Source organism: Pseudomonas sp. Y24-6 (genome assembly GCF_020295325.1).
Classification (GTDB): Bacteria; Pseudomonadota; Gammaproteobacteria; order Pseudomonadales; family Pseudomonadaceae; genus Aquipseudomonas; species Aquipseudomonas gregormendelii.
Map to the genome: position 1 here is coordinate 54,130 of NZ_JACBXG010000005.1, position 410,548 is coordinate 464,677.

The window sequence follows — 410,548 nt, forward strand, 5'->3', positions numbered from 1 at the left end:
AGCCTGGCCAGCGGGGCCGCGTATGTCAGCCGTGCGGTGGAGGCGGACGATAATCCGGAAGCCTATACCAAGAAGATTTTCGGCAGCGCCATCGCCTCCCTGGACAGCGCCCTGCAGGCCCTGGACCCGAACCTGATCAGCCGCGCTGTCGACCTGTTGATCCAGGCCCGGCAAATCCACTTCTTCGGCCTCGGCGCTTCAGCCCCGGTCGCGCTGGACGCGCAGCACAAGTTCTTTCGTTTCAACCTGGCCGTCACCGCCCATGCCGACGTACTGATGCAGCGCATGATTGCGTCGGTGGCACATACTGGCGAACTGTTCGTGATCATTTCCTACACCGGCCGCACCCGCGAGCTGGTGGAAGTGGCGCGCATTGCCCGGGAAAACGGCGCCTCGGTGCTGGGCTTGACCGCTGAAGGCTCGCCCCTGGCCAAGGCCAGCACCCTGAGCCTGAATATTCCACTGCCGGAAGACACCGACATCTACATGCCGATGACCTCGCGGATCATTCAGCTGACCGTGCTCGATGTGTTGGCCACCGGCATGACCCTGCGCCGGGGGGTGGACTTCCAACCGCATTTGCGCAAGATCAAAGAGAGCCTGAATGCGAGCCGGTATCCGGTGGGGGATGAGTTTAACTAAGCCCAACATCGGTGTTGCCTGGTCGGGCCTCATCGCGGGCAAGCCCGCTCCCACAGAGATCTTCAGTGAGCATGGATTCGTGTGCTTCGCAGATCCCTGTGGGAGCGGGCTTGCCCGCGATGAGGCCAGCCGCAACACCACCCATTCCGAGCTAAGCACCCACCCGCGCCTGCAAACTCAAATTCGCCTGCTCTCCCGGCGCCAGTCCCCGCCCACCGCCACTCGCCGCCTCGACACAGACGAATTCAGACATTTCGTTCCAGCTCACTCCCAGCAACGGCCGCGTCCCCGGGTGCCAGACCACGGTGTTTGCGTCATCCCCGGTATCGATGCACAACTGCCGCTGCCAGACAGGGTCCTTGAGCTGTAATTCGCCCTCGTGCTGGAACACGCGCTGGCAGCCACCATCCACCCGCAGTTCGCCTTCCTGCTGGCATGCCTGGCGGTTCAACTGGTCGTAACCTTGCACCCCATCGAGCCCAGACAGCGCTACCTCACCCACGTCGCCAATACGCCAGTAGGCATGCAAAGCCTGACTCAACTGACACGGCAGGCTGTCCTGGTGCTCAGTCGCCAGGCGCAGGTCCAGGCGCTCGCCAAGGTGCGCATGCAGGTCCACTTGCCAGTCGCACAGCTGCAGCTGCCAGTGCAGGCGCACGCCGTCGTCGTCCGTGCTGCTGTCGAGTAACTTCCAGTCGAGCAGACGCGCCCAGCCATGGGACGGCCAGGCGTTTTCGCTCGGATGGCGGCCATACCACGGCCAGCACACCGGCACCCCGCCTCGAATCGCGCCGACATGCGGCCACTTCGCCGCGCACCACAGCCAGGGTTTCTGGCCTTTGGGCTGGAAGTGCAGCAACTGCGCACCCTGGCGGCTGAACACCGCCTGGCAGAGCGGATGATCGATCACCAGCACGTCGCGCAGCTGATAGCGCTCCCACGCGAACACAGGACGCTCGCGCAAGGATTTGAAGAAGCGTTGTAGCGGATGCTCATGCATGTGCCGCAGTCCTGAAAATCATCTGTTACCGGGAAGTGCTCGCCCCAAAAAAAAGCGGACAGCCTTGGCCGTCCGCAAAAATGCGCACATGGAGAGAAGCTTATCGCAACAGCGTTAGAACACCGACTGAATTTTCAGGCCGGCCACAATCGCGTCGTCCACCTGATCCACACCACCGGGGTGCTTCACGTACTGCAGGTTGGGACGCACGGTCAGCCAGTTGGTAACGTGGAAACCGTAGTTGATTTCAGCGTTGTACTCAGTGTCCTGGATAGGCAGGAAGGCCGGGTTGTCGTAGTCGTCGATGCCATTGACGCCGTTGATCAGCTTGCGGTTTTTCTGCGCGTCTTCGTTGACGTGGATACGGGCGATGCCGATGCCCACATCATCTTTGGGGCGCGCGTTGAACGGGCCTTTGTAGACCAGCATCAGGTTCTGATAGTTGTCCACGACGTTGGTGTCCTTGTCATGGAAGGTGGCGTTGGCCGCGATGCTCAGGCCACGGCTCTTGTCGCCATTGTGGTCGGTGAGCTGTTGCTGGGCCACGAACCAGTAGCCGGACTTGCTGCTGTGGCTGCGGTACGCATCACCGCTGACGGCCGCGTCGTTGCCGTTGGCGTCTTCACGAACGTCGTCGGCCTTGGCGGTGCTTTTGTAGTAACCGACGCGGTACTCGCCCGGCAGGCTGTTGACGTTTGGCGACCACACCAACTCGACTGGAATGATGGTGCCCTTGGTGCCGCTGCCGCTGAGCTTGAAGCCGTTGCCGGTTTCCAGTTGCGACGGGTTCTGGTTGTACGCGCCGATCTGCGCGTAGAGCTCGTCGTTGATGTTGTACTTCACCCGGATCGCCGCCTGGCTGACCGGCCAGTTGTACCAGATGCCGCCCACCCAGTTACCCACTTGCGAGCCGCAGAACGCCAGGTTCTGGAAGTCGCACGGGAAGCTGTTGAAGTCTTCGCCTTCGCCGAAGTAACCAGCCTTGACGTCCAGGGCGCCATCGAAATACTTCTGCTTGACCCACAATTGCGTCAGGCGCCAGGTCTGACCCCGGCCCCAGACTTCCTGGGAAGAACTGAAGGTGCCAGCCCGTGGATCGCCGATGCGATCGTTGGAGATGTTCTTGCCGCTACGCTCGGTGATCGCCAGTTTGAACTCGGCGTCTTTCCAGCCGAAGATCTTTTCCAGGTCCAGTTGCGCCCCCAGGGCAAACTGGTCGCTGTAGCGCGCCGTGGTGTCATCGTTGTAACCGCCCTTGAGGTTGGAGCCGACTTCGCCCACGTACTCCAGCGTGAAATCGTAGCCCGCCTCGATCAGCTTGGTCCGCTCACCACCCCAGTCGCCCGTCATCCACTTCGACTCGGGGCTGAACGCTTCAGCGGCGTGCACGGTGCCAGCCAGGCTCATCGCCGCAATCGCTGACAATTGGCAGATCAGCTGAGCGTTGTTCTTCTTCTTCATCCCTACATCCTCGTTTTATTGTTATTAACTGTTTTTATCTAACGCGGTTTACACATCCTCGTTCCTGCATCAGCGACCCTTGAACTGGGCGACGTTGGCGCTGTGGGCTTCGGCTTTTGGTTGGCCGGCGACGCCCAGGCGCTCGCCGGTCTTGGCGTCGAATAACAAAACCTTCGACGGATCAAATTGCAGGGTCAGGGTCTCGCCGACATTCGGCGCGACGTCCGGCGCCAGGCGGCAGCACACCTTGGTGTCGTTGAGGTTGACGAACACCAGGGTGTCGGGGCCGGTCGGTTCGGTCACCTGGACCTCCGCGCGAATGGTCGGCAGCCCGTTCGGCTCGTTGCCCGCCAGCACGATCTGCTCCGGACGCAAGCCCAGAATCACTTCACGATCTTCCAGACCGGCGTCCTGCATGCCCAATGGCAACTCGCAACGGGCCTGGCCGCTGTCGAGCAATGCCAACAGGCGACCGTCCTTGCGCTGCAAACGCAGGGGAATGAAGTTCATGGGCGGCGAACCGATGAAGCTCGCCACGAACAGGTTGGCCGGGTTGTTGTAGATGTCTTTCGGCGTACCGAACTGCTGGATGATCCCGTCTTTCATCACCGCCACTTTGTCGCCCAGGGTCATCGCTTCGATCTGGTCGTGGGTCACGTACACCGTGGTGGTTTTCAGACGCTGGTGCATCAGTTTCATTTCGGTGCGCATCTCGACCCGCAGCTTGGCGTCGAGGTTGGACAGCGGCTCATCGAACAGGTAAATCTTCGGCCGCCGCGCCAGTGCCCGGCCCATGGCCACACGCTGTTGCTGGCCGCCAGAGAGTTGGCCCGGTTTGCGGCTGAGCAGGTGTTCGATCTGCAGCAGCTTGGCGACGCGCGCAACTTCTGCGTCGATTTCGGCCGCCGGCATTTTGCGAATCTTCAAGCCGAAAGCGATGTTGTCGCGCACGCTCATGGTCGGGTACAGCGCGTAGGACTGGAACACCATGGCGATGTCGCGATCCTTGGGGCTCATGCCGCTGATGTCGGCGTCGTCCACCAGGATCGCCCCGCCGCTGATGTTTTCCAGGCCGGCGATGCAGTTCATCAGCGTGGATTTACCGCAGCCGGATGGACCGACCAGAATCAGGAACTCACCGTCATTGATCTTCAGTTCGATGTTCTTCAGGGTATCCGGCAAGCCGGCACCGTAAGTCTTGTTGACGTTGCGTAATTCGAGAGTTGCCATGTTCTACCCCTTGACCGCGCCGGACGTCAGCCCACGCAGGAAATACTTGCCAGCGAATATGTAGACCAGCAGTGTCGGCAACCCGGCGATCATCGCGGCGGCCATATCAACGTTGTATTCCTTGGCCCCGGTGCTGGTGTTGACCAGGTTGTTCAGGGCCACGGTGATCGGTTGTGCGTCGCCGCTGGCGAACACCACGCCGAACAGGAAATCATTCCAGATCTGCGTGAACTGCCAGATCAGGCAGACCATGACGATCGGGATCGACATCGGCAGCAGGATCTTCCAGAAGATCGTGAAGAAGCCCGCGCCATCCAGGCGTGCCGCCTTGACCAGCGCATCCGGAATGCTCACGTAGTAGTTGCGAAAGAACAGCGTGGTGAACGCCAGGCCGTAAACCACGTGCACCAGCACCAGGCCGGTGGTGGTGTTGGCCAGGCCGAATTTGCCGAGGGTGAACGAGGCTGGCAGCAGCACGGTCTGGAACGGCAGGAAGCAGCCGAACAGCAACAGGCCGAAGAACAGTTGCGAGCCACGGAAGCGCCACATCGACAGGACGTAGCCGTTCATGGCCCCGATAAACGTAGAGATCAGTACCGCCGGCACGGTGATCTTCACCGAGTTCCAGAAGTAGCCGCCCACGGTGTCCCAGGCCTTGATCCAGCCGATGCCGTCAATCACGGTGGGCCAGCTCAGCAGGTTGCCGGTGCGAATGTCTTCCGGGGATTTGAAACTGGTCAGCAGCATCACCACCAGCGGGATCAGGTAGACCGCGGCGGCCAGCAACAGCGTGGCGTAAATGGCGATACGGCTGAAGCTGAGCGCCGGTTTGCCCAGTTGATTACTCATGGCGTTTGCCTCGCAGTTCCGAGTACAGGTAAGGCACCAGGATCGCCAGGATCGCGCCGAGCATCATCATGGCGCTGGCCGAACCAATGCCCATCTGGCCACGGCTGAAGGTGAAGGAATACATGAACATCGCTGGCAGGTCGGACGAGTAGCCCGGGCCGCCTGCGGTCATTGCAGCCACCAGGTCGAAGCTCTTGATCGCGATGTGCGCGAGGATCATGAAGGCGCTGAAAAATACCGGGCGCAGGCTCGGCAACACGATCTTCAGGTAGATGGTCGGCAAGCTCGCACCGTCGACTTGCGCGGCACGGATGATCGATTGATCGACACCGCGCAAGCCGGCCAGGAACATCGCCATGACAAACCCGGAGGCTTGCCATACGGCAGCGATCACCAGGCAATAGACGACGCGATCCTGATCCACCAGCCAGTCGAGCCGAAAGCCTTCCCAGCCCCAGTCACGCAGCATCTTGTCCAGGCCCAGGCCCGGATTGAGCAGCCATTTCCAGGCGGTACCGGTGACGATCATCGACAGCGCCATCGGGTACAGGTAGACGGTGCGAATGAAGCCTTCCTTGCGAATGCGCTGGTCCAGCAGCACCGCCAGGAACACCCCCAGCACCAGGCTGATGCCGATGAACATGCCGCCAAACAGGGCGAGGTTCTTGCTCGCGACCCACCAGCGGTCGTTGTCCAGCAACCGGGTGTATTGCTGCAGGCCGACCCATTTGTAGCTCGGCATGAAGCTGGAGTTGGTGAAGGACAGGACGAATGTCCAGATGATGTAACCGTAGAAACCAACCAACACGATGAGCATGCTCGGCGCGAGTACCAACTTGGGTAACCAGCGTTGCAGCGCATCGAACGGTGAGGCTTTGCTGAAAACCGCCACAGAGCTCATCGGGATAATCCAGGTTTAGATTTAAGGATCGGAGTGTGATCCCTCGTAGGAGCTGCCGCAGGCTACGATCTTTTGATTTTGTTTTTTACAATCAAGATCAAAAGATCGCAGCCTGCGGCACTCCTACCAGGGGCTCACTCGCTGTCGGGGATTACTGGGCCGCTTTGACAGCCGATGCCAGTTGGGCGCTGGCCTTGGCCGGATCAGCGTCCTTGTCGTTCATGAAGTTGGTGACCACGTCGAAGATCGCGCCCTGCACGGCCAGGGAGGTGGCCATGTTGTGCGCCATGCTCGGTTGCAGGCCGCCGGACTTCTCGTCAGCCAGGAAGTCCTTGGCTGCGGTCTGGGCGCAGGAATCGAAGCCCAGGGCGCTCATGTCGTTGAGCATGTCGGTGCGCACCGGGATCGAGCCTTTGTTCATGCTGAAGACTTTCTGGAAATCGGTACCCAGGGCGACCTTGGCCAGGTCTTGCTGAGCGGCGATGTCGCCTTTGCGATCGGCCTTGAGCTTGAACACGGCCAGGGAATCGATGTTGTAGGTGAAGGCTTTTTCGGTGCCCGGGAACGGCACGCACTGGTAGTCCTTGCCGGCGACTTTCTTCGCCGCCGTCCATTCGCTTTTCGCCCAGTCGCCCATCATCTGCATGCCGGCCTTGCCGTTGATGACATCGGCGGCAGCGATGTTCCAGTCACGACCGGCGCGGTTCTGGTCCATGTAGCCGGTGAGCTTTTTCAGCTCGGTAAAAGCCTTGGTCATTTCAGCGCCAGACAGGGTTTTCTGGTCCAGGTCTACCAGGGCTTTCTTGTAGCCGTCGGCGCCCATGGTCGAGAGCACCACGTCTTCGAATACCGTGCTGTCCTGCCAAGGCTGACCGCCGTGGGCCAGGGCGATGAAGCCGGCGGCCTTGAGCTTGTCGCCGGCGGCGTAGAATTCTTCGAGGGTGGTGGGAGCCTTGTCGATCCCGGCTTTCTTGAAGACTTCCGGGTTGATCCACAGCCAGTTGACGCGGTGGATGTTCACCGGCACGGCAACGTAGTCACCTTCGTACTTGACGGTGTCGGAGACCTTCTTCGACAGCAGGCCGTCCCAGTTTTCCGCCTTTGCGACGTCGGTCAGGGTGTCGGTGCTGAGCAAGCCGGTGCTGCCCCACTCCTGGATGTCGGGGCCCTTGATCTGGGCAACGCCAGGCGGGTTCCCGGCGACGGCGCGGCTTTTCAACACGGTCATGGCCGTGGATCCGCCACCCCCGGCAACGGCGCCGTCTTTCCAGGTGAAGCCGTCTTTTTCAACTTGAGCCTTGAGCACATCGACCGCTGCTTTTTCACCACCCGACGTCCACCAGTGAACCACTTCCACCGAACCTTTGGCATCGGCAGCAAGAGCACTGAGAGGGAGCGCAGACAGGGAGGCAAGAGAAATGAGCGTAGCGAGGCGAGAAATCGCATTCATCTGGAAGTACCTTTCTTGTTGTTATGCATGCAAGTCTGGTGCTTGCGCTGCATGGATTTTAAACAGGAGTCAGCCCCTCGCAGGTAACGAAGGGACGCTGGAATGTCACCACATGGTTACACAGGAACGCCCTGGGACACCCACCCCAGAGCGGTGGCCAGGCTCGGAGCCAGGGGCAGGCCGGGAATGAGGACGGCCTGCCAGGCGTGATACAGATCGGGTTTGCCGGGCCAGATATCGGCACTGGGAACGTTTTGCGGGTCCAGTTCGTGATGCCAGCTGCCCGCTTCGCGATCGATGAAGTGACGGTCACAGAATTCCCAGAACAGCCGGTACCAGGCTTCGTACTGGCTGTCGCCGGTGCGCTTGAGCAATGCGCTGGCGGCGGCGCTGGCCTCGCAATGGGTCCAGTGCAGACGGTGCCGCACCACCGGGCGATTGCCCCAGTCGAGGGTGTAGACAAGGCCAGGAGCGCCATCGACCTCCCAGCCGTGATGGCAGTTGTGCTCGAAGAGTTTTTGCGCGTCGGTGAGCAGCCAGCCCGGCGTGAGCATCCCGGCCTGGACCCGTGCCGCTTCGAGGTGCAGCAACAGCCGCGCCCACTCGAACCCGTGGCCTGGCGTGGTGCCGTAGGGGCGAAAACCGTCGGCCGGGTTGTCGTGGTTGTACTCGCGCAGGGGCTGCCAGTCGCGGTCAAAGTGTTCGACCACCAGGTAGTCGTTGGCGGCGGCATGACCATGGATCACCCGCTCGACAATGCGCTGGGCGCGGCACAGCCAGCGTTTGTCCGTGGTGACATCGGCCAGGGCGAGGAAGGCTTCGGTGGCGTGCATGTTGCTGTTGGCGCCGCGGTAGCGCTCCTCTTCACTCCAGTCCCGATTGAAGGATTCGCGCATGGCGCCCTCCTCTTCACTCCAGAAACGCGTGTCGATGATGTTGATCGCGTCAGCGAGCAAGGCGTGCGCGCCAGGCCGTTGCGCGACGACAGCGGAGCTGGCAGCCAAAGCGACGAAAGCGTGCAGGTAGGCGGCCTTGCCGGTGTTTGCGTCCTGATGATCGGCAACGGCGAACCAGCCACCATGCTCGGCATCGCGCATTGGGCCGCTGAGGGCCTTGACGCCATGGTCTACCAGCTCGGCAAAGCCCGGCAGGCCCTGGATGTGAGCCATGGCAAAGCTGTGGGTCATGCGTGCGGTGTTCATGGTTTCGGCGCGGGCATTAACCGGCAGGCGGCCCTTTTCATCAAGGTTGCCGAAGCCCTCAGGCAGTCTGGAGGCTTTAGCGAACGCCAGCAGACGCAAGCCTTCGGCGGCCAGCCATTGCTGATGCGCGTGGGCGTTCAGCCAGCTGCTGAAGGCGGGTTGGAAGGTGTGCATGGTGTGCCTTTTTTGTTGTTATGACTGGGGGCAGTCTAAACAACGGGGAGTGGCGGGCTTGTAACGAAGGGGGTGGGTTATGTCACCACTTTGTGACATTTGATCTGGGTATAGGTGGGATCGACTGACGCCTTCGCGGGCAAGCCCGCTCCCACGGGGTTATGCACACAATTTGAGAATGCAGGTAATCCTGTGGGAGCGGGCTCGCCCGCGAAGAACGATTACGCGGTGTACCTAATCAACACTACGCGGCAACTGTAACGTCACCCGCAAACCACCTTCACGCAGGTTCTGCAGGCTGACTTCGCCGCCATGACTGTGGGCGATGTTGCGCGCAATGCCCAACCCCAACCCATACCCCTGCTGCTGCCCGGCCAACCGGAAGTGCGGCTCGAACACCTGCTCCAAACGCTGCTCCGGCACACCCGGGCCTTCATCATCGACATGCAGGATGAACGCGCTTTCATCGTCATCGATATGCAGGTGCGCGTTCTGCCCGTACTTCAAGGCATTGTCGATCAGGTTGCCAATGCACCGCTTCAGTGCCAGCGGCTTGCCGGGGTAGGCCGCCAGTGCCCGGCCCTGCTGGGTTACGCGACCGTTGCCGTTGGGCGCCAGGTACGGCTCCACCAGGCAATCGAGCACGTGATTGAGGTCCACTGCCTCGATGTTCTCGTGGATGTCGGTGTCTTTCACGCATTGCAGCGCACCTTTGACCAGCAATTCCAGCTCATCCAGATCGCGGCCGAACTTGGCTTGCAACTGTTCGTCCTCGAGCAATTCCACGCGCAGGCGCAACCGGGTAATCGGCGTGCGCAGGTCGTGGGATATGGCGCTGAACAACTGGCTGCGCTCGGTCAGGTAGCGGCTGATGCGTTCACGCATGGCGTTGAAAGCGCGGCCCACTTCGACCACTTCACTGCCACCGCCTTCAGCCACTGGTTCTACCTCGGCGCCCAGGGACATGTCTCGCGCGGCTCGCGCCAGGCGCTTGAGCGGCCGGCTTTGCCAGTGCACCAGCAAGCCGATGAACAACAGCAAAAAGCCGCTGGTGAGCACGATGAACCACACTTGCTGCGCAGGCAGGCCCTGCTCTTCCAGGCTGGTGTAGGGCTCGGGCAGGAGCGAGGCGATGTACAACCATTCGCCGGGCGCCATCTGGATCTGCGTGACCAGCACCGGTGGATTCACCGGTTCCAGGGTCAGCGCGTAATGCGCCCAGGAGCGTGGCAACTCGTCGAGTTTCAGGCCGCCGTTGAAAATTCGCAGGTCCTCGGGGCTGACGAAGGTCACGGAGATGTCCGCGTCCTGTCCCAGGGACTGGCGCAACACTTCGTCCACCGCCTTGAGCACCGCCGCTTTACGCGGGGTAATCGGCCGCACTTCCATGCCCAGGGGTTTGTCGTTGAGCGTCACGACAAAACGGGTGCCGCCCATGCTGCGCAACTGATCGAGGACCAGCGGCCTGAAGGCGACGGGCAGGGATCGAAAGTAACTGACGCTGGCGGTCATTGAGTGGGCGAGGCTGCGGGCACTGGTGACCAGGCCTTCAAGCTGGGTAGCACGCAGCTGCGACACCCAGATCACGCTCGACAATGTCTGCGCAAACAACACCGCCAACAGTGTCAGCAGCAACATCCGCCCCAGCAGCGAACGCGGCACCGGCACCCTGGCCGCCAGTTTGCGCAGGAACTCAGTGACCATTGCTGGCAACCACATTGGCTGCCAGCTGATAGCCGCTGCCGCGCACGGTGCGGATCAGCCGTGGCGGTTTTTCCGTGTCGCGCAGGCGTTGGCGCAGGCGGCTGACCGCCATGTCGACGATACGATCCAGGGGCATCAGGTCGCGGCCACGGGTGGCGTTGCCGATGGTGTCGCGGTCGAGGATTTCCTGGGGATGATCGAGAAACAACTTGAGCAAGGCGAAATCGGCGCCGGAGAGAATGACTTCCTCGCCGTCCGTGTGGAACAGTCGATGGCTGACCATGTCGAGGCGCCAGTCATCGAAGGCCAGCACTTCACCGCCGGAGCGTTCCTGGGCAAATTGTGCTCGCCGCAGCAGCGCCTTGATCCGCGCCTGCAGTTCCCGGGGACTGAAGGGTTTGCCGAGGTAGTCGTCGGCCCCGAGCTCCAGGCCGATGACGCGGTCGGCTTCATCGGAGCTGGCGGTGAGCATGATGATGGGCACCTGGGCCTGCCGCGGGTGCTGGCGGATCCAGCGGCACAGGCTGAAACCGTCTTCGTCCGGCAGCATCACGTCGAGGATCACCAGATCGCTCGGCGCCTCGTTCATGGCCTGCCGGAAGCCGGCCCCGTCCGGTGTGGTACGCACCTGGAAACCCGCGCGGGTCAGGTAGGTATCCAGCAACTCGCGTATTTCCTGATCGTCATCGACCAACAAAATCGACTTGTTGACTGAGCTCACGGGGCGGCGTCCTTGTTGTTTGGGTTGGGGCGGATTATGCCTGATGAACCTTGGAAATTTATTGCCTGTTCGGGGCCCATCGCGGGCAAGTCCCACACAAGGTAATGCGCACATTTTCAGATGCAGGTAATCCTGTGGGAGCGTGGCTTGCCCGCGATGGAGGCGACGCGGTTTCAGGCCTGGTCCAGCGCCACACCCGCCCCCATCAACCCGGAATACGGCGCCGTCACCAGCCACACCGGGATGCCCTTGAAGTAATCGCTCATGCACCCCTTGTCGGCAAAACACCGGGCAAAACCGCTTTCAATGAAGAAATCGGCAAAGCGCGGAATCACCCCGCCGACGATGTACACGCCGCCCCGTGCGCCAGTGGTGAGCACGTTGTTGCCCGCCACACGGCCGAGCCAGCAGCAGAACTGCTCCAGCACTTCCAGCGCAATCGGGTCGCCGGCCAGGCCGGCGGCGGTGATCGACTCCGGGGTGTCGAGCACCGCTTCGTGCCCGTCCACCGCACAAATCGCCCGGTACACTCGCGGCAAGCCACCGCCGCTCAACGCCGTCTCGGCGCTGACATGCCCGATCTCATTAAAAATATGCTGCCACAGCTGGGTTTCCCGCAGGCTGCTCAGGGGCAGATCGACGTGACCACCCTCCCCGGGCAAGGCGGCAAAACGCCCGGCGCCCAAGTCAAGCAAGGTGCCGACCCCCAGGCCGGTGCCCGGACCGATGACCACTGCCGGCCGCAACGGCTCCGGCGTGCCTGGACAAACGACCCGAAACTCGTCCGGCTGCAACCGGGTCATGCCCAGCGCCATGGCTGAGAAATCATTGACCAGCAGCAGCTCATCCACCTGCAGGATCTGGCAGAACGCCTTGCGACTGAGTCGCCAGTGATTGTTGGTGAACTTGAATTCGTCGCCGCTCACCGGGCCAGCCACCGACAGGCACACCGAGCCGATGGAGCCCGGCGCCAGGTCGAGCCCGCTCAGGTAGAGGGCAATGGCCTCCTCCGGACTGGCGTGATCGGCCGTCGCCAGCACCTGGATGGCCTCCAGTTGCTGGTCTTTCCACAACGCAAACCGTGCGTTGGTACCACCGATGTCACCGACCAAAGCCAGTTTCAATTAAGCGTCTCCAGGGCAGAAGTGAAGGCGCTGGCGCCCTGCTCCGCCGAGCTGAAGGCCATGCGCATGAAACCAAACAGTTCGCGACCGCTGCCGATGTTATTGCCCAACAGGCCCTTGGCAGGTTCGCGCGCTGCAAATTCGTCGGCGTCCACCTTAAGCTCCAGGGTGCCTTTGACGCCATCGACGCGGATGATATCGCCCTCTTGCACCCGGGCCAAAGCGCCGCCGACATAAGCTTCAGGGCTGACGTGAATCGCCGCCGGGATTTTCCCCGAAGCGCCGGACATGCGCCCGTCGGTCACCAGCGCCACTTTGAAGCCACGGTCCTGCAACACGCCAAGGAACGGCGTCATCTTGTGCAGTTCCGGCATGCCATTGGAACGCGGGCCCTGGAAGCGCATCACGGCGACGAAATCCTTCTCCAGCAGACCGGCCTTGAACGCATCGGCCAGGTCCTGCTGGTCCTGGAATACCATCGCTGGCGCCTCGACTATCTGGTTCTCCAACGCCACTGCCGAGACTTTCATCACGCCGCGCCCGAGGTTGCCCTCCATCACGCGCAGGCCGCCCTCGGGGGAAAACGCCCGGGCCACCGGACGCAGGATGCTCTCGTCGAGACTGTCGGTCGGGCCTTCGCGCCACACCAGCTCGCCGTTATCCAGGAAAGGCTCCAGGGTGTAGCGGCTCAGACCATGACCCAGCACGGTGTTGACGTTTTCATGGAGCAACCCGGCCGCCAACAGTTCGCGGATCAGGAACGACATGCCGCCCGCCGCCTGGAAGTGGTTGATGTCGGCTTTGCCATTGGGGTACACGTGGCTCAGGGTTGGCACCACCTCGGAAAGGTCGGCCATGTCCTGCCAGGTCAGCTGGATACCGGCCGCCATCGCGATGGCTGGCATGTGCAGGGTGTGGTTGGTCGAGCCGCCGGTGGCATGCAGCGCCACGATCGAGTTGACCAGCGAACGCTCGTCGACGATTTCGCCGATGGGCATGAAGTCGCCATTCTGCTTGGTCAGGCGGGTCACCTGATGGGCCGCTTCGCGGGTCAAGGCTTCGCGCAACGGCGTATTCGGGTTGACGAAGGAAGCACCCGGCAAGTGCAGGCCCATCACTTCCATCAACAACTGGTTGGTGTTGGCGGTGCCGTAGAAGGTGCACGTACCCGGGCTGTGGTAGGACTTCATTTCCGATTCCAGCAGCTCTTCGCGGCTGGCCTTGCCTTCGGCATAGCGCTGGCGCACATCGGCTTTCTGCTTGTTGGAAATACCCGAGACCATCGGCCCGCCGGGGACAAAGATGGTCGGCAGATGACCGAAGCGCAGTGCCCCCATCATCAGGCCCGGCACGATCTTGTCGCAGATGCCCAACATCAATGCGCCGTCGAACATGTTGTGGGACAGGGCCACGGCGGTCGATAGCGCGATCACTTCGCGGCTCGGCAGGCTCAGCTCCATGCCGGGCTCGCCCTGGGTCACGCCATCGCACATGGCCGGGGTACCGCCGGCGAACTGGCCGACCGACCCGATCTCGCGCAGTGCCTTCTTGATCTGCTCAGGGAAGACTTCGTACGGCTGATGCGCCGAGAGCATGTCGTTATATGACGAAACAATTGCGATGTTGGCGGAGTTCATCATCCGCAGGCTGTGCTTGTCTTCAGTGCCGCAACCCGCCACGCCATGGGCGAAGTTGGCGCACTGCAGCTTGCCGCGCATCGGACCGTCGCTGGCAGCACCGCGAATGAGCGCAAGGTAAGCCTCGCGGGTTGCGCGGCTGCGGGCGATAAGCCGTTCGGTGACCTCAAGGACGCGGGGATGCATGTGTAGAACTCCAGGCTAACGGATGTGGCGACCTGATTGTCTATGCTGAACAAGCACCGCTGTGATTGAGATGACAGACGGCTTTCTTGATCGGTCGGACCAGTTGATTCAGGTCACTCGTTGTAGATTGAACAAAATATTGCCACTAAAAAGGCTTGTTTTCTATTTTTATGCGAATAATCTTGTAATTCCAACAACAAAACGACGGCGGCCCAGTTAAATGACTCTTCGAATTGCAATAAATGGTTTTGGCCGTATCGGCCGCAACGTCCTGCGCGCACTGTATACCCAAGGCTATCGCCAGGACCTGCAGATCGTTGCCATCAATGACCTGGGTGACAGCTCGATCAATGCTCATCTGCTCAAATACGACACCGTTCACGGCACGTTCGACGCCGATGTGCAGCACGATCAGGAAAGCTTGACCGTCAACGGCGACCGCATTGCGGTCAGCGCGATTCGCAATCCGGCAGAACTGCCTTGGGCTGCGGAAAAAATCGACGTGGTGTTCGAATGCACCGGGCTGTTCACCGACCGGGCCAAGGCCGCCGCGCATATTACTGCCGGTGCGCGCAAAGTCATCATCTCGGCCCCGGCCAAGGGCGCCGATGCCACCGTGGTGTATGGCGTCAACCACGACATTCTGCGCCAGTCGCACCAGATCATTTCCAACGCTTCGTGCACCACCAACTGCCTGGCCCCTGTTGCGCAGGTGCTGCACCGTGAGCTGGGTATCGAAAGTGGCCTGATGACCACCATTCACGCCTACACCAACGACCAGAACCTGACTGACGTCTACCACACCGACCCTTACCGCGCGCGCTCGGCGACCCAGAACATGATCCCGAGCAAGACCGGTGCGGCTGAAGCAGTCGGGCTGGTGTTGCCGGAACTGGCGGGCAAGCTGACGGGCATGGCGGTACGGGTGCCGGTGATCAATGTGTCGCTGGTGGACCTGACCGTGCAGTTGAAACGCGAAGCCTCGGCTGATGAAGTGAACGCGCTGCTCAAGGAAGCCAGCCAGCATTCGAAGATCCTCGGCTACAACACCCTGCCGCTGGTCTCCAGTGACTTCAATCACAACCCGCTGTCGTCGATCTTTGACGCCAACCACACCAAATCCAGCGGCAAGCTGCTGAAGGTGCTGGCCTGGTACGACAACGAATGGGGCTTCTCCAACCGCATGCTGGATAACTGCCTGGCGCTGTGTAACGCCGAATAAATCGGCAGCTCACCACGAATTTCCGTAGGCGCTCCCGCAGGCTGCGATCTTTTGACAGCCAAATCAAAAGATTGCAGCCTGCGGCAGCGCCTGCACAGATTTTCACGATTAAGCGCTTGACCATGACAGTAGATGATAAGCATTATCATTCGCTCGAAATGGATCAGGTCCTCCCGTGAGTCAATCGCGCTTCAACCACGTCTTCATCGCCCAGCGGGTTTCCCTGCTGCGCACGCTGGAGCGGATGGTCAACAATCACAGCACCGCCGAAGACCTCCTGCAGGAAACCTACCTGCGAGTGACGCGCGCGCTCAGTGAACGGGCCATCGATCACCTTGAACCCTTTGTATTCCAGACCGCCCGCAACCTCGCGCTGGACCACCTGCGCGCGCGGCGCATCCAGTCGCGCACTCTGGTCGATGACGTGCCACCGGACGTGGTTGAAAGTGTCGCCGCGCCGGTCAGCAGCGCCGAGGATGCCGCACATGCCGAACAATTGCTGGAGCGCCTGAACGTGAGCCTCAATCAACTCAGCTCGCGCCAACAGAAGATTTTCATCCTCAGTCGTCTGCACGGCCACAGTTACCTTGAAATTGCCGAGCAACTGGACGTATCGATGAGCACCGTGCAAAAGGAACTGAAGCTGATCATGGCGATCTGCATCGGGGTTGCCGAACGCCTGAACGGCGCCTGAGTTCGCGAGGCTTTGCTACCCTTGCGTCTTTTCACGCTCCACTAAAAAAACAGCAGTGCACAGACACTGCCGAGGAAAACCCGTGACGCACACCCGCCGCTCGCCTCCGCCCTCCCCGGCGCAGGACCGCGCCAACGCGATGGACCAGGCCCTGGACTGGCTCATCGTGCTGGGCAGTCCGAGCGAGGAACAGTCTCAGGCATTTCAGGCCTGGCTCGCCGCCGACCCGATGAATGCCCAGGTGTTTGCCGAGGCGCAGGCGATATGGGATGGCCCGCAAGTGATGCTGAGTGCGCAGACACTGGCGGCCCGGCCGCCAAAGGTATCGGTACTGTCGCGCCTGCGTCCGCACTGGAAACCCCTGGCAACCGCCGCCGTGCTGATCCTCGGCCTGTTCAGCTTCAGCAATCTGCCCATACGCCTGCAGGCCGATCATCTGACCGTCGTCGGGGAGCGCCAGCGCCTGCAACTGGAGGACGGTTCAAAAGTCCTGCTCAATACCAACTCGGCGTTTTCCAGCACCATCAATGATCGGCAGCGCATTGCCCGCCTGTATCAGGGCGAAGCGTTTTTTGAAGTGGCCGGCAATCGTGGCCAGCCGCTGGAAATCGATGCCGGCCCGGTGAAGGCGAGCGTGCGCGATACCGCTTTTGCCGTGCGTTACCTGGATGGCGTGGCGCAGGTTCAGGTGCAGCGCGGGGATGTCGACCTGCGCGCCACACGCGACGATGCAAGGGTGCGCCTGTCGGCTGGGGAAAGTATTCGCATCGGCCCCAACGGTTTTGACCGCCCGGCCAAACTCGACGCCGCCACAGAACTGGCGTGGGTCCAGGGCCGCCTGGTGTTCGAGAATTGCCCGATGAGCCAGGTGCTGGCCGAACTGCGTCGCTATTATCCTGGCTGGATCATCAACAACAACGAGCAATTGGCGCAGATCAACGTGACCGGCAATTATCGCCTCGACCAGCCGCTGGACGTGGTGCGCTCCCTGGCCCACATCACCTCGGCGCAACTCAGGGAATTCCCGGCGCTGGTGATTTTGAACTAAATGAGAATTATTTTTACTCGATAGCTGGCGCTCGTTCGTCTCGTTATAGCCAATGCAATTGATTCGCATCCACAAATGCCAATCAGCACCTATAAAGATTCGTGCGACACGGAGCGCTATCGATGTCCTCTCGCCTTACCCGCCAGTCCCCTACCCCTTCGCGCGTGCTGTCGCTGCTGACCGCCGCCATTCTGATGGCCGGCAGCGCGCCATTGCTGGCCGCCACCGCCGACGGCCAACAGACCCGCAACATCGGTGACTACGCCTTCGCCATTCCCCAGCAATCCCTGGTGTCGGCGCTGAATGCGTTTACCGCTGTGACGGGCTGGCAGGTCGGGTTTTCCGCCGAGCTGGCGCAGGGGGTGGCCTCGCCCGGCGTGCGCGGCTCCCTGCCGCCGGAAACCGCCCTCGATCGCCTGTTGGTGGGGACCAACCTGAGCTATCGCAAACTGGGCAACAACAACATCGTCCTGGAGTTGCGCAACAACACCGGCGCGCTGAACCTGCAGCAGGTAACCATCAGCGCAACCCGCCAGGAACAGGACGTGAGCAGCGTACCGAGCACCGTCACGGTGCACACCCGTGAAGAACTTGACCGCAACAACGTCAATTCCATCAAGGACCTGGTGCGCTATGAGCCAGGCGTATCCGTAGGTGGTACAGGGCAGCGCTCAGGCATCACCGGCTACAACATCCGTGGCATCGATGGCGACCGGGTGCTGACCCAGGTCGACGGTGTACAAGTGCCTGACGGTTTCTTTAACGGCCCCTACGCCCAGACCAATCGCAACTACGTCGACCCGGAAATCGTCAAGCGCGTAGAGATCCTCCGCGGCCCGGCCTCGGTGCTGTATGGCAGCAACGCCATCGGTGGCGCAGTCAGCTACTACACCCTCGACCCGAACGACATCATCAAACCCGGCCAGGATGTCGGCGCTCGCTTGAAGACCGGCTACAGCTCGGCCGACGAAAGCTGGCTGACCTCCGGCACCGTCGCCGGGCGCACTGGCGACTTCGATGGCTTGCTGCACCTGAGCCAGCGCAACGGGCATGAAACCGAGTCCTATGGCGAGACCGGCGGCACCGGGCTCAATCGCACCGAAGCCAACCCGGAAGACGTGCGTACTACCAACATCCTCGCCAAGCTGGGCTGGGACTATGCCGAGAACGGGCGATTCGGTCTGACTTACGAGCACTACAAGGACGACCGTGACACCAACCAGCTGAGTGCAGTGGGCGGACCGTTTAACGCCGGGCGCGGTTTTGGTTTTTATAAAGCGCGCAGCGGCAACGAAACCATTACCCGCGAGCGCTTTGGCCTTGAGCACCGCTTCGGCCTCGACAGCGCGCTGGCGGACAACATCAAGTGGACCCTGAACTACCAGATCGCCAAGACCGATCAGAGCACCCAGGAAATCTACGCGCCGTCGCGCACCGTGCTGCGTAATCGCAACACCACCTACAAGGATCGCCAGTGGGTGTTCGATGCCCAGGCCGACAAGGCGTTTGCCGTCGCCGCAACCGATCACCTCGTCACCTACGGCACCACCTTCAAACAGGACAAAGTCACCGGCCTGCGCACCGGCGACGGCACCTGTCTGAGCGTGGGCGGGGCCTGCCGGGTGATCGGAGCGCCGAGCGCCGCCGACACCCTGACCCCGGCCAGCGATTTCCCGGACCCGACCATCAATACCTACAGCCTGTTTGCCCAGGATCAGATCAGCTGGAACAACTGGACCTTCGTACCCGGCCTGCGTTACGACTACACCCAGCTCAAGCCGCAGCTGACCGAGCGATTCCTGGCCACCGCCGACCAGAGCGGCAATGGCGAGGTGAATGACAGCACCAAGACCTGGCATCGCCTGTCGCCGAAGTTTGGCACCACTTACCAGTTCAACGACCACTACACCTGGTACGGCCAGTACGCCGAAGGCTTCCGCACACCGAGTGCCAAGGCCCTGTACGGCCGCTTCGAAAATACCTCCGGCGGTTATCAGGTCGCACCCAACCCCAACCTCGAACCGGAAAAGAGCAAGAGCTACGAAACCGGCCTGCGTGGCCAGTTTGAAGCCGGCAACTTCGACGTCGCGGTGTTCTATAACAAGTACCGCGACTTCATCAACGAGAACGCCATTACCCCGGGTTACGACGAACTCACCTTCCAGAGCAACAACATCAAGCATGCCACCATCAAGGGTGTGGAGCTCAAGGGTCGCCTGAACCTGGACACATTCGGCGCGCCCGATGGCCTCTACACCCAGGGTTCGTTGTCTTACCTGTACGGTCGCAACGATGACAGCGGCGAACCGCTGAACAGCATCAACCCGCTGACCGGCGTATTCGGTCTCGGTTATGACCAGGACAAGTACGGCGCACTGCTCAGTTGGACCCTGGTCAAACGCAAGGACCGGGTCGACAGCACCAACTTCAATACCCCTGATGGCACCAGCACCCAGTTCAAGACCCCGGGTTATGGCGTGCTCGACCTCGCCGGTTTCTACAAGGTGACCGACGATGTGACCGTCAACGCCGGCCTGTACAACCTGACCAACAAGAAGTACTGGCAGTGGGATGACGTGCGCGGCTACGACAGCGTGGGCGAAGCCTCCGTGACCCAGCCTGCCAACCTCGACCGCCTGACCCAGCCGGGGCGTAACTTTTCGGTCAATCTGGTGTGGGATATCTGAACCACTGAAGCTCACTGTGCTGTTTGAAGAAAGGCGCAGTGAGATTTTTTACTCGACCGTGACTGCTGGTTCGTCTAGTTCATAACGAAATGACCAGTACTGATTTCTCAAGGAAAGAACGACATGTCTGCACAAACTTCGACTTCCGAGGCCAGCCCGGTGATGATTCCACGCTCCCAGCGAGTCCGGGAACTGACTCACGACCTGCACAAGAGCCTGGAAAACACAGTCGCCGAATTTGCCCCCACCGATACGCATGCCGGCTTCGCCCGGTTCGTCCAGATGCAATATTTGTTTCAATCGGAAATTCAGGGGTTGTACCAGGACCCGGAGCTGATCAAGCTCTTTCCCGACTTGCCGGAACGCTGCCGGGTAAAAGCGGCAGAGGCAGACCTGGCCGACCTGGGTTCGAGTATTCCTGAAGCAGTCCCGGGTGCGCTGCAGTCCCCTGCGTTTGCGGAGGCCCTGGCCTGGGTCCGGGTGTCCGAAGGCTCGAAACTGGGTGCCGCCATACTGTTCAAGCAAGCTGTCGGCCTGGGCTACAGTGAGACCCGGGGTGCGCGGCACCTGGCGGAGCCAGCAGGCGGCCGCGCGCGGGGCTGGAAAGCATTCAATGCCATCTTCGACAGTTTACAGTTGAGCGCCGAAGAAGAAGCTCAGGTGGATAAGGCATCCAGAGATGCCTTCGCTCGTCTGGAGTTGCTGCTCCGGACAGTAGGAAAAAGTCAGGTGAAGGCTCAGACCGTTTAAGCTGCCCCCTGTTGACGGCAAAAAACCGGTCGTTGAAGCGGCCGGACCTCTTACCTGATATTGGTCATGACTCAACCTCCAGCCTCTACTTCAAAACTGTCCCGCATCCTGTTTGGCATGCTCGCCTATATCAGCCTCGGAATCGGCCTGATTGCGATTGTGGTGCCCGGCCTGCCCACCACCGAATTCATCCTGCTCGCTGCCTGGGCCGCTACCCGAAGCTCTCCACGCCTTAGCGCCTGGCTGGAGAACCACCGCCTGTTCGGCCCGATGCTCCGCAACTGGCGCAACGGCAAAATCATCACCCGTCGCGCCAAAGTCAGCGCCACCCTGAGCATGTTGCTGTGTGCCGGGTTGATGCTGGTGATGCTCGATCACGGCTGGCCGATCTACCTTGCCATCGCCGGGATGAGCCTGGGGAATCTGTGGATCTGGTCGAGGCCCGAGTCCCTGGCACAACCTTCCTGAAAGACCGAGTCGTGCCCATCGCCAGCAGGCTGGCTCCCACAGGTGTCCGCCACAGTGACCTGGTTCAACGTGGGAGCGAGGCTGCTCGTGATAGCGAGCTTCCAGACACCCCGTAAACCCTCGCAAACGCTTGCGCTGACCGTTCATCGGCTTTTGCTCATGCAAAGCTTTCCTACGCCGATGCCTCTCCCATGGCGCTGAATGGACTTGGCGAACCGGATCGATCCCGACCCACAGCCAAAACCTCATCCATTCGCGAGTTCGCCTTATGTTCGACTCTCTCTCCATCCGCCTGAAAATCGTGCTGCTGTCCGGCCTTTGCCTGCTGGGCGTGATTGCCTTGATCGTGGGCATGAATATCTACCAGACCAATCAGAACGACGAACTGGTCAGCGCCTCCAGCAGCAAAATGCTCACCGACAGCGTGCAGAATCTGCTGCAAGCCAAAGCCGCCGAGCAAGCGGTGCGGGTGCAGAAGACCTTCGGCGAGAGCCTGACGGTGGTTACGGCATTGGCGGACCAGATCAAGGACCTGCGCAACATGGCGGCCAAACGGTCCCTGGACGCGGGGGCTGTGCGTGAGGAATTGAACCAGAGCCTGCGAACCGCCTTTGAGCGCAACGGTAAAGTGCTGGGGTTCTGGCTGGCATTCGAACCCAACGGCCTGGACGGCAAGGACAGCGAATTTGCCAACGACGCAGCGCGCCAGTCCAACGAGGCCGGGCGATTTGCCAGTTACTGGAGCCGTGCCGGTGGTGCCGGGCTCAACACGATCATGGTCGAAGACGACATGACCAAGACCACCCTCAACATCAACGGCACGCCCTATAACAGCTGGTACACCTGCCCTCGCGACAGCAAGCGCACCTGCCTGCTGGACCCGTATGCCGATACCGTCAACGGCAAGGAAATGCTGATGACCACCATTTCCGTGCCGCTGCTGGTGGATGGCAAAACCATTGGCGTGGTCGGTGTGGATATCGCCCTCGATGCCCTGCAAGCCGCCGCTGTCGAATCCCAGCGCGACCTGTTCAACAGCGCCGGGCACATGCTGATCGTCTCCGGCAGCGGCGTGCTCGCGGGTTACAGTGTTGACGCCAGCAAAGTCGGCAAAAGCATCGCCGACACCTTGGGCACCGATGGCAAGGAAGTGCTGCAGTTGCTCAGCGCTGGCACAGCGAAAATCCTCGAGCAGGGCGAACTGATTCGCGCCGTGTATCCGGTCAGCCCGATTGCCGATTCCAAGCCCTGGGGCGTGGTGATCGACCTGCCGAAAAGCGTACTGCTGGCCGATTCGGTAAAGCTGCAAGCGGTACTCGATGAGGCCCAGCAAAGCGGCACCATCAAAGCCGTGCTGGTGGCTGTGGCGGCAGGCCTGGTCGGCCTGTTGCTGATATGGCTCACCGCCTCGGGCGTGAGCCGGCCGATCAACAGCGTTGCCCAGATGCTCAAGGCGATTGCCAGCGGCGACGGCGACCTGACCCAGCGTCTGCAGTACAGCAAGAAAGACGAACTGGGCGAATTGGTCAGCTGGTTCAACCGTTTCCTCGACAAGCTGCAGCCGACCATTGCGCAGATCAAACAGAGCATTACCGATGCGCGCGGCACGGCCGACCAGTCTTCGGAAATTGCCCGCCAGACCAGCGAAGGCATGCAGGTGCAGTTCCGCGAGATCGATCAGGTTGCCACCGCGTCCAATGAAATGAGCGCCACCGCCCACGACGTCGCCAACAGTGCCTCCAATGCGGCCAACGCCGCCAAAGGCGCCGACCAATCGGCCCGCGATGGCATGCAGATCATTGAGCGCAGCACCCGCGACATCAATCAACTGGCCGACGAAGTCAGCAAGGCGGTCACCGAAGTCGAAGCGTTGGCGGTCAACAGCGAGCAGATCGGTTCAGTGCTGGAAGTGATCCGCAGCATCGCCGAACAAACCAACCTGCTGGCCCTCAACGCCGCCATCGAAGCCGCCCGCGCCGGCGAGAGTGGCCGTGGTTTTGCGGTGGTGGCTGATGAAGTGCGCAACCTGGCCAAACGTACCCAGGACTCGGTGGAAGAAATTCGCAGCGTGATCGAACGTATTCAGACCGGCACCCGCGGCGTGGTTGCCACCATGCACTCGAGCCAGACCCAGGCCCACAGCAACGCTGGCCAGATCCAGCAAGCGGTCCAGGCCTTGAGCAAGATCAGCGACGCGGTCACCGTGATCAGCGACATGAACTTGCAAATCGCCAGCGCCGCCGAGCAGCAAAGCGCCGTGGCCGAAGAGGTCAACCGCAATGTCTCGGCCATCCGCACCGTGACCGAAACCCTGACCGGGCAAGCGACCGAATCGGCACAGATCAGCAGCCATCTCAATTCGCTGACGACCCATCAGATGAAGCTGATGGATCAGTTCCGCGTCTGACCGGCCCCTGTGGGGGTGAGCCTGGAAATACTCGAACGAGCTCGCTTTACTGGAAATATCGCGCTGTTCGGTCCACTCTCGGACAGCGAAACGATTATCCAGGCCCCTGCCGGCGCTCCCGCCTGCGCGGCAACACCTGGCATTACCAACTGATACGGAGAGATGCCAATGGCTACGTTCGAGCCCGGTCACCTGCATATCGAGCGCACGGCGCTGAACAAGGATGACTACAGCTACGCGCTGAGCATCGACTATGAAGTGACCCAGGACCCCAAGGAAGGTGAAGGCATGCTGTTCAAGATGCATGGCTCGGTGCAGGGCAAGGAACTGCAGGAAGAGTTTTTCCTGCCCAAGGACCAGGCGTTCGATTTCGCCCGCCATGCCACTCGCCTGGCGCAAAAGCATGGCCTGCCCAAGGACGCCGGCATTGGTACGGTGCACAAGGCGTACGACCTGATGTTTGAAGACGTCCGGGCACAGCTCGACGTCAAATCCGGCGACCCGGTCAAACCCGAACACCTCGAATAACCGGCACAGCCCTGCAGGAGTAAAGCTGTAAGGGAGGCCTGTGGGAACAAAGCAAGCTTTGCTCCCACAGGCCAGTGCACACCAGGCAACCTTTGCTTCTGACGGGCCGCGATATCAGTCCAGGATTTCACCTGCAGCCCTGCCCAAGGCATACTTGCCACCCTCCGCACGCCAGAACCCCATCGCCCCATGCGCATTCACGTCAGCTTCATCGACCGAGTCGGCATCACCCAGGAAGTTCTGGCGTTGCTCGGTGGGCGCAACCTCAACCTGGATGCGGTCGAAATGGTGCCGCCCAACGTCTACATCGACGCTCCGACCTTGAGCCCGGAAGTACTTGAAGAGCTGCGCGATGCGCTGTTCAGCGTGCGCGGCGTGCAGGCCGTGACGGTGGTGGACATCCTGCCTGGCCAGCGTCGGCACCTGCAGCTCGATGCCTTGCTGGCCGCCATGACCGACCCGGTGCTGGCGCTCGACAGTGCGGGCAATGTATTGCTGGCTAACCCGGCACTGATTGCCCTGTATGGTCGCGAACCGGCCGGGGAAAGCGTGGCGGAGCTGTTTGCCGACCCGGCGCTGCTCGACGCGTTGCTGGAGCACGGCTTTCGCCTGCCGCTGCGCGAGATCACCGTCAACGGCCAGACCTTGCTGCTCGACGCCACGCCCATTACCGACGCCGGTGCGTTGCTGACCCTGTATCAACCCAACCGCATCGGCGAGCGCCTCTCAGCGCTGCACCACGACCATGCCGAAGGCTTTGATGCGCTGCTCGGCGAATCTCCCGCCATCCGCACCCTCAAGGCCCGTGCCCAGCGCGTGGCGGCCCTGGATGCGCCCCTGCTGATCCAGGGCGAAACGGGCACCGGCAAGGAACTGGTCGCACGCGCCTGCCACGCCATCAGCGCCCGTTACAGTTCGCCTTTCCTGGCGCTTAACTGCGCGGCATTGCCGGAGAACCTCGCCGAAAGCGAACTGTTCGGCTACGCCCCCGGCGCATTCACCGGAGCGCAACGAGGCGGTAAACCGGGACTGATGGAACTGGCCAACCAGGGTACGGTGTTTCTCGACGAGATCGGCGAGATGTCTCCCTACCTGCAGGCGAAACTGTTGCGCTTTCTGAATGACGGCAGCTTTCGGCGAGTCGGTGGTGACCGCGAAGTGAAGGTCAATGTGCGCATCCTCAGCGCAACCCACCGCGACCTGGAAAAAATGGTCAGCGAAGGCTCGTTCCGCGAAGACCTCTTCTATCGCCTGAATGTCCTGAATGTCGAAGTCCCGCCGCTGCGTGAGCGGGGCCAGGACATCCTCCTGCTGGCCCGTTACTTCATGCAGCAGGCCTGTGCACAGATTCAGCGTCCGGTGTGTCGCCTGGCGCCCGGGACTTATCCGGCGCTGCTGGGCAACCGCTGGCCAGGCAACGTACGGCAGTTGCAGAACGTGATTTTCCGCGCCGCTGCCATTTGCGAGAGCAGCCTGGTGGACATCGGCGACCTCGACATCGCCGGCACCTCGGTGGCGCGCCAGAACGACACCGAAGTCGACAGCCTGGAGCAGGCCATGGACGAGTTCGAGAAAACCCTGCTGGAAAAACTCTACGTCAGTTACCCCTCGACCCGGCAGCTCGCCAGCCGCCTGCAAACCTCCCACACGGCGATCGCGCATCGACTGCGCAAGTACGGCATCCCCACCAGGCAGTAGCAGTCGCTGAATGCTCCGGCCTGGCCCCCATCCCGTAGGAGCTGCTGAAGGCTGCGATCTTTTGACGTTGATACTGTGTTGCCTGCGACAAGATCGCAGCCTTCGGCAGCTCCTACGGGACGAATTCCATTCGGAAGGCTTCTAACCTGCCTGGAAACGACCTCCAGCCGTACTGAAAGCGCTACAGCGGAACGATATCGCTACAACCGTCCCCAGCCACCGTTGTGCAAGGCTTTGATACAGATAGCCTTTTTTCCACGCCCCAAGCTGTAGCGATTTCGCTACACTCAAATCATTCCCCGCTGTCATAAAATCGCGCAACTAACTGTTTTATATAGCTTTTAAAACATTGGCCGCGATTTTGCTTATGACCCCTGCATAAATCAGGGCTAACGCCCAAGCATTCAATCGCGTCCACCAGACGAGTCTGGCCCCCTTAGGAGTTTCCATGAGCGAGTTGCGTTTTACTGAAGATCACGAATGGCTGCGCACCGAAGCTGACGGCAGCGTCACAGTCGGCATCACCGCCTTCGCGCAGAACGCCCTGGGCGACGTGGTTTTCGTACAACTGCCAGAGCTGCAGTCCTACGAAAAGGGCGCGGAAGCGGCCACCGTGGAGTCGGTAAAAGCGGCCAGCGGCGTGTACATGCCCCTGGACGGTGAAGTGCTGCAAGTCAACCCGGCGCTCGACAGCAGCCCTGAACTGGTCAACGAAGATCCAATGGGTGAAGGCTGGTTCTTCCGCTTTCAGCCAACCGACGCCTCTGCCGTCGCCAAACTGCTGGATCAGGACGCTTACGACCGTCTGATCAAAGCCAACGCCGAAGCCTGAGGAGCGCCGACATGACTCAAGTAAACCCTGCCGTTGTAACCACAAGCACCGCCAACGAATTCATCGCGCGCCACATCGGCCCGCGCGCCGGCGATGAGCAAGCCATGCTCAACAGCCTCGGTTTCGACTCCCTGGAAGCCTTGAGCGCCAGCGTGATCCCGGAAAGCATCAAGGGCACCAGCGTGCTCGGCATGGACGACGGCCTGAGTGAAGCCGACGCCCTGGCCATGATCAAAAGCATCGCCGGCAAGAACCAGCTGTTCAAGACCTTCATCGGCCAGGGCTACTACGGCACCCACACGCCGTCGCCTATCCTGCGCAACCTGTTGGAAAACCCGGCCTGGTACACCGCCTACACCCCGTATCAGCCAGAGATCTCCCAGGGTCGCCTCGAAGCATTGCTCAACTTCCAGACGCTGATCAGCGACCTGACGGGCCTGCCGATCGCCAACGCTTCGCTGCTCGATGAGGCCACCGCTGCAGCCGAAGCCATGACTTTCTGCAAACGCCTGAGCAAGAACAAAGGCAGCCACGCGTTCTTTGCATCGGTTCACTGCCACCCGCAGACCCTCGATGTGCTGCGCACCCGCGCCGAGCCTCTGGGCATCGACGTGGTCGTCGGCGACGAGCTTGAGCTGACTGACGTGACGCCGTTCTTCGGCGCACTGCTGCAATACCCGGCAAGCAACGGTGATGTCTTTGACTACCGCGCACTGACCGAACGCTTCCACGCCGCCAACGCTCTGGTGGCGGTTGCCGCTGATCTGCTGGCCCTGACTGTGCTGACCCCGCCAGGCGAATTCGGCGCCGACGTGGCCATCGGCAGCGCCCAGCGTTTCGGCGTGCCGCTGGGCTTCGGTGGCCCGCACGCAGCGTACTTCTCTACCAAAGATGCATTCAAGCGTGACATGCCGGGCCGCCTGGTCGGCGTTTCCGTCGACCGTTTCGGCAAACCGGCCCTGCGCCTGGCCATGCAGACTCGCGAGCAACACATCCGCCGCGAGAAGGCCACCTCGAACATCTGCACTGCGCAGGTTCTGTTGGCCAACATTGCCAGCATGTACGCCGTGTATCACGGTCCAAAAGGCCTGACGCAGATCGCCAAGCGCATTCATCACCTGACTGCGATCCTCGCCAAAGGCTTGAGCGCGCTGGGGCTGAACGTCGAGCAAGAAAACTTCTTCGACACCCTGACCCTTAACACTGGCGCCAACACCGCCAAGCTGCACGACCAGGCGCATGCGCAGCAGATCAACCTGCGCGTCGTCGATGGCGAGCGTCTGGGCCTGTCCCTTGACGAAACCACGTCGCAAGCTGATGTCGAAACCCTGTGGGCACTGTTCGCCGACGGCCAGGCGCTGCCGGACTTCGCCGCCCTCGCTGCTGCAGTGGTCAGCACCATCCCGGCTGCGCTGGTTCGTCAATCGCCGATCCTGAGCCACCCGGTATTCAACCGTTATCACTCGGAAACCGAGCTGATGCGCTACCTGCGCAAGCTCGCCGACAAGGACCTGGCCCTGGATCGCACCATGATCCCGCTGGGTTCTTGCACCATGAAACTCAACGCTGCCAGCGAAATGATCCCGGTGACCTGGGCTGAATTCGGCGCCCTGCACCCGTTCGCCCCGGCCGAGCAAAGTGCCGGCTACCAGCAACTGACCGACGAACTGGAAGCAATGCTCTGCGCCGCGACCGGCTACGACTCCATTTCCTTGCAGCCGAACGCCGGTTCTCAAGGTGAATATGCCGGGCTGCTGGCTATTCGCGCTTACCACCAGAGCCGTGGCGAAGACCGTCGCGACATCTGCCTGATCCCGTCGTCTGCCCACGGCACCAACCCGGCGACGGCCAACATGGCCGGCATGCGCGTGGTCGTGACCGCCTGCGATGCCCGCGGCAACGTCGACATCGAAGACCTGCGCGCCAAGGCCATCGAGCATCGCGAACACCTTGCGGCGCTGATGATCACCTACCCGTCGACCCACGGCGTTTTCGAAGAAGGCATCCGCGAAATCTGCGGGATCATTCATGACAACGGCGGCCAGGTGTACATCGACGGCGCCAACATGAACGCAATGGTCGGCCTCTGCGCACCGGGCAAGTTCGGTGGCGACGTCTCGCACCTGAACCTGCACAAGACGTTCTGCATCCCTCACGGTGGTGGCGGTCCGGGCGTTGGCCCGATCGGCGTCAAATCGCACCTGACCCCGTTCCTGCCGGGTCACGGCACCATGGAGCGTAAAGAAGGTGCGGTCTGCGCGGCACCGTTCGGCAGCGCGAGCATCTTGCCGATCACCTGGATGTACATTCGGATGATGGGCGGCGCGGGCCTCAAGCGTGCTTCGCAGCTGGCGATCCTGAATGCGAACTACATTTCCCGTCGCCTCGAAGAGCACTATCCAGTGCTTTACACCGGCAGCAATGGCCTGGTAGCCCACGAGTGCATCCTGGACCTGCGCCCACTCAAAGACAGCAGCGGCATCAGCGTCGATGACGTGGCCAAGCGCCTGATCGATTTCGGCTTCCATGCACCGACCATGTCGTTCCCGGTCGCTGGCACCCTGATGATCGAACCGACCGAAAGCGAATCCAGGGAAGAACTGGACCGCTTCTGCGACGCCATGATCCGCATCCGCGAAGAAATCCGCGCAGTGGAAAACGGCACGCTGGACAAGGACGACAACCCGCTGAAGAACGCTCCGCACACTGCGGCGGAACTGGTCGGCGAGTGGACTCACCCGTACAGCCGTGAGCAGGCGGTCTACCCTGTAGCGTCGCTGATCGAAGGCAAATACTGGCCACCGGTCGGTCGCGTCGACAACGTGTTCGGTGATCGCAACCTGGTGTGCGCCTGCCCGTCGATCGAAAGCTACGCTTAAACCAATGAGGGGCGGGTGCGCCTGCCCCTCTTCTCAAGAACACCACAAAACCTGTGGGAGCTGGCTTGCCTGCGATGGCGGCCTGTCAGACAGCGTCGATGGCGACTCAACCAACGCCATCGCAGGCAAGCCAGCTCCCACAGGACCGTGTCCCGTTAAAAATTCCGCCAATTCCCATAACAAGAAACCGGAGAACAACCATGGCTTTAAGCGTGTTCGACCTGTTCAAGATTGGCATCGGTCCCTCCAGTTCCCACACCGTCGGCCCAATGCGCGCTGCCGCGCGTTTCGCCGAAGGCTTGCGCCGTGAAGGGCTGCTGGCTGCAACCGCCTGCGTCAAGGTCGAGCTCTACGGCTCACTCGGCGCCACCGGCAAAGGCCACGGCAGCGACAAGGCCGTATTGCTCGGGCTGGAAGGCGAACACCCGGACACCGTGAACACCGAAACCGTCGCTGCTCGCCTGCAAGAGATTCGCGGCAACGGTCGCTTGAACGTGCTGGGTGAACACAGCATCGCGTTCAACGAGAAAGAACACCTGGCGATGATTCGCAAACCGCTGCCGTATCACCCCAACGGCATGATTTTTCGTGCATTCGATGCGGCCGGTTTGCAAACCCGCAGCCGCGAGTACTACTCGGTAGGCGGTGGGTTTGTGGTCGATGAGGATGCAGCCGGTGCCGACCGCATTGTCGAAGATGCCACCAAACTGACGTTCCCGTTCAAGAGCGCCAAGGACCTGCTGGGGCATTGCGCAACCTACGGCCTGTCGATCAGCCAGGTGATGCTGACCAATGAAAGTGCCTGGCGACCTGAAGCCGAAACCCGCGCCGGCCTGCTGAATATCTGGCAAGTGATGCAGGATTGCGTGGCCGCTGGTTGTCGCAACGAAGGCATCCTGCCCGGTGGTTTGAAGGTCAAGCGTCGCGCTGCGGCGCTGCATCGGCAATTGTGCAAAAACCCCGAATCGTCCTTGCGCGATCCGCTCTCGGTACTGGACTGGGTCAATCTGTATGCCCTGGCGGTCAACGAAGAAAACGCCAACGGCGGACGAGTCGTGACGGCGCCCACCAACGGCGCGGCGGGGATTATCCCGGCGGTGCTGCATTACTACATGCGCTTCATTCCTGGCGCGAACGATGACGGCGTGGTGCGCTTCCTGCTCACCGCAGCGGCCATTGGCATTCTGTACAAGGAAAACGCCTCGATCTCCGGTGCCGAAGTCGGTTGCCAGGGCGAAGTTGGAGTGGCCTGCTCAATGGCGGCCGGAGCCTTGTGCGAAGTCCTCGGCGGCAGCGTGCAGCAAGTGGAAAACGCGGCGGAAATCGGCATGGAACACAACCTCGGCCTGACCTGCGACCCCATCGGCGGCCTGGTGCAAGTGCCTTGCATCGAGCGCAATGCGATGGGCTCGGTCAAGGCCATCAATGCGGTCCGCATGGCCCTGCGCGGTGACGGGCAGCACTTCGTCTCTCTCGACAAGGTTATCCGCACCATGCGCCAGACCGGCGCCGACATGAAAAGCAAATACAAGGAGACCGCCCGCGGCGGTCTGGCGGTCAACATTATCGAGTGCTGATGCGCGCGCATTGGCCTCTGCACATTTTTTCAGGAGCAAAACATGTCCACCGAACAATTGCTGACTACCCCCCTGCACGCCCTGCACATCGAACTCGGCGCACGCATGGTGCCGTTCGCCGGCTACGACATGCCGGTGCAATACCCGCTGGGCGTGATGAAAGAACACCAGCACACCCGCGACCAGGCCGGGTTGTTCGATGTCTCGCACATGGGCCAGATTCGCCTGACCGGCGCCAAGGCAGCCGAGGCCCTGGAAACCCTGGTACCGGTAGACATCATCGACTTGCCGGTGGGCATGCAGCGCTATGCGATGTTCACCAACGAGGCCGGTGGCATTCTCGACGACCTGATGGTCGCCAACCTGGGTAACGACGAATTGTTCCTGGTGGTCAACGCCGCCTGCAAGGACCAGGACCTGGCGCACCTGCGCAAGCACATCAGCGAGCAGTGCACCATCGAGCCGTTGTTCGAAGAGCGTGCGCTGCTGGCCTTGCAAGGCCCCGCCGCCGTGACCGTCCTGGCGCGACTGGCGCCTGAAGTGGCCAAGATGACCTTCATGCAGTTCACGCGCGTCCAGCTGCTGGGCGTGGAATGTTTCGTCAGCCGCTCGGGCTACACCGGCGAAGACGGTTTCGAGATCTCCGTGCCGGCCGCGAATGCCGAAGCCTTGGCCCGCGCCCTGTTGGCCGAGCCGGAAGTGGCCGCGATCGGTCTGGGGGCTCGCGACTCCCTGCGCCTGGAAGCCGGCCTGTGCCTCTATGGCCACGACATGAACACCGAGACCACCCCGATCGAGGCGAGCCTGCTGTGGGCCATCTCCAAGTCGCGCCGTGCCGATGGCGCACGGGCCGGCGGTTTCCCGGGCGCCGAAAACATCTTCGCGCAACAACAGGGCGGCGTCAGCCGCAAACGCGTAGGCCTGCTGCCGCAAGAGCGCACGCCGGTGCGCGAAGGCGCGGAAATCGTCAACGACGCGGGCGAGATCATCGGCAGCGTCTGCAGTGGCGGTTTTGGACCGACCCTGGGCGCCCCTCTTGCCATGGGTTACCTCGACTCGGCGTACGTCGCGCTCGATACGCCGGTCTGGGCGATCGTGCGTGGGAAAAAGGTGCCTTTGCTTGTAAGCAAAATGCCATTTGTTCCACAACGCTACTATCGCGGCTGATTGACTGTTTCTATAAGCAACGTGGCTGCGCTAACACTGCACTAATCTGTAACGCAGCCGCCATAAAACAGTGCAACCGTTCGATAATGAACAGTGCTTATAACAGTCGAAAACAATTGAACAGCGCTATCGTATAAGCCTGCACTAACACCTTCACTAACAGCTTCAGAGCCAAGCAAACCGGGCCCCTCACAGGGGCTTGTTTTTTATTGGCCAGTTGGCGTAGAGTTTGTTCACTGTGTTTGCATGGGTCGCTTGGAATCGTGACCTGGGCAGTAGCCTACAAGTTAGCTACATCCCGTTCGACGTCTTCTTACTCTCCTGCAACCAGCCCCAGTACTCTTTCATGAGAAAGAGGCTGTCATTAATTTTTGCGTCAAAGGAAATAAGAAATGTCCCAACGTCAGAGCGGTACCGTCAAGTGGTTTAACGACGAGAAAGGTTTTGGTTTTATCACGCCAGAAAGCGGTCCGGATCTGTTCGTGCACTTCCGCGCTATTCAGGGCAACGGCTTCAAGAGCCTGAAAGAAGGCCAGAAAGTGACCTTCGTTGCTGTGCAGGGCCAAAAAGGCATGCAGGCTGACGAAGTTCAGGCCGAAGCTTAATCTTCTGTAACGAAAAAGCCCCTGATGCTGACATCAGGGGCTTTTTTGTGCGCGCAAATCCGTAAAATGAGTTCTTTTCCCGCCGAGACCCCTGCCATGTCGAAACACCTGCTGAAGCCCCAGGGCGATTTTCCCGCCGCTGGCCTGGGTCGTCGTCTGGCAGCGATGTTCTATGACTTCCTGCTATGCACCGCGTTGCTGATTGTCACCAGCGGAATCTACAAGATGATCCAGATGGCAATCATCGGCGAGGAGCGGATGCGCACGCTGACTGAAGCGGGAGCACTGGACGGTGATCCGCTGCTTTCAACCCTGCTGCTGTTCGTGCTGTTCGGGTTTTTTGCCAAGTTCTGGACCTGGTCGGGTCAGACCCTGGGCATGCAGGTGTGGGGTATTCGGGTGCAGAACGCCGACGGCTCATCCATCAGCCTGTGGCAGGCGCTGCTGCGCTTTGTGGTCTCCATCGCCTCGCTGCTGTGCGTGGGTCTGGGTTTCATCTGGTCGCTGTTCGACAAGCAGAAGCGCAGCTGGCATGACATGTATTCCGAGACGCAGCTGGTGCGAATCCCGAAGAAGCAGAGGTAAGCGCATAAAAAAGATCGCAGCCGTCGGCAGCTCCTACAAGGTTTGTGAGCACCTGTAGGAGCTGCCGAATGCTGCGATCTCTTGGTCTTGCTTTAAGCGTTACCAGCCAACTTCATCCGCGCCGCCTGGGTGAAATCGAGCATGCGCTTCAACGGCCGAATCGCCTGCGGAATCAACGCCGGATCAACAAAGATCTCATTCGTCCCTTCTTTAAGGCTCTTGAGCGTGCGCTCAAGCGTATTCATCGCCATCCACGGACAATGCGCGCAACTGCGGCACGCCGCGCCGTTACCCGCCGTAGGGGCTTCGATGAACACCTTGTCCGGGCACAGCTGCTGCATCTTGTAGAAGATGCCGCGGTCGGTAGCAACGATCAGGGTCTTGTTCGGCAGGCTCTGCGCTGCAGCAATCAGCTGGCTGGTGGAGCCTACGGCGTCCGCCAGTTCGATGACCGAAGTCGGCGACTCGGGGTGCACCAGAATGGCGGCATCGGGGTACAGGGCCTTCATGTCCTCGAGCTGCTTGGACTTGAACTCCTCGTGAACGATGCAGGCACCGTCCCACAGCAGCATGTCGGCGCCGGTCTTGCGCTGGATATAGGTGCCCAGGTGCTTGTCCGGCCCCCAGATGATGGTTTCGCCGTTGTCCATAAGGCTCTCGACGATTTCCAGCGCGCAGCTTGAAGTCACCACCCAGTCAGCCCGGGCTTTGACTGCTGCCGAGGTATTGGCATACACCACCACGGTGCGCTCAGGATGCTGGTCACAGAACGCCGAGAACTCGTCCACGGGGCAACCCAGGTCCAGCGAGCAGGTCGCCTCCAGGGTCGGCATCAATACGCGTTTTTCGGGGTTGAGGATCTTCGCGGTTTCGCCCATGAACTTCACGCCGGCGACCACCACGGTCTTGGCCGGGTGGGCGTTGCCAAAGCGCGCCATTTCAAGGGAGTCGGAGACACAGCCACCGGTTTCTTCGGCCAGGGCCTGAATCACCGGATCGCAATAGAAGTGGGCAACCAGCACCGCGTCCTGAGCTTTGAGCTCGGCAGCAATGGCAGCTCGGTAAAAAGCCTCTTCTTCGACTGTCAGCGGCTTGGGCTGCTTGGCGTCGAGGTGAGCTTGAACCAGTAGGCGTTCGGAAATTTGCGTCATGATCGCAAGACCTGCGGGCGCTTTCGCGCGAAAGTCGAGTATACACCCGGCTCCGGACCCTATTGGGTACCGCCGGGAGAGTGAGTAGTCATCAGGCACAGCGTTGAAGCTGGGCAAGGCTACAGAATATCCCGTGGATGCAAAAGATGAATCTGACCTGCGCCATGCGTTGCAGCCTCGAACGTGAGCCCGCTGAAATCGAAGACAAAAAATCCGCAAGTCCTCACGCTCGTGAGCCTTGCGGATTTTCAACTGTTGAAACAGTCCAGGGTCACTTCGATCGGTTACTGATCGACTTCCAGGGTGCTCGCTCTGCAAGGCTGGAAATGGCGACGCGAAATGGCATAGACCCGATCTCAGATGAGCGAAAAAGGGTAGGAGCAATCATTCAATTCAATTCAATATTTTGCTGAGGCGTGGCTAAGATGGAAAAAATGAAAGAACCCAGTACAAATATTCATCCGCTCGACCAGGATCGTGACCCGATCAGCACAGCCCTTGTTTGGAGCTTGGCCGCTAAGGTGGCGGCTCACCATGGTGGCGAACTCGCGCGAATGCAGCGAGCCAATGGGTACTCGAACGCTACGTGGGTCGGTAACGGCATCGCCGTGCGTATCGCGCATACACCCGTCGATATGGCACGCGAGGTTGCGCTCGTTCAGGCTCTTGCGCGAGAGGTCGGGCACCCAGAGATCCTTGGAGAGGGTACTACCGAGGGCCACGGCTGGATCGTGAGCGCGCAGATTCGCGGCCAGAACCTCCAGGAGGCGTGGCCGACGCTGACGCCTGCGGAGCGGGAAGCTGCGGTCCGCCAGATTTGGGCTCGGGCCCAGATCGTGCACGACGCGACCCCGTCTCTGAGGACGCTTGTCGCATCTCACGGGGGGTTCGTACCGGCTTCGCTCGAAGCTGCCACCGCGGCGGCTAACCGCGCCAAAGTCAAGCTGGGACTGTCCAGCGCACAGCAGTCGCGGCTCCATGGAATCATCGAGGGTTACTTCCGGGCTGCACCCTTGGTTGCACAGACCGTCAACCATGGCGACCTCGCGCTGATGAATGCTTTATGGGACGGAGAGGTCGTCGCCCTGCTGGACTTTGAGTTCGCCGTGCTCGGTCCGGTCGAGATCGACCTGTGCCGGTTGGTATGCGAGGCCCGCGTATCCGAAGAAGGCCATCGTATTGATTCGGAGGCAGGCAACGCTGCGGTTGAGATCGCCGCTCGACATATGGATCCGATTCATGGTCGTGCGCTTATCCAAGGCGCCGCGATTCTCGACCAGCTCCGTGACCTTGACATCTGGACGGCTACTGAGCGTGTCGAGGACTGGCGACCGTGCCGCCTGCTCGCTGACCTGCTCGACGTCGACGGCGGCTATCTCGCCCCCCTGCTCAAGTAACCAGCGCTATCACGATACGATGAACGTCATCGATTTGATCGTGGTGCGCCAAGTCCAGTACCTCAACACCATCATCGAACAGGACCATCTCGCCATCGAGCTGGTAACAAGCCGATGTTCAACTCAAAGCGTTCCGGTCGGCCGGCTCCGTGCCAAGCGGTGCAATGACCAAATTCCAGGCAAAAAAAAACCCGGAAATCCTCACTTTCGTGGGCCTTCCGGATTTTCTAAACTGCTACAAAAATGGTGGGTCGTGTGGGATTCGAACCTACGACCAATTGGTTAAAAGCCAACTGCTCTACCAACTGAGCTAACGACCCGCTGTGTGGTGGCGCGTATAATACTGATTTTTAAGGACTATTCAACACCTAATTTGAAATAAATCAAAAATAAGGCGTTGGGTCACTGATTCCGGCCGCCGCGAAGCCTTCTGCACGGAGTCGGCAGCTGTCGCATTTGCCGCACGCCCGGCCGTGATCGTCGGCCTGGTAGCAGGAAACCGTCAGGCCGTAATCGACACCCAGCTTGACGCCAGCCTGGACGATCTGCGCCTTGCTCAGATTCTGCAGGGGCGCCTGAATGCGGAAGCCGTTACCTTCCACGCCTGCCTTGGTGGCGAGGTTGGCCATGCGCTCGAAGGATTCGATGAACTCGGGACGGCAATCCGGGTAACCGGAGTAATCGACGGCATTGACGCCAATGAAGATGTCACGCGCTCCGAGCACTTCGGCCCAGCCCAACGCGAGGGACAGGAACACGGTATTGCGTGCAGGAACGTAGGTGACCGGAATGCCTTCACCGGCCTCCTCCGGAATATCGATACTGCTGTCGGTCAATGCCGAGCCACCCATGCCGTTGAGGTTCAACCCGATGACCTTATGCTCAACCACGCCAAGATCACGGGCGACGCGTGCGGCAGCGTGCAGCTCGGCATGGGAGCGCTGGCCGTAGTCGAAGCTCATGGTGTAGCAGCTGTAGCCATCGGCTCGTGCCATGGCCACGACAGTGGCCGAGTCCAGGCCACCAGACAGGAGGATGACCGCACGTTTTTCTGCAGCGTTCAGTTGTTCAGTCATTTCAGCGCCCCGGCTCGTCATTCCATAGATATTTATGCAGCTGCAGTTGCAGGCGCACTGGCAGGTTGTCCGCCACGACCCAATCCGCCAGGTCCCGAGCGTTCAGGTCATGGTGGCTGGGAGAAAACAGGACCTCACCGGCGCGGCGATCCAGACCGTACTGGATCAACTTGGACACGGCCCAGTCGTAATCTTCCCGGGAACAGATGACAAACTTCACCTGATCGTTGCGCGTCAGCAGCTCGATGTTTTCGTAGCGATTGCGATGCGCTTCCTTCGAACCCGGAGTTTTCAGGTCGACGACGCGACTAACCCGCGAATCGACTGCCGAGATGTCCAGAGCTCCACTGGTTTCCAGTGACACTTCGTAACCGGCATCACACAGGCGCTTGAGCAATGGGATGGCGTTGGGCTGGGCGAGGGGCTCGCCGCCGGTGACACACACATAACGCGGACGAAAGCCGGCCACTTGTTCGATGATGTCATCCAGCGGGCGAACCGTGCCGCCTGTGAAGGCGTAGGCGCTGTCACAGTACTGGCAACGCAATGGACAACCGGTCAGGCGCACAAAAACAGTGGGCAGCCCGGCCGTCCGCGTTTCACCCTGCAACGAGTAAAATACTTCGGTAATTCTCAATGTGTCTTGCATAGTCGCCACGGGCGTAACAGCTAAACAGGCTGTCCGCCTCCGTCAGGCACTTTAAGGAACCCCGCCATCGCGCGAATCCCAAAAAGCGGTGTTTCAGAAAAAGGGCGTGAATTCTAACGAAAAAACCCGCAGCAAGTGCGGGTTTCTTTAAAACGGTTCAGGCAAGCTTACATTTTCTGCAAGTCGCGCTGGGCCAACTGCGCGGCGGACGTGCCCGGATATTGGGACACGACCTGCTGCAGAATCCCTTTAACCTTGTCGGGATGACCAAGGCGGCGCTCTACATCTGCCAGCTTGTACAGCGAGTCAGGCACTTTGTTGTGCTTGGGGTACAGCTGGGACACCTTGGCAAACGCCTGACCGGCACCTTGCAGGTCGCCTTTGGCCAGGTTCACTTCGCCCAACCAATATTGGGCATTGCCCGCGTACTGGCTGTTGGGGTACTTGCGCAGGAAAGCGGCAAAAGCCTGGCTGGCCTTGTCGAAATCCTTGGCTTTGATCAGGTCGAAGGCTGCATCGTAATACAGTTTTTCCTTCGCCGGGTCAGCCGGCTCGGTACCCGCGGCCGGTGCCTGAGCGGCAGCCGCTCCAGCACCTGCTGCTGCACCGGGGGCGTTCAAATCGCCACCGGTGGAAGAATTCTCAGGAGTTGCGGCTGGTGCAACGCCGGTTCCAATGCGCCGATCAAGATCCTGGTATCGCTCCAGGCTTTCCTGCTTCATGCGCGCTACATCATTTTGCAGAACTTCGATGATGCCTTGTTGGCGCGAGATCTGCTCCTGCATGGATTGCAGTTGGTTGAACAGCTCGCCCTGTGCCGAGACAGGGGCCGAAACCCCTCCCCCGGCATAGGCGCCGTTCGTACCGTAACCCGCGGGCGGATAACTACTTCCACTATTGCCGGAGTTGTTGTTATCGACCACAGGAACCGCAGCCCACACCGCAAGCGGTGCGAGGCTGAGAGCCAGAATAGTTACAGCACGACGGCACGTTCGCATGACGAATTACTTACGCAGTTCGACGCGACGGTTTTGAGCCCAGGACTGCTCGTCGTTGCCGGTAGCAACTGGACGCTCTTCGCCGTAGGAAACCAGTTCCAGCTGAGCTGGGGAAACGCCTTGCAGTACCAGGTAGCGCTGAACGGCTTTCGCACGACGCTCGCCCAGTGCCATGTTGTACTCACGAGTACCACGTTCGTCGGTGTTACCTTCCAGAACAACGCGAGCGCCGTTAGCTTTCAGGTCCTTGGCGTGAACGTCCAGAGCGCGCATGGCTTCTGGCTTCAGGTCCGAACTGTCGTATTCGAAGTAGAAAGTGGTGATCGCGCGCAGAGCAGCTTCTTCGCTCAGGGAGCCGTCAACTGCACCAGTGTTAGCGCCGTAACCAGCGTTTGGATCAACAGCAGCGCCTTCACCGGCATTGTCGCCGCCTTTGGACGAGCAACCTACAGCTACAGCCATGGCCAGAGCCAGCGCAGCAAATTTACCAAACTTCAGCATTTCCATCGTGAAACTCCTAATGAACCCCAGTGTGTTAAGTAAAACGTAAAGCGCCGCGTCAGTTCAGGTAAGGGGACCAGGAAGGTTCTCTGACTTCGCCTTGTGCGGTAGGAAGCGGGAGCCTTACGCGTCCATTAATGGACACGAGCATCAAGACTCCCCGGCCCTGCTGGCGGGTGGCGTAGATTACCATGGTGCCGTTGGGCGCAACAGTAGGCGACTCGTCCAGAGTGCTATCAGTGAGGATCTTTACACTACCGCGTTGCAAATCCTGGGCCGCCACCTTGAAATTGGTGAAGCCTTCCTGGCGATGAATCATGACCAGGGTCTTTTCGTCAGCCGACAACTTAGGGTTGGCGTTGTAGTTACCGATGAAGGTCACACGCTCTGCACCGCCGCCGCCTGCGCTGGTTTTGTAGATCTGCGGCTTGCCGCCACGGTCGGAGGTGAAGTAGATGGTCGAACCATCTTTACCCCAGAACGGTTCGGTGTTGATGCCGGGACCATTGGTGACGCGGGTGATCTGGCGCGAGCCCAGGTTCATCACATAGATGTCCGGGTTGCCGTCCTTGGACAGCACGAACGCCAGGCGATTGCCGTCCGGCGACCAGGCTGGTGCACCATTGAGGCCTTCGAAGTTGGTGATTTGCTCACGGCGACCGGTGTCGATGTTCTGCATGAAGATGCGCGGACGCTTCTGCTCGAACGAGACATAAGCGATGCGCTTGCCATCCGGTGCGAAACGCGGCGACAGGATCGGCTCGCGCGATTGCAGCAGGGTAACGGCACGCGCACCGTCGTAGTCCGAACGTTGCAGGGTGTAGCGAGTGTTTTTCTCGGAAAAGCGCTCGGCAGTCACGTACAGCAGGCGAGTCGAGAATGCACCTTTGATACCGGTGAGTTTTTCAAACGACTGGTCAGCAATGTAGTGCGACATGTCACGCAGCTGGTCAACGCTGCCCGACACGCTGCCGGTCAGCACTTGCTGCTCGGTGGCGACGTTGAACAAGGCGTATTGCACCTGCAGGCGACCGCCCGCCGGAGCGATGCTGCCGACCATGACGTACTGGGCACCCAGCGCCTTGAAGTCACGGTAGATGATTTCGCTGGCCTGGCTTGGCTGGCTGATCATGTTCTGTTTCGGGATCGGCGAGTAGTAACCCGAGTTGCGCAGGTCATTACCGATGATCTCGGCCATATCGTCCGGCAGCACGCTGCCGCCCTGGTTGGCGAACGGAACGACGGCAATCGGGGTAGCCCGATCGCTGCCGCTGGTTACCAGAATGTTTTTCTCATCGGCTACCGCCATCCCTGCCAGGCAGCAGATGGCGACAAGCATTCCTCGAAGAAGGTTTCTCACAAGGCTAGATCCTCAGGTGTGAATGTCATCTTGAATGAACGATACGGAGCAAAATCGCTCGGCTTCATTCCCTGCATTTCTGTCAAACGTCCAATATTCTTGACCGCCGCCACTGCCGAAGCATCGAACGGACCATCTCCGCTTGATCTGCCGACGGTAACCGAGGTCACTGTTCCATCCGGCAACATGCCGATTTGCAGCACGACCGTCATGCCTTTGCGTGCCGAAGGGGGACGAGCCCAGCCTTCTGCTGCACGTGCACGAATCAGGTCATCGAAACTGCCAGCGACTTCGTCACCCTGCTCGTCCGCCAAGGCCTGCTGACGTTGCGGCGTGTCGGAAAGCAGATCTGCCAAGGCCTGGGCCTTTTTGTCTTCGGCGGATTTACGTGCCGCTTCCTGCGATTTCTTCTTCGCAGCATCGGCAGCAGCTTTCTTCTTCGCGTCTTCGGCGACTTTCTTTTTCGCCTCCTCAGCGTCAGATTTCTTCTTGGCGTCTTCTGCGGCTTTCTTCTTCGCGTCTTCGACGATCTTTTTCTTGGCTTCTTCAGCGGCGGCTTTCTTGGCCTCTTCTTCAGCTGCCTTCTTGGCTTCTTCTTCAGATTTCTTCTTGGCTATATCAGCCAATTGTTTCTCTTCAGCCTTTTTGGCTTCCGCGGTCTTTTTGGCTTCGTCGGCTTTCTTGGCTTCATCCGCCTTTTTCGCCTCTTCCGCTTTCTTGGTCTCGTCGGCCTTCTTGGATTCTTCGGCTTTTTGAGCCGTATCTTCCTTCTTTTGTTCCGCAGCCTTGATGGCTTCCTGCTCGATCTTCTTCTGCTCCATCTGCTCGACTTCGGTCTGGCGCGCGGCGGATTTCTTCGCCTCACCCGCAATCTTCTGATTGGTCTGGGTGGTCGCCTGACTTTTCGATTTCAGCTGGTACAGGGTCGCCTGGACGATCGGCCTGGCCGGCGGCAGCTCCGGGGTCATGGCAAAACTGACAAACAACATGCCGAACACCAGCACGTGCAAGCCAATTGCCCAGACGCTAGGCCAGAAGTAGCTTTCCGAGGCTGTCGGCTCTCGTTGTTGCTGCATCAGGGCGCCTCGGTAATCAAGCCAACATTACCGACCCCGGCTTTCTGGAGACCGCCCATGGCACCCATGACCGATCCATAATCGACGGTCTTGTCGCCTCGAATGAAGACCTGGGTCTGCTTGCCGCCTTCGGTGCCGGCGCGAATGATCTTGGTCACCGCGTCGGTCATCTGCGGCAAGGTCATGGCCTTGTCCTGCTGTTTCTGGGTATCGACTTCGCTGCCAAGGTTCCAGTAGTAGGTCTTGTCAGCCTTGATCGAAATGGTCAGGACCTGCGTATTGTTGTCCTGCGGCAAGGCTTCGCTGGAAACCTTGGGCAGATCAACTTTCACGCCCTGATTGAGCATCGGCGCGGTCACCATGAAGATGACCAGCAGCACCAGCATCACGTCGATGTAGGGCACTACGTTCATCTCGGCGACCGGCTTGCGCTTTTTGCGAGCTCGAGCGATTAAAGCCATTGGAAATTACCTGCTTATTCTTCGCTGGTGTGCACTTTGCGGTGCAGGATCGCCTGGAATTCATCGGCGAAGGTGTAGTAGCGGCTGATCAGCGTTTCGCTGCGGGCAGCAAACCGGTTGTAGGCGATGACAGCTGGAATCGCGGCGAACAGGCCGATCGCGGTGGCGATCAGGGCTTCGGCGATACCCGGAGCCACGGTGGCCAGGGTTGCTTGCTGCGCAGTGGCCAGGCCACGGAAGGAGTTCATGATGCCCCAGACCGTACCGAACAGGCCGATATACGGGCTCACGGAACCTACGGTCGCGAGGAACGGCAGGCTCTGCTCGAGCTTTTCTTCTTCGCGGGAAATAGCGACGCGCATGGCCCGGGCCACACCTTCCATGACCGCTTCAGGATCAACCCCTGGCTGCTGGCGCAGACGGGAAAACTCCTTGAAGCCGGCGCGGAAGATTTGCTCGACGCCCGAATCCGGATCAGGGTTGCTGCCGGCCTGACGATAGAGTTTGGACAGGTCGATACCCGACCAGAAGCGCTCCTCGAAGCTCTCCAGGGCACGTCGACCGGCGCGCAGCAGATTGCTGCGCTGAAAGATCATGATCCATGAGGTGACCGATGCGGCTACCAGGATCAGCATTACCAGTTGCACCACAATACTGGCATTGCTGACCAGGCTCCACATGGAGGAATGGTCGACGACGTTAGCTTCCACGCTTTATCTCCTGCTTTGAGTGAGTACCCGCGCCGCTCACGTCGGCAAAGGCCGCACGTAGAGCTTCGGGAATGGCCCGGGGTTTTAAACTTTCAGTGCGCACACAGGCCACCAGAAACTGCCCTTCGCAGAGCAGCGCATTATCCGTTGCCCGCCTGACCTGCTGCTTGAAACGCAGGCTGGCACGGTTCAATTCGCTTACTTCAGCGCTTACCAGCAGTTCGTCATCCAGTCGCGCCGGCGCGTGGTAACGCGCTTCGCTGGAATGCACGACGAATAACAGGTCCTCCCCTGCCAGCTGGGATTGGGCAAAGCCCAGCTCCCGGAGCCGCTCGGTTCGAGCCCGTTCCATAAACTTGAGGTAATTAACGTAATACACGATGCCACCCGCATCGGTGTCTTCGTAATAAACGCGACAACGATGTGCGAAAGGCCCAAGCCCGTTTTGCGCGCGCATACTCTAGTGCTTACTCCTCAGGTTGCCAATCCGGCCAGGCAACTGTTTTTCATTGTTCTGCGGCTTTATCGCGAAAGCACCGTCCTCAGACAGCACAAACCCGGAATTGATCAGCCCGCAACGTGATTAATCGTCAACTGCATCGAGGGATTCGTCTACCACGGGCATCTCACCCAATCGTGACGGGATGTTTAAACCGAAGTGCAGGTAGGCATGCCGGGTCACCACCCGCCCCCGGGGTGTGCGCATGATGTAGCCCTGCTGGATCAGGTACGGCTCCAGGACATCCTCGATGGTATGCCGCTCTTCACTGATAGCTGCAGCCAGGCTGTCGACACCCACCGGGCCGCCGTCGAACTTCTCGATCATGGTCAGCAGCAGGCGCCGGTCTTGATGGTCGAAGCCACGCTCGTCGACATCCAGCAGGTTCAAGGCCAGGTCGGCGATTGGCTTGGTGATGTGCCCCTTGGCGCGAACTTCGGCAAAGTCGCGCACCCGCCGCAACAGGCGGTTGGCGATCCGCGGCGTACCCCGGGCACGGCGGGCGATTTCGAAGGCGCCTTCCGGGTCGAGCGGCAGGCCGAGGATGTTCGCCGAACGACCGACAATCGTTGCCAGGTCCGCCGTGTTGTAGAACTCCAGGCGCTGCACGATACCAAAGCGGTCACGCAACGGATTGGTCAGCATGCCGGCTCGCGTCGTGGCGCCCACCAGGGTAAATGGCGGCAGGTCGAGCTTGATCGAGCGCGCGGCCGGGCCTTCGCCAATCATGATGTCCAGCTGGAAATCTTCCATGGCGGGGTACAGCACTTCTTCGACAATCGGCGACAGGCGATGGATTTCGTCGATGAACAGCACATCGTGGGGCTCAAGATTGGTCAACAGCGCGGCCAGGTCGCCCGGACGCTCGAGCACGGGGCCCGACGTGCTCTTGATCGAAACCCCCATTTCCTGGGCGATGATGTTGGCCAGGGTGGTTTTACCCAGACCCGGAGGACCAAAAATCAACGTGTGGTCCAGGGATTCATTGCGTCCGCGAGCGGCCTGGATGAACAGCTCCATCTGCTCGCGGACGGTCGGCTGGCCAATGTAATCGGCCAGGCTGACCGGACGGATAGCCCGGTCCTGGACCTCTTCACGGTCCCGTGGGCCGGGTGCAGCTGTAATCAGACGATCCGCTTCAATCACTTAGATCATTCCCTTAAGGGCACGACGTATCAGGTCTTCACTGCTCAAACCTTTCTCCTTGATCGCAGAAATCGCCTTGCTGGCCTCCTGAGGTTTATAGCCCAGGGAAATCAGCGCGCTCACCGCGTCAGTTTCGGCACTGGCCACCGGAGCCACATCCGGGCCACCTGGCTGGTTCGGTACCAGGGCAAACATCGCCGGCACCGTTTCCCAAGCCTTGAAGCGATCCTTGAGCTCAACCAGCAGGCGCTCGGCAGTCTTCTTGCCCACGCCCGGCACCTTGGTCAACGCCGAGGTGTCCTGGGACTGCACGCAGCGCACCAGTTCGTCGACTTCCAGGCTCGACATCAAGGCCAGCGCCAGTTTTGGCCCCACACCATTGAGACGGATCAACTCACGAAAAAAGTCTCGCTCACGCTTGCCGGCGAAGCCATAGAGTAACTGCGCGTCTTCACGTACGACCAAATGGGTGTGCAGCGTCAGCGGTTCGCCGACCGACGGCAGGCGATACAACGTGGTCATGGGTACTTCCAACTCATACCCCAGTCCATTTACATCCAGAATCAGGTGCGGCGGCTGTTTCTCAGCCAGTGTGCCGCGCAAGCGTCCAATCACGTTTCAGATCCTTGAGCGTTGGCCAGTACAGGGCTGGCGACTGACAGGCCGAGGGCTTCACGCCGGCAACACAGGCGCAGGACCCCTGGTCCTGGAAAAGATGTGCTGATGCTATCAGAGACGCAGGCGCCCGCCACGACTGCGTGCCGTTCCCAGACCATGGGGCAGCAGGCTGGAGCGGGTGTGAGCATGGCAAATTGCAATGGCCAGGGCATCCGACGCATCGATTTGCGGCTTGCTGGTCAGTTTGAGCATGTGCATCACCATCATTTGCACCTGTTCCTTGTTTGCCGCGCCAGTACCGGTGACGGCCTGCTTGACCTGGGTCGCGGTGTATTCGGCGATCTCCAGGTTTTCCTCGGCACCGGCAACGATCGCTGCACCGCGGGCCTGACCCAGCTTCAAGGCTGAGTCGGCGTTACGTGCCATGAACACTTTTTCGATGCCCATGGTGATCGGGCCGTACGTCTGGATGACTTCGCGCACGCCGCGATAGACGATTTGCAGGCGCTCGTGCAATTCACCGGAGCCGGTGCGAATGCAGCCCGAGGCCACGTAGACGCAGCCGCGCCCGGTATCAGATACCACGCCGTACCCGGTAATGCGCGAACCGGGGTCGATACCAAGAATTAGAGTCATAACGCCTGCGCAAGGAGATCGCGGTACCTCAGGATATCCCCGTAGGAGCGGCCGAAGGCTGCGATCTTTTGATTTTCGATCTTAAAGTCAAAAGATCGCAGCCTTCGGCAGCTCCTACAGGTTTAGCGTAGGGCTTTGCAAAGACAGCGATCTTTTGTATGGACATCAACCCAGCTGTGCGGCAACCGATTCCGGGATGTCCGCGTTGGAATAGACGTTCTGCACGTCATCCAGGTCTTCCAGCATGTCGAGCAGCTTGAGCACCTTCTCGGCACCCTCCAGGTCCAGCTCGGCACTGGTGGTTGGCAACATCACGATTTCTGCGTCATCACCTTTGAAGCCGGCCGCTTCCAGCGCGTTGCGTACGGAGTAGAACCCTGCGAACGAGGTGAACACGTCAATTGAACCGTCTTCGTTGGTGACCACGTCATCAGCGTCGGCTTCCATCGCCGCTTCGATCAACGAGTCTTCATCGACGCCCGGCGCAAAGGAGATCTGGCCCTTGCGCTCGAACAGGTAGGCCACCGAGCCATCGGTGCCCAGGTTGCCCCCGCACTTGCTGAACGCATGGCGAACAGCGGCGGCGGTGCGATTGCGGTTGTCGGTCATGCACTCGACCATCACTGCCACGCCACCTGGGCCATAACCTTCGTAGGTCAGTTCGACCATGTCGTCGGTATCGGCAGCACCCGCGCCGCGCGCTACGGCGCGATCGATGATGTCGCGACTCATGTTCGCGCCCAGGGCCTTGTCCAGCGCCAGGCGCAAGCGCGGGTTGGAACCCGGGTCAGCGCCGCCCTGGCGGGCAGCAACCGTCAGCTCACGGATCCACTTGGTGAAGATCTTGCCTTTCTTGGCATCCTGACGTTCTTTGCGGTGCTTGATGTTCGCCCACTTGGAATGACCCGCCATAACTCGCTCCGAATTCACTTTGAAACGTTGCCCGCCACGCGAACGGCGCCAGCCAGCAACCAAAAATCTCGACCTAAAGAAAAGGCGCACCCCATAAGGATGCGCCTTGACGACCCGCTTTACTCGGCTTTTGGCGTTTCGCGCAGACGAATGTGCAATTCGCGCAAGGCCTTGGCATCGACTGCACCCGGAGCCTGAGTCATGACATCGGCCGCGCTCTGGGTTTTCGGGAATGCAATCACTTCACGGATCGACTGGGCGCCGGTCATCAGCATGACCAGGCGGTCCAGGCCGAAGGCCAGGCCACCGTGGGGCGGTGCGCCGTACTTCAGGGCGTCAAGCAGGAAGCCGAATTTCTCTTCCTGTTCCGCTTCGTCGATGCCGAGCAGGCGGAAGACCGTCTGCTGCATTTCCTTGCGGTGGATACGGATCGAACCGCCACCCAGTTCGGTGCCGTTGAGGACCATGTCGTAGGCGCGGGACAGAGCGGTCGCCGGGCTGGCTTCGAGCTCTTGTGGCGTGCACTTGGGCGCGGTGAACGGGTGATGCAAGGCACTGAAGCTGCCGTCGTCGTTCTCTTCGAACATCGGGAAGTCGACGACCCACATCGGCGCCCACTCGCAGGTCAGCAGGTTCAGGTCGTTGCCGACCTTGATCCGCAGCGCGCCCAGGGCTTCGCTGACGATCTTGGCTTTGTCGGCACCGAAGAACACGATGTCGCCGTCGACCGCGCCAACGCGATCGAGGATCACATTGAGGTTGGCCTCAGGGATGTTCTTGACGATAGGCGACTGCAGGCCTTCGACGCCTTTGGCGCGCTCGTTGACCTTGATGTACGCCAGGCCCTTGGCACCGTAGATGCCGACGAACTTGGTGTAGTCGTCGATCTTGCTGCGCGGCATGCTCGCCCCGCCCGGTACGCGCAAAGCGGCGATACGGCTTTTCGGGTCATTGGCCGGGCCGCTGAACACCTTGAAGTCGACTTCCTTGAGCTGGTCGGCAACGTCAACCAGTTCCAGCGGGTTACGCAGGTCCGGCTTGTCGGAACCGTAACGACGCATGGCCTCTTCGAAGGTCATGTGCGGGAAGTCGCCGAACTCCAGATCCAGCACTTCCTTGAACAGGTTGCGGATCATCTGCTCGGTGATGCCCATGATCTCTTTTTCATCGAGGAAGCTGGTCTCGATGTCGATCTGGGTGAATTCCGGCTGGCGGTCAGCCCGCAGGTCTTCGTCACGGAAGCATTTGGCGATCTGGTAGTAACGGTCGAAGCCGGCAACCATCAGCAATTGCTTGAACAGCTGTGGCGATTGCGGCAAGGCGAAGAACGAACCGGCGTGGGTGCGGCTCGGCACCAGGTAGTCTCGCGCACCTTCAGGCGTGGCGCGGGTCAGAATCGGCGTCTCGACGTCGAGGAAGCCGTTCTCGTCCAGGAAGCGACGGATGCTGGTGGTCATGCGCGAACGCAGACGCAGCTTCTCGAGCATTTCCGGGCGACGCAGGTCGAGGAAGCGATAACGCAGGCGGGTTTCTTCGCCAACGTCGGAGAACTCGTTCAGCGGGAACGGCGGAGTTTCCGACTCGTTCAGCACTTCAAGTTCGTAGCCCAGCACTTCGATCATGCCCGACGCCATGTTGGCGTTGGTGGCACCGGCCGGACGCAGGCGCACCTTGCCGGTGACCTTGACCACATATTCGCTGCGCACACGGTCGGCGACGGCGAAGGTTTCAGCGCGGTCCGGGTCGAACACCACTTGGGCCAGACCGTCACGATCACGGATATCGAGGAAAATCACCCCACCGTGGTCACGGCGACGGTGGACCCATCCGCAAAGGGTAATTTCCTGGCCGTCCAGGCTTTCGTTCAGTTGGCCGCAATAATGGCTGCGCATCATGGTAATGGTTTCACTTCTCGTAATTCGAAATTCGGTAGGAGGTCTTGCCCATCTCAGGAGCTGGATGATGCAGGAGCTCGCACGTGTCGTTCAACTCGGACCTGGAATCTAGTCAGCTTTGTCGCCGCCGGCCAGGTTCTTCTTGGAGCCGGTCTTGAAATCGGTTTCGTACCAGCCGGTGCCGCTGAGGCGGAAGCCCGGCATGGACAGCATCTTCTTCAGCTCTGGTGCCTGGCACGCAGGGCAGTCGACCAGCGCCGCAGCGCTGATCTTTTGAATGGCTTCCAACTGATGACCACAGGAAGCACATTGATAGTCGTACATCGGCATGGGGGTTGTCTCGGCGATCAGATTGCTACCGCAGACCCGGGGTTTTGCGGCAAAGAGCGGGATTATATCCATTAAATGCAGCCAGTGCAGCCGTAAGACTGCACAGACCGACACTCTGCAACTTTCGCCCTGCCGCCCCGGTCAACGGGGCGCTCGACGAGCAAGCCCGTGCCTGTGCAAGCGCAGGAAAAACGGGATATCCAGATGGCTTTTTAACCACCCTCGCAGGATTTTGCTGCAACTGCAGGGAGATCATGGATGACGGTCCTGCTCTGGACGGTTTCCTGCAACGCCCGGTGCAAAATCGTTCGAGGTGAAGGGTGCCGGACTACGCACGGGTGACACCCAAGGATGCCAGCCGTGCGCATGCGCCTTATTGATCCAGCAAGGAACGCAGCATCCACGCGGTTTTTTCGTGAACCTGCATGCGCTGGGTCAGCAGGTCGGCAGTCGGTTCGTCACTGACCTTGTCGAGCAGTGGGAAGATACCGCGCGCGGTGCGGGTGACGGCTTCCTGACCGGCAACCAGTTGGCGGATCATGTCCTCGGCATTCGGCACACCCTCTTCTTCCTTTATGGAAGACAGGCGCGCATAGATGGAATAGGCACCCGGTGCCGGAAACCCGAGGGCGCGAATGCGCTCGGCGATCGAATCCACGGCCAGGGCCAACTCGTTGTATTGCTCTTCGAACATCAGGTGCAGGGTCCGAAACATCGGCCCCGTGACGTTCCAATGGAAGTTGTGGGTTTTCAGATAAAGCACATAAGTGTCCGACAGCAGGCGCGACAGTCCGTCAACGATGGACTTGCGGTCTTCTTCACTGATACCAATATCAATTGCCATGCGGTTCCCCTAAAGGTGATTGATTCCATCCAACAGGTGCAGGGACCACTCTAGCAAGGCTGTCGCCACACCGCAGCACTGGATGGCCAGTCCCTGTGCGACAAATTGCCCGCATGACGCCGCTGGACTCCCTGATTTGAGTAGCCACAAGCTTTGCTGTTAAATAGGCAGTGTGTCGCCAGCGTCTATTTTTCCGGACGCTGCGCATAGGCTGACTTCGGGTACGTGCCCAACGCCTCTTATTGTTCTGAAGCGAACCGTGCTCCGTCAGCTCTTCCTTGTGATCCGTCTTAACGTGAGTTAATCAAAATGTTGAAAATCGTCCACCTGCTAATGGGCGCAGCAGCCTTGCTGCTGTCCTTCATCCCTAGCCTGCGATCCGAAGCTGTTCCTTACCTGCAACAACCCGATGCACTGTACCTGGCCTTTTTCGGCCTGCTCAACCTTACCCTCGCGCCTGTCATTCCCTACTGGAACAAAGGCCCGCGTCATCAACTGCAGAACCTGGTCAGCGCCTTGCTGGTCCTGGCTGTCGTATTGCAGACGCTGACGCTTCTTGCGGAGATTGCGTTTGTCTCCGGTCAACCCAACGTGCTGTTCAGCCTGGCTGCTGCCGTCATTGCCGTCCTCCTGCACCTGGCGATCAGCTTCTACAAATCTTCACCGGCCGCCGCTTCGCCCAGCTACGATATGACCAACCGCGATACCGGCACCGTCAAGTGGTTCAACACTTCCAAGGGTTTTGGCTTTATTTCCCGTGACTCCGGCGATGATATCTTTGTGCATTTCCGGGCCATTCGTGGCGAAGGTCACCGCGTCCTGGTCGAAGGCCAGCGCGTGGAGTTCTCCGTGATGAATCGCGACAAGGGCCTGCAGGCCGAAGACGTGATCGCGGCTCTGCCGCGCCGCTGATTCCCGGCTGAAAAAAAACCGCGAACAGCCCGGCTGTTCGCGGTTTTTTTATGCCCACCCTTTAGTAATGGGGCGGCGGGGCTTCTTCTTCGGAAGACTCGAACTGCCCGACCATTTCCTCCTGACGTCGAATCAGGGCCGCCATCTGCAGCTGCAGCCGCTCGACGACGGCCTGCTGCGCCACCAGCACATCGTTGAGTGTATTAATGGTGTCATCCTGAAATGCCAGGCGGCTTTCCAGGTCATTGATGCGTTCCTCAAGACTCATGATTCAACCCTCCAGAAACGTGAAGCCTTCAGTTAACACCCGCTGCAGCCGTTCGCGGATAGCTGCCACCTGCTCGGCACTGTACGGCATTGCCGGATGTTTGCCCCAGACCGGGGCCGGCCAGGCAGCGTCATCGCGTTTGCGCACGATGACATGCATGTGCAACTGGCTGACCACATTACCCAGCGCTGCAATGTTCAGCTTGTCGGCATCGAACGAGTCCTTCAGCGTCTGCGCCAACGTTGTAGTCTCCTGCCACAGCTGCAGCTGATCAGCGACATCCAACTGAAATATCTCGCTGATATCCTCGCGGCGTGGCACCAGGATGAACCAGGGGTAATTCGAATCGTTGGACAAGAGCAGTCGACAGAGCGGGAAATCCCCTATCGGCAGGGTGTCTTGTTGAAGTCGTGAATCCAAGGCAAACACAGTGCGCACTCCAGCAGATGATCATTTACAACCTGGCCACATCTTCAACGACGCTTCACCAGGCGACAGATGAGCAGCATACCTGCGAACGTCGCTCGCTTCACGACCATCGACGACGGCAGGCAGCACGCTCCGAGATGGGCCTTTTCTGTGCAAGATGCACCATTTCAGCACCAACCAGGAGGGCGAAAGCGCTGAAGTGACTGATTATCAAGGCGAGGTTCCAAACCGCATCATGGCCGCGCTGTGTGAATTGAGCACAGTGCTGCAAATTTTTTGCACCAAAACCGCACACTGCGTCTACGCTGATGGGTCGGGGATCCGCCTTTTACTCACTTGCGGGGTGAACCGGTAACATTTTGACTTGTCGCGCTGACAGCCAGAAAGGTGAAACACGATGCCGATCCTGGCGTCAAGCTCCAACCTCGGGGCACGAACCCCCCGGTTTTATGAGGCCTTTACGGCTTTTGGCGATATTGCAGAAAAAAAACAGACAGTTTTCCGTTTTGAGCACACTTGTTGCATTCACACCCACATCGCCTTTTGCGCCTCCGCTGGAAGTGGAAGCCACCAGGCCAATAAAAACAGTGGCAAGGTAGCCCGATGGAGATTCACTCGTTTCACCAGGGACTCTTTTTACCGATGCTCAGGCCCTGGAAAACAACGAACAAGTTGTCAGTCCTCTTGCATTGGGGCTGTAAATTTGCGACATCTACCCAGCTGTTTGCGACAGGGTCGTAAAGATGCTGAAAGGTTAGATGCGCAAGTATCGCCAACATGGTCGGCGTGATATAAGTTTGCGCCGACACAAAAAGAAAGAGCCGCCCAGATAATAAAACAGGTGGGACGGCAGTACTCTTCTAAAACCAAAGGAGCAAATCACGATGCGCGTGATGAAGTGGAGCATGATCGCACTGGCAGTTGCAGCAGCAGCCAGCACTCAAATGGCTACGGCCGCACCTTTCGTAGGCGACCAGGCCGAAGCCAAAGGTTTTGTTGAAGACAGCACTTTCAACGTGCTGCTCCGCAACTACTACTTCAACCGTAACAAGAAAGACGGCGCAGTCGATGACAAAGACTGGACCCAGGGTTTCCACGGTGTATTCAACTCTGGCTACACCCAGGGCACCGTGGGTGTTGGTATTGACGCTTTCGGTTACCTCGCCATCAAACTGGACGGTTCCGACAAGTACTCGGGTTCGGGTAACCTGAGCACCAACGCTGCTGGCGAAAACAATGACAGCCAGGGCAAAGCAGGCGCTGCACTTAAAGTTCGCATCTCCAAGACCGAACTGAAAGCGGGCGACATGCAGCCTAGCACCGCACCAGTATTTGCTGTTGGCGGTTCCCGTATCCTTCCGCAAACTGCCAGCGGTTTCCAACTGCAAAGCAGCGAGATCAAAGACCTTGACCTCGAAGCCGGTCACTTCTACTCGGCGACCAGCCAGGACAAAAACGGCCGTGACGGCGGTCTGTGGGCCAACTACGCTGGCGTCGAAGCTGACACCATCAACTACGGTGGTGCCAAATACGGCATCAACGAAAACTTCAGCGTATCGCTGTACGGCGCTCAGCTCGAAGACATCTGGAACCAGTACTACGCCAACGCCAACTACACCATCCCTATGGGTGGCGATCAGTCGGTGAACCTGGACGGTAACATCTACCGCACAGACGATTCCGGTAGCGCTGAAGCAGGCGACATCAGCAACACCGCGTTCTCCCTGGCAGCTGCTTTCTCGTTCTTGAAAGCGCACACCCTGACCGTTGGCTTCCAGAAAATCAACGGCGACACCCCGTTCGACTACGTCGGCGTGGGTAAAAACAACCGTGGCGGCGACTCGATCTTCCTCGCCAACTCCATCCAGTACTCTGACTTCAACGGTCCTGGCGAGAAGTCGGCCCAAGTACGCTACGACCTGAAAATGGCCGAGTACGGCGTTCCTGGTCTGAGCTTCATGACCCGTTACGTGAAAGGTTGGGACATCGACGGCTCCAACGCTCCGGTGAATGGCGCTTACGCTGGCCTGTACGGCGAAGATGGCAAACACCACGAAACCAACGTTGAAGCCAAGTACGTAGTACAAAACGGCCCGGCTAAAGACCTGTCGTTCCGCATTCGTCAAGCATGGCACCGCGCCAACGCTGACCAAGGCGAAGGCAGCATCGACGAGTTCCGCCTGATCGTTGACTACCCGCTGTCGATCTTGTAATCGAAAGCTGTTAGTTAGCTCTAAATAAAAAAAGGCCCATCTTCGGATGGGCCTTTTTTATTGTTTGCAGCTTATGCCTGTTACTGCACGGCCCCTTCCTGAACCACTCGAATCACCCGTTGCGGAAACGGAATATCGATACCAGCGGTTTTAAGACGATCCCGGGATTGCTCGTTGAACATGAACATCACGTCCCAGTAATCAGCAGTCTTGACCCAAACGCGCAGGGAAACAGTAATCGAACTGTCGCCCAGGGTGGAAATGACCGCTTGTGGCGCCGGCTCCGCCAATACGCGTTCGTCCTTGGCCAGGTCGAGCAACACTTCACGGGCTTTTTGCAAGTCCGCTTCGTAATCCACGCCCACATCGAACACAACTTTGCGGGTTGGCTGACGGTTGGTGTTGGTAATGATGCCGTTGGACAAGTTGCCATTGGGCACGATGATGGTCTTGTTATCACCGGTACGCAGCACAGTATGGAAAATCTGGATACTGTCCACGGTACCCGAAACACCCTGCGCTTCAATCCAGTCACCGATCCGGAACGGACGGAACAGCAAAATCAACACCCCGCCGGCAAAGTTCGCCAGGCTGCCCTGCAATGCCAGGCCGATGGCCAGGCCTGCCGCACCGATCGCCGCGACAAAGGAGGTGGTTTCCACGCCAATCATCGACGCGACGCTGACGATCAGCAACACTTTCAGGATGATGTTCGCCAGGCTGCTGATGAAGCCCTGCAACGCCAGGTCGGCGTTACGCAGTGCCAGCAGGCCGCCGAGTTTCTGCGTGACCTTGTTGATCAGCCACCAGCCGATGGCCAGGGTAATGATGGCGAGCAGCACGCGGCTGCCGTATTCCATGATCATTGGAATCCAGGCTTGGGACGCCCTGACCAGGTTGTCCACTTCAGCATTCAAATCCATTGTTGCTCTCCTTCGAAATCAATCGCGGAAGTTGTTGAACTGCAGCGGCATGTCGAAGGTTTTGGCGCGTAGTGCGGCGATGGCCTCCTGCAGATCGTCGCGCTTTTTGCCGGTAATGCGCACTTGCTCACCCTGAATGGCGGCCTGCACCTTGAGCTTGGCATCCTTGACGTGGGCGACGATCTTCTTCGCCAGCTCCTTGTCGATGCCTTCCTTCAGTACGGCTTCCTGCTTCATCAGCTTGCCCGATGCATAGGCGTCCTTGACCTCAAGGCACTGCACATCGATTTTGCGCTTGACCAGTGCCAGCTTGAGGATCTCAATCATGGCTTCAAGCTGAAAATCGGCTTCTGCGGTCAGGTTGACGGTCAGGTCTTTTTCCTTGAATTCGAAGGTGCCCTTGCCTTTCAGGTCATAGCGGCGATCGAGTTCCTTGACGGCGTTTTCGACCGCGTTGGTGACTTCGTGTTTGTCCAGTTCGGATACCACGTCGAACGACGGCATGTAATCTCTCCAGTAAAAGGGGTGCCCATGGAGCACGCCTGGCTTGCGGTTAAAATCCGCGCTGATTATAACGGGTCTTTCCGATCATTCACTGCGAGCCTCCGATGCGCGTCATAAACAGAGCAAAAAGCTGATGTCGACCACCTGGCACATCCTCGGTGCGGGCAGCCTCGGCACCCTATGGGCCACTCGTCTGGCTCGGGCCGGGGTGCCGGTCACGCTGATTGTGCGAGATCAGGCGCGACTGCAGGCCTACGAGGCGCAAGGCGCGCTGACCCTGGTCGAACATGGCGAGGCGCGCAGCTACCCGATCCCGGCGCAGACACCGGACAGCGCCGAGCCAATCAGGCGCCTGCTGGTCGCCTGCAAGGCCTATGACGCCGAGAGCGCCGTGGCCCAACTGGCGCCGCGCCTGGCACCCGACGCCGAGTTGATCCTGCTGCAAAATGGGTTGGGCAGCCAGGACGCCGTTGCCGCACGGGTTCCCCACGCTCGCTGCCTATACGCTTCAAGCACCGAAGGGGCGTTTCGCGACGGCGACTGGCGAGTGGTCTTCGCCGGCCACGGCTATACCTGGCTGGGGGACGCCAGCCACCCGGTGCCGCCGATCTGGCTGGATGATCTGACGGCCGCCGGCATTCCCCATGAATGGAGCACCGACATCCTGACCCGGCTGTGGCGCAAACTGGCGCTCAACTGTGCGATCAATCCGCTCACCGTCCTGTACCAGTGCCGCAATGGCGGGCTTGAAGCGCATCATTGCGAAGTCGCCACACTCTGCGGTGAACTGAGCGAGCTGCTCCAACGCTGCGGCCAGCCGGCTGCGGCCGAGGATTTGCAGCAGGAAGTAGAGCGCGTGATCCACGCCACTGCGGCGAATTACTCGTCCATGTACCAGGATGTCGACAGCCAGCGGCGCACCGAGATCAGCTACCTGCTGGGTTACGCCTGTAAAGCCGCGCGCCGGCACTCGCTGCACCTGCCACACCTGGAGCAGCTCGAGTCGCGCCTGATCGCCCATCTGCACAGCCTTGGATTGCCCAGCGACTAAGCAGCGGCTACGCTGGCCACTTGTTCCTTTGCAGCGACGAACCTGATGCCATTGCGCCAGCGCCTTGAAAACCTACCGGTCGGTCAGAAATTGCTGGCCGCCCTGTTGGTGCTGTTGACCACTGTTCTGCTGGTCGCCAACCTGACCTTTATCAGCGCCGCTTATTATATTTCCCAGGAAAGCATGGCGCCCCAGGCCTTGCAGACCATTGGCCGCCTGGTGTCCAACCCCAGCCTCATCTCCGACGCCTTGCAGTCACCACAAAGCGCCGAACGCCTGCTCAACGAGCTCAACAGCTATTCGCCTCTGCGGGCAGCCGCCCTCTACGATGGCAAAGGCCAGCGCCTGGCACAGTTGCAACAGGGGGAAAAGCTCAAGTTGCCAGAGCACTACCGGCACATCGAGTCCTGGCAAGCCACCGAATTTCGCAGCAACCAGGTGATCACCCTGCCCCGCCCCGGCACGGCGCCCGGTCACTTGCTGCTGGTTGCCAGCAGCGAGCTGCCGATGGCGTTCTACACCGGTACGCTGACGGCAAGCCTGGGGATCCTGATCTTCAGCATCCTGTTGTGGCTGGTGATCGCCCGGCAGATCAAGCGCCTGATTACCCGGCCGATCCATCAGCTGGAAGAGTTGTCCCGGCAAGTCACAAGGGAAGAGAACTACGCCCTGCGCGCCTCTCGCGGCAACCATGACGAAATCGGCAGCCTTGCCGAGGCGTTCAATACCATGCTGTCGCGGATCGAGGCACGGGAACAGCAGCTCAAGCGCGCCCGGGACGACTCCCAGGCCGCCTACGACCAGGCTCAGGGGCTGGCGGAAGAAACCCGCCATACCAATCGCAAGCTGGAGCTGGAAGTGCAGGTGCGCAGCAAGATCGAGAAAAAGCTCACGGGTTTCCAGAATTACCTCAACAGCATCATCGACTCGATGCCCTCGGCGTTGATTGCCCTGGATGAACAGCTCTACGTCACCCAATGGAATCAGGAGGCCAGCGCGCTGTCCGGGACTCGCCTGGACGAGGCCCTGAACCAGCCGATCTTCCTCGCCTTCGAACCGCTAAAGCCGTATTTGCCGCAGCTCAAGCAAACGGTCGAACAGCACACGGTGGCCAAGATCGAGCGGGTAACCTGGGTCAAGGATGATGAAGCCAGGCACTACGCCCTGACGTTTTATCCACTGATGGGCGGCGCGGGTCGTGGCGTGGTCATCCGTATCGACGACATCACCCAGCGTCTCTCGCTGGAAGAAATGATGGTGCAGTCAGAGAAAATGCTCTCAGTCGGCGGCCTCGCGGCGGGTATGGCGCATGAGATCAACAACCCCTTGGGCGCCATCCTGCACAACGTGCAAAACATCCGCCGGCGCCTGTCCCCGGAGTTGCCGAAGAACCTTGAACAGGCCGAGCACATCGGCATCGAACTGGAAACCGTGAACCAGTACCTGGTGGCCCGTGAAGTGCCGCAGCTGCTCGACGGTATCCAGCAGGCTGGCGCCCGCGCGGCGAAGATCGTGACGCACATGCTCAGTTTCAGCCGGCGCAGCACCCGGCAAATGGCGCCCTGCGACCTGCCGGCGCTGATCGATCAGGCGGTGGAAATCGCAGGCAACGACTTCGACCTGGCGATCGGTTTCGACTTCAAGGGGCAGGCGATCATTCGTCAGTTCGACCCTCAACTCGGCCCGGTCCCCGGCACCGCCAACGAGCTGGAGCAGGTGCTGCTCAACCTGCTGAAAAATGCCGCCCAGGCCATTCATCAGCGCGAGGATGACCGTGAACCGGGGCGGATCATCTTGCGCACCCGCCTGAACCCGCCCTGGGCGGAGATCCAGGTCGAGGACAACGGCATCGGCATGAGCGAGAGCGTGCGCAAGCGTACTTTCGAACCGTTCTTCACCACCAAGGAAATCGGCCAGGGGACCGGGCTCGGTTTATCGGTGTCGTACTTCATCATCACCAACAACCACAAGGGCCAGATGGAAGTGCAATCGACCCTCGGCCAGGGCACCTGCTTCACCCTGCGCCTGCCCTTGGCAAGCACTGCGCTGGTCTCTCAGGAACTCAATCAGCTATAGAGGTAACCCATGGGCTTTCGCTTGTCGAAAATCTACACCCGCACTGGCGACAAAGGCGAAACAGGCCTTGGCGATGGCCGCCGAGTGCCCAAGGACCATCCACGAATTGAAGCAATTGGTGAGGTTGACACGCTAAACAGTCAGGTTGGTGTGCTGCTGGCGGGATTGGCGCAGGAAAGTGCTGCGTATCCTGGGCTTAATGAAGTGGTCGAGGTGTTAGCGCCTTGCCAGCACCGCTTGTTCGACCTCGGCGGCGAGCTGGCAATGCCTGAGTATCAGGCTCTGAACGTGGCAGAGATCGAGCGCCTGGAGGCGGCGATCGATGTATGGAACGAAGAACTGGGGCCGTTGGAGAATTTCATTTTGCCTGGCGGTTCGGCGCTGATTGCCCAGGCGCACGTGTGCCGCAGCCTGGCGCGCAGTGCGGAGCGGCGCTGTCAGCATTTGAATGCGACTGAGCCGCTGGCCGGGGTCGGGTTGGCTTACATCAATCGGTTGTCGGATTTGCTGTTTGTGATGGCAAGGGTGATTGCCAGGCGCCAGGGGGTTGCGGAAATCTTGTGGCAGCCGGCGGTGAAGCCCACAGAAGTGTAGCGCCTGTTCGGGCGCCATCGCTGGCAAGCCAGCTCCCACAAGTTTCGTCGTGCACACAACATGTGTGAACGACACCAAACCCTGTGGGAGCTGGCTTGCCAGCGATGAGGCCAGCAGCCTCAATACACACAGGTTTCGTCGTGTGCACAACATGTGTGAACGACACCAAACCCTGTGGGAGCTGGCTTGCCAGCGATGAGGCCAGCAGCCTCAATACACGATCAAGCCTCAGGCCAGAACGCGCGGATCCCCGCCACCCCCTGCGCCCCAGCTTCCCAAGCCTGCTGCCGCTCAGCCGGGCCCACGCCACCCAGCAGGAACACCGGTTTGCTGAAGCCTTCGATCAAGCTTGCCGCCTGCTGCCAACCCAGCGGCTGGGCATCCGGGTGGGTCTGGGTCGGCTGCACCGGAGACAGGGTGACAAAGTCCACGCCCATCTGCTCGGCCAACGCCAGCTCCTCTGCGTTATGGCAGGACGCCGCCAGCCAGCGCGACGCCGGCAGCGGTCGACCCGCTGCCGCGTATTTGCGCAGTTGGGCGGCCGTGATATGCCACCCGGCCGAGGGGAAATCACCCAGCCATTCGAACGGCCCCTTGATCATCAACTGCGCCTTGCCCGCACACAGTCCCGCCGCATCCACCGCCAGATCCCGGTATTTGGGGTCGTATCCGTTTGGTGCGCGCAGCTGGATAAGCTTGATGCCGCCTGCGATGGCTTTCTGGATACCGCGCAATAGTGCCGGGGTCTCCAGATCTCCAGGGGTGATCAGGTATTCGGCCGGCAAGCGCGCCGCCGCGACGATCGGCTGGTTGGCCGCCGGAAACTCGTAGTCCTGCAGGTCCCGCGGAGCCACCCAGGCCAGCGGCTGGCCTTCGGCCCCATGCGGCTCGCCGGTAAACGCCGAGACTTCCCAGACATCCAGCAATACTTGCTTGTCAGGATAATCGTGGCGGACCTTGATCAGCGGGCGCGCTGCGCCGACCACAATTCCCAGCTCTTCATGAAGCTCGCGAGCCAAGGCGGTTTCGACGGACTCGTCAGCCTCGACCTTGCCACCCGGGAATTCCCACAGACCGCCCTGGTGCTGGGTATCGGCGCGCCGGGCGATCAGTATCTTGCCACTGCTGTCACGAATAACCGCAGCCGCTACATGTACGCGTTTCACTGCCCAACCTCCTTCAGACCTGCTTTCTGCCAGGCCTTGAAAGCTGGCCATTGGTAGATCGTATCGATGTAGGCCTCATCCTCGGCCGGTACTTTCACCTGATAGGTGCGCAGTCGCACAGCAATCGGGGCGAAGAAAGCATCGGCCAGGCTAACCTTGCCAAACAGGAACGGACCGGCGTCGGACGCAGCGGCCCGGCACTGCGCCCATAACGCCAGCACTCGTTCGATGTCCTCCTGGACTTCAGTCGGAGCCGACACCAGTGGCGCGTCGCGGCTGAGGTCAAACGGCATGTTGGCCCGCAAGGCGAAGAACCCGGCGTGCATTTGTGCGCAGGCCGAGCGGGCCTGGGCCCGGGCCGCCACATCGCTGGGCCAGAGGCCAGCATCCGGGAACTGTTCGGCCAGGTACTCGGCAATCGCCATGGAATCGGCGATGGTGCCATGCCTGGTTTTCAGCAGCGGGACTTTGCCGGTCGGCGAGTGTTTGAGCAATCGTTCACGGGTGTCAGGCTGGTTCAGCTTGATCAGTTCTTCGCTGTAGGGGGCTTTAGCCAGGTCAAGCGCCAGCGCGCCGCGCAAGGACCAGGAGGAATACAATTTGTCGCCGATGATCAGGTGGAGGCTCATGTTCGGGACCCTTGGATAAGAGGTATGGGCCAGATTTTTCAGCGTCTGGTCGACCGTCATCGCGGGCAAGCCCACTCCCACAGGTTCAGCGCAAATCCTGTGGGAGCGGGCTTGCCCGCGATGGGCCGGGGTCGCGCTCGACCGACCCGGTCTGACTTAGGTACGGTACTCAGCGTTGATCTTTACATACTCATGAGACAGATCTGTGGTCCAGATCGTCTCGCTGCACGCGCCGCGACCCAGTTCGATCCGGATAGTGATTTCTTCCTGCTGCATCACCGCCGCACCCTGGGCTTCGGTGTAGCTGGCCGCACGGGCGCCGTGGCTGGCGATGCACACCTCCCCGAGGAACACGTCGATCTTGCTCACATCCAGATCGGGCACACCCGCGCGACCAACGGCGGCCAGGATACGGCCCCAGTTCGGATCGGAAGCAAACAGTGCAGTCTTGATCAGGGGCGAGTGAGCCACGGTGTAACCGACGTCCAGGCACTCCTGGTAGTTGCCGCCGCCATTGACCTGGACGGTGACGAACTTGGTCGCGCCTTCGCCATCACGAACGATGGCCTGGGCGACATCCATGCACACTTCGAACACGGCCTGTTTCAGCTTGGCAAACAGCTCGCCTTCGGCCCGGGTGATTTCCGGCAGCGCCGCCTGGCCAGTGGCGATCAGCATGCAGCAGTCGTTGGTCGAGGTGTCGCCGTCGATGGTGATGCGGTTGAACGACTTGTTGGCGCCGTCCAGCAGCAGGTTTTGCAATACATCACGGGACACTTTGGCGTCAGTGGCGATGTAGCCCAGCATGGTCGCCATGTTCGGCCGAATCATGCCCGCACCCTTGCTGATGCCGGTGACGGTGATGGTCACGCCGTCATGGTCGAACTGGCGGCTCGCCCCCTTGGGCAAGGTGTCGGTGGTCATGATGCCGGTGGCGGCAGCTTCCCAGTTGTTGACCGACAGGTCGTCGAGCGCTGCCTGCAAGGCGCCTTCGATCTTCTCGACCGGCAGCGGTTCGCCGATCACCCCGGTGGAGTACGGCAGCACCAGGCGGGCATCGACGCCGGTCAGCTCTGCCAGCTTCGCGCAGGTGCGCTCGGCGGCGGCCAGGCCAGGCTCGCCGGTGCCGGCGTTGGCGTTGCCGGTGTTGGTCAGCAGGTAGCGCACCGGACCTTGCACTCGCTGCTTGGCGAGAATCACCGGTGCGGCGCAAAAGGCGTTCAGGGTGAACACGCCAGCGACCGTCGAGCCTTCGGCACAGCGCATGACCACGACATCCTTGCGCCCCGGGCGCTTGATGCCGGCCGAAGCAATACCGAGTTCAAAACCGGCAACCGGGTGCAACGTTGGCAAAGGACCAAGACCAACAGCCATGAATGCGCTCCTTAAAATAGTCATCGCCGACGCAGGTGATCGGCGGTATCAAATGGCAAAACGCCGCGACGGCTGATGCCGGTCGCGGCGCGGGTATTTCAGCTTGCTGAACGGGTTTTACTGGATCTGCCCGTGGCAATGCTTGAATTTCTTGCCCGAACCGCAATAGCACAGTTCGTTACGGCCCAGCTTCTGTTCGTTACGCACCGGCGCGGTGGCGAGGGCAACATCGACCTCTTCACCCAGCAGTTCCGGCTGCTCCAGACCTGGCGGCTCGTCGTGCTGGAATTGCATGCGTGCGGCCAGAGCTTCGGCTTCCTGGCGCAGGCGTTGCTCTTCTTCGATCGGATCTTCGCGACGAACCTGTACGTGAGACAGCACGCGAATCGAATCGCGCTTGATCGAATCCAGCAGCTCCGAGAACAGCGTGAACGACTCGCGCTTGTACTCTTGCTTCGGGTTCTTCTGGGCGTAGCCACGCAGATGGATACCATGACGCAGGTGATCCATGGTCGACAGGTGGTCTTTCCACAGGTCATCCAGTACGCGGAGCACGATCTGCTTCTCGAAGGTTCGCAGCGCTTCGGCGCCCGCCTGGTCTTCTTTCTCGTGATACGCGGCGATCAGCTCGTTCATAAGCTTCTCGCGCAGGGTCTCTTCGTACAGGTGATCGTCTTCGTCGAGCCACTGCTGGATCGGCAAGGCAACACCGAAATCACTCTGCAATGCAGCCTCAAGACCGGCCACGTCCCACTGCTCTGGCAGCGACTGTGGCGGAATGTGCGCGCTGACGGTCGCGTTGAGCACGTCCTGACGGAAGTCAGCGATGGTCTCGCCGATGTTGTCAGCGGCCAGCAACGTGTTACGCATGTGATAGATCACTTTACGCTGTTCGTTGTTGACGTCGTCAAACTCGAGCAGTTGCTTACGAATATCGAAGTTGCGGCCTTCTACCTTGCGCTGGGCCTTTTCGATGGCGTTGGTCACCATGCGGTGCTCAATCGCTTCGCCAGGCTGCATGCCCAGGGCTTTCATGAAGTTCTTCACCCGATCAGAGGCGAAGATACGCATCAGGCTGTCTTCCAGCGACAGGTAGAAGCGGCTCGAACCGGCATCACCCTGACGGCCGGCACGACCACGCAACTGGTTGTCGATACGGCGCGATTCGTGACGCTCGGAAGCGATGACCTGCAGGCCACCGGACTCCAGCACTTGCTGGTGGCGCTTTTGCCAGTCGGCCTTGATCTGGGCGATCTGCTCAGGGGTCGGATTCTCCAGCGAAGCCACTTCCACTTCCCAGTTGCCGCCCAACAGGATGTCGGTACCACGACCGGCCATGTTGGTGGCGATGGTCAGTGCGCCTGGGCGACCGGCCTGGGCGATGATCTCGGCTTCCTTCTCGTGGAACTTGGCGTTCAGGACCTTATGCTCGATGCCTTCCTTGTTGAGCAGATTGGACATGTGCTCGGAAGTTTCGATGGTTGCAGTACCCACCAGCACCGGACGGCCCTGGGTCATGCATTCCTTGATGTCGTTGATGATCGCCGCGTATTTCTCATCGGCGGTCAGGAATACCAGGTCGTTGTAGTCCTTACGTGCCAGCGGACGGTTTGGCGGAATCACCATGACCGACAGGCCGTAGATCTGGTGGAACTCGAACGCTTCGGTGTCTGCCGTACCGGTCATGCCGGACAGCTTGTTGTACAGGCGGAAGTAGTTCTGGAACGTGGTCGATGCCAGGGTCTGGCTTTCGGCCTGGATGTTCAGCTCTTCCTTGGCTTCGATGGCCTGGTGCAGGCCTTCGGACAGACGACGACCCGGCATGGTACGACCGGTGTGTTCGTCGACCAGCACAACCTGCCCGTCCTGCACGATGTATTCGATGTTGCGATGGAACAGCTTGTGCGCACGCAGACCGGCATAGACGTGGGTCAGCAGGCCCAGGTTATGTGCCGAATACAGGCTTTCGCCTTCGGCCAGCAGACCGACGCGGGTGAGCATGTCTTCAATGAACTGGTGACCGGCTTCGTTGAGCTCGACCTGACGCGTCTTCTCGTCGACGGTGTAGTGGCCAGCCTTGGTGACTTCGCCTTCTACTTCCTCGACGTGCAACTCCAGTTGCGGGATCAGTCGGTTGATCTCGACGTACATCTTGGAGCTGTCCTCGGCCTGACCGGAAATGATCAGCGGGGTACGGGCTTCGTCGATGAGGATGGAGTCGACTTCGTCGATCACGGCAAAATTGAGTTCGCGCTGGAATTTTTCTTCCATGCTGAACGCCATGTTGTCGCGCAGGTAGTCGAAACCGAATTCGTTGTTGGTGCCGTAGGTGATGTCGGCGGCGTAAGCCAGGCGCTTCTCTTCCGGCGGCTGGAACGGCGTGACAACGCCGACCGTCAGGCCGAGGAATTCGTAGAGCGGACGCATCCAGTTGGCGTCGCGACGGGCCAGGTAGTCGTTCACGGTCACAACGTGCACGCCCTTGCCGGACAGCGCGTTCAGGTAAACGCCCAGTGTTGCCACCAGGGTCTTGCCTTCACCGGTACGCATTTCCGCGATCATGCCTTCATGCAAGGTCATGCCGCCGATCAGCTGGACATCGAAGTGGCGCATACCCATGACGCGCTTGCCGGCTTCGCGGGCGACCGCAAAGGCTTCAGGCAGCAGCTTGTCGAGGGTTTCCCCTTTGGCGATGCGGGCCTTGAACTCGTCTGTCTTGGCACGCAACTGATCGTCCGAAAGGGCCACCATTTGCTCTTCGAAGGCATTGACGAGTTGCACCGTCTTGAGCATGCGTTTGACTTCACGCTCGTTCTTGCTTCCAAAAAGTTTCTTTAACAAAGGCGCAAACATATCGGCAGGATCTTCCACACTAAAGGGATGGAGGGCGGCCCCGTGAGTCGCCCGAGCAGCCCTCATGGCCGCATGCGAACGAGCATTCTACCCGGAAACGGTGGTGAGGAAAGTGGCGTTATTCCACGATGCTGGCACAGCGCTGTGACGGGGCTCACTTACAATAAGGCCTTTTCTGCCAGTTTCAACCCGGACAAGTACGAAGTTAATCATTGATTTAATGGATAAAGCGTCACCAGGACGATGGATGGGGGGCGGGCAGGCCTTTCTGCTAAGATGGCTGCTCTGTTACTTCAGGTGTCTGATCATGGCATTTCGCCCTCTCACGGCCAGAGCACCCGCCGTTCTGCTTCGCGAAGCCAAACCGCTCAAAGCCATCTTTGGCCACGCTCAACGCCTGGGTCATTTGCAGCGCCTGCTGGAAAGCCAGCTGCAGCCTGCCGCCCGGGAACACTGCCATGTGGCCTCCTGGCGCGAAGGCAGTTTGCTGCTGATCGTGACCGATGGTCATTGGGCGACCCGGCTACGCTATCAGCAGAAGCGTTTGCAACGTCAGTTACAAATGTTTGACGAGTTTGCCAGCCTGACGCGAATTCTGTTCAAGGTACAGCCGCCCACCGTTCAGCAAGGTGCTGCGGGGCATACCATCAGTTTGTCGACGGATGCCGGGGCGACGATCCAGGCTACGGCCGACGGGATCAGTGATCCGAATCTTCGGGCAGCGCTGGAACGGCTGGCGGCTCACGCCAAACCAAAGGTTTAACGGCAAGATCAAAAGATCGCAGCCTTCGGCAGCTCCTACGTAGGAGCTGCCGAAGGCTGCGATCTTTTGCTTTCAGCGGCGTTTGTTGCCTCCGAGCAACGACCCCATCAACCCCCGCACCAACTGCCGCCCCAGTTGATTGGCCGCCTGACGCATCGCCGACTTGAGCGCCTGACCCGCCGCCGTGCCAAGGAATTCCCCGGCCTTGTCGGTGAAGCTTGGCTCTTCAGCGCCTGCCTTGCCCGGTGTGGCTTCAGGCTCCGGCGCCAAGCCCTTGCGCCCCATCAGCACTTCATAGGCTGACTCGCGATCGATCGGCTTGTCGTAACGGCCTTTGAACGGCGAGCCGGCGATCAGCATCGTGCGCTCGGTCTCGGTCAGCGGTCCGATCCGCGACTGCGGCGGCGCTACCAGCACCCGTTGCACCATCGCGGGAGTGCCTTTGTCCTGCAAGGTGCCCACCAGCGCCTCGCCGATACCCAATTCGGTCAGCACCGACAAGGCATCGAACGCCGGGTTGGGACGAAAGCCCTCGGCGACCGCACGCAGGGATTTCTGCTCCTTGGCGGTGAACGCGCGAAGCCCATGTTGCACACGCAAGCCCAACTGGGCCAGCACGTCATCCGGCAGGTCACCCGGCGACTGGGTCACAAAATACACCCCCACGCCTTTGGAGCGGATCAACCGCACCACTTGCTCCAGGCGATCACGCAGGGCCTGGGGGGTACCGGCGAACAGCAGGTGCGCCTCATCAAAAAACAGCGCCAGCAGCGGTTTGTCTGCATCCCCGCGCTCGGGCAATTGCTCGAACAGTTCAGCCAGCAACCACAACAGGAACGTGGCGTAGACCTTCGGCGCTTCATGCACCAGGCGGCTGGCGTCGAGCAGGTGAATGCGCCCGCGGCCCTCGGCGGTCGGTTGCAGGATGTCTTCGAGCTGCAACGCGGGCTCACCGAACAGCGCTTCGGCCCCCTGCTGTTCAAGCGTTGCCAGGCGGCGCAACAACGCCTGGCTGGAACCGGTGGTCATCAGCGCGGCGTCGTCTCCCAGCAACTGCGGATGATCGCGCAGGTGATTGAGCAGCGCCTTCAGGTCTTTGAGGTCCAGCAGTAGCAGGCCTTCCCGATCCGCGACCTTGAACGCGGCATACAGCGCCGACTGCTGGCTGTCGGTCAGTTCCAGCAGGCTGCCCAGCAGCAACGGGCCCATTTCACTGAGGGTGGTGCGCAAAGGGTGACCGGATTTGCCGTGGATATCCCACAAGGTCACCGGATACGTCTGGGGCTGGTGATTCAGCCAGGGCATGCCGGCGATGCGCTCGGCGATCTTGCCCTGGGGATTACCGGCAGCCCCGAGCCCGCACAGGTCGCCCTTGATATCGGCGGCGAACACCGCCACCCCGGCGTCGCTGAAGGCTTCGGCCAGGCGTTGCAAGGTGACCGTCTTGCCGGTCCCGGTCGCCCCGGCGACCAGGCCATGACGATTGGCCAGGCGCATCGCCTGGGCGATAGGGCTACCAGCGAGATCAGCACCAATAACAAGTTGCGAGGAGTCAGGCATTTCGTCACCCATGGTTAATCTTTGATTCCTGATGGCCGATACAGGGGATTGAAGAGCGTCGGTAATTTCCTACAGAAAAAACGGAGCTGTGCGCTTGTGCTCGTCACCACCCACTTTCGCGTTCTCTTATAAAAGCACGCCCTGGCCATTAAGACCTTAGCGGAACCTCAAGCCATGAACAAAAACCTGCATTTCAGCCATAAAATCCTGCTTGCCGCCGCGCTAATCGTCATTGCCGCCTTCGCCTCGTTTACGCTGTACAACGACTACCTGCAACGTAACGCCATCCGCGAAGACCTGGACAACTACCTCAACGAGATGGGCGACGTTACCGCCAGCAATATCCAGACGTGGTTGAGCGGGCGCATCCTGCTGATCGACAACCTGGCCCAGAACATCGCCATCAACCCCGAGCCGGGCACTGTGGCCAGCCTGCTTGAGCAGAAAGCGTTGACGTCGACCTTCATGGCCTCCTACCTGGGCGACGCGACCGGCAGTTTCACCATTCGCCCGGACGCCAAAATGCCTGCCGGCTTCGATCCGCGAGTGCGCCCCTGGTACAAAGGTGCCGAAAGCAGCAGCACCGCCACCCTGACCGAACCTTACATCGATGCGGCCACCGGGCAGACCATCATATCCATTGCCACTGCCTCGAAAAAAGCCGGCCAGAGCGTCGGCGTGGTGGGCGGCGACCTGAGCCTGCAAACCCTAATCGATACCCTCAGCGCCCGGGATTTTGACGGCATGGGTTACGCGTTCCTGGTCAGTGCCGATGGCAAGATCCTGGTTCACCCGGACAAAACGCTGGTCATGAAGACGCTGAGCGAGGCCTTTCCCCAGGGAGCGCCGCGTTTGAGCAGTGACTTCAGCGAAGTGGAAGTCGATGGCAAGACCCGCATCGTCAACTTCACCCCGGTCAAGGGCCTGCCTTCGGTCAACTGGTACATCGGCCTGTCGGTCGACAAAGACAAAGCCTTCTCAATGCTCAGCGAGTTCCGTGCATCGGCGGTTGTGGCGACGCTGATCGCCGTGGCAATCATCATCGCCCTGCTGGGCATGCTGATCCGCCTGCTTATCCAGCCATTGCACGTGATGACCCGGGCCATGGAAGACATCGCCGACGGTGAGGGAGACCTGACCAAGCGCCTGACCATCCAGAACAACGATGAATTCGGCATCCTGGGCACGGCGTTCAACCGTTTCGTCGAGCGCATCCACGGCTCGATCCGCGAAGTGTCGTCGGCCACCGGCCAGGTCAATGAAGTGGCGTTGCGCGTCGTCGCCGCGTCCAATTCGTCGATGTTCAATTCCGATCAGCAAGCCTCGCGCACCAGCAGCGTGGCTGCCGCGATCAATCAACTGGGCGCCGCAGCCCAGGAAATCGCCCGCAACGCCGCCCAGGCCTCAAGCCAGGCCAGCGACGCGCGCAATCTGGCCGAAGACGGCCAGCAAGTGGTGGATCGCAGCATTGCCGCGATGAATCAACTGTCGAGCATGCTCAGCGCCTCGAGCACCAATATCGAATCGCTCAACAGCAAGACCGTGAATATCGGGCAGATCCTCGAAGTCATCACCAGCATTTCCCAGCAAACCAACTTGCTGGCACTGAACGCGGCGATCGAGGCGGCACGCGCCGGCGAAGCGGGACGTGGCTTCGCGGTGGTCGCCGATGAAGTGCGCAACCTGGCGCATCGCACCCAGGAATCGGCACAGCAGGTGCAGACCATGATCGAGGAACTGCAGGTCGGTGCACGGGAATCGGTGAGCAACATGAGTGACAGCCAGCGTCACAGCCAGGACAGCGTGGACATCGCCAACCTTGCTGGCGAACGCCTGAACAGCGTGACCCTGCGCATCGGCGAGATCGACGGGATGAACCAATCGGTAGCCACGGCGACCGAGGAGCAGACGGCGGTGGTGGAATCGATCAACGTCGACATTACCGAGATCAACACGCTGAACCAGGAAGGGGTGGAGAACCTGCAGTCGACGTTGCGGGCGTGTTCAGACCTGGAGCAGCAGGCGGCGCGGCTGAAGCAGTTGGTGGGTAGCTTCCGTATCTGACATCAGAACCTACGCCATCGCGAGCAGGCTCGCTCCCACAGGTTAACGTCCAGACTTGTGGGAGCGATCCTGCTCGCGATGGCGCTCTCAAATCAAACACAACGCCAACTGCGCAGCCACCCGGCAAACCCCAACCGAACATCTATCCTTCAAAAAGGTCAACCAAGGGAGAACAACGGACCGGAGGGATGCTCATCGTGCATATCGCTGACATAACCATGTTCTACGCCCCTGCCAGCGGTGGCGTGCGCACGTATCTGGATGCCAAACACCGACGCCTGGGCATCAAGCCCGGCATTCGCCACAGCCTGCTGATTCCCGGCGCCCACCTGGGTGAACAGGACGGCGTATACACTGTTCCCGCCCCCGCCCTGCCCTTCGGCAAAGGCTATCGTTTTCCCGTTCGCCTCGCCCCCTGGCGAAATGTCCTGCAGGATCTGCAGCCCGACCTGATTGAAGTCGGCGACCCTTACCTCACGGCCTGGGCAGCCCTGGACGCGCGACGTCAGCTGGATGTTCCGGTGATTGGCTTTTATCACTCGGATTTGCCGCTGCTGTGCAGCAATCGCATGGGCAACTGGGTGACACCCAATGTCGAAGCCTATGTCAGGAAGCTGTATGGCAACTTCGATCGGGTACTCGCGCCCAGCCAGGTCATGGCCGACAAGCTGATTGGCCTGGGGGTGAAAAATGTCTATGTGCAGCCTTTGGGCGTCGACCTGCAAACCTTCCACCCTGGTGCTCGCGACACGGGGCTGCGGGCGGAACTGGGCATTGCCGAAGACAGCCGCCTGCTGATCTTTGCCGGTCGCGGTTCCAAGGAAAAAAACCTGCCCGTGCTGCTCGATTGCATGAAGCGACTGGGCCCGCGCTTTCACCTGCTGCTGGTGGGTTCATCGATGCCCGCACTCGTGCCGGATAACGTCACGGTGATCGATGAGTTCTGCCCGGCGCCGCAAGTGGCTCGCCTGATGGCCAGTTCCGATGCACTACTGCACGCCGGCGATCAGGAAACCTTCGGCCTGGTGATTCTCGAAGCCATGGCCAGCGGTATCCCGGTAATCGCTGTAGCGGCCGGGGCCTTTCAGGAAATCGTCACCGACCAGTGCGGCCTGCTCTGCGCACCCAACAGTCCGGCGGCAATGGCCAGTGCCGTCCACGCGTTATTCAGTTCGGGCAGTACGGCCCTGGGTCAACAGGCTCGCCGTCATGTGGAACAGCATTACGCCTGGGATACGGTGGTCGACAGCCTGCTGGGGCATTATCATGCTGTGCTGGGCACGCAATGGCCGCTGATCGCCAATGGTTGAATCCGCGAATCCTCCCTGCCTGCTGCTGGTGCTGCACGATGTCGCACCGCAGACCTGGCCCGACTATCAGCCTTTCGTCGAAGCTGTCGATGCCCTGGGCGCGGTGCCGATGACCTGGCTGGTGGTACCGGACTTCCACAAACACAATGACCTGCAAGCGCACCCGGACTTTCGCCGACTACTGTCCCACCGTCTGGCCCGGGGTGACGAACTGGCGCTGCACGGCTATTTTCATTGCGACGAAGGTTCACCGCCGAGCACCCCACGAGACTGGTTCATGCGCCGTATCTACACCCACGAAGGTGAGTTTTATCACCTGACCGAGCAGCAAGCGCTGTCCCGCCTGCAGGCTGGCATCGAGATGTTCCGGCGCTACGACTGGCCCCTGGAAGGGTTCGTCGCGCCGGCCTGGTTGATGAGTGCCGGAACACGGCAAGCCCTGCGCCAGTTGCCGCTGAGCTACACCAGTGATCCACAGCACCTCTACCGCCTGCCCGACTTCAGCGTTGTGGACGCGCCGGGACTGGTGTGGAGCGCCCGCAGTGCCTGGCGTCGCGGCCTGTCGAAGTGGCTCAGCGACCGCCGGGAGCAACGCTGGCAGCAAGCGCCGGTGATTCGCCTCGGCCTGCATCCAGTGGACATGCGCCACCGGTTTTCCCGGGATTACTGGCTGCAAACCGTCAAGCGTCTGCTGGATCAGGGGCGTAGGCCGCTGACCAAGGCCGACTGGTTGCGACTGCCAGACGCAGCTGTCGGTCGCCGCGCATGAGCCGCGTCATTCTTCTGCTCGTCGCGCTGTTGGTGGCGGTGCTGATCCCGTCCCTGCTGGGCGGAAATGAAACCTGGTATCGGTTGCGGCATTTCCCCCTGCACTGGCTGCTGATCATGTTCGGCATGATTCTGTCGTGCTGGGTCCTGAACACCCTGCGCCTGCGGCTGTTATTGGGCGATCAGTGTCACAAGGTCGGCCGGCTGAAAAGTCTTGGGGTGGTGATGGCCGCCGAGTTTGCCTATTGCGCTACGCCTGGAGGCAGCGGCGGACCTCTGACGATCATGGCCTTGCTCTCGCGCCAGGGCGTTCGCCCGGCCAGGGGCAGCGCGGTGTTTGCGATGGATCAGCTCAGTGACCTGGTGTTCTTCCTGTGCGCGCTGAGCGGGATCCTGATCTACGCACTGTTCCAGCACCTGAGCCAGCGAATGGAATGGCTGTTGATGGTCAGCGCCATTTCAATGTTTGGCGGCCTGGTCAGTTGCGTCGCGGTGGCGCGCTACCACCGACTGCTGATCCGCCTGAGCGGCCGCCTGCTGGCGCGTCTCAATGTCAAAGCCTCAACGCGCCTGCGCTGGGCACGCAAACTCCTGCACTTTCTCGCCGCATTCACCGACACCCTGAAACTTCCCCGTCAGACGCTGATCAAGGTATTTGCACTGACCTGCCTGCATTGGGGTTTGCGTTACAGCGTGTTGTACCTGGCCGTGCGTGGCCTGGGGGCGGACTTGCAGTGGGCCTGGACGTTCCTGATCCAGATGCTGTCACTCAGCGCCGGGCAGTTCAGCCTGTTGCCCGGCGGCGCCGGAGCGGCAGAACTGACCTCGGCCGCGTTGCTGGCGCCGATGGTGGGCAAGTCGACGGCGGCGGCGGCCATCCTGATCTGGCGGGCCGTGACTTATTACTTCTATCTGGTGGTGGGAGGACCGGTGTTCTTTTTGCTGCTGGGGCGGCCGCTGCTGAGGAAGTTGATGAGGTTCAAGCAGGCTTAGGGGTGGTTTGCCCCGAAGTTTCCACGGGGCCCAAATCCTCGTCCTCTGGATGCAACGTCTCCCACAACTCCCGCGCGCCTGGAAACTCCGTGCCATCCTCGGCACTCAAGTCATCGGGATCGTAACGACTCAAACAGCCCTCCCCCAACGTCGCGGGAGGCGTGGAAGTCGCCTTGTCGAGTGGATCAGCCATTAACAAATCCTCACTGCATAAACAACAAAGGGCCTGCCGCGATTGAACGCCCAGGCCCTTCGAAATTCAACAAGGTGGTGCGGCTATCAGAACACCACAGTCTTGTTGCCGTGGACCAACACCCGATCTTCGAGGTGATAACGCAGGCCACGGGCCAACACCATCTTCTCTACATCCCGGCCAAATCGCACCATGTCTTCAATGCTGTCGCTATGGCTGACACGCACCACGTCCTGTTCGATGATCGGACCGGCGTCCAGCTCTTCGGTCACGTAGTGGCAAGTGGCACCGATCAACTTCACGCCACGCAGCGAAGCCTGGTGATACGGCTTGGCACCAACGAACGAAGGCAGGAAGCTGTGGTGAATGTTGATCACCTTGTGCGCGTACTCGCTGCACAACTCCGGCGGCAGGATCTGCATGTATCGGGCAAGTACCACCACCTCGGCATCGTGCTGTTTGACCAGACGCGAGACTTCCTTGAATGCCGGTTCCTTATCCTGCGGGTTCACCGGAACGTGGTAGTAAGGAATACCATGCCACTCGACCATGCTGCGCAAGTCATCGTGGTTGGAAATCACGCAGGAGATTTCGCAATCGAGCTCATCGCTGTGCCAGCGGTGCAGCAGGTCAGCCAGGCAGTGGGATTCACGGCTGGCCATCAATACAACACGTTTCTTCTGTGCGGTATCGGTAATGCGCCAGTTCATCGAGAACTCTTCGGCAATAGGTGCGAAGGCCTCGCGAAAAGCTTCAATACCAAAAGGCAGCGAGTCGGCACGGATTTCGTGACGCATGAAGAACCAGCCACTGAGGTTGTCCGAGTGATGGCTCGCTTCAGTGATCCAGCCATTATGTGACGCCAGAAAGTTACTGACTTTAGCAACGATACCGACGCGGTCCGGGCAAGCAATCACCAGCCGAAAAGTGCGCATGAGGGGGAAACTCCAGAACTTCGCAAAGGCCGCCATTCTAGCGATTACGCAGCAAAACTGCAGTACTGATGATGGCGGGTGTTGCGCCTGGCCCGGGGAAACAGCTCCGGCAACGGTTCCGCTGCGCGCGATGGTGCTCTGACAGCCGATATTCAAGCGACAATTGTGAAGATGGGCGAAGACCGGTTCAGAGTGTTTAATTGCCCGCACAATTTATCGCCTACTCATCGTAAGTGAATTAAATAAACTTCGGTTAAATGTTTACTTGATGAAACACCCTGACTATTATTGGCGCACTGTCACCTGCTATCCAGCGTCCATCATAAGGTAGTCCTCATGTCCTTGATCAACGAATATCGCGCCACCGAAGAAGCTATTAAAGAGCTGCAAGCCCGGTTGAAGAATCTGTCCCAAGACGACAAACTGCAAACCGAGCTGGAATTCGAAGGCAAACTGCGCACCTTGATGGGCGAGTACTCCAAGTCCCTGCGCGACATCATTGCGCTGTTGGATCCGGAATCCAAAACCAAGGCTCCACGCGGTGGCGCAGTAAAAACTACTGGCACCAAGCGTGCTCGCAAAGTTAAACAATACAAAAACCCGCACAACGGTGAAGTCATCGAAACCAAAGGTGGCAACCACAAGACTCTGAAAGAGTGGAAAGCCAAGTGGGGCGGTGACGTGGTTGAAGGCTGGGCGACTCTGCTGGGCTAAGCCACAGAGCGTGGCGCAGACTGATCCGCGCCAAAAAAAACGCCAGCTAAATGCTGGCGTTTTTTTATGCCCGGCATTCAACACCGGGCATGTTCGTTTTCAAAGGTTCAAACGAACCCGTAATACCTGGACATATTTTTGCCAGTCATCCAGCACTGCACACTGCTCCGGCGTGGCAGTAAGCATCAGTTGAGCTGCGGCCTCTGCAAAAGAGTTGAGGGTATTGGGCGCGCCCCACTCAGGTGCAGACAAACGCTGCCGACAGAATATCTGCCAGCGTTCCTGTTCTTCGAAACTCAGGGTGTCAGGGAAGTTGCGCGCGCGATATCGAAACAATAATTCTGGGAGGCGTTCATCATCGAACGGCCACTTCTGTTGTGCCAGTTGCGCGGGATCTGCCGACCGGACTTGTTCACACAAACGCCGATCCCGATCGCCGATAAAACCATCGTATAACTGTTGTTCCGGGTCATCACTGGCAGGAAAACCTTCGCGGGCATAGATCGCCTGAACTTTATCTTTCCAAACTTGCTGTGCGTCACTTAGCCGCAGCGCACGCGCCTGATAAAGCGTCATGTCCAGCCCAAGGCGGTGCTGATCCTGCTCACGCAGTACCGACAAGGGCGCTACGACCGGGCACTTGTTGATGTGAATAAGTTTCAACGGCACCGGCAATTCGCCCTCGGCCAGATCATCGCTGCGGGTATACAGGCGCTCGCGAAGCGCTTCGGCATCCAGATCGAGCAAGCATTGGGGATCGAGGTGCAAGTCACAGACAATCAGGGCGTTCTTGTTTTTCGGGTGCCACGCCAGGGGCAAGACCACCCCGACATAGTTGCGCGCCGCCGAGAAGCGCCCGGAGATGTGCACCATGGGTTGCAGCAGACGGATCTGATCCAGCACCTTCTGCTTGCCGCGCAACTGAAAGAGCCAGTCGTAAAGTTTTGGCTGCTTTTGCCGGATCAGCCGCGCCAGGGCGATAGTGGCGCGCACGTCCGACAGCGCTTCGTGGGCGTTGCCGTGGTCGATGCCGTTGGCTGCCGTCAGGCGTTCGAGCTTGAGTGTCACTCTACCCTGTTCGTCCGTCGGCCACGCCAGGCCATCGGGGCGCAGGGCGTAGGCGGCGCGCACCACGTCGATCAGGTCCCAGCGGCTGTTACCGCCCTGCCACTCGCGGGCGTAAGGGTCGAAGAAATTCCGGTACAGGCTGTAACGGGTCATTTCATCGTCGAAGCGCAACGTGTTGTAGCCGGCGCCGCAGGTGCCCGGTGCGGCGAGTTGGGCGTGCACCCGGGTCATGAAATCGGCTTCGCTCAAACCTCGCTCGGCCAGGCACCCGGGCGTGATGCCGGTGATCGCACAGGCGGCAGGATGCGGCAGGATATCTTCGCTGGGCTGGCAGTACAGGTTGACCGGCTCGTCAATTTCATTCAGCGCGAAGTCGGTGCGGATGCCGGCAACTTGCAGCGGGCGATCGCAGCGCGGATTGATGCCGGTGGTTTCATAGTCGTACCAGAAGATGGAAGTCACGGGCTGTTCCTGAACTGAAGATCGGCAAAGTCTAGGCGTTCAAGCAAGGCTGCGGCCAGTGCTGATGTGATTCCGGCAGCGCAAGTTGCATACGGGGTATTACATTGTGATGTCGTTTCCCCCCGCGAGGCTGTTAGCATCCAGTCGATCGAATCCCGAACAGGCTACATCAAGGTTGCCCATGCTCGAGACCCCGGCACTGCCAAGGAAAGCGACGCTGTCACCGCCACTGGACACGCGGCATCAGGTCGAGACGCCAGAGGGCATCGACCTGCCACTGCGTCCGGCCGGGCTGGTGGTACGTGTACTGGCTTTCTCCATCGACCTGGCCTTGCGCGGCTTGATCCTCGGCTTGCTGTTCATCGTGCTGTCTTTTCTGGGCAAGCTCGGCGCTGGCCTGGGTTCGATCCTGCTGTTCGTCGTGAGCTGGTGGTACATGGTGCTGTTTGAAGTGCTCAACCAGGGCCGTTCGCCGGGCAAGCAGTGGATGGGGTTGCGCGTCGTACAGGACGATGGCACCCCGGTCGGCTGGTCCGCCTCGCTGTTGCGCAACCTGCTGCGGTTCGTTGACATGCTGCCCTTCGGCTATGCCCTGGGCGCGATCAGTTGCCTGCAACACCCTACCTTCAAACGCCTGGGCGACCTCGCCGCCGGCACGCTGGTGATCTACCGCGAACAACCGCCCAAGCGCCCGGCGCTGCCTGACGTCGAACCCCGTCGTCCCGTGGTGACCCTTACCCTGGCCGAGCAGCGGGCCATCCTCGGATTTGCCGAACGTCAGGGTGACCTTTCTGCAGCACGGGCCGGCGAGCTGGCCGCCATCGTCGCCCAACCCTTGCAACTCCACGAACCGAAGGCCGTCGCCGAACTCGGCGGGATTGCCCGCGGCTTGATGGGGCCGGCATGAAGCAGAGTCTGTTCGAGAACCGCCACAAGGTTGAATGGGAGCGATTTTCCCTGACGCTCGACGGCCTGGAACGGGGTAAAAAAACCTCCGGCGCGAGCAGTTTCCCTGCGGACTACCGTCGCCTGTGCCATCAACTGGCGCTGGCCCGTGAGCGTGGCTACAGCAGCTTCCTGGTTGACTCATTGCAGCAACTGGCCCTGCGTGGTCATCAGCAACTGTACCGCCAACGCGGCCAGCTGGGAGCCAAGACCTTGGCGTTTATCCTGGCCGACTTTCCGCGACTGGTGCGCGAGCAGTGGCACTTCGTCCTCGCGGCAGGCCTGTTGTTCTTCGCCAGCCTGATCGGTTTTGCGCTGCTGGTTTACTGGTTTCCGGAGCTGATCTACAACCTGATTCCGGCGGAGCAGGTCAGGCAAATGCAGGAAATGTATAACCCCGAATCCGGTCAGCTGGGGCGCACGCCGGAACGGGCCGCCAGCGAGGATTGGGTGATGTTCGGCTACTACATCATGCACAACATCGGCATCGCCTTTCAGACCTTCGCCAGCGGGTTGCTGTTTGGCCTTGGCAGCGCGTTTTTCCTGGTCTTCAACGGCTTGATGATCGGCGCGGTGGCCGGCCACCTGACCCATATCGGCTTCGGGCAAACCTTCTGGTCGTTCGTGATCGGGCACGGCGCCTTTGAACTCACGGCCATCGTGCTGGCGGGTGCTGCGGGCCTGCAACTGGGCTGGGCGTTGATCGCGCCGGGACGGCTGAGGCGCGCCGAGGCCTTGCGAACGGCGGCCAGGACAAGCGTGGGGCTGATCTGTGGGGTGATGCTGTTTCTGGTAATTGCCGCGTTTATCGAAGCGTACTGGTCATCGATGACCGGGCCGGCACCCGCCATCAAGTACCTGGTCGGCGCCGTGCTCTGGTCATTGGTCAGCGCGTATCTACTGTTTGCCGGACGGACGCGCCATGCGCCTGAGTGATGCAACGGTCGTGATTCGCCCCCGCCGAACCTGGGAAGCCATGGACCTGGGTGTGCTGCTATGCCAGCGTCATCGCCGCTTGCTGATGACCAGTTGGGCCATCGTGACCCTGCCCGTTTTTGCGCTGCTTAGTGTGCTGCTATGGGATTCACCCACCCTGGCCGTGTTCATCTTCTGGTGGTTGAAACCGGCATTCGAGCGCCTGCCATTGTTCATCCTGTCGACAGCACTGTTCGGTGAAACACCGACATTAAAACAGGCGCTGCGCCAATGGCCGCGGCTGCTAAAGCCTCAGTTAATCGCCAGCCTGACCTGGCGCCGCCTGAGCCTGAGCCGCAGTTTCCTGATGCCTGTCATGCAACTCGAAGGCCTCGATGGCCAGGCAAGGGAACAGCGCCTGCAGGTCCTGATGCAGCGCGACGCCAATGCGGCGCGCTGGCTGACGGTCATCGGCGTGCACCTGGAGAGCACATTGTGGATTGGCCTGATGGTGCTGTTCTATCTGCTGCTGCCGCAACAGATTGAAGTCGACTGGGGCTGGCAAGCCTTGATTTCCGCCAGTCAGCAGGACTGGGGGTGGCTCGAACACCTGAGCAATCTCTTTTACGTGCTGGTGTTGATCGTGTGGGAACCGATCTATGTAGCCTGTGGTTTCAGCCTGTACCTGAACCGGCGCACGGTGCTGGAGGCCTGGGACCTCGAACTGGTGTTTCGCCGACTGCGCCAGCGCCTGAGCACTGCCGCCATTGTACTGCTGGCGAGTTTTTTAATGATGCCCACGATGCAAGATTCCTGGGCCGCAGTGCCGGCCGTTTCCCCTGATAGCCCGCGCCTTCTGGAACAACCCCTGACCAGCCAGGCCTCCCGGGACAGCATCAAGGCAATCCTTGATAACCCGCCGTTCAAGAATAAAGAAACCGTGACCCGCTATCGCTTCGGCGAAGAGCAAGCGGGCCCTGGAAACGCTGATGATGACCCCACCCCTGGCTGGCTCAAGGCATTACTCGAACTGCTCAACGCACAGCGTTTCGGCGCAGTGGCGACGCTGCTCGAAGCGTTGCTGTGGGGCGCAGTGATCGGGGCGGCGGGCTTGTTGATCTGGCATTACCGCGACTGGCTGCAGGCCTTCGTCAGCCGTCGTCCGCCAACAAACCGAAAAACACTGCAGGCGCCGCCCCGGCAGGCATTCGGCCTCGACCTTGGCCGCGAAACCTTGCCCGCCGACATTGCCGCCAGTGCCGAACGGCTGTGGCAGACCCAACCCCGAGAAGCCTTGGGCTTGCTCTATCGTGCCCTGCTAAGCCACTTGCTGCACGACTTCAACATGCCGCTGAAACCGGCCGACACCGAAGGCGAGGTGCTGCAGCGTATCGAACAATTGAACCAGCCGGCATTGGTCGCCTTCAGTAAAAGCCTTACCGGTCACTGGCAGAACATGGCCTACGGGCATTGCGTGCCTCCCACACTGGCACAACAGCAATTGTGTGACGGCTGGCGTGCCTTGTTCGGCCCGGGAGCCTCGCGTTGAAACGCGGTTACGGCCTGGTGCTCGGCACGATCATCGCGGTGCTGGTGGCGTGCCTGGCTATCTACCTGTATCTGAAGGCCACGCCTTATCAGGAGCAGATCGATCACGGTCCCGCGCCCGAAGCCCTGGCCAACCCTTATCTGGCAGCCGAACAATTCCTGCGCAAACAGAGCCTGAGCGTCGGCCACGCCAATGGCCTCGACATCCTGCCCTCGCTCGATCCGCGCCAGCACAGCCTGTTGCTGTTCGGCGATCGGTACAACATGACGCCCAGGCAGGTCGACCAGATCATGAACTGGACCCGTGCAGGCGGGCGCCTGGTGTTCGTCGCTGAGTCCCTGTGGGATGACAGGACCGGGCAAAGCAACGACCTGCTGCTCGACCGCGTACAGCTGCATCAATCCCTGAGCAAGGACCTGAAAGATCCGCCGACAGCGCCCGGTGATAACCCCTACCCCAAACTCACCAAGCTTTACCTGGAAGATGACGCAGGGCCGGCCTACGCCGGTTTCGACACCGCCTTTCATCTCGAAGACCCGCACAACCTGGCGCAGGCCTGGGCCAACAGCGCCAAGGCCACGCACATGATGCAACTCAATCACGGATTGGGCTCGATCGTGGTGGTTACCGACGCCGACCTGTGGAAAAACCCGGCCATCGACCAGTACGACAATGCCTGGCTGCTCTGGTACCTCACCGCCGATACGCAGGTGACGTTGGTGTTCAATACCGATCACGACAACCTGGTGACCCTGCTGCTGCGCTATTTCCCCCAGGCACTGGTGGCGTTGATCGCGCTGATCGGCCTGGGCTGCTGGCACGCCGGCGTACGCCATGGCCCGTTGCAGGAACCCCCTGCGCCAGCGCGCCGCCAACTGCTGGAACACTTGCGCGCCAGCGCTGCTTTCATGCTGCGCCGCAATGGCCAGCAGAGCCTGCTGCAAGCCTTGCGACAGGACATCCTGCGGCGCGTGCGACGCCGTCACCAGGGGTTTGATCAACTCGGCGTCGCCGAACAATGGCTGGTGCTGTCACGCCTGACCGGCCACCCCACACGCGCTATTAGCCAGGCCATGAGCCCGCGACCGAAGCAGCGGCTCAACAGCGCCGACTTCAGCCGCCAGGTGGCCCACCTGCAATCCTTGAGGAACGCCTTATGATGAGTGAACAGCCAGAACCTGGAACGCCAAGCCACGCTGCCCAGCAACGCCTGCGCGCCAGCCAGCTGGCCCAGGCGGTCAGGGCTGAGTTGCAGAAGGCACTGATCGGCCAGGATTCAGTGATCGATGACGTGCTGACCGCCCTGATCGCGGGCGGACATGTCCTGCTCGAAGGGGTGCCGGGACTGGGCAAGACCCTGCTGGTGCGCGCCCTGGCCCGATGCTTCGGCGGTGAATTTGCGCGCATCCAGTTCACCCCGGACCTGATGCCCAGCGACGTCACCGGGCACGCGGTCTACGACCTGCAGACCGAACAGTTCAAGTTGCGCAAGGGTCCGCTGTTCACCAACCTGCTGCTGGCCGATGAGATCAACCGCGCCCCGGCCAAGACGCAGGCGGCGCTGCTGGAAGCCATGCAGGAACGCCAAGTCACCCTCGAAGGCCGCGCCCTGCCCATCGCGCAACCGTTCATGGTGCTCGCCACGCAAAACCCGATCGAACAGGAAGGCACCTACCCTCTGCCCGAAGCTGAACTGGACCGCTTCATGCTCAAGGTGCGCATGGATTATCCCGACGCCAGCCAGGAATTGGACATGGTGCGTCAGGTCACCCGCTCGACCCGCGCCGACATGCTCGACGTACAGCCTTTGCGCACGGTGCTACAGGCCAAGGACGTACTGGCCCTGCAGCGCATTGCCAGCGACCTGGCACTGGATGACCAGGTGCTCGACTACGCCGTTCGCCTGGCGCGCACCACCCGCAGCTGGCCGGGCCTGACCCTTGGCGCCGGGCCACGGGCATCCATCGCGCTGGTGCGCTGTGCCCGGGCGCGGGCGTTGTTGCGCGGCGGCGAGTTCGTGATCCCCGATGACATCAAAGGCTGCGCCCTTGCGGTACTGCGCCATCGGGTGCGCATTACCCCGGAGCTGGATATCGAAGGCCTGGACGTTGACCAGGTGCTCAGGCAGTTGCTCGATCAAGTGCCGGCACCGCGGCTGTGAAACCCTCGCGCCTGCTGCTGATCTGGCTGGCATTGCTGCTGGCCATCGGTATCGCGCTCGGAGCGTTACGCGCGCTCGGCGTCGCGCTGCCCGCCAGTCTGGCGTCGATCAGTTGGGGATTGCTCCTGGCGCTGCTGATGCTGGCGATCCTCGACGCCGTGCGTGCCAGCCGCCAAGCCTCGCCGCGGATCACCCGGCATATGCCCACAAGCCTGGCTCTGGGGCGCTGGAGTGACGTGCGACTGGAGGTCGAACATGACTCAGCACACTCACGAATCCTTGAACTGCATGACCACGCTCCCGATGGCCTGAGCGTCGAGAACCTGCCACTGTCGGTCGAACTTCAACCGGGACATCGCAGCCAGCTCAGTTATCGTCTGCGCCCACTCAAGCGCGGCCACTTCAGTTTCGAACATTGCGAAATCAATCTGGCGAGTCCACTGGGCCTGTGGACCCGCAAGCGCCTGTTACCCGTGATCGACAGCACCCGCGTCTATCCCGACTTCGCCCACCTCTACGGCGGCCAGCTACTGGCAGTAGACAACTGGCTCAGCCAGCTCGGGGTGCGCCAGCGGCAACGCCGGGGCCTGGGTCTGGAGTTTCATCAGCTGCGCGAATTTCGCGAGGGTGACAGCCTGCGACAGATCGACTGGAAAGCCACCGCACGCCAGCGCACGCCGATTGCCCGGGAATACCAGGATGAACGCGACCAGCAGATCATTTTCATGCTCGACTGCGGTCGGCGCATGCGCAGCCAGGACGGCGAGCTGGCGCACTTCGATCACGCCCTCAACGCCTGCCTGCTGTTGAGCTATATCGCCTTGCGCCAGGGCGACGCCGTGGGCCTGTGCACTTTTGCCAGCGACCAGCCGCGCTATCTGGCGCCGGTCAAAGGCAGCGGCCAGCTCAACGTGTTGCTCAATGCAGTTTATGACCTGGACACCACCCAGCGCCCTGCGGATTACCAGGCAGCCGCCAGCCAGCTACTGGCCCGGCAGAAACGCCGCGCCCTGGTGGTGCTGATCACCAATCTGCGGGACGAGGACGATGAAGGCTTGCTCAGCGCCGTCCAACGCTTGGGCAAACAACACAGGGTGCTGCTGGCAAGCTTGCGCGAAGAGGTGCTCGACCGCGTGCTGCAGACTCCGGTGCAGACCCTCGAGGAATCACTCACCTACTGCGGCACGGTGGACTACATGAACTCACGGGCGCAGCTCCACGAGGGACTGAGCGCCCATGGCGTACCGGTGGTGGATGTGCGCCCGGGGGAACTGGGGGCAGCGCTGGTGACGCACTATTTAAGCCTGAAGCGCAGTGGCAGCACCTGAAGCTTGCGCTTGCTGTCAGGCCGAGGCCGGCAACGGCTGGAAACTGAAGTACTGCCTCAGGGCGCTGACCAGATACCCATATTCCGCAGGCGTTCGCTGCAGGCTGAAACCGGCATCGTAATGATGCGGCGTCGCGTCTTCGTGGCACCAAAGACAACATCCCCGCACATCGATGATCTGTTGGCTGCCATCAGTGGCCGGGATTTTGAGGCGCAAATCAAAATCGGCGCCGACCATCATCGGCAACTGGCTGATCAACATCAGCCCGTCCTCGGACACATTACCCAGGAACCCGATGGGTTTGTCTGTCACGCTGTTAAACACTCTCAGAAAATACGGCAGCTGATGCCGTTCGATCCGGCGGTTGGTGAACATGCTGAATTCGCTTTGCCAGGCCCTTAAGCAGGGCCGCACTAATGCTTCGGAACGGACCCGCCTGCGTGGGCAATGGGTACGCTCTCCCCGATCCTGGTTCGACAGTCCGTTGAACCGCTGCCGCTTACTTGGGCCGATCACAGGTGTGGCGCCTGTCTGGAGACAGGGCCCCAGACCCGGGCCCTTGGACTATAGCTCACCGCACGCGGTGAGCCAGGCTTGGTATGACAACTGTAATCAGAAACGCGTCGCCCGCACGGCGCTGGTGCTGGTGCTGCGCAGCGGGTAATGGCCCAGTGACTGCAGGGTCTCCAGGCGAGCACGGGCGCGGAACGCGTATTCGCTTTGCGGGTACGATGCGAGGATGAATTGATAGGTTTGCGCGGCATCGACAAACAGTTTCTGCCGTTCCAGGCACAATCCGCGCAACATCGACACTTCCGGCCATACATAAGGCCGCGCGCGGCTGGCGCGTTCGACTTTCGACAGTTCGAGCGTCACTTGCTCGCAATTGCCGCGGTCGTAAGCACTGTAGGCGTTATTTAAATGATGGTTCATCGACCAACGGGTGCAGCCCGTGATACTGAGGGCCAGGGCGGCTATGAGCACGAATCGCATGAGGGTTCTCCTGTCTTGAGCTCTGTATCGACCCGTCGGCGAAAATCTTCAGCAATGTTCGTTTCAACAGACAAACGAATAAGTAGTGCACGGGAACAATGACTACAACCCAAGAGCATAGTAGCCTCACTCAGCGCTTGAACTCAGGAGTCTTTGCATGTCCGTCCGTCGTACCAAAATCGTCGCTACCCTTGGCCCGGCCAGTAACTCGCCGGAAGTTCTAGAACAGCTGATTCTGGCTGGCCTGGACGTCGCCCGCCTGAACTTTTCCCACGGCACCCCCGACGAGCACAAGGCTCGCGCGAAGCTGGTGCGGGACCTTGCTGCCAAGCACGGCCGCTTCGTCGCCCTGCTGGGTGACCTGCAAGGCCCGAAAATTCGTATCGCCAAATTCGCCAACAAGAAGATCGAGCTGAAGATCGGTGATCAATTCACCTTCTCCACCAGCCATCCATTGACCGAAGGCAACCAGCAGATCGTCGGCATCGACTATCCGGACCTGGTCAAGGACTGCGGCGTGGGCGACGAGTTGTTGCTCGACGACGGTCGCGTGGTGATGCGCGTCGACACCGCGACCGCCACCGAACTGAACTGCACCGTGATCATTGGCGGTCCGCTGTCGGACCACAAAGGTATCAACCGTCGCGGCGGCGGCCTGACTGCACCGGCCCTGACCGAGAAAGACAAAGCCGACATCAAGCTGGCTGCTGAAATGGAGGTTGATTACCTCGCCGTGTCCTTCCCGCGTGACGCCGCAGACATGGAATACGCGCGCCAACTGCGCGACGAAGCTGGCGGTACCGCCTGGCTGGTGGCGAAGATCGAACGCGCCGAAGCCGTGGCCGACGATGAAACCCTCGACGGCCTGATCAAGGCTTCCGACGCGGTGATGGTTGCCCGTGGCGACCTCGGAGTGGAAATCGGCGACGCCGAGCTGGTGGGTATCCAGAAGAAAATCATCCTGCACGCTCGCCGCCACAACAAAGCCGTGATCGTGGCGACCCAGATGATGGAGTCGATGATCCAGAACCCGATGCCAACCCGTGCCGAAGTGTCCGACGTAGCCAACGCCGTGCTCGACTACACCGACGCCGTGATGCTGTCTGCCGAAAGTGCTGCCGGTCTCTACCCGCTGGAAGCCGTACAGGCCATGGCGCGCATCTGCATCGGCGCTGAAAAGCACCCAACCAGCAAGACCTCCAGCCACCGCATCGGCAAGGTTTTCGAAAGCTGCGACCAGAGCATCGCGCTGGCAGCCATGTACACCGCTAACCACTTCCCGGGCGTGAAGGCGATCATCGCCCTGACCGAAAGTGGCTACACGCCGCTGATCATGTCGCGCATCCGCTCCTCGGTACCGATTTACGCGTTCTCACCGCACCGTGAAACCCAGGCGCGCGCGGCCATGTTCCGTGGCGTCTACACCGTACCGTTCGACCCGGCATCATTGCCGCCTGAGCAAGTCAGCCAGGCTGCAATCGACGAGTTGCTCAAGCGCGGCGTCGTGGAGAAAGGCGACTGGGTGATTCTGACCAAAGGCGATAGCTACCACACCATTGGCGGCACTAACGGCATGAAGATCCTGCACGTTGGCGACCCGATGGTCTGAGACTTCAGCCAGTAAAAAGGAGGCCCCCCAGTTCGCGCTGGGGGGCCTTTTTTTGGGGTATCTGATGGGCCCCCGCCAGCCAACAGCACTCAACCGCGGGGCAGGAAGGCGTCGGCCAATAGTTGATTGCGCGGCAGTCCCGCCAGGTACAGGCGCCGGGCAAAGGCATCAACGCTGTCGGGGCCGCCGCATAGCAAGGCCTGGGTCTGCCGGGAAACCAGGCGCAGTTGTGCCAGTGTCGTGGGCAGATCCGCCGGGGTCCACAGCTCGATGCTGAGGTTCGGGCGGGTGGCGGCCATGGCCTGTAGCGGCTTGGCCAGGTAGTGCTCGCTGGGGTCGTGGGCCAGGTGAATCACGCGGATGGACCCTTGGTGATCCTGCAGCAATGCCTCGCGCAGGATGCCGAACAACGGCCCCAGCCCAGTGCCCGCCGCCAACAGCCATAGCGGGCGGTCGTGCCAGTCCGCATCATAGTGCAGTGCCCCGCCGCGCAACTCGCCAAGACGGATCGAATCGCCGATCTGCATCAGCCGGGCGGCATCGCTGAACGCGCCCGGTTGCCGGCAATCGATGTGAAACTCCAGGAACCGGTCTTCCTGAGGCAGGCTGGCAAGCGAGTAGGGTCGTGCGACTTGTCCCGCCCACAGCACCAGATGCTGCCCGGCGCTATAACGCAAAGGGCGTTGTGGCACCAGGCGCAGGCGCAACACATGGGCGCTGAGCCAATCGATCGCACTCACCTCGGCGGGGCGACCATCGTGCTGTGGATCGAAGGCATGCACCTGCAGATCCTCCACCACCTGGCACTGACAGGCCAGCCGCCAACCCTGCTGGCGCTGCTCGGGACTGAGGGCGTCGGGCCGGGTGTCGCTGGGCAGCCCTTGCAGGCACTGCACCAGGCACGCGTGACAGCTGCCGGCGCGGCAGCTATATGGCACGGCCTCGCCGTTGCTGTTCAACGCGTCGAGCAGGTTGCTGCCCGGCGCGACCGACCACCGCCGCTCGCCCACGCGCAACTCAGGCATCGGCGTTCTCCCACGCCGCCGCGCAGCGATTGCGCCCGTCGCGTTTGGCGCGATAAAGCGCCTGGTCGGCGCGGTGCAAGGCATCGTCCAGATCGTCACCCAACTCCAGCAATGTCATGCCCGCCGACAGGCTGAGGTGGCTGACGCTGATGCCGATCAGCTCGACGTCGGTAAAGGCGATGCGCAAACGCTCGCAACATGAAGTCAGGCGCTCGGCATTGCAGTCGGGCAGCAGCACCACGAACTCTTCGCCGCCATAGCGGGCGAGTACGTCACCTTCGCGCAGACAGGCGCTGGCGACCGCCGCAAACGCCTGCAGCACCTGATCGCCGGCAGCATGGCCGTGGACATCATTGATTCGCTTGAAGTGATCCAGGTCGATCAGTGCCAGGCCGTGCACGACATCAGCATCCATCGCGTTCAACTCGCGGGTCGCCAGGCGCAGGAAGTGCCGGCGGTTGAACAGGCCGGTCAGCTCATCGGTGGCCACCAGGTCTTCGAGCTGGCGCATCATTCCGCGCAGGGTGTCCTGGTGCGCCTGCAAGGCAAAACGGCGCTGGCGCATGCGCTGTCGCGAGGCCTGGACATAACGGGCGTAAAACACCAGCCAGACCAGCACGATAAACAGCAGGCAAACCTGCAGGATGGCCAGAGCCGGGTCAGCCAGCTGAAAATGGTAACCGTCCCACAGTGTGATAGCGCTGAAACTGAAGAACACCAGCAGCGCGCAACGAATGAACGCATGGCGCGACAGATGGAACAGGCCAAACAGCAGGATCAATACATAAAAGACCAGGAACGCGCCGCGGGCATCGTCCAGGTGGGCAATCAACCAGGTTTGCCAGGCCAGGCCCAGCAGCACCTGTGCTTCGGTCAGACTGGGGTCGGCAAGGCGCAGGTTGCGGCCACTGTAGAAATACCCGAACAGTGCCACCTGAGTGATGACCACCAGCACACTGCCAATGACCACACTGGCAAGGGGCGCATCGTAATGGCCGGTAAAAAAAGCCAGCCACAGTAGCAGCAAGGCCAGGGCATAGGTACCGGCGGCGAGGGCGAAGCGTTTGAGTAAAAGTCGTTGGATGGCGTTATGGGTCAATCGTTGACTCACCGTGCGAAAAAAACGCTGTTTGAGTGTCCTACTCTACAGTCCGGATGCCACTTTAGTGGCGAGCCTGATAAATGACCAATCAATTCTAAGATCGAAAAAATGGCGTCAAAACCATGACTCGACTTGCTGGTCAATCCTGCCTTCGATGACGCCTGAACCCTATGCGACCAACGAATGACCTCTGGCGGGTGTTTACCAAACCGAGGCGCGCTATACTGCCGCGCCTTTTTAGCGTCGCGCCAGCAGCCCCGGCGTGCCTTGAAAGGTGCTTGCAACCGACCGATGCACCCAAGCTGCAAGCACCTTATTGAATGTTCCCGTCTTTAAGAGGAGCGCGACTCATGACCGTGATCAAGCAAGACGACCTGATTCAGAGCGTTGCTGACGCCCTGCAGTTCATTTCCTATTACCACCCCGTGGATTTCATCCAGGCGATGCACGAAGCCTACCTGCGCGAAGAATCGCCAGCGGCCCGTGATTCGATGGCACAGATCCTGATCAACTCGCGCATGTGCGCCACCGGCCACCGCCCGATCTGCCAGGACACCGGCATCGTCACCGTGTTCGTCCGCGTGGGCATGGACGTACGTTGGGATGGCGCCACGATGGGCCTGGACGACATGATCAACGAGGGCGTACGTCGCGCCTACAACCTGCCGGAAAACGTCCTGCGCGCTTCGATCCTCGCCGACCCGGCAGGCGCTCGCAAGAACACCAAAGACAACACCCCGGCAGTTATCCACTACTCCATCGTTCCGGGTAACACCGTTGAAGTGGACGTGGCGGCCAAGGGCGGCGGCTCCGAGAACAAGTCGAAGATGGCCATGCTCAACCCGTCCGACTCGATCGTCGACTGGGTCTTGAAAACCGTGCCAACCATGGGTGCCGGCTGGTGCCCACCGGGCATGCTCGGCATCGGCATTGGCGGCACCGCCGAGAAAGCTGCGGTGATGGCCAAGGAAGTGTTGATGGAATCCATCGACATTCACGAGCTGAAGAAGCGCGGCCCGTCCAACCGTATCGAAGAGATGCGCCTGGAGCTGTTCGAGAAGGTCAACCAGCTGGGCATCGGTGCCCAGGGCCTCGGAGGCCTGACCACCGTGCTCGACGTGAAGATCATGGACTACCCGACCCACGCCGCTTCGTTGCCGGTGTGCATGATCCCCAACTGCGCCGCTACTCGTCACGCGCACTTCGTGCTCGACGGTTCCGGCCCGGCCTCGCTGGAGGCGCCACCGCTGGACGCCTACCCGGAAATCGTCTGGGAAGCCGGCCCGTCGGCTCGTCGCGTCAACCTCGACACCCTGACCCCGGAAGAAGTGCAGAGCTGGAAGCCGGGCGAAACGGTCCTGCTCAACGGCAAGATGCTCACCGGCCGCGATGCTGCGCACAAGCGCATGGTCGAGATGCTGAACAAGGGCGAAACCCTGCCGGTGGACCTCAAGGGTCGCTTCATCTATTACGTCGGCCCGGTTGATCCGGTGCGCGAAGAAGTGGTTGGCCCTGCCGGCCCGACCACTGCAACGCGGATGGACAAGTTCACCCGCCAGATCCTCGAGCAAACCGGCCTGCTGGGCATGATCGGCAAATCCGAGCGCGGCCCGACCGCCATCGAAGCGATCAAGGACCACAAAGCCGTTTACCTGATGGCAGTGGGCGGCGCGGCTTACCTGGTGGCGCAAGCCATCAAGAAATCCCGCGTGGTGGCTTTCGCCGAATTGGGCATGGAAGCGATCTACGAGTTCGACGTGAAAGACATGCCGGTAACCGTTGCAGTGGATAGCAAGGGTGAATCGGTACACATCACCGGTCCTGCCATCTGGCAGAAAAAGATCAGTGAAAGCCTGGCGGTAGAAGTGCAGTAAGCCTTTCAGACACGTCTGGCAAAGGCGACAGGGGTCATGCTCCTGTCGCCTTTTTTATGGCTCATGCTATGGTGCGCGCCCACCGTCCCGTTGTGTAACGCCCAGCATGTTCGAGTCCTCTCGCCCCTTGCGCCTGACGCTCTACTCCCTCGTCATCGTTGCCGGCGCCGTCATCGCCGCCACCCTGGCCATGCGCCATGCCGAGCGCCAGGCATTGGTGGAGGACGCTGCCCGGGCCAACCAGCAGCTGGGTTTGTACGCGACCTCGCTGCACACCTTGATCGAACGCTACCGCGCCCTGCCCGCTGTGCTGGCCCTGGACCCTGAGTTGCGTTCGGCACTCGATGGACCATTGACGGCCCAACAGCAGGACCTGCTCAACCGCAAGCTGGAAAAGATCAACGGCGCCGCCGAGTCTTCGACCCTGGAACTGCTCGATGAAACCGGTCTCGCCGTGGCCGCGAGCAACTGGCGCCTGCCCAGCAGTTACGTCGGCCACAACTATGGCTTTCGTCCCTACTTCAGCCAGACCCGCACCCTGGGGTCCGGACGCTTCTATGCAGTGGGGGTGACCAGCGGGATTCCCGGTTATTTCCTGTCCAGTGCGGTGACTGCCGACGATGGGCGCTTCCTCGGTGCCATGGTGGTCAAGCTCGAGTTTCCCGAGCTGGAGCGTGAATGGCGCCAGGGCAGCGATACTTTGCTGGTCAGCGATGCCCGCGGCGTGATCTTCATTGCCAATCAGCCAGGCTGGCGTTATCGCTTGCTCAAACCACTGAATGACAGCGATCACGCCGAACTCAAGGCCACCCGCCAGTACGACAAGCAGCCCCTGAAACAGCTGGACTATCAGCCCCTGCAGAGTTTCGACGACAACAGTCACCTGGCGCGGGTCGATGGCCCGGATGGCAAAGTTGACTACCTGTGGGAATCCCTGCCCCTGGCCGCCGAAGGCTGGACCCTGCATCTGCTGCGTCGCCCGCAGGTGCCCTTTGAAGACAGCCGCACTGCTGCACTGGCTGCAGCCGGGTCGTGGCTGGCGCTGGTTTTCCTTCTGCTATTTCTCAATCAGCGTTGGCGTCTGGCCAGGATCCGCCAGCGCAGTCGCGAAGAGCTCGAGCGCCTGGTCGAAGAACGCACCCGCGACCTGCGCACCGCTCAGGATGGCCTGGTGCAGTCGGCCAAACTCGCCGCCCTGGGCCAGATGTCCGCCGCCCTGGCCCATGAAATCAACCAGCCGCTGACCGCCCAGCGCATGCAACTGGCCACCCTGCGCCTGTTGCTCGACCACGGCCGGGTAGATGACGCCTACAAGGCACTCAAACCGGTGGATGACATGCTGACGCGCATGGCTGCCCTGACCGGCCACCTCAAGACGTTTGCCCGCAAGAGCCCCAGCGGCCTGCGCGAACGCCTGGACCTGGCGACTGTGGTGGACCAGGCGCTGCAACTGCTCGAAACCCGACTGCGCGAGGAACAGGTCAGCACGGTGCTGCACCTGACGCGCCCGGCCTGGGTGCGTGGTGATTCGATTCGCCTGGAGCAGGTGCTGATCAATCTATTGCGCAACGCCCTGGACGCGATGCACGACAAGCCCTGCAAGCGCCTGGAAATCCGGTTGGAAGAAGATGAAAAGCTGTGGCGCCTGACCGTGTCCGATAATGGTGGCGGCATTGCCGAGGAACACCTGGCAAAAGTCTTCGATCCGTTTTTCACCACCAAACCCGTGGGCGATGGCCTGGGCATCGGGCTGGCCGTATCCTTTGCCATCGCTCACGAATCCGGCGGCCGCCTGAGCGCGACCAACCAGGGTAACGGCGCCGCTTTCACCCTCACCCTGCCGATCGACCAGGAGGCCCAGGGCCCATGCTCAACTCAGTGATCGTCGTCGACGACGAAAGCAGCATTCGTAGCGCCGTCGAACAATGGTTGAGCCTGTCAGGCTTCGAAGTGCAGTTGTTCAGTCGCGCCGAAGAGTGCCTGGCGCAGTTGCCCCGGCACTTTCCTGGCGTGATCCTCAGCGACGTGCGCATGCCCGGTATGACCGGCCTGGAGCTGTTGGCCGAGGTCCAGCGGCGCGATGCCGATTTGCCGGTGATCCTGCTGACCGGCCACGGCGATGTGCCGATGGCCGTGGACGCGATGCGCGACGGCGCCTACGACTTCCTCGAAAAGCCCTTCAGCCCCGAGACGTTACTCGGCAGCCTGCGACGCGCGCTAGACAAACGCCGGCTGGTGCTGGAAAACCGCGCCCTGCATGAACAGGCCGACAACCGCGCCAAGCTCGACGCCACACTGCTGGGAATATCCCGAGGACTGCAGACGTTACGCCGGCAAGTGCTGGAACTGGCGGCATTGCCGGTCAATGTGTTGATCCGCGGTGAAACCGGCAGTGGCAAGGAGCTGGTTGCTCGCTGCCTGCACGACTTCGGGACACGGGCCGCCAAGCCCTTTGTGGCGCTCAATTGCGCAGCGATCCCCGAGCAATTGTTTGAGGCCGAACTGTTCGGCCATGAAAGTGGCGCATTCACCGGCGCCCAGGGCAAGCGCATCGGCAAGCTCGAATACGCCGACGGCGGCACGCTGTTTCTCGATGAAATCGAAAGTATGCCACTGGCCCAGCAAGTGAAATTGCTGCGAGTGCTACAGGAACAGAAACTCGAGCGCCTGGGTTCGAACCAGAGCATTCGCGTGGACCTGCGAATCATCGCCGCAACCAAGCCCGACCTGCTGGACGAAGCCCGGGCCGGACGCTTCCGTGAAGACCTGGCCTATCGCCTGAACGTCGCCGAACTGCGCCTGCCGCCGCTACGAGACCGGCGCGAGGACATCCCGCTGCTGTTCGAAACCTTCGCCCAGAGCGCCGCCGATCGCCTGGGCCGCACATTTCCACCACTGACCGGCGCGCAGTTAAGCCACTTGCTCAGCCATGACTGGCCCGGCAACGTCCGTGAACTGGCCAACGTAGCCGAGCGCCAGGTGCTGGGGCTCGATGAGCCGGCACCGGTGGGCAGCGAACCGGGGCAGTCACTGGCGGCTCGTCAGGAGGCTTTCGAAGAACACTGCCTGCGGGCGGCCTTGACCCGGCATAAAGGCGATGTGAAAGCGGTGCTCGAAGAGTTGCAACTGCCGCGCCGCACCTTCAATGAAAAGATGCAGCGCCATGGGCTGACTCGCGAGATGTTTTTGTAGCGCCTGGATCGGCCTCTTCGCGGGCAAGCCCGCTCCCACAGGTTTTGTGGCCGAGCACATATCCGTGTTCCACCTTGATCCCTTTGAGAGCCGGCTTGCCCGCGAAGAGGCCGTTGCTGCCAATACACATCTGCAAGCTGATAAGCGAATTTCCGCTCACCCCCATTTTCCAATAAGCGGAAATCCGCTTACGCACCCGTCCAAACCCCTCTAAACCGGCCCTCCCCCCGTTGGCACAGCTCCTGCTATAGCCCCCGCAGGCTGCGTTTCAATGCGCTCCAATACAACAATTAGATTAAGGATCCTTCAATGGATAACTCCAACACCCTGCCCGCAGGATCGGCTGCCGTGCCGGCCAAGACCAGAACCACCTCCAGTCGCATCAGATCGATCTTCAGCGGTTCGGTCGGCAACATGGTCGAGTGGTACGACTGGTACGTCTACGCCGCGTTCTCGCTGTACTTCGCCAAAGCCTTTTTCCCTAAAGGCGATACCACCGCACAGCTGCTCAATACCGCCGCGATTTTCGCCGTAGGCTTCCTGATGCGTCCGATCGGGGGCTGGCTGATGGGCCTGTACGCCGACAAGGTTGGTCGTAAAAAAGCATTGATGGCCTCGGTTTACCTGATGTGCTTCGGTTCGCTGCTGATCGCCCTGAGCCCGGGCTATGAAACCATCGGCATCGGCGCGCCGATCCTGCTGATTTTCGCCCGTTTGCTGCAAGGCCTGTCGGTCGGTGGCGAGTACGGCACCTCGGCCACTTACCTCAGCGAGATGGCGACCAAGGACCGTCGCGGTTTCTTCTCGAGCTTCCAGTACGTGACCCTGATCTCCGGCCAGCTCATCGCGCTGGGTGTACTGATCGTCCTGCAGAACGTCCTCACCACCGAGGAACTGTATGCCTGGGGCTGGCGCATCCCGTTCGCCATCGGTGCGCTGTGTGCCGTGGTTGCGCTCTACCTGCGTCGCGGCATGGAAGAGACCGAGTCCTTCACCAAGAAAGAAAAGGCCAAGGAAAGCGCCATGCGCACCTTGATGCGCCACCCCAAGGAACTGCTCACCGTGGTCGGCCTGACCATGGGCGGCACCCTGGCGTTCTACACCTACACCACCTACATGCAGAAGTACTTGGTGAACACGGTCGGTATGAGCATCTCCGACTCCACCACGATTTCGGCAGCCACGCTGTTCCTGTTCATGTGCCTGCAACCGCTGGTAGGCGGGCTCTCGGATAAAGTCGGTCGCCGACCGATCCTGATCGCCTTCGGCGTCCTTGGCACGCTGTTCACCGTGCCGATCCTGACCGCCCTGCACACCGTGCAGAGCTGGTGGGGCGCGTTCTTCCTGATCATGGCGGCGCTGATCATCGTCAGCGGATACACCTCGATCAACGCGGTTGTGAAAGCCGAACTGTTCCCGACCGAAATCCGTGCACTGGGTGTTGGCTTGCCTTACGCGCTGACCGTTTCGATCTTCGGCGGTACTGCTGAATACATCGCGCTGTGGTTCAAGAGCAGCGGCATGGAAACCGGCTACTACTGGTACGTGACCGGGTGTATCGCAGTGTCTTTGCTGGTGTATATCACCATGAAAGACACTCGCAAGCACTCGCGCATCACCACGGACTAAGTCCGCTGGCGTCATCAAAGGGGCAGTCCTTCGCGGGCCTGCCCCTTTTTCATTGTGGTGTCCACTGTAGGAGCGAGCTTGCTCGCGATGGACGACAACGATAACGTGGGCCGCCTGGAGGAACGCGTTTCCCGCACGTTCTTCGCGAGCAAGCTCGCTCCTGCAGAAGCCACCCGAAACGATCCCCAGGAACCCGTTCATGCCCGACGACATCCACTTCTACGAACCTGCCAACGGCCATGGCCTGCCCCACGATCCGTTCAACGCCATCGTCGGGCCGCGGCCCATCGGCTGGATTTCGTCCCAGGATGCCAACGGCCGCCTCAACCTGGCGCCCTACAGCTTTTTCAACGCCTTCAACTACATTCCGCCGATCATCGGGTTCTCCAGCGTCGGGCGCAAAGACAGCTTGAACAATATCGAGCAGACCGGCGAATTCGCCTGGAACCTGGCCACTCGTCCATTGGCCGAGCAGATGAATCAGAGCTGCGCGATGGTCGGGCCTGAGGTCAACGAATTCGAGTTGTCCGGGCTGACACCCGTTGCCTCGAAAGTGATCCAGGTGCCACGGGTTGCTGAAAGCCCGGTGTCCTTTGAATGCAAGGTTACGCAAATCATTCAGCTGCAACGGGCTGACGGCAATGTGGTGCCCAGCTGGCTGATACTCGGCGAAGTGGTGGCCGTGCACATTGCCAAATGGCTACTCAAGGATGGGGTGTACGACACCGCCGCGGCAGAACCGATTCTGCGCGGCGGCGGGCCGGCGGATTACTTCCAGCTGGGGCCGGAGGCACTGTTCAAGATGTTCCGCCCGGGGGCGACCCGGTAGCTACTGTTCAGATGACTACCAGATCAGTTCGCCGTCTTCGCCGACGCCCTTGAGGTGCGTCAGTTGCATGGCGGCAGCCTCGTCCGCCTCCTTGGCGGTCTTGAAGGTCTGTTCTTCCAGCAGCTTGTTGAAGCGCGGTGCGCCCGAGCTACCGATGGCTTTGGTGGCAATCGCCGCGTAGTAACCGCCCTCGCGGGGGACAACGGCCGATACGGCTTCGAAGGTTTCAAAGGCTTTACGTGCCATGTCGGGCATCCTGGCTGATTGAGAATGCCGTCATTAAACCCTCAACCCGCCATTTTGTGTACCCAGGACCGGGTCTGTCCGAGCGCCTGGGCGGCTGATACTTGCTCGAAGGTATGAAAATCCAGGCTGTTGACCACCAGGTCCTCCACCAACTCGGCAAAAATCTGCATGGCCGGGGTGCTGAAGTAGGCGGTCATGGCCTGTTGATCGAGCCAGAAACCGGACACCAGCCACAACTCCGGATCGCATTGTGAATGTTGCAAGGCGAAGCTCAGGCAGCCCGGTGCAGTACGCGACGGTTCTATCAGGGCACTGAGACGCGCGCCCAGTTCCGCCGAACGCCCGGCACGAGCACGAACAAAGGCCATATGGCTGACGGGGATTTGCGTAGACATGTTAAACCCTCCCAGGTACTCAAGTGGCAGCCGTGGGACGGGCTGCGACAGGATCAAAGGTTAAGCGCGCCCGGGAGAACGCGGTTAGTCGATTCCTGCCGGCTTGTTGCACGATCCTGCCACGCTTCTCCGGGAACCTGTAACAACCTGTAAATCCTGTCACAGCGTTGAAATATGACTTTCAAGCAAGTTTGCCCGGCTAGCGCCCGCCGCCAACGTGAAACACTTGAGCGCGTTGCAGAATCAGGCAAGCATTTCGCAGGATGTGTCTACCGTTGTTCCTTGCACAAATTTAAGCTCTGCTCATCCCACCACTTCGCCGAGGATGCCGTGCATGTCGTCGCTCGATCACTTTGAAGCCCCGCTGGACGCCGACATGGAGAAACAGCGGGCGGAGCTGGCCGCGATCATTCGCCGCAACACGCTGGATGATGGCACCTATGCCACGGCCGTCGGCTCGCTGTTCATGTCGCGCCACAGCAAGTCCCACGATTTTGCCCCGGTGCTCGCGCAACCGGCTCTGTGCATCATGGCCCAGGGGCGAAAAGAGGTGCGCCTGGCCGATGAGTTTTTCAATTACGACCCGCTGAATTACCTGGTGGTGTCGGTCTCGATGCCGCTGAGTGGGCGGGTGCTGAATGTCACTTGCGAAGAACCGATACTGGCCGTGCGCCTGGACATCGACCCGGCGGAAATTACCGCGCTGATTGCCGACGCCGGCCCCCTTGGCGTGCCGACCCGCCCCGCGGGACGCGGCCTGTACGTGGAGCAGATCGATACCGCGATGCTCGACGCCGTGCTGCGCCTGGCCCGCCTGCTCAATTCACCCAAGGACATCGGCATGCTTGCGCCGCTGATTCGCCGCGAGATTCTCTACCGCCTGCTGCGCAGCCCGCAGGGGCATCGCCTGTATGAGATTGCCATTGCCAACAGCCAGAGCCATCGCATCAGCCAGGCGATCAAATGGCTCAATGGCAATTACGAGCAACCGTTGCGCATCGATGACCTGGCCAAGGAAGTAAACCTTAGTGTGTCGACGCTGCATCACCGGTTCAAGGCAATGACCGCGATGAGTCCGCTGCAGTATCAGAAGCAGCTGCGTTTGCAGGAGGCGCGGCGGTTGATGCTGGCCGAAGGGCTGGATGCGTCGGCGGCGGGGTATCGAGTGGGGTATGAGAGCCCGTCGCAGTTCAGCCGGGAGTACAGCCGGCTGTTCGGTGCGCCGCCGTTAAGGGATTTGGCGCGGTTGCGGTTGTCGGTGTAATCCAAATAGTGTCGGGTGGCAACTGGCCTCATCGCGGGCAAGCCCGCTCCCACAGTAATCTGTAGCGTTCACAGAACCTGTGGGAGCGGGCTTGCCCGCGATGAGGCCGCAAAGGCCGCCATCGAATCTGGATCAGGCGCCGAGCACCCGGCACGCCTCGGCCGGCAGGGTCACCGATACCGGGTTGCCGATGCTCAGGCCGAAGCCCTGGCAAGGCGTACTCAAGGCAGTAAACGACACCCCCGAACACTCCACCGTGGTTTCAATCGTCGCGCCGATGTCGCGCACGAACGTCACCCTGCCGAGCAGACGGTTTCCCGCCGTGGCCTGGGGCTGCGACAGCTGGAGGTCCTCGGGACGAATCAGCATCTTGACCTTCGCCCCCGCCACTATGCTGCTGCAGATCGGCACTTGCAGGGCGTCCCCCCCGGGCAAACCGACCTTGCCATTGCCTAGCGCCGTAGCCGGGAATATGTTGCCCGAGCCGATGAAGTCGGCAACGAACTCGTTGGCCGGATGCCGGTAAATCTCGATGGGCGTCCCGACCTGCTGTACCCGATGTTCGCCCAACACGACGACGATATCGGCCATGGTCATGGCCTCACGCTGGTCGTGGGTGACCATGATGGTGGTGATGTTCAGGCGCTGTTGCAGTTGGCGGATTTCTACCTGCATCGATTCCCGCAGCTTGGCGTCCAGCGCCGACAGCGGTTCATCCAGCAACAGGATTTTCGGGTGTGAGGCAATTGCCCGGGCGATCGCCACGCGCTGGCGTTGCCCGCCGGACAACTTGGACACCGGGCGATCAATCATCTCCTGCAACTGAATCAGCTGCAGCAACTCCACCACCCGCGCCTGTTGATCAGCCTTGCTGACCCCACGCAGCTTCAAAGGGTAAGCGATGTTCTCCCCCACGGTCATGTGCGGAAACAGCGCCAGGGATTGGAACACCATGCCGAAATTGCGCAGATGCGCCGGGGTGTGGCCGATGTCTTCACCGTCCAGGCGGATCTCCCCGCCCGAGAGGGTTTCGAGCCCGGCGATCATGCGCAGCAGGGTGGTTTTCCCGCAGCCCGAGGGGCCGAGAAAACACACCAGCTTGCCCTCGGGCAAATGCAGGTTCACATCCTTGACCGCGCAGGCCGAGCCGTAGTGTTTTTCGACGTTTTCCAGAATCAGACCAGTCATGTTGCACCTCAAATCAAAAGGAAACGCCGCCCTCGCCCACCAGCTTCTCCAACGCCCAGATCAGGACGAAGTCGATCAGCACGATCAGCACGGCAAAGGAAAAGACAGTCGGGTCAAGCGATGACACGGTGCGGCTGTACATCCAGATCGGCACGGTCATGACATCAATGGTGTAGAGGAAGTAGGTCACGGTGAACTCGTTGAACGAGACGATGAACGCCAACAGCATCCCCGCCAGGATTCCCGACTTCATCAACGGCACCACCACGTCAACGATCGCCCGGGTGGGCGACGCGCCGAGCATCTGCGCAGCCTCTTCGACCTCACTGCCGATGGACAGCATCGCTGCGGTGCAATTCTTCACCACGAAGGGTAATGCCAGGATCACGTGCGCAATCACCAGGCGCGAGGTGGTCATCTGGAACGGCAGGCTGTCGAAAACCAGCAGCAAGGCCAGGCCCAGTACCACCATGGGAAACACCAGCGGCAACGACATCAGTTGCAGCGCCACGCCCTTGCCGCGGAACTCGCAACGGGTCAGCGCATAGGCCGCAGGCACCGCGATGATCGTGGCGAAGACCATGGTCAGGCAAGCCACCATCAGGCTGGTGGTCATGGCTTTGCCCAGGCTCAGCACATCGCTGGAGTCGGGCGAGACAAAGCTGTTCCAGGCGGCCTTGTACCACTGCAGACTGTAGCTGCTGGGTGGGAAGTCGAGGTTTGAGGCGCCGCTGAATGACATGACGATCATCGTCAGGATCGGCAGCACCGCCAGCAGCAGGATAAAGCCCGACAGCACGCAGGCAAACTTGCCGGTATCGCCCGGCAGTAACGTATGACGCTTGTTGATCACAGTGCTCATTGCGAAGCCTCCATCCTGCGCCGACGCCGGCCAGTGAAATATTCCGACAGGGTCATGATCAGCAGCGTGGTGACAATCAGAACCACCCCGGCTGCGGAGGCGGCGGGCCAGTTCATCAGCGGGGCGATCTGGTCATGGACCATCACCGCCAACATCGGCACGCGCCGACCACCCAGCAACAAGGGCACTACGAAGCTGCTGGCGTTATAGGCGAACACCAGCGTCGCGCCGGTGATGATGCCCGGCAGACTCATCGGCAGTACCACCTGGCGGAATACCTGCAAGCGACTGGCGCCGAGGGTGGCCGCCGCCTCTTCGTAGGTGCGGGCGACTCCGCGCATGGCGCTGGCGATTGGCAGTACGGCCAGCGGGAAGGCGGTTTGCACCAGCCCCATCAGCACGCCGTTCTGGTTGTAGAGCAACATGATCGGACGCTTGATCAGACCCAGGCCCATCAAGGCCTGATTGAGCATTCCGCCAGGCCCGAGGATCACCAGCCAGCCATAACTTTGCAGCAGCAGGTTGACCAGCAAGGGCAGCAACACTGCTGCAAGGAAAATTCGCCGCACCAAGGGTGAGGTCAGGCGTGACATGGTGTAGGCCACCGGGATCGCCAGCACCACGGCAATCGCCGCGCTGATCAACGCCAGGCGCAGGGTCAGCAACAAGGATTTGAGGTAGTAAGGTTCCAGCAACTGCGCGTAGCTGGCCAGGCTGAAGCCGGTCCATTCCGCGCCTTTGGTGCCCACGCTCATGCGCAGTACCAGCAGGCTGGCGGCAATCAGCACGCCGAGGAACAGCATCGATGGCGTGAGAAAAAGCCAGGCGCGGGCGGTGGCTGACACGCCGCGTTTTGGCGGTGATGCCGCGATGTTGCCGGGGTGGGTCAGGGGTTGGTGTTCCATGGCTAGGGTCTCGTCAATTGCACAGGACGATCTGGTGCACCACCCCGGCAGGAGCTGCCGCTGGCTGAGATCTCTTGATCCTGAAAATCAAAGTCAAAAGATCGCAGCCTGCGGCAGCGCCTACAGGGGATCGTGCCTTGCAGGTCGTATGGCAGATCAGGAAGAAAAGATTTCCGTGTAGCGACGAATCCATTGGTCATGCACAGAGGCCAGGAAGGCGTTGTCGTGCATGATCGCCTTCTCGGCAATTTGCTCCGGCGTGAGGATGTACGGGCTCTTGCGGGCCTCGGCGGAGATGATCGCCTTGGCGTTGACCGGGCCGTTGTAGATGTCCTCGGCCATCTTGCCCTGCACCAGCGGGTCCAGGGAGTGGTTGATGAAGGCGTAGGCCAGGTCGGTATCGCCGGGGCGATTTTTCGGCATTACCGAGAGCATCAGGTCGGTGTAGAAGCCTTCTTTCATACCAAAGGTAGCACCCAGGCCGTAGGCCGGATCGCGGATCTGCTTGGGGAAAAAAGCCGGCGCATACAGGCCACCCATGTCCAGGGAACCGGTGCGGAACAGCTCGGCGATCTGGTTCGGGTTCTCGCCCAGCGTCACCACGCGGTCCTTGAGCTCTGCGAGCTTCCTGAAGCCCGGCTCGATGTTGTGCTCGTCACCACCGGCCAGCTTGGCGGCGATGATGATCAGGTCCATGGCCTCGGTCCAGTTCGGCGGAGGCAGGAAAATGTTCGGCGACAGGTCGGCGTCCCACAGGGCGGCGTAGCTGTCCGGTGCTTGCTGGATGGTGCGGGTGCTGTAGACCAGGCTGTTGCACCAGAGCAGGTAGCCAATCCCGTGGCCATTGGCACCGGTGCGGTATTTCTCCGGCACATCGACCAGGTTGGGAATGCGGTTGAGGTCGGGTTTTTCCAGGAGGTTGGCCGCCGCCAGGCCCTCGGCACCAACGCCAGCCAGGGTGATGATGTCGTACTGCGCACGATCGCCGCCGGCCTTGAGTTTGGCGACCATTTCCGAGGTGCTGCCGGTTCGGTCAGCGATGACCTTGCAGCCGTACTTGTCTTCAAAGGTCGCGGCGATGTTGCGCAGCGCGGCCAGGCCGGTGTCGTCGGACCAGGTCAGCAGGCGCAGGGTTTTACCCTGGAAGCGGGTGTCGCTGGCGTTGGCCTTGATGAACGGCATGCTCATGGCCGCCGCAGCTACCGAGGCTACGCCCACGGTCTTGATGAATTGACGTCTGTTCAGATCATGCTCGCCCATTACGGACTCCCTTTGTTTTTGTAGGTATAAGGCAGGTCGAAACTGTTGCATCCGCGTCCGGATCAGCGTTATCCCTCGTATTTTCGGGGGTTGGCCGAACCAGCGAGTTCATCCTGAGGTCGTGCAAAACACCTGACTATCGATAAAAACTCATCGAAGCCATGACATCAGCACATGCCTCGACAAGAGGCACGCACTCACCATTTTCGAGCGATCAGATGGCTCGAATGACGTGTTTTATTTCCTGGAAAGCCTGCAAGCCCCACGGCCCCAATTCGCGGCCAATGCTGCTCTGCTTGTAACCACCCCAGGCGGTCTGCGCAAAGATCACCTGTGGCGCGTTGATCCACACGAGCCCCGCCTGCAAGGCGTTCGCGACGCGATCCGCCGCTTCGGCATTGCGCGTGACGACACTGGCCACCAGACCGAACTGGCTATCGTTGGCCAGGGCAATCGCCTCGCTTTCGGAGGCGAAACTGCGCACGCAAATGACCGGACCGAAAATCTCTTCACACCAAAGCGCACTGCCCTGGGGCACGTCGGTGAAGATCGTCGGTTGCAAAAAATAGCCTCGTGGAAGGTCCGCCGGGCGATTGCCGCCGCATATCAGCTTCGCGCCAGCGCTCAAGCCACGGTCGATGTGGCCGAGTACCCGCTGGTATTGCGCCTGATTGACCAGCGCGCCCATTTCCACGTCTGGTTCGAACGGGTCCGCCACACGAATGGCTTCGGCGCGAGCCTTCAGGCGCAGGAGGAATTCGTCCGCCAGTTCATCGGCCACCAGCACTCGGCTGGTCGCCGAACACATTTGCCCGGCATTAAAAAATCCGCCGCCACAGGCCACTTCCACCGCCAGTTCAAGGTCGGCATCAGCCAGCACCAGCAACGAGGATTTACCCCCCAGTTCCAGGCTCACGCCCTTGACGGTTTCGGCCGCGCGCTGCATCACCTGCACCCCTACCGCGTTGCTGCCGGTGAAGGAGATCTTGGCGATGCGCGGGTCCGCCGACAGCGGTGCGCCGACGGCCAGGCCGGTGCCGCAGACCAGGTTGAAAACACCCTGGGGCAGACCCGAGCGGGCAATGATCGCCGCCAGCTCCAGCTCTGGCAGTGGCGTCACTTCGGACGGCTTGAGTACTACACAGCAACCGGCAGCCAGGGCCGGGGCCAGCTTCCAGGCGGTAGTGACCATGGGAAAATTCCACGGCACGATCAGGCCGACCACACCGCAAGGTTCGCGACGCAAACGGGCGCTGAAATCGTCTGTGGGTAACTCGACCGGGCTGTCCTGCTTTGCGTCCAGGCCTTCGGCGAGGCCGGCATAATATTCAAACGTGGCGACGACGTCATCGACATCGATGGCCGCTTCGAACAGCGGCTTGCCGTTGTTGCTCGACTGCAGGTACATCAATTGTTCACGAGCACCCTGCACCCCTGCGGCGATCTTGCGCAGGATTGCGCCACGCTCGGCACCGGTGGTCTGCGACCAGTGCTTGAACGCAGCGGTCGCGGCCGTGACGGCTTGATCGACGGCACCCGCGTCGCCGCCGTTGACCGTGGTCAGCAGGGCTTCGGTCGACGGATTGATCACCCGCAGATGCTCCGGCCCAGCAGACCATTGGCCATTGATAAACAGGCCGTGCAACGTCGTCGGCAGGCTCATTTCGACACCGCCTGCAGCCACTGGCTCTGGTCGATCTCAATCAGGCTCGGGCCCTGCCGATCAGCGGCGACGCGCAGCGCCGTGCGCAATTGCTCCACGCTGTTCACCGCTTCCGCTGCACAGCCAAGGGCTTTGGCGACGCCGATAAAGTCCGGTGTATAGATGTCCACGCCCACCGGCTCGATGGCGCGGTTGACCATGTATTTCTTGATCTCTTCGTAGCCCTGGTTATTCCATAACAGGACGATCACCGGAGTCCGGGCTTCCACGGCGCTGGCCAGTTCCGGCAAGGTGAATTGCAGGCCGCCGTCACCGATCAGGCACACCACCGCAGGGCGCGCGCCGCCCTCGATGCTGCCACCGAGCCAGGCACCAATCGCCGCCGGCAAGGCGTAGCCGAGGGTGCCGTAGCCGGTGGAGGAATTGAACCAGCGGCGCGGGCGCTCGGGGTTGAACGTGAGGTTGCCGGTATACACCGGCTGGGTCGAATCGCCGACAAACACCGCATTCGGCAACTCGTGCAGCACGGTTTCCAGGAAGCGGGTTTGTGCAAGGGTCGGCGCGTCCCAGGTCGCTGCCAGGTCGTCGCGCAGACGCGCAGCACGCACCTGGCCCCAATCGGCACGGCGCTCGGCCAGGGATTTGTGCGAGAGCGCGCTCAACAGTGCCTGCGCGGCGTTGCGTGCATCGGACACCAGTGCGACCTGTGGCGGATAGTTGCGCACGGTCTGGTCGGGGTCGATGTCCACCCGCAACAGTGCACCGGGAATCTCGAAACCACCGGCGAACGTCACGTCGTAATCGGTCTCGGCCAGCTCGGTGCCGATGGCCAGTACGACGTCGGCCTCGGCGACCAAAGCACGCGTGGCCACCAGGCTCTGGGTCGAGCCAATCAGCAACGGATGCGTGGATTCCAGCATGCCCTTGGCATTGATGGTCAGGGCCACGGGCGCATCGAGCAACTCGGCCAATTCAGTCAGCTCGGCTGCGGCATCAATGGCTCCGCCACCGGCAAGAATCAATGGGCGTTTCGCGCCGGCCAGCAGCGCGGTCATGCGGCTGATCGCGCTCGGCGAAGCACCCGCACGATCAATATTGACCGGCACGCTGGCGAGCAGGTCATCCGCTTCCTCGACCAGCACATCCAGCGGAATTTCGATATGCACCGGGCGCGGACGACCCGCCTGGAACAACGCGAAGGCGCGGGCCAACACGCCCGGAAGCTCGGCCGCCGACATCAGCGTATGGGAAAACGCCGCCACCCCGGCCACCAGCGCGCTCTGGTTTGGCAGCTCGTGAAGCTTGCCCCGGCCACCGCCCAACTGGCTGCGCGATTGCACGCTGGAGATCACCAGCATCGGGATCGAATCGGCGTAGGCCTGCCCCATGGCAGTGGTGATGTTGGTCATGCCAGGGCCGGTGATGATGAAGCACACACCGGGCTTGCCGCTGGTGCGCGCATAGCCGTCAGCCATGAAACCGGCGCCCTGCTCATGACGCGGAGTGACATGGTTGATGCTCGAACGGGCCAGCCCGCGGTACAACTCCACGGTGTGAACCCCGGGAATGCCGAACACCTGCTCGACCCCGTAACCTTCGAGTAACTTGACCAATACTTCGCCACACGTCGCCATGTCATTGCCCTTCCTGTTCGTTTGAGACGCCGGACCTGCGCAGTGTTTATGATGCGTGGGCAGGTCCAGGGATGGCCTCATTGGAACGGGCGACACGTCGCCTCAACAATGGATAAAAAGTCATACTAGCCATGTCCTTACGTCATACCTTGGATCCCCATGAAACGATTGCCTCCCCTGCCGGCGCTGCACACTTTTCTGATCACCGCGCAGTGCTGCAACTTCACCCGTGCCGCCGAACAGTTGCACATCACCCAGGGCGCGGTGAGCCGGCAAGTCGCCGGGCTGGAGGATCACCTGGGTTATGAACTGTTCATTCGCCAGGCCCGGGGGCTGGAGTTGACGACCGAGGGGCGCGAATGGCTGCCGCGGGTGCAGAAGATTTTCCGCTTGATCGACGAAGCCGTGGACCAGATCGGCGAGAAGCGCGAGACCCTGCAGTTGAAGGCGCCGACCTGCGTCATGCGCTGGTTGCTGCCACGGCTGTTGCAGTGGCAACGGGAGCGTCCGGACGTGCCGGTAGAGTTGACCACCACGGTGAAACACGGAGTGGATTTTCATCGCGAACAGTTCGACGCCGCAGTGATGTACGGAGCGCCACCGGACAATGCGCTGGCCTCCCTGCACCTGTTCGACGAACAACTGACCCCGGTCTGTTCCAGGCCGCTGCTCGAAGGCCCGGTACCGTTGCAGTCCCCGGACGACCTGCAACAGCATCTGCTGTTGCACCCCACCCAGGACGAACGCGACTGGAAAGCCTGGCTGGCCAGCGCCGGGATACGCTTGAACAACGTGGGCAAGGGCCAGCATTTCGAAACCCTGGACCTGGCCATGTCGATGGCGTCCCAAGGGACGGGTGTGGCGATTGGAGACTGGTCGCTGATCGGGGATGACCTGAGCGCGGGCAGACTGGTGATGCCCTTCGCGCTGAAGGTTAAAACCGGTCTGGCCTACTACCTGGTGTTCCCGCAGAAACCCGAGCCGTCGCCCAAGCTGCGCGAGCTGATGGGGTGGTTGGTGGAGCAGGCTCAGTCGCGGTAACGCAAAAGCTGGCAGGAGCTGCGTAGGAGCTGCGTAGGAGCTGTCGAGTGAAACGAGGCTGCGATCTTTTGGCGTCTAAAATCAAGATCAAGATCAAGATCAAAATCAAAATCAAAAGATCGCAGCCTCGTTTCTCTCGGCAGCTCCCACAGGTGCCAGGGTTAGCGTATTACCACTGCATCTCACCCTTGGCGACCTTGGCACTGAGCTCCAGCGAACTCTCTTCGCCCAGGGTCGGGTACCGTTTTTTCATGGCCGCGATCAGCGCAACCGAGTCCTTGGCCTTGGCGGTTTCTTCGTCGAAGGCCCGGATGTAGTCGGCGGTAAACTGCACGGCCGCCAGCGACCGGGTGCTCTCGCCCAGGTAATGGCCGGGCACCAAAGTCTGCGGCTTGAGCGTCTCGATGGACTGCAGCGTCGCCAGCCAATCGGCATGGGACTGTGGGGTTTGGGTGTCGGCCATCCACACATGGATGTTCTGCGCCACCACCACGCCGCCCACCACCGCCTTGATAGACGGGATCCACACGAAGCTGCGATCCGGTTGCTTGCCCTGGAGGCCGATCACCTGCAGTTTCTGCCCCTCAAGCATCAGGCTGTCGCCCTCGAGCACCTGCGGCACGATGGTTTTGGCCGGCACATCTGCTCCCATTTTCGGCCCCCAGAAGGCCAGCTTTGCGTCGACCGTCTGCGTGATGTGATCGACAGTCGGCTGCGACGCCAGCACCCGGGCTTTTGGAAACGCGGCGGTGAGGGTGTCGAGGCCAAAGTAGTAATCGGGATCACCGTGGCTGATGTAGATCGTGGTCAGTTGCTTGCCGCTGGCGCGAATTTTCTGCACCACTTGTTCGGCCTGGGATTTGCCGAATTGCGCGTCCACCAAAACCGCGTCTTTCTCGCCGCTGACGAGCACCGAACTGACCGGAAAAATAGCCTCGGTACCCGGGTTGTAGACGTCCAGCGTAAGGGGCGCCGCGAGGGCGTGGGCTGTCAGGCCGAACGTGACGCTGGCCAGCAGAATTCGTTTGAGGGAAGTGAAACCGATCATGTAGAGCTCCGATGCCGATTGCCGTATTGGGCGAGGCGACAGAGCTTAGTTGCCTGCACTGATACAAAAAATGCGATGCTGCGACACAGTTTGTTTCTAAAATCGGGCAAATCATGGATCGACTTCAAGCAATGCGGGTGTTCGTCTCGGTGGTCGACCTCGGCAGCCAGTCGGCTGCAGCCGATCACCTGGACCTTTCGCGACCGGTGGTCTCGCGTTACCTGGCGGAACTGGAGGATTGGGTCGGCGCGCGGCTGATGCACCGCACCACGCGCAAACTGAGCCTGACGGCGGCGGGCAGCGAGATACTGCCGCGCTGTCGGCAAATGCTCGAGCTGTCCAGCGACATGCAGGCGGCGGTCACCGAGCCTGACGAGGCGCCGCGCGGCTTGCTGCGCATCAGCGTCAGCACCTCGTTCGGCCAGGCGCAGCTGGCGGACGCCATGGCGGCGTTCGTCAGGCGCTACCCCGGCGTCAGCATCGACCTGCAGATGCTCGATCGCACGGTCAACCTGGTGGACGAGCGCATCGACCTGGCCATCCGCACCAGCAACGACCTGGACCCGAACCTGATCGCGCGGCGGCTGACAGTGTGCCGTTCAGTCATCTGCGCCTCCCCGGCGTATCTGCACGAGCACCCGGCGCCAAAACGGGTCGAGGACTTGAGCGAACACAATTGCCTGACCCACTCCTACTTCGGCAAAAGCCTCTGGCACTTCGAGCAGGACGGCGAGCCGCAGTCGGTGACGGTGCAGGGCAACATCAGCGCCAACGAGACAAGCACCCTGCTGCGCGCCACCCTGGCCGGCGCCGGGGTGGCGATGTTGCCGAGCTACCAGGCGGGCGTGCACATTGTCAGTGGCGATTTGATCCGCTTGCTACCCCAAGCCGAACCGCGGCAGATGAACATCTACGCGGTGTACGCGTCCCGCAAGCACATGCCGACGACGTTGCGCTGCATGCTGGATTTCCTGGTGCTGCGGTTTCCGCAAGAGCCGGTGTGGGATGTCGAGCTGGATCGACTGTAGGGGCTGGCGGGGGCTTGGGGGCGGTTGGCGGGTTTTTGATCGGAGGATCTTTTGATTTTCAGCTGTGGGTGGCGCTCTTTGGAAGATCAATAGCAAATACAAGATCAAAAGATCGCAGCCTTCGGCAGCGCCTACTATGCTCAACGTAGTACCCCCGGGTATTCGTTCAGAGGTGAGCGCCATGAACATCAAAACAAGAAGATACCTCGCCATTTTCGTCACCTGCGCAGCAACGCTGGCACTTTATGGCACCGCTGCGTGGCGGGTCGAACAGCTGCGGCAACTGCCCCGCGATTTTGCGAGCTGCAACTTCGAGCGCTGCATTCCCCACAACGCCACCCTCAACGCCCTTCGCTGACGAAAGGCGTCAGGTTTCGTTGTCCTGATCGGCCTTTAAACGGTCGCGAAACGCCTTGGGCGAAATACCCACCCGGCGTCGAAACAGCCGGGTGAAATTGGTTGGATCGGAAAACCCCAACACGTCGGACATCTCGTAGATCGTCATGCTGGTATAGGTCAACAGGCGCTTGGCTTCGAGCAGTTGGCGCTCGTGCATGATCTGCAGCGCCGGTTGCCCCGCCAGCTCCCGGCAGGTGCCGTTGAGGTGGGAAACAGAGATGCCCAGCCGATGCGCCAGGTCTTCAACCTTGACATGCTGGCGATAGGTTTCTTCCACCAGCTGAATGAAGCCGTTGAGGTACTCGCGCGCCCGCTGCGGACGCTGACTGGCAGACCGTCGCTGCAGAGCCTGGCGGCTGGCCCACACCATGATCACGCTGACCAGCGAATGCATAAGCATTTCCCGCGCCGGTTGATGACCGGTGTACTCGTCCTGCAGCGCGGTAAACAGGCTGTTTAGATATTCACTGTCCTTGCCCGCCGGGTAACTCTCGGCCTGGCCCAGGGCATTCATCGAACTGCCCAGCTGCGCCTGCAGGTGCGCGACCAGCGGCGCAGCCAGCGTGACGATAAACCCTTCGACGTCTTCCGAAAAACGGAAGCCGTGCACGGATAAAGGCGGCAGGATCTGGATCGCCGACTCGGTGAGCAGTGTGCGTTGCCCTTCGATCTCAAGCTCTGCCTGACCTTTGAAGACGAAGAGCAACTGGCACAGATCGGCGTGGCGATGGGGCTTGATTTCCCACTGATGCTCACGGCTGCGTTTGGATATGGTTTCACAATGCAACAGGTCCGGGGTGGGCCAGTCCAGGCTTTCTCCGTAAAGCTTGAACACCGGAATGGAAGGCAGGGCAGGCTTGTTCATAACTTCAATCAGGCCTCGGAGATAGTAGCGGGCGATAATCGCACCGATTGGCAGAATGTACAGGTATCGGCTCAGTTTTCACCTTCAATTGACAGACTCGCAAGTGAAAAATGCAAGCACTCGATCCATAACAATCGTCCACCGGCCCTGGCCGAGTGCAGCTTGCGAGCCATAAAAACAATGAAAACGCTAAAAACCCAAGTCGCCATCATTGGTGCAGGCCCATCCGGATTGCTCCTCGGCCAGCTGCTGCACAACGCTGGAATCGACACCCTCATTCTGGAACGCCAGACCCCGGACTACGTCCTCGGGCGCATCCGTGCCGGGGTGCTTGAACAGGGCATGGTAGAGCTGCTGCGCAAGGCCGGTGCGGGACAACGCATGGATGCCGAAGGACTGATCCACAACGGCTTTGAATTGTCGCTCGACGGTCGCCAGGTGCACATCGATCTGCACGCCCTTACCGGCGGAAAAACCGTGATGATCTACGGCCAGACCGAAGTCACTCGCGACCTGATGGCCGCTCGTCAGATTGCAGGCGCCACGACCCTCTACGGCGTCGAGAACGTCGTTCCCCAGGCAATGAAGACCGCTGAACCCTTCGTCACGTTTGAAAAAGACGGCGAGAGCTATCGACTCGACTGCGACTACATCGCCGGCTGCGACGGCTTCCATGGCGTGGCACGGCAATCGATCCCGGCCGACAGCCTGAAGATTTTCGAACGGGTTTATCCGTTCGGCTGGCTGGGCATCCTTGCCGACACCCCGCCGGTGCACGAAGAACTGGTCTATGCCCGCCATCCACGCGGGTTTGCCCTGTGCAGCATGCGTTCGTCAACCCGCACCCGTTATTACCTGCAGGTGCCCACCGGGGAGACGGTGGAGCAATGGTCCGATCAGCGATTCTGGGAGGAGCTCAAATCCCGTCTGCCAGCGGAATTGGCCGAAACGCTGGTCACCGGGCCGTCCATTGAGAAAAGCATCGCGCCACTGCGCAGTTTTGTGGTCGAGCCGATGCAGTACGGGCGACTGTTCCTGGTCGGCGACGCCGCGCACATCGTCCCACCCACAGGAGCCAAAGGCCTGAACCTGGCGGCCAGCGATGTCAGTACGCTGTTTGATATTCTGCTGAAGGTGTACCGCGAAGACCGCCTCGATCTGTTGGAGAAGTACTCGCAAATTTGCCTGCGACGGGTCTGGAAGGCCGAGCGTTTTTCCTGGTGGATGACGTCGATGCTGCACCGCTTCGACGACCACGACGGTTTCAGCCAGCGCATCGCCGAATCAGAGCTGGCGTACTTCGTCGACTCCGAAGCCGGTCGCAAGACCATTGCAGAAAATTACGTCGGCCTTCCCTACGAGCCTATCGAATAGCCAGCTATCGACTTACACTGGCGAGCATTGCCGCTCGCCTCTTGCCTGCGGATCATCCATTGCCGCAGGTTTTACCGTGACCCACCTCACCCAGCCCGACGCGCCGAAACCGGCGATTCGCAGCGTGCTGATTGCCCTGATGCTGGCGATCTTCCTTGGCGCGCTGGACCAGACCATCGTGGCAGTCTCGATGCCGGCCATCTCCGCACAATTCAAGGATGTCAGCCTGCTGGCCTGGGTGATTTCCGGGTACATGGTGGCCATGACGGTGGCCGTACCGATCTACGGCAAGCTCGGCGACCTGTACGGGCGCCGCAAGTTGATGCTGTTCGGCATGGGGCTGTTTACGCTGGCTTCGCTGTTCTGCGGGATGGCCCAGAGCATGGAGCAGTTGGTCCTGGCGCGAATTCTCCAGGGCATTGGTGCCGGGGGTATGATTTCGGTCAGCCAGGCGATCATCGGCGACATCGTGCCGCCGCGCGAACGCGGTCGCTACCAGGGGTATTTCAGCAGCATGTACGCGGTGGCGAGTGTCGCCGGACCGGTGCTGGGTGGCTACATGACCGAGTACCTGTCGTGGCGCTGGGTGTTCCTGATCAATCTGCCACTGGGAGTGGGCGCCCTGGTGGTCGCCCATCGCACCCTGGTCGGTCTGCCGGTGCCGCAGCGCAAACCGGTGATCGATTACGTCGGCACCGTGCTGATGATTATCGGCCTGACGGCCTTGCTGCTCGGCATTACCGAAGTCGGCCAGGGCCATGCCTGGAACAGCCTCGAAGTCATGGGGCTGCTCACGTGTGCGGTCGTGATACTGGGGCTGTTCGTCTGGCACGAACGCCGGGCGCGGGAACCGTTGCTGCCGATGCACCTGTTTGCCAACCGCAATGCCCTGCTCTGCTGGTGCACGATTTTCTTCACCAGCTTCCAGGCGATCTCGCTGATCGTCCTGATGCCCCTGCGCTTTCAGAGCGTCACCGGTGCAGGCGCCGACAGTGCCGCCCTGCACCTGTTACCGCTGGCCATGGGGCTGCCGATAGGCGCGTATTTTGCCGGTCGTCGCACCTCGGTGACCGGGCGCTACAAACCGATGATCCTGACCGGCGCGGCGCTGATGCCGATATCAATTCTCGGCATGGCGTTCAGCCCTCCCCAGGCGATGATCTGGAGCAGCCTGTTCATGTTGCTCAGTGGTATTGCGGGCGGCATGCAATTCCCGACCTCGCTGGTGGGGACGCAAAATTCGGTAGAACAGAGGGACATCGGCGTGGCCACCAGCACGACTAATTTGTTCCGCTCCCTGGGTGGCGCGGTGGGGGTAGCCTTGATGTCGGCATTGCTGCTGGCGCTGTTGCAGGATTCAAGCTTCGCCCACTTGGGCAGCTCGACGCTGATTGGCGAAGGCGGTTCGGGAAATGTCCTGCTGGACGGTTTGAACGCCGCGCCGGGGGATGCGCAAACTGCCTTGCGGGCAGAGTTGCTGCTGACGTTTCGGCACTTGCTGACGGTCAGTGCGGCGGTGTCACTGCTGGGGTTGGCGGCGGCGATTGCAATGCCGAACATGATGTTGCGGGGCCGCGAGGACAAGGTTCGTTAACGCAAAGATCGCAGCTTGCGCAGGAGCTGCCGAAGGCTGCGATCTTTTGATCTTTTGATTTTATGGGCTGTAATAACCCACAGCCACCAGGAAATGCCCGACCTTTTTCAGGTACGCATGCTTGGCCTCAACCTTGCCAGTCACCGGGTTCTTCCAGCGATATTCGTATTCGCCATAATCCTGTTTGGCAATCAACGCCAGGATCGGCTCGCCCACCGGCTTGCCTTCGGGATCCTTGATCTTGCTGAAGTCGGTGTTGATCAAGCGCAGGTTGGTGCCATGGGCAACGTAACGACCGGTGTCCAGGTCCACCACGAATACATACAGGTCATCCTGCAGGTACCCGCCCTTGAGCGAATTGATCGCGGTCAGGGTGCCTTTCTCATCCTTGGCCAGATCGCCGGCCGCCTTGTTCAGCAACGCCATGGCCTGCTCCGCTGACGCGCGAGGCAGGTAATAGCCCACTGCCAAAATGCGCTGGCCGACACGCTGGTAGAACACGTGCTTGCGCTCGACCTTGCCGTCGGACCAGTTCTGCCAGCGATATTCGGCCTGCTGAATGCCGTTGCCCTCAGGCACTTTCAACGCATCCTTGAAGGCTTTCTGCAAATCCGGCCCGAGCACATCCGACACATCCCGCCCGATCAACGCCGAAGAAGGCCCGCCGCTGGCGAGCATGACGCCCTTGGTGTCGACCACGAACACATAACGGTCCTTGTCGACAAACTCACCCTGGCGACTGAATGCGGCAAACGCCTTGTCGCCATTCTCATGGTAGTAGGCCAAGGCCTTTTCCAGCAGAGCCTTGGCGGCCTGGCTGTCGTCTTTTTCCGTGCCGGCCGCCTGTGCCTGGCCAAGGCCTAACAACAGCAGCCCCCCCAGTAACATCAATTTATGCCAAACCCCCATTGCGCGTTCCTCATTCCTGTTGGTGTTCAAGCAGCGTAGACGAGCACAGCCGCCAAGGAGCGCACGGCGTCCTCAGGGTCGGGCGTTGAGTTGCTTTTGCAGATTCTGGATCTGCGCCTGCAGAGTGTTGATGTTGCGGCTGACCTGAGTGCGGAACGCATCGAATTCGGCAGTATTGCCACTGGCGCTGGCGGGTGGACGATTATCCTGCTGGGCCTTGAGCACGATCATGTCCTGTTCCAGGCGGTCGATGGCCGCGCCTGGATTGCCCTGCTTCTTCAATGCAGCGATATCGGCACCGAGGCTCTTGAGCTGGGCGTCAACCTTGCTGGTATCGGCTGGGGCGCTTTTCAGTGCTGCCAGTTCGCTGCTCAGGGCTTTGACCTGGGCCTGCAACTGAGTGTTGGCGCTCTGCTGTTCAGTGGTTTGCGCGCTCGCCTCGGCCAGGCGTTTGTCGAGCTCGGCGGTTTGCGCCGTCATCTGCGCCAGGCGCTTGTCCAGTTCGGTGGTCTGGCCAACAACGCCCTGCTGCTGCTTGCCTTGATCCAGGAGTTTGCTTTCCAGCTGCCTGATCTGCAGCTTCAACGCTTCGCTGTCACTGGAAACGTTGGTCTGGCTGGCGACCACCTTGCCGGAAATATCCTGCAGGCGCCCTGCCGCTTCCTCGCTGATGCGAGCAAAGCTTTCCTGGGTCGCCACCAGCTGTTGCTCCATCAGCGAAATCTGCTGGAAGCTCCACCAGGCAAGGCCGCCAAAGGCGATGCACAATGCACCGACCAGTGCCCACAGAGGACCGGTGCTCGGGCCTTTGACCTTGACCACCGGGGGCGTGCGCGAGTGCCCGGAATGACGCGCGGCAGGCACAAAATCATCGTCGTCGAGGCTGTCGGCACGCAGGCTCGGTACATCGAAGTCGTCGTTGGCATCGTTACGCATGGACATTGAGTCAACCTTTGTGAACGCGGTGATGGCTTGATGCGGCGCAGTATACCCCCCCACAACCGCATCGATTGACCTTGAACCCCCAACTCGGTTCAGTGACGGGCCCGTCAGCGGATGTCCTGGGCCTTCCACCAGCTGCAGAACTCGTCCAGGGCGGTCCAGAGACTGACCTTTGGATCGTAATCCAGATAATGCCGCGCGCGGCTGATGTCCAGGGTGAAATCCCGGGTCATCACCTGCATTCCCAGGCGCGACAGGGTTGGCTCGGGGCGGCCCGGCCAGAGTTTGCATACGCCTTCATTCAAGGCGGCGGCGCTGTAGGCCAGCCCATAGGAACGGTAGCGGGTGACCTGCGGGACTTCCATCCTGCGCATCACGTAATTGACCACATCCCACAGCGGAACCGGGGTCCCATTGCTGATGTTGTAGGCCTTGCCCAACGCCGAGCCCGTGGCCAGCAAGCTGCTGAGCAAGGCTTCGTTGAGGTTTTGCACGCTGGTGAAATCCACCTTGTTCAAACCGTTGCCGATGATCGACAACCGCCCCTTGCGCTGCATTTTCAGCAGGCGCGGGAAAATACTCATGTCACCGGCGCCGGTCACGAATCGCGGACGCAGGGCGATGGTCTCCAGACCAAATTCCTGGGCGCCAAATACTTTTTGCTCGGCCAGGTACTTGGTCGCGGCGTAGGGGTGCTTGAAGCGCTTGGGCACCTGCTCTTCGGTCAGACCAAAGTGATCGCGGCCGTCAAAATAGATCGAGGGCGAAGACAGGTGCACCAGGCGCCGCACCCGCTGCTTCAGGCAGGCTTCGACCACGTTCTCGGTGACCTGGACATTACCCTGGTGGAAATCTTGATAACGGCCCCACAACCCCACGGCACCGGCGCAATGGACCACAGCGTCGACATCCACGCACAGGTCGCGGGCCAGCAGCGGGTCGCCGAGATCACCCTGGATAAACTCGGCGCCACGGCGCACCAGGTGTTCGACGCTTTCGGCCCGGCGACCATTGACCCGTACGTCCAGGCCCTGCTCCAGGGCGAAACGCGCAAAGCGCCCGCCAATGAAGCCGCTTGCGCCGGTGACCAGAATCTTCATGTAGTGCTCCGATGTGTTTCATTTTGCGTAATGCGTAAGCCTTGACGCTGCCCGTCAGTCCAACGGCACCAGCCATTGCCTGGATGAACGCACCAATTGTTCGGTCAGTAACCCCAGCAACTGCCCGCCATTGCGCCAATGATGCCAGTACAGCGGCACATCGATGGGCTTATCTGGCAACAGCTCGAGCAACACACCGCGTTCCAGCTGCTCGCGCACCTGCAGTTCAGGCACCAGGCCCCAGCCAAGTCCGGCTTCGGTCAGGCGGATAAAACCTTCGGAGGACGGGCACAAATGGTGTTCGAAACCGCCATCGACACCCAGGGAAGCCAGGTAGCGATGCTGCAGGAAATCGTCCGGCCCAAACACCAGCGCCGGGGTCTTCGCCAACTGATCAGCGCGCACCCCGTGCGGGAAATGCCGAGCAATGAACGCGGGACTGGCCAAGGCCCGATAGCGCATCGCCCCCAACAACACGCTGCGCGCGCCCGCCACCGGGCGCTCACTGGCGCAGATACACGCGGCCACTTCGCCGGCGCGCATGCGCTTGAGGCCAACCGTCTGGTCTTCAACCACCAGGTCCAGCAGCAGGTGTTGCTCGGCGCAGAAATCGCTGACGGCGGCGGCCCACCAGGTGGCCAGGCTGTCGGCATTGAGGGCGATGCGCAGACGCTCCGGCAGGCCTTCTTCGTCCAGCGCCGGCACCAGGGTCTGCAAGTCGCGCTCCAGCAGCCGCACCTGCTGCACATGGTTCAGCAGGCGCCGTCCGATCTCGGTAGGTGCCGGCGGCGTGACCCGCACCAGAACCGGCTGGCCGACCCGGGCTTCGAGCAATTTGATGCGCTGGGAAATCGCCGATTGCGACAGACCCAGCACCTGTGCGGCGCGTTCGAAGCCGGCCTGCTCAACCACGGCTGCCAAGGCGGACAGTAATTTATAGTCGAACATCAGTTTTCCTAATGAGCGATCAGCAAGATTGGTTTTTCTTATACCGCTTCCACGGGGAGAATGGCCAGCAAGAACTCTTCGACAAGGATCACCCACATGGCTGGCGAAACTTCATTGGTAACCCTGCTGCGCAGCATGAGCCCGCAACTCAACGCCGGCGAATACGTCTTCTGTACCCTTCACGACAGCCAGCTGCCGGCAGGTCTCGAGTTGATCGGCAGCTTTCGCGAGCAAGAAGGGCTGACGGTGATCCTGGAGCGTCGCCACGCCGAAAAAGCCGGCCTGCACTTTGACTACGTCGCCGCCTGGATCACTCTGAACGTGCATTCGGCGCTGCAGGCCGTCGGCCTGACAGCGGCCTTCGCAACCGCACTGGGGCAGGCCGGAATCAGTTGCAATGTGATCGCAGGTTACTACCACGACCATCTATTCGTCGGCCAGGCCGATGCAGAGCGCGCCATGGCCGTGTTGCGGGACCTGGCAGCTAATGCGGAGTAACCCTCAATGTGGCAAAGCTATGTCAACGGCCTGTTAGTGGCCGCAGGGCTGATCATGGCGATCGGCACCCAGAATGCGTTTGTGCTGGCCCAGAGCCTGCGGCGTGAACACCACCTGCCGGTCGCTGCATTGTGCGTGGTGTGTGATGCATTGCTGGTCGCCGCCGGAGTGTTTGGCCTGGCGACTGTATTGGCGCACAACCCGACCTTGCTCGCGGTAGCCCGTTGGGGTGGCGCAATATTCCTGCTTTGGTATGGCAGCCTGGCGCTGCGCCGGGCCTGTTCAAAACAGAGCCTGCAACAGGGCGAGGGCCAGACCGTGCGTTCGCTGCGGGCGGTCATGCTCAGCGCGTTGGCCGTGACCTTGCTCAACCCGCATGTCTACCTGGACACCGTCCTGCTGATCGGCTCGCTCGGCGCGCAGCAGACCGAACCGGGCGCTTACGTAGTGGGCGCAGCGAGCGCGTCATTGCTGTGGTTTTTCACTCTGGCACTGGGCGCCGCATGGCTGGCGCCGTGGCTGGCCCGGCCGAGTACCTGGCGGATCCTCGACCTGCTGGTGGCGGTGATGATGTTCACGGTAGCGGTGCAACTCATCACCAGCGCCTGATTTATTCCAAAAGGCTCTGGAACCTCTATTCCACACAGTTGTTGCGTGGTTATGCCGCACCCCCGGTGCTATGATCCGGTCCGATGCGCCGCAAAGAGTACAAACTCCCCGGCGCTTGTCTGGCCGCCCGTGATCGGCCTTGCGCTCACCGCAACTGACCTGATTAGGAGAATCATCATGGCTTTCGAATTGCCGCCGCTGCCTTACGCACACGATGCCCTGCAGCCGCACATTTCCAAGGAAACACTGGAATACCACCACGACAAGCACCACAACACCTACGTCGTGAACCTGAACAACCTGGTGCCAGGCACCGAGTTCGAAGGCAAGACCCTGGAGGAAATCGTCAAGTCTTCCTCGGGCGGTATCTTCAACAACGCCGCTCAGGTCTGGAACCACACTTTCTACTGGAACTGCCTGGCGCCAAACGCCGGCGGTCAACCAACCGGCGCCCTGGCTGAAGCCATCAACGCTTCGTTCGGTTCGTTCGACAAGTTCAAGGAAGAGTTCAGCAAGACGTCCATCGGCACCTTCGGTTCCGGTTGGGGCTGGCTGGTGAAAAAGGCTGACGGTTCCCTGGCCCTGGCCAGCACCATCGGTGCCGGCAACCCACTGACCAATGGCGATACCCCGCTGCTGACCTGCGACGTCTGGGAACATGCTTACTACATCGACTACCGCAACGTTCGTCCGAAATACGTCGAAGCGTTCTGGAACCTGGTCAACTGGAAATTCGTGGCTGAGCAGTTCGAAGGCAAAACCTTCACCGCTTAAGATCGACACCCCATAAAAAACCCGGCTTCGGCCGGGTTTTTTTATGGGGGCGCAAAGACCGGTCTAACATCAACCCGAGGAAAAAATCATCCAGCCGCCCTCAAGTTCCAGGGCCCGCCTGACGACACAGTGCTGATCAGCAGAAAACCTCAGGCAACTGTATTTTCGCCAGGCAGCAGGCAAAATCTCCCGCGGATGAATGTCCCTTTGACTGCCATCACGGGATTGCCAATACTCATGGCAACTTGATGCTACCCGCACGGAACAAGGAATAGCCTTTTGAAGCTGGAACTCAAGAACAGCTTGTCGGTGAAGTTGCTCCGGGTCGTGCTCCTGTCGGCATTGATCGTCGGCGTGGTCTTGAGCTGCGCGCAGATCGTCTTCGATGCCTATAAGACACGCCAGGCCGTGGCCAACGATGCCGAGCGCATCCTCGACATGTTTCGTGACCCCTCCACCCAGGCCGTCTACAGCCTGGACCGCGAGATGGGCATGCAGGTCATCGAAGGTCTTTTTCAGGACGACGCCGTGCGCCAGGCCTCCATCGGCCATCCCAACGAGGCGATGCTCGCGCAGAAATCCCGCGACCTGCAGCATTCCGAGAGCCGTTGGCTGACTGACCTGATTCTTGGCAAGGAACGCACCTTCACCACGCAACTGGTGGGACGCGGCCCGTACAGCGAATATTACGGCGACCTGAGTATCACCCTCGACACCGCCACCTATGGCCAGGGGTTTATCGTCAGCTCGGTGATCATCTTCATCTCCGGGGTCCTACGGGCACTGGCCATGGGCCTGGTGTTGTATCTGGTGTATCACTGGCTGCTGACCAAACCACTGTCGCGGATCATCGAGCACCTGACTGAAATCAACCCGGACCGACCCAGCGAACACAAGATTCCCCAGCTCAAGGGGCACGAGAAGAACGAACTGGGTATCTGGATCAACACCGCCAACCAGTTGCTGGAGTCCATCGAGCGCAACACGCATCTGCGCCACGAAGCGGAAAACAGCCTGCTGCGCATGTCGCAGTACGATTTCCTGACCGGCCTGCCAAACCGCCAGCAGCTGCAGCATCAATTGGACAAGATCCTGGTGGACGCCGGCAAGTTGCAGCGCCGGGTGGCGGTGCTGTGCGTGGGCCTCGATGACTTCAAGGGTATCAACGAACAGTTCAGCTACCAGACCGGCGACCAACTGTTGCTGGCCCTTGCCGATCGCCTGCGGGCCCACAGCGGACGCCTTGGCGCACTGGCCCGTCTCGGCGGTGACCAGTTCGCCCTGGTCCAGGCCGACATCGAACAGCCCTATGAAGCGGCGGAACTGGCCCAGAGCATTCTCGACGATCTCGAAGCCGCGTTTGCTCTTGATCATCAGGAAATTCGCCTGCGCGCGACCATCGGCATCACCCTGTTTCCCGAGGATGGCGACAGCACTGAAAAGCTGCTGCAGAAAGCCGAGCAGACCATGACCCTGGCCAAGACCCGCTCGCGCAACCGCTACCAGTTTTACATCGCCAGCGTCGACACCGAGATGCGCCGCCGTCGCGAGTTGGAAAAAGACCTGCGCGATGCCCTGGCCCGCGACCAGTTCTATCTGGTTTACCAACCCCAGATCAGCTACCGGGAAAACCGCGTGGTGGGTGTCGAGGCGTTGATTCGCTGGCAGCATCCCGAGCACGGGCTGGTCCCGCCAGACCTGTTCATCCCGCTGGCAGAGCAGAACGGCACCATTATCGCCATCGGCGAGTGGGTACTGGATCAAGCCTGCAAGCAACTACGCGACTGGCATGACCAAGGCTTCATCGACCTGCGCATGGCGGTCAACCTGTCCACCGTGCAACTGCACCACGCCGAACTGCCAAGGGTGGTCAACAACCTGCTGCAGATGTATCGCCTGCCACCGCGCAGCCTGGAACTGGAAGTCACGGAAACCGGCCTGATGGAAGACATCAGCACCGCCGCCCAGCACCTGCTGAGCCTGCGTCGCTCCGGCGCCTTGATTGCGATCGATGACTTCGGTACCGGGTACTCGTCGCTCAGTTACCTCAAGAGCCTGCCGCTGGACAAGATCAAGATCGACAAGAGCTTCGTCCAGGACCTGCTGGACGATGACGACGATGCCACGATCGTCCGGGCGATCATCCAGCTGGGCAAAAGCCTGGGCATGCAGGTGATTGCCGAGGGCGTGGAAACGGCAGAGCAGGAGGCCTACATCATCTCCGAGGGTTGCCACGAGGGGCAGGGCTATTTCTACAGCAAGCCATTGCCGGCGCGAGAGTTGAGCGCCTACCTCAAGCAGGCGCAGCGCAGCAATGCTGTGATCCTATAGGTGGGTGAACAAGAAATATTTACAGCCACAACCCTTTACAGATAATGCGAAAGATTTGCATTATGTCGCAGTTTTGCGCGCTTGCTGCGCCATTCCACCCCCTTCTCGAAGCAGGATGTTCGCCATGATTCGTATGCCTCTGGCTACCGCCAGTCTGTTGGCCATCGCTATTTCCCTCGCCGGTTGTGGCGAAGGCAAAGACAAAGCTGCCGCTCCAGCGCCGACTCCAGCCGCCACTACCACAGCCCCGGCCGCTGCGCCGGCGCCTGCTGCTGCCGGCAAGGTCGACGAAGCCGCCGCCAAAGCCGTTGTCGCGCATTACGCCGACATCGTCTTCGCCGTCTACAGCGATGCCGAATCCACCGCGAAAACCCTGCAGAGCGCTGTCGACGCCTTCCTCGCCAAGCCGAACGCCGACACCCTGAAAGCGGCCAAAGCTGCCTGGGTTGCTGCTCGCGTACCTTACCTGCAGAGCGAAGTATTCCGCTTCGGCAACACCATCATCGACGACTGGGAAGGTCAGGTGAACGCCTGGCCACTCGACGAAGGCCTGATCGACTATGTCGACAAGTCCTACGAGCACGCACTGGGCAACCCGGGCGCGACGGCCAACATCATTGCCAACACTGAAGTTCAGGTCGGCGAAGACAAGATCGACGTCAAGGACATCACCCCGGAAAAACTCGCCAGCCTCAATGAGCTGGGCGGTTCCGAGGCCAACGTCGCCACTGGCTACCACGCCATCGAATTCCTGTTGTGGGGCCAGGACCTGAACGGCACCGGCCCTGGCGCTGGCAACCGTCCGGCTTCCGACTACCTCGAAGGCACTGGCGCCACCGGTGGTCACAACGATCGTCGTCGCGCCTACCTCAAGTCCGTGACCCAACTGCTGGTCAGCGACCTGGAAGAAATGGTCGGCAACTGGAAGCCGAACGTGGCCGACAACTACCGCGCGACGCTGGAAGCCGAGCCTGGTGAAACCGGCCTGCGCAAAATGCTGTTCGGCATGGGTTCCCTGTCCCTGGGCGAACTGGCGGGCGAGCGCATGAAGGTTTCCCTGGAAGCCAACTCCCCTGAAGACGAGCACGATTGCTTCAGCGATAACACCCACAACTCGCAGTTCTACGACGCCAAAGGCATCCGTAACGTATACCTGGGCGAATACACCCGCGTCGACGGTACCAAGATGACCGGCGCGAGCCTGTCGTCCCTGGTGGCCAAGGCTGATCCGGCTGCCGACAGCGCGTTGAAAGCTGACCTGGAAGCCACTGAAGCCAAGATGCAGGTCATTGTCGACCACGCCAACAAGGGTGAGCACTACGACCAGTTGATCGCGGCCGGCAACACCGCCGGCAACCAGATCGTTCGCGACGCCATTGCTTCGCTGGTCAAGCAGACCGGTTCGATCGAAGCCGCTGCTGGCAAGCTGGGCATCAGCGACCTGAACCCGGACAACGCTGATCACGAGTTCTGATCAACGCTGGCTGGATCAAAAGGCGACCTTTAGGGTCGCCTTTTTTGTTTTCGCTTCATGTTGTGCGCCAGTCCATAAAAGATCGCAGCCTTCGGCAGCTCCTGCATGGATCGGCGTACACCCGCAGGAGCTGCCGAAGGCTGCGATCTTTTCCTGCGTCACATCAACCAAACGATAATTCCTCTTATTCAATCTTCACCGCCCTGTTAGACTTTGCGCCCGTGTTTTGCTCGTTCTGCAGGATGTCTGATGCTCTCGCTGCCTCTTCGCTTATCCGCACTGTTTCTGGCCCTGTGCCTGAGTGCCTGCGATGACGCCCCGCGTTTTACCAAGGCCGAACCCGGTGAAGCCCGTTCCGGTGGCAGCGCGACTGTGCGCAAGACAGATCAGAATGCCTTTTCCCTGCCCTCCGCCAACCTTGCGCCCTCACGGCGCGTGGACTTCAGCGTCGGCAACAGCTTCTTCCGCAACCCCTGGGTGATCGCCCCTTCGACCACCACCGCACGCGACGGCTTGGGGCCTCTGTTCAACACTAACGCCTGCCAGAACTGCCACATCAAGGACGGTCGCGGCCACCCGCCCACGCCGGGTGCGGCCAACGCCGTGTCAATGTTGGTGCGCCTGTCGATCCCGGATGCGCCGGCTTATGCCAAGGTCATTGAGCAGCTCGGCGTGGTCCCGGAGCCCGTCTACGGCGGTCAATTGCAGGACATGTCAGTACCGGGCGTGGTTCCTGAAGGCAAGGTGCGAGTCGATTACACCCCAGTGCCTGTGCGTTTCAAGGACGGCACTGAAATCGAGCTGCGCAAACCCAGCTTGCAGATCAGCCAGCTCGGCTACGGCCCGATGCACCCCGACACGCGTTTCTCGGCACGGGTCGCTCCGCCGATGATCGGCTTGGGTCTGCTCGAAGCCATCCCTGAAGCCGCCATCCTGGCCAACGCCCAAGCGCAGGCCAAGGAGAACCGGGGCATCAGCGGACAGCCCAATTGGGTCTGGGACGACGTGCAGCAAAAAGCCGTTCTGGGTCGATTTGGCTGGAAAGCCGGGCAACCGAATCTGAATCAGCAGAACGTCCACGCGTTTTCCGGTGACATGGGCCTCACAACCAGCCTAAGGCCCATCGATGACTGCACCGACGCGCAAACCGCGTGCAGGCAGGCGCCCAACGGTAATGGCCCCGATGGCGAGCCGGAAGTCAGCGACAACATCCTGCGCCTGGTGCTGTTCTACAGCCGCAACCTGGCTGTCCCAGCCCGTCGCGATGTCAGCGCGCCGGAGGTGCTGGCGGGCAAGAGCCTGTTTTTCCAGGCCGGGTGCCAGTCCTGCCACACCCCCAAATACACCACCGCAGCGACGGCCGCAGAACCTGAACTGGCCAATCAGGTGATCCGCCCCTACAGCGACCTGCTGCTACATGACATGGGCGAAGGCCTTGCCGACAACCGTACCGAATTCCAGGCCAGTGGCCGCCAATGGCGCACCCCGCCGTTGTGGGGCATCGGCCTCACGCAGGCGGTCAGTGGCCATACCCAGTTTTTGCATGACGGCCGCGCCCGCAGTCTGCTCGAAGCCGTGCTCTGGCATGGCGGCGAAGCCAAGGCGGCGCAGCAACAGGTGTTGTCTTTCAACGCCGAGCAGCGCGCTGCGTTGCTGGCGTTCCTGAATTCCCTTTAATAAGCGTTCACTCAGCGGGAGCCTTACATGTTCCGTCCCAAATTATTGTTCACCAGCCTTGCCGCCCTCGCCCTCGGCGCCTGCTCCCCGCAGGACCCACAGGCCGTCACGTCGGCGGCAATCGCCAAATCGGTGATCCTGCCTACGTATACCCGCTGGGTGGAAGCCGATCGCCAATTGGCTGTCAGTGCCCTCGCCTACTGCGAAGGCAAGGAAAATCTCGACACGGCACGCAAGGACTTCCTGCATGCGCAAAAGGCCTGGGCCGAGTTGCAACCGCTGCTGATCGGCCCCCTGGCCGAGGGCAATCGTGCCTGGTCCGTGCAGTTCTGGCCGGACAAGAAAAACCTGGTCGGTCGTCAGGTCGAGCAACTGGTCACCGCGCAGCCGCAGATCGACGCTGCTACCCTCGCCAAATCGAGTGTTGTGGTGCAAGGACTGTCGGCCTACGAATACATCCTGTTCGACAGCAAGCCTGACGTTGCCAACGATGCGCAGAAAGCCAAATACTGCCCATTGCTCAAGGCGATCGGCGAACATCAGAAACTGCTGGCCGAAGACATTCTCAAAAGCTGGAACAACACCGACGGCATGCTCGCGCAGATGAGCAAGTTCCCCAACCAGCGCTACGCCGACTCCCATGAGGCCATCGCCGATCTGCTGCGAGTACAGGTGACCGCCCTCGACAGCCTGAAGAAAAAACTCGGCACGCCGATGGGCCGCCAGAGCAAGGGCGTGCCACAACCGTTCCAGGCCGATGCATGGCGCAGCCATTCCTCCCTGAGCGGCCTGGAAGCCAGCCTTGCCGCCGCCAAGACCGTTTGGGAAGGTGTCGACAACAAAGGCCTGCGCGGCCTGTTGCCGAGCGAGCAGAAGCCCCTGGCCGACAAGATCGACGCCGCTTACGCTGCATCCCTGAAACTGTTCGCCAGCAATCAGCGCACGTTGGCCGAAATGCTCGGTGACGACGCCGGTCGCCAGCAACTCAACGATATCTATGACAGCCTCAACGTTGTCCATCGCCTGCACGAAGGCGAGCTGGCCAAGGCGCTGGGCATCCAACTGGGCTTCAACGCCAACGACGGTGACTGATGAGGGCGACTGCGATGCTGCGACGTCAGGCTCTGACTTTAGGTAGCTTGCTGCTGGGAGCAGTGACACTGGGCGGCTGGACGCTGTTCAAGCAAAAGGACAAGAGCCCTCTGCTGCTCTCGGCGCGGGACGACACCGATGGCAAGCACTATGCGGTCGGGTATCGTCTGGACGGCACTCAGGTGTTCGCCACGCAGGTTGGCCAGCGTTGCCATGACATCATCAATCATCCAACAGAGCCGATGGCCTTGTTCGTGGCCCGTCGCCCAGGTACCGAGAGTTACCTGATCGACCTGCGCGACGGCACTGTGCTGCAAACCGTGACCTCGCTGCCCAACCGGCACTTCTACGGCCACGCAGTGATCCACAGCAGCGGCGAATGGCTGTACGCCACCGAAAACGATACCTCCGATCCCGGTCGAGGCCTGCTCGGGGTGTACCGTTTCGAGGGCCGGCGTCTGGTCCACAGCGGCGAGATCTCCACCCACGGTATCGGTCCGCACCAAGTGTCATGGATGCCCGATGGCGAGACCCTGGTGGTGGCCAACGGCGGCATTCGTACCGAGGCCGAGAGCCGGGTCGAAATGAATCTGAACGCCATGGAGCCGAGCCTGGTGCTGATGAAACGCGACGGGACCCTGCTGAGCAAGGAAACCCTCGCCCAGCAGATGAACAGTGTGCGACACCTGGGCATCGCCAACGACGGCACCATCGTCGCCGGCCAGCAATTCATGGGGCCGTCCCACGAATCCTCGGAGTTGTTGGCGATCAAGCGGCCCGGCCAGCCATTCGTGGCGTTCCCTGTGCCTGAACACCAGTTGCAGGCGATGGGTCATTACACCGCAAGCGTGGCGGTTCACAGTGACTTGCGCCTGGTGGCGCTGACTGCGCCACGGGGCAACCGCTTTTTCATCTGGGACCTGGACAGCGGCGAAGTGCGCCTGGATGCGCCGCTTCCCGATTGCGCCGGGGTCGGTGCGGTGGCTGATGGTTTTGTCGTGACCTCGGGCCAGGGCCGCTGCCGGTACTACGATTGCCGCCAGGCGGACCTGCTGGCAAAACCCCTGGAACTGCCTGCAGGGCTCTGGGATAACCATCTGCACCTGATGACGTAATAGCGCCAAAAGATCGCAGCCTTCGGCACCCCTGCACTGGAATGCGCTCAACCTGCAGGGGCTGCCGAAGGCTGCGATCTTTTCAGGCCAACGCCCGTCGAAAGCCGTCCCCCTGTAAGTTCTATCAGTTGGAATCCCCCCGCCACTCGGAGTAATGTGCCGGTCTGTATGCCCTGATTTTCTCCAAGGAAGTGGAAATATGCTGCGCCGTCGCATGCTGATCATGTTGGGTGTTGTGCTGTTGATCGTGTTGGTCCTGGCCGCCTACAAGGCCTTCTCCATCTACACGATGATCCAAGGCTTCTCTGCGCCAAAGCCGCCGACCAGCGTCGCCGTGGCCACCGCCACCGAGCAGCCCTGGCAAGCCCGCCTGCCTACCGTTGGCACCCTCAAGGCGCTGCAGGGCGTAGACCTGAGCCTGGAAATCGCCGGCACCGTCACCGAGGTGCAGTTTGAGTCTGGACAGAAGGTCAAGGCCGGCCAGCCGATTGTGCAACTCGACAGCGCCGTCGAAAGCGCACTGCTGGAAACCGCCCAGGCTGACCTCGGGCTGGCCCAGGTCGACTACAACCGCGGCAGCCAGCTGGTGGGCAGCCAGGCCATCTCCAAAGGCGAGTTCGACAGGCTCTCTGCCGTGTTCAAGAAGAACAAGGCCACGGTCAATCAGCTCAAGGCTTCACTGGCAAAGAAGCGCATTCTTGCGCCCTTCAGCGGCACCATCGGCATCCGCCAGGTGGACGTTGGCGACTATGTGGCCAGCGGCACGGTGATCGCCACGTTGCAGGATCTCACCAGCCTGTACGTCGATTTTTTCCTGCCTGAGCAATCGGTACCGAAAATCGCGGTGGGCCAGGCGGTGCAGATCGTGGTTTCCGCCTACCCGGCCCAGACGTTCCCCGGCACCATCAGCGCGATCAACCCGAAAGTCGAGAACACCACCCGTAACGTGCAAGTGCGCGCCACCCTGGCCAACCCCGAGGGCAAGCTGCTGCCAGGCATGTTCGCCAGCCTGCAGGTCCTGCTGCCGGATCCGCAGCTGCGCATCGTCGTGCCGGAGAGTGCTATCACCTATACCCTCTACGGCAACTCGCTGTACGTGGTGGCGCAGAAAAAAGCCGAAGACGGCACAGTCGAGAAAGACGACAAGGATCAGCCGATCCTCATCGCCGAACGGCGTTTCATCGAAACCGGCGAGCGCCGCGATGGGCTGGTGATGATTAACAAAGGTGTGCAAAAGGGTGAAAAAGTGGTCACCGCCGGCCAGATCAAACTGGACAACGGCGCACCCATCGCAATCAGCGACGACAAGACTTTAGCCGAGCAGAACAGCCCGCCGCGCGCGGACTGATCAAGGAATCCCCATGGCTTTTACCGACCCGTTCATCCGCCGCCCGGTGCTCGCCACCGTGGTCAGCCTGTTGATTGTGCTGCTGGGCTTCCAGGCCTGGAGCAAACTGCCCCTGCGCCAGTACCCGCAGATGGAAAACGCACTGATCACGGTGACCACCGCCTACCCCGGGGCGAACGCCGAAACTATCCAGGGCTACATCACCCAGCCGATGCAACAAAGCCTGGCCAGCGCCGAAGGCATTGACTACATGACCTCGGTCAGTCGCCAGAACTTCTCGGTCATCTCGATTTATGCGCGCATCGGCGCCAACAGCGACCGCCTGTTCACCGAACTGCTGGCCAAGGCCAACGAGGTCAAGAACCAGCTGCCCCAGGACGCTGAAGACCCGGTGCTGAGCAAGGAGGCCGCCGACGCTTCGGCCTTGATGTACATCAGCTTCTTCAGCACGGAACTGAACAACCCGCAGATCACCGACTACCTGTCGCGGGTGATCCAGCCGAAGCTGGCCACCCTGCCCGGCATGGCCGAAGCCGAGATTCTCGGCAACCAGGTGTTCGCCATGCGCCTGTGGCTGGACCCGGTGAAGCTGGCCGGCTTTGGCCTGACCGCCAGCGACGTGACCAACGCGGTTCGGCAATACAACTTTCTCTCCGCCGCCGGTGAAGTGAAAGGCGAGTATGTAGTCACCAGCATCAACGCCAACACCGAGCTCAAGTCTGCTGAAGCCTTCGCCGCGATTCCGTTGAAGATCGACGGCGACAGCCGCGTGCTGCTCAGCGATGTCGCCCGGGTGGAGATGGGCGCGGAGAACTACGACACCATCAGTTCCTTCGGGGGCACCCCGTCGGTGTACATCGGCATCAAGGCCACGCCGGGCGCCAACCCGCTGGACGTGATCAAGGAAGTACGCAAGATCATGCCGGACCTGGAGGCCCAACTGCCGCCGAACCTCAAGGGTGAGATCGCCTATGATGCGACCTTGTTCATCCAGGCCTCGATTGATGAGGTGGTCAAGACGCTCTTCGAAGCCGTACTCATCGTCATCGTCGTCGTATTCCTGTTCCTGGGTGCGCTGCGCTCGGTGGTGATCCCGGTGGTGACCATCCCGCTGTCGATGATTGGCGTAATGTTCTTCATGCAGATGATGGGTTACTCGATCAACCTGCTGACCCTGCTGGCCATGGTCCTGGCGATCGGCCTGGTGGTGGACGATGCCATCGTGGTGGTGGAAAACATCCACCGATATATCGAGGAAGGCAAGACGCCCATGGATGCCGCCCTTGAGGGCGCCAGGGAAATCGCCATGCCGGTGGTTTCCATGACCATCACCCTGGCGGCGGTCTATGCGCCCATCGGCTTCCTCACCGGACTGACCGGGGCGTTGTTCAAGGAGTTTGCCCTCACACTGGCCGGCGCGGTAGTTATCTCGGGTATCGTCGCGCTGACCCTATCGCCGATGATGTGCGCTTTTTTGCTGCGTCACGATGAAAATCCCAGTGGATTTGCCCGTCGCCTGGACCGGGCTTTCGAAACCATCAAGCGCCGTTATCAGAAAATGTTGCACGGCACCCTGAACACCCGGCCTGTGGTGCTGGTGTTCGCGGTCATCGTGTTGTGCCTGATTCCGGTATTGCTCAAGTTCACCAAGTCCGAGCTGGCCCCCGACGAAGACCAGGGCATTATTTTCATGCTGGCCAACGCGCCGCAGCCGACCAACCTCAATTACCTCAACGCCTACACCGACGAGTTCATCCAGATCTTCAAGGAGTTCCCGGAATACTACTCCTCGTTCCAGATCAATGGTTTCAGCGGCGTGCAATCGGGGATTGGCGGTTTCCTGCTAAAGCCATGGAATGAGCGCAGCCGCACCCAGATGGAAATCCTGCCGGAGGTCCAGGCCAGGCTGGGGAATATTTCCGGCTTGCAGGTGTTCGGCTTCAACCTGCCCTCCCTGCCGGGTACGGGAGAGGGCCTGCCCTTCCAGTTCGTGATCAACTCTGCCAACGACTATGAGTCACTGCTGCAAGTCATGGACAGGGTGAAGAAGCGAGCCATGGAGTCAGGCAAGTTTGCTTTCGTCGACGTCGACCTGGCGTTCGACAAACCTGAAGTGGTGGTGGATATCGATCGGGCAAAAGCGGCGCAGATGGGCGTGTCGATGCAGGACCTGGGTGGCACGCTGGCGACCATGCTCGGCGAAGCGGAGATCAACCGCTTCACCATCGAAGGCCGCAGCTACAAGGTGATCGCCCAGGTCGAGCGTCCCTTCCGCGACAACCCCGACTGGCTGAACAACTACTACGTCAGGAACACCAAGGGTGAGCTCCTGGCCCTGTCGACCCTGATCACCATCACTGACCGCGCGCGTCCGCGGCAACTCAACCAGTTCCAGCAACTCAACTCGGCGATCCTGTCCGGGGTGCCATTGGTGAGCATGGGTGAAGCCCTCGACACCGTGCGCCAGATCGCCTTGGAGGAAGCGCCGGCAGGGTTCTCCGTGGATTACGCCGGCGCCTCAAGGCAATTCATCCAGGAAGGCAGCGCGCTGTGGGTAACCTTTGCCCTGGCCCTGGCGATTATCTTCCTGGTGCTGGCCGCCCAGTTCGAGAGTTTCCGCGATCCGCTGGTGATTCTGGTGACGGTGCCGCTGTCGATTTGCGGGGCGTTGATCCCGCTGTTCCTGGGTTGGTCGAGCATGAACATCTATACCCAGGTGGGGTTGGTGACGCTCATCGGGCTGATCAGCAAGCACGGGATCCTGATCGTCGAATTTGCCAACCAGCTGCGCAAGGAAAAGGGCCTGTCGCCTCGCGAGGCGGTGGAAGAAGCGGCGGCGATTCGCTTGCGACCGGTGCTGATGACCACGGCGGCGATGGTGTTCGGCATGGTGCCGCTGATCATTGCCACGGGCGCGGGCGCGGTGAGCCGGTTCGATATCGGTACGGTGATTGCCACAGGGATGTCGATCGGGACGTTGTTTACGTTGTTTGTGTTGCCATGCGTGTACACATTGCTGGCCAAACCCGACAAAGCCTAAAGTCAAAAGATCGTCCGATCGCGGCCAAAGCCTCCGGCAGCTCCGACAGGTTTACGCGGTCCCCATGTAGGAGCTGCCAAAGGCTGCGATCTTTTGAACGTGCTTACAAAACAAAAGGCCCCGCATACGCGAGGCCTTTTATTTTGGCTTCAATCCAGTCAACTTTGCGGCCTCATTCCCTGTGATAGTCCGAACATGAACAGCAACAAGTCATGGTCAGGCTGGGAGGCCACGCTTGCCTTGGCAACCCGTGGCATTGGACAGTGAGCGTCGCCGCCCACTGAACTGAGGACCTGCGAGCGGGGCTGCTCCCAAGCCGCCACCGCGATTGAAGCAACTGCCAAGGCTCCTATGAGAAACAAACCTCGTGCAATTTCGAGTTTCATCGCTATAAACCCTTGATAGCGCTGCCAAACGCCGTCTCATAAAAATAGACGAGTTTCTGCCAGTCCGCCGAGCTGAACGACGAATGGCGACGCAGTTGCTTCATGTCATGGGCGCCAGCCTGACGAGCGGTCAGGCGCTGCCGGCATTTCTCCAGATCGATCAATGCAATCTCGACCGTAGCCGCCTCGCCTTCTCCGCTGACACGCACGAAAACATGCTTGATGTAGATGCAGCTGTGCTGCCAGCGTCCTTTGTGCATGCGCGCCAGGTTGTCCGCCAGATCCTTCAGGACCCGGTCGTGAACGACCTCGCCATGGCGCTCACGGCCACCGCCGGCATACCAGTGTTCGATTTCCTCAAAGCCATCCAGGGATTTGGTGACCAGCAATGCACGCCACTTGTGAACGGGGTCGCGTTGAGCGCCGCAGAACACCACCTGCGGTACCCGCACGCCGATCTTGTGCAGACCGGTCAGCGCATCCAGCTCGCGCAATACAGTCGGCCGACCGAAGGGGTGCAGCCAGCTGCGGTAGATGTGCCCGGTCTGCCGCTTGGCATACAACAGTTGCCCGTCGCTGCCCCTGACCCGCTGCACGCCGCTTTCACCACCGCGCCGCACATTGGGTTCTTCTACCCATTCACCGCGCTGATTCCAGAAATAGTCGAACCGCTCATCGGCATCGACATCCGCTTCTGGTGCACATTGCACTGCCATCCTGTTACCTCTTGCGTAATACGTAAACTCGCCACATGGCATAGAGCGGTAAAAAATCCAGCCGTTCCTGAATGCGGAAACCGGCTTGCTCAAATTCTTTTTCGACCGTAACAACCGGTAACACAAAACGGTTCTGGTAACCTTCCTGTCCGCGAGTGCTCTCCGAGCGCTTGCGTTTCCAGGCCTTGAAATTGCCGTCCACCCACAGAGAAATAATCACGCTGTCACGGGTGACTCGCTCGAATTCACGCAAAATGGCCAATCGATGCTCGGCCTCACCGATGTGGTGCAGCAGACGCATGCAAAAAATACTGTCGACGGCGTTATCGGGTAAGGCAATGTCGAATGCAGACGTCTGCAAGGGTTGTACCCTTTTCACCACGTCGGCAGGTTGCGCCTGCATAGCGACGTTGAGCATCGATTCGGAGTTGTCGGCTCCGATAATGGCTCGATTGCTCTTCTCAGCCAGCAAGGACCAGAAACGTCCGGCACCACAGGGTAAATCAAGGACCAGTCCGGGCTCGCCCGCCAGCGTCAGCGCTTTACGCGCCAGCTGAATATCCCGCCAATGAGACAGGCGGCGGCCCAAACCGTTCTTATGTTTCTGAAGGTATCTTAAAGCATGTTGATCGTCATACTTTTTGGAAAAATCGAGTTTGATCGGATTGTCCATAGCCAAGTTTCCTAAATGCTGATGAAGACCACCATAGGTAGGGCCGTGTCAGCGTCAGGTCATGACTTTGTGAAAGATTTGTTATGTAAAACCCTGAAGTATTTCAGGGTTTTACATGGCGCGCATAATCTCTATGGGCCAGTGTTGCAGGAAGGGATCAGTCAGCTCACATCCACCGGACGCAGCTCTACCTTAAATCGGCAGCCGTTGGGCTCCATCGTGGTCAGGCTGACGCTCCAGCCCTGGTTCTCGCAGATCCTTTGCACCAGCGAAAGCCCCAGGCCCAGGCCTTCGCCGCGTTTCTCGGCACCCCGCACGAACGGCTCGAACATCGCCTCGCGTTTTTCTTCGGGAATACCGACCCCACTGTCTTCTACAAGGAACCCCGTCGGCGTCAGGGTCAGGCGAATGAACCCCTGTTCGGTGTAATGCAGTGCATTGCGCAACAGGTTGCCCATCACCGCATGCAGGAGGGTGGCGTTGTAGCGGGTGCCGGCCGGATCGCCCGGCACAAACTGCAACTCCAGCCCTTTGTTCTCGATCGGCTCGCGCCAGAGGTTGAGCAAACCGTCGGCCACTTCGCTGAGATTTTGTTGAGGTGCCATGCTGACATCCTCGCGTTGCGCGCGGGCCAATACGAGGAAAGTTTGCACCAGCTCGCGCATTTCTGCGCAGGCGCGGGCGATGCGCTCGACCTGCGCGCGCCCACGCTGGTCGATAGCAGGATTCTCCAGCAACAGTTCGCAGGAACTGGCCAGCACCATCAATGGCGTGCGCAGCTCGTGACTGACGTCACTGGTGAACAACCGCTCCCGAGTCAACGCCTGGCGCAGGCGCCCGAGCGTGGCGTCGAAGGCCACGGCCAGTTCGCCCACTTCATCAGCGGCGTAGTCTGGTGCAAGCGGTGGCGCCATACCCAGCAGCTGGTCGCGATGGCGCACTTGCCGGGCCAGGCGCACTACCGGCGCCATGACCTTGCGCGCCAGCACCCAGCCGAGAAATACCGCCAGCGCCAGGCTCAGGACAAAGCCCACCAGCACCACGGCAAACAGCACCCGCTCGCGTTCTTCGAAATCGCTCTGGTCCTGCAGCAACACGTAGCGCCGGCCGTCGACGACCTCGACCATCGCGTGATACGACAGCTGCTCACGAAACACTTCGTGGAATCCCGGGTCCAGGTGGCGCAGGTCCTTGGGTACATCGAAATCACCCGGGCCGCCGCTGAAATAGAACAGCTGGTCCGGCTCCGGTCGATGGCTCCAATCCGCCACACTGTCCATCAACAGCAGACGCTGCAGGTCACCGCCCAGTCCCGCGGAAATCAGTTTTTCCTCGACCAGGTGCACAGTCGCGACGATGCCCATGGCAAAGGCGCCCGCCACCAGCGCGCTCATCAACGCAAAGGCGATGATGATCCGTTGAGCGAGGCTCTGTCTAAACTCCATCTCGACCCTCGGCCAGGCGATAACCGACACCGTGCACTGTTTGCAACAAGGGTTTGGCGAACGGTTTGTCGATCACCTGGCGCAACTGGTGGACATGACTGCGCAGGCTGTCGCTGTCCGGGCAATCATCACCCCACAGCGCTTCTTCGAGAATTTCGCGGCGCAGCACGTGTGGACTTTTTTGCATCAGCACCGCGAGCAATTTCAGGCCCACCGGGTTGAGTTTGAGCAGGCGCCCTTCACGAGTGACCTCCAGGGTATCGAGGTCATACTGCAAGTCACCGACCTGCAGGGTTCGGCGGCCGCCACCCTGGGCACGGCGCATAACGGCTTCGATGCGTGCTGCCAGCTCGGACAGCGCAAAGGGTTTGACCAGGTAGTCATCAGCGCCGGACTTGAACCCCTGCAGTCGGTCGTCCAGCTGATCGCGCGCGGTCAGCATGATCACCGGGGTGTCGCGGCGCGCGTCTTCGCGTAGCCGTTTGCACAACGTGTAGCCATCGATGCCGGGCAGCATGATGTCGAGCACGATCAAGTCGTAATGCTCGGTGGCGGCCAGGTGCAGACCCGACAAGCCGTCCTGCGCGCAATCCACGGTGTAACCCTTGAGCCCCAGGTAATCGGCCAGATTGGCGAGGATATCGCGGTTGTCTTCAACCAATAGAATTCGCATGGGCACTGCTCCGTACACAGCCGTGTTGGCCCGCGCAGCTTACGGCCAAGCGCGGCCCACGGCTAGGGTTGCTTGCATGGGGTTGGCGTTGACGAGTTTTTCACTGGCGATTCACACCCGTATCACGTCAACGGGCTCAAGCTCTGCGCGCCAGCGCTTTCCAGCACATCTATCGACCAAGGAAACACCATGGTGACCACCTCTGTTCGCCCCGCCTCACGCCCGCTCAACTTCTGGGCGTGCCTGGGGGTACCCGCCGTTGCGGCAATCATCCTGGTGTTGCTCGAACTGACTTCACTGGATATGGATTTGGCCAGGCTGTTTTATGATCCGGTGGCCGGGCAGTTTATCGGGCGCCACAGCTACTTGCTGGAGGACATCCTGCATGACCGCGCCAAGCAAGTGGTCATAGGCTTTTCGGTGTTCGCCATACTGGGCTTCACCGGGGCGTTTTTCATCGACAGGCTCAAACCATTCAAGCGCGAGCTGGGTTGCCTGGTCCTGTCACTGGCGCTGGCCACTTCCTTTGTTACGCCCATGAAAGCGGTCACGGCCGTGCAGTGCCCCTGGAGCCTCGAACAATTCGGCGGGCATGAGACCTACAGTGAATTGCTCAGCCCGCGGCCCGCCACCGACAAACCTGGCCGGTGCTGGCCGGGAGGGCATGCGGCCACCGGCTTTACCTTGTTCGCCTTGTTCTTCGCCCTGCGTGATCGTCGCCCGCGCCTGGCGCGGCAGGCGTTCGTATTCGCCTTTGCCCTGGGCACGGTGTTTTCGGTGAGCCGGATGATGCAAGGCGCACACTTCTTTTCCCATAACGTGTGGACCGCAATTTTCTGCTGGCTGATATGTCTTGGGGCTTATTACTACATTCTGTATCGGCCGGGTTCGGAGGTTGAAGCTGCTGGCAAAGCCGAAGCGGTCGGCGCCTGACGGAAGATCAAAAGATCGCAGCCTTCGGCAGCTCCTACAGGGTGATCGCGTATTCTGTAGGAATTGCCGAAGGCTCGGGCCGCGATCGGACGATCTTTTGACTCTGATGTTTGTAACAGCCAATAAAAAACCCCGCCTGCTTCACGCAGGCGGGGTTTTTATGAAGGGGTAAGGCTGGCTTACATCATGCCGCCCATACCGCCCATGCCGCCCATGTCTGGCATACCGCCGCCAGCTGGAGCGTCGTCCTTGATCTCGGCGATCATGGCTTCGGTGGTGATCATCAGGCTGGCGATGGAAGCCGCTGCCTGAAGAGCCGAACGAGTCACTTTAGCCGGGTCAAGGATACCCATTTCGATCATGTCGCCGTATTCGCCGGTAGCAGCGTTGTAACCGTAGTTACCCGAACCCTGCTTGACCTTGTCGACTACTACGCTTGGCTCGTCGCCGGAGTTGGCAACGATCTGGCGCAGTGGCGCTTCAACAGCGCGACGCAGCAACTGGATACCAACGTCTTGATCGGCGTTGTCGCCTTTCAATTCGGAGATAGCCTGCAGAGCGCGAACCAGTGCCACGCCGCCGCCAGGTACCACGCCTTCTTCAACGGCTGCACGGGTAGCGTGCAGGGCGTCTTCAACGCGGGCTTTCTTCTCTTTCATTTCAACTTCGGAACCAGCGCCAACCTTGATCACTGCAACGCCGCCGGACAGCTTGGCCAGACGCTCTTGCAGTTTTTCACGGTCGTAGTCGGACGAAGTGTCAGCCACTTGCTGACGGATCTGCAGGACGCGAGCCTGGATATCAGCCTCAACGCCGGCACCGTCGATCACGGTGGTATTTTCTTTCGACAGGATCACGCGCTTGGCATTACCCAGGTGTTCCAGGGTAGTGCTTTCCAGGCTCAGACCGATCTCTTCGGAGATTACGGTACCGCCAGTCAGAACAGCGATGTCCTGCAGCATGGCCTTGCGACGGTCGCCGAAGCCTGGAGCCTTGACGGCTGCGACTTTAACGATGCCACGCATGTTGTTCACAACCAGAGTCGCCAGGGCTTCGCCTTCAACGTCTTCAGCAACGATCAGCAGTGGACGGCCGGCTTTTGCAACGGCTTCCAGTACTGGCAACATTTCGCGGATGTTGGAGATTTTTTTGTCGACCAGCAGGATCAGCGGACCGTCGAGCTCGGCAGTCATGGTTTCTGGCTTGTTGACGAAGTACGGAGACAGGTAACCACGGTCGAACTGCATGCCTTCAACAACCGACAGTTCGTTTTCCAGGCCCGAGCCTTCTTCAACGGTGATCACGCCTTCTTTACCGACTTTTTCCATGGCTTCGGCAATGATGTCGCCGATGGAGCTGTCGGAGTTGGCCGAGATGGTGCCGACCTGAGCGATGGCCTTGGTGTCAGCGCAAGGCTTGGACAGGGCTTTTAGCTCTTTGACGATAGCGATGGTCGCTTTGTCGATGCCGCGCTTGAGGTCCATCGGGTTCATGCCGGCAGCGACGGCTTTCAGGCCTTCGTTGACGATCGATTGAGCCAGAACGGTAGCGGTGGTGGTGCCGTCGCCTGCGTCATCGTTGGCACGGGAGGCAACGTCTTTGACCAGCTGCGCGCCCATGTTTTCGAAGCGATCTTTCAGCTCGATTTCTTTGGCTACGGAAACGCCGTCCTTGGTGATGGTCGGAGCGCCGAAGCTCTTCTCGATGATCACGTTACGGCCTTTAGGGCCCAGGGTCGCTTTTACTGCGTCAGCCAGGACGTTGACACCGGCGAGCATTTTCTTGCGGGCGGAATCGCCGAATTTAACTTCTTTAGCAGCCATGATCGATATTCCTTAAATACTTTGTAGTAGCGGGAAAATGAGCGGGGTATCAGCCTTCGATAACAGCGAGAATCTCGTTCTCAGCCATTACCAGCAGGTCTTCGCCGTCAACTTTCACAGTGTTGCTGCCGGAGTAAGGGCCGAACACAACCTTGTCACCCACTTTCACGGCCAGCGCACGCACTTCACCGTTGTCCAGCACGCGGCCGGTACCGACAGCGAGGATCTCGCCGCTGTTGGCTTTTTCAGCAGCCGAACCTGGCAGGACGATACCGCCAGCGGTTTTCTTTTCTTCTTCGCTGCGACGGATGACGACGCGGTCATGCAGAGGACGAAGCTTCATTGTCGATCTCTCCTAATTGTGGTTTTCATCGGCCGGTGTAGTCCCGGCGGGTTTAACAAATCCGGCGGTGCCGGGTGCGTCTCGACGAGCGTGACGCGGAAGTCTGTCTGGCGTGATCGCCAGAAACCTTGCGGTGACCGTTACATAAGGGCGCATCAGCTTATTACAAGGGCGGGCATTGAAAATTTTTTAGCTGGAGCCTGCAAATGCGCACGGCACCCGAGGGTGCCGTGTCGATGGAAGGTGTTACTTGGAATCGCGGTGTTCGAACTCGCCTTCGATCACATCGGGCTCACGACCCAGCGGTTGTCGTGGAGCGGGGCCGCCCCGGGGCTGCAGGTCGTCGGCAAATGCGCGCTGACGGATCGCCGCTTCTTCGGCGCGCTGGCGCATCTTGTTGGCCAGCAGTCGACGGGAGATCGGCAGCAGCATGATCAGGCCCAGGACGTCGGTGACGAAACCCGGCAGGATCAACAGACCACCGGCCAGAGCCAACATCAGGCCCTCAAGCATGGTCTGGGCAGGCAGTTCGCCGCGGTTCAGACTCTCACGAGCACGCAACGCAGTGGCCAGCCCGGCGATACGCAGCACGAACACGCCGAGCATCGAGCCGAGAATCACCAGGAGCAGGGCAGGGAAAAACCCGATCGCCCCACTCACCTTGACGAATACGAACAGCTCCAACACCGGAAACAGTACAAAGAGCAATAAAAAAGGGCGCATCAAATGGTTCCTCAACGCAAGAATGCCTTGCCAGTAATCCCTAGATGACGTCGCCATTTCGTGAATTCAAGCGCCGGCCACCGGATTTTTTGGCCAATGCTCGGCGTGAGCCAGGAAAACCAAGGCTTCGCGTACTTGTGTCGGCGTATTACACGGCGTTTGGAAAGGTAGCCAGTACAGGCTCTGACCGATCCGCAGGTGCATGCCTTCGGTGTCGATACCCGCCAGCAGGGCCGGCTCGGTTTTCGGCAGGCCGGCCAGTTCGACATAGTGCGCGATGGCTTTGCCGTGATCGGCGTTCATGTGCTCGACCATGCTCGCTTCCGCCTTACCGGCGAAGGGGTTGGCCAGGGTCAGTTGGTCCACCCAGTGGATCGCGCCGAAACCGCCGATGTAGCGATGGCGCACGGGCTTGAGCATCCAGAAGTCGAAATCATGGGCCTGGTGATAATTTTGCGAATCGGGGAAATAGCGGTAATAACGCTCGGCAGCAGCCTCGATGGCTGCAGGGTCCTCGATTTTATCGGCTTCGGCGAGGTAGGTCAGGCGGCCGACGGCCTGCACGTCTTCAGCGCCACGCTCGCCCACGAACAACGAACATTTTGGATCTTTGTGCAAGTTATGGGTGTGCTGGGCGATGCGGCTGATCAGGATCAGCGGCCGCCCCTGCTCGTCCAGGCAATACGGGACGACAGAACCGAACGGAAAACCAGGCATGGCCTTGGAATGGGTCGACAGCACTCCACGGTATTCCTTGAGAAGCAATTCTCGGGCATTCTTGGCCGCTTCAACGCTCAATTTATGACTCCTTATATAGAATCCGTCGTAAAAACGGACGGGCGACTGAGTAAAGGTTTCCAGTCGCCATCGGGCAATTCTCATGTGCAACCCGTCCACGACCGGTGCAGATAAGGGCGGCTCTCTAGAAGGAAGACCTCTCAAACTGCGACCAGGGCATGCGAATGCAACTCACTGACAAAGTAATCATTATCACTGGCGGTTGCCAGGGTTTAGGCCGTTCGATGGCCGAGTATTTCGCAACAAAAGGCGCCAGACTGGCGCTGGTGGACTTGAATCAGGAAAAACTCGACGCTGCGGTTGCCGCATGCAAGACCCAAGGGGTCGAGGCCCGTGCCTATCTGTGCAACGTCGCCAATGAAGAACAGGTGACGCACATGGTCGCCCAGGTAGCCGAGGATTTCGGCGCAATCCATGGCCTGATCAACAACGCCGGCATCCTGCGTGATGGCTTGCTGCTAAAGGTCAAGGACGGCGAAATGAGCAAGATGAGCCTGGCCCAGTGGCAGGCGGTTATCGACGTGAACCTGACCGGCGTGTTCCTGTGTACCCGTGAGGTCGCGGCGAAAATGGTCGAGCTGAACAACAGCGGCGCGATCATTAACATCTCGTCGATTTCCCGCGCTGGCAACGTCGGCCAGACCAACTATTCTGCAGCCAAGGCCGGTGTCGCCGCAGCCACCGTGACCTGGGCCAAGGAACTGGCTCGCTACGGCATCCGCGTGGCGGGCATTGCGCCAGGCTTTATCGAAACCGAGATGACCCTGGGCATGAAGCCTGAAGCGCTGGAGAAAATGACTGCCGGTATTCCGCTCAAGCGCATGGGCAAACCGGACGAGATCGCGCATTCGGCAGCTTATATCTTCGAGAACGACTACTACACCGGGCGGATTCTGGAGATGGATGGCGGGTTGCGCATCTAAAGCAAGATCAAGAGATCGCAGCCTCGCTTCGCTCGACAGCTCCTACAGGGAATGCCCCCTCTCCCGTAGGAGCTGTGTAGGAGCTGTGTAGGAGCTGTCGAGTGAAACGAGGCTGCGATCTTTTAACATGCGACGCCGATCAGCCAATCAGCAGATCAGCAGATCAATCGTCGCTGATGGTAATGTTCGGCATCGCCGGCGAAGCCGCTTCCTGCAGCACAATGCGCGCGCCTACATGGCGAGCCAGTTCCTGATACACCAGCGCAATCGGGCTGTCCGGCTCGGCGATTACCGTCGGCTTGCCACCATCGGCCTGCTCACGGATGGCCATCGCCAGCGGCAACGAGGCCAGCAGTTCAACGCCGTACTGGTTGGCCAGCTTCACCCCCCCGCCTTCACCGAACAGATGCTCGGCATGCCCGCAATTGGAGCAGATGTGCACGGCCATGTTTTCCACTACACCCAGTACCGGAATGTTGACCTTGCGGAACATTTCGACGCCTTTGCGGGCGTCCAGCAGGGCCAGGTCCTGCGGGGTGGTGACGATCACGGCACCCGCCACCGGGACTTTCTGCGCCAGGGTCAACTGGATGTCGCCGGTGCCTGGCGGCATGTCGATGACCAGGTAATCCAGGTCGCCCCAAGCGGTTTGTGTCACCAGCTGCAACAACGCACCGGACACCATCGGGCCGCGCCACACCATGGGTGTGTTGTCGTCGGTGAGGAACGCCATCGACATCACTTCAACGCCATGGGACTCGATCGGCACAAACCATTTCTGATCCTTGACCTTGGGCCGCGTGCCCTCGGCAATACCGAACATGATGCCTTGGCTCGGGCCGTAGATGTCCGCGTCGAGAATACCGACCTTGGCGCCTTCGCGCGCCAGCGCCAGCGCCAGGTTGGCGGCGGTGGTGGACTTGCCGACGCCGCCTTTGCCAGAGGCTACGGCGACAACGTTCTTCACGTTGGCCAGGCCCGGAATCTGCGCCTGGGCCTTGTGGGCGGCGATGACGCTGGTGATATCAACACGGGCGCTGCTCACGCCGTCCAGGTTCTGGATAGCCATTTCCAGCATCTGCGCCCAGCCCGTCTTGAACAGACCGGCGGCGTAACCGAGCTCCAGCTGGACGCTGACCCGATCACCCTGGATGTCGATGTTGCGCACGCACCCGGCGCTGACCGGGTCCTGGTTCAGGTATGGGTCGGTGTATTGGCGAAGGACGGCTTCCACCGCTGCGCGATTGACGGCGCTCATGGGCAACTCCGATAGCAAGACTGGAAAAACAGGCGGGTATCGTACCTGTTCTGATCGTTGCGCGGGATGCCGAGAAAAGATCGTCCGAACGCGGCCCGAGCCTTCGGCAGCGCCTGCGCGCCTGTGGGCGCCGCCGAGGGCGGCGATCTTTTGGCCGCACCACCGATTCAATCATCGGAGGAAACGACCTCACGGGGTGAAAAATCTGCGCCAGCGCTTTATAGTGGCCGACCTCCGTTTCATCAAGTAGCCGAGCCCCATGTCCGAGCCACGCAAGATCCTCGTCACCAGCGCCCTGCCCTATGCCAATGGTTCGATCCATCTTGGCCACATGCTGGAATACATCCAGACTGATATGTGGGTGCGCTTCCAGAAGCACCGCGGCAACCAATGCATCTATGTCTGCGCCGACGACGCCCACGGTTCGGCCATCATGCTGCGCGCGGAAAAGGAAGGCATCACCCCGGAGCAACTGATCGCCAACGTCCAGGCTGAACACAGCGCCGACTTTGCCGAATTCCTGGTGGACTTCGACAACTTCCACTCCACTCACGCCGAAGAAAACCGTGAGCTGTCGAGCCAGATCTACTTGAAGCTGCGCGATGCCGGGCACATTGCCCAGCGCTCGATCACCCAGTATTTCGACCCGGAAAAGAAAATGTTCCTGGCCGATCGCTTCATCAAGGGCACCTGCCCTAAATGCGGCACTGAAGACCAGTACGGCGACAACTGTGAAAAATGCGGCGCGACGTACGCACCGACCGACCTGAAGGATCCGAAGTCGGCGATCTCTGGCGCCACCCCGGTGCTCAAGGATTCCCAGCACTTCTTCTTCAAGCTGCCGGACTTCCAGGACATGCTCCAGGCATGGACCCGCAGCGGTACGCTGCAGGACGCTGTGGCGAACAAGATCGCCGAATGGCTGGATGCAGGCCTGCAACAGTGGGACATTTCGCGCGACGCGCCGTACTTCGGGTTCGAAATCCCGGGTGAGCCAGGCAAGTATTTCTACGTCTGGCTGGACGCGCCAATCGGCTATATGGCCAGCTTCAAGAACCTCTGCGCCCGTCGTCCAGACCTGGACTTCGACGCGTTCTGGGCCAAGGACTCCACCGCCGAGCTGTACCACTTCATCGGCAAGGACATCGTCAACTTCCACGCCCTGTTCTGGCCAGCGATGCTTGAAGGCGCCGGTTTCCGTAAACCGACCGGCATCAACGTGCACGGCTACCTGACCGTCAACGGCCAGAAAATGTCCAAGTCCCGCGGGACCTTCGTCAAGGCCCGGACCTACCTGGACCACTTGTCACCGGAATACCTGCGGTACTACTACGCGGCCAAGCTGGGCCGTGGCGTCGATGACCTGGACCTGAACCTTGAAGACTTCGTGCAGAAGGTCAACTCCGACCTGGTGGGCAAGGTCGTCAACATCGCCAGTCGCTGTGCCGGCTTCATCCATAAAGGCAACGCCGGCGTGCTGGTGGCCGGCAACGCCGCGCCGGAACTGACCGACGCTTTCCTGGCTGCCGCACCGAGCATCGCCGAGGCCTACGAGGCTCGCGACTTTGCCCGCGCCATGCGCGAGATCATGGGCCTGGCGGACCGCGCCAACGCGTGGATCGCCGACAAGGCACCCTGGTCGCTGAACAAACAGGAAGGCAAGCAGGACGAAGTCCAGGCCATCTGCGCCCTGGGCATCAACCTGTTCCGCCAGCTGGTGATCTTCCTCAAGCCGGTACTGCCGTTGCTGGCCGCCGACGCCGAGGCGTTCCTGAACGTCGCGCCGCTGACCTGGAATGACCACGCGACCCTGCTCAGCAACCACCCGTTGAACGAGTTCAAGCCGTTGATGACTCGTATCGACCCGGTAAAAGTGCAAGCCATGACCGACGCCTCGAAAGAAGACCTGACCGCCAGCGCCACCGACACCGGCGAAGTTGCCCAGGTCGGTAACGGCGAGCTGACCAAGGATCCGTTGTCGCCGGAAATCGAGTTCGACGCCTTTGCCGCCGTCGACCTGCGCGTTGCGCTGATTCTCAAGGCCGAAGCCGTGGAAGGTGCCGACAAACTGCTGCGCCTGACCCTGGACATCGGCGATGAGCAGCGCAATGTGTTCTCCGGGATCAAGAGCGCTTATCCTGATCCGTCCAGGCTCAATGGTCGCCTGACCATGATGATCGCCAACCTCAAGCCACGAAAAATGAAGTTCGGTATCTCCGAAGGCATGGTGATGGCAGCGGGCCCAGGCGGTGAAGAGATTTACCTGCTCAGCCCGGACAGCGGCGCCAAGCCAGGTCAGCGCATCAAGTAAGGTTCGATCTGCTCGACCGATCCCACAGTCGTGCCCGGCATGACTGTGGGATTTTCATGTCTGGCCCATAATTACCCTTAGGAGCCTGCAACCCCGGACGATCATGAGCGAAATTATTCTTACGCTTGTCAGCGCAGCCCTGATCAACAATTTCGTGTTGCACTGGCCGCTGGGCGTCGATCCGCTGCTGGGGGCCGAGCGCCGCCAGGTGCATGCACTGGGCATCGCCACGACGAGCCTGATGCTGATCGCCGGCGTGCTCGCTCATGCGCTCCATCGGTGGCTGCTGGTGCCCCTGCAACTGACATCGCTGCAATTGCTGGTCTTCCTCCCGCTGAGCGTGCTGCTGATCAGTCCGGTGTTGAAGTTACTGTCTGCTGCATTGCCCCAGCTCTGCTTTGAACGACTATGGCCGCTGGTACTGGGCAACGCCTCCGTCCTGGGCCTGATGCTGCTCAACGCGCGGGACGATCTGGGTATGCTGCGCGCCACGGCCCTCAGCCTCGGCGCGGGCCTGGGCTTCTGGCTGGTGCTGAGCCTGTTCAGCGACTTGCGCCAACGTACACGTGATAATGATGTCCCCCTGCCCTGGCGCGGCCTGCCGATCGATCTGATAGGCGCCGGGCTGATCGCAGTGGCTTTTCTCGGATTCAGCGGACTGATCAAAACATGAGTCTGATTCAACGCATCGACGCCCTTCTGCCGCAGACCCAATGCGGCAAGTGCGGCCATCCAGGATGCAAACCCTACGCCGAAGGCATCGCCGCCGGCGAGCCGATCAACAAATGCCCGCCCGGGGGCGACGAGACCATCAGTGCGCTCGCCGAGCTGTTGAGGGTTCCGGTGCTGGAGCTGGATATCAGCCGTGGCTCGGCGCCGGCGCAAATCGCCTACATACGCGAAGCCGAGTGCATCGGTTGCACCAAGTGCATCCAGGCCTGCCCTGTCGATGCGATTGTCGGCGCGGCAAAATTGATGCACACCGTGATCATCGATGAGTGCACAGGGTGTGATCTGTGCGTCGCGCCCTGCCCGGTGGATTGCATCGAGATGCGGCCGCTGCCACTGAAAACGGTGGTGCCGGTCGTCGGTGGGCTGGCCGTAAGCCTTGAGGAACACCGCGCACGAGCCGTCAAACGTAACCACGCCCGCGGCCGCTTCGAACAGCGCAATGCGCGTTTGCAGCGCGAAGAACAACAGAGAGTCGCCGAGCGCCTGGCCCGGGCGCAGCAGGCCGTACCCAAGGCTGAGGAGATTGCGCAGGATCCAGTCCGGGCCGCCCTCGAACGGGTTCGCGCGCAGAAGGCCGCAGGCGCTGACGCGGCGTTGAAAAAGGCCAAGATTGAAGTGGCCATGAGCCGCGCCCAACTGAACAAATCACTTAAGGCGTTCGGGCATCCCCCAACCTTCGACCAGCAATCGCAGTTGATCGTACTGCAACAGCAATTCGAAGCCGCCGAGCAGGCCTTGGCGAAACTGGTGCACGCCCATGCCTCCCCTTGAGCCGGTCGATGAGCGCTTGCAACAGGCGATGAAGCTGGTGCTGTTGGCGCTGCTGCCCGGTATGGCAGTGATGTTCTGGCTGAACGGCTGGGGCATGCTGATCAATCTGCTTCTGGCGGGTATTACCGCCCTGGCCACCGAAGCGTTGGTGCTGCAATTGCGCAAGCGCCCGTTGTGGCCAACCTTGCAAGACGGCAGCGCGCTCGTCACGGCGACACTCCTCGCGCTAGCCCTGCCTGCGTATTGCCCTTGGTGGGTGACTGTCAGCGCCGCCCTCTGCGCGATGGCATTCGGCAAGCACCTGTACGGCGGCGTCGGCAGTAATCCCTTCAACCCGGCGATGCTCGGTTTCGCCTTGGTGATGGTGAGTTTCCCGCAACAGCTGACGCATTGGCCGGTGTCCCATGGCATGGACCTGTTGAAGGGCCTGCAGCACGTCTTCGGTTTTGGCGTGGATCAGGCGCCGGACGCCTGGGCCCAAGCCACTGCGCTGGACAGCCTGCGCATCAATAAAAGCCTGACCATGGACGAGCTGTTCACGGCCAATCCGGCGTTCGGCCGCTATGGTGGCCACGGCGTGGAATGGGTCAACCTGGCGTTTCTCGCCGGGGGCGTTTTTTTGCTGCAGCGCCGGGTGTTCACCTGGCATGCGCCGGCCGGGATGCTGTCCAGCCTGTTCGTCATCAGCCTGCTGTGCTGGAACGGCTCGGGCTCCGATTCCAATGGCTCGCCGCTGTTTCACCTGTTGACCGGCGCGAGCATGCTGGGCGCGTTTTTCATCGCCACCGAACCGGTGTCCGGGCCCAGGACCCCGGGTGCGCGCCTGCTGTTCGGCGCGGGCGTGGGGCTGCTGACCTACGTGATTCGCACCTGGGGTGGCTATCCTGATGGGGTGGCGTTTGCCGTGCTGCTGATGAATCTGGGCGTACCCGCGCTGGACCGACTGGTGGCGTCGCGGCAGGAAAGGCTTGCGCCATGAATCGAACCACGAGCATTGCGACCCTGGCGTTACTGGCGGTGCTGGGCACCGGCGTGACCTGGTTCGTCCAGCATACGGCCGCACCGCGTATTGCCGAGCAACAACGCCTGCTCGACAGTCGTCACTTGCTCGACATGCTCGCGCCTGACAGCTATGACAATCAGCCACTGGAGCAACCGCTTAGCCTCGCCGACGTCAAGCTGGCCCATAGCACCCTGCTCGGCGGCTACCGCGCGACGCGATCCGGAAAGGTCATTGCCTTGTTACTGCGCAGCCAGACCCTGGGTTATGCGGGCAGCATTGACTTGATGATCGCCATCGGTCCCGACGGCAGGCTGCTGGCAGTCAAGACCCTCAAGCACTCGGAAACTCAGGGGCTCGGCGCTCATATCGCCGACTCGCCGCAGGGCTGGCTCCAGGTGTTTGCCGGCCGGTCACGCGCCGATCCGGTCGACGCGGGATGGGCGCTGAAAAAGGATCAGGGGCAGTTCGACCAGATTGCCGGCGCAACCATCACCTCACGGGCGGCGATCAATGCCATCCATGACGCGTTACGCTATTTCGACGAACATCGGCAGGCCTTGATTGGAGGTAGTGACGAATGACCAGGTCATCCTTGCCAGGCGCTCTGATGCTGACACCGTTGATCGGTGCCACGTATTCGTGGATGCCCGCGCTGGGCGTATGGCTGATGTCCGTTGTCGTCTTCAGCGCGTTCGGCTTGGCCATGGCGGGGCTGCGCCTGCGGCTGACGCCCGCAAGCCGCCTGGTTGCCGCAGTGATCCTCGCGGCAACGTTCACCAGTTGCCTGCAACTGGCCCTGCAAGCTATGGCCTTGCAGTGGCACCAGCAACTGGGACTTTACTCAGGACTGATTGCCTTGCAATGCGTGGTGCTCGAATACAGTGGATTTCATCAGCGCCCAGTGATTGATCGCCTGCGCCTGGCCGCAATATTTGGCGTACTGATGGTAGGCCTGGGCCTGTTGCGCCAGCTGCTTGGCGACAGCGGGCTGCGCCTGGCCACGCTGGCCCCGGGAGGGTTCATTGTGCTCGGACTGCTGATCGCTGCACGGCAAGCCTGGGCGCGCCCCATCTCATCGAATTGACTCCTGCGAGGAAACGCACTTCACATGAATGCCGCAAAACGTCTGGAAATTTTCCGCAGGCTGCATGAAGACAACCCGGAACCGAAAACCGAGCTTGCCTACTCTTCTGCGTTCGAACTGCTGATCGCGGTAATCCTCTCGGCGCAGTCAACCGACGTAGGCGTCAACAAAGCCACGGCCAGGCTTTACCCGGTCGCCAATACGCCGGCAGCTATTCATGCGCTGGGGATCGAGGGTCTGTCGGAGTACATCAAGACCATCGGCCTGTTCAACAGCAAGGCGAAGAATGTCATCGAGACCTGTCGCCTGTTGGTGGAACGCCATGGCGGTGAAGTGCCGCAAACCCGCGAAGAACTGGAAGCGCTGCCGGGCGTGGGTCGCAAAACAGCCAATGTGGTCCTCAACACCGCATTTCGGCAATTGACCATGGCCGTGGACACTCACATTTTCCGGGTGAGCAACCGAACGGGTATTGCGCCAGGCAAGAACGTGGTGGAGGTCGAGACCAAGTTGATGAAGTTTGTGCCCAAGCAATTCTTGCTGGATTCCCACCACTGGCTGATCCTCCACGGGCGCTATGTGTGCCTGGCCCGCAAGCCGCGGTGTGGCAGTTGCCGCATCGAAGACCTGTGCGAATACAAGCACAAGACTTCGGACGATTGAGTGACTATTAGGTTTCTTTATCAACCGATTGAAAAAATCTTTTTTACCCGCTGGGAGATTATCGATATAAGAGGCGCCAAAGGCATCTTTAGCCTGGAGTTAACCTATGAGCACTGGCAAAGAGCAATTGGACGTCGAAGACGATTTTACTCCCGTGGAGGCTGATGACGCCGAACCGGTGGTGGAAGTGGCAAAGACCAACCTGAGCAAGCGCCGCACCATCGATAATATGTTGGAGGAGCGCCGACTGCAAAAGCAGTTGGCCGATTACGATTTTGACTTGTGAAACCTGAAAGCCTCCCGAAACGGAGGCTTTTTACTGTGTGTGAAGCATGATCAGCGCCTGCGCCTTCACACCAGGCCATTGCGTTGAGCCAACTCGATCAGGTCGACGAGGGAGCGTGCATTGAGTTTAAGCAGCAAGCGGGTTTTGTAAGTGCTGACGGTCTTGTTGCTAAGGAACATGCCGTCGGCAATTTCCTTGTTGGTTTTTCCTCTTGCCAATTGTTGCAAGACCATCATCTCGCGCCCCGACAGCCGATCCACCATATCGGCTTCACTGGCATTGCCCAGACTGGAGCGTACTGTATGCAGCGCCTGATTGGGAAAGTAACTGTAGCCCGACAGCACCGCTTTGATCGCACTTAACAACTCTGTGAGATCCTGTTGTTTGCAGACATACCCGGCAGCGCCCAACTGCATGCAACGCATGGAAAAACGCCCCGGTGCCTGTGATGTCAATATCAGTACTTTCATCGGCATCGCAGAAGATACCAGACGCGCAATGACTTCCAACCCGTCCAACTTCGGTATCCCAATATCCAGAATGACAATGTCCGGCGTATAATCGCGGGCATGTTGCAATGCGTCTACACCATTATCGGTCTCTGCAACGACTTCGTAGCCATGACGTTCCATCAGCAAACGCACCGCAAGACGAATGACGGGGTGATCATCCACGATCAGCACTTTATTCATGGGCAAGTCCAATTTCGCTGTTCGAATTTTTAGAACCAGCACAATAGCCTAGTCGTTTCACCCTTGGCACGGTGCGTCCCCCGCGCGCCTTCACCAAGAGACATACCCTACAAAACATAAGGAAAATTCCTACAAAAATCCTTGAACTGAGCGAACCAGAGTGAGGGTACTGACCGCCAAAATCCGTTTGCCCGGTTTTTTTGTATCGGAATGCGAGATCGGGGATTTATTACAATTCCAGATATTTATGTATTCGGCACGACCTATCAGATCAGCACCCACCATAAAACAAATGAAGTAACCACGATAGAGGCGCAACAGTGAGCAATAATTACCAAACAAAGCCTTAATCGATCATGGTGAAAAGCAGGCACATTAAACCAACAACTTTGGACGCATATCATGGACCGTCCAACACTCACAACTTTCAAACCATCTGCTAAGTAAACATACAATCAAACAAGTAAGAACCATGGGCAGAATCAAGCAAAAACCAACCAACCCCATGTCAATAATTGCGATATTCGCAACCTTATCTGAAGCCTGCCAAGGCGGGACGCCAGTGAACACACGCAAACCAACGCGCACCGCCGATGGCAGGCACGAATCACAAAAAAAAAGGCCTTGTCGATGACAAGGCCTTTCATTCATTGGCTCACAGGGCTCAGAACAGCTTGCGGCCCTTGTTCGCGGCAATGCGCATGCGCAACGCGTTGAGCTTGATAAAGCCCGCTGCGTCCGCCTGGTTGTAGGCTCCGCCGTCTTCTTCGAACGTTGCGATATTGGCATCGAACAAGGATTCGTCAGACTTGCGACCGGTGACGATCACGTTGCCCTTGTACAGCTTCAGGCGCACAACACCATTCACGTGGGCCTGGGATGCGTCGATCATCTGTTGCAGCATCAGACGCTCAGGGCTCCACCAATAACCGGTGTAGATCAGGCTGGCGTATTTAGGCATCAGCTCGTCTTTGAGGTGAGCCACTTCACGGTCCAGGGTGATCGATTCGATCGCCCGGTGGGCGCGCAGCATGATAGTGCCGCCTGGGGTCTCGTAACAGCCACGGGACTTCATGCCCACGTAGCGGTTCTCGACGATGTCCAGACGACCGATGCCGTGTTCGCCACCGATTCGGTTGAGGGTCGCCAGCACGGTGGCCGGGGTCATCTCGACGCCGTCCAGCGCGACGATGTCGCCGTTGCGGTAGGTCAGTTCCAGGTATTGCGCCTTGTCTGGAGCCTTCTCCGGGGAGACGGTCCATTTCCACATGTCTTCTTCGTGCTCGGTCCAGGTGTCTTCCAGCACGCCGCCTTCATAGGAGATGTGCAGCAGGTTGGCATCCATCGAGTACGGGGACTTCTTCTTGCCGTGACGCTCGATCGGAATCGCGTGCTTCTCGGCGTAATCCATCAGTTTTTCACGGGACAGCAGGTCCCACTCGCGCCACGGAGCGATCACTTTCACACCAGGCTTCAAGGCATACGCGCCCAGTTCGAAACGAACCTGGTCGTTACCTTTACCGGTGGCACCGTGGGAAATGGCGTCAGCGCCGGTTTCGTTGGCGATTTCGATCAGGCGCTTGGCGATCAACGGACGAGCGATGGAAGTACCCAGCAGGTACTCGCCTTCGTAAACGGTGTTGGCGCGGAACATCGGGAAAACGAAATCGCGCACGAACTCTTCGCGCAAGTCGTCGATGTAGATCTCTTTGACGCCCATGGCCTGAGCCTTGGCGCGTGCAGGTTCGACCTCTTCGCCCTGACCCAGGTCAGCGGTGAAAGTCACCACTTCACAGTTATAAGTATCCTGCAGCCACTTGAGGATCACCGAAGTGTCCAGGCCGCCGGAATACGCCAGAACGACCTTGTTTACGTCCGCCATGCCATCACTCCACGGGGTTCTACGGAAAGCCGACGAGTCTACCGGTCATGCGCGTTAATTTACAGAGGCGCGACAGCTTATGACGACGAAGCGACAGATTCTGTCGAGAGCGCGACGATGACCCGCCGGTCAGGAAGTTGCAGGCGCGGCACCGGGGCCGTTGGTCTGCGGGGCGACCTGAGGGGTGGCCTTGTCTGCAGCCACGCGCTCCAGACGCACGGCCACCCGCCGGTTCTTCGCCCGGTTGGCGGCGCTGGTATTGGGTGCCAGCGGATACCGCTCGCCGTGGAAACGCAGGGTTACCTGCGATTCCAGGATGCCATTGGCCTTGAAGAATTCCATCACCGCCAGCGCTCGACGACGAGACAGGTCACGGTTGGTCAGGCGGTTGCCGCTGTTGTCGGAGTGCCCATCGAGTTCGATGTGATTGACCGTTGCATCGGCCTTCATGTACTCCAGCATCACTTGTAACTGAGCCTTGGCGCGGGCGTCGAGGTCCAGGCTTTCACCGGGAAAACCGATCTGTGACTGCCTCACCTGCTCAAAATTCTTCGGCAACAGCTTCGCTACGCAGCCTTGGTACTCATTGAACGCCTGACTGAACCTGACAGGTAACAGGCGCACTTCCGACACTCGCCCATCGCCTGACGAATGCCGGATCACCGGGCTGCGGCCGTCGAGCAAGCCGCTGATCAAGCGGCCGGCCTGGACCTGGGAAGTATTAAAAAGCACGTTGCCACTGCCGATATGCACCGAGCCCAGGTTGATGTCGCCACGTCCCGGCTGCCAGGGAGCCGCAGCGGCCAGCAGCGTCGCCGACCCGCCGCCGATCATCGCGTTGTAGGCCGTCAGGCGGAACACCGCCTGCTCGCCCGCGCGGCGGACGAACTCGCCCGCACCGAAGTCAGTGATGGGCTGGGCCAGACGGCATTCGAACTTGTCGCCGGCGACCGTCCACTCGGTGTTCTCCAGGCGGGTCTGGAAAGTCAACGCCATCGCGGGGACGCTGGTAAACACACTGAGCAAGGCTAAATAACGCTGGCGCACGGGAGGCTCCACTGGCTTCGACAACTGAAAGACGGACGCCGACTTGTTTACGGCGTACCTGTTGGATATCGGAAGGTTGTCGCAAAACTTGATAGCGAGTGCCTGGAAGAGTCTTTTCCGGTAGCATTCCCCTCAGTTTGACCCGCCTGGAATCCCCTCATGTCCGACCGCCTGACCCTGCTGCGTCCCGACGACTGGCACATTCATCTTCGCGATGGTGCCGTGTTGACCAATACCGTCGCGGATGTCGCGCGCACCTTTGGCCGCGCCATCATCATGCCCAACCTGGTACCTCCGGTGCGCAATGCGGCTGAAGCCGATGGCTATCGCCAGCGGATCCTCGCCGCGCGCCCATCCGGCAGCCAGTTCGAACCGCTGATGGTGCTGTACCTGACCGACCGCACCCAGCCTGAAGAAATTCGCGAGGCCAAGGCCACTGGATTCGTGCACGCCGCCAAGCTGTATCCGGCCGGTGCCACCACCAACTCGGACTCTGGCGTCACCAGCATCGACAAGATCTTCCCGGCAATCGAGGCCATGGCCGAAGTCGGTATGCCCTTGCTGATCCATGGTGAAGTCACCCGTGGCGATGTCGACGTTTTCGATCGGGAGAAAATCTTCATCGACGAGCACATGCGTCGAGTGGTCGAGCGTTTCCCGACCCTCAAGGTGGTGTTCGAACACATCACCACCAAAGACGCCGTGCAGTTCGTCAACGAGGCCTCCGCCAACGTCGGCGCAACCATCACCGCGCATCACTTGCTGTACAACCGCAATCACATGCTGGTGGGCGGGATTCGGCCGCACTTCTACTGCCTGCCGATCCTCAAGCGCAATACCCACCAGGAAGCCCTGCTCGACGCCGCCACCAGCGGCAGTGCCAAGTTCTTCCTGGGTACCGATTCGGCGCCGCACGCCCAGCACGCTAAAGAAGCCGCCTGCGGTTGTGCCGGTTGCTACACCGCTTACGCGGCAATCGAGATGTACGCCGAGGCATTTGAACAACGCAACGCGCTGGACAAGCTCGAAGCTTTCGCCAGCCTCAACGGCCCGCGCTTTTACGGCCTGCCGGCGAACACCGATCGCATCACCCTGGTCCGCGAGGAGTGGACCGCCCCTACCAGCCTGCCATTTGGCGAGCTGACCGTTATCCCGCTGCGCGCCGGTGAAAAACTGCGCTGGCGCCTGCTGGAGGAACACGCGTGAGTGAAGACCATTACGACGACGAACAGGAAGGTCAAGGCGGCGGTGGTTCACGCCACCCGATGGCTGCCCGCTTCCGTGGGTACCTGCCAGTCGTTGTCGACGTTGAAACCGGTGGTTTCAACTCTGCCACTGACGCCCTGCTGGAAATCGCCGCCACCACGATTGCCATGGATGAAAAAGGCTTCGTGTATCCGGACCATACCTACTTCTTCCGTGTAGAGCCTTTTGAAGGGGCGAACATTGAAGCGGCGGCACTGGAGTTCACCGGTATCAAGCTCGATCACCCGCTGCGCATGGCGGTGAGCGAAGAAGCTGCACTGACTGATATTTTCCGCGGCATCCGCAAGGCACTCAAAGCCAACGGTTGCAAGCGCGCGATCCTGGTCGGCCACAACAGCAGCTTCGACCTGGGCTTCCTCAACGCAGCCGTTGCGCGCCTGGACATGAAACGTAACCCGTTTCATCCGTTCTCCAGCTTCGATACCGCAACCCTCGCCGGTCTCGCCTACGGTCAGACCGTACTGGCCAAGGCTTGCCAGGCCGCCGACATCGATTTTGACGGTCGTGAGGCGCACTCGGCTCGCTACGACACCGAGAAAACCGCTGAGCTGTTCTGCGGCATCGTCAATCGCTGGAAGCAGATGGGCGGCTGGGAAGATTTCAACGACTGACGCAGTCGGTTTATCCCACCCATAAAAAAACCGGCCGCAATGGCCGGTTTTTTTTGCCTCGAATGCACCTTACAGGGCAGCAGCATTCTCGGTCAGGTAAGCAGCAACGCCTTCAGTCGAAGCCGTCATGCCCTTGTCGCCTTTCTTCCAGTTGGCAGGGCAGACTTCGCCGTGCTCTTCGTGGAATTGCAGAGCGTCGACCAGACGGATCAGCTCTTCCATGTTACGGCCCAGCGGCAGGTCATTGATGATCTGCGAACGGACAACGCCTTTGTCGTCGATCAGGAACGCGCCACGGAAAGCCACGCCGCCTTCGGACTCAACGTCGTAGGCCTTGGCGATTTCGTGCTTCATGTCGGCAGCCATGGTGTAGCGAACCTGGCCGATACCGCCATTGTTCACCGGGGTGTTGCGCCATGCGTTGTGAGTGAAGTGCGAGTCGATCGACACTGCGATCACTTCGACGTTGCGTGCCTTGAAGTCAGACATGCGATTGTCCAGAGCGATCAGTTCGGACGGGCAAACGAAAGTGAAGTCCAGCGGGTAGAAGAACACCAGGCCGTATTTGCCTTTGATGGCCGAGGACAGGGTGAAGCTGTCTACGATTTCGCCATTGCCGAGTACGGCCGGTACGGTGAAGTCAGGGGCTTGCTTGCCTACGAGTACGCTCATTGATATCTCCTGGTGTAGAAACGTGAAGTTCCGGGTCGGTGCCAGCCTGCCACCTTCAGGCGACAGCCCTGTGACACGAACCCGCTTCATAAGGACCGGCCATCATACACTGGGTTTTTAACCTGTCCCCAACGGATTTCCCGAGCGCCACAAAATATCGTGGCCGATGATTTCGTTAGTCTGAACCGTTCGTCAGAGACAAGCCCTTATAACGAGATGCTTCCATAAACCACTTTGACAATCATTCTCGTTAACATTAAGATCCACCGCAATTGAGTCACAACCAGCGACGGTTCTCACTTATGTATGTCTGCCTCTGCACTGGCGTCACCGACGGTCAAATCCGCGATGCAATCTATGAAGGTTGCTGCAGCTACAAGGAAGTCCGTCAGGCTACCGGCGTAGCCAGCCAATGCGGTAAATGCGCCTGCCTTGCCAAGGAAGTGGTGCGTGAAACCCTGACCAAGCTGCAAACCGCCCAGGCGGCGATCCCCTTCCCGGTAGAATTTACTGCCGCTTAAATACCCTATTTCAAACAACCGGACTTCATGTCCGGTTTTTTTATGCCTTTAAATCAATTGCTTAGACGCTAGACGCGGAACACAAACATTCTTATTCCGATTAATTTTCACTTAACTTTCAATAACTTAGGTTTGACACTCTTAGTTGAGCGGCTCAAACTCTGCCTTATAGACAGTTAATACAGGGCAGGACCCCATCATGAAAGGCGACATCACAGTCATCCAGCATCTCAACAAGATCCTTGCCAATGAGCTGGTCGCGATCAATCAATATTTTCTGCATGCGCGCATGTACGAAGATTGGGGCCTGAACAAGCTCGGCAAGCATGAGTACAAAGAATCCATCGATGAGATGAAGCACGCCGACAAGCTCATCAAGCGTATTCTGTTCCTGGAAGGCCTGCCGAACGTCCAGGACCTGGGCAAGCTGCAGATCGGCGAACACACCCGGGAAATGCTCGAGTGTGACCTGCGCATCGAACGCACCGGGCATGCCGACCTCAAGGTGGCCATCGCGCATTGCGAAACCGTTGCCGACTTCGGTAGCCGCGAACTGCTTGAAGACATTCTTGAATCCGAAGAAGAACATATCGACTGGCTGGAAACGCAGTTGGGCCTGATCGACAAGATTGGTCTTGAGAACTACCTGCAGTCGCAGATGGGCGAAGAGTAATAGCACTGTAGGAGCTGTCGAGTGCAACGAGGCTGCGATCTTGCCGATGGCAACCTCAAACTCGACCTCGACCTCGACACAGCTTATCAACCGCAATAAAAAGCCCCGCTCCTCTTCCGAGGGCGGGGCTTTTTAGTTGCCGGAAATCACGAGATCGCAGCCTCGTTACACCCGACAGCTCCTACACAGCTCCTACAGCGGAGCCAATCGTTTTCAGGCTTCGGTCTTGGTCGCAGCAGCCGCTTCGACAGCAGCCTTGATCGTGGTCTGCAACGAACCGTCAGCAGCCATCTCGGTCATGATGTCGCTACCGCCGACCAGCTCACCACCGACCCACAGTTGCGGGAAAGTTGGCCAGTTGGCGTATTTTGGCAGGTTGGCGCGAATTTCCGGGTTCTGCAGGATGTCCACGTAAGCGAACTTTTCACCGCACGCCATCACGGCCTGCGCAGCTTTTGCGGAGAAGCCGCACTGCGGGGCATTCGGCGAACCTTTCATGTAAAGCAGAATGGTGTTGTTAGCAATCTGCTCTTTAATCGTTTCGATGATATCCATGGAGCACCTCGGCTGAACTTTCCGACTCAAGGGTCGGCACGGTGGCGCATTGTAACGGAAACCTGAGCGCCATGCTCGGTCTCCCCGACAGACACGATCACGCCGCCGCCACCGTCACTGGCACGCCGTTCAACGCCGCGTTACCTGAAAGTTCGTCGAGCTGGCATTCATCAGTCAGGTCATTGGCGCTCGAGCCAGGCTGGCCACTGGCGATGGTCATCTGCACGCCGGGGCGGGCATGGCCCCAACCGTGAGGCAAGCTGACCACACCTTGCATCATGTCCAGGCTCGCCACCACCTCGACTTCAATCACCCCTACCCGCGAACTCACCCGCACCCGCTGCCCATCGACCAGCCCGCGCTTGCTCAGGTCTTCAGGGTGCATCAGCAACTGATGGCGCGGTTTGCCTTTCACCAGCCGGTGATAGTTATGCATCCAGGAGTTGTTGCTGCGCACATGACGGCGGCCAATCATCAACAGCTCATCGGCAGCCGGCGCCTGCAGGGCAGCGAAACGTGTCAGGTCAGCGAGGATCACCGGCGGCGCCGCCTGAAGTCGCTGGTTGGCGGTTTTCAGGCGCTGCGCCAGATTGGGTTTCAAAGCGCCCAGGTCGACGCCATGGGGGTGATCGAACAAGGTCGCCAATGACAACTTGTACTCGGAAGCGTCGCCATAGGCGCCCATGCGCAGGCCAAGGTCGATCATCTGCGCGGGCGCAATCGTCGGTTTGAGCGCCTTGCCGGTCCTGGCGGCAAAGGCCTGGGCCAGCCCCACGAAAATCTCCCAGTCGTGCAGCGCGCCTTCAGGCTTGGCGAGGATCGCCCGGTTGAAGCGGCTGACGTTACGCACCGCGAACAGGTTGAACGTGGTGTCGTAGTGATCGTTCTCCAGCGCCGAGGTCGACGGCAGAATCAGGTCGGCGTAACGCGTGGTCTCATTGATGTACAGGTCGATACTGACCATGAACTCCAGGCCATCCAGCGCCTGCTCCAGCTGGCGCCCGTTGGGCGTAGACAATACCGGGTTGCCGGCCACGGTAATCAGCGCCCGCACCTGCCCTTCGCCCTCGGTGAGCATTTCCTCGGCCAGCGCCGAGACTGGCAGCTCGCCAGCATATTCCGGCCGCCCGGATACGCGGCTCTGCCACAAATTGAAATGCCCGCCGGAAGTCGACGCCACCAGGTCCACTGCGGGCTCGGTGCACAGCGCCCCACCCACCCGATCAAGGTTGCCGGTGACCAGGTTGATCAATTGCACCAGCCAATGGCACAGCGTGCCGAAGGCCTGGGTCGACACCCCCATGCGTCCGTAGCACACCGCCGTAGGCGCGCGGGCGAAATCACGGGCCAGCTGGCGGATGGACTCGGCCGGCACCGCGCACAGCGGGCTCATGGTCTCGGCCGTGAAAGGCGCAACGGCCGCACGCACTTTGTCCAGGCCATCCACCGGGAGGTGACTGCCCTTGGCCAGGTCCTCAGCGAACAAGGTGTTGAGCAGACCAAACAGTAGCGCGGCATCGCCGCCGGGACGCACGAACAGATGCTGGTCGGCGATCGCCGCCGTTTCACTGCGCCGCGGATCGACCACCACCACTTTACCGCCCCGGGCCTGAATGGCCTTCAAGCGTTTTTCCACGTCCGGCACGGTCATGATGCTGCCGTTGGAGGCCAGGGGATTACCGCCCAGGATCAGCATGAAGTCGGTGTGATCGATATCCGGGATCGGCAGCAGCAAACCGTGGCCGTACATCAGGTGACTGGTCAGGTGATGGGGTAACTGGTCGACCGAGGTCGCGGAAAAGCGGTTACGGGTTTTCAGCAGACCGAGGAAGTAATTGCTGTGGGTCATCAGCCCGTAGTTATGCACGCTGGGGTTACCTTGGTAGACGGCCACCGAATTTTGTCCGTGACGCTCCTGAATCTGCGCCAGGCGCTCGGCCACCAGGCTGAACGCCGCCTCCCACTCGATCGGCTGCCATTCACTGCCCACTCGAAGCATCGGCCGATGCAGGCGATCCGGATCATTCTGGATATCCTGCAGGGCCACCGCCTTGGGGCAGATGTGACCGCGACTGAACGTATCCTGGGCATCACCCTTGATCGAAGTGATTTGCACGCCCGCGCCTTCAACTTCAGTGGTTTCGATGGTGAGGCCGCAGATGGCCTCGCACAGGTGGCACGCACGGTGGTGGAGAGTCTTGGTCATGGCCAGTCTCTGTCTTGTTCTGGGCGGGCAATAGCGACCGCGGGAACAAAACTATGGCGCCTGCCCTGCCTCTTCGCCAGCGACGTTCGTCTTGTGAATCGGCCGCCATCAGGCCAGCCGATGCACACCGGGAATCAGTTCGGCGGTAGCCTGGGGGGGAGTTGCTGCTGGATTTCCTGGACGGTCTCGATCTGCTCATGGGCGACATGCACGCCGGTGAGCTCACCAATCAGGCGCCAGTGTTCGTCCAGGCCGCTGCTGATGGTGGCCATGCGGTCGATCATGCGGCGGCCGGCAGCCTTGGTGACTTCGTCATTGCTGCGCAGCAGCTCGAAGGACATCGAAGTCATGGACGCGGTGAGATGAGTAAGGGAGCGGGCCGTAAGGCCGAGCAGTTCCATGAGTTGCTTTTCTTTCGATTCCATTCCGAAGGGCTTCCTGCGTCGTTCGTGCGTTAGTTATAACCCAGCACTTTGTATTAGCAAAACTTTCAGACCAGAAACAGGCGCGCTGCCGTGGCTGGACGAAAGGTCAGAAATCGACCCTGCCTGCCCGGTTTGATTGCAAAGCCCCGGGGCCGCAGTGTACAAATGGTTCGCTGCTGTCAGGAAACAGGCTTCAAAAGCGCTACTGCGGTTATCCCGTAGCCCCTCCGAATCCCCTAAAAACCGTAGCCCTATTGGTAAGACGCGACATTTAATTATAATATCGCGCCTCCCCCTATTTCGTCGCCCCGTGCGGCTTACGCCGCAGGTCTCGCCCGTTTTTCAGTTAAACAAGGCTTTGAGTATCTGCGGTCTGTTGCAAAAAGGTAGTCAATGATGAGCGCAAGGCACTTTCTCTCCCTGATGGATTGCACGCCCGAAGAGCTGGTCAGCGTGATCCGTCGAGGCGTTGAGCTCAAGGACCTGCGTAACCGCGGCGTACTGTTCGAGCCTCTGAAAAACCGCGTACTCGGGATGATCTTCGAGAAGTCCTCGACGCGCACCCGCATCTCGTTCGAAGCCGGCATGATCCAGCTGGGTGGCCAGGCGATCTTCCTGTCGCCGCGCGACACCCAACTGGGTCGCGGCGAGCCGATCAGTGACTGCGCGATCGTTATGTCGAGCATGCTTGACGCGGTAATGATCCGCACCTTCGCCCACAGCACCCTGACCGAATTCGCCGCCAACTCCCGCGTGCCGGTCATCAATGGCCTGTCCGATGACCTGCACCCGTGCCAGTTGCTGGCCGACATGCAAACCTTCCTCGAGCACCGTGGCTCGATCCAGGGCAAGACCGTGGCCTGGATCGGCGACGGCAATAATATGTGCAACAGCTATATAGAAGCGGCAATCCAGTTCGACTTCCAGTTGCGCATAGCCTGCCCGGAAGGTTACGAGCCCAACCCGGAATTCGTGGCCAAGGCCGGCGATCGGGTGACCATCGTTCGCGACCCGAAAGACGCCGTACGTGGTGCACACCTGGTGAGCACCGACGTCTGGACCTCCATGGGCCAGGAAGAAGAAACCGCCAAGCGTCTCAAGCTATTTGCTCCCTTCCAGGTCAACCGTGCGCTGCTCGACCTGGCCGCTCCGGACGTGCTGTTCATGCACTGTCTGCCTGCCCATCGTGGCGAGGAAATCAGCCTCGACCTGCTCGATGACAAGCGCTCGGTCGCCTGGGATCAGGCCGAAAACCGTCTTCACGCACAAAAGGCCCTGCTCGAATTTCTCGTCGAACCGGCGTACCACCACGCATGAGCCAGCCATTATTGCTAAACCTGCGCAACCTCGCCTGCGGCTATCAAGACCAGCGAGTCGTGCAGAACCTCAACCTGCATTTGAATGCCGGCGATATCGGTTGCCTGCTGGGCTCTTCGGGCTGCGGCAAGACCACCACCCTGCGCGCCATTGCCGGCTTCGAACCGGTGCACGAAGGGGAAATCACCCTGGCGGGTGAGACGATCTCCAGCGCCGGCTTCACCCTCGCGCCGGAGAAACGCCGGATCGGCATGGTGTTCCAGGATTACGCGCTGTTTCCGCATTTGAGCGTCGCCGAAAACATCGCTTTCGGCATTCGCAAGCACCCGCAAAAAGATCGTGTGACCGAAGAGTTGCTGGAACTGGTGAACCTCAAAGGCCTCGGCAAACGCTTTCCGCACGAGCTTTCAGGTGGCCAGCAGCAGCGTGTCGCCCTCGCACGCGCCCTCGCGCCGGAGCCGCAATTGCTGCTGCTCGACGAACCGTTTTCCAACCTTGATGGCGAGTTGCGACGCAAGCTCAGCCATGAGGTGCGCGACATCCTCAAGGCCCGTGGCACCAGCGCGATTCTGGTGACCCACGACCAGGAAGAAGCCTTCGCAGTCAGCGATCATGTAGGGGTATTCAAGGAGGGCCGCCTGGAGCAGTGGGACACGCCTTACAACCTTTACCATGAACCGCTGACGCCTTATGTCGCGAGCTTCATCGGCCAGGGCTATTTCATTCGCGGCAGGCTGGACAGTCCCGAGTCGGTGCAGACCGAACTGGGCGAGTTGCGCGGTAATCGGGCGTATACCTGGCCGGTCGGCGGCGCCGTGGACGTGCTATTGCGTCCCGACGATATCGTTTATGCACCGGACAGCGGCTTGAAAGCGCGGATCGTCGGCAAGTCGTTCCAGGGGGCTTCGACCTTGTATCGGCTGCAATTGCCGACGGGTGCACAGCTGGAGTCGATTTTTCCGAGTCACGCCGATCATCTGGTCGGTGCTGAAGTGGGCATTCGTGTCGCGGCGGAACACCTGGTCCTGTTCCAGGCCTCCGGCAGCACGGCGGCGCAGATTCCGGCAACCGAGACCGGCGTGCGCCGCTACAGCACAGCCAGCTGAGCCGAGCGCAGTTGAACCGGCTCGTTCCCCTGTGGGAGCGAGCCTGCTCGCGATGGACGTTAACGATTACGCGAAGATCCTGACACCCAGCGGCGCACTGCAGTCTTTCGCGAGCAAGCTCGCTCCTACAGGAGCGGTGTCAGGCACGCCCGATATCCGCGAACTTCGCCAGGGTATGTTCGGCCAGTACCGCAGGAGCCAGTTCCACTTCCAGCCCCCTGCGCCCCGCACTGACAAAGATGCTGTCAAACACCTGAGCTGAATTATCGATAAAGGTGCGCAAGCGCTTCTTCTGCCCCAGCGGACTGATCCCCCCCAGCAAATACCCGGTCGAGCGCTGCGCTGCCGCGGGATCTGCCATCTCGACCTTCTTCACCCCCGCAGCGTGCGCCAAGCCCTTCAAGTCGAGACTTCCGACGACCGGCACCACCGCCACCAACAGTTCGCCTTTTTCACTGGCCGCCAGCAATGTCTTGAACACCTGTGCCGGATCAAGGCCGAGCTTCTCCGCGGCCTCCAAGCCATAAGAAGCGGCCTTGGGATCATGTTCGTAACTGTGCACACGATGTTCGGCTCGAACTTTTTTCAACAAATCCAATGCGGGGGTCATGTCAGCTCCAGACTGGGCGGCGGTGGAAAAATCCACTGGCGGATTCTAGGTCATTGCCCCCTAAAAGGCTCTATAGCGCCACTGTTTCATCGGTGCGCAGCAGCGGTTTACCACTCGTCCGCATTCCTCCTGCCTGGTGAACAATAGGATCATTCACATGACTAATAGTTGAAATATGACTGATGGTTCACTTTCGACCTTTGACAGCAGTGTTTCTTGTCTATATTTTTTCGAATACGAATACATTACAAATCGTCCTTCGCTGCACCCAGACAAAAACAACAACGAGGTTTTCAATGACAACTGCTTTACAACAACCGCCGCTATCGAGCCAGTGCATGGCCGAGTTCCTGGGCACTGCCCTGCTTATCTTTTTCGGCACCGGTTGTGTGGCTGCGCTCAAGGTCGCGGGTGCCAGCTTCGGCTTGTGGGAAATCAGCATCATCTGGGGTGTCGGCGTGAGCATGGCGATCTACATGACCGCCGGCGTTTCCGGGGCCCACCTCAACCCCGCCGTCAGCATCGCGCTGTGCATCTTTACCGACTTTGAAAAGCGCAAACTGCCCTTTTACATCCTCGCCCAGGTCGCCGGTGCCTTCTGTGGCGCCTTGTTGGTTTACACGCTCTACAGCAACCTGTTCTTCGATTACGAACAAACCCACCAAATGGTTCGCGGCACCCAGGCAAGCCTGGAACTGGCCTCGGTGTTCTCGACCTTCCCGCATCCGGCCCTGTCCACGGCCCAGGCGTTTCTGGTTGAAGTCATCATCACCGCCATCCTGATGGGCGTCATCATGTCCCTCACCGACGACAACAATGGCTTGCCCAAAGGCCCATTGGCGCCCCTGCTCATCGGCTTGCTGATTGCGGTGATCGGCAGTTCCATGGGTCCGCTGACCGGTTTTGCGATGAACCCGGCCCGGGACTTCGGTCCGAAACTGATGACTTTTTTCACCGGCTGGGGTGAAATTTCCCTGACCGGAGGGCGTGATATCCCCTACTTCCTCATTCCGATTTTTGCACCGATTGTCGGTGCGTGCCTCGGCGCTGCCGCCTATCGCGGGCTGATTGCCCGTCATCTGCCCAGCGCCGCGCCCGAGACCACGGATGCAGTACCGGCCATTGACGGCAAACCGCGCACTTCTTGATACCGTAGGCGCGTGATCCTGCCAATCTGGTCCCGCGCCTGACTCCACTCCCTTCTATTCGTCCCAAGGCAATCGACATGACCGACATTCAGAATAAGAACTACATCATTGCCCTTGATCAGGGCACGACCAGCTCACGCGCGATCATTTTCGACCGTGATGCAAATGTGGTGTGCACCGCCCAGCGCGAATTCGTGCAGCATTATCCGCAAGCCGGTTGGGTCGAGCATGACCCGATGGAAATCTTCGCCACCCAGAGCGCCGTGATGGTCGAAGCCCTGGCGCAAGCCGGCCTGCACCACGACCAGGTTGCCGCCATTGGTATTACCAACCAGCGCGAAACCACCGTGGTCTGGGACAAGACCACCGGCCGGCCGATCTACAACGCGATCGTCTGGCAATGCCGGCGCAGCACCGAGATCTGCCAGCAGCTCAAGCGCGACGGCCACGAGCAATACATCAGCGATACCACCGGTCTGGTCACCGACCCCTACTTCTCCGGAACCAAGCTCAAGTGGATCCTCGACAATGTCGAAGGCAGCCGCGAGCGTGCGCGCAACGGCGAATTGCTGTTCGGTACCGTCGACAGCTGGCTGATCTGGAAATTTACCGGCGGCAAAGTGCACGTCACCGACTACACCAATGCCTCGCGCACCATGCTGTTCAACATCCACACCCTGGAGTGGGATGCGAAAATGCTGGAGGTGCTGGATATTCCGCGCGAGATGCTGCCACAAGTTAAGTCCTCCTCGGAAATCTACGGCCACACCAAGAGCGGCATCGCTATCGGGGGCATCGCAGGCGACCAGCAGGCCGCGCTGTTCGGCCAGATGTGCGTCGAGCCTGGCCAGGCTAAAAACACTTACGGCACCGGCTGCTTCCTGCTGATGAACACCGGCGACAAGGCAGTGAAATCCCAACATGGCATGCTCACCACCATCGCCTGTGGCCCTCGCGGTGAAGTCGCTTACGCGCTGGAAGGTGCCGTGTTCAACGGCGGCTCGACCGTTCAATGGCTGCGTGACGAACTGAAAATCATCAATGATGCCCACGACACCGAGTACTTCGCCAACAAGGTCAAAGACAGCAATGGCGTGTACCTGGTGCCGGCCTTCACCGGCCTCGGCGCGCCGTACTGGGACCCGTATGCTCGTGGCGCACTGTTCGGCCTGACCCGCGGCGTGCGCGTGGATCACATCATCCGTGCCGCGCTGGAGTCGATTGCCTACCAGACCCGCGATGTCCTGGACGCCATGCAACAGGACTCCGGCGAACGCCTCAAGGCCCTGCGCGTGGACGGCGGCGCGGTAGCGAACAATTTCCTGATGCAGTTCCAGGCCGACATCCTCGGCACCCAGGTCGAGCGTCCGCAAATGCGCGAAACCACGGCACTCGGCGCTGCGTACCTGGCGGGCCTTGCCTGCGGCTTCTGGGGCAGCCTCGATGAGCTGCGCGGCAAGGCGGTGATCGAGCGTGAATTCGAGCCGACCCTGGACGAAACAGCCAAGGAAAAACTCTACGCTGGATGGAAAAAAGCCGTGAGCCGCACCCGCGACTGGGAACCCCACGAAGGCGATGAATAAGCCAGCCAAGGCACTCCGTATCGGCATGTAACTGGTCGGGAGCAGATTCCTGCGGCATCATGGGCAAATTTTGCCCGGCAGCCCAAAGGAAGCCCCATGAATCTGCCTCCCCGTCAGCAGCAAATCCTCGAACTGGTCCGCGAACGCGGCTACGTGAGTATCGAGGAAATGGCTACGCTGTTCGTCGTCACACCGCAGACTATCCGCCGCGACATCAATCAGCTCGCGGAAGCTAATTTATTGCGCCGCTACCACGGTGGCGCAGCCTATGATTCCAGCGTCGAAAACACTGCCTACGCCATGCGCGCCGACCAGATGCGCGATGAAAAACAGCGGATTGGCGAAGCAATTGCCGCACAAATCCCCGACCACGCCTCGCTGTTCATCAACATCGGTACCACTACCGAGTCGATTGCCCGCGCCCTGCTCAACCACAGCCACCTGAAGATCATCACCAACAACCTGCACGTGGCCTCGATGCTCAGCGCCAAGGATGACTTCGACGTGCTGCTGACCGGCGGCAATGTGCGCCGAGACGGCGGCGTGGTGGGCCAGGCCAGTGTCGACTTCATCAACCAGTTCAAGGTCGACTTTGCCTTGGTCGGGATCAGTGGCATTGATGAGGATGGCAGCCTGCTGGATTTTGACTATCAGGAAGTGCGGGTCTCCCAGGCGATCATTGCCAATGCCCGGCAGGTGATACTCGCGGCGGACTCCAGCAAGTTCGGGCGTAATGCCATGATTCGCCTGGGGCCGATCAGCCTGATCGATTGCCTGGTGACTGATCAGCCACCCGTGCCGGCGTTGGCGCAGTTGCTGAGTCAGCACAAGATTCGACTCGAAGTCGTTTAACCCCTTCATCTTGATCGGCTGTGCCGACGCCATCGCGGGCAAGCCCGCTCCCACAGGTCATGTACAAATCCTGTGGGAGCGGGCTCGCCCGCGATGACGATCGCCCATGCAACATCTCTCTTGCGACTGAATCCCGCGCTTAAATGTTCGTAAATTTTCCTTTCGCCGCTCTTCGATCAGTATTTTCAATCGAAGTTGACTGGCTGTGCGCGTCTTTATGGGCTACCATTTTCACAAATGAACATTAATGTTCGAATTCAAATATAGATAACCAAAAACCAGAGGCCAGCCGATGCCCACTTCTACCTTGCCTACGCCCCCACTCTCCGAGGTCTACGATGTTGCCGTCATCGGTGGCGGGATCAATGGCGTGGGGATCGCAGCGGATGCGGCCGGTCGCGGCCTGTCTGTGTTCCTTTGCGAAAAGGACGACCTGGCCAGCCACACCTCCTCGGCCAGCAGCAAGCTGATCCACGGTGGCCTGCGCTATCTCGAACATTACGAATTCCGCCTGGTGCGTGAAGCCCTCGCCGAACGCGAAGTGCTGCTGGCCAAGGCGCCTCACATCGTCAAGCAGATGCGTTTTGTGCTGCCCCACCGCCCGCACCTTCGTCCGGCGTGGATGATCCGTGCCGGCCTGTTCCTTTATGACAACCTCGGCAAACGGGAAAAGCTGGCAGGTTCAAAAAGCCTCAAGTTCGGTCCGGACAGCCCGCTGAAAAGCGAAATCACCAAAGGCTTTGAATATTCCGATTGCTGGGTAGACGACGCACGCCTGGTGGTACTCAACGCCATGGCCGCCCGCGAGAAAGGCGCCCACGTTCACACCCAGACCCGCTGCGTCAGCGCCCGTCGCACCAAGGGCCTGTGGCATCTGCACCTGGAACGCGCCGACGGCAGCCTGTTTTCGATCCGCGCCAAGGCCCTGGTGAATGCTGCCGGGCCATGGGTGGCGAAATTCATTCGTGACGACTTGAAGATGGAATCGCCCTACGGCATCCGCTTGATCCAGGGCAGTCACCTGATCGTGCCGAAGCTGTACGAAGGCGAACACGCGCACATTCTGCAAAACGAAGACCAGCGCATCGTGTTCACCATTCCCTACCTGAATCACTTCACTTTGATCGGCACCACCGACCGCGAGTACACCGGCGACCCGGCGGCAGTTGCGATTACCGAAGGCGAGACCGATTACCTGCTCAAGGTGGTGAATGCGCACTTCAAGAAGCAGGTCAGCCGCGAGGACATTCTGCACAGCTATTCGGGTGTGCGCCCTCTGTGCAATGACGAATCCGATAACCCGTCGGCCGTGACCCGGGATTACACCCTGGCGCTGTCTGGTAGCGGCGAAGAAGCGCCATTGCTCTCGGTGTTCGGCGGCAAGCTGACGACCTATCGCAAGCTGGCCGAGTCGGCCCTGGCGCAATTGACCCCGTATTTCACCCACATCAAGCCAAGCTGGACCGCCCACGCGACCCTGCCAGGCGGCGAGGACATGAGCACCCCGCAGGCGCTAAGCGCCTTGATCCGTGACAAGTTCGACTGGGTGCCCACCGAAATCGCCCGCCGCTGGGCCACCACCTACGGCAGCCGCACCTGGCGCATGCTCGAAGGCGTGCGCGACCTGAACGACTTGGGCGAACACATCGGCGGCGGTCTCTATACCCGCGAAGTGGGCTACCTGTGCAGCGAAGAATGGGCTACCACCGCCCACGACATCCTGTGGCGCCGCAGCAAACTGGGGCTGTTCACCACCCCGGCAGAGCAACAGAAGCTGGCGGATTACCTGAGCAAGGTCGAGCAGAACCGCAGCAAGATTGAAGCGGCCTGATCGATAGCTGGCGGTACGCAAAGCCCCTGGATTGTGAGATCCAGGGGCTTTTGCATTCTGCGCTGCACTCCAGGTCACTTGCGCAAGCCCGCTCCACAGCTAATCCCTGCATCGCATTCGGTTTTCCGAACGCGACCTGTCGGTCTATTCGGTTAACCGGATCATTGCACGCTCTAAAACCCGCAACAAATAATTAATCCCCTTATAAATCAACAGTTTGATCTACAGACCCTGGTCTGGCACGAGTCATGCTCTACACTCTTGGACGAATACCTGTTGTGCCGATCCATCAGGCGCCCCAGGCATTCGAAGCACAAAAAGGGCCGATGAACTGGCTCCATAAAAAAAACAATGTCGAGGAAAATTTGATGCGTATCGTTCCCCACCTCCTGGGCGCAGCCATTGCTGCCGCTCTGATTAGCACTCCAGTTTTCGCCGCCGAACTCACCGGCACACTGAAGAAGATCAAAGAGTCCGGCACCATCACCCTTGGGCATCGTGACGCTTCCATTCCGTTTTCCTACATCGCGGACGCTTCCGGCAAACCGGTCGGCTATTCCCACGACATTCAGCTGAAAGTCGTCGAAGCGCTGAAAAAAGACCTGGACCTCCCGGACCTGAAGGTCAAATACAACCTGGTCACCTCGCAAACCCGTATCCCGCTGGTGCAGAACGGCACCGTGGATCTTGAGTGCGGTTCAACCACCAACAACGTTGAACGCCAGCAGCAAGTTGACTTCTCCGTCGGCATCTTCGAAATCGGTACTCGTCTTCTCTCCAAGAAAGACTCCACGTACAAGAACTTCGACGACCTCAAGGGCAAGAACGTCGTGACCACTGCGGGCACCACGTCCGAGCGCCTGCTCAAGTCGATGAACGCCGACAAGCAGATGGGCATGAACGTCATCTCCGCCAAAGACCACGGCGAGTCCTTCCAGATGCTGGAATCGGGCCGCGCCGTTGCGTTCATGATGGACGACGCACTGCTGGCCGGTGAAGCCGCCAAGGCCAAGAAGGCGACTGATTGGGCAGTGACCGGTGATCCACAGTCCTACGAAATCTACGGCTGCATGGTCCGCAAGGGCGACGAGCCGTTCAAGAAGGCTGTAGACGCTGCCATCGTGGCCACCTACAAGTCGGGCGAGATCAACAAGATCTACGAAAAATGGTTCATGGCGCCAATCCCGCCAAAAGGCCTGAACCTGAACTTCCCGATGAGCGACGAGCTCAAGGCCCTGATCGCCAATCCAACCGATAAAGCGGCTGACGACAAGAAATCCTGATTTCTGACTAACCTTACCTCCTGACGGGACCAACATCCCTTCAGGAGGTTGTCACTCCCTGCTGGCATTTTCTGGAAACACTCGAACCGGTGGCTGTCGAGCCGCTCGTGTGTGCCTGACTATCATGGTCGGGGCGGGAACGGAGCTTCCCCAAGCGGGCACTTGTACATCGATCCGAGGGGAGACCCGAATGAATTACAACTGGGACTGGAGCGTGTTCTTCAAGTCTACCGGCGTGGGCAGCGAGATCTATCTCGACTGGTACCTCACCGGTCTGGGCTGGACCATCGCCATCGCCATCGTGGCATGGATCATTGCCCTGACACTGGGCTCGATCCTGGGTGTCATGCGCACCGTACCGAACCGCTTCGTATCGGGCATCGCGACCTGCTACGTCGAACTTTTCCGTAACGTGCCACTGCTGGTGCAGCTGTTCATCTGGTACTTCCTGGTGCCGGACCTGCTGCCGCAGAACCTGCAGGACTGGTACAAGCAGGACCTCAACCCGACCACTTCGGCCTTCCTCAGCGTCGTGGTGTGCCTTGGCCTGTTCACTACCGCTCGCGTTTGCGAACAGGTGCGTACCGGCATCCAGGCATTGCCCCGTGGCCAGGAGGCCGCTGCTCGCGCCATGGGCTTCAAGTTGCCGCAGATCTACTGGAACGTGCTGCTGCCCCAGGCTTACCGGATCATCATTCCGCCGCTTACCTCGGAATTTCTCAACGTCTTCAAGAACACGTCCGTCGCCTCGCTGATCGGCCTGATGGAGTTGCTCGCGCAGACCAAGCAGACCGCCGAGTTCTCCGCCAACCTGTTCGAAGCCTTCACCCTGGCGACACTGATCTACTTCACCCTGAACATGAGCCTGATGCTGCTGATGCGCCTGGTCGAGAAGAAAGTTGCCGTGCCGGGCCTGATCTCCGTAGGGGGTAAATGATGGAATTCGACTTCTCGGGCATCATCCCGTCCCTGCCGGGCTTGTGGAACGGCATGGTCATGACCCTGCAACTGATGGCGCTGGGCGTCGTCGGGGGGATCATCCTGGGCACCATCCTCGCGCTGATGCGCCTGTCCCACAGCAAAGTGCTGTCGAACATTGCCGGTGCCTACGTCAATTACTTCCGTTCGATCCCGCTGCTGCTGGTCATCACCTGGTTCTACCTGGCGGTGCCGTTCGTGCTGCGCTGGATCACCGGCGAAGACACGCCGATCGGCGCGTTCGCCTCGTGCATCGTGGCGTTCATGATGTTTGAAGCGGCGTACTTCTGCGAAATCGTCCGGGCCGGCGTGCAGTCGATTCCCAAGGGACAAATGGGCGCGGCCCAGGCCCTGGGCATGACGTACAGCCAGATGATGCGGTTGATCATCCTGCCTCAGGCGTTCCGCAAGATGACCCCGCTGCTGCTGCAACAGAGCATCATTCTGTTTCAGGACACCTCGCTGGTCTACGCCGTCGGCCTGGTGGACTTCCTCAATGCTTCGCGCGCCAGTGGCGACATCATCGGCCGCTCCAATGAGTTCCTGATCTTCGCAGGTCTCGTGTACTTCACAATCAGCTTTGCCGCCTCGCTGCTGGTCAAGCGTCTGCAAAAAAGGTTTGCCGTATGATCTCTATCAAGAATGTCAACAAGTGGTATGGCGACTTCCAGGTACTGACTGACTGCAGCACCGAGGTCAAGAAAGGCGAAGTGATCGTGGTGTGCGGGCCTTCCGGTTCCGGCAAATCCACCCTGATCAAGTGCGTGAACGCCCTGGAACCCTTCCAGAAAGGTGACGTGGTAGTCGATGGCACATCCATCGCCGACCCCAAGACCGACCTGCCGAAACTGCGCTCGCGCGTCGGCATGGTGTTCCAGCACTTCGAACTGTTCCCGCACCTGACCATCACCGAAAACCTGACCATCGCGCAGATCAAGGTGCTCGGTCGCAGCAAGGAAGAAGCGACGAAAAAGGGCCTGCAGTTGCTTGAGCGGGTCGGGTTGTCTGCCCATGCGCACAAGCATCCGGGCCAGCTTTCCGGTGGCCAGCAGCAGCGTGTGGCGATTGCCCGCGCACTGGCAATGGACCCGATCGTCATGCTGTTCGACGAACCGACCTCGGCGCTCGATCCGGAGATGGTCAACGAAGTGCTCGACGTGATGGTGCAACTGGCCCACGAAGGCATGACCATGATGTGCGTGACCCACGAAATGGGCTTTGCCCGCAAAGTGGCCGACCGCGTGATTTTCATGGACGCAGGCAAGATCATCGAAGACTGCAAGAAAGAGGAATTTTTTGGCGACATCAGCCACCGCGCCGAGCGTACGCAGCACTTCCTCAACAAGATTCTGCAGCACTAAAAGCCGCACGCCCTCCCCTGTAGGAGCGAGCTTGCTCGCGATGAACTCAAAGACCTCGCGTACATCCAGAATGAACGCGCCATCGTTGACGACCATCGCGAGCAAGCTCGCTCCTACAGGGGACGATGGCGGTTTCAAGATTTGTGTTGTGGTTGACCCAAGGCATCTGTGATGAAATGCGACCCCACTCTCTATCGCGCCGCGCCGCCATCACTCGCCGTGAAACCCCGTCTGATTCGCCATCTGTTCCTGCCGCCGCTGGTCATCGCCCTGATGATTGGATTGGGTTACGTCGGCTTCTGGGTCAGTGAACATTTCGGCATCCGCAGCCTCAGCGAAAACGGCCAGCGCCAGCTGGAACTGCATGCCCGCGCCGTGGAAAGCGAAATCAGCAAATACACCTACCTGCCCAGCCTGCTGGAACTTGAATCCAGCGTGTCAAAGCTGCTCGACGATCCATCGCCGGAACACCGGCAGACGGTCAATGAATACCTCGAAGGCCTGAATCGGCGCAGCCGCAGCCGGGCCATCTATGTCATGGACACCTCCGGCCGCGTCATGGCCACCAGCAACTGGCGCGATGTCGACAGTTACCTGGGCGAAGACCTGTCCTTTCGCGCCTATTTCCAGAACGCCGTGCGCGGTCAGCCGGGGCGCTTCTACGGAATTGGCAGCACCAACGGCGAACCGGGTTATTACCTGGCCCACGGCCTTGAGGAACAGGGCAAGATCATCGGCGTCGCGGTGGTCAAGGTGAGGCTGGAAGCCATGGAAGAACGCTGGCAGCGCGCTCGCCTGGAAGCCTTCGTCAGTGATGAAAACGGCATCATCATTCTGTCCAGCGACCCGGCACGGCGGCTCAAGTCGGTCATCCCGTTGAGCGACGAAACCAAAGAAAAACTCGCCCGCAGCCTGCAGTATTACTGGTTCCCCCTGAATGAGCTGCAACCCCTGGCGCGGGAAAAACTGGCCGAGGGTGAGGAGAAACTGACCTTCCCCGCCAACAGCGAGGTGGAGTCCGACCAGGAGGACATCAGCTACCTGTCGCAGACCCGTCCCTTGAGCGACACACCGTGGAATTTCACCCTGCTCACGCCCCTGCAGGACTTGCGCCGTGAAGCGATCAACCAGGGGATCCTGGTGGCTGTCGCGTTCGCCCTCGTGGCGTTCCTGCTGATCGCCTGGAACGAACGGCGCAAGGTCATCGCTACCCGCCTTGCCGCCCGGGAGGCCCTGCAGGAAGCGAACAATCAACTCGAGCGTCGGATTACCGAACGCACCAGTGACCTGCGCGCCAGCAATGAACGACTCAAGGGCCAGATCCGCGAACGGCGCCAGGCTGAAGAGACGTTGCGCAGGGCCCAGGATGAACTGGTACAGGCTGGCAAACTGGCGGCGATTGGCCAGATGTCCACCAGCATTGCTCACGAACTGAACCAGCCGCTCGCCGCCCTGCGGACCTTGTCCGGCAATACCGTGCGCTTTCTGGAGCGCGGTCAGCTCGACGTCGCCAGTACCAACCTCAAGACCATCAACGAGCTGATCGATCGCATGGGCCGGATCACCGCCAGCCTGCGTTCCTTCGCCCGTCGTGGTGACGACAAGGGCCAGGCGAGCCTCGGCAAGGCAGTAGAGGCTGCGCTGCAACTGCTTGGTGCCCGTCTGGAAAGTGCGCACTTGCAGCTGCACCGCGAATTCGCCGATGTCCAGGTGCAGATCGACCAGACGCGCCTTGAGCAGATTCTGGTCAACCTGATCGGTAATGCCCTGGATGCCATGCAGGCCCAACCCCTGCCGCAACTGTGGCTGGAGGGTGAACCCCACGATGGCAAATATCGCCTGCGGGTGCGTGACAATGGCCATGGCATCGACGCCGAAGCGCGCAAACATCTGTTCGAACCCTTCTTCACCACCAAACCCGGCGAACAGGGCCTGGGCCTCGGCCTGACCCTGTCCGCCAGCCTGGCCGCCGCCACTGGCGGGCACCTGGGTGTCGAACACCCGGCCAATGGTGGAACCTCCTTCGTTCTCAGTTTACCGTTGGTAAGCCCTCTTCACGCCGAGCCCCTATGAACCACGAACTGAGTGTGCTGATCGTCGAAGACGACCCTCATGTGCTGCTGGGCTGCCAGCAGGCGCTGACCCTGGAAGACATTCCCTGCGAAGGCGTGGGCAGCGCCGAGGAAGCACTGGCGCGGGTCGGCGATGACTTTGCCGGGATTGTCATCAGCGATATCCGCCTGCCTGGCATCGACGGCCTGGAACTGCTGACCCGGCTCAAGGAGCGTGACCGCAGCCTGCCCGTGGTGTTGATTACCGGGCATGGCGACATTTCCATGGCGGTCGGAGCCATGCAAAAAGGCGCCTATGACTTCATGGAAAAGCCGTTCTCCCCGGAACGCCTGGTCGACGTCGCCCGTCGCGCGCTGGAGCAACGCAGCCTGGCGCGGGAAGTCTCCTCGCTACGCCGGCAGTTGGCCGAGCGCGACTCGCTGGAAGGCCGGATCATCGGCCGCTCACCGGCCATGCAGAATCTGCGGGAGTTGATCGCCAACGTCGCCGACACCTCGGCCAACGTGCTGATCGAAGGCGAGACCGGCACCGGCAAGGAGCTGGTCGCGCGTTGCCTGCACGATTTCAGCCGGCGCCATGCCAGGCAGTTCGTCGCGTTGAACTGCGGCGGCCTGCCGGAGAACCTGTTCGAAAGCGAGATCTTCGGTCACGAAGCCAATGCCTTTACCGGCGCGGGAAAACGGCGGATCGGCAAGATCGAACACGCAGACGGCGGCACGCTATTCCTCGATGAAGTGGAAAGCATGCCGTTACCGCTGCAAATCAAACTGCTGCGGGTTCTGCAGGAACGGACCCTGGAGCGCCTCGGTTCGAACCAGAGCGTGGCAGTGGACTGCCGGGTGATCGCCGCGACCAAATCCGACCTGGACGAATCGAGCAAAGCGGGTGAGTTCCGCAGCGACCTGTATTACCGACTCAATGTGGTCACACTGGAACTGCCACCGCTGCGAGAACGCCGCGAGGATATCCTGCAACTGTTCGAGCATTTCCTGCAGCAGTCCTCCCTGCGCTTCGACCGCGCGGTGCCGGACCTGGACAACCAGACCCTGTCGAACCTGATGAGCCATGACTGGCCGGGGAATGTGCGCGAATTGCGCAACGTCGCCGAGCGCTTCGCCCTTGGCCTGCCGGCCTTCAAGAAATCCGGCGCCAGCGGCAGCAATCAGGGCCTGGCGTTCGCCGAAGCGGTCGAAGCCTTCGAGCGCAATTTGCTGGTGGATGCGTTGCAGCGCAGCGGCGGCAATCTGACCCAGGCGAGCCAGGAACTTGGAATGGCCAAGACCACGCTCTTCGACAAAGTGAAAAAATACGGGTTGAGCCACTGATGGATCTGATTCTAAAAGCGAGCCTGGGCGCGGCGGTGGTGCTGATCCTCGCCGCGCTGGCCAGGACCAAAAACTATTACATCGCCGGGCTGGTACCCCTGTTCCCGACCTTTGCCCTGATCGCGCATTACATCGTCGGCAAAGGCCGATCGCTGGATGATCTGAAGACCACCATCGTGTTTGGCATGTGGTCGATCATCCCGTACTTCATCTACCTGGCCACGTTGTACGTGATGGTCGACAAGATGCGGCTGGAAGCCTCACTGGCGGTGGCAGCGGTGGCCTGGCTGATTGCGGCCACCGTGCTGGTCGGCGTGTGGGTGCGCTTTCAGACCTGAGCTACTGATGCACCGTGCCGCCCTTGGCTTCACTCATGATCTGCCGAATTGCACCCACGAACGTCTCCACAGGTTGTCCGCCGCTGATCGCGTATTGACCGTTGAAGACCACGGTCGGTACCGAACTCACTCCGCGGGACAACCAGAGCTGTTCTTCTTCCCGAACTTCCCGGGCGAATTCGTCTGACGCCAGGATCGCCTGGGCCCGCTGCTGATCCAGCCCGACACTCGCGGCAATCTGCGCCAGTTGCTGATGGTCGGACGGGTTGGCTCCATCGCTGAAATACGCCTTGAACAGCGCCTCCTTCAGGTTGAACTGCAACCCTTCCAGCCCTGCCCAATACAACAGGCGATGGGCATCGAAGGTGTTGTAGATGCGGCTGTTGCCGTCCGTGCGGAAAGCAAAACCGACCTCGGCACCGCGCTCGCGGATCATCTCGCGATTTTTCTGCGACTGCTCAGGCGTGGAGCCGTATTTCTCGGTGATGTGCTCGGTGATGTTCTGGCCTTCGGGTCCCATCTTCGGGTTCAGCTCGAATGGCTGGAACCGGATCTCGGCCTGGACCTCGTCACCCAACAAATCAAGGGCCTGGGTCAGGCCGTACAGGCCGACGACACACCAGGGGCAGGACACATCGCTGACAAAATCGATTTTCAGGGGGGTAGTCATCACTCACCTCGCAGACTGGAAAGCGTCGCAAAGGTCCAACGATACACCCGCAGGCCCGGGGGGTTACAGGAGATTGGGGGCCGGCAACGGGTCAATCTGTGCCCAATGCGACGTGTCTTCGCGATGGGCCTGCAAATACGGCAGCACCGCCGCCAACAGCGGCGCCTTGAACGCTTCCTGGAATCGATGCGCCAGTCCCGGAATCAGCTTCAACTGACTTCCGTGAATATGCGCCGCCAGGTGCACGCCGTGCATGACCGGCAGCAACGGATCAGCCGTACCGTGCACCACCAGGGTTGGTACCCGCAGTTGATTGAGCAGCGCCACCCGACTCGATTCCGCGAGGATCGCCATGATCTGGCGTTTCACGCCTTCGGGGTTGAACGCCCGGTCATAGGATTGCGCCGCCTGTTGCAGCAACGCCTGGCGATCATCACTCACCGTCGGGCTGCCCAGCGCCGCGAGCAGATCAGCCTGTTGTTCCAGCGCTGCTTCGCGATTCGGCGCACCACGACGCGCAAGCAACTGCACCAACGCCGCACTCGGTGCCGGCAGTCCTTCGGCACCGGAACTGGTCATGATCAGGGTCAGGCTCTCGACCCGTTGCGGCGCCATCGCCGCCATGTGCTGGGCAATCATTCCGCCCATGCTTGCGCCCAGCACGTGGAACTGCTCAACGTGCAAGGCATCCATCAACCCAAACGCATCATCCGCCATGTCCGTCAGGGTGTAGGGCGCGGACACTGGCAAACCGAGTTTGTAGCGCAGCACTTCGAAGGTCAGGTTGGCGTCGACGGGTGCCTGGCGCCACGTCGAGAGACCGACATCGCGGTTGTCATAACGGATCACCCGAAAGCCTTGCTGACACAGCGCGACAACCACTTCGTCCGGCCAGTGGATCAACTGGCCGCCAAGCCCCATCACCAGCAACAGCGCCGGATCCGAAGCACGGCCAATACTCTGATACGCCAGGCTTACCTGTGCCAGATCGGCTCGTTCAGTTGGAACATTGACATCGCAACGCGAAGCCGCCATCGACGGCAGGCCAAACAACAACGCGGCCAGTAAAAGAAATAAACGCATGAAAAAACACCGAAACGCAGAACCCCAGTAGAGCGCGAGTCTGATGAAGTTTGTTCAAGCGCGCTGCCACAGTTCCATGACAGTTTGATGAAGAGTGCCGAGCGGTCATATTCGAAACCATGCGATCGTTGATGGTCGGATCGCCGCCCGGAGCATGCGCCGCCAGGCTATGCCAATCGAGTGCGCAACTGCCGCGCTGCCGCCACCATGTTCACCAGCGCAGCTTCGGTCTCCGGCCATGCACGGGTCTTCAGTCCGCAATCGGGATTGACCCACAGGCGCTCGGCCGGAATCCGCTTGGCGGCCTTGCGCAGCAAGTTGATCATCTCGACAGTATCCGGCACGCGCGGCGAGTGGATGTCGTAGACGCCCGGGCCGATATCATTCGGGTAGTCGAACGCCTCGAAAGCCTCCAGCAATTCCATGTCCGAACGTGAGGTTTCGATGGTAATCACATCGGCATCCATGGCCGCGATGGCCTGGATCACGTCATTGAATTCGCTGTAGCACATATGGGTGTGGATCTGGGTTTCGTCACGGACACCCGAGGCGGTCAACCGGAACGCTTCCACCGCCCAGTCGAGGTACTCCTGCCATTGCGCCCGACGCAGCGGCAGGCCTTCGCGGAACGCAGCCTCATCGATTTGCACGATTTTGATGCCGGCTTTTTCCAGGTCCACCACTTCGTCACGCAGTGCCAGGGCCAACTGTTGAGCCTGGACTTTGCGCGAAACATCTTCCCGTGGGAACGACCACATCAGCATGGTCACCGGCCCGGTCAGCATGCCCTTCATCACCTTCTCGGTCTGATTTTGGGCATAGGTAATCCAGTCCACCGTCATGGCCTTGGGACGGCTCAGGTCGCCATAGATGATCGCCGGTTTCACACAACGGGAGCCGTAACTCTGTACCCAGCCGAACCGGGTGAAGGCATAACCGTCGAGCTGCTCGGCGAAGTACTCGACCATGTCGTTGCGCTCGGCCTCACCATGCACCAGCACATCCAGGCCCAGGCGCTCCTGGACTTGCACGGCGTGCCGGATTTCGCTGTGCATGGCATCGGTATAGTCATTGGCAGACAGCTTGCCCTGCTTGAATGCCTGGCGCGCCAGGCGGATCGCACCCGTCTGCGGGAACGAGCCAATGGTGGTCGTGGGAAATGCTGGCAACTGCAGGCGAGCACGCTGTTGTTCAACACGCTGGGCAAACGGTGATTGGCGCCGGCTGTCAGCGGCACTTACCGCCGCAACACGGGCCTGCACGGCAGTTTTGTGAATACGCGGCGACTCGGCACGACTGGCCTCAATGGCATTGCTTTCAGCCAGCGCCGCTCGCACCTTGGGCGCTTGTGGATCGTTAAGCGCGTCACGCAGCACGGCGATCTCGCCACACTTTTGCACGGCAAACGCCAACCAGCTTTTCAGTTCCGGATCGAGTTTGTCTTCGCGCTCCAGATCCACGGGGCTGTGCAGCAGCGAGCAGGAACTGCTGACCCACAGGTTGTCGCCAAAGCGTTCCAGGGCCGGTTGCAATTGCGCCAGCACCGATTCCAGTTCGCAGCGCCACACATTGCGCCCGTTCACCAGGCCCACGGACAGGATCTTGTAGGTCGGCAGGCGATCAAGCACCTGGCCGAGTTGATCCGGCGCACGCACGGCGTCGATGTGCAGGCCTTGCACCGGCAGGCCGACCGCCAGGCCGAGGTTGTCTTGCAGACCACTGAAGTAGGTCGCCAGGAGTTTTTTCAGCGGTGAGTACTGAAGGATGTGGTAGGCGCGTTCGAATGCGCTTTTCCACGCCTGGGGCAGGTCCAGGGTCAGGATCGGTTCGTCGATCTGTACCCATTCCACGCCTTGCGCGGCAAGGCGACTGAGGATTTCGTTGTAGACCGGCAACAGCCGTTCGAGCAGATCGAGCCGGTCGAAGTCGTCGCCCTTGGCCTTGCCCAGCCACAGGTAGGTGAGCGGGCCGATGATCACCGGCTTGACGGTGTGGCCGAGCGCCAAGGCTTCGTCGACCTCGTCGAACAGTTGCTCCCAGCTGAGTTTGAACTGCTGATCGGCGCTGAACTCCGGGACCAGGTAGTGGTAGTTGGTGTCAAACCACTTGGTCAGTTCCTGGGCGTACTGCGCCTGGCCATGCTCATTGCCGCAACAGCTGGCGGTGGCGCCACGGGCCATGGCGAACAGGGTATCGAGGGTCGGCAGGCCGTTCTCGTCCTGGGCGCCGGCAAAACGCTGTGGGATCACGCCGAAGGTCAGGGAATGGGTCAGCACCTGGTCATACCAGGCGAAGTCGCCTACCGGCAGCAAATCGATGCCGGCGTCTTTCTGCAGCTGCCAATGGGTGGCACGCAACTGCCGGCCAACGCTGTGCAGCGCATCCTGGTCGAGGTCGCCCTTCCAATACGATTCAAGGGCTTTTTTCAGTTCGCGGTCTGCGCCGATGCGGGGAAAACCAAGTGTGTGGGCCAACGCCATGGGGAATGCTCTCAATCAAAAGGGGACGTGAAACATGGCGCTATTGTCGACAGACAGGACAACATGAGACAAACTCAACCTTTTCGTGTTGATCACAAGTTTTCCTCATGGAGCTCCCCGGTGCTTGAAATCCGCCATCTGAAAACCCTGCACGCCTTGCGCGAAGCTGACAGCCTGGTCGATGCGGCCGACCGCCTGCACCTGACCCAGTCGGCGCTGTCCCACCAGTTCAAAGAGCTGGAAGAACGCATGGGCATGCCGCTGTTCGTGCGCAAAACCAAGCCTGTGCGCTTCACCAGCGCGGGCTTGCGCCTGCTGCAACTGGCTGATGCGACACTGCCGCTGCTGCGTGGCGCCGAGCGCGACATTGCCCGGCTGGCCGGCGGCACGGCAGGACGCTTGCACATGGCTATCGAGTGCCACAGTTGCTTCCAGTGGCTGATGCCGACCATCGACCAGTTCCGCGACGCCTGGCCGGAAGTCGAACTGGACCTGGCCTCGGGCTTCTCCTTCGCCCCGCTGCCAGCCCTGGCGCGCGGAGATCTGGACCTCGTGGTGACTTCGGACCCGCAGGAGCTGGCGGGCATCACCTATGTGCCGCTGTTCACTTACGAGGCAATGCTTGCGGTGGCCAACCAGCATCGTCTGGCGAGCAAGGCGTACATCGTGCCCGAAGACCTGATCAGCGAGACCTTGATCACCTACCCGGTGGAACGCGACCGGCTGGACATCTTCACCCGTTTCCTGGAGCCGGCGGACATCGAACCGGCGCAGGTTCGCACCTCCGAACTCACGGTGATGATGATGCAACTGGTGGCCAGTGGTCGTGGCGTATGCGGCATGCCCCATTGGGCGCTACATGAATACAGCTCACGGGGTTATGTGAAGGCCAAGCGCCTTGGCGAGAAAGGCCTGTTCGCGACGTTGTACGCGGGAATTCGTGCGGACATGCTGGATGCGCCTTACATGCGCGACTTCTTGCTGACAGCCAAGGACACCTCGTTCTCGACGCTCGATGGCGTCAGTGCCGTGAGGTAGGAGCGAGCTAGGCGCGATGGACGCCAATGATGACGCGGGAAACCTGACACCCCTCGGCGCACTCAGGTTTTTCGCGAGCGAGCTCGCACCTACACGGTTCGGCTGTCATCGATTACGTGGAAAGCTTCACAGCCTGAGCCGTCCCCGGGCTTTTCAGGTTGCCTTACGCTGCTCCAGCATCAAGCGCACCGCCAGCGCCGCCAGCACACCCCCCATGAAATACCGCTGCACAGCCAGCCAGCCCGGGTTGTGCACGAACCAGGAAGCGATGCCCGCCGCGAATAGCGCTATCAGCAGGTTCACGCAAAAACTCACGCTGATCTGAGTCAGCCCCAGCACGATGCTTTGAATGAACACGGAGCCATGTTCAGGAGAAATGAACTGCGGGAACACCGAGAGATAAAACACCGCGATCTTCGGGTTCAGGGCGCTGGTGAGAAATCCCATGGTCACCAGTTTGCGCGAAGAATCCGGCGGCAGCTGCTGCGCTTCAAACGGTGAACGCGCCCCAGGCCTCACCGCTTGCCAGGCCAACCACAGAAGATAGAGGGCGCCAGCCCACTTGAGCACCTCGTAAGCCAACGGCACCGCGAGGAACACCGCCGTCAGCCCCGCTGCGGCAGCGAACAGGTGCACGAAGAACCCCGCCACCACCCCCAGCAATGAAACCACGCCAGCCTTGCGTCCCTGGCAGATGGAGCGGGAAATGAGATAGATCATGTTCGGCCCGGGCGTGAGCACCATCAGCAACGCCGCGGCGGCGAAAATCAACAGGTCGTGGAGTGGAATCATGGGCAATCCTTCGTCCGTAAAAGATCAGGCAGTCGCGATGAGCGAAGCTCGATAAAACGGCAGGATCAGGTCCCGTGTCAATGGCGCCAGCAAGACATCGCCCTCGGTGGCCGGGTCGATCCAGATCACCTCCTCGATCTCCGCCGCCGGCGACACGTCAGCCGCAATTGCCAGCTGAAACAGCTCGGCCTGCACGACAAAACCCGGCTCATTGGCGGCCGGGGCGCTGAACTGGCCAAGGTAGGCGGCGTGCGCAGGATCGATCAACAGCCCCAACTCTTCCTCCAGTTCCCGCGCCAGCGCGTGCACCGGCTGCTCCTGGGCTTCGATCTTGCCACCGGGCTGCATGAAGGCGGTAGTACCGCGTTTACGTACCAGCAGCGTGCGCCCGTCCGGGCCGATCAGCAGCGCTGCGGCAATGCGGATAACGCGGGTGGTTGAAGTAACAGCCATGAAGCAAATCCTGCCCTGGATAAAAAACCCAAGGATACAGGTCCGCCTGTCCGTTCCCAATGGATCAGTACAACGCCTATGCCCTCTCCTGCACGTGCGCAACGTTAGCCGACGGGTCCTGCGGGACCTTTACGAAGATGCTGTACTTCGCCCCCTCCATGGCTTCAAAGGCGATGAGTTTCTCCACCAGTGCCCCGTTCAACACCTTGCCGGCGTTGAGCAGCAGCATGCCATTATCGGCATTGAGGTTGCGCGCCAGGATCATGCCCGCCGCCACGTCGCGAGTAGTCAGCACCTTGACCGCAGGGTCGGCCAGCGAGACATCGCTCTGGCAGGCGGCGCAGACCTGGATGAAATCTTCTACCATCCCCGGGTCGTAGAGCCGACCCGCATAGTTGCGGATATAGAGCAGAGCTTCATCGCTGTTCATCTGCCGCTCCAGAATCAGCCCGCGTTGCAACTCGATGAAATCCACCGCCAGTTTCAGCAGCCGCGAACCAAAGGGAATGGCCTCGCCCTTGAGCCGGTCGGGAAAGCCGGTGCCGTCCCAACGCTCCTGATGGTGAAGGATCAGGCGGGCCGCATCCTTCATCGGGTCGAGGGTCATCAGCAACGTCTCGCTTTGTTTCGGATAACCGCGATAACGCTCGCGGTCGTTGTGATGCAGCAAGTCCGCCGGGGCGGTCATCATGCTGTCCGTCCAGCTCAGCTTGCCAATGTTGTAGAGCGCTGCTGCCATGGTCAGGTCGCGACCGGTGGCTTCATCCACCCCATGGCGGTTGCAGTACACCCGCACCAGCTCGATGATCTGGCGATTGGTCTGCTTGGCCGGCGGCAAGCGCAAATTGGCCAGCAGTGAAAACACCTCGGTACCCGTGACGTAGCTGCGCTTGAGCTCTTCGTAGGCCAGGTCGAGCATATCGGCCGTCTGCTGCAATTCGGCAGTGCGCGCGGCCACATGCTTTTCCAGCGTGGCATTGAGTCGCTTCAGCTGCTCGTTCTGCTGATCGGTTTCCTGCACCAGGCGCAGGCGTTCGCGCTCCGAGTGCTGGTAGGCGAGTGATTGGCGCAGGGTGAGCAGCAGCTCCTCATCGTGCCAGGGCTTGCTGATGTAACGATGAATCTGCCCTTCGTTGATCGCCTTGATGATGGCCGCGGGATCGGCGTAGCCGGTAAGCATGATTCGCGTGGTATGGGGATAAAGCTGGTGGACATGCGCCAGGAACGTGGCGCCATCCATATTGGGCATGCGGGCATCGCTCATCACCAGGTCGATGGGCTGCTGCGCCATGATCTCCAGCGCCTGGGCACCACCCGTTGCCAGCAGCACGTCGTAAGGTTGGCCGCGCAGCAGGCGGCGCAGGCTATTGAGAATCGATTCCTCATCATCAACCAGCAGCACTTTGGGTTTATGACTCGAAGTCGTGGGGGGTTGCTCTTCCATGACGTCACCTCGGGTAGTACTGCTGCATTGCCGGGTCCGGGCGGGGTGGACAGCGCCTGAAAGCGGAGTCTGGCCTACAGGCTAGATGAAATTGAGCGCCTTCCGGCAAATGATTTCATTTTGCCAGCGCGAAGCAGTGGCCAGAGGTCTATGCTCAGGTGACTCGGATCCTATATCTGTACGTTCGGCCAGGTGATCAGGGAAAGGATACCCCTCCTATGAGTACACTCCACGAAACCGTTGCCAGCTTCGGCTCGCGTCAATGACGACCCTGCTGGCGCGGACCAACCGGCGCATTCTGATCATCGACGATGCACCGTCGATTCATGCGGATTTCCGCAAGATCCTCGCTCCCGCCATCGACGACGAACGGGCCCTGGCCGACGCCGAGGAAGCCCTGTTCGGCACGCAGCCGGTGGAGCGCCTGACATTCCAGCTCGACTCAGCCTATCAGGGGCAGGAAGCCCTGGCGCGAGTCCAGCAGGCCCTGGTGGAGGGGCGACCTTATGCGATGGCGTTCATCGACATGCGCATGCCACCGGGCTGGGATGGCCTGGAAACCATCGAACACCTGTGGAAGGCCGACCCGCAGCTGCAGATCGCCCTGTGTACGGCCTACTCCGACTACAGCTGGGAAGACATCGCCGAGCGGCTGGAATTCGGCGATCAATTGCTGGTGCTGAAAAAGCCTTTCGACAGCCTGGAAATCCGCCAGATGGCCAGCGCCATGACCTGGAAATGGCAGATGGCCCAGGACGCGGCATTAAAAGTCTTGAGCCTGGAACAGACCATCGAGGCACGGGTGCACGAGCTGCTCAAGGTCTCGCACCTGCTGCAATACGACGTGCTCACCGAATTGCCCAACAGCACGTTGCTGGGGGACCGCTTGAACCAGTCACTGGCCCTGTCCCGGCGTCATGACAAACAACTGGCGGTGATGTTTTTCGGCCTCGATCGCTTCAAGCGCATCAACAACGCGCTCGGCCATCCCGCCGGCGACCAGATGCTCAAACGGGTCGGGCGCAACGTGGTGGCGGCGGTGCGTGCGTCCGACTCGGTGTTCCGCTACGGCTCGGACGAGTTCGTGGTGATCCTCGCCGACATTCGTCATCCCCAGCAGACCAAGGGCATCGCCGAGAAACTCCTGAACGCGATCCGGGCGCCCCAGCACATTGCCGGCCACGAATTGAGCGTCACCGCCAGCCTGGGTATCAGCGTCTATCCGGACGACGGTTTTGATGCGATTTCGCTGATCAAAAAAGCGGAAACCGCGATGCGCAACGTCAAGGAGACCGGCCCGGACAGCTACCGCTTTTTCATCGAAGAAATGAACCAGCGCGCCTGGGACCAGCAAAGCATGGAGACCGGCATCCGCCTGGCGCTGGCTCGCAACGAATTTGTCCTGCACTACCAACCCAAGCTGGACCTTCGCAGTGGCCAGGTGGTCGGCGCCGAGGCGTTGATCCGCTGGCACAAGCCCGGCCACGGCATGGTCTTTCCATCGGCATTCATCGCAGTGGCCGAAGACAGCGGCCTGATCGTGCCGCTGAGCAAATGGGTCCTGGCCGAAGCCTGTCGACAGAGCTGCGCGTGGCGGGCAGCCGGGCTGCCGCCGATCTGCATGGCAGTGAATATGTCAGCCATCGATTTCCGTCAGGCGGATTTTGTCGATGGCATCGAGCAGATCCTCGCGCAAACCGGCATGGAGCCGGCCCTTCTGGAGCTGGAGATCACCGAAAGCGTGTTGATGCAAAACATCGAGTCCACCGTTACCTCCCTGCAACGGATCAAGGCACTGGGGGTGCGCCTGGCCATCGACGACTTCGGCACCGGTTACTCCAGCCTGAGTTACTTGCGGCGCTTTCCCATCGACGTCCTGAAAATCGACCAGTCATTCATTCGCGGCTTGGGCAGCGACAGCAACGACGCAGCACTGGTCAGTGCCATCATCAGCCTGGGGCGCAGCCTCAAGCTGACCATCATTGCCGAGGGGGTGGAAACCGCTGAGCAACTGGACTTCCTCAAGGCCCGGCACTGTGAGGAAGGCCAGGGCCACTACTTCAGCAAAGCGGTGGAGCCCGAGGTATTCGTTCGCTATGTGGAGTCGCTCAGGCCCTCCTTGTCGACCCTCTCGTGAACCCGACCCAACGACACCCAGGCCAAGCGCTAAGGAAACATCAGATGTGGTTCCGCTTTAACTACCGGCTGCTGGTACCCGTGCTCGGGGTATGCCTGGGCGTCGAAGCCGCGCCGCTGGACGAACCCCTCAAACCCCTGCCTGCGGTGCCCCAACAGGATGCGCAACGCGTAGCGCTGGGTCGCCAGTTGTTCAACGAAACCCGTTTGTCGGTCAATGATTCACTGTCCTGTGCCAGCTGTCACCAACTGGCCGGGGGCGGCGCCGACAACAAGGCCTTTTCGATTGGCTTTACCGGTCTTCCGGTTGCGGTCAACACCCCCAGCGTACTCAACGCCAGCCTGAATTTCCGGCAGTTCTGGAACGGTCGCGCAGACTCCCTGGAAGCCCAGATCGGCGAAGTCGTACAGAGCCCCAGTGAGATGGGCAGCAACTGGCAACACGTGGTACAGACCCTGTCCGCCGATACGGCCTACCGCACTTCATTTGCCAACGCCTACCCCGACGGGGTGACCAGGGACAACGTGCAGAACGCCCTCGCCAGCTACGAGCGCACGCTGATCAGCGCCAACTCGCGGTTCGACCAGTACCTGCTGGGCGACACCCAGATACTCAGTCGCGAGGAAAAGTACGGCTATCAGCGTTTCAAGGAATACGGCTGCATTGCCTGCCACCAGGGGGTGAACATCGGCGGCAACATGTACCAGAAGTTCGGCGTCCTGGGCGATTACTTCCAGGAGCGGGGCCACCCTACGGAGTCCGACCTGGGGCGTTACCTGGTAACCGGGGACGAAGAGGATCGCCACGTGTTCAAGGTGCCCAGCCTGCGCAACGTCGCAGTCACCGCGCCGTATTTTCACGACGGCTCGGCCGCGACGCTCGAAGAGGCGGTGGACGTGATGTTCAAGTTCCAGCTCGGCCGTATTCCTTCGGCCGAAGATAAGACCCTGATCATCAAGTTTCTCAAGACCCTGACCGGTGAATGGGAGGGTAAACCCTTATGACACTGTCCTACCGACGCAACATGACGCTGTTGGGCATCGTCGCCCTGATGCTGGCCTCGACGCTGCTGTTCCTGTACCTCAAATCCAGCGCGGACCAGACCACGACCTACGCCGAATCCCGGGACTTGATCGGTCGCATCAAACAGCTGAATGCGCAGTGGGAAACCGAAATCCTCAAGGCCAGGATCGCCATCAGCCACAATTACGACCCACTGGTCTCGCCACTCACCGAGATGACCCGGCTCTGGCAACGATTTGATTCGATGGAGTCAAGCCACGACCGCAATGCCTCGGCCGCCTGGCGCACCAGTCATGATGCCTTCCTCGCCGCCCTCAAGGAAAAAACCCGCCTGGTCGAACAATTCAAGTCGCACAACGCCGTGTTGCGTAATTCACTGGCATTTCTGCCCACCGCCGAGGACGACATCCAGGCGCAACTGGCCGAACTGGTGGACGGCGACAAATTGCAGTTGCAGAACATCGCCACTGACACCTATGACTTGCTGCTCAGCAGCCTGGAATTCGCCCAGGTCACCTCTGATGGCAAGGCTGCCGACATTCTGCTCGGCTTGAACAAACTGAAGGTCAACAAAGAACGCCTGCCCGAGCAGTTTCACAGCCCGATCGACATTGTCAGCAGCCACATCTCATTGATCCTGCGCGAACAACCACTGGTCAACCGGCTGCTGGAAAACATTGAGGCCATCCCCGTGGCCGAACGCCTGGACGACATTACCGACCTGCTCAACACTGACCAGCACAGGACCGTAGCCGTCGACCAGCGCTACCATTTTTCCATGCTGATATTTTCAGTGTTGCTGGTGCTGTGCCTGGTGTACCTGACCATTCACCTGATGCGCAGTTTCAGGGTGATCCAGCGAGTCAACCAAGCCCTGGAAGTCGCCAATGACGACCTCGAATTGCGGGTAGAAGAACGTACCCGTGAACTGCGCGATACCCAGAGTGAACTGCTCGACACTGCACGCCAGGCCGGGATGGCCGAGATAGCGACCAACGTGTTGCACAACGTCGGCAACGTACTCAACAGCGTCAACATTTCAGCCGATCTGGTGACACGTAAACTGCGCGCCAGCAAGGCCCAGGGCCTGGCCAAGGCGATGCAGCTGATTAACGATCATCCAGGCGATGTGGGCACCTTCCTGACCCAGGACCCGAAAGGCAAACTGCTTCCCGGTTACCTCAATCAACTGGTGGAAGCGATAGCCCTGGAGCAGCAGGGCATGAGCGAGGAACTGGCACAGTTGAGCAAGAGCGTCGATCACATCAAGGACATCGTCGCCACCCAGCAATCCTATGCGGGCGCCAACAGCCTCATGGAGCCGTTGTACATCAGCGAATTGCTCGAAGACGCCCTGCGCATGAACGCGGGCGCCCTGACCCGACATCAGGTGACGGTGGTCAAGGATTACAGCGCATTGCCGCAAGTCATGGGTGACAAGCACCGGCTGCTGCTGATCCTGATCAACCTGATCAGCAACGCCAAATACGCGATGTCGGATTTGAATAATCGTGCGCGGCAAATGACCCTGGCGGTGAAAATCATCGATGACACAACCCTGCAAGTCAGCGTCAAGGACGACGGCGAAGGCATTGCCGAGGAAAACATCACGCGGATCTTTGCCCACGGTTTTACCACCCGCAAGGAAGGTCACGGCTTCGGTCTGCATAGCTGCGCCCTCGCCGCCATCGAGATGAACGGCCACCTCACCGCCCACAGCGACGGCCCGGGCAAAGGCGCCCTCTTCACCTTGCGGATCCCGCTGCACCTCGTACCGGAGCCAGCATGAGCGAGGGTTTCAACCGGCGCATCCTGCTGATCGACGACACTCCGTCCATTCATGCGGATTTTCGCAAGATCCTCATGCCTCCCCCGGTGCAGACGCAGGAGATGGATGCGATGGAAGCGACCCTGTTCGGCAGCGAGACCGCACCGACCCGCGTGACGGTTGAGCTGGATTCGGCCTACGGAGGGCAGGAAGGTCTGGGTAAACTGAAGTGGGCGCTGGACCAACAGCGACCCTATGCCCTGGCCTTCGTCGATATGCGCATGCCCGAAGGCTGGGACGGCGCCCAGACCATCGAACACCTGTGGCAGGCAGACCCGCGCTTGCAAGTGGTGGTGTGTACCGCCTACTCCGATTATTCCTGGGATGAACTGCTCGACCGCCTGCAGGCCCATGACCGGGTACTGATTCTGAAAAAGCCGTTCGACAATGTGGAAGTGCAGCAAATGGCCAATACCCTGTTGGCCAAATGGGACATGACAGAACGGGCCAGCTTGGAGATGAATCATCTTGAGCATCTGGTGCAGCGGGAAGTCGACGAGCGCAAACAGCTTGAATCACAACTGGTGCAATCGGAAAAACTGGCGTCGCTGGGGCAGCTCGCCGCTGGCGTTGCCCATGAGATCAACAATCCCATCGGCTTCATCTCATCCAACCTCGGCACGCTCGATGGCTACTTCCAGCAACTGCAGGAAATGCTCGATGCCTATGGGCAGGCAGAGACCTTGATCCAGGCCGGTGAGTGGGCCGAACGCCTGCAGCAGGTGCGCGAACGGATTGAACTGGACTTCCTGCGCGAGGACATTCCGCTGCTGATCAAGGAGTCCAAGGACGGCATCAACCGGGTCGGCCGGATAGTCAGGGACCTCAAGGATTTTTCCCGGGTGGACGCCAATCAGGAATGGCAGTGGATCAACTTGCAGCAGGGCATCGAGTCGACCCTGAACATCGTCGCCAACGAACTCAAGTACAAGGCCGATGTGCTCAAGGAGTATCAGGTGCTACCCGACATCGAGTGCCTGCCCTCACAAATCAATCAGGTGTTCATGAACCTGATCGTCAATGCCTCCCAGGCGATTGGCCCGGAACGCGGCACCCTGACCCTGCGCACCGGGCATGCTGCACAGTCGGTATGGATCGAAGTGCAAGACACCGGCTCCGGCATCGCACCGCAGAACCTGCAGAAAATCTTCGACCCGTTTTTCACTACAAAACCCGTTGGCCAGGGCACAGGCCTGGGATTGTCCTTGTCCTACGGCATCATCAAGAAGCATCGCGGAGAAATCACGGTTCGCAGTGAAGTCGGCGTGGGCACCACATTCCGGGTCGAGTTACCCATTCGCCAGAGCAGCCGAGTCGACTGACGCCCCGCGAGGCTGGCATCAGTGGGTTCACCAGCGCAAAGTCTTGATCGGCGGTGGTTCCTTGACGACGATAAACCCGTAGTCGCCGATCAGGTATATCCGGTAGTACGGCCTGTCCACCAGCGCTGGATAGGCCAGGTACCCCACGCGCGTGGCATTGCGCCGTTCCTTCTCGGCGACCACGTTGGTGATGCCGACGCTGGGCAGGTTCTCGGCCAGCATGTAGAAGTCGATGTTGAGCAGATAATGCAGCACCGGCATCTGCCTGAACGTACCGGCTGCGCCCGTCAGCCAGTGGTCGGAATAGGTCACCGACAGATAGATACGCTTGGCTTCGCGCAGCTCTCGATGGGCGCTGATGTCTTGCGCAAGACTGCCCAGGGCCTGGGTGGCGAAGGCCTTCTGCACGGTCAGCACCCGGCCGTAGGCGTAGGACAGCGACAGCATCGCCAGCAGCGGTAAGGCCAGCAGCAGCGGCAGGCGCGGGTGAAGCCGCGACAATGCCAGGTGGCCGAGGTAGAACAGCAGCACCAGCAGCACGGCGAAGCCCATCAAGGTTCTGGCGCCTTCGTTGAAGTCGCGAAAGAACAACGCCATGCCCGACACAAGCAAGGTCACCAGCGGCAGGGTCAGCAGGCATACCAGGCCGATGCACAGGCGTTTGGCTGCGCTGTCCGGACGCCTGGAAATCTCGCGCCCCAGCCCTGCGGCGCCCGCTATTGCACACAACAGCAGCCCGGCCAACACCCAGGTAAAGCCGCCATGGAACAGCAACTGCACCTTTTCCAGCACGCGGCCGATATTGATCAGCACCTGCAGCCATGGATCGGCGTCCAGGTTCAATAACAGGGTGCGATTTGCCTCGGTAAACGGGTAGGCGGTCACGCCGTAGATCAACGCGCCAAGGGCCGCCTGGGCGATTCTGCAGCCGATCAGATCTCGCCACTTGCGCCATTCCAGCTGGTCATGGGCGCCCTTCAGCACTTCAAGGCAGCACAATCCCAGGAACACATTAAAACTGATCTGATACAAGCCCAAACCCAACGCGACAAGACCGGCAGGCACCAGCCACTGCAGGATGCGCGAGGTGTGGTGAAAACTGATTGCGTAGATGACTGCCACCACGCTCAATGCCATGGCGGGGCCGTCGTATTGATAAGACAGGTTCTGCAGGAAAAACGGGTTGTACCACAGCGGCAACACCACCAGGCAGTTGGAGACCCTGGGCTCGCGCCAGTAGTGAAACGTCAGGCTGGTCAGGGCCGATGCCATGGCCAGCGTGGCGATCAACAGCGGCAACGGAAAAATGTTCGGCGCGCCAGGGCTCAAGGTCAGGGCCTTGTACATCAGCTCGGCGAACAACCGTCCCTGCCCTGCCCATTCCATGCCGCCCGACAACGCGCGCCAGTTGTCATCGATATAGCGGTAGTCGGCAAGGATCAGCGGCAACACATACACCAGCGTCGCCAGCACAAACAGCCGCCAGGCCTGGCGCCGCCCCAGCTCACGGGTCAGAGCGTCACCCAGTCGGCCCATGTTAAAGATCGCGCCCCTGCCTGGCGCCGACGATGTCCTTTATCACGTAACGCGGTCGATGCTTGGCCTCGATGTAGATGCGGCCGACGTACTCGCCGAGAATGCCGATGCCGATCAGTTGAACACCGCCGAGAAACAGAATGGCGGTCATCAGCGAGGGGTACCCAGGGACGCTGTTACCGAAGAAAATCTTGTCCAGCACCATGTACACCGCATACAGCACGGCAAAGACTGAAATGGCACCACCGATGTAGGTCCACAGGCGCAGCGGCACCGTGCTGAACGAGGTCACGCCCTCCAACGCCAGGTTCCACAGTTTCCAGCCGTTGAATTTGCTGTTGCCGGCCACCCGCGAGGCACGCTCGTACTCCACCACCACGGTGTTGAAACCGGCCCAGGACAGCACGCCTTTCATGAACAGCTGATGTTCCGGCAGCGCGCGAATGACGTCGACGACCTTGCGGTCCATCAGCCGGAAATCACCGACATTTTCTTCGATGCGGGTGTAGGAAATGCGATTGAGCAGGTGGTAGAAAAGTGATGCACTGTGGCGCTTCATGTAGCTGTCGGCGCTGCGATCACGGCGCTTGGCAAGCACCACGTCCGCCCCCTTCAACCACTGCTCGATCAACAACGGGATTACGCTGATCGGGTCCTGCAAGTCGACGTCCATGGGAATCACCGCATCGCCGGTAGCATGTTCAAGGCCGGCGAACAGCGCGGGTTCCTTGCCAAAATTACGCGAAAAATTGATCAGCACGACCTGCTCGTCGACCTGCGCGAGCGCGGCTGCCTGTTCGGCTGTACGGTCCGTGCTGCCATCGTTGATGAAAACAATTTCGACTTCGGCCTGATCCAGTTTCAGCTCGTTGCGCACGGCCTGGTAAAACAGATTGATGGCCTGCTCTTCATTGAACACCGGCACGATGAGCGAGATTTTCATACCTGATGCTCGCGGAAGACAACGTATTTGGAGAAGAGGAAACCCAGCACCAGGCTCAATGCGGAAAACAGCCCGACCGTGAGCAGGCCATGCAGTCGCCAGACGTCGGCAACATGGCCCACCCCCAGACTCAAGGCGCCCATGGTCACCAGGAATAAAGCATAGTTGGCGACCGACGTTTTACCGTCGAAGGTGAATTGCGCGTTCATGTAGAAAGAGAACGAGGCGGCCACGCAGAACGCCATGAGGTTAATGACGGCCTGGCTAAAGTCAGCCGCCACGCTGAGCAGGAAAAAAATCTGCCAATGGATCAGCGTATTTGCAATCCCGATCACCGTGTAGCTGGACATTCCTTTCCACAAGCGTCTCATGGCGCCCCCTCCGTTGCTGACTACCGTCATCCTCGGCACATAAGGGTTTGAGCTTGGCGACTGTCAGAAATCACAGGCGGGGGTGTTTTTCAGACCGACGGTGAAATCCTGCAACGAAAAAGCCCCGATCGACAGACCGGGGCTTTGGCATTTCACATACGCACAATCAAGGAGCCGAACGCGCCGCACCCTGCGATACATTGGTCGGCTGCAGTTTGAACACGTAGAACAACACCGTCAGCAGCACCAGGAAGGCCGGGCCGACATACAGCGCCACGCGGGTGTCGGGGAAGTAGGCCATGAGGCAAACCACCAGCACCAGGAACGCCAGCGCCAGGTACGAGCTGACCGGGAACAGCCACATCTTGTATTTCAGGCCGGCACGTTCGCTGGCGCTCAGGCCTTTGCGGAATTTGAGCTGGGCCAACAGGATCATCACCCACGTCCAGATCGCGCCAAAGGTGGCAATTGCCGTCACCCAGACGAAGACTTTCTCAGGCACCAGGTAGTTGAGCAGCACGCCCAGCAGCAAGGCGCCGATCGACAGCAGCAGTGCGCGACGCGGTACGCCGTTGCTCGAGGTCGTGGCGAAACCGGCCGGGGCCTGGCCATTCTGCGCCAGGCTGTAAAGCATGCGCCCGGTGCTGAAAATGCCGCCGTTGCAGGACGACAGCGCAGCGGTAATCACCACGAAGTTAATGATACCGGCTGCAGTCTTGATGCCCAGACGCTCGAAGGTCATCACGAACGGGCTGCCCTGGGTACCGATTTCGTTCCATGGGTAAATCGACAGGATCACGAAGAGCGCGCCGACGTAGAACAGCAGAATGCGCCAGAACACCGAGCCGATCGCGTTCGGGATTGTCTTCTGCGGGTTTTTCGCTTCACCGGCGGTCAGGCCGATCATCTCGACGCCGAGGTAGGCGAACATCACCATCTGCAGGGACATCAACACGCCCTGCACGCCGTTGGGCATGAATCCGCCGTGGGCCCAGAGATTGGAAATCCCCAGCGCCACGCCGTCGTTGCCGAAGCCGAACGCGATCACGCCGACACCGCCGATCACCATGGCAATGATGGTGACGATCTTGATCAGGGCGAACCAGAATTCGAATTCGCCGAAGGCTTTCACAGCGATCAGGTTGATCGAGCCCATACTGATCAACGCCGCCAGGGCCCAGATCCAGCGCGGTACCTCGGGGAACCACACACCCATGTACACCGCCACGGCGGTGATTTCCGCCACGCAGGTCACCAGCCACAGGAACCAGTAGTTCCAGCCGGTGAGGAAGCCCGCCAACGGGCCCAGGTAATCTTGAGCGTAACGGCTGAAAGACCCGGCTACCGGGTTATGCACGGCCATCTCACCGAGCGCGCGCATGATCACCAGGATCGCCAGACCGCCGATGATGTAGGAAAGCATGATGGCCGGGCCGGCCATTTCGATGGCCTTGGCCGAACCAAGGAACAGACCGACGCCGATACAGGCACCGAGCGCCATCAAGCGAATATGCCGTTCGCCGAGTTCGCGTTTAAGCGGGCCGCCCTGAGCGGTCTCGCCGTGGGGCAGGTGATTGCCGACTGGCATGGGGGTACAACCTCGTCTTGTTATTGGATATGACCACCGAGTGACCAAGCGCGGGCGGGTCGCCTTTGCTTGCCTGAAACCGGACCTGCTTCGTGGGCAGAACCGTCTTGTAGGACAAAACCTCCAAGATCAGCGGGGCGTGCAGTATAAAAAGCTTACGACAGGGTTTTTCACTCTATAAACCACAACATTCAGCGAGAACTCTCGGGAAAAGCCCAGTTTGTGGAGGGGCATTACCTGGGCTTGTAGGAATTTTCGCAGCTAAAACGGCGCGGAGTATTGCACGCTATTGGTGCGTCGTCATGTCCCTACTTAGGCCTAATTTACGCGTGAACGGCTCTATCTCAAGGCTGTCGGGCAAATGCTGGGAATCACTTGCATTCCAACCTGCAATACAACTTGTAGGAGCTGACGAGTGAAACGAGGCTGCGATCTTTTGATCCGTTTTTTTAAACACAAGATCAAAAGATCGCAGCCTCGTTTCACTCGTCAGCTCCTACGGGCTCCTACGGGCTCAGGCTCCTGCGCGCAACCTTGTTCACAATTTTTTCACCATCGCCAACCACCGACTAAGCTTCAGACAAGTCCGATCAATCTGCGTGAATGGATCAGTCGACTATGGGCGCTTTGTGGCAAACCGATTCGAGTAAAACCGTGGTCCAGACTGAAGCTGTGGATGAAGCGCCGTCACCTGAAAAACCCCGTGGTTCGAAACATGGGTGGAAGGCTTTTTTCCTGTTGCTGTTGATTATCCTCATCGTCGTCGGCTTGGCGGCCGCCAAGGAAATGCGCACCTCGAAATTCCAGTCCAGGGAGGTCAGCAAGTACGCTGCGACGCTCAATTACGACCTGCAACCCGGTCCCAGCGATGACATTCGCTATCCCGGCGCGGGACCTTTTGACCTGCGCCTGGGCTACAGCTCCCTCGGGGAATTTCTACCACGCCTGATCAAGCGTGATTACGTGGTGAAGTCGCAAACCCGTTTCTCCCAGGCATTGATGGACTACAGCGACAAAGGCTTTTTTGTCCCCTACGCGGAAAAAATCCAGGCCGGGCTGTCAATCACCGACTGCCGGGCGGCCCCCTTGTATCAATACAAATACCCGCAACAGTTGTACGCAAGCTTCGATGCGATTCCGCCAGTGGTGGTCAGCAGCCTGCTGTTCATCGAAAACCGCTTCCTGCTCGACCCGCGCCAGCCCCATGCCAACCCGGCGGTGGACTGGCCACGATTCGGCATGGCCGCCTGGTCGCAGGTTGCCAAATTGCTCCACATGCCCGGTCAGTCGGCAGGCGGCAGTACCCTGGCGACCCAGCTGGAAAAATACAGGCATTCGCCCGATGGCCTGACGGTGTCCGGTGCGGAAAAGATCCGGCAGATGATTTCAGCCACCGTTCGCGCGTATCAGGCCGGGCCCGACACCCTGGTCGCCCGGCAAAATGTAGTGCGTGACTACCTCAACAGCGTGCCCCTGTCCGCCGTACCCGGTCATGGTGAAGTGCACGGCATGGCCGAGGGGTTGCGCGTCTGGTATGGAGCCGATTTCAACCAGGCCAACCAACGCCTGGCCAGCACTCAAACGGATCCGCAAAGCCTGGCGGAGAAAGGCCTGGCCCTGCGCGAAATGTTATCGCTGATGATCGCCCAACGCCGCCCTTCGCATTACCTGACCAAAGGCCACGATGAACTGGCCAGCCTCACCGACAGCCACATTCGCTTACTGGCGCAGAATGGCGTGATCGACGCGCCGCTGTCGGCCGCCGCACTGGCCAGCAAAGTCACCTATCGCGACTGGGCCACGCAACCGACTATCCAGCCGATCGAAACCAATAAAGGCATCAGCGTCGCCCGCAGTCGTCTTGGCGGCCTGCTCAACCGTCCGCTGTACGATCTCGACCGGCTTGACCTGTCGGCCACCAGTACCCTGCAAGGCGACCTGCAAACCCAGGCCACCGAGTACCTCAAGCACTTGGCCGACCCGGCCTTCGCCGCGCAAATCGGCCTGATGGGCGAACGCCTGCTCACCCCCACCAGCACCGCCCAGGTGCGCTACAGCTTCACCCTGTTCGAACTGACCCCGGACGGTTCCCGGGTACGAGTCCAGACCGACAGCACCGACCAGCCCTTCGACATCAACGAAGGCAGCAAGCTGGAGCTGGGCTCAACCGCGAAAATGCGCGTGCTGACGACGTATCTGCAAATCATCGCCGAGCTGCATGATAAATATGCCGCCATGACCGTGCCGGAACTGAAGAAAGTCGAGGTTCCGGACCAGGATCGCCTGAGCCGCTGGGCCATCGATTACTTCATTCAGAACAAGGACCGCAACCTGCAAACCATGCTCGGTGCCGCGCTTGATCGAAAATACTCCGCCAGCCCCGGTGAAGCCTTCTTCACCGGCGGCGGCTTGCACACCTTCAACAACTTTCGCAAAGAGGACAACGGACGCCTGCCCACCTTGCGCGACGCGCTGCGTGAGTCGATCAACCTGCCTTTCATCCGGCTGATGCGCGACCTGGTGCGCTACACCACCTACTCCGGCCCGAACAACAGTGCCGAATTGCTCAAGGACGACCGCGATCCCAGGCGCCAGGAATACCTGGCCGGTTTCGCCGACCGCGAAGGCACCTCGTTCCTGCTGAAGTTCTGGAAAAAATACAAGAACAAGGACACCCAGGCGCGCCTCGAAACCTTCCTCGACGGCATGCGGCCGACGCCGATTCGCATGGCCGCCGTGCATCGTTACTTGCTGCCGCAAGCCAGCCAGGAAAGCTTCAACAGCTTCGTCCGTTCGCACCTCAAAGGCGCCAAGCTCACGGAAAAACTCACGGACGAACGCCTCGAGCGGCTCTACGAAAACTATCGTCCTGGCGCCTATGACCTGCCCGACCAGGGCTTCATCGCCAAGGTCCACCCCCTTGACCTGTGGCTGATGGGTTACCTGCTGAACAACCCCGACGCCAAGTTCAGCCAGATCGTCAAGGCCAGCCAGTTCGAGCGCCAGGAAGTCTACAGCTGGCTGTTCAAGAGCCGACACAAAGGCGCGCGGGACAGTCGCATCCGCACCATGCTGGAGATCGAGGCTTTCCTCGACATTCACCAGCGCTGGCAGAAAGTCGGCTATCCGTTCGATCACCTGGTGCCCTCGCTGGCCACTGCCATTGGCAGCTCCGGGGACCGCCCGGCGGCGCTGGCTGAGCTGATCGGGACCATCCTCAACGACGGTGTGCGCATGCCGACGCTGCGCATCGACAGCCTGCACTTCGCGGCGAACACACCCTATGAAACCAGATTGATCAGTAATCCGGATGCCGGTAAACGGGTCATGCCAATCGAAGTTGCCAGGGCCATGCGCGAAGCCCTGTCGCAGGTGGTGGATGCCGGGACGGCCAAACGGGTTTCCGGCAGCTTCACCCTGCCAGACGGCAAGCCGTTGGCCATGGGCGGCAAGACCGGGACCGGCGACAACCGCATCGAAGCCATCGGTTCGGGCGGACGGATACTCAGTTCAAAATCGATCAACCGCACGGCGACGTTCGTGTTTTTCATCGGCGACACCCACTTCGGCACCATGACCGCGTTCGTACCCGGTCGCACGGCTGAAGCGTTCAAGTTCACTTCGGCGCTGCCGGTGCAAGTGCTCAAGGGCATGGCGCCGATTCTGACCCCATACCTGCAACCGGGCAGTCATTCGCAGTGTCAGCCACTGGCGGTTTCCCGGCTTTCGGCGCACTAATCCCGATGGCCTTTGGCAAAACGATCGATCCTGTGCGCGACCGTTATCAACGCCGTCAGGTAATTGAAATACGCCATCTGGCGTTCGACAGGATCGGGGCTGGCGATAGCAATGGCAGTGCCTGCGCCCGTCAGGGCTATGGCCACTTCATCCATCCCGATCAATTGCTGACGCGTCAGTTCTAAAAAAGTGAACTCACGCTCCAGATCAAGCCCTTGCATAAAAAGATTGTGGTAGTCGTCTCGCAGGCGAATAGCGAAGTCCAGAGCTCGCTGATAGCTACCTTCAGCAACTGCGGTCTCGTTAAAAAGCGCTTCCTGGGTCTGCTGCATCAGGATGATATCGCTCTCGATTGGCGTGCACCCTGGCGCACGTTTATGCCTTGACAGGCTGCGGGGCAGGCAATTGGCCAGCGAATCCAGACTGCTGGACAACTCACCTACCGTCCGTGGGCGGAAGCCCGGGCCTTCGGCAGGCGGAACTTCCAGGGTTTTGCCTTTGAGATTTTCCGTGTTTATCAATGCCAGCTTGTATTTTGGAGACTTAGGCAGGTTCCATGCGCAATATTGTGCTGCCAGGGACACCGTACCAATGGTGCCGTGCATCGCCGTTGCCAGCAGGTCGATCGAGGGGTAAACAAAAAAGCCGATATTCGGATCATAGAAATAGAAATTGTTTTCCCCAAAAATATCGAACGTGACACCGATCAACATCGAATGTTTTTGCGAGTCCATCGCGAACATACTGTTTTCTTTAAATGTTGATAGATACGTGAGAATTTTTCCAACACTACTGGGCGCTGCGTTCAATTTAGGGATGATGAAATCATTCACATCCAGTTTGCGTATCTGGTCAATCGCCCGAATAATTTCATTGTGCGAGTGATCGGTTTTTGCTGCTGAGCGCATTATATTCATAAAGAAATTTTCAGCACTGTATTCTATGACAGCCACTGCTGCCGCCATTACCAACGGGTAACAACGTCCCTCTCCCGTCCGCGGCGCGTCTGCTGCACACAGCCAAAAAGACTGCGGGGCAATGATCTGCCGGTAGCTGCCGTTCTTCAATGGTTTTGCATATTTAGCCGCGACGTAAATGCTTGAATGAATAATCCGATGGGAGCGGGTATTCTCAATTTTACCACTCAGCGCTCCAAGTTGCATCACATCAGCGGTGCCGCACCATTCATTATAGCGAGTTATCAACACCAGTTCAGAATCGGTTTTTTTCACACCGGCGACCTCAAACCCCTGGTGATGTCTTTTAGCAAAATTAAAATCAGCCGCTCTTTTCCCTGAAGCCATCACTTTGGCATGGTGCTCGTAACGCTCGCGCTTGGTATCAAGTTCAGCAAGCTGTTCAAGCGTCAGCACCGATGTATTAAGCCCCACATCGTTCGGACGTAACGCTTTGGTTTGCCGAATAAAGTCATTGAATACCTGGGTAAACCGGGCCGTCAACGCGCCGATTTGAGCAGTCGTCAATACCTCCCAACTCGTATCGTCAATCTCGCCAGGCTCATTGATCACGGCATAATCAAAGTTATTTAATCGAACGGTCCGCGTTACTGAATCATAAACAACCCCTGAGAAATTTACCGCTCTGTAATACACCCCCATATCGCGCAACAGACTCACGAGCCCCTCTACCACAAGGGATCTATCCAGGATACGTACACCCTCCATCGCGGTACGATCATCCTCGGCCAAGATCGCACTGAGTGTTTTCCCCGACGACGATGGCAGCAGAGTCACCACCGGCCCTTCTCCCGGAAAATAAAGGACTTGGGCCTTACCCGTTTCCGGGCCGCCGTATATACGATTGTACGCAAGGCTATTATTACTGGCTTTGCGTATTCGCAGCGACTGGTCTCCGTCGCGTTCCGACCTGAACTCCCGTACCACATAAGAGTCTTGCGAATTACTTAGCTTGTAAACCGTGTAGCCATCCCCTGCCTCGATAACATTTTTTGCATCCAGATAATCCAGATCATCCAGGCACTTATACTCCAACGATCTGATCTGGCGGCGCGTGACCGGCGCGCACAGTCGGTGATCAATGGAATATTGCGTGCGGTTTTCAATGCGTTTCATCACCGGTAGCTTGCGGTCCAGTGGGGCCGCCAAGGCCAGGCCCTCTGCAATCACCTCTGGGGGCGTTAATGAACTGTTACGCAAAACGATTATTTTATGAGGTCCGATCAACACTCGAGTGGTTGCCGCCAAAGCCGTCAGTTCTGCCTGCACTTGTGTCGGTAATGTACTGAGTGAATCGCTGGGCAAGGCGTTCAGCGTCGAAATCACCGAGTCTGCAGTCGCATAGGCGTATTGAATATAAGCCCTGATGTGTTTACTCGCACGCATGATGCCTTTGACACACAGCTCTGCCGGCAGCGGGGAGACCACGTCAAAACCGATGTAGGCGGCATACGTAAAGCCTTTTAGCCCCAAGCCTGCAAATTCCGGGTTCGTCATCAACCCCAGCAGTATTTGCCGGGTGACGACCTTAAATGATCGGCCTGCGGCAAGGCCATGCATACCCTCGTTGAGCAGTATCTTGAAGGTGGTGCGGCCGAGCTGAGTCATCGCACCGAGGGCCGGCAGTATTGAAAGAACGATCCCTAACACGTCCCACATGATGCCATTGCCGTCGAGTCGGTGATCCGCATCTGCATAGACATCCCGCAGCTCGGTATAAAGCGGCAGAAAGCCGAGTACAACGCCCCAGAAATCATTATCCTTGTGGGCGGTTTTCAGCAGCCCGACCCACTGACTCAAATTCTCTCGCATCACCTCATCAGCGACATTCATTAATGGCTGACCCTGCCTGGGATGCTGGCGCTCCAAATGGTTTCGCTCCCACCACCCCCTGAATTTACGCGGTGCCTTTAATATCGGGTACCCACTTTTGCCAATCAGCGCGTCGGTCTCAAGCCCCATGGGCCGCAGCACATCATCAATCAGTTTCCTGCCCTCCAGCTCCCCTACCGTACCGCGATAAGGGATGGCCATCAGGCTGTGGATTTTACTCAGTACTTGACTGGCGCTAACGGATGACGGCTCAAACAGCTTCACCGTCACGTTGAAATCAAGTCCTGCCAGCGCCAATATCCCACCGTTGGCTAGCGCAATAAACCCTATGGTTCCAGGCACTTCGGTCGGGCCATTGAGCATGTTGTGAAATTTATCGCCCAAGTCCCTGGCGGCGCCGCTATTTAAAAGCTCATCTATTTGAGTGCTGGCATTTGAATAGACAACCAGATCGGCATAAACGATCTTTTCAGCTTGCAGTTGACTAAGGCGATAATCAGTCAAACCTTGATTGGCCATCGCGCCATACGACATTTGCCTGGCGTCGAAATCAATGTACTTTTCCCGATACTGGATAAATTGATCGTAATAATCGACCCATGTTTCAGATTCGCTACTTTTCTTGAAGGTATCAAGGCTCCTGTAACCAGCAGGCCTGTCTTCATAAAGACGCTTGAAGTATTCGGTGGGCGTAGACGCTTCAGCAAAACTGACCGAAAGCGCGTTGGTCCACCTCTTGTACTCCCTGGCCTGGACATCATTGGTCATCATGAAAAACGCCAAAGCACCGGCCTTATTTAAATAGGCCTTGACCTGATCAGAAACACCATCCTCGCGGGAGATCTGATAAAAGCCCATAACTTTATCATCGTCATCCAACGAAGCTACGTCGACCGAAAATTTTTCCAGCACCAATTCAACCGCGATCTTTTTTGCCTCAAATACCGCTTGTGTTTTCGAGTATTTTTTTCGCAATGGGCCGAGATTTCTTAACTGTTTGCATATGGCATAACTATCAACCTCCTCGATAAAAGCATTGGCCAGGTGAATTTTACGCATCTCGAGGGTCTCGACATCCACCGTACGTTGCAGCAGTGTTGACCCCGTCTTGTCTCCCTCTTTCAATGATTCATACAGCTTGGCGCCGAGCAACTCCATGCGGAGCTTCAGAACATTAATAAATAAATCCGGCAACGCTTCAAATTTTTTCAAACCAACATATTTATCTATTAGTTCTTCAAATTCACGCTGTTCGACCACCAGTGCGGAACGCCATAGTTTTTGAGTATTTGAAAGGTCGGGGGCTTGCAGATAGTCGGTATCAGATGGCTGTATCCGGGCCTGGCGTTGCTGGAAGTAAGTGTCGGCCTCTCGCTGCTCTATCCTGAACGCCCGATTCAACAAGCTCAGCGTTTCACGTCGCGAATCGTGACGCCAATCCTGCCAATACCTGGTGTTGGCGGTAGAGGAGTGTTGCTGCACCTCCTCTGCGGCAGCGGCCAGGCTGGCCATCCAGACCACGGACTTGTGATACTCCGAATGAATCCCCGCTCCGGCCTTTTTCAGGTTATCCAGAGTGGGCAGAATCAGCGCCACCTGTTGAATCAACGCATGATGAAACTGTGTCAGATACAGGTTCTTCTTTTGCTCAATGTTCAGGCTACTATCGTGATTCAGTGTTATCGAGTTGTGCCATAACCGATTCAACTCGCTGGCCACCAAGTTGTCGTTCTTTGAAAAATCAAGTGCGCGCCGCGCCAACTGCACGACGGGGTCCGAATAGGTCAGGGAGGCCGTCTGCCCATCCTGCGAAACCACAACACGCTTAACCCGCTCGGAGCGCCGGGGAAAGTCGGCCAGAGCGCTGGTGTCGCGGCCCAGGCGTCTGGCCAGCGGTGCCGTTGGCGAGCCTTCGACCACCTCCAGGGCACAGGCCAGCAGCGCATTGACGTAGGGCGTATAAACCGGCAAATCAAAATCCGTCTCGCGCGCGTCACCGGTCTCCATGCACCTGTCCGCTGGCGCTTCGCTGTAAGCCCAGCGATACAGCAGGAACCCGCCCGTTGCCATCGCAGCGAGCCCCAATAGCAGCGAGGCTTTGTGATCCTGCAATCCACGGCCACCCGTCCGCGCTGCGCCGCCCATCAGGCCCGTTTCAGCTTCTGCCAGCGGTGCGCCGGCATTGCCGGCTTCGCGTGCCTGCCACACTGCATAGCCGATAGCCCCCAGCGCCACGGCCTCCAGGCTGATGCCGGCAAGCAATAAACCATGGGAGCCCAGACCGGCAGACAAAGGTTTGAACGGACGGCCCACAGCCCCCGAAGTCGAAACTGCTGCCGCGCCCGGCGGGCCCATTGGGAACTTGCTCATGGCTGCCACCAAGGCATCCGCCAGCCAATGCTCCACCTGCCGGGACAACCGTCGGTGCAAATCCATGGCGCTGCGCTGACTGCTGGCGCTGCTGGCCAGCGCGTTCAGCCACTGACTGCCCCAACCGAGCCAGCTGTCGGCGTTGAGCTGTACACTCACACTGCGCCGCGCCTCCATCAGCAACGGCAACAAGGGCAACAGGTCGATCAGCGGTTCCAACTGCGGGTAGCTCTTGACCACCTGATACTCTTTGAGCTGGCGCGCAAGTTGGCGCAGCCGGTCTTCGGTTTGCAACGGATCGCCACCCGCGCAGGCCTGATACACCTGCCAGACCAGCAGCGCATTCAGATACTGGCCGTAGGCAAGCTGCAGCGCCAGGTCGCCTGCCGGCGCGTGGGCGACGAACCATTGGCAGCTCTGCTCCCAACCAGTATGGGTTTTCAATGCCTCGGCATAACGCACGGTGGCAGCGGCCAGCGGGTGGCCCATCAGCGCGCCCAGGGCATAGGGCCTGGCAATCTCCATGACACTCTGGGCGATGCGCCTGGCCAGACTGGGCCAGCTCTCGTCGGGCGTACCTTGCCGATAGAGCGTTTGCAGCGCTCGCAGCCCCTGCACCGCATAAGCCGGCAAGGTCTGCCCGGCCACCAGATGGGCAACCGGCAACGCGAGCGCGGCCAGTAAATCCTTGAGCAGCAACAGCCCGCCATCCCGGCTCTGCCTCAGACTCAGCAACCGATTCACCAGGCTGAGCGTGGCCGGGTCGGCGCCCAGCACCCCGTGGCATGAGGTCAGCCAGGCGTATGCTTCATCGTCGCCCACGTTGTGCTTGAGCAGGGCAAGCAGACAAAGTGTCTGATCGACCAGCGTACCCTGCACCGGAAACAGGCGCAGCGACTCGACAACCTGGCATAACGAAAAAAGTTGTTCCACCCGCAGCCGACTGCCCAGCAAACGCTCCAGAGGCCCCTGCAGAAGATCGCGCAATGCTGGATCACCCAGGGTAACCAACAACCAGACAAGCTTTTCCGGCAGCGTACCCTTATCGGGATACCCCTTGTGCACCTGCCCCAAGCCTCGTCCCAATTGCTGCAGCGAGTCCGCCAGCGCCTCACCCAGCAAAGGATTGCCGGCCAGTAGCTGCACATAATCGCCCAGGCCCGCACTGCCGGGCAGCGCCTGCCAAAGACGTGCGTGCGTCAGGAGCTGATCGATGCTTTCCAGGCGCTGATCAAGCTGTCCCACCAGCCCCTTACCCACCAGCACCTGGAGCTGTGGATCAGTCAGAAAGCGCCGGGCCAGCACTGACAGGTCCGCCGCCTGTTTCAGAAATTCTTGCTGTGCAGTGCACTGCTCGACAAGCAACTCCAGCGTCAGCCACTGTTTACTCAGACTGCTGAGCCAAGGGCCGACCGTGCCCAGACAGGTCCTCAGCTGGCGCCAGTAAGGTGTCAGCCTGCCTGAATAGTTGGCTAGCCTGGATGCGAAGCGCGTCAACTCGACACTGAGTTTGTGCAGTGTTTCCTGCCGGGTAAGATTGCCGTCAAGAATGCACCGACACTCGACATACACCTCCTTGAAGTCGTGCGTGACCGGCTCTGCCTCGAAAAAAAGCTGGTCCAGCGCGTCAACCAAGACCCGCCAGGCGATATCGCTTATCAGGCGGTTAAACGCCTGGCCCCCGGACTGGCCCAAGGATAACGAGTGGGTGACTGGCGACGGCTCGCACGGCCCAGGCGCGGCGCTACCGAGTGGCGGTGATGACGGCCGGAGGTGTATCACGCGCCGCTCTTGAGACGGCACGCTAAGCCCGCCCCCACCGCCTGCCTGGCGGCCATTGCGCCGTCGCAGGGTGCAGCCCGCTGAGAGTTCGATGCCAACCAGCTCGCGGCTTATTAGCCCTTGGCCAGGGCCTTGGCAAGGGCGGTTGGCAACGGCTGGCCTCTGAGAGGCAGCATGAACATCCATAGCTCAAAGGACTTTTGACAGTGGAGGGACACCAGCATAGGCATATCTCGCGCAGTCACCCTTGCACAAAACGCTCAAGCCACGAACCGACGAGCAGCCTTCACCAGCGCCTTCAAATAGTTGAGATACACCACCCGATCTTCCTCTCGGGTACAACCTGGAACGGCTGACATCGCATGAAGGCGCCCACCCAGCTGCTTGCGTGCCCGCCGTCAGCGGCCGCTTGTCGGCCCTTGAGTTTGCTCGCGACCATCGGGCAGTCGCCGCTTAAAAAAAAGCTTCCAGAGTCCCTTACCACAGGTACGGTGGTCGTCCTTAAGTGCTCAGCATTGACCGTCGCGCTCGTTTATACCGCGGCATCCCACAGCACCGTGATCGTGCCTGAATACCGGGTGCCCGATTTCATCTTTGCGACCTTGTCTGCTGGTATCTCAAAATGCAGCGTCGATGCTCCATTACCCGCATTCTGATCTGGGTAATACGTCTTACCTAACAGTGGTGATAGAGGGTCGCGAGAAACTCGCTCGCCAGCGGCATTGGTGATAGCGAGCGCATGAGAGACCAAGGTGACAACCTCGACACTGTCACCCTCCGCACTTTTCAGTGCGCAGTTTTTTATCAGGGAGTATTCACAACGCAGTTTCATCGTAAATGCACCCGAGGCTGACTGAAGAAATTTCAAGTCACGGTACAAGCGCGTGGGGGGGCGCCCTTTGTCTGTCCAGGCCTGCCAACCGCCCGCAGGCTCAAGCACCGCTTTGGTGCCATCGAGCAGAACTGCCCGCAGCGCGTGCCTTACGGTGAGCGCGACCTGGACTGAGAATTCAGTTGCACCAATGGGTCGAAGATAGCGTCCCGGGTCGAAGTCACCGGCCCAACGCGTGGTATACACAGCCGCTCCGATGTAGCGACCCTCAGCCATCGTGTAGGGATTGGGTGTATCCAACTCGTAGGAGAAATCGAGAAACTCGTTGCGCAGATGCATGGTTCTCTTCGGCGTTTTACCACAGAGCGCACCTGGCGGCCCATTCCAAAAGTAACGGTACTTGTGTGGAAGCGACGCCATATCCAGATGCCCCTTGTAAAAACTCTTGCACGGCGCGCCTACATCCGCAAACGAACCGTCGTTCCATAGCGCCTCGTGCCCTTCTCTTGAGGTGGCGGCTCCCGTGAGTTCCATCACCGTCAGTGGCTCGGTGTTATAACGAGAACCGACACCTGTTATGCGAAGCGTCACTGGATAACTGTGCCTTCTACTACGCACTTCAAAATGTTTAGCATTGGGTATCCTGAACTGAACCGCGTTCGTTTCAAAGGAGGGGACAGGAAAGTCAGATTTGAAACTGATTCCGACCTGCGCCGTCTGTAAGCGCCCGCCCGCACATATGGACGAGAAGTCCGCGCAGAAACCGGTCGAGGGCGTCACAATGACGAACTTCCTCTGACTCCCATCACCGTCAAATTCTGCTTCGATCTCAACCTCAGCCGCCCAGACCAAACCAACAAGCCCACTGTAAAAAAAACATGCTAACAACCAGCAAAGCCTTTTAAAAATCAAGATAATTGAGATCTCCATAAACTTACCACTCCTAGACACTTCAGCTAAAACAAGTAACCACGCCGCCTATTCTCTGAGAACCTGTCGTCGACACTTTAAATACCAGGCCGATACGCAGTGGCGGACGTGGGGCTCGCTTGTTCTCAAGCAAGAAATTATAAACGCTCGCAATCCACCCCGCTCGAAAAAAACCAAGTAAAAAATATCTTTATAGAATGTAGGACATATACTACAAGAAACCAGGCAATTATAAATAGCCGTAAGAATAGGACTACAAAACAACTTTTTTGAAGAAGACGCACAATAGACAAGTCCTGCGCCCCAGGAAATATAGCGCTATTTCACTGATAGCCTTCAACCAACGTTATCGGGCATCTCACCCGATCGATAACACTCCGGCTTCGGGCGATGTTAATCGCGTCTTACCCAGGCGACCGTTTGTCGACCGCCATTGCCTCTCCATAAGATATATCTTACGCTCTATCTAAACACGACAGAGAGAAGAAAAATGAGAGAGCCTCATTCCCCCCACCGCGAACATGGCGATGGCCGCGACGGGTTCGAAAAACGCCCTGGTCGCGAGCGCGGCGGGCGCGGCCCACGGGTGTTCGCCCCGGGCGACCTGAAGTTGCTGCTGCTGGCGCTGATCGCCGAACAGCCCTGCCACGGCTACGACCTGATTCGCCAGATCGAAGGCATGTTCGATGGCGCCTACAGCCCCAGCCCCGGGGTGATCTACCCGACCCTGACCTTCCTCGAAGAAAGCGAAATGATCGCTGGCGATGCCGAGGGCGGGAAAAAACGCTACAGCGTGACCGACGCCGGACGTATGTCTTTAAGCGAGCAAGCGATTGCCCTGGACGGGGTGCGCACGCGCATCGATGTGAGCAAGCGCTCGCTGCGCGGCCATGATCGTCCACCACAGATCCACGAGGCGGTGCATAACTTGCGCCACGCCCTGCAATTGCATCACGGACGCTGGAGCGAACAGGAGATCCAGCGCGTCAGTGCGCTGCTCAACGACACCGCCAAAGCGATCGTCGATGGCCCCGCCGTTCAACCCGTACAGGAGAAAGCCGAATGACCGCAGTTGATACCCAAACGATTCACCGTGTGATGCATGAAATCAAACGTCGCCGTCTGGAAGTCCTGCGCGTAGTGGACCTGACCCCGAGGATGCGCCGCATCACCGTGGGCGGGCCTGAATTGGCAGGGTTTGTCAGCCTGGGCGCCGACGACCACGTCAAGCTACTGTTTGCGCAGAACGCTGCCGAGCAGTCGGCCATGGAGACCTTGGTGCTCGGCGCAGGCAAGGACAACGGCCCGATGCCGGCCATGCGTGACTACACCCCGCGCCGCTACGACCTTAATGCCCTCGAGCTGGATATCGACTTCGTCCTGCACGGCGACGGCCCTGCCTCTACTTGGGCCGAGCAGGCCAGGCCGGGGCAATTCCTGCACATCGGCGGGCCACGGGGTTCGATGATCGTGCCGGACATCTTCGACAGTTACTTGCTGATCGGCGACGAAACTGCCCTGCCCGCCATTGCAAGGCGACTCGAGGGCCTGGCGGCCAATCGGCGGGCACTGGTGATCATCGAAGTGGAAAACGGCAAGGAGCAGCAAGTGCTGCAGAGCGCCGCCGAGATCAATGTGATCTGGGTGCTGCGCGAGGGTGGCAAGGACCACCTGCTGAGCACTGTGCGGCAGATCAAGGTGCCCACCGGCAACCTGTATGCCTGGGTCGCAACCGAGAGCAAGGTGTCGCGGCAGATACGCCGGGTGCTGCTGGATGAGCACGGGCTGGACGAGCAATTCGTCAAGGCGGCGGGCTACTGGCGGCTGGACGACACGGTTGATGAATGAAGTTCGCGCAGGGCGACAGATAACCCCGTCGTCAAGGCGTCGCTGACCTGTTCAGCCCTACCGGGGATTGCTTCCGGGGCGCAAGAAAAGATTGTCCTCATGTATCCGGCATTTCTCCAGCCAATCCTGCCCCGCGCCTGCTATGCGCTGCCTGCAGGCCAACCGTGGCGCCCGGCCTGGATCAGCAGGCCGCCTGCGACCCGCTCAATGCGCGCTTTGTGCAAGTCGTCGGCTCATCAGCAAGCGATAACCCCGGCGCGCGGCAACCTCGCCGCGACCTGAGCGCTCCTCCCCTGTCACGCAGGGGTTGGCGAATTGAGCACGCCTCAGGGTCAGAATTCCAATCAATGGAGAAGCGCCGCATGGGTAGTATTTCCGCCTTAGGCCCGAGCATTCCTGTCGCAGAAATAGCCGCCACCGTCAGCCACGGCGTCACCAGGGCCTACACCAGCGTGGCGGCGGGTTTGCAAGGCATCCGCGAGCCCGATCTGCAGATGGAACCGCTGGTGACGACCAGTCACGGGGAGTCGTGGTCCCCGCCGGCCCCAGGGCGGGCACGCGAGGGGCTGGTGGTATTGCTGCTGACGCCGGACTTGCACCCGCATCTGCAATCGACGCTACAGGCCCGTGTCATGGCGCATTTGCAAGCCCTGCCGCACACGGCGGGGCAGCCCCCTGGCGTTATCGAAGCGATGGCCATGACGCTGCACAGCGGGCGGCCCATGGAAGAGGCTTACGGCTCGCTGACGCCAGCCCAGCGCGATGCGGTGTGGCAGGCCGGACCTTACCGCGACGGCGATCCGGCCAGCGACCTGTTGCTCAATTACCTGGCATTGATCCAGGGCAAGGTGATCGAAATGGAGGTGAACAGTCGCCAGTATGGCTGTACCGATCACCGGCAATTACCCGCGCTGTTCGACCCGAAACAGGCGAGCCTGGAAGACTGGTTGCGACAAGTCGAAACGTCGGCGTCGGCCAGTGGAAAATTGATTCCGTATCACCAGCTCAATCAGCGGCTGTGTCTCCAGGAGTGGTTGGTGCAGCTGCCTGTCGGTATGGCGCAGCACATCGGCCATTGGTTGTTGCACTGCAGCCTGCCGTCCACGGCGGTGGCCAGGCAACTGCGCAATTATTGCCAGGGACCGATCAGTGCGCAGGCCCTCGGTGAACACTGGCCGTCGATTTGGTCCCAACTGCAACAAGCCTCCACGGTCAGCGAGTTTCTCGAGGGCGTCAATCAAGCGCTGGAACAGGGGGTGCAGACCCCGGTCGCGGTGTTTTACGGCTTGAGCAACCTCTGCGGCATGGCGACGCCGTTGATTCCAGTGAGCCTCATGGCTGCGGCGGCGCTCGACTGGGGTCAGGAAAAGTTCGCCGGCTGGCTACGCGATTATGTCGGCAGCCCCTCATCTGAGGCCACGCGCACCCTGCAGGAGCTGAGTCGTCTGGCGAGCAACTGCGCAAGCCTCAAGCAGTACACGCAACCGGCGCTAGGTTCGCTGGATGATTGGTTACACCATGCGTCCGTGCCGCCCGAGATAACGCATGCGGTTGATAACCCTGGTGCACGAGCGCGGAGCAATACCGACAAGCACTGGCTCGAACAAGGCGGCATACGGCGCAGGGGGCACGACTTGACGCCTGGCGTTACCGAGCCGCCAGCCACCTCGGCCGTGACGCGGCCGACGGGCATCCTGCAGGCCGTACAATACGCTGCTCGCCATGTCGTCAGCGCTACCGTCAGCTTGCTCTGCAAAACCAGCTCGCCCGACGTGCACGAGAAGACAGATGTCGAGACGCCGCTTTATCCAGACCCCAGCGCGGTGTACCAACCGACCACCGCGCCAGTAGCGGCAGAAGGCCGGCACTGGCCAGCAGTGGGGACCGGCCTGGGCATTGGCGCCGCCAGCGTCGCCCTGGTCACGGGCGCCAACGCCCTCTTCCAGTCCATGACCGGTGGTCCCGATCTGATTTCGCCCGCCAGCGAGCCGGGCTTCGCACCGCGTCCACCCCCTGTACAAACCTTGCTGGATGAGCTGAAAAACCATTGGCACCTCACACCCGAGGGTGAGCTGATGTCCACCTGGGACGCGCTCATGGCAATGCGTGCCGCCCCCGATGCCCATGCGCGACAAGCTCGCGTCAGCGCCCTGCTGCACCAGGATTTTGGCGAGTCGCTGGCGCGGCTGGTGGAACTTGCTACGCCCACGGTCGACGCTGACTTCGACGAATTCGATGCCCTTGAAAAACACGCGCCTGTGCGTCAACGGCGCGCCGCCGGGACGGGCCCGCAGACAGCAGAGAGGGTCCTGGCCGAGGACGTCATCGCGTTGCTCGATCAGGCATCGGCGGGTGCGCAACAGCAGGATCAGTGGTTGCAGCAAGCGGTCTTGGGTGATCTGTTGAGCAGACTGCCGGCCGGGCACTGGCTGCACAACGCAAGTGCCGGCGAACAGGCGCTGTGGATGACAACCGCGCAGACCCTGACGGGGTATTACCAGCGCCTGGCTGACCTGAAGTATGACTCGCTGGCGCAGTTCGAAGCGCAACGGCCCGCGCTGCAGCAAGCCATGGCCGAGATCAATCAAAGCGAGCTGCAACTGGCCGTGCTGAAAAGCCGGCTCAAGGGTGATTTGAGCCCTGGCAGCTCGTACATGGGCGGACTGGCCGTGATGATGGCGGCCCTCAACAACGAACCGCAGGTGGTTGTCGGCAGCCTGCAACTGTCCATCGGCGAGGGGGGGGATGCCGTCTCGGTGCCATTGGCGCAATGGCAGTTATTTGTCCGACGTGATGCCAGGGGCGAGGAGGACGGAGTGGTGCTGTACCGTCCAGCCGAGCATCGGGTGCAGGCGTTCAGCTCACAGCAGGAAATGTTCCAGTACCTGGATCTCAAGCGTATGCGCCAGTCCCTGTACGCCGAGGTCCGGCCACCGGCAACGCCAGGCCCTGTACGCTCCGCCTCTCCCATGGGCCTTCCCACGCAAAGGCAACTGCCGGAGCTGGCCCTCAAGGCCGCTCCGCCCGCACAGCGGCGCGCTTTACAGCGATCCTTCGCTACATTGGGGCAGCGACCGGATCAGTGGACACCTGAACACTTGCAGGTCCACACCTACCCCGGCGCCAGCCTGCAAGACAAGCTTCGAGGGTGGGCCGGGGCGCGGCTGGTCAGCGAGCAGGCACGGCTGCAAAGGCTGGCCGCAAACCCGGACCTCGCCGCGCAAACGGCCGCGCTTGCGCTCACCCAACAGCAGGTAACCGCCTTCGTCGACGAGTTCGTACCGCCGCTGCGCACCTTCACCCGGCGCACCGAAAGCAAGGCAGTGACCGAGCTCCTGCAGGATAAGGGCGGGCTGGCGACCAATGTCACCGTCGATGCCGACGCGGTCCTGATCACCTTCAATGGCCAGACCCTGAGCTGGACAGACTGGGTTCTGGAAGGCTACCGCAAACACGGCGACAATGTGTTCGGCGCCAGCAACAACTTCCTTGCCGATGCCCGCTTCGAGCATGACGATCCAGCCGTGGTCCGGGCACTGGGCACCCCGGGCCTCAATCAAGACGTCCAGCAGCGTTTTCGCGGCACCTACACCGGCGATCAGTACCTCAAGGGCCTGGAGCAATGGCTTGGGCCCGACAATACGATCGGGCAGCGATTGCGCGAGCTGAACGTCCAACTGTACCAGCAGCAAATTCAGGTGGCAGTGGCCCAGGCGCGACTCGACGACTTACTCGACCCGTACACCGCCCAGGCGTTCAAGGCCTTGGTGGACGGTGTGCTCACGAGCACGGTCACGGCTCAGGCCATCCTGCAGGCCTTCCAGGTCAACGGACGGCGGATTCCTGAGGTACTGGTATTGTCGCTGCGCCAGCGCGCCACGGCGCAGCGATTCTCTGCAGCACTGCGCAGCGATTACGTGTGCTTGCTGGGGCCTTACGGCCTCGAACTGCACAAGCTCTCGGACTACCTGCAACTGATAAGAACCCCCGGCCTGTACTACGACGATTTGCAGGCACGCGCCCTGATTAGGGACAAGCAGATCGTCGAGGCGTTTCAGCGCGGCCAGCGCGACACCGGGGAGCCCAGCGTACCCATCGACGATTTTAGCTGGCACGTCGGCACTCAGTGGTTACAAGACGGCATCGACAATGTTCGCGAGGCCACCACCAGCCGCAAAGAGATGATAACCGAGCAAGCGTTCAAGGGCTTGCGGGGCGCGGCCGGCGGGATCTGCATCGCGAGCAGCATGGGAACCGCGGCGGTGCCCTGCGCCGCGCTCACCCTGGGCCTGATGGGGCATGACGTTGGCAGTGCGCTGCACCACCTCGAGCGTGGAAGGCTCGACGACGCTTTGATGGACGTGGCGTTCCTGGGTCTGGATGCACTGGATGTCGGCGGGGGCCTGGCCGCGTCCAGGCTTACCCGGCTGTTGAATTGGGCCGGCAAGTCGCACTTCAGCAGTGCCACCGAGGTGCATGAAACTGCGCGGGCCATGGCCCAGCAACACAACACGGCCTTTACCACCGGTGGGCGGCTCAACGAGATCCTGGCGCGCAAAGACCTGACGGCGTCGCACCTGTCAATGCTGCCCCAGCGCCCGGGCAAGGCCCCGGCCGGCACCTTCTACAGCCATGACGGCGAGCACTATATCCAGGATCGCTACCAGGACCAGGTCCAGGTATACGAGGTGTATTCGGACAATGCCTGGGCGACGGTGCGCGTGCGTGATCCGCAACGGCCTCAGGGGCAGGGCGCACCGGTGCGCTACCACGACGGGCACTGGCGGGCCGATGAGGGGGGCTTGCTGGGCGGCGGCAAGAAGCAAAGCAAGGTCAAGGTCGCTGACACTGCGCCTGATGCCCCCCCTCAATCACTGACCGTTGAAAACTACGAAATGCCGGCCGAGTCCATAAGTACCTTACATGCGTTGTTGGTCGACAAACACGGCCTGCATGAAGACTATGGAACCGAGAAGGTGAAGGAGGAAGCCGTGCGCACTCAGTTCTTCAAACTTCGACGCCAGGTGCAACAGGACGCCGAGGCGATAATGTCCATTGAGCTTCCCCCACGCCCGACGCTACCTGCCATACCATCACAAACCAGCCTCGCCGACTTTCTGCAAAAACTGTATGACCACACAAATGGTGTGGTTATTGGCGAAACGCATCATTCGGTTGCCAGCAAGAAATTCATTATCGATAACATGTCCTGGCTTGGTCAACATGATGTGAAGACCCTATACATGGAGCACTTACTAAGCGATATGCACCCAGTGGATCTGGAAGGTTTCTTCAAGAACGGGCGCATGAGCGACTCCTTGCGTGGTTACTTAAAGATGCAGGACAAGGGGCACAGAACCGATCCTGCCGGGATCTATACCTTTGAAAAACTAGTGTTCGAGGCGCAGAAAAACGGCATTGAAGTGCGCGCCATCGATTGCGCCGCGAGTTATAGACTCGAAGGCTTTCCAGGCCAGAAACCCACAAGTCGCCAGCGAATGATGAATTACGTCGCTTCCCGAATTATCCAAAAACATCAGGCAGTCGCGGGCCACCACAGGTGGATTGCGCTGGTGGGCAATAGTCACTCCAATACTTACCAAAACGTGCCCGGCGTAGCCGAGTTGAACGGGGGCATTGGCGTGCGTGTGACAGACGTGCAGTCGGGAATGGAGAGCTCACCCGCGTATGACACGGGTGAGCTCCTGAGTGTAGCAACGGGGGGCAGTAGGAAGGAGATTCTCCTCAAGGGCGACTATCTCTTGCAGTTGGCAACTGCTCCAAGCAATGCGTTGAGGCAGGCGCAATCGGCGCAGTCTATTGAACAGAAACTTGCATATGCCGGCCAATTCCTGATCGAGCAAGGGCAGGATGGAAAACAGGTGATCGTACATCGCTCCAGGGACCAACAGATTTACCGCACGCCGGTAATGCTCGATGCTCAAGGCAGGTATTATGTGAGTCGTGCGACCTGGAATTCGGCGAACGGACAGCGTTACGACAGTTTGGACGCGTTGATCCGGGCGCTGAAGGAATTCAAGATGGAGCACATACAATGACAGAGTGTTTCCCACAGATCCGAGTGATGGACGAACTGTTAGTTAAATTTTTATCGCTGGGAGTGCTCGTGTCTGGCACAAACTCAAAATCAATATCAACGTTGGCCGCTAGCGACGCCGATCCAACCACAAAACGATCAAAGCGCCCCCCACGAACCCGGCTAATACTCCACAGGCGTTGATCAACACTTGTGGATAACCCAACGCGTCCACATTGATGAACGGATAGGGATACACCGCCAACGCATGTCCGCGAAACAGCACATACGCGAAGTAAATCATCGGGTAAATCACCCACAGGCCAATGTGCCGCAGGCGCAACTTGCCTTTGGGCACGCAGAACCACCAATAGGTCAGAAACAGCAGCGGCATGATGTCGTGCAGCAACTCGTCGGCGAGCAACTGCCAGCCTTCGGGATGCCAGAGATGGCGCAACAAAAGGCTGTAGGCGATACCGACCACGGCGATGCTCACCGCCACCCCGCTGCTGACCCACGGCTGCAAAAACCAGCGGCGGGCCGCCGACTCGCGAGACGTCAGTTCACAGGTCAGCACCACAGCCACCAAGGTATTGCTCAGCACCGTAAAATAACTGAAAAAACTGATCAGCCCGCCCACCAGGCTGGCACCGAGGCTCCAGCGTGAGCCGAGAATCAGGTACAGCTGAACGCTCAAACCGACCCAGCCCAGCACCGCCGCCACGGCCACACAACGGCGCCTCGCGGCAGATCCCGGCGTCGATCGGCCTGGCATGTTCAGAGTGGACGCTTGGTGCGCATCAATTTCACGTACAGACCTTCCACCTTCTCCCGGGCCCATGGGGTTTTGCGCAGGAAAGTCAGGCTGGATTTTATGCTCGGGTCGCTTTTGAAGCAGCGAATATCGATACGCTCGGCCAGCCCCGACCACTCGTAGTGCTCGACCAGTGCATTGAGGATCTGTTCCAGGGTCACGCCGTGCAGCGGATTGTTGTTCTGTTCGGTCATGCCGGGCCTTTGCGCGAAGAAAGAATAAAGAAGCCGCGCACCTTAGCCGAGGGCTTCGATTGGTGAAAGCACTCAGTTAACTGTAGGCCAGCCAGAAAAGATCGCAGCCTTCGGCAGCTCCTACGGTTTTGCGTACGCGCCTGACTCGCGATGCGCCGGGTGACCGCATCCGGTGCGGATACCAGGGCCTGGATATATCTGAGCAGCGCTACCACAGGGTATGTTTTGTGCCTGTTTAATTCCTGCGACGAGGGGTCGCACACGACTGTTACCAAATCCGAAAGGCTGCATCTCAGCAAAAGCGCTTTCTCTATTTGTAACAGAACATTATCCTTATGCCAGTCCCGGCTGAAACGCTTCCGCTGCCTGCTCAACCCTTGCGCTTTTCAGTTCATCCCCAGAAAAAGATCAAAGAATTTTTCCCATGCCCGATTTGCACGTTTCGCAAGACAGCGCTGTCTGCACGCCTGTTGCGCGCCTGAAAATGCTCCACCTGATCGGCGGCTTCACTGCGATGAGCCTGGCGACCTGTGCCCAGGCCGCGCCCGCCTTCGACAGCGAATCGCCCTGGATGCTGGGGGACTGGAACGGCAGCCGCACCGAGCTTGCGGAAAAAGGCTACGACTTCAAAGTCGATTACACCGGTGAAATGGGCAGCAACCTGCACGGCGGCTACGACCACGATCGCACCGCGCGCTACAGCGACCAGTTCGGGCTCGGCACGCACCTGGATTTGCAAAAAATTCTGGGTTGGAACGACGCCGAGTTCCAACTGACTATTACCGAACGCAGTGGCAACAACATCAGCAACGACCGCATCAATGACCCGCGCGTCGGTGGTTTCACTTCAGCCCAGGAAGTCTGGGGACGCGGGCAGACCTGGCGTCTGACGCAAATGTGGTACCAGCAGAAATTCTTCGACCAGAAGCTCGACATCAAGGCCGGCCGCTTCGGCGAAGGCGAAGACTTCAACAGCTTCCCGTGCGACTTCCAGAACCTGGCGTTCTGCGGCTCCCAGGTCGGCAACTGGGTCGGTGGTATCTGGTACAACTGGCCGGTCAGCCAGTGGGCCCTGCGCGTCAAATATCACCTGACGCCAGAGTTGTACGCGCAGGTCGGGGCGTACGAGCAGAACCCGTCCAACCTGGACCGCAACAATGGCTTCAAGCTCAGTGGCAGCGGCACCCAGGGTGCGATCCTGCCGGTGGAGCTGGTGTGGTCACCCAAGGTCAACGGCCTGCCAGGCGAGTACCGCGTCGGCTATTACTACAGCAATGCCAAGGCCACCGATGCCTACAAGGACCGCAATGGCCAGCCGGCAGCCCTGAGTGGTGAAGCCTACCGCAGCGCTTCGAGTAAACATGGCCTGTGGCTTGGCGTGCAGCAGCAACTGACCAGCCGTGCCAGTGACAACTCCCGGGGGCTGAGCGTGTTCGCCAACGGCACGATGCACGACAAGAAGACCAACGCCATCGACAACTACGTCCAGGCCGGGGTCGTCTACAAGGGCCTGTTCGATGCACGGGCCAAGGACGATATCGGTTTCGCCATGGCGCGAGTGCACGTCAACCCGGCTTATCGCAAGAACGCCGAGGCGACCAACCAGGCCCGCGCCGTGTCCGACTTCGACGATCCGTCCTACCTGCCGCCGCAGGACACCGAATACAGCGCCGAACTCTATTACGGCGTGCACGTTACCGACTGGCTGACCGTGCGCCCGAACCTGCAGTACATCCGCCACCCGGGTGGGGTGGACAAGGTCGATGACGCGCTGATTGGCGGGATCAAGATCCAGTCTTCGTTCTAAACAACACCCTAACCCCACTGCAGGAGCGAACTTGCTCGCGATGGACCCGAGAACACCGCAGGGCACCAGGCACCCAGCGTCATCGTTAACGACCATCGCGAGCGAGCTCGCTCCTGCAGAGGGCCGTTTTTTATCTGAACCATGCCCACGCCAGATCGTCATCTACAGTGAACTTGCGCGGGACTACTTAAAACGTCACGGAGAACCACACTATGAGCACTGATGGTGCTTTGAGTCGAAGCCGTCTATTGCCGACTCTGCTCGGCATTCTGCTTTTGCTAATGGGCCTGGCCATGCTGGCCGGGGGAATCAAGCTGAGCATGCTGGGCGGCTCGCTTTACTACCTGCTGGCCGGTATCGGCATGACGCTGACCGGCGCGCTGCTGATCGCTGCACGACGTGCTGCGCTGAGCCTGTACGCACTGGTGCTGTTCGCCAGCACCGTCTGGTCGCTGTGGGAAGTGGGCCTGGACTGGTGGCAACTGGTGCCACGCCTGGCGCTGCTGTTTGCCCTGGGCATCGTGATGTTGCTGCCGTGGTTCCGCCGTCCGATGTTGCGCGAGGGCACGGGCCCCATGACCACCGGCGTTCTGGCCGTGGCCGTGGTGATCGCCGGTGCAACCGCACTGGCCAGCCAGTTTACCAACCCGGGTGAAATCAAGGGCCAACTGGACCGCGACAGCGTGCCGGGCATGGCCAACACCGCCCCGGCCATGCCAGACGGTGACTGGAACTCCTACGGCCGTAGCGCCCACGGTGATCGTTATTCGCCACTGGCGCAGATCACCCCGGAAAACGCCCACAAACTGGTTCCGGCCTGGGAATACCGTACGGGTGACATCCCGGGGCCGAACGATCCAGGCGAGACCACTGCGGAAAACACCCCGCTGAAAGTCAACGGCATGCTGTATGTGTGCACGCCACACAGCCAAGTGATCGCTCTGGATCCGGACACGGGCAAGGAAATCTGGCGTTTCGATCCGAAGCTCTCTACGCAGAACGCGGCGAACTTCAAGGGTTGGGCGCACATGACCTGCCGCGGCGTGTCGTATCACGACGACGCCGTCTACGCGTCCGAGCAAAGCCCGACCGGTACTGCCAGCCCGGCGCCGGCCAGCAACGCCTGCCCGCGTCGCATCTTCCTGCCAACTGCCGACACCCGCCTGATCGCCCTGAACGCCGACACCGGCAAGATGTGCGAAGACTTCGGTAACGGTGGCCAGGTCGACCTGAGCGCCAACATCGGCGGCTTCAATGCCGGCGGTTACTACTCCACTTCGCCACCCGCGGTCACCAAAGACCTGGTGGTGATTGGTGGTCACGTCACCGACAACGTTTCCACCGACGAGCCAAGCGGCGTGATCCGCGCGTTCGACGTGCACACCGGCAAGCTGGTGTGGAACTGGGACAGCGGCAAACCGGACGACACCACACCGATTGCCGAGGGCCAGGTCTACACCCGTAACTCGCCAAACATGTGGTCGATGTTCGCGGTCGACGAAAAACTCGGCATGCTCTACCTGCCAATGGGCAACCAGACCCCAGACCAATTCGGTGGCGATCGTACTCCTGAGTCGGAACTGCACGCTGCCGGCCTGACCGCACTGGATATCGCCACTGGCCAGGTGCGCTGGCACATGCAGTTCACCCACCATGACCTGTGGGACATGGACGTCGGTGGCCAGCCTACCCTGATGGACCTGAAAACCGCTGACGGCGTCAAGCCAGCGGTGCTCGCCTCCACCAAGCAGGGCAGCATCTACGTACTGGACCGCACCAACGGCAAGCCGATCGTGCCGATCAACGAAGTGCCGGTACCGCAAGGCGCTGTTGCGGGCGACCATACCTCGCCGACGCAGCCAAAATCCGACCTGAACCTCATGCCACCACCGCTTCAGGAACGTGACATGTGGGGCGTGACCCCGTTCGATCAACTGATCTGCCGGATCGACTTCAAATCCATGCGCTACGACGGCCCGTTCACGCCGCCATCGCTGCAGGGTTCGATCGTCTATCCAGGCAACTTCGGCGTGTTCGACTGGGGCGGTATCTCGGTGGACCCGGTGCGCCAGATCGCCTTCGTGAACCCAAGCTACATGGCGTTCAAATCGAAAATGATCCCGGCCGCCGAAATCGCTGCCCAAGGCCCGCGTAAAAGCGAAACCGAAGGCGTGCAGCCAAACAAAGGTGCGCCATACGGCGTCGTCCTGGAAGCCCTGCTGTCGCCAATGGGCCTGCCGTGCCAGGCACCGGCCTGGGGCTACGTGGCAGCGATCGACCTGACCACCTCGAAAGTCCTGTGGAAGCACAAGAACGGCACCGTGCGTGACAGCTCGCCAGTACCGATCCCGCTGAGCATGGGCGTTCCGAGCCTGGGCGGGACCTTCGTCACCGCCGGTGGCGTGGGCTTCCTGAGCGGCACCCTCGACCAGTACCTGCGTGCCTACGACGTGAAGAACGGCAAGCAGCTGTGGGAAGGCCGCCTGCCTGCCGGCGCGCAAACCACGCCGATGACCTACACCGGCAAGGACGGCAAGCAGTACGTGCTGGTCATGGCCGGCGGTCATGGCTCGCTGGGCACCAGGCAGGGTGACTACGTCATTGCTTATAAACTGTCCGAGTAAGTATTAGCGGCGGGAAACGAAAGGCGACCCCTGTGAGGGGGTCGCCTTTTTTGTGCCCCGGTAGCCATGTGAGGCCACTGAAGTTCTACTGTAGGAGCTGCCGAAGGCTGCGATCTTTTGACTTTAAAAATCAAGATCAAAAGATCGCAGCCTTCGGCAGCTCCTACGGGGGGTTCGTCCGGCATTCGAAGATTCCATGCTGTCAAAACACTGAACACATACCCTGAAATATCCCTCGCCATTGAAACCACCCCCTACCTGCCCCATCTAAGACCCATATCCCATTGCGCAGGTGCCCCATGAGCGACCAGCAAGAATTCCCTGAAGACCCGAGCGAGTACGCGGACCCCGAGAACGCCGAGCACCACTCCACCGGCAAAGGCCTCGCACTCCCCGGCCAGAACCTGCCGGACAAGGTCTACATCATCCCGATCCACAACCGCCCCTTCTTCCCGGCCCAGGTACTCCCGGTCATCGTCAATGAAGAACCCTGGGCTGAAACCCTGGATCTGGTCAGCAAATCCGAGCACCACTCCCTGGCCCTGTTCTACATGGACACGCCCCAGGAAGACCCGCGCCATTTCGACACCTCGGCCCTGCCGCTCTACGGCACGCTGGTCAAGGTGCATCACGCCAGCCGCGAAAACGGCAAACTGCAGTTCGTCGCCCAGGGCCTGACCCGCGTGCGCATTCGCACCTGGCTCAAGCACCACCGCCCGCCTTATCTGGTGGAAGTCGAATACCCGCACCAGCCCACCGAGCCGACCGACGAGGTCAAGGCCTATGGGATGGCGCTGATCAACGCGATCAAGGAACTGTTGCCGCTCAACCCGCTGTACAGCGAAGAGCTGAAGAACTACCTCAATCGCTTCAGCCCCAACGATCCATCCCCCCTGACCGACTTCGCCGCCGCCCTCACTTCCGCCACCGGCAACGAGCTGCAGGAAGTGCTCGACTGTGTGCCGATGCTCAAGCGCATGGAAAAAGTCCTGCCCATGCTGCGCAAGGAAGTCGAAGTCGCGCGCCTGCAGAAAGAAATCTCCGCCGAGGTGAACCGCAAGATTGGCGAACACCAGCGCGAGTTCTTCCTCAAGGAGCAGTTGAAGGTCATCCAGCAGGAGCTGGGCCTGACCAAGGACGACCGTAGCGCCGACATCGAACAGTTCGAACAGCGCCTGGAAGGCAAAGTGCTCTCGGCTCAAGCGCAGAAGCGCATTGCCGAAGAAATCAACAAGCTGTCGATTCTCGAAACCGGCTCGCCGGAATATGCGGTCACCCGCAACTACCTCGACTGGGCGACTTCGGTGCCTTGGGGCGTCTACGGCAAGGACAAACTGGACCTCAGGCACGCCCGCAAGGTGCTGGACAAACACCACGCCGGCCTGGACGACATCAAGGACCGCATCCTCGAATTCCTCGCCGTGGGTGCCTATAAAGGCGAGATCAGTGGCTCCATTGTGCTGCTGGTCGGCCCGCCCGGTGTGGGCAAGACCAGTGTCGGCAAATCCATCGCCGAGTCCCTGGGTCGTCCGTTCTATCGCTTCAGCCTCGGCGGCATGCGTGACGAAGCCGAGATCAAGGGCCATCGGCGCACCTACATCGGCGCGCAACCGGGCAAGCTGGTGCAGGCGCTCAAAGACGTCGAAGTGATGAACCCGGTGATCATGCTCGACGAGATCGACAAGATGGGCCAGAGCTACCAGGGCGACCCGGCCTCGGCGCTGCTGGAAACCCTGGACCCGGAACAGAATGTCGAATTCCTCGACCATTACCTGGACTTGCGCATGGACCTGTCCAAAGTCCTGTTCGTGTGCACCGCCAACACCCTGGATTCAATTCCCGGCCCGCTGCTGGACCGGATGGAAGTGATTCGCCTGTCGGGCTACATCACCGAAGAAAAGATCGCCATCGCCAAGCGTCACCTGTGGCCCAAGCAGCTGGAAAAAGCCGGCGTATCCAAGGGCAGCCTTTCCATCAGCGACAGCGCGCTGAAAGCGTTGATTGATGGCTACGCCCGTGAAGCCGGGGTGCGCCAGTTGGAAAAACAACTGGGCAAACTGGTGCGCAAGGCGGTGGTGAAGCTGATCGACGAACCCAAAGCGGTGATCAAGCTCGGCCCGAAAGACCTCGAAGCCTCCCTCGGTCACCCGGTGTTCCGCAACGAGCAAGTGCTATCCGGTACGGGTGTCATCACCGGCCTTGCCTGGACCAGCATGGGCGGTGCGACCTTGCCGATCGAGGCGACCCGCATCCATACGCTCAACCGTGGCTTCAAGCTCACCGGGCAACTGGGCGATGTGATGAAAGAATCGGCTGAGATTGCCTACAGCTACGTCAGCTCGAACCTGAAGTCTTTCGGCGGCGATCCGAAGTTCTTCGACGAAGCCTTTGTGCACCTGCACGTTCCAGAGGGCGCCACGCCCAAGGACGGCCCGAGCGCGGGTGTAACCATGGCCAGCGCCCTGCTGTCCCTGGCGCGCAACCAGCCGCCGAAAAAAGGCGTGGCAATGACCGGTGAACTGACCTTGACCGGGCACGTGCTGCCCATTGGCGGGGTGCGCGAGAAAGTGATTGCGGCGCGTCGGCAGAAGATTTTCGAATTGATCTTGCCGGAACCTAACCGTGGGAGTTTTGAAGAGTTGCCGGACTATCTCAAAGACGGGATCACCGTGCACTTTGCCAAGCGTTTTGCGGATGTGGCGAAGATATTGTTCTGATCATCCAGTAACGCCTGCAACACCGTCATCGCGAGCAGGCTCGCTCCCACAGGGATTGCAACCAACCTGTGGGAGCGAGCTTGCCTGCGATAGCGTCGGCAGCGACGCCGCCCTCTTCCTGGTCGCCTCCGAGCGACTGTCACACTTTGTCTCATCTTCAGTTATGCTCGCCGTTCGTCGTCACCGCCGGAGCCGCTGAGCCCATGTCCCCGATTCGCCTGCTTGTTCCCATGACCCTCGCTCTGCTTGCCGCCTGCTCCTCGCAACCGGGCCAGAACCTGACCGTGGAAAAACAGAGCCAATGCCCGGCCAAGCTGCATAACGGGCAGAACCTGATTGTGACGCTGCCCAGCAACCCGACCACGGGCTACCGCTGGGCGATTCAGGACTCGGCTGGCGGCGTGCTGCACGCCCTCGGCCCCGAGGTGTACAGCAACCCTGAAGACGCCGGCATCGTAGGCTCCGCCGGGATTTCGACCTGGCGCTTCCAGGCCTTCGCCACCGGCACCGGACGCCTGCGCCTGACCTCCCAGCAACCCTGGGCACCTGAAGTGTTGCCGGTAGACACCTTCGACTGCGCGATCTCGGTGAACTGACCGTGGGCTGGCTGATTCTGGCGCTGATGGGTGCGGTGACGTTCCTGTACGGCCTCAGCGTGCATGCCACGCTGCTGTGTCTGCTGGTCAAGCCAATGCCAATACTGGCCCTGCTGGGTTGGTTGCATGATGCGCCGCCCAGTGAGTATCGCCGCTGGATCAGCCTCGGCCTGATTTTCTCCCTGCTGGGCGATGTGTTGCTGGCATGGCCGATGGATTTGTTCGTTTTTGGTCTCGGGGCCTTTCTGGTCGCGCATCTGGCGTACCTGAAGGCGTATCTGAGTGATTGCCGCCGGTGGGCGGTGATGCCACTGATCCTGGCCCTGGTTGTCGGTGCCCTGTTGTTAGGGATTCTGATTGCCAGTGGTTTGGGGCCTTTGCTGATCCCGGTGATCGTCTACGGTCTGGCGATCAGCACGATGCTCTGGCGCGCATTGGCTCGCCTGGGCACCGATGTGCCGCGACGTTCGGCCCTGCTGGCGGCGGCCGGCGCAGTGGCGTTCGTGTTTTCCGATAGCGTGATCGGCATCAGTCGCTTCGTGATGCCGTTCGAGGCGGCGCCGTATGTGATCATCCTGAGCTATTGGTTGGGGCAGTGGGGGATTGCGGCTTCGGCGTTCGCTACCGAACCGCGCCGCGCCTGAGAAAAAGATCGCAGCCTGCAGCTCCTAAAGGGGTTGCGTTCCAGGGTAGGAGCGGCCGAAGGCTCGGGCCGCGTTCGGACGATCTTTGATTTACGGTTTATCAGACAACCCGCGCATCCCCACGCCAAGTTGGCTAAAATGCCGGCCTTTTCCACCCATGCCGCTGGAACCGCCGTGAGCAAAGAACCCGATCGTCTTTTCGCCCAGCCGTTGGCCCAGGTGCCTGACTTCGCCTTCAACGAGGATGTGGTGCGGGTTTTCCCGGACATGATCAAGCGCTCGGTGCCGGGTTACCCAACCATCGTCGAGAATCTCGGAGTGCTCGCCGCGCAGTTTGCCCAGCCCGACAGCGTGCTCTATGACCTGGGCTCGTCCCTCGGTGCCGTGACCCAGGCGTTGCGCCGGCACGTGCGCACGGACGGCTGCCGCGTGATCGCTGTGGATAACTCGGTGGCCATGGTTGAACGCTGCCGCGAATACCTCAACGGCCAGGACTCGATGTTTCAGGAGTTGCTGCCGGTGGAGGTGATCGAAGGCGACATCCTGGCGCTCGAGTTCCAGCCGGCCTCGGTGGTGGCGCTTAACTTCACCCTGCAATTCATCGCCCCGGAGCAGCGCACCGCGCTGCTCGCGCGTATCCGCCAGGCTCTGGTTCCGGGAGGTGCGCTGATTCTGTCGGAAAAACTGCGCTTCAACGATCCTGAAGAACATGCGCTGCTCACCGACCTGCACGTCGCCTTCAAGCGCGCCAACGGCTACAGCGAGCTGGAGATTGCCCAGAAGCGCAGCGCCATCGAAAACGTCATGAAGCCCGACAGCCTCGAAGAACACCGGGAGCGCCTGCTCGCGGCCGGGTTCTCGAAAGTCGTGCCGTGGTTCCAGTGTCTTAACTTTGCCTCGTTGATTGCCTTGCCATGATTGATCTGTCTCCCCTCGCCCGCCGTCTCGCCGGCACCCCGCTGGCCGATTGGGCCAACACGCTGCAAGCCCAGCTCGACAAGAAAATGGAAAAAGGCCATGGCGATCTGGAGCGTTGGCAAAGCGCGCTGGACGCCTTGCCGAAGATCCAGCCGAGTGAAGTCGATTTGCTCAACGGCCTGACCCTTGACACCGATTGCGACGACGAAACCCGCGCGCAGATGCGCACGGCGCTGATGGGTTTGTCACCGTGGCGCAAGGGGCCGTTCGATTTGTTCGGCGTGCACGTGGACACCGAGTGGCGCTCGGACTGGAAGTGGTCGCGGGTTGCGCCGCATCTGGATTTGAAGGGCAAACGCATCCTCGATGTCGGCTGCGGCAATGGCTACTACATGTGGCGCATGCTCGGCGCCGGTGCCGACAGTGTGATTGGCGTTGATCCGAACTGGCTGTTCTTCTGCCAGTTCCAGGCCGTGCAGCGTTACCTGTCCGAACCGAATGCCTGGCACCTGCCGTTTCCGTTCGAAGACCTGCCGCCGAACATGGAAGGCTTCGACACGGTGTTTTCGATGGGCGTGTTCTACCACCGCCGTTCGCCGATCGAGCATTTGCTGGCGCTGAAGGATTGCCTGGTCAAGGGTGGCGAACTGGTGCTGGAGACGCTGGTGATCGAAGGCGATCAGCAGCAGGTGCTGGTACCCGAAGACCGTTACGCTCAGATGCGCAATGTATGGTTCCTGCCGTCGGTTCCGGCGCTTATGCTCTGGTTGCGCCGCGCCGGTTTCACCGAAGTGAAGTGCGTGGATGTGAGCGTGACCACTGTCGAGGAACAGCGCGGGACGCAGTGGATGAAGTATCAGTCGTTGAGCGATTTCCTTGATCCAGAGGATCACAGCAAGACGATCGAAGGCCTGCCGGCGCCGATGCGTGCCGTCATCGTAGCCCGCAAATAAACTTCCCCCTGTAGGAGCGAGCTTGCTCGCGATGAACTCGAGAGCGCCGTGGGGAATCAGGCTCCCAGCGTTTTCGTTGACGACCATCGCGAGCAAGCTCGCTCCTACAAGGGGATTGGTGATTAGGGTTTGGCCCGGCGCGCCTTGAAGAACTCGCTCAGCACTGCGCCACACTCCTGCGCCAAAACCCCGCCTTCAAACAACACCCGGTGATTCAAAAAACCCTGGGTAAAGAACTGCCCCTGGCTCTGCACAATCCCCGCCTTGGGCTCCAGGGCACCATACACCACCCGCGCAATCCGCGAATGCACGATCAACCCCGCGCACATGCTGCAGGGTTCAAGGGTTACGTAGAGCGTGCTGCCGGGCAGGCGGTAGTTGCTGGCGGCCAATGCCGCAGCGCGGATCGCGACCATCTCGGCATGGGCGCTGGGGTCGTTGCCGCTGATCGGGCAATTGAAGCCACGACCGATGATTTCTCCATCCTGCACCAGCACCGCACCGACGGGCACCTCTCCCAATGCCGCGCCCTGGGCCGCGAGGGCCAGCGCCTCGCGCATGAAATCCTGGTCACGGCTGCGATCGATGATTGCAGCAGGACGAATGTGCCGCATCACGCCACCTCGATGGCGGCCATCAGGCCGGTTTCCATGTGGTCGATCACATGACAATGAAACATCCACACGCCGGGATTATCCGCCACCAGGGCCACCTGTGCGCGCTCGTTCTTGCCCAGCAGGTAAGTGTCCGTGAAGTACGGAATGACCTTGTGACGGTTTGAGGCAATCACTTTGAAGCTCATGCCGTGCAAGTGGATCGGGTGCTGATACTGGGTCATGTTTTTCAGTTCGAAGATGTAGCTCTTGCCCTTTTCGAGCTTGGCAATCGGCCGGTCGGCGCAGGTTTTATCGGTGATGTCCCAGGCCTGGCCATTGATCTGCCAAAGGCTCGGCGGCTTGCCGTTGTCGACGTTCACCGACACCGAGCCCACCCATTCGAAATTGAAGTTGAGTTTCTCGGCATTGGCCAGGTCCGGCTCGGCCACCGGGTTGGCCGGCAGTGCGGGGGGCCATTGGCCCGGCGTGTCGGCGTTGGCCACCGAGCGCAATGTTCCCAGGCGGACCGGGCCGTTGCGCAGGGATAACTCTTCACCCGCGGCAGGCGCCTTGATCGCCAGGCAAATGCGCATGCCCGGGCCGAGCCAGTATTCCTTGCCCAGCGGGCGCGGTTCGATGGGGTTACCATCCAGCGCGTAGATCTGCGCTTCAACGCCGGGAATGTTCAGTCGATAGGTCAGGGTGTTGTCGAGGTTCAGCAGGCGCACTCGGGTGATCTGCCCGGCGGGCAAATCGATCACCGCCTGTGACACCCCGTTGATGGTCGACAGGCGCCCCGCGGTCCCGCCCCGGGCCGCTTCGCGAGGGATGCTGAATGCAACGAACGCGCCCTCTTCATCGACGTGCCAGCTCTTCAGGCTCAAGGTCTTTTCATATTTGAAACCGGTAGGCTCGCGCTCTTCCACGATCAGCGGGCCGACCAGGCCACGGCCAAGTTCTTCGCTGCTGTTTACGTGGGGGTGGTACCAGTAGCTGCCGGCATCGGGGACACGAAACTTGTAGTCGAAATACTCACCCGGCAGAACCGGGAGCTGCGACACATAGGGCACGCCGTCCATCTCCAGCGGCAGGCGGATGCCGTGCCAGTGAATAGTCGTGGCGACCGGCAGGTGGTTGATGAAACGCACTCGCAGCCATTCGCCCTGGCGCACGCGCAACTCGGTGCCCGGCGCCGAAGGGCCGAACGCCCAGGCTTGGGTGGTGTGCCCAGGGACCAGTTCGACGTCCAGTGGCGCCGCAATCAATTCGTAGTCATGACCCGCGTCGGCGTCAGCCATCTTGCCCAGCCAGTACCGCGAGGCGCCACCCGCTCCGAGACCAACGACAACAAGACCGGACAGGCCACCGAGAATTTGGCGACGGGTAAAGGACATGAACTCAGCTACCTCACTTATCTGCACCGGCCCGGGGGCCGGTAAAAGGCGAATACGATACACCTGCAGTTGAGAAACAGTAAGGGCGGCGCGGCGGATGGCCGCAGCCGGAGGCGGGCCTAGCCGAAAAAGATCTTTGCCTCTCCAAGATCCCTGCGCGGTCAGTTTGCGCCGGCATCTCTTTTTGGAACGCCAATGGTTTTGCGTTCACCCGTTGCGGAGACTTCGTACACGTTCATGACCCAGGTGTCGGCGATCACGGTTTCAACCACATAATTCCTCTTGGCTTGCGGCGTGAATTGCTGCGCAACAGGCTGCTCCTTGTCGAACGGCGTAGGCATGGGAATACCGTTAAAGGTAAACGGTTTGTCCTTGACCTCCCCTTGCACGTACATAGTTTTGTCCGCCTCGACCAGCTTACTGATGCTGTCAGTACCACCTGCGATTTTCTTCAGATAAGCCGGTACACGCTTGAAGTAAGCAGAGTCATAAACCCGTTCACCCGCGCTCACAAATCCAGCATTGGCATACCCGTAGGTATAACTGACAGGACGATCACCCTCGCCGCCTATTGTACGGAAAGTCACGCTTGCTTGATGGTCATTCATGGCCAGTGGAACTACCGGCTCTGAAGTAAGGTCACCCGACTCACGGCTGCTGCAGCCCGTCATGATAAGAGCGAAAGTGATTGCTAACGGAAACGCCAAAGAAATTTTCATTCAATCCCTGAACCGTCTAAAAGAAGGACTGTATGGAGCCATTTGCAGAGTAAAAGTTCCTTGTACTCTATCGGTGCTGCTGTGGAATTGACCGCTCTGTCGATACCACACTGACCTTATAATATTTACTCAAGATCCAATGACCGAAGTACTGGACGGCGATAAAACAGCGCACAGCTGCTATGACGATGGCAGGACCGCTTGCAAGCCCTTCTGGAGAGATTCACCCTACGGCGTCTCACATTAACCCGAGTCAAACCATAAGGAAGAACGCCATGTTTACCAGGAACCTGCTGTTGAGTTTTTGCGCTGCGTTACTGGTTGGCTGCACGGGAAGGGGCTTTCAACCGCCTCCCCCGGAATTTACCAATTGGAAAAAAAGCGGGGTCTCGCAAGAGGGTGTTAAAAGCGCTATGACCGCATGCGGCTATACCAACCTGACAGGGACGGGGGACACGACGCCGATTGACCAGGTACTCACGCAGTTTTATTGCATGAAAGACTCCGGTTTCAAGCGCACAGATAACATTGACCTGTGCAAGGAAGGCCGCATCGGAGAATCACCGGTGTGCGAAGGCCGCCGGTAACCCATCAGCAAAAGAAAGCAGGTAATGAACGATCTGCGCAACGGACTGTACGGCACCACACTGGTGTAACCTGCCGAGGCCTCCATTGGCAATGGTGCACTATGACATATGATGAGTAGATACTTTCCTTGCTGTCGCACCGGCCTCTCTAAAGCCTGGATGGTGACGATCAGCGCGCTTCTCATCGCCTGCCAATCGCCGCGCGAGGCACTGCAACAACTGGCTGATGAGCACGGCCGACAATTGGAGGTCCTGCCGGGACACGCCTTCCCCCTCTTGTTACTTGCGCCGCAAACTGCAGAAAAGATGACTCGCCTGCGTGTCTACCTGGAAGGCGATGGCCATTCCTGGGCGACGGCCACTCAACCCAGCCTGGATCCGAGCCCACACAATCTGTTAGTGCCACGGTTGGCGGTCGATGATCCGACACCGAATACGTACCTGGCACGCCCCTGCCAGTTCGTCATGGCCGCAGCCTGTCAATCAGCACTCTGGACCAATCGACGATTTTCTCAGGAAGTGGTCACCCGCCTCAGCCAGGCGCTGGATCAATTAAAACAGCGATATGGCAATAGGGAGTTCGAACTAGTGGGGTATTCAGGTGGCGCCGCTCTCGCATTATTGTTAGCGGCGCAGCGCAATGATGTTACCCAGGTGCAAACCCTTGCTGGCAATCTCAGTCCACGTCTGTGGGCGAAGATGAAAGGACTGTCGCCACTCAACGGTTCACTGGATCCGCTGGACTATCGTAATCGACTCGCCCTATTACCCCAGCGTCATCTCATCGCAGAAGCAGACCTGATTATTCCAGGTAGTTTAGCTGACAGGTACCAACAGGCGCTTGGCTCGCCGCTCTCCCAGTGCGTCCATGTACTAAGAGTAAGCCATGATAAGGGGTGGGAAGCGACATGGAGCCGATGGGCTAACACTCCGTTGGCACATTAAAATCATGAAACTCAGGGTGGGCAGGTTCGTTTAAAACATCCGAATCCTATCCCCCTGGGGCCTGACCCGGGCGCGACCGCAACTGCGACCCTAAAGTTCCATTTATTGCTGAATAACCCCGAAAAGCCTAAACAAACAACTGTAGCGTCACATTTTTTAGCTATTTTCTCGTCATTTGTTCTTTTTTTGATGAATTATCCTACAAGCATCGTGTAAATTTGAGCGCGCTTGAATCAGCACTTCACTGACAAGCTGGCAGGGATGCCTAAAACAGACGCTGACGCGTGGGTTGTTCCCTGCCGGTTTCTGCCCTGTAAGGATACTGCCTTGAACATTTCCCACCTGCGCCGCTCGTTGTTGGCGCTGTCCGTCGCGACTACTACTGCCACGGTCCATGCCGCACCCGCACCCGACTTCAACCACGACCTGAGCACAGGGGCATACAGCAGCTCCGGTGATGTTTTCAATAACGCCACCTTCACCGGGACGTCGCAAAACGCAGGTGTAGAGCTGATCAACGTGACCCTGGCGGGTAACCTGGTCAACCAGGGCAAAATTAACCTGACGGCTGCGAACCCCACCGACTTCCCGTCCGGTATCGCCATGACCCTCAATTCCAACGTCGGTGGCGACCTGATAAACAATGGCGACATTACGGTGAGCGGCAACGCCGTCGTCGGCCTGGACCTGTATCTGGCGAAGATCGCAGGTGAAGTGAACAACAACGGCAACATCACTGTGGCTGGCGAACAAGCCGAAGGCATGCTGATAACCTCGACCCAGGCGCGCATCAATAACTCGGGCACTATCACCGCGCGCGGCATCGACTCTGTGGGTATCGACATCGAAGAGGCACGCTTTACCGGTCAGATGACAGGCGCTCCCTTCCAGAGCGATATCAACAACAGCGGGACTATCTCCGCTGACGGGGTCGGTATCCGCTTTCGCAGTCTTGACACCTCCGGCGGTTTCGACACCCTATCCATCAGGCAGACAGGCGGCCTGATCGAAGGCGGCACTGCAGCAATTCTGGCGGACGACAATGCCTCCCCTTCGTATTTCTACTGGCAAGGTGGCCAGGTCAAGGGTGACCTGCTGGGCCTGAGTGGTGTACTGGTACAAGGGGACGCGATGTTCGATGGCTCGACCATCCGCGCCGGTTTCGTCGATATCGACGGTGGCCGCCTGACGCTGCTTCGCCCGCAGACTACGATCGTGGGCGACCTCGACATGGACAGCGAAACAGCGCGCCTGCGCCTGCTGCTGGATAACAACACACTGCCCAATACGCCGATCCTGAAAGTCACCGGTAATACTTTCTTCTCTCCAGGTAGCCAGATCGAACTGCAGGCTCGAACCGACGACTTCCGCACGTCAGCCCAGGGCACGCGCTACACCCTCATCAACTCTGGCACTTGGGAAGACCCGCAGAATCTGTCCGTGGTTTCCTCATCGGCGCTGCTTGAGGTGAGGAACTTCGGCATTGAAGGCCAGGACGTGAAAGCACTGGTTGCCACCCGCAGTGATGAGGTGATCACGGAAGACCTGCAGGGTGCCAGTGGTTCGGGCAACGCGGTAAACGCCATCAAGCCGGTCAAGAACACGGTCATGGGCCAGATGGACGAAAGCGACCCGGTATTCCAGAGTTTCGCCAACGCAGCCACCAGTGAAGACCTGGCCAAACTTGCCGAAACTCTGACCCCGGACGTCAGCCGTGGAGTCATCAACGCCGCCACCAACAGCCAGAACCTGGTCGCAAGTGCCATCAACCGCCGCGCCAGCAAAGCGCGTAGCGGTCTGTCCTCCGGTGACGTCTTGGCAGAACAAGGCGTATGGATGCAAGCACTGTCCAGCGATGCCAACCAGGACACCCGCCATGGTGTCGACGGCTACGACGCAAATACCAACGGCATCGCCGTGGGTGCCGACGGCAAGCTCAACGCCGATACCACGGTGGGCCTGGCTTACAGCTACCTGACCAGCGACGTCAAATCCGATCTGGGCAAAAAAACCGACGTCAGCGGCCATGCACTGACGCTGTACGGCAACTGGGCTCGTGACAACTTCTTTGTCGACACCTCGCTGATGTATGGCTGGAACGACAACGAGTCCAAACGCTACATCGCCGGTACCCGCGCCAAAGCCGACTACGACAGTGAGATCTTCGGCGTCAACGCACTGGCTGGCTATACTTTCCAGCTCGACAAGCAGTGGCTGCTGGAACCACAGATCGGTGCGCGCTATGCCAACGTATCGATGGATTCGTACCGTGAAAAAGGTAGCTCAGCCGCCCTCGACGTCGGCAGCCAGCGCTATGAAATCGGCGAAATGGGCCTGGGTGCCCGTCTGGCAGCTGCTTTTGACGTAGGTGTGGGCAGCCTGGAACCGCAAGCCAAGCTGATGGCCTGGCACGATTTCATCGGCGACAAGGCCGCCACCACCTCCACTTTCGTGCTCGGCGGTACCCCGTTCACCACCACAGGCGCGACACCGGCGCGCGACAGCTATGAGCTGGGAGTGGGCGCGAACTACCGCGTGGGTGCGTGGAGTGTGGGAGGAACGTACAACTACCTGACCAGCAGTGGTTTCGACGCCGACACCTTCACTGCGAACGTGCGTTACGACTTCTGATCAACGTCTTCGCCTGAAACAACAAAGCCCGCCAATGCGGGTTTTGTTGTTTCAGGCTGATGCACAAAGCTGCCAGAATTTGCCAGACCCAAAAAGCCAAAAGCCCGCAATTACGCGGGCTTCAGGGCATTTCTTGCTAGTTGGTGCCGGACAATGCCGGACGTCCAATCATTCCCACTCAATGGTCGCTGGCGGCTTGCTCGACACGTCGTAGGTCACGCGGGAGATGCCTTCGATTTCATTGATGATCCGGCCGCTGACGGTTTCCAGCAGTTCGTAGGGCAGGTGTGCCCAACGCGCGGTCATGAAGTCGATGGTTTCTACGGCACGCAGGGCCACGACCCAGGCATAACGACGGCCATCGCCAACCACGCCAACCGATTTCACCGGCTGGAACACCACGAACGCCTGGCTGACCTTGTGGTACCAGTCGGCCTTGCGCAGTTCTTCGATGAAGATGTGATCGGCGCGACGCAGCAGGTCGGCGTATTCCTTCTTCACTTCACCGAGGATCCGCACACCCAGGCCCGGGCCCGGGAACGGGTGACGGTAGACCATGTCGTAGGGCAGGCCGAGTTCCAGGCCCAGGCGACGGACTTCGTCCTTGAACAGTTCGCGCAGGGGTTCAACCAGCTTGAGGTTCATTTCTTCCGGCAGGCCGCCCACGTTGTGGTGCGACTTGATCACGTGGGCCTTGCCGCTTTTCGCGCCAGCCGACTCGATCACGTCCGGGTAGATGGTGCCCTGGGCGAGGTACTTGATGTTGTCCAGTTTGTTGGACTGGGCATCAAACACGTCGATGAAGGTGCGACCGATGATCTTGCGCTTTTTCTCCGGGTCGCTTTCGCCAGCCAGGTTGTTGAGGAACTGGTCCTCAGCGTTGGCGCGGATCACCTTGACGCCCATGTTCTCGGCGAACATGGCCATCACTTGCTCACCTTCGTGCAGGCGCAGCAGGCCGTTGTCGACAAAGACGCAGGTCAGCTGGTCGCCGATGGCCTTGTGCAGCAGGGCCGCAACCACCGAGGAGTCGACGCCGCCGGACAGGCCCAGCAGTACGTTGTCGGTACCCACCTGAGCGCGGATGTTGGCAATGGCGTCTTCGGCAATCTTCGACGGAGTCCACAGGGCTTCACAGCCGCAGATGTCGAGGATGAAGCGCGACAGGATGCGACCGCCCTGCTTGGTGTGGGTCACTTCCGGGTGGAACTGCACGCCGTAGTAGCCACGAGCGTCGTCGAACATGCCGGCGATCGGGCAGCTTGGCGTGCTGGCCAGGATGTGGAATTCCTGCGGCATCCGGGTGACCTTGTCACCATGGCTCATCCACACGTCGAGGCCGAACAGGCCGTCGGCGTCGATGTGGTCTTCGATGCCGTCGAGCAGGCGGCTCTTGCCGACCACGTCGACACGGGCGTAACCGAACTCACGCAGCTCGGACCCTTCGACCTTGCCACCCAGCTGTTCAGCCATGGTCTGCATGCCGTAGCAGATACCGAAGACCGGCACGCCGAGGTCAAACACCGCCTGCGGGCAGCGCGGGCTGTTGGCTTCGTGCACGGACTCGGGGCCGCCAGCGAGAATGACGCCTTTCGGAGCGAATTCGCGAATCGCGTCTTCATCCATGTCGAACGGATGCAGTTCGCAGTACACGCCGATTTCACGCACGCGGCGGGCAATCAGCTGGGTGTACTGGGAACCGAAGTCGAGGATCAGGATGCGGTGAGCGTGAATGTCGAGGGACATGATTCAGTCTCGTCTAAGTAATTCAGAAACAGTCGTGATTCAGAAACAACTCGGGGCTGAAGAAAACAGCCCCGGTTACTTAACTTTGTGCTTGAAGCCTCAACCTACGCGGTAGTTTGGCGCTTCCTTGGTGATCTGCACGTCATGCACGTGGGACTCGGCCATGCCGGCGCCGGTGATCCGCACGAACTCGGGCTTGGTGCGCATTTCTTCGATGTCGGCACTGCCGGTGTAACCCATCGAGGAACGCAAGCCGCCCATCAGCTGGTGAATGATGGCGCTCAGGGTGCCCTTGTACGGAACACGCCCTTCGATGCCTTCAGGTACAAGCTTCTCGGCGCCTGCCGAGGAATCCTGGAAGTAGCGGTCGGAAGAGCCCTGGGCCTGGGACATGGCGCCCAGCGAACCCATGCCACGGTAAGCCTTGTACGAACGGCCCTGGAACAGTTCGATTTCGCCCGGCGCTTCTTCAGTACCGGCGAACATCGAGCCCATCATCACGCAGGAAGCACCGGCTACGATGGCCTTGGACAGGTCACCGGAGAAACGGATGCCGCCATCGGCGATCAACGGAACGCCGGTGCCTTCAAGGGCTGCGGCGACGTTGGCGATGGCACTGATTTGCGGCACGCCGACACCAGCGACGATACGGGTGGTGCAGATCGAGCCAGGGCCGATACCGACCTTGACTGCGTCGGCGCCTGCTTCGGCCAGCGCCTTGGCGGCAGCGCCGGTGGCGATGTTGCCGCCGATGACCTGCACGTCAGGAAAGTTCTGCTTGACCCAGCGAACGCGGTCGATCACACCCTTGGAGTGACCGTGGGCGGTGTCGACCACCACCACGTCAACACCGGCATTGACCAGCGCCGCAACGCGATCGCCCGTGTCTTTACCGGTACCGACTGCCGCGCCTACGCGCAGACGACCTTGATCGTCCTTGCTGGCCAGCGGGTAAGCCTTGGCTTTTTCGATGTCGTTGACGGTCATCATGCCCTTGAGGGCAAACTTGCCGTCGACGATCAGGACGCGTTCGATGCGGTGTTTGTGCAACAGCTCGCGAACGTCGTTCTTGTCGGCGCCTTCCTTGACCGTGACCAGGCGCTCTTTAGGCGTCATCACTTCACGGACAGTGGCTTCCATACGATTTTCAAAACGCACGTCACGGGAAGTGACGATGCCGACCAGGTCGCCATCGTGCAGTACCGGAACGCCGGAGATGTTGTGCAGGCGGGTCAGTTCGAACAGTTCACGCACCGTGGCGTCAGCCTCGATGGTGATCGGATCCTTGACCACGCCGGCTTCGTAACGCTTGACCTTGCGCACTTCGGCAGCTTGCTGCTCGATGGTCATGTTCTTGTGGATAATACCGATGCCACCTTCCTGAGCCATGGCAATTGCCAGTCGGGCTTCAGTGACGGTGTCCATGGCGGCAGAAACCAGAGGAATATTCAGCTCGATGCCACGGGTTAGGCGGGTCTTGAGACTGACTTCGTTAGGAAGCACCTCGGAATAACCGGGCACTAGGAGAATGTCGTCGAATGTCAGAGCTTCTTGGCTGATACGCAGCATCGCGGGGGCTCCCGAGCGGGAAAATGGAAGCGCGCCATTATAGTCAGACACCCCCTCGGGTTCAATGTAAAACTCTGCCTATTATCGACCTTATAGATATACGGAACATATCGCCCCCTGTAGGCGCTGCCGCAGGCTGCGATCTTTTGATCTTGCTTTGTGAAGATCAAAATCAAAAGATCGCAGCCTGCGGCAGCTCCTACAGGGGTGTGCAGGGATCAGAGTTCGACTTTTACCCAACTGACCGGCTGATCCAGCCAATCGGCAAACTCATCAATGAAGCTCTGCTTGAACCCTGCCTCGGCCCAATTGTTAAAGATAAACCCGAGGTTGGAAAACCCGCACTCCTGCAGGAACAGAAATCCGTTGATGTCATCTTCATGCCCGCATTCGGGGCAGGTGAAGTTATCGGTACGCCCCGGCATCCAGTCTTCCAGGCTTTCGAACAGCGCCTCGCCGACTTCCTTGCGGCACTCGGCGCAGCCCGCTTCTTCCAGAAAGCCCTTGGCCGGCGTGTAGATGCAGCGCTTGGTAATGATCTCCAGGCCATTGATCGGCTCACCGAACGGCAGCGCTTGCGGGTGCAGCACCACGGCACGGGCACCGTCGGCGATCGCGTGGCCCATGCGGCTGCCGGTGCGGCCGCAGGTGGTGAGTTCTTCCTTGATGATGTTCTTGCGCACCAGCCACCGCACGACCGCCCTTGCTCGGGGTTCGTGCACCGGCAGGGTGGAGATTTTCGGGACGATGATGCTTTGAGAATTCATGGCACAAGCCTGCATGTTCTGAATGATCACCCTTGTGGGAGTGAGCCTGCTGGCGATTCGGTCGTTGCAGCCACTTTGAAGTTGCCTGACCCACCGCCATCGCGAGCAGGCTCGCTCCCACATGGATTTGCGGCCGGCAGCTTAATCCCTGACGCACTCAGGTCAAGTACTCAAATACCGCCCGATCAACGCGATCCCGCTGGCCAGCACCAGCCAGGTCACCAGCCGCACGAACGCCTCGCGGGACAACCTCAGGGTCAAACGCCGGCCAATCCACAAACCCACCGCCATGGCCGGCAACAAACACAGCGCCAGTAACAACAAGGGTAGCTCGGCGTACACCCCTGCGACAGTGAACAGGCTCAGGCGCACTACCGTGCTGCAACTGATCAGCGCGCTCTGGGTCGCGCGCGCCGCGTCTTTGGGCAGACGACTGTTGAGATAGATCGCATATAAAAAACCGCCGCTGCCAAATAACGCCCCGAACAGCCCGCCGATCGTACCTACCGGCACCGCCCAGGCGGCAGACAACCGGGTTGGACGGGTTTTGACCCACAGGCTGTAAATCCCGTAGGCGCTTATAAACAGCCCCATTAATAGCAACAGCAAGTCGGATTTGAGGTTCAGCAGAAAGACGACCCCAAGGGTGCAACCGACCGCCATGCAGGGCAGCAGCCGCAGCAACTCCGGTTGGGCCACATCCCGGCGCGACGGCAGCAGGTTGCCGAACGCGGCCACGAAATCCAGCAACACCAGCAACGGCACGATCTTGGACAGCGGCATGAACAGAATCAATACAGGCCCCGCCACCAACGCTGTCCCGAACCCCGCGATGCCGAACACGATGTACGCCAGGGCGATGCCAAGGCCAATGACCAGCCAATCCATCGCACCGAATGGCCATTGATGTAACAACTCCAGCACGTTCATCTGCACGTCTTCATCAAATACCTGTGCAGACTTTAGCCAGCGTGCAGCCTTGCGACTAATATCTTCAAAGCCAATCACCCATCTGAAAAAGGCATACCTGGTGCTTTCGACTCGCCAACTGCGTTACTTCGTGGAAATCGCCGAGTGCGGCAGCTTCAGTGCCGCCGCCGAGCGCCTGTTTATCGCGCAGTCAGCCCTGAGCAGGCAGATGAAGGCGATGGAAACCCGCCTGCAAACCCCGTTGTTCGAACGCACGGCGCGCCAGCCACGCCTGACTGCCGCCGGGCATGCGTTCCTGCCCCGCGCCCGTAGCCTGCTGAACGAACTGTCCAAGGCCAGTGAAATGGCGACCCAGGTTGGAAACGGCCATCTCGGGACCTTGCGCCTGAGTCACTCCAGCACCGTGCCCATGAGTGGACGCCTGTTGCGTGGCCTAGGTGACTACCTGGACAGCCACGCCGGGGTTTCGATGGACATCGTCAAGTTATCGTCCGAGGAACAACTGGAAGCCCTGGCCGAGGGGCAACTGGACGTCGGCCTGTTGCGCCTGCCGGTGTTGCGTCAGCGCGACGGGGTGCAGGTGATCCCTTTGTACAGCGAGCGGTTGCTGCTGGCGGTTCCACCGAATCATCCTCTGGCTGTGGATAACTTTGTCCGCGGTGTCGACCTGGCGCGGCTGAAAGATGAAGCCTTCATTTCCATTCCTCATCCTCAACGTGGCGGGCTGAGTTACCTGTCAGCCGAGTTGTGCATGCGCCAGGGGTTCTTTCCCAAGGCCGCGCGGGTGGTGTCGCGCAAAACCACGCAACTGCAGCTTATCCAGGCCGGTTTTGGCATCGCGCTGCTGCCCGAATCAATGCAAGACATTGCACCGCCGGACATCCACTTCCTGCAGCTGGCGGATCCGGATTGCCAGAGCACCGTCGCACTCGCGTGCCGGCAGAAGCCTGCTCCGCTGGTTCAACGCTTCCTCCAGCATTTCAACGACACCCTGCAGGAGCTGCCGCAGGCTGCGATCTTTTGATCTGGATTTTCGGCGAGACTGGGATTTTTCAAAATCAAGAGATCGCAGCCTGCGGCAGCTCCTACGGGGATCGTGCATTGCGCAGGAGATTGCCTTTATCATGCGCCCCATGATTAAAGATCCCTTTGCAAGACTCGGCCTGGACCGTGAAGTCCTGACTGTCAGCCAGCTCAACGGCCGCGCGCGGGTGTTGCTGGAAGACGTGTTCAGCAACATCTGGGTCGAAGGCGAAATTTCCAACCTCGCCCGCCCGGCGTCCGGCCATGTGTATTTCACCCTCAAGGACAGCGGCGCCCAGGTGCGTTGTGCACTGTTTCGGCAAAACGCCGCCCGGGTCCGCCAGGCGCTGAAGGATGGCCTGGCGGTGAAGGTGCGCGGCAAGGTTTCGCTTTTCGAGGGCCGTGGTGATTACCAACTGATCCTCGACACCGTGGAGCCGGCCGGTGACGGAGCGCTGCGGTTGGCGTTCGATGCGCTGAAGGAAAAACTCAGCGCTGAAGGCCTGTTCAGTGCCGAACGCAAAGTGGCGCTGCCGGCGCATCCGCAACGCATCGGCATCATCAGTTCGCCGACGGGGGCGGTGATTCGCGACATCATCAGCGTGTTCCGCCGCCGTGCTCCGCAGGTTCAACTGACGTTGATCCCCACGGCCGTGCAAGGTCGCGAAGCCACGGCCCAGATTGTCAGGGCACTGAAGCTGGCGGATGCCCGAGGCTTTGACGCGTTGATCCTGGCCCGTGGCGGCGGCTCGCTGGAAGACCTCTGGTGTTTCAACGAAGAAGCCGTGGCCCGCGCGGTGGACGCCTGCGTGACGCCGATTGTCAGCGCGGTCGGTCACGAGACCGATGTGTCGATCAGTGACTTCGTCGCCGACGTACGCGCCCCTACCCCTTCGGCGGCTGCGGAGTTACTGGCGCCGGACTCCAGCGACCTGGTGCGCCGTGTCGAAAGCCTGCATCGGCGCCTGGTAATGCGCATTCGCGATCGCCTGATGCGCGATCGTCTGCGCCTGGAGGGCTTGTCCCGGCGCCTGCGTCATCCCGGTGAGCGCCTGCGTCAGCAAGCGCAACGCCTTGACGACCTGGACATGCGCATGCGCCGGGCCTTCGAGCGCAGTCTCAACACCCGGCGCGAACGTTTGATCCGCCTGGAAACCCGCCTCGCCGGCCAGCATCCCGGGCGCCAATTGGCGATGCTGCGCCAGCGCCTCGACAGTCTCGCGGAGCGCCTGCCCAGGGCCATGCGCGAAGGACTCAAGGACCGGCGCATGCAGCTGCAAAACCAGATGCAAACGCTGCACGTGGTCAGCCCCCTGGCAACCTTGGGTCGCGGCTACAGCATTCTGCTGGATGAGCGCGGCCATGCGATTCGTAATGCCGCCCAGACCCACACCGGCCAGCGTCTCAAAGCCAGGCTGGGCGAAGGCGAGCTGCAAGTCAGGGTCGAAGACAATCACCTGACGCCCGTCACCCTTTCTTTACTGGATTGATCCATGCCGCGCATTCTCGCCTCGCTGTTTTTGTTGTGCCTGACCTTCAACGCCCACGCCGACAGCTACATCACTCGCTTGCTCAACAAACCGGTGCCGGGCGGCGTGGCGGTGGTGGACCTGGGCACCTCTGCGCAACCACCCAAGGCCAGCTATCAAGGCAAGCCGGTGCTGGTGGTAAAGGAACAGAACAACTGGCTGGCCATTGTCGGCGTGCCGCTGACGGTCAAGCCTGGCCCCCAGCAAGTCAGCAGCGGCGGGCGCAACCTGGCGTTCACCGTTGGCAACAAGAAGTACCCGGAACAGCACATCACCCTGAAAAACACCCAGCAGGTCAACCCGAACCCGGCCAACCTCAAGCGCATTGAGGGTGAGCTGGCCGAGCAGATCAAGGCCTACCGCACCTTCAGCCCGAACACCCCGAGCAACCTGCTGCTGGACAAACCGGTCAACGGCCCCCTTTCCAGCAAGTTCGGCGTGCGCCGCTTCTTCAACGGCGAGGAACGCAACGCCCACTCCGGCCTGGACTTCGCCGTACCCGCCGGCACCCCGATCAAGACCCCCGCCGCCGGCAAGGTGATCCTGATCGGCAACTACTTCTTCAACGGCAACACGGTGTTCGTCGACCACGGCCAGGGCTTTATCAGCATGTTCTGCCACATGTCGAAAATCGACGTGAAAGTCGGCCAGCAAATGCCTCGCGGCGGCGTAGTCGGCAAAGTCGGCGCCACCGGCCGCGCCACCGGCCCGCACATGCACTGGAATGTAAGCCTGAATGATGCGCGGGTGGATCCGGCGATTTTCATTGGGGCGTTTCAGCCATGAGAAAGTAGGGTGAATTAATATGGCCAGACACGGCACCGGCCAAAAATGAAGTTAGCGAACTGAAGGGTTCCAAGCGACAACCTTGAAAACTTGTAGGAACCCTGCGAGGCACACGTCAGACGCGAGCTTACCGGCAACAAAAAACCCGCCGACCAAACTGGCCCAGCGGGTTTCCTGTCTCAGCAGCCAGAGATTAATAATCCTCCAGCCGCCACACCTCGTAAGCCGGTGTCTCATACGGGTGACTGAGCTTCAACGCGGCCACCACGGCCACGATCAGCTCATCCGCCACGACCAGCTCGACTTTCCATTCCTCGACCTGCTCGACCTCGCCAGCCTCGCCAATGAACGGCTGACTGCCGTCCAGCGGGCGGAACTGGCCCTGGCCCAGGACCTGCCACGAACAGTGGTCATAGGCACCGATTCGACCGCCACCGGCAGCGAACACAGCACTCTTGACCCCATCGACGTGGCTGGCCGGAACGAAAAAGGCGAGCTTGAACATGAGGCTTAGTTCACCCACACACGAGCGTTGCGGAACATGCGCATCCACGGCGCGTCTTCGTTCCAGTCTTCCGAGCGCCACGAGTTCTGCACAGCGCGGAATACACGCTCAGGGTGCGGCATCATGATGGTCACGCGACCGTCACGGCTGGTCAGCCCGGTGATGCCGCGCGGCGAGCCGTTCGGGTTGGCCGGATACTTCTCGGTGACCTTGCCGTGGTTGTCGACGAAACGCATCGCCACGCAACCCGACAGATCGGCTTCCAGCAACGCCTCTTCGCTGGCGAACTCGGCATGGCCTTCACCGTGGGCGATGGCGATCGGCATGCGCGAACCGGCCATGCCCTGAAGGAAGATCGAGTTCGATTCCTGGACCTGAACCATCGCCACGCGTGCTTCGAACTGCTCGGAACGGTTGCGCACGAAGTGCGGCCAGAACTCGCTGCCCGGGATCAGCTCGTGCAGGTTGGACATCATCTGGCAACCGTTGCACACACCGAGGGTGAAGCTGTCGTTGCGTTCGAAGAAGCCCTGGAACGCATCGCGAGCACGGCTGTTGAACAGCGCGGACTTGGCCCAGCCTTCGCCGGCACCCAGTACATCGCCGTAGGAGAAACCGCCGCAGGCTACCAGGCCCTTGAACTCGTTCAGGTCGACACGGCCGGCCAGGATGTCACTCATGTGCACGTCGATCGCGTTAAAGCCGGCGCGATCAAATGCCGCCGCCATTTCCACCTGACCGTTGACGCCCTGCTCGCGCAATACGGCAACCTGTGGGCGAATGCCTTTCTTGATGTAAGGCGCAGCGACGTCCTGGTTGATGTCGAAGCTCAGCTTGACGCTCAGGCCCGGATTGTCTTCTTCCAGCAGCACGTCGAACTCTTGCTCGGCGCAGTCGGCGTTGTCGCGCAGGCGCTGGATCTGGTAGCTGGTCTCGGCCCACTGACGTTGCAGCAGACGACGCTGACCTTCGAATACGGTTTCGCCGTTGAAGGTGATGTTGATCTGGCCATTGTTCATTGGCTGACCAACCACCGAGACGCACTCACCCAGGCCTGCGGCACTGAACTGCGCGAGGATATCCGGGGTGGCGTCCTGGCGCACCTGGATCACGGCGCCCAGTTCTTCGTTGAACAGGATCGCGGCGATGTCGGCGGAAGTCTCTGCCAGGCCGTCGAGGTTCAGGCTCAGGCCGCAGTGACCGGCAAACGCCATTTCCACCACGCTGGTCAGCAGGCCACCGTCGGAACGGTCGTGGTAAGCCAGCAGGTGACCATCGGCGTTGAGGCCCTGGATCACTGCGAAGAAGGCTTTCAGGTCTTCGGCATCGTCGACGTCCGGCGCTTGTTTACCGAGCTTGCCGTGAACCTGGGCCAGGATCGAGGCGCCCATGCGGTTCTGGCCACGGCCCAGGTCGATCAGGATCAGGTCGGTGGTGCCCTTGTCCATGCGCAGTTCCGGAGTCAGGGTCTGACGGATGTCAGCCACTGGCGCGAAACCGGTCACGATCAGGGACATCGGCGAGGTGACGGTCTTGTCTTCGCCGTTATCGTTCCAGCGGGTGGCCATGGACATGGAGTCCTTGCCCACCGGGATGGTGATACCCAGGTCCGGGCACAGCTCCATGCCAACCGCTTTCACCGTGTCGTACAGACGTGCGTCTTCACCCGGGTGACCGGCCGCGGACATCCAGTTCGCCGACAGCTTGATGTCGGAGATCTTGTTGATGCGCGAAGCGGCGATGTTGGTCAGGGTCTCACCAATGGCCATGCGGCCCGACGCCGGAGCGTCCAGCAGAGCCAGCGGAGTACGCTCGCCCATGGCCATGGCTTCACCGGTGTAGACGTCGAAGCTGGTGGCGGTGACGGCAACGTCGGCCACTGGAACCTGCCACGGGCCGACCATCTGGTCACGGGCCACGAGGCCGGTAATGGTGCGGTCGCCGATGGTGATCAGGAAGCTTTTGCTGGCGACGGCCGGGTGATGCAGGACGCGTTCAACGCAGTCGGCAATCTCGAGCGTCGACGGATCGAAGTCATCGCCCAGTTCGCTTTCACGAACAGCCGAGCGGTGCATGCGCGGAGCCTTGCCCAGCAGCACTTCGAGTGGCATGTCCACCGGGTTGTTGCCGAAGTGACTGTCGGTGACGGTCAGTTGCGGCTCGGCAGTGGCTTCGCCGACGACGGCAAACGGGCAACGCTCGCGTTCGCAGATCGCCTGGAAGCGTTCGAAGTCCGCAGGGCCAACCGCCAGGACGTAACGTTCCTGGGATTCGTTACTCCAGATTTCGTGCGGGGCCATGCCCGGCTCGTCGTTTGGAATGTTGCGCAGTTCGAAGCGACCGCCACGGTTGCCGTCGTTGACCAGTTCCGGGAAAGCGTTGGACAGGCCGCCGGCGCCGACGTCATGGATGAAGCTGATCGGGTTCTTGTCACCCAACTGCCAGCAACGGTCGATGACTTCCTGGCAGCGACGTTCCATTTCCGGGTTTTCGCGCTGTACGGATGCAAAGTCCAGGTCAGCCGAGCTGGTGCCGGTGGCCATGGACGAAGCCGCCCCGCCGCCCAGGCCGATCAACATGGCCGGGCCACCGAGGACGATCAGCTTGGAGCCGACAATGATCTCGCCTTTCTGTACGTGTTCGGCACGGATGTTACCCATGCCGCCGGCCAGCATGATCGGCTTGTGGTAACCGCGAACCTCGTCGCCACGGGGAGTGGTGATCGACTGTTCGAAGGTACGGAAGTAGCCGGTCAGGGCGGGACGGCCGAATTCGTTGTTGAACGCGGCGCCACCCAGTGGGCCTTCGATCATGATGTCCAGTGCGGTAACGATGCGCTCAGGCTTGCCGTACGGCACTTCCCAAGGCTGTTCGAAGCCCGGGATCTGCAGGTTCGACACGGTGAAACCAGTGAGGCCAGCCTTTGGCTTGGCGCCGCGACCGGTAGCGCCTTCGTCGCGGATCTCGCCACCGGAACCGGTGGATGCGCCCGGGAACGGGGCGATCGCGGTCGGATGGTTGTGGGTTTCCACCTTCATCAGGATGTGCACCGGCTCCTGCACCGCGCCGTACTGGCGGGTTTCAGGGTCCGGGAAGAAACGACCGGCGACGTTACCGACGATCACCGAGGCGTTGTCCTTGTATGCAGAGAGGACGCCTTCGCTGTGCATCTGGTAGGTGTTCTTGATCATGCCGAACAGGCTTTTTTCCTGGCTCTGACCGTCGATGTCCCAACTGGCGTTGAAGATCTTGTGACGGCAGTGCTCGGAGTTGGCCTGGGCGAACATCATCAGTTCGATGTCGTGTGGGTTGCGCTTCAAGCCGACGAAAGCGTTGACCAGGTAGTCGATCTCGTCTTCGGCCAGGGCCAGGCCCAGCTCGGTGTTGGCTTTTTCCAGCGCGGCGCGGCCGCCGCCCAACACGTCGATCGCGGTCAGGGGCTTGGGCTCGGCGTGGCTGAACAGACCTGCGGCCTGCTCCAGGTTGGCCAGGACGATCTGGGTCATACGGTCGTGCAAGGCGTCCGAGATAAGCTGCGCTTCAGTTTCGCTGAACTGGCCGGCGACATAGAAGGCGATGCCGCGCTCAAGGCGCTGGATCTTGCCCAGGCCGCAGTTGCGAGCGATGTCGCTGGCTTTGCTGGACCAGGGCGAGATGGTGCCGAAACGTGGCAACACCAGGAACAGACGACCGGTCGGCTCCTGTACTGGGACAGTTGGGCCGTACTTCAGAAGGCGCGCGAGCACCTGCTGTTCGTCGCCGGTCAGGACGCCGGTAACTTCGGCGAAGTGAGCGAATTCAGCATACAAGCCGCTGACAGCCGGAACGCATCGGCAAAGTTGCTCAAGGAGTTTGCTGTGGCGAAAGGCAGAAAGGGCAGGAGCGCCGCGCAGGATCAACATCTTCGGGACAGCCTCGGGAAGGGGTGTGCTTTGAGGCCGTGCATTCTAGCCTAAACCGCCCGCGACATCACCCGAAACGGTACGCACGGCCGTACCCGAACGTCGGGCCGGGGTTCCAGGGCAGAAACAGGAGGGGCTCAGCGCTTATTTTTTCCATCAAGATGCGCCGTAAAAGCCCATTCCTGCGGGCTGTGCGCCGTTTTTTGCGGCTCTAGCAGACTGGCCCGGTGCTGTCGAGATATGGCGCTCGTGGTCCTTTGCGTATACTGCGCAGATGTTTTCCCCAACGGCTTTGCGTCCGCGGTACGCCAAATGGCTGATCGCAACCGGACTCTTCCTGATGCTTGGTGGCTGTGTTGATAAACCCAACACACTCGAGCGTGTAAAGGAGGATGGCGTGCTGCGGGTGGTTACCCGAAACAGCCCCGCCACCTACTTCCAGGATCGCAGCGGTGAAACCGGCTTTGAATACGAGCTGGTGAAACGTTTCGCCGACGATCTGGGGGTCGAGCTGAAAATCGAGACCGCCGACAATCTGGACGACCTGTTCAATCAGGTGGGCAAGCCCAACGGCCCTGTGCTGGCTGCTGCCGGACTGGTCAGCAGCGAGCAACGCAAAAAGCAGGTGCGGTTCTCCCACTCCTACCTGGAAGTCACCCCGCAGATCATCTATCGCAACGGCCAGTCACGGCCTACCGATGCGGGGGATCTGGTGGGCAAGAAGATCATGGTGCTCAAGGGCAGTACCCACGCCGAGCAACTGGCGGAGCTGAAACGGAAGTTTCCGCGCATTGAATACGAAGAGTCCGACGCCGTTGAAGTCGTGGACCTGTTGCGCATGGTCGACGAAGGCCAGATCGACCTGACCCTGGTCGACTCCAACGAAGTGGCGATGAACCAGGTCTACTTCCCCAACGTGCGGGTCGCCTTTGACCTGGGTGACGCCAGCAACCAGAGCTGGGCCGTGGCAGCAGGCGAAGACAACAGCCTGCTCAACGAGATCAACGACTACCTCGACAAGGTCAAGAAGAACGGCACCCTGCAACGCCTGAAGGACCGCTACTACGGTCACGTCGACGTGCTCGGCTACATGGGCGCCACGACCTTCGCCCAGCATTTGCAGCAACGGCTGCCCAAGTACGAACAGCACTTCAAGGCCTACGCCAAGAAAGAAAAGGTCGACTGGCGCCTGCTGGCGGCGGTGGGTTATCAGGAATCCCTGTGGCAAGCGGCCGTGACATCCAAGACCGGCGTGCGTGGCCTGATGATGCTGACCCAGAATACTGCGCAGGCCATGGGCGTATCCAATCGCCTGGACCCCAAGCAGAGCATCATGGGCGGCGCCAAGTACCTGGCTTACATGAAGGAACAGCTGGACGACTCCATCAAGGAGCCAGACCGCACCTGGTTTGCCCTGGCGGCCTACAACGTCGGCAGCGGCCACCTTGATGACGCGCGCAAGCTGACCGCGAAGGAAGGGCTGAATCCGAACAAGTGGCTGGACGTGAAGAAAATCCTGCCGCGCCTGTCGCAGAAGCAGTGGTACAGCAAGACCCGCTATGGTTATGCCCGGGGCGGTGAGCCGGTGCATTTTGTGGCGAACATCCGCCGGTATTACGACATCCTGACCTGGGTGACACAGCCACAGCTTGAGGGTGATCAGGTGGCTGAAGGCAATTTGCATGTGCCGGGGATCGACAAGTCCAAGCCGAACCAGGAATCGCCGCAGCTTTAAGGCAAAAAGATCGTCCGAACACGGCTCGAGCCTTGCGCAGCTCCTACAGGGTTATGCGTACACCCGTAGGAGCTGCCGAAGGCTGCGATCTTTTGATCTTAACCCTTCAACGCAGCAGCCAGAATCAGCGCCTTCATCTCGGAAACAGCCGACTTGAACCCCACAAACAAAGCATGCGCCACCAGCGCGTGGCCGATATTGAGTTCGTTGATGCCCTTGATCGCAGCCACCGCTTCAACGTTGTGGTAGTGCAGACCGTGGCCGGCGTTGACGATCAAACCCTGGGCCAGACCAAAAGCCACGCCATCCGCTACACGCTTGAGCTCTTCAGCCACTTGCGTCGGCGTCTCGGCGTCCGCGTAACGCCCCGTGTGCAGTTCGATGGCCGGCGCACCCACTCGGCGGGACGCTTCGATCTGGCGCTCGTCCGCGTCGATGAACAACGACACCTCGCAGCCAATTTTCGCCAGGCGGTCCACCGCCGCCTTGATCCGGGCCTCCTGCCCCGCTACATCCAGCCCGCCTTCAGTGGTCAGCTCCTGGCGAGTTTCCGGGACCAGGCAAATGTGCGCAGGGCGGATGCGCTCGGCGAACACCATCATCTCTTCAGTGACGCCCATCTCGAAGTTCATGCGGGTCTGCAGCACATCCTTGAGCAGCAGCACGTCGCGTTCCTGGATATGGCGACGGTCTTCGCGCAGGTGCACGGTGATGCCGTCAGCGCCCGCCTCTTCCGCGTCCAGCGCGGCCTTGACCGGATCCGGGTAACGAGTGCCCCGGGCCTGACGCAGGGTGGCAACGTGGTCGATGTTCACGCCAAGAAGAATGCGATTGCTGGTGGTCACGGAAGCGCTCCTGAAGAGGGGAAAGTTCGGTGCACAGCATACACGGGGATTTTACGGCTTTCGAAACAACTCTCGGGAAACCAGGGGACGACCGCCCAGATGCACGGCAAGTGCCTGGCGCATCAACCGTTTTGCGGCCGATAAAGCACCCGGTGCCGACCAGTCCGCTTCGGCCATGGCCAGCAATTCGGTGCCGTTGAACAGCCCGGGCTGCAACAGGTACACCCGCTCCAGCCCCGCGTCCACCTGCAGGCGATACAGACCGTCCGGCGCTACAGGCTCACCGTGGATATCCGTGCCGAGCGCGAAGCCGTAGCCCAGATCATCGAGCAACCGCCATTCAAAGGAGCGCAGCAACGGCTCCAGCGGACGACCTTCGGCCAGCGCCAGCAACGTCGCGGCGTAGTGGTCGAACACACCCGGCAGCGGGTCTTCGGCGGGTAGCAGGCGAATCAGCAGCTCATTGAGGTACAGGCCACTGAACAGCGCTTCGCCGTTGAGCCAGGTGGAAACCCCCGAGGCTTCCATCCGCCCTACGTTCTTCAGCTCCCCTCGCCCGCGAAATTCGACTTCCAGGGGCACGAAGGGCCTGGCCAACGTCCCGGCCTTGCCCCGCGCACTGCGCAACACCGCCCGCAGCCGACCCTGCGGCGTAAGGAAGTCGACCAACGCGCTGCTCTCGCGGTAGGCGCGGGAGTGAAGTACGAAGGCGGGCTGGGGGATGGGTGGGGTTTGCGACATGGAAGTCAGGGTTCTCGAAGAAAGTGCGCAGCTCTACAAACAACAAAAACCAATGTGGGAGCGGGCTTGCCCGCGATGGCGGACTTACATCCAACACATATATTGAATGTTACATCCTCATCGCGGGCAAGCCCGCTCCCACAGGTTCTGCGGTGCAGCGTCGATCGGGTTTACAGGTCGCCGTAACCCAGCGAACGCAGCGCGCGCTCGTCATCGGACCAGCCGCCTTTCACTTTCACCCAGAGGTTGAGCATGATCTTGGAGTCGAACAGCAGCTCCATGTCCTTGCGCGCCTCGGTGCCGATGCGCTTGATGCGCTCGCCCTTGTCGCCAATGATGATCTTCTTCTGGCCGTCGCGCTCGACGAGGATCAAGGCATGAATATGCAGGGTCTTACCCTGCTGCTTGAACTCTTCGATTTCGACGGTGATCTGGTACGGCAGCTCTGCACCCATCTGGCGCATGATCTTTTCGCGCACCAGTTCGGCGGCGAGGAAGCGGCTGCTGCGGTCGGTGATCTGGTCTTCGGGGAAGAAGTGATCGTTTTCCGGAAGGTAGCCGGCAATCACCCGCTCCAGCGCTTCGAGGTTGTGCCCGTGCTGGGCCGAGATCGGCATGATCTGCGCGTTCGGCAGCTGCTCCTGCAACCAGCTCAGGTGCGGCATCAGCTCGGCTTTGTCTTCGATGCGATCCGTCTTGTTCAACGCCACGATCAGCGGGCCGGTCACGTACTGGACGCGCTCCAGGACCATCTGGTCCTCGTCGGTCCACTTGGTGCGGTCGACTACGAAGATCACCACGTCCACGTCTTTCAAGGCTGCAGAGGCCGTCTTGTTCATGTAGCGGTTGAGGGCTTTTTCGCCACCTTTGTGCATGCCCGGAGTGTCGACGTAGATCGCCTGCACGGCGCCTTCGGTCTTGATGCCCAGCATGTTGTGGCGGGTGGTTTGCGGCTTGCGCGAAGTGATCGCGAGCTTCTGGCCGAGGATGTGGTTCAGCAACGTGGACTTGCCCACGTTGGGACGGCCGACGATGGCAACATAGCCACAGCGTGTTGCGGTTGAATCAGTCATTGCCATTCTCCACACCCAGGGCAATCAGTGCTGCGGCGGCCGCTACCTGTTCGGCAATACGACGACTCACACCCTGACCTCGGCTTTTTTCATTCAATAAGGTGATTTCACATTCGACGAAGAACGTCCGGCAATGCGGCTCACCCTGGATATCCACCACTTCGTAACGCGGCAGCTCACACCCACGCGATTGCAGGAATTCCTGCAGGCGGGTCTTTGGATCTTTGTTGGTGTCGACCAGCGTCAGGCCTTCGAACTCACCGGCCAGCCAGGCCAGCACGCGCTCGCGCGCCATGTCCATGCCCGCGTCCAGGTAGATTGCACCAATCAGCGCTTCCAGGGCATCGGCCAGAATCGACTCGCGACGAAAACCGCCGCTCTTCAACTCGCCAGAGCCCAGGCGCAGGTACTCGCCCAGATCGAAACCGCGGGCCAGTACCGCCAAGGTCTCACCTTTCACCAGGCGTGCGCGCAAACGCGACAACTGACCTTCGCGAGCCAGCGGGAAGCGATCGAACAGCGCCTCGCCAGCGACGAAATTGAGGATGGCATCACCGAGGAATTCCAGGCGTTCGTTGTTGCGCCCGGCAAAGCTGCGGTGAGTCAGGGCCAGGACCATCAGTTCCTGGTCCTTGAAGGTGTAGCCGAGCTGACGCTCTAGACGGCTTAAGGAAACGCTCACGGTGTACCCACGCTGAGTTCGTGGCTGGATTCCACCGCCATCGCCGGGGTGCGGCGCAGGCTTGGGACAATTAACGCTGTGTTCAAAAATTACGTCCTGAATATCATTGTTTTCATGCCTCGGGCGCCGATTGTAGCGGCTCCAGAAATGCATTCGGCGCTGTGTTCAACAGCGCCGTGTGTGATTACTTGATCAGGCCAACCCGCGAGAAGTTCGGCAGGTGACTGAGTTTGGGTTCAGGCCAGCTCATCCAGACCGCGAAGGCCTTGCCGACGATATTCTTGTCGGGGACCATGCCCAGCAGGTCCTTGGGAATGCTTGGATCATCCCAATAGCGACTGTCGTTGGAGTTGTCGCGGTTGTCGCCCATCATGAAGTAGTGCCCGGCGGGCACGGTCCACGAACGGTCCGGCGTTGCGCGATAGCGGCTCATTTCCTTGCGGATCAGGTGCTCGGCGACACCGAGTTTTTCCTTGTAGAGCTCGGCACTGCCCAGGGTGCCCGGCTCGGAGCCGACCAACTGCTCGGCAACGGACTCGCCGTTGACGAACAGGCGCTTGTCGGCGGTGTAGCGAATCTGGTCGCCCGGCAGGCCCACTACACGCTTGATGTAGTTGACGTTCGGATCGCTCGGATAGCGGAAAACCATCACATCGCCGCGCTGCGGGTCACCGATTTCGATGACTTTCTTGTCGATCACCGGCAAGCGGATCCCGTAGGAGAACTTGCTCACCAGAATGAAATCGCCAACGTCCAGGGTCGGTTTCATCGAGCCGGATGGAATCTGGAACGGTTCCACCAGGAACGAACGCAGCACCAGCACGATGAACAACACCGGGAAGAACGACTTGCCGTATTCGACCAGCAGCGGTTCCTTGTTCAGTTTTTCGACCACCATCCCGTCAGGCTGGCTGACGCTGCCCTGATAGGATGCAATGGCTGCACGCCGACGCGGCGCGAGAAAAACCAGATCGAGCAACGCCAACAGGCCGCAGACGAACACGGCGATGACCAGCAACAGCGGGAAATTTAGTGACATAGGACCTAACTATCCAACCTGAGCACTGCAAGGAAGGCTTCTTGTGGAATTTCCACGTTGCCGACTTGCTTCATGCGTTTCTTACCGGCCTTTTGCTTTTCAAGCAGTTTCTTCTTACGGCTGACGTCGCCGCCGTAGCATTTGGCCAATACGTTCTTTCTGAGTGCCTTGACGGAGGTTCGCGCAATGATCTGCCCGCCAATGGCGGCCTGGATCGCGACGTCGAACATCTGGCGCGGGATCAGTTCTTTCATCTTCTCGGTCAACTGGCGACCTTTGTAGTGCGCGTTATCCTTGTGCACGATCAGCGCCAGGGCGTCGACCTTGTCACCGTTGATCAGCACATCCAGTTTCACCAGGTTAGCCGACTGATAACGATCGAAATGGTAGTCCAGCGAAGCATAGCCGCGGCTGGTGGACTTCAGGCGATCGAAGAAGTCCAGGACCACTTCGTTCATCGGCAGATCGTAGGTCACCTGGACCTGGGTACCGAGGAACAGCATGTCGTGCTGCACGCCACGCTTCTCGATGCACAGGGTAATGACGTTGCCCAGGTGCTCTTGCGGCACAAGAATGTTGGCCCGCACGATCGGCTCGCGCATGTCTTCGATGGAAGACAGGTCTGGAAGCTTCGACGGGTTGTCGACGTAAATCGTTTCACCGGTTTTCAGCAACAGCTCGAAAATTACCGTCGGCGCCGTGGTGATCAGGTCCAGGTCATACTCGCGCTCCAGGCGCTCCTGGATGATCTCCATGTGCAGCATGCCGAGGAACCCGCAACGGAAGCCGAAGCCCAGGGCGTCGGAGCTCTCGGGGGTGTACTGCAGCGACGAGTCGTTGAGGGTGAGCTTTTGCAGGGCCTCACGGAAATCTTCGAAGTCGTCGGAGCTGACCGGAAACAGGCCGGCGTAAACCTGCGGCTGAATGCGCTTGAAACCCGGCAGAACGTCGACGTCCGGGGTCGAGCTCAAGGTCAGGGTGTCACCCACCGGCGCACCGTGAATGTCCTTGATGCCAGCGATGATGAAGCCTACTTCACCGGCCTTCAGGTCAGTGGTAGCGGTATGTTTAGGGTTGAATACACCGACGCTGTCCACCAGGTGGATCTTGCCGGTGGACTTGACGAGGATCTTGTCGCCCTTCTTCACGCGGCCATGGCGCACGCGTACCAGGGAAACAACGCCCAGGTAGTTGTCGAACCAGGAGTCGATGATCAACGCTTGCAGCGGATCTTCGTAGTTGCCGGTCGGCGCAGGAATGGTGCGCACCAGACGCTCGAGGACTTCATCGACGCCCAGGCCGGTCTTGGCGCTGCACTCGACGGCATCAGTGGCATCGATGCCGATGATCTTCTCGATTTCTTCCTTCACGCGGTCCGGATCGGCCTGCGGCAGGTCGATCTTGTTCAGCACGGGCATGACTTCCAGGCCCTGCTCGATCGCCGTGTAGCAGTTGGCAACCGACTGCGCTTCCACGCCCTGGCCAGCGTCGACCACCAGCAAAGCACCTTCACAGGCCGCCAGCGAGCGGCTGACTTCATAGGTGAAGTCAACGTGGCCCGGGGTGTCGATGAAGTTCAGCTGGTACTTGATGCCATCGCGAGCGGTGTAATAAAGGGTGACGCTGTGGGCCTTGATGGTGATCCCGCGTTCACGCTCCAGGTCCATGGAGTCCAGTACCTGGGCTTCCATTTCGCGCTCGGCAAGGCCGCCGCACATCTGGATGAATCGATCGGCCAGCGTCGACTTGCCATGGTCAATGTGGGCGATGATGGAGAAATTGCGGATATGACTCAAATCACTCACGGATCAACACTCAAAAAGGCTGCAGGCATAGCCCGCCGAAAAATAGCCGGGAATTGTACCTGATCCACGGCGCAAGCGTCACCTGCGCAGGTCGGACGGCACTGACAAAAACGCCCCGGTCTCACGACAAGGGCGTTTTTTATTGGCTCGTTGCTCGGGAAATACCCGGAATCAACCGGCCCGGCGCAACAACCAGACCCCAGCCAGGGCGCACACGCTGGCAGGCACCAGCACCGCAAACAGCGGCGAGAAACCGAACACCAGGCTCGATGGCCCCAGCAGATCCTGGACGATTCGGAAGGTGAACCCCACCAGTACACCGGTGAACACCCGCTGACCGAGGGTCACCGAGCGCAGCGGACCAAAGATGAAGGAGATCGCCATCAGCACCAGTGCCGCAGTGACCAGCGGCTGCAACACCTTGACCCAAAATGCCAACCAGTAACGGCCGTTATTCAGCCCCTGGTCGGCCAGGTAATGGATATACCCCCACAAACCGGAGATCGACAGAGACTCTGGCGCCATGACCACCGTGCTCAGGAGTTGCGGACTGAGGGCAACTTCCCAGCGCTCGACCGGGGCCGCGACCACTTCAGTGTTCTTTTCATGGAATACCGTGGTGGTGACATCGCTCAGCTGCCAGTGGTCCTTGTCGAACTCCGCGCGCTTGGCGAAGCTGGCCGACAGCATGTGACGCTCTTTGTCGAAGCGATAGCGGGTGACGCCGTACAGCACACCGTTGGGTTGCACCGAGTTGACGTGAATGAACTCGTCACCCTGGCGATGCCACAGGCCGTGGCGGGCACTTTGCGCGTCACCGCTGCCCTGGGCCAGCGAACGATTGGCCTGGGCAGCGCTTTCGGTGGCCGGCGCAACGTATTCGCCGATCAGGACTCCGACAACCATCAGCACCAGCATCGGCTTCATGACTGCCCAGACGATCCGGCCAATGGACACGCCAGCGGCGCGCATGATGGTCAGTTCGCTGTTGCTGGCCAGGCTGCCCAGGCCGATCAGACAGCCGATCAATGCCGCCATCGGCAACATGTCGTACAAACGTCGGGGGGCCGTCAGCAGGACGTAGCTCAACACGTCCAGCAAGGTGTAGGTATCGCTGGCATCGCCCATCTCGTCGATGAAGGCGAACAGCGTCGCCAGACCGAGAATGATGCCCAATACGGCCAGAATGGCCACGAAAACACTGCTACCAATGTAGCGATCCAGCTTAACCACGGGCCACCTCCAGCGCGCTGCGGCGACTCGCCATCTTCAGGCGCAGGGGCTCCCAATAGAGCAAGCCCAACCCAATTGCCAGGAAGATACCGTGCACCCACCACAAGCCGAGGGCCATCGGGATCTTGCCTTTTTCGAGCGCGCCGCGAGCGGCAATCAGGATGGTCAGGTAGGCCATATAAAGAAGAATCGCTGGCAGCAGCTTGAGGAACCGCCCCTGGCGCGGATTCACTCGCGACAGCGGTACCGCCATCAGGGTGACAATGAAGACCAGCAACGGCAGGGACATGCGCCATTGCAATTCGGTGCGCGAGCGAACGTCGTCGCTGCCTATCAGGCTACTGGTGGGCATGGCATCGCGGTCGGTGACTTCGTCGCTGACATCCGGCTTGGGCAGCAGCACGCCGTACTCGTCGTACTTGATGGCGCGATAGTCGGCCTGGCCCGGCTTGCCGTCGTAGCGATAGCCATTGTCGAGAATCAGGTAGCGGTTGCCGTCAGGGCGGATTTCCTGGCGACCCTTCTCGGCCACCAGCACGGAAATCCCGCGATCCTTCTGGTCGGTGCTGGTGTTCTTCTGGGAAATGAACACGCCACCGAGGTTGATGCGATCGTCCGTCAGGGTCTCGGTATAGGTCACCCGCGTTCCGTCACGCAGGGCCTGGAAGCGGCCCGGTTCCAGGGTGTCGAATTCAGTCAGGGCGTCTTGCTTGTTCAGCAGCAACTGGAACTGGTTGGCCCCTTGTGGCGCAAGGCTCAGGCTCAGCCATGCCACCACCAATGCCACCAGGGTGGCCGGGAACAGGGTCATGGCGAACAGGCGTTGCTGACTCATGCCGGTGGCCGACAACACGGTCATTTCGCTTTCGAGGTACAGGCGACCGTAAGCCAGCAGAATGCCCAGAAACAGGCCCAGCGGCAGGATCAGTTGCAGAAAGCCCGGCAGACGAAACCCCATGATCAGGAACAGGGAGCCTGGATCCAGCAGGCCCGCAGCGGCCTGGGCGAGGTATTTGATGAAGCGTCCGCTCATGATGATGACCAGCAGCACGGCGCTGACGGCGCTCAAGGTCAACAGGACTTCGCGGGATAGGTAACGAAAGACAATCAAACCAGACACTCCAGGGTTGTCAGGCGAAGGCGGCCAAACAAGCAAACGTCGCAGGCGGACCGCAAAGCAGGGCCGCCGAAAAAGATGGCGCATTATCCTGTGATTGCATGCGCCTGTCACTGCGCGCGTTCGCCATGCGGGGGCTCACTCGCGATGCTCGTCAACGATTACGCGGGACGTCTGACACTCAACGGTGCTCTCAGGTTCATCAGCGCAACGCCGCCCGGATCCAATTCGCTCCTGCAAGCGCGGCCGGAACCGTGACGAACCTGCGACCCAGGGTTGTCAGGCGCCGCCGACGAGGTTCAAACTGCGGCCTTTGCCGCAAGCCTGCCTTGCGTACTCTATTTATAGGCAAGTTCAGACACTTGCGTGTTGATCATTGATACAGGGGCCCCGACATGGAACTGGTTGTAAAAAGCGTTAATCCGGAAACGTTGAAAACCGCCACGCTGGTGGTTGCCGTCAGCGAAGGCCGCAAGCTCGGCGCCGTGGCCAGCCAAATTGACGCACTGAGCGGCGGCGCGATCAGCGCCGTGCTCAAGCGTGGCGACCTCGCCGGCAAAGTTGGCCAGAGCCTGCTGTTGCACAGCCTGCCCAACCTCAAGGCCGAGCGCGTATTGCTGGTCGGCGTCGGCAAGGACGAAGAACTGGGTGATCGCCCATTCCGTAAAATCATTGCCGGCATTCTCAACACCCTCAAGGGCCTGAACGGCAGCGATGCGGTACTGGCACTCGACGAAGTCGTGGTCAAGGGCCGTGACAGCTACGGCAAGACCCGCCTGCTGGCTGAAACCCTGGTGGACGGCCAATACAAGTTCGACCAGTTCAAGAGCCAGAAAGCCGAGCCGCGCGCCCTGAAGAAAATCACCCTGGTGACCATCAAGGCCGCCCAGGCTGAAGTCGAGCGTGCCGTGGCCCACGCTACCGCGATCGCCAACGGCATGGCGTTTACCCGCAACCTGGGCAACCTGCCGCCGAACATCTGCCACCCGACTTTCCTGGGCGAGCAGGCCAAGAGCCTGGGCAAGGAATTCAAGAGCCTGAAAGTCGAAGTCCTTGACGAGAAGAAGATCAAGGACCTGGGCATGGGCTCGTTCTACGCCGTGGGCCAGGGCAGCGCCCAGCCTCCGCGCCTGATCGTCATGCAATACAACGGCGGCAAGAAATCCGAGAAGCCGTTCGCCCTGGTCGGCAAAGGCATCACTTTCGATACCGGCGGCATCAGCCTCAAGCCGGGCGCCGGCATGGACGAAATGAAGTACGACATGGGCGGCGCCGCCAGCGTCTTCGGTACCCTGCGCGCCGTGCTCGAACTGAAACTGCCGATCAACCTGGTGTGCATCCTGGCCTGCGCCGAGAACATGCCAAGCGGCAACGCTGCGCGCCCAGGCGACATCGTCACCACCATGAGCGGCCAGACCGTGGAAATCCTCAACACCGACGCCGAAGGCCGCCTGGTGCTGTGCGACGCCCTGACCTACTCTGAACGTTTCAAGCCCCAGGCCGTGATCGACATCGCGACCCTGACCGGTGCCTGTGTCGTCGCCCTGGGCGCGCACACCTCCGGCCTGCTGGGCAACAACGACGAACTGATCGGCCAGCTGCTCAGCGCCGGTCAGTCCGCAGACGACCGTGCCTGGCAGCTGCCACTGTTCGATGAGTACCAGGAACAGCTCGACAGCCCGTTTGCCGACATCGCCAACATTGGCGGGCCGAAAGCCGGCACCATCACCGCCGCCTGCTTCCTGTCGCGCTTTACCAAGAACCTCAACTGGGCGCACCTGGACATCGCCGGCACCGCCTGGACCAGCGGCGGCAAGGACAAGGGCGCCACTGGCCGTCCGGTGCCCCTGCTGACCCAGTACCTGCTGGACCGCGCCAAGGCCTAAATATCGCTCACTGACGACTGTAGGAGCGAGCTTGCTCGCGAAAAACTCAAGATCACCGCGATTAACCTGGTTTTCCGCGTAATCGTTGACGACCTTCGCGAGCAAGCTCGCTCCTACAGATTCCGCGGAAGTTGATTCCAGGAACCGCAATGACCAAAGTCGACTTCTATATCCTGCCCAGCGCCGATCCGTCGGCGCGGCTGGATTTTGCCTGCAAGCTCACCGAAAAAGCCTGGCGCATGGGCCATCGCATCTACCTGCATTGCAGCGATGCGAGCCAGCGTGACGATCTCGATGCACGCCTCTGGGCGTTCAAGGGCGAAAGTTTCGTACCCCATGGCCCCGCCGAGAACGAGCCGCAGGGTTTGATTGTGCTGGGCCTGGGAGAGGACTGCGGTCAACATCAGGACCTGCTGGTCAATCTCGACCTGAAAGTGCCGACCTTTGCCAACAAGTTCGCCCGCGTGGCGGAAGTGGTGGTGGAAGACCCGGTGATTCGCCAGGCCGCGCGGGAGAGTTTCCGTTTCTATCGCGAACAGGGCTATCCTTTGCAAGACCACCGTTTACAGCGACTCTGAGTATTCCGATGGACACGCCAAAACAGCAACAGTCCGCGCATCTGCTGGACGACCTCGAGTCGATCCGCCAACTGCTCGGCGATGACAACCTGCAACCACCGTTGCTGACCGACACGGTCGAGGACGATGATCAGGAACAGATCCCCATGCTGTTCGAGGCTGCCGGTAACCCGCCAGCCGCCAGCGAACCGCCCCCTGCCCCAGTCGCCGAAGATAAAGGCCCGGACGCCTTGCTGCATCTGGACGGCGAACTGCGCGCCGCTGCGATGCTGATCATGCAAGACGTGATCGACGACTTTGCGCCGCACATCGAAACCGAAATCAAACGCCGACTGGCGGCGCGGATGGAGCGGTTGCTCAGCCAGTACGAGTAGCCCACGCCATTCCAATGTAGGAGCTGCCGCAGGCTGCGATCTTTTGACTTGATCTTCAACGATTCCGGAAAAGATCAAGATCAAAAGATCGCAGCCTGCGGCAGCTCCTACCGTGTTCGCACCGCTCCTGAATACACGCCCTGTCCGCCCCTGCTCGCCCTTCGCCCCATGCCCCGCTATACTCGTCGGCTTTTCCTGAATTAATGCCAATAGGGTCCCGCCGCGCATGGATAAGACCTACCAGCCGCACGCCATTGAAACTTCCTGGTACAACACCTGGGAGTCAGAGAATTACTTCGCCCCGCAAGGCGCGGGCGAGTCCTACACCATCATGATCCCGCCGCCGAATGTGACGGGCAGCCTGCACATGGGGCACGGCTTCAACAACGCGATCATGGACGCCCTGATCCGTTTCCGCCGCATGCAGGGTCGCAACACTCTGTGGCAGCCGGGTACCGACCACGCCGGTATCGCTACGCAGATGCTGGTGGAGCGTCAACTCGAAGCCCAGGGTCAGAGTCGCCACGATCTTGGTCGCGAGAAATTCCTCGAGAAAATCTGGGAATGGAAGGATCAGTCCGGTGGCAACATCAGCCGCCAGATCCGCCGCCTCGGCTCGTCCGTAGACTGGAGCCGCGAGCGCTTCACCATGGACGACGGCCTGTCTGAAGCGGTCAAGGAAGCATTCGTGCGCCTGCACGAAGACGGCCTGATCTACCGCGGCAAGCGCCTGGTCAACTGGGACACCAAGCTGCACACGGCGATTTCCGACCTCGAAGTGGAAAACCACGACGAGAAAGGTTTCCTGTGGAACCTCAAGTACCCGTTGGCCGACGGCGCGAAAACGGCTGAAGGCAACGACTTCCTGATCGTCGCGACCACTCGCCCGGAAACCATGCTCGGCGACGCCGCCGTGGCCGTTAACCCGAACGATGAACGCTACAAAGCCCTGATCGGCAAATTTGTCGAGCTGCCGCTGGTCGGCCGCCGCATTCCGATCATCGCCGACGATTACTGCGATCCTGAGTTCGGCACCGGTTGCGTGAAAATCACCCCGGCACACGATTTCAACGACTACGAAGTCGGCAAGCGCCACAATCTGCCGCTGCTGAACATCTTCGACAAGAACGCCGCCGTCTTGCCGGCCTGCCAGGTGTTCAACCTCGACGGCACACTGAACGAAAGCATTGACGGCAAGATCCCGGCTGAATACGCAGGCCTGGACCGCTTCGAGGCGCGCAAGCAAATCGTTGCCGCCTTCGACGCCGCCGGCCTGCTGGTCAGCGTCGACGATCACGCCCTGAAAGTGCCGAAAGGCGATCGCTCGGGCACCATCATCGAGCCGTGGCTGACCGACCAGTGGTACGTGTCGACCAAGCCTTTGGCCGAGCCTGCAATTGCTGCCGTTGAAGACGGCCGCATCCAGTTCGTGCCGAAACAATACGAAAACATGTACTTCTCCTGGATGCGTGACATCCAGGACTGGTGCATCAGCCGTCAACTGTGGTGGGGTCACCGGATCCCGGCCTGGTACGACGAGTCGGGCAAAGTCTACGTCGGTCGCGACGAAGCCGAAGTGCGCACCAAGCACAACCTCGGCCCAGACGTGGCACTGCAACAGGACAACGACGTACTCGACACCTGGTTCAGTTCGGGCCTGTGGACCTTCTCGACCCTCGGCTGGCCTGAGCAGACCGAATTCCTGAAAAAATTCCACTCCACCGATGTGTTGGTGACCGGTTTCGACATCATTTTCTTCTGGGTTGCCCGGATGATCATGCTCACCATGCATTTGGTGAAAAACGAAGACGGCACGCCGCAGGTTCCGTTCAAGACCGTGTATGTGCACGGTCTGGTGCGAGATGGCCAAGGCCAGAAGATGTCCAAGTCCAAGGGCAACGTCCTTGACCCGCTGGACATCATCGACGGCATCGAGCTGGAAGACCTGGTGCAGAAACGCACTTCCGGCATGATGCAGCCGAAACTGGCGAAGAAGATCGAGAAGCAGACCCGCGACGAATTCGCCGATGGCATCGCCAGCTACGGCACCGACGCCCTGCGCTTCACTTTCTGCTCGCTGGCCTCCACCGGTCGCGACATCAAGTTCGACATGGGCCGCGTCGAAGGCTATCGCAACTTCTGCAACAAGATCTGGAACGCGGCGCGCTACGTGCTGGACAAAGGCGAAGACTGCGGCCAGAACGGCGAAGCCTACGAACTGTCCCTGGCGGATCGCTGGATCATCTCGCAGCTGCAACGCACCGAAGCCGAAGTGACCCGTCAGCTCGATCAGTTCCGCTTCGACCTGGCCGCACAAGCCTTGTACGAGTTCATCTGGAACCAGTATTGCGACTGGTACCTGGAGCTGTCCAAGCCGGTGCTGTGGGACGAAAACGCGCCGGTCGAACGCCAGCGCGGCACCCGTCGAACCCTGGTTCGCGTACTGGAAGTTGCCCTGCGCCTGGCGCACCCGTTCATGCCGTTCATCACCGAAGAAATCTGGCAGCGCATCGCGCCGCTGGCCGGCATCGAAGGCAAGACGATCATGCTGCAGCCTTGGCCAGTGGCCAATGAAGAGCGCATTGACGCAGCCGCCGAAGATGACATCGAATGGCTGAAAACGCTGATGCTCGGCACGCGTAACATTCGCGCCGAAATGAACATTGGTCCAGGCAAGCCGCTTAACCTGTTCCTGAAAAACGTCAGCACCGAAGACCAGCGTCGTCTCACCGAAAACGAAGCCCTGCTGAAGAAGCTCGCGCGCCTCGAGTCGATCACTGTGCTGGCGGCAGGCGAAGAAGCACCACTGTCCGCGACCGCCCTGGTCGGCGAGATGGAAGTGCTTGTGCCAATGGCCGGCCTGATCGACAAGGACGCCGAGCTGGCACGCCTGGACAAGGAAATCCTGCGCTTGCAGGGTGAAGTCCAGCGCGTGGGCGGCAAGCTGTCGAACGCCGGTTTCGTCGACAAGGCGCCGGCCGAAGTCATCGAGAAGGAACGCGCCAAACTGGCCGAAGCGCAACAGGCTTTGGGCAAACTGGCCGAGCAGCATGCGCGGATTGCCAGCTTGTAACGGCAAATCGCAATGAAAAGGGAGGCCCGAAATGGCCTCCCTTTTTTGTGCCTGCCCATTCCCACAAACACCAAACCCCCTGGATATGCGTCATCGGGTAGCTAATGTGGGACAATGCCCGTCACTTTCAGCCATACCCGAATCGATCACACCCATGAACGCCCCCCGCACACCAAGACCTGCGCGCAAGAAGCCCGAATCCGCGACCCCGGCCAAAGCCGTCGAGCCCCGCGAAAAGGCCAGCCTGCACCCGCGCAACCGCCACCAGGGTCGTTATGACTTCCCGGCGCTGATCAAGACCACGCCCGAACTGGCGAAGTTCGTGATCACCAACCCGTACGGCAAGGAAAGCATCGACTTCGCCAGCCCGGACGCGGTGCGGGTGTTCAACCGCGCGCTGCTCAAGTCGTTCTACGGCGTGGCCCACTGGGACATCCCGGCGGATTACCTGTGCCCGCCGGTTCCGGGGCGTGCCGACTATGTGCACTTCCTGGCCGACCTGTTGGCCAGCGTCAATGACGGCGAAATCCCCCGTGGCGCGCCCGTCAAGGTGCTCGACATCGGCATGGGCGCCAACTGCGTCTATCCGCTGATTGGCTACAGCGACTACCGCTGGCACTTCCTCGGCTCGGAAATCGACCCGACCGCCGTGGCCGCTGCCAAGGCCATCGTCCAGTCCAACGGGCTGAACAAGGCCATTCAGTTGCGCCAGCAAACCAACCCCAAGCACATTCTGCTGGGGTTGCTGGAACCCGGCGAACGCTTCGACCTGACCATGTGCAACCCGCCGTTCCACGCCTCGATGGACGAAGCCACCAAGGGCAGCGAGCGCAAATGGCGCGCACTGGGTCGCGCCGACCCGAAACGCAAGCTGCCGGTGCTGAACTTTGGTGGCCAGTCGGCTGAACTGTGGTGCGAGGGCGGCGAGGCCCGCTTCGTGACTCAATTGATCGCCGAGAGCGCGCACTTCCAGCACAAGGTGCTGTGGTTCAGCACCCTGGTGTCCAAGGCGTCGAACCTGCCCGCGATCGAGATCGCCCTGAAAAAGGCCGGCGTGCTGGAAAGCCAGGTCGTGGAAATGTCCCAGGGGCAGAAGAAAAGCCGCTTCGTCGCCTGGACGTTCCAGACCAAGAGCGAACAGCAAATCTGGCGTCAGCGCTGGGCTCGCTGAGACCGTAGGCGCTGCGGCACGCTGCGATCTTTTGATGCTGTTGTGAAAGATCAAGAGATCGCAGCCTCGTTTCACTCGACAGCTCCTACGGCGGTGATACTCCCGCGATCGTTCGAGCCCTCCGGCAAATCACAGGCACAAAAAAACCGTGCCCGGATCGCTCCGGAGCACGGTTTTTTACACGTCTTACTTGTTAACAGCGTCGGTCAGGCCTTTGGCCACAACCAGCTTGATAACTTTCTTGGCAGCGATTTCGATGGCAGCGCCAGTCGAAGGGTTGCGGCCAGTACGGGCAGGACGTTCGGTCACTTTCAATTTGCCGATACCTGGCAGAGTGATTTCGCCGCCATTTTCCAGCTGATCGGCAACGATTTGGCCCAGTTGGTCCAGAGCATTACGCGCGGTGGTTTTTGGCGCGTCGATAGCTTCAGCGATGTCGGCGATCAGTTGGTCTTTAGTAAGAGCCATGTAGTGTTCCTTCCCTATCAAATTCATATGGATTGCAGAGTGCAGTGTCAGCCATCGAGCCCGATCTTCTGGATCTGGCACCCTCGGCCAATAACCACGGGATCGGGGTTATAGATACCGAAATCAGGGTTTGGTTCGACCTGACAAATGCTGAATGCACGCTTAACGCAGTGACTTCGCGCAAGACCGGGCAAAACTAGCACAGAGACGGGGAAATATCCGCCTCTAGCTACCCATTTGGTCAGCTTTATTGGTCTAAAACGTTAAAAAACAGCATAAGGACTATCTCGTTGCCCTGAAATGCCCTCGCGCCCCCCGTAGGAGCTGCCGAAGGCTGCGATCTTTTGATCTTTTTTGTTTAAAAAGCAAAGTCAAAAGATCGCAGCCTTCGGCAGCTCCTACGAAGGGCATGCATACCTAGTTGCGGTACACTGGGCGCTTTTTCGGGGAGCGCGCCCTCCTCTCTACAATCAGCCGAGAAGCCCATGCCGATCCGCCATTGCATCGTCCACCTGATCGACAAAAAACCCGACGGCACGCCTGCAGTTCTGCATGCCCGCGACGAAGAGTTGCCTGAGTCGAGCGCCATCGAGAACATGCTTGCCGACCTCAACGAGAGCTACAACGCCAAACAAGGCAAGGCCTGGGGTTTGTTCCATGCCGAGTCCGGGGCGCACCCGTTCAGCGGCTGGCTGAAGGAGTATCTCGAAGGCGGCAAGGACTTCACGGCATTCAGCCGGGTAGCGGTGGAGCATCTGCAGAAGCTGATGGAGGAATCCAACCTCTCGGTCGGTGGGCACGTGCTGTTTGCACACTATCAGCAAGGCATGACTGACTACCTGGCCATCGCCCTGCTGCATCACAGCGAAGGCGTCGCCGTGACCGAGCAGCTCGATGTGACCCCGTCCCGCCACCTGGACCTGGGTCAGCTGCACCTCGCGGCGCGGATCAACGTGTCGGAGTGGCAGAACAACAAGCAGTCCAAGCAGTACATTTCGTTCATCAAAGGCAAGAACGGGAAAAAGGTCTCGGAGTATTTCCGCGACTTCATCGGCTGCCAGGAAGGCGTCGACGGCCCCGGTGAAACGCGCACGCTGCTCAAGGCCTTCAGTGATTTCGTTGAAAGCGAAGACCTGCCGGAAGAGTCCGCCCGGGAGAAAACCAAGACGCTGGTGGACTACGCCAGCAGCCAGGCCAAGATGGGTGAGCCCATGGGCCTGGAGGAACTGTCCGGGTTGATTGATGAAGAACGTCCTAAGGCGTTCTACGATCACATCCGCAACAAGGACTACGGCCTGTCTCCGGAGATCCCTGCGGACAAACGTACCCTGAATCAATTCCGTCGTTTCACGGGACGTGCCGAGGGCCTCTCCATCAGCTTTGAGGCGCACCTGCTGGGCTCGAAGATCGAATACGACGAAGAAGCCGGCACCCTGATCATCAAGGGCCTGCCAACCCAGCTCACCGATCAGCTCAAGCGTCGCAACTGATGCTGCGGGGCGTGCTGAAAAAATTCCTGCTGATCCTGCTGGTGATCGTGGTCTATCAGAACTGGGGCAAGATAGAGCGGGTGTTCAATCCGTCCCAAGTGGTATCGGAGCAGACCCAGGCCAAGGCCAATGTGGTGCTCTACGCCACTGAATGGTGTGGTTACTGCAAGTTGACCCGACGGTTTCTCGACCAGAAAGGCATTCCGTACAAGGAGTTCGATATCGAGAAGGATGCCCAGGCGCGCAAGGCTTACGAGGCGCTGGGTGGCGGCGGCATTCCGATCATCGATGTAAACGGGACGTTGATTCGCGCGTATGACCCGCAAGCCATACTCGCAGCCTTGAAATAAACAAGATCGCAGCCTTCGGCAGCGCCTGCAGATGAACACCACTCTGCTCTGATGCAGGAGCTGCCGGAGGCTGCGATCTTTTGATTTACCGCTGTTTTTCGAGACGAAACCCGAATCGCGGGAAATGCACATGCACCACCCCGCACCGCTCATCCTCGCGACGCAGAATCAGCTCTTCACTTCCGGCAAACAACAACTCACCCGCCACCGGATCAACCCCGTAATCCGTGGCCGCAATCACTACCCGCTGACCCGCCTCGAAACCGTTAGGTTCTGCAAAGCGTTCCTGCGGCAACTGCGCCGGTGTAGCGCTGCGTGCCACCTCCAGCGCTTGCTCTGAACTCATCTCGCTCGGGGCCCCATGACCAAAGCCCAAGACGCGGCCCAACCAGGCGGACACTGCCGGATACCCATCGACCAGCGGCGAAGTGACCGGCGTCGCCTTGAGGAACCACAGTGGGTGCGCCAGGGCGAAATCGGCAATCGACGGCTCGCCGAAGAGGAAATCACCCTGCTCGCGCTGCAGTTGCTGTTCGAGTCGCGCCATGATCGTCGGCCACTGGTGCCTGGCTTGCTCGGCAGACAAGCGGGTGGCGCTGCCGCCACTGAACAGCCCGGCGCGATCCGCCAGGAAGGCCTTGATGGCTTCCGGCGGCAGGCTGGCAAAACGCACGGCGACAGATTCCGGCTGAAACACCAGGCTAACGGCATGCTGGAACACCACTGAGTCCGCCCAGGCGGCGAACGACGCAGCGATCATCTCCTGACCTTCCGGGAAGAGTGCCGGCAAGGCTTTTTCCTGCTCCAGGCGCCGGGCAATCAACGCAGTGTCGCAGTAGATGTCTGCACCGACCTGCAACACCGGCGTCTTGCGATAGCCACCCGTCAAGGCGGTGAGGTCAGGCTTGGGCATTACCGGTGAAATCTTCACCGAACGCCAGGACAGCCCCTTGAAACCCAACAACAGGCGGGCCTTTTCGGCGAAAGGGGACGTCGGGTAATGATGCAGGATCAACTCGGACATGCTCGGCTCCGCCGCGCGAATTAGGAGTCAGCAGCTTAGCGCGCAATCCGCAGGCGGCCTACGGGTCTGCCTGATGGGAACTGATCAGTCAGATTGATAGTTCGCGACCAGGCATTCCTTGGCGCTTTTCCTGAGTTTCTTTATCAGCCGCTCCTGACGTAGCGCTTCACTCCTGTCGCGACAGGCCTCGGTGTACACCAGGGCCACGGCCGGGCTTGAGAGGAAGAAGCGCGCGCCTTTACCCCGCTGATGAGTGGCGAAGCGGCGCACGGGGTCGTCGCTGATCCCGCAGTACAGCGAACCATTGGCGGCACGTACGAGGTAGACAAACCAGGGCTTGCTGACCAGCGGCGTTTCGACGGCGCTGACAGACGTTTGGCTGAGACTGTTCAATTGACGATCTGGATTGGAAAAGAAACAAGTGGCGATCTTATCAGCGCCCGGCCTGGAATGCCTTCAACCCCTTCAAGGCCTGGGCCCGAACGGCGTTTTTTACCAAGGGCGACCAGCCCAACAGCAGACCTTTGAAACCGAGCGCCTGGCGTGACCAGGACCACAAGTCAAAACGGTCGTGGTGCTCGCAGATTTTTCCGTCGCGAAACACGAACCGTGCCTGGATGTCGTTGACCACGGTATTGCCGGTCTGACTGAACAGGTAAGTCGCCACCCAATGTGCACTCCCGGTACGCTCGTCGGCACGGACATCGTCGAACGTCAGGGAAAAGTCCCTGGCACGAGTGGTGAGCATGCGCCACATATCACCCGCATCACGCCCCTGCAGTTCACCGAAGGCCGGGTCACTGAACACCACGTCATCGGTGTAGCAGGCGCTCATGGCCTCGGCATCCAGCCGCTGGAAAGCCTGGTAAAACCGGGTAATCAATGCTTGGTGGGCATCACTCATGTGCAGGCTCCCTGGGTTGCAGAACAGTTTTGAAGACTGCCCGCACGATAGCCTGTCAATTCGCGGAACACTATCGGCATTCGTGGGCCGAATACCGATAGTGTCCGATGAGTCAGAGTTTTTCGCTGACTACTTGAACGTACAACGATCGCCCGGCTCCCAGGCCGGCAAGGATCGCGCCCAGGCCGATGACCCCGAAAATCCAGCCGACCGCTGCCCAGCCGCCGGTCCAGTCATGCACGATGCCGACCGCCAATGGCCCCATGGATGCCAGGGTGTAGCCGAAGCCTTGAGCCATGCTCGACAGGTTCGCCGCCACGTGGGCATCTCGCGAGCGCAGCACGATCAGGGTCAGCGCCAGGCTGAACGCCCCGCCCTGCCCCAGCCCGAGCAGAATCGCCCAGCCCCACAAGCCATCGATCGGCGCATACAGGCACCCGAACAGGCCGCTGAGGGTCAAGGCCATGACGACCACGATCGCCAGGCGCTGGTCCTTGCCGCGAGTCGCCAGCCAGGGAGCCGCCAAAGAACTGGCCAACTGCACGATCACCGAGCCGGACAGCACCAGCCCCGCCTGGGTCGGCGTCAGGCCGCGACCGATCAGGATCGAAGGCAACCAGCCGAACACGATGTACGCCAGGGACGATTGCAGGCCCATGTACAAGGTCACTTGCCAGGCCAGCGGGTCGCGCAGCAAACCGCGAACCCGGTAGGCGACATTGTGCGCACCGTGTTTCTGCCCGACTTGCGGCAGCCAGAACAGCGCCGCGACCAACGCCGGAATAACCCAGAAGCCCAGGCCCGTGGCCCAGCTCTGGTCGAAATGTTCGCTCAGCGGCACGGTGGCGCCTGCGGCCATCGCCGCCCCCAGGCACAGGGCCATGGTGTAGACCCCGGTCATGGTACCCGCGTGTTTGGCAAAGTCGCGCTTGACGATACCCGGCAGCAATACGCCGATCACACCAATGCTGGCACCCGCCAGCACGCTGCCGGCAAACAGGCCGATTTCGCCAAACGAACTGCGCAGGATGATTCCTCCGGCCAGCGTCAGCAGAATGCCCAGCACCACCCGTTCGGCGCCGAAACGGCGCGCCAGGATCGGTGCCAGCGGTGCGAACAGGCCGAGGCACAGCACCGGCAAGGTGGTCAGCAGACCGGCCTGGGCCGCCGATAATCCGAGGCTTTTCGACACGTCACTGAGCATCGGCGCCATGCTCGATAGCGCCGGGCGCAAGTTCAATGCCACCAGGATCAGGCCCAGCAACAGCAGCCAGGGCCGGCGCAGGATCGGATGGCTGTTCTGCACCTCGTCGTCATCGGCCTCGGCGTCGATCAGCAGCTCTTCGAGCTCTGCCGTACGTTTGGCTTCAGGGATGTTGCTGTTACGGCTGGACATGGTTTTCTCGTGTTCAAGGTTCGTTGATCAACTGCCTGGACAGGGCTTTGGCCCGTTCCGGGTCACGTTGCTCGACGGCGTCCAGCAGTTCGATATGCAGGTCGAACACTTCCTGGCGCCGTGGGGTGATGTTCAGGGTCTGGCGCAGTTGCGCACCGACGATGCTGGAGAAGTAGCGATACAGCTCACTGAGCGTGGGGTTGTGTGCGGCATCGACCAGGCGCCGATGAAACACCAGGTCGCAGGCGATGTAGCTGTCGAGATCGCCATGGTAGTGGCTTCCGCTGACGCCCAATGCTTCACGCAAGGCCACCAGGTCTTCATCGGTGCGGCGCAAGGCGGCCAGGCCAATGGCCTCGACTTCAAGAATGTGCCGGGTCTCGCGGGCCTGTTCATGAGAGCAGCGGGACAGCGCTTTGAGGGTGTCGAGTGGATCGATCACCGCGCGCAGGTAACTGCCGTCACCCTGGCGGATCTCAATCAACCCGGAAAAAGCCAACACGCGCATGGCTTCGCGCACGGTGTTGCGGCTGATGCCCAACTCTGCGCACAACTCCGGCTCAGTCGGCAGACGCTGGCCCACGGTCCAGACGCCTTCGGTGATACGTAGGCGCAATTGCTCCAGGGCCTGATCGACCAGGGATCGTTTAACTAACGGAGAAATTTCAGACATGGGATTCACCCTGTCATCCAATCATAGGATGAATTACCTGACATCTTAGTCAGCTATCTGATAAAGATCAACACAACACCCACCGTAGGAGCTGCCGCAGGCTGCGATCTTTTGATTTTGTTTTTGACAGATCTGGATGAATTTAACGACGCCAGGATCAAAGGATCGCAGCCTGCGGCAGCTCCTACAGGATCGCGTCACGGCGCTAAATGGCAGGAAAAAAAAACCCGGAACAAGGTCCGGGTTTACTTCAGCGCCTGAAAACGATCAATGCAGGATCTGGCTCAGGAACAGCTTGGTGCGCTCATTCTGCGGGTTATCGAAGAAGTCATTCGGCGCCGCCTGTTCAACGATCTCGCCTTTGTCCATGAAGATCACGCGGTTGGCCACGGTACGGGCGAAGCCCATTTCGTGGGTCACGCAAAGCATGGTCATGCCGTCTTCGGCCAGGCCGATCATGGTGTCCAGCACCTCTTTCACCATCTCGGGGTCGAGTGCCGAAGTCGGTTCGTCGAACAACATGATTTTCGGCTTCATGCACAGGGCACGGGCAATCGCCACGCGCTGCTGTTGACCGCCGGACAGTTGCCCCGGGAATTTATGCGCCTGCTCCGGAATGCGTACGCGTTCCAGGTAGTGCATGGCGATTTCCTCGGCCTTGCGCTTGGGCATCTTGCGTACCCACATCGGCGCCAGGGTGCAGTTCTGCAGGATGGTCAGGTGCGGGAACAGGTTGAAGTGCTGGAACACCATGCCGACTTCGCGACGCACCGACTCGATCTGCTTGAGGTCGTTGGTCAGCTCCACGCCATCGACCACGATGCGCCCTTGCTGGTGTTCTTCAAGGCGATTGAGGCAGCGAATGGTGGTGGATTTGCCGGAACCCGACGGGCCGCACAGGACGATTCGCTCGCCCTGCCTGACGTTCAGGTTGATGTCCTTGAGTACGTGAAACTGCCCGTACCACTTGTTCACGCCCTGCATCTGGATAATGCCTTCAGGGCTCACAGGCTGTTTGATTGCTTCGCTCATAAAAAGAACTCCTAACGCTTGTGGCCAGTGTCGAGCTTGCGTTCCAGATGCATGGAATAGCGCGACATACCAAAACAGAAAATCCAGAACACCAGGGCGGCGAACACGTAGCCTTCAGTGGCCATGCCCAACCATTTCGGGTCGGCGGCCGCTTGCTTGACGCTGTTGAGCAGGTCGAACAGGCCGATGATGATCACCAGGCTGGTGTCCTTGAACAGCGCAATGAAGGTGTTGACGATGCCAGGGATCACCAGCTTCAGGGCTTGCGGCAGGATCACCAGGCCCATCGAACGCCAGTAGCCAAGGCCCATTGCGGCGGCTGCTTCGTACTGACCTTTGGGAATCGCCTGCAGGCCACCGCGCACCACCTCGGCCACATAGGCCGACTGGAACAGGATCACGCCGATCAGGGCCCGCAGCAGCTTGTCGAAGTTCATGCCTTCGGGCAGGAACAACGGCAGCATTACCGAGGACATGAACAACACCGTGATCAACGGCACGCCGCGCCAGAATTCGATGAAGGTCACACAGACCACGCGAATCGCCGGCATGTTCGAGCGCCGCCCCAGTGCCAGGACAATACCCAGCGGCAAGGCGCCGGCAATCCCGACGGTGGCGATCACCAGGGTCAGCATCAGGCCGCCCCATTGGCTGGTCGCCACCTGGGTCAGGCCAAACACACCACCGTGCAACAGGCACCAGGCAATGATCGGATACAGCACCAGGAAGCTCAGCCCGTACACCGCTTTACGCGGGAAGCGCGAGATGAACAACGGGGCTACGCCGATAACCGCCAGCCATACGGTCAGGTCCACGCGCCAGCGCATGTCCACCGGGTAGTAGCCGTACATGAACTGGCCGAAGCGCTGCTGAATGAACACCCAGCAGGCGCCCTCCTTCGTGCAGTCGGCCTGGCTGGTCCCGACCCAGTTGGCATTGATGATCGCCCAGCTGAGGATCGGCGGCACCACGAGGTAGATCAGGTAGAACGCAAACAGGGTCAGCAGGGTGTTGAGCCAGCTGGAGAACATGTTGGCGCGCATCCACGCCACCACACCGATACTGCGGTCCGGTGGCGGCATGTCAGGTTTGAAGATATGAGTACTCATGCGCTATTCCTTACCGCTCGATCAGCGCAATGCGCTTGTTGTACCAGTTCATCAGCAGGGAAATGCTGATACTGATCGCCAGGTACACGCTCATGGTGATGGCAATCACCTCGATCGCCTGTCCGGTCTGGTTCAGCACCGTGCCGGCAAACAACGAAACCATTTCCGGGTAACCGATACCGGCAGCCAGCGAGGAGTTTTTGGCCAGGTTCAGGTATTGGCTGGTCAGCGGTGGAATGATCACGCGCAGGGCTTGCGGGATGATCACCTTGCGCAGGGTCGGACCGTTGCGCAGCCCCAGGGAGTGCGCCGCCTCGGTCTGGCCATGGCTGACCGACTTGATGCCCGAGCGCACGATCTCGGCAATGAATGCCGCGGTGTACACGGTGAGCGCCAGGGTCAACGCCAGCAGTTCGGGGATCAATACCCAGCCACCGACGAAGTTGAAGCCTTGCAGCTTGGGCATCTCCCAATGCACCGGAGCGCCAAAGATCAACGCGCACAGTGCCGGGATCACCAGGAACAGTGCCAGGCCGACCCAGAATTTGTGGAATGGCACGCCGGTTTCTTCGAAACGTTTGTTGGCCCAGCGGCACATCAGCACGATAGCGACAATGGCCACGCCCACGCCGGCCACGAATGGCCAGAAACCATCCGACGCCAACGCCGCTGGCATGTTCAGGCCACGGCTGCTGACAAAGAAGGTATCGCCGAAGTTATGACTGGCACGCGGTCCTGGCATGGTCAGGAATACCGCGAAGTACCAGAAAAGGATCTGCAGCAGCGGCGGAATGTTGCGGAAAACCTCTACATACACCGTCGCCAGCTTGGCAATAATCCAGTTTTTTGACAGCCGTGACACGCCGACGATGAACCCGAGGATCGTCGCCAGGATCACGCCAATGAACGTCACCAGCAGCGTATTGAGCAGGCCGATGACAAACACCCGGGCATAGCTGTCCGATTCGGTGTAGTCGATCAGGTGTTGAGCGATGCCGAAACCGGCACTGCGCTCCAGGAAGTCGAAGCCGGAAGTGATGCCCCGGTGTTGCAGGTTGGTCTGGGTGTTGTCGAACAGAAACCAGCCCAGCGAGACCACCGCCACAATGGTGATGATCTGGAATAGCCACGCACGCACTTTGGGATCGCTGAGGCTGAGCCTCTGCTTTGGTGCGCCGATTGAATTTTGCATGAAGTGCCCCGCAAAGAATGGAACAGAACATCACCCGGCGGTTGGCCCACCGGGTGATAGAACCATCAGCGCACTGGTGGTGCGTATTGAATGCCGCCGTTGTTCCACAGCGCGTTCAGGCCACGGTCGATTTCCAGCGGGGTGCTCTTGCCGAGGTTTTTCTCGAACACTTCGCCGTAGTTACCTACTTGCTTGATGATCTGTACGACCCAGTCTTTCGGTAGTTTCAGATCCTTGCCGTATTCACCGTCAGCCCCGAGCATACGAGCGACGTCCGGGTTCTTGGTGGCCTTGGCTTCAGCTTCGACGTTTTTCGAAGTGATGCCGGCTTCTTCAGCGTTGAGCATGGCGTAGCCAGTCCAGCGGACCACTGCCAGCCACTCGTCATCGCCGTTACGCACGACAGGGCCCAGGGGCTCCTTGGAGATGGTTTCCGGCAGAACCACGTAGTCCTTCGGCGCGGCCAGCTTGCTGCGCTGGGCGAACAGTTGGGACTTGTCGGAGGTCAGCACGTCGCAACGACCGGACTCCAGCGACTTGGCGCTTTCATCGGAGGTGTCGAAGGTGATCGGGGTGTATTTCAGACCATTGCCACGGAAGTAGTCGGAAACGTTCAGCTCAGTGGTGGTACCGGCCTGGATGCAGATGGTTGCACCGTCCAGTTCCTTGGCGCTCTTGACGCCCAGCTTGTTGTTTACCAGGAAGCCGATGCCGTCGTAGTAGGTGATGAAGCCTGGAAACTTCAGGCCCATGCCCGCGTCACGGGAGCTGGTCATGGTGGTGTTGCGCGACAGGATGTCGATTTCGCCGGACTGCAGCGCAGTGAAGCGCTCCTTGGCGTTCAACTGACTGAATTTAACCTTGGTCGCGTCGCCGAATACGGCAGCGGCTACAGCGCGGCAGAAGTCAGCATCGATGCCGAGGATCTTGCCAGTGGCGTCCGGAACCGAGAAACCCGGCAGGCCGTCACTTACACCGCACTGTACAAAACCTTTCTTCTGCACTGCATCCAGGGTTGCACCCGCCTGAGCGAACCCGCTGACGCCAAGTACTGCGGCTGCAGTCACGACGGCCAGGGTGGATTTCAACATCTTCATTCAAACCTCCAGTTTTGCTCTTGTTGTGTCGGAGCGTGAGTCCAGTCGCACCCTTATGAGGCGTTGTTGACCCGTGTTGGCTTTTTTTAGGGTCAAGCGACGTAGGACCTTAGCTATGAGTCTAGTAGGAGAAAATCCACATCATGGATCGCTCACTCTCACCAGTCGGCCGAACGGGCTGTAGCCCTTCACGTTCGCGAAGCCCGTAGCGGCCACTGGCGAACATCCATCACCGGATTTTTGTTGCTATCCCGCCACCGGCAGTACACTGATAGTGTTACCGCCAGTCGCTGGATTGATTGCTCGGGTTTTCCCATAGCAAAGCCCGTACCAGACCGCCCGCCAAAGCGATTCAAAGACAGGTCAATAGCAAAACTTGTAACCTTGCGACATCTTCTTAACTGATCAACCAGACGCGCACTCAGATCTCGCACTCAATGAGAGCGCACGCACAAAAATGGAGCGAACATGACCGAGCCCCTGATTCTTCAACCCGTCAAGCCAGCAGACGCCTGCGTTATCTGGCTGCACGGCCTGGGCGCCGACCGTTATGACTTCCTGCCAGTGGCCGAAGCGCTGCAGGAAACCCTGTTGAGCACCCGCTTTGTTTTACCCCAGGCACCCACGCGCGCGGTCACCATTAATGGTGGCTACGAGATGCCAAGCTGGTACGACATATTGGCCATGAGCCCGGCCCGGGCAATCAGCCGCGAGCAGCTGGATGAGTCAGCAAAACGGGTTCTGGACTTGATCGAAACTGAGCGCGCCAGCGGAATAGACGCCTCGCGAATTTTTCTCGCCGGTTTTTCCCAGGGCGGTGCCGTGGTGTTGCACGCGGCCTTCCTGAAATGGCAAGGCCCGCTGGGTGGCGTACTTGCCCTCTCCACCTACGCTCCGACGTTCAGCGACGCGCTGGACATTTCCGCCAGCCAGCAGCGTATTCCCGTGCTGTGCCTGCACGGCCAGTACGATGACGTGGTGCAAAATTCGATGGGGCGCAGTGCCTACGAGCACTTGAAGGCCCATGGTGTCACCGTGACATGGCAGGAATACCCAATGGGCCACGAAGTGTTACCCGAAGAGATCAGCGATATCGGCGCCTGGCTGACCGAGCGCCTACGCTAAACAGACTGTGTAAAAGCTGCCTTTGATCATCACACTACGCCGCGCCCGATTCTTGCATTACACTGGCCGGCGTACATTCCTTAATCAATTGATGAGATGACCGTGCTCAAAGCACTCAAGAAAATGTTCGGTAAAAGCGAGACTGAGCAGCTCGCGCCAGCCTCCAGCGCTCCGTCTCACTCACCCAGCCACCGCGCCGACGGTAATCAGTCTGGCCGGACCGCCACCGCAGCGGTACCCAAGCACGAGCCGATGACCCCGCAGGCTGCCCCTACTGTCGAGGTAACAGCCGACGAGCCGCCGCGCAGCGAAACCCCCAAGCCTGCCAGGCCGCGTCGCGAACCCAAGCCCAAGGCACCGGTTATTCCCTGGAAACTCGAAGACTTCGTCGTCGAACCCCAGGAAGGCAAAACCCGTTTCCACGATTTCAAACTCGCCCCTGAACTGATGCACGCCATCCAGGACCTGGGCTTCCCGTATTGCACGCCGATCCAGGCGCAGGTGCTGGGCTTTACCCTCGCTGGCAAGGATGCCATCGGCCGCGCCCAGACCGGCACCGGCAAGACCGCTGCGTTCCTGATCTCGATCATCACCCAGTTGCTGCAAACCCCGCCGCCCAAAGAGCGCTACATGGGCGAGCCACGGGCGTTGATCATCGCGCCAACCCGGGAACTGGTGGTGCAGATTGCCAAGGACGCCGCTGACCTGACCAAGTACACCGGCCTCAATGTCATGACGTTCGTCGGCGGCATGGACTTCGACAAGCAGCTCAAGCATCTCGAAGCCCGTCACTGCGACATCCTCGTGGCCACGCCCGGCCGTCTGCTGGACTTCAACCAGCGCGGCGACGTGCACCTGGACATGGTCGAAGTCATGGTCCTGGACGAAGCCGACCGCATGCTCGACATGGGCTTCATCCCGCAGGTGCGGCAGATCATTCGCCAGACCCCGCCGAAGAACGAGCGTCAGACGCTGCTGTTCTCCGCGACCTTCACCGAAGACGTGATGAACCTGGCCAAGCAATGGACCACCGAGCCGTCGATCGTCGAGATCGAGTCGCAGAACGTCGCCAGCGAAAACGTCGAGCAGCACATCTACGCCGTTGCCGGTGCTGACAAATACAAACTGCTCTACAACCTGGTCAACGACAACGGCTGGGAGCGGGTGATGGTGTTCGCCAACCGCAAGGACGAAGTGCGTCGCATCGAAGAACGGCTGGTGCGTGATGGCGTCAACGCCGCGCAGTTGTCCGGTGACGTACCGCAGCACAAGCGCATCAAGACGCTGGAAGGCTTCCGCGAAGGCAAGATCCGCGTGCTGGTCGCCACCGATGTTGCCGGTCGCGGCATTCATATTGACGGTATCAGCCACGTGATCAACTTCACCCTGCCGGAAATGCCGGACGACTACGTGCATCGTATCGGCCGCACCGGACGTGCGGGCGCCGATGGCGTGTCCATCAGCTTCGCCGGTGAAGACGACTCTTACCAGTTGCCGTCCATCGAGGCGCTGCTGGGTCGCAAGATCAGCTGCGAGACGCCGCCGACCCATTTGTTGCGGGCGGTTGAGCGTAAGCGCCCGTAAATACGGGCCGCAGTAGAAGAGGCGCAGCCGGCAACGGACTGCGCTTTTTTTTGCCTGGTTTTTTCTCGAACGGAGCTTGTCGGAATAAACTAAAAGTCCATAATAGACAAAATAGTTCATATGCAGTCTCCGGAGCCGTTCATGTCCAGCACGCCTTACGTGGTCACCCAACCTCAAGCACGCGAGTTGCTCGATCAAATCGACGTGCCGCAGATCCTGCGCAAACTGTTCCGTGACCTGGCCGCAGGGTACGCGGTGCAACCGGCGCAGCAACTGGTTGAATTTCCCCAAGGCGCTGGCGACTTCATCAACTACTTGGGTGTGCTGGCCGAAGATGGCGTTTATGGGGTCAAGACTTCGCCTTACATCGTGCGCGAGCAAGGCCCGCTGGTGACGGCGTGGACGCTGCTGATGTCGATGCAGACTGGTCAACCGCTGTTGCTCTGTGATGCCGGTGAACTGACCACGGCACGTACGGCGGCGACCACCGCCGTGGCGGTCGATGCCCTGGCGCCGCCAAAAGCACAGCGCCTGGCAATTATCGGCAGCGGCAAGGTGGCCCAGGCGCACCTGCATTACGTGAAGGGCCTGCGTGACTGGCAGAGCATCAACCTGTATTCCCCGAGCCTGGACGGTCTTGACGCTGAAGCGAAGGCACGGCTCACAGGGCTTGATCCGCGCCTGACGCTGGTTTCCAGTCGCGAAGCGGCCGTCCTGGACGCTGACGTGATCATGCTGTGCACCTCCTCCGCTGGCCCGGTCATCGACCCGTCCACCTTGAGCAAACCGGCCCTGATCACCTCCATCAGCACCAATGCGCCACGGGCTCACGAAGTGCCGCCGCACAGCCTCAACGCCATGCAGGTGTTCTGCGACTATCGCGTGACCACGCCCGGTTCGGCCGGCGAGATGCTGATTGCCGGCGAACAGCATGGCTGGGACAAGGACAGTATCGTCGGCGACCTGTCCGAGCTGATGAGCGAAAAAGTGCAACGTCCGGCCTACGATCGCCACGTGTTCTTCCGCTCGATCGGTCTGGGCCTGGAAGACATCGCGCTGGCCAATGCCATCTACCGCCTACAGCACTAACACCACCAACCCCTGTAGGAGCTGCCGAAGGCTGCGATCTTTTGATCTTGACCTGGTAAAAGCAAGATCAAAAGATCGCAGCCTGCGGCAGCTCCTACACAGGGGGGTATCAATAACATTGGCATTTGCGCCCATCAGGAGACAAGCATGAGCCAGGCAGACTTCATCATCATCGGCGGCGGCATTGCCGGCGCTTCCACCGGTTTCTGGCTGTCGCAGCACGCGCGGGTGATTGTGCTCGAACGCGAATCCCATCCGGGCTACCACTCCACCGGCCGTTCCGCGGCGTTGTACACCGCCGCTTACGGCACACCACAGGTTCGGGCATTGACCCAGGCCAGCCGGGATTTCTTCGACGCACCACCGCCAGGCTTCTGCGAACATCCACTGCTGACCCCGCGCGGCGAGATGACGGTGGACTTCAGCGGCGACCCTGCCGAACTGCAGAACCAGTACCTGAGCGCCAAGGTCACAGTGCCGCAGATGCAGCTGCTTAGCGCCGAGGAAGCGTGCGTGCGCCTGCCGATCTTGCGCCGGGAAAAAGTTCATGGCGCCATCTATGACCCGACCGCCAGCGACATTGATACCGATGCGCTGCATCAGGGCTACCTGCGCGGAATCCGCCGCAACCAGGGCCAGGTCCTGACCGATACTCAGGTGGTGAGCCTGAGCCGGGATGCCGAGGGCATCTGGCAGGTGCAAACCGACGGCCAAACCTTTAGCGCCCCGGTCATCATCAATGCGGCAGGCGCCTGGGCGGACAAAATCGGCGCCCTCGCTGGCGCGCAGCCATTGGGCCTGCAACCCAAGCGCCGCGCGGCGTTCATCTTTGCCGGGCCCGAAGGCGTGGACATCCACCACTGGCCGATGCTGGTCAGCCTGGATGAATCCTTCTACATGAAGCCCGACGCCGGGATGCTTCTCGGCTCGCCAGCCAATGCCGACCCGGTCGAACCCCATGATGTGCAACCCGAAGAGCTGGACATTGCCATGGGCATCTACCAGATCGAGGAGGCCACCACCCTGACCATCCGCCGCCCGACCCGCACCTGGGCGGGCTTGCGCAGTTTTGTCAGCGACGGCGATTTGCTGTCCGGCTTCGATCCGCAAGTACCTGGACTGTTCTGGGTGGCGGCTCAAGGCGGTTACGGGATTCAGACCTCTCCGGCGATGGGCCAGGCCAGCGCTGCACTGGTGCGCGGCGAGGCCCTGCCGGAAGCCCTGTCGAAATTCGGCCTGAATGCCGCCATGCTCGCCCCCGCCCGCCTGAACCAACAGGGGTAGTCAGGTGACGTCCACTCCCGTTTGCTGCAAACTTCCAGCGCCCTGCCTTATGGGCGCTGACGTCGCGCGGAGCACCACTGAATGAACGCCCCCGAGAAAGATCCGGCCCTGGATAACTACCGAGCCATCAGTGACGCGATTGCGACGCTGTTCTTTCCCCATGCCGAAGTGGTGCTGCACGATCTGCGCACGCAGAAAGTCGACTACATCGCCAACAACCTGTCGAAACGCGAAATCGGCGACGATTCCTCGCTGGAAGACATACTCAGTGATGAGGTCAGCGAACGAAACATCGGGCCGTATGAAAAGCTCAATTGGGATGGTCAGAAAATTCGCAGCCTGAGCAGCGTGTTGCGTGACAGCGCTGGTCATCCTTTGGCGGTGCTGTGCATCAATCTGAATATTTCGTTGTTCGAAAACGCCAAGGCGGCGCTGGATCTGTTCCTGTCGCCGAGCAAGCTGATACCGCAACCGGACTCACTGTTCCGTGATGACTGGCAGGAGCGGATCAACACCTTCCTCCATGCCTGGCTGCGCGAGCGACAGCTGAGCCTGAGCATGCTGACCCGCGACCACAAACGCGAACTGGTCCTGGCCCTGCACGCCGAAGGCGCCTTCAAAGGCAAAAGCGCCTCCAACTATGTGGCCAATGTCCTGAACATGGGACGGGCGACGGTTTACAAACATTTGAAGGAACTGAAGGGCTGAGCTGACTCTCCCGGGGCCGGCTTGCAAGGGTGACTGTACAGGCCTCATCGCGGGCAATCAGCTACACCTTTGCAATCCGCCCGTGCAAAAGGTGCGGTGGTTATTCCAGCGCGGATGCCGGCCCGAAGAACTCGTAGCGGCTTTGCTTCTCCGGCACACCCAGCGCCTTGAGATGGCGCTTGACCGCCGCCATGAAACCCTTGGGCCCAAGGAAATAGGCATCCAGATCGCGCTCCTGCGGCAACCACTCGCCTAACTGTTCCTGGCTCAACAACCCCACCTTATGCGCCGCCGGGCTCACGCCGTCATCTTCGGCATAGCAGTAAAACCGCTTGAGCTGCGGATGACGTTCGGCAAGCCCGTCGATCCAGTCACGAAACGCATGGACGCTGCCATTGCGCGCGCAGTGGATGAAGTGCACCGGACGCTCAGTTGCCAGCGCCGCCTCCAGCATCGCCAGGGTCGGGGTAATCCCAACGCCGCCACTGATCAGCACCAGGGGTTTGTCACTGGCACTGAGGGTGAATTCACCCGATGGCGGAAACAGCTGGATGGACGCACCGACGTGCAGTTGATCGTGCAGGTGGTTGGAGGCGCGACCGCCGTGCTCACGCTTGACGCTGATGCGGTATTGGCCCTTGGTCAATGCCGACAGTGAATAGTTACGGCGAATTTCTTCACCATCGAGTACCAGTTTCATGCCGATGTACTGGCCAGGCTCCGCTGCCAGGATCGGGCCCTTATCGGCAGGCTCGAAGTAGAACGAAATGATCTCCGCACTCTCCTCGACCTTGGCCGCCACGATGAACTCCCGCGCGCCACGCCAGCCGCCAGGCGCCTGTTCCTTCTGGTCGTAGATGCTTTTTTCCGCGCCGATCAGGATATCGGCCAGTTGACCGTAGGCTGCGCCCCAGGCGGCCATCACTTCAGGCGTGGCGATCTCGTCACCCAACACTTCGCAAATGGCACGCAGCAAACAGCTGCCAACGATCGGGTAATGCTCCGGCAGGATTTGCAAGGCCACGTGCTTGTTGATGATCTTGGCCACCAGATCGCCCAACTGGTCGAGTTGATCGATGTGACGGGCATACATCAGCACACCGTTGGCCAAGGCACGCGGCTGGTCTCCACTGGCCTGGTGGGCCTGGTTGAACAAAGGGCGCACTTCAGGGTATTCGGAGAGCATCATCCGGTAGAAATGGGTAATTAATGCTTCGCCACCGCTTTCCAGCAACGGCACGGTGGATTTGACGATTGCACGATCTTGAGCGCTCAGCATAAAGTAACTCCTGGGTTTCTATTCGTTTGCCCTTACGTATCAGTTTTCATGCCAGATTTAATTTTCATATAAATCAATAACTTACCAACTATATAGTCATTTAGACCTGATGTGATTTATAGTCATATCGACTATATGGAGTCACTATGACTGCAAAATCCTTGCTCACCACGCTGCTCCCGCTGGTCTCTGACCTGTCCCGCGAGCTCCCGGAGGGCGAGCGTTATCGACGCCTGCTCGAAGCCATGCGCGCCCTGCTGCCGTGCGATGCTGCAGCCCTATTGCGCATCGATGGCGAATGGCTGGTGCCCCTGGCAGTCGACGGCCTGAGCACCGATACCCTGGGGCGGCGCTTTAAAATCAGCGAGCATCCGCGCTTCGAAGCGCTGCTCAGCAGTCCGGGCCCCACCCGGTTTGCCGCCGATAGCGAGTTGCCAGACCCCTACGATGGGCTGGTCGATGGCCTGCATGAGCATCTGGAAGTCCATGACTGCATGGGCTGCCCGTTGTTTATCGACGAACGCCCCTGGGGCCTGCTGACGCTCGATGCCCTCGATCCGCAACGCTTCGAACCGATTGAGCTGGATGCACTGCAAGCGTTCGCCAGCCTGGCGGCGGCCACGGTCAATGCAGCCGAACGGATCGAGCGCCTGGCCAACAGGGCCGAAGACGAGCATCAGCGCGCCGAGGTTTATCGCCAGGCGAGCGGCCAGCAGAACCGCGAGATGATCGGCCAGAGCAAGGCGCTCAAACGCCTGGTTGAAGAAATCGACCTGGTGGGCAGCAGCGACCTTACCGTACTGATCACTGGCGAAACCGGGGTCGGCAAGGAACTGGTGGCCCAGGCCATCCACGCCGCGTCCGCCCGCGCCGACAAACCGATCATCAGCCTCAACTGCGCCGCCCTGCCCGACACCCTGGTGGAAAGCGAGCTGTTCGGCCACGTGCGCGGCGCCTTCACCGGCGCCACCAATGACCGGCGCGGAAAATTCGAACTGGCCAATGGCGGCACGCTGTTTCTCGACGAAGTGGGCGAGCTGTCGCTGACTGTGCAGGCCAAACTGCTGCGCGTGCTGCAAAGCGGCCAGCTGCAACGGTTGGGGTCGGACAAGGAACACCAGGTGAACGTGCGCTTGATTGCCGCGACCAACCGCGACCTGGCCGAGGAAGTGCGCAGTGGTCGCTATCGTGCCGATTTTTATCACCGGCTGAGCGTCTACCCCCTGCTGGTGCCGGCGCTGCGCGACCGCGGGCGCGATGTACTGTTGCTCAGCGGATACTTCCTTGAGCAGAACCGCTCACGCATGGGCCTCAACAGCCTGCGCCTGAGCAGCGATGCCCAAGCCGCGTTGCTGGCCTACAACTGGCCGGGCAACGTGCGGGAGCTGGAGCACCTGATTGGCCGCAGCGCCCTGAAGGCGCTGGGACACTGCAAGGAGCGGCCGAAGATTCTCACCTTGAGCGCGGCGGATCTGGACCTGCCCAATGGCAACGTCCAAGCAGTGCCAGAGCAACCCGCCGGTGCAGCGGTGGCAACGGTGTCAGGCGACCTGCGTGAAGCAACCGAAAATTATCAGCGACAACTGATCAGCGCTTGCCTGGAACGCCACCACGACAATTGGGCCAGCGCGGCGCGGGAGCTGGGCCTGGACCGGGCGAATCTTGGACGCATGGCCAAGCGCCTCGGCATGAAGTAACCAAGGATCGTTCGATCTTTTGATCAATCGAACATCGATTGAATGCTAAAGCCTGCCCCCGACAAGTCGATAACCCGGCATCGATAGTTGTTGGCGGTCCCCGGCCCGCCCATCACCTTTCTCCACAGAAGGTTTTTATGTCCTCCACCAAAGCCCGCGCAGACTCACTCTCGCTTCTGCTATTTACCTTGCGCAGCGGCAAGTTGATGGCGATTAACCTGCTGAAAGTCAGTGAAATCATCCCCTGCCCGCCGCTGACCAAAATGCCGGAGTCACACCCACACGTCAAAGGCATCGCCAGCCTGCGCGGAATGTCGTTGTCGGTGATCGACCTCAGCCGAGCCATTGGCGAACGACCGCTGGAAGACCCCAACGGTGGTTGCCTGATCGTCACCGATGTCAGCCGCTCCAAACAGGGTCTGCACGTGCAGGCAGTGAGCAAGATCGTCCACTGCCTGACCACCGATATCCGCCCACCGCCCTACGGCTCTGGCGGCTCGCGCTCGTACATTACCGGGGTCACCTCGGTCGATGGCACGCTGGTGCAGGTGCTGGATATCGAAAAGGTCATCCACGGCATTGCCCCGGCCCAGATCGAATCGGCACCGACCGAACTCAGCATGGAAGACGCCGACATACTCGGCAACGCGCGGATCCTGGTGGTCGATGACAGCCAGACCGCATTGCAGCAATCGGTGCACACCCTGCGCAACCTCGGCCTGCAATGCCACACCGCCCGCAGCGCCAAGGAGGCCATCGATTGCCTGCTGGACTTGCAAGGCACCGAACAGCAGATCAACCTGATCGTTTCAGACATCGAAATGTCGGAGATGGACGGCTATGCTTTTACCCGGACCTTGCGTGAAACCCCGGATTTCTCCCACCTCTATGTGTTGCTCCACACGTCTCTGGACAGTGCGATGAACAGCGAAAAGGCGCGTCTTGCCGGCGCAAACGCCGTATTGACCAAGTTCTCCTCGCCGGAACTGACCAAGTGCCTGATCGAAGCCGCCAAGACCGTTGCAGAACAGGGTCATTAAGGTGTGAGCGAGGATTTCTGTTTTCTGATGCGGCGCAACCTCGCTACAGCGGTGCCCGCGATCACTTGGCCGCCGGGTATTGTCCTCAGCCAGTACCGCCCGGACCGGGCTGAAGCCGTTCATCGCTTGATGGAACAGGGTTATCTGCACGGTGGCGGTCGCGTGCCGGTACTGGATACCTGGCAACGGCGTTTTGAAACCGATCCCGAGTACGACCCGTCCCTGTGCTTCATCGCGCTGGACGATGAAGGGATTGTGGGTGTCTGCCAGTGCTGGACGAGTGCCTACATCAAAAACCTGGTGGTGCATCCGCGGGCCCAGGGCCGAGGTGTAGGCCGGGCACTGCTGCTCCATGCCTTCAACATATTCCAGCAAAGGCGCGAAGGATTTGTTGATTTGAAGGTGCGGGAAGACAACCTGAGGGCGCTGCGGTTGTATGAGCGTGTCGGGATGTATGTGGTCAGGCGCGAACCGGTGCCTGCCTGATATCGCCAGGATCGCAGCCTTCGGCAGCTCCTGCCGACGAACGCAGCCCACCCTGTAGGAGCTGCCGAAGGCTGCGATCTTTAGGCGGTCGGGCAAACTTATCCTGTCGAGGCATACTCCAACCTCGGACAACCCATGCCCCAGGATCCCGAAACCCATGAAAGCGATCACCCTGACCTTCATCTGTCTCGGCGCCCTCGCCACCCAGGCCCAGGCTTCCAGCTCAGACGCCTGGGCCGCCTTCGACAAGGCCGTGCTCACCAGTTGCACCAAGGCCAGCGGCCTGAAGAACGCCAAACCGGTCGGTAACGCCGCTCAATTCGATGACCGGGTCGAGTACACCGCACTGCTGCTGCAAGGCCAGTACCCGCAAAAACACATGAAAGGCCAGCAAGGCACCGAGCTGTGCCTCTACAACAAGAAAAGCAAAACAGCCTATGTCACCGAGTGGGATTCCATCCGCCCGCCGGCCAAAAACCGGTGAATGGCGCATAACTTGCTTCCAGGCAGGCCTGCGCGGTGATTTTCCGTCACCGCTTGACTGCCTTCGGATGCGACTGACTGCTCAATGAATACGACGTTTTCCTGCGTAGGTTGTGGCAAATGCTGCACCGATCACCATGTCCCCCTGACCCTGGATGAAGCCCGCATGTGGGCCGCTGACGGCGGTCAGGTGATCGTGCTGGTCGAGGGTTTTCTCGGTAATGGCCTGGGCCTGCCCGTGCAGCAACGCGAACATGCCGAGCGTCGCTCGGTACAGGTCAGCAGCGGCGAAACCGAGGCGTTCGTGGCCATTACCTTTGCCGCCTACAACCAGGGTCGCTGCCGGAATCTTGACGAAGACAACCTGTGTCGCATCTATGACCGCCGCCCGTTGGTCTGCCGCATCTACCCCATGGAGATCAATCCGCACATCCCGCTCGACATCGCGGTGAAGGAGTGCCCGCCACAATCGTGGGAAAGCGGCCCGGACCTGATCGTCGGCGGCACCCTGGTCGATCAGCCACTGGCCGAGCTGATCCAGCGCTCCCGCCAGGCGGACCGCGACGACGTGCTGGTCAAGGATGCGATGTGCGCGCTATTGGGCATTCGCACCACGGCGTTGAAGGGCGACGGGTTCACTGCGTACCTGCCGGACATGGCCGAATTTGCCACGATCTTCGATGAACTGGCCGGCCAGACGCTGCCGGAATGGGCCAGCGAGTGGCTGTTCCATGTGTCAGGCGACGACATCGCCGGCCAGGTGCAAGCCGCCGGTGCCGAGGTGACCAGCGAGACAGCGCAGAACTATGCGTTTATTTCGTTGCGGGCGGCCTGATCTGAAAACCTGTCGCGGCCAAGCCCGCCCCTGTGGGAACGAGCCTGCTCGCGATGGCGGTGCACGCATCAGCAATTAGCCTGAAGCCTAGCGCTTACCCATCGAACGACGGGTACCCGGGGGCGCAGCGCCTGGGGTCTTGGTATGGCCATTCTTCGCGCCATTCTTGTACCAGGGCTGGCTGGCGTTTTTTGCCGCAGACAGCTCGCCTGGCTTGAACGGGAACTTGAAGGCCGGGATTGCAGTTTTGGTTTCGCTGTCTGCGTTGGAGTCGACGCTGTCTGGCAGGTCTGCCGGGGCGTCGCTCGAAGCGTCGGCAACCGGCGGTTGTGTCGGGGAAGTCATGAAAGCTCCGGGTGATGCAAAAGAGTCGGGCCCGGTCAGCGAGCCGCGAAAGGCGGCAGTATACCTGCCCGGCCGACCCACGCACACCTTCGGTCGGCGCTGCAAGAATTTTCAACGTCTGCTGACAACCGCTGCCTACGGGTAGGTGACGGTGCCTATTACCGGCTTGGCGGCCAAACTGACAGCGCTGTCAGTTGGCAGTCACTTTGCTGACGGTGTAACAGGGCTATAAGGGAGGTATAAATCTCCCTCCCCTTTCGATCTTCTGCCCGGCGCCCACTCGCATGCGAATCCAGAAAAAGACCGCCCTGCTCGCCACCCTTCTGATCGCGCTGATGGCGCTGGGCATCTGGTACCTGAGCAAGCCAGCCACGGCGAAACTGGCCACGCCGACCGCCATTCCCGTTCGCGTAGTGAACGTCGCTGAAAAAGATGTTCCGCGCTTTGTCAGCGGCATTGGTTCGGTGCTGTCCCTGCACAGTGTGGTGGTGCGTCCGCAGATCGATGGTGTGCTCACCAAGTTGCTGGTCAAGGAAGGACAATTGGTGAAAGCAGGCGACCTGCTCGCCACCATCGATGACCGCACGATTCGCGCCAGCCTTGATCAGGCCCGCGCGCAATTGGGTGAAAGCCAGGCGCAGTTGCAGGTGGCACTGGTCAACCTCAAGCGCTACAAATTGCTCAGCGTCGATGATGGCGTGTCGAAGCAGACCTATGATCAGCAGCAGGCGCTGGTCAACCAGCTCAAGGCCACGGCCCAAGGTAATCAGGCCTCGATCGATGCAGCGCAAGTACAACTTTCCTACACGCAGATTCGCTCCCCGGTCACCGGGCGAGTGGGTATTCGCACGGTAGACGAAGGCAATGTGCTGCGCATGACCGATACGCAGGGGCTGTTCACGGTGACCCAGATCGACCCGATTGCGGTGGAATTCTCCCTGCCCCAGCAAATGCTGCCGACCCTGCAAGGCCTGATCAACGACCCCGAGCATGCACAGGTATCAGCCTACATCGGTGCCGACACCGACGGCGAGACCGGCAACCTGCTGGGCGAGGGGCATCTGACCCTGATCGACAATCAGATCAACGCGAACACCGGTACCATCCGCGCCAAGGCCGAATTCAACAATCCCGGACAAAAACTCTGGCCCGGCCTGCTGGTGACGGTAAAAATCCAGACAGCCCTGGACAAGGCTGCGCTGGTAGTTCCACCCACGGTCGTACAACGCGGGCTTGATCAACATTTCGTGTACAGGGTCAAGGGTGACAAGGTCGAGATCGTCCCCGTGCAGATGGTGTATCAAGGCAGCGGGCAGGACATTATCAAGGGCGTGAAGCCCGGCGATGTGCTGGTCAGTGATGGCCAGTCCCGGCTCAAGCCCGGCTCCACGGTACAGGTGCTGACCGAGCCGCCGCAGGTCGTGCAGTCGGGGCCCAAGTCATGAAAGGCCGCGATTCGGTTTCCGCCTGGTGCATCGATCATCCGGTCGCGACGATCCTGCTGACGTTCGCCCTGGTGCTGCTCGGGGTGATCGCGTTCCCGAAATTGCCGATCGCGCCCCTGCCGGAAGCCGAATTTCCCACTATCCAGGTGGCCGCGCAATTGCCCGGGGCCAGCCCGGAGACCATGGCTTCATCGGTGGCCACGCCACTTGAAGTGCAATTCAGCGCCATCCCCGGCGTGACCCAGATGACTTCGAGCAGCGCCCTGGGCTCGACCAACCTGACCCTGCAGTTCACCCTCGACAAAAGCATCGACACCGCCGCCCAGGAAGTTCAGGCGGCGATCAACACGGCCTCAGGCAAACTGCCCAAGGACATGCCTAACCTGCCGACCTGGCGCAAGGTCAACCCGGCCGACAGCCCGGTGCTGATCCTCAGCATCAATTCGACCCTGCTGCCCGGCCCGGAACTCAGTGACCTGGTGGAAACCCTGCTGGCACGGCAGATCAGTCAGATCGACGGCGTAGGCCAAATCAACATTACCGGTCAGCAGCGTCCAGCCATCCGCGTCCAGGCTTCCGCCGACAAGCTCGCAGCGATCGGCCTGACCCTGGCCGACATCCGCCTGACCATCCAGCAGACCAGCCTCAACCTGGCCAAGGGTGCGCTGTACGGCGAATCAAGCATCTCGACCCTGTCGACCAACGATCAGTTGTTCCACCCCGAGGAATACGGCCAACTCATTGTTTCCTACAAGGACGGTGCCCCGGTTCATCTCAAGGACGTGGCCAAGGTCGTCAACGGTTCGGAAGATGCCTACGTGCAGGCCTGGGCCGGTGATCAACCCGGGGTGAACCTGGTGATCTCGCGCCAGCCGGGGGCCAACATTGTCGAAACAGTCGACCGCATCCAGGCCGCGTTGCCCGGCCTGGAGGCCATGTTGCCGGCCTCGGTCCAGGTCAAGGTGCTGATCGACCGCACGCAGACCATCCGTGCGTCGCTGCACGAGGTGGAAATTACCCTGCTTATCGCGATCGCCCTGGTCGTCGCGGTCATGGCGCTGTTCCTGCGCCAGCTCTCCGCAACGTTGATCGTCTCGGCGGTACTGGGGGTTTCGCTGGTCGCCACTTTCGCCCTGATGTACATCATGGGCTTCAGCCTGAATAACCTGACCCTGGTTGCCATCGTGGTGGCCGTGGGGTTTGTGGTCGACGATGCGATTGTGGTGGTGGAGAACATCCACCGTCACCTGGAGGCCGGCGATGGCATGCGCGAGGCGGCGATCAAGGGTGCGGGCGAGATCGGTTTCACCGTGGTCTCGATCAGCTTCTCGCTGGTGGCGGCGTTCATTCCGTTGCTGTTCATGGGCGGCGTGGTCGGGCGGCTGTTCAAGGAGTTCGCCCTGACGGCCACCGCGACTATCATGATTTCGGTCGTGGTGTCGCTGACCCTCGCGCCGACCCTGGCCGCGCTGTTCATGCGCGCGCCGGTGCATCACGCCAACCGCAAGCCGGGGTTCGGCGAGCGCCTGCTGGGATGGTACGAAAAAGGCCTGCGCCGTGCACTGGCGCACCAGAAGCTGATGATCGGGGTGTTCGGCGTTTCATTGGGCCTGGCCATTGCCGGCTACATATTCATTCCCAAGGGGTTCTTTCCGGTGCAGGACACCGGGTTCGTCCTGGGCACGACCGAAGCCGCCGCGGATATTTCCTACGGTGACATGGTGAAAAAACACCTGGCCATGGCCGAGATAGTCGCCGCCGACCCGGCCGTGCAGGCGTTCTCCCATTCGGTCGGCGTGTCGGGCAGCAACCAGACCATCGCCAACGGCCGATTCTGGATATCCCTGAAAAAACGCGGCGACCGTGATGTCTCGGCCAGCGAGTTCATCGACCGGATTCGTCCGCAGTTGATGAAGGTCCCCGGCATCGTGCTGTACCTGCGTGCCGGCCAGGACATCAACCTGAGCTCCGGCCCGAGCCGCGCGCAGTATCAATACGTGCTCAAGAGCAACGACGGCGCGACGCTCAGCACCTGGACCCAGCGCCTGACCGACAAGCTGCGCAGCAACCCGGCGTTCCGCGACATTTCCAACGACCTGCAACTGGGCGGCAGCATCACCCATATCAGCATCGACCGCAGCGCCGCCGCGCGTTTCGGCCTGACCGCAAGCGATGTCGACGAAGCGCTGTACGACGCCTTCGGCCAGCGCCAGATCAACGAATTTCAGACCCAGATCAACCAGTACAACGTCATTCTGGAGCTGGACACCCGGCAACGCGGCAAAGCAGAAAGCCTCAACTATTTCTATCTGCGCTCGCCGTTGAGCGGGGAAATGGTGCCCCTTTCGGCCCTCGCCCGATTCGATGCGCCAACGGTGGGCCCGCTGTCCATTGCCCACGATGGCATGTTCCCGGCCGCCAACCTGTCATTCAACCTGGCCCCCGGCGTGGCCTTGGGCGATGCAGTGATCATGCTCAACCAGGCCAAGGCCGAGATCGGCATGCCGGCCGCCATGAGCGGTAATTTCCAGGGCGCAGCCCAGGCCTTCCAGAGTTCGCTGGCCAGCCAGCCGTGGCTGATCCTGGCGGCGCTGGTGGCCGTGTACATCATCCTCGGCGTGCTCTACGAGAGCTTTGTCCACCCGCTGACCATTATCTCGACGCTGCCATCGGCGGGGCTCGGGGCCGTCATCATGCTGTGGATCTGCGGGCAGGACTTTTCGATCATGGCGCTGATTGGCCTGGTACTGCTGATCGGCATCGTGAAGAAAAACGGTATCCTGATGATTGATTTTGCCCTCGATGCCCAGCGCAACCGTGGCTTGACACCGCAAGAAGCCATCTATGAAGCCTGTATCACGCGGTTCCGGCCGATCATCATGACCACCCTCGCCGCACTGCTGGGCGCCTTGCCGTTGATGCTCGGCTACGGCACCGGCGCCGAACTGCGCCAGCCACTGGGGATCGCGGTGGTAGGTGGCCTGCTGGTGAGCCAGGCGCTGACGCTGTTCACCACGCCGGTCATATACTTGTGGCTGGAGCGGCTATTCCATCGACCTGAACCAGCGCCGGTAGCGGCGCCGGCGACCACAGACTGAGGCGGGGTCATGCGCGTCCTGATTATCGAAGACGAAGAAAAAACCGCAGACTACCTGCACCGCGGCCTGACGGAACAAGGCTACACCGTGGACCTGGCGCGCGACGGAGTGGAAGGCCTGCACATGGCGCTCGAAAGTGACTACGCGGTGATCGTCCTCGACGTCATGCTGCCGGGCCTCGACGGCTTTGGCGTCCTGCGGGCGTTGCGTGCGCGCAAGCAAACCCCGGTGATCATGCTGACCGCCCGCGAGCGAGTCGAAGACCGCATCAAGGGCTTGCGCGATGGTGCCGACGACTACCTGGGCAAGCCGTTCTCCTTCCTCGAACTGGTCGCGCGCCTGCAAGCGCTGACCCGCCGCAGTGGCGGACATGAACCCGTGCAGGTGAGCATCGCCGACTTATGGATCGACCTGATCAGCCGCAAGGCGACACGTGCCGGAACCCGCCTGGACCTGACCGCCAAGGAGTTCTCGCTGCTAAGCGTACTGGCCCGTCGCCAAGGGGAAATTCTCTCGAAGACCGCGATCGCCGAGATGGTCTGGGACATTAATTTCGACAGCGATGCGAACGTCGTCGAGGTCGCGATCAAGCGTCTGCGCGCCAAACTCGACGGGCCTTTCGAGGAGAAATTGCTGCACACCATTCGCGGCATGGGCTACGTGCTGGAGAGCCGTAATGTCCAGTAACTCGATCGCCCTGCGCCTCAGCGGCATGTTCACGCTGGTGGCTTTGCTGGTGTTCCTGTTGATTGGCGGGGCCTTGTACCAGCAGGTCGACAAGGGCCTGGGCCTGCTGCCCGAAGCCGAACTGGATGCGCGCTACAGCGTGCTCGAATCCACCGTCGGACGTTACGGCACGCCAGAGCACTGGGTGAAGATCAACAACAAGCTCAAGCTGCTGGGCGAGGAAGACAAGCGCATACGCTTCTGGATCATCAGCGGCGATCAACACTATGAATACGGCGAGCTCACGCCCCAGATCCGCGCCTTTGCCCAAGGCCCCCTGGGCATGCGCGACCTGAAGCTGCCGGACCAGCCTTATCCACTCAAGGTGCTGGTCAGTCAGTTTCCCGCCAAGGACCAGCGTCCCGCGCTGCGCTTCATGATCGGCATCGACACCGAAACCTTTTTCCAGACGCAGCACCACTTGCTGATCGCCCTGATCAGCCTGGCGATCGTTGGCGTGCTGCTGGCTTCTGCACTTGGCTATTGGGTGGCACGCATCGGCCTCAAACCCCTGATCAAGTTATCCCAGGAAGCCCAACGCCTGGCGCCGCCACTTCTATCCGGCCGGTTGCAACTGTCGCCGCTGCCGCCGGAGCTGAACCAGTTCGTCAGCTCATTCAATTCGACGCTGGAGCGGGTCGAGCAGGCCTACTCACGCCTTGAGTCCTTCAATGCCGACGTGGCCCATGAATTGCGCTCGCCGCTGACCAACCTGATCGGCCAGACCCAGGTCGCGCTGACTCGCGGAAGGTCGGCGGAACACTACTTCGAAGTGCTGCAATCGAACCTCGAGGAACTGGAGCGACTGCGCTCGATCATCAACGACATGCTGTTCCTGGCCAGTGCCGACCAGGGCAGCAAAGCCACCAAGCTGACTTCGACCTCGCTGGCGGATGAAGTGGCGACCACCCTGGAGTACCTGGATTTCATCCTCGAGGACGCTCAGGTTGAGGTGCAGGTCAGCGGCGACGCGCAGGTGCGAATCGAGATCGCACACCTGCGCCGTGCGCTGATCAACTTGTTGAGTAATGCCGTGCAGCACACCGAGCCCGGACAGGTGATCCTTGTGCGCATCGAAGCCCAGGCTCATCAGGTCAGCATTGGCGTGGCCAACCCGGGCGCGCCGATCGCCAGCGAGCACCTGCCGCGCCTGTTCGAGCGCTTCTACCGGGTTGATGCTTCGCGCAGCAACAGCGGGAACAACCATGGCTTGGGGCTGGCGATCGTCAAGGCGATTGCTTTGATGCATGGCGGGGATGTGTTTGCGCGCAGTGATGAGGGCGTGAATACGTTCGGGATTCACCTGCCCGTCTGATACGCCAGCTGGGCTCTTCCCGCTGAAAATGTACTGCCTGAGCCGCCGCAATCGCGAGCAGGGTCATTCCCACAGGGGTTTTCTCCAAAACGTTGAAATCAATTGTGGGAGCGAGCCTGCTCGCGATGCAGGCACGGCAGTCCAACGGTAACAGGCACACGCCAGGCAGCGGCCTATTTTTGCCCAATGCGCAACAGTCCTTTCACGAATCCACTCTTTTTCCCCTCCTCGTTCAGCCTTATCTTTGCGCCACCAAACAGCACTTGCCAAGCAAGAAGGTTTTAGAGATGTCCAACTCCATGGGTATTGCCAGCGCTTTCGTTTTGTCCTCATTGTTCCTCTCCCCACTCGCCATGGCTGAAGAGTCCCTGACCTTCGCCGCCCGCAACGCTGAACGCGCTGCGGCGTTCGAAGCCTATCAGGGTGAGATGACGGCCAAGGCTCAGGACGCTGGCCAGACCCCGCAAGCATCGATGCTCCATGCCCAGCCCGAGGCTGGGAAAGACAGCTGACCCGCTGCAGGTTCCTATTTCCCTCGACACTTTTCATCGGCTCTTCCCTTTGAAAAGTTGTCTTCAAGCCGCTGCTATCAGCGGCTTTTTTTCGCCTGCCAATTCTTGCAACAAGTGCAACGATAGGCAAAACGGTCCACTACCTGCTTAACTCTGTAGGAGCGAGCTCGCTCGCGAAAAACGTCAACGATAACGCAGGCTGTCTGGAACAACGCGATGCCTCGACGTTCTTCGCGAGCAAGCTCGCTCCTGCAAACATGCCTTAACCGAAGTTCACGCAGACCTCATGCCCATGATCGCCAGTCGCCTCCCTCAAGTTTCAGGCAAGACCGGTCGACCTGAACTCATGGTGATCCTCGGCAGCACCCTGACGGTCATCGCGATTCTTGGCATCGTCACCTTCCTGCTGATCCGCGAACATGCCGGAGCGAAGGAGGCCGCCACCCGCAGCGCGACCACCATTGCGCAACTCATCGATGCCGACGTGTTGCGCACCGTCGAGCTCTACGACATGACCCTGCAAGGCCTGATCGCTGCCGCGCAACGGGACGACCTGCGCCAGGTCTCACCGCAGATCCGCCACCTGGTGCTGTTCGACCGCTCCACCACGGCCCGATTCAAGGGCGATATCCTGCTACTCGACAAGCACGGCGAGGTCCTCGCCGACTCATCCCTGATCGAGCCCCGGCCAGGGAATTTCGCCGACCGCGACTACTTTCAGGCCCACGTCACCAACACCGGCAGCGGCATGTACATCAGTCGCCCGTTCAAGCCCCGCTGCGATTGCGAGGACAGCAATGAATGGCGAATCAGCTTCAGCCGTCGCATTGCCTCGTCGACCGGGGAGTTCCTGGGGGTGGCCGTGGCATCGATGCGCCTGACCTACTTCGACCAGCTGTTCAACAGCCTGTACATCGGCAGCGACAGCACGCTGAACATCATCGACGACGCAGGCATTCTCCTGGCGCAGAAGCCCTACCTGGAGCATGACTCGATCGGCAAGAGCTTCGCCACCCGCCCCAATGTCGTACGCATCCTGCGCGAGGGCAGTGGCAGCTTCGAGAGCGTTTCGAGTATCGATGGCCGGCAACGCCTCTATACCTTTTCCCGGGTTGGTAATCTGCCGCTGACGGTGATCGTCGCGCTGTCCGGCAACGACGTGTTTGCGGCCTGGCGGCGCACGGCGCTGGTGATCAGCGGGGCTACAGGCGTGCTGTGCATTGGCTTGCTGTGGCTTAGCGGGTTGCTGTGTCGGGAACTGCGTTTGCGCCATCACGCCGAGCAGGAACTGGCGCAACTGGCCGCCACCGATTCCCTGACCGGGGTCGCCAACCGCCGGATCCTTGACCTGACCCTGCGCCACGAATGGTTTCGGGCACAACGCTCAGGCCAGCCGCTGTCGGTGCTGATGATCGACGCCGATCACTTCAAGGCCTTCAATGACCGTCATGGGCATCAAGGCGGTGACGAGGCCTTGCGCACGATCGCCAAGGTAATCGCGGCCAATGTACGGCGTCCCGCGGACCTGGTGGCGCGCTACGGTGGCGAGGAGTTTTCGGTGATCCTGGCGGAAACTGACAGCACGGGTGCCCGGCAGATTGCCGAAAAGATCCGGATGGCGGTGGAACAGTTGCCGAAGACGGAGGGAGACGAGCTACCCATGACCGTCAGTATCGGTATCAGCACCTGGACTACCCGGACGGATGTGACCCTGGAGCAACTGCTGTTTGCAGCGGACAAGGCGCTGTATCAGGCCAAGGACCAGGGGCGCAATCGGGTAGTGGCAGGCAGCTGATGGTTTCGCTGCCCCGTCAGGCCTGCTCGCGATGACGCCGGATCAAGCAACGAAATGTTTGTTGAGAACCATAAAAAAAGGCCACCCGAAGGCAGCCCTTAAAAACTAGAGAGGTTTTTACTTACACGGCCGCAACTGGGCGCATGTAAGAGATCGGTGCAGTGCTGGCGTCTTCGAAAGTCACGACTTCCCAAGCATCTGTCTGCTCAATCAACTTGCGCAGCAGCTGGTTGTTCAATGCATGTCCGGACTTGAAGCCCTTGAACTCACCTATCAGGCTATTGCCCAGCAGGTAGAGGTCACCAATAGCATCGAGGATCTTGTGCTTCACGAATTCGTCTTCATAGCGAAGGCCGTCTTCGTTCAGTACGCCATCCGCGTCGACCACAATAGCGTTTTCAACGCTGCCGCCGAGTGCGAGGTTGTGCTTGCGCAGGTACTCAATGTCACTCATGAAACCAAAGGTACGGGCGCGGCTGACTTCTTTTACAAACGAAGTGCTGGAAAAATCCACGCTTGCACTTTGTGTGCGGTCACGGAAAACCGGGTGATCGAAATCGATCTCGAAACTCACCTTGAACCCTTCGAAAGGGACGAAAGTGGCGCGCTTGTCGCCGTCTTCCACTGTCACTTCACGCAGGATGCGGATGAATTTCTTGGCGGCGTCCTGTTCTTCCAGGCCAGCCGACTGAATCAGGAATACGAAAGGTCCAGCGCTACCATCCATGATTGGAACTTCGGACGCGGAGAGCTCGACGTAGGCGTTATCGATGCCCAGGCCAGCCATGGCCGAGAGCAAGTGCTCCACCGTATCCACTTTGGTGTCACCACTGACCAGCGTGGTCGACATCGTGGTTTCACCAACGTTTTCCGCGCGGGCAGGAATCTGCACCACAGGGTCGAGATCGGCACGACAAAACACAATGCCGGTGTCGATAGGTGCGGGCTTGAGGGTCAGGTATACCTTCTCCCCGGAGTGCAGGCCTACACCTGTGGCACGGATAATATTTTTCAGTGTGCGTTGTTTAATCATGGCTTGGGCCGCTTCAGCGCAAATTGCGAACTGGTATCAACAAAGGCTGGCGATAATAGCAGACCAGACCTTTGCTGAACACCAATCACCTTCATAGCCCTGATACATTCCATCAATCGGCCTGTCGACGCAGGAAGGCCGGGATGTCCAGGTAGTCCAGGTCATCTTGCGGATTCATCTTCGCGGCAGTCGCTGCACCGGCCTGGGCCTGGTTGCGCATGACGGTCGGACGGTCCAGATCACGGTAGTTCACGGCAGGAGCTTCCTGACGAGCGGGCGCCTGTTGCTGTGGCTGCGAGGTCACGGAGGTGTGCATGGTGTTGTCGATGACCTTCACCGGCTTCTCGATTTTCGCGCCCAGGCCGGTCGCTACTACAGTCACGTGCAGCTCGTCGCGCATGTCCGGATCGATCACGGTACCGACCTTGACCATGGCGTGCTCGGAAGCGAAGGCTTCGATGATGCTACCCACGTCGGAGTACTCACCCAGGGACAGGTCAGGACCGGCGGTGATGTTCACCAGGATGCCGCGTGCACCTTGCAGGTTCACGTCTTCCAGCAACGGGTTGCGAATGGCCGCTTCGGTGGCCTCGCGTGCACGGTTCGGACCGCTGGCGCAGCCAGTGCCCATCATCGCCATGCCCATTTCGCTCATCACGGTACGTACGTCGGCAAAGTCGACGTTGATCATGCCCGGACGCTTGATGATGTCGGAGATACCGCGAACGGCACCGGCCAGTACATCGTCTGCCTTGGCGAAAGCCGACAACAGGCTCGCGTCCTTGCCGAGGATGGTCAGCAGCTTCTCGTTGGGGATGGTGATCAACGAGTCGACGCTTTCAGACAGCAGACGGATACCTTCGTCAGCGATCTGCATGCGCTTGCGGCCTTCGAAAGGGAACGGACGGGTCACCACCGCAACGGTGAGGATCCCCATTTCCTTGGCCACTTCGGCAATGATCGGCGCAGCACCGGTACCGGTACCGCCGCCCATGCCAGTGGTGATGAACACCATGTTGGTGCCCTGCAGGACTTCGGCAATGCGCTCACGGTCTTCGAGAGCGGCCTGACGACCTACTTCAGGATTGGCGCCAGCGCCGAGACCTTTGGTCACGCCTGTGCCCAGTTGCAGGATGGTCCGCGCGCCGATGGATTTCAGCGCCTGGGCATCAGTGTTGGCGCAGATGAATTCAACGCCTTCAATGTTGCTCTTGACCATGTGGTTGACAGCGTTGCCGCCGCCTCCGCCAACACCGATAACCTTGATGACCGGGCTTGCGGGGATGTTGTCTACGAGTTCGAACATTTTCCCTCTCCTTACATTCTCTAGTTTTTTCGCCTACTGCGTTTGTTGCGGTCGTGCGGTGCTGCGTAATTCTTTAGAAGTTGCCTTGTACCCAGCTCTTGATGCGATCGAGCAAGGCGGGTTTGGCTTCTTCATTGCTGTAGCTGTCGCGGCTGCTGATGCCCGAGAACGAAATCCCGTCGGACTGCTTTTGCAGGCCGTACATCAACAGGCCAACGCCAGTGGAATAGATCGGGTTGCGCACCACGTCATCCAGGCCTTTGACGCCATGAGGCACGCCCAGGCGGACCGGCATGTGGAAAATCTCCTCGGCCAGTTCCACCGCGCCTTCCATTTTCGAGGTGCCACCGGTCAGCACGATGCCGGCCGGGATCAGGTCTTCGTAACCGCTGCGGCGCAATTCGGCCTGGATCAGCGTGAACAGCTCGTCGTAACGCGGCTCGACCACTTCGGCCAGGGCCTGGCGGGACAGTTCGCGCGGTGGACGATCGCCAACGCTTGGCACCTTAATGGTTTCACCAGCGCCGGCCAGCTTGGCCAGGGCGCAGGCATAGCGAATCTTGATTTCTTCGGCGTACTGGGTCGGGGTGCGCAACGCCATGGCGATGTCGTTGGTCACCTGGTCGCCAGCAATCGGGATCACAGCGGTGTGACGGATCGCACCTTCGGTGAAGATGGCGATGTCGGTGGTGCCGCCGCCAATGTCGACCAGGCACACCCCCAGCTCTTTCTCGTCGTCGGTCAGCACCGAATAGGCCGAAGCCAGTTGCTCGAGAATGATGTCGTCGATTTCCAGGCCGCAGCGACGCACGCACTTCTCGATGTTCTGAGCAGCGTTGACCGCGCAGGTGACCACGTGGACCTTGGCTTCCAGGCGAACGCCGGACATGCCCAGGGGCTCACGTACGCCTTCCTGGTTATCGATCACGTAATCCTGTGGCAGGGTGTGCAGTACACGCTGGTCAGCCGGGATCGCTACGGCCTGGGCAGCGTCAAGAACGCGCTCGAGGTCGGCGGAGCTGACTTCGCGATCACGAATCGCCACGATGCCGTGGGAATTCAGGCTGCGGATGTGATTACCCGCCACACCGACGAACGCCGAGTGGATCCGGCAACCGGCCATCAGCTGCGCTTCTTCGATTGCGCGCTGGATCGATTGCACGGTGGACTCGATGTTCACCACCACGCCTTTTTTCAGGCCACGGGAAGGGTGCGTACCGATCCCGACGATTTCCAGCGTGCCATCGTCCGCGACCTCGCCGACCAGCGCCACCACCTTGGAAGTGCCGATATCCAGACCGACGATCATTTTGCCGCTTTGCACGTTTGCCATGGGTCCTGCCTCTTCTTAATTCTTCGCGACAGCGGGTTGGGCTGTCGTGGGCGCTGCAGGTTCCCGCCAGCCAACAGCGAGGCCGTTGGCGTAGCGCAGATCGATGCGCGCAATGTTCGTAATCTGTTCTTTAAGCGTCTTGTCATAGATGGCGATAAAACGGCGCATCTTTTCCAACAGGTTGCCGCGTCCCAGCAGCAACTCGATGCCTGGGCCTGCACTGCCGGCTCCGGTGGTCAGGAACCAGCTGCCGCGTTCACGCAGTTCCAGCCGTGCAATCGAGAAGCCCAACGGCCTGAGCATCTGGCTCAGCACCTGGTACTGCTGCATCACCTGCTGCTGGGCCCGTTGTGGACCGAACAGCTGTGGCAGGTGTTCGTAGTTCGCCAGCTCACGCGGGGTGAACGCCTGGCCCTGGTTGTTAAGCAACGACTCGTCACCCCAACGGGCCACCGGCAGTTGCTCTTCCAGGCGAATCACAACCTGATCCGGCCATACCCGCCGCACTTCGGCGTGGGCGATCCAGGGCATTTGCTCCAGTTCGGTACGCATGCTCGCCAGGTCGATGGTGAAGAAGCTCGCCGCCACAAAAGGGGCGATCCGCTGCTGCACCGCTTGCTGGCTGATGTAGCTCAGGTCGCCTTGTACCGCGATCTTGCTAATCGGCCGGTCTGCGTAAGGCAGCAAACGCTGCGCACCTTCGTAAGTACCGAAACCCAGGGCGACCAGCAGCACTGGCCAGAACAGGGCTTTGAGAAAACCGAAGTTGGCTTTCGGCAGGCGCGCGGACATCGGCTCTTTGGCCACCATTCGGCTTGCACCCCGCGGCACCGGCTTGCGGCCGGGCGGTGCGGGAGGCTGATGTCTCAGCTGGGCGCCTTGCATGGTATTAACCTCGCGGCTCTAGGCTGGCGGCCAAAATGGCCAGAACCAGTTGCTGGAAATCCAGACCGGCAGCACGGGCCGCCATCGGCACCAGGCTGTGATCGGTCATGCCCGGCGCGGTATTGACTTCGAGAAACCAGAACTGCCCATCGGCGTCCTGCATCACGTCTGCCCTGCCCCAACCGGCGATACCCAGCGCCTCACAGGCTTTCGCCGTGAGGTCGATCAATTCTTTCTCTTTGTTGCTGTCGAGCCCGCACGGGATCCGGTACTGGGTATCGGAGGCCACGTACTTGGCGTCGTAGTCGTAGAAGCTGTGCGGTGTGCCCAGGGCAATCGGAGGCAACACCTGGTCACGCAGGGTGGCGATGGTGAACTCCGGACCTTGAATCCATTGCTCGACCAACACTTGCGAATCGTAGGTACTGGCCGCTTTCCAGGCGTCGATCAACTCGGACGTGGAAGTCACTTTGGCCATGCCGATACTTGAACCTTCATGGGCCGGTTTGACGATCAAAGGGAAGCCCAGTTCCGTCGCTGCAGAAATACAATCGGCCTCGCTGCACAGTACGGCGTGACGTGGCGTCGGAATGCCGAGGCTGTGCCAGACCTGCTTGGTGCGCAACTTGTCCATGGCCAGCGCCGACGCGAGGATGCCACTGCCGGTGTACGGAATGCCCAGGCATTCGAGCAGGCCCTGCATGCTGCCGTCTTCACCGCCACGACCGTGGAGAATGATGAAGGCGCGGTCGATCTTTTCGCTCAGCAGGCGTTGCAACAAATCGTCGCCCACGTCGAGACCAAACGCATCCACCCCGGCGCTTTGCAGCGCCTCGAGCACGGCGTTACCCGATTTCAGGGAAACCTCGCGCTCGGCGCTCCGGCCACCGAACAGCACGGCCACCCGCCCGAAGTCTTTCGGCGCGATGGTGGAAAAGAGGTTGGCGTATGCAGCGGTCATTTCAACTTCCCCACGCTCGGCGCAGCAACGGCGCCAACGAATAACGGACTGTTCAGCAGTTTCGGGGCGAGGCCACCGATATCACCCGCGCCCTGGCACAGCAGGATGTCGCCGGCACGCAGCAGTGGCTTGACGATGGGTGCAAGGTCGACGCCGCGCTCGATGTAGATTGGGTCGAGCTGACCACGCTGGCGGATGCTGTTGCACAGCTTGCGGCTGTCGGCGCCCGGGATGGGTTCCTCACCGGCCGGATAAACTTCCATCAGCAGCAGCACGTTGGCGTCGGCCAGTACATTGACGAAATCGTCGTACAGGTCGCGGGTGCGGCTGTAGCGGTGCGGCTGGTAGACCATCACCAGACGGCGCTCCGGCCAGCCACCGCGCACGGCCTTGATCACGGCGGCGACTTCGGTCGGGTGGTGGCCGTAGTCATCCACCAGCATCACGTTGCCGCCGTCTACCGGCAGTTCGCCGTAAACCTGGAAGCGTCGGCCGACACCCTGGAACCCCGACAGGCCCTGGACGATGGCCTCGTCGCTGACGCCTTCGTCGGTGGCGATGCAGATGGTCGCCAGGGCGTTCAATACGTTGTGATTGCCCGGCATGTTCACCGAGACATCCAGCGGCTCGCGCTCAGGGCGCAGCACGGTGAAGAAAGTCTGCATGCCCTGCTGGCGCACATTGATCGCGCGCACGTCGCAGTCATCACCGAAGCCGTAGGTGACGGTCGGACGCTTGACCAGTGGAAGGATTTCGCGCACCACCGGATCGTCCAGGCACACTACCGCCAGACCGTAGAACGGCAGGTTGTGAAGGAACTCGACGAAGGTCTTCTTCAGCTTGTTGAAGTCGCCGTCGTAGGTCGCCATGTGATCGGCGTCGATGTTGGTGACCACGGCCACCAGCGGCTGCAAGTGCAGGAAACTGGCGTCGCTCTCATCGGCCTCGGCGATCAGGTACCGGCTGGTACCGAGCTGGGCATTGGTACCTGCTGCATTCAGACGACCGCCGATGACGAACGTCGGGTCCAGGCCACCTGCGGCGAACACCGAAGCGATCAGGCTGGTGGTGGTGGTTTTGCCATGGGTACCGGCGACGGCAATGCCGTGACGGTAGCGCATCAATTCAGCCAGCATTTCGGCGCGCGGCACCACCGGGATACGACGTTCCAGGGCAGTGGCGACTTCCGGGTTGGAGGTGTTCACGGCGCTCGAAGTGACCAGCACATCGGCCGTCGCGGCGTTCTCGGCGCGGTGGCCGATATAGATGTGGGCACCGAAGGATTCCAGGCGCTCGGTCACCGGCGATGCCTTCAGGTCGGAACCGGACACTTCATAACCCAGGTTCAACAACACTTCGGCAATACCGCACATGCCCACGCCGCCGATACCGACGAAGTGGATGCGACGGATGCGGCGCATCTCCGGATGAGGCATGGCTTTCTGATTCTCAACCATGGGCCACCTCCAGGCAGGTATCGACAACGTTACGGGTAGCATCTGGTTTGGCCAGGCGGCGGGCTGCGGTGGCCATGTCATTGAGTCGTTGCGGTTGCATCAGGACCTCTGTCAGGCGTGCGGCAAGATCCGCAGCGCCGGTCGTTCTTTGTGGCATCAGGAAGGCAGCGCCTTCACGGGCCAAATAATCGGCGTTGCGGGTCTGGTGATCGTCGATGGCATGGGGCAAAGGCACCAGCATCGAGGGCAGACCGGCGGCAGCCAGTTCACTGATGGTCAGCGCGCCAGCGCGGCACACCACCAGGTCGGCCCAGCCATAGGCTTGGGCCATGTCTTTGATGAAAGGCTGCACCTGCGCCTCGACGCCGGCAGCGCGATAGCGCTCTGCAGTCACTTGATCGTGGTTTTTGCCAGCCTGATGGAACACTTCCGGGCGCACGTCGGCAGCGACTTGGGCCAGGGCTTCAGGCAGCAACTTGTTCAATGGCTCTGCGCCCAGGCTTCCGCCCAGGATGAGCAAACGCGCTTTGCGACCGGCCAGGGCCGAACGCGGTGTTTCGAGGAACAGTTCGGTACGCACCGGGTTGCCAGTGGTGCGGCGGCTGTCCGACAGGGTAAAGGTGTCGGGGAAGGCTTCACACACCCGGGCGGCCAACGGCACCAGCAACCGATTGGCGGTACCGGCCACCGCGTTCTGCTCGTGAACGATCACTGGCACACCGGCCAGTTTGGCAGCAACACCACCAGGACCGGTCACATAGCCACCAAAGCCGACCACGCAGACCGGCTGCAGTTGGCGAATGATCGCCCGCGCCTGCCAGACCGACTTGAGCAACATGATCGGAGCCTTGAGCAGCGACAACTTGCCCTTGCCACGTAGACCACTGGCATTGATGCGGTGCAGCTCGATACCGGCCATCGGTACCAGTTCGTTCTCGATGCCACGCGGGGTGCCGAGCCAGTGCACGGTATAACCGCGGGCCTGGAACTCGCGTGCACAGGCCAGCGCCGGGAACACGTGGCCACCGGTGCCGCCCGCCATGATCAGCACGTTAGCGCCCATGGGTCGGCTCCTCGGCGAAGTCGCTTTCCTGGAATTCCATCTCTTCGCTGCCAAGATGGGTTCGACTCTCCCATTCGATGCGCAGCAGCAGGCCCAGGCACGCACAGCAGATCACCAGCGAGCTGCCGCCATAGCTGAGGAACGGCAGGGTCAGGCCCTTGGTAGGCAACAGGCCGACGTTCACGCCGATGTTGATCAGGAATTGACCGATCCACAGGAACGACAGGCCATAGGCGATGTAGGCGGCAAAGAACTGCTTGGCTTTTTCCGCCCAGTAACCGATGTACATCCCGCGCACACAGACGAAGGCAAACAGCGCAACCGTGAACAGCGAACCTACCGCACCGAGCTCTTCGGCCAGGACCGAGAACACGAAGTCGGTGTGGGCTTCCGGCAGGTAGAACTGCTTTTGCACGCTGTTGCCCAGGCCAACGCCCAGCCACTCGCCGCGACCGAAAGCGATCAACGCTTGGGACAGCTGGTAGCCGGCGCCAAACTGGTCAGCCCATGGGTCGGCAAAGTTGGTCAGGCGCGCCATCCGGTAAGGCTGCATCTGGATCAGCAGTACGACTGCGCCGACGGCCAGCAGCACCATCAGCAGGAAGCGGAACAACCCGACCCCGCCGAGAAACAGCATGGCCGCAGCGGCCCCCATCATCACGACGGTGGCACCGAAGTCCGGTTCCATCAGCAACAGGCCGGCCATCGGCAACAGCACGATGAACGGTTTGAAAAAGCCCATCCAGCTTTCACGTACTTCTTTCTGGCGCCGCACCAGGTAGCCGGCGAGGTAGATCACCACGAACACCTTGGCGATTTCGGAAGGCTGCACGTTGAAGAAGCTGAAGCCGATCCAGCGCATCGAACCGTTCACTTCACGGCCAATGCCGGGAATGATCACCATCACCAGCAAGCCGAACGCGCCAATCAGCATCAGCCAGCCCAGGCGCTGCCAGGTGGCGATCGGGATCATCATGGTGACGATGCAGGCGCCCAGGCCGAGCACCACATAGATCAGGTGGCGGATCATGTAATAGAGGGCGCTGCCCGACTGTACGGCAGCGACTTCGGTCGACGCCGAGGCAATCATCACCAGGCCCAGGCCCAGCAATGCCAGGCACCCGGCGAGCATCGGGAAGTCGAGATCGATGCCGCGCCCGGTAATGATCGGCGACGGGTACGGCTTGATGATATTAAGCAGGCTCATGCCAGATCCTCCACAGCGCGGACGAACTGGTGACCACGGTCTTCGTAATTCTTGAACATGTCGAAACTGGCGCAGGCCGGCGACAGCAGCACCACGTCACCTGGATGGGCGGCGGCGCGGCATTGTTCCACCGCCTCGACCAAAGACCCGACGCGGATCAGCGGCACACGGTCGCCAATGGCTGCACCGATTTTGTCGGAGTCACGGCCCATCAGGATCACGGCACGGCAGTTGGCCGCCACCGGATCGCGCAAGTCGGTGAATTCGGCCCCTTTGCCGTCGCCACCGGCGATCAGCACGACCTTACCGTCGATATCGGCGCCCAGGCCTTCGATCGCTGCCAGTGCGGCACCTACGTTAGTGGCTTTGGAGTCGTTGTAGTAGCCCACGCCATCCAGGTCGCGGACCCATTGGCATCGGTGTTCAAGGCCGGCGAAGGTGTGCAGGCTCGACAGCATGGCGTCGAACGGCAGGCCTACGGCGTGCCCCAGCGCCAATGCCGCCAGGGCGTTGGATTGATTGTGGGCACCGCGAATCTTCAACTCGCGCACCGGCATCAGGTTCTGAAATTCGAAGGCCAGGTACTTCTCGCCGTCTTCTTCGCGGATACCGAATGCCTTGAAATCAGGTTTGCTCAGGCCAAAGGTCCAGCATGGCTGGCCTTCGCCCATCAGCGGACGGCTCAGGGCATCCTGGCGGTTGACCACGAACTGGCGGGCGCCGCGGAAGATCCTGTGCTTGGCCAGGTGATAGGCCGGCAGGCCGCTGTAGCGGTCCATGTGGTCTTCGCTGACGTTGAGCACGGTCGCCACTTCAGCGCCGAGATTGTCGGTGGTTTCCAGCTGGAAGCTCGACAGTTCCATGACATACAGCTCGACGTCGTCGGCGAGCAGGTCCAGCGCAGGCGTGCCCAGGTTCCCGCCGACCGCCACGCGCTTGCCGGCCGCTGCGGCCATCTCGCCGACGAGGGTGGTGACGGTGCTTTTCGCGTTGGAACCACTGATGGCGACTATCGGTGCCTTCGCGTTACGCGCGAACAGCTCGATGTCACCGGACAATTTCACCCCACGGGCGGCGGCGGCTTGTAAAGCCGGGGTCGCCAGCGCCAGGCCGGGGCTCACGTAGAGCTCGTCGGCACGGCACAGGAACTCGACGTCAAGCTCGCCACAACGCACTTCCACGTGCGGATAGTCACGCTTGAGCGTGGCCAGTTCCGGTGGATTTTCCCGCGTGTCGGCGACAGCAAACGACGTGCCCCGGTTCGCCAGGAAGCGAACCAGGGACATGCCGCTCTTGCCGAGGCCGACAACGATGCGGAAGTGGTCAGAAGCGATCAGAGACACTCGTTCTACCTCAGCTTCAGGGTGGCAAGGCCAACCAGTACGAGAATCACGGTGATGATCCAGAATCGGACGATCACGCGCGGCTCGGGCCAGCCCTTGAGTTCAAAATGGTGGTGTATGGGTGCCATGCGGAACACCCGGCGGCCGGTCAACTTGAAGGAGGCCACCTGGATGACCACCGACAGGGTTTCCATCACGAACACACCGCCCATGATGAACAGGACGATTTCCTGACGGACGATGACCGCGATGGTGCCCAGGGCAGCGCCCAACGCCAGCGCGCCGACGTCACCCATGAAGACTTGTGCCGGATAGGTGTTGAACCAGAGGAAGCCCAGGCCCGCACCGATCAGCGCGCCGCAGAATACGATCAGTTCACCGGCACCCGGCACATAAGGAATCAGCAGGTATTCGGCGAATTTCACGTTACCCGACAGGTAGCAGAAGATCCCCAGCCCGCCACCGACCATCACGGTCGGCATGATCGCCAGGCCATCGAGACCGTCGGTCAGGTTGACCGCATTGCTCGAGCCGACGATGACGAAGTAGGTCAGGACAATGAAGCCTGCGCCCAATGGAATGCTGTAGTCCTTGAGCATCGGCAGGATCAGCGTGGTTTCCACAGGCGTGGTGGCGGTCATGAACAGGAAGATCGCCGCGCCCAGGCCGAATACCGACTGCCAGAAGTATTTCCAGCGGCTCGGCAGGCCACGGGAGTTTTTCTCGATCACCTTGCGGTAGTCATCCACCCAACCGATCGCGCCGAACAGCAGGGTCACCAGCAATACGGTCCAGACGTAGCGGTTGCTCAGGTCAGCCCAGAGCAAGGTGCTAACGCCGATCGAAGACAGGATCAGCGCGCCGCCCATGGTCGGGGTGCCCGACTTGGACAGGTGCGATTGCGGACCGTCGTTACGAACCGATTGGCCGATCTGACGCTTCTGCAGGGTACGAATCATCCACGGGCCATAGCACAGCGAAAGGACCAGCGCGGTCAGCACACCGAGAATCCCGCGCAGGGTCAGGTACTGGAAGACCGCGAAGCCTTTGTAGAACTGTTGCATGTACTCCGCTAGCAGCAGCAGCATTAATGTTTCTCCAAACTGGACCCGCACAAAGCGGCAACGATGTTTTCCATCGCAGCGCTGCGCGAGCCCTTGATCAAAATGGTGGTGTTGGTGTCTTGCTCGGCGCCGAGGGCCTGGATCAGTTCAGCCTGAGTGCTGAAGTGACGGGCGTGCTCGCCAAATGCGTTAACGGCGTGGGCCATCATTGGCCCAACAGCGTAAAGCGCGCTGACTTTGCCGCGGGCGTATTCGCCCACGTCGCGGTGTCCCTGCTCCGCCCAGTCACCCAACTCGCCGATATCCCCGAGCACCAGAACGGTGCGGCCGGAAAAGCCGGCGAGTATATCAACGGCGGCGCACATCGAGGTGGGGTTCGCGTTGTAAGTGTCATCGATAACGCGCATGCCGTTGCTGGCCAGCTGCGCAACGGTGCGCCCCTTGACCGGTTGCACCGCGCCGAGGCCGGTAGCGATGCCGGACAGGGATACACCCAGCGCATGGGCAGCGGCTGCGGCAGCCATGGCATTGGCGACGTTATGGGTGCCGAGCAGGTTCAGTTGAACACGCTCCACACCGTCGGGACCGTGCAAGTTGAACGCCGGACAGCCGCGAGCGTCGCGGTCCAGGTCACTGGCGTAGAAGTCGGCCGCGACATTGCTCAGGGCAAAGGTCAGTACTTTGCGACCGGCTGCGCGGGTCTTCCAGATTTCAAAAGCCTTGTCATCGAGATTGAGCACAGCGACGCCGTCGGCATCCAGCCCTTCGATAATCTCGCCCTTGGCCTCGACGATTTTTTCCGGCCCGCCAAACTCACCCACGTGGGCAGTCCCGGCGTTATTGAGCACGGCGACATGGGGCTTGGTCATCGCAACGGTGTAGGCAATTTCGCCGAGACGCGAAGCACCCAGTTCGATTACGGCAGCGGTATGTTCCGGCGCCAGTTCGAGCAAGGTCAGGGGGGCGCCCAGGTCGTTGTTCAGGTTGCCGCGGGTGGCCAGCACGGGGCCACGGGTGCGCAAGATGCTTGCAAGCATTTCCTTGACCGTGGTCTTGCCGCTGGAACCGGTAATGGCCGCCACGGGCTGGGTGAACGCGACACGGTTGATCGCGCCCAGTTGACCGAGGGCCTGGCGGGTGTCTTTGACCACCAGTTGCGCCAGCGGGCTGTCGGCGATTTCACGCTCGACCAATGCCGCTACTGCGCCTTTGGCGGCGACGTCATTGAGATAGTCATGCCCGTCAAACCGCGGACCGGTCAGAGCCACGAACAGCTGGCCCGGCTGGATCGCGCGGCTGTCGATGCTGACGCCGTTGAAGCTCGCATCGGCACTGACCAGGCGGGCGTTCAGCGCGCCGGTGAGTTCGCTCAATTTCAAGGCTTCAAGCATGGGCCACCTCCCATGCGGTCAGGGCGCGATCGGCCTCGACCAGATCGGAGAACGGCTGACGTTCGCCGTTTATTTCCTGATAGTCCTCGTGGCCTTTGCCCGCCAGCACGATGACGTCATCGGTCGAGGCGCCGGCAATCAGCTGGGCAATTGCCTGGCCACGACCGGCAACGAAGGTCACATTATCCACAGCGCTGAAACCGGCACGAATGTCGTCGAAGATCACCGAAGGGTCTTCGGTACGCGGGTTGTCATCGGTGACCAGCACGCCGTCCGCCAGACGTTCCACCACTTCAGCCATCAGCGGGCGCTTGCCGCGATCACGGTCACCGCCGCAGCCGAACAGGCACAACAGGCGCCCTTTGGCGTGCGGGCGCAGGGCCATCAATACTTTTTCCAACGCATCCGGTGTGTGGGCGTAATCGACCACCACCAACGGTTGAGTGCCGCCGCCCAGGCGCTGCATGCGACCGGCCGGGCCTTCGAGTTTCGGCAGCACTTTTAGAATTTCGTCGAGCGCGTAATCCAGGCCGAGCAAGGCGCCGACTGCGGCCAACACGTTGCTCAGGTTAAACCGGCCGAGCAATGTACTGCGCAAGTGATGCTCGCCCTGAGGCGTGACCAGCGTGGCGCGCACGCCTTCGTCGTCGAAATGCGCTTCACGGCAATAAAGGTAGGCGCGGGCGTCTTCGAGGCTATAGGTGATCAGTCGCGACTCGCGTTTGTCAGCGGCCAGCTGGCGGCCAAACTCGTCGTCGAGATTCACCACGCGGCATTTCAGGTCATTCCAGGCAAACAGCTTCGCCTTGGCTTCACCGTAAGCCTGCATGGTGCCGTGGTAATCGAGGTGATCGCGGGACAGGTTGGTCATCACCGCCACGTCGAACGCCAGGGCCGTCACTCGCCCCTGATCCAGGCCGTGGGAGGACACTTCCATGGCCACGGCCTTGGCCCCGGCTTTCTTCAAGTCGGCGAGGGTTGCCTGTACGGCTATCGGGTTTGGCGTCGTGTGCAGGCCGCTCTCCAAGCCGCCGTAGAAACCGCTGCCCAGGGTGCCAACAATGCCGCAGTGCTGACCGAGCAGGTCCAGGGCTTGCGCGACCAGTTGGGTAACGCTGGTCTTGCCGTTGGTGCCAGTGACGCCGATCAGGTTCAGGTGGCGGCTCGGGTCACCATAAAATCGCCCGGCGATGTCCGACAGCTGCGCTGCCAGGCCCTTGACCGGAATCAGCGGCACGTCAGTGATCGGCAGCACGGTGGCGCCTTCAACCTCATAGGCCACGGCGGCGGCGCCGCGCTGCAAGGCATCGCCGATGTGCGCACGGCCGTCGAACTTCCCGCCAGGCACGGCCAGGAACAGGTCGCCAGCCCGCACATTGCGGCTATCAAGGGTCAGTTCGCGGATCAGCAGATCACGACCGGCGTGGGCGAATATCTTGTTCAGACTTAGAGACATCAGCCGCGCCCTCCATTGGCTTTCAGCGGAACAGCCGGGGTGGCATTGGCCTGCTGGACCGGAGGCAGGTTGTCAGGAGTGATGTTCATCAGGCGCAAGGTCCCGGACATCACTTTGCTGAACACCGGCGCCGATACCAGGCCGCCGAAGTAACCGGCTTTGCTTGGTTCATCGATGACTACAACGATTGCGTAACGCGGGTCGCTCATCGGGCCGAAGCCGGCGAACAGCGAACGGTAGGAATTCTCGGCATAGCCCTTGGTGCCCACCGAGGTTTTACGCGCAGTACCCGACTTGCCGCCCACGTGATAAGCCGGGACCTGTGCACGGAACACGCCGCGCGGGGCTTCGATCACTTGTTGCAGCATGGTCTGCATGGTCTTCGCGACTGTCTCGGGCAATACCTGGGTGGTCTGTGGCGCCTTGTCGGTCTTGATCAGGGTCAGCGGCGCCAGGCGACCGTTGTTGGCCAGCGCCGAAAACGCGTGCACCAACTGGATCGCGGTCACGGAAATACCGTAGCCGTACGACAACGTGGCGGTTTCAGCCTTGCGCCATTCGCGGTAGTTCGGCAGGTTGCCGACGCGCTCGCCCGGAAATCCCAGCCCGGTGTCCTGGCCGAGGCCGACTTTCTGCGCCAGGCGGAAAATGGTTTCGCCGCCAATGTCGAAGGCGATCTTGCTCATGCCGACGTTACTGGAGTTGATCAGGATGCCGGTCAGATCGAGTACCGGGCCCTCGGACTTGGATACGTCCTTGATGGTGTATTTACCGATCTGCAAGGTGCCTGGATAGACCTCAACGGTATCGGTCGGTTTCCAGCGCCCGGATTCAATCGCGGCGCTCATGGAAATCGCTTTCATGGTCGAACCCGGCTCGAACACGTCGATCATTGCGCGGTTGCGCATCATCGCCGGCTGCAGGTTGCGACGGTTGTTCGGGTTGTATGTTGGCTGGTTGACCATGGCGAGGATTTCGCCCGTCTTCACATCCATGATCACCAGGCTGCCGGCCTTGGCGCCATTCTCGATGATTGCGTTGCGCAGCTCGCGGTTGGCCAGGTATTGCAGGCGCAGGTCAATGGACAACGCCAAGGGCTTGCCGGCCTTGGCGTTTTTGGTGACCTGTACATCCTTGATCAGTCGGCCGCGCCGGTCCTTGATGACCTGGCGCTTGCCCGGGACACCGGCGAGCCATTCGTCATAGGCCAGCTCGACACCTTCGCGCCCGTGGTCGTCGATATCGGTAAACCCGACCATGTGCGCGGTGACTTCACCGGCAGGATAAAAACGCCGGAACTCTTCGATGCCATAGACGCCGGGTACTTTCAGGTCGAGTACCGATTGCCCCTGCTCCGGGGTCAGGCCACGCACCAGGTAGATGAATTCCTTGTTCGCCTGGGCTTCGAGACGCTCGCTCAGGGCTTTCGGGTCCTGGCCCAGAGCCGCTGCCAGTGCTGGCCACTTTTCTTTGGCCAGTTGCATTTCCTTGGCGTTGGCCCACAGCGTGGTGACCGGCGTACTGACGGCCAAAGGCTCGCCGTTACGGTCGGTGATCAGACCACGGTGAGCCGGAATGGGAATGTGACGAACGCTGCGCGCATCGCCCTGGCCTTTAAGGAACGCACGATCAACGATTTGCAGGTCAATGATACGCCAGCAGATCGCCGCGACCATGACGCCGAGCAAGCCCAGTACCAGGCGAAACCGCCATGGGAACAGTGCGCCCTCGAGTTTCATCATGGCGCCACCATTTGCACTTCAGCTGCGCCGGGAATGCGCATCTTCAGTTGCTCGGAGGCCAGAACTTCGATTCGGCTGTGTGCGGTCCAGGTACTCTGCTCGAGAATCAGCCGCCCCCACTCCGCCTGCGCCTTGTCGCGCACGCTCAATTCGTTGTACAGCGAGTTCAGCAACTGGCGGTTCCAGTGGGCACTGTAGGACACGCCGATAGCCGACACGAGCACGCCGACAAATAGCAGCAGCATGAAAAAGCTTCCGCCGGGAAGTGGCTTGGCGAAAAGCTTGCTCACCGCAACTTCTCCGCGACACGCATGACGGCGCTACGGGAACGTGGGTTGGCTTTGAGTTCGGCCTCGGAGGCGGACTGCGCTTTGCCATGGACTTTGATTTTAGGTTCGAAGGCCACATGCCGCACCGGCAGGTTGCGCGGCAGGTTGTCCGCTTCGCCTTTCACCAGCTTGCGCATGAAGAGCTTGACGATGCGGTCTTCCAGGGAGTGAAAGCTGATCACCACCAGGCGGCCGCCGATTTCCAGGCACTCCAGGGCGGCTTCGAGGCCAGCCTCCAGGTCGCCCAGCTCGTTGTTGACGTGGATACGCAAGCCCTGGAAAGCACGGGTGGCCGGGTTCTTACCCTTCTCCCATGCCGGGTTGGCGACTTTCAGGACTTCAGCCAGGTCACCGGTGCGCTCGAATGGCTTGATATCGCGACGTTCAGCGACCGCGCGAGCCATGCGTCCGGAAAAACGTTCCTCGCCGTATTCCTTGAACACCCGGGCAATCTCTTCCACCGGCGCGGTGTTGACGAACTCGGCAGCGCTGATCCCTCGCGAAGGATCCATGCGCATGTCCAACGGGCCGTCGTTGAGGAAACTGAAACCGCGCTCAGGGTCGTCAAGTTGCGGGGAGGACACCCCGAGGTCCAGCAGAATGCCGCTGACCTTGCCGGCCAGGTCGCGCTCGGCCACTTCCGAGCCCAACTCGGCAAAGCTGCGCTGCACAACGACAAAGCGGCCGTCTTCGGCCGCCAGCGTTTGCCCGGTGGCAATCGCTTGAGGATCTTTGTCGAATCCCAGCAACCGGCCATCGGGACCCAGCTGGCTGAGGATCAAACGGCTGTGTCCGCCGCGTCCGAACGTACCGTCCAGATAGCAGCCATCAGGACGTACGGCGAGAGCCTCCACGGCTTCGTCAAGCAGTACGGTGATGTGGTTGAAGCCGCTATCAATAGTCACAGAATTAAATCACGCAGTTCATCAGGCATAGCGCCCGGTTGTTGAATAGCAGCCAGGTCAGCGGCAGAAACCGCATCCCAGGCATCCTCGTCCCATAATTGGAACTTGTTCAGTTGGCCTACCAACATCGCGCGCTTATCCAACTTGGCATATTCACGCAGACGCGGCGGAACCAGAAAACGACCACTGCCATCGAGCTCGAGGTCGACGGCGTTACCGATCAGTAAACGTTGCAGGCGGCGGTTTTCTTCGCGAAGCGAAGGCAGTGCGCGCAATTTGGTTTCAATAATTTCCCACTCATCGAGGGGGTAGACACACAAACAGGGATCAACGGCATCGATCGTGACGATTAACTGCCCGGAACTACGCGAAACGAGCTCGTCGCGATACCGGCTCGGCATAGCGAGACGGCCTTTTGCGTCGAGACTGATAGCGTTAGCTCCGCGAAACACGTCAGCGTTTCTCCAAATTTTAGCGTTTTGAGCTCAAAAAACCCACTTCATGCCACTTTCCGCCACTTGCGCACACTATAGGAATGCGGCTACCACACCGTCAAGGCGCGCAGTAAAGGAAAAGTCTTACATAACTGTGATTTAGGAGCGCAAAAGGGGGGGCAACGAGAATCTGACGCATAATCTTGCTCAATAACTTGAACCAGCACTGAAGGCTGCGCCCGGAAGTTAAAGTAGTTTGTTAAGAGTAAGATTTTTTTGGTATTACGAAAGTGCTTCTGCTGAGGTTTCTGTAAGGAGGAAAAGCGTTACTGCCTGCGCCCTGTCCAATGCTGCAAACAGGGAGGGGAAAAAGGTGGAGAGTCGATCTGTAAGCCGGGTTCTGTCTTGAACAGTCATTCGTCTACGATGGCCATCACTGGACATCTTTAGCAACCTACCCGGTCCCAGCGCGGGCCACGCCTTGGGACCCTATTTGGTCTTGCTCCAAGTGGGGTTTACCTAGCCACGAACTGTTGCCAGACGTGCGGTGCGCTCTTACCGCACCTTTTCACCCTTACCGGCGCCGAAGCGCTTAGGCGGTTATTTTCTGTGGCACTTTCCGTAGGCTCACGCCTCCCAGGCATTACCTGGCACTTCGCCCTATGGAGCCCGGACTTTCCTCCCCCCCCTAATTTTCATAGAGGGCAGCGACTGTCCGATCGACTCTCCGCCGAGAAGGTTAACGGGACAGCGACCGAAGAACAAGCGCTAAAAGCCTTTGGCCACTCCTGCGCGTCGGGTTTTCACTCGCCTTTCTGTTTATCCAGCGCAACCTGATACAACACATTCTTGCGTTCACCGGTGATTTGCGCAGCCAGTGCGGCGGCACGCTTGAGCGGCATTTCTTCGAGCAGAAGATTGAGGATGCGCATGGCCTCGCTGCTGACTGCCTCTTCGGTTTCAGGCACGGACCAACCTGCCACCAGCACCACGCACTCGCCCCGCTGCTGATTACTGTCGGACTCGACGAACTCGCGCAACTCGGCCAGGGGCAGCCCCTTGAGGGTTTCGAACGTCTTGGTGATCTCCCGGGCCAGCAAGGCCGGACGCTCACCACCAAACACCAGCTCCATATCCTGCAGACACTCCAGGATACGGTGTGGCGCTTCATAGAAAATCAAGGTGCGCGGCTCTTCCTTGACCAGCTCCAGGCGGGCCCGGCGCCCTACTGCCTTGGCGGGCAGGAACCCTTCAAAGATGAAGCGGTCCGACGGCAGGCCCGCAGCCGACAATGCCGCAATCAATGCACAGGCACCCGGCACTGGCACTACATTAATGCCCGCCGCGCGTGCCTGGCGCACCAGGTGATAGCCCGGATCGGAAATCAACGGCGTGCCGGCATCGGATATCAACGCCACATCATCGCCCGCCAGCAACCGGGTAATAAAGCGGCTACCTTCATCCCGTTCGTTGTGCTCATGACAGGCCGCCAGCGGCGTTGGAATGCCAAAGTGCTGCATCAGGCGCTGGGAGTGCCGGGTATCTTCGGCGGCAATCAAGGCCACATCACGGAGGATCTTCAGGGCGCGCGCACTGATGTCGTCCAGGTTGCCGATGGGCGTCGCCACCACATAAAGCGAGCCAGCAGCGGAATTCAAAGCACCTGGAGCAGTCAAAGCGCACACCTCATGATCGTTAAAAGTCGCCATTGTAGCGCGTAGCGTCGTCGGCGACAGGCGTCTGCCACTGCAGGTTTTCCTGCCTTCGGTGCCTTGCTGCAACATTTGCATGAGCTAAATTGATCGATTCACGCCAGTAACATCGCGCCCCGGCCAGTGCTTGGGTACAATTCCACGCTAATTTGATCGAGTATCAGGAACACTACATGATCGCTTGCCTGCGGCTGTTCACTGCCCTCTGCCTCGCTGCCTTGCTGGCGGCCTGCGCCAGCTCGCCCTCCTCCAGCCTTGGCGACCTTCCACGGACTCCGGATGCCAGTATCGAGCAACTGCTCGAGCAGGCTTCCCAGAGCAAAGACCCGGAAAAAGCTGCGCTGTTGCGCCTGAGCGCCGCCGACCTTGCCTATCGCCAGGGTAACGCCGGCCAATCGGCGCAAATCCTCCAGCAAGTACCGGTGGAACAACTCAAGCCTGGACAGCAGGTGTTCGCCAGCACGCTGGCCGCAGAACTGGCGATGGTGCGCAATCAGCCCAAGGCAGCACTGACTGCATTGAGCCATCCGAGCCTGCAGCGCCTGAGCGAACTGCCGATCGAGCAACAGGTGCGTACCGGCACCGTGCATGCCCGCGCGCTTGAAGCCGACGGACAGGCATTGGCGGCTGCACGGGAGCGCATTTTCATCGCGCCCATGCTCGAAGGCGAAGCCGCCGGCAAGAACCATGAAGCGATCTGGACCCTGATCGCTTCGCTGCCAACCGACCAACTGCAGCCCACCTCCACCGATGACCTCGGCGGCTGGATGAGCCTGGCGCTGGCCGTGAAGACCGCGGGCACCCTGGAGCAACAGCAGGCCGCGATCGACAACTGGCGCGCCCAGAACCCCAAGCACCCGGCAGCCATCCAGCTGCCAATCCCCCTGACCAAGCTCAAGGAACTGGCCAGCCAGCCCCTGGGCAAGATCGGCCTGCTGTTGCCACAGGACGGCCCGCTGGCCGCTGTCGGCAAGGCGCTGCGCGAAGGCTTCATGGCCGCGCACTACCAGGCACAGCAAGCCGGCCAGAATCCGCCGGCCATCGAATTCTATGACAGCTCGCGCCTGACCTCCCTGGACGAGTTCTATCGCAAGGCCCAGGCCGACGGCGTGCAACTGGTCGTGGGGCCACTGGAAAAGCCGCTGGTCAAACAACTCAGCACTCGTGCGCAACTGCCGATCACCACCCTGGCCCTGAATTACAGTGAAGGCACCCAGGGTCCGGCCCAACTGTTCCAGTTTGGGCTTGCAGCCGAAGACGAAGCCCGGGAAGTCTCCCGCCGCGCTCGCGCCGACGGCCTGACCCGCGCCGCCATCATGGTGCCCAAAGGCGAGTGGGGCGACCGTGTACTGCGAGCGTTCAGCCAGGACTGGCAAGCCAACGGCGGCAGCATCGTCGCCACCGAACGCGTTGACCAGCCGGTGCAACTGGCCCAGCAGATTGCCGACATGTTCCAGCTGCGTCAGAGCGAAGGTCGTGCCAAGAGCCTGCAAACCACGATAGGTTCGCAGGTCGCCGCCCAGCCTTCGCGTCGCCAGGACATCGAGTTCATCTTCCTGGCGGCAACTCCGCAGCAAGCCCAGCAGATCAAGCCGACCCTGAACTTCCAGTACGCGGGTGACGTGCCGGTCTACGCCACGTCCCACGTGTACAGTGCCAGCGGCGATGTGAACCAATACAACGATATGAATGGCGTGCGGTTCTGCGAAACCCCATGGTTGCTGGACGTCAACGATCCGCTGCGCAAACAGGTTACCGCTCAATGGCCACAAGCCGCCGGCAGCCTGGGACGCCTGTATGCGATGGGCGCCGATGCCTACCGCCTGGCACCTCGCCTGGGGCAGCTCAAGGCTTTGCCGGACAGCCGCATCGAGGGTGAGTCGGGCAGCCTGGGCATGACTCAGAACCAGCGCGTCGAACGTCAGTTGCCGTGGGCGCAGTTCGTCAATGGCCAGGTCCAGCGCCTGCCGGACACCTCGCGCTGATGCCCGAGAGGACACGCCGACAAAGCGGTCAGGATGCCGAGCGCCATGCGCTCGAGCATCTGCAACAACAGGGTCTGCGCCTGCTGGCGCAGAACTGGTTATGTAAACGCGGCGAGCTTGATCTGGTCATGCTCGATGGCGATACAGTAGTATTCGTTGAAGTCCGCTACAGAAAAAACACTCAATGGGGTGGCGCGCTCGATAGCATCGATGAGCGCAAACGGCAGAAGCTGATTTTTGCCGCGCAGTATTTTCTTCAGCGCGAGTCGCGCTGGGCCAATTCCCCTTGCCGTTTCGACGTGATTGCCATCGACAGCAATCTCGATCAGTTGAACTGGTTGCAAAATGCCTTCGACAGCTGATCGATTGCGCGCTGAACCGCACACTTCCACCCAACACTTTTGCTCTTTGCTTTGCGGGCTGCACATTCCTGTGCCAGGTAGCCGCGCTAATTAAGGTCACACAGATGGACATGCAATCCCGAATTCGCCAGCTTTTTCAGGCCAGTATCGACACCAAGCAAATGGCGATGGACGTACTTGCACCGCACATCGAGCAAGCCAGCCAGGTGATGGTCAACGCCCTGCTCAACGAGGGCAAGATGCTGTCCTGCGGCAACGGCGGCTCTGCTGGTGACGCCCAGCATTTTTCCTCGGAGCTGCTCAACCGCTTCGAACGCGAGCGCCCCAGCCTGCCAGCCATTGCGCTGACCACCGACAGCTCGACGATCACCTCGATCGCCAATGACTACAGCTATAACGAAATCTTCTCCAAGCAGATCCGCGCCTTGGGCCAACCAGGCGACGTATTGCTGGCGATTTCGACCAGCGGCAACTCGGCCAATATTATTCAAGCGATCCAGGCCGCACATGATCGCGAAATGATTGTCGTAGCAATGACGGGCCGCGACGGTGGTGGCATGGCATCACTGCTTCTGCCCGAGGACGTCGAGATCCGCGTCCCGGCCAACGTCACTGCACGTATTCAGGAAGTCCACCTGCTGGCGATCCATTGCCTCTGCGACTTGATCGACAGCCAACTGTTCGGGAGTGAAGAATGACCCCTAATCGCCTAGGCCTGATGGCCCTGACACTATGCCTCGGTATCAGCGGCTGCACTTCGGTGGTTAACGCCAGCCGTGAGGCGCCGATTAATGATGACCGCGGGACCCGCACCTTCGGCAGCAAGATCGATGACACCCTGATCGAAACCAAGGTCGGCGTGAACATCGCCAAGGCCGACCCCGCCCTGGACAACGATTCGCACATCGTAGTCACCAGCTTCAACGGCGTGGTATTGCTGGCCGGGCAAACGCCTACCGCAGACCTGAAGGCCAAGGCCGAACAGGCCGCCTCTTCGGTCCAGCGCGTGAAGACAGTGCATAACGAACTGCAGGTACTGCCACCTTCAGGCTTCCTCGCTCGCCAGAACGACACCTGGCTGACCTCCAAGATCAAGACCCAGATGCTGACCGATGCGAGCATTCCGGGCTCGCGCATCAAGGTTGTCACCGAGAATGGCATCGTCTACCTGCTGGGCCTGCTGACCAAGCAGGAAGCGGCCCAGGCGACCAATCTGGTGCAAGGCGTGTCTGGCGTGCAGAAGATTGTCAAATTGTTCGAGTACATCGATTGATGCGCCACGATCTGTAGGAGCTGTCGAGTGAAACGAGGCTGCGATCTTTTGATTTTTGGAAAAATCAAAATCAAAAGATCGCAGCCTTCGGCAGCTCCTACGGGTTTGAGAGTGGTGAAGTAATAAAAAAGGCGATCCATCCGGATCGCCTTTTTTATTACTTCACCACCTTCAAACTCGGCCTTCCGCTTGGTCGCGGCGGCTCGCTGTCGGGCGGCGGAACATCGNTTTGAGAGTGGTGAAGTAATAAAAAAGGCGATCCATCCGGATCGCCTTTTTTATTACTTCACCACCTTCAAACTCGGCCTTCCGCTTGGTCGCGGCGGCTCGCTGTCGGGCGGCGGAACATCGTCATCCGGCTCGATCTCTTCCTCGTCTTCCATAGGCGATTCCAGATCAAACACCATGCCCTGACCGTTCTCCCGAGCGTAAATGCCCAGGATCGATGCGATAGGCACGTACAGGGTGTGCGGCACGCCACCGAAGCGCCCTTCGAAGCTGACCGCTTCGTTGTCCATGTGCAAATGCCGCACGGCTGCCGGCGATACGTTCAGGACAATCTGTCCTTCACTGGCAAAACCCTGAGGCACCTGCACCGATGGGTACTCGGAATTGACCAGCATGTGCGGGGTGCAATCGTTATCTACAATCCACTCATAGAGCGCGCGGACCAGATAAGGTCGACTGGAGTTCATAGCGGCTCCTTAAGCCTTAGCGCATATCGCGTTCGACACCAGACAGACTCGCCTGGAAAGCCTCACGCGCAAACGAGCGCTCCATATAATCAAGCAGCGGCTTCGCAGGCCGCGGCAATTCAATACCCAGAATCGGCAAGCGCCAGAGTATTGGTAATAGGCAGCAATCCACCAGACTTTGTTCCTCACTGAGGAAAAACGGCTTGTCCGCGAACAGCGGCGACACGCCTGTCAGGCTCTCGCGCAGCTCCTTGCGGGCCACGACGCGGGCTGCTTCCTTGGTCCGCGAATCCAGGATCAGATCCACCAGGCCACACCAGTCACGCTGGATACGATGGATCAGCAGACGGCTGTTGGCACGCGCCACGGGATAAACCGGCAGTAGCGGCGGGTGCGGGTAACGCTCATCCAGATATTCCATCACCACGGTCGATTCCCACAACGCCAGGTCACGATCAACCAGGGTGGGCAAACTCCCGTAAGGGTTCACTTCGATCAGTTTAGGCGGCTGGCGACCCGCTTCCACATAAATGATCTCGGCGCTGACACCCTTCTCTGCGAGTACGATGCGTACCCGGTGGGAATAGTGGTCGGCGGGGTCGGAGTAACAGGCCAACCGATTGGTCACGCCCATGGCGGTCCTCCTCGCTTGTTGAAATTTCGAAAGCGGAAAAAACGAGCGCGCCCAGAGGGCGCCTCTCCGTAACCTCTGGATAACCAGATACGTTACATCTTCAGAGACGCCCTTGGGCGCGCGCGATTAACAGCAATTGCTTGAAGCGTTATCAGTGCACGTCTTTCCAGTATTCGCGCTTGAGCAGGTAAGCGAATACGAAGAAGAACGCCAGGTACAGCAATACGTACGTACCGATGCGCTGATGTTGCAGCTTAACCGGGTTAGCCGAGTAAGCGAGGAAGGTTACCAGATTCTTGACCTTCTCATCGAACTGCTCTTCAGTCAGCGCCCCACTTTTCGGCACGATGGTCAGTTGATCACATGCTTCATGCGTCAGCGGCGTACCCGTCAGAGGGTCGTATTGCTTCTTGCCGTCCTCGACGATCTGCACCTGCTTGCAGCCGACAACCTGGCGACCTTGCAGGCCGACCAGCACGTTAGGCATGCCGACGTTCGGGAAGACCTTGTTGTTGACGCCCCAAGGGCGCGCAGGATCTTCGTAGAACGACTTCAGGTAACCATAGAGCCAGTCGGTGCCACGCACGCGGGCGACCAGGGTCAGGTCGGGCGGTGCCGCACCGAACCAGGTCTTGGCATCTGCCGGTTGCATGCCGATGCTCATGTGGTCGCCGATCTTGGCACCCGTGAACACCAGGTTCGAGAGCATCAAGTCATGCGGGATACCCAGGTCGTCGGCAACTCGCTCGTAACGCTGAAACTTGGCGCTGTGGCAACCCATGCAGTAGTTGGCGAACGTACGCGCGCCGTCTTGCAAGGCAGCCTTATCGGAAACGTCGATGTCGACCTTTTCCAGCTCTGGACCGCCGTGCTCAGCGGCAAAGGACAGCACAGGCAATGCAGCAAGAATCAGTACAGCAAATAGCTTTTTCATCAGCCAGTCACCCTATCCGGAACCGGTTTGGTCTTCTCGAGCCTGGTGTAGAAAGGCATCAGAATGAAGTAGGCGAAGTACAGGAAGGTACACACCTGCGACAGCAAGGTACGGCCCGGAGTCGGAGCCAGGACACCGAGGATGCCCAGGATCACGAACGACACGCAGAACAACACCAGCCAGATCTTGCTCAGCCAGCCCTTGTAGCGCATCGACTTGACCGGACTGCGATCCAGCCACGGCAGCACGAACAGCACCGCGATGGCCGCACCCATGGCGATTACGCCAAGGAGCTTGTCTGGAACCGCGCGCAAGATCGCGTAGAACGGAGTGAAGTACCAGACCGGAGCAATGTGCTCTGGGGTCTTGAAGGCGTTGGCCACTTCAAAGTTCGGTTTCTCCAGGAAGTAGCCGCCCATTTCCGGGAAGAAGAATACGATCGAGCAGAAGATGAACAGGAACACCACCACGCCGACGATATCTTTCACGGTGTAGTACGGGTGGAAGGCAATGCCGTCCAGCGGTACGCCGTTTTCGTCTTTGTGTTTCTTGATGTCCACGCCGTCCGGGTTGTTCGACCCGACTTCGTGCAGCGCCAGGACGTGCAGCACCACCAGACCGAGAATCACGATCGGCAAGGCCACGACGTGTAGCGCAAAGAAGCGGTTCAGGGTGATGCCGGAAATCAGGTAGTCACCACGGATCCACTGGGTCAGGTCGTCACCGATGACCGGGATCGCACCGAACAGCGAGATGATCACCTGGGCACCCCAGTAGGACATCTGACCCCAAGGCAGCAGGTAGCCCATGAAGGCCTCAGCCATCAGCGCCAGGTAAATCAGCATGCCGAAGACCCACACCAGCTCCCGCGGCTTCTGATACGAACCGTAGAGCAAGCCACGGAACATGTGCAGGTAGACCACGATGAAGAACATCGAGGCACCCACCGCGTGCAACAGACGCAGGATGGAGCCGTACTCGACGTCACGCATGATGTATTCGACGGAGGCAAAGGCCTCTTCCGCCGACGGGGTGTAGCTCATGGTCAGCCAGACACCGGTGACGATCTGGTTGACCAGAACGAGCAGTGCGAGGGAGCCAAAGAAATAGAAGAAGTTGAAGTTCTTCGGAGCGTAATACTTGCTGAGATGGTCTTCCCACATTTTAGTGGCAGGAAAGCGCGCATCCACCCAATCCATGAACTTGCTCATCACGCGTTCTCCGTATCGACGCCGACGACAATGATCTCATCGGTCTCATAGGAATGCGGGGGAACTGGCAGGTTCAAAGGCGCAGGTTGCGACTTGTAGACGCGACCAGCCAGGTCGTAGTGGGAACCGTGGCAAGGGCAGAAATAACCACCTACCCAATCCTTGCCCAGATCTGCGGGAGCCACTTCCGGACGGAAAGTCGGCGAGCAACCCAGGTGCGTGCAGATCCCGATCAGCAACAGTACCTCTGGCTTGATCGAACGCGTTTCCGGGTCGACATAGGTCGGTTGTGTCGAGTTCTTGGAGGTCGGGTCAGACAACTGGCCCTCGATCTTCTTCAGATTCCCCAGGATTTCCTCGGTACGGCGGACGATGAACACCGGCTGACCGCGCCACTCAGCAATCATCTGCTGACCTGGTTCGATTTTGCTGACATTCACTTTCACCGGTGCACCTGCGGCTTTCGCCTTGGCACTGGGAAACCATGACCCCACGAACGGGACCGCAGCCCCCACCGCTCCTGCAGCACCCACCACGGATGTGGCTGCTACCAAGAAGCGACGCCGGCCTGCATTCACGCCGTCATTGCTCATTCAGTCCTCTCCCATCAGCTTTGTGGCCTGTTAAATCAGGCATCTACTAAGTAAATCTATGTACTTATAAAAATTTTGCCGAATGGTAATGAAAAGCCCCAATTCTGACAAGGTAATTACCCAAGAGCTCCACTGCCAAGCCTTGCAGTATAGGGCCTCTGCGGCTGTGGCAAGTTGTCACAGAGCAATTCTTTGATAAATCGCGGCCATAAAAAAACGCCCAGCTCCGTGAGGAACTGGGCGTTCTTTTTTGAACGTGGAAGCGAATTAACGCTTCGAGTACTGCGGACGCTTACGCGCTTTACGCAGACCAACTTTCTTACGTTCAACTTCACGAGCATCGCGAGTCACGAAGCCAGCTTTGCGCAGAGCGCCACGCAGGGTTTCGTCGTACTGCATCAGAGCGCGAGTGATACCGTGGCGGATTGCGCCAGCTTGACCACTTACACCACCGCCGATCACGGTGACGTAGATGTCGAACTTCTCGACAGTCTCAGTCAATTCCAGCGGCTGACGAACTACCATGCGGGCAGTTTCGCGGCCGAAGAAATTATCCAGCGAACGGTTGTTGATGGAGATGTTACCAGTACCCGGACGCAGGAAAACGCGTGCGGTTGCGGTCTTGCGACGGCCAGTGCCGTAATTTTGAGTCGCCGACATAATGAACTATTCCGTTAAAACTTCAGTTCTTGGGGCTGCTGAGCAGTATGAGGGTGTACAGCGCCCGCATAGACTTTCAGCTTACGATACATGTCGCGACCCAGCGGGTTCTTAGGCAGCATGCCTTTGACCGCGGTCTCGATCACGCGCTCAGGGGCTTTAGCGATCAGCTTTTCAAAGTTGATCGACTTGATGCCGCCCGGGAAACCGGAGTGGGAGTAGTAGATTTTGTCGGTGGTTTTAGCACCGGTTACACGAATCTGCTCGGCGTTGATAACGACGATGTAGTCGCCGGTGTCAACGTGAGGAGTGTACTCAGCTTTATGCTTGCCACGCAGACGGCTCGCGATTTCGGTGGCCAGACGACCCAGGGTCTGACCTGCAGCGTCGACGACAAACCAGTCGCGCTGTACTGTTTCCGGTTTAGCAGTAAAAGTTTTCATTCTTTATAGCCTCAGGGGCCGCCCTGTAAATTAGACGGCGGATCTTACTGAATAGTGCGTACTTTGACAAGTCAAAGGCAGCCGGATACAGACGCTTTCGGGGGCTCGGGTCGGCGCGTCCGTTCAACGGCAAGATTCTTCGGCGGCGGCGCATCACTTCCACTGCAGAAAGAGGTGCGCAATTATGCAGATTGCGAAAAATATTTCAACCTGCTTTTATGATTGTTTTGCCCAAGGAGCACCTGATGGACTATCGACAGCTAGGCCGGACCCCTCTGAACGTGAGCGCGATCTGCCTCGGAACCATGACCTGGGGCGAGCAAAACAGCGAGGCTGAAGCCTTCGCACAGATCGAACGGGCCAAAGGCGCCGGGATCAATTTCATCGACACCGCGGAGATGTACCCGGTGCCACCCAAAGCCGAAACCTACGCCACCACAGAGCGCTACATAGGGAATTATTTCAAAAGCCGCGGCGATCGCGCCGACTGGATCCTGGCCAGCAAGATCGCCGGCCCCGGCAATACGATCGACTACATCCGCGACAAGAACCTGCGGCACAACCGCCAGCACATCACCGAAGCCGTAGATGCGAGCCTCAAGCGCCTGCAGACCGACTACATCGACCTTTACCAACTGCACTGGCCGGAGCGCAGCACCAACTTCTTCGGCCAGCTGGGCTACAAGCACCAGACCGAAGCCAACCTCACACCCTTGGAAGACACCCTCGAAGCGCTGGACGAGCAGGTCCGGGCCGGCAAGATCCGCCACATTGGCCTGTCCAATGAAACCCCGTGGGGCACCATGCGCTTCCTGGCGCTGGCCGAAGCCCGTGGCTGGCCGCGCGCCGTGTCGATCCAGAACCCCTACAACCTGCTCAACCGCAGTTTCGAGATAGGCCTGGCGGAAATCGCCATCCGCGAACAATGCGGCCTGCTCGCCTATTCGCCGCTGGCGTTCGGTTTCCTGTCGGGCAAGTACGAAGGTGGCGCCCGCCCGCCAAAAGGCCGCCTGAGCCTCTACAGCCGCTTCAGCCGCTATTTCAACCCGCAGTCGGAAGCGGCCTGCAGCCGATACGTGGCATTGGCCCGTGAGCACGGCCTGGACCCTGCGCAAATGGCACTGGCGTTCGTCAACCAACAGCCGTTCGTGACCAGCAACATCATTGGTGCCACAACCCTGGAGCAACTGGAGAGCAACATCGCCAGCTTCGATCTGAAGCTGTCGGATGAAGTGCTTGAAGGGATTGAGGCGATACACAAGGATCACCCGAATCCTGCACCTTGATTAATCCTTAAAACCAATCGCGGGCAAGCCACGCTCCCACAGGTTCGGTTATTCCTGTGGGAGCGTGGCTTGCCCGCGATGGCGGCCTGACAGTCACCGCAACATCAAAGCGACCGGGCAATGATCTCCTTCATGATCTCGTTGGTTCCGGCATAAATGCGCTGCACTCGCGCATCCGCCCACGCCCGGGCCACCGGGTATTCCCACATGAACCCGTAGCCGCCATGCAACTGCACGCACTCATCGAGCACCTTGCACTGCAGGTCGGTACCCCAATATTTGGCCATCGCCGCCGTCGGCACATCCAGCTTGCCCTGCAAGTGCAATTCCAGGCAGCGATCAACGAAGACCCGGCCAATCTGAATTTCAGTGGCCATTTCCGCCAGCTTGAAACGAGTGTTCTGGAAGTCCGCAATGGCCTTGCCGAATGCCTTGCGCTCACGGGTGTAGTCGAGCGTCCACTGCAGCGCCGCTTCAGCCGAGGCCAGGCCGCCAATAGCCACCGTCAGCCGCTCCTGGGGTAATTCCTGCATCAGATAGGCAAAACCCATCCCTGCTTGCCCCAGCAGGTTTTCCTTGGGCACGCGCACGTCCTGAAAGAACAGCTCCGAAGTGTCCTGGGCCTTCATGCCGACTTTCTCCAGGCGCTTGCCCTTGTCGAAGCCAGGCGTATCGGCCTCCACCAGAAACAGACTGGTGCCCTTCGCGCCGGCTTTCGGATCGGTCTTTGCCACGACAATCACCAGGTCAGCCAGAAAGCCGTTGGTGATGAAAGTCTTGGAGCCGTTGATCACATACTCGTCGCCATCCAGCACCGCAGTGGTCTTGACCCCCTGCAAGTCGGAGCCAGCTCCTGGCTCGGTCATGGCAATCGCCGTGACCATTTCCCCAGAGACCAGTTTCGGCAGGTACTTGTGCTTCAACGCCTCGCTGCCGTAGTGCAGGATATATGGCGCAACAATGTCCGAATGGAGAGAAAAACCGATACCGGTCAGCCCGAGCCGACCCACTTCTTCGATGACCACCGCGCTGTATAGGAAGTCCGCCCCCAGCCCGCCATATTCTTCCGGCAGATGCGAGCAGAGCATCCCCGCCTCCCCCGCCTTGTTCCAGAGTTTACGGTCGATGTAGCCCTGTTTCTCCCATTGCGCATGAAACGGTACCGCCTCCTTATCGAGGAACGATCGAACGCTGTCGCGAAAGAGTTCGTGCTCGGAACTGAACAAGGTTCTGGGGATCATGCGGCACCTGTCGTTATTGTTGGAAGGATGGGACCTTCAGAGACTATGCCTCGGCTTCGACACAGGACACTGGACACATCAGACAAAAAATAAGACGATCCAGCCGTCTGGTGACCACTTTCCCTTATAAAAATAAAGTTGAATTATGTCCAACCAAGTCTCCACGCCTCTAAGGCGCGTCAGCATCCTGGCTATCGACCGGGTTTTCGCTTCCACCCTCATGCAAGCCAAGGATTTCTTCCACCTTGCCAGCCTGCGCTATGGCAAACAGCTCGGCCACGGTCTAGTCCCGGCCTTCGAGACTCGTCTGGTCAGCCCGGATGGCAAGCCAGTGAACAGTTTCAGTGATGTCATCATGCCGGTGGACGGCGGCCTGGAAAACGCCGACATCATCGTCCTGCCGGCGTTCTGGGACGACTTCGAGACGCTTTGCCAGCGCTACCCGCAAGTCCTGCCGTGGCTACGCCAGCAACATGCCCGCGGCGCCGTGCTGTGCGGCGAGGCGACCGGCGTATTCTGGCTCGCCGAAGCCGGGCTGCTCGACGGCAAGGAAGCCACGACCTACTGGCGCTTCTTCAACGCCTTCGCCGAACGCTTCCCCAAGGTCCAGCTCAATCAGGACAAGCACCTGACCGACGCCGACAACCTGTACTGCGCCGGCGGCACCACCTCAGCCTGCGACCTGTACATTTATCTGATCGAACGCTTCTGCGGCGCCAACGTGTCACAAGCCGTGGCCCGCGACATCCTCTATGAAGTGCAGCGCAGCTACTCCCCCGGCCGCATCGGCTTCGGCGGACAAAAATTGCATCAGGACGTAATCATCCTGCAGATCCAGCACTGGCTCGAAGAACACTTCGCCGACAAATTCCGCTTCGAAGACGTTGCCCGCGAACACGGCATGAGCATCCGCAACTTCATGCGCCGCTTCCAGACCGCCACCGGCGACAAACCACTGCACTACCTGCAACGCCTGCGCATTGAAACCGCCAAGGGCCTGCTGTCCGGCAGCCGCAAAAGCATCAAGACCATCAGTTACGAGGTGGGCTACGACGATGCAAGCTTCTTCGCCCGCTTGTTTCGCCAACATACGGATCTGTCGCCGAATCAGTATCGGCAGCAGTTTCAGCAGGCAGCGTAGCCCCGAGAAAAATACCAGACCTGTGGGAGCTGGCTTGCCAGCGATAGCGATTTGTCAGCGCAATGAATACTGCCTGACACGACGCCATCGCGGGCACGCTCGCTCCCACAGGGTTTGCAGTGCCTTCGCGTTTTTCTTCAGCACAAAATCAAAAAGGGCCTGCAATGGCAGGCCCTTTTTATAAGCTGAAGATCTGTTTAAGGCTTATGCGCCCTGGACAGGAATTCATGGGACTGCATTTCCAGCAGGCGGCTGAGGGTGCGCTGGAACTCGAAGTTCAGGCGACCGCCGGTGTAGAGGTCTTTGAGCTCGACTTCGGCGGAGATGATCAGCTTCACGTTACGGTCGTAGAATTCGTCGACCATGTTGATGAAGCGCCGGGCGATGTCGTCGGTGGTGACGCTCATCTGCTCGACGCCGCTGAGCAATACCGCGTGGAAGATCTTGCCCAGTTCGATGTAGTCGTTCTGGCTGCGCGGGCCGTCGCAGAGTTCGCGGAAGTCAAACCAGGCCACGTCGTCACAGGTACGCAAGGCGCGGATTTCGCGATTTTCGATCATCAGCACGTCGTTCTCGACCGCTGCGGTGCATTCCGGCGTCAGGGCGCGGAAGCTCTTGCGCAGGCTTTCGTGTGACGCCTCGTCCAGCGGGAAGTGGAACAGCTCCGCTTGCTCGAGGTGGCGCAGGCGATAATCGACGCCACTGTCGACGTTGACGATCTCGGTATTCTGCTTGATCAGCGCGATGGCCGGCAGGAAACGCGCACGCTGCAGGCCGTCCTTGTACAGGCCGTCAGGCACGATGTTCGAGGTCGCGACCAGGGTCACGCCATTCTTGAACAACTCTTCCATCAGCGTGCCAAGGATCATGGCGTCGGTGATGTCGGAGACGAAGAACTCATCGAAACAGATCACCCGGGACTCGTCCGAGAAACGCTTGGCGATGATGGTCAGCGGGTTTTTTTCGCCGCCCAGGGTCTTCATTTCTTCGTGCACGCGCTTCATGAAGCGGTGGAAGTGGGTGCGGGTCTTTTCCTTGAACGGCAGCGCTTCGAAGAAGGTGTCGACCAGGTAAGTCTTGCCACGACCTACGCCGCCCCAGAAATACAGCCCCTTGATCGGGGTCTGGTCTTTCTTGCCGAACAGTTTCCCGAGAAAACCGGGTTTGTTCTGCGAGGCCGCCACCAGATCGTCGTACAGGCGCTGCAAATGACGCACGGCAGTTTCCTGCGCGGCATCATGAAAGAATTCCGGGCGTTTCAGATCAGCTTGATATCGTTCTAGAGGCGTCATAATTCGTTAGCAAGGCAACAAAAACGGGCCGTCACTGTAGCGACGGCCCGCCGGAATGGCAATCAGCCCTTGGTCGGACCGAGCCGTCGATTTATTCCTGAACCGGGGTCAGCGCGATCCGCAACGCATCAATGCCGGCATCGCGAGCGGCGCCGTCAGCGAACGTGGCGCTGTCGGCCACACACTCGCCTTCGAGCCAGACGCTGAAGCTCAGGTCTTCGCTGCGCACGTCCAGAGCCTGGCCCGCTTGCAACTGTTTGGTTACCTGACCTGCGGTTTTACCGTCAGCAAAGTTGCGCGACAGCAGCAACTGCTCACCATCAGCCGCCAGCAGGCGGAATCGGAAGCTGCCGTCGTCTTCGCGGAAGCTGACGAAGCGCGCGGCCTTGGTGGCTTTCTTTTTCGTGGTGGCAGCCACTTGAGTCTGGGCGACGAACGAGCGCAGACCGACCGCTTCACGCAGCTCGTTGAGGAACGGCGTGGCCACGGCACGGGCCATCTTGGCGCCGATCTGCAGCATGTCTTCCAGGTCTGCCGGGCGTTCGATCAGTTGATGATAACGCTCGCGGGATTCACCCAGTTCGCTGTCCAGCAGCTGGAACAGACGGTTCTTCGCCTCGCCCCATCCCAGGCCCTGCAGCAGTTCACTGCGGAATTCGTCGGACTGCGCCGGGGTGGCGAAGGCCTGGAACAGCGTGAACAGGTGCGAGTTGTCCGGATCTTTCGCTTCGCCCGGTGCTCGGGAGTCGGTCACGATGCGCGAGATCGCGTCCTTCATTTCCTTGGCGCTGCTGAACAACGGGATGGTGTTGTCGTAGCTCTTCGACATCTTGCGACCGTCGAGGCCTGGCAACGTGGCGACGCTTTCTTCGATCAGCGCCTCGGGCATGGTGAAAAATTCCTTGCCCTGGCCAAACAGGTGGTTGAAGCGCTGGCCGATGTCACGGGCCATTTCCACGTGCTGAATCTGGTCACGACCGACCGGCACCTTGTGCGCGTTGAACATCAGGATGTCCGCGGCCATCAGCACCGGGTAGCTGTACAAGCCCATGGTGATGCCGGCATCCGGGTCTTCACCGCTCTCGACGTTCTTGTCCACCGAGGCCTTGTAGGCGTGCGCACGGTTGAGCAGGCCCTTGGCGGCGACGCAGGTCAGCAGCCAGGTCAGCTCGGGGATTTCCGGGATGTCGGACTGGCGATAGAAGGTCACGCGCTCTACATCCAGGCCACCGGCCAGCCAGGTTGCGGCAATTTCCAGACGCGAGCGCTGGATGCGCAGCGGGTCATCGCATTTGATCAGGGCGTGATAGTCGGCCAGGAAATAGAACGAATCGGCGTTGCTGTCACGGCTGGCGAGGATCGCCGGACGGATGGCGCCGGCGTAGTTGCCCAGGTGTGGCGTGCCGGTGGTGGTGATGCCGGTGAGGATACGGGTACGAGTCGTCATGGGTTATCGCTTGTCAGACTGCAATCAGTTCGAGAGACGCGGCAGGATCAGATCCTTGAGATCGGTCAGCTTGCCATGAAAAAAGTGTCCGCATTCTGCCACTTTCAGCAGCTCATGGGGACGCTGGAGTTTCCCGGACCAGTCGTAGACCAGTTGCGGATCGATGACCTCGTCGGTTTCCGGCTGGATCAGCGTCAGTTCGCCCTGCAGCGGCACCTGATCCTGATCCCCCAGGCGCATGACGGCCGGCGCTACCATGAACAGATGCTTGAGCTGTTCACCCTGGGCTTCCAGGCGCCCGCCGAGACTTGCTGCAACAAAACCACCAAAGGAGAAACCCAGCAGCGTCAGAGGTAGATCAGGATGTTTCGCCCGCAACCAGGCAGCGGCGGCCTGGGCATCATCGACCTCGCCGGTACCCATGTCATGGGAGCCGGCGCTGGCACCTACGCCCCGGTAATTGAAGCGCAGGGTCACCAAACCGGCGTCGCGGGCCGTGCGCTGAAGGGTCGAGACCACTTTGTTGAGCATGGTGCCGCCCTGCACCGGGTTCGGATGGCAGATCAGCGCAATGCCGCGCGGCTGCTCATTATCCAGGTACAAACTTTCCAGTTCACCGACTGGGCCATCAATCACTACAGGGGTTTCGCGCATAAGCAAGGAAGGAACTCCGTGACCTCGAATCGGGTCGACTCGTCTAGCAATTTGTCTGTGCCAATCTATCTGCGAGAGAATCGCGGTATACAGCGCAGGTTCGAGCCGTTAACGTAAAGCAAAGCCGTTTATAGAGGAAGGACTCGTGGAACACTCGCTCTTAGTTTGGTTGTTGCCGACTCTTGCCCTGGTTGTGGGTGTCGCCATTGGTTTCCTGATCGCTCGCCTGGTGCCGAATGCCGCGCCTAACAGCACGCAACGTCAGCTGGATGATATTCAGGAACGTTTCGACAGTTATCAAAACGAGGTGGTCACCCACTTCAACAGCACCGCGACCCTGGTCAAGAAAATGACCCAGAGTTACCAGGAAGTGCAGGATCATCTCGCCGATGGCGCAAACCGTCTTGCCCTGGATGAGCAGACTCGCCAACGCTTGCTCGCCGCCCTGCATGCCGATGCAGCCCAGGCGCCTCGTGAGCGCCTGACGCCGCCGCGCAACCAGGAGCCGCCTCGCGATTACGCGCCCAAAGCGCCAAACGCACCGGGCATGCTCGATGAGCATTACGGCCTGAAGAAGTAATCAGGTTTCGCGCGACATGAAAAAGCCCCCGGATGAGTGATTGTCCGGGGGCTTTTTTCACACCTGATATTCAGCCAAACGCTTATGGGTACTGCTGAACATTACCTTGCTGCTGACCACCATATTGCTGGCCCGGAATCGCCTTCAGGTTGACCTCAACCCGACGGTTCTGCGCCCGACCATTGACGTCAGCGTTGCTGGCTACCGGGTTATCCGGACCGGCGCCACGGGCTGTGAGGTTGGCACTGCTGACGCCCTGGGACGTCAGGTAGGTCGCCACGCTCTGGGCGCGCCGCTGGGACAGGTCCATGTTGTGCTGGCGGCTGCCGGTGCTGTCGGTGTAGCCGACGATTTCGATCTGGTTCTGGTTAAACTCCTTCAACGAGCCTGCGAGGTTGTTCAACGGTTGATAGAAGCTCGAGGCGATATTCGCCGAGTCGGTGGCGAACGTGATGTTACCCGGCATGATCAGCTTGATCTGATCACCCTGGCGCTGCACCTCCACGCCAGTGTTGGCCATGCTCGCACGCAGCTTCTTCTCCTGCTGATCAGCGTAGTACCCGTAACCGGCAGCGGAAGCACCTACCACGGCGGCGCCGATCAGCGCGCCCTTGCCACGATTGTTGTGGTCAATGGCGGCGCCCGCCAGCGCCCCGGCCAGAGCGCCGAGGCCGCCGTACTTGGCGGTTTTGCTCATGCCCTGGGAACCGCTATCGGCCTGACCCTGGTTGTCATACGGGTTCGGCGAAGCGCAGCCAGACAGCACGGCGATGGCAGTAGCGGCAATAATCAGACGAGGCGTGGTGAACATGAAGAGCTCCTACTTTTTTTTGCATTCTGTGGTGCAACGGACTTAAGCATTGAACCTTTGCCGGCGTTGGATCATTTTGCGCGATAAAAATTCCGTCAGGCAGACATCAGGCGCGCACGAACGGGTTCTCCCGCATTTCGTCACCCAGTCGCGTGTCCGGTCCATGCCCGGTGATCACGGTCGCCTCTTCATCGAGGGTATACAGGCGCTGCTTGATCGACCGCACGATGGTGGCCTGATCCCCGCCCCATAAATCCGTGCGCCCTACCCCGCGACGAAACAGGGTGTCACCGGCGATGAGCAGCTTAGCGTCAGCAAACCAGAAACTCATAGAGCCGGGTGTGTGACCGGGTGTGTGCAATGCCACGCCACAGCCGCAAGCCAGTTCTTCATCGTCGGCCAACCAGCGATCTGGCGGGGGTACCGGCGTGTAAGGCACGCCGAACATCTGGCATTGCATCTCCAGGTTGTCCCAGAGGAACTGGTCCTCCTTGTGCAGATGCAGGGTCGCCCCGGTTTTCTCTTTCATCTGACCGGAAGCCAGGAAGTGATCCAGGTGTGCGTGGGTGTGGATGATGCTCACCACCTTGAGCCCGAGGGCGTCGAGTCGCGCCATGATCAACTCAGGGTTGCCACCGGGATCGACGACGATGGCCCTTTTTGTGATCGGATCGCCGATGATCGTGCAGTTGCACTGCAACGGGCCGACGGGGAAGGTTTCGCGGATGAGCGCGGGGCTGGCAGCGACCATGGTGGTTCCTGAAAATAATGGATGGCCTATTCTGGCACAGGCTGGCGGGCCCGACAGCGTCACCCCAATACCCCCAACTCCTTCGCCCGCGCCACCGCCTGAGTCCTGCGCTCTACCCCCAGCTTGCTGTTGATATGACTGGCATGCGTCTTCACCGTATGCAGCGAAATAAACAGCTGATCACTGATCTCCTGATTCGAGCACCCTTGGGCAATCAGCTTCAGGACGGCCAGTTCCCGGGCACTCAGTTGCTCGCAGGCGTGGGATGGCTCCGAGGCTATGCGCGGTGGTATGGCGGGCAGATGCTCTGCCAGGGCGGCGCAAACTGCGGTCCTGGCATTGTGCTGGAGTTGCTCGCGCAACCAGGCTGGATGTTTGCTCAGCAAGCCGTCGAAAGGTTGCACCACGCCACCAATCGCAGCATCGAGGGCCTGAGTGAGGCTTTGCCGGGCTTCAGGTTCGCGGTTGCTGGCCAGTAGCAGCTCGGTCTTCTGGGTCAGCACCATGACGCTGAGCATCTGCCGCCCGGTTTGCTGGCCGTTTTCCAGCAGTGCGTTCAACCGCCCCTCGGCCAGCATCAACTGGCCCTGGATGACCTCCAGCAAAGCCTGCTGCAATTCGATATGCAAGGGCAGTTGCGGATGAAATTCCGGCGGCGCAGCGGGGTTTTCGCCGTTGTAGGTCTGGCTCAGACGCGCCAGCCAGGCTTCGGCCAGGTCGGTGCGGCCCTGGGCCAGCCATAGCTCGCATTTGACCAGGGTAATCATCGCCAGGTAATAAATCGGCGGCACGTCCCAGATATGCATCAGGCGCTCGGCTTCGGCGAGTTCGGCGAATGCCTTGGCAAACTCGCCGCTGCTGCCTTCGATTCGGGCAATCACGCAATGGCCGATCAACACGCTGATATCCCGGCAGGCTCGTGCTTCGCTGAGGCCAGCCTGCAGTCGAATGCGCGCAGCCTGTGGCTGCAGGCGCATGGCCAATAGAAATCCTTCGTATAACGTCAGGCGTGCGCGAACGGCATAGAGGCGTTGCGGCGACAGCCCTTGCAGGCGCTGCAGGCCCTGGCGCACCTCATCCAGCGCCCGCAGGATTTCCCCGCGGGCCTGGAGCACTCGGGCACGGTCGTAATGCGCCAGCGCCTCGAACAATGGATTACCCACCCGCTGTGCCAGCTCCAGGGAGTCGCGGTTCAACCCGCGTGCACGCCACAGGTCGCCGTCGGCGATGGCCAGGTTGGACAAGGTCGACAGGCACATCAAGCGTTGGCCATAGCGCTTGGACGGCAGGCTCTCCAGGGCTTCAGTGCAATACAGCAGGGTCAGTTCACGGTTGCCCCGTCCGCGGGCGATAATCCCGCTCAGGGCCAGCCACTGCGCCAGCATGGACTTTTGCGCCGTGGCCGAAGGGGCCGGCAGAAAGCGGCTCAGATGACTGGCCAGTTCTTCGGCAGCGTCCAGTTGGCAGGCCAGCCCCAGGGCCCAGCTGTACAGCACGATCAGGCGCGGCGTGCTGATCAGCAGGCTGTCGGGCAAGTCCATCTTCCAGCGCAGCAACATGCCGACGTTCTGTTCGGCCAGCAGCTGCTCTTCGGACAGGTTCTGCACCAGGTTCGCTGCGACGTCCAGGTGACCGGCGCGCAATGCCTGTTCCACCGCTTCATCGAGTAGCCCCTGGGCGTTGAACCAGCGGCATGCGCGCAGGTGCAGGCTCGCTGCCGGCACGATGGTCTGGGCGGTCGGGCGGGTGCGCAGCAGATCGGAAAACAAATGGTGATAACGATACCAGTGGCCCTGCTCGTCCAGGGGCACCAGGAACACCTGGTGAGCCAGCAGGAATCGCAGGATCTCTGCGCTGTCGTGAGCCTCGCGAACGGCGTCGCACAGTTCGCTGCAGAAGCGCTCCTGGGGGGCGGTGTCGTAGAGGAAGGCCTGCACTTCGGCGGGCAGGCAATCGATGACTTCCTCAAGCAGGTAATCGCGGATCAGCCCTTCCCCACCATGCAGGGACTGAGGCAACGCACCGTCACTGCCCGCTTCGGAGGCGGCCAGCAGCCAGAAACGCAGGCCAGCGACCCAGCCTTCGCTGCGCTCTATGAGGTTTTCCAGAGCTTCGCCGCGCAGTGAGGTGCTGTGGCGATCGAGCAGGGTCTGGGCTTCGTCGTGAGTCAGGCGCAAGTCCTGCTCGTGCAGTTCGAGCAATTGCCGGGACAGGCGCAGGCGCGCCAGATGCCAGTCCGGGCGCTGGCGGCTGGTCACCATCACCAGCAGGCCGTCAGGCAGATGATTGAGGAAAAATTGCAGGCAACGGTCGAGCACCGGCCCCTGGGCCAGGTGGTAGTCATCGAGCACCAGCAACAGTGGAGCGGTTGGCAGCAAGTGCACGGCCAGCTCATCGAGCAAGCCGTCCAGCCACTCCTCGAAAGCAAATGGCTGATGGCGCTGGCGCATTTTCAGCAGGCCAAGGGACTGGCTGCCAAGCTTGGGATAAAAATCCTGGAGACCTTCGAGCAGCCGCTCAAGAAACCGCCCAGGGTCGCTGTCACGCGGACTCAGGCCAAGCCACAGACTCTGCCAGTGCGCGGGCAGACCTTGGCAGAATTCCACGGCCAGGGAGCTCTTGCCGAACCCTGCCGGGGCGCTGATCAGCAACAGCCTGCCGCCAAGCCCGGCACTCAGTCGCTCGCACAGACGCGGCCGCAGCACGTGGCCATCAGGCAGCGGCGGGCGAAAAAAACGTCCGTCCAGTGCCGCGACGGCAACGCTTGCAGGGCCCGGGATGGGGGACAGATCAGTCATGGCCGGCTCTTGTTTGATGGCGGGTGGCGGCGTTGCAGATGTCCGCAGACTAGCGGTAAACGAAGAGGTAATGAAGGTTATTGCTACAAATGGCTACAAAAAGGTCGTAGGCGTGTGACTTCCCGCCCATGTGGCGTCATAGCGCACCAGGCCTGGGTTGCGTAGCGACCCGCGGACGATTCAGGCGGCTGGCACACTGGCGCACCCGACCAATGCGCGTTTTCTACAAGCTATTGATCGTCGAGCAAGCGATAACCCGCCGTGCTGCAGACTTGCAGCGCCTTGGGCGCGATCCGATTGCGGCTCCAGCACCTTTGGCAGCGGCTTGGACATCGCAATGAAACGCCAAGGCACTTAAATCCAATCAATGGAGAAGCGCCGCATGGGCATCCAGATCCCCCCCAACTTGAGTCGCTCCACGTACGACATTCCCACGCCCCCCCTAAACGGCAATACGCAGGCACGTCAAAGGTTGACGGCTGAGCTGCGCAATGTTTGCGGGGGCGCGATTTTGCCGACCAGGACCGAACCGGCCAAGGACCATAGCAAGGTCAAACGGGGACGCGGACATCTGGCGCTATTGGAAGGTGGCACTCCCCTGGAGCAGATACCCAAATGGCAGCCTGCGCGTGCGCACGTTTCGTTGGCTCCCGATCAGGCGCAATACTTGCGTGAGTTCGGCTTACAGGTTCCGGCACACCTGCTGCTACGCGGCGCGGCTCATTCACTGGACCCGTACCTGCCTTTGATGGCGCTGACCCGGTACTTGCGCAACTACTGGCAGACACCGACTAATGTGCAGACAGCCAGTGAAAACTGGCGAACGACTGGCTTACATCTTCGGCATGCATCCACGCCCAGCGAGTTTCTCGCGAGCCTCAATTCAGCCCTTGAGCGAGGATTGAGTCCGGTCGCGCTCCTGTACGGGCTGTACAGCCTGCCCGGCATGGCCGCACCGATGATACCGGTACATCTGTTGGCGGCCGTAATCGCTGGATATGGGCAGGATCGACTGTCCGAGTGGCTTTACCGGCATGTCGGTGCACCTTCGCTGGAGGTCCCGCGCACGCTGCAGGAGTTGGCCCGACTGTTGGGCAATTGCGCACGGCTCGGACTCTACACGCAGCCAGTGCTGAACTCGCTGAACGAGTGCTTCAATGCACCGGCCTCCGGGCCGCTGCGCCTCACCCATGCTAATACCCCTGAGGCCATTGCCGAAATACGGAACCAGTGGGAGAGGGACAAACATACGTTGGCTCATGGCGACGCCTCCCCAGGGGAGCCGAGGCTTGACCTGAGCCTGGTACAGGCGTGCAACCCGCAGACCGTTGCGACGCAGGTGCAGACGACCTCCGCCGGAGCAAGGCCCGGGAGCCTATTGAACGCGTTCCCCAGGACCATCAGCGGGGTCATCGGCTGGTTCTCGCAACGCATGCCCTACGCCGAGCGTGAGGCAGATGTGGAGATGCCGCTAGTCAATCCGGATTTATCTGTCGATCTGCCGGGCACGCCCTTCACTACCCCAATAGGCCAATATTTGCGCGTAATAGGCACCGGCCTGGGTTTTGGCGCCGTAGCCGGTGCCACCTGGAGCACAGCACAGATGCTGCGTACCACGACGACTGGAACCACAGGAGCACCAACGGAACATGCACTCGCACCAACTCTGAAGACGCCCTCGGCGATTCCCCCTGAACTCACACCCCATGAGCAAACCCTGTGGCAGGCATTAAAGCTGCACTCGCACTTGACTCCAGAAGGCACCCTGACCTCCACGCTGGAGGCGGTCATGCAAATGGTGGCCGACCCCGTGCTGGCGAACGATCGTCCCGCGCTGCAGGCCAAGGTCGGGGCGCTGCTGCATCAGGACCTTGGGCCCTTGCCAGCACAGGCACTGGATATCACGCATGCTCGGGCCCGACGTTCCCCGGTGATAGAGACGGCTGATGGACTACTGGTGCGCAACGTTATTGCGCTGGCCGATCAGACCCTCCACAGCCCCCAGCGGCAGGATGAAAAGCTGCTATTGCAAGCCCTGGCTGCGCAGTGGAACGCGACGCCAGCCTGGCACTGGCTGGGGCGCTCAAGTGCAGGGGAACAAGCGTTGTGGCTGAACTATGCGCAAGCCCGGCAGGAGCACAACGAACACCTGGCGACTCTAGCCGGGGAAACACCACTGCTCAGCGCTACGGGATCGCGGCTTGCGCATTTACAGGCGCAACGACCTGCCCTGAAAAAAGCCTTGGCCAGCCTCTACGAAATAGAGCTGCAACAGGCGCTGCTGGAAAGCAAACTCAAGGGTTACCTGCGCGGCGCCGGCGAGCTCATAGCCGGATTGGAGGTGGTGACAGCGGCCGTTAACGGTGATCCGCTGGTGCAAGTCGGCAGCTTGCAACTATCAACCGGCAACGGCACCGATGCCCTCAAGCTGCCCCTGCCGCAGTTACAGGTGTTTGTCCGGCGCGATGCCCGGGGCCAGGAGGACGGCGCGGTGCTGTACCGTCCCGAAGAACGGCGAGTGCAGGCGTTCGGTACACGCCAGGAGATGTTCCAGCACCTGGATATGAAGCGCTTGTTGCAGTCACTGAACGCCGAGGTACAGTTGCCTGAGGCGAGGGCCTCCCTCACCGCCTTCGAACGATTGCCCGAACTGGCCCTGCGAGCCTCCGAAACCGGGCATCGCCCCACGCTGATGCGGTTCCTGGATGAACGCGCACGACTGCCAAGCGGCTGGACCGAGAAGGACCTGCAGGTGAGGTTTTACCCGGGGGCCAGTCTGCTGGAGAAGCTCGAACAGCGGGCCAGCGTACAACTGGACAGACAGGCGAGACGCCTGCAGGTTCTGGAGGCCAACCCTGAGATCGACCACGATATGGCCGCCGCGCAGGCTAGCGGACAGAAGATGGCGGACTTCATCGATGAATACCTGCCAACATTACGCACACTTACCCAGCGCAACGAAAGTAAAAAACTGACTAACGTCCTGCGCAATACCGGTGCCTTGGCCACTAATTCCACGCTCGATGCTGACGCCGTCTACATCCATTTCAACGACCAGACCATGAGCTGGACCGACTGGGTCATGGAAGGCTACCGCCAGCATGGCGACAATGTGTTAGCAAGCAGCAACAACTTCATCAAGGATGCGCGTCTGGAAACCGAAGATCCGACCGTGATGCAGACGCTAAATAGCCAAAGCTTCAAGCAGAGCGTGCAAAGTCATCTGCGCAACAACTACGCCGGTGACGCCTATATCAACCACCTGGAGCAGTGGCTCGATCCCGGCAGCGAATGCGGGCGGACCTTTCGCGAGCTGAGAACAAACTCGACCTTGCTGCAAATGCAGGCGTCCCTGACACAGGCCAAGGCCAATGGCGCAATCGACTCCGAGCACTTCGGGGCACTCAAAGTGCTAGTCGACGGCTTGCGCACCCGCACTGTCCAAGGCTGGGCAAGCCTGCAAGCGTTCCAGATCAACGGAAGGCGAATACCCGAGGTATTCGTGCTTTCGCTGCACCAACCCTCGGGGCTGCGGCGTGCCGATCCAGCGCTGCGCAGCGATTATCTCTTCCTGCCCCATGGCCCTTATGGCTCGGAACTGCTGAAACTGTCCGACTATCAGCGGTTGATGAAAACGCCGGGCTACTATGAGGATGTGCTGGCACGAACCCCGATAAAAGACAAACAAGTGGTCGACCAGGTCCTGCGCGGTCAGCATGATTACCGGTCACCCACGGCTTTTGTCCGGGATTTTACCGAAAACGTGAGTACTCAGTGGCTGCACGACAAGATCGACAATGCGCGGCAGGTCACGACCAGCCGTGCAGAAGCAGGGCTGGAACAACTGATCAAGGGCCTGCGCTTTGCCACGGGAGCGGTGTGCACGGTGGCTACTGCGGGGGTTGGCGCAATTCCCTGTACCGTCGGCACCCTGGGGTTGGTGGGCCATGACATGGTTGATGCGCTGAAACAACTGGATCGCGGCCACCCGGAAGGCGCGCTGACGCAATTAGCACTGCTGACACTGGATATGCTGGACGTAGTACCGGGGCTGCGCGCACTCAACCCGGCCAAGTTACTGCACTGGGTCGGCAAAGCCCACTTCAGTACGGCCAGTGAGGCCAGCGAGGCCCTGCAGACTCTGGCCCGGCAACGCGGCACAGCCTTTACTGCCAGCGGCCGGCTCAATGACGCCTTGGCGTGCCCCGACATCAGTCTGATACAGCTTTCGGAAATGACGTTGCGTCCAGGTAAAGCCCGAGCCGGCAATTTCTACCAGCACAATGGTCAACACTTTATCCGGGACCGATATCAGGGTCAGTGGAGAATGTTTGAGGTTTACTCGGACAATGGCTGGGCAACGGTGCGAGTGCGCGACCCGAACCGGCCCAATGGGCAAGGCGCGCCGGTACACTACCACGAGGGCCACTGGCGGGCCGATGAGGGGGGACTATTGGGTGGAGTAGGCGGTTTGACAACGGTCGAACAAGATACTCACGGTCCAACGGAGACAGTCAGTGGCTGGCTTCAGCGCAGCTGGCTACACGAAGAGCCGATGCAACACGCCCCCACAAGGCCGGTTTCCAGCGAGTTTCTGACGCAACTTCAACAAGCGTATGATGAGTCGTTCCATACCAAGTTGCAGCTGCCTTTTGGATCGCCCGACCAGCGCCTGGACCAGCTGGGCAGTAAAGGCGAGGCATGGCAGCGACTAAAATTGATCTCCTCCCAGCGACTTATCAACATTCCCCAGGGCGAGTATCAGAAGATGGTCGACCATGTTCAAAGCATACTTTGGGTGCAGGCAGGAAATTGTGGTGAGAATGCTCAGGTTGCCTTCGTCAATCTGGCTCGCAACCCAGCCTTCGATAACAAATGGATCGCCTTGGTCAAGGCCAGGGGAGATCACGCCTATGTGATAATTACCGACCTGCCAAACGTCCCGCATAGCGCGGAACTTTCCACTGCCGTACTGCTGGAAAAAATAGACCCTGAGTCGACAATTGTCGTGGACACTTGGCCGGCACTTCCGATAGTGCACACGCTCGATGACAACACCTTTGGAATTGGATCAGTCAGTTGGGTCCGACCACCTTGTGTGGCACTGCCGCCACCGTCTGCATCGGCGAAGCAGGGCTTGGCATCCATTGACGATATTCGTAAATACCATGAAAAAAAACGAGGTTACGAGCCGCCGGGTCAGAGTTTAGTGGACATGGCCAGACGTGATCCTCTCTTGAATAAGTACTATCTGCACATGGTGTCGGCAGCCAAATATCGACGCTTTAACGCCCCAGACGGCACGGCGTTCGATAACGACAAGATTCCAATTTGGTATGGGGAAAAGCTTAGGAACCAGAGAACAACAGCCGGGCAGATCAGCCTGACGCAAGCGTCTCAAGTGTTCTAACTTTGATAACGTGCTGGTGGTCGTCGCTGACACGTGCATTTAACGGTCAAGTAAAATCCAGTCTGTCTTTCTCAATCGGCATAGGGGACGGCCTTCATAGGCCGTTCCCCTGCCACACCACCCGGCATGCGGTTCCGCACCGGGCGGTTCGAGAGATTCGGTAGACAACTTGTTGCAAGCTGCGGCCACCTGAGCGCCGGGTAAACCAGCGGATGCACTGTTTGAAGCGCTGACGCGTTTTGACCGCTACTGCCCTTTTGACGCCTTTTGGAGAAGCCCAAAACGCATACCCTAGAAACTTGCGACCAAATGCGCTCGCCACCGCACTCTTGCTCTCGTTGACGCTCAAGTGCAGCTTTTCATACAGGCGCTTCAGCAAGGCCATCACCCGCTGACCAGCCTTACGGCTGCGAACATACACATTCGCATCGTCGGCATAGCGCACAAAGCGATGCCCCCTACGCTCAAGCTCTCGATCCACTTCGTCCAACAGCACATTCGCCAGCAACGGCGACAGCGGGCCGCCTTGCGGCGCCCCGCAGCGGCTTTTCTCGACCACTCCATTGATCAGCGTTCCCGCATCCAGGTAGGCACGGATCAGCCGGATAACCGCCTGATCCGTGATCCGCTTGCGCAAACGATCCATCAAGATGTCGTGATCGACCCGGTCGAAGAACTTTTCCAGATTAACATCCACCACCACTTTTCGTCCTGAAGACACATGGCGCTGGGCCGCTAAAACGGCGTCCTGCGCGCAGCGTCCCGGGCGAAAGCCGTAGCTGTGTTCACTGAAAGTCGGATCGAGTAATGGCTGCAAGACTTGCAGCAGCGCTTGTTGGATCAAACGGTCAGTGACCGTTGGGATACCCAACTCGCGCTCACCACCTTCAGGCTTGGGAATGGCAACACGCCGTACCGGACTAGGCCGGTAGACGCCTGAAAGAAGTTGTTCGCGAATCGCCGCCCACTGGGTCAGCAGGTGTTCGGCGGTCTGTTCAATGTCCAGACCATCAATTCCTACAGAAACTTTGTTGGCCTTAACTCGTTTCCCCGCCCGCTTCAGGCTCTCTCTCGCAAAGGCCCGCTCCAGCAGCCCTTGCCCTGCGTTGTTGGATTCATCTTGCGGGCGATTGACCTCGTCGCTGACGGAGCTTCTCACGGCTTCACCGCTCGCAGTCTCCATCCGCCCCGCGTTTGGCAGGCATCTGACTTCCAGTCTTTCGCATCAACATGGCCTATAACGCTTTCTCTCGTTCGGCCCTTCGTCAAAAAAAAAAGACTACTACGGCCTCTGCTGACTTCTCGCTCCGGCTAGCACCGTCGCCTTTTCAGGCACAAGGCGAGATCTCCCCAGGTAAGAACGCAATCCTTCACCACACAACCGCCGGATTTACGCAGCCTGATCCTTGACCACAAGAGCTTCGCGATTTTATGCCCGCTCGCCCTGATCGGCTCCGCCTTGTATCCGATTCTTGTACATCGGCTCATGGCTTCGATTCACGCTTCCTTCCCACACTCGGTCGCCCTTATGCAGCTGCGCTTCACTTCGTTCGCTGTGGCCAGCTTACGGCGGGACTTTCACCCCCAAGATTGCGCCCATGCTGGGCGCACATAAAAACGCCCCGAACCAGTCGGGGCGTTTTCAGAAGGTGAGGCCTCTGTTCAGTACAGCTTAGCGAACACCATCCTGACGCAATGCAGCAGGGGTGAAGTCGCTGGTGGTGGCAGTGAAGCCGAAATCATATGCCGACTTCTCTTCGTTTTTCATGCCCAGCGCCAGATAACGACCCGATTGCAGGTCATACAGGGTTTCCAGGGCGTACCACGGCACTTGTTTGTCGTAGTAGTTCTCGGCGTGGGCTTCCGCAACGCGCCACAGTTGATTACGACCGTCGTAGTGGTCGATCACCGCCGCCTGCCAGGTGTCTTCGTCGATGTAGAAGTCACGCTTGGCGTAGATATGGCGCTGACCTTCCTTCAGGGTTGCAACCACATGCCACACCCGGCGCAGCTCGTATCGAGCCAGGTCCTGGTTGATGTGGCCGGCCTTGATGATGTCGACGTACTTGAGCTTCGGATCGTCGAGCTTGTAGCTGTCGGAGGCGATGTACATCTCTTTCTTGCCTTCGAGTTTCCAGTCGTAGCGATCTGGCGCGCCGTTGTACATGTCCAGGTTGTCAGAGGTACGCAGGCCATCGGCGGCAGTACCCGGCCCGTCATAAGACACTTGCGGGGCGCGACGCACCCGACGCTGACCGGCGTTGTAGACCCACGCCGAACGCGGCTCCTTCACTTGGTCGAGGGTTTCGTGCACCAGCAGTACACCACCGGCCAGACGTGCCGGCGCGGTCACTTTCTGCTTGAAGTAGAACAGGATGTTGCCCGGGTTCGCCGGATCGTAATCCTTCATCTTGTCGCGGAACACGAACTGGTCCTGGAAATACACCAGGCTGAACGAGCCGTTAGGCTGTGGCGTGGCCTGGGTGACCAGGCGAGTCACGCTGCCGCCGCGATAACGGGTGATGTGGTTCCAGATAACCTCAACGCCGGTTTTCGGAATTGGGAACGGGACGGCAGTCTCGAAGTTTTCCAGGCCGTTACCACCGGACACCAGTTTGGTGTTGACGGCGTTTTTCTTGATGGAGGCGAACACTTCATCCGGCACGGTGGCACCGCGATGAGACGGGTAGACCGGCATCTTGAAGGTTTCCGGGTAACGCTTGAACATCGCGTACTGGCCCGGGGCAAGCTTCTCTTTGTACTGATCCACGTTCTGCGCGGTGATGGTGAACAGCGGTTTTTCACTGCCGTACGGGTTGGACAGGAAGCCCTTGCTGTCGACTGTGCCCGCATTTTTGGCCATGGGTTTCCAGGCCGGGATCGAACCGTCGGCGTTACCCGCCATCTCGGCGCCCATCGGTGTCAGGCTCTTGCCCAGCTTGTCCGCCTCGGCAGCGGGAACCGCCGCCATGACGCTGGTCGCCAGCAGCGAAAGTCCCAGAACACCGGCTTGGAACAGACTCTTTGTTATTTTCATATGTGTGTTCGTCCTGAAAATACTGTGCTTAGAAGTTCACGCCGACGCTGAGCGCAACAAAGTCGCGATCGTCCACAGTGGTGTATTTGCCGTCGAAGAAGTTGGTGTACGCCAGGCTCGCGGTGTAGGTGTTCTGGTACTCGGCATCAACACCCAGGCTGACCGCTTTGCGACCTTCCTCGAAGTTGCCGCCTGGGCCAGGCGAGTAGCCGCTCACGTCATGGGACCAGGCCACGTTAGGCTTGAGGTTCACGCCGGCGAATACGTCGTTGTATTCCCAGATCGCACGACCGCGGTAGCCCCACGAGGTTGCGGTGGTGAAGCCTTCGTTGGTGCAATTGCGACTGCGGTTGTTCTGCGGCGAACCAGCACCTGCACCGTTGATGGTGCTGGCGTTGAGGATGTTGGCGCAGGTGTCGGTACCGGCAGGGCCAGTCGGTGGCAGTTCACCTGGACCGTAGACCGGATCGCGGCCGTAGCGCACGTCAGAAGAGCTTTCCAGGCCGCCGACGTGAGTCACGCCCACTTCACCTACCAGGGTCAGACGGCTGGCGCCCATCACTTGATCGAAGAAGTGCGTCAGGGTGGTCTGGAACTGGGTGATTTCCTTGCGACGATAACCGTGCAGGTCCTGGCCAGGAACGCCAGTCAGCAGCGAAGCATTGCCCAGGGCGCCGCCCAATGGACGTACACCGGCGAACAGGATGTCGGTGGAGTTGAGCTGCACCGGCGCGTTTGGACGATAGCTGATCTCACCGCTCCACGCCGTACCGGTAGGCAGGGTGGTGGAGAAGCTCAAGCCGTACAGGCGAATGTCTTCGGGGTATTCGATGAAATACTGCGAGTTGCCCGCCACCAGCAAAGGTGCCAGTGCAGCGAATGGACCCGGCAGGCCCGCGGCGGTGTTGTACACCGATTGCGGGGCACCCGTGGCGCTGAAGATCGGCGCACGGCTGTGGTAGTTCATGAAGTAGGCACCGAATTCGGTGTCCAGCGGATCGAACATGTACTTCAGGGACGCGCCCCATTGGCCGCTGTCCCGCGCATCGCGATCGGGGCCGCGACGGACCAGCACACCTTCCTCGTTGACATCTACGCCAGCACCAGCCAACGGGCCCAGGGCAATGGCCGGGATGGTCGAGCGTTTGTTCAACACCCGCAGGTTGCTGTCACAGCCATCGGCAACGATGTCCGGCTGGGAGAAGAAGGTGCCGCAGTTGTCGACGACGGTCTGGTCCCATTCCAGCTGGTAGAACGCTTCAGCCGAGAGATTCTCGGTGAGGCTCTGGGAGACGTAGAACATGTTGACCGGGATCAGGCCTTCCTTGATCTCGGCACCCGGACGACGGAATGCGGATACGTCGATCGGGTTGATCGAGTTGATGCCACCGCCGATGAACGTACTTTCGCCCCAGCTCACTACCTGCTTGCCCAGACGCACGGAGCCCGGCTGATCGGCGATGGAGTAGTTGTGGTAGACGAACGCATCGAGGATCTGGCCGCCGGAGGATTTGGCGCCTTCCTTGCGGTTGTCGTTGCTGACGTTCTTGAATTCAAGGTCTTCGTTTTGCAGTGCGAAGTCGTACCAGTATTTGCCCCGCACGAACACACCGGTGTCGCCGTATTTCAATTCAAGGTCATGGATACCCTTGAAAATCTTCGAGAAGGCCTGGCCGCTCTTGAAGTTCAGGTGGCCGTCATCGGAAGTCTGGGACAGCCCGTGGCCGCCGTTGTTGACCCCGATGAGGTTCTTGTTCGGCGACTGGGTGGAAACGCTCATGCCCAGGGAGAGAGAAGAGTCGAACTGACCTTCGATTTCACCAATGTTGAAACTGACGCCGAATGCGGGCCCGGCGAGCGTAGAAGCAAGACTGACCGCCAAAGGCAATTTCGCCCGGCGCCAGAACTGGTTTACTGATGTCATCGACGCTACTCCATGTGCATTATTGTTATGGCAGTGAGTACTTTTAAAAACGTTGTGGCTGACCGGACGCCAGGGCGTTCCGAATTCAATCCAATGTGCATCGCCCCGTTTGTGCGTTTGCGCTCGTTCTTAAAAATCCTTGAGCGGACTATAGCCAGCAGGTAGTAGAGCTTGATCCCTCTAAAGTGTGATTTGCAGCTGCCAGCCACTCTGGAACAGTCCTTTCGCCAGTCCGACAACTGTCGGCACGGGAAGAATGGCTGAAAATTCAGATTTCACAAGCCAAGCGCTTGCTTGGTGGGGCTGGCGTGCCTTTTCGGGCACGCCAGGATCGCTTAAAGCGTCGAGAGGAAGGTGCTGTTGTTGGCCTGCCATTCGGTAATGTCGAGGCGGATTTTTTTCTTGTCCAGCTTGCCGACGCTGGTCTTGGGAATTTCGGTAACAAGAGCAATCTGGCTCGGGATCGCCCACTTGCTCAGGTGTCCCAGTTCCACGAATGGCTTGAGGTGTTCCTTGAGTTCCTTGGCCCCGATTACGTGGCCTTCGCGGATTACCAGCAAGGCGAACGGGCGCTCGCCCCACTGCGGATCGGCGATGCCCACCACTGCTACTTCGCGTACCGCTACATGTCGGCTGATCAGGTCTTCGAGGTCCAGGGAAGAAATCCACTCGCCGCCGGTCTTGATCACGTCCTTGATGCGGTCGCGAATATCGATCACGCCCATGGTGTCCAGGGTCGCCACGTCGCCGGTATGCAACCAGCCGCCCGCCCACAGCTCGGCGCCCTTCTGCGGTTCATTGAAATAGCCTTCGGTGAGCCATGGCGCGCGCAGTACCAGTTCCCCCTGAGTCTCGCCATCGGCCGGCAGGAAATTACCCTCGGCGTCGACGATCGCCGCCTCCACCAGCGGGCCCGGCACACCGGCCTTGATGCGGTAAGTGGTGCGTTCGTCTTCAGTGCCTGCCATCAGTTCGTCGTTGAGGTGCGCACAGGACACCAGCGGGCCGGTTTCCGACATGCCATAGGCTGCGGTCAACTGAATGCCCTTGGCCTTGGCGGCCTCATACAGCGCCCGGTTCAGGGCACTGCCGCCGATGACAATTTTCCAGCCGCCAAAATCGGTGTTCTGCGCGGCCTTGGCATTGAGGACCATCTGCAGGATGGTCGGTACGCAGTGGGAAAAAGTGACCTTCTCCCTGCGCCACAACTCCACCAGAAATTCCGGGTCGTAACGACCGGGGTAAACCTGCTTGAGCCCGAGCATGGTCGCCACGTACGGCAAGCCCCAGGCATGCACGTGGAACATGGGGGTGATCGGCATGTACACATCATTGGTGCCCAGCAGGCGCACGCTGTCGATGGCGCCCATGATGGTCGACACCCCCATGGTGTGCAGTACCAGTTGCCGATGGGTGAAGTACACGCCCTTGGGGTTGCCGGTGGTGCCGGTGGTGTAGAAGGTGGTGGCGACCGAGTTTTCGTCGAAATCCTCGAAATCGTATTGGGCGCTCGCTGCCGCCAGCAGTTGCTCGTATTCCCCCACGAGATTGGGCAGGTCAGCAGTTTTTTCCGGCAAGTCGGTCAGCAGCAGGGTGTTCTCGACGGTGGTCAGGTGACCGGCGATCGCGTTGTACAAGCCCACGAACTCGCTGTTGACCAGCACGAAGCGGTCTTGAGCGTGGTTCATGGTGTAGAGGATCTGTTCCGGTGAAAGACGTACGTTGATGGTGTGGATCACCGCGCCGATCATCGGGATGGCGAACATGCATTCCAGATAGCGATGGCTGTCCCAGTCCATCACCGCCACGGTATCCCCCGGCTTGACGCCGGCGGCGGTCAGTACGTTGGCGAGCCGTGCCACGCGCTCGATCAGGGTCGGGTAGCTGTAGCGCAATTGATCGCGATAGACGATCTCGCGGGTCTTCTCGTAGCGGGCACCCGACATCAGCAGGCGTTTAATCAGCAGCGGGTATTGGTAAGCGCCTTCGGCTGGGGGGATAACGCGAGTCTGCAACATAAGAATCCCTTTTCCTGACTGCACGGTCGTGGCTGAAAGCAGCACTCTAATGCGCCGGCCCGGGCATCAAATCAGCCAAAGGAATGATTTCATCGAAGGGTCAGATGCTAGCTTTGCGCCATCACCCACAGCCTCTGGCGGCCAAGCTTATTGCCTGCGCCGGGCAACTTGTAATGGATGCCAGCAGGGTTTCGTGCGAGCCTATGCACTTTTACCGACACAATGACAGCGATGAATACTGAAGTGACCGACCCTCTGGATTGCTCCAGTAAACAAGCGCCCCTGGTTTCCATTGTTGCGCCTTGTTACAACGCGGAAAAATACCTGGAAGAGGCGATCGCCAGCATCTTCGCTCAGGATTACCCGAATTTTGAAGTCATCATCGTCGACGATGGCTCAAGCGACAACAGCATCGCGATGCTCAGGCAATTGCAGCAAACCCATGACTTCCAGCTGTATACCCAGGCCAACCAGGGCGTCAGCGCGGCCCTCAACCACGGCTTGCGTTATGCCAAGGGCGACTACGTTTCCACGCCGGACCTGGACGACATCATGCTGCCGCAGTCCGTGCGCATCCGGGTGGATTACCTGGACCAGCACCCGCAAGTTGGCTGTGTGGGGGCGCTGATCATCTACATGGACAGCGACGGCAATACCATCAAGCAGCAACAACGCGACGAGATCCGCACCTACGACTTCGACAAGGTGCTCAGCGGCGCCGTGGTGATCGGTGCTCCGGTTGCGCTGTATCGCATGAGCGCCATGCGCAGTGCCGGCTTTTATGCGCCAAGCCTGCGGGTCCAGGATTTCCAGATGACCCTGCGCATCGCCCGCCTGGGTTACGAGGTGCATGAGCTGCCGGTGTGCGTGACCCGCTATCGCCGTCACCCCAACAATCTGTCGAGAAAGTACAAGGTGCTGCTACAGGCGGACCTTGAAGCCATCGCGCCGTACCTGGACCACCCCGCGTACCAGAGCGCTCGCACGCAACTGGTGAACAAGGCCCTCAAGTACGCGGTAGTCGAAGACAAGAAGGAAGCCTGGAAACTGTTGCGCTCCATTCCCTGGCGTCACCTGAACCGAACCAGCTTCCGCCGTTTGAAACGCCTGATGCTGCATCGCTGAGCGCCCCTCCCCTTTTCCAGGCCTGGTCATGAAATTTCTCGAAAAACTCAAACAACGAAAAATCCGCAAGCACCTCAAGCGCCTGGAAAAACTGCAACGGGCGCCAGAGAAAATTCGCCTGCGCTACCCCCGCTATGAAATAGGCGTGGGGACCTATGGCATTCCCGAGGTCATAGAGTTTGGTGACGATACGATCCTGAAGGTCGGCTCCTACACCTCGATAGCCGAAGGCGTGCAGATTCTGCTCGGCGGCGGGCATCGCACCGACTGGGTCAGCACCTACCCGTTCCCGTTGATGATCGACGAAGCCCGGGATATTCCCGGCTGCAGCCCGACCAAGGGTGATGTGGTAATCGGCAGCGACTGCTGGATCTGCGCCAATGTGCTGATCCTGTCGGGCGTCACCATCGGTCATGGCGCAGTAGTCGCCGCGGGGGCCGTGGTCACCCGTGACGTGGAACCCTATGCGATCGTTGGCGGCAACCCCAGCCGGCACATTCGCTGGCGCTTCGAGGAAGACGTGCGCCAGGAACTGTTGGCATCTGCCTGGTGGGACTGGCCGATGGAAGAGGTGAAAACTGCGTCACGGTTGCTGTGCAGCAGCGACATGGACGGGTTTCTGGATTACGTCCGCCAGCGCCAGTCGAAACAACCCGGGTAACGGATTGGCCGCGACAAGATGGCGCGGCGCTCGCCAGTTCCTTCAATGCATTTCGGTAAACGCCAGTTTCACCCCGATGGCAATCAGCACCGCGCCCATGGTCCGATCGAACCAGTGGCCCATGCGCGCAAATCCGGCGCGCACTCGCTGCTGGCTGAACAGCATCGCCACCAGGCAGAACCAGATCGCCGTGGCCACCGCCAGATAGACGCCGTAGCCAGCCTGCACCGACAACGGCGTGTGCGGGTTGATCACCACCGTAAACAGCGACAGGAAGAACAGCGTGGCCTTCGGGTTCAGACCATTGGTCACAAAGCCCGAAGTGAAGGCGCCACGGGCAGTGCGCTCACCGGCTTCCTTGTGCAGGTCGTCGGTCACCTGCTTGGCCGGTTGCGCACGCAGCGCCTTGAATCCGATGTACAGCAGGTAAGCGGCGGCGGCCCATTTCAAGGCGTTGAACAGCACGATCGATTGCGACACGATCAGCCCAATGCCCAGCAGCGAATAACCCACATGCAGGAATATCGCCGAGCCAACCCCCAGTGCAGTCCAAGTGCCGGCGCGACGACCGTGGGTCACGCTTTCGCGCACCACCACCGCAAAGTCCGGACCGGGGCTGGCCACGGCGAGCAGGTGAATGAGGGCAACGGTCAAGAACTCTGTCCAATACATGCGCAAATCCTTAGTGGCAGGCCTGGCGAAATCCAGCGGCGTATAGGCCAGCCCTGCGATGAGTAACTGATTGTTTCATCTGTTAGGCTCGGCAGATTACGCCTTCAGATCAATGCACAAAAGGTACAGTTGATGACGAACACTCACCGCGCAGTTTTCCTCGACCATCCTTCCCTGGACCTGGGCGACCTCGACCTGGCACCGTTGCGCGATTGCTTCAGCGACTTGCAACTGTTCGCCCAGACAACGCCAGACCAGGTGATCGAGCGACTCAAGGGCGCGACTGTCGCCATTAGCAACAAAACCGTGATCGATGCAGCCGCCATCGCCGCTAGCACCGAGCTGAAGCTGATCCTGATTGCCGCCACCGGCACCAACAATGTCGATCTGGCCGCCGCGCGCGCCCACGGCATCACCGTATGCAACTGCCAGGGATACGGCACACCCTCGGTGGCGCAACACACCATCATGTTGCTGCTGAACCTGGCGACCCGCCTGGCCGACTACCAGAAAGCCGTGGGCGAAGGACGCTGGCAACAGGCGAAACAGTTCTGCCTGCTGGACTATCCAATCGTCGAGCTTGAAGGCAAGACGCTTGGCTTGCTGGGGCATGGCGAACTGGGTGGCGCCGTCGCCCGGCTGGCGCAAGCATTCGGCATGCGCGTGCTACTGGGCCAGATACCGGGGCGCCCTGCCAGGCCGGATCGCCTGCCGCTGGCAGAGCTGCTGCCGCAGATCGACGCCCTGACCCTGCACTGCCCACTGAACGAACACACCCGTCATTTCATTGGAGCCCCGGAACTGGCCTCGATGAAAGCCGGCGCTTTTGTAGTGAACACGGCCCGAGGCGGCCTGATTGACGAGCAGGCGCTGGCCGACGCCTTGCGCAACGGCCACCTCGGCGGCGCGGCCACCGACGTGCTCAGCGTAGAGCCACCGACCGCAGGCAATCCACTGCTGGCCGACGACATCCCTCGCCTGATCGTCACCCCGCACAACGCCTGGGGCAGTCGTGAAGCGCGCCAGCGGATCGTCGGCCAACTCACGGAAAATGCGCAGGGATACTTCAGCGGTAAAGCGCTGCGTGTCGTCAGTTGATAGACTGCGGCACTTTTTTCCAGGGAGCAGATTATGGATCCGCGCAGTGAAGTACTGCTTCGTCAGGCCGAGTTATTCCAGGGGTCGGTATTGCTCGCCGGGTTGCCCGCCGATGATCTGCTGGGACGCCTGCCCGATGCCCACGGCTGGTGCTGGCACGCTGGCGATCAAGCAGCCCTCGATGCCCGCTTCGCCGGGCGCAGCCACTTTGGGGTGACCGCGCCAGAGCACGAGTTCGCTACAGCAGTGGTATTTCTGCCCAAATCCAAGGACCTCACCGACTACATTCTCAACGCCCTGGCCTCGCGCCTGGCCGGTCGCGAGCTGTACCTGGTGGGCGAGAAGCGCAGCGGCATCGAAGGCGCCGCCAAGCAACTCAATCCTTTTGGCAAACCGCGCAAGCTCGACAGCGCGCGCCACTGCCAGCTGTGGCTGGTCACCGTGGCCGATGCGCCGCAGGCCAAATCCCTGGAAAGCCTGGCCCAGACTTATGAGCTGGACCTGTCTGAAGGACCGCTGACCGTCATCAGCCTGCCCGGGGTGTTCAGCCACGGCCGCCTGGATCGCGGCAGTGCGCTGCTGCTCGAGCACCTCGACAAGTTGCCAAGCGGTCATCTGCTGGACTTTGGTTGCGGTGCCGGTGTGCTGGGGGCGGCGGTCAAGCGCCGCTATCCGCACAATCAGGTGACCCTGCTCGACGTGGACGCCTTCGCGGCCGCCAGCAGTCGGCTGACGCTGGCAGCCAATGGCCTTGAAGCAGACGTGATAACCGGTGACGGTATCGATGCTGCACCTATGGGTTTGAGTGCGATTCTGAGCAACCCGCCGTTCCATGTGGGCGTGCATACCGACTACTTCGCCACCGAGAACTTGCTGCGAAAAGCAGCTAAACATCTGAAAAACGGCGGGGAACTGCGCCTGGTTGCCAACAGCTTCCTGAAGTACCAGCCGCTGATCGAAGAGCACCTTGGAGTATGTGCGATCAAGGCCGAAGGACAGGGCTTCAGGATCTATCGCGCCAAGCGCGGCTGAAATCTTTTCTGCAAAAAGAGACTTGCTCATTCGGATTTGCCTAGGCAGAATCCGCTCCGTCCTAGGGGAGTAGTCTCCCACGAGCGCCACGCTCGTCCGGCATACGTCAACATACTTGGTCCTCAGACCATGGCGTATGCGACCTCAAGGTCCGCACAGACGGACCTCAGGGTTTGACAAGACCTATGACACGAACACCTTACCCGGGGCGGGGAGGCTGTACGTGTCATAGCCGTGTCGACCCGCCCCTTAGGAAAATCCCTGATGCTGGACTCTCTACTCGTTCCAACCGCAATCGTTGCCTTGGCCGAAATCGGTGACAAGACGCAACTGCTCGCCCTCATTCTCGCCGCGCGTTTCCGCAAGCCCTGGCCAATCATCGCCGGCATCGTCGCTGCCACCCTGGCCAACCATGCGGCTGCCGGCGCAGTGGGCGCATGGGTCGGCAGTTTCTTCTCGGATGCGATGCTGCACTGGATCCTGGCCGCGAGCTTCGCCGCCACTGCGCTGTGGACGCTGGTGCCGGACAAGATGGATGACGACGAAGCCAGCACCGCACGCAAGTTCGGGCCGTTCGTGACCACGCTGATCGCGTTCTTCCTCGCCGAGATTGGCGACAAGACCCAGATCGCCACCGTCATACTCGCAGCGCAGTACCCGGAATTGTGGCTGGTAATCATTGGTACCACCCTGGGCATGTTGATTGCCAACGTGCCGGTGGTTCTGGCGGGTAACTTTGCCGCGGAAAAACTGCCATTGACCCTGATTCGCCGTCTGGCGGCTTCGGCGTTCTTCATCCTGGCGATCGTTGCGGTGTACAAGGCGATGCAGAGCAGCGGGTGGGTTTGACAAGGTAGGTCGCTAGACCGCGTTATCGTTCATCGCGGGCAAGCCTTGCTCCCACAGGGTTGGTGTTGATCACAAAATTCGTGGCCACCACGGGACCTGTGGGAGCGCGCTAGCCCGCGAAGGCGTCAGCAGCATCACCCCATGACTATCAAGACTTCGGCGCTTTCTCGTACAGCGGCATCACCTTCGGAATCGCTGCTTCCAGCGAAGCGATCCGGCTGGTCGAAGCCGGGTGAGTACTCATGAACTCCGGCGGCGAGCCTTCCGAGACCTTGCTCATCTTGTTCCACAGGGTAATCGCTGCATTCGGGTTGTAGCCGGCCCGAGCGGCCAGTTCCAGGCCGATCAGGTCCGCCTCGTTTTCGTTGGAGCGACTGTTGGGCAAGGTCATGCCGTAGTTGGCCACGGTGTCCGCCAGCGCCAGGCTGTCCTGGCCCAGGCCGAACAGCGCACCGGCGCCCTGCTTGGCCATCTCGATACCATAGGCTTTGGACATTGCTTCACGCCCGTGCTCGCGCAGGGCGTGGGCGATTTCGTGGCCCATGATCGCCGCGATTTCATCGTCGGTGAGCTTCAACGTGTCGATCAGCCCGGTGTAGAAAATGATCTTGCCGCCCGGCCCGCAGTTGGCGTTGAGTTCGTCGCTCTTGATCAGATTGACTTCCCACTTCCACTGCGCCGAATCCGGACGGAACACCGGCGCCTGGGCGATCAGCCGGCTGGCAATCGCCTGGACGCGCTTGGCATCATTGCTGGTTTTGTCCAGGACGCCCTGGGTGGTCGCTTCGCCGACGGTCTTCTGGTAGGACTGGGCATACATCTGGTTGACCTCGTCGGTCGACAGCATGCTGAACATGTACTGCTTGCGCTCAACACCTACCGCGCCACCGCTGGTGGTGTTGACCGACTGACAACCGGCGAGCAGCAGACCTGCGCTCAGTGCACACAAAACCAATGTCTTGTTCATCGAAAAGCTCCTTGAAAACATGCCGGTATCCTAGGCGCGGAATGTCATCGGCGCCAGATACAACAGACATACAGACGCTCATTTGAGGAAAAGGTCCTAGCCCGAGCAGAAAATTGCCCATGGCAGCGCCTAACCCGGCGTCAAACACTCCGGGCCATTGAGCTTTGGATCGTTTATGAGGTTGGCCAGCACCCGCTCGCGCAAGGGCGAAGGCTCGCTCGCCAGCAGGGCCTGCAAGGCATGCAACGGCGTCTCTGGATCGAGCCACGCTTGCTGCCCGGCGGCATCCAGAATCAATGGCCGACGCTGGCTCGCGGCCGGCTGCGTGATCACCGCCGTACTCAACCACACCTGTTCCTGCACCGGATATGCCTCCCAGATTGCCGCGAAAAACAGCGATGCGCCCTCACCCGGCGTCAGCCAGTACGGACGCTTGCGCGCGGTACCGCGCCATTCGTAGAACCCGTTGGCCGGCAACAGGCAACGGCGCAGGCGCAGGGCTTCGCGGAACATGGGTTGTTCGGCCACGGTTTCAGCTCGGGCATGCGCGGGCGTGCGGGAAAGATCGGTCAGCCACGGCGGGGTCAGCCCCCAGCGCGCGCGCGCCAACTCGCGGTGGCCATCAGCGCCAGCGCGCAGCATCAGCACCGAATCGGTAGGGGATATGTTCCACTGGGCCTGCTGATCAGCGGGAAAACCAGGCAGGGCCGCAAAGGCGGGGTTCCAGCGAAACAGGGCATAACGTCCACACATGGGGCAGCACAACTCTTGATCAAACGAACGCCAGCCTAACAGACCAGCGTGCCGGGGAAACTCTCCGGTTCATCCCCGGGCAGCGGCAGCGCGGCATTGTAAGCGCTGATCAGCTCACGCGCGTAGGCCGCCTGGTCATTGTCAACCGACAGCCCGAGCAACCCGTAGATGGGCAATTCTCCCGTACCTCCGACCAGGTCCCGCCCCACCAGGTGGGCCTCGATCCCCTCGCTGGCCAGCATGCCTTGCAGCAACTCCCCTTCCATCAGGTTTTCCGGTTCGTAGATTCGCTGCATGTCACGCCCCTTTCACTCGTTTTCGCTATGGACTTCCAGCAACCATTCCTGACCATCGGTCTGCAGTACAAAGGTTATCGGGCGACAACACACCGGACAGTCCTCGATATACGTCTGATCCCCACCGGACAAGTCCAGTACAGCCTCGGCTTGCTCACCACAATATGGACATTCGTAGCGCTCGGTTTCCAGCATCGCGGTCTCCCAGGTGACTTGTGCGTATAATCGCCGGTCTATTTGCAGGGCTATTTTTGTCTGTCTATTTTTCAGACCGTGCCCCGTTGGTTTGATCAAAACCTTTACTTACCCTAGCCGTTTCCAACAAGAGAGCATGATGGGCGAATTCGATACCATCCGACCTTACGACGACAGCGAAGTCCCGGCGGTGCTGGCACGGCTGCTCAGCGACAAGGCGTTTCTAGATATCCTCACCCACTTCCGCTTCCCGCGCTTTGCCGGAGCCCTTGGCTGGGCGCTCAAACCTCTTATAGCTCATCGGTTGCGGCGCGAGTTCGCCGGCGTGAATTCAGTAGCAAGCCTGCAGGATAAAGTCGAAGTGTATGTCGACCACACCATTGAGCGTGCTACCGACGGCGTCACCTACAGCGGCGTCGAGCAATTCAAGTCCGGCAGCGCCTACCTGTTCATCGCCAACCACCGCGATATCGTGATGGACCCGGCCTTCGTCAACTATGCCGTGTACCACGCGGGACTGCCGACCCCACGTATCGCGATTGGCGACAACCTGCTGCAGAAACCCTTCGTCAGCGACCTGATGCGCCTGAACAAGAGCTTCATCGTGCATCGCTCGATCACCGGTCGCCGGGAAAAGATGGCGGCGTACCAGTTGCTCTCGGCGTACATCAATCACTCGATCCGCAACGACTGCGCCTCGATCTGGATCGCCCAGGCTGAAGGTCGGGCCAAGGATGGTGATGACCGGACCGAGTCGGCGATCCTCAAGATGTTTCACATGAGCCGCAAGGACGAGCCGTTCGGCGAGGTCATTCGGTCTCTGAACCTGACTCCGGTATCGATCAGCTACGAATATGACCCCTGCGACCAGGCCAAGGCCCGCGAACTGTACATACGCGCCACCACTGGCACCTACACCAAGGTGCCGGGCGAGGATGATGTCAGCATTGCCAAGGGAATCACCGGGTACAAGGGCCGAGTGCATGTGAACTTTGCAGCGCCCATCACCCAGGTCTTCGACGACACCAAGCAATTGGCGATCGAGATGGACAAGCAGATCCTCGGGGGGTATCGGCTGTTTCCGGTGCATTACCTGGCCTACGCCCAATGGCAGGACGCGGATCCGCAACTGCAGGTGCCAGACGCGGCCAAGGTATTCGCGGCGGATGAGCTGGCCAAGGCTCGGGAGGAGTGGCAGCGGCGCCTCGACGAATGCCCTGCGGACCATCGTCCGTACCTTATCCAGCAGTATGCGACGCCGGTGCGTAATCAGTATCGGGTCAAGGCCGGATTGCCCCTATAGGCAGGAGCTGCCGCAGGCCGCGATCTTCTCTCAGAGGTTCAAAACTGCGTGCTGACCCACGACACGACCAGCGCCAGCGCCAGGCATGCAAAACCAAAGCGATAGAAAAACCGGTTCATGCGCAAGGTCGCCCAATCCAGGGTCGGCTCCACGCTTGGCCGGCTCTGGCGCTGGGCCTCGATACTGGCCAGTGCGCGATGCTCGCGGCGACGGGTGGCATGCAGCAGCCAGCTGCCCGGGAAGGCGAGCAGCAGGGCCAGCAGGTTGATCAACTTGGCGGGATGGGCGATAAACAGCGTCATCAAATGCAGCGACATCACGAACCTCTGGCGAATCGGATATGGCAAGTCGCCAGATTGACGACTGCGGCGCGGATTCTACCGAAAGGCCGCCCACCTGCCCCACCTTTCCGACAAATAACGAAAAACTGAGCAAATGCTGTTCTGTGTCACGGCGACGTCATCTGACTGGGTCAGTCTGGCGCCCCTCGAAACCGACACGGAAAACGTCATGCTGCACGCCGAAAACCAGGATCGCCTCTACCTGATCGCCCCAAGCGAAGAACAGCAGAACCTTGTGGGAAGCCTGTCCTTCAATGTCCAGGACCGCCACTGGCTGGTGTATTGCGCATTGGGCGGGCATCAGCATGAGGACTTGCCGGAGACGGATTTGCTCACGGGGATCAGCGTGCTGGATTTCTATTCCCAGGCGGCCTGACATAAAAATGCCCGGTCCATTTCTGGTCCCGGGCATGTTTTTTCCATCTCGCGAACGCTTATTGGCCCAGCACCTGACCCACTGTCGGGTCCTTGAACAGGCGCGTCAACGCATCGCTCAACACATCGCTGACCAGCTTGGTGTTGGTTTCCTGATTAGGTGCCATGCCGAAACGCTGGTCCAGGGAGGCGCCGTAGCGACCGCTGTAGCGACGATTGGCATTCTGCACATCGGAACGGAACGTGGCGCCGATAGTAGCCTCGGTCACGTACATGCCTTCCTTGGGCGACTGATACTTGAGCTCGGCCAGGGTCACAGTCAATTGCGGCGCGTTATTGGCGCTGGAAACCGGGGTGAAGCCCAGCAAACGCACGGCTGCTTCAGCCTGGGCCTGCAACTTCGGCAGGATCTGCGCACCTTGCACGGTGATCGCGCTGGTCTCCGGGTACATGCCACCGCGGGTACCCAGGGTTGGCGAAGGACGGCCATCCACCACCCGTACCACCACCTGCTGGCCATGGCCAACGGGCGCGAGCTGCGTGGTCAGCTTCGGCTCCGGGCTCAGTTGTTGCGGGCTGTGGGCGCAGCCGACGAGGGTCAAACTGGTCACAGCGATCAAACCGAACAACAAGCGTTGCAACATGCTCTTCTCTCCAGAATCAGGCACAAACAAGGTCGCAGTATAGCTGTGCGCCATGACAGGGAACCAGCGCCACAAATAAGGAAAAGCCTGAAGTGCATTCAGGAATCATTGTCTGTCACACACCTGTCATCGCTCATACACCGTCCCGTCACCGCTCAATGCCAACCTTCAGGCAACCCCAGGAGGAATCTTGCCATGCGCTTTCTCATTTCGCTGTTCGCCCCCCGCCCCCTGCACCGCTGTTTTGCCTTGCTCGACCGCCAGGGTCGCTGCCAGGCGTTCAAGCAGTGCAGCCTCCAGCCAATGGGGGACGGCTGGGTCGAAATCGACGAGATCCGCCTCAACTGGTTGCACCAGCCACTGCCTCAAAGTGCCCGGGTGATCCAGCGTCAGCCACGTGCGCGGGCGCCGCGTATGTTGACCACCTGACCGGACGCCGAACAAAAGTCATAAAACACGACCATTTCCCTGCGTTTCTTCGCTACAATCTCCCCCCGATTATAAGGACGTCTCCTGATCGGGCCCCGCAACATTGTCAATGCGCCTGTATTGACCCTCGACATCGCCCACAGAGAGCCGCCCACACAGATCGAGTGAAGCTGGCGTGCTGCTGTTTCCTGAGCAAAACCCCTACTTTTCGCGAATCTGCAGAGCTGTCGTTACGCTCGGTCACTGAGCTGTTTGCCCGTTTTGCCTGTCATGCACTCCATGAAGGCGATCCAGGCACGGTGCCAGGCTGGGACAGCCCTTTTTGAGGTTCACGTCTTCAAAAGAGCGTGAAAAAAACGGGTTTTCACAACTTCACAAGAGTGTGGCGAGCAAATGAATAGTTTTGCGTCTGAACATGCACCATTAGCGTCTGAAACAGCCCAACGACACAGGACCGAGTACTCCTCGAACACCGGAGCCTGAAGCCTGTCCGCTACGGATTTGGTTGCACAAACGGATGTATCGACCATAAGTCGAATTGCCTCCCGCGCGCTGAAATGAGTTCATGTAGCTCATAGGCCCGGCCGGTAGCGTCCGTCGAAGTTGCGATAAATTGCGAAGATTCGGACATGGAGATCCTGGCCATGAGTACCTGGGGCATCACTGACACGCCCCGGAACACCTGGCAGCCATGCCGACAATTTGGTGCTGCAGATTTTGGAGACGCGTTAAATGGCGCATAACGAAGCAGTCGACGTAGTACTGGTAGGGGCCGGCATCATGAGTGCCACCCTGGCCGTACTGCTCAAAGAGCTCGACCCCGCAATCAAGCTGGAAGTCGTCGAGCTGATGGATTCCGGTGCCGCGGAGAGTTCCAACCCGTGGAACAACGCCGGTACCGGTCATGCCGGGCTGTGTGAGCTTAATTACACGCCGCAGGCCGCCGACGGCACCGTCGACATCAAGAAAGCCGTGCACATCAATACCCAGTTCGAGGTGTCGAAGCAGTTCTGGTCCTACCTGACCCGCAAAGGCACGTTCGGCTCGTGCAAATCGTTCATCAGCCCGGTCCCTCACCTGAGCTTCGTGCAGGGTGACAGCGGCGTGTCTTTCCTCAAGGAACGTTTCAACATCCTGAGTAAGCACCACGCGTTCTCGGACATGGAATACACCGAAGACAAGGCCACCATGGCCGAGTGGATGCCGCTGATGATGCCCGGCCGTCCAGCCGGCGAAGTGCTTGCCGCCACTCGCGTGATGAATGGTACCGACGTCAACTTCGGCGCCCTGACCAATCAATTGCTCAAGCACCTGACCAGCGCACCCGATGCCCAGGTCAAGTACTGCAAGCGCGTTACCGGTCTCAAGCGTAATAACGGCGGCTGGACCGTCAGCATCAAGGACGTCAACAGCGGCAGCACCCGTGAAGTCGACGCCAAATTCGTCTTCCTCGGCGCGGGCGGCGCGGCCCTGCCGTTGCTGCAAGCGTCCGGTATCGAGGAAAGCAAAGGCTTCGGCGGCTTCCCGATCAGCGGCCAGTGGCTGCGTTGCGACAACCCGGAAGTGGTCAAGCACCACCAGGCCAAGGTCTACAGCCAGGCTGCCGTGGGTTCGCCGCCGATGTCCGTGCCGCACCTGGACACTCGCGTGGTCGACGGCAAGAAGTCGCTGCTGTTCGGACCTTACGCCGGTTTCACCACCAAGTTCCTCAAGCACGGCTCCTTCATGGACCTGCCGCTGTCGGTTCGCGCCGGCAACATCGGCCCGATGCTGGCCGTGGCGAAGAACAACATGGACCTGACCAAATACCTGGTCAGCGAAGTGATGCAATCGATGGAACAGCGCCTGGAATCCCTGCGCCGCTTCTACCCTGAAGCGAAAGCCGAAGACTGGCGCCTGGAAGTGGCCGGCCAACGGGTGCAGATCATCAAGAAGGACCCGAAAAAAGGCGGCGTCCTGCAGTTCGGTACCGAGCTGGTTGCAGCCAGAGACGGTTCCCTGGCAGCACTGCTGGGTGCTTCGCCGGGCGCATCGGTGACTGTTTCGATCATGCTCGAGCTGATCGAGAAGTGCTTCCCGAACAAGACGTCCGGTGAATGGGCGGCCAAGCTGGCGGAAATTTTCCCGGCTCGGGAAAAGGTTCTGGAAACCGATGCTGCGCTGTATCGCAAGATCAATGCGCACAACAACGTTGCGCTGGAACTGGTTGAAGCCAGTAACGAGACCGAAAGCTACGCTTGATTCGGCCTCACAAAAAAACGCCCCATTGGGGCGTTTTTTGTTGGTAAAAGATGTTAACCGCGAGCTTTTTCGATCAGCTCGATGTATTCGGCCGCGTTGCGCTGATCCTTAATCACCGCAACAAAGTCATTGCCCTGCTCATCCTTGCCATCGAGGTCATGCCCGGCCTCGACGAAAAACGTCAGGAAACGCTCGAAATCATCGATGCGCAAGCCGCGGTAGGCCTTGATCAGTTTGTGCAGCGACGGCGAAGTGGCGTCGACCGGCTCGAAATCGAGGAACAACTTGATCTGCTCATCGCCAATCTCGTCACCAATCACTTGCTTCTTATCTTTACGCATTGCCGACTCCAGCTCGCAGACATTTCACGGGGCGGGCAGTTTACCCCTCACTTGGCGCCGTACTCAACGCGGACGAACGCTGCCCGTGTGCAGGTCGGCCCAAACGTGGCCGTTGGCGTAGCTGAGGAACTGGCAATACACGGTGTCGTTGCGCAACAAGTCGATCACCACCCGGTATTGCGCCATTGGGTAGAAAAGCGTCAGGGTCTTGCTTGAGCCGTCGTAGGTCGGCTTCTTCAGGCTTTTGCTTTCGCCGTCGAAGTTGACCAGCACCTGATTGATGGTCGCACCTTTGTTCAAGGACTTGCCCTTGAGGCGGATCATCAGCGGCGAGGTGACGGGAATGGGCTGCTGGTTCGACTGGCGCTGGCTGCCCACCACCACCGAGTACTCGGTGACCTGGAGCAATTGCTGTTGCTCAGGTTCGGCGTCACGCACGTTCAGGTCATCGGGGGGCAGGAACTGCGAGTGCATCGGCGCAGGGGCTGCGGCCAGGGGCAGGCTTGCGGTCAGTAACAGGACGGCGCAGCTGCGAATCAAAAGGCTCATGACGGGCTCCGAAGAAGAGGCCAGCACTTTAGCATGAGTCAACATCATTCATTGTGAGAGCGAGCCTGCTCGCGATAGCGTCAGGCCAGGCGACATCTACGCGGCTGACACACCGCTATCGCGAGCAGGCTCGCTCCCACAGGGATCGAAGATCAATCGAACTGCGCGCGCATCCAGGCGTGGTATTCGGCCACACCTGGCTCGCCTTCACGGGGAGCCCAATCCGGGAGTTCGCCTTCACCTACCGGGCGATACGGGCCGGCCTTGCACTCGAACATCAGGCTGTCGGCTTCCAGCACCACCAGGCCATGAAACACGCCCGTGGGCAGGTCAACGCCAATGCTGTCGCCACCCGCCTGGAGGATACGCTTGCTCACCACCGCTCCGGACTCATCAAAGATCAACAGCCCGAGACGCCCCTTGAGTACCAGCAGGGTTTCCGCCTTGTTGTCACCCAAATGCCGGTGAGGCGGAATGTATGTGCTCGGCTGCAGACCTACCGCCATGCGGTGGCAGGCATCTTCCATCTGATGAAAGTTATGATGCTGGCGCCCGCGCGGATTCGCCGCCGCTTTCTCGGCCAGTTCAGCGAACAGCGTGTTATCAAGAAAGCTCGGCGTGGTCATTGCTTACATCCCCTTGACGGCAAAAATCCCATTGGCGTTGCGCCAGTAACCCTTGTAGTCCATGCCGTAACCGAAGATGTAGCGGTCGATGCACGGCAGGCCGACGAAATCGGCCTTGAGGTCCGGACGGGCCTTGCGGTCGTGGTCCTTGTCGATCAGCACGGCGGTGTGCACCTTGCGCGCTCCGGCGTGCTTGCAGAAGTCGATGATCGCTCCCAGGGTATGACCTTCATCGAGGATGTCGTCGATGATCAGCACGTCACGGTCGATGAACGACACTTCCGGCTTGGCTTTCCAGAACAGATCGCCACCGCTGGTTTCGTTGCGATAACGGGTGGCGTGCAGGTAGGACGCTTCCAGCGGGAACTGCAGGTGAGTGAGCAGCTTGCCGGCGAAAATCAGGCCGCCGTTCATCACGCAAAACACCACCGGATTGCTTTCAGCCAGTTGCTCGTTGATGTGCGCACCGACGCGGGCGATGGCCGCCTCGACTTCAGCTTCGGTGTACAGGCAGTCAGCCTCTCGCATGATTTGACGGATATGCTCGAGATCAGCGGACATGGCGCTCTCCAAGGGTGGCGGATTCGGGAAAAGCGGGCAAAGGTACGCATCAAGCCAGGCCAGATCAAGCGTTTGTGGACTAACGTACTCTATGTCTATAGGACAACACCCTCGGATAGATTAATCTAGGCCGGTTTTTTTGCCCGCCGCCGGAGCTTTTCCCATGCCCATCCTCGAGATCCGCCATCCGCTGATCCGTCATAAACTCGGCCTGATGCGCCGTGCAGACATCAGCACCAAGAACTTTCGCGAGCTCGCTCAGGAAGTCGGTGCCCTGCTGACCTATGAAGCCACCAAAGACCTGCCCCTGGAAGCCTACGATATTGAAGGCTGGTGCGGCACCGTGTCGGTCGAGAAAATCGCCGGCAAGAAAATCACCGTGGTACCGATCCTGCGCGCCGGCATCGGCATGCTCGAAGGCGTACTCAGCCTGATCCCGGGCGCCAAGGTCAGCGCCGTGGGCGTGGCCCGCAACGAACAGACGTTGCAGGCTCACACCTACCTGGAAAAACTGGTTCCGGAGATCAACGAGCGCCTGGCGATGATCATCGACCCGATGCTGGCCACCGGCAGCTCCATGGTTGCGACCATCGACCTGCTGAAGAAAGCCGGTTGCCGCGACATTCGCGCCATGGTGCTGGTTGCGGCGCCTGAAGGCATTGCCGCTGTGGAGAAGGCTCACCCGGACGTGACCATCTACACCGCTTCGATCGACGAAAGACTGAACGAACACGGCTACATCATCCCGGGCCTGGGCGATGCCGGTGACAAGATCTTCGGCACCAAGCAGAAGGACGCTTGAGCATGCAGGATGAGTTCAACGATCCGCTCTGGCGCACGGTGCTGTCCGGCGCGCAGATGCTGTTCGTGGCCTTCGGCGCCCTGGTTCTGATGCCTTTGATTACGGGTCTGGACCCTAACGTGGCGCTGTTCACCGCAGGGTTGGGGACGATCCTGTTCCAGATCGTCACCGGTCGTCAGGTCCCGGTATTCCTGGCGTCGAGCTTTGCCTTCATCACTCCGATCATTCTCGCCAAAGGCCAGTTCGGCCTGGCGGCGACCATGGGCGGCGTGATGGCAGCAGGTTTTGTCTACACCTTCCTCGGCCTCGCCGTGAAGATCAAAGGCACCGGCTTCATTGACCGCCTGCTCCCACCGGTGGTGATTGGCCCGGTGATCATCTCCATCGGGCTGGCCATGGCGCCGATTGCCGCCAACATGGCGATGGGCAAGGCCGGCGACGGTGCCGAGCTGATTCCTTACCAGACGGCAATGCTGATCTCGATGCCCGCCCTGCTCACCACCCTGATCGTGGCGGTATTCGGCAAAGGCATTTTCCGCCTGGTGCCGATCATCTCGGGTGTGCTGGTGGGGTTCGCCATGGCGTTCTATTTCGGCGTGGTCGACACCGCGAAGATTGCTGCCGCGCCCTGGTTCGCGATCCCGCACTTCACCGCACCGGAGTTCAACTGGCAGGCGATCCTGTTCATCGTCCCGGTGGCCCTGGCGCCAGCGATCGAACACATCGGCGGTGTCATTGCAGTCGGCAGCGTGACGGGTCGTGACTACCTGAAGAAGCCGGGCCTGCATCGCACCCTGCTGGGTGACGGCATTGCAACCACGGCAGCCGGCCTGTTCGGCGGCCCGCCCAACACCACTTATGCCGAAGTGACCGGCGCGGTGATGCTGACCAAGAACTACAACCCGAAGATCATGACCTGGGCGGCGGTCTTCGCGATCAGCCTGGCGTTCGTCGGCAAATTCGGCGCGCTGCTGCAAAGCATTCCGGTACCGGTGATGGGTGGGATTCTCTGCCTGTTGTTCGGCTCGATCGCGGCAGTGGGGATGAACACGTTGATTCGCCACAAGATCGATCTGGGCGAAGCGCGCAACCTGGTGATTGTGTCGGTGACACTGGTATTCGGGATTGGCGGGGTGCTGGTCGGCACAGGCACAGGGCCGGACGATTTCGGCCTCAAAGGCATTGCGCTGTGCGCGGTGGTGGCCATTGCCCTTAACTTGCTGCTGCCAGGGAATGACAGCTGGAAGCACAAAAAGGCGGATGAGCCTCTGCTGTAAGCCAGGCTTGAAATCGCCATCGCGGGCAAGCGTTGCTCCCACAGGTACTCAGTCGAACCACATGGATGCGCACTGACATGAAATCTGTGGGAGCAAGGCTTGGCCGCAATGCTTTTACAGCGCCAAAGGCGCTCGCTCGCACAACGTGCTCAACGCCCTAGCCCACTGCGGGTCATCGTTCAGGCACGGCACCAGCACCAACTCCTCTCCCCCCGCTTCACGGAACTGCTCCAGCCCCCGGTCGCCGATCTCTTCCAGGGTCTCGATGCAATCGGCGACAAACGCCGGACACATCACCAGCACCTTCTTAACCCCCATTCCGGCCAACTCATCAAGGCGGGCTTCGGTGTAGGGTTCGATCCACTTCGCCCGACCCAGGCGCGACTGGAATGACACCGACCACTTGCCGTCCGGCAGCCCCATCCGTTTGGCGAACTCCGATGCGCTGCGCAGGCATTGGGCCCGATAACAGGTGGCCAACACTTCTGGCGAAGCGTTCCTGCAGCAGTCTTCATTCTTGAAACAGTGCTGTCCCGTGGGATCCAGCTTTGTCAGGTGGCGCTCGGGCAAGCCGTGAAAACTCAGCAACAGGTGATCGTAATCCTGCTCCAGGTATGGCTTGGCACTGGCAACCAGCGCGTCGAGGTACTCCGGCTGATCGTAAAAAGGCTGCAGCACCGAGAACTGCACATCCAGCTGGTGCTCGCGCACGACCCGCCGCGCCTCTTCAATCACCGTGGTCACGGTGCTATCGGCAAACTGCGGATACAGCGGTGCGAGGGTAATTCGCTTGTGGCCCTGGGCAACCAGTTGCAACAGTTTGGACTCGATCGACGGCTCGCCGTAACGCATGGCCAGCTCAACCGGCCCCTGGGTCCAGTGCGCAGTCATGGCCTGCTGCAGACGACGGCTGAGCACCACCAGCGGCGAGCCCTCCTCCCACCAGATCGACGCGTAGGCGTGCGCCGACTGTTCCGGGCGCTTGATCAGGATCAGCGAGACCAGCAGGCGTCGCACCGGCCAAGGCAAGTCGATTACATACGGGTCCATCAGAAATTGATTGAGGTAACTGCGCACATCCGCCACCGAAGTGGAGGCCGGGGAGCCCAGGTTGACCAGAAGCAATGCGTGATCGGTCATGCAACGTCCTATTTCAAAGGCGGCTGGACAAGTCGTCCAAAGCCGCACGCAAATCGGTGAACTGGAAGGTGAAACCCGCTTCCAGCAAGCGGACCGGCATGGCCTTCTGGCCACCCAGCAACAACAGGGACATTTCCCCCAGGCACACTTTCAACGCCAGGCTCGGCATTGGCATGAACGCTGGACGATGCAGCACCGCGCCCAGGGTCTTGGCAAACTCGCTATTGCGCACAGGTTTCGGTGCGCAGGCATTATAAGGACCGCTGGCGGTGTTCTGGTGCAGAAGAAAATCAATCAGGCCGACCTGATCCTTGATATGGATCCACGGCATCCACTGCCGACCATTACCCAGAGGCCCGCCCATCGCGAGTTTGAAGGGCAGTAACAGGCGCGACAAAAAGCCGCCATCGTCCGACAACACCAACCCGGTGCGGATCAGGATAACGCGCAGGCCCAAGGCCTCGGCACGCTGGGCAGTTTCTTCCCAGGCAATGCACAGCTGACTGGCAAAATCGTCAATCACCGGTGCCGACTCCTCGGTCAACTCGCGCTCGCCTCCGTCGCCATACCAGCCGACCGCAGAACCGGAGATCAGCAGCGCCGGTTTCTGTTCACGGGTTTCCAGCCAGGCCAGCAAGGATTCGGTCAGGGTGATGCGGCTGCTCCACAACAGCGCCTTGCGTCTGGATGTCCAGGGTCGATCAGCAATGGGCGCGCCTGCCAGATTGATGATGGCATCCAAAGGTGCCTGCCCGAGGTCTTCCAGCCGGGCAATTCCACGGACCTGGGCGCCGCATATTTTCGCGACCTTTTCCGGTTGGCGGCTCCAGACGGTCAGCGTGTGTCCCTGGCTCAACCAGTGTTGGCAGAGTTGGCGTCCTATCAAACCAGTACCGCCGGTCAGCAATATGTGCATGACTTCTTCCTCGCGTGGCCTTTTATCCTGCTCACTAGTCTATTTTTATAAGCAGGGATCTTTGGTATCGGGCAGTGTCTGTTTAAACAATAGGCCAACCTGTCAGAACTAGAACGCTAAAAGTTATACCAAAAAACAATATTGTACAGGTTTAAACCACGGCGTAGTCTGTACAGAAAGGTAAACGAGGCCCCTATGACTGTACCTATCGCAATCATCGGCACCGGCATCGCCGGGCTCTCCGCCGCTCAAGCCCTGACAGAGCTCGGGCATGTTGTTCAACTTTTCGATAAAAGCCGCGGCAGTGGCGGTCGCATGTCGAGCAAGCGCAGTGATGCGGGGGCTCTGGACATGGGTGCGCAGTATTTCACCGCCCGTGACCGCCGCTTCTCCACCGAAGTGCAGCGCTGGCAAGCCCAGGGCTGGGTCGCCGAGTGGACGCCACAGCTGTACACCTTCCACGGTGGCCAACTGAACCTGTCGCCGGATGAACAGACCCGCTGGGTTGGCACACCGCGCATGAGCGCCATCACCCGCGGCCTGCTGGGCGACCTGGAAGTGCAGTTCGGTTGCCGGATTACCGAGGTCTACCGCGGTGAACAGCACTGGCACCTGCAGGACGCCGAAGGCTTTACCCATGGCCCATTCAGCCACGTGGTCATTGCCACCCCCGCACCGCAGGCGACTGCCTTGCTCGCCTCGGCGCCGAAGCTCGCCGGTGCCGCCGCCGGGGTTAAAATGGACCCGACCTGGGCCATCGCACTGGCGTTTGACCAGCCGCTGGACACACCTATGGAAGGTTGTTTCGTGCAGGACAGCCCGCTCGACTGGCTGGCGCGCAACCGCAGCAAACCCGGGCGTGACACCGCGCTGGACACTTGGGTGCTGCACGCGACCAGTGCCTGGAGCCGGCAACACATCGACCTGCCCAAGGAAGCCGTGATCGAACAATTGCACGGCGCATTCGCCGAATTGCTGCACAGCGCCATGCCGGCGCCCACTTTCAGCCTGGCCCACCGCTGGCTCTACGCCCGCCCAGCCAGCAGCCATGAATGGGGCACCCTGGCTGACGCCGATCTGGGACTCTATGCCTGTGGCGACTGGTGCCTGTCGGGTCGCGTCGAAGGCGCCTGGCTCAGCGGCCAGGAAGCCGCCCGTCGTCTGCACGAGCACTTGCAATGAATCGCATCAACCCAAGTAAACTGCTGCTGTCGAAATGGACGGCAGCACAACCGCAACACCGCGAAAAACACTTTATGGTGACCGAGCTGTTCCGTGATGAGGAAGGTGTGGTGCTGGAAATTGAGTTGCAGGCGGTATTAACCAAACGCAATCAACGCCTGGATTGGCAAGCCCTGAAAAATAGCGATGCCTGGATTCTGGGCTGGAATTAACCCCTGCAGGAGCGAGCTTGCTCGCGAAGAAATCCAAGACGCCGCGTTCATCCAGATTCCCCACGTCATTGTTCACCACCCTCGCGAGCAAGCTCGCTCCTACAGAGTCCTGGCGTTCAAACGCCGCCCGTGGCCCCCCCCGCCGGCAGCGCATGCATAAGCTCCTGACAAAACCTGTACAAATGATTTGACTTGTACAGCTTCGAATCTATGATGAAGTCATGTTGTACACATCTTCGGGTTTGTACAGGTCTGGATTCGAGGTGCCCTGATGTCCCACTCCGCCGTGAAACCGAAAATTGCCATCAGCGCCTGCCTGATGGGCGCCGAAGTTCGCTTCAACGGCGGACACAAGGAATCGCGGCTGTGCAGTCGCACTCTCACCGATTACTTCGAGTTTGTACCGGTCTGCCCTGAAGTGGCGATAGGCCTGGGTATCCCGCGCCAACCGATTCGCCTGATTGGCGACCCTGAACATCCTCAAGCAGTCGGCACGGTCAATCCGGACCTCAATGTCACTGAGCCGCTGGCCGCCTATGGCGAACAAATGGCCGCTGAACTGGGCGATATCTGCGGCTACATCTTCATGCAGAAGTCGCCTTCCTGCGGCCTTGACCGGGTCAAGGTCTACCATGCCAACGGTGCACCGGTAGACGGCGGCGGACGCGGCATCTACGCCCAGGCCTTTTGCGAGCGTCATCCGGATTTGCCGGTGGAAGAAGACGGCCGGCTCAACGATCCGGTACTGCGGGAAAACTTCCTGACTCGGGTGTTCGCCTATAGCGCCTGGCAACAATTACTGCGAGAAGGCCTGAGCCGTCGCGGCCTCACCGAATTCCACTCACGCTACAAATACCAGCTGATGGCTCATAACCCGGTGCAGTACAAAACCCTGGGCAACCTGCTGGGCACCATGGGTCAGACAGAGCCGGACACCATCGGCCCGCGCTATTTCAGCGAGCTGATGGCAGCCTTGAAAAAATGCGCCACGCGGCGCACCCACAGCAATGTCCTGCAGCACATCAGCGGTTATCTCAAACAGGCGATAAGCGCCGAAGACAAACAGGAAATGCAGCACGTTATTGGCCAGTACCGCCACGGCATCGTGCCATTGGTGGTCCCCATGACCCTGCTCAAGCACCACTTCCGCCAACACCCGGATCCTTACATCGCGCAACAGGTTTACCTGCAACCGCACCCGGAAAACCTCAGCCTGCGAAATGCGATTTAATGACTAACCCACTCGACACCAGCGCCAGCGAAGACCTCGGCGACGATTTCAAGAAAGCCTTGGACGAAGGCTGGCTGCCGATCCGTGAAGTGGCCCGGCAAACCGGCGTGAATGCCGTGACCTTGCGAGCCTGGGAACGGCGTTACGGCTTGATCGTGCCGCAACGCACGCCCAAGGGGCATCGGCTGTTCTCGGCTGAACATGTGCAACGCATCCTGACCATTCTCACCTGGCTCAATCGTGGCGTGGCCGTCAGCCAGGTCAAGCAACTGCTCGACACTCCACAAGTCACCAGCGAACCGATCGAAAACGATTGGCATGTGCTGCGCCAGAGCTTGCTGCTGGCAGTCACCGGACTGAACGAACGCGCCCTCGACGACGCCGTCAATCAGGCGATGGCGCTGTACCCACCGCGAACCCTGTGCGAGCAACTGTTGCTGCCGCTGCTCAAGGAGCTGGAACAACGCTGGCAGGGCCAGTTTGGCGCGCAGATGGAGCGAGGTTTCCTTTACTCCTGGTTACGCAGCAAGTTCGGCGCGCGCATTTACCACAACAACCGGCAACTACGCAGCGCGCCTGTGCTGCTGGTCAATCAGTCAGACCTGCCACTGGAGCCGCACCTGTGGCTGACCGCCTGGCTCATCAGCAGCGCCGACTGCCCCGTCGAAGTGTTCGACTGGCCGCTACCGAACGGGGAGCTGGCCCTGGCGGTTGAACACCTGCAAGCCCGTGGCGTGCTGCTGTATTCCAGTAAAGCGATGAACCTGAGTCAGTTACCGAAACTTTTGAATGGCATCGGTTGCCCAAAATTGATCGCCGGACCGACCGTCTGCATTCACCACGTCGAGTTGTCCGCAAAAACCTCCGGTATTCCCGAGCTGTTCCTGGCCGAAGATCCCCTGTCGGCGCACCAGGAACTGATCCTGCGGGGGGTGATCTGATGAGCTCAACGGACACCCGCATGCAACTGATCTGGCTGCGCAGCGACCTGCGCCTGCACGACAACACCGCGCTCTCGGCCGCTGCTGCCCGTGGCCCGTGCGTGGCCGTCTACCTGCTGAGCCCGCAGCAATGGCTGGAGCACGACGATGCCGCGTGCAAGGTGGATTTCTGGCTGCGCAACCTGGCGGTGCTCAGCCACTCGCTGGGCGAACTGAACATACCCCTGCTGATCCGTACCGCTACCCACTGGCATCAAGCGCCACAAGTGCTGCTCGAGCTGTGCCAGCAACTGCAGATCGAAGCGGTACACGTCAACGAGGAGTACGGCGTCAACGAAACCGCTCGGGACGCTGCAGTGGCAGAGGCGCTCGAGGCCAAAGGCATCGATTGGCATAGCTACCTCGACCAACTGTTCTTCAAGCCAGGCAGCGTGCTGACCAAGACCGGTACTTACTTCCAGGTCTTCAGCCAGTTCCGCAAGGTCTGCTACGAACGCCTGCACCGCTCTTTGCCGGCCCGAGTCCCGGCACCCGCGCTACAAACCGCGCTGGACATCGAGAGCGACAAAGTCCCGGCCCAGGTAGAAGGCTTCGAAGCGCCTGGCGAACACTTGCGTTCGTTCTGGCCGGCGGGTGAAGCCGAAGCCCGGCGCCGCCTGGATGCCTTCGTCGATACCCAGATCGACTACTACAAAAGCGAGCGGGACTTCCCTGCCAAACCCGGTACCAGCCAGCTGTCGGCCTACCTGGCAGCCGGCGTGATATCCCCGCGCCAATGCCTGCACGCGGCCCTGCAAAGCAATCAAGGCGAATTCGAGAGCGGCAAGGTCGGGGCAGTCACCTGGATCAATGAACTGCTGTGGCGCGAGTTCTACAAACATATTCTGGTCGGCTACCCGCGGGTCTCTCGCCACCGGGCGTTCCGCCCGGAAACCGAGGCCCTGGCCTGGCGCGACGCGCCTGAAGAGCTCCTCGCCTGGCAGGAGGCACGCACCGGTTTGCCGATCATCGATGCCGCCATGCGCCAGTTGCTTGAAACCGGCTGGATGCACAACCGGCTGCGCATGGTAGTGGCCATGTTTCTGACCAAGAACTTGCTGATCGACTGGCGTGAAGGCGAGCGCTTCTTCATGCGCCATCTGATCGACGGCGACCTGGCGGCGAATAACGGTGGCTGGCAGTGGAGTTCCTCCACCGGCACCGACTCCGCCCCCTATTTCCGCATCTTCAATCCGCTGAGTCAGTCGGAAAAATTCGACACTGAAGGCCTGTTCATCAAGCAGTGGGTACCAGAACTGAACGGGTTGAATAAAAAGGAAGTGCACAACCCGGCCGATCTTGGTGGGCTGTTCGGCGTTGCCGACTATCCATCGCCGATCGTCAATTTGAGCACCTCGCGCCAACGGGCGCTGGCTGCATTCAAGAACCTGCCGTCGAGGCAGGACGCAGGAGGCGGCCATGCATGATGTAGCAGTGAGCCTTGCCACACAGTTTGCACTGGGCCCGGTGATCGCCGGGCTGCAAAGGAGGATGGGATGAGCCTTACACCTGCACGCCGTTATTGGTTGACCGGCGCCAGCAGCGGCATTGGCGCCGCATTGGCCGAAGAGATCCTCAAGACTGGCGCGCACCTGGCCGTCAGCTCGCGCTCCACGGCGCCGTTGAAAGCGCTGGCGCAACGGTATCCCGGTCAAGTCCTGATCGTGGCGGGCGACCTGACCAACAGCCAGACGGTCCGCGAGATAGGCGAGCAGATCACCGAGCAATGGGGGTCGCTGGACACCGTCATCCTCAATGCCGGCACTTGCGAGTATATCGACGCCCAGCAGTTCGATGCCTCGATCATCGAATACGTGGTGCGCACCAACCTGCTCGCCAGTGCCTACTGCGTTGAAGCTGCGCTGCCCCTGTTGCGCGCGGGCACCGCGCCGCACCTGGTGGGAGTGGCCAGTTCGGTCACCTATCTGCCACTGCCACGGGCCGAGGCCTACGGCGCCTCGAAGGCGGGTTTGCGTTACATGTTCGAATCCCTGCGCATCGACCTGGCGCGCGAAGGCATCGAAGTCACCGTGGTCAGCCCGGGCTTTGTCGATACACCGCTGACCGCCAAAAACGACTTTCCGATGCCCCTCAGCTGGCCTGTGGATAAAGCCGCCCGGCATATTTTCGCCAAGCTGAATAACCGACCACTGGAAATCGCTTTCCCGGCGCTGTTCATGGCCGCCCTGTGGCCACTGTCGAAGATGCCCAACTGCGTCAAGCTGGCGATCGGCAAACGCATGGTGCGCAGCAATCCACCGATACAGGACATCCCGTGAAAATAGCCATCATTGGCAGCGGCATTTCGGGGCTGACCAGCGCCCACCTGCTCAACCGCAGCCACGAGATCACCCTGTTCGAAGCCAGCGACTGGATCGGCGGGCATACCCACACGGTGGATGTCACCGTGGATGGGCGCAATTACGCCGTGGACACGGGTTTTATCGTGTTCAACGACTGGACTTACCCCAATTTCATTCGCTTGCTCGGTTTGCTTGGTGTGCGCTTTAAACCCACCACCATGAGCTTTTCCGTGACCGACCCGGACACCGGCCTGGAATACAACGGCAACAATTTCAACAGCCTGTTCGCCCAGCGCAGAAACCTGCTCTCCCCAGGGTTCTGGGGCATGTTGCGCGACATTGTGCGCTTCAACAAAGAGGCGCTGCGCGACCTGGAAGAACAACGGATCAGCGCTGATACCACCCTGGATCAATACCTCAAGGCCGGCAAATACGGCGAACGGTTCATCCTGCATTACATCGTGCCCATGGGCTCGGCGATCTGGTCGATGTCCATGGCGGACATGCTGGCTTTCCCACTGCAGGCGTTCGTGCGGTTTTTCAAGAACCACGGCCTGCTATCGGTGACTCACCGCCCGCAGTGGCAGGTGATCGAGGGCGGCTCGAGCGCCTACGTGGCACCCTTGATCGCGCCAATGGCTGACCGGATCCGCGTCAACTGTGCGGTCACGCGAGTCGAGCGTGACGCCGACGGCGTCGTTATCCACAGTGCTGCCGGCGTCGAGCGCTTTGATAAAGTGGTGTTCGCCTGTCACAGCGATCAGGCGCTAAAACTGCTGTCCGCCCCGAGTGCCGCCGAGCAATCGATCCTCGGCGCAATGCCCTACGCCGATAACGAAGTGGTGTTGCACACCGATACTCGCCTGCTACCCGAATGCGAGCTCGCCCAGGCGGCCTGGAATTATCGGCTTGGAGGGCCCGGGCACACGTCAGCGGCCGTCACTTACGACATGAACCTGCTGCAGGGCATCGACAGCCCTACCCGGTTCTGCGTCAGCCTGAACCAGAGCGCCGGCATCAGCCCATTCAAGGTACTGGCCAAATACACTTACGCCCATCCGCAGTTCAGCTTGTCTGCGGTTGCCGCCCAGGCTCGCTGGGAAGAGCTCAACGGTGCGAACCATACCTGGTACTGCGGGGCTTATTGGGGCAACGGATTTCATGAGGATGGCGTGGTCAGCGCACTGCGCGTGGCTGGTGCGTTGGGTGAAACCCTGTGAACAGCGCCCTCTACAGTGGCTGGATTGCTCACCGACGGTTCAGTCCGCGGCAGCACCAATTTCGCTACCGGATCGGCTTGCTCTACCTGGACCTCGACGAGCAGGACGCGGTACTCGCACTGTCGCCGCTGGCGGGCCGCAGCCGCCTGGCGCCGTTCTCGTTTCGTGAAGGTGATTATCTCAAGGCCTTTACCGGTACCGGCATGCTCTTGATCGACGCGGTGCGCCAACAGGTCGGCCAGGCCATCGGCCATGAGCCGCAAGGGTCGATCTGCCTGCTGACCCAAGTGCGCAGTTGGGGCCTGGCGTTCAACCCGGTCAGTTTTTTCTACTGCCACGAAGCCGACGGCCAACTGGCGGCGATTCTCTGCGAAATCACCAATACCCCCTGGCGTGAACGCTATCACTACGTACTGCCGGCCAGGCCGCCGGAAAACCTTGGGGATTTCCATCAGCATTTCGCGGTGGCCAAGGCCTTTCATGTATCGCCTTTTTTACCCCGGGACCTTGAGTACCGGATGAGCTTCAGTCCTGCCGCAGCAAAACTGGGCGTGCACATGGCGGACTGGCAAGGCGAGCTGAAGTTGTTCGACGCCACGCTCAACCTGGAGCGCGAAGCCCTCGATCGCACCAGCCTGCACCGCTACTTGCGCCGCTTTCCATGGATGACCGGGAAAACCTGCCTGGCAATCTACTGGCAAGCCGTACGCCTGCTGTTCAAGGGCACCCCTGTTTTTGCTCATCAACCTGCCGATGGCAGTGTTCAAACCGCCACTGTTGTCCCCAAGGACTGCCGCCATGAAATCCTCTAGCGTTTCGGCCAAGGCCCCGTTGTTCAATACCAATGGCATCACAGGCCTGTTGTTGCGTCGCGGGGTACTGCGGCAACTGGCGCACCTCAAACACGGACAGCTGGTGGTCGTTGAAGACGGCGAGCGTCAGATGTTCGGCACGCCAGGCAGTCATTTGCTCGGTGAAATCCATATTCTCGACGCTGCGGCCTGGGGCCTGGTGGCGAGCAACGGCTCGATCGGCGCCGGTGAAGCGTTCATCCATGGTTATTGGAGTTCGCCGGACCTGACTGCCGTAGTGCGGGTCTTCGTCAGCAATCTTGACGTGCTGGACGCCCTGGAAGGCGGCCTGGCAAAGTTGGGGCGGCCGATGGTGCGCGGTTTGCACTGGGTCAACCGCAACACGCGCAAGGGCTCGCAGAAGAACATCGCCGCGCATTACGACCTGGGCAATGAGTTGTTCGAACAGTTTCTCGACCCGACCATGATGTATTCGGCGGCACAGTTCCTCACGCCCGAGGACACCCTCGAGCAGGCGCAGTTGAACAAGCTGGAACGAATCTGCCAGAAGCTTGCGCTCAAACCGACCGATCACCTGCTGGAGATTGGTACGGGCTGGGGCAGCATGGCGCTGTACGCAGCGCAGCAATATGGCTGCAAGGTCACCACCACCACACTGTCCAAAGAGCAGTTTGCATTTACCGCGCAACGGATCGAGGCGCTCGGGCTGCAAGATCAGGTCACGCTGCTGCTGTCGGACTACCGCGACCTCACTGGCCAGTACGACAAGCTGGTGTCGATAGAAATGATCGAAGCCGTCGGCCACCGCTTTCTACCGACTTACTTCAAGCAATGTGCGCAGTTGCTCAAGAGCAACGGCCTGATGCTGTTGCAAGCCATCACCATTCGCGACCAGCGCTACGAGCAGGCCAAGAGCAACGTCGACTTCATTCAGCGCTACATTTTCCCCGGAGGCGCCCTGCCCTGCGTGCAGAAAATGCTCGAGATCGTCAGCCGCGACACCGACATGAACCTGCTGCACATGGAAGACTTCGGCCTGCACTACGCCAAGACCCTGCGCCTGTGGCACGAGAATTTTCGTCGGGCGCACAACCGCCTGAGCGAAATGGGTTACGACGATCACTTCCTGCGGCTGTGGGAGTTCTACCTGTGCTACTGCGAAGGTGGCTTCCTGGAACGCACCATCGGTACCGCGCAAATGCTGCTCGCCAAACCAGCGGCAATCACTGAGCCGCTGCTGGGTCGATTTGATGCTTGAGCGCTTTGCCAATGCCGTGCTCTTCCAGGTGGGCTGGTTCGCTTGCGTAATGGGTGGCGACAGTCTGTGGTTACTGGTGCCACTGGCGGCATTGGTGATCCATCTGCTGTGGATAAGTCGCTGGAGCGATGAAGGTCGCTTGATTCTCAGTGTGGTCCTGCTGGGGACCACAGTGGACAGCACACTGCGCTGGCTGGGGGTGTTCGACTTCACCGACGTCGCGCCATTGATCCCCCTGTGGCTGATGTTGCTCTGGGCACTGCTGGCCACGACCTTGCGCCACTGCCTGGCCTGGAGTGCCAAACCGTGGTGGCTTGCCAGCATTCTGGGCGGCCTTGGTGGGCCGCTGTCGTATTACGCCGGCAGCCAACTGGCCGGCGTGCAGTTTCCCTATGGACCCTGGCCGACCCTTGTGGGCATCGGCCTGCTCTGGGCGCTGCTGTTTCCGGCACTGCATTTCATGGCCCGACGGCTGGCGTCGAACACTCCATACTAAACGTCTGTCAGGGCTTTCACACTCATGCAGCCCACTGCCTTACACTGCGCACCATGAAAACCATTCCCCTCACACCCGTTGCCGAGCCTGCGGTCACCTGCTCGACTTGCGCAGCCTGCTGCTGCCAGCTCGAAGTCATGCTGATTACCGACACGGGCGTGCCCGAGCGTTTTATCGACACCGATGATTGGGGTGGGGAAGTCATGCTGCGTCTGGATGACGGCTGGTGTGCGGCGCTGGATCGCAACAGCATGATGTGCACGATCTACGAGAAGCGTCCGTTGATCTGCCGGGAATTCGAGATGGGGGCACCGGAGTGCATCGAAGAACGCCGGGGCATTACCACGGCGTATCGTTGAACGCATATTCGTGCGGGAACCGGCAAGCCCGTTCCCGCATGAATTAATCCCGCAGTTACAGCGGCATCGTGTAATGCAGCGCGTAGCTTTCAACACCGTCGTTATTGCTGCTCAGGCCGGCATTGGAATAGTGCGTGGCACGAATCCCGACCTCATGACCGCCCGTGAAGCGCAGGCCGAAACCGATGCGGTCTTCGAACTGGAAGGACTGGCCAATGTTGTTGTCTTCAAGCTGGGTGTCAGAGAAAAACGCCACACCTACGCCAGCTTCGATGTACGGCTTGACGTTCTGGCCGGCAAACTCGTAGACGAACACGGGTGCAAACGACAGGCTGTTGTTACTGGAAGTCTTGTCACCCTCCCAGTAGGTATACGCGCCGCTCCAGAAACCGGTGAGTCGACCGACGTCGGTCTGCCACCAGCTCTTGTCCCAATCAAACTGCATGCCCAGCCGATAGGTCATGGTTGAATCGCTGGTCGCTCCGACCCCGAACTCCACGCCTGCCGCCTGTGCGGTAAAACTGTGCCCCAATAGTGTGGCCGCAAGCGCAGCCAAGCAGAATAGTCGCTTCACTAGAAACATCCTTTTCCGAACGAATTCGTATGGTTTTTTTGGTGTCGCCATCAATCACAGCTATAGAAGTCTGCGCCTACCCAGAAGTTCAGACTATTCCGATACATTTCACATTTTTTTTACAAGTCGAAACTACGCACTACGCCGGCGGAATTCCAGAGTAATGGCAAGATATTACTGAAATGCTTTGGATTGGCGCTGGTCCAGAACTGCGCAGCCCGGGCCGGGCCTGCGGCAAGCAGCTCGCGTTCGGCCAATAAACGCTGAAGCTGGCGTGCTACTGCAGCCCCGGTGTCGATCAGGCTGATGTGCGCCGGGATCATCTGCTTGAGCAGCGGCTTGAGGAAGGGATAGTGGGTGCAGCCGAGAATGATCGTGTCGCAGCCGCCGTCGAGCAAGGGCTGCACGTAGCCGAGTAACAGCTTGCACAGCACCGGGCTGTGCAGGTCGCCGTCCTCAATCAGCTCCACCAGGCCCGGGCATGGCTGGGTGATCACTCGTACGTCGGTGGCAAAACGGTCGAGCAGCGCGGCAAATTTGGCGCTTTGCAACGTACCCGTAGTGGCGAGTACACCGACCACACCACTGCGGGTCGCGGCCGCTGCGGGCTTTACTGCGGGCTCCATGCCGACGATGGGCCACTGAGGGTAGTCACGGCGCAAATCGGCCACGCCTGCCACCGTGGCGGTATTGCAGGCCAGCACCAGCGCCTTGGCGCCCTGTTGCTGAAAAAAGCGCGCCATGACACTGCAGCGCTCACGGATGAACTCCGGCGTTTTCTCGCCATAGGGGACGTTGCCGCAATCGGCGACGTACAGCAAAGTCTCGTCGGGCAACAGGCGCTTGATCTCGGCCAGTACCGATAGCCCGCCGACACCGGAATCGAATACGCCAATCGGCGCCTCACGCACAGGCAGGGCCACAGACCGCACAGCCCGGATCGCGCTTGACCCGAAGTTCACGAAAGCGCGTACCCAGGGCATCGATCAGCAACAGGCGCCCCACCAGCGGTTCGCCAAACCCGGCCAGCAGCTTGAGCGCTTCGAGTGCTTGCAGGCTGCCGACCAGGCCCACCAGCGGGCCGATGACCCCGGCTTCGCTGCACGTCAGTTCGGCTTCACTGCCGTGGCCATACAAGCAGTGGTAGCAGGGACTGTCCGGACGTCTTGGATCGAACACCGACAATTGTCCTTCGAGGCGAATGGCGGCGCCGCTCACCAGGGGTTTGCCCGCCAGCACGCAGGCGGCGTTGACGGCTTCGCGGGTGGAAAAATTGTCCGAGCAGTCCAGCACCAGGTCCACCGCAGCCACTGCGGCGGCCAGGGAGTCTTCATCGAGGGCGGTGCGCAGGGCTTTGAGCTGGATTTCGGGATTGATCGCGCTCAGTCGGCGGATCGCCGAGTCGACCTTGCTCACGCCGACGCTGTCGGTGTCGTGGATAACCTGACGCTGCAGGTTGGTCAGGTCAACGCTGTCGAAGTCTGCCAAGTGCAATTCGCCCACGCCCGCCGCGGCCAGGTAAAGGGCTACCGGCGAGCCGAGACCGCCCAGGCCGATGATCAGCGCCCGGCTGGCTTTGAGCCGCAATTGGCCATCGATATCGACGTGCTGCAGCAGAATCTGCCGACTGTAGCGCAACAACTCCTGATCATTCAGCACGGCAGGCGTCCAAGGCTGATACGTTCGTGGCCGCCCAGGTCGGTGCGGCTGTGGACTTCTTCAAAGCCACGGGTCATCAGCAGATCGCGCACGGCGAGAGCCTGATCGTATCCGTGTTCGAGCATCAGCCAGCCACCGGCATCGAGGTGGTTCGGGGCCTGGTCGACGATCAGGCGCAGATCGTCGAGACCATCGATGCCGGCGACCAACGCACTGGCAGGCTCGAAGCGCACATCGCCCTCGGCCAGGTGCGGATCGGCGCTGGCGATATAAGGCGGGTTGCTAATGATCAGCTCGAAGCGCTGACCTTGCAAAGCACTGAACCAATGACTGCTCAGCACGGTGGCGTTGTTCAGGTGCAGGCGCTGGCGATTGCGCTCGGCCAGCGCGACGGCTTCCTGCACGCGATCCACGGCGGTGAGTTGCCACGCCGGGCGCTCGCTGGCCAGGGCCAGGGCAATTGCGCCGCTGCCGGTGCCCAGGTCGAGCACCCTGGCAGGGGCGACCGGCAACAACTCCAGCGCGGCCTCTACCAGCAGCTCGGTGTCCGGGCGCGGGATCAGGGTGTGCGGTGCGACTTCCAGGTCGAGCTTCCAGAAACCCTGCTGGCCCAGAATATAGGCCACCGGCTCGCCGCCACGACGGCGCTGCAGGTACCCGGCAAATTTGAGCGCCGCTTCACTTGGTACGATGCGCTCCGGCCAGGTGTGCAAAAAGCTCCGGGACTTGCCCAGGGCCGCAGCCAGCAGCAACTCTGCGTCCAGGCGCGCGGTGGGCGAGTCCGGTAGATCGGCGGCGCGTAGCAGGCTGGCAATGATCGTCATTTACTCACCTATCGCTGCCAATTGATCAGCCTGGTACTCGGCCAGCAACGGCTCGATTACCGCATCGACGCCACCGGTGAGAATTTCATCGAGGGAATACAGCGTCAGGTTGACCCGGTGGTCGGTGACCCGGCCCTGGGCAAAATTGTAGGTGCGAATCCGTTCCGAGCGATCGCCCGAGCCCACCAGCAGCTTGCGCTCGCTGGCGATGGCATTGGCGGCGGCACTGGTCTGCTGGTCGTTCAGCTTGGCCGACAGCCAGGACATGGCGCGCGCACGGTTCTTGTGCTGGGAACGCTCTTCCTGGCACTCGACCACGATGCCGGACGGCAAGTGAGTGATGCGGATCGCCGAGTCGGTCTTGTTGACGTGCTGTCCACCGGCGCCTGAGGAGCGGTAGGTATCGACCCGCAAATCCGCCGGGTTGATCTCGATCGCTTCCTGCTCGTCCGGCTCGGGCAATACCGCCACCGTGCAGGCCGAAGTGTGGATACGACCCTGGGATTCGGTCGCAGGAACCCGCTGCACCCGGTGCACGCCGGATTCGAACTTGAGCTTGCCGTAGACGTTGTCGCCCTCGACGCGGGCGATCACTTCTTTATAGCCGCCGTGTTCGCCGATGTTCTCCGAGAGGATCTCCACCCGCCAGCCACGGCGCTCGGCGTAGCGCGAATACATGCGAAACAGGTCGCCGGAAAAAATGGCCGCCTCATCACCGCCAGTGCCGGCGCGGATTTCGAGAAACACGTTGCGGCCGTCGTTCGGGTCCTTGGGCAGCAGCATCCGTTGCAGGCTGGCTTCGATTTCGAGCAGTTGCTCCTTGGCTTCGCGGACTTCTTCCACAGCCATTTCGCGCATGTCCGGGTCGCTGTCCTTGAGCAGCGCCTGGGCGCCTTCCAGATCACCCTGAACCTTGAGCAACTGTTTATAGGTTTGCACGATAGGTTCGACTTCCGCGTATTCCTTGGAATAAGTACGGAATTTGGTCTGGTCGGAAATGACTTCGCCGTCGCCAAGCAAGGCGGTCAGTTCCTCGAAACGGTCCTGGAGGATGTCCAGCTTATTGAGCAGTGAAGCTTTCATTGCGGTTTCTTATCCGAAAAGCTATCCGATGAGCCCTCACCGAGGGCAAAGAGTTCCTGGGCCATGGCCAGCGCATCGAGGCGACCTTCGGCAGAGAGCTTTTTCAACTGCACGCTCGGGGCGTGCAGGAGTTTGTTGGTCAGGCCGCGTGCCAGTTGGATCAACACATCTTCGGCGCTGACGCCATTGGCCAGCATGCGCTGGGCCTTCTGCAATTCTTCGTCACGCAGGCGTTCGCTTTGCTGGCGATAGGCCTTGAGCACGTCCACCGCGGCCAGTTCACGCAGGCGCACCATGAAGTCTTCGGCGCCGATCGAGACCATCTCTTCCGCCGCTTGCGCCGCACCTTGACGACTCTTGAGGTTTTCCGCGACCACTTCGTGCAGGTCGTCAACGCTATAGAGGTAGACGTCGTCGAGTTCGCCAACTTCCGGCTCGATGTCCCGGGGAACGGCGATGTCCACCATGAAGATCGGCTTGTGCTTGCGCAGCTTCAGGGCGCTTTCCACCGCGCCCTTCCCAAGGATCGGTAACTGGCTGGCGGTGGAGCTGATGACGATGTCACTGCGCACCAGTTCGGCCGGGATATCCGACAGCAACACCGCATGCGCGCCAAACTGCTCGGCCAGAATGCTGGCGCGCTCCAGCGTGCGGTTGGCGACCACGATACGCTTGACCCCGAGTTCGTGCAGATGACGGGCGACCAGGGTAATGGTCTCGCCGGCGCCAATCAGCAACGCCTGGCTGCGCTGCAAGTCGCTGAAAATCTGTTTCGCCAGGCTGACTGCGGCAAAGGCGACCGACACCGGGTTCTCGCCGATGGCAGTGTCGGTGCGCACCTGCTTGGCCGCATTGAACGTAGCCTGGAACAGTCGCCCGAGCAGCGGCCCGATAGTCCCGGCTTCCCGGGCTACCGCGTAGGCCGATTTCATCTGGCCGAGAATCTGCGGTTCACCCAACACCAGCGAGTCGAGCCCGGAGGCGACTCGCATCATGTGACGAACTGCCGCATCATCTTCGTGCACATAACTGCTGGCGCGCAGCTCTTCGATGCTCAAGTGGTGATAATCGGCCAGCCAGCGCAACACGATGTCAGCCGAAAGGTGATCCTGCTCTATATAGAGTTCGCTGCGATTGCAGGTGGAAAGGATCGCGGCTTCGCGGCTGTCGGTCAGTCGGCAGAGCTGCTGCAAAGCCTCCACCAGCTGCTCAGGGGTAAAGGCCACGCGCTCGCGGACGTCTACTGAAGCAGTCTTGTGGTTAATACCGAGTGCAAGGAAGGCCATTCAAGGTCGCTGATAGTGACGTGAAGCCGGCAATTGTCCTACTTCGACAGATTCAGAACAACTACTCGATATCTATCGCCCCTGTAGGAGCTGCCGAAGGCTGCAATCTTTTGAGGTTTTAAAGGTGCGGTAAGGGCAAGATCAAAAGATCGCAGCCTGCGGCAGCTCCTACGATGGTCCTGACGACCTGACTCCGTAAAGTCATCCTTCGACACTCGGTTATGTTTGGCCGAAGGCTTGTGTCATGATGATCCGACCGCAGGTTAGTCGTCCTCTTCCTATATGAATAGATCCTCCGCGTTGCTCCTTGCTTTTGTCTTCCTCAGCGGCTGCCAGGCCATGGCGCCCGTGTCTCCGGACGATTCGTCGCCGGTCGAAGACAGCACTCCGGCCCCTGAAAAGCCCAAGGTCTACAGCTCCTTCAGCGAAGAAACCGTCTTCAGCCTGTTGAGCGCGGAACTGGCTGGTCAGCGCAATCGTTTCGACATTGCCCTGGACAACTACGTGACCCAGGCCATCAACACCCAGGATCCGGGGATCTCCGAGCGGGCATTCCGGATTGCCGAGTACCTGGGCGCCGACCAGGCCGCCCTGGACACCGCGCTCATCTGGGCAAAAAACGCCCCGGACGATCTCGAGGCGCAACGTGCAGCTGCCGTGCAACTGGCTCGTGCCGGGCGCTATGACGACTCCATGGTGTACATGGAGAAGGTCCTGCAAGGCAAAGGCGACACTCACTTCGACTTCCTCGCCCTGTCCGCTGCCGACACCGACCAGGACACGCGCAACGGCTTGATGCAAAGTTTTGACCGCCTGCTGCAACGCCATCCCGACAACGGCCAGCTGATTTTCGGCAAGGCCCTGTTGCTGCAACAGGACGGCGATGCCAAGGGCGCCTTGTCCCTGCTCGAAGACCATCCGCCGGAAGATGGCGAAATCGCCCCGATCCTGCTGCGAGCGCGCCTGTTGCAGTCCCTTGATCGTGGTGACGAGGCCCTGCCGCTACTGCGCAAAAGCATCAAGCAATACCCCGACGACAAACGGCTGCGCCTGACCTACGCACGCATGCTGGTGGAGCAGGACCGCATGGACGACGCAAAGGTCGAGTTCTCCAGCCTGGTCCAGCAATACCCTGAAGATGACGATCTGCGCTATTCGCTGGCACTGGTTTGCCTGGAAGCCAAGGCCTGGGAAGAGGCCAAGGGCTACCTCGAAGACCTCATTGCCCGGGACAGCCATGTCGATTCGGCGCACCTGAACCTTGGACGTATCGCTGAAGAGCGCAACGATCCACAGGGCGCCCAGGCCGAATACGCACAGGTGGGGCCGGGCAATGATTACCTGCCGGCACAATTGCGCCAGGCCGATATCCTGATGAACAACGGCAAGACTGCCGAAGCCCAGAGTCGCCTGGCCGCTCAGCGAGACGAACAGCCCGATTATGCCATCCAGCTGTACCTGATCGAAGCCGAAACCCTGTCCGCCAACAAGCAACAGGACAAGGCCTGGGCTGTTCTCGAAAAATCGTTGCAGCAATACCCCGACGACCTGAACCTGCTGTACACCCGCGCCATGCAGGCGGAAAAACGCAATGACCTGGCGCAAATGGAAAAAGACCTGCGCCTGATCATCAAGCGCGACCCGGACAATGCGATGGCGTTGAACGCCCTCGGCTATACCCTGTCTGACCGTACAACGCGATACGCCGAAGCCAAGGCCCTGATCGAACAGGCGCACCAGATCAACCCGGAGGACCCGGCGGTTCTCGACAGCCTCGGCTGGGTCAACTACCGGCTGGGCAATCTGGACGAGGCCGAGCGCTATTTGCGCAAAGCCCTGGAGCGCTTTCCCGACCAGGAAGTCGCCGCTCACCTGGGCGAGGTCCTGTGGGCCAACGGCAAACAGCGTGAAGCGAAGCAAATCTGGGGCAAGTTCCTCAAGGATCAGCCCGACAGCCCAATACTGCGCGGCACCATCAAGCGCCTGACCGGATCAGAGACTCTTTAAGATTATGTTTTTGCGCCATTTCATCGTTTTCAGTTTCATCGCCCTGCTCGCCGGTTGCGCGGGCTTCGGCGCTCGCGAATCCGTCGAAGGTCGCGGCAATTCCACCCAATGGCGTGAGCACAAACAGCAGCTCACGGGCCTGGATGGCTGGCAGATCAACGGCAAGATCGGCATTCGCGCACCCAAGGATTCGGGAAGCGGCACCCTGTTCTGGCTGCAACGCCAGGATTACTACGACATCCGTCTATCCGGCCCCCTGGGTCGGGGCGCCGCACGCCTGACCGGTCGCCCCGGCAAGGTGTCCCTGGAAGTCGCCAACCAGGGGCGTTATGACGCGCCGAACCCGGAAATCCTTCTCGAAGAACAGCTGGGCTGGAAATTGCCGGTGTCCAACCTGGCCTGGTGGGTGCGCGGACTCCCCGCTCCCGACAGCAAAAGCCGCCTGACGCTGGACGCCGATAGCCGCCTGGCCAATCTCGATCAGGATGGCTGGCAGGTTGAATATTTGAGTTATGCCGAGCAGAACGGTTTCTGGCTGCCCGAGCGCATCAAGCTGCACGGTACCGACCTTGATGTCACGCTGGTGATCAAGGAATGGCAACCACGCAAACTGGGGCAGTGAGCATGACTGCTGCGCGCCTGACCCTGCCCTCACCGGCCAAGCTCAACCTGATGCTGCACATCCTTGGTCGCCGTGAAGACGGTTATCACGAGCTGCAGACGATTTTTCAATTCCTGGATTACGGTGACGAGATCACCTTCGCCGTTCGCGATGATGGCGTGATCCGTTTGCATACCGAATTCGACGGCGTCCCTCACGACAGCAATCTGATCGTTCGCGCGGCAAGACAACTGCAGGAGCAATCCGGCTGCCTGCTCGGGATCGACATCTGGATCGATAAAGTCCTTCCCATGGGCGGTGGCATCGGTGGTGGCAGCTCCAATGCCGCCACCACCCTGCTCGGCCTGAACCATCTCTGGCAACTGGGCTGGGACGCAGATCGCCTGGCCGCACTCGGCCTGACACTGGGCGCCGACGTCCCGGTTTTCGTGCGTGGCCATGCCGCTTTTGCCGAGGGCGTGGGGGAGAAACTCACCCCTGTAGACCCCGAAGAACCGTGGTATCTCGTACTGGTACCGCAAGTATCTGTAAGTACAGCAGAAATTTTTTCTGATCCGCTGTTGACACGTAACACTCCTCCCATTAAAGTGCGCCCCGTTCCCAAGGGAAACAGTCGAAATGACTGCTTGCCGGTAGTCGCAAGGCGTTATCCAGATGTACGTAACGCATTGAATTTGTTAGGTAAATTTACCGAAGCAAAACTTACCGGATCTGGAAGTTGTGTGTTTGGGGGCTTCCCAAGCAAAGCTGAAGCTGATAAAGTCTCGGCCCTTCTTACAGAGACCCTTACAGGGTTTGTAGCAAAAGGAAGCAACGTTTCGATGTTGCATCGCAAGCTGCAAAGTCTGCTCTAAAGGAACCGAGTACTGGGTACTCGTTGCAACAGATACAGGGGCGTCGCCAAGCGGTAAGGCAGCAGGTTTTGATCCTGCCATGCGTTGGTTCGAATCCAGCCGCCCCTGCCATTTTCTATACTCATCCAGGTTACCCTCAGCCTCTAGGTACTGCGCGTGTCCAAGATGATGGTCTTTACGGGGAATGCTAACCCCGATCTGGCTCGGCGTGTCGTACGTCAGCTGCATATCCCTCTCGGTGACATTTCTGTCGGTAAGTTCTCCGACGGCGAAATTACTGCCGAGATCAATGAAAACGTCCGCGGTAAAGATGTCTTCATTATTCAGCCGACTTGCGCTCCGACCAACGATAACCTGATGGAACTGGTAGTGATGGCTGATGCCTTCCGCCGCTCCTCGGCTACTCGTATCACTGCTGTAATTCCTTACTTTGGTTATGCCCGTCAGGATCGCCGTCCGCGTTCCGCACGTGTGGCTATCAGCGCGAAAGTCGTGGCTGACATGCTTACCGTAGTCGGCATCGACCGTGTTCTCACGGTTGATTTGCATGCTGACCAAATCCAGGGTTTCTTCGATATTCCGGTAGATAACATCTACGGCTCCCCGGTTCTGGTGGATGACATTGAAGATCAGCGCTTCGAAAACCTGATGATCGTGTCCCCGGACATTGGTGGCGTCGTGCGTGCACGTGCCGTTGCCAAATCTCTGGGTGTGGATCTCGGGATCATCGACAAACGCCGTGAGAAAGCCAATCACTCTGAAGTGATGCATATCATCGGTGATGTCGAAGGGCGTACCTGTATTCTGGTCGATGACATGGTCGATACCGCCGGCACTCTGTGCCACGCGGCCAAGGCCCTGAAAGAGCATGGTGCTGCCAAGGTTTTCGCCTACTGCACACACCCTGTGCTGTCCGGTCGGGCGATCGAAAACATTGAGAATTCCATGCTGGACGAACTGGTGGTGACCAATACCATCCCGTTGTCCGCTGCTGCTCAAGCCTGCTCGCGTATCCGTCAACTGGATATCGCGCCGGTGGTTGCTGAAGCGGTCCGCCGCATCAGCAATGAAGAATCGATCAGCGCGATGTTCCGTTAAGGGCCCTGCCCTTCTGGAACATATCGTTGACGAAAAGCGCCCCGCCCCGGCATTCCTGTCGGGGCGGGGCTTTTTTGCCCATATCGCCTTTAGCGCTGGTCGCAAACGCTGGGGCGAATGTGGTTATTTTGGAGATACAACATGAACGAATTTACCCTGAATGCTGAAGTGCGTTCCGACCTGGGGAAAGGTGCGAGCCGCCGCCTGCGTCGTCTCGCAAGCCTGGTACCAGCTGTAGTTTACGGTGGCGAAAAAGCCCCTGAATCCATCAGCATGCTGGCTAAAGAAGTTGCCAAACTGCTCGAAAACGATGCGGCTTACAGCCACATCATCGAACTGAACGTTGGCGGCACCAAGCAAAACGTGATCATCAAGGCTCTGCAGCGTCACCCGGCCAAAGGCCACGTGATGCACGCTGACTTCGTACGCGTTGTAGCTGGCCAGAAACTGACCGCTATCGTGCCTGTACACTTCGTTGGCGAAGAAGCTCCGATCAAGAAAGGCGGCGAAGTTTCGCACGTTACTTCCGAAATCGAAGTGACTTGCCTGCCGAAGGATCTGCCTGAGTTCATCGAAGTCGACCTGTCGAAGGCTGAAATCGGCGACATCATCCACATGTCCGACCTCAAAGCCCCTAAAGGCGTTGAATTTGTTGCTCTGGCACACGGTGACGACAAGGCTGTTGCCAACGTTCACGCTCCACGTGTTGCTCCAGAAGAAGACGCTGCTGAAGAAGGCGCTGCAGAGTAATTTCACTCTGTTCGCCGGAGTGACCGGTAACATCGCGGACTAGTACGTAGCGAGAAAGCGGGCGAGAACGCGGAGTTTACATAATGGTAAATGAGCACTTGTCGTCCACTTTCGCCGCACTCGGCGATGTTAACCACCACTCCAAGGAAGGGCCCCTATCGTGACTGCCATAAAACTGATCGTTGGCCTGGGAAATCCAGGCGCTGAATACGAACAGACCCGGCATAACGCAGGGGCCCTTTTTGTTGAGCGCATCGCGAACGCACAAGGCGTTAACCTTGTGGCGGACCGCAAATATTTCGGCCTGACCGGGCGCTATTCGCATCAGGGTCAGGATGTTCGTCTGCTGATCCCCACCACCTACATGAACCGCAGCGGCCAGGCCGTGGCGGCACTCGCAGGATTCTTCCGCATCAAGCCCGAAGAAATCCTGGTGGCGCATGACGAACTCGACCTGCCTCCGGGCGTTGCCAAGCTCAAGCAGGGCGGCGGCCATGGCGGTCACAACGGGTTGCGCGACATCATTGCGCAACTGGGCAATCAGAATACCTTCTACCGCTTGCGGCTTGGCATTGGCCACCCGGGCGTAGCCAGTATGGTTTCAAACTTCGTCCTGGGTCGTGCGCCACGCGCCGAACAGGAAAAACTCGATGCCAGCATCGACTTTGCCCTCGGCGTGCTGCCGGATATCCTCGCCGGTGAATGGAACCGCGCGATGAAAAACCTGCACAGCCAGAAGGCCTGACTTTTACCCGAGGGGAAACACCATGGGATTCAATTGCGGCATCGTCGGCCTGCCTAACGTCGGCAAGTCCACCCTGTTCAACGCCCTGACCAAATCCGGGATCGCGGCCGAGAACTTCCCCTTCTGCACCATCGAACCGAACACCGGAATCGTGCCGATGCCGGATGCGCGCCTGGAAGCCCTGGCTGCCATCGTTAATCCGAAGCGTATCCTGCCGACCACCATGGAGTTCGTCGACATCGCAGGCCTGGTGGCCGGCGCGTCGAAAGGTGAAGGCCTGGGCAACAAGTTCCTGGCCAACATCCGTGAAACCGATGCGATCGCCCACGTAGTCCGCTGCTTCGAAGACGAGAACGTGATTCACGTTTCCAACAGCGTCGACCCGAAACGCGACATCGAGATCATCGACCTGGAACTGATCTTCGCCGACCTCGACAGCTGCGAGAAGCAACTGCAGAAAGTCGCGCGCAACGCCAAGGGCGGCGACAAGGATGCCGTGGTTCAAAAAGCATTGCTTGAGCAACTGATCGCTCACTTCACCCTGGGCAAGCCTGCACGGACCCTGATGAAGAGCATGGGTGCCGACGACAAGGCGGTGATTCGTGGCTTCCACCTGCTGACCACCAAGCCGGTCATGTACATCGCCAACGTCGCTGAAGACGGTTTCGAGAACAACCCGCTGCTGGACATCGTCAAGGCCATCGCCGAAGAAGAAGGCGCCATGGTGGTTCCGGTCTGCAACAAGATCGAAGCCGAAATCGCCGAGCTTGAAGACGGCGAAGAGAAGGACATGTTCCTTGAGGCCCTGGGCCTGGAAGAGCCTGGCCTGAACCGCGTGATTCGCGCTGGCTACGAAATGCTGCACCTGCAGACCTACTTCACTGCCGGCGTTGAAGAAGTCCGCGCCTGGACCGTACGCGTCGGTGCGACCGCACCACAAGCCGCTGGCGTGATCCACACCGACTTCGAAAAAGGCTTCATCCGCGCCGAAGTCATCGCCTATGACGACTTCATCCAGTACAAGGGCGAAGCCGGTGCCAAGGAAGCCGGCAAATGGCGCCTGGAAGGCAAGGACTACATTGTTAAAGACGGCGACGTGATGCACTTCCGTTTCAACGTGTAAGACTCCCCGCTCAAGAAGAAGCCGCGTTCAATACGCGGCTTTTTTGTACCTGTCAGATTATTCTAAGATCGCAGCCTCCGGCAGCTCCTGGAGGGTGTACACCTCACATCAGTAGGAGCTGCCGAAGGCTGCGATCTTCTGATCTTCAGGCCTTTGCGGTTCTCGGCAGGAAGATCGCCAACACCCCCAGCAATGGCAGGAACGAGCACAGGAAATACACGTATTCGATTCCGCGGGCATCCGCCAGATAGCCCAGCAGCGCCGCGCCAATCCCGCCAAAACCAAACATCAAGCCAAAGAATATCCCGGCGATCATCCCGACATTGCCCGGAACCAGCTCCTGGGCGTACACCACAATGGCCGAGAATGCCGACGCCAGGATGAAACCGATCACCACGCTCAAGACGCTGGTCCAGAACAGGTCAACGTGAGGCAACAGCAGGGTGAAAGGCGCAACACCAAGGATCGAAAACCAGATGACGGCCTTGCGCCCAATCTTGTCGCCGATCGGGCCGCCGAAGAACGTACCGGCTGCGACCGCCCCCAGGAACAGAAACAGATGCAGTTGCGAACTGGCCACCGAGAGGTCGAATTTCTCGATCAGGTAGAAGGTGTAGTAACTGGTGAGGCTGGACATGTAAAAGTACTTGGAGAACACCAGCAGCCCCAGCACAACCAGTGCGCTGGTCACCCTCCCCTTCGACAGACCGTGGGTTGCCGCCTGCCCTTGCTTGAGCTTGAACAGGTTCAGGTGATTGGCGTACCAGCGGCTGATGCGGTGCAGCACAAACAGCGCAAACACCGCGAACAGGCCGAACCATGCCACATGCCCCTGGCCGAACGGAATGATAATGGCTGCCGCCAGCAATGGACCGAACGCCGAGCCCGCATTGCCGCCAACCTGGAAAGTGGACTGCGCCAACCCGAACCGCCCACCCGATGCCAGTCGCGCTACCCGGGAAGCCTCCGGGTGAAAGGTCGAAGAGCCGATACCGATCAGCGCCGCCGCCAGCAGGATCATAGGAAAGCTGCCGACCACCGACATCATCAGTATGCCGATCAAGGTGCATACGCTCCCGGCCGGTAGCAGCCACGGCTTGGGATGACGGTCTGTGTGATAGCCGACCCATGGCTGCAATAGCGAAGCGGTCAGTTGAAAGGTCAGGGTAATCAGGCCGACCTGGGTAAACGTCAGGCCGTAATTGGCCTTGAGCATCGGATAGATCGACGGCAAGACCGACTGGATCAGGTCGTTGATCAAATGGGCCAGCGCCACGGCGCCGATGATGCGCATGACCAAAGGGCTGCTTTGTGAAGTCGCTGATGCCGGCGCGGCGCCGGTCTGGGCATTGCTGATAGCCATGAGAGTTTCCGCACAACGGGTGGGTGCAAACGGACAGGAGCGTCAATGTGCCATTTTTCAGTGCATCAGCGCCATCCCCTTAGCCTGCTAACGACATTTACGAACGCTTTCCATACAGGTAATAGCGCATCGCCATGGTCTGAATCTTGCGTTACCACTTCCTTTAAACGCGGCCCCTTACAAAGGGGACCGAGAATGGGAAGTTTCGCTACGCAGTCGGCCTACAGAGCGGACGAGGGTGAACTTTCGAGGCCTTTAAAGGGGCACCAGTCGCGGCCAAAACGGCCTCGACGCACGCCAATGGTGCGTGGTGCCCAGGGGAGTCACGGGGCATGCAGGCATTTTTATCACCGGGCATTGGCTTGCTGGGGCGCTTTGGCTTCGCACGCAAGTTTCAACTGTTGTTTTTGCTGTTCATTCTGCCGCTGGCGGGCAGCCTGTGGATGATCGGGCAGGATTACCGCAGCAAGCTGAATCTGATTTCCGAGGAGCGTGCCGGGGTTCGGCAACTGCTGTCACTGGATGCGCTCGACAATCTGCTCGCAGCCCAACGGGATCGCGCCGCGCGCTGGCGAGCCACGGAAACCAATCGTCAACCCACGCCCGCCACGCTCGCCGCCATGGCTGCGTTTGACGAGGCCCAGCCAGCCATCGCCAAAGCGGCTGTGGAGCTGGGTAATACCCTCGCTGCCGAAGGTGCCCGGGATGAAACACTGGCGCGCTACCAGGCCCTGCAGGCCGCCCTTGAGGGCCTGGATTCAAAAAGCCTCGGCAGCATCGGTTGGTGGCCTGACGGTTACGATCGCTTCACCGGTGCCTTGAGCGCCCTGCAAGCCCTGCGCGAGCAAATTGCCATGGACAACCGGCTGACCCTCGCGCCATGGCTGGAAACCTATTTGCTGACGCAGATCTCCACTCAGCACGTGCCGGACCTGATCGAACGGGTCGGACGTCTGGCCAGCATCGGTCAGGCCTCAGTGGTGTCTGGGCAATTCACCTTGCAAAGCCGCTTGCAGCTACGAGACCTGCGCAGTCGTATCGGCGACGCCCGGGAGCAGCTTGTGAAAACCGCAGGCTTGCTGGAATCACGCCTGCCCAGCGACTTGCAAACCTGGTCAGGGCGCTACCAGGAAAGCCTCAAGCACCTGGATGCCGAGCTGAAAGTTCTCGATGACGGCGTATTCGGCGGTAGCATCAAGCTCAAGCACGAAGACTTTGAACGTGGTCTGGACGCCTTGCTGGTCGACCTCGCCTCCCTGCGCCAACAATCCCTGGGCTCACTGGATCAGCGCCTGGATAACTACCATGGCTCGGCGATGCGCCAGGTCATCGGTGTGGCGACGATTTTTGGGGGCCTGCTGCTGGCGGCGCTGTATCTGTTCACCTGCCTGCAAACGTCCATCCGGCGTAGCGCCAGCGGTATTACAGTGCTGGCCGAAGCGCTGCGCGATGGCAACCTCAGCCTGCAGGTGCCGGTACAGGGTCGCGACGAGCTGGCAGCTATCAGCACCGCGCTAAACGTCGCGGTGGTGCAGTTGCGCAACAGCATGCTGGGGGTGGATCACGAGACCCTGCAATTGAGCAACGCCGTACGCGCGCTCAACCAGCATTCCAGCGGCGCATTGGGCGAAGTCGAGGCACAACAACTGCAGATCAGCCAGATCGCCGCAGCGGCCACCCAACTGGCCGCCACGTCCCAAGGCGTGGCCCAGAGCTGCGAACAGGCCTCGGGCAGCGCCCAGCACACGCGGCGCATTGCTGCCGACAGCAGTCGCGACAGCCAGCGCACCACGGCAAGTATCCAGCAGCTCAACCAGCGTTTGAACGAGACAGCGGCGGCACTCGGCCGGGTGAGCGAACAGGGTCAGCAGATTCAGCTGGTAGTGGACACCATTCGCGGAGTGGCCGAGCAGACCAACCTCCTGGCCCTTAACGCCGCCATCGAGGCTGCCCGCGCGGGCGATCAGGGCCGCGGCTTCGCCGTGGTGGCTGACGAAGTGCGCAGCTTGTCGAAACGCACGCAGTCCTCTACCGCGCAGATAGCCCAGACCGTTGATAGCCTGCGACAAACGGTGGATGAAGCGGTGAGCCTGATGGAAGCGGCCTGCAGCCAGGCACAGAACGATGCGCAGTCGGTCACCGGGCTGGGCGAACGACTCGGGGAAATTGCCAGCGCAGTGCAAGGCGTCACCGACACCCTGGCGCACATTGCGACAGCGGTAGAGGAACAGGCCAGCACCGCCGATGAGGTCAGCGGCAACATCCAGCAGGTTGATCAGGCGGCGGTGCGGCTGCTGGAAGGGGCCCGCGCCGTAAACCTTGCGGCGCACACCCTGAGCCAAGGCAGCAAGGCATTGAGCGCCAATACCGGGAGGTTTCAGCTAGGCTGACAGCGCCCACCGCCGCGTTTTATAGCACCGGGTGGTTAAGCGGTTGAAAGCGTAGAGAAATATTTTAAATTTACGCTTGACGCATCCCCGTTACCGGTGAATAATGCGCGCCACTTGGCTACATAGCTCAGTTGGTTAGAGCATAGCATTCATAATGCTGGGGTCCGGGGTTCAAGTCCCTGTGTAGCCACCAAGTACTAAAAACGGCTTACCGAAAGGTAGGCCGTTTTTTTATGCCTGCGAAAAAGTGCCTGTCTGCTGCATGGGTTTGCGTCACAGGGAACCGGCCGATAAAGTCCCGGGATCTTTTCCCACGGACGGAGTACCCAACGTGTCCCCTGCTTCCCACTTGAGTCGCTATCGCCTTTCGGCGCTGTCGCTGGTTGCCACGGCGCTGATGCTGGTCGCCTGCAACGCCCCGCCGACTTCCACGCTGCCCGTTGCGCCGGAAAATGCCTCGGGTTATCGCAGTGACCTGCAGACCCGCTACGCCAGCAAACACATGGCCGCAGCAGCGAATCCGCTGGCCGCCGAGGCCGGTCGGGAGATGCTGCGCCAAGGTGGTTCGGCCATCGACGCGGCGATTGCGATGCAGGCGGTGCTGACCCTGGTCGAGCCACAGTCTTCAGGCATCGGCGGTGGCGCGTTGATTGTATTGTGGGATGGCAAGGCCGTGCGTACTTATGACGGTCGCGAAACCGCCCCGGCCGGTGCCAGCGAAAAACTGTTCCTGCAAGCCGACGGCAAACCGATGCCGTTCACCCAGGCGCAGATTGGCGGTCGTTCTGTGGGTACACCGGGCGTGCTACGAGCGCTCGAACTGGCGCATCAGAAACACGGACGCCTGCCTTGGGCGAAGGTGTTTGAGCCCGCCATCAAGCTCGCGGAACAAGGCTTTGCGATTTCCCCCCGGCTGCATCAACTGATCGCTGCGGACTCCTCCATGCGGCGCTCGCCGGACATGATGGCCTATTTCCTGAATGCCGACAGCAGCCCCAAAGCAGCGGGTACGCTGCTGAAGAATCTGCCGCTGGCAGCAGTATTCAAACGTATCGCCAAGGAAGGTCCGGATGCGTTGTACAAAGGCGCCGTCGCCGAGGAAATCGTGGCCAAGGTACAAGGGCATGCGAACCCGGGGAGCTTGTCGCTGAATGATCTGCAAGGCTATCAAGCCAAGGAGCGCGAGCCGCTGTGCACCGACTACAAGCACTGGCAGGTGTGCGGGATGCCACCACCATCATCGGGAGGCATCGCGATCGCGCAGATCCTCGGCACACTCGAAGCCCTGGAAACCCGCGAGCCGCGCTTGGCCCTGGCGCCGATGAAACCCCGTGAAAGCTCCGCTCCAGCGGGCATCGAACCCACCCCTGAAGCCGTGCACCTGATTTCCGAGGCCGAGCGCCTGGCCTACGCCGATCGTGCGCAATACGTCGCCGATGCCGACTTCGTGCCAGTGCCGGTTCAGGGTCTGCTGGACCCGCTATATCTGGCAAGCCGTGCCGCGCTGATTGGCGAGCGCAGCATGGGCACAGCCGAACCTGGCACGCCGCCGGGCATCCAGGTGGCCTACGCGCCTGACCGTTCGCCGCTGCGCATATCCACCTCGCAAGTGGTCGCGGTCGACGACCAGGGTGGTGCAGTCTCCATGACCACCACCGTGGAATCCGCCTTCGGCTCTCACCTGATGGTGCAAGGCTTCCTGCTCAACAACCAGATGACCGACTTCTCGTTCATCCCGGAAGAAAACGGCCGGAAAGTCGCCAACCGCGTCGAGCCGGGCAAACGCCCCCGCTCCTCCATGGCGCCCACCCTGATCTTCGATCGCCAGACCGGCGAGTTCCTCACCACCCTCGGCTCCCCAGGCGGCTCCCAGATCATCGAGTACGTCGCCAAGTCGACCATCGGCCTGCTCGACTGGAACCTCGACCCGCAAACGGCCATCAACCTGCCGAACTTCGGTAGCCGCAATGGTCCGACGGAACTGGAGCGGGGGCAGTTCAGCCCGGCACTGATCCAGGCGCTGAAGGACAAGGGCCACAGCGTGAACGAGATTGATATGACGAGCGGCACTCAGGCGATTGTTCGGGTCAAGGATGCACAGGGGAAAACGTCGTTGGCAGGCGGTGCTGATCCGCGACGCGAGGGGGAAGCGCTGGGGGATTGAGCGGTTTGCAGTGATGAGAAAGGGCTTACCGGGTGGTAGGCCCTTTTTTATGGGAAGTGATTTGGAAACTGCAGGCGCTATTTGGCATACCTGCACAAAGCTTGATCAAACCAGTGAAGCAGGCTTGATCCGCTTATCAGGGCCGTTTAACTGACACCGCATTAAATTCCGGTGGCTGTTGACCCGATTCAAACCGACAGAATCTTCCCATCCACAGGATCACCGATCTTCAGGAAATGCCCACCAGCCACGTGGTGCAGGGTGCGTAGGGCGTCCTGGCCTTCGAAGTGCCAGCGGCCATCGCTGAACACCCGGTCATCGGCCTGGGCGGCGATGACTTCGGCGAGGAACAGGTCGTATTGTTGATGATTGCCGGGCTCCGGCAGCAGGCGGCATTCGAGCCAGGCGACGCAGCCCTCGAGCATCGGCGCTGCCACCTGCTCGCCGCTGAATGTCTGCAGGGCATAGGCCTGGAACTTGTCCTGGCCCGGCGCCCGGGAGATTTCCAGCCCGGATGTAGAACCGACGGTCTGGACGATGTCGGCCTGGGCGGCGCAAGGCACGTTCAGCACGAAGGTCCCCGAAGCTTCCAGCAGGTGTCGGGTCCAGGTGGATTTATCCAGCACCACGGCAATTTTCGGCGGCTCGAAATCCAGTGGCATAGCCCAGGCCGCCGCCATGATGTTGCGCTGGCCATCGTGGGCGGCGCTGACCAGTACGGTCGGCCCGTGATTGAGCAGGCGATACGCCTTGTTCAAGGGTACGGGCCGGCGATGGGAAGCGTGCATGCTGTCTGCTCCTGGAGAAAACGCCGATTGTAGCGGCATACGTCTGGGTCCTGCTTAGCTTGCCAGTTGATTGGCGAACTGTCCGACCGCGTCGACCACCTTCTGCGCGCCGTCCTGGATCTCGCCAATGACCGAGCCCGCCTCCGCTGCCAGCGCCAGCCCCTGCTCAGCCTGAAGCTTGCCCTCGGTCATCAGGGTCACCGCGTGGCGCGCCATGTCCTGGTTCTGGCGCACCACGCCGACAATTTCCTCAGTAGCCTGGCTGGTCCGCGATGCCAACTGCCGCACCTCGTCCGCCACCACGGCAAAGCCGCGGCCCTGTTCGCCAGCCCGCGCGGCTTCAATGGCGGCGTTGAGCGCCAGCAGGTTGGTCTGCTCGGCAATGCCGCTGATGGTCTTGACGATGCTGCCGATGACCAGCGACTGGTCGTTCAGCGCCTCGATGCCCTCACCAGCGGTTTGCATGTGCCTGGCCAGGTCGCGCATTACGCCGACGGCCTGGGTGACCACGGCATTGCCACGCTGCGCGCTTTCGTCGGTCTGCCGGGAGGTGCTGTAGGCAATATTGGCCGCCTCGGCGACCGCTTGCTCCTGATTGACCTGATCGGTGATTACAGTGGCGAACTTCACCACTTTGTACAGGTGATCGTTGGCATCAAGCACAGGGTTGTAGGACGCTTCCAGCCAGACGGTACGGCCGTGGCTGTCGATGCGCTTGAATCGGTCCGCCACAAACTCACCGGCGTTCAGGCGGCGCCAGAAGGCCTGGTAAGCGGCGCTGGAGGATTCGTCCGGCGTGCAGAACATCCGGTGATGTTTGCCCTTGATCTGCGCAAGGCTGTAGCCCATACCGCTGAGAAAGCGGTCATTGGCCGTCAGTACGTTGCCATTGAGGTCAAACTCGATCACCGCCGTCGAGCGCACCAGGGCGCCGATCAGGTTCTCATGCTCCCGGGACGCTTCGATGGTACGGGTCAGGTCGCTGGAAAAAATAGAGAAGTGCCTGATGCGGCCATCCGCCGAGCGAATGGGCTGCATGATCGAGCGCAGCCACGCCTCCTCGCCATTGCCGCGCAACAGGCGCACGGTGCCGGCGAAGTGCTCGCCACGCTGGAGCGCAGCCTTGAAGCGGCGATGGAATTCGTCGGATTTGACGTGCACCGGAACGATATCTTCGATGTGTCGACTACTCAGGTCCTGTCCCCTGTAGAGCATTTCATCGATAAAGTTCTGGTTGACCGATTGAATCCGCCCCTCGGGATCCAGGGTCAGGACCAGCATCTCGCTTTCCAGGCTGTCCTTCACTTGCTGAAGGCTGGAGAGTTCTTCACGAAGAGCCGACAGCTCTTGCTTCAAGCGTTTATTGAACATGGAATGCACCGATGGACAGGGTAGAAAAACGACATGCAGCCTACCCATCGGCCTTGTACATATTTTCTGAAGAGCGGTGCCGTGTCGTCCTGTAAAAATAGTTCAACGGCCTCCCTCGATTACACGGTACCCGTCGCAGGGCAGCTGCCGACCCTCGGCATCCGCGCACCGAAATACGCCGCGCTGGCGACCCCGACCACGCCCATCACTGCACTGAATATCACGCAGATCCAGGGGCTCCAAGGCATTAGCCCGATCAGCAATAACGGCGTGATACTGGCCCATGCGGCGTAGGCAATGTTGTAGGTGAAGGAGATACCCGATACACGAATACGCGCGGGGAACAGCCCGACCATCACCGACGGCACCGCACCCACCACGCCGCAACACAGACCGGCAATGGCATAAGCCAGGCCAATCCAGCTTCCGCCATTGATCAGGCAGCTATAGAGCACCGCAATTCCCACTGGCAGCAACAGGCTATAGAGCATAACGGTACGCCAGGCGCCGATGCGATCCACCAGTAATCCGGCGAGCACGCAGCCCACATTCAGGAAGACGATGCCCAGGGCGCTGAGCCCGAAGGTGTGGCTGGCGCTCATACCGAAGGTTTTCTGCATCATGGTCGGGGTGATCACCACGAACACCACCACCGCCGAGGTCAGAACACAGGTCAGGATCATCGCCGGCAGCATCGCCAGGCGATGTTCACGCAGCACTGTGCGTAACGGCAGCTCGACCGCCGCTTCGCGCCTGGCCTGCATTGCCATGAACACCGGGGTTTCACTGAGCCAGCGGCGCAACCAGACGCCAATCACGCCGAACAGACCGCCCAGCAGGAAGGGATAACGCCAGGCGTAATCGAGGATTTCTGCCGGGGTGAACATCTGTGCCAGGAACGTCGCCGCCAGCGCGCCTATCAGGTAGCCGAAGGTCAGGCCCGCCTGCAGGAATCCCAAGGCATAACCGCGATGCCCGGCCGGCGCGTGCTCGGCGACAAACACCCAGGCGCTCGGCACTTCGCCGCCAACTGCCGCGCCCTGCAGGATGCGCAGTGCCAGCAGCAGCAAGGGCGCGAAATAGCCGATCTGCGCATAGGTTGGCATGATCCCGATCAGCAGGCACGGCAGCGCCATCATCAGGATGCTCAGGCTGAAGACCTTCTTGCGTCCCAGCCGGTCGGCGAAATGCGCCATCAGGATGCCGCCCAATGGCCGCGCCAGGTAACCGGTGACGAAGATCCCGAAGCTCTGCAGCAGACGCAGCCACTCAGGCATTTGCGGCGGGAAAAACAGCTGGCTGAGGGTCAGGGCGAAAAATACGAAAATGATGAAGTCGTAGATTTCCAGCGCCCCGCCCAGCGCGGCAAGGCCGAGCGTCTTGTAGTCCGAACGAGTGAACGGCGCCGGGCGCACATCGGTTTGGGCAGTCATGAAAAAGCACTCTGGTACGGGCAAAAATTCTAGGCGCCCATGGTCTACGCAAATCCGTCTGCGGACAACCCGTTAGACCAAAGTCCCAAAGCGGTAAAAGTTGGTCACAAAAAATACAGCGTTTGAATTACTGTTGGCACCTGCCCAGACGGGCCCACGAGGCCCTGAAGACCACAATAAACATAAAATCCGAGGTTCTCCCGTGGCCGCTGATATCGACGATAGCCGCTATGCCCGCTTTGCCCTGCGCTGCTCAAGCTTTGCCGAACGCTGGTTCCCCGACTCCTGGGTGTTTGCGGCACTGGCCGTAATCATCGTGGCCCTTGCCACCATGGCAATGGGCGCCAAGCCCACCGATGCCGCCATGGCCTTCGGCGATGGTTTCTGGAGCCTGATTCCGTTCACCATGCAGATGGCGTTTGTGGTGATCGGCGGTTATGTCGTCGCCAGCTCGCCACCGGCTGTGAAACTGATCGACCGATTGGCGCGCATCCCGAAAAACGGCCGCTCCGCCGTCGCCTGGGTCGCGCTGATTTCCATGGTCGCGTCGTTGCTGAACTGGGGACTGTCCCTGGTATTTGGTGGCTTGCTGGTGCGTGCCCTCGCCCGCCGTACCGATCTGAAGATGGATTATCGTGCTGCCGGCGCCGCTGCTTACCTGGGGTTGGGTGCGGTCTGGGCCTTGGGTCTGTCGTCATCGGCGGCGCAATTGCAGGCCAACCCGGCCAGCCTGCCGCCTTCGATCCTGTCGATTACCGGGGTCATTCCCTTCACCGAAACCATTTTTCTCTGGCAGTCGGGCGTACTGCTGCTGGCGCTGATCATTATTTCACTGATCATTGCCTACGCCACCGCACCAGGCCCCAATACGGCCCGAGACGCAAAAGCCTGCGGCATCGACCCGAGTTTCAATCTGCCGCCACTGCAACCGCGCACCCGCCCTGGCGAGTGGCTGGAACACAGCCCGCTGCTGACCATCCTGCTGGTCCTGCTGGCGGCCGGCTGGTTGTTCCATGAATTCTCGACCAAGCCGGCGATCAGCGCGATCTCCGGGCTGAACACCTACAACTTCCTGTTCATCATGCTCGGCGCCCTGCTGCACTGGCGTCCGCGCAGCTTCCTCGATGCAGTCGCCCGAGCCGTGCCCACCACCACCGGGGTACTGATCCAGTTTCCGTTGTATGGCTCGATCGCCGCACTGATGACCACCGTCAAGGGCACCGATGCGCAAACCCTGGCGCACCACATCTCGACCTTCTTCGTCAGCATCGCCTCCCACGACACCTACGCGCTGTTGATGGGTGTGTATTCGGCGATCCTCGGCTTCTTCATTCCGTCCGGCGGCGGCAAATGGATCATCGAAGCACCCTATGTGATGCAGGTGGCCACCGACCTCAACTACCACCTGGGCTGGGCGGTGCAGATCTACAACGCCGCCGAAGCGTTGCCTAACCTCATCAACCCCTTCTACATGCTGCCGCTGCTGGGCGTACTGGGATTAAAGGCCCGGGACCTGATCGGATTTTCGTTCGTGCAGTTGCTGGTGCACACGCCACTGGTGCTGTTTCTACTGTGGGCGCTGGGCACGACGCTGACCTACACGCCGCCCGTGATGCCATAAATGTCGCTGGATGCACCTGTTCGAGCAGGTGCATCCAGATTTGTTCGGTGGATTGTTCCTACCTCGCGGTTCGCCATCTCCTGACACCAATACAGGCCGCAGCTGACACCGCAAGCGCGATGGCTGCAGTAAACTTCGACAATTGCGCAATCACAGGCTTAAAAGGATCTGAGCATGTTCAAACGCACAGCACTTGCCCTCGCGGCCCTCACCCTGAGTGCCGCCGCCCATGCCGATGTCGATCTGAAACTGGGCAGCACTGAACGCGTCACGCGTCTGTTCGCCTACCCCAACAACTGCGGCGTCGTGTGCTTTCGCAACTGGACGCTGGAGCAAACCGTCGAGCACTACCTGGGCCAAAGCGTGCAGCGCGATGGATACGCCACGGCAAAGGTGCGGGTCAAAACCGATAACGATCAGCTTTACGCGCAAATCACCGGGGTGCCTGCCGGTTATCACCAACCACTGCAAGCCCTGCTCGACGCCGGAGACCTGGCCTGGTCCGGCGCAAACAGACTGAACGCTGACGGCAAGTGGGCGTACAACTGGTCACTGTTCCTGCCTTTGGGCATGGCGCTGAACAATCGTAAAAGTATCGAGCTGTTGCACTTTCCGCCGGACTATTCGCTGACCCAGGCCCAGGATTACCTGCGCTCGGCCACCACCGATCGTTGGGCCACGCTGCTAACCGCCAATGGCATCCCAGCCGCGCAAACACCCGCTTACCAGACCATCATCGACATTGCCCCGATTGCCGCACCCGCGACTGCGGGCAAGGACCTGGAGGGCGTTTACAATTATTTCACCGACTATCAGACCACCATGGTCAGGGAGCTCAGCCGCACTGCCAGCGGCGCGGCATTACCCATGATCGCGTTTGGCGCGCCGGTGCGCAGCTGGGTCAAGGCGCAATACGGCCCCACCGTCAGCGTGTTGGGGCTGGCGACGATCAGCCCAAATGCCGGGCTCAAAGTACCCGTGTTGGGCGCCAATCACCCGAGCTACATCTGGTACGCGGCCAATCCAGCCGCCTATTCCGGCAAGGATGCCCAGGCCCAGGCTGACGCGGCAGGCCTTAAGGTGATGGGCCAGGATTTGAGCGCTGCGTGTTGGCAGGCCGGCATGGGCAGCGCCCCCGGCAGGGATCCGGCGACGCAATTGAAGAACTGTACCCAGACCTGGCAAGTCACTCGCACGGAAAAAACCTGCGAACTGTTCTATACCTCGATTCGCAACCTGCCCCCGGCCCAGGCCGTCGCCAAATGTGCATCGGCACCGATCAGGTCCCAGCTCATCCAGCTGAAAACTTCGGCGACCACGGTTGGACCGGGCCAGGGACTGTAGACGCGAAAAGCGCTACAGCGGACGCAGACGGTACTGTGGCGGCAACTGCTCGAAGCCGCTGATGGTTGCGTTCAGGCTTTTCCAGCGACCGTCCTTGATGCCGTAGATGCAACCGTGAATCGACAGTTTCTGTCCACGATGCCAGGCATTTTGCACAATGCTGGTGTGGCCGACGTTGGCCACTTGCTGGATCACGTTCAGCTCGCAGAGGCGGTCCACCTGCTCCTCTTCAGTTGGCAACTGCGCCAGCTCTTCGCGTTTTTCGTAATACAGGTCGCGAATCGAGCGCAGCCAGCCATCGATCAGGCCCAGCTGGCGGTCCTGCATCGACGCTCGTACGCCGCCGCAACCATAGTGGCCGGTCACCAGGATGTGCTTGACCTTGAGCACGTCCACCGCGTACTGAATCACCGACAGGCAGTTCAAGTCGGTATGCAGCACCACGTTCGCCACGTTGCGGTGGACGAACAGGTCGCCAGGAAGCATGCCAACGATTTCGTTCGCCGGCACCCGCGCATCGGAGCAACCGATCCACAGGTATTCGGGGGTCTGTTGGCGAGCCAGCTTGGAGAAGAAGTCCGGATCTTCCTGTTTGATCGCTTCAGCCCAGCGTTCGTTGTTATCAATCAGATCTTGTAATTCGTTCATGCTGTAGAGCCTCAAGAATGGTGCGCTTCTATGACAGACAACCACCCGTCGGGGTCACGCGATCAATGCAACTAAGGCAGGTGGAATTCTCGCCAGCCCTGTGGGTCCATCCTAGTAAGGCCCACAGTATGAGGAAATACCATGACTGATTCACGACGTCCTTTCGATGCGGCGCAACCCGAGCCCATCGATGACAACGAAGACCGCATGGGTTCAATGCATGAACTGGACTTTGACGAAGACGAACCCGGCGCCCGGATTGGCGACGAACTGCCGGACAACGAGCGCGAGCAACTGATGCCGCCTGAGCGGGTGCGGGAGGCGGGCATGACGGGCGCCTCCACCGAAGACCACGAACCCACGGATGATGATATGAGCCCGGAAACGCTCATCCTCGAAGACGGCGCAAGGGATGCCCGGGAAGCAGGCGAAGCAGGTCAGGCAGACTGGGACTTGAGCATTGTCGATGAAGATGACATCGGCGGAGGCAATGGCCTGGATGAAGCGGAACTGGCGCAGCGTGATCCGCTGGACGGGAATCGCTGACCTACCCGATTGACAGAATTCTCCCCGGTAGGAGCTGCCGAAGCCTGCGATCTTTTGATTGTATAAACACCAGGATTAAAAGATCGCAGCCTTCGGCAGCTCCTACGGGGGTATCTGTGTTCAATCCACCGACGGGTTCAATCCACCAGCGTGCAGGCCATGACCACCGCATCTTCCCGGCCGCCCACCGCCGGGTAATAGTCCCGGCGCCGCCCGATCTCGTTGAACCCGTACCGCTCATACAAGCGAAACGCCGAACGATTGCTGTCCCGCACTTCCAGGAAGCACTCCCGCGCCTCGGCCTTGTAGGCAATCGACATCAGGTGCTCAAGTAACGTCAGGCCCAGGCCACGGCCCTGGTTCTCCGGTTTGACCGTGATGTTCAACAGGTGCGCTTCATCAAGAATGATCTGTACCACACCGTGGCCGACCTGCTGCTGACCTTCGAACATCAGCCAGATCTGGTACTTGCCGAGCCCATCAAGAAAAATCCCGCGGGTCCACGGATGGCTGTAAGCCGCGTATTCGATCTTCAGTACAGCGTCCAGGTCCGCCTCGATCATGGGGCGAAACGATACAGCGTCACTCATTTGATTCTTTCCAGCGCGCCATCAGCCGACGCATGGCTTGCCAGACATCAGCCTTACGCTGTGGCTCTTCCATTAATAATTCCAGGCCCGGCAGGGCCCAGACCGAGCCCAGGCCTTCGACCTGGAGTTCACGGTTGAACGATTCGGCGTTTTCCTCGCCAGCGAAACGTACCGCCGGCAGACCGATCAGCCATACGCAGACGCACGGCGCATCTTCCAGGCGGGCCGAGAGGAAACCCTGCACGAAATCACGAGCGGCTTCCGGGCCTTGATCCATGGTGCCCCGGGCCAGCAGCGGCCAGCGTACGGGGTCGCCGACTATCTGTGGGCTGTCCGGCAGGCCGGCGGCGCGCAGCATGTCCTTGAGCAGCAGATAGGCAGGGTCGCGGGTTTGAAAGGTTTCACCTGTGGGTAACTCGACCAGCAGCAGGCAGCGACCGGCGCGCAGCAACTGCAGGGCGAAACGCGGCGGCGGCACTACTGGTGGCTTGGCCACGACTGGCGCGGCCACTTCTTCGACTTTTGCATCCGTGCGGGTGCTGGCCAGCGAAGGCCGAGGCACCTCGATCTTCACCCGCTCGGCGGGCTTGGCCTGCGGCTGCACGGGCGCCTCAGCCACAGTGGCCGTTGCTATCGGAGCGACGACCACGGGTTGCGGTGTCTCCAGCAGCTCGGGCCGCGACGGCGCGGCGAAGGGCAATTCGGTGCGCGGCAGCCAGTTGACCACCTGCATGGCGGTCAAATAAGCGCGGCGACGGGACTCGATAAGCAAAGGTCGGCCACTTGTGGATAACTAAAGTGCGTGGATTCTACCGCCCTTCTCGCAAGATCGCCCGCGCTTGATCGACAGAAAGCCGACTGTCCGTCCCGAGAGTTAATCGCAATGGGCGCGATGCAGTACAATCGCTGCTTTTATCGCCAACCAGCCGGCCATTCCGATGATCGAACCCAAGCGCGTCTTGCGCGCCCTCGCTGAACACTGGGCACTTCTGGAGCCACTGTGCGAGCACTTCGACCAGGGCACCTTGAGCCTCAACGAACTGCGCACGCAATTGGGCGCCCAGCAACTGGACAGCACGCCGCAGGACATCACAAGCCTGCTGGATGTGTGGATTCGCCTCGACATCCTGGTGCCTGTGGCAAAAAGCCCGAACCGTTTCGAGCTCAATGCGCAGATTCACGACTTCCTCGCCTACCTGCGCCGTGAGCACCGCCTGGGTCTGTGTCTGGAAATCGAAGCCTACTTGCGCCACCTCGAACGCCTGGCCGGTTATATCCAGGATGCGTTCGACATCCGCGACGGCCACGACCTGGCACGTCAATTGCGCCTGCTGGACATGCGCGTACGGGACGTCTTGAAGAAACTTGCCAACGACGAACAGGCTCTTGTGGCCGTCGCCGAGCGCGCCAAGACCAGCGACCGGCAGATTCCCCTGCGCCAGCGTTACGCCGAAGTGCTGGCGACCTGGGATGAATACGTCGAGCCGATGATCCAGCTGGTCAATGCCGACGGTGCTTTCGAGCAAGGCGTACGCAAGGTCGAGAATGTCCTGCTGAGGATGCTCACCGAACAGCAACGGCTGGGCCACCTGGTCGACGACGACATGCTGCTGCGCACCCATGCGCGCATCCTCGAAATGCAGACCAGCGCCCAGTTGACCCTGCGCCACGCCCGCGAACTGCTCCTGCCGTTGCGTGAAGAGGCCCGTCGGCACAATGCCGTGACCCGTGGCGCGGCGCTGGCCTTGTCGGCTATCCGGCGCAAAGGCCTGGACGCGGTCCCCCAAGCGGCCATGCCAATGTTCACCCGCCCGCAAAGCACCTTCCTTGGCAGCGCCAGCCAGGTCGAAGCGTACGTGTACGCACTGGCCCGTTTCGAGCCGAAACCGGCGCGTTTTCCCAAGGCTCACAAAACCCAGAAAGGCGAAGCCCCGCGTGCGCCACGTACCGTTCGCGAAATGCTTGAACGCTGCGAAGACGCCCTGCCGATGCCGGACCTGATGGCCTGGCTGCTGGAACAGGAGCCAGACGGCGCCACTGACGAGTTGCTGTACTGGTTCTCGCGCCTGTCGCGGGAAAAACGTTTCCAGCGCGAGCGTCTCGAACGCCGTGACTACCACACTCATGAGCACCAGGTCAGCCTGCGCTCCTTCGCCCTGCTCTCGGCCCGCGACAGCGCCGCCGAGGATTCCGCGAGCATCCCACATGCATCTTGATCTATCCGAACTGTCCCAGCTGGCACCGATCTTCCGCGAGCTGTTCAAGGGCTACCACGTCAGCCGCCGTGATCCGGAGCTGTACGCGCAACTGTCGAACTTCCAGGACCAGTACCGCACGCTGTTCAAGGCATTGGGGTTCGAGTTGGTCTGCGATACCCGCGGCTTCTATTACTTCGTGCCGGACCTCGCCGCCGCTGCGGTGAACAAGACCGCCCAGCGTCTGGCGCTGTTTACTTTCATTCTGGTCGAGCATCTGGCGGATCAGGGTCGGGACCCGATCGCCGTGCTTGACGGAGGCAGCCTGGGTCGCGACGAATTGCCTTCGCTACTGGAAAAGTACCGCGACCTGTTTATCCAGGCCGAAGTGCAAACTGTCGAAGAGCTCGAAGAAAAAATCATGCGCCGCATGACCCAACTCGGTTTCGCTGGCGAAGAAAACGGCGTCTATCGCTTCCTGCCGCCGATGCACCGCTTCCTCGATGTCTGCCTGTCAGTGCAGCAGGACCGCGACCTGGCGGCCAGCCTGCACAGCGTGTTGCCGCTGCCGGCTCCAGTGCTGATCGATGACGACAGCGATGAGAAGCTGCTGCAAACCGACGATCCACTGGATCTGACTGACTTCGAAGAAGAAAGCGAAGAAGACGCCATGGCGCGCGCCATTGCCGAAGAACAGGAGACCGACGCATGAGCAAGGAACGCTACGGCATTCGCCGCTTCGCCCTTTTGAACACCGCCGGCTACAGCCTCGGCCTGTTCCCGCTGGAAGAGCCACTGTCGGTTTACGGCGCGAACAACCTGGGCAAATCCGCCTCGATTAACGCCCTGCAGTTCCCGATTCTGGCGCGCATGTCGGACATGAGTTTCGGCAAGTACAGCCTGGAACAATCCCGGCGCTTCTATTTCGCCTCGGACACCAGTTACATCCTCGTTGAAGTGTCCCTGCCCCATGGCCCGCACGTGATCGGCGTGGTGGGTCGCGGCCCGGGTGGTGGTTTTGGTCACCAGTTCTTTGCCTATGCCGGCAAACTGGACCTGGCGCACTACCAGAAGAATGACACCTGCCTGCGTCAGAAAGAGCTGTTCACCAACCTTGAGCGCGAGGGCCTGAAAGCCTACGAACTCAAGCCGGATGAACTGCGTCGCTTGCTGGTGGGCGGTCACACATCGATTCCGCTGGACCTGACCCTGATTCCACTGCGCTCCACCAGCGAACAAAGCCTGAAGACGTTCCGTGCGCTGTTCATCAACCTGTTGCACATGCGCGAAATCACCGCGGCCAAGCTCAAGCAGTTGTTCCTCGATGCGTTCGAACACAGTCTGCGTTCCGGCAGCGTGGACTACATCGCGGCGTGTGAAGAAGCGTTTCGCGACGTACGCCGCATGGAGCAGGATTACAACTCGCTGGTCACGGCCGGCCCGCTGGTCGAAGCCCTGGCGGCCGGTGTGACCCAGCGTAATATCCTGCGCGGCAAACTGCACCGCATCTCGCCGCTGCTCGACTCGTTACTGGGCACCTGGTCGGACTATGCCAGTGCGCGCAAGGAAGAGCTGACCATCCAGGCCGAGCACTACCGCAATGAACAGGACGCACTGCAAAACGATCAGCGCGGCGGCACTCAGGAGTTGATGCGCCTGGAACGGGAAATTTCCGGCATCCAGCGCTGGCTAGGAGAGTTGTCCGTACTGAAGAATCGCTTTGCCCTGGTCGATGACGTCAAGGTCCTGGAACAGCAACTGCTGGCGGCCAAGGATGCGCACGACGAACTGGCCGGTGCGCTGGCCCAGTCCCGCCAATTCAGCGCCGAAGACCTCGAAGAGCGTCTGCGCGACCTGGAAAAACGCCTGAAGTCGGTCAAGCAGCAGCTCGATCATGCCGACAACAACAGCTACGCCCGTCTGCGCGAAGAGTTCTCGCAACAGGACGTCGAGCGCCTGATGCGCCTGTTCAACAGTGCCCTGTTCAGCCTGCCACTGGGTGAACACGGTATTGCGCTGGATGAGGACGGACAGTGGGTCAAGTCCATGGAGCTGATTCTGGATAGCTTCAAGGGCGAGCGATTCGAAGTGCCTGGCTTGTCCATCGATATGTCGCACATCGAGCCGCCGGCCCTGCAAGCCCTGGCTGACCGCGCCGCATTGCGCGACCAGAAAGAACGCCTGGAAAAAGAACTCAAGCAGCTTAAAACCCAGGCGGCCGTGGCCGCCGACCGCGCGGCGAGCAAGACCCAGACCGAAGCGTTGTATCAGCAAGTGCTGGACGCGCAAAAGGCGCTGGAAGATTTCCGTCGCTCGCAAACCCTGAGCGCCGAAGAAGGCGACAAGCTGGAACAGCTGGCCCAGATGGAAGCCGCGCAGGACGAATTAAAACGCTCCAGCGATGCATTCACCGAGCGAGTCCAGCAACTGTCGGCCAAGCTGCAACTGGTAGGGCGGCAGATCGGCGACATGGAAGCCAAGCAGCGCACGCTCGACGACGCCTTGCGCCGCCGCCAACTGCTGCCGGCAGACCTGCCGTTCGGTACTCCGTTCATGGACCCGATCGACGATTCCATGGACAACCTGCTGCCACTGCTCAATGACTACCAGGACAGCTGGCAAGGACTGTTGCGCAGCGATGGTCAGATCGATGCGCTCTACGCCCAGGTGCGTCTCAAGGGTGTTGCCAAGTTCGACAGCGAAGACGACATGGAGCGGCGCCTGCAACTGCTGATCAATGCCTACGCGCATCGCACCGACGAAGCGCTGACCCTGGGCAAGGCCCGCCGCGCCGCGGTTACTGACATCGCGCGGACCCTGCGCAACATCCGCAGCGACTACGACAGCCTCGAGCATCAACTGGCCCTGTTCAACCGCGAGATCAACAAACGCCAGGTGTCCAACCTGCAGAGCTTCCGCATCGTGCTCGCGCCGAACAAGGAAGCGTTGAAACACATTGACCAGATCATCCACAGTGCCGGCCAGTACGAAGAAGGTGAAACCCTCTCGGTATTCGATCTCAGCCAGAGCGCCGACCAGGACAACAGAAACGAGGAGGCCAAGGAGTATCTGGCACGCCTGGTTGCTGCCAACCACAACCAGTTGGGCCTCAAGGACCTGTTTGAACTGGCATTCGAGATCACCAAGGTCAACGGCCAGCCCGTCATCCACACCGACATCGATGGTGCTGCGTCCAACGGCACCACCATGACCATCAAGGCGCTGACCAACATGTACCTGTTGTTGCACTTGATGGACCGCGACCAGGCCGGCCGGGTGCGCTTGCCCTACTACCTCGACGAAGCGGCGGACATCGACGAGAAGAACCAGGCAGCCCTGCTGGAAACCAGCCTGCAACTGGGCTTCGTGCCGATTCTGGCGAGTGTCAAACCGCAGGTTTGCGCCAGTGTCGCCATTGACCTGGAAGGCGGCAGCGGACCGAACGGGATTTACATCGACGAGGCGGACTGGAAGTACATTCGCCGTCACGATGAAGTGAAGCCTGTGGTCAATGTGGCAGCCGATGAACCGGAGCTGGATGCCGTCTGATCCTGCCTGATCCAGACAAAAGGCCGCGATCCAATGGACCGCGGCCTTTTTTGTCCGAGCTGGTGGGCGAATGCGAGGGGCTCATCACGAGCACCGCCGCCGATAATTACTTACCGATCGCGATCTTCGGCGCCCAGGTCAGCCATTCATCTTCGAACTTATCGAATAACGGGAATGTCTGTTCCGCTCGCGCAGGGTTACCCATGCGCTCGCCATCCGGGGTGGCGAACGCGATGCCACCCTGAATCAGGGTTTCCAGAGACTCGGTGCGCATCGTCGCGCCCTTGAACAGTCCATAGTCGAATCCGAAACCGCTGGAGTTCCAGAACCGCGTACCGCTGCGCACCAACGGCGCGTACTTGGGTTCAATCAGGATGTGAATCAGCACGCGATCCGCTGTCTGCCCCAACTCGTACCCCGTCACCTTGCCTACCGTCACTTCCCGGTAGGTGACCGGCACGCCGATCTTCAACGAGCCTCGACGAGCCGCGCTCAACACCAGGCTCAAGCCAGGCTCCACCTTGGCTATTTCCGGCGGGCTGGACAAGGCCACGAAACTCTTCTGCGGGCCCAGGCTCTTCGGCCCGGGCTGCACCTCAATGTATTGACCGGTCACGAGGGTTTCAAGGTTTGCGGTCTTGATCAGACCCAGCTCCGGCTTGACCACCCAGAATTGACTGCCGACCCGGGCAATACGCTCCGGCACTTCGGTAATTCGCGCGGTGAGCACCACGGACTGCAGGTCATCGGTGAGATCAACGTCCTCGATCTTGCCGACATCCAGCCCCTTGAACCGCACAGGAGTGCCGGTGCGCAGACCGTCGGCGCGGTCGACCTTGATGGTGACCAGGGTGCCTTTCTGGTTGGCCTCGTCGTGGCTGGGGAACAGGCGGAACCGAGGGATACGCTTTTGCAGCGGCGCCTTGGCTTCCGGGGTCTCAAAAGCAATACCACCGGCCATCAGGCTTTGCAGTGACTCGCTCTTGACCTGGATGCCACCCGTCAGCCCACCCGTGAGGGTAACGCCACTCGCATTCCAGAATCGGCTGGAGGCATTGACCAGGCCTTCATATTCTTTCTCGATGTGAACGCCAATCACCAGCTGTTTACGAGTCTTGGAGAATTGATAGCTCTGGACCGAACCGACCTTCACCTGCTTGTAGAGAATCGGGCTGCCCACTTCCAGCGAGCCGAGGTTCTCGGTAAACAGGACCAGGTGCAGCCCGGGTGAGCGCAGGTCCAGAGGCGGAGCCTTGGGTCTTGCGACAAATTCACGCTGCGGCGCTGCCCCCTTGTCGCCGGGGCGTATGGCGATGTAGTTACCCTTCACCAGCGCTTCCAGACCGGTGATGCCAGCGAGGGAAATCGAGGGTTTGACCACCCAGAACTGAGTGCCATCGACCAGATAATCCTCGGCCAGCGGGTCAAGGGTCAGCTCGGCAGTGGCCGCCGTCAGGTCAGGATCGACCTTGAGCGCCTTCAGGTTGCCGACCTGTATCCCTTTGTACATGACCGGCGTACGACCGGCCTGCAAACCTTCGAAATCACTGAGCTTGACCTTGATACGTATACCGGCTGCGGCAGCGTCGAAATCTTCATAGAGCCGGAACGGCAGGCTCGGATCGGTTGCCGGGCTGTCCTTGCGGTTTTCCGGGGTCGCAAAGGCAATACCGCCGGCAACGATGCTGGCCAGGGATTCGCTGCGCACCTTCACGCCGGAAAGGTTGGCGTCGATGCTGATGCCGCTGGCGTTCCAGAAACGCGTATGTTTACGCACCAGATTGGCGTAAGTAGGCTCAATGAAGACCTTGAGCTCAACAGTACTTTGATCTTCAGACAGCAGGTAGCTTTTCACCTGGCCGACCTTGATCTGCTTGTAGAACACCGGGCTGCCACGGTTGAGCGAACCCAGTCGGTCGGCCTTGATGGTCAGGTGCAGGCCGGGCTTGGCGTCGGATAATGGTGGCTCTTCGGCAAGCGCCTTGAACTTGCGAGTGGGCTCGCCTTCGCCCGGGCTGATCGCGACATAGTTACCCGAAACCAGCGTCTCCAGGCCGGTAATACCAGCCAGGGTGACGCTTGGCTTGACCAGCCAGAAGCGCGTGCTGGTGCGCAGGTATTGCTCGACATCCTTGTTCATCTCGACGGTGGCGATCACCCCTTTGGAGGCGCCTTCGTCGTCGAGTTTAAGGGTCTTGACCTTGCCCACCGACATGCCTTTGTAGACGACTTCGGTCTTGTTGGCCTGAATGCCTTCACCACTTTCGAACCGCACCTGAACCTCGATGCCGGTCTCGTTATAGGCTCGCCAGCCGAGCCAGCCGCCGATGATCAGGGCGATCAGGGGTAACACCCAGATAGCCGACCAGTTCGAGGCCGGTCGGGTTTTAGCTGTTGGCAAATCAGTCATGGTCGTCGTCCGACTCCGTGTTATCCCAAATCAGTCGGGGATCGAAAGTAACTGCAGCAAGCATCGTCAGAATCACCACACTGGCGAACGCAATGGCACCAAGATTGGCTTCGACGCTGGCAAGCCGTCCGAAATTCACGACCGCCACGAGAATGGCGATCACAAAGATATCGAGCATCGACCAGCGGCCAATGAATTCAATAAAGCGGTACATCAGAATGCGCTGGCGGGCCGACAGCGGCTGGTGGCGTTGTACCGAGAACAACAGCAATGCAATGCCTACCAGTTTGAAGGTCGGCACGACGATGCTGGCAATGAACACCACGGCTGCGATGGGGATCATGCCGTGCTGAACCAGCTGGATCACCCCGGACATGATGGTGCTGGGATCGCCCTGCCCCAGGGAGGTAACCGTCATGATGGGCAATACATTGGCCGGGATATACAAAATCGCAGCCGTAATCAGTAACGCCCAGGTTCGCACCAGGCTGTTCGGACGGCGCTCATGGACCAACGCACCACATCGCGTACAGACCTGCTCGTCGGTGTCAGCGTCCTGCCTGTTCAACTCATGGCATTCGGTGCAAATCAGAATGCCTGCATCAATCGCCCGCATGGGCATCCTCTCCTGATAGAGCCTGCCAGATCTGGTGGGGCGACATCACCACTTCCAGCCAGACCTGAACCAACAACAAACTGATGAAACATGCCAAACCGAGTCCGACGGTAATCGCTGCCATATCTGCCAGCTTCACGATCGCAACCAGGACGCCCATGAGATAGACCTCAAGCATGCCCCAGTCGCGCAAATGGTGATAAATGCGATATAGCAACAAACCGTAACTGCGGCCGACGTCAAAGCGGATGCTCAGCAATACCGCCAGCTGGCACAGCAACTTGAGCAGCGGGATGGCCATGCTGCACAGGAACACGACGACCGACACGCCTTGCATGCCGGTGTCGAACAACCCCACAACACCGCTCCAGACAGTGTCTTGCGACGATTGCCCGAGTAGATTGAGCTCCATGATGGGTAAAAAGTTCGCCGGAATAAACAACAGGAGAGCGGCGATCACCAGGGCGAGACTGCGTTGCACGACGTTATGCCGGTGCGCGTAGAGTTCGTAGCCACAACGAGGACACAGCGCTTTCTCGCCATGGGCGAGCTGCGGCTTGCGCATCAGCAGGTCGCACTCATGACAGGCTACCAAGTCTTCCAGCGGTAATTCTGACAGCCCGAGGGCGTCAACCGAATCTGGCATAAAGGCTCTGGCTCCGAAATAGTTGGACCTATTCTAGTGTCCTGAACTGAAAATAACTGTGCCTATTTGTGCTGCAAATAGTTGCTTTTGTTCCAGACAAAAACAAAACCCCTACCTGCATACGCAGATAGGGGTT

At 60.2% G+C, this 410,548-nt stretch carries 356 protein-coding genes, 3 tRNA genes, 1 other RNA gene, 6 pseudogenes and 1 riboswitch (1 of these 367 cut by a window edge); of the genes and pseudogenes, 179 read left to right on the forward strand and 187 right to left on the reverse strand.

All coding sequences use genetic code 11. The features are described 5' to 3' along the window. Positions 1 to 642: the 3' portion of a MurR/RpiR family transcriptional regulator gene (locus tag HYI44_RS11205; RefSeq protein ID WP_175649041.1), read on the forward strand. 219 nt of this gene lie to the left of the window's left edge; 642 of the gene's 861 nt are visible here — the last part of the coding sequence; the start codon falls outside the window, past its left edge; the stop codon is at positions 640 to 642. A gap of 151 nt (positions 643 to 793) precedes the next feature. On the opposite strand, the gene HYI44_RS11210 is transcribed toward HYI44_RS11205, so the two are convergent. The 11 genes from HYI44_RS11210 to edd form a co-directional block, all read right to left on the reverse strand. Then, a complete protein-coding gene (locus tag HYI44_RS11210; protein ID WP_122840175.1) occupies positions 794 to 1,642 on the reverse strand; it encodes a D-hexose-6-phosphate mutarotase in 849 nt (282 codons plus the stop codon). A gap of 114 nt (positions 1,643 to 1,756) precedes the next feature. Then, positions 1,757 to 3,103, reverse strand: coding sequence for a carbohydrate porin (locus HYI44_RS11215; protein WP_122840174.1), 1,347 nt, complete (start codon positions 3,101 to 3,103; stop codon positions 1,757 to 1,759). Positions 3,104 to 3,172: 69 nt separating this feature from the next. Next, on the reverse strand, positions 3,173 to 4,333 hold the full coding sequence (locus HYI44_RS11220; protein WP_225569441.1) for an ABC transporter ATP-binding protein: 1,161 nt from the start codon (positions 4,331 to 4,333) through the stop codon (positions 3,173 to 3,175). A 3-nt stretch (positions 4,334 to 4,336) separates the two neighbouring features. Continuing rightward, a complete protein-coding gene (locus HYI44_RS11225) occupies positions 4,337 to 5,182 on the reverse strand; it encodes a carbohydrate ABC transporter permease (RefSeq protein ID WP_122840172.1) in 846 nt (281 codons plus the stop codon). Beyond that, positions 5,175 to 6,083, reverse strand: a complete 909-nt coding sequence (locus HYI44_RS11230) for a carbohydrate ABC transporter permease (protein WP_045059712.1) — start codon at positions 6,081 to 6,083, stop codon at positions 5,175 to 5,177. Before HYI44_RS11230 ends, HYI44_RS11225 begins: the two co-directional genes overlap by 8 nt. A 151-nt stretch (positions 6,084 to 6,234) precedes the next feature. Next, positions 6,235 to 7,533: an ABC transporter substrate-binding protein gene (locus HYI44_RS11235; protein WP_122840171.1), complete on the reverse strand. Its 1,299-nt coding sequence runs from the start codon at positions 7,531 to 7,533 to the stop codon at positions 6,235 to 6,237. Between the two features lie 116 nt (positions 7,534 to 7,649). Next, a complete protein-coding gene (locus HYI44_RS11240) occupies positions 7,650 to 8,909 on the reverse strand; it encodes an AGE family epimerase/isomerase (protein WP_225569442.1) in 1,260 nt (419 codons plus the stop codon). Positions 8,910 to 9,143: 234 nt separating this feature from the next. Then, a complete protein-coding gene (locus HYI44_RS11245) occupies positions 9,144 to 10,613 on the reverse strand; it encodes an ATP-binding protein (RefSeq protein WP_225569443.1) in 1,470 nt (489 codons plus the stop codon). Further along, positions 10,603 to 11,334 (reverse strand): response regulator, encoded by a 732-nt coding sequence (locus HYI44_RS11250; RefSeq protein ID WP_045057899.1) that lies wholly within the window; start codon positions 11,332 to 11,334, stop codon positions 10,603 to 10,605. The genes HYI44_RS11245 and HYI44_RS11250 overlap by 11 nt, the downstream gene beginning before the upstream one ends. Positions 11,335 to 11,507: 173 nt before the next feature. Then, positions 11,508 to 12,458: a glucokinase gene (locus HYI44_RS11255; protein WP_045057898.1), complete on the reverse strand. Its 951-nt coding sequence runs from the start codon at positions 12,456 to 12,458 to the stop codon at positions 11,508 to 11,510. After that, a complete protein-coding gene (gene edd, locus HYI44_RS11260; protein WP_045057897.1) occupies positions 12,455 to 14,281 on the reverse strand; it encodes a phosphogluconate dehydratase in 1,827 nt (608 codons plus the stop codon). Before edd ends, HYI44_RS11255 begins: the two co-directional genes overlap by 4 nt. A 220-nt stretch (positions 14,282 to 14,501) precedes the next feature. Between edd and gap the strand changes: the two genes are divergently transcribed. The 16 genes and pseudogenes from gap to HYI44_RS11335 all read left to right on the forward strand — a co-directional run bounded on the left by gap (position 14,502) and on the right by HYI44_RS11335 (position 33,428). Next, positions 14,502 to 15,503: a type I glyceraldehyde-3-phosphate dehydrogenase gene (gene gap / locus HYI44_RS11265; protein WP_045057896.1), complete on the forward strand. Its 1,002-nt coding sequence runs from the start codon at positions 14,502 to 14,504 to the stop codon at positions 15,501 to 15,503. Between the two features lie 175 nt (positions 15,504 to 15,678). Next, the gene (locus HYI44_RS11270; RefSeq protein WP_122840167.1) at positions 15,679 to 16,197 is read left to right on the forward strand and encodes an RNA polymerase sigma factor; all 519 of its coding nucleotides are present in this window, start codon (positions 15,679 to 15,681) and stop codon (positions 16,195 to 16,197) included. An 82-nt stretch (positions 16,198 to 16,279) separates the two neighbouring features. After that, positions 16,280 to 17,245 carry a FecR family protein gene (locus HYI44_RS11275; RefSeq protein ID WP_122840166.1) on the forward strand — a complete coding sequence of 322 codons (966 nt, stop codon included), beginning with the start codon at positions 16,280 to 16,282 and terminating at the stop codon, positions 17,243 to 17,245. A 122-nt stretch (positions 17,246 to 17,367) separates the two neighbouring features. Next, complete coding sequence (locus HYI44_RS11280) at positions 17,368 to 19,932, forward strand: TonB-dependent receptor (RefSeq protein ID WP_225569444.1); 2,565 nt, start codon at positions 17,368 to 17,370, stop codon at positions 19,930 to 19,932. A 123-nt stretch (positions 19,933 to 20,055) separates the two neighbouring features. Beyond that, positions 20,056 to 20,682, forward strand: coding sequence for a biliverdin-producing heme oxygenase (locus tag HYI44_RS11285; protein WP_225569445.1), 627 nt, complete (start codon positions 20,056 to 20,058; stop codon positions 20,680 to 20,682). A gap of 66 nt (positions 20,683 to 20,748) precedes the next feature. Continuing rightward, positions 20,749 to 21,150 (forward strand): YbaN family protein, encoded by a 402-nt coding sequence (locus tag HYI44_RS11290; RefSeq protein ID WP_122840163.1) that lies wholly within the window; start codon positions 20,749 to 20,751, stop codon positions 21,148 to 21,150. 541 nt (positions 21,151 to 21,691) lie between these two features. Further along, positions 21,692 to 22,651 (forward strand): annotated as a pseudogene (locus HYI44_RS29585) (chemotaxis protein); the annotation flags it as partial. A 378-nt stretch (positions 22,652 to 23,029) separates the two neighbouring features. Beyond that, positions 23,030 to 23,557 (forward strand): annotated as a pseudogene (locus HYI44_RS29590) (methyl-accepting chemotaxis protein); the annotation flags it as partial. Positions 23,558 to 23,725: 168 nt separating this feature from the next. Beyond that, complete coding sequence (locus tag HYI44_RS11300; RefSeq protein ID WP_045058212.1) at positions 23,726 to 24,085, forward strand: DUF5064 family protein; 360 nt, start codon at positions 23,726 to 23,728, stop codon at positions 24,083 to 24,085. A 189-nt stretch (positions 24,086 to 24,274) separates the two neighbouring features. Continuing rightward, the gene (locus HYI44_RS11305) at positions 24,275 to 25,783 is read left to right on the forward strand and encodes a sigma-54-dependent transcriptional regulator (RefSeq protein WP_225569447.1); all 1,509 of its coding nucleotides are present in this window, start codon (positions 24,275 to 24,277) and stop codon (positions 25,781 to 25,783) included. A 448-nt stretch (positions 25,784 to 26,231) separates the two neighbouring features. Then, positions 26,232 to 26,615, forward strand: coding sequence for a glycine cleavage system protein GcvH (gcvH, locus tag HYI44_RS11310; protein ID WP_122840161.1), 384 nt, complete (start codon positions 26,232 to 26,234; stop codon positions 26,613 to 26,615). A gap of 11 nt (positions 26,616 to 26,626) precedes the next feature. Then, positions 26,627 to 29,494 (forward strand): aminomethyl-transferring glycine dehydrogenase, encoded by a 2,868-nt coding sequence (gene gcvP, locus HYI44_RS11315; RefSeq protein WP_225569448.1) that lies wholly within the window; start codon positions 26,627 to 26,629, stop codon positions 29,492 to 29,494. Between the two features lie 200 nt (positions 29,495 to 29,694). Then, on the forward strand, positions 29,695 to 31,071 hold the full coding sequence (locus HYI44_RS11320; protein WP_122840159.1) for an L-serine ammonia-lyase: 1,377 nt from the start codon (positions 29,695 to 29,697) through the stop codon (positions 31,069 to 31,071). A gap of 42 nt (positions 31,072 to 31,113) precedes the next feature. Next, complete coding sequence (gcvT, locus tag HYI44_RS11325; protein ID WP_225569449.1) at positions 31,114 to 32,238, forward strand: glycine cleavage system aminomethyltransferase GcvT; 1,125 nt, start codon at positions 31,114 to 31,116, stop codon at positions 32,236 to 32,238. A 392-nt stretch (positions 32,239 to 32,630) separates the two neighbouring features. Beyond that, a complete protein-coding gene (locus HYI44_RS11330) occupies positions 32,631 to 32,843 on the forward strand; it encodes a cold-shock protein (RefSeq protein ID WP_003175786.1) in 213 nt (70 codons plus the stop codon). Positions 32,844 to 32,939: 96 nt separating this feature from the next. Continuing rightward, positions 32,940 to 33,428: an RDD family protein gene (locus HYI44_RS11335; protein WP_045058218.1), complete on the forward strand. Its 489-nt coding sequence runs from the start codon at positions 32,940 to 32,942 to the stop codon at positions 33,426 to 33,428. Between the two features lie 92 nt (positions 33,429 to 33,520). Here HYI44_RS11335 and nadA read toward each other — a convergent pair whose 3' ends face one another. Beyond that, positions 33,521 to 34,579 (reverse strand): quinolinate synthase NadA, encoded by a 1,059-nt coding sequence (gene nadA, locus HYI44_RS11340; protein WP_122840156.1) that lies wholly within the window; start codon positions 34,577 to 34,579, stop codon positions 33,521 to 33,523. Between the two features lie 146 nt (positions 34,580 to 34,725). Between nadA and HYI44_RS11345 the strand changes: the two genes are divergently transcribed. Then, the gene (locus HYI44_RS11345) at positions 34,726 to 34,992 is read left to right on the forward strand and encodes a hypothetical protein (RefSeq protein ID WP_225569450.1); all 267 of its coding nucleotides are present in this window, start codon (positions 34,726 to 34,728) and stop codon (positions 34,990 to 34,992) included. 12 nt (positions 34,993 to 35,004) lie between these two features. Next, positions 35,005 to 35,976, forward strand: coding sequence for a phosphotransferase family protein (locus HYI44_RS11350; RefSeq protein WP_225569451.1), 972 nt, complete (start codon positions 35,005 to 35,007; stop codon positions 35,974 to 35,976). A gap of 244 nt (positions 35,977 to 36,220) precedes the next feature. Here HYI44_RS11350 and HYI44_RS11355 read toward each other — a convergent pair. From HYI44_RS11355 to HYI44_RS11435, 17 genes are all read right to left on the reverse strand, one after another. Next, positions 36,221 to 36,296: transfer RNA gene (locus HYI44_RS11355), tRNA-Lys, on the reverse strand. Positions 36,297 to 36,359: 63 nt separating this feature from the next. Next, complete coding sequence (gene queC, locus HYI44_RS11360) at positions 36,360 to 37,052, reverse strand: 7-cyano-7-deazaguanine synthase QueC (protein ID WP_122840154.1); 693 nt, start codon at positions 37,050 to 37,052, stop codon at positions 36,360 to 36,362. 1 nt (position 37,053) lies between these two features. Next, positions 37,054 to 37,701: a 7-carboxy-7-deazaguanine synthase QueE gene (gene queE / locus HYI44_RS11365; RefSeq protein WP_122840153.1), complete on the reverse strand. Its 648-nt coding sequence runs from the start codon at positions 37,699 to 37,701 to the stop codon at positions 37,054 to 37,056. A gap of 167 nt (positions 37,702 to 37,868) precedes the next feature. Further along, complete coding sequence (gene ybgF, locus HYI44_RS11370) at positions 37,869 to 38,699, reverse strand: tol-pal system protein YbgF (RefSeq protein ID WP_225569452.1); 831 nt, start codon at positions 38,697 to 38,699, stop codon at positions 37,869 to 37,871. A 6-nt stretch (positions 38,700 to 38,705) separates the two neighbouring features. Then, positions 38,706 to 39,206: a peptidoglycan-associated lipoprotein Pal gene (pal, locus tag HYI44_RS11375; RefSeq protein ID WP_045058224.1), complete on the reverse strand. Its 501-nt coding sequence runs from the start codon at positions 39,204 to 39,206 to the stop codon at positions 38,706 to 38,708. A gap of 52 nt (positions 39,207 to 39,258) precedes the next feature. Beyond that, positions 39,259 to 40,539, reverse strand: a complete 1,281-nt coding sequence (gene tolB / locus HYI44_RS11380; protein ID WP_209012670.1) for a Tol-Pal system beta propeller repeat protein TolB — start codon at positions 40,537 to 40,539, stop codon at positions 39,259 to 39,261. A gap of 17 nt (positions 40,540 to 40,556) precedes the next feature. Continuing rightward, positions 40,557 to 41,636: a cell envelope integrity protein TolA gene (gene tolA, locus HYI44_RS11385; protein ID WP_122840150.1), complete on the reverse strand. Its 1,080-nt coding sequence runs from the start codon at positions 41,634 to 41,636 to the stop codon at positions 40,557 to 40,559. Then, positions 41,636 to 42,088 (reverse strand): protein TolR, encoded by a 453-nt coding sequence (gene tolR, locus HYI44_RS11390; protein WP_163019479.1) that lies wholly within the window; start codon positions 42,086 to 42,088, stop codon positions 41,636 to 41,638. The genes tolA and tolR overlap by 1 nt, the downstream gene beginning before the upstream one ends. Positions 42,089 to 42,111: 23 nt before the next feature. Next, on the reverse strand, positions 42,112 to 42,807 hold the full coding sequence (tolQ, locus tag HYI44_RS11395; RefSeq protein ID WP_017340467.1) for a protein TolQ: 696 nt from the start codon (positions 42,805 to 42,807) through the stop codon (positions 42,112 to 42,114). Then, on the reverse strand, positions 42,797 to 43,264 hold the full coding sequence (ybgC, locus tag HYI44_RS11400) for a tol-pal system-associated acyl-CoA thioesterase (RefSeq protein ID WP_122840149.1): 468 nt from the start codon (positions 43,262 to 43,264) through the stop codon (positions 42,797 to 42,799). The genes tolQ and ybgC overlap by 11 nt, the downstream gene beginning before the upstream one ends. Positions 43,265 to 43,390: 126 nt before the next feature. Then, positions 43,391 to 44,452, reverse strand: a complete 1,062-nt coding sequence (ruvB, locus tag HYI44_RS11405; protein ID WP_122840148.1) for a Holliday junction branch migration DNA helicase RuvB — start codon at positions 44,450 to 44,452, stop codon at positions 43,391 to 43,393. Further along, positions 44,453 to 45,067: a Holliday junction branch migration protein RuvA gene (gene ruvA, locus HYI44_RS11410; RefSeq protein WP_225569453.1), complete on the reverse strand. Its 615-nt coding sequence runs from the start codon at positions 45,065 to 45,067 to the stop codon at positions 44,453 to 44,455. It lies immediately after the preceding gene. A gap of 114 nt (positions 45,068 to 45,181) precedes the next feature. Beyond that, the gene (ruvC, locus tag HYI44_RS11415) at positions 45,182 to 45,706 is read right to left on the reverse strand and encodes a crossover junction endodeoxyribonuclease RuvC (RefSeq protein ID WP_045058231.1); all 525 of its coding nucleotides are present in this window, start codon (positions 45,704 to 45,706) and stop codon (positions 45,182 to 45,184) included. 165 nt (positions 45,707 to 45,871) lie between these two features. Then, entirely contained in the window at positions 45,872 to 46,618 is a 747-nt protein-coding gene (locus HYI44_RS11420; protein ID WP_225569454.1) for a YebC/PmpR family DNA-binding transcriptional regulator, read from the reverse strand. 119 nt (positions 46,619 to 46,737) lie between these two features. Then, positions 46,738 to 48,513, reverse strand: a complete 1,776-nt coding sequence (aspS, locus tag HYI44_RS11425; protein ID WP_122840145.1) for an aspartate--tRNA ligase — start codon at positions 48,511 to 48,513, stop codon at positions 46,738 to 46,740. Positions 48,514 to 48,621: 108 nt separating this feature from the next. Beyond that, positions 48,622 to 48,843 (reverse strand): FmdB family zinc ribbon protein, encoded by a 222-nt coding sequence (locus HYI44_RS11430; RefSeq protein ID WP_122840144.1) that lies wholly within the window; start codon positions 48,841 to 48,843, stop codon positions 48,622 to 48,624. Between the two features lie 373 nt (positions 48,844 to 49,216). Next, positions 49,217 to 49,687: a Dps family protein gene (locus HYI44_RS11435; protein ID WP_045058235.1), complete on the reverse strand. Its 471-nt coding sequence runs from the start codon at positions 49,685 to 49,687 to the stop codon at positions 49,217 to 49,219. A gap of 309 nt (positions 49,688 to 49,996) precedes the next feature. Between HYI44_RS11435 and HYI44_RS29380 the strand changes: the two genes are divergently transcribed. Then, positions 49,997 to 50,599 carry a cold-shock protein gene (locus tag HYI44_RS29380; RefSeq protein ID WP_122840143.1) on the forward strand — a complete coding sequence of 201 codons (603 nt, stop codon included), beginning with the start codon at positions 49,997 to 49,999 and terminating at the stop codon, positions 50,597 to 50,599. A gap of 61 nt (positions 50,600 to 50,660) precedes the next feature. Here HYI44_RS29380 and HYI44_RS11445 read toward each other — a convergent pair whose 3' ends face one another. Both HYI44_RS11445 and HYI44_RS11450 read right to left on the reverse strand, forming a co-directional pair. Continuing rightward, the gene (locus HYI44_RS11445; protein WP_122840142.1) at positions 50,661 to 50,867 is read right to left on the reverse strand and encodes a SlyX family protein; all 207 of its coding nucleotides are present in this window, start codon (positions 50,865 to 50,867) and stop codon (positions 50,661 to 50,663) included. A gap of 3 nt (positions 50,868 to 50,870) precedes the next feature. Further along, positions 50,871 to 51,296, reverse strand: a complete 426-nt coding sequence (locus HYI44_RS11450; RefSeq protein ID WP_225569455.1) for an HIT domain-containing protein — start codon at positions 51,294 to 51,296, stop codon at positions 50,871 to 50,873. An 884-nt stretch (positions 51,297 to 52,180) separates the two neighbouring features. On the opposite strand from HYI44_RS11450, the gene HYI44_RS11455 reads away from it, so the two are divergent. Then, positions 52,181 to 53,509 carry an OprD family porin gene (locus HYI44_RS11455; protein WP_045058239.1) on the forward strand — a complete coding sequence of 443 codons (1,329 nt, stop codon included), beginning with the start codon at positions 52,181 to 52,183 and terminating at the stop codon, positions 53,507 to 53,509. 80 nt (positions 53,510 to 53,589) lie between these two features. On the opposite strand, the gene HYI44_RS11460 is transcribed toward HYI44_RS11455, so the two are convergent. Beyond that, positions 53,590 to 54,432 (reverse strand): mechanosensitive ion channel family protein, encoded by an 843-nt coding sequence (locus tag HYI44_RS11460; RefSeq protein WP_122840139.1) that lies wholly within the window; start codon positions 54,430 to 54,432, stop codon positions 53,590 to 53,592. 18 nt (positions 54,433 to 54,450) lie between these two features. Further along, on the reverse strand, positions 54,451 to 54,936 hold the full coding sequence (locus HYI44_RS11465) for a YajQ family cyclic di-GMP-binding protein (protein ID WP_007906601.1): 486 nt from the start codon (positions 54,934 to 54,936) through the stop codon (positions 54,451 to 54,453). A 133-nt stretch (positions 54,937 to 55,069) separates the two neighbouring features. On the opposite strand from HYI44_RS11465, the gene HYI44_RS11470 reads away from it, so the two are divergent. Genes HYI44_RS11470 through HYI44_RS11480 form a run of 3 tightly spaced genes read left to right on the forward strand, consistent with a single transcriptional unit; the run spans position 55,070 to position 58,657 of the window. Beyond that, positions 55,070 to 55,987 carry a putative 2-dehydropantoate 2-reductase gene (locus HYI44_RS11470; RefSeq protein WP_225569456.1) on the forward strand — a complete coding sequence of 306 codons (918 nt, stop codon included), beginning with the start codon at positions 55,070 to 55,072 and terminating at the stop codon, positions 55,985 to 55,987. Positions 55,988 to 56,032: 45 nt separating this feature from the next. Next, positions 56,033 to 58,063 carry a sensor histidine kinase gene (locus HYI44_RS11475; RefSeq protein WP_045058242.1) on the forward strand — a complete coding sequence of 677 codons (2,031 nt, stop codon included), beginning with the start codon at positions 56,033 to 56,035 and terminating at the stop codon, positions 58,061 to 58,063. Between the two features lie 9 nt (positions 58,064 to 58,072). Further along, positions 58,073 to 58,657: a cob(I)yrinic acid a,c-diamide adenosyltransferase gene (locus HYI44_RS11480; protein ID WP_122840137.1), complete on the forward strand. Its 585-nt coding sequence runs from the start codon at positions 58,073 to 58,075 to the stop codon at positions 58,655 to 58,657. A 221-nt stretch (positions 58,658 to 58,878) separates the two neighbouring features. Here HYI44_RS11480 and HYI44_RS11485 read toward each other — a convergent pair whose 3' ends face one another. The 4 genes from HYI44_RS11485 to secA form a co-directional block, all read right to left on the reverse strand. Then, positions 58,879 to 59,823 (reverse strand): Nudix family hydrolase, encoded by a 945-nt coding sequence (locus HYI44_RS11485; RefSeq protein ID WP_225569457.1) that lies wholly within the window; start codon positions 59,821 to 59,823, stop codon positions 58,879 to 58,881. After that, positions 59,820 to 60,452, reverse strand: coding sequence for a glutathione S-transferase family protein (locus HYI44_RS11490; protein WP_045058283.1), 633 nt, complete (start codon positions 60,450 to 60,452; stop codon positions 59,820 to 59,822). Before HYI44_RS11490 ends, HYI44_RS11485 begins: the two co-directional genes overlap by 4 nt. 156 nt (positions 60,453 to 60,608) lie before the next feature. Further along, a complete protein-coding gene (gene argJ / locus HYI44_RS11495; RefSeq protein ID WP_225569458.1) occupies positions 60,609 to 61,826 on the reverse strand; it encodes a bifunctional glutamate N-acetyltransferase/amino-acid acetyltransferase ArgJ in 1,218 nt (405 codons plus the stop codon). Positions 61,827 to 61,943: 117 nt separating this feature from the next. Further along, a complete protein-coding gene (gene secA, locus HYI44_RS11500) occupies positions 61,944 to 64,679 on the reverse strand; it encodes a preprotein translocase subunit SecA (protein ID WP_122840134.1) in 2,736 nt (911 codons plus the stop codon). 307 nt (positions 64,680 to 64,986) lie between these two features. Between secA and HYI44_RS11505 the strand changes: the two genes are divergently transcribed. Further along, positions 64,987 to 65,442: a DUF721 domain-containing protein gene (locus tag HYI44_RS11505; protein WP_007945864.1), complete on the forward strand. Its 456-nt coding sequence runs from the start codon at positions 64,987 to 64,989 to the stop codon at positions 65,440 to 65,442. A 72-nt stretch (positions 65,443 to 65,514) separates the two neighbouring features. Here the strand turns inward: HYI44_RS11505 and HYI44_RS11510 are convergent, their stop codons facing one another. Then, positions 65,515 to 67,002, reverse strand: coding sequence for a helicase HerA-like domain-containing protein (locus HYI44_RS11510; RefSeq protein ID WP_225569565.1), 1,488 nt, complete (start codon positions 67,000 to 67,002; stop codon positions 65,515 to 65,517). Positions 67,003 to 67,176: 174 nt separating this feature from the next. Between HYI44_RS11510 and HYI44_RS11515 the strand changes: the two genes are divergently transcribed. The 4 genes from HYI44_RS11515 (at position 67,177) to HYI44_RS11530 (ending at position 72,137) form a co-directional block, all read left to right on the forward strand. After that, on the forward strand, positions 67,177 to 69,066 hold the full coding sequence (locus HYI44_RS11515; protein WP_225569459.1) for a methyl-accepting chemotaxis protein: 1,890 nt from the start codon (positions 67,177 to 67,179) through the stop codon (positions 69,064 to 69,066). A gap of 197 nt (positions 69,067 to 69,263) precedes the next feature. Beyond that, entirely contained in the window at positions 69,264 to 70,376 is a 1,113-nt protein-coding gene (locus HYI44_RS11520; RefSeq protein ID WP_412548486.1) for a glycosyltransferase family 4 protein, read from the forward strand. Further along, positions 70,369 to 71,145: a DUF2334 domain-containing protein gene (locus tag HYI44_RS11525; RefSeq protein WP_122840132.1), complete on the forward strand. Its 777-nt coding sequence runs from the start codon at positions 70,369 to 70,371 to the stop codon at positions 71,143 to 71,145. The genes HYI44_RS11520 and HYI44_RS11525 overlap by 8 nt, the downstream gene beginning before the upstream one ends. Further along, the gene (locus tag HYI44_RS11530; RefSeq protein WP_225569461.1) at positions 71,142 to 72,137 is read left to right on the forward strand and encodes a lysylphosphatidylglycerol synthase transmembrane domain-containing protein; all 996 of its coding nucleotides are present in this window, start codon (positions 71,142 to 71,144) and stop codon (positions 72,135 to 72,137) included. The genes HYI44_RS11525 and HYI44_RS11530 overlap by 4 nt, the downstream gene beginning before the upstream one ends. On the opposite strand, the gene HYI44_RS11535 is transcribed toward HYI44_RS11530, so the two are convergent. Next, positions 72,124 to 72,330: a hypothetical protein gene (locus HYI44_RS11535; protein ID WP_122840130.1), complete on the reverse strand. Its 207-nt coding sequence runs from the start codon at positions 72,328 to 72,330 to the stop codon at positions 72,124 to 72,126. The genes HYI44_RS11530 and HYI44_RS11535 overlap by 14 nt on opposite strands. Positions 72,331 to 72,416: 86 nt before the next feature. Next, positions 72,417 to 73,265, reverse strand: coding sequence for a formyltetrahydrofolate deformylase (gene purU, locus HYI44_RS11540; RefSeq protein ID WP_045058252.1), 849 nt, complete (start codon positions 73,263 to 73,265; stop codon positions 72,417 to 72,419). Between the two features lie 336 nt (positions 73,266 to 73,601). Between purU and mvaT the strand changes: the two genes are divergently transcribed. Beyond that, positions 73,602 to 73,979, forward strand: a complete 378-nt coding sequence (mvaT, locus tag HYI44_RS11545) for a histone-like nucleoid-structuring protein MvaT (protein ID WP_007933316.1) — start codon at positions 73,602 to 73,604, stop codon at positions 73,977 to 73,979. Positions 73,980 to 74,078: 99 nt separating this feature from the next. Here mvaT and sbcB read toward each other — a convergent pair whose 3' ends face one another. Then, on the reverse strand, positions 74,079 to 75,509 hold the full coding sequence (gene sbcB, locus HYI44_RS11550; RefSeq protein WP_225569462.1) for an exodeoxyribonuclease I: 1,431 nt from the start codon (positions 75,507 to 75,509) through the stop codon (positions 74,079 to 74,081). A 181-nt stretch (positions 75,510 to 75,690) separates the two neighbouring features. On the opposite strand from sbcB, the gene HYI44_RS11555 reads away from it, so the two are divergent. Genes HYI44_RS11555 through HYI44_RS11580 form a run of 6 tightly spaced genes read left to right on the forward strand, consistent with a single transcriptional unit; the run spans position 75,691 to position 82,407 of the window. Then, positions 75,691 to 76,416 carry an RDD family protein gene (locus HYI44_RS11555; protein WP_122840128.1) on the forward strand — a complete coding sequence of 242 codons (726 nt, stop codon included), beginning with the start codon at positions 75,691 to 75,693 and terminating at the stop codon, positions 76,414 to 76,416. Then, a complete protein-coding gene (locus HYI44_RS11560) occupies positions 76,413 to 77,390 on the forward strand; it encodes a stage II sporulation protein M (protein ID WP_225569463.1) in 978 nt (325 codons plus the stop codon). Before HYI44_RS11555 ends, HYI44_RS11560 begins: the two co-directional genes overlap by 4 nt. Further along, a complete protein-coding gene (locus HYI44_RS11565) occupies positions 77,377 to 78,918 on the forward strand; it encodes a DUF4129 domain-containing protein (RefSeq protein ID WP_225569464.1) in 1,542 nt (513 codons plus the stop codon). The genes HYI44_RS11560 and HYI44_RS11565 overlap by 14 nt, the downstream gene beginning before the upstream one ends. Further along, the gene (locus HYI44_RS11570; RefSeq protein ID WP_225569465.1) at positions 78,915 to 80,078 is read left to right on the forward strand and encodes a DUF4350 domain-containing protein; all 1,164 of its coding nucleotides are present in this window, start codon (positions 78,915 to 78,917) and stop codon (positions 80,076 to 80,078) included. Before HYI44_RS11565 ends, HYI44_RS11570 begins: the two co-directional genes overlap by 4 nt. After that, positions 80,078 to 81,079 carry an AAA family ATPase gene (locus HYI44_RS11575; RefSeq protein WP_225569466.1) on the forward strand — a complete coding sequence of 334 codons (1,002 nt, stop codon included), beginning with the start codon at positions 80,078 to 80,080 and terminating at the stop codon, positions 81,077 to 81,079. Before HYI44_RS11570 ends, HYI44_RS11575 begins: the two co-directional genes overlap by 1 nt. Next, complete coding sequence (locus HYI44_RS11580) at positions 81,076 to 82,407, forward strand: DUF58 domain-containing protein (RefSeq protein WP_201147054.1); 1,332 nt, start codon at positions 81,076 to 81,078, stop codon at positions 82,405 to 82,407. The genes HYI44_RS11575 and HYI44_RS11580 overlap by 4 nt, the downstream gene beginning before the upstream one ends. Positions 82,408 to 82,422: 15 nt before the next feature. Here HYI44_RS11580 and HYI44_RS11585 read toward each other — a convergent pair whose 3' ends face one another. Both HYI44_RS11585 and HYI44_RS11590 read right to left on the reverse strand, forming a co-directional pair. After that, positions 82,423 to 82,782 carry a PilZ domain-containing protein gene (locus tag HYI44_RS11585; RefSeq protein WP_122840123.1) on the reverse strand — a complete coding sequence of 120 codons (360 nt, stop codon included), beginning with the start codon at positions 82,780 to 82,782 and terminating at the stop codon, positions 82,423 to 82,425. A 237-nt stretch (positions 82,783 to 83,019) separates the two neighbouring features. Then, positions 83,020 to 83,400 carry a tetratricopeptide repeat protein gene (locus HYI44_RS11590; RefSeq protein ID WP_122840122.1) on the reverse strand — a complete coding sequence of 127 codons (381 nt, stop codon included), beginning with the start codon at positions 83,398 to 83,400 and terminating at the stop codon, positions 83,020 to 83,022. A 157-nt stretch (positions 83,401 to 83,557) separates the two neighbouring features. Here HYI44_RS11590 and pyk point away from each other — a divergent pair, with 157 nt between their 5' ends. Further along, positions 83,558 to 85,009: a pyruvate kinase gene (gene pyk, locus HYI44_RS11595; protein ID WP_122840121.1), complete on the forward strand. Its 1,452-nt coding sequence runs from the start codon at positions 83,558 to 83,560 to the stop codon at positions 85,007 to 85,009. A gap of 89 nt (positions 85,010 to 85,098) precedes the next feature. Here the strand turns inward: pyk and HYI44_RS11600 are convergent, their stop codons facing one another. Together HYI44_RS11600 and HYI44_RS11605 are read right to left on the reverse strand one after the other, a co-directional pair. After that, positions 85,099 to 86,034 (reverse strand): iron-sulfur-binding ferredoxin reductase, encoded by a 936-nt coding sequence (locus HYI44_RS11600; protein ID WP_122840120.1) that lies wholly within the window; start codon positions 86,032 to 86,034, stop codon positions 85,099 to 85,101. Next, complete coding sequence (locus HYI44_RS11605; protein ID WP_225569467.1) at positions 86,027 to 87,133, reverse strand: sensor domain-containing diguanylate cyclase; 1,107 nt, start codon at positions 87,131 to 87,133, stop codon at positions 86,027 to 86,029. Before HYI44_RS11605 ends, HYI44_RS11600 begins: the two co-directional genes overlap by 8 nt. Positions 87,134 to 87,486: 353 nt before the next feature. On the opposite strand from HYI44_RS11605, the gene HYI44_RS11610 reads away from it, so the two are divergent. The 5 genes from HYI44_RS11610 to HYI44_RS11630 all read left to right on the forward strand — a co-directional run bounded on the left by HYI44_RS11610 (position 87,487) and on the right by HYI44_RS11630 (position 94,660). Continuing rightward, positions 87,487 to 89,010, forward strand: coding sequence for a fumarate hydratase (locus HYI44_RS11610; protein ID WP_045058265.1), 1,524 nt, complete (start codon positions 87,487 to 87,489; stop codon positions 89,008 to 89,010). Positions 89,011 to 89,116: 106 nt separating this feature from the next. Further along, a complete protein-coding gene (locus tag HYI44_RS11615; RefSeq protein WP_122840118.1) occupies positions 89,117 to 90,892 on the forward strand; it encodes an ATP-binding protein in 1,776 nt (591 codons plus the stop codon). Then, entirely contained in the window at positions 90,877 to 92,202 is a 1,326-nt protein-coding gene (locus HYI44_RS11620; RefSeq protein WP_225569468.1) for a sigma-54-dependent transcriptional regulator, read from the forward strand. The genes HYI44_RS11615 and HYI44_RS11620 overlap by 16 nt, the downstream gene beginning before the upstream one ends. Before the next feature lie 309 nt (positions 92,203 to 92,511). Then, a complete protein-coding gene (locus HYI44_RS11625) occupies positions 92,512 to 93,831 on the forward strand; it encodes an MFS transporter (protein ID WP_122840116.1) in 1,320 nt (439 codons plus the stop codon). Between the two features lie 199 nt (positions 93,832 to 94,030). Beyond that, on the forward strand, positions 94,031 to 94,660 hold the full coding sequence (locus HYI44_RS11630) for a flavin reductase family protein (RefSeq protein WP_045058270.1): 630 nt from the start codon (positions 94,031 to 94,033) through the stop codon (positions 94,658 to 94,660). Positions 94,661 to 94,675: 15 nt separating this feature from the next. Here HYI44_RS11630 and HYI44_RS11635 read toward each other — a convergent pair whose 3' ends face one another. Further along, the gene (locus tag HYI44_RS11635) at positions 94,676 to 94,906 is read right to left on the reverse strand and encodes a hypothetical protein (RefSeq protein WP_045058271.1); all 231 of its coding nucleotides are present in this window, start codon (positions 94,904 to 94,906) and stop codon (positions 94,676 to 94,678) included. Between the two features lie 41 nt (positions 94,907 to 94,947). After that, positions 94,948 to 95,301 (reverse strand): putative quinol monooxygenase, encoded by a 354-nt coding sequence (locus tag HYI44_RS11640; RefSeq protein ID WP_122840115.1) that lies wholly within the window; start codon positions 95,299 to 95,301, stop codon positions 94,948 to 94,950. Between the two features lie 334 nt (positions 95,302 to 95,635). Here HYI44_RS11640 and HYI44_RS11645 point away from each other — a divergent pair, with 334 nt between their 5' ends. After that, entirely contained in the window at positions 95,636 to 96,565 is a 930-nt protein-coding gene (locus HYI44_RS11645) for an AraC family transcriptional regulator (protein WP_225569469.1), read from the forward strand. A 132-nt stretch (positions 96,566 to 96,697) separates the two neighbouring features. On the opposite strand, the gene HYI44_RS11650 is transcribed toward HYI44_RS11645, so the two are convergent. The 6 genes from HYI44_RS11650 to HYI44_RS11675 all read right to left on the reverse strand — a co-directional run bounded on the left by HYI44_RS11650 (position 96,698) and on the right by HYI44_RS11675 (position 104,077). Then, complete coding sequence (locus HYI44_RS11650) at positions 96,698 to 97,753, reverse strand: ABC transporter ATP-binding protein (RefSeq protein WP_045058274.1); 1,056 nt, start codon at positions 97,751 to 97,753, stop codon at positions 96,698 to 96,700. A gap of 13 nt (positions 97,754 to 97,766) precedes the next feature. Further along, positions 97,767 to 98,615, reverse strand: coding sequence for an ABC transporter permease (locus tag HYI44_RS11655; protein WP_225569470.1), 849 nt, complete (start codon positions 98,613 to 98,615; stop codon positions 97,767 to 97,769). Beyond that, positions 98,612 to 99,520 carry an ABC transporter permease gene (locus HYI44_RS11660; protein WP_122840111.1) on the reverse strand — a complete coding sequence of 303 codons (909 nt, stop codon included), beginning with the start codon at positions 99,518 to 99,520 and terminating at the stop codon, positions 98,612 to 98,614. Before HYI44_RS11660 ends, HYI44_RS11655 begins: the two co-directional genes overlap by 4 nt. A 156-nt stretch (positions 99,521 to 99,676) precedes the next feature. Continuing rightward, entirely contained in the window at positions 99,677 to 100,780 is a 1,104-nt protein-coding gene (locus tag HYI44_RS11665) for an extracellular solute-binding protein (RefSeq protein WP_205891680.1), read from the reverse strand. 214 nt (positions 100,781 to 100,994) lie between these two features. After that, entirely contained in the window at positions 100,995 to 102,443 is a 1,449-nt protein-coding gene (locus HYI44_RS11670) for an aldehyde dehydrogenase family protein (protein ID WP_225569471.1), read from the reverse strand. After that, positions 102,440 to 104,077 (reverse strand): 5-guanidino-2-oxopentanoate decarboxylase, encoded by a 1,638-nt coding sequence (locus HYI44_RS11675; RefSeq protein WP_225569472.1) that lies wholly within the window; start codon positions 104,075 to 104,077, stop codon positions 102,440 to 102,442. Before HYI44_RS11675 ends, HYI44_RS11670 begins: the two co-directional genes overlap by 4 nt. A gap of 159 nt (positions 104,078 to 104,236) precedes the next feature. Here HYI44_RS11675 and HYI44_RS11680 point away from each other — a divergent pair, with 159 nt between their 5' ends. Then, positions 104,237 to 105,118 (forward strand): LysR substrate-binding domain-containing protein, encoded by an 882-nt coding sequence (locus HYI44_RS11680; RefSeq protein ID WP_225569473.1) that lies wholly within the window; start codon positions 104,237 to 104,239, stop codon positions 105,116 to 105,118. A 169-nt stretch (positions 105,119 to 105,287) separates the two neighbouring features. Here HYI44_RS11680 and HYI44_RS11685 read toward each other — a convergent pair whose 3' ends face one another. Continuing rightward, positions 105,288 to 106,166, reverse strand: coding sequence for an MBL fold metallo-hydrolase (locus HYI44_RS11685; protein ID WP_201147313.1), 879 nt, complete (start codon positions 106,164 to 106,166; stop codon positions 105,288 to 105,290). Positions 106,167 to 106,279: 113 nt separating this feature from the next. Here HYI44_RS11685 and HYI44_RS11690 point away from each other — a divergent pair, with 113 nt between their 5' ends. After that, entirely contained in the window at positions 106,280 to 107,194 is a 915-nt protein-coding gene (locus HYI44_RS11690; protein ID WP_225569474.1) for a LysR family transcriptional regulator, read from the forward strand. 181 nt (positions 107,195 to 107,375) lie between these two features. Then, entirely contained in the window at positions 107,376 to 107,552 is a 177-nt protein-coding gene (locus HYI44_RS11695) for a hypothetical protein (protein ID WP_163019474.1), read from the forward strand. A 9-nt stretch (positions 107,553 to 107,561) separates the two neighbouring features. Here HYI44_RS11695 and HYI44_RS11700 read toward each other — a convergent pair whose 3' ends face one another. After that, positions 107,562 to 108,458, reverse strand: coding sequence for a helix-turn-helix domain-containing protein (locus HYI44_RS11700; protein ID WP_225569475.1), 897 nt, complete (start codon positions 108,456 to 108,458; stop codon positions 107,562 to 107,564). Between the two features lie 180 nt (positions 108,459 to 108,638). Between HYI44_RS11700 and pobA the strand changes: the two genes are divergently transcribed. Together pobA and HYI44_RS11710 are read left to right on the forward strand one after the other, a co-directional pair. Further along, positions 108,639 to 109,832: a 4-hydroxybenzoate 3-monooxygenase gene (gene pobA / locus HYI44_RS11705; RefSeq protein ID WP_225569476.1), complete on the forward strand. Its 1,194-nt coding sequence runs from the start codon at positions 108,639 to 108,641 to the stop codon at positions 109,830 to 109,832. A gap of 76 nt (positions 109,833 to 109,908) precedes the next feature. Further along, positions 109,909 to 111,426, forward strand: a complete 1,518-nt coding sequence (locus HYI44_RS11710) for an MDR family MFS transporter (protein WP_122840102.1) — start codon at positions 109,909 to 109,911, stop codon at positions 111,424 to 111,426. 60 nt (positions 111,427 to 111,486) lie between these two features. Here HYI44_RS11710 and HYI44_RS11715 read toward each other — a convergent pair whose 3' ends face one another. From HYI44_RS11715 to HYI44_RS11730, 4 genes are all read right to left on the reverse strand, one after another. Continuing rightward, positions 111,487 to 112,335 carry a cache domain-containing protein gene (locus HYI44_RS11715; RefSeq protein ID WP_122840101.1) on the reverse strand — a complete coding sequence of 283 codons (849 nt, stop codon included), beginning with the start codon at positions 112,333 to 112,335 and terminating at the stop codon, positions 111,487 to 111,489. A gap of 72 nt (positions 112,336 to 112,407) precedes the next feature. Next, positions 112,408 to 113,277, reverse strand: a complete 870-nt coding sequence (locus HYI44_RS11720; RefSeq protein ID WP_122840100.1) for an ATPase — start codon at positions 113,275 to 113,277, stop codon at positions 112,408 to 112,410. A gap of 107 nt (positions 113,278 to 113,384) precedes the next feature. Next, the gene (locus HYI44_RS11725; protein WP_225569477.1) at positions 113,385 to 114,377 is read right to left on the reverse strand and encodes an NAD-dependent epimerase/dehydratase family protein; all 993 of its coding nucleotides are present in this window, start codon (positions 114,375 to 114,377) and stop codon (positions 113,385 to 113,387) included. A gap of 54 nt (positions 114,378 to 114,431) precedes the next feature. Then, positions 114,432 to 115,325, reverse strand: coding sequence for a LysR family transcriptional regulator ArgP (locus tag HYI44_RS11730; protein WP_122840098.1), 894 nt, complete (start codon positions 115,323 to 115,325; stop codon positions 114,432 to 114,434). A gap of 96 nt (positions 115,326 to 115,421) precedes the next feature. On the opposite strand from HYI44_RS11730, the gene HYI44_RS11735 reads away from it, so the two are divergent. The 5 genes from HYI44_RS11735 (at position 115,422) to HYI44_RS11755 (ending at position 121,011) form a co-directional block, all read left to right on the forward strand. Next, the gene (locus HYI44_RS11735) at positions 115,422 to 115,823 is read left to right on the forward strand and encodes an ACT domain-containing protein (RefSeq protein WP_122840097.1); all 402 of its coding nucleotides are present in this window, start codon (positions 115,422 to 115,424) and stop codon (positions 115,821 to 115,823) included. 6 nt (positions 115,824 to 115,829) lie between these two features. Continuing rightward, positions 115,830 to 116,432: a LysE/ArgO family amino acid transporter gene (locus HYI44_RS11740; protein ID WP_122840096.1), complete on the forward strand. Its 603-nt coding sequence runs from the start codon at positions 115,830 to 115,832 to the stop codon at positions 116,430 to 116,432. Positions 116,433 to 116,609: 177 nt separating this feature from the next. Then, positions 116,610 to 117,206: a superoxide dismutase gene (locus HYI44_RS11745; RefSeq protein ID WP_008034365.1), complete on the forward strand. Its 597-nt coding sequence runs from the start codon at positions 116,610 to 116,612 to the stop codon at positions 117,204 to 117,206. Positions 117,207 to 117,485: 279 nt separating this feature from the next. Then, a complete protein-coding gene (locus HYI44_RS11750) occupies positions 117,486 to 119,537 on the forward strand; it encodes a putative bifunctional diguanylate cyclase/phosphodiesterase (protein WP_122840095.1) in 2,052 nt (683 codons plus the stop codon). A gap of 124 nt (positions 119,538 to 119,661) precedes the next feature. After that, positions 119,662 to 121,011, forward strand: a complete 1,350-nt coding sequence (locus tag HYI44_RS11755; protein ID WP_122840094.1) for an imelysin family protein — start codon at positions 119,662 to 119,664, stop codon at positions 121,009 to 121,011. 15 nt (positions 121,012 to 121,026) lie between these two features. Here the strand turns inward: HYI44_RS11755 and HYI44_RS11760 are convergent, their stop codons facing one another. Further along, the gene (locus HYI44_RS11760; RefSeq protein ID WP_225569478.1) at positions 121,027 to 121,182 is read right to left on the reverse strand and encodes a hypothetical protein; all 156 of its coding nucleotides are present in this window, start codon (positions 121,180 to 121,182) and stop codon (positions 121,027 to 121,029) included. A 78-nt stretch (positions 121,183 to 121,260) separates the two neighbouring features. On the opposite strand from HYI44_RS11760, the gene HYI44_RS11765 reads away from it, so the two are divergent. The 5 genes from HYI44_RS11765 to HYI44_RS11785 all read left to right on the forward strand — a co-directional run bounded on the left by HYI44_RS11765 (position 121,261) and on the right by HYI44_RS11785 (position 129,283). Next, positions 121,261 to 122,688, forward strand: a complete 1,428-nt coding sequence (locus HYI44_RS11765; protein ID WP_225569479.1) for a di-heme oxidoredictase family protein — start codon at positions 121,261 to 121,263, stop codon at positions 122,686 to 122,688. Between the two features lie 27 nt (positions 122,689 to 122,715). Further along, positions 122,716 to 123,780, forward strand: a complete 1,065-nt coding sequence (locus HYI44_RS11770; protein ID WP_045057977.1) for an imelysin family protein — start codon at positions 122,716 to 122,718, stop codon at positions 123,778 to 123,780. Between the two features lie 14 nt (positions 123,781 to 123,794). Continuing rightward, a complete protein-coding gene (locus HYI44_RS11775; RefSeq protein WP_122840091.1) occupies positions 123,795 to 124,895 on the forward strand; it encodes a DUF1513 domain-containing protein in 1,101 nt (366 codons plus the stop codon). A gap of 199 nt (positions 124,896 to 125,094) precedes the next feature. Further along, on the forward strand, positions 125,095 to 126,243 hold the full coding sequence (locus HYI44_RS11780; RefSeq protein ID WP_122840090.1) for an efflux RND transporter periplasmic adaptor subunit: 1,149 nt from the start codon (positions 125,095 to 125,097) through the stop codon (positions 126,241 to 126,243). Between the two features lie 13 nt (positions 126,244 to 126,256). Continuing rightward, the gene (locus HYI44_RS11785) at positions 126,257 to 129,283 is read left to right on the forward strand and encodes a multidrug efflux RND transporter permease subunit (protein ID WP_225569480.1); all 3,027 of its coding nucleotides are present in this window, start codon (positions 126,257 to 126,259) and stop codon (positions 129,281 to 129,283) included. 158 nt (positions 129,284 to 129,441) lie between these two features. On the opposite strand, the gene HYI44_RS11790 is transcribed toward HYI44_RS11785, so the two are convergent. The 5 genes from HYI44_RS11790 to colR form a co-directional block, all read right to left on the reverse strand. After that, complete coding sequence (locus HYI44_RS11790) at positions 129,442 to 129,669, reverse strand: hypothetical protein (RefSeq protein WP_122840088.1); 228 nt, start codon at positions 129,667 to 129,669, stop codon at positions 129,442 to 129,444. A gap of 2 nt (positions 129,670 to 129,671) precedes the next feature. After that, on the reverse strand, positions 129,672 to 130,385 hold the full coding sequence (locus tag HYI44_RS11795; protein ID WP_225569481.1) for a lipopolysaccharide kinase InaA family protein: 714 nt from the start codon (positions 130,383 to 130,385) through the stop codon (positions 129,672 to 129,674). Between the two features lie 4 nt (positions 130,386 to 130,389). Beyond that, positions 130,390 to 131,058: a class I SAM-dependent methyltransferase gene (locus tag HYI44_RS11800; RefSeq protein ID WP_225569482.1), complete on the reverse strand. Its 669-nt coding sequence runs from the start codon at positions 131,056 to 131,058 to the stop codon at positions 130,390 to 130,392. Positions 131,059 to 131,219: 161 nt separating this feature from the next. Continuing rightward, positions 131,220 to 132,503, reverse strand: coding sequence for a sensor histidine kinase (locus tag HYI44_RS11805; RefSeq protein WP_225569483.1), 1,284 nt, complete (start codon positions 132,501 to 132,503; stop codon positions 131,220 to 131,222). Next, on the reverse strand, positions 132,493 to 133,176 hold the full coding sequence (gene colR, locus HYI44_RS11810; protein WP_122840084.1) for a two-component system response regulator ColR: 684 nt from the start codon (positions 133,174 to 133,176) through the stop codon (positions 132,493 to 132,495). The genes HYI44_RS11805 and colR overlap by 11 nt, the downstream gene beginning before the upstream one ends. A 189-nt stretch (positions 133,177 to 133,365) precedes the next feature. On the opposite strand from colR, the gene HYI44_RS11815 reads away from it, so the two are divergent. Continuing rightward, positions 133,366 to 134,109, forward strand: a complete 744-nt coding sequence (locus tag HYI44_RS11815; protein WP_225569484.1) for a phosphatase PAP2 family protein — start codon at positions 133,366 to 133,368, stop codon at positions 134,107 to 134,109. A gap of 179 nt (positions 134,110 to 134,288) precedes the next feature. Here the strand turns inward: HYI44_RS11815 and groL are convergent, their stop codons facing one another. From groL to HYI44_RS11835, 4 genes are all read right to left on the reverse strand, one after another. Beyond that, a complete protein-coding gene (gene groL / locus HYI44_RS11820) occupies positions 134,289 to 135,932 on the reverse strand; it encodes a chaperonin GroEL (protein WP_045057988.1) in 1,644 nt (547 codons plus the stop codon). A 49-nt stretch (positions 135,933 to 135,981) separates the two neighbouring features. Continuing rightward, complete coding sequence (locus tag HYI44_RS11825) at positions 135,982 to 136,275, reverse strand: co-chaperone GroES (RefSeq protein WP_019827816.1); 294 nt, start codon at positions 136,273 to 136,275, stop codon at positions 135,982 to 135,984. A gap of 246 nt (positions 136,276 to 136,521) precedes the next feature. Further along, the gene (locus HYI44_RS11830; protein ID WP_045057989.1) at positions 136,522 to 136,998 is read right to left on the reverse strand and encodes an FxsA family protein; all 477 of its coding nucleotides are present in this window, start codon (positions 136,996 to 136,998) and stop codon (positions 136,522 to 136,524) included. Between the two features lie 66 nt (positions 136,999 to 137,064). Beyond that, complete coding sequence (locus HYI44_RS11835; protein ID WP_122840082.1) at positions 137,065 to 137,796, reverse strand: HugZ family protein; 732 nt, start codon at positions 137,794 to 137,796, stop codon at positions 137,065 to 137,067. 164 nt (positions 137,797 to 137,960) lie between these two features. On the opposite strand from HYI44_RS11835, the gene HYI44_RS11840 reads away from it, so the two are divergent. After that, on the forward strand, positions 137,961 to 138,719 hold the full coding sequence (locus HYI44_RS11840; protein ID WP_225569485.1) for an SDR family oxidoreductase: 759 nt from the start codon (positions 137,961 to 137,963) through the stop codon (positions 138,717 to 138,719). A gap of 163 nt (positions 138,720 to 138,882) precedes the next feature. Here HYI44_RS11840 and apbC read toward each other — a convergent pair whose 3' ends face one another. Continuing rightward, on the reverse strand, positions 138,883 to 139,977 hold the full coding sequence (gene apbC / locus HYI44_RS11845) for an iron-sulfur cluster carrier protein ApbC (protein WP_122840080.1): 1,095 nt from the start codon (positions 139,975 to 139,977) through the stop codon (positions 138,883 to 138,885). A gap of 259 nt (positions 139,978 to 140,236) precedes the next feature. Between apbC and metG the strand changes: the two genes are divergently transcribed. From metG to HYI44_RS11885, 8 genes and pseudogenes are all read left to right on the forward strand, one after another. Next, complete coding sequence (gene metG, locus HYI44_RS11850; protein ID WP_225569486.1) at positions 140,237 to 142,288, forward strand: methionine--tRNA ligase; 2,052 nt, start codon at positions 140,237 to 140,239, stop codon at positions 142,286 to 142,288. Positions 142,289 to 142,391: 103 nt separating this feature from the next. After that, on the forward strand, positions 142,392 to 142,961 hold the full coding sequence (locus tag HYI44_RS11855) for an electron transport complex protein RnfA (protein WP_225569487.1): 570 nt from the start codon (positions 142,392 to 142,394) through the stop codon (positions 142,959 to 142,961). Positions 142,962 to 142,978: 17 nt separating this feature from the next. Continuing rightward, positions 142,979 to 143,353: pseudogene (gene rsxB / locus HYI44_RS29595) on the forward strand (electron transport complex subunit RsxB); the annotation flags it as partial. Positions 143,354 to 143,777: 424 nt separating this feature from the next. Further along, positions 143,778 to 144,770: an RnfABCDGE type electron transport complex subunit D gene (locus HYI44_RS11865; RefSeq protein ID WP_122840075.1), complete on the forward strand. Its 993-nt coding sequence runs from the start codon at positions 143,778 to 143,780 to the stop codon at positions 144,768 to 144,770. Next, positions 144,767 to 145,375: an RnfABCDGE type electron transport complex subunit G gene (locus HYI44_RS11870; protein ID WP_201146907.1), complete on the forward strand. Its 609-nt coding sequence runs from the start codon at positions 144,767 to 144,769 to the stop codon at positions 145,373 to 145,375. Before HYI44_RS11865 ends, HYI44_RS11870 begins: the two co-directional genes overlap by 4 nt. Further along, on the forward strand, positions 145,372 to 145,878 hold the full coding sequence (locus HYI44_RS11875) for an Rnf-Nqr domain containing protein (protein ID WP_201146908.1): 507 nt from the start codon (positions 145,372 to 145,374) through the stop codon (positions 145,876 to 145,878). The genes HYI44_RS11870 and HYI44_RS11875 overlap by 4 nt, the downstream gene beginning before the upstream one ends. Before the next feature lie 24 nt (positions 145,879 to 145,902). Further along, the gene (gene nth / locus HYI44_RS11880) at positions 145,903 to 146,541 is read left to right on the forward strand and encodes an endonuclease III (RefSeq protein ID WP_045057998.1); all 639 of its coding nucleotides are present in this window, start codon (positions 145,903 to 145,905) and stop codon (positions 146,539 to 146,541) included. A 106-nt stretch (positions 146,542 to 146,647) separates the two neighbouring features. Next, complete coding sequence (locus HYI44_RS11885; RefSeq protein WP_030128194.1) at positions 146,648 to 146,827, forward strand: PA3496 family putative envelope integrity protein; 180 nt, start codon at positions 146,648 to 146,650, stop codon at positions 146,825 to 146,827. Between the two features lie 65 nt (positions 146,828 to 146,892). Here HYI44_RS11885 and HYI44_RS11890 read toward each other — a convergent pair whose 3' ends face one another. The 3 genes from HYI44_RS11890 to HYI44_RS11900 form a co-directional block, all read right to left on the reverse strand. Beyond that, positions 146,893 to 147,519 carry a response regulator transcription factor gene (locus HYI44_RS11890; RefSeq protein WP_122840072.1) on the reverse strand — a complete coding sequence of 209 codons (627 nt, stop codon included), beginning with the start codon at positions 147,517 to 147,519 and terminating at the stop codon, positions 146,893 to 146,895. A gap of 664 nt (positions 147,520 to 148,183) precedes the next feature. Continuing rightward, positions 148,184 to 149,401, reverse strand: a complete 1,218-nt coding sequence (locus tag HYI44_RS11895; protein ID WP_008032151.1) for an argininosuccinate synthase — start codon at positions 149,399 to 149,401, stop codon at positions 148,184 to 148,186. A 129-nt stretch (positions 149,402 to 149,530) separates the two neighbouring features. Next, the gene (locus HYI44_RS11900; protein ID WP_122840071.1) at positions 149,531 to 150,448 is read right to left on the reverse strand and encodes a flagellar protein MotY; all 918 of its coding nucleotides are present in this window, start codon (positions 150,446 to 150,448) and stop codon (positions 149,531 to 149,533) included. Positions 150,449 to 150,607: 159 nt separating this feature from the next. Between HYI44_RS11900 and pyrC the strand changes: the two genes are divergently transcribed. Both pyrC and rnt read left to right on the forward strand, forming a co-directional pair. Then, positions 150,608 to 151,654: a dihydroorotase gene (gene pyrC / locus HYI44_RS11905; protein WP_225569488.1), complete on the forward strand. Its 1,047-nt coding sequence runs from the start codon at positions 150,608 to 150,610 to the stop codon at positions 151,652 to 151,654. Further along, a complete protein-coding gene (gene rnt, locus HYI44_RS11910; RefSeq protein ID WP_045058002.1) occupies positions 151,651 to 152,325 on the forward strand; it encodes a ribonuclease T in 675 nt (224 codons plus the stop codon). The genes pyrC and rnt overlap by 4 nt, the downstream gene beginning before the upstream one ends. A gap of 69 nt (positions 152,326 to 152,394) precedes the next feature. Here the strand turns inward: rnt and HYI44_RS11915 are convergent, their stop codons facing one another. Next, on the reverse strand, positions 152,395 to 152,997 hold the full coding sequence (locus HYI44_RS11915; protein WP_017340570.1) for a peroxiredoxin: 603 nt from the start codon (positions 152,995 to 152,997) through the stop codon (positions 152,395 to 152,397). Between the two features lie 302 nt (positions 152,998 to 153,299). Here HYI44_RS11915 and HYI44_RS11920 point away from each other — a divergent pair, with 302 nt between their 5' ends. Beyond that, positions 153,300 to 153,518: a bacterioferritin-associated ferredoxin gene (locus HYI44_RS11920; RefSeq protein ID WP_008057530.1), complete on the forward strand. Its 219-nt coding sequence runs from the start codon at positions 153,300 to 153,302 to the stop codon at positions 153,516 to 153,518. Between the two features lie 199 nt (positions 153,519 to 153,717). Next, positions 153,718 to 154,191 carry a bacterioferritin gene (gene bfr, locus HYI44_RS11925; protein ID WP_045058003.1) on the forward strand — a complete coding sequence of 158 codons (474 nt, stop codon included), beginning with the start codon at positions 153,718 to 153,720 and terminating at the stop codon, positions 154,189 to 154,191. Positions 154,192 to 154,404: 213 nt separating this feature from the next. Here bfr and grxD read toward each other — a convergent pair whose 3' ends face one another. The 3 genes from grxD to HYI44_RS11940 all read right to left on the reverse strand — a co-directional run bounded on the left by grxD (position 154,405) and on the right by HYI44_RS11940 (position 157,377). Beyond that, positions 154,405 to 154,746: a Grx4 family monothiol glutaredoxin gene (gene grxD, locus HYI44_RS11930; protein WP_122840070.1), complete on the reverse strand. Its 342-nt coding sequence runs from the start codon at positions 154,744 to 154,746 to the stop codon at positions 154,405 to 154,407. Between the two features lie 97 nt (positions 154,747 to 154,843). After that, the gene (locus tag HYI44_RS11935) at positions 154,844 to 156,952 is read right to left on the reverse strand and encodes a molybdopterin oxidoreductase family protein (protein ID WP_225569489.1); all 2,109 of its coding nucleotides are present in this window, start codon (positions 156,950 to 156,952) and stop codon (positions 154,844 to 154,846) included. 134 nt (positions 156,953 to 157,086) lie between these two features. Next, entirely contained in the window at positions 157,087 to 157,377 is a 291-nt protein-coding gene (locus tag HYI44_RS11940; RefSeq protein WP_122840068.1) for a hypothetical protein, read from the reverse strand. A gap of 396 nt (positions 157,378 to 157,773) precedes the next feature. Here HYI44_RS11940 and argF point away from each other — a divergent pair, with 396 nt between their 5' ends. Continuing rightward, positions 157,774 to 158,694 (forward strand): ornithine carbamoyltransferase, encoded by a 921-nt coding sequence (gene argF, locus HYI44_RS11945; protein ID WP_122840067.1) that lies wholly within the window; start codon positions 157,774 to 157,776, stop codon positions 158,692 to 158,694. Then, positions 158,691 to 159,800, forward strand: a complete 1,110-nt coding sequence (locus HYI44_RS11950) for an ABC transporter ATP-binding protein (RefSeq protein WP_225569490.1) — start codon at positions 158,691 to 158,693, stop codon at positions 159,798 to 159,800. Before argF ends, HYI44_RS11950 begins: the two co-directional genes overlap by 4 nt. Positions 159,801 to 159,939: 139 nt before the next feature. On the opposite strand, the gene ybaK is transcribed toward HYI44_RS11950, so the two are convergent. Next, positions 159,940 to 160,410 carry a Cys-tRNA(Pro) deacylase gene (gene ybaK, locus HYI44_RS11960; RefSeq protein WP_122840065.1) on the reverse strand — a complete coding sequence of 157 codons (471 nt, stop codon included), beginning with the start codon at positions 160,408 to 160,410 and terminating at the stop codon, positions 159,940 to 159,942. 296 nt (positions 160,411 to 160,706) lie between these two features. On the opposite strand from ybaK, the gene HYI44_RS11965 reads away from it, so the two are divergent. From HYI44_RS11965 to HYI44_RS12015, 11 genes are all read left to right on the forward strand, one after another. Further along, a complete protein-coding gene (locus HYI44_RS11965; RefSeq protein WP_122840064.1) occupies positions 160,707 to 161,558 on the forward strand; it encodes an MIP/aquaporin family protein in 852 nt (283 codons plus the stop codon). Positions 161,559 to 161,635: 77 nt separating this feature from the next. Next, positions 161,636 to 163,141, forward strand: a complete 1,506-nt coding sequence (gene glpK / locus HYI44_RS11970; protein ID WP_045058011.1) for a glycerol kinase GlpK — start codon at positions 161,636 to 161,638, stop codon at positions 163,139 to 163,141. 96 nt (positions 163,142 to 163,237) lie between these two features. Then, positions 163,238 to 163,993 carry a DeoR/GlpR family transcriptional regulator gene (locus tag HYI44_RS11975; protein WP_045058012.1) on the forward strand — a complete coding sequence of 252 codons (756 nt, stop codon included), beginning with the start codon at positions 163,238 to 163,240 and terminating at the stop codon, positions 163,991 to 163,993. A 292-nt stretch (positions 163,994 to 164,285) separates the two neighbouring features. Then, entirely contained in the window at positions 164,286 to 165,824 is a 1,539-nt protein-coding gene (gene glpD / locus HYI44_RS11980; RefSeq protein ID WP_225569491.1) for a glycerol-3-phosphate dehydrogenase, read from the forward strand. Positions 165,825 to 166,192: 368 nt separating this feature from the next. After that, positions 166,193 to 167,107, forward strand: a complete 915-nt coding sequence (locus HYI44_RS11985) for a glutamate/aspartate ABC transporter substrate-binding protein (RefSeq protein ID WP_045058062.1) — start codon at positions 166,193 to 166,195, stop codon at positions 167,105 to 167,107. Positions 167,108 to 167,297: 190 nt separating this feature from the next. Further along, positions 167,298 to 168,044, forward strand: coding sequence for an amino acid ABC transporter permease (locus HYI44_RS11990; protein WP_122840063.1), 747 nt, complete (start codon positions 167,298 to 167,300; stop codon positions 168,042 to 168,044). After that, entirely contained in the window at positions 168,044 to 168,715 is a 672-nt protein-coding gene (locus HYI44_RS11995; RefSeq protein ID WP_045058015.1) for an amino acid ABC transporter permease, read from the forward strand. The genes HYI44_RS11990 and HYI44_RS11995 overlap by 1 nt, the downstream gene beginning before the upstream one ends. After that, a complete protein-coding gene (locus HYI44_RS12000; protein ID WP_122840062.1) occupies positions 168,712 to 169,446 on the forward strand; it encodes an amino acid ABC transporter ATP-binding protein in 735 nt (244 codons plus the stop codon). The genes HYI44_RS11995 and HYI44_RS12000 overlap by 4 nt, the downstream gene beginning before the upstream one ends. A gap of 171 nt (positions 169,447 to 169,617) precedes the next feature. Next, positions 169,618 to 171,519: a sensor histidine kinase gene (locus HYI44_RS12005; RefSeq protein WP_122840061.1), complete on the forward strand. Its 1,902-nt coding sequence runs from the start codon at positions 169,618 to 169,620 to the stop codon at positions 171,517 to 171,519. Next, complete coding sequence (locus HYI44_RS12010) at positions 171,516 to 172,844, forward strand: sigma-54-dependent transcriptional regulator (protein ID WP_122840060.1); 1,329 nt, start codon at positions 171,516 to 171,518, stop codon at positions 172,842 to 172,844. The genes HYI44_RS12005 and HYI44_RS12010 overlap by 4 nt, the downstream gene beginning before the upstream one ends. A gap of 8 nt (positions 172,845 to 172,852) precedes the next feature. Next, positions 172,853 to 173,182, forward strand: coding sequence for a GlpM family protein (locus tag HYI44_RS12015; RefSeq protein WP_163019478.1), 330 nt, complete (start codon positions 172,853 to 172,855; stop codon positions 173,180 to 173,182). Between the two features lies 1 nt (position 173,183). Here HYI44_RS12015 and HYI44_RS12020 read toward each other — a convergent pair whose 3' ends face one another. The 3 genes from HYI44_RS12020 to metE form a co-directional block, all read right to left on the reverse strand. Then, positions 173,184 to 173,852 (reverse strand): DsbA family oxidoreductase, encoded by a 669-nt coding sequence (locus HYI44_RS12020; protein ID WP_225569492.1) that lies wholly within the window; start codon positions 173,850 to 173,852, stop codon positions 173,184 to 173,186. A 63-nt stretch (positions 173,853 to 173,915) separates the two neighbouring features. After that, positions 173,916 to 174,935, reverse strand: coding sequence for an alpha/beta fold hydrolase (locus HYI44_RS12025; protein WP_225569493.1), 1,020 nt, complete (start codon positions 174,933 to 174,935; stop codon positions 173,916 to 173,918). A 167-nt stretch (positions 174,936 to 175,102) separates the two neighbouring features. Then, positions 175,103 to 177,415, reverse strand: coding sequence for a 5-methyltetrahydropteroyltriglutamate--homocysteine S-methyltransferase (gene metE / locus HYI44_RS12030; protein WP_225569494.1), 2,313 nt, complete (start codon positions 177,413 to 177,415; stop codon positions 175,103 to 175,105). A 120-nt stretch (positions 177,416 to 177,535) separates the two neighbouring features. Between metE and metR the strand changes: the two genes are divergently transcribed. Further along, positions 177,536 to 178,453, forward strand: a complete 918-nt coding sequence (gene metR / locus HYI44_RS12035) for a transcriptional regulator MetR (RefSeq protein ID WP_045058023.1) — start codon at positions 177,536 to 177,538, stop codon at positions 178,451 to 178,453. Positions 178,454 to 178,606: 153 nt separating this feature from the next. On the opposite strand, the gene HYI44_RS12045 is transcribed toward metR, so the two are convergent. From HYI44_RS12045 to HYI44_RS12055, 3 genes are all read right to left on the reverse strand, one after another. Next, entirely contained in the window at positions 178,607 to 179,245 is a 639-nt protein-coding gene (locus HYI44_RS12045; protein WP_225569495.1) for a LysE family translocator, read from the reverse strand. A gap of 24 nt (positions 179,246 to 179,269) precedes the next feature. Next, positions 179,270 to 179,698 (reverse strand): NUDIX hydrolase, encoded by a 429-nt coding sequence (locus HYI44_RS12050; RefSeq protein WP_201149513.1) that lies wholly within the window; start codon positions 179,696 to 179,698, stop codon positions 179,270 to 179,272. 76 nt (positions 179,699 to 179,774) lie between these two features. After that, positions 179,775 to 181,142 (reverse strand): HD domain-containing phosphohydrolase, encoded by a 1,368-nt coding sequence (locus tag HYI44_RS12055; protein WP_225569496.1) that lies wholly within the window; start codon positions 181,140 to 181,142, stop codon positions 179,775 to 179,777. 262 nt (positions 181,143 to 181,404) lie between these two features. On the opposite strand from HYI44_RS12055, the gene HYI44_RS12060 reads away from it, so the two are divergent. Genes HYI44_RS12060 through HYI44_RS12075 form a run of 4 tightly spaced genes read left to right on the forward strand, consistent with a single transcriptional unit; the run spans position 181,405 to position 187,452 of the window. After that, the gene (locus HYI44_RS12060; RefSeq protein WP_122840053.1) at positions 181,405 to 183,279 is read left to right on the forward strand and encodes a putative bifunctional diguanylate cyclase/phosphodiesterase; all 1,875 of its coding nucleotides are present in this window, start codon (positions 181,405 to 181,407) and stop codon (positions 183,277 to 183,279) included. Positions 183,280 to 183,323: 44 nt separating this feature from the next. Continuing rightward, positions 183,324 to 184,283, forward strand: a complete 960-nt coding sequence (locus tag HYI44_RS12065) for a cytochrome-c peroxidase (protein WP_201149512.1) — start codon at positions 183,324 to 183,326, stop codon at positions 184,281 to 184,283. Continuing rightward, positions 184,280 to 186,091 (forward strand): DAHL domain-containing protein, encoded by a 1,812-nt coding sequence (locus HYI44_RS12070; protein ID WP_225569497.1) that lies wholly within the window; start codon positions 184,280 to 184,282, stop codon positions 186,089 to 186,091. Before HYI44_RS12065 ends, HYI44_RS12070 begins: the two co-directional genes overlap by 4 nt. Further along, on the forward strand, positions 186,088 to 187,452 hold the full coding sequence (locus HYI44_RS12075; RefSeq protein WP_225569498.1) for an ATP-binding protein: 1,365 nt from the start codon (positions 186,088 to 186,090) through the stop codon (positions 187,450 to 187,452). Before HYI44_RS12070 ends, HYI44_RS12075 begins: the two co-directional genes overlap by 4 nt. Before the next feature lie 27 nt (positions 187,453 to 187,479). Here the strand turns inward: HYI44_RS12075 and HYI44_RS12080 are convergent, their stop codons facing one another. The 4 genes from HYI44_RS12080 to HYI44_RS12095 all read right to left on the reverse strand — a co-directional run bounded on the left by HYI44_RS12080 (position 187,480) and on the right by HYI44_RS12095 (position 191,890). Continuing rightward, entirely contained in the window at positions 187,480 to 188,988 is a 1,509-nt protein-coding gene (locus tag HYI44_RS12080) for a glucosyltransferase domain-containing protein (RefSeq protein WP_225569499.1), read from the reverse strand. Between the two features lies 1 nt (position 188,989). Further along, entirely contained in the window at positions 188,990 to 189,931 is a 942-nt protein-coding gene (locus tag HYI44_RS12085; protein ID WP_122840048.1) for a glycosyltransferase family 2 protein, read from the reverse strand. Further along, positions 189,928 to 190,302 carry a GtrA family protein gene (locus HYI44_RS12090; RefSeq protein WP_225569500.1) on the reverse strand — a complete coding sequence of 125 codons (375 nt, stop codon included), beginning with the start codon at positions 190,300 to 190,302 and terminating at the stop codon, positions 189,928 to 189,930. Before HYI44_RS12090 ends, HYI44_RS12085 begins: the two co-directional genes overlap by 4 nt. A gap of 166 nt (positions 190,303 to 190,468) precedes the next feature. Then, positions 190,469 to 191,890 (reverse strand): amino acid permease, encoded by a 1,422-nt coding sequence (locus HYI44_RS12095; RefSeq protein WP_122840046.1) that lies wholly within the window; start codon positions 191,888 to 191,890, stop codon positions 190,469 to 190,471. A gap of 618 nt (positions 191,891 to 192,508) precedes the next feature. Between HYI44_RS12095 and HYI44_RS12100 the strand changes: the two genes are divergently transcribed. Beyond that, positions 192,509 to 195,628 carry a transglycosylase domain-containing protein gene (locus HYI44_RS12100; RefSeq protein WP_225569501.1) on the forward strand — a complete coding sequence of 1,040 codons (3,120 nt, stop codon included), beginning with the start codon at positions 192,509 to 192,511 and terminating at the stop codon, positions 195,626 to 195,628. On the opposite strand, the gene HYI44_RS12105 is transcribed toward HYI44_RS12100, so the two are convergent. Both HYI44_RS12105 and HYI44_RS12110 read right to left on the reverse strand, forming a co-directional pair. Further along, positions 195,625 to 202,443 (reverse strand): hypothetical protein, encoded by a 6,819-nt coding sequence (locus HYI44_RS12105; protein ID WP_225569502.1) that lies wholly within the window; start codon positions 202,441 to 202,443, stop codon positions 195,625 to 195,627. The two genes, HYI44_RS12100 and HYI44_RS12105, sit on opposite strands and share 4 nt — an antisense overlap. 679 nt (positions 202,444 to 203,122) lie before the next feature. Beyond that, positions 203,123 to 204,352, reverse strand: a complete 1,230-nt coding sequence (locus HYI44_RS12110) for a hypothetical protein (protein ID WP_225569503.1) — start codon at positions 204,350 to 204,352, stop codon at positions 203,123 to 203,125. A gap of 490 nt (positions 204,353 to 204,842) precedes the next feature. Between HYI44_RS12110 and HYI44_RS12115 the strand changes: the two genes are divergently transcribed. From HYI44_RS12115 to HYI44_RS12125, 3 genes are all read left to right on the forward strand, one after another. Next, entirely contained in the window at positions 204,843 to 205,418 is a 576-nt protein-coding gene (locus HYI44_RS12115; RefSeq protein WP_225569504.1) for a PadR family transcriptional regulator, read from the forward strand. Further along, positions 205,415 to 206,200 (forward strand): siderophore-interacting protein, encoded by a 786-nt coding sequence (locus HYI44_RS12120; RefSeq protein ID WP_225569505.1) that lies wholly within the window; start codon positions 205,415 to 205,417, stop codon positions 206,198 to 206,200. The genes HYI44_RS12115 and HYI44_RS12120 overlap by 4 nt, the downstream gene beginning before the upstream one ends. Before the next feature lie 362 nt (positions 206,201 to 206,562). Then, positions 206,563 to 212,259, forward strand: coding sequence for a membrane-targeted effector domain-containing toxin (locus tag HYI44_RS12125; protein ID WP_225569506.1), 5,697 nt, complete (start codon positions 206,563 to 206,565; stop codon positions 212,257 to 212,259). A gap of 108 nt (positions 212,260 to 212,367) precedes the next feature. Here HYI44_RS12125 and HYI44_RS12130 read toward each other — a convergent pair whose 3' ends face one another. Both HYI44_RS12130 and HYI44_RS12135 read right to left on the reverse strand, forming a co-directional pair. Next, on the reverse strand, positions 212,368 to 213,012 hold the full coding sequence (locus HYI44_RS12130; RefSeq protein ID WP_201149470.1) for a Pr6Pr family membrane protein: 645 nt from the start codon (positions 213,010 to 213,012) through the stop codon (positions 212,368 to 212,370). 2 nt (positions 213,013 to 213,014) lie between these two features. After that, positions 213,015 to 213,245, reverse strand: coding sequence for a VF530 family DNA-binding protein (locus HYI44_RS12135; RefSeq protein WP_225569507.1), 231 nt, complete (start codon positions 213,243 to 213,245; stop codon positions 213,015 to 213,017). Between the two features lie 424 nt (positions 213,246 to 213,669). Here HYI44_RS12135 and HYI44_RS12140 point away from each other — a divergent pair, with 424 nt between their 5' ends. From HYI44_RS12140 to cmoB, 7 genes are all read left to right on the forward strand, one after another. Beyond that, positions 213,670 to 215,052, forward strand: coding sequence for a carbohydrate porin (locus tag HYI44_RS12140; protein WP_318653930.1), 1,383 nt, complete (start codon positions 213,670 to 213,672; stop codon positions 215,050 to 215,052). A 212-nt stretch (positions 215,053 to 215,264) separates the two neighbouring features. After that, positions 215,265 to 217,676 carry a glucose/quinate/shikimate family membrane-bound PQQ-dependent dehydrogenase gene (locus tag HYI44_RS12145; protein ID WP_225569508.1) on the forward strand — a complete coding sequence of 804 codons (2,412 nt, stop codon included), beginning with the start codon at positions 215,265 to 215,267 and terminating at the stop codon, positions 217,674 to 217,676. Positions 217,677 to 217,975: 299 nt separating this feature from the next. Further along, a complete protein-coding gene (lon, locus tag HYI44_RS12150) occupies positions 217,976 to 220,393 on the forward strand; it encodes an endopeptidase La (RefSeq protein WP_122840716.1) in 2,418 nt (805 codons plus the stop codon). Positions 220,394 to 220,596: 203 nt separating this feature from the next. Beyond that, positions 220,597 to 220,989 carry a protease inhibitor I42 family protein gene (locus HYI44_RS12155; protein ID WP_122840715.1) on the forward strand — a complete coding sequence of 131 codons (393 nt, stop codon included), beginning with the start codon at positions 220,597 to 220,599 and terminating at the stop codon, positions 220,987 to 220,989. A gap of 2 nt (positions 220,990 to 220,991) precedes the next feature. Next, complete coding sequence (locus HYI44_RS12160; RefSeq protein ID WP_122840714.1) at positions 220,992 to 221,633, forward strand: lysoplasmalogenase; 642 nt, start codon at positions 220,992 to 220,994, stop codon at positions 221,631 to 221,633. Between the two features lie 138 nt (positions 221,634 to 221,771). Further along, entirely contained in the window at positions 221,772 to 222,551 is a 780-nt protein-coding gene (cmoA, locus tag HYI44_RS12165) for a carboxy-S-adenosyl-L-methionine synthase CmoA (protein ID WP_177328525.1), read from the forward strand. Continuing rightward, positions 222,548 to 223,504, forward strand: coding sequence for a tRNA 5-methoxyuridine(34)/uridine 5-oxyacetic acid(34) synthase CmoB (gene cmoB, locus HYI44_RS12170; RefSeq protein WP_225569509.1), 957 nt, complete (start codon positions 222,548 to 222,550; stop codon positions 223,502 to 223,504). Before cmoA ends, cmoB begins: the two co-directional genes overlap by 4 nt. Positions 223,505 to 223,626: 122 nt before the next feature. Here the strand turns inward: cmoB and tadA are convergent, their stop codons facing one another. The 3 genes from tadA to HYI44_RS12185 all read right to left on the reverse strand — a co-directional run bounded on the left by tadA (position 223,627) and on the right by HYI44_RS12185 (position 226,213). After that, a complete protein-coding gene (gene tadA, locus HYI44_RS12175) occupies positions 223,627 to 224,118 on the reverse strand; it encodes a tRNA adenosine(34) deaminase TadA (protein ID WP_225569510.1) in 492 nt (163 codons plus the stop codon). Next, the gene (locus HYI44_RS12180; protein WP_122840711.1) at positions 224,118 to 225,494 is read right to left on the reverse strand and encodes a multicopper oxidase family protein; all 1,377 of its coding nucleotides are present in this window, start codon (positions 225,492 to 225,494) and stop codon (positions 224,118 to 224,120) included. Before HYI44_RS12180 ends, tadA begins: the two co-directional genes overlap by 1 nt. 161 nt (positions 225,495 to 225,655) lie before the next feature. Continuing rightward, on the reverse strand, positions 225,656 to 226,213 hold the full coding sequence (locus HYI44_RS12185; protein ID WP_225569511.1) for a hypothetical protein: 558 nt from the start codon (positions 226,211 to 226,213) through the stop codon (positions 225,656 to 225,658). A gap of 275 nt (positions 226,214 to 226,488) precedes the next feature. Here HYI44_RS12185 and HYI44_RS12190 point away from each other — a divergent pair, with 275 nt between their 5' ends. From HYI44_RS12190 to HYI44_RS12200, 3 genes are all read left to right on the forward strand, one after another. Further along, entirely contained in the window at positions 226,489 to 226,800 is a 312-nt protein-coding gene (locus HYI44_RS12190; RefSeq protein WP_045058051.1) for a hypothetical protein, read from the forward strand. A gap of 108 nt (positions 226,801 to 226,908) precedes the next feature. Further along, positions 226,909 to 227,745 (forward strand): alpha/beta hydrolase, encoded by an 837-nt coding sequence (locus HYI44_RS12195; RefSeq protein WP_082069120.1) that lies wholly within the window; start codon positions 226,909 to 226,911, stop codon positions 227,743 to 227,745. Between the two features lie 327 nt (positions 227,746 to 228,072). Beyond that, complete coding sequence (locus tag HYI44_RS12200) at positions 228,073 to 230,376, forward strand: autotransporter outer membrane beta-barrel domain-containing protein (protein ID WP_225569512.1); 2,304 nt, start codon at positions 228,073 to 228,075, stop codon at positions 230,374 to 230,376. 168 nt (positions 230,377 to 230,544) lie between these two features. Here HYI44_RS12200 and guaA read toward each other — a convergent pair whose 3' ends face one another. The 4 genes from guaA to HYI44_RS12220 form a co-directional block, all read right to left on the reverse strand. Beyond that, the gene (gene guaA, locus HYI44_RS12205; RefSeq protein WP_045062146.1) at positions 230,545 to 232,122 is read right to left on the reverse strand and encodes a glutamine-hydrolyzing GMP synthase; all 1,578 of its coding nucleotides are present in this window, start codon (positions 232,120 to 232,122) and stop codon (positions 230,545 to 230,547) included. 99 nt (positions 232,123 to 232,221) lie between these two features. Continuing rightward, complete coding sequence (gene guaB, locus HYI44_RS12210) at positions 232,222 to 233,691, reverse strand: IMP dehydrogenase (protein ID WP_045062144.1); 1,470 nt, start codon at positions 233,689 to 233,691, stop codon at positions 232,222 to 232,224. A gap of 218 nt (positions 233,692 to 233,909) precedes the next feature. After that, positions 233,910 to 234,458 (reverse strand): hypothetical protein, encoded by a 549-nt coding sequence (locus tag HYI44_RS12215; RefSeq protein ID WP_045062141.1) that lies wholly within the window; start codon positions 234,456 to 234,458, stop codon positions 233,910 to 233,912. A gap of 162 nt (positions 234,459 to 234,620) precedes the next feature. Continuing rightward, entirely contained in the window at positions 234,621 to 235,388 is a 768-nt protein-coding gene (locus tag HYI44_RS12220; protein WP_122840710.1) for a sulfite exporter TauE/SafE family protein, read from the reverse strand. A gap of 100 nt (positions 235,389 to 235,488) precedes the next feature. Here HYI44_RS12220 and HYI44_RS12225 point away from each other — a divergent pair, with 100 nt between their 5' ends. The 3 genes from HYI44_RS12225 to HYI44_RS12235 all read left to right on the forward strand — a co-directional run bounded on the left by HYI44_RS12225 (position 235,489) and on the right by HYI44_RS12235 (position 238,726). Next, a complete protein-coding gene (locus tag HYI44_RS12225) occupies positions 235,489 to 236,412 on the forward strand; it encodes a LysR family transcriptional regulator (protein ID WP_225569513.1) in 924 nt (307 codons plus the stop codon). 109 nt (positions 236,413 to 236,521) lie between these two features. Beyond that, positions 236,522 to 237,901, forward strand: coding sequence for an exodeoxyribonuclease VII large subunit (gene xseA, locus HYI44_RS12230; protein ID WP_225569567.1), 1,380 nt, complete (start codon positions 236,522 to 236,524; stop codon positions 237,899 to 237,901). 3 nt (positions 237,902 to 237,904) lie between these two features. Then, positions 237,905 to 238,726 (forward strand): peptidoglycan DD-metalloendopeptidase family protein, encoded by an 822-nt coding sequence (locus HYI44_RS12235; RefSeq protein ID WP_122840708.1) that lies wholly within the window; start codon positions 237,905 to 237,907, stop codon positions 238,724 to 238,726. 193 nt (positions 238,727 to 238,919) lie between these two features. Here the strand turns inward: HYI44_RS12235 and HYI44_RS12240 are convergent, their stop codons facing one another. Together HYI44_RS12240 and purL are read right to left on the reverse strand one after the other, a co-directional pair. Further along, positions 238,920 to 239,231 (reverse strand): YqfO family protein, encoded by a 312-nt coding sequence (locus tag HYI44_RS12240; protein WP_122838828.1) that lies wholly within the window; start codon positions 239,229 to 239,231, stop codon positions 238,920 to 238,922. A gap of 5 nt (positions 239,232 to 239,236) precedes the next feature. Then, on the reverse strand, positions 239,237 to 243,133 hold the full coding sequence (purL, locus tag HYI44_RS12245; RefSeq protein ID WP_225569514.1) for a phosphoribosylformylglycinamidine synthase: 3,897 nt from the start codon (positions 243,131 to 243,133) through the stop codon (positions 239,237 to 239,239). A 274-nt stretch (positions 243,134 to 243,407) separates the two neighbouring features. Here purL and mltF point away from each other — a divergent pair, with 274 nt between their 5' ends. Next, positions 243,408 to 244,868, forward strand: coding sequence for a membrane-bound lytic murein transglycosylase MltF (gene mltF, locus HYI44_RS12250; protein WP_122838826.1), 1,461 nt, complete (start codon positions 243,408 to 243,410; stop codon positions 244,866 to 244,868). 98 nt (positions 244,869 to 244,966) lie between these two features. Here mltF and pdxJ read toward each other — a convergent pair whose 3' ends face one another. From pdxJ to lptF, 8 genes are all read right to left on the reverse strand, one after another. After that, positions 244,967 to 245,713, reverse strand: a complete 747-nt coding sequence (gene pdxJ / locus HYI44_RS12255; RefSeq protein WP_122838825.1) for a pyridoxine 5'-phosphate synthase — start codon at positions 245,711 to 245,713, stop codon at positions 244,967 to 244,969. A 51-nt stretch (positions 245,714 to 245,764) separates the two neighbouring features. Beyond that, on the reverse strand, positions 245,765 to 246,454 hold the full coding sequence (gene recO / locus HYI44_RS12260) for a DNA repair protein RecO (protein WP_045062136.1): 690 nt from the start codon (positions 246,452 to 246,454) through the stop codon (positions 245,765 to 245,767). A gap of 170 nt (positions 246,455 to 246,624) precedes the next feature. Beyond that, entirely contained in the window at positions 246,625 to 247,527 is a 903-nt protein-coding gene (era, locus tag HYI44_RS12265; RefSeq protein WP_059403406.1) for a GTPase Era, read from the reverse strand. Further along, entirely contained in the window at positions 247,520 to 248,209 is a 690-nt protein-coding gene (rnc, locus tag HYI44_RS12270; protein WP_010463056.1) for a ribonuclease III, read from the reverse strand. Before rnc ends, era begins: the two co-directional genes overlap by 8 nt. Positions 248,210 to 248,393: 184 nt before the next feature. Beyond that, positions 248,394 to 249,248 (reverse strand): signal peptidase I, encoded by an 855-nt coding sequence (gene lepB, locus HYI44_RS12275; protein WP_225569515.1) that lies wholly within the window; start codon positions 249,246 to 249,248, stop codon positions 248,394 to 248,396. Positions 249,249 to 249,253: 5 nt separating this feature from the next. Further along, positions 249,254 to 251,053, reverse strand: coding sequence for a translation elongation factor 4 (gene lepA / locus HYI44_RS12280; RefSeq protein ID WP_045062133.1), 1,800 nt, complete (start codon positions 251,051 to 251,053; stop codon positions 249,254 to 249,256). 171 nt (positions 251,054 to 251,224) lie between these two features. Beyond that, on the reverse strand, positions 251,225 to 252,286 hold the full coding sequence (lptG, locus tag HYI44_RS12285) for an LPS export ABC transporter permease LptG (RefSeq protein WP_122838823.1): 1,062 nt from the start codon (positions 252,284 to 252,286) through the stop codon (positions 251,225 to 251,227). Continuing rightward, complete coding sequence (gene lptF, locus HYI44_RS12290; RefSeq protein WP_122838822.1) at positions 252,279 to 253,397, reverse strand: LPS export ABC transporter permease LptF; 1,119 nt, start codon at positions 253,395 to 253,397, stop codon at positions 252,279 to 252,281. The genes lptG and lptF overlap by 8 nt, the downstream gene beginning before the upstream one ends. Positions 253,398 to 253,798: 401 nt before the next feature. On the opposite strand from lptF, the gene HYI44_RS12295 reads away from it, so the two are divergent. From HYI44_RS12295 to rlmF, 5 genes are all read left to right on the forward strand, one after another. Next, positions 253,799 to 255,289, forward strand: coding sequence for a leucyl aminopeptidase (locus tag HYI44_RS12295; RefSeq protein WP_225569516.1), 1,491 nt, complete (start codon positions 253,799 to 253,801; stop codon positions 255,287 to 255,289). A 149-nt stretch (positions 255,290 to 255,438) separates the two neighbouring features. Then, entirely contained in the window at positions 255,439 to 255,867 is a 429-nt protein-coding gene (locus HYI44_RS12300; protein WP_122838820.1) for a DNA polymerase III subunit chi, read from the forward strand. A gap of 8 nt (positions 255,868 to 255,875) precedes the next feature. After that, positions 255,876 to 256,241 (forward strand): DNA polymerase III subunit chi, encoded by a 366-nt coding sequence (locus HYI44_RS12305; RefSeq protein WP_122838819.1) that lies wholly within the window; start codon positions 255,876 to 255,878, stop codon positions 256,239 to 256,241. A 226-nt stretch (positions 256,242 to 256,467) separates the two neighbouring features. Beyond that, positions 256,468 to 259,314 (forward strand): valine--tRNA ligase, encoded by a 2,847-nt coding sequence (locus HYI44_RS12310; RefSeq protein ID WP_122838818.1) that lies wholly within the window; start codon positions 256,468 to 256,470, stop codon positions 259,312 to 259,314. Between the two features lie 154 nt (positions 259,315 to 259,468). Then, positions 259,469 to 260,485, forward strand: a complete 1,017-nt coding sequence (gene rlmF, locus HYI44_RS12315) for a 23S rRNA (adenine(1618)-N(6))-methyltransferase RlmF (RefSeq protein WP_045062125.1) — start codon at positions 259,469 to 259,471, stop codon at positions 260,483 to 260,485. 186 nt (positions 260,486 to 260,671) lie between these two features. Here the strand turns inward: rlmF and HYI44_RS12320 are convergent, their stop codons facing one another. After that, the gene (locus HYI44_RS12320; protein ID WP_007905514.1) at positions 260,672 to 260,953 is read right to left on the reverse strand and encodes an HU family DNA-binding protein; all 282 of its coding nucleotides are present in this window, start codon (positions 260,951 to 260,953) and stop codon (positions 260,672 to 260,674) included. Between the two features lie 485 nt (positions 260,954 to 261,438). Between HYI44_RS12320 and yejK the strand changes: the two genes are divergently transcribed. Together yejK and HYI44_RS12330 are read left to right on the forward strand one after the other, a co-directional pair. Then, positions 261,439 to 262,443: a nucleoid-associated protein YejK gene (gene yejK / locus HYI44_RS12325; protein WP_045062124.1), complete on the forward strand. Its 1,005-nt coding sequence runs from the start codon at positions 261,439 to 261,441 to the stop codon at positions 262,441 to 262,443. Beyond that, positions 262,443 to 262,793, forward strand: a complete 351-nt coding sequence (locus HYI44_RS12330; RefSeq protein ID WP_225569517.1) for a glutaredoxin family protein — start codon at positions 262,443 to 262,445, stop codon at positions 262,791 to 262,793. Before yejK ends, HYI44_RS12330 begins: the two co-directional genes overlap by 1 nt. A gap of 85 nt (positions 262,794 to 262,878) precedes the next feature. On the opposite strand, the gene HYI44_RS12335 is transcribed toward HYI44_RS12330, so the two are convergent. The 9 genes from HYI44_RS12335 to HYI44_RS12375 form a co-directional block, all read right to left on the reverse strand. Continuing rightward, positions 262,879 to 263,817 carry a glutathione S-transferase family protein gene (locus HYI44_RS12335; RefSeq protein WP_225569518.1) on the reverse strand — a complete coding sequence of 313 codons (939 nt, stop codon included), beginning with the start codon at positions 263,815 to 263,817 and terminating at the stop codon, positions 262,879 to 262,881. Between the two features lie 84 nt (positions 263,818 to 263,901). Continuing rightward, positions 263,902 to 264,210: a GIY-YIG nuclease family protein gene (locus tag HYI44_RS12340; protein ID WP_045062121.1), complete on the reverse strand. Its 309-nt coding sequence runs from the start codon at positions 264,208 to 264,210 to the stop codon at positions 263,902 to 263,904. 40 nt (positions 264,211 to 264,250) lie between these two features. Then, a complete protein-coding gene (locus HYI44_RS12345) occupies positions 264,251 to 264,721 on the reverse strand; it encodes a nuclear transport factor 2 family protein (protein WP_201147552.1) in 471 nt (156 codons plus the stop codon). Positions 264,722 to 264,833: 112 nt separating this feature from the next. After that, complete coding sequence (locus HYI44_RS12350; protein WP_201147553.1) at positions 264,834 to 266,117, reverse strand: CynX/NimT family MFS transporter; 1,284 nt, start codon at positions 266,115 to 266,117, stop codon at positions 264,834 to 264,836. Positions 266,118 to 266,130: 13 nt separating this feature from the next. Next, the gene (locus HYI44_RS12355; RefSeq protein WP_225569519.1) at positions 266,131 to 266,790 is read right to left on the reverse strand and encodes a FadR/GntR family transcriptional regulator; all 660 of its coding nucleotides are present in this window, start codon (positions 266,788 to 266,790) and stop codon (positions 266,131 to 266,133) included. A 267-nt stretch (positions 266,791 to 267,057) separates the two neighbouring features. Next, positions 267,058 to 267,822 carry an amino acid ABC transporter ATP-binding protein gene (locus HYI44_RS12360; RefSeq protein WP_122838810.1) on the reverse strand — a complete coding sequence of 255 codons (765 nt, stop codon included), beginning with the start codon at positions 267,820 to 267,822 and terminating at the stop codon, positions 267,058 to 267,060. Between the two features lie 11 nt (positions 267,823 to 267,833). Then, entirely contained in the window at positions 267,834 to 268,931 is a 1,098-nt protein-coding gene (locus tag HYI44_RS12365; protein ID WP_045062116.1) for an amino acid ABC transporter permease, read from the reverse strand. Positions 268,932 to 268,941: 10 nt separating this feature from the next. Continuing rightward, positions 268,942 to 270,123, reverse strand: coding sequence for an amino acid ABC transporter permease (locus HYI44_RS12370; RefSeq protein ID WP_045062115.1), 1,182 nt, complete (start codon positions 270,121 to 270,123; stop codon positions 268,942 to 268,944). Between the two features lie 65 nt (positions 270,124 to 270,188). Beyond that, a complete protein-coding gene (locus tag HYI44_RS12375; RefSeq protein WP_122838809.1) occupies positions 270,189 to 271,220 on the reverse strand; it encodes an amino acid ABC transporter substrate-binding protein in 1,032 nt (343 codons plus the stop codon). 468 nt (positions 271,221 to 271,688) lie between these two features. On the opposite strand from HYI44_RS12375, the gene HYI44_RS12380 reads away from it, so the two are divergent. The 5 genes from HYI44_RS12380 to HYI44_RS12400 all read left to right on the forward strand — a co-directional run bounded on the left by HYI44_RS12380 (position 271,689) and on the right by HYI44_RS12400 (position 277,010). Further along, positions 271,689 to 272,345 carry an alpha/beta hydrolase gene (locus tag HYI44_RS12380; RefSeq protein WP_122838808.1) on the forward strand — a complete coding sequence of 219 codons (657 nt, stop codon included), beginning with the start codon at positions 271,689 to 271,691 and terminating at the stop codon, positions 272,343 to 272,345. 96 nt (positions 272,346 to 272,441) lie between these two features. Further along, positions 272,442 to 273,929 carry an ATP-dependent RNA helicase RhlB gene (gene rhlB, locus HYI44_RS12385; RefSeq protein WP_122838807.1) on the forward strand — a complete coding sequence of 496 codons (1,488 nt, stop codon included), beginning with the start codon at positions 272,442 to 272,444 and terminating at the stop codon, positions 273,927 to 273,929. A 141-nt stretch (positions 273,930 to 274,070) separates the two neighbouring features. Further along, positions 274,071 to 275,018 carry an ornithine cyclodeaminase family protein gene (locus tag HYI44_RS12390; RefSeq protein ID WP_225569520.1) on the forward strand — a complete coding sequence of 316 codons (948 nt, stop codon included), beginning with the start codon at positions 274,071 to 274,073 and terminating at the stop codon, positions 275,016 to 275,018. A gap of 147 nt (positions 275,019 to 275,165) precedes the next feature. After that, positions 275,166 to 276,302: an NAD(P)/FAD-dependent oxidoreductase gene (locus HYI44_RS12395; RefSeq protein WP_225569521.1), complete on the forward strand. Its 1,137-nt coding sequence runs from the start codon at positions 275,166 to 275,168 to the stop codon at positions 276,300 to 276,302. Between the two features lie 81 nt (positions 276,303 to 276,383). Further along, the gene (locus HYI44_RS12400) at positions 276,384 to 277,010 is read left to right on the forward strand and encodes a transcriptional regulator (RefSeq protein WP_225569522.1); all 627 of its coding nucleotides are present in this window, start codon (positions 276,384 to 276,386) and stop codon (positions 277,008 to 277,010) included. A gap of 100 nt (positions 277,011 to 277,110) precedes the next feature. On the opposite strand, the gene hmpA is transcribed toward HYI44_RS12400, so the two are convergent. Then, a complete protein-coding gene (hmpA, locus tag HYI44_RS12405; protein ID WP_122838803.1) occupies positions 277,111 to 278,289 on the reverse strand; it encodes an NO-inducible flavohemoprotein in 1,179 nt (392 codons plus the stop codon). A 146-nt stretch (positions 278,290 to 278,435) separates the two neighbouring features. Here hmpA and norR point away from each other — a divergent pair, with 146 nt between their 5' ends. From norR to HYI44_RS12430, 5 genes are all read left to right on the forward strand, one after another. Further along, positions 278,436 to 279,986, forward strand: a complete 1,551-nt coding sequence (norR, locus tag HYI44_RS12410) for a nitric oxide reductase transcriptional regulator NorR (protein ID WP_225569523.1) — start codon at positions 278,436 to 278,438, stop codon at positions 279,984 to 279,986. A gap of 137 nt (positions 279,987 to 280,123) precedes the next feature. Then, complete coding sequence (locus HYI44_RS12415; RefSeq protein ID WP_045059306.1) at positions 280,124 to 281,026, forward strand: chemotaxis protein CheV; 903 nt, start codon at positions 280,124 to 280,126, stop codon at positions 281,024 to 281,026. Positions 281,027 to 281,053: 27 nt separating this feature from the next. Continuing rightward, positions 281,054 to 281,512, forward strand: coding sequence for a GNAT family N-acetyltransferase (locus HYI44_RS12420; RefSeq protein WP_225569524.1), 459 nt, complete (start codon positions 281,054 to 281,056; stop codon positions 281,510 to 281,512). A gap of 157 nt (positions 281,513 to 281,669) precedes the next feature. After that, complete coding sequence (locus HYI44_RS12425) at positions 281,670 to 281,996, forward strand: hypothetical protein (RefSeq protein ID WP_045059304.1); 327 nt, start codon at positions 281,670 to 281,672, stop codon at positions 281,994 to 281,996. A gap of 84 nt (positions 281,997 to 282,080) precedes the next feature. After that, entirely contained in the window at positions 282,081 to 282,830 is a 750-nt protein-coding gene (locus tag HYI44_RS12430) for a YkgJ family cysteine cluster protein (RefSeq protein WP_122838799.1), read from the forward strand. 87 nt (positions 282,831 to 282,917) lie between these two features. Here the strand turns inward: HYI44_RS12430 and HYI44_RS12435 are convergent, their stop codons facing one another. Next, positions 282,918 to 283,175 (reverse strand): hypothetical protein, encoded by a 258-nt coding sequence (locus HYI44_RS12435; RefSeq protein ID WP_122838798.1) that lies wholly within the window; start codon positions 283,173 to 283,175, stop codon positions 282,918 to 282,920. Positions 283,176 to 283,459: 284 nt separating this feature from the next. Between HYI44_RS12435 and HYI44_RS12440 the strand changes: the two genes are divergently transcribed. The 6 genes from HYI44_RS12440 (at position 283,460) to HYI44_RS12465 (ending at position 292,066) form a co-directional block, all read left to right on the forward strand. After that, positions 283,460 to 284,620: an efflux RND transporter periplasmic adaptor subunit gene (locus tag HYI44_RS12440; protein ID WP_225569525.1), complete on the forward strand. Its 1,161-nt coding sequence runs from the start codon at positions 283,460 to 283,462 to the stop codon at positions 284,618 to 284,620. Continuing rightward, positions 284,617 to 287,718, forward strand: coding sequence for a multidrug efflux RND transporter permease subunit (locus HYI44_RS12445; protein ID WP_225569526.1), 3,102 nt, complete (start codon positions 284,617 to 284,619; stop codon positions 287,716 to 287,718). The genes HYI44_RS12440 and HYI44_RS12445 overlap by 4 nt, the downstream gene beginning before the upstream one ends. Before the next feature lie 9 nt (positions 287,719 to 287,727). Next, positions 287,728 to 288,405, forward strand: a complete 678-nt coding sequence (locus HYI44_RS12450) for a heavy metal response regulator transcription factor (protein ID WP_225569527.1) — start codon at positions 287,728 to 287,730, stop codon at positions 288,403 to 288,405. Continuing rightward, positions 288,395 to 289,759 carry a heavy metal sensor histidine kinase gene (locus tag HYI44_RS12455; protein WP_122838794.1) on the forward strand — a complete coding sequence of 455 codons (1,365 nt, stop codon included), beginning with the start codon at positions 288,395 to 288,397 and terminating at the stop codon, positions 289,757 to 289,759. Before HYI44_RS12450 ends, HYI44_RS12455 begins: the two co-directional genes overlap by 11 nt. Positions 289,760 to 290,046: 287 nt before the next feature. Continuing rightward, entirely contained in the window at positions 290,047 to 290,271 is a 225-nt protein-coding gene (locus tag HYI44_RS12460) for a hypothetical protein (RefSeq protein WP_225569528.1), read from the forward strand. A 292-nt stretch (positions 290,272 to 290,563) separates the two neighbouring features. After that, on the forward strand, positions 290,564 to 292,066 hold the full coding sequence (locus HYI44_RS12465) for a sensor domain-containing diguanylate cyclase (protein ID WP_225569529.1): 1,503 nt from the start codon (positions 290,564 to 290,566) through the stop codon (positions 292,064 to 292,066). A gap of 121 nt (positions 292,067 to 292,187) precedes the next feature. Here HYI44_RS12465 and lpxC read toward each other — a convergent pair whose 3' ends face one another. The 18 genes from lpxC to rsmI all read right to left on the reverse strand — a co-directional run bounded on the left by lpxC (position 292,188) and on the right by rsmI (position 311,684). After that, complete coding sequence (gene lpxC / locus HYI44_RS12470) at positions 292,188 to 293,099, reverse strand: UDP-3-O-acyl-N-acetylglucosamine deacetylase (protein WP_045059296.1); 912 nt, start codon at positions 293,097 to 293,099, stop codon at positions 292,188 to 292,190. 112 nt (positions 293,100 to 293,211) lie between these two features. Next, positions 293,212 to 294,405: a cell division protein FtsZ gene (gene ftsZ, locus HYI44_RS12475; protein WP_122838793.1), complete on the reverse strand. Its 1,194-nt coding sequence runs from the start codon at positions 294,403 to 294,405 to the stop codon at positions 293,212 to 293,214. 73 nt (positions 294,406 to 294,478) lie between these two features. Continuing rightward, positions 294,479 to 295,738 (reverse strand): cell division protein FtsA, encoded by a 1,260-nt coding sequence (ftsA, locus tag HYI44_RS12480; protein ID WP_122838792.1) that lies wholly within the window; start codon positions 295,736 to 295,738, stop codon positions 294,479 to 294,481. A 15-nt stretch (positions 295,739 to 295,753) separates the two neighbouring features. After that, a complete protein-coding gene (locus HYI44_RS12485; RefSeq protein ID WP_045059293.1) occupies positions 295,754 to 296,623 on the reverse strand; it encodes a cell division protein FtsQ/DivIB in 870 nt (289 codons plus the stop codon). 4 nt (positions 296,624 to 296,627) lie between these two features. Continuing rightward, positions 296,628 to 297,584, reverse strand: a complete 957-nt coding sequence (locus HYI44_RS12490) for a D-alanine--D-alanine ligase (protein WP_122838791.1) — start codon at positions 297,582 to 297,584, stop codon at positions 296,628 to 296,630. Continuing rightward, a complete protein-coding gene (gene murC / locus HYI44_RS12495) occupies positions 297,581 to 299,041 on the reverse strand; it encodes a UDP-N-acetylmuramate--L-alanine ligase (RefSeq protein WP_122838790.1) in 1,461 nt (486 codons plus the stop codon). The genes HYI44_RS12490 and murC overlap by 4 nt, the downstream gene beginning before the upstream one ends. Further along, a complete protein-coding gene (gene murG / locus HYI44_RS12500) occupies positions 299,034 to 300,104 on the reverse strand; it encodes an undecaprenyldiphospho-muramoylpentapeptide beta-N-acetylglucosaminyltransferase (protein WP_122838789.1) in 1,071 nt (356 codons plus the stop codon). The genes murC and murG overlap by 8 nt, the downstream gene beginning before the upstream one ends. Then, on the reverse strand, positions 300,094 to 301,311 hold the full coding sequence (gene ftsW, locus HYI44_RS12505; RefSeq protein WP_045059289.1) for a putative lipid II flippase FtsW: 1,218 nt from the start codon (positions 301,309 to 301,311) through the stop codon (positions 300,094 to 300,096). The genes murG and ftsW overlap by 11 nt, the downstream gene beginning before the upstream one ends. Next, on the reverse strand, positions 301,308 to 302,654 hold the full coding sequence (murD, locus tag HYI44_RS12510; RefSeq protein WP_225569530.1) for a UDP-N-acetylmuramoyl-L-alanine--D-glutamate ligase: 1,347 nt from the start codon (positions 302,652 to 302,654) through the stop codon (positions 301,308 to 301,310). Before murD ends, ftsW begins: the two co-directional genes overlap by 4 nt. A 5-nt stretch (positions 302,655 to 302,659) precedes the next feature. Then, on the reverse strand, positions 302,660 to 303,742 hold the full coding sequence (gene mraY, locus HYI44_RS12515; RefSeq protein WP_045059287.1) for a phospho-N-acetylmuramoyl-pentapeptide-transferase: 1,083 nt from the start codon (positions 303,740 to 303,742) through the stop codon (positions 302,660 to 302,662). Then, on the reverse strand, positions 303,742 to 305,109 hold the full coding sequence (locus HYI44_RS12520) for a UDP-N-acetylmuramoyl-tripeptide--D-alanyl-D-alanine ligase (RefSeq protein ID WP_225569531.1): 1,368 nt from the start codon (positions 305,107 to 305,109) through the stop codon (positions 303,742 to 303,744). The genes mraY and HYI44_RS12520 overlap by 1 nt, the downstream gene beginning before the upstream one ends. After that, positions 305,102 to 306,565: a UDP-N-acetylmuramoyl-L-alanyl-D-glutamate--2,6-diaminopimelate ligase gene (locus HYI44_RS12525; RefSeq protein WP_225569532.1), complete on the reverse strand. Its 1,464-nt coding sequence runs from the start codon at positions 306,563 to 306,565 to the stop codon at positions 305,102 to 305,104. The genes HYI44_RS12520 and HYI44_RS12525 overlap by 8 nt, the downstream gene beginning before the upstream one ends. After that, positions 306,565 to 308,304 carry a peptidoglycan D,D-transpeptidase FtsI family protein gene (locus HYI44_RS12530; protein WP_205940065.1) on the reverse strand — a complete coding sequence of 580 codons (1,740 nt, stop codon included), beginning with the start codon at positions 308,302 to 308,304 and terminating at the stop codon, positions 306,565 to 306,567. The genes HYI44_RS12525 and HYI44_RS12530 overlap by 1 nt, the downstream gene beginning before the upstream one ends. Continuing rightward, entirely contained in the window at positions 308,304 to 308,597 is a 294-nt protein-coding gene (gene ftsL / locus HYI44_RS12535) for a cell division protein FtsL (RefSeq protein WP_045059283.1), read from the reverse strand. Before ftsL ends, HYI44_RS12530 begins: the two co-directional genes overlap by 1 nt. Beyond that, entirely contained in the window at positions 308,594 to 309,541 is a 948-nt protein-coding gene (gene rsmH / locus HYI44_RS12540; protein WP_412548483.1) for a 16S rRNA (cytosine(1402)-N(4))-methyltransferase RsmH, read from the reverse strand. The genes ftsL and rsmH overlap by 4 nt, the downstream gene beginning before the upstream one ends. Next, positions 309,538 to 309,993, reverse strand: coding sequence for a division/cell wall cluster transcriptional repressor MraZ (gene mraZ, locus HYI44_RS12545; RefSeq protein ID WP_008147486.1), 456 nt, complete (start codon positions 309,991 to 309,993; stop codon positions 309,538 to 309,540). Before mraZ ends, rsmH begins: the two co-directional genes overlap by 4 nt. A 355-nt stretch (positions 309,994 to 310,348) precedes the next feature. Next, an RNA gene (gene rnpB, locus HYI44_RS12550) (RNase P RNA component class A) lies at positions 310,349 to 310,702 on the reverse strand. A 76-nt stretch (positions 310,703 to 310,778) separates the two neighbouring features. After that, entirely contained in the window at positions 310,779 to 311,684 is a 906-nt protein-coding gene (gene rsmI / locus HYI44_RS12555) for a 16S rRNA (cytidine(1402)-2'-O)-methyltransferase (RefSeq protein WP_163019387.1), read from the reverse strand. A 176-nt stretch (positions 311,685 to 311,860) separates the two neighbouring features. On the opposite strand from rsmI, the gene HYI44_RS12560 reads away from it, so the two are divergent. From HYI44_RS12560 to HYI44_RS12575, 4 genes are all read left to right on the forward strand, one after another. Continuing rightward, positions 311,861 to 313,672, forward strand: coding sequence for a penicillin-binding protein activator (locus tag HYI44_RS12560; RefSeq protein ID WP_225569533.1), 1,812 nt, complete (start codon positions 311,861 to 311,863; stop codon positions 313,670 to 313,672). Then, a complete protein-coding gene (locus HYI44_RS12565) occupies positions 313,672 to 314,034 on the forward strand; it encodes a YraN family protein (protein ID WP_045059279.1) in 363 nt (120 codons plus the stop codon). The genes HYI44_RS12560 and HYI44_RS12565 overlap by 1 nt, the downstream gene beginning before the upstream one ends. A 104-nt stretch (positions 314,035 to 314,138) precedes the next feature. Next, complete coding sequence (locus HYI44_RS12570; RefSeq protein ID WP_045059278.1) at positions 314,139 to 314,732, forward strand: phosphoheptose isomerase; 594 nt, start codon at positions 314,139 to 314,141, stop codon at positions 314,730 to 314,732. Continuing rightward, positions 314,729 to 315,307, forward strand: coding sequence for a BON domain-containing protein (locus HYI44_RS12575; protein WP_122838782.1), 579 nt, complete (start codon positions 314,729 to 314,731; stop codon positions 315,305 to 315,307). Before HYI44_RS12570 ends, HYI44_RS12575 begins: the two co-directional genes overlap by 4 nt. Before the next feature lie 281 nt (positions 315,308 to 315,588). Here the strand turns inward: HYI44_RS12575 and HYI44_RS12585 are convergent, their stop codons facing one another. The 7 genes from HYI44_RS12585 to rplM form a co-directional block, all read right to left on the reverse strand. Further along, on the reverse strand, positions 315,589 to 316,002 hold the full coding sequence (locus HYI44_RS12585) for a ClpXP protease specificity-enhancing factor (protein ID WP_045059276.1): 414 nt from the start codon (positions 316,000 to 316,002) through the stop codon (positions 315,589 to 315,591). A gap of 16 nt (positions 316,003 to 316,018) precedes the next feature. After that, positions 316,019 to 316,636, reverse strand: coding sequence for a glutathione S-transferase N-terminal domain-containing protein (locus tag HYI44_RS12590; RefSeq protein ID WP_007905304.1), 618 nt, complete (start codon positions 316,634 to 316,636; stop codon positions 316,019 to 316,021). A gap of 151 nt (positions 316,637 to 316,787) precedes the next feature. Beyond that, positions 316,788 to 317,570: a cytochrome c1 gene (locus HYI44_RS12595; protein ID WP_045059275.1), complete on the reverse strand. Its 783-nt coding sequence runs from the start codon at positions 317,568 to 317,570 to the stop codon at positions 316,788 to 316,790. Beyond that, positions 317,570 to 318,781, reverse strand: a complete 1,212-nt coding sequence (locus HYI44_RS12600; protein ID WP_045059274.1) for a cytochrome b — start codon at positions 318,779 to 318,781, stop codon at positions 317,570 to 317,572. The genes HYI44_RS12595 and HYI44_RS12600 overlap by 1 nt, the downstream gene beginning before the upstream one ends. Beyond that, positions 318,781 to 319,374, reverse strand: coding sequence for a ubiquinol-cytochrome c reductase iron-sulfur subunit (gene petA / locus HYI44_RS12605; protein WP_045059273.1), 594 nt, complete (start codon positions 319,372 to 319,374; stop codon positions 318,781 to 318,783). The genes HYI44_RS12600 and petA overlap by 1 nt, the downstream gene beginning before the upstream one ends. Positions 319,375 to 319,641: 267 nt before the next feature. Then, positions 319,642 to 320,034 (reverse strand): 30S ribosomal protein S9, encoded by a 393-nt coding sequence (gene rpsI, locus HYI44_RS12610; protein ID WP_002555064.1) that lies wholly within the window; start codon positions 320,032 to 320,034, stop codon positions 319,642 to 319,644. A gap of 14 nt (positions 320,035 to 320,048) precedes the next feature. Next, the gene (rplM, locus tag HYI44_RS12615; protein WP_007905295.1) at positions 320,049 to 320,477 is read right to left on the reverse strand and encodes a 50S ribosomal protein L13; all 429 of its coding nucleotides are present in this window, start codon (positions 320,475 to 320,477) and stop codon (positions 320,049 to 320,051) included. 245 nt (positions 320,478 to 320,722) lie between these two features. Between rplM and HYI44_RS12620 the strand changes: the two genes are divergently transcribed. Beyond that, on the forward strand, positions 320,723 to 321,763 hold the full coding sequence (locus HYI44_RS12620) for an NADP(H)-dependent aldo-keto reductase (protein WP_225569534.1): 1,041 nt from the start codon (positions 320,723 to 320,725) through the stop codon (positions 321,761 to 321,763). Between the two features lie 104 nt (positions 321,764 to 321,867). Here the strand turns inward: HYI44_RS12620 and HYI44_RS12625 are convergent, their stop codons facing one another. Beyond that, a complete protein-coding gene (locus HYI44_RS12625; protein ID WP_045059271.1) occupies positions 321,868 to 323,004 on the reverse strand; it encodes an acyl-CoA dehydrogenase family protein in 1,137 nt (378 codons plus the stop codon). Between the two features lie 220 nt (positions 323,005 to 323,224). On the opposite strand from HYI44_RS12625, the gene HYI44_RS12630 reads away from it, so the two are divergent. Then, positions 323,225 to 324,145: a GlxA family transcriptional regulator gene (locus HYI44_RS12630; RefSeq protein WP_177328543.1), complete on the forward strand. Its 921-nt coding sequence runs from the start codon at positions 323,225 to 323,227 to the stop codon at positions 324,143 to 324,145. A 197-nt stretch (positions 324,146 to 324,342) separates the two neighbouring features. Here the strand turns inward: HYI44_RS12630 and zapE are convergent, their stop codons facing one another. The 3 genes from zapE to HYI44_RS12645 all read right to left on the reverse strand — a co-directional run bounded on the left by zapE (position 324,343) and on the right by HYI44_RS12645 (position 327,538). Next, entirely contained in the window at positions 324,343 to 325,437 is a 1,095-nt protein-coding gene (zapE, locus tag HYI44_RS12635; protein ID WP_122838779.1) for a cell division protein ZapE, read from the reverse strand. Between the two features lie 91 nt (positions 325,438 to 325,528). Continuing rightward, positions 325,529 to 326,884, reverse strand: coding sequence for a tryptophan--tRNA ligase (locus HYI44_RS12640; protein ID WP_225569535.1), 1,356 nt, complete (start codon positions 326,882 to 326,884; stop codon positions 325,529 to 325,531). A 24-nt stretch (positions 326,885 to 326,908) separates the two neighbouring features. Beyond that, complete coding sequence (locus HYI44_RS12645) at positions 326,909 to 327,538, reverse strand: alpha/beta hydrolase (protein WP_122838777.1); 630 nt, start codon at positions 327,536 to 327,538, stop codon at positions 326,909 to 326,911. Positions 327,539 to 327,683: 145 nt separating this feature from the next. Here HYI44_RS12645 and HYI44_RS12650 point away from each other — a divergent pair, with 145 nt between their 5' ends. After that, entirely contained in the window at positions 327,684 to 328,118 is a 435-nt protein-coding gene (locus tag HYI44_RS12650) for a YhcB family protein (protein ID WP_225569536.1), read from the forward strand. An 82-nt stretch (positions 328,119 to 328,200) separates the two neighbouring features. On the opposite strand, the gene HYI44_RS12655 is transcribed toward HYI44_RS12650, so the two are convergent. From HYI44_RS12655 to HYI44_RS12665, 3 genes are all read right to left on the reverse strand, one after another. Further along, on the reverse strand, positions 328,201 to 328,929 hold the full coding sequence (locus HYI44_RS12655; protein WP_122838775.1) for an OmpA family protein: 729 nt from the start codon (positions 328,927 to 328,929) through the stop codon (positions 328,201 to 328,203). 106 nt (positions 328,930 to 329,035) lie between these two features. Beyond that, complete coding sequence (locus HYI44_RS12660) at positions 329,036 to 329,680, reverse strand: MBL fold metallo-hydrolase (RefSeq protein WP_225569537.1); 645 nt, start codon at positions 329,678 to 329,680, stop codon at positions 329,036 to 329,038. 59 nt (positions 329,681 to 329,739) lie between these two features. Further along, positions 329,740 to 332,478, reverse strand: coding sequence for a LuxR C-terminal-related transcriptional regulator (locus tag HYI44_RS12665; RefSeq protein WP_225569538.1), 2,739 nt, complete (start codon positions 332,476 to 332,478; stop codon positions 329,740 to 329,742). Positions 332,479 to 332,860: 382 nt separating this feature from the next. Here HYI44_RS12665 and HYI44_RS12670 point away from each other — a divergent pair, with 382 nt between their 5' ends. After that, on the forward strand, positions 332,861 to 337,888 hold the full coding sequence (locus tag HYI44_RS12670; RefSeq protein WP_225569539.1) for a hypothetical protein: 5,028 nt from the start codon (positions 332,861 to 332,863) through the stop codon (positions 337,886 to 337,888). 154 nt (positions 337,889 to 338,042) lie between these two features. On the opposite strand, the pseudogene ltrA reads toward HYI44_RS12670, so the two are convergent. The 4 genes and pseudogenes from ltrA to HYI44_RS12690 all read right to left on the reverse strand — a co-directional run. After that, positions 338,043 to 339,071 (reverse strand): annotated as a pseudogene (ltrA, locus tag HYI44_RS12675) (group II intron reverse transcriptase/maturase); the annotation flags it as partial. Positions 339,072 to 339,560: 489 nt separating this feature from the next. Then, positions 339,561 to 340,925 (reverse strand): DUF1329 domain-containing protein, encoded by a 1,365-nt coding sequence (locus tag HYI44_RS12680; protein WP_122838771.1) that lies wholly within the window; start codon positions 340,923 to 340,925, stop codon positions 339,561 to 339,563. A 28-nt stretch (positions 340,926 to 340,953) separates the two neighbouring features. Next, positions 340,954 to 342,849, reverse strand: a complete 1,896-nt coding sequence (locus tag HYI44_RS12685; protein WP_122838770.1) for a DUF1302 domain-containing protein — start codon at positions 342,847 to 342,849, stop codon at positions 340,954 to 340,956. Positions 342,850 to 343,184: 335 nt separating this feature from the next. Beyond that, a complete protein-coding gene (locus tag HYI44_RS12690; protein WP_122838769.1) occupies positions 343,185 to 344,867 on the reverse strand; it encodes a fatty acid--CoA ligase in 1,683 nt (560 codons plus the stop codon). 231 nt (positions 344,868 to 345,098) lie between these two features. Between HYI44_RS12690 and HYI44_RS12695 the strand changes: the two genes are divergently transcribed. After that, entirely contained in the window at positions 345,099 to 345,992 is an 894-nt protein-coding gene (locus HYI44_RS12695; RefSeq protein WP_122838768.1) for a glycosyltransferase family 2 protein, read from the forward strand. Positions 345,993 to 346,020: 28 nt separating this feature from the next. Beyond that, positions 346,021 to 346,653, forward strand: a complete 633-nt coding sequence (locus HYI44_RS12700) for a CatB-related O-acetyltransferase (RefSeq protein ID WP_225569540.1) — start codon at positions 346,021 to 346,023, stop codon at positions 346,651 to 346,653. A 42-nt stretch (positions 346,654 to 346,695) separates the two neighbouring features. Here HYI44_RS12700 and HYI44_RS12705 read toward each other — a convergent pair whose 3' ends face one another. Beyond that, entirely contained in the window at positions 346,696 to 347,325 is a 630-nt protein-coding gene (locus HYI44_RS12705) for a LysE family translocator (RefSeq protein ID WP_225569541.1), read from the reverse strand. A gap of 132 nt (positions 347,326 to 347,457) precedes the next feature. Here HYI44_RS12705 and HYI44_RS12710 point away from each other — a divergent pair, with 132 nt between their 5' ends. From HYI44_RS12710 to HYI44_RS12720, 3 genes are all read left to right on the forward strand, one after another. After that, a complete protein-coding gene (locus tag HYI44_RS12710; RefSeq protein ID WP_225569542.1) occupies positions 347,458 to 348,423 on the forward strand; it encodes a 2-hydroxyacid dehydrogenase in 966 nt (321 codons plus the stop codon). A gap of 33 nt (positions 348,424 to 348,456) precedes the next feature. Continuing rightward, positions 348,457 to 349,455, forward strand: a complete 999-nt coding sequence (locus HYI44_RS12715) for a class I SAM-dependent methyltransferase (protein WP_122838764.1) — start codon at positions 348,457 to 348,459, stop codon at positions 349,453 to 349,455. 52 nt (positions 349,456 to 349,507) lie between these two features. Next, positions 349,508 to 349,629: riboswitch (yybP-ykoY riboswitch) on the forward strand. A 90-nt stretch (positions 349,630 to 349,719) separates the two neighbouring features. Continuing rightward, positions 349,720 to 350,304 (forward strand): TMEM165/GDT1 family protein, encoded by a 585-nt coding sequence (locus tag HYI44_RS12720; protein WP_045059254.1) that lies wholly within the window; start codon positions 349,720 to 349,722, stop codon positions 350,302 to 350,304. 148 nt (positions 350,305 to 350,452) lie between these two features. Here HYI44_RS12720 and HYI44_RS12725 read toward each other — a convergent pair whose 3' ends face one another. The 4 genes from HYI44_RS12725 to HYI44_RS12740 all read right to left on the reverse strand — a co-directional run bounded on the left by HYI44_RS12725 (position 350,453) and on the right by HYI44_RS12740 (position 352,515). Next, positions 350,453 to 351,271 carry a M48 family metallopeptidase gene (locus tag HYI44_RS12725; protein ID WP_045059253.1) on the reverse strand — a complete coding sequence of 273 codons (819 nt, stop codon included), beginning with the start codon at positions 351,269 to 351,271 and terminating at the stop codon, positions 350,453 to 350,455. Between the two features lie 129 nt (positions 351,272 to 351,400). Then, the gene (locus tag HYI44_RS12730) at positions 351,401 to 352,024 is read right to left on the reverse strand and encodes an SOS response-associated peptidase (protein ID WP_225569543.1); all 624 of its coding nucleotides are present in this window, start codon (positions 352,022 to 352,024) and stop codon (positions 351,401 to 351,403) included. Positions 352,025 to 352,059: 35 nt separating this feature from the next. Then, positions 352,060 to 352,320 (reverse strand): putative signal transducing protein, encoded by a 261-nt coding sequence (locus tag HYI44_RS12735; RefSeq protein WP_045059251.1) that lies wholly within the window; start codon positions 352,318 to 352,320, stop codon positions 352,060 to 352,062. Positions 352,321 to 352,332: 12 nt separating this feature from the next. Then, positions 352,333 to 352,515, reverse strand: coding sequence for a CPXCG motif-containing cysteine-rich protein (locus HYI44_RS12740; protein ID WP_122838762.1), 183 nt, complete (start codon positions 352,513 to 352,515; stop codon positions 352,333 to 352,335). Positions 352,516 to 352,654: 139 nt separating this feature from the next. Here HYI44_RS12740 and HYI44_RS12745 point away from each other — a divergent pair, with 139 nt between their 5' ends. Beyond that, positions 352,655 to 353,818 (forward strand): 1-acyl-sn-glycerol-3-phosphate acyltransferase, encoded by a 1,164-nt coding sequence (locus HYI44_RS12745; RefSeq protein WP_205940063.1) that lies wholly within the window; start codon positions 352,655 to 352,657, stop codon positions 353,816 to 353,818. A 38-nt stretch (positions 353,819 to 353,856) separates the two neighbouring features. On the opposite strand, the gene HYI44_RS12750 is transcribed toward HYI44_RS12745, so the two are convergent. Beyond that, positions 353,857 to 354,135, reverse strand: a complete 279-nt coding sequence (locus HYI44_RS12750; protein WP_225569544.1) for a hypothetical protein — start codon at positions 354,133 to 354,135, stop codon at positions 353,857 to 353,859. 193 nt (positions 354,136 to 354,328) lie between these two features. Between HYI44_RS12750 and HYI44_RS12755 the strand changes: the two genes are divergently transcribed. Beyond that, positions 354,329 to 354,535, forward strand: a complete 207-nt coding sequence (locus HYI44_RS12755; RefSeq protein WP_122838833.1) for a hypothetical protein — start codon at positions 354,329 to 354,331, stop codon at positions 354,533 to 354,535. 58 nt (positions 354,536 to 354,593) lie between these two features. On the opposite strand, the gene HYI44_RS12760 is transcribed toward HYI44_RS12755, so the two are convergent. Continuing rightward, a complete protein-coding gene (locus tag HYI44_RS12760; RefSeq protein WP_122838760.1) occupies positions 354,594 to 355,178 on the reverse strand; it encodes a YajG family lipoprotein in 585 nt (194 codons plus the stop codon). A gap of 195 nt (positions 355,179 to 355,373) precedes the next feature. Between HYI44_RS12760 and HYI44_RS12765 the strand changes: the two genes are divergently transcribed. Together HYI44_RS12765 and mqo are read left to right on the forward strand one after the other, a co-directional pair. Continuing rightward, positions 355,374 to 355,607 carry a hypothetical protein gene (locus HYI44_RS12765; RefSeq protein ID WP_045059246.1) on the forward strand — a complete coding sequence of 78 codons (234 nt, stop codon included), beginning with the start codon at positions 355,374 to 355,376 and terminating at the stop codon, positions 355,605 to 355,607. A 732-nt stretch (positions 355,608 to 356,339) separates the two neighbouring features. Continuing rightward, complete coding sequence (gene mqo, locus HYI44_RS12770) at positions 356,340 to 357,848, forward strand: malate dehydrogenase (quinone) (protein ID WP_225569545.1); 1,509 nt, start codon at positions 356,340 to 356,342, stop codon at positions 357,846 to 357,848. 53 nt (positions 357,849 to 357,901) lie between these two features. Here the strand turns inward: mqo and HYI44_RS12775 are convergent, their stop codons facing one another. The 4 genes from HYI44_RS12775 to HYI44_RS12790 all read right to left on the reverse strand — a co-directional run bounded on the left by HYI44_RS12775 (position 357,902) and on the right by HYI44_RS12790 (position 359,925). Beyond that, on the reverse strand, positions 357,902 to 358,189 hold the full coding sequence (locus HYI44_RS12775; protein ID WP_122838759.1) for a PA4642 family protein: 288 nt from the start codon (positions 358,187 to 358,189) through the stop codon (positions 357,902 to 357,904). Positions 358,190 to 358,252: 63 nt separating this feature from the next. Next, on the reverse strand, positions 358,253 to 358,738 hold the full coding sequence (locus HYI44_RS12780) for a hypothetical protein (RefSeq protein ID WP_225569546.1): 486 nt from the start codon (positions 358,736 to 358,738) through the stop codon (positions 358,253 to 358,255). A gap of 152 nt (positions 358,739 to 358,890) precedes the next feature. Further along, complete coding sequence (locus HYI44_RS12785; RefSeq protein WP_045059242.1) at positions 358,891 to 359,364, reverse strand: WbuC family cupin fold metalloprotein; 474 nt, start codon at positions 359,362 to 359,364, stop codon at positions 358,891 to 358,893. A 3-nt stretch (positions 359,365 to 359,367) separates the two neighbouring features. Beyond that, a complete protein-coding gene (locus HYI44_RS12790; protein WP_007905841.1) occupies positions 359,368 to 359,925 on the reverse strand; it encodes a hypoxanthine-guanine phosphoribosyltransferase in 558 nt (185 codons plus the stop codon). Positions 359,926 to 360,088: 163 nt separating this feature from the next. Here HYI44_RS12790 and upp point away from each other — a divergent pair, with 163 nt between their 5' ends. Beyond that, a complete protein-coding gene (gene upp / locus HYI44_RS12795) occupies positions 360,089 to 360,727 on the forward strand; it encodes a uracil phosphoribosyltransferase (protein WP_045059241.1) in 639 nt (212 codons plus the stop codon). Between the two features lie 2 nt (positions 360,728 to 360,729). Continuing rightward, entirely contained in the window at positions 360,730 to 362,004 is a 1,275-nt protein-coding gene (locus tag HYI44_RS12800) for a uracil-xanthine permease family protein (RefSeq protein ID WP_045059240.1), read from the forward strand. Positions 362,005 to 362,118: 114 nt separating this feature from the next. Here HYI44_RS12800 and hemH read toward each other — a convergent pair whose 3' ends face one another. Both hemH and HYI44_RS12810 read right to left on the reverse strand, forming a co-directional pair. Further along, positions 362,119 to 363,144, reverse strand: a complete 1,026-nt coding sequence (hemH, locus tag HYI44_RS12805; RefSeq protein ID WP_225569547.1) for a ferrochelatase — start codon at positions 363,142 to 363,144, stop codon at positions 362,119 to 362,121. Between the two features lie 13 nt (positions 363,145 to 363,157). Further along, positions 363,158 to 364,060, reverse strand: a complete 903-nt coding sequence (locus HYI44_RS12810; RefSeq protein ID WP_225569548.1) for a TIGR01777 family oxidoreductase — start codon at positions 364,058 to 364,060, stop codon at positions 363,158 to 363,160. A gap of 195 nt (positions 364,061 to 364,255) precedes the next feature. Between HYI44_RS12810 and HYI44_RS12815 the strand changes: the two genes are divergently transcribed. The 11 genes from HYI44_RS12815 (at position 364,256) to HYI44_RS12865 (ending at position 374,113) form a co-directional block, all read left to right on the forward strand. Then, positions 364,256 to 365,242, forward strand: a complete 987-nt coding sequence (locus HYI44_RS12815; RefSeq protein WP_045059237.1) for an NAD(P)/FAD-dependent oxidoreductase — start codon at positions 364,256 to 364,258, stop codon at positions 365,240 to 365,242. Next, on the forward strand, positions 365,239 to 365,454 hold the full coding sequence (locus tag HYI44_RS12820) for a TIGR02450 family Trp-rich protein (RefSeq protein ID WP_122838753.1): 216 nt from the start codon (positions 365,239 to 365,241) through the stop codon (positions 365,452 to 365,454). Before HYI44_RS12815 ends, HYI44_RS12820 begins: the two co-directional genes overlap by 4 nt. Before the next feature lie 271 nt (positions 365,455 to 365,725). Next, the gene (locus HYI44_RS12825) at positions 365,726 to 366,685 is read left to right on the forward strand and encodes a YbgA family protein (RefSeq protein ID WP_122838752.1); all 960 of its coding nucleotides are present in this window, start codon (positions 365,726 to 365,728) and stop codon (positions 366,683 to 366,685) included. After that, the gene (locus HYI44_RS12830) at positions 366,685 to 367,626 is read left to right on the forward strand and encodes a MerR family transcriptional regulator (protein ID WP_225569549.1); all 942 of its coding nucleotides are present in this window, start codon (positions 366,685 to 366,687) and stop codon (positions 367,624 to 367,626) included. The genes HYI44_RS12825 and HYI44_RS12830 overlap by 1 nt, the downstream gene beginning before the upstream one ends. A 20-nt stretch (positions 367,627 to 367,646) precedes the next feature. Then, positions 367,647 to 369,092: a deoxyribodipyrimidine photo-lyase gene (gene phrB, locus HYI44_RS12835; protein ID WP_225569550.1), complete on the forward strand. Its 1,446-nt coding sequence runs from the start codon at positions 367,647 to 367,649 to the stop codon at positions 369,090 to 369,092. A 69-nt stretch (positions 369,093 to 369,161) separates the two neighbouring features. Further along, on the forward strand, positions 369,162 to 369,944 hold the full coding sequence (locus tag HYI44_RS12840) for an SDR family NAD(P)-dependent oxidoreductase (RefSeq protein ID WP_225569551.1): 783 nt from the start codon (positions 369,162 to 369,164) through the stop codon (positions 369,942 to 369,944). Next, positions 369,941 to 371,188, forward strand: coding sequence for an NAD(P)/FAD-dependent oxidoreductase (locus HYI44_RS12845; protein WP_225569552.1), 1,248 nt, complete (start codon positions 369,941 to 369,943; stop codon positions 371,186 to 371,188). The genes HYI44_RS12840 and HYI44_RS12845 overlap by 4 nt, the downstream gene beginning before the upstream one ends. Further along, entirely contained in the window at positions 371,185 to 372,000 is an 816-nt protein-coding gene (locus tag HYI44_RS12850; RefSeq protein WP_225569553.1) for a DUF1365 domain-containing protein, read from the forward strand. The genes HYI44_RS12845 and HYI44_RS12850 overlap by 4 nt, the downstream gene beginning before the upstream one ends. After that, the gene (locus tag HYI44_RS12855) at positions 371,987 to 373,258 is read left to right on the forward strand and encodes an SAM-dependent methyltransferase (protein WP_122838747.1); all 1,272 of its coding nucleotides are present in this window, start codon (positions 371,987 to 371,989) and stop codon (positions 373,256 to 373,258) included. Before HYI44_RS12850 ends, HYI44_RS12855 begins: the two co-directional genes overlap by 14 nt. After that, entirely contained in the window at positions 373,251 to 373,754 is a 504-nt protein-coding gene (locus HYI44_RS12860) for a DUF2878 domain-containing protein (protein ID WP_225569554.1), read from the forward strand. The genes HYI44_RS12855 and HYI44_RS12860 overlap by 8 nt, the downstream gene beginning before the upstream one ends. A 53-nt stretch (positions 373,755 to 373,807) precedes the next feature. Continuing rightward, positions 373,808 to 374,113 (forward strand): YkgJ family cysteine cluster protein, encoded by a 306-nt coding sequence (locus HYI44_RS12865; RefSeq protein ID WP_122838745.1) that lies wholly within the window; start codon positions 373,808 to 373,810, stop codon positions 374,111 to 374,113. 55 nt (positions 374,114 to 374,168) lie between these two features. Here the strand turns inward: HYI44_RS12865 and HYI44_RS12870 are convergent, their stop codons facing one another. The 6 genes from HYI44_RS12870 to hemA form a co-directional block, all read right to left on the reverse strand. Then, positions 374,169 to 374,687 (reverse strand): acyloxyacyl hydrolase, encoded by a 519-nt coding sequence (locus HYI44_RS12870; protein ID WP_122838744.1) that lies wholly within the window; start codon positions 374,685 to 374,687, stop codon positions 374,169 to 374,171. Positions 374,688 to 374,806: 119 nt separating this feature from the next. After that, the gene (murI, locus tag HYI44_RS12875; protein WP_225569569.1) at positions 374,807 to 375,598 is read right to left on the reverse strand and encodes a glutamate racemase; all 792 of its coding nucleotides are present in this window, start codon (positions 375,596 to 375,598) and stop codon (positions 374,807 to 374,809) included. Then, positions 375,591 to 376,346: a molybdopterin-synthase adenylyltransferase MoeB gene (locus HYI44_RS12880; RefSeq protein WP_122838743.1), complete on the reverse strand. Its 756-nt coding sequence runs from the start codon at positions 376,344 to 376,346 to the stop codon at positions 375,591 to 375,593. The genes murI and HYI44_RS12880 overlap by 8 nt, the downstream gene beginning before the upstream one ends. Further along, on the reverse strand, positions 376,340 to 377,170 hold the full coding sequence (gene prmC, locus HYI44_RS12885; protein WP_122838742.1) for a peptide chain release factor N(5)-glutamine methyltransferase: 831 nt from the start codon (positions 377,168 to 377,170) through the stop codon (positions 376,340 to 376,342). Before prmC ends, HYI44_RS12880 begins: the two co-directional genes overlap by 7 nt. After that, a complete protein-coding gene (gene prfA, locus HYI44_RS12890) occupies positions 377,171 to 378,253 on the reverse strand; it encodes a peptide chain release factor 1 (protein WP_045059223.1) in 1,083 nt (360 codons plus the stop codon). It lies immediately after the preceding gene. Continuing rightward, positions 378,250 to 379,539, reverse strand: coding sequence for a glutamyl-tRNA reductase (gene hemA, locus HYI44_RS12895; RefSeq protein WP_225569555.1), 1,290 nt, complete (start codon positions 379,537 to 379,539; stop codon positions 378,250 to 378,252). The genes prfA and hemA overlap by 4 nt, the downstream gene beginning before the upstream one ends. A gap of 282 nt (positions 379,540 to 379,821) precedes the next feature. Here hemA and HYI44_RS12900 point away from each other — a divergent pair, with 282 nt between their 5' ends. The 8 genes from HYI44_RS12900 (at position 379,822) to ychF (ending at position 386,738) form a co-directional block, all read left to right on the forward strand. Beyond that, the gene (locus HYI44_RS12900; protein ID WP_225569556.1) at positions 379,822 to 381,546 is read left to right on the forward strand and encodes a tetratricopeptide repeat protein; all 1,725 of its coding nucleotides are present in this window, start codon (positions 379,822 to 379,824) and stop codon (positions 381,544 to 381,546) included. A gap of 4 nt (positions 381,547 to 381,550) precedes the next feature. Continuing rightward, entirely contained in the window at positions 381,551 to 382,168 is a 618-nt protein-coding gene (gene lolB, locus HYI44_RS12905; protein WP_122838739.1) for a lipoprotein insertase outer membrane protein LolB, read from the forward strand. A 2-nt stretch (positions 382,169 to 382,170) separates the two neighbouring features. Beyond that, on the forward strand, positions 382,171 to 383,022 hold the full coding sequence (gene ispE / locus HYI44_RS12910; RefSeq protein ID WP_225569557.1) for a 4-(cytidine 5'-diphospho)-2-C-methyl-D-erythritol kinase: 852 nt from the start codon (positions 382,171 to 382,173) through the stop codon (positions 383,020 to 383,022). A 36-nt stretch (positions 383,023 to 383,058) separates the two neighbouring features. Next, positions 383,059 to 383,133 (forward strand) — tRNA-Gln (locus HYI44_RS12915). A gap of 45 nt (positions 383,134 to 383,178) precedes the next feature. Further along, positions 383,179 to 384,120 (forward strand): ribose-phosphate pyrophosphokinase, encoded by a 942-nt coding sequence (locus tag HYI44_RS12920; RefSeq protein WP_003208392.1) that lies wholly within the window; start codon positions 383,179 to 383,181, stop codon positions 384,118 to 384,120. A 141-nt stretch (positions 384,121 to 384,261) separates the two neighbouring features. Continuing rightward, complete coding sequence (locus HYI44_RS12925) at positions 384,262 to 384,870, forward strand: 50S ribosomal protein L25/general stress protein Ctc (RefSeq protein WP_122838737.1); 609 nt, start codon at positions 384,262 to 384,264, stop codon at positions 384,868 to 384,870. A 160-nt stretch (positions 384,871 to 385,030) separates the two neighbouring features. Then, entirely contained in the window at positions 385,031 to 385,615 is a 585-nt protein-coding gene (gene pth, locus HYI44_RS12930; RefSeq protein WP_008037207.1) for an aminoacyl-tRNA hydrolase, read from the forward strand. A gap of 22 nt (positions 385,616 to 385,637) precedes the next feature. Continuing rightward, on the forward strand, positions 385,638 to 386,738 hold the full coding sequence (gene ychF, locus HYI44_RS12935; protein ID WP_045059217.1) for a redox-regulated ATPase YchF: 1,101 nt from the start codon (positions 385,638 to 385,640) through the stop codon (positions 386,736 to 386,738). 145 nt (positions 386,739 to 386,883) lie between these two features. Here the strand turns inward: ychF and HYI44_RS12940 are convergent, their stop codons facing one another. Beyond that, a complete protein-coding gene (locus tag HYI44_RS12940; protein ID WP_225569558.1) occupies positions 386,884 to 388,101 on the reverse strand; it encodes an MFS transporter in 1,218 nt (405 codons plus the stop codon). Positions 388,102 to 389,417: 1,316 nt separating this feature from the next. Between HYI44_RS12940 and HYI44_RS29600 the strand changes: the two are divergent. The 4 genes and pseudogenes from HYI44_RS29600 to ggt form a co-directional block, all read left to right on the forward strand. Continuing rightward, positions 389,418 to 389,630: pseudogene (locus HYI44_RS29600) on the forward strand (HAMP domain-containing protein); the annotation flags it as partial. 18 nt (positions 389,631 to 389,648) lie between these two features. After that, entirely contained in the window at positions 389,649 to 390,491 is an 843-nt protein-coding gene (locus tag HYI44_RS29605) for a methyl-accepting chemotaxis protein (RefSeq protein ID WP_412548487.1), read from the forward strand. Positions 390,492 to 390,607: 116 nt separating this feature from the next. Continuing rightward, positions 390,608 to 390,684, forward strand: a tRNA-Met gene (locus HYI44_RS12950). 138 nt (positions 390,685 to 390,822) lie between these two features. Then, complete coding sequence (ggt, locus tag HYI44_RS12955) at positions 390,823 to 392,655, forward strand: gamma-glutamyltransferase (RefSeq protein WP_225569560.1); 1,833 nt, start codon at positions 390,823 to 390,825, stop codon at positions 392,653 to 392,655. 188 nt (positions 392,656 to 392,843) lie between these two features. Here the strand turns inward: ggt and HYI44_RS12960 are convergent, their stop codons facing one another. The 4 genes and pseudogenes from HYI44_RS12960 to HYI44_RS12970 all read right to left on the reverse strand — a co-directional run bounded on the left by HYI44_RS12960 (position 392,844) and on the right by HYI44_RS12970 (position 396,247). Beyond that, positions 392,844 to 393,443, reverse strand: coding sequence for a flavin reductase family protein (locus tag HYI44_RS12960; RefSeq protein ID WP_122838733.1), 600 nt, complete (start codon positions 393,441 to 393,443; stop codon positions 392,844 to 392,846). Between the two features lie 54 nt (positions 393,444 to 393,497). Further along, a complete protein-coding gene (locus HYI44_RS29610) occupies positions 393,498 to 393,953 on the reverse strand; it encodes a methyl-accepting chemotaxis protein (RefSeq protein WP_412548488.1) in 456 nt (151 codons plus the stop codon). 84 nt (positions 393,954 to 394,037) lie between these two features. Continuing rightward, positions 394,038 to 394,862, reverse strand: a pseudogene (locus HYI44_RS29615) (PAS domain-containing protein); the annotation flags it as partial. A 71-nt stretch (positions 394,863 to 394,933) separates the two neighbouring features. Beyond that, the gene (locus tag HYI44_RS12970; protein WP_225569562.1) at positions 394,934 to 396,247 is read right to left on the reverse strand and encodes an MFS transporter; all 1,314 of its coding nucleotides are present in this window, start codon (positions 396,245 to 396,247) and stop codon (positions 394,934 to 394,936) included. Positions 396,248 to 396,449: 202 nt separating this feature from the next. Between HYI44_RS12970 and HYI44_RS12975 the strand changes: the two genes are divergently transcribed. Together HYI44_RS12975 and HYI44_RS12980 are read left to right on the forward strand one after the other, a co-directional pair. Beyond that, complete coding sequence (locus HYI44_RS12975; protein ID WP_045059210.1) at positions 396,450 to 397,868, forward strand: short-chain fatty acid transporter; 1,419 nt, start codon at positions 396,450 to 396,452, stop codon at positions 397,866 to 397,868. 174 nt (positions 397,869 to 398,042) lie between these two features. Further along, entirely contained in the window at positions 398,043 to 399,212 is a 1,170-nt protein-coding gene (locus HYI44_RS12980) for a hypothetical protein (protein WP_225569563.1), read from the forward strand. 12 nt (positions 399,213 to 399,224) lie between these two features. Here HYI44_RS12980 and can read toward each other — a convergent pair whose 3' ends face one another. Then, positions 399,225 to 399,860, reverse strand: a complete 636-nt coding sequence (gene can, locus HYI44_RS12985; protein WP_122838729.1) for a carbonate dehydratase — start codon at positions 399,858 to 399,860, stop codon at positions 399,225 to 399,227. Between the two features lie 141 nt (positions 399,861 to 400,001). Between can and HYI44_RS12990 the strand changes: the two genes are divergently transcribed. Then, the gene (locus tag HYI44_RS12990) at positions 400,002 to 400,406 is read left to right on the forward strand and encodes a serine kinase/phosphatase (protein ID WP_122838728.1); all 405 of its coding nucleotides are present in this window, start codon (positions 400,002 to 400,004) and stop codon (positions 400,404 to 400,406) included. Between the two features lie 137 nt (positions 400,407 to 400,543). Here HYI44_RS12990 and rimI read toward each other — a convergent pair whose 3' ends face one another. Next, positions 400,544 to 400,996 (reverse strand): ribosomal protein S18-alanine N-acetyltransferase, encoded by a 453-nt coding sequence (rimI, locus tag HYI44_RS12995; protein ID WP_007942632.1) that lies wholly within the window; start codon positions 400,994 to 400,996, stop codon positions 400,544 to 400,546. Continuing rightward, on the reverse strand, positions 400,989 to 401,729 hold the full coding sequence (locus HYI44_RS13000) for an energy transducer TonB (protein WP_225569570.1): 741 nt from the start codon (positions 401,727 to 401,729) through the stop codon (positions 400,989 to 400,991). Before HYI44_RS13000 ends, rimI begins: the two co-directional genes overlap by 8 nt. A 205-nt stretch (positions 401,730 to 401,934) precedes the next feature. Between HYI44_RS13000 and mksB the strand changes: the two genes are divergently transcribed. From mksB to mksF, 3 genes are read left to right on the forward strand one after another with little or no spacing between them, the layout of a single operon-like run. Then, positions 401,935 to 403,212 carry an Mks condensin complex protein MksB gene (mksB, locus tag HYI44_RS13005; RefSeq protein ID WP_122838726.1) on the forward strand — a complete coding sequence of 426 codons (1,278 nt, stop codon included), beginning with the start codon at positions 401,935 to 401,937 and terminating at the stop codon, positions 403,210 to 403,212. Next, positions 403,202 to 403,903, forward strand: a complete 702-nt coding sequence (gene mksE / locus HYI44_RS13010; RefSeq protein WP_122838725.1) for an Mks condensin complex protein MksE — start codon at positions 403,202 to 403,204, stop codon at positions 403,901 to 403,903. Before mksB ends, mksE begins: the two co-directional genes overlap by 11 nt. Continuing rightward, positions 403,900 to 406,740: an Mks condensin complex protein MksF gene (mksF, locus tag HYI44_RS13015; protein WP_045059203.1), complete on the forward strand. Its 2,841-nt coding sequence runs from the start codon at positions 403,900 to 403,902 to the stop codon at positions 406,738 to 406,740. Before mksE ends, mksF begins: the two co-directional genes overlap by 4 nt. A gap of 106 nt (positions 406,741 to 406,846) precedes the next feature. Here the strand turns inward: mksF and HYI44_RS13020 are convergent, their stop codons facing one another. From HYI44_RS13020 to HYI44_RS13030, 3 genes are read right to left on the reverse strand one after another with little or no spacing between them, the layout of a single operon-like run. Beyond that, positions 406,847 to 409,150: an intermembrane transport protein PqiB gene (locus HYI44_RS13020; RefSeq protein WP_122838724.1), complete on the reverse strand. Its 2,304-nt coding sequence runs from the start codon at positions 409,148 to 409,150 to the stop codon at positions 406,847 to 406,849. After that, complete coding sequence (locus HYI44_RS13025; RefSeq protein ID WP_122838723.1) at positions 409,143 to 409,766, reverse strand: paraquat-inducible protein A; 624 nt, start codon at positions 409,764 to 409,766, stop codon at positions 409,143 to 409,145. Before HYI44_RS13025 ends, HYI44_RS13020 begins: the two co-directional genes overlap by 8 nt. Further along, positions 409,753 to 410,412: a paraquat-inducible protein A gene (locus tag HYI44_RS13030; protein WP_225569564.1), complete on the reverse strand. Its 660-nt coding sequence runs from the start codon at positions 410,410 to 410,412 to the stop codon at positions 409,753 to 409,755. The genes HYI44_RS13025 and HYI44_RS13030 overlap by 14 nt, the downstream gene beginning before the upstream one ends. Positions 410,413 to 410,548: the final 136 nt, after the last annotated feature.

Excerpts from the sequence above, each read along its gene's own strand:
- HYI44_RS11210 (WP_122840175.1), bottom strand. The coding sequence starts at position 1,642 with ATGCATGAGCATCCGCTACAACGCTTCTTCAAATCCTTGCGCGAGCGT.
- HYI44_RS11215 (WP_122840174.1), bottom strand. The coding sequence starts at position 3,103 with ATGAAGAAGAAGAACAACGCTCAGCTGATCTGCCAATTGTCAGCGATT.
- HYI44_RS11220 (WP_225569441.1), bottom strand. The coding sequence starts at position 4,333 with ATGGCAACTCTCGAATTACGCAACGTCAACAAGACTTACGGTGCCGGC.
- HYI44_RS11225 (WP_122840172.1), bottom strand. The coding sequence starts at position 5,182 with ATGAGTAATCAACTGGGCAAACCGGCGCTCAGCTTCAGCCGTATCGCC.
- HYI44_RS11230 (WP_045059712.1), bottom strand. The coding sequence starts at position 6,083 with ATGAGCTCTGTGGCGGTTTTCAGCAAAGCCTCACCGTTCGATGCGCTG.
- HYI44_RS11235 (WP_122840171.1), bottom strand. The coding sequence starts at position 7,533 with ATGAATGCGATTTCTCGCCTCGCTACGCTCATTTCTCTTGCCTCCCTG.
- HYI44_RS11240 (WP_225569442.1), bottom strand. The coding sequence starts at position 8,909 with ATGCACACCTTCCAACCCGCCTTCAGCAGCTGGCTGAACGCCCACGCG.
- HYI44_RS11245 (WP_225569443.1), bottom strand. The coding sequence starts at position 10,613 with ATGGTCACTGAGTTCCTGCGCAAACTGGCGGCCAGGGTGCCGGTGCCG.
- edd (WP_045057897.1), bottom strand. The coding sequence starts at position 14,281 with ATGCATCCCCGCGTCCTTGAGGTCACCGAACGGCTTATCGCCCGCAGC.
- gap (WP_045057896.1), top strand. The coding sequence starts at position 14,502 with ATGACTCTTCGAATTGCAATAAATGGTTTTGGCCGTATCGGCCGCAAC.
- HYI44_RS11280 (WP_225569444.1), top strand. The coding sequence starts at position 17,368 with ATGTCCTCTCGCCTTACCCGCCAGTCCCCTACCCCTTCGCGCGTGCTG.
- HYI44_RS11285 (WP_225569445.1), top strand. The coding sequence starts at position 20,056 with ATGTCTGCACAAACTTCGACTTCCGAGGCCAGCCCGGTGATGATTCCA.
- HYI44_RS11290 (WP_122840163.1), top strand. The coding sequence starts at position 20,749 with ATGACTCAACCTCCAGCCTCTACTTCAAAACTGTCCCGCATCCTGTTT.
- HYI44_RS11300 (WP_045058212.1), top strand. The coding sequence starts at position 23,726 with ATGGCTACGTTCGAGCCCGGTCACCTGCATATCGAGCGCACGGCGCTG.
- HYI44_RS11305 (WP_225569447.1), top strand. The coding sequence starts at position 24,275 with ATGCGCATTCACGTCAGCTTCATCGACCGAGTCGGCATCACCCAGGAA.
- gcvH (WP_122840161.1), top strand. The coding sequence starts at position 26,232 with ATGAGCGAGTTGCGTTTTACTGAAGATCACGAATGGCTGCGCACCGAA.
- gcvP (WP_225569448.1), top strand. The coding sequence starts at position 26,627 with ATGACTCAAGTAAACCCTGCCGTTGTAACCACAAGCACCGCCAACGAA.
- HYI44_RS11320 (WP_122840159.1), top strand. The coding sequence starts at position 29,695 with ATGGCTTTAAGCGTGTTCGACCTGTTCAAGATTGGCATCGGTCCCTCC.
- gcvT (WP_225569449.1), top strand. The coding sequence starts at position 31,114 with ATGTCCACCGAACAATTGCTGACTACCCCCCTGCACGCCCTGCACATC.
- HYI44_RS11330 (WP_003175786.1), top strand. The coding sequence starts at position 32,631 with ATGTCCCAACGTCAGAGCGGTACCGTCAAGTGGTTTAACGACGAGAAA.
- HYI44_RS11335 (WP_045058218.1), top strand. The coding sequence starts at position 32,940 with ATGTCGAAACACCTGCTGAAGCCCCAGGGCGATTTTCCCGCCGCTGGC.
- nadA (WP_122840156.1), bottom strand. The coding sequence starts at position 34,579 with ATGACGCAAATTTCCGAACGCCTACTGGTTCAAGCTCACCTCGACGCC.
- HYI44_RS11345 (WP_225569450.1), top strand. The coding sequence starts at position 34,726 with ATGAATCTGACCTGCGCCATGCGTTGCAGCCTCGAACGTGAGCCCGCT.
- HYI44_RS11350 (WP_225569451.1), top strand. The coding sequence starts at position 35,005 with ATGGAAAAAATGAAAGAACCCAGTACAAATATTCATCCGCTCGACCAG.
- queC (WP_122840154.1), bottom strand. The coding sequence starts at position 37,052 with ATGACTGAACAACTGAACGCTGCAGAAAAACGTGCGGTCATCCTCCTG.
- queE (WP_122840153.1), bottom strand. The coding sequence starts at position 37,701 with ATGCAAGACACATTGAGAATTACCGAAGTATTTTACTCGTTGCAGGGT.
- ybgF (WP_225569452.1), bottom strand. The coding sequence starts at position 38,699 with ATGCGAACGTGCCGTCGTGCTGTAACTATTCTGGCTCTCAGCCTCGCA.
- pal (WP_045058224.1), bottom strand. The coding sequence starts at position 39,206 with ATGGAAATGCTGAAGTTTGGTAAATTTGCTGCGCTGGCTCTGGCCATG.
- tolB (WP_209012670.1), bottom strand. The coding sequence starts at position 40,539 with ATGCTTGTCGCCATCTGCTGCCTGGCAGGGATGGCGGTAGCCGATGAG.
- tolA (WP_122840150.1), bottom strand. The coding sequence starts at position 41,636 with ATGCAGCAACAACGAGAGCCGACAGCCTCGGAAAGCTACTTCTGGCCT.
- ybgC (WP_122840149.1), bottom strand. The coding sequence starts at position 43,264 with ATGCGCGCGCAAAACGGGCTTGGGCCTTTCGCACATCGTTGTCGCGTT.
- ruvC (WP_045058231.1), bottom strand. The coding sequence starts at position 45,706 with ATGACTCTAATTCTTGGTATCGACCCCGGTTCGCGCATTACCGGGTAC.
- HYI44_RS11420 (WP_225569454.1), bottom strand. The coding sequence starts at position 46,618 with ATGGCGGGTCATTCCAAGTGGGCGAACATCAAGCACCGCAAAGAACGT.
- aspS (WP_122840145.1), bottom strand. The coding sequence starts at position 48,513 with ATGATGCGCAGCCATTATTGCGGCCAACTGAACGAAAGCCTGGACGGC.
- HYI44_RS11430 (WP_122840144.1), bottom strand. The coding sequence starts at position 48,843 with ATGCCGATGTACGACTATCAATGTGCTTCCTGTGGTCATCAGTTGGAA.
- HYI44_RS11435 (WP_045058235.1), bottom strand. The coding sequence starts at position 49,687 with ATGGCAATTGATATTGGTATCAGTGAAGAAGACCGCAAGTCCATCGTT.
- HYI44_RS29380 (WP_122840143.1), top strand. The coding sequence starts at position 49,997 with ATGTTGAAAATCGTCCACCTGCTAATGGGCGCAGCAGCCTTGCTGCTG.
- HYI44_RS11445 (WP_122840142.1), bottom strand. The coding sequence starts at position 50,867 with ATGAGTCTTGAGGAACGCATCAATGACCTGGAAAGCCGCCTGGCATTT.
- HYI44_RS11455 (WP_045058239.1), top strand. The coding sequence starts at position 52,181 with ATGCGCGTGATGAAGTGGAGCATGATCGCACTGGCAGTTGCAGCAGCA.
- HYI44_RS11460 (WP_122840139.1), bottom strand. The coding sequence starts at position 54,432 with ATGGATTTGAATGCTGAAGTGGACAACCTGGTCAGGGCGTCCCAAGCC.
- HYI44_RS11465 (WP_007906601.1), bottom strand. The coding sequence starts at position 54,936 with ATGCCGTCGTTCGACGTGGTATCCGAACTGGACAAACACGAAGTCACC.
- HYI44_RS11470 (WP_225569456.1), top strand. The coding sequence starts at position 55,070 with ATGTCGACCACCTGGCACATCCTCGGTGCGGGCAGCCTCGGCACCCTA.
- HYI44_RS11475 (WP_045058242.1), top strand. The coding sequence starts at position 56,033 with ATGCCATTGCGCCAGCGCCTTGAAAACCTACCGGTCGGTCAGAAATTG.
- HYI44_RS11480 (WP_122840137.1), top strand. The coding sequence starts at position 58,073 with ATGGGCTTTCGCTTGTCGAAAATCTACACCCGCACTGGCGACAAAGGC.
- HYI44_RS11490 (WP_045058283.1), bottom strand. The coding sequence starts at position 60,452 with ATGAGCCTCCACCTGATCATCGGCGACAAATTGTATTCCTCCTGGTCC.
- argJ (WP_225569458.1), bottom strand. The coding sequence starts at position 61,826 with ATGGCTGTTGGTCTTGGTCCTTTGCCAACGTTGCACCCGGTTGCCGGT.
- secA (WP_122840134.1), bottom strand. The coding sequence starts at position 64,679 with ATGTTTGCGCCTTTGTTAAAGAAACTTTTTGGAAGCAAGAACGAGCGT.
- HYI44_RS11505 (WP_007945864.1), top strand. The coding sequence starts at position 64,987 with ATGGCATTTCGCCCTCTCACGGCCAGAGCACCCGCCGTTCTGCTTCGC.
- HYI44_RS11510 (WP_225569565.1), bottom strand. The coding sequence starts at position 67,002 with ATGCCTGACTCCTCGCAACTTGTTATTGGTGCTGATCTCGCTGGTAGC.
- HYI44_RS11515 (WP_225569459.1), top strand. The coding sequence starts at position 67,177 with ATGAACAAAAACCTGCATTTCAGCCATAAAATCCTGCTTGCCGCCGCG.
- HYI44_RS11525 (WP_122840132.1), top strand. The coding sequence starts at position 70,369 with ATGGTTGAATCCGCGAATCCTCCCTGCCTGCTGCTGGTGCTGCACGAT.
- HYI44_RS11530 (WP_225569461.1), top strand. The coding sequence starts at position 71,142 with ATGAGCCGCGTCATTCTTCTGCTCGTCGCGCTGTTGGTGGCGGTGCTG.
- HYI44_RS11535 (WP_122840130.1), bottom strand. The coding sequence starts at position 72,330 with ATGGCTGATCCACTCGACAAGGCGACTTCCACGCCTCCCGCGACGTTG.
- purU (WP_045058252.1), bottom strand. The coding sequence starts at position 73,265 with ATGCGCACTTTTCGGCTGGTGATTGCTTGCCCGGACCGCGTCGGTATC.
- mvaT (WP_007933316.1), top strand. The coding sequence starts at position 73,602 with ATGTCCTTGATCAACGAATATCGCGCCACCGAAGAAGCTATTAAAGAG.
- HYI44_RS11555 (WP_122840128.1), top strand. The coding sequence starts at position 75,691 with ATGCTCGAGACCCCGGCACTGCCAAGGAAAGCGACGCTGTCACCGCCA.
- HYI44_RS11560 (WP_225569463.1), top strand. The coding sequence starts at position 76,413 with ATGAAGCAGAGTCTGTTCGAGAACCGCCACAAGGTTGAATGGGAGCGA.
- HYI44_RS11565 (WP_225569464.1), top strand. The coding sequence starts at position 77,377 with ATGCGCCTGAGTGATGCAACGGTCGTGATTCGCCCCCGCCGAACCTGG.
- HYI44_RS11575 (WP_225569466.1), top strand. The coding sequence starts at position 80,078 with ATGAGTGAACAGCCAGAACCTGGAACGCCAAGCCACGCTGCCCAGCAA.
- HYI44_RS11585 (WP_122840123.1), bottom strand. The coding sequence starts at position 82,782 with ATGTTCACCAACCGCCGGATCGAACGGCATCAGCTGCCGTATTTTCTG.
- HYI44_RS11590 (WP_122840122.1), bottom strand. The coding sequence starts at position 83,400 with ATGCGATTCGTGCTCATAGCCGCCCTGGCCCTCAGTATCACGGGCTGC.
- pyk (WP_122840121.1), top strand. The coding sequence starts at position 83,558 with ATGTCCGTCCGTCGTACCAAAATCGTCGCTACCCTTGGCCCGGCCAGT.
- HYI44_RS11600 (WP_122840120.1), bottom strand. The coding sequence starts at position 86,034 with ATGCCTGAGTTGCGCGTGGGCGAGCGGCGGTGGTCGGTCGCGCCGGGC.
- HYI44_RS11610 (WP_045058265.1), top strand. The coding sequence starts at position 87,487 with ATGACCGTGATCAAGCAAGACGACCTGATTCAGAGCGTTGCTGACGCC.
- HYI44_RS11615 (WP_122840118.1), top strand. The coding sequence starts at position 89,117 with ATGTTCGAGTCCTCTCGCCCCTTGCGCCTGACGCTCTACTCCCTCGTC.
- HYI44_RS11620 (WP_225569468.1), top strand. The coding sequence starts at position 90,877 with ATGCTCAACTCAGTGATCGTCGTCGACGACGAAAGCAGCATTCGTAGC.
- HYI44_RS11625 (WP_122840116.1), top strand. The coding sequence starts at position 92,512 with ATGGATAACTCCAACACCCTGCCCGCAGGATCGGCTGCCGTGCCGGCC.
- HYI44_RS11630 (WP_045058270.1), top strand. The coding sequence starts at position 94,031 with ATGCCCGACGACATCCACTTCTACGAACCTGCCAACGGCCATGGCCTG.
- HYI44_RS11635 (WP_045058271.1), bottom strand. The coding sequence starts at position 94,906 with ATGGCACGTAAAGCCTTTGAAACCTTCGAAGCCGTATCGGCCGTTGTC.
- HYI44_RS11640 (WP_122840115.1), bottom strand. The coding sequence starts at position 95,301 with ATGTCTACGCAAATCCCCGTCAGCCATATGGCCTTTGTTCGTGCTCGT.
- HYI44_RS11645 (WP_225569469.1), top strand. The coding sequence starts at position 95,636 with ATGTCGTCGCTCGATCACTTTGAAGCCCCGCTGGACGCCGACATGGAG.
- HYI44_RS11650 (WP_045058274.1), bottom strand. The coding sequence starts at position 97,753 with ATGACTGGTCTGATTCTGGAAAACGTCGAAAAACACTACGGCTCGGCC.
- HYI44_RS11655 (WP_225569470.1), bottom strand. The coding sequence starts at position 98,615 with ATGAGCACTGTGATCAACAAGCGTCATACGTTACTGCCGGGCGATACC.
- HYI44_RS11660 (WP_122840111.1), bottom strand. The coding sequence starts at position 99,520 with ATGGAACACCAACCCCTGACCCACCCCGGCAACATCGCGGCATCACCG.
- HYI44_RS11665 (WP_205891680.1), bottom strand. The coding sequence starts at position 100,780 with ATGGGCGAGCATGATCTGAACAGACGTCAATTCATCAAGACCGTGGGC.
- HYI44_RS11670 (WP_225569471.1), bottom strand. The coding sequence starts at position 102,443 with ATGAGCCTGCCGACGACGTTGCACGGCCTGTTTATCAATGGCCAATGG.
- HYI44_RS11675 (WP_225569472.1), bottom strand. The coding sequence starts at position 104,077 with ATGGCGACGTGTGGCGAAGTATTGGTCAAGTTACTCGAAGGTTACGGG.
- HYI44_RS11680 (WP_225569473.1), top strand. The coding sequence starts at position 104,237 with ATGAAACGATTGCCTCCCCTGCCGGCGCTGCACACTTTTCTGATCACC.
- HYI44_RS11685 (WP_201147313.1), bottom strand. The coding sequence starts at position 106,166 with ATGATCGGTTTCACTTCCCTCAAACGAATTCTGCTGGCCAGCGTCACG.
- HYI44_RS11690 (WP_225569474.1), top strand. The coding sequence starts at position 106,280 with ATGGATCGACTTCAAGCAATGCGGGTGTTCGTCTCGGTGGTCGACCTC.
- HYI44_RS11695 (WP_163019474.1), top strand. The coding sequence starts at position 107,376 with ATGAACATCAAAACAAGAAGATACCTCGCCATTTTCGTCACCTGCGCA.
- HYI44_RS11700 (WP_225569475.1), bottom strand. The coding sequence starts at position 108,458 with ATGAACAAGCCTGCCCTGCCTTCCATTCCGGTGTTCAAGCTTTACGGA.
- pobA (WP_225569476.1), top strand. The coding sequence starts at position 108,639 with ATGAAAACGCTAAAAACCCAAGTCGCCATCATTGGTGCAGGCCCATCC.
- HYI44_RS11715 (WP_122840101.1), bottom strand. The coding sequence starts at position 112,335 with ATGGGGGTTTGGCATAAATTGATGTTACTGGGGGGGCTGCTGTTGTTA.
- HYI44_RS11720 (WP_122840100.1), bottom strand. The coding sequence starts at position 113,277 with ATGTCCATGCGTAACGATGCCAACGACGACTTCGATGTACCGAGCCTG.
- HYI44_RS11725 (WP_225569477.1), bottom strand. The coding sequence starts at position 114,377 with ATGAAGATTCTGGTCACCGGCGCAAGCGGCTTCATTGGCGGGCGCTTT.
- HYI44_RS11730 (WP_122840098.1), bottom strand. The coding sequence starts at position 115,325 with ATGTTCGACTATAAATTACTGTCCGCCTTGGCAGCCGTGGTTGAGCAG.
- HYI44_RS11735 (WP_122840097.1), top strand. The coding sequence starts at position 115,422 with ATGGCTGGCGAAACTTCATTGGTAACCCTGCTGCGCAGCATGAGCCCG.
- HYI44_RS11740 (WP_122840096.1), top strand. The coding sequence starts at position 115,830 with ATGTGGCAAAGCTATGTCAACGGCCTGTTAGTGGCCGCAGGGCTGATC.
- HYI44_RS11745 (WP_008034365.1), top strand. The coding sequence starts at position 116,610 with ATGGCTTTCGAATTGCCGCCGCTGCCTTACGCACACGATGCCCTGCAG.
- HYI44_RS11755 (WP_122840094.1), top strand. The coding sequence starts at position 119,662 with ATGATTCGTATGCCTCTGGCTACCGCCAGTCTGTTGGCCATCGCTATT.
- HYI44_RS11765 (WP_225569479.1), top strand. The coding sequence starts at position 121,261 with ATGCTCTCGCTGCCTCTTCGCTTATCCGCACTGTTTCTGGCCCTGTGC.
- HYI44_RS11770 (WP_045057977.1), top strand. The coding sequence starts at position 122,716 with ATGTTCCGTCCCAAATTATTGTTCACCAGCCTTGCCGCCCTCGCCCTC.
- HYI44_RS11775 (WP_122840091.1), top strand. The coding sequence starts at position 123,795 with ATGCTGCGACGTCAGGCTCTGACTTTAGGTAGCTTGCTGCTGGGAGCA.
- HYI44_RS11780 (WP_122840090.1), top strand. The coding sequence starts at position 125,095 with ATGCTGCGCCGTCGCATGCTGATCATGTTGGGTGTTGTGCTGTTGATC.
- HYI44_RS11785 (WP_225569480.1), top strand. The coding sequence starts at position 126,257 with ATGGCTTTTACCGACCCGTTCATCCGCCGCCCGGTGCTCGCCACCGTG.
- HYI44_RS11790 (WP_122840088.1), bottom strand. The coding sequence starts at position 129,669 with ATGAAACTCGAAATTGCACGAGGTTTGTTTCTCATAGGAGCCTTGGCA.
- HYI44_RS11795 (WP_225569481.1), bottom strand. The coding sequence starts at position 130,385 with ATGGCAGTGCAATGTGCACCAGAAGCGGATGTCGATGCCGATGAGCGG.
- HYI44_RS11800 (WP_225569482.1), bottom strand. The coding sequence starts at position 131,058 with ATGGACAATCCGATCAAACTCGATTTTTCCAAAAAGTATGACGATCAA.
- HYI44_RS11805 (WP_225569483.1), bottom strand. The coding sequence starts at position 132,503 with ATGGAGTTTAGACAGAGCCTCGCTCAACGGATCATCATCGCCTTTGCG.
- colR (WP_122840084.1), bottom strand. The coding sequence starts at position 133,176 with ATGCGAATTCTATTGGTTGAAGACAACCGCGATATCCTCGCCAATCTG.
- HYI44_RS11815 (WP_225569484.1), top strand. The coding sequence starts at position 133,366 with ATGGTGACCACCTCTGTTCGCCCCGCCTCACGCCCGCTCAACTTCTGG.
- groL (WP_045057988.1), bottom strand. The coding sequence starts at position 135,932 with ATGGCTGCTAAAGAAGTTAAATTCGGCGATTCCGCCCGCAAGAAAATG.
- HYI44_RS11825 (WP_019827816.1), bottom strand. The coding sequence starts at position 136,275 with ATGAAGCTTCGTCCTCTGCATGACCGCGTCGTCATCCGTCGCAGCGAA.
- HYI44_RS11830 (WP_045057989.1), bottom strand. The coding sequence starts at position 136,998 with ATGCGCCCTTTTTTATTGCTCTTTGTACTGTTTCCGGTGTTGGAGCTG.
- HYI44_RS11840 (WP_225569485.1), top strand. The coding sequence starts at position 137,961 with ATGCAACTCACTGACAAAGTAATCATTATCACTGGCGGTTGCCAGGGT.
- apbC (WP_122840080.1), bottom strand. The coding sequence starts at position 139,977 with ATGAGCGCCGTCAATCGCGCAGCGGTGGAAGCCGTCCTTCGCCAATAC.
- metG (WP_225569486.1), top strand. The coding sequence starts at position 140,237 with ATGTCCGAGCCACGCAAGATCCTCGTCACCAGCGCCCTGCCCTATGCC.
- HYI44_RS11855 (WP_225569487.1), top strand. The coding sequence starts at position 142,392 with ATGAGCGAAATTATTCTTACGCTTGTCAGCGCAGCCCTGATCAACAAT.
- HYI44_RS11865 (WP_122840075.1), top strand. The coding sequence starts at position 143,778 with ATGCCTCCCCTTGAGCCGGTCGATGAGCGCTTGCAACAGGCGATGAAG.
- HYI44_RS11870 (WP_201146907.1), top strand. The coding sequence starts at position 144,767 with ATGAATCGAACCACGAGCATTGCGACCCTGGCGTTACTGGCGGTGCTG.
- HYI44_RS11875 (WP_201146908.1), top strand. The coding sequence starts at position 145,372 with ATGACCAGGTCATCCTTGCCAGGCGCTCTGATGCTGACACCGTTGATC.
- nth (WP_045057998.1), top strand. The coding sequence starts at position 145,903 with ATGAATGCCGCAAAACGTCTGGAAATTTTCCGCAGGCTGCATGAAGAC.
- HYI44_RS11885 (WP_030128194.1), top strand. The coding sequence starts at position 146,648 with ATGAGCACTGGCAAAGAGCAATTGGACGTCGAAGACGATTTTACTCCC.
- HYI44_RS11890 (WP_122840072.1), bottom strand. The coding sequence starts at position 147,519 with ATGAATAAAGTGCTGATCGTGGATGATCACCCCGTCATTCGTCTTGCG.
- HYI44_RS11895 (WP_008032151.1), bottom strand. The coding sequence starts at position 149,401 with ATGGCGGACGTAAACAAGGTCGTTCTGGCGTATTCCGGCGGCCTGGAC.
- pyrC (WP_225569488.1), top strand. The coding sequence starts at position 150,608 with ATGTCCGACCGCCTGACCCTGCTGCGTCCCGACGACTGGCACATTCAT.
- HYI44_RS11915 (WP_017340570.1), bottom strand. The coding sequence starts at position 152,997 with ATGAGCGTACTCGTAGGCAAGCAAGCCCCTGACTTCACCGTACCGGCC.
- HYI44_RS11920 (WP_008057530.1), top strand. The coding sequence starts at position 153,300 with ATGTATGTCTGCCTCTGCACTGGCGTCACCGACGGTCAAATCCGCGAT.
- bfr (WP_045058003.1), top strand. The coding sequence starts at position 153,718 with ATGAAAGGCGACATCACAGTCATCCAGCATCTCAACAAGATCCTTGCC.
- grxD (WP_122840070.1), bottom strand. The coding sequence starts at position 154,746 with ATGGATATCATCGAAACGATTAAAGAGCAGATTGCTAACAACACCATT.
- HYI44_RS11935 (WP_225569489.1), bottom strand. The coding sequence starts at position 156,952 with ATGACCAAGACTCTCCACCACCGTGCGTGCCACCTGTGCGAGGCCATC.
- HYI44_RS11940 (WP_122840068.1), bottom strand. The coding sequence starts at position 157,377 with ATGGAATCGAAAGAAAAGCAACTCATGGAACTGCTCGGCCTTACGGCC.
- argF (WP_122840067.1), top strand. The coding sequence starts at position 157,774 with ATGAGCGCAAGGCACTTTCTCTCCCTGATGGATTGCACGCCCGAAGAG.
- HYI44_RS11950 (WP_225569490.1), top strand. The coding sequence starts at position 158,691 with ATGAGCCAGCCATTATTGCTAAACCTGCGCAACCTCGCCTGCGGCTAT.
- ybaK (WP_122840065.1), bottom strand. The coding sequence starts at position 160,410 with ATGACCCCCGCATTGGATTTGTTGAAAAAAGTTCGAGCCGAACATCGT.
- HYI44_RS11965 (WP_122840064.1), top strand. The coding sequence starts at position 160,707 with ATGACAACTGCTTTACAACAACCGCCGCTATCGAGCCAGTGCATGGCC.
- glpK (WP_045058011.1), top strand. The coding sequence starts at position 161,636 with ATGACCGACATTCAGAATAAGAACTACATCATTGCCCTTGATCAGGGC.
- HYI44_RS11975 (WP_045058012.1), top strand. The coding sequence starts at position 163,238 with ATGAATCTGCCTCCCCGTCAGCAGCAAATCCTCGAACTGGTCCGCGAA.
- glpD (WP_225569491.1), top strand. The coding sequence starts at position 164,286 with ATGCCCACTTCTACCTTGCCTACGCCCCCACTCTCCGAGGTCTACGAT.
- HYI44_RS11985 (WP_045058062.1), top strand. The coding sequence starts at position 166,193 with ATGCGTATCGTTCCCCACCTCCTGGGCGCAGCCATTGCTGCCGCTCTG.
- HYI44_RS11990 (WP_122840063.1), top strand. The coding sequence starts at position 167,298 with ATGAATTACAACTGGGACTGGAGCGTGTTCTTCAAGTCTACCGGCGTG.
- HYI44_RS11995 (WP_045058015.1), top strand. The coding sequence starts at position 168,044 with ATGGAATTCGACTTCTCGGGCATCATCCCGTCCCTGCCGGGCTTGTGG.
- HYI44_RS12000 (WP_122840062.1), top strand. The coding sequence starts at position 168,712 with ATGATCTCTATCAAGAATGTCAACAAGTGGTATGGCGACTTCCAGGTA.
- HYI44_RS12005 (WP_122840061.1), top strand. The coding sequence starts at position 169,618 with ATGAAATGCGACCCCACTCTCTATCGCGCCGCGCCGCCATCACTCGCC.
- HYI44_RS12010 (WP_122840060.1), top strand. The coding sequence starts at position 171,516 with ATGAACCACGAACTGAGTGTGCTGATCGTCGAAGACGACCCTCATGTG.
- HYI44_RS12020 (WP_225569492.1), bottom strand. The coding sequence starts at position 173,852 with ATGACTACCCCCCTGAAAATCGATTTTGTCAGCGATGTGTCCTGCCCC.
- HYI44_RS12025 (WP_225569493.1), bottom strand. The coding sequence starts at position 174,935 with ATGCGTTTATTTCTTTTACTGGCCGCGTTGTTGTTTGGCCTGCCGTCG.
- metE (WP_225569494.1), bottom strand. The coding sequence starts at position 177,415 with ATGGCGTTGGCCCACACACTTGGTTTTCCCCGCATCGGCGCAGACCGC.
- HYI44_RS12045 (WP_225569495.1), bottom strand. The coding sequence starts at position 179,245 with ATGATTCCACTCCACGACCTGTTGATTTTCGCCGCCGCGGCGTTGCTG.
- HYI44_RS12050 (WP_201149513.1), bottom strand. The coding sequence starts at position 179,698 with ATGGCTGTTACTTCAACCACCCGCGTTATCCGCATTGCCGCAGCGCTG.
- HYI44_RS12055 (WP_225569496.1), bottom strand. The coding sequence starts at position 181,142 with ATGGAAGAGCAACCCCCCACGACTTCGAGTCATAAACCCAAAGTGCTG.
- HYI44_RS12060 (WP_122840053.1), top strand. The coding sequence starts at position 181,405 with ATGACGACCCTGCTGGCGCGGACCAACCGGCGCATTCTGATCATCGAC.
- HYI44_RS12065 (WP_201149512.1), top strand. The coding sequence starts at position 183,324 with ATGTGGTTCCGCTTTAACTACCGGCTGCTGGTACCCGTGCTCGGGGTA.
- HYI44_RS12070 (WP_225569497.1), top strand. The coding sequence starts at position 184,280 with ATGACACTGTCCTACCGACGCAACATGACGCTGTTGGGCATCGTCGCC.
- HYI44_RS12075 (WP_225569498.1), top strand. The coding sequence starts at position 186,088 with ATGAGCGAGGGTTTCAACCGGCGCATCCTGCTGATCGACGACACTCCG.
- HYI44_RS12080 (WP_225569499.1), bottom strand. The coding sequence starts at position 188,988 with ATGGGCCGACTGGGTGACGCTCTGACCCGTGAGCTGGGGCGGCGCCAG.
- HYI44_RS12085 (WP_122840048.1), bottom strand. The coding sequence starts at position 189,931 with ATGAAAATCTCGCTCATCGTGCCGGTGTTCAATGAAGAGCAGGCCATC.
- HYI44_RS12090 (WP_225569500.1), bottom strand. The coding sequence starts at position 190,302 with ATGAGACGCTTGTGGAAAGGAATGTCCAGCTACACGGTGATCGGGATT.
- HYI44_RS12095 (WP_122840046.1), bottom strand. The coding sequence starts at position 191,890 with ATGCCAGTCGGCAATCACCTGCCCCACGGCGAGACCGCTCAGGGCGGC.
- HYI44_RS12100 (WP_225569501.1), top strand. The coding sequence starts at position 192,509 with ATGGGCGCTTTGTGGCAAACCGATTCGAGTAAAACCGTGGTCCAGACT.
- HYI44_RS12110 (WP_225569503.1), bottom strand. The coding sequence starts at position 204,352 with ATGGAGATCTCAATTATCTTGATTTTTAAAAGGCTTTGCTGGTTGTTA.
- HYI44_RS12115 (WP_225569504.1), top strand. The coding sequence starts at position 204,843 with ATGAGAGAGCCTCATTCCCCCCACCGCGAACATGGCGATGGCCGCGAC.
- HYI44_RS12120 (WP_225569505.1), top strand. The coding sequence starts at position 205,415 with ATGACCGCAGTTGATACCCAAACGATTCACCGTGTGATGCATGAAATC.
- HYI44_RS12125 (WP_225569506.1), top strand. The coding sequence starts at position 206,563 with ATGGGTAGTATTTCCGCCTTAGGCCCGAGCATTCCTGTCGCAGAAATA.
- HYI44_RS12130 (WP_201149470.1), bottom strand. The coding sequence starts at position 213,012 with ATGCCAGGCCGATCGACGCCGGGATCTGCCGCGAGGCGCCGTTGTGTG.
- HYI44_RS12135 (WP_225569507.1), bottom strand. The coding sequence starts at position 213,245 with ATGACCGAACAGAACAACAATCCGCTGCACGGCGTGACCCTGGAACAG.
- HYI44_RS12140 (WP_318653930.1), top strand. The coding sequence starts at position 213,670 with ATGCCCGATTTGCACGTTTCGCAAGACAGCGCTGTCTGCACGCCTGTT.
- HYI44_RS12145 (WP_225569508.1), top strand. The coding sequence starts at position 215,265 with ATGAGCACTGATGGTGCTTTGAGTCGAAGCCGTCTATTGCCGACTCTG.
- lon (WP_122840716.1), top strand. The coding sequence starts at position 217,976 with ATGAGCGACCAGCAAGAATTCCCTGAAGACCCGAGCGAGTACGCGGAC.
- HYI44_RS12155 (WP_122840715.1), top strand. The coding sequence starts at position 220,597 with ATGTCCCCGATTCGCCTGCTTGTTCCCATGACCCTCGCTCTGCTTGCC.
- cmoA (WP_177328525.1), top strand. The coding sequence starts at position 221,772 with ATGCCGGCCTTTTCCACCCATGCCGCTGGAACCGCCGTGAGCAAAGAA.
- cmoB (WP_225569509.1), top strand. The coding sequence starts at position 222,548 with ATGATTGATCTGTCTCCCCTCGCCCGCCGTCTCGCCGGCACCCCGCTG.
- tadA (WP_225569510.1), bottom strand. The coding sequence starts at position 224,118 with ATGCGGCACATTCGTCCTGCTGCAATCATCGATCGCAGCCGTGACCAG.
- HYI44_RS12180 (WP_122840711.1), bottom strand. The coding sequence starts at position 225,494 with ATGTCCTTTACCCGTCGCCAAATTCTCGGTGGCCTGTCCGGTCTTGTT.
- HYI44_RS12185 (WP_225569511.1), bottom strand. The coding sequence starts at position 226,213 with ATGAAAATTTCTTTGGCGTTTCCGTTAGCAATCACTTTCGCTCTTATC.
- HYI44_RS12190 (WP_045058051.1), top strand. The coding sequence starts at position 226,489 with ATGTTTACCAGGAACCTGCTGTTGAGTTTTTGCGCTGCGTTACTGGTT.
- HYI44_RS12195 (WP_082069120.1), top strand. The coding sequence starts at position 226,909 with ATGATGAGTAGATACTTTCCTTGCTGTCGCACCGGCCTCTCTAAAGCC.
- guaA (WP_045062146.1), bottom strand. The coding sequence starts at position 232,122 with ATGTCCCTCGACATTCACGCTCACCGCATCCTGATCCTCGACTTCGGT.
- guaB (WP_045062144.1), bottom strand. The coding sequence starts at position 233,691 with ATGCTGCGTATCAGCCAAGAAGCTCTGACATTCGACGACATTCTCCTA.
- HYI44_RS12215 (WP_045062141.1), bottom strand. The coding sequence starts at position 234,458 with ATGAATTCTCAAAGCATCATCGTCCCGAAAATCTCCACCCTGCCGGTG.
- HYI44_RS12220 (WP_122840710.1), bottom strand. The coding sequence starts at position 235,388 with ATGAACGTGCTGGAGTTGTTACATCAATGGCCATTCGGTGCGATGGAT.
- xseA (WP_225569567.1), top strand. The coding sequence starts at position 236,522 with ATGATTAAAGATCCCTTTGCAAGACTCGGCCTGGACCGTGAAGTCCTG.
- HYI44_RS12235 (WP_122840708.1), top strand. The coding sequence starts at position 237,905 with ATGCCGCGCATTCTCGCCTCGCTGTTTTTGTTGTGCCTGACCTTCAAC.
- HYI44_RS12240 (WP_122838828.1), bottom strand. The coding sequence starts at position 239,231 with ATGTTCAAGCTCGCCTTTTTCGTTCCGGCCAGCCACGTCGATGGGGTC.
- purL (WP_225569514.1), bottom strand. The coding sequence starts at position 243,133 with ATGTTGATCCTGCGCGGCGCTCCTGCCCTTTCTGCCTTTCGCCACAGC.
- mltF (WP_122838826.1), top strand. The coding sequence starts at position 243,408 with ATGTTTTCCCCAACGGCTTTGCGTCCGCGGTACGCCAAATGGCTGATC.
- recO (WP_045062136.1), bottom strand. The coding sequence starts at position 246,454 with ATGTCGCAAACCCCACCCATCCCCCAGCCCGCCTTCGTACTTCACTCC.
- era (WP_059403406.1), bottom strand. The coding sequence starts at position 247,527 with ATGACTGATTCAACCGCAACACGCTGTGGCTATGTTGCCATCGTCGGC.
- lepB (WP_225569515.1), bottom strand. The coding sequence starts at position 249,248 with ATGTCACTAAATTTCCCGCTGTTGCTGGTCATCGCCGTGTTCGTCTGC.
- HYI44_RS12295 (WP_225569516.1), top strand. The coding sequence starts at position 253,799 with ATGGAACTGGTTGTAAAAAGCGTTAATCCGGAAACGTTGAAAACCGCC.
- HYI44_RS12300 (WP_122838820.1), top strand. The coding sequence starts at position 255,439 with ATGACCAAAGTCGACTTCTATATCCTGCCCAGCGCCGATCCGTCGGCG.
- HYI44_RS12305 (WP_122838819.1), top strand. The coding sequence starts at position 255,876 with ATGGACACGCCAAAACAGCAACAGTCCGCGCATCTGCTGGACGACCTC.
- HYI44_RS12310 (WP_122838818.1), top strand. The coding sequence starts at position 256,468 with ATGGATAAGACCTACCAGCCGCACGCCATTGAAACTTCCTGGTACAAC.
- rlmF (WP_045062125.1), top strand. The coding sequence starts at position 259,469 with ATGAACGCCCCCCGCACACCAAGACCTGCGCGCAAGAAGCCCGAATCC.
- HYI44_RS12320 (WP_007905514.1), bottom strand. The coding sequence starts at position 260,953 with ATGGCTCTTACTAAAGACCAACTGATCGCCGACATCGCTGAAGCTATC.
- yejK (WP_045062124.1), top strand. The coding sequence starts at position 261,439 with ATGCCGATCCGCCATTGCATCGTCCACCTGATCGACAAAAAACCCGAC.
- HYI44_RS12330 (WP_225569517.1), top strand. The coding sequence starts at position 262,443 with ATGCTGCGGGGCGTGCTGAAAAAATTCCTGCTGATCCTGCTGGTGATC.
- HYI44_RS12335 (WP_225569518.1), bottom strand. The coding sequence starts at position 263,817 with ATGTCCGAGTTGATCCTGCATCATTACCCGACGTCCCCTTTCGCCGAA.
- HYI44_RS12345 (WP_201147552.1), bottom strand. The coding sequence starts at position 264,721 with ATGAGTGATGCCCACCAAGCATTGATTACCCGGTTTTACCAGGCTTTC.
- HYI44_RS12350 (WP_201147553.1), bottom strand. The coding sequence starts at position 266,117 with ATGTCCAGCCGTAACAGCAACATCCCTGAAGCCAAACGTACGGCAGAG.
- HYI44_RS12355 (WP_225569519.1), bottom strand. The coding sequence starts at position 266,790 with ATGTCTGAAATTTCTCCGTTAGTTAAACGATCCCTGGTCGATCAGGCC.
- HYI44_RS12360 (WP_122838810.1), bottom strand. The coding sequence starts at position 267,822 with ATGAGCGAAGCAATCAAACAGCCTGTGAGCCCTGAAGGCATTATCCAG.
- HYI44_RS12365 (WP_045062116.1), bottom strand. The coding sequence starts at position 268,931 with ATGAGTACTCATATCTTCAAACCTGACATGCCGCCACCGGACCGCAGT.
- HYI44_RS12370 (WP_045062115.1), bottom strand. The coding sequence starts at position 270,123 with ATGCAAAATTCAATCGGCGCACCAAAGCAGAGGCTCAGCCTCAGCGAT.
- HYI44_RS12375 (WP_122838809.1), bottom strand. The coding sequence starts at position 271,220 with ATGAAGATGTTGAAATCCACCCTGGCCGTCGTGACTGCAGCCGCAGTA.
- HYI44_RS12380 (WP_122838808.1), top strand. The coding sequence starts at position 271,689 with ATGACCGAGCCCCTGATTCTTCAACCCGTCAAGCCAGCAGACGCCTGC.
- rhlB (WP_122838807.1), top strand. The coding sequence starts at position 272,442 with ATGACCGTGCTCAAAGCACTCAAGAAAATGTTCGGTAAAAGCGAGACT.
- HYI44_RS12390 (WP_225569520.1), top strand. The coding sequence starts at position 274,071 with ATGTCCAGCACGCCTTACGTGGTCACCCAACCTCAAGCACGCGAGTTG.
- HYI44_RS12395 (WP_225569521.1), top strand. The coding sequence starts at position 275,166 with ATGAGCCAGGCAGACTTCATCATCATCGGCGGCGGCATTGCCGGCGCT.
- HYI44_RS12400 (WP_225569522.1), top strand. The coding sequence starts at position 276,384 with ATGAACGCCCCCGAGAAAGATCCGGCCCTGGATAACTACCGAGCCATC.
- hmpA (WP_122838803.1), bottom strand. The coding sequence starts at position 278,289 with ATGCTGAGCGCTCAAGATCGTGCAATCGTCAAATCCACCGTGCCGTTG.
- norR (WP_225569523.1), top strand. The coding sequence starts at position 278,436 with ATGACTGCAAAATCCTTGCTCACCACGCTGCTCCCGCTGGTCTCTGAC.
- HYI44_RS12415 (WP_045059306.1), top strand. The coding sequence starts at position 280,124 with ATGTCCTCCACCAAAGCCCGCGCAGACTCACTCTCGCTTCTGCTATTT.
- HYI44_RS12420 (WP_225569524.1), top strand. The coding sequence starts at position 281,054 with ATGCGGCGCAACCTCGCTACAGCGGTGCCCGCGATCACTTGGCCGCCG.
- HYI44_RS12425 (WP_045059304.1), top strand. The coding sequence starts at position 281,670 with ATGAAAGCGATCACCCTGACCTTCATCTGTCTCGGCGCCCTCGCCACC.
- HYI44_RS12430 (WP_122838799.1), top strand. The coding sequence starts at position 282,081 with ATGAATACGACGTTTTCCTGCGTAGGTTGTGGCAAATGCTGCACCGAT.
- HYI44_RS12435 (WP_122838798.1), bottom strand. The coding sequence starts at position 283,175 with ATGACTTCCCCGACACAACCGCCGGTTGCCGACGCTTCGAGCGACGCC.
- HYI44_RS12440 (WP_225569525.1), top strand. The coding sequence starts at position 283,460 with ATGCGAATCCAGAAAAAGACCGCCCTGCTCGCCACCCTTCTGATCGCG.
- HYI44_RS12445 (WP_225569526.1), top strand. The coding sequence starts at position 284,617 with ATGAAAGGCCGCGATTCGGTTTCCGCCTGGTGCATCGATCATCCGGTC.
- HYI44_RS12450 (WP_225569527.1), top strand. The coding sequence starts at position 287,728 with ATGCGCGTCCTGATTATCGAAGACGAAGAAAAAACCGCAGACTACCTG.
- HYI44_RS12455 (WP_122838794.1), top strand. The coding sequence starts at position 288,395 with ATGTCCAGTAACTCGATCGCCCTGCGCCTCAGCGGCATGTTCACGCTG.
- HYI44_RS12460 (WP_225569528.1), top strand. The coding sequence starts at position 290,047 with ATGTCCAACTCCATGGGTATTGCCAGCGCTTTCGTTTTGTCCTCATTG.
- HYI44_RS12465 (WP_225569529.1), top strand. The coding sequence starts at position 290,564 with ATGATCGCCAGTCGCCTCCCTCAAGTTTCAGGCAAGACCGGTCGACCT.
- lpxC (WP_045059296.1), bottom strand. The coding sequence starts at position 293,099 with ATGATTAAACAACGCACACTGAAAAATATTATCCGTGCCACAGGTGTA.
- ftsZ (WP_122838793.1), bottom strand. The coding sequence starts at position 294,405 with ATGTTCGAACTCGTAGACAACATCCCCGCAAGCCCGGTCATCAAGGTT.
- ftsA (WP_122838792.1), bottom strand. The coding sequence starts at position 295,738 with ATGGCAAACGTGCAAAGCGGCAAAATGATCGTCGGTCTGGATATCGGC.
- HYI44_RS12485 (WP_045059293.1), bottom strand. The coding sequence starts at position 296,623 with ATGCAAGGCGCCCAGCTGAGACATCAGCCTCCCGCACCGCCCGGCCGC.
- HYI44_RS12490 (WP_122838791.1), bottom strand. The coding sequence starts at position 297,584 with ATGACCGCTGCATACGCCAACCTCTTTTCCACCATCGCGCCGAAAGAC.
- murC (WP_122838790.1), bottom strand. The coding sequence starts at position 299,041 with ATGGTTGAGAATCAGAAAGCCATGCCTCATCCGGAGATGCGCCGCATC.
- murG (WP_122838789.1), bottom strand. The coding sequence starts at position 300,104 with ATGGGCGCTAACGTGCTGATCATGGCGGGCGGCACCGGTGGCCACGTG.
- ftsW (WP_045059289.1), bottom strand. The coding sequence starts at position 301,311 with ATGAGCCTGCTTAATATCATCAAGCCGTACCCGTCGCCGATCATTACC.
- mraY (WP_045059287.1), bottom strand. The coding sequence starts at position 303,742 with ATGCTGCTGCTGCTAGCGGAGTACATGCAACAGTTCTACAAAGGCTTC.
- HYI44_RS12520 (WP_225569531.1), bottom strand. The coding sequence starts at position 305,109 with ATGCTTGAAGCCTTGAAATTGAGCGAACTCACCGGCGCGCTGAACGCC.
- HYI44_RS12525 (WP_225569532.1), bottom strand. The coding sequence starts at position 306,565 with ATGTCTCTAAGTCTGAACAAGATATTCGCCCACGCCGGTCGTGATCTG.
- HYI44_RS12530 (WP_205940065.1), bottom strand. The coding sequence starts at position 308,304 with ATGAAACTCGAGGGCGCACTGTTCCCATGGCGGTTTCGCCTGGTACTG.
- rsmI (WP_163019387.1), bottom strand. The coding sequence starts at position 311,684 with ATGGCGACTTTTAACGATCATGAGGTGTGCGCTTTGACTGCTCCAGGT.
- HYI44_RS12560 (WP_225569533.1), top strand. The coding sequence starts at position 311,861 with ATGATCGCTTGCCTGCGGCTGTTCACTGCCCTCTGCCTCGCTGCCTTG.
- HYI44_RS12565 (WP_045059279.1), top strand. The coding sequence starts at position 313,672 with ATGCCCGAGAGGACACGCCGACAAAGCGGTCAGGATGCCGAGCGCCAT.
- HYI44_RS12570 (WP_045059278.1), top strand. The coding sequence starts at position 314,139 with ATGGACATGCAATCCCGAATTCGCCAGCTTTTTCAGGCCAGTATCGAC.
- HYI44_RS12575 (WP_122838782.1), top strand. The coding sequence starts at position 314,729 with ATGACCCCTAATCGCCTAGGCCTGATGGCCCTGACACTATGCCTCGGT.
- HYI44_RS12585 (WP_045059276.1), bottom strand. The coding sequence starts at position 316,002 with ATGAACTCCAGTCGACCTTATCTGGTCCGCGCGCTCTATGAGTGGATT.
- HYI44_RS12590 (WP_007905304.1), bottom strand. The coding sequence starts at position 316,636 with ATGGGCGTGACCAATCGGTTGGCCTGTTACTCCGACCCCGCCGACCAC.
- HYI44_RS12595 (WP_045059275.1), bottom strand. The coding sequence starts at position 317,570 with ATGAAAAAGCTATTTGCTGTACTGATTCTTGCTGCATTGCCTGTGCTG.
- HYI44_RS12600 (WP_045059274.1), bottom strand. The coding sequence starts at position 318,781 with ATGAGCAAGTTCATGGATTGGGTGGATGCGCGCTTTCCTGCCACTAAA.
- petA (WP_045059273.1), bottom strand. The coding sequence starts at position 319,374 with ATGAGCAATGACGGCGTGAATGCAGGCCGGCGTCGCTTCTTGGTAGCA.
- rpsI (WP_002555064.1), bottom strand. The coding sequence starts at position 320,034 with ATGTCGGCGACTCAAAATTACGGCACTGGCCGTCGCAAGACCGCAACC.
- rplM (WP_007905295.1), bottom strand. The coding sequence starts at position 320,477 with ATGAAAACTTTTACTGCTAAACCGGAAACAGTACAGCGCGACTGGTTT.
- HYI44_RS12620 (WP_225569534.1), top strand. The coding sequence starts at position 320,723 with ATGGACTATCGACAGCTAGGCCGGACCCCTCTGAACGTGAGCGCGATC.
- HYI44_RS12625 (WP_045059271.1), bottom strand. The coding sequence starts at position 323,004 with ATGATCCCCAGAACCTTGTTCAGTTCCGAGCACGAACTCTTTCGCGAC.
- HYI44_RS12630 (WP_177328543.1), top strand. The coding sequence starts at position 323,225 with ATGCAAGCCAAGGATTTCTTCCACCTTGCCAGCCTGCGCTATGGCAAA.
- zapE (WP_122838779.1), bottom strand. The coding sequence starts at position 325,437 with ATGACGCCTCTAGAACGATATCAAGCTGATCTGAAACGCCCGGAATTC.
- HYI44_RS12640 (WP_225569535.1), bottom strand. The coding sequence starts at position 326,884 with ATGACGACTCGTACCCGTATCCTCACCGGCATCACCACCACCGGCACG.
- HYI44_RS12645 (WP_122838777.1), bottom strand. The coding sequence starts at position 327,538 with ATGCGCGAAACCCCTGTAGTGATTGATGGCCCAGTCGGTGAACTGGAA.
- HYI44_RS12655 (WP_122838775.1), bottom strand. The coding sequence starts at position 328,929 with ATGTTCACCACGCCTCGTCTGATTATTGCCGCTACTGCCATCGCCGTG.
- HYI44_RS12660 (WP_225569537.1), bottom strand. The coding sequence starts at position 329,680 with ATGGTCGCTGCCAGCCCCGCGCTCATCCGCGAAACCTTCCCCGTCGGC.
- HYI44_RS12665 (WP_225569538.1), bottom strand. The coding sequence starts at position 332,478 with ATGACTGATCTGTCCCCCATCCCGGGCCCTGCAAGCGTTGCCGTCGCG.
- HYI44_RS12670 (WP_225569539.1), top strand. The coding sequence starts at position 332,861 with ATGGGCATCCAGATCCCCCCCAACTTGAGTCGCTCCACGTACGACATT.
- HYI44_RS12680 (WP_122838771.1), bottom strand. The coding sequence starts at position 340,925 with ATGAAAATAACAAAGAGTCTGTTCCAAGCCGGTGTTCTGGGACTTTCG.
- HYI44_RS12685 (WP_122838770.1), bottom strand. The coding sequence starts at position 342,849 with ATGACATCAGTAAACCAGTTCTGGCGCCGGGCGAAATTGCCTTTGGCG.
- HYI44_RS12690 (WP_122838769.1), bottom strand. The coding sequence starts at position 344,867 with ATGTTGCAGACTCGCGTTATCCCCCCAGCCGAAGGCGCTTACCAATAC.
- HYI44_RS12695 (WP_122838768.1), top strand. The coding sequence starts at position 345,099 with ATGAATACTGAAGTGACCGACCCTCTGGATTGCTCCAGTAAACAAGCG.
- HYI44_RS12700 (WP_225569540.1), top strand. The coding sequence starts at position 346,021 with ATGAAATTTCTCGAAAAACTCAAACAACGAAAAATCCGCAAGCACCTC.
- HYI44_RS12705 (WP_225569541.1), bottom strand. The coding sequence starts at position 347,325 with ATGTATTGGACAGAGTTCTTGACCGTTGCCCTCATTCACCTGCTCGCC.
- HYI44_RS12710 (WP_225569542.1), top strand. The coding sequence starts at position 347,458 with ATGACGAACACTCACCGCGCAGTTTTCCTCGACCATCCTTCCCTGGAC.
- HYI44_RS12715 (WP_122838764.1), top strand. The coding sequence starts at position 348,457 with ATGGATCCGCGCAGTGAAGTACTGCTTCGTCAGGCCGAGTTATTCCAG.
- HYI44_RS12720 (WP_045059254.1), top strand. The coding sequence starts at position 349,720 with ATGCTGGACTCTCTACTCGTTCCAACCGCAATCGTTGCCTTGGCCGAA.
- HYI44_RS12725 (WP_045059253.1), bottom strand. The coding sequence starts at position 351,271 with ATGAACAAGACATTGGTTTTGTGTGCACTGAGCGCAGGTCTGCTGCTC.
- HYI44_RS12730 (WP_225569543.1), bottom strand. The coding sequence starts at position 352,024 with ATGTGTGGACGTTATGCCCTGTTTCGCTGGAACCCCGCCTTTGCGGCC.
- HYI44_RS12735 (WP_045059251.1), bottom strand. The coding sequence starts at position 352,320 with ATGCAGCGAATCTACGAACCGGAAAACCTGATGGAAGGGGAGTTGCTG.
- HYI44_RS12740 (WP_122838762.1), bottom strand. The coding sequence starts at position 352,515 with ATGCTGGAAACCGAGCGCTACGAATGTCCATATTGTGGTGAGCAAGCC.
- HYI44_RS12745 (WP_205940063.1), top strand. The coding sequence starts at position 352,655 with ATGGGCGAATTCGATACCATCCGACCTTACGACGACAGCGAAGTCCCG.
- HYI44_RS12750 (WP_225569544.1), bottom strand. The coding sequence starts at position 354,135 with ATGTCGCTGCATTTGATGACGCTGTTTATCGCCCATCCCGCCAAGTTG.
- HYI44_RS12755 (WP_122838833.1), top strand. The coding sequence starts at position 354,329 with ATGCTGCACGCCGAAAACCAGGATCGCCTCTACCTGATCGCCCCAAGC.
- HYI44_RS12760 (WP_122838760.1), bottom strand. The coding sequence starts at position 355,178 with ATGTTGCAACGCTTGTTGTTCGGTTTGATCGCTGTGACCAGTTTGACC.
- HYI44_RS12765 (WP_045059246.1), top strand. The coding sequence starts at position 355,374 with ATGCGCTTTCTCATTTCGCTGTTCGCCCCCCGCCCCCTGCACCGCTGT.
- mqo (WP_225569545.1), top strand. The coding sequence starts at position 356,340 with ATGGCGCATAACGAAGCAGTCGACGTAGTACTGGTAGGGGCCGGCATC.
- HYI44_RS12775 (WP_122838759.1), bottom strand. The coding sequence starts at position 358,189 with ATGCGTAAAGATAAGAAGCAAGTGATTGGTGACGAGATTGGCGATGAG.
- HYI44_RS12780 (WP_225569546.1), bottom strand. The coding sequence starts at position 358,738 with ATGAGCCTTTTGATTCGCAGCTGCGCCGTCCTGTTACTGACCGCAAGC.
- HYI44_RS12785 (WP_045059242.1), bottom strand. The coding sequence starts at position 359,364 with ATGACCACGCCGAGCTTTCTTGATAACACGCTGTTCGCTGAACTGGCC.
- HYI44_RS12790 (WP_007905841.1), bottom strand. The coding sequence starts at position 359,925 with ATGTCCGCTGATCTCGAGCATATCCGTCAAATCATGCGAGAGGCTGAC.
- upp (WP_045059241.1), top strand. The coding sequence starts at position 360,089 with ATGCCCATCCTCGAGATCCGCCATCCGCTGATCCGTCATAAACTCGGC.
- HYI44_RS12800 (WP_045059240.1), top strand. The coding sequence starts at position 360,730 with ATGCAGGATGAGTTCAACGATCCGCTCTGGCGCACGGTGCTGTCCGGC.
- hemH (WP_225569547.1), bottom strand. The coding sequence starts at position 363,144 with ATGACCGATCACGCATTGCTTCTGGTCAACCTGGGCTCCCCGGCCTCC.
- HYI44_RS12810 (WP_225569548.1), bottom strand. The coding sequence starts at position 364,060 with ATGCACATATTGCTGACCGGCGGTACTGGTTTGATAGGACGCCAACTC.
- HYI44_RS12815 (WP_045059237.1), top strand. The coding sequence starts at position 364,256 with ATGACTGTACCTATCGCAATCATCGGCACCGGCATCGCCGGGCTCTCC.
- HYI44_RS12820 (WP_122838753.1), top strand. The coding sequence starts at position 365,239 with ATGAATCGCATCAACCCAAGTAAACTGCTGCTGTCGAAATGGACGGCA.
- HYI44_RS12825 (WP_122838752.1), top strand. The coding sequence starts at position 365,726 with ATGTCCCACTCCGCCGTGAAACCGAAAATTGCCATCAGCGCCTGCCTG.
- HYI44_RS12830 (WP_225569549.1), top strand. The coding sequence starts at position 366,685 with ATGACTAACCCACTCGACACCAGCGCCAGCGAAGACCTCGGCGACGAT.
- phrB (WP_225569550.1), top strand. The coding sequence starts at position 367,647 with ATGCAACTGATCTGGCTGCGCAGCGACCTGCGCCTGCACGACAACACC.
- HYI44_RS12840 (WP_225569551.1), top strand. The coding sequence starts at position 369,162 with ATGAGCCTTACACCTGCACGCCGTTATTGGTTGACCGGCGCCAGCAGC.
- HYI44_RS12855 (WP_122838747.1), top strand. The coding sequence starts at position 371,987 with ATGAAATCCTCTAGCGTTTCGGCCAAGGCCCCGTTGTTCAATACCAAT.
- HYI44_RS12860 (WP_225569554.1), top strand. The coding sequence starts at position 373,251 with ATGCTTGAGCGCTTTGCCAATGCCGTGCTCTTCCAGGTGGGCTGGTTC.
- HYI44_RS12865 (WP_122838745.1), top strand. The coding sequence starts at position 373,808 with ATGAAAACCATTCCCCTCACACCCGTTGCCGAGCCTGCGGTCACCTGC.
- prmC (WP_122838742.1), bottom strand. The coding sequence starts at position 377,170 with ATGACGATCATTGCCAGCCTGCTACGCGCCGCCGATCTACCGGACTCG.
- prfA (WP_045059223.1), bottom strand. The coding sequence starts at position 378,253 with ATGAAAGCTTCACTGCTCAATAAGCTGGACATCCTCCAGGACCGTTTC.
- hemA (WP_225569555.1), bottom strand. The coding sequence starts at position 379,539 with ATGGCCTTCCTTGCACTCGGTATTAACCACAAGACTGCTTCAGTAGAC.
- HYI44_RS12900 (WP_225569556.1), top strand. The coding sequence starts at position 379,822 with ATGAATAGATCCTCCGCGTTGCTCCTTGCTTTTGTCTTCCTCAGCGGC.
- lolB (WP_122838739.1), top strand. The coding sequence starts at position 381,551 with ATGTTTTTGCGCCATTTCATCGTTTTCAGTTTCATCGCCCTGCTCGCC.
- ispE (WP_225569557.1), top strand. The coding sequence starts at position 382,171 with ATGACTGCTGCGCGCCTGACCCTGCCCTCACCGGCCAAGCTCAACCTG.
- HYI44_RS12925 (WP_122838737.1), top strand. The coding sequence starts at position 384,262 with ATGAACGAATTTACCCTGAATGCTGAAGTGCGTTCCGACCTGGGGAAA.
- ychF (WP_045059217.1), top strand. The coding sequence starts at position 385,638 with ATGGGATTCAATTGCGGCATCGTCGGCCTGCCTAACGTCGGCAAGTCC.
- HYI44_RS12940 (WP_225569558.1), bottom strand. The coding sequence starts at position 388,101 with ATGGCTATCAGCAATGCCCAGACCGGCGCCGCGCCGGCATCAGCGACT.
- HYI44_RS29605 (WP_412548487.1), top strand. The coding sequence starts at position 389,649 with ATGCTGGGGGTGGATCACGAGACCCTGCAATTGAGCAACGCCGTACGC.
- HYI44_RS12960 (WP_122838733.1), bottom strand. The coding sequence starts at position 393,443 with ATGCACGCTTCCCATCGCCGGCCCGTACCCTTGAACAAGGCGTATCGC.
- HYI44_RS12970 (WP_225569562.1), bottom strand. The coding sequence starts at position 396,247 with ATGACTGCCCAAACCGATGTGCGCCCGGCGCCGTTCACTCGTTCGGAC.
- HYI44_RS12980 (WP_225569563.1), top strand. The coding sequence starts at position 398,043 with ATGTTCAAACGCACAGCACTTGCCCTCGCGGCCCTCACCCTGAGTGCC.
- can (WP_122838729.1), bottom strand. The coding sequence starts at position 399,860 with ATGAACGAATTACAAGATCTGATTGATAACAACGAACGCTGGGCTGAA.
- HYI44_RS12990 (WP_122838728.1), top strand. The coding sequence starts at position 400,002 with ATGACTGATTCACGACGTCCTTTCGATGCGGCGCAACCCGAGCCCATC.
- rimI (WP_007942632.1), bottom strand. The coding sequence starts at position 400,996 with ATGAGTGACGCTGTATCGTTTCGCCCCATGATCGAGGCGGACCTGGAC.
- HYI44_RS13000 (WP_225569570.1), bottom strand. The coding sequence starts at position 401,729 with ATGCAGGTGGTCAACTGGCTGCCGCGCACCGAATTGCCCTTCGCCGCG.
- mksB (WP_122838726.1), top strand. The coding sequence starts at position 401,935 with ATGATCGAACCCAAGCGCGTCTTGCGCGCCCTCGCTGAACACTGGGCA.
- mksE (WP_122838725.1), top strand. The coding sequence starts at position 403,202 with ATGCATCTTGATCTATCCGAACTGTCCCAGCTGGCACCGATCTTCCGC.
- mksF (WP_045059203.1), top strand. The coding sequence starts at position 403,900 with ATGAGCAAGGAACGCTACGGCATTCGCCGCTTCGCCCTTTTGAACACC.
- HYI44_RS13020 (WP_122838724.1), bottom strand. The coding sequence starts at position 409,150 with ATGACTGATTTGCCAACAGCTAAAACCCGACCGGCCTCGAACTGGTCG.
- HYI44_RS13025 (WP_122838723.1), bottom strand. The coding sequence starts at position 409,766 with ATGCGGGCGATTGATGCAGGCATTCTGATTTGCACCGAATGCCATGAG.
- HYI44_RS13030 (WP_225569564.1), bottom strand. The coding sequence starts at position 410,412 with ATGCCAGATTCGGTTGACGCCCTCGGGCTGTCAGAATTACCGCTGGAA.